Annotated in this window: 406 protein-coding genes, 1 tRNA gene, 2 pseudogenes and 3 riboswitches (2 of these 412 running past the window's edge); of the genes and pseudogenes, 181 read left to right on the forward strand and 228 right to left on the reverse strand. The window is 72.1% G+C overall.

The features are described from left to right. Both DEJ51_RS07410 and DEJ51_RS07415 read left to right on the forward strand, forming a co-directional pair. On the forward strand, positions 1–647 hold the 3' portion of the coding sequence (locus tag DEJ51_RS07410) for a neutral zinc metallopeptidase (protein WP_150256875.1). It extends 247 nt beyond the left edge of the window; the window shows 647 of its 894 coding nt (coding positions 248–894); its start codon lies beyond the left edge, outside the window; it ends in the stop codon at positions 645–647. 63 nt (positions 648–710) lie between these two features. After that, entirely contained in the window at positions 711–1,106 is a 396-nt protein-coding gene (locus tag DEJ51_RS07415; RefSeq protein ID WP_150256876.1) for a VOC family protein, read from the forward strand. 46 nt (positions 1,107–1,152) lie between these two features. On the opposite strand, the gene DEJ51_RS07420 is transcribed toward DEJ51_RS07415, so the two are convergent. Next, positions 1,153–2,604, reverse strand: coding sequence for a hypothetical protein (locus tag DEJ51_RS07420; RefSeq protein ID WP_411757291.1), 1,452 nt, complete (start codon positions 2,602–2,604; stop codon positions 1,153–1,155). 217 nt (positions 2,605–2,821) lie between these two features. Beyond that, on the reverse strand, positions 2,822–3,952 hold the full coding sequence (locus DEJ51_RS07425; RefSeq protein ID WP_150256877.1) for an alpha/beta hydrolase family protein: 1,131 nt from the start codon (positions 3,950–3,952) through the stop codon (positions 2,822–2,824). Positions 3,953–4,262: 310 nt separating this feature from the next. Between DEJ51_RS07425 and DEJ51_RS07430 the strand changes: the two genes are divergently transcribed. The 7 genes from DEJ51_RS07430 (at position 4,263) to DEJ51_RS07460 (ending at position 12,915) form a co-directional block, all read left to right on the forward strand. Further along, positions 4,263–5,546, forward strand: a complete 1,284-nt coding sequence (locus DEJ51_RS07430; RefSeq protein WP_150256878.1) for an inorganic phosphate transporter — start codon at positions 4,263–4,265, stop codon at positions 5,544–5,546. A 36-nt stretch (positions 5,547–5,582) separates the two neighbouring features. Beyond that, positions 5,583–5,804: a hypothetical protein gene (locus DEJ51_RS07435; RefSeq protein ID WP_030012731.1), complete on the forward strand. Its 222-nt coding sequence runs from the start codon at positions 5,583–5,585 to the stop codon at positions 5,802–5,804. A 111-nt stretch (positions 5,805–5,915) separates the two neighbouring features. Beyond that, positions 5,916–6,072: riboswitch (cobalamin riboswitch) on the forward strand. 35 nt (positions 6,073–6,107) lie between these two features. After that, a complete protein-coding gene (locus tag DEJ51_RS07440) occupies positions 6,108–7,064 on the forward strand; it encodes a cobalamin biosynthesis protein (RefSeq protein ID WP_150256879.1) in 957 nt (318 codons plus the stop codon). Further along, positions 7,061–8,581: a cobyric acid synthase gene (locus DEJ51_RS07445; RefSeq protein WP_150256880.1), complete on the forward strand. Its 1,521-nt coding sequence runs from the start codon at positions 7,061–7,063 to the stop codon at positions 8,579–8,581. The genes DEJ51_RS07440 and DEJ51_RS07445 overlap by 4 nt, the downstream gene beginning before the upstream one ends. A 166-nt stretch (positions 8,582–8,747) precedes the next feature. After that, a complete protein-coding gene (locus DEJ51_RS07450) occupies positions 8,748–10,883 on the forward strand; it encodes a putative cobaltochelatase (RefSeq protein ID WP_150256881.1) in 2,136 nt (711 codons plus the stop codon). Next, the gene (gene cobO, locus DEJ51_RS07455) at positions 10,883–11,482 is read left to right on the forward strand and encodes a cob(I)yrinic acid a,c-diamide adenosyltransferase (protein ID WP_150256882.1); all 600 of its coding nucleotides are present in this window, start codon (positions 10,883–10,885) and stop codon (positions 11,480–11,482) included. The genes DEJ51_RS07450 and cobO overlap by 1 nt, the downstream gene beginning before the upstream one ends. After that, positions 11,476–12,915, forward strand: coding sequence for a cobyrinate a,c-diamide synthase (locus DEJ51_RS07460; protein WP_190620249.1), 1,440 nt, complete (start codon positions 11,476–11,478; stop codon positions 12,913–12,915). The genes cobO and DEJ51_RS07460 overlap by 7 nt, the downstream gene beginning before the upstream one ends. A gap of 20 nt (positions 12,916–12,935) precedes the next feature. On the opposite strand, the gene DEJ51_RS07465 is transcribed toward DEJ51_RS07460, so the two are convergent. Further along, a complete protein-coding gene (locus DEJ51_RS07465; protein ID WP_150256884.1) occupies positions 12,936–13,661 on the reverse strand; it encodes a ZIP family metal transporter in 726 nt (241 codons plus the stop codon). A gap of 133 nt (positions 13,662–13,794) precedes the next feature. Here DEJ51_RS07465 and cobC point away from each other — a divergent pair, with 133 nt between their 5' ends. Together cobC and DEJ51_RS07475 are read left to right on the forward strand one after the other, a co-directional pair. After that, on the forward strand, positions 13,795–15,273 hold the full coding sequence (gene cobC, locus DEJ51_RS07470; protein ID WP_150256885.1) for an Rv2231c family pyridoxal phosphate-dependent protein CobC: 1,479 nt from the start codon (positions 13,795–13,797) through the stop codon (positions 15,271–15,273). 285 nt (positions 15,274–15,558) lie between these two features. After that, positions 15,559–16,830 (forward strand): CapA family protein, encoded by a 1,272-nt coding sequence (locus DEJ51_RS07475; protein ID WP_223835700.1) that lies wholly within the window; start codon positions 15,559–15,561, stop codon positions 16,828–16,830. A gap of 264 nt (positions 16,831–17,094) precedes the next feature. Here the strand turns inward: DEJ51_RS07475 and DEJ51_RS07480 are convergent, their stop codons facing one another. From DEJ51_RS07480 to DEJ51_RS07525, 10 genes are all read right to left on the reverse strand, one after another. Further along, on the reverse strand, positions 17,095–18,069 hold the full coding sequence (locus DEJ51_RS07480) for an SCO1860 family LAETG-anchored protein (protein WP_150256886.1): 975 nt from the start codon (positions 18,067–18,069) through the stop codon (positions 17,095–17,097). Between the two features lie 308 nt (positions 18,070–18,377). Continuing rightward, complete coding sequence (locus DEJ51_RS07485) at positions 18,378–19,544, reverse strand: amidohydrolase family protein (protein ID WP_223835701.1); 1,167 nt, start codon at positions 19,542–19,544, stop codon at positions 18,378–18,380. Between the two features lie 31 nt (positions 19,545–19,575). Further along, positions 19,576–20,646, reverse strand: a complete 1,071-nt coding sequence (locus tag DEJ51_RS07490; RefSeq protein ID WP_150256887.1) for an aminotransferase class V-fold PLP-dependent enzyme — start codon at positions 20,644–20,646, stop codon at positions 19,576–19,578. A gap of 96 nt (positions 20,647–20,742) precedes the next feature. Then, positions 20,743–21,450, reverse strand: coding sequence for a DsbA family oxidoreductase (locus DEJ51_RS07495; RefSeq protein ID WP_150256888.1), 708 nt, complete (start codon positions 21,448–21,450; stop codon positions 20,743–20,745). Positions 21,451–21,513: 63 nt separating this feature from the next. Continuing rightward, on the reverse strand, positions 21,514–22,014 hold the full coding sequence (locus DEJ51_RS07500; protein WP_150256889.1) for a GNAT family N-acetyltransferase: 501 nt from the start codon (positions 22,012–22,014) through the stop codon (positions 21,514–21,516). A 62-nt stretch (positions 22,015–22,076) separates the two neighbouring features. Continuing rightward, positions 22,077–23,525 carry a peptidoglycan D,D-transpeptidase FtsI family protein gene (locus DEJ51_RS07505; RefSeq protein ID WP_150256890.1) on the reverse strand — a complete coding sequence of 483 codons (1,449 nt, stop codon included), beginning with the start codon at positions 23,523–23,525 and terminating at the stop codon, positions 22,077–22,079. 62 nt (positions 23,526–23,587) lie between these two features. Next, on the reverse strand, positions 23,588–24,208 hold the full coding sequence (locus DEJ51_RS07510) for a response regulator (RefSeq protein ID WP_411757384.1): 621 nt from the start codon (positions 24,206–24,208) through the stop codon (positions 23,588–23,590). Between the two features lie 65 nt (positions 24,209–24,273). After that, positions 24,274–25,482 carry a sensor histidine kinase gene (locus tag DEJ51_RS07515; RefSeq protein WP_150261745.1) on the reverse strand — a complete coding sequence of 403 codons (1,209 nt, stop codon included), beginning with the start codon at positions 25,480–25,482 and terminating at the stop codon, positions 24,274–24,276. Positions 25,483–25,544: 62 nt separating this feature from the next. Continuing rightward, positions 25,545–26,537 carry a hypothetical protein gene (locus tag DEJ51_RS07520; RefSeq protein ID WP_150256891.1) on the reverse strand — a complete coding sequence of 331 codons (993 nt, stop codon included), beginning with the start codon at positions 26,535–26,537 and terminating at the stop codon, positions 25,545–25,547. A 304-nt stretch (positions 26,538–26,841) separates the two neighbouring features. After that, the gene (locus DEJ51_RS07525) at positions 26,842–27,624 is read right to left on the reverse strand and encodes an IclR family transcriptional regulator (protein ID WP_150256892.1); all 783 of its coding nucleotides are present in this window, start codon (positions 27,622–27,624) and stop codon (positions 26,842–26,844) included. A 127-nt stretch (positions 27,625–27,751) separates the two neighbouring features. On the opposite strand from DEJ51_RS07525, the gene DEJ51_RS07530 reads away from it, so the two are divergent. The 3 genes from DEJ51_RS07530 to DEJ51_RS34435 all read left to right on the forward strand — a co-directional run bounded on the left by DEJ51_RS07530 (position 27,752) and on the right by DEJ51_RS34435 (position 30,998). Next, positions 27,752–29,275, forward strand: a complete 1,524-nt coding sequence (locus tag DEJ51_RS07530) for an aldehyde dehydrogenase (NADP(+)) (RefSeq protein ID WP_150256893.1) — start codon at positions 27,752–27,754, stop codon at positions 29,273–29,275. A 187-nt stretch (positions 29,276–29,462) separates the two neighbouring features. Next, positions 29,463–30,719 carry a TerD family protein gene (locus tag DEJ51_RS07535; RefSeq protein ID WP_150256894.1) on the forward strand — a complete coding sequence of 419 codons (1,257 nt, stop codon included), beginning with the start codon at positions 29,463–29,465 and terminating at the stop codon, positions 30,717–30,719. A gap of 102 nt (positions 30,720–30,821) precedes the next feature. Next, the gene (locus DEJ51_RS34435; protein WP_190620251.1) at positions 30,822–30,998 is read left to right on the forward strand and encodes a hypothetical protein; all 177 of its coding nucleotides are present in this window, start codon (positions 30,822–30,824) and stop codon (positions 30,996–30,998) included. 51 nt (positions 30,999–31,049) lie between these two features. Here DEJ51_RS34435 and DEJ51_RS07540 read toward each other — a convergent pair whose 3' ends face one another. Continuing rightward, a complete protein-coding gene (locus tag DEJ51_RS07540) occupies positions 31,050–32,489 on the reverse strand; it encodes an alkaline phosphatase PhoX (protein ID WP_150256895.1) in 1,440 nt (479 codons plus the stop codon). A 277-nt stretch (positions 32,490–32,766) separates the two neighbouring features. Then, positions 32,767–34,293, reverse strand: a complete 1,527-nt coding sequence (locus DEJ51_RS07545) for a hypothetical protein (RefSeq protein WP_150256896.1) — start codon at positions 34,291–34,293, stop codon at positions 32,767–32,769. 399 nt (positions 34,294–34,692) lie between these two features. On the opposite strand from DEJ51_RS07545, the gene DEJ51_RS07550 reads away from it, so the two are divergent. The 3 genes from DEJ51_RS07550 to DEJ51_RS07560 all read left to right on the forward strand — a co-directional run bounded on the left by DEJ51_RS07550 (position 34,693) and on the right by DEJ51_RS07560 (position 37,485). Then, positions 34,693–36,534, forward strand: coding sequence for an endonuclease/exonuclease/phosphatase family protein (locus DEJ51_RS07550; RefSeq protein ID WP_150256897.1), 1,842 nt, complete (start codon positions 34,693–34,695; stop codon positions 36,532–36,534). A 70-nt stretch (positions 36,535–36,604) separates the two neighbouring features. Next, positions 36,605–37,087 (forward strand): GNAT family N-acetyltransferase, encoded by a 483-nt coding sequence (locus tag DEJ51_RS07555; RefSeq protein ID WP_150256898.1) that lies wholly within the window; start codon positions 36,605–36,607, stop codon positions 37,085–37,087. 143 nt (positions 37,088–37,230) lie between these two features. Continuing rightward, positions 37,231–37,485 carry a hypothetical protein gene (locus DEJ51_RS07560; protein ID WP_150256899.1) on the forward strand — a complete coding sequence of 85 codons (255 nt, stop codon included), beginning with the start codon at positions 37,231–37,233 and terminating at the stop codon, positions 37,483–37,485. Between the two features lie 18 nt (positions 37,486–37,503). Here the strand turns inward: DEJ51_RS07560 and DEJ51_RS07565 are convergent, their stop codons facing one another. The 3 genes from DEJ51_RS07565 to DEJ51_RS07575 form a co-directional block, all read right to left on the reverse strand. Continuing rightward, positions 37,504–37,917: a hypothetical protein gene (locus DEJ51_RS07565; protein WP_150256900.1), complete on the reverse strand. Its 414-nt coding sequence runs from the start codon at positions 37,915–37,917 to the stop codon at positions 37,504–37,506. Between the two features lie 175 nt (positions 37,918–38,092). Continuing rightward, positions 38,093–39,073 carry a 2,3,4,5-tetrahydropyridine-2,6-dicarboxylate N-succinyltransferase gene (gene dapD / locus DEJ51_RS07570; protein ID WP_150256901.1) on the reverse strand — a complete coding sequence of 327 codons (981 nt, stop codon included), beginning with the start codon at positions 39,071–39,073 and terminating at the stop codon, positions 38,093–38,095. Positions 39,074–39,082: 9 nt separating this feature from the next. Then, a complete protein-coding gene (locus tag DEJ51_RS07575; protein ID WP_150261746.1) occupies positions 39,083–40,315 on the reverse strand; it encodes an MFS transporter in 1,233 nt (410 codons plus the stop codon). 95 nt (positions 40,316–40,410) lie between these two features. On the opposite strand from DEJ51_RS07575, the gene DEJ51_RS07580 reads away from it, so the two are divergent. Further along, entirely contained in the window at positions 40,411–41,301 is an 891-nt protein-coding gene (locus tag DEJ51_RS07580; RefSeq protein WP_150256902.1) for a winged helix-turn-helix transcriptional regulator, read from the forward strand. Between the two features lie 347 nt (positions 41,302–41,648). On the opposite strand, the gene DEJ51_RS07585 is transcribed toward DEJ51_RS07580, so the two are convergent. Then, positions 41,649–42,200, reverse strand: a complete 552-nt coding sequence (locus tag DEJ51_RS07585; protein ID WP_150256903.1) for a TetR/AcrR family transcriptional regulator — start codon at positions 42,198–42,200, stop codon at positions 41,649–41,651. Then, on the reverse strand, positions 42,200–42,520 hold the full coding sequence (locus tag DEJ51_RS07590; protein WP_030720338.1) for a DMT family transporter: 321 nt from the start codon (positions 42,518–42,520) through the stop codon (positions 42,200–42,202). The genes DEJ51_RS07585 and DEJ51_RS07590 overlap by 1 nt, the downstream gene beginning before the upstream one ends. A 268-nt stretch (positions 42,521–42,788) precedes the next feature. On the opposite strand from DEJ51_RS07590, the gene DEJ51_RS07595 reads away from it, so the two are divergent. After that, a complete protein-coding gene (locus DEJ51_RS07595; protein ID WP_150256904.1) occupies positions 42,789–43,994 on the forward strand; it encodes a hypothetical protein in 1,206 nt (401 codons plus the stop codon). A gap of 103 nt (positions 43,995–44,097) precedes the next feature. On the opposite strand, the gene DEJ51_RS07600 is transcribed toward DEJ51_RS07595, so the two are convergent. The 8 genes from DEJ51_RS07600 to DEJ51_RS07635 form a co-directional block, all read right to left on the reverse strand. Beyond that, the gene (locus DEJ51_RS07600; RefSeq protein ID WP_030009139.1) at positions 44,098–44,442 is read right to left on the reverse strand and encodes a metal-sulfur cluster assembly factor; all 345 of its coding nucleotides are present in this window, start codon (positions 44,440–44,442) and stop codon (positions 44,098–44,100) included. After that, positions 44,439–44,900, reverse strand: a complete 462-nt coding sequence (gene sufU / locus DEJ51_RS07605; RefSeq protein WP_150256905.1) for a Fe-S cluster assembly sulfur transfer protein SufU — start codon at positions 44,898–44,900, stop codon at positions 44,439–44,441. Before sufU ends, DEJ51_RS07600 begins: the two co-directional genes overlap by 4 nt. 22 nt (positions 44,901–44,922) lie before the next feature. Next, positions 44,923–46,179, reverse strand: coding sequence for a cysteine desulfurase (locus tag DEJ51_RS07610; protein WP_150256906.1), 1,257 nt, complete (start codon positions 46,177–46,179; stop codon positions 44,923–44,925). Beyond that, the gene (sufC, locus tag DEJ51_RS07615) at positions 46,176–46,940 is read right to left on the reverse strand and encodes a Fe-S cluster assembly ATPase SufC (protein ID WP_053785807.1); all 765 of its coding nucleotides are present in this window, start codon (positions 46,938–46,940) and stop codon (positions 46,176–46,178) included. The genes DEJ51_RS07610 and sufC overlap by 4 nt, the downstream gene beginning before the upstream one ends. Positions 46,941–46,947: 7 nt before the next feature. Then, positions 46,948–47,265, reverse strand: coding sequence for a bifunctional 3-phenylpropionate/cinnamic acid dioxygenase ferredoxin subunit (locus DEJ51_RS07620; protein WP_150256907.1), 318 nt, complete (start codon positions 47,263–47,265; stop codon positions 46,948–46,950). Further along, positions 47,265–48,443 carry a Fe-S cluster assembly protein SufD gene (gene sufD / locus DEJ51_RS07625; protein ID WP_150256908.1) on the reverse strand — a complete coding sequence of 393 codons (1,179 nt, stop codon included), beginning with the start codon at positions 48,441–48,443 and terminating at the stop codon, positions 47,265–47,267. Before sufD ends, DEJ51_RS07620 begins: the two co-directional genes overlap by 1 nt. Before the next feature lie 76 nt (positions 48,444–48,519). Beyond that, positions 48,520–49,935: a Fe-S cluster assembly protein SufB gene (gene sufB / locus DEJ51_RS07630; protein ID WP_150256909.1), complete on the reverse strand. Its 1,416-nt coding sequence runs from the start codon at positions 49,933–49,935 to the stop codon at positions 48,520–48,522. Then, positions 49,932–50,693, reverse strand: a complete 762-nt coding sequence (locus DEJ51_RS07635; protein ID WP_190620253.1) for a helix-turn-helix transcriptional regulator — start codon at positions 50,691–50,693, stop codon at positions 49,932–49,934. The genes sufB and DEJ51_RS07635 overlap by 4 nt, the downstream gene beginning before the upstream one ends. Positions 50,694–51,138: 445 nt before the next feature. On the opposite strand from DEJ51_RS07635, the gene DEJ51_RS07640 reads away from it, so the two are divergent. The 4 genes from DEJ51_RS07640 to DEJ51_RS07655 all read left to right on the forward strand — a co-directional run bounded on the left by DEJ51_RS07640 (position 51,139) and on the right by DEJ51_RS07655 (position 55,024). Next, positions 51,139–52,065, forward strand: coding sequence for an ABC transporter ATP-binding protein (locus tag DEJ51_RS07640; RefSeq protein WP_150256910.1), 927 nt, complete (start codon positions 51,139–51,141; stop codon positions 52,063–52,065). Then, on the forward strand, positions 52,062–52,829 hold the full coding sequence (locus DEJ51_RS07645) for an ABC transporter permease (RefSeq protein WP_150256911.1): 768 nt from the start codon (positions 52,062–52,064) through the stop codon (positions 52,827–52,829). Before DEJ51_RS07640 ends, DEJ51_RS07645 begins: the two co-directional genes overlap by 4 nt. Positions 52,830–52,896: 67 nt before the next feature. Next, positions 52,897–54,030, forward strand: a complete 1,134-nt coding sequence (locus tag DEJ51_RS07650) for a hypothetical protein (protein WP_150256912.1) — start codon at positions 52,897–52,899, stop codon at positions 54,028–54,030. Between the two features lie 4 nt (positions 54,031–54,034). Continuing rightward, entirely contained in the window at positions 54,035–55,024 is a 990-nt protein-coding gene (locus DEJ51_RS07655) for a COX15/CtaA family protein (RefSeq protein WP_150256913.1), read from the forward strand. Positions 55,025–55,073: 49 nt separating this feature from the next. On the opposite strand, the gene DEJ51_RS07660 is transcribed toward DEJ51_RS07655, so the two are convergent. The 3 genes from DEJ51_RS07660 to DEJ51_RS07670 all read right to left on the reverse strand — a co-directional run bounded on the left by DEJ51_RS07660 (position 55,074) and on the right by DEJ51_RS07670 (position 57,624). Further along, the gene (locus tag DEJ51_RS07660) at positions 55,074–56,165 is read right to left on the reverse strand and encodes an amidohydrolase family protein (RefSeq protein WP_150256914.1); all 1,092 of its coding nucleotides are present in this window, start codon (positions 56,163–56,165) and stop codon (positions 55,074–55,076) included. A gap of 127 nt (positions 56,166–56,292) precedes the next feature. Continuing rightward, on the reverse strand, positions 56,293–56,652 hold the full coding sequence (locus DEJ51_RS07665) for a hypothetical protein (protein ID WP_150256915.1): 360 nt from the start codon (positions 56,650–56,652) through the stop codon (positions 56,293–56,295). A gap of 24 nt (positions 56,653–56,676) precedes the next feature. Continuing rightward, positions 56,677–57,624, reverse strand: a complete 948-nt coding sequence (locus DEJ51_RS07670) for a heme o synthase (RefSeq protein WP_150261748.1) — start codon at positions 57,622–57,624, stop codon at positions 56,677–56,679. A gap of 325 nt (positions 57,625–57,949) precedes the next feature. Between DEJ51_RS07670 and tkt the strand changes: the two genes are divergently transcribed. The 5 genes from tkt (at position 57,950) to pgl (ending at position 64,757) form a co-directional block, all read left to right on the forward strand. Further along, positions 57,950–60,037 (forward strand): transketolase, encoded by a 2,088-nt coding sequence (gene tkt / locus DEJ51_RS07675; RefSeq protein WP_150256916.1) that lies wholly within the window; start codon positions 57,950–57,952, stop codon positions 60,035–60,037. A gap of 35 nt (positions 60,038–60,072) precedes the next feature. Continuing rightward, positions 60,073–61,191 carry a transaldolase gene (gene tal / locus DEJ51_RS07680; protein WP_150256917.1) on the forward strand — a complete coding sequence of 373 codons (1,119 nt, stop codon included), beginning with the start codon at positions 60,073–60,075 and terminating at the stop codon, positions 61,189–61,191. A gap of 5 nt (positions 61,192–61,196) precedes the next feature. Continuing rightward, on the forward strand, positions 61,197–62,723 hold the full coding sequence (gene zwf / locus DEJ51_RS07685; RefSeq protein WP_030720386.1) for a glucose-6-phosphate dehydrogenase: 1,527 nt from the start codon (positions 61,197–61,199) through the stop codon (positions 62,721–62,723). Beyond that, on the forward strand, positions 62,720–63,760 hold the full coding sequence (gene opcA, locus DEJ51_RS07690; RefSeq protein ID WP_150256918.1) for a glucose-6-phosphate dehydrogenase assembly protein OpcA: 1,041 nt from the start codon (positions 62,720–62,722) through the stop codon (positions 63,758–63,760). The genes zwf and opcA overlap by 4 nt, the downstream gene beginning before the upstream one ends. A gap of 214 nt (positions 63,761–63,974) precedes the next feature. After that, positions 63,975–64,757 carry a 6-phosphogluconolactonase gene (pgl, locus tag DEJ51_RS07695; RefSeq protein ID WP_150256919.1) on the forward strand — a complete coding sequence of 261 codons (783 nt, stop codon included), beginning with the start codon at positions 63,975–63,977 and terminating at the stop codon, positions 64,755–64,757. 63 nt (positions 64,758–64,820) lie between these two features. Here pgl and pgi read toward each other — a convergent pair whose 3' ends face one another. The 13 genes from pgi to DEJ51_RS07760 all read right to left on the reverse strand — a co-directional run bounded on the left by pgi (position 64,821) and on the right by DEJ51_RS07760 (position 80,862). Continuing rightward, positions 64,821–66,476 (reverse strand): glucose-6-phosphate isomerase, encoded by a 1,656-nt coding sequence (gene pgi / locus DEJ51_RS07700; protein ID WP_150261750.1) that lies wholly within the window; start codon positions 66,474–66,476, stop codon positions 64,821–64,823. Positions 66,477–66,626: 150 nt separating this feature from the next. After that, positions 66,627–66,962 (reverse strand): RNA polymerase-binding protein RbpA, encoded by a 336-nt coding sequence (locus DEJ51_RS07705; protein ID WP_010352468.1) that lies wholly within the window; start codon positions 66,960–66,962, stop codon positions 66,627–66,629. A gap of 194 nt (positions 66,963–67,156) precedes the next feature. Further along, the gene (gene secG, locus DEJ51_RS07710) at positions 67,157–67,387 is read right to left on the reverse strand and encodes a preprotein translocase subunit SecG (protein ID WP_150261751.1); all 231 of its coding nucleotides are present in this window, start codon (positions 67,385–67,387) and stop codon (positions 67,157–67,159) included. 130 nt (positions 67,388–67,517) lie between these two features. Further along, positions 67,518–68,294 carry a triose-phosphate isomerase gene (gene tpiA / locus DEJ51_RS07715; protein ID WP_150256920.1) on the reverse strand — a complete coding sequence of 259 codons (777 nt, stop codon included), beginning with the start codon at positions 68,292–68,294 and terminating at the stop codon, positions 67,518–67,520. Between the two features lie 6 nt (positions 68,295–68,300). Then, on the reverse strand, positions 68,301–69,515 hold the full coding sequence (locus tag DEJ51_RS07720; protein ID WP_150256921.1) for a phosphoglycerate kinase: 1,215 nt from the start codon (positions 69,513–69,515) through the stop codon (positions 68,301–68,303). Positions 69,516–69,648: 133 nt separating this feature from the next. Then, the gene (gene gap, locus DEJ51_RS07725) at positions 69,649–70,656 is read right to left on the reverse strand and encodes a type I glyceraldehyde-3-phosphate dehydrogenase (RefSeq protein ID WP_030762471.1); all 1,008 of its coding nucleotides are present in this window, start codon (positions 70,654–70,656) and stop codon (positions 69,649–69,651) included. A gap of 234 nt (positions 70,657–70,890) precedes the next feature. Further along, a complete protein-coding gene (locus DEJ51_RS07730; protein WP_150256922.1) occupies positions 70,891–73,851 on the reverse strand; it encodes a M14 family metallopeptidase in 2,961 nt (986 codons plus the stop codon). 138 nt (positions 73,852–73,989) lie between these two features. Next, positions 73,990–74,985, reverse strand: coding sequence for a DNA-binding protein WhiA (gene whiA, locus DEJ51_RS07735; RefSeq protein WP_030009075.1), 996 nt, complete (start codon positions 74,983–74,985; stop codon positions 73,990–73,992). Continuing rightward, positions 74,976–76,040, reverse strand: coding sequence for a uridine diphosphate-N-acetylglucosamine-binding protein YvcK (locus DEJ51_RS07740; protein WP_150256923.1), 1,065 nt, complete (start codon positions 76,038–76,040; stop codon positions 74,976–74,978). The genes whiA and DEJ51_RS07740 overlap by 10 nt, the downstream gene beginning before the upstream one ends. Further along, the gene (gene rapZ, locus DEJ51_RS07745; RefSeq protein ID WP_030009073.1) at positions 76,037–76,984 is read right to left on the reverse strand and encodes an RNase adapter RapZ; all 948 of its coding nucleotides are present in this window, start codon (positions 76,982–76,984) and stop codon (positions 76,037–76,039) included. The genes DEJ51_RS07740 and rapZ overlap by 4 nt, the downstream gene beginning before the upstream one ends. Next, positions 76,981–78,999: an excinuclease ABC subunit UvrC gene (gene uvrC, locus DEJ51_RS07750; RefSeq protein WP_150256924.1), complete on the reverse strand. Its 2,019-nt coding sequence runs from the start codon at positions 78,997–78,999 to the stop codon at positions 76,981–76,983. The genes rapZ and uvrC overlap by 4 nt, the downstream gene beginning before the upstream one ends. Before the next feature lie 406 nt (positions 79,000–79,405). Continuing rightward, positions 79,406–80,245, reverse strand: coding sequence for a hypothetical protein (locus tag DEJ51_RS07755; protein WP_150261752.1), 840 nt, complete (start codon positions 80,243–80,245; stop codon positions 79,406–79,408). A 5-nt stretch (positions 80,246–80,250) separates the two neighbouring features. After that, positions 80,251–80,862 (reverse strand): papain-like cysteine protease family protein, encoded by a 612-nt coding sequence (locus tag DEJ51_RS07760; RefSeq protein WP_150256925.1) that lies wholly within the window; start codon positions 80,860–80,862, stop codon positions 80,251–80,253. A 229-nt stretch (positions 80,863–81,091) separates the two neighbouring features. Here DEJ51_RS07760 and DEJ51_RS07765 point away from each other — a divergent pair, with 229 nt between their 5' ends. Then, complete coding sequence (locus DEJ51_RS07765; RefSeq protein WP_150256926.1) at positions 81,092–82,024, forward strand: hypothetical protein; 933 nt, start codon at positions 81,092–81,094, stop codon at positions 82,022–82,024. A gap of 129 nt (positions 82,025–82,153) precedes the next feature. Here the strand turns inward: DEJ51_RS07765 and DEJ51_RS07770 are convergent, their stop codons facing one another. Continuing rightward, entirely contained in the window at positions 82,154–82,585 is a 432-nt protein-coding gene (locus DEJ51_RS07770; protein ID WP_150256927.1) for a Rieske (2Fe-2S) protein, read from the reverse strand. 133 nt (positions 82,586–82,718) lie between these two features. Here DEJ51_RS07770 and DEJ51_RS07775 point away from each other — a divergent pair, with 133 nt between their 5' ends. Next, positions 82,719–83,594, forward strand: a complete 876-nt coding sequence (locus DEJ51_RS07775) for a carbohydrate kinase family protein (RefSeq protein ID WP_150256928.1) — start codon at positions 82,719–82,721, stop codon at positions 83,592–83,594. A gap of 131 nt (positions 83,595–83,725) precedes the next feature. Here the strand turns inward: DEJ51_RS07775 and uvrA are convergent, their stop codons facing one another. Continuing rightward, positions 83,726–86,737 carry an excinuclease ABC subunit UvrA gene (gene uvrA, locus DEJ51_RS07780; protein ID WP_150256929.1) on the reverse strand — a complete coding sequence of 1,004 codons (3,012 nt, stop codon included), beginning with the start codon at positions 86,735–86,737 and terminating at the stop codon, positions 83,726–83,728. A gap of 187 nt (positions 86,738–86,924) precedes the next feature. On the opposite strand from uvrA, the gene DEJ51_RS07785 reads away from it, so the two are divergent. From DEJ51_RS07785 to DEJ51_RS07795, 3 genes are all read left to right on the forward strand, one after another. Then, positions 86,925–87,620 carry a maleylpyruvate isomerase family mycothiol-dependent enzyme gene (locus tag DEJ51_RS07785; protein ID WP_150256930.1) on the forward strand — a complete coding sequence of 232 codons (696 nt, stop codon included), beginning with the start codon at positions 86,925–86,927 and terminating at the stop codon, positions 87,618–87,620. Between the two features lie 9 nt (positions 87,621–87,629). Continuing rightward, positions 87,630–88,286 carry an MBL fold metallo-hydrolase gene (locus DEJ51_RS07790; RefSeq protein WP_150256931.1) on the forward strand — a complete coding sequence of 219 codons (657 nt, stop codon included), beginning with the start codon at positions 87,630–87,632 and terminating at the stop codon, positions 88,284–88,286. Positions 88,287–88,535: 249 nt separating this feature from the next. Next, positions 88,536–89,861 (forward strand): MFS transporter, encoded by a 1,326-nt coding sequence (locus DEJ51_RS07795; protein ID WP_150261753.1) that lies wholly within the window; start codon positions 88,536–88,538, stop codon positions 89,859–89,861. A gap of 42 nt (positions 89,862–89,903) precedes the next feature. Here the strand turns inward: DEJ51_RS07795 and DEJ51_RS07800 are convergent, their stop codons facing one another. The 4 genes from DEJ51_RS07800 to uvrB all read right to left on the reverse strand — a co-directional run bounded on the left by DEJ51_RS07800 (position 89,904) and on the right by uvrB (position 95,953). Beyond that, positions 89,904–90,887: a TerC/Alx family metal homeostasis membrane protein gene (locus tag DEJ51_RS07800; RefSeq protein WP_150256932.1), complete on the reverse strand. Its 984-nt coding sequence runs from the start codon at positions 90,885–90,887 to the stop codon at positions 89,904–89,906. A 238-nt stretch (positions 90,888–91,125) separates the two neighbouring features. Beyond that, positions 91,126–93,087, reverse strand: a complete 1,962-nt coding sequence (locus DEJ51_RS07805; protein WP_150256933.1) for a TerD family protein — start codon at positions 93,085–93,087, stop codon at positions 91,126–91,128. Positions 93,088–93,130: 43 nt separating this feature from the next. Then, entirely contained in the window at positions 93,131–93,709 is a 579-nt protein-coding gene (locus tag DEJ51_RS07810; RefSeq protein ID WP_030010820.1) for a TerD family protein, read from the reverse strand. A gap of 87 nt (positions 93,710–93,796) precedes the next feature. Beyond that, complete coding sequence (gene uvrB / locus DEJ51_RS07815; RefSeq protein WP_150256934.1) at positions 93,797–95,953, reverse strand: excinuclease ABC subunit UvrB; 2,157 nt, start codon at positions 95,951–95,953, stop codon at positions 93,797–93,799. A 234-nt stretch (positions 95,954–96,187) separates the two neighbouring features. On the opposite strand from uvrB, the gene DEJ51_RS07820 reads away from it, so the two are divergent. The 3 genes from DEJ51_RS07820 to DEJ51_RS07830 all read left to right on the forward strand — a co-directional run bounded on the left by DEJ51_RS07820 (position 96,188) and on the right by DEJ51_RS07830 (position 99,336). Then, the gene (locus tag DEJ51_RS07820) at positions 96,188–97,114 is read left to right on the forward strand and encodes a glycerophosphodiester phosphodiesterase (protein WP_150256935.1); all 927 of its coding nucleotides are present in this window, start codon (positions 96,188–96,190) and stop codon (positions 97,112–97,114) included. A 120-nt stretch (positions 97,115–97,234) separates the two neighbouring features. Continuing rightward, complete coding sequence (locus DEJ51_RS07825) at positions 97,235–97,798, forward strand: methylated-DNA--[protein]-cysteine S-methyltransferase (RefSeq protein ID WP_150256936.1); 564 nt, start codon at positions 97,235–97,237, stop codon at positions 97,796–97,798. 326 nt (positions 97,799–98,124) lie between these two features. Continuing rightward, positions 98,125–99,336: an MFS transporter gene (locus DEJ51_RS07830; protein ID WP_150261754.1), complete on the forward strand. Its 1,212-nt coding sequence runs from the start codon at positions 98,125–98,127 to the stop codon at positions 99,334–99,336. Here the strand turns inward: DEJ51_RS07830 and DEJ51_RS07835 are convergent. Next, positions 99,326–99,694 carry a cupin domain-containing protein gene (locus tag DEJ51_RS07835; protein ID WP_150256937.1) on the reverse strand — a complete coding sequence of 123 codons (369 nt, stop codon included), beginning with the start codon at positions 99,692–99,694 and terminating at the stop codon, positions 99,326–99,328. The two genes, DEJ51_RS07830 and DEJ51_RS07835, sit on opposite strands and share 11 nt — an antisense overlap. 254 nt (positions 99,695–99,948) lie before the next feature. On the opposite strand from DEJ51_RS07835, the gene DEJ51_RS07840 reads away from it, so the two are divergent. Together DEJ51_RS07840 and DEJ51_RS07845 are read left to right on the forward strand one after the other, a co-directional pair. Beyond that, on the forward strand, positions 99,949–100,881 hold the full coding sequence (locus DEJ51_RS07840; protein WP_150256938.1) for a pseudouridine-5'-phosphate glycosidase: 933 nt from the start codon (positions 99,949–99,951) through the stop codon (positions 100,879–100,881). Continuing rightward, the gene (locus tag DEJ51_RS07845; RefSeq protein ID WP_150256939.1) at positions 100,878–101,786 is read left to right on the forward strand and encodes a carbohydrate kinase family protein; all 909 of its coding nucleotides are present in this window, start codon (positions 100,878–100,880) and stop codon (positions 101,784–101,786) included. The genes DEJ51_RS07840 and DEJ51_RS07845 overlap by 4 nt, the downstream gene beginning before the upstream one ends. Positions 101,787–101,943: 157 nt before the next feature. Here the strand turns inward: DEJ51_RS07845 and DEJ51_RS07850 are convergent, their stop codons facing one another. Further along, positions 101,944–102,591, reverse strand: coding sequence for a uridine kinase (locus tag DEJ51_RS07850; protein ID WP_150256940.1), 648 nt, complete (start codon positions 102,589–102,591; stop codon positions 101,944–101,946). 92 nt (positions 102,592–102,683) lie between these two features. Here DEJ51_RS07850 and DEJ51_RS07855 point away from each other — a divergent pair, with 92 nt between their 5' ends. Further along, positions 102,684–104,138 (forward strand): WGR domain-containing protein, encoded by a 1,455-nt coding sequence (locus DEJ51_RS07855; RefSeq protein WP_150256941.1) that lies wholly within the window; start codon positions 102,684–102,686, stop codon positions 104,136–104,138. On the opposite strand, the gene DEJ51_RS07860 is transcribed toward DEJ51_RS07855, so the two are convergent. Further along, positions 104,091–104,579, reverse strand: a complete 489-nt coding sequence (locus DEJ51_RS07860; protein WP_150256942.1) for a cupin domain-containing protein — start codon at positions 104,577–104,579, stop codon at positions 104,091–104,093. The genes DEJ51_RS07855 and DEJ51_RS07860 overlap by 48 nt on opposite strands. A 55-nt stretch (positions 104,580–104,634) precedes the next feature. On the opposite strand from DEJ51_RS07860, the gene DEJ51_RS07865 reads away from it, so the two are divergent. Continuing rightward, positions 104,635–105,327 (forward strand): DUF2293 domain-containing protein, encoded by a 693-nt coding sequence (locus DEJ51_RS07865; protein WP_223835702.1) that lies wholly within the window; start codon positions 104,635–104,637, stop codon positions 105,325–105,327. Between the two features lie 6 nt (positions 105,328–105,333). Here the strand turns inward: DEJ51_RS07865 and DEJ51_RS35795 are convergent, their stop codons facing one another. Beyond that, positions 105,334–105,681, reverse strand: coding sequence for a chaplin (locus DEJ51_RS35795; protein ID WP_411757385.1), 348 nt, complete (start codon positions 105,679–105,681; stop codon positions 105,334–105,336). Positions 105,682–105,861: 180 nt separating this feature from the next. Then, a pseudogene (locus tag DEJ51_RS35800) lies at positions 105,862–106,173 on the reverse strand (chaplin); the annotation flags it as partial. Between DEJ51_RS35800 and DEJ51_RS07875 the strand changes: the two are divergent. Beyond that, a complete protein-coding gene (locus tag DEJ51_RS07875; protein ID WP_150256945.1) occupies positions 106,172–106,720 on the forward strand; it encodes a hypothetical protein in 549 nt (182 codons plus the stop codon). The pseudogene DEJ51_RS35800 and the gene DEJ51_RS07875 overlap by 2 nt on opposite strands. On the opposite strand, the gene DEJ51_RS07880 is transcribed toward DEJ51_RS07875, so the two are convergent. The 3 genes from DEJ51_RS07880 to DEJ51_RS35495 form a co-directional block, all read right to left on the reverse strand. Beyond that, positions 106,701–107,906: an SWIM zinc finger family protein gene (locus DEJ51_RS07880; RefSeq protein ID WP_150256946.1), complete on the reverse strand. Its 1,206-nt coding sequence runs from the start codon at positions 107,904–107,906 to the stop codon at positions 106,701–106,703. The two genes, DEJ51_RS07875 and DEJ51_RS07880, sit on opposite strands and share 20 nt — an antisense overlap. Beyond that, on the reverse strand, positions 107,903–110,731 hold the full coding sequence (locus DEJ51_RS07885) for a DEAD/DEAH box helicase (RefSeq protein ID WP_150256947.1): 2,829 nt from the start codon (positions 110,729–110,731) through the stop codon (positions 107,903–107,905). The genes DEJ51_RS07880 and DEJ51_RS07885 overlap by 4 nt, the downstream gene beginning before the upstream one ends. 145 nt (positions 110,732–110,876) lie before the next feature. Next, positions 110,877–112,286 (reverse strand): helix-turn-helix domain-containing protein, encoded by a 1,410-nt coding sequence (locus tag DEJ51_RS35495; protein ID WP_263411699.1) that lies wholly within the window; start codon positions 112,284–112,286, stop codon positions 110,877–110,879. 166 nt (positions 112,287–112,452) lie between these two features. On the opposite strand from DEJ51_RS35495, the gene DEJ51_RS07900 reads away from it, so the two are divergent. Together DEJ51_RS07900 and DEJ51_RS07905 are read left to right on the forward strand one after the other, a co-directional pair. Then, the gene (locus DEJ51_RS07900) at positions 112,453–113,112 is read left to right on the forward strand and encodes a hypothetical protein (protein WP_223836257.1); all 660 of its coding nucleotides are present in this window, start codon (positions 112,453–112,455) and stop codon (positions 113,110–113,112) included. A gap of 47 nt (positions 113,113–113,159) precedes the next feature. Next, entirely contained in the window at positions 113,160–113,420 is a 261-nt protein-coding gene (locus tag DEJ51_RS07905) for a DUF6343 family protein (protein WP_190620885.1), read from the forward strand. A gap of 1 nt (position 113,421) precedes the next feature. On the opposite strand, the gene DEJ51_RS07910 is transcribed toward DEJ51_RS07905, so the two are convergent. The 4 genes from DEJ51_RS07910 to rpsA all read right to left on the reverse strand — a co-directional run bounded on the left by DEJ51_RS07910 (position 113,422) and on the right by rpsA (position 117,287). Further along, a complete protein-coding gene (locus DEJ51_RS07910) occupies positions 113,422–113,838 on the reverse strand; it encodes a tetratricopeptide repeat protein (protein ID WP_150256951.1) in 417 nt (138 codons plus the stop codon). 141 nt (positions 113,839–113,979) lie between these two features. Beyond that, positions 113,980–114,588 carry a dephospho-CoA kinase gene (gene coaE, locus DEJ51_RS07915; protein ID WP_150256952.1) on the reverse strand — a complete coding sequence of 203 codons (609 nt, stop codon included), beginning with the start codon at positions 114,586–114,588 and terminating at the stop codon, positions 113,980–113,982. 38 nt (positions 114,589–114,626) lie between these two features. Continuing rightward, a complete protein-coding gene (locus tag DEJ51_RS07920; RefSeq protein ID WP_150256953.1) occupies positions 114,627–115,565 on the reverse strand; it encodes a PAC2 family protein in 939 nt (312 codons plus the stop codon). A 213-nt stretch (positions 115,566–115,778) separates the two neighbouring features. After that, the gene (gene rpsA / locus DEJ51_RS07925) at positions 115,779–117,287 is read right to left on the reverse strand and encodes a 30S ribosomal protein S1 (protein WP_030010959.1); all 1,509 of its coding nucleotides are present in this window, start codon (positions 117,285–117,287) and stop codon (positions 115,779–115,781) included. A 353-nt stretch (positions 117,288–117,640) separates the two neighbouring features. On the opposite strand from rpsA, the gene DEJ51_RS07930 reads away from it, so the two are divergent. Both DEJ51_RS07930 and DEJ51_RS07935 read left to right on the forward strand, forming a co-directional pair. After that, positions 117,641–118,489: a class I SAM-dependent methyltransferase gene (locus tag DEJ51_RS07930; protein WP_150256954.1), complete on the forward strand. Its 849-nt coding sequence runs from the start codon at positions 117,641–117,643 to the stop codon at positions 118,487–118,489. A 1-nt stretch (position 118,490) separates the two neighbouring features. Beyond that, positions 118,491–121,154 (forward strand): ATP-dependent RNA helicase, encoded by a 2,664-nt coding sequence (locus tag DEJ51_RS07935; protein WP_150256955.1) that lies wholly within the window; start codon positions 118,491–118,493, stop codon positions 121,152–121,154. Here DEJ51_RS07935 and DEJ51_RS07940 read toward each other — a convergent pair. From DEJ51_RS07940 to DEJ51_RS07955, 4 genes are all read right to left on the reverse strand, one after another. Next, positions 121,144–122,136, reverse strand: coding sequence for a DUF3068 domain-containing protein (locus tag DEJ51_RS07940; RefSeq protein WP_150256956.1), 993 nt, complete (start codon positions 122,134–122,136; stop codon positions 121,144–121,146). The genes DEJ51_RS07935 and DEJ51_RS07940 overlap by 11 nt on opposite strands. A 14-nt stretch (positions 122,137–122,150) precedes the next feature. Beyond that, positions 122,151–122,291 carry an SPW_0924 family protein gene (locus DEJ51_RS07945; protein ID WP_150256957.1) on the reverse strand — a complete coding sequence of 47 codons (141 nt, stop codon included), beginning with the start codon at positions 122,289–122,291 and terminating at the stop codon, positions 122,151–122,153. A 111-nt stretch (positions 122,292–122,402) separates the two neighbouring features. Further along, complete coding sequence (locus tag DEJ51_RS07950; RefSeq protein WP_150256958.1) at positions 122,403–123,464, reverse strand: hypothetical protein; 1,062 nt, start codon at positions 123,462–123,464, stop codon at positions 122,403–122,405. A gap of 70 nt (positions 123,465–123,534) precedes the next feature. Beyond that, complete coding sequence (locus DEJ51_RS07955; protein WP_150256959.1) at positions 123,535–124,749, reverse strand: lytic transglycosylase domain-containing protein; 1,215 nt, start codon at positions 124,747–124,749, stop codon at positions 123,535–123,537. A gap of 184 nt (positions 124,750–124,933) precedes the next feature. On the opposite strand from DEJ51_RS07955, the gene DEJ51_RS07960 reads away from it, so the two are divergent. Further along, positions 124,934–125,794: a DUF4184 family protein gene (locus DEJ51_RS07960; RefSeq protein WP_150256960.1), complete on the forward strand. Its 861-nt coding sequence runs from the start codon at positions 124,934–124,936 to the stop codon at positions 125,792–125,794. A 36-nt stretch (positions 125,795–125,830) separates the two neighbouring features. On the opposite strand, the gene polA is transcribed toward DEJ51_RS07960, so the two are convergent. After that, positions 125,831–128,485 carry a DNA polymerase I gene (gene polA / locus DEJ51_RS07965; protein WP_411757386.1) on the reverse strand — a complete coding sequence of 885 codons (2,655 nt, stop codon included), beginning with the start codon at positions 128,483–128,485 and terminating at the stop codon, positions 125,831–125,833. A gap of 265 nt (positions 128,486–128,750) precedes the next feature. Here polA and DEJ51_RS07970 point away from each other — a divergent pair, with 265 nt between their 5' ends. The 8 genes from DEJ51_RS07970 (at position 128,751) to DEJ51_RS08005 (ending at position 138,531) form a co-directional block, all read left to right on the forward strand. Continuing rightward, complete coding sequence (locus DEJ51_RS07970; RefSeq protein ID WP_150256962.1) at positions 128,751–131,021, forward strand: FdhF/YdeP family oxidoreductase; 2,271 nt, start codon at positions 128,751–128,753, stop codon at positions 131,019–131,021. A 54-nt stretch (positions 131,022–131,075) separates the two neighbouring features. Further along, the gene (locus tag DEJ51_RS07975; protein WP_150256963.1) at positions 131,076–131,549 is read left to right on the forward strand and encodes a PaaI family thioesterase; all 474 of its coding nucleotides are present in this window, start codon (positions 131,076–131,078) and stop codon (positions 131,547–131,549) included. Positions 131,550–131,785: 236 nt separating this feature from the next. Continuing rightward, positions 131,786–132,196 carry a hypothetical protein gene (locus tag DEJ51_RS07980; RefSeq protein WP_223835703.1) on the forward strand — a complete coding sequence of 137 codons (411 nt, stop codon included), beginning with the start codon at positions 131,786–131,788 and terminating at the stop codon, positions 132,194–132,196. A 541-nt stretch (positions 132,197–132,737) separates the two neighbouring features. After that, complete coding sequence (locus DEJ51_RS07985) at positions 132,738–133,973, forward strand: branched-chain amino acid ABC transporter substrate-binding protein (protein WP_150256965.1); 1,236 nt, start codon at positions 132,738–132,740, stop codon at positions 133,971–133,973. A gap of 109 nt (positions 133,974–134,082) precedes the next feature. Then, entirely contained in the window at positions 134,083–135,015 is a 933-nt protein-coding gene (locus tag DEJ51_RS07990; protein WP_030762336.1) for a branched-chain amino acid ABC transporter permease, read from the forward strand. A 5-nt stretch (positions 135,016–135,020) separates the two neighbouring features. Then, positions 135,021–136,745 carry a branched-chain amino acid ABC transporter permease gene (locus tag DEJ51_RS07995; protein ID WP_150256966.1) on the forward strand — a complete coding sequence of 575 codons (1,725 nt, stop codon included), beginning with the start codon at positions 135,021–135,023 and terminating at the stop codon, positions 136,743–136,745. Positions 136,746–136,750: 5 nt separating this feature from the next. Then, complete coding sequence (locus DEJ51_RS08000) at positions 136,751–137,818, forward strand: ABC transporter ATP-binding protein (RefSeq protein WP_150261756.1); 1,068 nt, start codon at positions 136,751–136,753, stop codon at positions 137,816–137,818. Then, positions 137,815–138,531 (forward strand): ABC transporter ATP-binding protein, encoded by a 717-nt coding sequence (locus tag DEJ51_RS08005; RefSeq protein ID WP_150256967.1) that lies wholly within the window; start codon positions 137,815–137,817, stop codon positions 138,529–138,531. Before DEJ51_RS08000 ends, DEJ51_RS08005 begins: the two co-directional genes overlap by 4 nt. Before the next feature lie 68 nt (positions 138,532–138,599). Here the strand turns inward: DEJ51_RS08005 and DEJ51_RS08010 are convergent, their stop codons facing one another. After that, on the reverse strand, positions 138,600–139,253 hold the full coding sequence (locus DEJ51_RS08010) for an ANTAR domain-containing response regulator (RefSeq protein ID WP_030762326.1): 654 nt from the start codon (positions 139,251–139,253) through the stop codon (positions 138,600–138,602). A 99-nt stretch (positions 139,254–139,352) separates the two neighbouring features. Here DEJ51_RS08010 and DEJ51_RS08015 point away from each other — a divergent pair. Then, positions 139,353–139,427 (forward strand) — tRNA-Leu (locus DEJ51_RS08015). A gap of 110 nt (positions 139,428–139,537) precedes the next feature. Next, positions 139,538–140,284, forward strand: coding sequence for a helix-turn-helix domain-containing protein (locus DEJ51_RS08020; protein WP_150256968.1), 747 nt, complete (start codon positions 139,538–139,540; stop codon positions 140,282–140,284). Here the strand turns inward: DEJ51_RS08020 and DEJ51_RS08025 are convergent. Further along, positions 140,281–141,438 carry an FAD-dependent monooxygenase gene (locus DEJ51_RS08025; RefSeq protein WP_150256969.1) on the reverse strand — a complete coding sequence of 386 codons (1,158 nt, stop codon included), beginning with the start codon at positions 141,436–141,438 and terminating at the stop codon, positions 140,281–140,283. The two genes, DEJ51_RS08020 and DEJ51_RS08025, sit on opposite strands and share 4 nt — an antisense overlap. 72 nt (positions 141,439–141,510) lie before the next feature. Here DEJ51_RS08025 and DEJ51_RS08030 point away from each other — a divergent pair, with 72 nt between their 5' ends. Next, entirely contained in the window at positions 141,511–142,086 is a 576-nt protein-coding gene (locus DEJ51_RS08030) for a TetR/AcrR family transcriptional regulator (RefSeq protein ID WP_150256970.1), read from the forward strand. 180 nt (positions 142,087–142,266) lie between these two features. On the opposite strand, the gene DEJ51_RS08035 is transcribed toward DEJ51_RS08030, so the two are convergent. Further along, complete coding sequence (locus DEJ51_RS08035; RefSeq protein ID WP_150256971.1) at positions 142,267–142,716, reverse strand: hypothetical protein; 450 nt, start codon at positions 142,714–142,716, stop codon at positions 142,267–142,269. Positions 142,717–142,973: 257 nt separating this feature from the next. Between DEJ51_RS08035 and DEJ51_RS08040 the strand changes: the two genes are divergently transcribed. Both DEJ51_RS08040 and DEJ51_RS08045 read left to right on the forward strand, forming a co-directional pair. Beyond that, a complete protein-coding gene (locus DEJ51_RS08040) occupies positions 142,974–143,420 on the forward strand; it encodes a hypothetical protein (RefSeq protein ID WP_223835704.1) in 447 nt (148 codons plus the stop codon). A 254-nt stretch (positions 143,421–143,674) separates the two neighbouring features. Further along, positions 143,675–144,466 carry a class I SAM-dependent methyltransferase gene (locus DEJ51_RS08045; RefSeq protein ID WP_150256973.1) on the forward strand — a complete coding sequence of 264 codons (792 nt, stop codon included), beginning with the start codon at positions 143,675–143,677 and terminating at the stop codon, positions 144,464–144,466. Positions 144,467–144,549: 83 nt separating this feature from the next. On the opposite strand, the gene DEJ51_RS08050 is transcribed toward DEJ51_RS08045, so the two are convergent. Continuing rightward, positions 144,550–145,008 carry a MarR family winged helix-turn-helix transcriptional regulator gene (locus tag DEJ51_RS08050; protein ID WP_150256974.1) on the reverse strand — a complete coding sequence of 153 codons (459 nt, stop codon included), beginning with the start codon at positions 145,006–145,008 and terminating at the stop codon, positions 144,550–144,552. A 64-nt stretch (positions 145,009–145,072) separates the two neighbouring features. Between DEJ51_RS08050 and DEJ51_RS08055 the strand changes: the two genes are divergently transcribed. Further along, complete coding sequence (locus DEJ51_RS08055) at positions 145,073–145,324, forward strand: EF-hand domain-containing protein (RefSeq protein ID WP_150256975.1); 252 nt, start codon at positions 145,073–145,075, stop codon at positions 145,322–145,324. Between the two features lie 73 nt (positions 145,325–145,397). Here DEJ51_RS08055 and pyk read toward each other — a convergent pair whose 3' ends face one another. Both pyk and DEJ51_RS08065 read right to left on the reverse strand, forming a co-directional pair. Next, positions 145,398–146,825, reverse strand: coding sequence for a pyruvate kinase (gene pyk, locus DEJ51_RS08060; protein ID WP_150256976.1), 1,428 nt, complete (start codon positions 146,823–146,825; stop codon positions 145,398–145,400). Positions 146,826–146,970: 145 nt separating this feature from the next. After that, on the reverse strand, positions 146,971–147,672 hold the full coding sequence (locus tag DEJ51_RS08065; RefSeq protein ID WP_150256977.1) for an SIMPL domain-containing protein: 702 nt from the start codon (positions 147,670–147,672) through the stop codon (positions 146,971–146,973). A 127-nt stretch (positions 147,673–147,799) separates the two neighbouring features. Here DEJ51_RS08065 and DEJ51_RS08070 point away from each other — a divergent pair, with 127 nt between their 5' ends. Further along, the gene (locus DEJ51_RS08070; protein WP_150256978.1) at positions 147,800–149,608 is read left to right on the forward strand and encodes a bifunctional metallophosphatase/5'-nucleotidase; all 1,809 of its coding nucleotides are present in this window, start codon (positions 147,800–147,802) and stop codon (positions 149,606–149,608) included. 136 nt (positions 149,609–149,744) lie between these two features. Here DEJ51_RS08070 and DEJ51_RS08075 read toward each other — a convergent pair whose 3' ends face one another. From DEJ51_RS08075 to DEJ51_RS08095, 5 genes are all read right to left on the reverse strand, one after another. Further along, entirely contained in the window at positions 149,745–150,914 is a 1,170-nt protein-coding gene (locus DEJ51_RS08075; RefSeq protein ID WP_150256979.1) for an ALF repeat-containing protein, read from the reverse strand. A 150-nt stretch (positions 150,915–151,064) separates the two neighbouring features. Further along, the gene (locus DEJ51_RS08080; protein ID WP_150256980.1) at positions 151,065–152,474 is read right to left on the reverse strand and encodes a lysine N(6)-hydroxylase/L-ornithine N(5)-oxygenase family protein; all 1,410 of its coding nucleotides are present in this window, start codon (positions 152,472–152,474) and stop codon (positions 151,065–151,067) included. After that, positions 152,471–153,871 carry a pyridoxal phosphate-dependent decarboxylase family protein gene (locus DEJ51_RS08085; protein WP_150256981.1) on the reverse strand — a complete coding sequence of 467 codons (1,401 nt, stop codon included), beginning with the start codon at positions 153,869–153,871 and terminating at the stop codon, positions 152,471–152,473. Before DEJ51_RS08085 ends, DEJ51_RS08080 begins: the two co-directional genes overlap by 4 nt. A 648-nt stretch (positions 153,872–154,519) precedes the next feature. Then, a complete protein-coding gene (gene pepN, locus DEJ51_RS08090; RefSeq protein WP_150256982.1) occupies positions 154,520–157,060 on the reverse strand; it encodes an aminopeptidase N in 2,541 nt (846 codons plus the stop codon). 41 nt (positions 157,061–157,101) lie between these two features. Continuing rightward, complete coding sequence (locus tag DEJ51_RS08095) at positions 157,102–157,482, reverse strand: chorismate mutase (protein WP_223835705.1); 381 nt, start codon at positions 157,480–157,482, stop codon at positions 157,102–157,104. Between the two features lie 147 nt (positions 157,483–157,629). Between DEJ51_RS08095 and DEJ51_RS08100 the strand changes: the two genes are divergently transcribed. Beyond that, the gene (locus tag DEJ51_RS08100; protein WP_150256983.1) at positions 157,630–158,049 is read left to right on the forward strand and encodes a hypothetical protein; all 420 of its coding nucleotides are present in this window, start codon (positions 157,630–157,632) and stop codon (positions 158,047–158,049) included. Next, positions 158,046–158,384 carry a winged helix-turn-helix domain-containing protein gene (locus DEJ51_RS08105; protein ID WP_150256984.1) on the forward strand — a complete coding sequence of 113 codons (339 nt, stop codon included), beginning with the start codon at positions 158,046–158,048 and terminating at the stop codon, positions 158,382–158,384. The genes DEJ51_RS08100 and DEJ51_RS08105 overlap by 4 nt, the downstream gene beginning before the upstream one ends. 444 nt (positions 158,385–158,828) lie before the next feature. On the opposite strand, the gene DEJ51_RS08110 is transcribed toward DEJ51_RS08105, so the two are convergent. After that, positions 158,829–159,581: a serine protease gene (locus DEJ51_RS08110; RefSeq protein WP_411757387.1), complete on the reverse strand. Its 753-nt coding sequence runs from the start codon at positions 159,579–159,581 to the stop codon at positions 158,829–158,831. Between the two features lie 176 nt (positions 159,582–159,757). Here DEJ51_RS08110 and DEJ51_RS08115 point away from each other — a divergent pair, with 176 nt between their 5' ends. From DEJ51_RS08115 to DEJ51_RS08180, 14 genes are all read left to right on the forward strand, one after another. Beyond that, positions 159,758–160,657 carry a hypothetical protein gene (locus DEJ51_RS08115; RefSeq protein ID WP_150256986.1) on the forward strand — a complete coding sequence of 300 codons (900 nt, stop codon included), beginning with the start codon at positions 159,758–159,760 and terminating at the stop codon, positions 160,655–160,657. Positions 160,658–160,767: 110 nt separating this feature from the next. After that, on the forward strand, positions 160,768–161,457 hold the full coding sequence (locus DEJ51_RS08120; RefSeq protein ID WP_223835706.1) for an HAD family acid phosphatase: 690 nt from the start codon (positions 160,768–160,770) through the stop codon (positions 161,455–161,457). Between the two features lie 1,264 nt (positions 161,458–162,721). Continuing rightward, a complete protein-coding gene (locus DEJ51_RS08125) occupies positions 162,722–163,246 on the forward strand; it encodes a flavin reductase family protein (RefSeq protein ID WP_223835707.1) in 525 nt (174 codons plus the stop codon). Between the two features lie 50 nt (positions 163,247–163,296). After that, a complete protein-coding gene (locus tag DEJ51_RS08130) occupies positions 163,297–163,671 on the forward strand; it encodes a chorismate mutase (protein ID WP_223835708.1) in 375 nt (124 codons plus the stop codon). 57 nt (positions 163,672–163,728) lie between these two features. After that, the gene (locus DEJ51_RS08135; RefSeq protein WP_150256987.1) at positions 163,729–165,219 is read left to right on the forward strand and encodes an FAD-binding oxidoreductase; all 1,491 of its coding nucleotides are present in this window, start codon (positions 163,729–163,731) and stop codon (positions 165,217–165,219) included. A 44-nt stretch (positions 165,220–165,263) separates the two neighbouring features. Beyond that, positions 165,264–166,445: an acyl-CoA dehydrogenase family protein gene (locus tag DEJ51_RS08140; RefSeq protein WP_150256988.1), complete on the forward strand. Its 1,182-nt coding sequence runs from the start codon at positions 165,264–165,266 to the stop codon at positions 166,443–166,445. 30 nt (positions 166,446–166,475) lie between these two features. Continuing rightward, a complete protein-coding gene (locus tag DEJ51_RS08145; RefSeq protein WP_150256989.1) occupies positions 166,476–167,438 on the forward strand; it encodes a methionyl-tRNA formyltransferase in 963 nt (320 codons plus the stop codon). Positions 167,439–167,441: 3 nt separating this feature from the next. Continuing rightward, a complete protein-coding gene (locus DEJ51_RS08150) occupies positions 167,442–167,948 on the forward strand; it encodes a cupin domain-containing protein (RefSeq protein WP_150256990.1) in 507 nt (168 codons plus the stop codon). A gap of 61 nt (positions 167,949–168,009) precedes the next feature. Beyond that, the gene (locus tag DEJ51_RS08155; RefSeq protein ID WP_150256991.1) at positions 168,010–168,603 is read left to right on the forward strand and encodes a TetR/AcrR family transcriptional regulator; all 594 of its coding nucleotides are present in this window, start codon (positions 168,010–168,012) and stop codon (positions 168,601–168,603) included. Between the two features lie 122 nt (positions 168,604–168,725). After that, a complete protein-coding gene (locus DEJ51_RS08160; protein WP_150256992.1) occupies positions 168,726–169,922 on the forward strand; it encodes an MFS transporter in 1,197 nt (398 codons plus the stop codon). A gap of 63 nt (positions 169,923–169,985) precedes the next feature. After that, positions 169,986–170,732, forward strand: a complete 747-nt coding sequence (locus DEJ51_RS08165) for an SDR family NAD(P)-dependent oxidoreductase (protein ID WP_150256993.1) — start codon at positions 169,986–169,988, stop codon at positions 170,730–170,732. A gap of 196 nt (positions 170,733–170,928) precedes the next feature. Further along, the gene (locus tag DEJ51_RS08170; protein WP_150256994.1) at positions 170,929–172,557 is read left to right on the forward strand and encodes an FAD-binding oxidoreductase; all 1,629 of its coding nucleotides are present in this window, start codon (positions 170,929–170,931) and stop codon (positions 172,555–172,557) included. Beyond that, positions 172,554–173,936 (forward strand): amino acid permease, encoded by a 1,383-nt coding sequence (locus DEJ51_RS08175; protein WP_223835709.1) that lies wholly within the window; start codon positions 172,554–172,556, stop codon positions 173,934–173,936. Before DEJ51_RS08170 ends, DEJ51_RS08175 begins: the two co-directional genes overlap by 4 nt. A 64-nt stretch (positions 173,937–174,000) precedes the next feature. Next, the gene (locus tag DEJ51_RS08180; protein WP_150256995.1) at positions 174,001–174,720 is read left to right on the forward strand and encodes a TetR/AcrR family transcriptional regulator; all 720 of its coding nucleotides are present in this window, start codon (positions 174,001–174,003) and stop codon (positions 174,718–174,720) included. A gap of 10 nt (positions 174,721–174,730) precedes the next feature. Here the strand turns inward: DEJ51_RS08180 and DEJ51_RS08185 are convergent, their stop codons facing one another. The 3 genes from DEJ51_RS08185 to DEJ51_RS08195 form a co-directional block, all read right to left on the reverse strand. Beyond that, positions 174,731–175,174: a VOC family protein gene (locus tag DEJ51_RS08185; protein ID WP_150256996.1), complete on the reverse strand. Its 444-nt coding sequence runs from the start codon at positions 175,172–175,174 to the stop codon at positions 174,731–174,733. Positions 175,175–175,256: 82 nt separating this feature from the next. After that, positions 175,257–176,168: an SDR family oxidoreductase gene (locus DEJ51_RS08190; RefSeq protein WP_150256997.1), complete on the reverse strand. Its 912-nt coding sequence runs from the start codon at positions 176,166–176,168 to the stop codon at positions 175,257–175,259. Position 176,169: 1 nt separating this feature from the next. Next, positions 176,170–176,934, reverse strand: coding sequence for an SDR family oxidoreductase (locus tag DEJ51_RS08195; RefSeq protein ID WP_150256998.1), 765 nt, complete (start codon positions 176,932–176,934; stop codon positions 176,170–176,172). 56 nt (positions 176,935–176,990) lie between these two features. Here DEJ51_RS08195 and DEJ51_RS08200 point away from each other — a divergent pair, with 56 nt between their 5' ends. From DEJ51_RS08200 to DEJ51_RS08220, 5 genes are read left to right on the forward strand one after another with little or no spacing between them, the layout of a single operon-like run. Further along, positions 176,991–177,740 (forward strand): enoyl-CoA hydratase family protein, encoded by a 750-nt coding sequence (locus DEJ51_RS08200; protein WP_150256999.1) that lies wholly within the window; start codon positions 176,991–176,993, stop codon positions 177,738–177,740. Next, the gene (locus DEJ51_RS08205) at positions 177,737–178,588 is read left to right on the forward strand and encodes a CoA transferase subunit A (RefSeq protein ID WP_150257000.1); all 852 of its coding nucleotides are present in this window, start codon (positions 177,737–177,739) and stop codon (positions 178,586–178,588) included. Before DEJ51_RS08200 ends, DEJ51_RS08205 begins: the two co-directional genes overlap by 4 nt. After that, the gene (locus DEJ51_RS08210) at positions 178,585–179,343 is read left to right on the forward strand and encodes a CoA-transferase subunit beta (protein WP_150257001.1); all 759 of its coding nucleotides are present in this window, start codon (positions 178,585–178,587) and stop codon (positions 179,341–179,343) included. Before DEJ51_RS08205 ends, DEJ51_RS08210 begins: the two co-directional genes overlap by 4 nt. Positions 179,344–179,365: 22 nt before the next feature. Beyond that, complete coding sequence (locus DEJ51_RS08215) at positions 179,366–180,448, forward strand: NAD(P)H-dependent flavin oxidoreductase (protein ID WP_263411733.1); 1,083 nt, start codon at positions 179,366–179,368, stop codon at positions 180,446–180,448. A 30-nt stretch (positions 180,449–180,478) separates the two neighbouring features. Further along, positions 180,479–181,417 carry a tyrosine-protein phosphatase gene (locus DEJ51_RS08220; protein WP_150257002.1) on the forward strand — a complete coding sequence of 313 codons (939 nt, stop codon included), beginning with the start codon at positions 180,479–180,481 and terminating at the stop codon, positions 181,415–181,417. Between the two features lie 87 nt (positions 181,418–181,504). On the opposite strand, the gene DEJ51_RS08225 is transcribed toward DEJ51_RS08220, so the two are convergent. Then, positions 181,505–183,181, reverse strand: coding sequence for a DEAD/DEAH box helicase (locus tag DEJ51_RS08225; RefSeq protein ID WP_150257003.1), 1,677 nt, complete (start codon positions 183,179–183,181; stop codon positions 181,505–181,507). A 101-nt stretch (positions 183,182–183,282) separates the two neighbouring features. Beyond that, a complete protein-coding gene (locus DEJ51_RS08230; protein WP_030010141.1) occupies positions 183,283–183,486 on the reverse strand; it encodes a cold-shock protein in 204 nt (67 codons plus the stop codon). Between the two features lie 442 nt (positions 183,487–183,928). Between DEJ51_RS08230 and DEJ51_RS08235 the strand changes: the two genes are divergently transcribed. Further along, the gene (locus tag DEJ51_RS08235) at positions 183,929–184,570 is read left to right on the forward strand and encodes an SIMPL domain-containing protein (protein ID WP_150257004.1); all 642 of its coding nucleotides are present in this window, start codon (positions 183,929–183,931) and stop codon (positions 184,568–184,570) included. Between the two features lie 22 nt (positions 184,571–184,592). Here DEJ51_RS08235 and DEJ51_RS08240 read toward each other — a convergent pair whose 3' ends face one another. The 3 genes from DEJ51_RS08240 to DEJ51_RS08250 are packed head-to-tail and all read right to left on the reverse strand — an operon-like array spanning position 184,593 to position 187,215. After that, complete coding sequence (locus DEJ51_RS08240) at positions 184,593–185,750, reverse strand: acetyl-CoA C-acetyltransferase (protein WP_150257005.1); 1,158 nt, start codon at positions 185,748–185,750, stop codon at positions 184,593–184,595. Between the two features lie 26 nt (positions 185,751–185,776). Then, positions 185,777–186,406 (reverse strand): TetR/AcrR family transcriptional regulator, encoded by a 630-nt coding sequence (locus DEJ51_RS08245; RefSeq protein WP_150257006.1) that lies wholly within the window; start codon positions 186,404–186,406, stop codon positions 185,777–185,779. A 26-nt stretch (positions 186,407–186,432) separates the two neighbouring features. Then, the gene (locus DEJ51_RS08250) at positions 186,433–187,215 is read right to left on the reverse strand and encodes an SDR family oxidoreductase (RefSeq protein WP_150257007.1); all 783 of its coding nucleotides are present in this window, start codon (positions 187,213–187,215) and stop codon (positions 186,433–186,435) included. A gap of 126 nt (positions 187,216–187,341) precedes the next feature. Between DEJ51_RS08250 and DEJ51_RS08255 the strand changes: the two genes are divergently transcribed. Both DEJ51_RS08255 and DEJ51_RS08260 read left to right on the forward strand, forming a co-directional pair. Then, complete coding sequence (locus tag DEJ51_RS08255; RefSeq protein ID WP_150257008.1) at positions 187,342–188,487, forward strand: acyl-CoA dehydrogenase family protein; 1,146 nt, start codon at positions 187,342–187,344, stop codon at positions 188,485–188,487. Further along, positions 188,487–189,479 carry an acyl-CoA dehydrogenase family protein gene (locus DEJ51_RS08260; protein ID WP_150257009.1) on the forward strand — a complete coding sequence of 331 codons (993 nt, stop codon included), beginning with the start codon at positions 188,487–188,489 and terminating at the stop codon, positions 189,477–189,479. Before DEJ51_RS08255 ends, DEJ51_RS08260 begins: the two co-directional genes overlap by 1 nt. Here the strand turns inward: DEJ51_RS08260 and DEJ51_RS08265 are convergent. The 5 genes from DEJ51_RS08265 to DEJ51_RS08285 form a co-directional block, all read right to left on the reverse strand. Further along, entirely contained in the window at positions 189,460–190,185 is a 726-nt protein-coding gene (locus DEJ51_RS08265; RefSeq protein ID WP_150257010.1) for a class I SAM-dependent methyltransferase, read from the reverse strand. The genes DEJ51_RS08260 and DEJ51_RS08265 overlap by 20 nt on opposite strands. 135 nt (positions 190,186–190,320) lie before the next feature. Then, on the reverse strand, positions 190,321–190,872 hold the full coding sequence (locus DEJ51_RS08270; RefSeq protein WP_150257011.1) for a hypothetical protein: 552 nt from the start codon (positions 190,870–190,872) through the stop codon (positions 190,321–190,323). A gap of 7 nt (positions 190,873–190,879) precedes the next feature. Next, positions 190,880–191,803: an alpha/beta hydrolase gene (locus DEJ51_RS08275; RefSeq protein WP_150257012.1), complete on the reverse strand. Its 924-nt coding sequence runs from the start codon at positions 191,801–191,803 to the stop codon at positions 190,880–190,882. Next, a complete protein-coding gene (locus tag DEJ51_RS08280; RefSeq protein WP_150257013.1) occupies positions 191,800–192,531 on the reverse strand; it encodes an SDR family NAD(P)-dependent oxidoreductase in 732 nt (243 codons plus the stop codon). Before DEJ51_RS08280 ends, DEJ51_RS08275 begins: the two co-directional genes overlap by 4 nt. A 3-nt stretch (positions 192,532–192,534) precedes the next feature. Then, a complete protein-coding gene (locus DEJ51_RS08285) occupies positions 192,535–193,653 on the reverse strand; it encodes an LLM class flavin-dependent oxidoreductase (RefSeq protein WP_150257014.1) in 1,119 nt (372 codons plus the stop codon). Between the two features lie 118 nt (positions 193,654–193,771). On the opposite strand from DEJ51_RS08285, the gene DEJ51_RS08290 reads away from it, so the two are divergent. The 4 genes from DEJ51_RS08290 to DEJ51_RS35805 all read left to right on the forward strand — a co-directional run bounded on the left by DEJ51_RS08290 (position 193,772) and on the right by DEJ51_RS35805 (position 196,106). Next, on the forward strand, positions 193,772–194,374 hold the full coding sequence (locus DEJ51_RS08290) for a PadR family transcriptional regulator (protein ID WP_223835710.1): 603 nt from the start codon (positions 193,772–193,774) through the stop codon (positions 194,372–194,374). Positions 194,375–194,488: 114 nt separating this feature from the next. Beyond that, positions 194,489–195,217 carry a VWA domain-containing protein gene (locus DEJ51_RS08300; RefSeq protein ID WP_150257016.1) on the forward strand — a complete coding sequence of 243 codons (729 nt, stop codon included), beginning with the start codon at positions 194,489–194,491 and terminating at the stop codon, positions 195,215–195,217. Positions 195,218–195,252: 35 nt separating this feature from the next. Continuing rightward, positions 195,253–195,759 (forward strand): pyridoxamine 5'-phosphate oxidase family protein, encoded by a 507-nt coding sequence (locus DEJ51_RS08305; RefSeq protein WP_150257017.1) that lies wholly within the window; start codon positions 195,253–195,255, stop codon positions 195,757–195,759. Then, on the forward strand, positions 195,684–196,106 hold the full coding sequence (locus tag DEJ51_RS35805) for a contact-dependent growth inhibition system immunity protein (RefSeq protein ID WP_190620255.1): 423 nt from the start codon (positions 195,684–195,686) through the stop codon (positions 196,104–196,106). The genes DEJ51_RS08305 and DEJ51_RS35805 overlap by 76 nt, the downstream gene beginning before the upstream one ends. Here the strand turns inward: DEJ51_RS35805 and DEJ51_RS08315 are convergent. From DEJ51_RS08315 to DEJ51_RS08330, 4 genes are all read right to left on the reverse strand, one after another. Further along, entirely contained in the window at positions 196,103–197,383 is a 1,281-nt protein-coding gene (locus DEJ51_RS08315) for a DUF1906 domain-containing protein (protein ID WP_150257018.1), read from the reverse strand. The genes DEJ51_RS35805 and DEJ51_RS08315 overlap by 4 nt on opposite strands. Positions 197,384–197,595: 212 nt before the next feature. Next, on the reverse strand, positions 197,596–198,630 hold the full coding sequence (locus DEJ51_RS08320; RefSeq protein WP_150257019.1) for an ABC transporter permease: 1,035 nt from the start codon (positions 198,628–198,630) through the stop codon (positions 197,596–197,598). Then, entirely contained in the window at positions 198,627–199,520 is an 894-nt protein-coding gene (locus DEJ51_RS08325) for an ABC transporter ATP-binding protein (RefSeq protein WP_150257020.1), read from the reverse strand. Before DEJ51_RS08325 ends, DEJ51_RS08320 begins: the two co-directional genes overlap by 4 nt. Then, entirely contained in the window at positions 199,517–199,924 is a 408-nt protein-coding gene (locus DEJ51_RS08330; RefSeq protein WP_190620257.1) for a GntR family transcriptional regulator, read from the reverse strand. The genes DEJ51_RS08325 and DEJ51_RS08330 overlap by 4 nt, the downstream gene beginning before the upstream one ends. 206 nt (positions 199,925–200,130) lie before the next feature. On the opposite strand from DEJ51_RS08330, the gene DEJ51_RS35500 reads away from it, so the two are divergent. Both DEJ51_RS35500 and DEJ51_RS08335 read left to right on the forward strand, forming a co-directional pair. Then, positions 200,131–200,259, forward strand: coding sequence for a hypothetical protein (locus tag DEJ51_RS35500; protein WP_263411700.1), 129 nt, complete (start codon positions 200,131–200,133; stop codon positions 200,257–200,259). A gap of 384 nt (positions 200,260–200,643) precedes the next feature. Next, the gene (locus tag DEJ51_RS08335; protein ID WP_411757292.1) at positions 200,644–201,204 is read left to right on the forward strand and encodes a GntR family transcriptional regulator; all 561 of its coding nucleotides are present in this window, start codon (positions 200,644–200,646) and stop codon (positions 201,202–201,204) included. Here the strand turns inward: DEJ51_RS08335 and DEJ51_RS08340 are convergent. Beyond that, entirely contained in the window at positions 201,176–201,376 is a 201-nt protein-coding gene (locus tag DEJ51_RS08340; protein WP_150257021.1) for a DUF397 domain-containing protein, read from the reverse strand. The two genes, DEJ51_RS08335 and DEJ51_RS08340, sit on opposite strands and share 29 nt — an antisense overlap. Further along, positions 201,361–202,197, reverse strand: coding sequence for a helix-turn-helix domain-containing protein (locus DEJ51_RS08345; protein WP_150257022.1), 837 nt, complete (start codon positions 202,195–202,197; stop codon positions 201,361–201,363). The genes DEJ51_RS08340 and DEJ51_RS08345 overlap by 16 nt, the downstream gene beginning before the upstream one ends. A 172-nt stretch (positions 202,198–202,369) precedes the next feature. Between DEJ51_RS08345 and DEJ51_RS08350 the strand changes: the two genes are divergently transcribed. Beyond that, entirely contained in the window at positions 202,370–202,801 is a 432-nt protein-coding gene (locus tag DEJ51_RS08350; protein WP_150257023.1) for a hypothetical protein, read from the forward strand. Between the two features lie 325 nt (positions 202,802–203,126). On the opposite strand, the gene DEJ51_RS08355 is transcribed toward DEJ51_RS08350, so the two are convergent. The 3 genes from DEJ51_RS08355 to DEJ51_RS08365 form a co-directional block, all read right to left on the reverse strand. Continuing rightward, complete coding sequence (locus tag DEJ51_RS08355) at positions 203,127–204,587, reverse strand: glutamate synthase subunit beta (protein ID WP_150257024.1); 1,461 nt, start codon at positions 204,585–204,587, stop codon at positions 203,127–203,129. Beyond that, a complete protein-coding gene (gltB, locus tag DEJ51_RS08360) occupies positions 204,580–209,121 on the reverse strand; it encodes a glutamate synthase large subunit (RefSeq protein WP_190620886.1) in 4,542 nt (1,513 codons plus the stop codon). The genes DEJ51_RS08355 and gltB overlap by 8 nt, the downstream gene beginning before the upstream one ends. 373 nt (positions 209,122–209,494) lie before the next feature. Further along, the gene (locus DEJ51_RS08365; RefSeq protein ID WP_150257026.1) at positions 209,495–210,226 is read right to left on the reverse strand and encodes a VIT1/CCC1 transporter family protein; all 732 of its coding nucleotides are present in this window, start codon (positions 210,224–210,226) and stop codon (positions 209,495–209,497) included. Positions 210,227–210,476: 250 nt separating this feature from the next. Between DEJ51_RS08365 and DEJ51_RS08370 the strand changes: the two genes are divergently transcribed. The 7 genes from DEJ51_RS08370 (at position 210,477) to DEJ51_RS08400 (ending at position 219,970) form a co-directional block, all read left to right on the forward strand. Then, positions 210,477–211,472 (forward strand): ADP-ribosylglycohydrolase family protein, encoded by a 996-nt coding sequence (locus DEJ51_RS08370; protein WP_150257027.1) that lies wholly within the window; start codon positions 210,477–210,479, stop codon positions 211,470–211,472. Between the two features lie 611 nt (positions 211,473–212,083). Beyond that, on the forward strand, positions 212,084–213,577 hold the full coding sequence (locus DEJ51_RS08375) for an ADP-ribosylglycohydrolase family protein (protein WP_223835712.1): 1,494 nt from the start codon (positions 212,084–212,086) through the stop codon (positions 213,575–213,577). A gap of 7 nt (positions 213,578–213,584) precedes the next feature. Further along, complete coding sequence (locus DEJ51_RS08380) at positions 213,585–214,730, forward strand: ADP-ribosylglycohydrolase family protein (protein ID WP_150257028.1); 1,146 nt, start codon at positions 213,585–213,587, stop codon at positions 214,728–214,730. Positions 214,731–215,497: 767 nt separating this feature from the next. Beyond that, positions 215,498–216,931 carry an ADP-ribosylglycohydrolase family protein gene (locus DEJ51_RS08385; RefSeq protein WP_411757388.1) on the forward strand — a complete coding sequence of 478 codons (1,434 nt, stop codon included), beginning with the start codon at positions 215,498–215,500 and terminating at the stop codon, positions 216,929–216,931. After that, positions 216,928–217,830, forward strand: coding sequence for a ribokinase (rbsK, locus tag DEJ51_RS08390; protein WP_150257030.1), 903 nt, complete (start codon positions 216,928–216,930; stop codon positions 217,828–217,830). Before DEJ51_RS08385 ends, rbsK begins: the two co-directional genes overlap by 4 nt. Positions 217,831–217,982: 152 nt before the next feature. Continuing rightward, positions 217,983–219,158 (forward strand): CaiB/BaiF CoA transferase family protein, encoded by a 1,176-nt coding sequence (locus DEJ51_RS08395; protein WP_150261766.1) that lies wholly within the window; start codon positions 217,983–217,985, stop codon positions 219,156–219,158. Next, positions 219,155–219,970 (forward strand): HpcH/HpaI aldolase/citrate lyase family protein, encoded by an 816-nt coding sequence (locus DEJ51_RS08400; protein ID WP_150257031.1) that lies wholly within the window; start codon positions 219,155–219,157, stop codon positions 219,968–219,970. Before DEJ51_RS08395 ends, DEJ51_RS08400 begins: the two co-directional genes overlap by 4 nt. A 255-nt stretch (positions 219,971–220,225) precedes the next feature. Here the strand turns inward: DEJ51_RS08400 and lgt are convergent, their stop codons facing one another. From lgt to hisI, 11 genes and pseudogenes are all read right to left on the reverse strand, one after another. After that, positions 220,226–221,191 carry a prolipoprotein diacylglyceryl transferase gene (gene lgt, locus DEJ51_RS08405; protein ID WP_150261767.1) on the reverse strand — a complete coding sequence of 322 codons (966 nt, stop codon included), beginning with the start codon at positions 221,189–221,191 and terminating at the stop codon, positions 220,226–220,228. Between the two features lie 289 nt (positions 221,192–221,480). After that, a pseudogene (locus DEJ51_RS08410) lies at positions 221,481–222,272 on the reverse strand (DsbA family protein); the annotation flags it as partial. Between the two features lie 108 nt (positions 222,273–222,380). Continuing rightward, the gene (gene trpA, locus DEJ51_RS08415) at positions 222,381–223,208 is read right to left on the reverse strand and encodes a tryptophan synthase subunit alpha (RefSeq protein ID WP_150257033.1); all 828 of its coding nucleotides are present in this window, start codon (positions 223,206–223,208) and stop codon (positions 222,381–222,383) included. Continuing rightward, positions 223,205–224,476: a tryptophan synthase subunit beta gene (gene trpB, locus DEJ51_RS08420; RefSeq protein WP_150257034.1), complete on the reverse strand. Its 1,272-nt coding sequence runs from the start codon at positions 224,474–224,476 to the stop codon at positions 223,205–223,207. The genes trpA and trpB overlap by 4 nt, the downstream gene beginning before the upstream one ends. Before the next feature lie 205 nt (positions 224,477–224,681). Further along, entirely contained in the window at positions 224,682–224,891 is a 210-nt protein-coding gene (trpM, locus tag DEJ51_RS08425; RefSeq protein WP_150257035.1) for a tryptophan biosynthesis modulator TrpM, read from the reverse strand. A gap of 9 nt (positions 224,892–224,900) precedes the next feature. Beyond that, positions 224,901–225,710 (reverse strand): indole-3-glycerol phosphate synthase TrpC, encoded by an 810-nt coding sequence (trpC, locus tag DEJ51_RS08430; RefSeq protein WP_030012837.1) that lies wholly within the window; start codon positions 225,708–225,710, stop codon positions 224,901–224,903. A gap of 172 nt (positions 225,711–225,882) precedes the next feature. Continuing rightward, positions 225,883–226,383: a DUF2752 domain-containing protein gene (locus DEJ51_RS08435; protein ID WP_150257036.1), complete on the reverse strand. Its 501-nt coding sequence runs from the start codon at positions 226,381–226,383 to the stop codon at positions 225,883–225,885. 54 nt (positions 226,384–226,437) lie between these two features. Further along, positions 226,438–226,689, reverse strand: a complete 252-nt coding sequence (locus DEJ51_RS08440) for an HGxxPAAW family protein (protein WP_150257037.1) — start codon at positions 226,687–226,689, stop codon at positions 226,438–226,440. 111 nt (positions 226,690–226,800) lie between these two features. Further along, a complete protein-coding gene (locus DEJ51_RS08445) occupies positions 226,801–227,481 on the reverse strand; it encodes a TIGR02234 family membrane protein (protein WP_150257038.1) in 681 nt (226 codons plus the stop codon). A 14-nt stretch (positions 227,482–227,495) separates the two neighbouring features. Next, positions 227,496–228,986 (reverse strand): anthranilate synthase component I, encoded by a 1,491-nt coding sequence (locus tag DEJ51_RS08450; protein ID WP_150257039.1) that lies wholly within the window; start codon positions 228,984–228,986, stop codon positions 227,496–227,498. Positions 228,987–229,001: 15 nt separating this feature from the next. Further along, a complete protein-coding gene (gene hisI / locus DEJ51_RS08455; RefSeq protein WP_150257040.1) occupies positions 229,002–229,370 on the reverse strand; it encodes a phosphoribosyl-AMP cyclohydrolase in 369 nt (122 codons plus the stop codon). A gap of 91 nt (positions 229,371–229,461) precedes the next feature. Here hisI and DEJ51_RS08460 point away from each other — a divergent pair, with 91 nt between their 5' ends. Then, positions 229,462–230,094 carry a TIGR03085 family metal-binding protein gene (locus DEJ51_RS08460; RefSeq protein ID WP_150257041.1) on the forward strand — a complete coding sequence of 211 codons (633 nt, stop codon included), beginning with the start codon at positions 229,462–229,464 and terminating at the stop codon, positions 230,092–230,094. A 758-nt stretch (positions 230,095–230,852) separates the two neighbouring features. Here DEJ51_RS08460 and hisF read toward each other — a convergent pair. The 8 genes from hisF to hisD are packed head-to-tail and all read right to left on the reverse strand — an operon-like array spanning position 230,853 to position 236,557. Continuing rightward, positions 230,853–231,608: an imidazole glycerol phosphate synthase subunit HisF gene (gene hisF / locus DEJ51_RS08465; RefSeq protein ID WP_150257042.1), complete on the reverse strand. Its 756-nt coding sequence runs from the start codon at positions 231,606–231,608 to the stop codon at positions 230,853–230,855. After that, positions 231,605–231,994: a RidA family protein gene (locus DEJ51_RS08470; protein WP_150257043.1), complete on the reverse strand. Its 390-nt coding sequence runs from the start codon at positions 231,992–231,994 to the stop codon at positions 231,605–231,607. The genes hisF and DEJ51_RS08470 overlap by 4 nt, the downstream gene beginning before the upstream one ends. Next, the gene (gene priA, locus DEJ51_RS08475; protein ID WP_150257044.1) at positions 231,991–232,722 is read right to left on the reverse strand and encodes a bifunctional 1-(5-phosphoribosyl)-5-((5-phosphoribosylamino)methylideneamino)imidazole-4-carboxamide isomerase/phosphoribosylanthranilate isomerase PriA; all 732 of its coding nucleotides are present in this window, start codon (positions 232,720–232,722) and stop codon (positions 231,991–231,993) included. Before priA ends, DEJ51_RS08470 begins: the two co-directional genes overlap by 4 nt. Further along, positions 232,722–233,372 (reverse strand): imidazole glycerol phosphate synthase subunit HisH, encoded by a 651-nt coding sequence (hisH, locus tag DEJ51_RS08480; protein WP_150257045.1) that lies wholly within the window; start codon positions 233,370–233,372, stop codon positions 232,722–232,724. Before hisH ends, priA begins: the two co-directional genes overlap by 1 nt. Continuing rightward, positions 233,369–233,536, reverse strand: coding sequence for a hypothetical protein (locus tag DEJ51_RS34445; protein ID WP_030009964.1), 168 nt, complete (start codon positions 233,534–233,536; stop codon positions 233,369–233,371). The genes hisH and DEJ51_RS34445 overlap by 4 nt, the downstream gene beginning before the upstream one ends. A 2-nt stretch (positions 233,537–233,538) precedes the next feature. Then, positions 233,539–234,132 (reverse strand): imidazoleglycerol-phosphate dehydratase HisB, encoded by a 594-nt coding sequence (gene hisB / locus DEJ51_RS08485; protein WP_150257046.1) that lies wholly within the window; start codon positions 234,130–234,132, stop codon positions 233,539–233,541. After that, the gene (locus DEJ51_RS08490) at positions 234,129–235,238 is read right to left on the reverse strand and encodes a histidinol-phosphate transaminase (RefSeq protein ID WP_150257047.1); all 1,110 of its coding nucleotides are present in this window, start codon (positions 235,236–235,238) and stop codon (positions 234,129–234,131) included. The genes hisB and DEJ51_RS08490 overlap by 4 nt, the downstream gene beginning before the upstream one ends. Next, entirely contained in the window at positions 235,235–236,557 is a 1,323-nt protein-coding gene (hisD, locus tag DEJ51_RS08495) for a histidinol dehydrogenase (protein ID WP_150257048.1), read from the reverse strand. The genes DEJ51_RS08490 and hisD overlap by 4 nt, the downstream gene beginning before the upstream one ends. A 125-nt stretch (positions 236,558–236,682) precedes the next feature. On the opposite strand from hisD, the gene DEJ51_RS08500 reads away from it, so the two are divergent. The 3 genes from DEJ51_RS08500 (at position 236,683) to ybaK (ending at position 239,623) form a co-directional block, all read left to right on the forward strand. Next, positions 236,683–238,281: an oxidoreductase gene (locus DEJ51_RS08500; protein WP_411757293.1), complete on the forward strand. Its 1,599-nt coding sequence runs from the start codon at positions 236,683–236,685 to the stop codon at positions 238,279–238,281. Positions 238,282–238,377: 96 nt separating this feature from the next. Continuing rightward, on the forward strand, positions 238,378–239,115 hold the full coding sequence (locus DEJ51_RS08505) for an LON peptidase substrate-binding domain-containing protein (RefSeq protein ID WP_150257049.1): 738 nt from the start codon (positions 238,378–238,380) through the stop codon (positions 239,113–239,115). A gap of 10 nt (positions 239,116–239,125) precedes the next feature. Next, on the forward strand, positions 239,126–239,623 hold the full coding sequence (ybaK, locus tag DEJ51_RS08510; RefSeq protein WP_150257050.1) for a Cys-tRNA(Pro) deacylase: 498 nt from the start codon (positions 239,126–239,128) through the stop codon (positions 239,621–239,623). A 128-nt stretch (positions 239,624–239,751) separates the two neighbouring features. On the opposite strand, the gene DEJ51_RS08515 is transcribed toward ybaK, so the two are convergent. The 4 genes from DEJ51_RS08515 to DEJ51_RS08530 form a co-directional block, all read right to left on the reverse strand. After that, the gene (locus tag DEJ51_RS08515) at positions 239,752–240,417 is read right to left on the reverse strand and encodes a hypothetical protein (protein ID WP_223835713.1); all 666 of its coding nucleotides are present in this window, start codon (positions 240,415–240,417) and stop codon (positions 239,752–239,754) included. A 47-nt stretch (positions 240,418–240,464) separates the two neighbouring features. Further along, positions 240,465–241,271: an ABC transporter permease gene (locus DEJ51_RS08520; RefSeq protein ID WP_223836149.1), complete on the reverse strand. Its 807-nt coding sequence runs from the start codon at positions 241,269–241,271 to the stop codon at positions 240,465–240,467. A gap of 62 nt (positions 241,272–241,333) precedes the next feature. Beyond that, entirely contained in the window at positions 241,334–242,305 is a 972-nt protein-coding gene (locus DEJ51_RS08525; protein ID WP_150261769.1) for an ABC transporter ATP-binding protein, read from the reverse strand. Positions 242,306–242,399: 94 nt separating this feature from the next. Next, positions 242,400–243,707, reverse strand: coding sequence for an NYN domain-containing protein (locus tag DEJ51_RS08530; protein WP_223835714.1), 1,308 nt, complete (start codon positions 243,705–243,707; stop codon positions 242,400–242,402). Between the two features lie 220 nt (positions 243,708–243,927). Between DEJ51_RS08530 and DEJ51_RS34450 the strand changes: the two genes are divergently transcribed. Continuing rightward, the gene (locus DEJ51_RS34450; RefSeq protein ID WP_190620260.1) at positions 243,928–244,089 is read left to right on the forward strand and encodes a hypothetical protein; all 162 of its coding nucleotides are present in this window, start codon (positions 243,928–243,930) and stop codon (positions 244,087–244,089) included. Positions 244,090–244,162: 73 nt separating this feature from the next. On the opposite strand, the gene dnaE is transcribed toward DEJ51_RS34450, so the two are convergent. Further along, the gene (gene dnaE, locus DEJ51_RS08535) at positions 244,163–247,705 is read right to left on the reverse strand and encodes a DNA polymerase III subunit alpha (protein WP_150257052.1); all 3,543 of its coding nucleotides are present in this window, start codon (positions 247,703–247,705) and stop codon (positions 244,163–244,165) included. A 173-nt stretch (positions 247,706–247,878) separates the two neighbouring features. Between dnaE and DEJ51_RS08540 the strand changes: the two genes are divergently transcribed. The 5 genes from DEJ51_RS08540 (at position 247,879) to DEJ51_RS08560 (ending at position 253,760) form a co-directional block, all read left to right on the forward strand. Then, the gene (locus tag DEJ51_RS08540) at positions 247,879–249,204 is read left to right on the forward strand and encodes a DUF2252 domain-containing protein (protein ID WP_150257053.1); all 1,326 of its coding nucleotides are present in this window, start codon (positions 247,879–247,881) and stop codon (positions 249,202–249,204) included. 38 nt (positions 249,205–249,242) lie between these two features. Further along, on the forward strand, positions 249,243–249,929 hold the full coding sequence (locus DEJ51_RS08545) for a hypothetical protein (protein ID WP_150257054.1): 687 nt from the start codon (positions 249,243–249,245) through the stop codon (positions 249,927–249,929). A gap of 48 nt (positions 249,930–249,977) precedes the next feature. Beyond that, positions 249,978–250,772: a DsbA family protein gene (locus DEJ51_RS08550; RefSeq protein WP_150257055.1), complete on the forward strand. Its 795-nt coding sequence runs from the start codon at positions 249,978–249,980 to the stop codon at positions 250,770–250,772. 130 nt (positions 250,773–250,902) lie between these two features. Next, positions 250,903–252,564: an alkaline phosphatase D family protein gene (locus DEJ51_RS08555; RefSeq protein ID WP_150257056.1), complete on the forward strand. Its 1,662-nt coding sequence runs from the start codon at positions 250,903–250,905 to the stop codon at positions 252,562–252,564. Between the two features lie 242 nt (positions 252,565–252,806). Then, a complete protein-coding gene (locus tag DEJ51_RS08560; RefSeq protein ID WP_150261770.1) occupies positions 252,807–253,760 on the forward strand; it encodes a zinc metalloprotease in 954 nt (317 codons plus the stop codon). 60 nt (positions 253,761–253,820) lie between these two features. On the opposite strand, the gene DEJ51_RS08565 is transcribed toward DEJ51_RS08560, so the two are convergent. The 6 genes from DEJ51_RS08565 to DEJ51_RS08590 form a co-directional block, all read right to left on the reverse strand. Further along, positions 253,821–254,390, reverse strand: a complete 570-nt coding sequence (locus DEJ51_RS08565) for a dienelactone hydrolase family protein (RefSeq protein WP_150257057.1) — start codon at positions 254,388–254,390, stop codon at positions 253,821–253,823. Between the two features lie 109 nt (positions 254,391–254,499). Beyond that, positions 254,500–256,092, reverse strand: a complete 1,593-nt coding sequence (locus tag DEJ51_RS08570) for a Na+/H+ antiporter (RefSeq protein WP_150257058.1) — start codon at positions 256,090–256,092, stop codon at positions 254,500–254,502. 124 nt (positions 256,093–256,216) lie between these two features. Continuing rightward, a complete protein-coding gene (locus DEJ51_RS08575) occupies positions 256,217–256,696 on the reverse strand; it encodes a GNAT family N-acetyltransferase (protein WP_150257059.1) in 480 nt (159 codons plus the stop codon). Continuing rightward, positions 256,693–257,634: an RluA family pseudouridine synthase gene (locus DEJ51_RS08580; RefSeq protein WP_150257060.1), complete on the reverse strand. Its 942-nt coding sequence runs from the start codon at positions 257,632–257,634 to the stop codon at positions 256,693–256,695. Before DEJ51_RS08580 ends, DEJ51_RS08575 begins: the two co-directional genes overlap by 4 nt. Before the next feature lie 41 nt (positions 257,635–257,675). Further along, on the reverse strand, positions 257,676–258,236 hold the full coding sequence (lspA, locus tag DEJ51_RS08585) for a signal peptidase II (RefSeq protein WP_150257061.1): 561 nt from the start codon (positions 258,234–258,236) through the stop codon (positions 257,676–257,678). A gap of 117 nt (positions 258,237–258,353) precedes the next feature. After that, complete coding sequence (locus DEJ51_RS08590; protein WP_150257062.1) at positions 258,354–259,103, reverse strand: TraR/DksA family transcriptional regulator; 750 nt, start codon at positions 259,101–259,103, stop codon at positions 258,354–258,356. A gap of 607 nt (positions 259,104–259,710) precedes the next feature. On the opposite strand from DEJ51_RS08590, the gene ileS reads away from it, so the two are divergent. Continuing rightward, complete coding sequence (gene ileS, locus DEJ51_RS08595) at positions 259,711–262,857, forward strand: isoleucine--tRNA ligase (RefSeq protein ID WP_150257063.1); 3,147 nt, start codon at positions 259,711–259,713, stop codon at positions 262,855–262,857. A gap of 697 nt (positions 262,858–263,554) precedes the next feature. Here ileS and DEJ51_RS08600 read toward each other — a convergent pair. From DEJ51_RS08600 to rsmH, 16 genes are all read right to left on the reverse strand, one after another. Then, complete coding sequence (locus DEJ51_RS08600) at positions 263,555–264,781, reverse strand: DivIVA domain-containing protein (protein ID WP_150257064.1); 1,227 nt, start codon at positions 264,779–264,781, stop codon at positions 263,555–263,557. 82 nt (positions 264,782–264,863) lie between these two features. Continuing rightward, positions 264,864–265,160, reverse strand: coding sequence for a YggT family protein (locus DEJ51_RS08605; RefSeq protein WP_150257065.1), 297 nt, complete (start codon positions 265,158–265,160; stop codon positions 264,864–264,866). Positions 265,161–265,220: 60 nt separating this feature from the next. Then, positions 265,221–265,838 (reverse strand): cell division protein SepF, encoded by a 618-nt coding sequence (locus DEJ51_RS08610; protein WP_030031797.1) that lies wholly within the window; start codon positions 265,836–265,838, stop codon positions 265,221–265,223. A gap of 149 nt (positions 265,839–265,987) precedes the next feature. Continuing rightward, positions 265,988–266,707 (reverse strand): YggS family pyridoxal phosphate-dependent enzyme, encoded by a 720-nt coding sequence (locus DEJ51_RS08615; protein WP_150257066.1) that lies wholly within the window; start codon positions 266,705–266,707, stop codon positions 265,988–265,990. After that, the gene (pgeF, locus tag DEJ51_RS08620; protein WP_223835715.1) at positions 266,694–267,461 is read right to left on the reverse strand and encodes a peptidoglycan editing factor PgeF; all 768 of its coding nucleotides are present in this window, start codon (positions 267,459–267,461) and stop codon (positions 266,694–266,696) included. The genes DEJ51_RS08615 and pgeF overlap by 14 nt, the downstream gene beginning before the upstream one ends. 17 nt (positions 267,462–267,478) lie before the next feature. Continuing rightward, positions 267,479–268,684, reverse strand: a complete 1,206-nt coding sequence (gene ftsZ / locus DEJ51_RS08625) for a cell division protein FtsZ (RefSeq protein ID WP_052872570.1) — start codon at positions 268,682–268,684, stop codon at positions 267,479–267,481. A 279-nt stretch (positions 268,685–268,963) separates the two neighbouring features. Further along, on the reverse strand, positions 268,964–269,836 hold the full coding sequence (locus DEJ51_RS08630) for a cell division protein FtsQ/DivIB (RefSeq protein WP_411757294.1): 873 nt from the start codon (positions 269,834–269,836) through the stop codon (positions 268,964–268,966). Between the two features lie 31 nt (positions 269,837–269,867). Beyond that, positions 269,868–270,962 (reverse strand): undecaprenyldiphospho-muramoylpentapeptide beta-N-acetylglucosaminyltransferase, encoded by a 1,095-nt coding sequence (gene murG / locus DEJ51_RS08635; RefSeq protein WP_150257068.1) that lies wholly within the window; start codon positions 270,960–270,962, stop codon positions 269,868–269,870. Positions 270,963–270,968: 6 nt separating this feature from the next. Further along, positions 270,969–272,330, reverse strand: a complete 1,362-nt coding sequence (ftsW, locus tag DEJ51_RS08640) for a putative lipid II flippase FtsW (RefSeq protein ID WP_150257069.1) — start codon at positions 272,328–272,330, stop codon at positions 270,969–270,971. A gap of 70 nt (positions 272,331–272,400) precedes the next feature. Next, positions 272,401–273,900, reverse strand: coding sequence for a UDP-N-acetylmuramoyl-L-alanine--D-glutamate ligase (gene murD / locus DEJ51_RS08645; protein WP_150257070.1), 1,500 nt, complete (start codon positions 273,898–273,900; stop codon positions 272,401–272,403). Further along, a complete protein-coding gene (mraY, locus tag DEJ51_RS08650; RefSeq protein ID WP_030772923.1) occupies positions 273,882–274,952 on the reverse strand; it encodes a phospho-N-acetylmuramoyl-pentapeptide-transferase in 1,071 nt (356 codons plus the stop codon). Before mraY ends, murD begins: the two co-directional genes overlap by 19 nt. Beyond that, positions 274,949–276,379 (reverse strand): UDP-N-acetylmuramoyl-tripeptide--D-alanyl-D-alanine ligase, encoded by a 1,431-nt coding sequence (locus DEJ51_RS08655; RefSeq protein ID WP_150257071.1) that lies wholly within the window; start codon positions 276,377–276,379, stop codon positions 274,949–274,951. Before DEJ51_RS08655 ends, mraY begins: the two co-directional genes overlap by 4 nt. Further along, positions 276,376–278,100, reverse strand: a complete 1,725-nt coding sequence (locus DEJ51_RS08660) for a UDP-N-acetylmuramoyl-L-alanyl-D-glutamate--2,6-diaminopimelate ligase (protein ID WP_150257072.1) — start codon at positions 278,098–278,100, stop codon at positions 276,376–276,378. Before DEJ51_RS08660 ends, DEJ51_RS08655 begins: the two co-directional genes overlap by 4 nt. A 44-nt stretch (positions 278,101–278,144) precedes the next feature. Next, entirely contained in the window at positions 278,145–280,166 is a 2,022-nt protein-coding gene (locus tag DEJ51_RS08665) for a peptidoglycan D,D-transpeptidase FtsI family protein (RefSeq protein ID WP_150257073.1), read from the reverse strand. Positions 280,167–280,274: 108 nt separating this feature from the next. After that, positions 280,275–280,820, reverse strand: coding sequence for a hypothetical protein (locus tag DEJ51_RS08670; RefSeq protein ID WP_317852387.1), 546 nt, complete (start codon positions 280,818–280,820; stop codon positions 280,275–280,277). After that, the gene (gene rsmH / locus DEJ51_RS08675) at positions 280,817–281,746 is read right to left on the reverse strand and encodes a 16S rRNA (cytosine(1402)-N(4))-methyltransferase RsmH (RefSeq protein WP_030724419.1); all 930 of its coding nucleotides are present in this window, start codon (positions 281,744–281,746) and stop codon (positions 280,817–280,819) included. Before rsmH ends, DEJ51_RS08670 begins: the two co-directional genes overlap by 4 nt. A 363-nt stretch (positions 281,747–282,109) precedes the next feature. Between rsmH and DEJ51_RS08680 the strand changes: the two genes are divergently transcribed. The 4 genes from DEJ51_RS08680 (at position 282,110) to DEJ51_RS08695 (ending at position 287,662) form a co-directional block, all read left to right on the forward strand. Beyond that, a complete protein-coding gene (locus tag DEJ51_RS08680; protein ID WP_150257074.1) occupies positions 282,110–282,724 on the forward strand; it encodes a beta-class carbonic anhydrase in 615 nt (204 codons plus the stop codon). A gap of 137 nt (positions 282,725–282,861) precedes the next feature. Beyond that, entirely contained in the window at positions 282,862–283,872 is a 1,011-nt protein-coding gene (locus DEJ51_RS08685; protein ID WP_150257075.1) for an AAA family ATPase, read from the forward strand. Next, positions 283,872–285,248, forward strand: a complete 1,377-nt coding sequence (locus DEJ51_RS08690; RefSeq protein WP_150257076.1) for a DUF58 domain-containing protein — start codon at positions 283,872–283,874, stop codon at positions 285,246–285,248. The genes DEJ51_RS08685 and DEJ51_RS08690 overlap by 1 nt, the downstream gene beginning before the upstream one ends. Further along, positions 285,245–287,662 (forward strand): transglutaminaseTgpA domain-containing protein, encoded by a 2,418-nt coding sequence (locus DEJ51_RS08695; RefSeq protein ID WP_150257077.1) that lies wholly within the window; start codon positions 285,245–285,247, stop codon positions 287,660–287,662. The genes DEJ51_RS08690 and DEJ51_RS08695 overlap by 4 nt, the downstream gene beginning before the upstream one ends. Before the next feature lie 540 nt (positions 287,663–288,202). Here DEJ51_RS08695 and DEJ51_RS08700 read toward each other — a convergent pair. Genes DEJ51_RS08700 through DEJ51_RS08710 form a run of 3 tightly spaced genes read right to left on the reverse strand, consistent with a single transcriptional unit; the run spans position 288,203 to position 291,820 of the window. Then, positions 288,203–288,835: a TetR/AcrR family transcriptional regulator gene (locus DEJ51_RS08700; protein ID WP_223835717.1), complete on the reverse strand. Its 633-nt coding sequence runs from the start codon at positions 288,833–288,835 to the stop codon at positions 288,203–288,205. Between the two features lie 29 nt (positions 288,836–288,864). Then, on the reverse strand, positions 288,865–290,961 hold the full coding sequence (locus DEJ51_RS08705; RefSeq protein ID WP_150257079.1) for a YhgE/Pip family protein: 2,097 nt from the start codon (positions 290,959–290,961) through the stop codon (positions 288,865–288,867). Then, a complete protein-coding gene (locus DEJ51_RS08710; RefSeq protein WP_150257080.1) occupies positions 290,933–291,820 on the reverse strand; it encodes an ATP-binding cassette domain-containing protein in 888 nt (295 codons plus the stop codon). Before DEJ51_RS08710 ends, DEJ51_RS08705 begins: the two co-directional genes overlap by 29 nt. A gap of 172 nt (positions 291,821–291,992) precedes the next feature. Here DEJ51_RS08710 and DEJ51_RS08715 point away from each other — a divergent pair, with 172 nt between their 5' ends. The 5 genes from DEJ51_RS08715 to DEJ51_RS08735 all read left to right on the forward strand — a co-directional run bounded on the left by DEJ51_RS08715 (position 291,993) and on the right by DEJ51_RS08735 (position 296,256). Further along, positions 291,993–292,487: an SAV_6107 family HEPN domain-containing protein gene (locus DEJ51_RS08715; RefSeq protein WP_150257081.1), complete on the forward strand. Its 495-nt coding sequence runs from the start codon at positions 291,993–291,995 to the stop codon at positions 292,485–292,487. A 73-nt stretch (positions 292,488–292,560) separates the two neighbouring features. After that, on the forward strand, positions 292,561–293,319 hold the full coding sequence (locus tag DEJ51_RS08720) for a methyltransferase (protein WP_150257082.1): 759 nt from the start codon (positions 292,561–292,563) through the stop codon (positions 293,317–293,319). Between the two features lie 292 nt (positions 293,320–293,611). Continuing rightward, positions 293,612–294,013: a DUF3040 domain-containing protein gene (locus DEJ51_RS08725; protein WP_150257083.1), complete on the forward strand. Its 402-nt coding sequence runs from the start codon at positions 293,612–293,614 to the stop codon at positions 294,011–294,013. Between the two features lie 82 nt (positions 294,014–294,095). Next, the gene (locus DEJ51_RS08730; protein ID WP_150257084.1) at positions 294,096–294,722 is read left to right on the forward strand and encodes a DUF4126 domain-containing protein; all 627 of its coding nucleotides are present in this window, start codon (positions 294,096–294,098) and stop codon (positions 294,720–294,722) included. Positions 294,723–294,837: 115 nt separating this feature from the next. Continuing rightward, positions 294,838–296,256 (forward strand): phytoene desaturase family protein, encoded by a 1,419-nt coding sequence (locus tag DEJ51_RS08735; protein ID WP_150257085.1) that lies wholly within the window; start codon positions 294,838–294,840, stop codon positions 296,254–296,256. Between the two features lie 33 nt (positions 296,257–296,289). Here DEJ51_RS08735 and DEJ51_RS08740 read toward each other — a convergent pair whose 3' ends face one another. The 5 genes from DEJ51_RS08740 to DEJ51_RS08760 all read right to left on the reverse strand — a co-directional run bounded on the left by DEJ51_RS08740 (position 296,290) and on the right by DEJ51_RS08760 (position 300,769). Beyond that, positions 296,290–297,159 carry a hypothetical protein gene (locus DEJ51_RS08740; protein ID WP_223835718.1) on the reverse strand — a complete coding sequence of 290 codons (870 nt, stop codon included), beginning with the start codon at positions 297,157–297,159 and terminating at the stop codon, positions 296,290–296,292. Positions 297,160–297,208: 49 nt separating this feature from the next. Further along, positions 297,209–298,123, reverse strand: a complete 915-nt coding sequence (gene metF, locus DEJ51_RS08745) for a methylenetetrahydrofolate reductase [NAD(P)H] (RefSeq protein WP_030832763.1) — start codon at positions 298,121–298,123, stop codon at positions 297,209–297,211. A gap of 145 nt (positions 298,124–298,268) precedes the next feature. Next, entirely contained in the window at positions 298,269–298,904 is a 636-nt protein-coding gene (gene thiE / locus DEJ51_RS08750) for a thiamine phosphate synthase (protein WP_150257086.1), read from the reverse strand. A gap of 73 nt (positions 298,905–298,977) precedes the next feature. Beyond that, positions 298,978–299,343, reverse strand: a complete 366-nt coding sequence (locus DEJ51_RS08755) for an Rv2175c family DNA-binding protein (RefSeq protein WP_030724382.1) — start codon at positions 299,341–299,343, stop codon at positions 298,978–298,980. Positions 299,344–299,548: 205 nt separating this feature from the next. After that, positions 299,549–300,769, reverse strand: coding sequence for an NAD(P)/FAD-dependent oxidoreductase (locus tag DEJ51_RS08760; protein ID WP_150257087.1), 1,221 nt, complete (start codon positions 300,767–300,769; stop codon positions 299,549–299,551). 81 nt (positions 300,770–300,850) lie between these two features. Next, a riboswitch (TPP riboswitch) is annotated at positions 300,851–300,962 on the forward strand. Here DEJ51_RS08760 and thiO point away from each other — a divergent pair. The 7 genes from thiO (at position 300,960) to DEJ51_RS08795 (ending at position 308,036) form a co-directional block, all read left to right on the forward strand. Beyond that, entirely contained in the window at positions 300,960–302,141 is a 1,182-nt protein-coding gene (gene thiO / locus DEJ51_RS08765) for a glycine oxidase ThiO (protein WP_150257088.1), read from the forward strand. It overlaps the preceding riboswitch by 3 nt. Beyond that, positions 302,138–302,338 (forward strand): sulfur carrier protein ThiS, encoded by a 201-nt coding sequence (thiS, locus tag DEJ51_RS08770; RefSeq protein ID WP_150257089.1) that lies wholly within the window; start codon positions 302,138–302,140, stop codon positions 302,336–302,338. Before thiO ends, thiS begins: the two co-directional genes overlap by 4 nt. A gap of 5 nt (positions 302,339–302,343) precedes the next feature. Beyond that, positions 302,344–303,138, forward strand: coding sequence for a thiazole synthase (locus DEJ51_RS08775; RefSeq protein WP_150257090.1), 795 nt, complete (start codon positions 302,344–302,346; stop codon positions 303,136–303,138). A gap of 206 nt (positions 303,139–303,344) precedes the next feature. Beyond that, positions 303,345–304,547 carry an RNA-guided endonuclease InsQ/TnpB family protein gene (locus DEJ51_RS08780; protein ID WP_150257091.1) on the forward strand — a complete coding sequence of 401 codons (1,203 nt, stop codon included), beginning with the start codon at positions 303,345–303,347 and terminating at the stop codon, positions 304,545–304,547. Between the two features lie 99 nt (positions 304,548–304,646). Then, positions 304,647–306,566 carry a Stk1 family PASTA domain-containing Ser/Thr kinase gene (pknB, locus tag DEJ51_RS08785; RefSeq protein WP_150257092.1) on the forward strand — a complete coding sequence of 640 codons (1,920 nt, stop codon included), beginning with the start codon at positions 304,647–304,649 and terminating at the stop codon, positions 306,564–306,566. Positions 306,567–306,575: 9 nt separating this feature from the next. Beyond that, positions 306,576–307,433 (forward strand): deoxyribonuclease IV, encoded by an 858-nt coding sequence (locus tag DEJ51_RS08790; protein ID WP_150261774.1) that lies wholly within the window; start codon positions 306,576–306,578, stop codon positions 307,431–307,433. Positions 307,434–307,523: 90 nt separating this feature from the next. Then, positions 307,524–308,036 (forward strand): DUF4396 domain-containing protein, encoded by a 513-nt coding sequence (locus DEJ51_RS08795; RefSeq protein ID WP_150257093.1) that lies wholly within the window; start codon positions 307,524–307,526, stop codon positions 308,034–308,036. Between the two features lie 28 nt (positions 308,037–308,064). Here the strand turns inward: DEJ51_RS08795 and DEJ51_RS08800 are convergent, their stop codons facing one another. Further along, positions 308,065–308,697 (reverse strand): sulfite oxidase-like oxidoreductase, encoded by a 633-nt coding sequence (locus DEJ51_RS08800; RefSeq protein WP_030010526.1) that lies wholly within the window; start codon positions 308,695–308,697, stop codon positions 308,065–308,067. A 173-nt stretch (positions 308,698–308,870) separates the two neighbouring features. Here DEJ51_RS08800 and bfr point away from each other — a divergent pair, with 173 nt between their 5' ends. Next, positions 308,871–309,347: a bacterioferritin gene (gene bfr, locus DEJ51_RS08805; RefSeq protein ID WP_150257094.1), complete on the forward strand. Its 477-nt coding sequence runs from the start codon at positions 308,871–308,873 to the stop codon at positions 309,345–309,347. Positions 309,348–309,353: 6 nt separating this feature from the next. On the opposite strand, the gene DEJ51_RS08810 is transcribed toward bfr, so the two are convergent. Together DEJ51_RS08810 and DEJ51_RS08815 are read right to left on the reverse strand one after the other, a co-directional pair. Then, positions 309,354–309,620: a bacterioferritin-associated ferredoxin gene (locus DEJ51_RS08810; protein ID WP_411757295.1), complete on the reverse strand. Its 267-nt coding sequence runs from the start codon at positions 309,618–309,620 to the stop codon at positions 309,354–309,356. Positions 309,621–309,793: 173 nt separating this feature from the next. Beyond that, entirely contained in the window at positions 309,794–311,149 is a 1,356-nt protein-coding gene (locus tag DEJ51_RS08815; RefSeq protein ID WP_150257096.1) for a class II 3-deoxy-7-phosphoheptulonate synthase, read from the reverse strand. A 165-nt stretch (positions 311,150–311,314) separates the two neighbouring features. On the opposite strand from DEJ51_RS08815, the gene DEJ51_RS35810 reads away from it, so the two are divergent. After that, a complete protein-coding gene (locus DEJ51_RS35810) occupies positions 311,315–311,383 on the forward strand; it encodes a trp operon leader peptide (RefSeq protein ID WP_202203957.1) in 69 nt (22 codons plus the stop codon). A 106-nt stretch (positions 311,384–311,489) separates the two neighbouring features. Beyond that, entirely contained in the window at positions 311,490–313,415 is a 1,926-nt protein-coding gene (locus DEJ51_RS08825) for an anthranilate synthase family protein (protein ID WP_150257097.1), read from the forward strand. 48 nt (positions 313,416–313,463) lie between these two features. Here the strand turns inward: DEJ51_RS08825 and DEJ51_RS08830 are convergent, their stop codons facing one another. The 6 genes from DEJ51_RS08830 to DEJ51_RS08855 form a co-directional block, all read right to left on the reverse strand. After that, positions 313,464–313,784: a hypothetical protein gene (locus DEJ51_RS08830; protein WP_150257098.1), complete on the reverse strand. Its 321-nt coding sequence runs from the start codon at positions 313,782–313,784 to the stop codon at positions 313,464–313,466. Between the two features lie 76 nt (positions 313,785–313,860). After that, on the reverse strand, positions 313,861–314,856 hold the full coding sequence (locus DEJ51_RS08835) for a 2-hydroxyacid dehydrogenase (RefSeq protein WP_150257099.1): 996 nt from the start codon (positions 314,854–314,856) through the stop codon (positions 313,861–313,863). A gap of 67 nt (positions 314,857–314,923) precedes the next feature. Continuing rightward, a complete protein-coding gene (locus DEJ51_RS08840; protein WP_150261776.1) occupies positions 314,924–315,952 on the reverse strand; it encodes a 6-phosphofructokinase in 1,029 nt (342 codons plus the stop codon). Between the two features lie 165 nt (positions 315,953–316,117). Continuing rightward, on the reverse strand, positions 316,118–316,834 hold the full coding sequence (locus tag DEJ51_RS08845; protein WP_411757296.1) for a response regulator: 717 nt from the start codon (positions 316,832–316,834) through the stop codon (positions 316,118–316,120). Further along, positions 316,831–318,048: a MacS family sensor histidine kinase gene (gene macS / locus DEJ51_RS08850; protein WP_150257100.1), complete on the reverse strand. Its 1,218-nt coding sequence runs from the start codon at positions 318,046–318,048 to the stop codon at positions 316,831–316,833. The genes DEJ51_RS08845 and macS overlap by 4 nt, the downstream gene beginning before the upstream one ends. A 38-nt stretch (positions 318,049–318,086) precedes the next feature. Next, complete coding sequence (locus tag DEJ51_RS08855) at positions 318,087–318,851, reverse strand: lysophospholipid acyltransferase family protein (protein ID WP_150257101.1); 765 nt, start codon at positions 318,849–318,851, stop codon at positions 318,087–318,089. Positions 318,852–319,006: 155 nt separating this feature from the next. Here DEJ51_RS08855 and DEJ51_RS08860 point away from each other — a divergent pair, with 155 nt between their 5' ends. Both DEJ51_RS08860 and DEJ51_RS08865 read left to right on the forward strand, forming a co-directional pair. Further along, a complete protein-coding gene (locus DEJ51_RS08860; protein ID WP_190620262.1) occupies positions 319,007–319,786 on the forward strand; it encodes an alpha/beta hydrolase in 780 nt (259 codons plus the stop codon). Next, positions 319,779–320,408, forward strand: a complete 630-nt coding sequence (locus tag DEJ51_RS08865; RefSeq protein ID WP_150257102.1) for a hypothetical protein — start codon at positions 319,779–319,781, stop codon at positions 320,406–320,408. The genes DEJ51_RS08860 and DEJ51_RS08865 overlap by 8 nt, the downstream gene beginning before the upstream one ends. A gap of 135 nt (positions 320,409–320,543) precedes the next feature. On the opposite strand, the gene DEJ51_RS08870 is transcribed toward DEJ51_RS08865, so the two are convergent. From DEJ51_RS08870 to DEJ51_RS08895, 6 genes are all read right to left on the reverse strand, one after another. Beyond that, positions 320,544–321,293, reverse strand: a complete 750-nt coding sequence (locus tag DEJ51_RS08870) for an endonuclease/exonuclease/phosphatase family protein (RefSeq protein ID WP_150257103.1) — start codon at positions 321,291–321,293, stop codon at positions 320,544–320,546. An 80-nt stretch (positions 321,294–321,373) separates the two neighbouring features. After that, positions 321,374–322,315: an ROK family glucokinase gene (locus tag DEJ51_RS08875; protein ID WP_150257104.1), complete on the reverse strand. Its 942-nt coding sequence runs from the start codon at positions 322,313–322,315 to the stop codon at positions 321,374–321,376. 61 nt (positions 322,316–322,376) lie between these two features. Beyond that, positions 322,377–322,841: a DUF5304 domain-containing protein gene (locus tag DEJ51_RS08880; protein ID WP_150257105.1), complete on the reverse strand. Its 465-nt coding sequence runs from the start codon at positions 322,839–322,841 to the stop codon at positions 322,377–322,379. Between the two features lie 77 nt (positions 322,842–322,918). Beyond that, positions 322,919–324,076 carry an ArsA family ATPase gene (locus DEJ51_RS08885; RefSeq protein WP_150257106.1) on the reverse strand — a complete coding sequence of 386 codons (1,158 nt, stop codon included), beginning with the start codon at positions 324,074–324,076 and terminating at the stop codon, positions 322,919–322,921. Positions 324,077–324,185: 109 nt separating this feature from the next. Beyond that, the gene (locus tag DEJ51_RS08890) at positions 324,186–324,626 is read right to left on the reverse strand and encodes an SRPBCC family protein (RefSeq protein ID WP_150257107.1); all 441 of its coding nucleotides are present in this window, start codon (positions 324,624–324,626) and stop codon (positions 324,186–324,188) included. Positions 324,627–324,800: 174 nt separating this feature from the next. Beyond that, a complete protein-coding gene (locus DEJ51_RS08895) occupies positions 324,801–325,550 on the reverse strand; it encodes a metallophosphoesterase (protein WP_263411701.1) in 750 nt (249 codons plus the stop codon). 345 nt (positions 325,551–325,895) lie between these two features. Between DEJ51_RS08895 and DEJ51_RS08900 the strand changes: the two genes are divergently transcribed. Next, a complete protein-coding gene (locus DEJ51_RS08900; RefSeq protein ID WP_150257108.1) occupies positions 325,896–327,692 on the forward strand; it encodes an AMP-dependent synthetase/ligase in 1,797 nt (598 codons plus the stop codon). A 9-nt stretch (positions 327,693–327,701) separates the two neighbouring features. Here DEJ51_RS08900 and DEJ51_RS08905 read toward each other — a convergent pair whose 3' ends face one another. From DEJ51_RS08905 to DEJ51_RS08935, 7 genes are all read right to left on the reverse strand, one after another. Then, positions 327,702–329,318, reverse strand: coding sequence for a GMC oxidoreductase (locus DEJ51_RS08905; RefSeq protein ID WP_150257109.1), 1,617 nt, complete (start codon positions 329,316–329,318; stop codon positions 327,702–327,704). 185 nt (positions 329,319–329,503) lie between these two features. After that, complete coding sequence (locus DEJ51_RS08910; protein ID WP_150257110.1) at positions 329,504–330,646, reverse strand: glycosyltransferase family 4 protein; 1,143 nt, start codon at positions 330,644–330,646, stop codon at positions 329,504–329,506. Positions 330,647–330,669: 23 nt separating this feature from the next. Next, positions 330,670–331,785, reverse strand: a complete 1,116-nt coding sequence (locus tag DEJ51_RS08915; RefSeq protein ID WP_150257111.1) for a hypothetical protein — start codon at positions 331,783–331,785, stop codon at positions 330,670–330,672. Positions 331,786–331,810: 25 nt separating this feature from the next. Next, positions 331,811–332,866 (reverse strand): NlpC/P60 family protein, encoded by a 1,056-nt coding sequence (locus DEJ51_RS08920; RefSeq protein ID WP_223835719.1) that lies wholly within the window; start codon positions 332,864–332,866, stop codon positions 331,811–331,813. 245 nt (positions 332,867–333,111) lie between these two features. Next, positions 333,112–334,140 carry a C40 family peptidase gene (locus tag DEJ51_RS08925; RefSeq protein WP_150257112.1) on the reverse strand — a complete coding sequence of 343 codons (1,029 nt, stop codon included), beginning with the start codon at positions 334,138–334,140 and terminating at the stop codon, positions 333,112–333,114. Positions 334,141–334,394: 254 nt separating this feature from the next. After that, the gene (locus DEJ51_RS08930) at positions 334,395–335,759 is read right to left on the reverse strand and encodes an NYN domain-containing protein (protein ID WP_150257113.1); all 1,365 of its coding nucleotides are present in this window, start codon (positions 335,757–335,759) and stop codon (positions 334,395–334,397) included. A gap of 40 nt (positions 335,760–335,799) precedes the next feature. Beyond that, on the reverse strand, positions 335,800–336,039 hold the full coding sequence (locus DEJ51_RS08935) for a hypothetical protein (RefSeq protein ID WP_008738811.1): 240 nt from the start codon (positions 336,037–336,039) through the stop codon (positions 335,800–335,802). Between the two features lie 124 nt (positions 336,040–336,163). Here DEJ51_RS08935 and DEJ51_RS08940 point away from each other — a divergent pair, with 124 nt between their 5' ends. Beyond that, positions 336,164–336,898, forward strand: coding sequence for a rhomboid family intramembrane serine protease (locus DEJ51_RS08940; protein WP_150257114.1), 735 nt, complete (start codon positions 336,164–336,166; stop codon positions 336,896–336,898). Further along, the gene (locus DEJ51_RS08945) at positions 336,895–337,176 is read left to right on the forward strand and encodes an Lrp/AsnC family transcriptional regulator (RefSeq protein WP_030013053.1); all 282 of its coding nucleotides are present in this window, start codon (positions 336,895–336,897) and stop codon (positions 337,174–337,176) included. The genes DEJ51_RS08940 and DEJ51_RS08945 overlap by 4 nt, the downstream gene beginning before the upstream one ends. Before the next feature lie 594 nt (positions 337,177–337,770). On the opposite strand, the gene DEJ51_RS08950 is transcribed toward DEJ51_RS08945, so the two are convergent. From DEJ51_RS08950 to DEJ51_RS08975, 6 genes are all read right to left on the reverse strand, one after another. Next, complete coding sequence (locus tag DEJ51_RS08950) at positions 337,771–339,159, reverse strand: aminotransferase class V-fold PLP-dependent enzyme (protein WP_150257115.1); 1,389 nt, start codon at positions 339,157–339,159, stop codon at positions 337,771–337,773. A 222-nt stretch (positions 339,160–339,381) separates the two neighbouring features. Further along, positions 339,382–339,498: riboswitch (SAM riboswitch) on the reverse strand. Between the two features lie 91 nt (positions 339,499–339,589). Continuing rightward, positions 339,590–340,654, reverse strand: coding sequence for an anthranilate phosphoribosyltransferase (gene trpD / locus DEJ51_RS08955; RefSeq protein WP_150257116.1), 1,065 nt, complete (start codon positions 340,652–340,654; stop codon positions 339,590–339,592). A 163-nt stretch (positions 340,655–340,817) separates the two neighbouring features. Then, a complete protein-coding gene (locus tag DEJ51_RS08960; RefSeq protein WP_150257117.1) occupies positions 340,818–342,443 on the reverse strand; it encodes a cytochrome b in 1,626 nt (541 codons plus the stop codon). After that, on the reverse strand, positions 342,440–343,498 hold the full coding sequence (locus tag DEJ51_RS08965; protein ID WP_150257118.1) for a ubiquinol-cytochrome c reductase iron-sulfur subunit: 1,059 nt from the start codon (positions 343,496–343,498) through the stop codon (positions 342,440–342,442). Before DEJ51_RS08965 ends, DEJ51_RS08960 begins: the two co-directional genes overlap by 4 nt. After that, positions 343,495–344,304 (reverse strand): c-type cytochrome, encoded by an 810-nt coding sequence (locus tag DEJ51_RS08970; protein WP_150257119.1) that lies wholly within the window; start codon positions 344,302–344,304, stop codon positions 343,495–343,497. The genes DEJ51_RS08965 and DEJ51_RS08970 overlap by 4 nt, the downstream gene beginning before the upstream one ends. A gap of 76 nt (positions 344,305–344,380) precedes the next feature. Then, positions 344,381–345,001: a heme-copper oxidase subunit III gene (locus DEJ51_RS08975; protein ID WP_150257120.1), complete on the reverse strand. Its 621-nt coding sequence runs from the start codon at positions 344,999–345,001 to the stop codon at positions 344,381–344,383. 199 nt (positions 345,002–345,200) lie between these two features. On the opposite strand from DEJ51_RS08975, the gene DEJ51_RS08980 reads away from it, so the two are divergent. Further along, a complete protein-coding gene (locus tag DEJ51_RS08980) occupies positions 345,201–345,602 on the forward strand; it encodes a hypothetical protein (RefSeq protein ID WP_150257121.1) in 402 nt (133 codons plus the stop codon). Positions 345,603–345,719: 117 nt separating this feature from the next. On the opposite strand, the gene DEJ51_RS08985 is transcribed toward DEJ51_RS08980, so the two are convergent. From DEJ51_RS08985 to coxB, 4 genes are all read right to left on the reverse strand, one after another. Continuing rightward, positions 345,720–346,967 (reverse strand): Ig-like domain-containing protein, encoded by a 1,248-nt coding sequence (locus tag DEJ51_RS08985; protein ID WP_150257122.1) that lies wholly within the window; start codon positions 346,965–346,967, stop codon positions 345,720–345,722. 127 nt (positions 346,968–347,094) lie between these two features. Then, positions 347,095–347,493, reverse strand: coding sequence for a cytochrome c oxidase subunit 4 (locus DEJ51_RS08990; protein WP_053692942.1), 399 nt, complete (start codon positions 347,491–347,493; stop codon positions 347,095–347,097). Further along, positions 347,490–349,220 (reverse strand): cytochrome c oxidase subunit I, encoded by a 1,731-nt coding sequence (gene ctaD, locus DEJ51_RS08995; RefSeq protein WP_030731132.1) that lies wholly within the window; start codon positions 349,218–349,220, stop codon positions 347,490–347,492. The genes DEJ51_RS08990 and ctaD overlap by 4 nt, the downstream gene beginning before the upstream one ends. Next, on the reverse strand, positions 349,217–350,191 hold the full coding sequence (gene coxB, locus DEJ51_RS09000; RefSeq protein ID WP_150257123.1) for a cytochrome c oxidase subunit II: 975 nt from the start codon (positions 350,189–350,191) through the stop codon (positions 349,217–349,219). The genes ctaD and coxB overlap by 4 nt, the downstream gene beginning before the upstream one ends. A gap of 283 nt (positions 350,192–350,474) precedes the next feature. Here coxB and DEJ51_RS09005 point away from each other — a divergent pair, with 283 nt between their 5' ends. After that, on the forward strand, positions 350,475–351,854 hold the full coding sequence (locus DEJ51_RS09005) for a cysteine desulfurase/sulfurtransferase TusA family protein (RefSeq protein WP_150257124.1): 1,380 nt from the start codon (positions 350,475–350,477) through the stop codon (positions 351,852–351,854). Positions 351,855–352,163: 309 nt separating this feature from the next. Here DEJ51_RS09005 and DEJ51_RS09010 read toward each other — a convergent pair whose 3' ends face one another. Then, a complete protein-coding gene (locus tag DEJ51_RS09010; RefSeq protein ID WP_150257125.1) occupies positions 352,164–353,138 on the reverse strand; it encodes a carbohydrate kinase family protein in 975 nt (324 codons plus the stop codon). Positions 353,139–353,269: 131 nt separating this feature from the next. Between DEJ51_RS09010 and DEJ51_RS09015 the strand changes: the two genes are divergently transcribed. Both DEJ51_RS09015 and DEJ51_RS09020 read left to right on the forward strand, forming a co-directional pair. After that, a complete protein-coding gene (locus DEJ51_RS09015; RefSeq protein WP_150257126.1) occupies positions 353,270–353,509 on the forward strand; it encodes a hypothetical protein in 240 nt (79 codons plus the stop codon). A gap of 71 nt (positions 353,510–353,580) precedes the next feature. Continuing rightward, complete coding sequence (locus DEJ51_RS09020; protein ID WP_150257127.1) at positions 353,581–355,038, forward strand: hypothetical protein; 1,458 nt, start codon at positions 353,581–353,583, stop codon at positions 355,036–355,038. Positions 355,039–355,192: 154 nt separating this feature from the next. On the opposite strand, the gene erpA is transcribed toward DEJ51_RS09020, so the two are convergent. After that, complete coding sequence (gene erpA, locus DEJ51_RS09025) at positions 355,193–355,549, reverse strand: iron-sulfur cluster insertion protein ErpA (protein ID WP_030010511.1); 357 nt, start codon at positions 355,547–355,549, stop codon at positions 355,193–355,195. A gap of 293 nt (positions 355,550–355,842) precedes the next feature. Here erpA and nadA point away from each other — a divergent pair, with 293 nt between their 5' ends. Further along, positions 355,843–357,030, forward strand: a complete 1,188-nt coding sequence (gene nadA, locus DEJ51_RS09030) for a quinolinate synthase NadA (protein ID WP_150257128.1) — start codon at positions 355,843–355,845, stop codon at positions 357,028–357,030. 76 nt (positions 357,031–357,106) lie between these two features. Here nadA and DEJ51_RS09035 read toward each other — a convergent pair whose 3' ends face one another. The 3 genes from DEJ51_RS09035 to cobS form a co-directional block, all read right to left on the reverse strand. Further along, positions 357,107–360,247: an efflux RND transporter permease subunit gene (locus DEJ51_RS09035; protein WP_150257129.1), complete on the reverse strand. Its 3,141-nt coding sequence runs from the start codon at positions 360,245–360,247 to the stop codon at positions 357,107–357,109. Between the two features lie 136 nt (positions 360,248–360,383). Then, a complete protein-coding gene (locus tag DEJ51_RS09040; protein WP_223835720.1) occupies positions 360,384–361,106 on the reverse strand; it encodes a response regulator in 723 nt (240 codons plus the stop codon). A gap of 32 nt (positions 361,107–361,138) precedes the next feature. After that, positions 361,139–361,960 carry an adenosylcobinamide-GDP ribazoletransferase gene (gene cobS, locus DEJ51_RS09045; protein WP_150257130.1) on the reverse strand — a complete coding sequence of 274 codons (822 nt, stop codon included), beginning with the start codon at positions 361,958–361,960 and terminating at the stop codon, positions 361,139–361,141. A 70-nt stretch (positions 361,961–362,030) separates the two neighbouring features. Between cobS and DEJ51_RS09050 the strand changes: the two genes are divergently transcribed. Beyond that, a complete protein-coding gene (locus tag DEJ51_RS09050) occupies positions 362,031–362,804 on the forward strand; it encodes a hypothetical protein (protein ID WP_150257131.1) in 774 nt (257 codons plus the stop codon). A 96-nt stretch (positions 362,805–362,900) separates the two neighbouring features. Here the strand turns inward: DEJ51_RS09050 and pspAA are convergent, their stop codons facing one another. Together pspAA and DEJ51_RS09060 are read right to left on the reverse strand one after the other, a co-directional pair. Continuing rightward, positions 362,901–363,179 (reverse strand): PspA-associated protein PspAA, encoded by a 279-nt coding sequence (pspAA, locus tag DEJ51_RS09055; RefSeq protein WP_150257132.1) that lies wholly within the window; start codon positions 363,177–363,179, stop codon positions 362,901–362,903. 13 nt (positions 363,180–363,192) lie between these two features. Beyond that, positions 363,193–363,987: a PspA/IM30 family protein gene (locus DEJ51_RS09060; protein WP_150257133.1), complete on the reverse strand. Its 795-nt coding sequence runs from the start codon at positions 363,985–363,987 to the stop codon at positions 363,193–363,195. A gap of 263 nt (positions 363,988–364,250) precedes the next feature. Here DEJ51_RS09060 and DEJ51_RS09065 point away from each other — a divergent pair, with 263 nt between their 5' ends. Together DEJ51_RS09065 and DEJ51_RS09070 are read left to right on the forward strand one after the other, a co-directional pair. Next, positions 364,251–364,859 (forward strand): DUF3043 domain-containing protein, encoded by a 609-nt coding sequence (locus DEJ51_RS09065; RefSeq protein WP_150257134.1) that lies wholly within the window; start codon positions 364,251–364,253, stop codon positions 364,857–364,859. A 65-nt stretch (positions 364,860–364,924) separates the two neighbouring features. Further along, on the forward strand, positions 364,925–365,668 hold the full coding sequence (locus DEJ51_RS09070) for a class I SAM-dependent methyltransferase (protein WP_411757389.1): 744 nt from the start codon (positions 364,925–364,927) through the stop codon (positions 365,666–365,668). A 126-nt stretch (positions 365,669–365,794) separates the two neighbouring features. Here DEJ51_RS09070 and DEJ51_RS09075 read toward each other — a convergent pair whose 3' ends face one another. Then, entirely contained in the window at positions 365,795–366,007 is a 213-nt protein-coding gene (locus tag DEJ51_RS09075; RefSeq protein ID WP_150257135.1) for a hypothetical protein, read from the reverse strand. 165 nt (positions 366,008–366,172) lie between these two features. Between DEJ51_RS09075 and DEJ51_RS09080 the strand changes: the two genes are divergently transcribed. From DEJ51_RS09080 to DEJ51_RS09100, 5 genes are all read left to right on the forward strand, one after another. Then, complete coding sequence (locus DEJ51_RS09080) at positions 366,173–367,378, forward strand: bifunctional adenosylcobinamide kinase/adenosylcobinamide-phosphate guanylyltransferase (protein ID WP_150257136.1); 1,206 nt, start codon at positions 366,173–366,175, stop codon at positions 367,376–367,378. Between the two features lie 94 nt (positions 367,379–367,472). Beyond that, the gene (gene cobT, locus DEJ51_RS09085; protein ID WP_150257137.1) at positions 367,473–368,537 is read left to right on the forward strand and encodes a nicotinate-nucleotide--dimethylbenzimidazole phosphoribosyltransferase; all 1,065 of its coding nucleotides are present in this window, start codon (positions 367,473–367,475) and stop codon (positions 368,535–368,537) included. Positions 368,538–368,620: 83 nt separating this feature from the next. Then, complete coding sequence (locus tag DEJ51_RS09090; protein WP_150257138.1) at positions 368,621–370,498, forward strand: phosphatidylglycerol lysyltransferase domain-containing protein; 1,878 nt, start codon at positions 368,621–368,623, stop codon at positions 370,496–370,498. 53 nt (positions 370,499–370,551) lie between these two features. Continuing rightward, on the forward strand, positions 370,552–371,196 hold the full coding sequence (locus DEJ51_RS34455) for a hypothetical protein (protein WP_190620264.1): 645 nt from the start codon (positions 370,552–370,554) through the stop codon (positions 371,194–371,196). Positions 371,197–371,272: 76 nt separating this feature from the next. Next, the gene (locus DEJ51_RS09100; RefSeq protein ID WP_150261783.1) at positions 371,273–372,451 is read left to right on the forward strand and encodes a sensor histidine kinase; all 1,179 of its coding nucleotides are present in this window, start codon (positions 371,273–371,275) and stop codon (positions 372,449–372,451) included. A gap of 466 nt (positions 372,452–372,917) precedes the next feature. Here the strand turns inward: DEJ51_RS09100 and DEJ51_RS09105 are convergent, their stop codons facing one another. The 5 genes from DEJ51_RS09105 to DEJ51_RS09125 form a co-directional block, all read right to left on the reverse strand. Next, complete coding sequence (locus tag DEJ51_RS09105) at positions 372,918–373,730, reverse strand: endo alpha-1,4 polygalactosaminidase (RefSeq protein WP_150257139.1); 813 nt, start codon at positions 373,728–373,730, stop codon at positions 372,918–372,920. Then, on the reverse strand, positions 373,727–374,422 hold the full coding sequence (locus DEJ51_RS09110) for a spherulation-specific family 4 protein (protein WP_223835722.1): 696 nt from the start codon (positions 374,420–374,422) through the stop codon (positions 373,727–373,729). Before DEJ51_RS09110 ends, DEJ51_RS09105 begins: the two co-directional genes overlap by 4 nt. Continuing rightward, positions 374,419–375,972: a hypothetical protein gene (locus DEJ51_RS09115; protein ID WP_150257140.1), complete on the reverse strand. Its 1,554-nt coding sequence runs from the start codon at positions 375,970–375,972 to the stop codon at positions 374,419–374,421. The genes DEJ51_RS09110 and DEJ51_RS09115 overlap by 4 nt, the downstream gene beginning before the upstream one ends. Beyond that, on the reverse strand, positions 375,969–377,495 hold the full coding sequence (gene pelF / locus DEJ51_RS09120) for a GT4 family glycosyltransferase PelF (protein ID WP_150257141.1): 1,527 nt from the start codon (positions 377,493–377,495) through the stop codon (positions 375,969–375,971). Before pelF ends, DEJ51_RS09115 begins: the two co-directional genes overlap by 4 nt. A 93-nt stretch (positions 377,496–377,588) precedes the next feature. Beyond that, positions 377,589–379,625 carry a hypothetical protein gene (locus DEJ51_RS09125; protein ID WP_150257142.1) on the reverse strand — a complete coding sequence of 679 codons (2,037 nt, stop codon included), beginning with the start codon at positions 379,623–379,625 and terminating at the stop codon, positions 377,589–377,591. Between the two features lie 345 nt (positions 379,626–379,970). Here DEJ51_RS09125 and DEJ51_RS09130 point away from each other — a divergent pair, with 345 nt between their 5' ends. The 6 genes from DEJ51_RS09130 (at position 379,971) to DEJ51_RS09155 (ending at position 389,355) form a co-directional block, all read left to right on the forward strand. Further along, positions 379,971–381,509: a leucyl aminopeptidase gene (locus tag DEJ51_RS09130; RefSeq protein ID WP_150257143.1), complete on the forward strand. Its 1,539-nt coding sequence runs from the start codon at positions 379,971–379,973 to the stop codon at positions 381,507–381,509. A gap of 309 nt (positions 381,510–381,818) precedes the next feature. After that, positions 381,819–383,207 (forward strand): dihydrolipoyl dehydrogenase, encoded by a 1,389-nt coding sequence (gene lpdA, locus DEJ51_RS09135; protein ID WP_150257144.1) that lies wholly within the window; start codon positions 381,819–381,821, stop codon positions 383,205–383,207. Positions 383,208–383,261: 54 nt separating this feature from the next. Next, the gene (gene sucB / locus DEJ51_RS09140; protein ID WP_150257145.1) at positions 383,262–385,049 is read left to right on the forward strand and encodes a 2-oxoglutarate dehydrogenase, E2 component, dihydrolipoamide succinyltransferase; all 1,788 of its coding nucleotides are present in this window, start codon (positions 383,262–383,264) and stop codon (positions 385,047–385,049) included. A 134-nt stretch (positions 385,050–385,183) separates the two neighbouring features. Next, complete coding sequence (locus DEJ51_RS09145) at positions 385,184–385,807, forward strand: GntR family transcriptional regulator (protein ID WP_150261785.1); 624 nt, start codon at positions 385,184–385,186, stop codon at positions 385,805–385,807. A 220-nt stretch (positions 385,808–386,027) separates the two neighbouring features. After that, the gene (gene aceE / locus DEJ51_RS09150) at positions 386,028–388,712 is read left to right on the forward strand and encodes a pyruvate dehydrogenase (acetyl-transferring), homodimeric type (RefSeq protein ID WP_150257146.1); all 2,685 of its coding nucleotides are present in this window, start codon (positions 386,028–386,030) and stop codon (positions 388,710–388,712) included. A gap of 124 nt (positions 388,713–388,836) precedes the next feature. Next, on the forward strand, positions 388,837–389,355 hold the full coding sequence (locus DEJ51_RS09155) for a DUF4240 domain-containing protein (RefSeq protein ID WP_150257147.1): 519 nt from the start codon (positions 388,837–388,839) through the stop codon (positions 389,353–389,355). On the opposite strand, the gene DEJ51_RS09160 is transcribed toward DEJ51_RS09155, so the two are convergent. Continuing rightward, complete coding sequence (locus DEJ51_RS09160; RefSeq protein WP_150257148.1) at positions 389,356–390,126, reverse strand: SDR family NAD(P)-dependent oxidoreductase; 771 nt, start codon at positions 390,124–390,126, stop codon at positions 389,356–389,358. Between the two features lie 86 nt (positions 390,127–390,212). On the opposite strand from DEJ51_RS09160, the gene DEJ51_RS09165 reads away from it, so the two are divergent. Continuing rightward, complete coding sequence (locus DEJ51_RS09165) at positions 390,213–390,869, forward strand: TetR/AcrR family transcriptional regulator (protein ID WP_223835723.1); 657 nt, start codon at positions 390,213–390,215, stop codon at positions 390,867–390,869. A 115-nt stretch (positions 390,870–390,984) separates the two neighbouring features. On the opposite strand, the gene DEJ51_RS34460 is transcribed toward DEJ51_RS09165, so the two are convergent. Then, positions 390,985–391,575 carry a hypothetical protein gene (locus DEJ51_RS34460; protein ID WP_190620266.1) on the reverse strand — a complete coding sequence of 197 codons (591 nt, stop codon included), beginning with the start codon at positions 391,573–391,575 and terminating at the stop codon, positions 390,985–390,987. Between the two features lie 141 nt (positions 391,576–391,716). Then, a complete protein-coding gene (glnA, locus tag DEJ51_RS09175) occupies positions 391,717–393,126 on the reverse strand; it encodes a type I glutamate--ammonia ligase (RefSeq protein ID WP_030772191.1) in 1,410 nt (469 codons plus the stop codon). A gap of 185 nt (positions 393,127–393,311) precedes the next feature. Between glnA and DEJ51_RS09180 the strand changes: the two genes are divergently transcribed. Then, positions 393,312–393,779, forward strand: coding sequence for an RDD family protein (locus DEJ51_RS09180; RefSeq protein ID WP_150257149.1), 468 nt, complete (start codon positions 393,312–393,314; stop codon positions 393,777–393,779). A gap of 146 nt (positions 393,780–393,925) precedes the next feature. On the opposite strand, the gene DEJ51_RS09185 is transcribed toward DEJ51_RS09180, so the two are convergent. The 5 genes from DEJ51_RS09185 to DEJ51_RS09205 form a co-directional block, all read right to left on the reverse strand. Beyond that, the gene (locus DEJ51_RS09185) at positions 393,926–394,624 is read right to left on the reverse strand and encodes a DUF4191 domain-containing protein (RefSeq protein WP_150257150.1); all 699 of its coding nucleotides are present in this window, start codon (positions 394,622–394,624) and stop codon (positions 393,926–393,928) included. Positions 394,625–394,634: 10 nt separating this feature from the next. Continuing rightward, complete coding sequence (locus DEJ51_RS09190) at positions 394,635–394,832, reverse strand: hypothetical protein (RefSeq protein WP_150261787.1); 198 nt, start codon at positions 394,830–394,832, stop codon at positions 394,635–394,637. Positions 394,833–395,054: 222 nt separating this feature from the next. Continuing rightward, on the reverse strand, positions 395,055–396,002 hold the full coding sequence (gene lipA / locus DEJ51_RS09195) for a lipoyl synthase (protein WP_150257151.1): 948 nt from the start codon (positions 396,000–396,002) through the stop codon (positions 395,055–395,057). 109 nt (positions 396,003–396,111) lie between these two features. Beyond that, a complete protein-coding gene (gene lipB / locus DEJ51_RS09200; protein ID WP_150257152.1) occupies positions 396,112–396,912 on the reverse strand; it encodes a lipoyl(octanoyl) transferase LipB in 801 nt (266 codons plus the stop codon). A gap of 76 nt (positions 396,913–396,988) precedes the next feature. Then, positions 396,989–397,297: a hypothetical protein gene (locus DEJ51_RS09205; RefSeq protein WP_223835724.1), complete on the reverse strand. Its 309-nt coding sequence runs from the start codon at positions 397,295–397,297 to the stop codon at positions 396,989–396,991. 188 nt (positions 397,298–397,485) lie between these two features. On the opposite strand from DEJ51_RS09205, the gene DEJ51_RS09210 reads away from it, so the two are divergent. Then, a complete protein-coding gene (locus DEJ51_RS09210; protein ID WP_150257153.1) occupies positions 397,486–398,925 on the forward strand; it encodes a regulator in 1,440 nt (479 codons plus the stop codon). Positions 398,926–399,007: 82 nt separating this feature from the next. Here DEJ51_RS09210 and DEJ51_RS09215 read toward each other — a convergent pair whose 3' ends face one another. From DEJ51_RS09215 to DEJ51_RS09225, 3 genes are all read right to left on the reverse strand, one after another. After that, entirely contained in the window at positions 399,008–400,279 is a 1,272-nt protein-coding gene (locus DEJ51_RS09215) for an NAD(P)/FAD-dependent oxidoreductase (RefSeq protein ID WP_150257154.1), read from the reverse strand. A 156-nt stretch (positions 400,280–400,435) separates the two neighbouring features. Beyond that, positions 400,436–401,323 (reverse strand): TIGR01777 family oxidoreductase, encoded by an 888-nt coding sequence (locus tag DEJ51_RS09220; RefSeq protein ID WP_150257155.1) that lies wholly within the window; start codon positions 401,321–401,323, stop codon positions 400,436–400,438. Between the two features lie 213 nt (positions 401,324–401,536). Next, complete coding sequence (locus tag DEJ51_RS09225; protein ID WP_411757297.1) at positions 401,537–402,292, reverse strand: VIT family protein; 756 nt, start codon at positions 402,290–402,292, stop codon at positions 401,537–401,539. 90 nt (positions 402,293–402,382) lie between these two features. On the opposite strand from DEJ51_RS09225, the gene DEJ51_RS09230 reads away from it, so the two are divergent. Continuing rightward, positions 402,383–403,474, forward strand: a complete 1,092-nt coding sequence (locus DEJ51_RS09230) for a PP2C family protein-serine/threonine phosphatase (RefSeq protein WP_150257156.1) — start codon at positions 402,383–402,385, stop codon at positions 403,472–403,474. 120 nt (positions 403,475–403,594) lie between these two features. Here the strand turns inward: DEJ51_RS09230 and DEJ51_RS09235 are convergent, their stop codons facing one another. Next, on the reverse strand, positions 403,595–403,846 hold the full coding sequence (locus DEJ51_RS09235) for a hypothetical protein (protein WP_150257157.1): 252 nt from the start codon (positions 403,844–403,846) through the stop codon (positions 403,595–403,597). A 106-nt stretch (positions 403,847–403,952) separates the two neighbouring features. Between DEJ51_RS09235 and DEJ51_RS09240 the strand changes: the two genes are divergently transcribed. Beyond that, positions 403,953–404,324, forward strand: a complete 372-nt coding sequence (locus DEJ51_RS09240; protein ID WP_150257158.1) for an ArsC/Spx/MgsR family protein — start codon at positions 403,953–403,955, stop codon at positions 404,322–404,324. A gap of 25 nt (positions 404,325–404,349) precedes the next feature. Here the strand turns inward: DEJ51_RS09240 and DEJ51_RS09245 are convergent, their stop codons facing one another. After that, complete coding sequence (locus tag DEJ51_RS09245) at positions 404,350–405,243, reverse strand: alpha/beta fold hydrolase (protein WP_150257159.1); 894 nt, start codon at positions 405,241–405,243, stop codon at positions 404,350–404,352. Between the two features lie 113 nt (positions 405,244–405,356). Between DEJ51_RS09245 and DEJ51_RS09250 the strand changes: the two genes are divergently transcribed. From DEJ51_RS09250 to DEJ51_RS09260, 3 genes are read left to right on the forward strand one after another with little or no spacing between them, the layout of a single operon-like run. Beyond that, positions 405,357–405,848 carry a MarR family winged helix-turn-helix transcriptional regulator gene (locus DEJ51_RS09250; protein ID WP_223835725.1) on the forward strand — a complete coding sequence of 164 codons (492 nt, stop codon included), beginning with the start codon at positions 405,357–405,359 and terminating at the stop codon, positions 405,846–405,848. Continuing rightward, positions 405,845–407,284, forward strand: a complete 1,440-nt coding sequence (locus DEJ51_RS09255) for a PLP-dependent aminotransferase family protein (RefSeq protein ID WP_150257160.1) — start codon at positions 405,845–405,847, stop codon at positions 407,282–407,284. The genes DEJ51_RS09250 and DEJ51_RS09255 overlap by 4 nt, the downstream gene beginning before the upstream one ends. Before the next feature lie 49 nt (positions 407,285–407,333). After that, a complete protein-coding gene (locus DEJ51_RS09260; protein ID WP_223835726.1) occupies positions 407,334–407,867 on the forward strand; it encodes a hypothetical protein in 534 nt (177 codons plus the stop codon). Here the strand turns inward: DEJ51_RS09260 and DEJ51_RS09265 are convergent. Next, entirely contained in the window at positions 407,860–408,729 is an 870-nt protein-coding gene (locus tag DEJ51_RS09265; protein WP_223836151.1) for a Gfo/Idh/MocA family protein, read from the reverse strand. The genes DEJ51_RS09260 and DEJ51_RS09265 overlap by 8 nt on opposite strands. A gap of 297 nt (positions 408,730–409,026) precedes the next feature. Here DEJ51_RS09265 and glnII point away from each other — a divergent pair, with 297 nt between their 5' ends. The 3 genes from glnII (at position 409,027) to DEJ51_RS09280 (ending at position 411,396) form a co-directional block, all read left to right on the forward strand. Further along, positions 409,027–410,046: a glutamine synthetase gene (gene glnII, locus DEJ51_RS09270; protein ID WP_150257161.1), complete on the forward strand. Its 1,020-nt coding sequence runs from the start codon at positions 409,027–409,029 to the stop codon at positions 410,044–410,046. Positions 410,047–410,124: 78 nt separating this feature from the next. Then, positions 410,125–410,454 (forward strand): hypothetical protein, encoded by a 330-nt coding sequence (locus DEJ51_RS09275; protein ID WP_150257162.1) that lies wholly within the window; start codon positions 410,125–410,127, stop codon positions 410,452–410,454. A 345-nt stretch (positions 410,455–410,799) separates the two neighbouring features. Further along, positions 410,800–411,396, forward strand: a complete 597-nt coding sequence (locus tag DEJ51_RS09280; RefSeq protein WP_150257163.1) for a winged helix-turn-helix domain-containing protein — start codon at positions 410,800–410,802, stop codon at positions 411,394–411,396. A 96-nt stretch (positions 411,397–411,492) separates the two neighbouring features. On the opposite strand, the gene DEJ51_RS09285 is transcribed toward DEJ51_RS09280, so the two are convergent. Beyond that, complete coding sequence (locus DEJ51_RS09285) at positions 411,493–412,935, reverse strand: PepSY-associated TM helix domain-containing protein (protein ID WP_190620270.1); 1,443 nt, start codon at positions 412,933–412,935, stop codon at positions 411,493–411,495. Positions 412,936–412,998: 63 nt separating this feature from the next. After that, positions 412,999–413,730 carry a hypothetical protein gene (locus tag DEJ51_RS09290; RefSeq protein WP_150257165.1) on the reverse strand — a complete coding sequence of 244 codons (732 nt, stop codon included), beginning with the start codon at positions 413,728–413,730 and terminating at the stop codon, positions 412,999–413,001. An 84-nt stretch (positions 413,731–413,814) separates the two neighbouring features. Here DEJ51_RS09290 and DEJ51_RS09295 point away from each other — a divergent pair, with 84 nt between their 5' ends. The 8 genes from DEJ51_RS09295 (at position 413,815) to DEJ51_RS09330 (ending at position 422,239) form a co-directional block, all read left to right on the forward strand. Further along, positions 413,815–414,402 carry a rhomboid-like protein gene (locus DEJ51_RS09295; protein ID WP_223835727.1) on the forward strand — a complete coding sequence of 196 codons (588 nt, stop codon included), beginning with the start codon at positions 413,815–413,817 and terminating at the stop codon, positions 414,400–414,402. A 25-nt stretch (positions 414,403–414,427) separates the two neighbouring features. Further along, positions 414,428–415,219 (forward strand): tyrosine-protein phosphatase, encoded by a 792-nt coding sequence (locus DEJ51_RS09300; protein WP_150257166.1) that lies wholly within the window; start codon positions 414,428–414,430, stop codon positions 415,217–415,219. 116 nt (positions 415,220–415,335) lie between these two features. Then, positions 415,336–417,246 (forward strand): hypothetical protein, encoded by a 1,911-nt coding sequence (locus tag DEJ51_RS09305; RefSeq protein ID WP_223835728.1) that lies wholly within the window; start codon positions 415,336–415,338, stop codon positions 417,244–417,246. Between the two features lie 162 nt (positions 417,247–417,408). Then, positions 417,409–418,863, forward strand: a complete 1,455-nt coding sequence (locus DEJ51_RS09310; protein WP_150257168.1) for a hypothetical protein — start codon at positions 417,409–417,411, stop codon at positions 418,861–418,863. Positions 418,864–418,979: 116 nt separating this feature from the next. Then, the gene (locus DEJ51_RS09315) at positions 418,980–419,876 is read left to right on the forward strand and encodes a metal-dependent hydrolase (RefSeq protein WP_150257169.1); all 897 of its coding nucleotides are present in this window, start codon (positions 418,980–418,982) and stop codon (positions 419,874–419,876) included. Continuing rightward, the gene (locus tag DEJ51_RS09320; protein WP_150257170.1) at positions 419,873–420,919 is read left to right on the forward strand and encodes a PDR/VanB family oxidoreductase; all 1,047 of its coding nucleotides are present in this window, start codon (positions 419,873–419,875) and stop codon (positions 420,917–420,919) included. Before DEJ51_RS09315 ends, DEJ51_RS09320 begins: the two co-directional genes overlap by 4 nt. 23 nt (positions 420,920–420,942) lie before the next feature. Next, positions 420,943–421,659: a TetR/AcrR family transcriptional regulator gene (locus tag DEJ51_RS09325; RefSeq protein ID WP_150257171.1), complete on the forward strand. Its 717-nt coding sequence runs from the start codon at positions 420,943–420,945 to the stop codon at positions 421,657–421,659. 43 nt (positions 421,660–421,702) lie between these two features. Then, complete coding sequence (locus DEJ51_RS09330; RefSeq protein WP_150257172.1) at positions 421,703–422,239, forward strand: GNAT family N-acetyltransferase; 537 nt, start codon at positions 421,703–421,705, stop codon at positions 422,237–422,239. Here DEJ51_RS09330 and pulA read toward each other — a convergent pair. Both pulA and DEJ51_RS09340 read right to left on the reverse strand, forming a co-directional pair. Continuing rightward, entirely contained in the window at positions 422,226–427,595 is a 5,370-nt protein-coding gene (gene pulA, locus DEJ51_RS09335; protein ID WP_223835729.1) for a pullulanase-type alpha-1,6-glucosidase, read from the reverse strand. The genes DEJ51_RS09330 and pulA overlap by 14 nt on opposite strands. Positions 427,596–427,698: 103 nt before the next feature. After that, the gene (locus DEJ51_RS09340) at positions 427,699–429,411 is read right to left on the reverse strand and encodes a carbohydrate-binding module family 20 domain-containing protein (protein ID WP_150257174.1); all 1,713 of its coding nucleotides are present in this window, start codon (positions 429,409–429,411) and stop codon (positions 427,699–427,701) included. Positions 429,412–429,778: 367 nt separating this feature from the next. Between DEJ51_RS09340 and DEJ51_RS09345 the strand changes: the two genes are divergently transcribed. Beyond that, positions 429,779–431,767, forward strand: a complete 1,989-nt coding sequence (locus DEJ51_RS09345) for a multicopper oxidase family protein (protein ID WP_223835730.1) — start codon at positions 429,779–429,781, stop codon at positions 431,765–431,767. A 97-nt stretch (positions 431,768–431,864) separates the two neighbouring features. Here DEJ51_RS09345 and DEJ51_RS09350 read toward each other — a convergent pair whose 3' ends face one another. The 5 genes from DEJ51_RS09350 to DEJ51_RS09370 form a co-directional block, all read right to left on the reverse strand. After that, positions 431,865–432,866: a LacI family DNA-binding transcriptional regulator gene (locus DEJ51_RS09350; protein WP_223835731.1), complete on the reverse strand. Its 1,002-nt coding sequence runs from the start codon at positions 432,864–432,866 to the stop codon at positions 431,865–431,867. After that, the gene (locus DEJ51_RS09355; RefSeq protein ID WP_150257176.1) at positions 432,863–434,512 is read right to left on the reverse strand and encodes a glycoside hydrolase family 13 protein; all 1,650 of its coding nucleotides are present in this window, start codon (positions 434,510–434,512) and stop codon (positions 432,863–432,865) included. Before DEJ51_RS09355 ends, DEJ51_RS09350 begins: the two co-directional genes overlap by 4 nt. A gap of 109 nt (positions 434,513–434,621) precedes the next feature. Next, entirely contained in the window at positions 434,622–435,473 is an 852-nt protein-coding gene (locus DEJ51_RS09360) for a sugar ABC transporter permease (protein ID WP_150257177.1), read from the reverse strand. A gap of 2 nt (positions 435,474–435,475) precedes the next feature. Further along, positions 435,476–436,537 carry a carbohydrate ABC transporter permease gene (locus DEJ51_RS09365; protein WP_150257178.1) on the reverse strand — a complete coding sequence of 354 codons (1,062 nt, stop codon included), beginning with the start codon at positions 436,535–436,537 and terminating at the stop codon, positions 435,476–435,478. Positions 436,538–436,544: 7 nt separating this feature from the next. Continuing rightward, positions 436,545–437,819 (reverse strand): extracellular solute-binding protein, encoded by a 1,275-nt coding sequence (locus DEJ51_RS09370; protein ID WP_150257179.1) that lies wholly within the window; start codon positions 437,817–437,819, stop codon positions 436,545–436,547. Between the two features lie 222 nt (positions 437,820–438,041). Between DEJ51_RS09370 and DEJ51_RS09375 the strand changes: the two genes are divergently transcribed. Continuing rightward, positions 438,042–439,985 carry an alpha-amylase family glycosyl hydrolase gene (locus DEJ51_RS09375; protein ID WP_150257180.1) on the forward strand — a complete coding sequence of 648 codons (1,944 nt, stop codon included), beginning with the start codon at positions 438,042–438,044 and terminating at the stop codon, positions 439,983–439,985. A gap of 26 nt (positions 439,986–440,011) precedes the next feature. Beyond that, complete coding sequence (locus tag DEJ51_RS09380) at positions 440,012–441,043, forward strand: LacI family DNA-binding transcriptional regulator (protein ID WP_150257181.1); 1,032 nt, start codon at positions 440,012–440,014, stop codon at positions 441,041–441,043. Here the strand turns inward: DEJ51_RS09380 and DEJ51_RS09385 are convergent. Further along, a complete protein-coding gene (locus tag DEJ51_RS09385; RefSeq protein WP_150257182.1) occupies positions 441,040–442,248 on the reverse strand; it encodes an FAD-dependent oxidoreductase in 1,209 nt (402 codons plus the stop codon). The genes DEJ51_RS09380 and DEJ51_RS09385 overlap by 4 nt on opposite strands. A 233-nt stretch (positions 442,249–442,481) precedes the next feature. On the opposite strand from DEJ51_RS09385, the gene DEJ51_RS09390 reads away from it, so the two are divergent. From DEJ51_RS09390 to DEJ51_RS09400, 3 genes are all read left to right on the forward strand, one after another. Continuing rightward, on the forward strand, positions 442,482–443,087 hold the full coding sequence (locus tag DEJ51_RS09390; RefSeq protein ID WP_150257183.1) for a TetR/AcrR family transcriptional regulator: 606 nt from the start codon (positions 442,482–442,484) through the stop codon (positions 443,085–443,087). 104 nt (positions 443,088–443,191) lie between these two features. Continuing rightward, positions 443,192–444,202 (forward strand): DUF389 domain-containing protein, encoded by a 1,011-nt coding sequence (locus DEJ51_RS09395; protein ID WP_223835732.1) that lies wholly within the window; start codon positions 443,192–443,194, stop codon positions 444,200–444,202. Between the two features lie 146 nt (positions 444,203–444,348). Further along, the gene (locus DEJ51_RS09400; protein ID WP_150257184.1) at positions 444,349–445,239 is read left to right on the forward strand and encodes a phosphatase PAP2 family protein; all 891 of its coding nucleotides are present in this window, start codon (positions 444,349–444,351) and stop codon (positions 445,237–445,239) included. Between the two features lie 27 nt (positions 445,240–445,266). Here DEJ51_RS09400 and DEJ51_RS09405 read toward each other — a convergent pair whose 3' ends face one another. From DEJ51_RS09405 to DEJ51_RS34955, 3 genes are all read right to left on the reverse strand, one after another. Further along, positions 445,267–447,336 carry a phosphocholine-specific phospholipase C gene (locus tag DEJ51_RS09405; RefSeq protein WP_150257185.1) on the reverse strand — a complete coding sequence of 690 codons (2,070 nt, stop codon included), beginning with the start codon at positions 447,334–447,336 and terminating at the stop codon, positions 445,267–445,269. A gap of 117 nt (positions 447,337–447,453) precedes the next feature. After that, entirely contained in the window at positions 447,454–447,651 is a 198-nt protein-coding gene (locus DEJ51_RS34950; protein WP_223835733.1) for a GNAT family N-acetyltransferase, read from the reverse strand. Next, complete coding sequence (locus DEJ51_RS34955; protein ID WP_223835734.1) at positions 447,648–447,962, reverse strand: hypothetical protein; 315 nt, start codon at positions 447,960–447,962, stop codon at positions 447,648–447,650. Before DEJ51_RS34955 ends, DEJ51_RS34950 begins: the two co-directional genes overlap by 4 nt. A gap of 358 nt (positions 447,963–448,320) precedes the next feature. On the opposite strand from DEJ51_RS34955, the gene DEJ51_RS09415 reads away from it, so the two are divergent. The 3 genes from DEJ51_RS09415 to DEJ51_RS09425 all read left to right on the forward strand — a co-directional run bounded on the left by DEJ51_RS09415 (position 448,321) and on the right by DEJ51_RS09425 (position 454,283). Further along, complete coding sequence (locus DEJ51_RS09415) at positions 448,321–452,574, forward strand: WD40 repeat domain-containing protein (protein ID WP_223835735.1); 4,254 nt, start codon at positions 448,321–448,323, stop codon at positions 452,572–452,574. A gap of 264 nt (positions 452,575–452,838) precedes the next feature. Beyond that, positions 452,839–453,114, forward strand: coding sequence for a hypothetical protein (locus DEJ51_RS09420; RefSeq protein WP_150257186.1), 276 nt, complete (start codon positions 452,839–452,841; stop codon positions 453,112–453,114). Between the two features lie 401 nt (positions 453,115–453,515). Beyond that, the gene (locus DEJ51_RS09425; protein WP_150257187.1) at positions 453,516–454,283 is read left to right on the forward strand and encodes a CAP domain-containing protein; all 768 of its coding nucleotides are present in this window, start codon (positions 453,516–453,518) and stop codon (positions 454,281–454,283) included. Positions 454,284–454,352: 69 nt separating this feature from the next. On the opposite strand, the gene DEJ51_RS09430 is transcribed toward DEJ51_RS09425, so the two are convergent. After that, positions 454,353–454,383: the 3' end of a hypothetical protein gene (locus DEJ51_RS09430; RefSeq protein WP_150257188.1), read on the reverse strand. Its footprint extends 434 nt past the window's final position; the window shows 31 of its 465 coding nt (coding positions 435–465); the start codon falls outside the window, past its right edge; its stop codon occupies positions 454,353–454,355.

The raw sequence follows: 454,383 nt of genomic DNA on the forward strand, positions 1-454,383 counted from the left end.
ACACGCGCGAGGACTGCCGTCTGGTGGCGGTCGTCAGGAGCACCCAGGCCTTCTGGAAGCAGGAGTTCGCCAGGCGCGGCGGCCAGTACACCCCGGCGTCGACCGTGTTCTTCGAGAACCGGGTGAACACCGCCTGCGGGACCGCCAGCGCGGCGGTGGGCCCCTTCTACTGCCCGGCGGACCGGCAGGTCTATCTGGACCTGGGGTTCTTCGACGACCTGCGGACGAAGTTCGGCGCGACCGGCGGCCCCTTCGCCCAGGCCTACGTCGTCGCCCACGAGTACGGACACCACATCCAGAACCTGACCGGAACCCTCCAGCGGGCCCAGGACGGGCGGCAGGGCCCGAACAGCAACGCGGTCAAGGTCGAGCTGCAGGCCGACTGCTACGCCGGGGTGTGGGCGCACAACGCGACGAACGTCGCGGACGCCTCCACCGGGCGGCCGCTGATCAAGACCCTGACGGAGGCGGACATCAGGGACGGGCTGGACGCGGCGGCGGCGGTCGGCGACGACCGGATCCAGGAGAAGTTCCAGGGCCGGGTGTCCCCGGAGTCCTGGACCCACGGCTCGGCCGAGCAGCGCCAGCAGTGGTTCTACCAGGGCTACCGGACCGGTGACATGGCCCAGTGCAACACCTTCCGCTGACTGTCGGTGACGCCTGCCATGCTGGTGTGACGCGGGTCACCGTCACGAGAGGGAGTGATCGTCATGGCAGGCGTTCCGTCCATCTGCCCCACGCTGGTCTACCGCGACGCGAAGGCGGCCATCAGGCTGCTGACCGAGGCCTTCGGCTTCAGCCAGGTCGCCGTCTACGAGGGTGAGGACGGTTCGGTGACGCACGCCGAGCTGGCATACGGCAACGGGATGGTGATGCTCGGCAGTTCGGGCAGGGGCGGGGTGTTCGACAAGGCCATGGAGGGCGCCGGCCCCTCCGGGGTCTATGTCGTGGTCGACGACGTGGACGCCCACCACCGGCGGGCGGTCGATCACGGCGCCGAGATCGTCATGGAGCCCACCGACCAGGACTACGGCTCGCGCGACTACATGGCCCGCGACGCCGAGGGCAACGTGTGGAGCTTCGGGACGTACGCACCGCAGGTCTGATTCCGGCGCCGCGCCCGTCCCCGCCCGCACTCGTTGCGCTACGGAGTCACTCGCCTCCGGTGTGGACCTGGAAGGCGGCCCTGCGGACCGCCTTGGCCAGCGTCGGGTCGGGGTGGGCAGCGGCGAGCGCGACCAGCACCTGCACCGTGCGCGGGTGGCCGACCGCACGGACCTCGTCCAGCAGCCGGGGGACGGTGGTCCGCACGGCGGAGTCGAGGTGGCGGGCCAGCAGCTCGGCCTCCCCGTGGTCGGCGATGGCGGCCGCGGTGTCCACCCAGAGCCAGGTCGACTCCTCGGCGGTGAGGACGTCCTGCGCCTCGTCGGGGTCGATCCCGTCGTGCTCGGCGAGCCAGAGCAGGGCGTAGGGGCGCAGGGCGGGCTCGCGGACGGTGGCGCGTACCTCGGGCTCGGCGGGGGCTCCGACCACGCGCAGCGCCTCGAAGGCGAGGCCGCGCAGCAGGGCGTCCTCGCCCCGGGCCGCCTGCAGCAGCTCGGCCACGGCGTGGCCGACGGGCCGGGCGGCGAGCCAGGCCTGGTACTCGGCGCGGGCCGGGCCGGGCGTGAGCCGCGCGCAGCCGTGCAGCATGGCGGCCGCGGACTGCTCGATGTTCCCGGCGGGGCTCTGCGCCGCGACGCAGATCTGCTCCAGCTTGACCCAGACGGCCCAGCTGCCGAGCGGGGTGAGCGTGGCCCGGGCGGGACCGAGGGTGACGGCGTCCACGGCCGCGAGCCCGCCGAGCGCCCAGCGCAGCAGCCGGGCGAGCGGGACGGGGCGGGCCTCCACGGAGCCGGCGGCGGACCCGACTGCGGACCCGGTGGCGGCGGACGTCAACGCCGTGGCGGGCTCGGCCTCGTAGGGGATCTCGCACCGCTCGTCACGCAGTTCGGTGACGCGCTGACCGAGCAGGTCGAGCAGGTCCGGGACGGTCACCGGGCCGGCGGACAGCTGGAGCAGGGAGAGGAGCTGGGGCATCGCCTCGACGACCTCGGCGACGGCCGAGGGGGCGATGTCGGCGGGTGCGGGATGGACCAGCGACCAGGCGTCGAAGAGGGCGACCCAGCCACGCAGCACGGCGGTGTCGTCGCGGTCCCAGGCGCGCAGCCGCCAGCCGGGCCGGGCGTGGCCGCCGTGCACCTCGACCAGTCCGGCGAGCCGGGCACGGTCCCAGCCGACCTGGATCTGGCCGTGCGTCAGGCCGAGTTCCCCGGCGGCGCGTTCGACGTCGGCTGCGGGCAGGGCGCCCGTGGGGGCGGGCCGGCCGCCGCCTCCGGCGCCCAGGTTGCGCTCGGCCCAGCGGGTCAGCCGTACGGCGTCGGCGAGCGAGGCCCGGGCCCGGTTCGCGAGGTCGGCCGTGGCGGGCGTACCCGCCGGGGGCCTGGGCGCGGGCCGGGTGCGTCGGTCGGTCACCGCCTTGCGGGCCGCGGCGACGGAGCGCGGCGAGACGAGTCGGAGTCTGGAGTCGCGAGCCAACTGCTCATCAGGCTTTCGGGACGTCACGGAAGCAGTCTCGCCCGTCACTGGCCGAAAGCCCAAACGGAACCGGTCGTTGCCGCCGTCCACCCGCAGCGCAGACCGGGACAAGCCACCCGTGGGGCCCTCTCCGTCACAGGGCCTTCACAGGCAGGGCCCCGGCGGGTGGCGCTTCATGGCCGTTCACCCGTCCGTTCACCCGGCCGTTCACCCGGCCTTCGCCTGGGAGCCGTTCGCCCGGTCTTCACATAAGAGGGGTGAGGAAGCGGCGCAGGGCCTCCTCGTAGCCGGCCGGGTCGGCGTTCCACATCGCGCCGTGCCCGGCCTTGCCCACGGTGTGCAGCGCGACGAGGTCGGGGCGGGCGGCGGCAAGCCTGCGCGAGGGCCCCCAGGGGGCCAGCGCGTCGTCCGGTCCGTGGAAGATCAGTACGGGGACGCGCAGCGCGCCGGGGTCCGCGCCCGCCGGCCGGCGGTCGCCGCGCAGGCCCGCGAGCCCTTCGGCGGCCCGGACCGCCAGCGGCAGCACCACGCCGGGGACGCCGCGCGCCGCGGCGAGCGCGCGGAGGGTGGTGTGCCAGTCGAGTACCGGGGAGTCCAGGACCAGCCCGGAGATCCGGTGGGCGAGCGGCGAGCGCTCGAAGGCGTGCAGGGCCATGGTGGCGCCGGTGGACCAGCCGTGGAGGACCACGCGGCGGGCCCCGTAGCGCAGGGCGTAGCGGATGGCGGCGTCCAGGTCACGCCATTCCGATTCCCCGAGGTGGCCGAGGCCGTCCGGGGAGGCGGGGGCGCCCAGGTCTCCCCGGTAGCCCAGGTCCAGGACGGGGAGCTGGTGCCGGTGGAGGAAGGGCATGACCACCATCGGGTGTTCCCGGCCGGCGCCGAGTCCGTGCACGGTGATCACCCAGGTGTCCCGGGCCGCGGGCACGAACCAGGCGGGCAGTGCACCGAGCTCTCCGGGGATGTCCACGTCGGCGTGGTCGAGCCCGAGGGCGGTGCGCGGGTTGCCGGCGTACACCTGGGGGGTGAGGGAGACCCGGGTGCCGGGGTCGAGGGTGCCGTGGGTGACGGAGACGAGCTGCCGTACGACGGTGTCCGGGCCGGGGGCGGCGTCCGGGAGCACGGGCCCGACGACGGCGTGCACACCGGGTGCGACCAGGCCGTACGTGCCGGGGCGCAGGGAGGCGAGCGAGCGGGTCAGGGTGATCCGGCCGTCGGCGGCGGAGTGGACGCTGAGCTTCGGCCCGCCGGGGAGCGGACGTCCTGGTTCGGGCCGCAGGGCCGCGTCGGCGGCGTGCCGGCCGAGGGCGACGGCGGCCGCGCCGGCACCCAGGAGGGTCGTCGTGACGGCCGCAGCCGTCGCTGTCGCGGTACGCACTGCTCCAGTGTCGGCTCGGGACCCCGGGCGGGCCACCGGAGCTGATCCCTCCGCCGCGAAGCGGAAGGGGGTGATCTAGGTCTCATTCGGGGCCTGGAGGGCGGGTCCGCGAGCACGGCGGACCCCCTACGGAGGGGTTCATTCACCCGGCTTTGACGTGCATTAATGGCGATATCTGCGGCAGAATCAGGACGAATGACGCGATCACACCCCGCGCCAGTACACCGCTCCGCCCGAGTCAGTTCACCTTCCGTTCATCCAGGTTGCCTACGGTCGCCGAGCCACTGACGTCAAACAGAAGCCTGGGTAAATGGAGCACATAACGCTTCTCCTCGGGATCGTGATCATCACCGCTCTCGTGTTCGACTTCACGAACGGTTTCCACGACACGGCCAACGCGATGGCCACCACCATCTCGACCGGCGCCCTCAAGCCCAAGACGGCGGTGGCCATGTCCGCCGTGCTCAACCTCGTCGGCGCGTTCATGTCCGTGGAGGTCGCCAAGACGATCTCCAAGGGACTGGTCAACGAGGAGGGCATCCAGCCAGAGGTGATCTTCGCCGCCCTGGTCGGAGCGATCCTCTGGAACCTCGTCACCTGGCTGGTCGGTCTCCCCTCCAGCTCCTCGCACGCCCTGATGGGCGGCCTGATCGGTGCCGCGGTCGCCTCCGCCGGCATCGGCGCGGTCAACGGCAGCGTCGTCGTCACCAAGGTCCTCATCCCCGCGATCGCCGCCCCGCTGGTGGCCGGCATCGCCGCGTACCTGGCCGCCAAGCTCACCTACAAGCTGGGTGACAAGGTCGGCGAGAAGACCTCCGCCAAGGGATACCGCGCCGGTCAGATCGCCTCGGCCGGTCTCGTCTCCCTCGCGCACGGCACCAACGACGCGCAGAAGACGATGGGCATCATCACCCTGGCCCTCATCGCCGGCGGCGCGATCGCGCCCGACGCGAACCCGCCGGTCTGGGTCATCGTCTCGGCCGGCATGGCCATCGCGATGGGCACCTACCTGGGCGGCTGGCGCATCATCCGCACCATGGGCAGCGGCCTGACCGACCTGCACCCGCAGCAGGGCTTCGCCGCCCAGACCTCGGCCGCGTCCGTCATCCTCGCCTCCTCGAACCTGGGCTTCTCGCTCTCCACCACCCACTCGTGCTCCGGTGCGGTCATGGGTGCGGGCCTGGGCCGCAAGGGCGGTGTGGTCCGCTGGTCCACCGCGACCCGCATGTTCGTCGCCTGGGGCCTGACCCTGCCGGCCGCCGCGCTGGTCTCGGCCGGTGCCGAGCTGGTCATGCGCATCGGTGACGTCGGCATCGCCGCGGTCACGCTCTTCCTGATCGGCTCCTGCCTGGCCATCTGGCTCATCTCGCGCCGCCAGGTCGTCGACCACAACAACGTCAACGAGGTGGAGCCGGCCCGCGCCGAGGAGCCGGGTGTCGTCACCACGGCGATCGCCGCGGTCACCGTCCCGCCGACCGTCGCCGCCGCCGGCACCACCGCCGCGGCGACGACCGCCGAGGTCACGGACGAAGCCCTCAAGGCCACCATCCCGGCCGCGACGCAGACCCCGGCGGCTCCGGCCGCCGCTGTCTGACCGAGCAGAGACACACACCTTTCAGAAAGCGGCAGTATGAAGATCGACTGGGAAGCGCTCGGCTCCGTCTTCGGGGTCAGCCTCTTCGCCACCGTCGCCCTCGTGGCCCTCTTCACCCTGGGCCTGGTGGGCCTGTCCAAGCACGAGACCGCCACCGAGCAGGGCGGCACCGCCACCCTCGCCCGCAGCGGCGCGTACGCCTGCTTCGCGGTCATCGCCGCAGCCGTGGGCTACGGGATCTACCTGATCGTCGCCTGATCCACCGCTCTGCGGCCGACCAGGTCCCAAAGCTCCCTCCGGGTTTGTCCCGGAGGGAGCTTTTCGCATCCCGCGCCCCTGCAGCGCCGCAGGTCAACGGCGAGTTGACGGGCCTTCGACGTGCGTGGTGGACTGCCGGAGCCAATACGGCGGCATGGAAGAGGAAGTCCGGTGTGAATCCGGCGCGGTCCCGCCACTGTCACCGGAACCGCACGCCCCGCGTGCGTCCCGGGAGCCAGGAACTCTCGCCGCCGGACACGTCGAACCAGGGCGCGGACCCTGAGTGAGGACATACCTGCCACCATGCGTGCCGATCGCGTCTTCGCGTACGGCGCCACGGCGGGCCTGATCGGCGACCGGATCCTCGGGGATCCGCGCCGAGGGCACCCCGTGGCCGCCTTCGGACGGGCCGCCGCCGCCGTCGAACGATCCCTGTGGCGCGACGACCGCGCCCGGGGCCTCCTGCACGCCCTGGTGTGCGCCGGGGGCGCTGCCGCCGTCGGAGCGCTGGGCGCCCGCGCCGTGCGCTCGCGGCCCGCGGCCGCTCGTATCGCGCTGACGGCCGCCGCCACCTGGGCCGTCGTGGGCGGCACCTCCCTGGGCCGGGAGGCCCGCGCCATCGGCGGCGCGCTCGCCGCCGGGGACGTCGAGGTGGCCCGGGAGCGGCTGCCGCATCTGTGCGGACGCGACCCGCAGGCCCTCGACGGGCAGCAGATGGCCCGCGCCGTCGTGGAGTCCGTCGCCGAGAACACCTCCGACGCGGTGGTCGGGGCCCTCGTCTGGGGCGCCGTCGCCGGAGTCCCCGGACTGCTGGCCTTCCGCGCCGTGAACACCCTGGACGCGATGGTCGGGCACAAGTCCCCCCGCTACCTCCGCTACGGCTGGGCCTCCGCCCGGCTCGACGACCTGGCCGGCTGGCCGGGAGCCCGGCTGACGGCGGTCGCCGCCGTGCTGGCCGGCCCCGACCGGCGGGGCGCCGTACGGGCCTGGCGCACGGACGCCGCCGCGCACCCGAGCCCGAACGCCGGACCCGTCGAGGCCTCCTTCGCCGGGGCACTGGGCGTCAGACTGGGCGGAACCCTCGCGTACGGCGGCCGGGTCGAGCACCGGGCCGTCCTGAACGCAGGGGCGGGGCGGCCGGTGGAGGTCGCCGACATCGAGCGGGCGGTACGGCTGTCGCGGCAGGTGACCTGGCTGTCGCTGGGCGCCTGCGTGGCGGCGCGGACGCTCGTGGCACGAGTACGAGGGGGACGCGCATGAGCGGCGCGAAGCGCGGCGGCGGACTGCTGGTCGCGGGCACCACGTCGGACGCGGGCAAGAGCGTGGTCACGGCGGGCATCTGTCGTTGGCTGGCCCGGCAGGGTGTGAAGGTGGCGCCGTTCAAGGCGCAGAACATGTCGCTGAACTCCTTCGTGACGCTGGAGGGCGCCGAGATCGGGCGCGCCCAGGCGATGCAGGCCCAGGCGGCCCGTGTGGAGCCGACCGCGCTCATGAACCCGGTGCTGCTCAAGCCGGGCAGCGACCGCAGCAGCCAGGTGGTGCTGCTGGGCAAGCCGGTGGGCGAGATGAGCGCCCGCGGCTACCACGGAGGGCGCCAGGAGCAGTTGCTCGGCATCGTCACGGACTGCCTGGAGCAGCTGCGGGGCACGTATGACGCCGTGATCTGCGAGGGGGCGGGGAGTCCGGCCGAGATCAACCTGCGCCGGACCGACATCGTGAACATGGGGATCGCGCGCGCCGCGCGGTTCCCGGTGGTCGTGGTCGGGGACATCGACCGCGGCGGGGTCTTCGCGTCCTTCTTCGGGACGACGGCGCTGCTCTCCCCCGAGGACCAGTCCCTGATCGCGGGGTACCTGGTCAACAAGTTCCGCGGCGACGTGTCGCTGCTGGAGCCGGGCATGGAGATGCTGCGCGGCCTGACGGGCCGGGCCACGTACGGCGTGCTGCCGTTCCGGCACGGCCTGGGCATCGACGAGGAGGACGGCCTGCGGGTCTCCCTGCGCGGTGCGGTGCGCGAGTCCGTGGTGGCGCCGCCGGTGGGCGAGGACGTCCTGCGGGTCGCGGTGTGCGCGGTGCCGCTGATGTCGAACTTCACGGACGTGGACGCGCTCGCGGCCGAGCCGGGGGTCGTGGTGCGGTTCGTGGACCGGGCCGAGGAACTGGCCGACGCGGACCTGGTCGTCGTACCGGGGACCCGGGGCACGGTGAAGGCCCTCCAGTGGCTGCGGGAACGCGGGCTCGCGGACGCACTGGCACGGCGGGCCGCGCAGGGGCGGCCGGTGCTGGGCATCTGCGGCGGGTTCCAGGTGCTGGGCGAGCGGATCTCGGACGAGGTCGAATCGAAGGCGGGCGAGGTCGACGGCCTCGGTCTGCTGCCGGTGCGCGTCCGCTTCGAGCGGGAGAAGACCCTGGCCCGGCCGTCCGGTTCGGCGCTGGGCGAGCCGGTGGACGGCTACGAGATCCACCACGGGGTGGCCGAGGTCCTGGGCGGGGAGCCGTTCCTGGACGGGTGCCGGGTGGGCTCGGTGTGGGGCACGCACTGGCACGGCTCGCTGGAGTCGGACGGTTTCCGCCGAGCGTTCCTGCGAGAGGTGGCTGCGGCCGCCGGGCGGCGCTTCGTCCCGGCGCCGGACACCTCGTTCGGCGCGCTGCGGGAGGAGCAGCTGGACCTGCTCGGCGACCTGATCGAGGAACACGCGGACACCGCGGCGCTGCTGCGGCTCATCGAGGGCGGCGCCCCCGCGGGCCTCCCCTTCCTGCCGCCGGGCGCGCCGTGACGGGCCGGGACCCGCGGGAGCGCAGACCACGGCAAGAGCTCGATCAGGTGCTCGTGCAGGAGGGGGACGTCCCCGCCGGAGCGGGGAGCAGGAACGCCGGCATGGCGAAGCGCAGGTACAGCGGCACCGATGTCCATCACAAGCCACTCGAAGGAGTGACCGTCTCGTGAGCAGCACCCACTTCCCGTTTTCGGCCGTCGTCGGGCAGGACGACCTGCGGTTGGCTCTCCTGCTCAACGCCGTGAGCCCGGCGGTCGGCGGGGTGCTCGTGCGCGGCGAGAAGGGGACCGCCAAGTCCACCGCCGTCCGCGCGCTGTCGGCGCTGCTGCCGCAGGTCGACGTCGTTCCCGGCTGCCGGTTCTCCTGCGCACCGGCGGCGCCCGACCCGTCGTGCCCGGACGGCCCGCACGAGTCCGGCCCCGGCGCCCTGCGGCACGCGCGCATGGTGGAGCTGCCCGTCGGCGCCTCGGAAGACCGGCTGGTCGGTGCTCTGGACATCGAACGCGCCCTCGCCGAGGGCGTGAAGGCCTTCGAGCCCGGGCTGCTCGCCGACGCCCACCGCGGGATCCTCTACGTCGACGAGGTGAACCTCCTCCATGACCACTTGGTGGACGTGCTGCTGGACGCCGCCGCCATGGGCGCCTCGTACGTGGAGCGCGAGGGCGTCTCCGTGCGGCACGCCGCCCGGTTCCTGCTCGTCGGCACGATGAACCCCGAGGAGGGCGAGCTGCGCCCGCAGCTCCTCGACCGGTTCGGGCTCACCGTCGAGGTGGCCGCCTCCCGGGAGCCCGCGCAGCGCGTCGAGGTGGTCCGCCGCCGGCTCGCCTACGAGGACGACCCCGCCGGGTTCGCGACCCGCTGGGCCGGGGACGAGCACGAGGTCCGCGCCCGGGTGGTGGCCGCGCGGGCGCTGCTCCCGAAGGTCTCGCTCGGCGACACCGCCCTCCTGCAGATCGCCGCGGCCTGCGCCGGGTTCGAGGTCGACGGGATGCGCGCCGACATCGTGATGGCGCGGACCGCGACCGCGCTGGCCGCCTGGGCCGGGCGGACCGACGTACGGAAGGAAGACGTCCGGCAGGCCGCCCTGCTGGCGCTCCCCCACCGGCGGCGCCGCAACCCGTTCGACGCGCCCGGGATCGACGAGGACCTGCTCGACCGGATCCTGGACGAGTTCCCCGACGAGGAGCCGGAGCCCGACCCGGAGCCCGACCCGGACCCGGAGGGTCCGGACGACGGCGGTCCCGAGGGCGGCGGTCCCGACGGCGGCCCCGGTGGCACGCCCCCGCCGGGCGACGGCCCCGAGGACCAGGGTGCCCCGGCCGACACCCCCGGGGCCCCGGAGACCTCCGAGGCCCCCGCGGAAGCCCCCGAGGCCCCGCAGCCCGCCGCCCAGGAGGCCGCCGGCCCCGAACAGGCCGCGGTCCGTGCCGCCGAGCCGTTCCGGACCAAGATGCTCAGCGTGCCCGGCCTCGGCGAGGGCGCGTCCGGCCGCCGGTCCCGGGCCCGTACCGCCCACGGCCGCACCACCGGCGCCCAGCGCCCGCGCGGGCACCTGACGAAACTGCACCTGACCGCCACCATCCAGGCTGCCGCCCCGCACCAGAGGGCGCGCGGCCGCGACGGTCGCGGCCTCGTCATCCGCAAGGACGATCTGCGTCAGGCCACCCGGGAGGGGCGCGAGGGCAACCTCGTCCTCTTCGTCGTCGACGCCTCCGGTTCCATGGCCGCACGGCAGCGCATGAGCGCGGTCAAGGGCGCGGTGCTGTCGCTGCTCCTGGACGCCTACCAGCGCCGGGACAAGGTCGGTCTGATCACCTTCCGGGGTGCCACGGCCGAGCTGGCCCTGCCGCCCACCTCCTCGGTGGACGCGGCGGCGGCCCGGCTGGAGCAGTTGCCGACGGGCGGCCGCACGCCGCTGGCGGCCGGGCTGCTGAAGGCCCACGAGGTGCTGCGGATCGAGCGGCTGCGGGACCCCTCGCGCCGGCCGCTGCTCGTGGTCGTCACCGACGGGCGGGCCACCTCGGCCGGGAACGCCGGGGGCCGTACGGACAGCAGCCCGCGGGAGCTGGCCGGGCACAGCGCGCGGCTGCTGCAGGCCGGGGGCGTCGCCTCGGTCGTCGTGGACTGCGAGTCCGGGCCGGTCCGGCTGGGGCTGGCCGACGTACTGGCCCGGGACCTCGGCGGTCCGGCCGTCACCCTCGACGGGCTGCGGGCCGACTCGCTGGCCGGGCTCGTGAAGAACGTGCGTACGGCAGTGGCATCCACTGCATCACCCAACAGCAGCAACAGGAGGGCCGCGTAATGCCTCAGGGACAGCCGTCCGTCGTTCCGGACGACGGGCTCACGACGCGCCAGCGCCGCAACCGTCCGCTGGTCTTCGTACACACCGGCCCGGGCAAGGGCAAGTCCACGGCGGCCTTCGGGCTGGCGCTGCGCGCCTGGAACCAGGGCTGGCCGATCGGGGTGTTCCAGTTCGTGAAGTCGGCGAAGTGGAAGGTCGGCGAGGAGAACGCGCTCAAGGTGCTCGGCGCCTCCGGTGAGGGCGGCTCCGTCGTCTGGCACAAGATGGGCGAGGGCTGGTCCTGGGTCCAGCGGGACGCGCAGCTCGACAACGAGCAGGCGGCCAAGGAGGGCTGGGAGCAGGTCAAGCGGGATCTGGCCGCCGAGACGCACAAGCTGTACGTGCTCGACGAGTTCGCGTACCCGATGCACTGGGGCTGGATCGACGTCGACGAGGTCATCGAGGTGCTGCGGGGCCGTCCGGGCACCCAGCACGTGGTGATCACAGGCCGCAACGCGCCGGAGAAGCTGGTGGAGTTCGCGGACCTCGTCACGGAGATGACCAAGATCAAGCACCCGATGGACGCGGGGCAGAAGGGCCAGAAGGGCATCGAGTGGTGACCTCGTACCCCTTCGACGTGCCTCGTCTGGTCATCGCCGCCCCGTCGTCCGGCAGCGGCAAGACCACCGTGGCCACGGGCCTGATGGCGGCCTTCTCGGAGCGCGGCCTGGCCGTGTCCCCGCACAAGGCCGGGCCCGACTACATCGACCCCGGCTACCACGCGCTGGCCACGGGCCGGCCGGGACGCAACCTCGACGCCTTCATGTGCGGGCCGGAGCTGGTCGCTCCGCTGTTCGCGCACGGGGCGGCCGGCTGCGACCTGGCCGTGGTCGAGGGGGTCATGGGGCTCTACGACGGCGCGGCGGGCCGGGGTGAGCTGGCGTCGACGGCGCAGGTCGCGAAGCTGCTGCGGGCGCCGGTGGTGCTGGTGGTCGACGCCTCCTCGCAGTCGCGGTCGGTGGCGGCGCTGGTGCACGGCTTCGCCTCCTTCGACCCTCAGGTGAGGCTGGGGGGAGTGATCCTGAACAAGGTCGGCTCCGACCGGCACGAGGTGATGCTGCGGGAGGCCCTGGAGGAGGCGGGGATGCCGGTCCTCGGTGTCCTGCGGCGGGCTCCCCAGGTGGCGACGCCCTCGCGCCACCTGGGGCTGGTCCCGGTCGCCGAGCGGCACTCGGACGCGCTGGCCTCCGTGTCGGCGCTGGCCGCGCAGGTCCGGGCCGGCTGCGACCTGGACGCCCTGATGGCCCTGGCCCGCACGGCCCCGCCGCTGGACTGCGAGGCGTGGTCACCGCACGCGGCCCTGCGGCGGCACACCGCGCCGCGGACGCAGGCGCACGGTCCGGAGCAGAGCCCGGACCGCGGCGACGCTCCGGTCGTCGCCGTCGCCGGCGGCGCCGCGTTCACGTTCTCCTACGCCGAGCACACGGAGCTGCTCGCCGCCGCCGGAGCGGAGGTCGTCACCTTCGACCCGCTCCGGGACGAGGCGCTCCCGCCCGGCACCTCCGGCCTGGTGATCGGCGGCGGCTTCCCGGAGATGTACGCGCCGGAACTGTCCGCCAACGAGCCGCTGCGGGCGGCCGTTGCCGCCTTCGCCGCGGCCGGCGGCCCGGTCGCCGCCGAGTGCGCCGGACTGCTGTACCTGGGCCGGTCGCTGGACGGGAAGCCCATGTGCGGGGTGCTCGACGCCGACGCGCGGATGTCGGAGCGCCTCACCCTCGGCTACCGCGAGGCGGTGGCGGTGTCCGACAGTGCGCTCGCGCAGGCCGGGACCCGGCTGCGGGGGCACGAGTTCCACCGGACGGTGGTCGAGCCGGGCGCCGGGGCGGCGCCGGCATGGGGGTTCACGCACCCGGAGCGCCGGGTCGAGGGGTTCGTCCAGCAGGGCGTGCACGCGAGCTATCTGCACACGCACTGGGCGGCGGAGCCGTCCGTCGCGCGGCGTTTCACGGAAGCCGCGCGACGTTTCACGGAAGCCGCGGCCGCACGGCGGTGACCTGCGTCCCCGGCCGGCGGTCAGTCCGCGATGCCCACCACCAGCCAGATCCCGGCCACCCCGCCCACCGTGCACAGCAGGGTGGACAGCGCGGGGTGCCGGTGGTGTGCCTCGGGAAGGATCTCGGCGGACGCGAGGTACAGCAGGACGCCTCCGAAGAAGCCGAGGTACGCGCCGAGGGGTTCCTCCGGAAGGGTGAACAGCAGAGTGGACGCCGCGCCCACGACCGGGGCGACCGCGTCCGCGAAGAGCATCATCAGGGCCTTGCGGCGGTCGTTCCCGTAGAGGCTGGTGAGCGTGTACGTGTTGAACCCGTCGGCGAAGTCGTGGGTGACGACCGCCAGTGCCACGGCCACGCCCATCCCCCCGCCGACCTGGAAGGCCGCGCCCAGGGCCACCCCGTCGGCGAGGCTGTGGCCGACCATCGCCGCGGCCGCGGTCAGCCCGACCTGGGGGGTGCGGCCGCCGTCCTCGGCGCCGTGCGCGGCCTGGCGGACCGCCAGCAGCCGTTCCACGACGTGCGCGACCAGGAATCCGGCCACGAAGAGCAGCAGGGCGAGCGGGACACCGAACACCTCGTCGCCCGCCGCGTGGAGGGCCTCCGGGAGCAGGTCGAGGCCCACGACGCCGAGCATCAGCCCGCCGGCGAGGCCCAGCACGAGGTGGCGGCGGTCGGTGACGCGCTGCGCCGCCCATCCGCCCGCCAGGGTCATCAGGAACGCGCCCAACGCCACGATCACGGCCATGCGCCCCTGAATACAGACTCCTCGCCCCGCGCGCACGTCCGCGCGCGGGTGGGCGTGGCGGAGGGTTGACGGCCGGACTTCCGGTGATGTTCCAGTGACGGTGACGTCGACGGTGACGTCGACGTCGACCGCGATGACTGCGGTGGCAGTGGCAGTGGCAGTGGCAGTGGCTACGGAGGGAGTGCCCCCGGTGGGCGAGTACACGACGCAGGTGGTGGTCGGGGTCGGCGGACGCGCGGGGGTTTCCGTCGCGGAGGTCTGCGCCCTGGTCGAGGAGACGCTGAGGGGGGCCGGGCTGTCCGTGGGGGCGGTGACGGCGCTGGCCACGGTGGAGTCGAAGGCGGGCGAGGCCGGGATCACGGGTGCGGCGGAACGTTTCGGCGTGCCCGTGGTGAGCTACCCCGCTGCCCGGCTGGCCGCCATCGCCGTGCCGCACCCCTCGGAGGCGGCGCGCGCCGCCACCGGGACCCCCTCGGTGGCGGAGGCCGCGGCCCTCGCGGGCGGCGGCGAGCTGCTCGTGCCCAAGCGGCGGTCGGTGTCGGCGACCTGCGCCGTGGCCACGGCACAGGCGCACGACCTGCGCCACCACGGGGACGCCGAAGTGATCGACGCGGGCTCCGCCCTGGTGGACCTCGCGGTCAACGTACGGGCGCACACTCCCCCGGACTGGCTCAAACAGCGGATCGCCGCCTCCCTCGGGGATCTCGCCGCATATCCCGACGGGCGACGCGCCCGCGCGGCGGTGGCCGCTCGGCACGGGCTGCCGGTCGAGCGGGTGCTGTTGACGGCCGGGGCCGCGGAGGCCTTCGTGCTGATCGCCCGGGCCCTGGGAGCCGTACGGCCGGTCGTGGTGCATCCGCAGTTCACCGAGCCGGAAGCGGCCCTGCGGGACGCGGGACACCAGGTCGAGCGCGTGGTGCTGCAGGCGGCGGACGGGTTCCGGCTGGACCCGGCGGCCGTGCCCGAGGACGCGGACCTGGTGGTGATCGGCAATCCGACCAACCCGACGTCCGTCCTGCACCCGGCGGGAGCCCTCTCCGCGCTGGCCCGGCCGGGCCGGATCCTGGTCGTGGACGAGGCCTTCATGGACGCGGTCCCGGGCGAACGGGAGGCCCTGGCCGGACGGATGGACCTGCCGGGGCTGGTGGTGCTGCGGAGCCTGACCAAGACGTGGGGGCTGGCGGGGCTGCGGATCGGCTACGTGCTGGCCGATCCCGAGGTGATCGCGAAGCTGGCGGCCGCGCAGCCGTTGTGGCCGGTGTCGACCCCGGCGCTGGTGGCGGCGGAGGCCTGTGTGGCTCCGGCGGCGCTGGCCGAGGCGGAGGAGGCGGCCCGTCGGATCGCGGTGGACCGGGCGCATCTGCTGGCCGGGCTCGCGGAGTTCGACGAGGTCACGGTCGCCGGGGAGGCGGAGGGGCCGTTCGTCCTGATCCGGGTGGCGGGCGGGGCGGAGGTCCGCACCCGGCTGCGCGCCCTCGGTTTCGCCGTCCGCCGCGGGGACACCTTCCCGGGGCTGGACCACTCCTGGCTGCGGCTGGCGGTGCGCGACCGGGCGACGACGGGCCGGCTGCTCCAGGCCCTGGACCACGCCCTCGCCCTGTCCGCGCACTGACCCCGGACCGGCCTTTGGACCGAGCTGCGGAGGGACTGCGGAGGGACTGCAGAGGGGCTGCTGACCGGTTGCGCATCCACCGCGCGCCGGCCTTGGGGCGACCGTGGGGTGCCGTGGGGCGGCCATGGGGCCGGACCGCCCCGGGCGCGCCCCCACGGCACCCGTCCGGCTCGCCGTCCTCACCGAGCGTCGACCACGGTGTCACCCGTATGGCTCCCTATGATGGCCGCGGGGGCGGGGCCGGGTGAGGATCCCTGCATCGGCGCACGACATCGGGGGTCGGGAATGAGGGCATCCGCCAGAACAGGCACGGCGCTGGCCGTGCTGGCGATCGTGGGCGGCGGGATCTACGCCGTGCCACGGCTGCTCGACGGCGGCGGGGCGCCCGCCGCGGAGCAGCGCCTCCGGGGCGAGCCGGGCCGGGGCGATGCGGGCCGGGGCGATGCGGGGCAGCGCGATCCGGCTCGGGGAAAACCGGACGCTCCGCAGGCCGCCGCGCCGGGGAAGCCGTTCACGCTGGTGGCGACCGGCGACATCATCCCGTACCCGTCGATCGTCCAGCGGTCGGCGGACGACGCGGGCAAGGCCGGGGAGTACGACTTCCGGAAGATACTCGCCGGGGTCAGACCCCTGGTCTCCGCCGCCGACCTGGCGATATGCCACCACGAGATACCGTACGGGCGCCCCGGCGGCCCCTACACCGGTTATCCCACCTTCAAGGCACCGCACCAGTTGGCGGACGCCCTCAAGGACGCCGGGTACGACAGCTGTTCCACTGCCTCGAACCACACCCTGGACGACGGCTACGAGGGTCTCGCGCGCACCCTGGAGCACCTCGACCGGGTCGGCATACCGCACGTCGGCTCGGCCCGCAGCGCGGAGGAGGCCAAGGCCCCGGCGCTGCTCACGGCGGGCGGTGCGAAGGTCGCCCAGCTCTCCTACACGTACGGCACGAACGGCATCCCGCTTCCCCCGGGCAAGCCGTGGGCCGTGAATCTGATCGACAGGGACCGGATCATCGCCGACGCGCGGGCCGCCCGGGCCGGCGGCGCGAACGTGGTGGTGCTCAGCGTCCACTGGGGCACCGAGTGGCAGACGGCGCCAGACGAGCAGCAGAAGGCGCTGGCGCAGGAGCTGACCGCCTCCCGCTCGGCCGACGGACTCCCCGACATCGATCTGATCATCGGCACGCACAACCACGTGCCGCAGCCCTACGAGAAGATCAACGGCACCTGGGTGGTCTTCGGCATGGGCGACCAGGTCGCCAGCTTCGTGCCGGCCGACAAACTCCGCGGCAACCAGTCCTCGGTCCCCCGCTTCACCTTCTCCCCGGCGGCGGACCGGCCGGGCCGCTGGGACGTGGTGAAGGCCGAATACCTCACGCAGTACTCGGACATGGGGCCGCCGTTCCGCGTCGTGTGCGCCTCGTGCGCGGCCTCGGACACCTCGCTTCCGGCCGCGAAGCGGAGCGAGTACACGCGGATCGACCAGCAGGTCACCGAGGCCGTGATGTCACGTGGCGCGGGCGGACAGGGCCTGGAGCACGCCACCGGCTGAGCCGCCCGTCCCGGCTGAGCGCGTCACCTTCCGGGTCCGCGGTCGGGTCCGCGGGGCCCGCCACACCTGCCGCACCCGCCGCACCCGCCGTCGGGCTCAGCACCCGCCGTCGGGCTCCGTGGGCCACGCGGGCCACGCGGGCCACGTGGGCCCGTCGAGTCGCCGGGCCCGCCGCCCTTCCTCGTCCGGCACCCGTTGAGCACTCCCCTCCGTGCGCTCCTCGGGGCGGGCGCGCCGGGCGGCGGCCCGGGGCTCCCGGCCGCCCTACGAGGCCCTGCCCCGCCGGGTGACCAGGAGCGCGCCCCCGCCGATGGCGAGCAGGGTCAGGGCCCCGCCCGCGACGTAGGGAGTCAGTGAACCGCCGCCGGTCTCGGCGAGGTTGGTGCCGGTGGTGCCCGTGATGCCCGTGGCCCCGGTGGTGCCGGTCGTTCCGGTGGTGCCGCCCGATGCGGCGGCGCCACCGGCGCCGGTCCCCGTCCCCGTCTGGGGCTTGACGTCCGGGTTCGCGGGCTGGGCGGGCGCCGCGCCCGCCGGGGACTCGCAATGCGCTTCGGCGAGCACGATCTCGCCGTCGACCTTCGCCACATTCAGGTTCAGCGGGTTCACCGCCACCTTCAGGCGGAGCGCGGCCGCGGCCGCCGTGGTGGAGGTGGTCTCCGTTCCGGACAGCTCCAGGTCGATCCGGCCCACGCCGGGGACCTCGACCTTGGTGGGGCCGCCCGCCGTCAGCGTGACCTTCTTGCCGAGCGCCGTCACCTTCCCCAGGGCGTTCGCGCTCGCCACCGGCTTCTTGCCCGCCTCACAGACGGCCTTGGACATGACCTTCTCCACCTCGATGAGGGAGAGCAGCGGCAGTCCGGGCACGTGGACGGAGGCCTTGGCGAGGTTCGCCTCCGCCTCGGCCCTGGTCTTGTCGGCGGTCGCCTTGGAGGTGGCCACTTCGGCGCGCAGCACACTGACCGGGTTGTTCCCCTCGACCCCGTCCAGGGTGACGGTCAGTGCGGTCTTGTCGGCCGTCGCCGGTGCACTGACCTCGTTGAGGGTCGTCTTCAGCGGGACGCTCACGGTCTGGTTGAGCAGGCCCACGTCCAGTCCGGCGCGCAGGACGACGGCGCCGGCCTTGCCCTCACCCCCGGCCGCGCCCCCTCCCGTGGCGGAGGCGGGCGGAGCGGTGAGCAGGGCCAGCGCTCCCGTGGCGAGCAGGACGGCTGCGGGCATGCGGAAGGTACGGCTGTTCACGGTGGTGGAACCCCCGGGGAGTTGGGTGCCGTCGTGCCGCCGATGGGGGACATCGCGGGCGCCGACGGACTCGACCCCGGAATCTTTACGCACTGTGGGTGAACGGGTGTGAACCTGAGGCGAGTTCACCCCAAAGGGTGGTTTCCGGGCTCACATTCGAATCGCTGCGCCTCACAAGGAACGCGAGTTCTCACCTTTCACGGACATCCGGCCCGTGCGGCATTGTTCAACGACCGACGGGCCGCCGATGTCACGCGACGTCAACCGCGCGCAGCCGCCGCGGGCCGGCGGCGTGCCGCCCGCACGGCTCAGGCCCGGACCCTGCCGTTCACGACGACCCGCAGCGGCTGCGCCAGCACGCGTACGTCGGCCCGCGGGTCGGCGGCGTACACCACGAGGTCGGCGGGGGCCCCCTCGGTCAGTCCCGGCCTGCCGAGCCACTCGCGGGCCGCCCAGGCCGTCGCGGAGAGGGCTTCGACCGGCGGGATACCGGCCTTGACCAGCTCCGCCACCTCCGCCGCGACCAGGCCGTGCGGCAGGGAGCCTCCCGCGTCGGTGCCCACGAAGACGTCGATGCCCGCGTCGTAGGCGGCGCGCACGGTGTCGTAGCGCCGTTCGTGGAGCCTTCGCATGTGCGCCGACCAGTTCGGGAACTTGGCCTCGCCGCCCGCCGCCATCTTCGGGAAGGTCGCGATGTTCACGAGCGTGGGGACGATCGCGACCCCTCGCTCCGCGAACAGCGGGATGGTGTCCTCGGTGAGGCCGGTGGCGTGTTCGATGCAGTCGATGCCCGCCTCGACCAGGTCGCGCAGCGAGTCCTCGGCGAAGCAGTGCGCCGTGACGCGGGCGCCCAGCCGGTGCGCCTCGGCGATGGCCGCCTCGACCTCGGCGCGCGGCCAGCAGGCCGCAAGGTCACCGGCCTCGCGGTCGATCCAGTCCCCGACGAGTTTGACCCAGCCGTCGCCGCGCAGCGCCTCGCGGCCGACGTACTCGACGAGGTCGGCGGGTTCGATCTCGTGGGCGTAGTTGCGGATGTAGCGGCGGGTGCGCGCGATGTGCCGCCCGGCCCGGATGATCTTCGGCAGGTCCTCGCGGTCGTCGATCCAGCGGGTGTCGGAGGGCGAGCCGGCGTCCCGGATCAGGAGGGTGCCGGCGTCGCGGTCCGTGAGGGCCTGGCGCTCGGCGGTCTCGGCGTCGACCGGGCCGTGGGCGTCCAGGCCCACGTGGCAGTGCGCGTCGACCAGTCCGGGCAGGGCCCAGCCGGTCACCGTGGTGACCTCGCGGGCGCCGGGCGGGCGCTCGTAGGAGATCCGCCCGCCGACCACCCACAGTTCGTCGCGCACCTCGTCGGGGCCGACCAGTACCCGCCCCTTGACGTGCAGCACGTCGCGCACGGCGGCCGCGCCTCCCCCGTCGCCCGCAGTGCCCACGTCGCCCGCACGGCCCACACCACTCACACCGCTCACATCGCTCATGGCGGCACTGTACGCACGGTGCCGCGCCGCTTCAGGAGCCGGAGAGGGCGTTCAGGAGCCGGTCCACGTCCGCTTCGGTGTTGTAGAGGTGGAACGAGGCCCGCAGGAGCCCCGCGCGGGCCGAGGTGGCGATGCCGGCCGCCTCCAGGGCGGGCTGCCGGCCGGCGAGGCCCGGCACGGAGACGATGGCGGAGTCGCCGGGGACGGGCTCGTGGCCAAGGCGCACGACTCCTTCCCGGTAGCGGGCGGCCAGGGCGGTGTCGTGGGCGTGGACGGCCTCGATGCCGATCCGCTCCATCAGGGCCAGCGCGGACGCGGACGCGTGGTAGGCGAGGAAGGCGGGGGACTCGTCGAACCGCCACGCCCCGTGGGCGAGTTCCGCCATCGGTCCGTAGGTGGCGTCTGCTTCGGGCCTCTCGGCCACGGCCGGAACCCATCCGGCGTGCAGCGGGGTCAGCGTGTCCTGGGCCTGCGCCGACACCGTCAGGTACGAGGCTCCGCGCACGCCGAGCAGCCATTTGAACCCGGCGACGACCGTGTACTCGTACGGCGAGGCGTCGAAGGGCAGCCAGCCGACCGCCTGGGTCGCGTCGACGAGCATCCGGGCGCCGTGCGCGGTCGTCGCCGCGCGCACCGCCGCCAGGTCCGCCTTGCGGCCGTCCGCGGACTGCACGGCGCTCAGCGCGACCAGGGCGGTGCCGTGGTCCACGGCCTCGGCGACGGATTCGAGCGGCGCCAGGCGCACCTTGAGGTCGCCGCGCGCCACGAAGGGGTTGATCACGGAGGAGAACTCGCCCTCGGGGCACAGCACTTCGGCGCCGGGCGGGAGCGAGGCGGCGACGAGGCCCACGTGGGTGGAGACGGCCGAGCCGACGGACACCCGGTCGGCGCCCACCCCGACCATGCGGGCGAAGGCCGTCCGGGCCCCGTTCACGCGGTCGAAGTCGCCGAAGCCGGTCGGGAGCCCGGCCTCCGCCGCCTCGGCCAGCTCCCGTACGGCCGCGACGGCGGAATGCGGGACGACCCCGCATTTGGCGGTGTTGAGGTAGGTGGTGGAGTGGGTGAACTCGGCACGGGTCGCCTCGGCGAGCGGAAGGTCCATGCCGTCAACTCTGCGCCAGGAACGCCCCGCAGTCCATCGCCGTGTTCCCCGTGTTCACCATGCGCCCCGCATTCCTCACGTCTCCCGGGGTGGTCCTCATGCCTGAGGGACCGCGCACGCGCCGTCGGGCTCGCAGGCCTCGGCGGCCGCGGCCGGCTCCTCGACCTCACGCCCGGCCCAGGCCTGCTCCAGGGCCCGGGTGAACACCTCGGCCGGCTGTCCGCCGGAGATCCCGTAGCGGCGGTCGAGGACGAAGAACGGCACGGCGTTCGCGCCCAGCTCGGCGGCCTCGCGCTCGTCGGCCCGGACCTCGGCGGCGTAGGCGGAGCCGTCGGCGAGGACGGCGCGGGCCTCGGTCTCGTCCAGTCCGGCCTCGACGGCGAGGGCGATCAGCACCTCGGGGTCGAAGACGGAGCGCTCCTCGGCGAAGTTGGCCCGGTAGGCGAGGTCGAGCAGCTCCTCCTGGCGGCCGCGGGCGGCGGCCAGGTGCAGCAGCCGGTGGATGTCGAAGGTGCTGCCGTGGTCGCGGCCCTCCGTCCGGTAGGTGAGCCCCTCGGCGCGGGCGCTCGCCGCGACGTGCTCCTCCATGCCGCGGGCCTCGTCGAGGGTGCGGCCGTACTTCTTGGCGAGCATCTCCACGACGGGTGCCGTGACGCCCTTGGCCGCGCCCGGGTCGAGCTCGAAGGACCGGAAGACGACCTCCACCTCGTCGCGGTGCGCGAACTCGGCCAGCCCCTTAACAAAACGGGCCTTTCCGATGTAACACCAGGGGCAAGCGATGTCGCTCCAGATCTCGACGCGCATGTTCCTTCTACTCTCCGGGTTCAGGGGGAAACGGTTTGTGGTTCAACCATTCGCCGCCCCGTCTCATTCCCCGGACGCGCCCGGTATCCCGCCCACCTGCAGCCAGAGGGTGCGGTGGGTGCCCGAGCGCGGGACGGACGGGTCCGCGAGCCAGCCCTGGCTGGCGTAGAAGGCCTGGGCGCGGAGGTTGTGCGCGTAGACCTCCAGGCGGACCCGGCGGACTCCGGCCCGCCGCCAGGCGTCCAGGCAGGCGGCGTGCAGGGCGGCCCCGGTGCCGCGGCGCCAGTGGACGGGGTCGACGTGAAGCTGGGTGAGGGTGGTCTCGCCGTTCCGTGTGCGGAACGCGGCGACGCCGGTGAGCTCGCCGTCCTGCTCGGCGCAGAGCACCTCGCCCTCGGCCGCGTCCCGGGCGATGGCCCGGGACCAGCCCTCGCGGGTCCGCTGGAGCTCGGCGTCGCCCAGGTAGGCCTCTTCGGGGATGTGGCCCTGGTAGTAGGTGGCGCGGGCCCGGGTGTGCAGGGCGGCGATCGCGGGGAGGTCGGCGGCGTGCGCGGCTCTGATCATGGGAGAGGGAACGCGCCGGGAGCCTCGACGGTTCCCGGCGCGTCGCCCACGCGGCTGCGCGGCTACTTCTTCAGCCACGCCTCCATCATCTTCTGGGCGATGGGGGCGGCCAGCTTCCCGCCACCGATCTCGGAGCGGTCGGTGTCGGAGTTCTCGATCACCACGGCCACCGCGATCTGCTTGCCGTTCGCCTTGCCGTACGAGGTGAACCAGGCAAGCGGAGCCAGGCTGTTGTCGACACCCCGCTGGGCGGTACCGGTCTTGCCGCCCACCTCGGCGCCGGACACCTGGGCGGGCTTGCCGCCGCCCTCGGTGGCGACGGTGCGCATGGCGTCGCGGATCATCGAGGCGGTCTTCTCCTCCATGACCTGCTGGGACTTCGGGTCCTTGAAGCTTTCCAGCACGTCGCCGCCCGCGTCGGTGACCTCGGAGACCAGGTGCGGGGCGACGAGCTTGCCGCCGTTCTCGATCGCGGCCGTCACCATCGCCATCTGGAGCGGGGTGGCCTGCACGTCGAACTGGCCGATACCGGTCTGTGCGACCTGGTCGATCGACATCTTCTTCGACGGGTACTTGCTGGGCGGGTTGGTGCGGACCGGGGTGTCGATCTGCACGTTGAACCCGAGCTTCTCGGCCGTCGCCCGCATCTTGTCCTGGCCGAGCTTGGAGGCGAGCTCGGCGAAGACGTTGTTGCAGGACAGCTTCAGGGCGGTGCGCACCGAAACGTTGTTGCAGGCGGCGGAGCCGGCCTCGCTGGGCAGCTGGGTGCGGGTGCCGGGGATCGTGTACGGGTCGGCGATCCCGGTCTGCCGGTCGAGGTCGGTGACGAGGCCGTTCTCGATCGCGGCGGCGAGGGTGACCAGCTTGAAGGTGGATCCGGGCGCCTGGGGCTTGCGCAGCGCCACGTTCTCCATGGCCTTGCCCTTGTCGGCGGAGAGCGCGTCCCAGGCCTTCTGGTCGTTGGCGCCGGCGATGCTGCCCGGGTCGAAGGAGGGGTTGTTCACGACGGCGAGGATCTCGCCGGTCTTCGGGTCCATGGCGACGGCGGCGCCCTGCTTGCCCTGGAGCGCGTCGTAGGCGGCCTTCTGGACGCCCTTGTCGATCGTGGTCAGGACGTTGCCGGGGGCGGCCCGCTTGCTGGTGAGCATGTCCATGACCGTCTTCAGCCGGCTGTCGGAGCCGTTGAGGATGTTCTTGTAGATGCCCTCCAGCATGGTGGTGCCGTAGGCCTGGGAGCTGTAGCCCGTGACGGGTGCGTAGAGGGGCCCGTCGACGTACGTCCGCTTGTAGCCGAAGTCCTTGCCGCCCGTCTTCTCCGAGCCGGTGATCGCCTCCCCGCCCACGATGATGTTGCCCAGCGGGTTCTCGTACTGCCCGATGAGGTTCCGGCGGTTGTGCTTGTCGTCTGCGAGGGCCTGGCCTTTGTACGCCTGCACCCAGGTGACGCGGACCAGCAGGGCCAGCACCAAGAGCAGACAGAAGACCGACGCACGCCTGATCGTCTTGTTCATCCCCCAGAAGGACGTCCCGGCGGCCGCGGCCGTTCCGCTCTGCCCCGATTGTGGCGGGGTTCTCAGCCTTTCTTCATGATGAAGCCTCCCTCGTAGGCGGCGATGACCGCCTGGGTGCGGTCGCGGGAGCCCGTCTTGGTGAGCACCGCCGCGACATGGGTCTTGACGGTCTGCGGCCCGACGCCGAGGCGCTCGCTCATCTCGTGGTTGGACAGCCCGGTGGCCATCAGACGCAGGACGTCGGCCTCGCGCTCGGTGAGCCTGGCCACCCAGGGCGCCTCGGCGGGCGGGGCGCCGGCCGTGTGGGCGGCGGCGAGGGAGCGGACGGCGGCCGGGAAGAGCAGCGAGTCGCCGCGGGCGACGAGCCGGACCGCGCCGATCAGCTCGTCGGGGTCGGCCCGCTTGAGGAGGAAGCCGGCGGCTCCCGCACGGAGCGCGTCGTAGACGTAGGCGTCGTTCTCGAAGGTGGTGACGACCACGATCCGGGGCGGCTCGGTCATCGTGGCGAGGATCTGCCGGGTGGCCCGGATGCCGTCGATCTCGGGCATCCGGACGTCCATGAGCACCACGTCGGGGGCCAGTGAGCGGACCAGCGGAACCGCCTCGGCCCCGGTGGCCGCCTCACCGACGACCTCCAGGTCGGCTTCGGCCTCCAGGATGACCCGCAGCGCGGTGCGGACCATCCGCTCGTCGTCGCAGAGCACGATGCGCAGCGGCGGGCGCGGCGCGGGAGCGGCCCCGGGCACGGTCACCGGCCCTCCCCGGCGAGCGGGAGGACGGCCCGCAGCCGCCACCGGTCCCCGTGCGGGCCGGCTTCGACGCCGCCGCCGAGCAGCGCGGCTCGTTCCGCGGCGCCGCGCAGTCCACGGCCCCCGGTGGTGCGGACCTCCCGGTCCTCGGCGGGGTCCGCCGACGGATTGGTCATGGTGATCTCCAGTTCACGGTGTGCGGTGCCGGGGCCGGCCTGTACGCGGATCCGCAGATCCACCGGGCCGGCCCCGTGCCGCAGGGCGTTGGTGAGGCCCTCCTGGACGATCCGGTACGCCTCGCGGGAGGCGATCGCCGGGAGGGCGGACCAGTCCCCGGCGGGGCCGGGGTCCTGGTGGGCGGTGACGGTGGTGCCGGCGGCCCGGGTACGGGCCAGCAGCCCGTCGAGGTCGGCGGCGAGGGTGGGCGCCGGCGCGGCGTCCGGCCGGGCCGGGTCCCCGTCCCGCAGCAGGCCGAGCACGGCGTCGAGCTCGCCCACCGTCCGCCGCGTGGTGTCCTCGATCGCGGTCAGCGCCTCCCGTACGAAGTCGGGGTCGCGCTCCAGCATCCGCCGGGCGGCGGCTGCCTGGAGGGTGACGGCGCTCAGGGCGTGCCCGACCGCGTCGTGCAGCTCCCGGGCCAGCCGGTTGCGCACGGCCAGGTCGGCGGCCCGCTCCTCGGCCGCGGCCAGCCGGTCCGCCGCCGTGGGTCCGAGCAGTACGGGAGCCATCCTGGCCAGCAGCTTTCCGGCCCCGACCGCGCACAGGGTGAGCCCCGCGAGCAGTCCCACGCCGAGCAGGGGGGCGACGTACGGGTCGGCGTCGGTCGCGAACCAGCCGTACCCCAGCTCGACGTCCCGCATCCGCCCCACGACGGGCACCGCGATCAGCAGGACCGCCATGGGCGGCACCGCGAGGGTCATCCCGCTGATCACCGCGCCGGTCCCCAGGTGCAGGGTCCACCAGGCCGAGGCCCGCCCCCGCGCGGCCCAGGACTTCGCCGGCCCGTCGGCCAGCCCCTCCCCGGGCACCTCGCACATGGCCCGTACGGCGGCCACCGACATCGGCCTGACCGGCCCGAACAGCGCCGTGGCGGCGACGAGGGGCAGGGAGGCGGCGTAGGACACGAGGGTGAGGAAGCCGGAGTTGAGCGCGTTGACCCCTCCGGCGGCGACACCGACCACCACCTCGGTGAGGAAGAAGTACGGCATCAGCAGGGCGCCGCCGAGGATCAGGTGCACCCAGCGCCACCGGGCCCGCGCCACCGGCCGGTTCACCCCGGGCGGCGGGTGGTGAGGAACCGTATGAGTACGGTGCCGGTGAGCAATCCGGTGATCATCTGACAAGCGTAGATCAACACCGTTGTGGCGGGAGGCGCTTCGCCGCCGTCCAGCTGTGGTCCCAGGGCGGCGAGCATCGTCCATGCCCCCCAGCTCAGCGTCGCCGCCCCGCCGACCCAGGCGAGGCCCAGCGGCCACCGCGCCCGCAGCCTCCCGCCACGGGTCAGCAGCAGAGCCCCTGCTCCGGCGGCGAGCGCGCACATGGCGTGGACCGCGGACACCACGGCCATGTCGCAGGAGCGGGCGGCCGCCCGCTCGGCGGTCAGGCCGGCCGAACCGCCTGCGGCCCAGTACAGCGACACCCCTGCGACCACCAGGCCGGCCGACGCCGCGGCTGCCGCCACCACCCCCGTGGACGACGGCAGCCGCTCCCCCGTCACGCCCCGCCAGGCCCACCCCCAGCGCTCCCGCGCATAGGGTACGAACAGGGCCGCCAGGGCGAGTCCTTGGATCGAGAAGCCGGTGTAGACGACGTGGAACACCCACGGGTCCAAGAAGGGCTCCCGCGCCGCCTGCCCCATCGGGTCCGCCCCGAAGCCGAAGGCCCGTAGGAGCAGTTGGCCCGTGAACCCGAAGAGGATCGGGGTCAGCAGGCCGGTGGCCACGAACACCGGAACGGTCAGCAGCGGGCCCGGCACCCGTATGCCCCAGGGCCTGGTGAGCACCAGCACCAGGAGAATCACGCAGGCGTCCATGGCGAGCGTGACGGCATTGGCCGCCGTGAAGAAGGGGCCCGGCTCCCGCAGCACGCTGCCCTCGGGTATCCCGAGACGGCTCCCGCACAACCAGGCCGCCTTGAGCCCCAGATACGGCACGGTGGCGGTCAGTGCCACCGCCCGCAGGATCCGCCGCCCGCTGCCCGGCAGGGAGGGCGACGGCCGCTTCACTTCCGTCAGGTCGCATCGCTGCGTCTCTCGCGTGTTCATGCCTCAACGGTCGCGCCCGCGCGACCGCGCCACCTCCCCCTTGAAGGGGAACCGCCTCCCCCACGCGGGGGAGGGACAACACCCGCCCCACCTGCTGCGCGCGAGGCCGGCCGGCCGTCGCGACCCCGCCCGCGGCGCATCGGGGCAGCCGAGGCCCCACCCACCGCACATCCGGGCAGCCGAGGCCCCGCCCGCGGCGCGTCCGGGCAGCCGAAACCCCACCCACCGCGCGTCACGGCCTCCCCACCCGCGCCCGCGGCGCGTCACGGCGTCGCCGCCCGCGGAGCCCCGCCCGCGGCACGCGTCACATGCGGCGCGTCACCACCGACAGCCGGTCCCGCGCCTCGAACAGCGCCGCCTTGATGACCTGTTCGTGCTCCCCGGTCAGTCGGGCCACCGGCACCGAGCAGCTCACCGCGTCCCGCGCGGGCGTCCGGTACGGCACGGCCACCCCGAAGCAGCGCAGCCCGAGCGTGTTCTCCTCCCGGTCCACCGCGTACCCCTGTTCCCGCACCAGCGCCAGCTCCTCGATCAGCTGCTCCCGGTCGGTGACCGTGTGCTCGGTGACCGCCTCCAGACGCCGCGGCAGCAGCGCCCGTACCTCCTGGTCCGTGTGCGTGGCCAGCAGGGCCTTGCCCAGCGCGGTCGAGTGCACCGGCAGCCGCCGCCCGACCCGGGTGAAGGGGCGCAGGTAGTGCTGGGACTGCCGGGTGGCGAGGTAGACCACGCTCGTCCCGTCCAGCCGGGCCAGGTGGATGGTCTCCGTCGTGTCGTCGGAGAGCCGGTCCAGGGTGGGCCGGGCCGCGGCGACCACCTCGTCGCCGTCGATGTACGAACTGCCGACCAGCAGGGCCCGTACGCCGATGCCGTACCGGGTGCCCGTCGCGTCGGTCTCCACCCACCCCAGGTTCACGAGCGTCCGCAGCAGCATGTACAGGCTGGACTTCGGCAGGGAGAGGTCGCTCTGGATGTCGGCCAGGCTGTGCAGCCCCGGCCGCGCCGCGAAGTGCTCCAGCAGCAGGACGGTCCGCACCGCCGATTTGACCGGCGCCGCCTGGGCAGGGATCCCCGACTCGGTCGTCGTCATACGCCTGCTTCCCCTCTGGTCGCCTCTTGTCACGCCGAGGACGCGGAAATAGAGTCCACAGCAGATGTGATCATTCATCCACCGGAACCGCGTTCAGAATACTGAACGATCCAGGAGGCAGTGGGCCATGACAACGACACCAGTCTGGAGTGTGGACCCCCGCACCGGGAAGCAGCGCGAACAGGTTGCGGTGGAGGCCACGCCGGCCGAGGTGGACGAAGCCGTACGGGCCGCCCATGCCGCCCGTGGCTCGCTCGCCGACGCCACCGTGCGCGCCGCCTTCCTGCGCGCCGCCGCCTCGCTGCTGGACGAGGCCGCCGCCCACGTGATCGAGGCCGCCGACGCCGAGACCGCACTCGGCCCGGGCCGGCTCACCGGCGAATTGGCCCGCACCACCGGCCAGCTGCGTGCCTTCGCCGACGCCGTGGACGCCGGGGCCTACCTCGACATCCGGATCGACCGAGCCGACCCCTCCCTCAGCCCGCCGCGCCCCGAACTACGCCGCTACAAGGTCCCGCTGGGCGTGGTCGCGGTCTACGCCGCCTCGAACTTCCCGCTCGCCTTCTCGGTCCCCGGCGGCGACACCGCGAGCGCGCTCGCCGCAGGCTGTCCGGTGGTCGTCAAGGCGCACCCCGACCACCCCGCCACCTCCGAGCTGTGCGCCTCGCTGCTGCGCCGGGCCGCGGCCCTGACCGGGCTCCCGGCCGAAGTGGTCAGCGTGGTCCACGGGTTCGACGCCGGCCTGGAGCTGATCCGCCACCCGCTGGTGGCGGCCGCCGGATTCACCGGTTCCATCCGGGGCGGGCGGGCCCTGTTCGACGCGGCCGCCGCCCGGCCCGTGCCCATCCCCTTCCACGGCGAACTGGGCTCCCTCAACCCGGTCGTGGTCACCCCGGCCGCCGCCGCCGAGCGCGCCGAGGAGATCGGCGCCGGGCTCGCCGGCTCGGTCACCCTCGGCGTCGGCCAGTTCTGCGTGAAGCCCGGCCTGGTGCTGGTCCCCGAGGGCGCGGACGGCGACCGGCTCACCGGCGAGCTCACCAAGGCGCTCGGGGAGACCGAGCCGGGAGTGCTGCTCGACCACCGGATGCGGGAGAGTTTCGTCTCCGGGGTACGCGAGCGGGCCGCGCTGCCCGGCGTCGAGGCGCCCGTCACCCCGGGGTCCGGCGGGGAGCACACCGTCGGCGCGGGCTACCTGACCGTGCACGCCGGGAGCCTGCTGAAGGGCGGCGCCTACGGTGTCCTCCTGGAGGAGTGCTTCGGCCCGGTCACCGTCGTCGTGCGGTACGCCGACCAGGCCGAGGCGGGCGCGGTCCTCGGGCTCCTCGGCGGGAACCTGAGCGCCACCCTCCAGTTGTCGGCCGCCGAGACCGAGGGCGCGCCCGGCCCGGCCGCCGAGCTGATCGGGCAGGTCACCGGGCTGGCGGGACGGATCGTGGTCAACGGCTGGCCGACCGGGGTCGCGGTGGCCCCGGCCCAGCACCACGGCGGCCCGTATCCGGCCGCGACCTCGCACTCCACCTCGGTGGGCGGCACGGCGATCGAGCGCTGGCTGCGGCCGGTGGCCTACCAGTCCGTACCGGATGCGCTCCTTCCGGCGGAGTTGCGCGAGGCCAACCCGCTGGGGCTGCCGCGTCAGGTCACCGGGGGCTGAGCAGGGCCCCTTCCGGCGCCGGTGTCCCGGCCGTCCCGGCAGGCCGACCGCATGCCGGGAGGCCGGGCCGGCCGGGACACCGCGGCCACCCACGCAATCAGCGCAATCGGCGTAATCAGCGCTGAAACATCCCGAATATCCGGCGAGGGTAAGGGAACGGCAAAGCCCCTCCGGTCGTTCTCCGGGCATGACCGCTATGACCCCTGGATCCAACCTGCCGCTCAATGCCGTCCGCGTGACGGTCGACGTGGCTGCGCCGGTACGGCTCGACGTATCGGCCCTGCTCCTGACGGCGGACGGCAAGGTGCGCTCCGACGCCGACTTCATCTTCTTCAACCAGCCCTCCGGGCCCGGTGTCAGCTACCGGTCCGGCGGGGGTGCGGCACCGGACTCGATCACCGTGGACACGGCCGCCCTGCCGCCGGGCATCGAGCGGATCGTGGTCACCGCCAGCCCGGACGCCGCCGGGCAGTCCTTCCAGGGCATCGAGCCCACCGGCACCGTGCGCAACGCCGACGGCGGCGCGGTGATCGCCTCCTTCACCCCGCCGCAGCTGGGCACCGAGACCGCGCTGGTCGTCGTCGAGGTCTACCAGCGCGGCGGCGTGTGGAAGGTGCGCGCGGTCGGCCAGGGGTACGCCAACGGTCTGGCCGGCATCGCCACCGACTTCGGGGTCTCCGTCGAAGAGGAGCCCGCCGCGGCCCAGGCCGTGACCCCGCCCGCTCCCCCGGCACCTGCGGCGCCCCCCGCGCCCCCGGCCTCCTACCCGCCCTCTCCCTGGCTCGGTGGCGCCACCACCCCCGCGGCTCCCGCCCCGGCCGCCCCAGCGGCGCCTCCCGCACCCGCGGCGCCCGCACCCGGCACCGGGAAGATCAACCTCGACAAGGGCCGCGTCAGCCTCCAGAAGAACCAGACCGTCTCCCTGGTCAAGGGAGGCCGCCCGCTGCTCTCCCAGGTCAAGATGGGTCTGGGCTGGGAGCCGGCCTTCCGCGGCAAGGACATCGACCTCGACGCCTCCGTCATCGCGTACGGCCCCCAGCGCAACCACATCGACAGCTGCTACTTCGGCAAGCTGTCGATCCTCGGCGGCGCCATCAAGCACTCCGGTGACAATCTCACCGGCGAGGGCGCGGGCGACGACGAGGTGATCGTCGTCGACCTCGGGCGGATCCCGGCCGACGCCACCGGCCTGGTGTTCACCGTCAACTCCTTCTCCGGCCAGAAGTTCACCGAGGTGGCCAAGGCCTACTGCCGTCTCATCGACGCGGCGAGCGGCGAGGAGCTGGTGCGCTTCGACCTCACGAGTGCCGAGCCCCAGACCGGCGTGATGATGGCCAAGCTGATCAAGCAGTTCTCCGGCGAGTGGGAGATGACAGCCATGGGCGAGTTTGTGAAGTCGCGCACAGTGCGCGGCATGGTCAAGCCGGCCGCGCAGGCACTCTGAGCAGGTGGGCGGGCACATGCGGCCACCGGTGCGCGTCGTGGGTGATGGATGCCACGCGTAATCCGTAAGTGGCTGTCAGTGCCCGCCCGTAGCCTTGAAACCATGCACAAGACACTCACCCCCGCGGGGCCCGCCCGCCCGTCCGCCGCAGAGGCGAACGAGGCGATACGGCACCTCGTCGAGACCCGGGTGGACGGCGAGTGGCCCTCGGAGGCGTATGAGTTCCTGCTCGCCGAGTGGGCCGAGGCCTCCCGCGCGGAGGTTTCCCCGGCCCTGTAGGCGGCTGGTGACGCCGTGGCGCGCCGCCTGGATCAGGGCGCGCCGCCGAGGTCAGTGCCCGCGCCGCCACGGCCCGGTGATGGCCAGCATGATGCCCGGGTCCTGGATGTTGGCGTACAGCGTGCGCCCGTCCGGGGAGAAACAGACTCCGGTGAATTCCGAGTACTCCGGCGCCTCGTCCGAGCCGTTGTTCAGCTCGTTGCGTGCCATCGGGTAGGTGCGTCCCGACGCGGTCGCGCCGAACAGGTGCTGCAGCCCCGAACCGTCCTCCGCGATGATCAGGCCGCCGTACGGCGACACGGTGATGTTGTCGGGGCCGTCGTATCCGCCGTCGGCCGACGGATCCGCGTTGACCCCGATGAGGACGGTGAGCCGGACCGTGCGCCGCTTGGGGTCGTAGAACCAGACCTGGCCGTCGTGGGCCGCGCCCGGGCTCTCCTCACGGGCGTAGGACGAGACGAAGTACGCACCGCCGTCCGCCCACCACATGCCCTCCAGCTTGCGCCCGCGCGTCACCGCACCGTCCGCGAACTGCTTGCGCACCGGTACGGTCCGGGCATCGCGGTCGGGCACGTCCACCCAGTCGACCCCGTACACGGTGCCGATCCTCGTGGCGCGCGAGAAGTCGTCGACGAACCGGCCGGAGCTGTCGATGCACTTGGCGGCCTGGAGCACGCCGGCGTCGGCCGCGAGCGTACGGAGCTTGCCGCGCCCGTGGTGGAAGCCCCGGGGCGGGGTCCAGCGGTAGAGCAGCCCGTTGGGGCCGGAGGCGTCCTCGGTCAGGTAGGCGTGGCCCTGGCGCGGGTCGATGACCACGGCCTCGTGGTCGTAGCGCCCGAAGGCCTTGACCGGCTGCGGGTCACGGTTGGCGCGCCGGTCGTGCGGGTCGACCTCGAAGACGTAGCCGTGGTCCTTCGTCATGCCGTTCTTGCCGGCCTGGTCCGAGTTCTCCTCGCAGGTCAGCCAGGTGTCCCAGGGGGTGGATCCGCCCGCGCAGTTGGTCGACGTACCCGCGATGCCCACCCATTCGGCGACCTCGCCGCCACGCCGGACCTCGACCACCGTGCACCCGCCGGCCGCGGCCGGGTCGTAGACGAGGCCCTCGGTGAGCGGGACGGGGTGGGCCCAGTTCTCCCGCTTGCCCTTGAGCTCGTGGTTGTTGACGAGGAGGGTGACCCCGCGGTGGCCCTCGAAGGCGGCGGTCCCGTCGTGGTTGGACGGGGTGGTCTCGCCGGAGTCCAGCTGGGTGACCCCGCTGTGCGTGATGACGCGGTACGTGAAGCCCGCGGGCAGGGCCAGCAGTCCGGCCGGGTCGGGGACGAGCGGGCCGTAACCGGGCTCGCAGGGCCGCCCGTGCTCGTCGCGGCCGGTGCCGTCCTCGGCGGCGAGCGCCCCGGGGGCGGTGGCGAGGGCGCCGACCGTCCCGGTGAGCGCCACTCCCGCTCCGGCGATGACGGTACGAGCGGTGAAGTCTCTGCGGCTGAGCGGCATCGGGGCTCCAGGGTGGCGAGGTGGTGCGCCTGTCGTGCGGTCGTCGGCGCACACGCTCTCGCCCGCACGTGAACGGCGGCTGAACTACCCACCAAGAGGAACCGACCCCTTGCCCTGCCCCGGAATGGCCAACTCCGGCCGCAGGAAAGGCGCATTGTCGCCGACCTCCCGGACCCGGGCGGCGGGCCGGGCAGGACCCGGCCCGCAGGACCCGCCCCGACCGCCCGCCCCCGGGTCCGGTTCCGGAGCCGGCATAGGCGGGGCGGCGGGAGCGGGCCTAGGCGGGGCGGCGGGAGCGGGCCTTGAACGCGGCCTTGCGGGCCTCCTTGGCCGCCTTCCTGTCCGGGTGCAGGCGGCCCATCGCCTCCAGGACGTACGCCGTCGCCGGGTGCTCCACCCGCCACACCTGCTCGAAGAAGCCCGCGTGATGAGCGGTCAGGGTCTCCATCAGGAGCGGGAGCTCCTCCGTCTCCCCGTCGGCGGCGAGCTGCGCCGCGATCGTGTCGACCGTCAGCCAGAACACCATCTCCGGGTCCGGCGCCGGTACGTCGCTCACCCCGCGCTCCGCCAGCCAGACCCGGGCGAGCCCGCCGAGCTCCGGGTCGTCCAGCACCGAGCGGACCGCGGGTTCGGCCTCCGGGCCGGCGGGGGCCAGGGCCTGCTGGCACCGGAGCCGGCGCAGCGGGCCGCCCTCGTCGTCCCCGCGGGCGGCGGCCAGGAGTTCGGCGGCCGCGGCGGGCTGTTCCCGGCCGGCCAGCCACTGCTCGATCTCGGCCTGGGCGGCGTTCTCGGAGTAGAAGGAGACCGCGTCGAGAAGGGCGTCGGCGCCCTTCTCGGCCAGTTCGCCTACGGCGGGGGCGTCGACCCCGGCCTCCAGCATCCGGGCCCGGATCCCGTACAGGCCGAGGGGGGTCAGGCGGACCATCCCGTAGCGGGAGACGTCCTCGTCGTCCGCGACGGGCCGGCCGTCCTCGCCGTCCTCGCCGCGCCCGGTGCTCGCGTGCTCCGGCTCCGGGGTTCCGTCGGCTTCCGCCATCAGCTCCTCGTCGACGGGCCGGAACTCCACCAGCCCGATCGGCTCCAGCTGACGGAACTGGTCGTCGAGGCGCATCATCGCGTCCGAGACCTGCTCCAGCACGGCGTCCGTCGGCTCGCCCATGTCGTCGGGCACGACCATCGACGCGGCGAGCACCGGCAGCGGAACGGGCTCGTCCGCGGCGCCGCCCTCGGTGACCGTGAGCAGGTAGAGGTTGGCGAGGACCCCGTCGAGGAAGTCCGCCTCGCGCCCCGGGTTCCAGTCCAGCCGGTCGAAGTCGATCTCGCCGCCCGCGTCCAGCGCGTCGACGAGGTCGTCCAGGTCGGGCACCGCCGCGTCGGCGAGCACCGTGTCCAGGGCCGCCAGCCAGAGGTCGAGCACGTCGCCGGGCGCACCGCCCGTCACCAGTGCGAGGTCCTCACCGGGCGCCGCCGTGCCGAATCGCTCCTCGTCGCCCTCCGCACCGTCCGCGCCGTCCTCCTCCGGCTCGGTCACGTCGACCAGGCCGGTGTCCACGGCCACGCGCCAGGCCTGGCTCGCGTACCCGGGGGAGTCGGCGTCGTCGGTGTCGAGACCGAGCACCGCGGCGGCCTCGGGCAGCTGGGCGGTGGCGAGCTCGCCGCCGACGCCGACGCGGGTGTCCGGTCCGGCCCAGCGGGCGAGCCGTACGGCGCGCGCGAACAGCGGGGCGCCGAGGGCGTCTCGGGCCAGCTCCGCATCGGAGTGCAGCCGGACCGGCGGCAGCGTGGGGTGCGAGTCTGCGGACATGGGGCGGTTCTCCTCGCCGACGCGATAGGACAGGGCGTTTCGGGCTGTTCCGGGATGTGGCGTTGGTGACACGGGCCGCGCACCGGCCGGACCGTCATGTGCGCCCGGATTTCGATGACATGGCCGACATGACGGGCAGTGCGGGCATGCGGATGTGGCGCAGATGACAGACGCGGCCTGAGTGCGGCGTTCCAGCGTAGACGCATTTCGGGTTTGTCCGGCGGGCCATCCCCTTTGGTTCATCCCACAGTCAGCTGTCGTATTCCCTGGAGGGGTTGACAACTTTGCGGGCCACACAGGAAATTGACGCGCGTAGATGAATCGGGGGCGGCACGTCTCCCGCAGATCTCACTGCCGTACCCCCCACCTTTTCCCTCTCCCACACCGGAGTTCCTGCCCATGCGCTCCTCGCATCCCCGTTCCGCCGCCGTCGCGGCCCTCGTCGCCACCGCACTGGCCACCGGCCTGCTCGCGGGCTCCGCCGACGCGGCCGAAGGCGCCGTGTCCGCCGATCCGATACGCATCCACGACATTCAGGGCACCACCCGGATATCCCCGCTCAACGGCAAGCAGGTCACGGACGTCGCGGGCATCGTCACGGGTGTGCGCACGTACGGCTCGCGCGGCTTCTGGATCCAGGACCCGGACGCCGACGACAACGACGCCACCAGTGAGGGCGTCTTCGTCTTCACCAACTCGGTCCCGACCGTCGCCACGGGCGACGCGGTCAAGGTGTCCGGCACGGTCGGCGAGTACGTCCCCGGCGGCCTGACCTCCGGCAACCAGTCGGTCACCCAGATCTCCAAGCCGACGGTGACCGTCGTCTCCTCCGGCAACGCGCTGCCCGAGGCCACCGCGATCAACGAGTACTCGGTGCCCGCCGAGTACGCCCCGGCGGGCGACCCGGCCGCCGCCGGCAGCATCAACGGTCTGACCCTGGAGCCCTCGCGCTACGCCCTGGACTACTACGAGTCGCTGGAGGGCATGAACGTCAAGATCGGCACCTCCCGCGTGGTCGGCGCCACCGACCCGTACTCGGAGCTGTGGGTCACGGTGAAGGGCTGGGAGAACACCGCCAAGCGCGGTGGCACCATCTACGGCTCCTACGAGTCCCAGAACACCGGCCGCCTGCAGATCCAGCAGCTCGCGCCCATCGCGCAGCAGCCCTTCCCGGTGGCCAACGTCGGCGACCGGCTGACCGGCACCACGGAAGGCCCCCTGGACTTCAACCAGTTCGGCGGCTACACGCTGGTGGCGCGTACCCTCGGCACCGTCAAGGCGGGCACGCTCGCCCCCGAGAAGACCAAGCCGCAGGCCGAGCAGGAGCTCGCGGTCGCCACGTACAACGTGGAGAACCTCGACCCGACCGACCCGCAGGAGAAGTTCGACGCGCTGGCGAAGGCGGTCGTCGAGAACCTGGCCTCCCCCGACGTCCTCGCCCTGGAGGAGATCCAGGACGACAACGGCGCCAAGAACGACGGTACGGTCTCGGCCGAGCAGACCCTCGCCAAGTTCACCGCGGCGATCTCGGCCGCCGGCGGCCCGGCCTACCAGTGGCGGACCGTCAACCCGGAGGACAAGAAGGACGGCGGCGAGCCCGGCGGCAACATCCGCCAGGTGTTCCTCTTCAACCCGGCGCGGGTCTCCTTCACCGAGCGCGCCCCGGGTGACGCGGTGACCGCGACCGGCGTGACCAAGGTCAACGGCAAGGCCGCCCTGACCCACTCCCCCGGCCGCGTCGACCCCGCCAACCCGGCGTGGGCGGACAGCCGCAAGCCGCTGGCGGGCGAGTTCGTCTTCCGCGGCAAGACGGTCTTCGTGATCGCCAACCACTTCGGCTCCAAGGGCGGCGACGAGGGTCTGACCTCGCACCACCAGCCGCCGGTCCGTTCCTCGGAGGCCAAGCGACTGCAGCAGGCGCAGGCCGTGAACGGCTTCGTGAAGCAGATCCTGGCGGAGGACAAGAACGCCAACGTCCTGGTCCTCGGTGACATCAACGACTTCGAGTTCTCGGCGACGACGGACGCGCTGGCGGACGGCGGGGCCCTGTACCCGGCGATCAAGTCGCTGCCGAAGGCGGAGCGTTACTCCTACGTCTACCAGGGCAACGCGCAGGTGCTGGACCAGATCCTGACCAGCCCGGCGATCAAGAAGTTCACGTACGACAGCGTGCACATCAACGCGGAGTTCTCGGCGCAGAACAGCGACCACGACCCGCAGGTGCTGCGCTTCCGCCCGTAGCTCCTCGGGGCTTGCAGCCGCAGGGGGCCCGGACGCCGTCGCGTCCGGGCCCCCTGCCACAATCCGGGCCATGATCTTCCGTGAGGCCACCCGCCAGGACCTGCCCGCCGTACTCGCCCTGCTCGCCGACGAGGACTCGGTCGTCGACCCGGCCCGGATCGTGATCGGCGAGGCGCACGAGCGGGCCTTCGGCGCGATCGAGGCGGATCCGCGCAACGAGATGCTGGTGCTCACGGCCGCGGCGGGCCCGGGGAGCGGGTCGGGTGAGGCGGGCGAAGTCGTCCTCGGCTGCCTCCAGATCACCTACATCCCGGGCCTGGGCCAGAACGGGCAGGAACGGGCCCTGGTGGAAGCGGTACGGATCCGCGCGGACCGGCGCGGCTCGGGACTCGGCGCCGAGCTGATGCGGCTCGCCGCCGAGCGGGCCCGCGAGCGCGGCTGCGGCCTGGTCCAGCTGACCAGCAACAAGCGGCGGACGGCCGCGCACCGGTTCTACGAGCGCCTGGGCTTCGCGCGCAGCCACGAGGGCTTCAAGCTGCCCCTGGAGCCGTAAGGGGGCTTCTCGGACAAGCTGGGGACTTTCGGCCCTGGCGTGACCCTCGACACATCCCTGCCGAATCGGCCCGTTGTGGTGGTTGAGTGTCTCCACGCTCGATCTTGTACCGGCTCGTACCGAACGCCCCCGGGAGGATCCTCGTGTTCCCCTCCATCTCCCCCGCTCAGGAAATCGGCCTGGCCGTCCTGCTCGTGGTCGCGATCGTCTCGTTCACCGGCCTCCGCCACCTGCGGGGCGACGACCGGTTCCGCCGGGCGCAGCCCGCCGTCTCCGAGGCCCTGCCGATGATCCCGGGCCAGCGCGGCGCCGCCGGGCACCCGATGGAGACGGTGGAGCTGACCGAGGCCGAGAAGCAGGCCTTCGCGGGCCTGGTCCGTACGATCCCCCTGAGCTGAGTACGGCGGGCCCCCGTCCTATCCGCCGCTGCGGGCCGTCGGCGCCTTCGGCCTCAGGGCGGCGATCAGGGCACAGACCCCGGCGGTCACCACCAGGCTCCCCACCATGACCATCCCCACGCCGATCACGAAGAGTCCGCTGGCGTCGTCCGACCAGTCGTAGGCCGCGGCACCGGTCAGTCCGGCCGTGACACCCACGACGACGCCCGCCGCGCGGCCCCGGTACGCCGCCCAGCACACGGGCACGAGCAGCGTCAGACAGAGCCCGATCACCTGCCAGGCCTCGTAGGGCCCGGTCTGCGAACCGTCGGGCTGTACATCGCGGTGCTGGTCCCAGCCGAGCCAGGCGGCCCACGCGGCCGCCGCCATCATGGCGAGCGCCAGGGCGACCGGAAGGGGGGACGTGGGGCCGAGGTCTGTTCGTCGTCGCATGTCCCCAGCCTTCCCCCGGGCCCCGCGGGCCACCAGCGCGCGGATACTCAGTCCCGCCCGAGTACCCGCGCCCGGGTACCTGGCTCCGGCAACGGCCGAGCGCCCTCCCGGCCGTGGTGGACGGCGGGAGGGCGCTCGCAGGGACGGGGCCGGCCGGTGGGGCCGTCGGCCGCCGTCAGTTGTGGCTGTGCAGGACCTCGTTCAGGCCGCCCCAGGCCGCCTTGTACGGGCGTGCCTCGACGGCGCCGGTCACCGAGTTCCGGCGGAAGAGGATGTTGTTGGCGCCGGAGAGCTCCAGGGCCTTGACGATCTGGCCGTCCGGCAGGGTCACGCGGGTGCCCGCGGTCACGTAGAGGCCGGCCTCGACCACGCACTCGTCGCCGAGCGCGATGCCCACGCCCGCCTCGGCGCCGATCAGGGTGCGCTCGCCGATCGAGATGATCTGCTTGCCGCCGCCCGAGAGGGTGCCCATGGTGGAGGCGCCGCCGCCGATGTCGGAGCCGTTGCCGACCACGACGCCCGCCGAGATGCGGCCCTCGACCATGGAGGTGCCGAGGGTGCCGGCGTTGAAGTTGACGAAGCCCTCGTGCATGACGGTGGTGCCCTCGGCGAGGTGCGCGCCGAGGCGGACCCGGTCCGCGTCGGCGATGCGCACGCCCTTGGGGGCGACGTAGTCCGTCATGCGCGGGAACTTGTCGATCGAGGTGACCTGGAGGTGCAGGCCCTCGGCACGCGCGTTGAGGCGGACGGTCTCGACCTGGTCGACGGCGACCGGGCCGAGCGAGGTCCAGGCGACGTTGGCCAGCAGGCCGAAGACGCCGTCGAGGTTCTGGCCGTGCGGCTTGACCAGGCGGTGGCTGAGCAGGTGCAGCCGCAGGTACGCGTCGTGCGCGTCCAGCGGCTTGTCCTCCAGGGAGGAGATGACCGTGCGGACGGCTACGACCTCGACGCCGCGCACCGCGTCCGTGCGGATCGCCTTGGCCGCGGCGGCGCCCAGCAGCTCCACGGCCTGGTCGGCGGTGAGGCGCTCGGTGCCGGCCGGGCCGGGCTCGGCGACCAGCTCGGGGGCGGGGAACCAGGTGTCGAGGACGGTGCCGTCGGCGGTGATGGTGGCAAGTCCGGCGGCGACGGCGCCGGTGGTACGCGTAGCAGTCATATCCGAAACCTAACCGGCGACGGCCTTCGGTCGCGAACCGGTCTCATGTGACGGTCGCACGGGTCGCCGCACCCCCCGCGCACCCGTGACCAGCACGATCCCCCCGGCGGCGGCGCCGAGCACCGCGCACAGCGGCCACAGCAGCTCCGGCGCCCTGTCGTACAGGGCGCCACCGAGGGGCGCGGCGAGGACGAAGCCGCTGATGGAGAAGCCCGCGTACAGGCTCTGGAACCGGCCGATGGCGTGCGCGGGCGACTCGTCCGCGACGTACGCCATGGCGGTGGTCTTGTAGAGGAGCTCACCGAGGGTGAGCAGCAGCATCATGGCGACGGCCGTGGCGATTCCGGCCCCGAGCATCAGCATCGCGTAGCCGCCGCCCACCAGGACCAGTCCGCCGCCGATGACGGGCAGTGGGGAGCGCCGGCGCAGGGCGAGGGCGGCGGGGATCTCCAGGAGCAGGATGACGCCGCAGTTGACCGCGATGAGCCATCCGTACACCCGGGTGTCCATGCCGTGGTCGGCGAGGTAGACGGGGAAGGTCGTGAGGTGCTGCCGGTAGACGACGTCGATGACGACGATCGCACCGAGCAGGACCAGTACGGCCGGCCGCGCGCGCAGCTCCCGCCACAGCCCCCCTCGGCCCAGACCCCCGTCCGGGGCCGAGGAAGGGGCGGTGGTGGGGGCCCTGGCCGGGACGACCCGGGCGGTCCAGAGGGCGAAGAAGAGGGTGCCGAGGCCGTCCGCGACGAAGAGCCAGTCGTACGAGAGGCCGGTCGCGACGAGCGCCCCGAGCGGGCCGCCCACCGCGAAGCCCCCGTTGGACAGGCAGCGGGTGACGGCGAAGGCCTGGCGGCGGGAACCCTCCGGCACGGTGACGGCGACCAGCGCCGAGTTCGCGGCGCGGATCACCCCGGAGGCGTACTGGGCGAGCGGCAGGAGGACGGCCAGCACCCCGGTGGGGGCCACCGGCAGGGCGACGAGGGCGGAGCCCCCGAGGGCCGAGGCGGTGAGCAGCACCCTGCGGTGGCCGAAGCGGTCGCCGTACCAGCCGCCGGTGAAGTTGCCCGCGACCAGGCCGATGCCGCCGACGCCGACGATCAGGCCCGCCTCGGTGGTGCCGAGGCCGCGCGGGCCGGTCAGGTAGAGGAAGACGAAGACGACGGTGAAGCTGGCGACGGTGTTGACGAAGATCCCCGCAGCCAGCAGCCACACGACCCGCGGTACGTCCTTGAACCCCTGCAGCACACCCGTGTCCCCTGCGCTCGAACGAGTAAGTTCCCTTTAGGAACTGACTATGTCAGCATGGCAGCCTTGGGGTCAACGGACAAAGGAGTGCCATGGCCCAGCGCACACACCTCGGCGACGCGGACTGCGCCATCGCCCAGGCGCTCGACGTGGTGGGCGACTGGTGGACGCTGCTGATCGTGCGCGACGCCGCGCGCGGTCTGTACCGCTTCGACGAGCTCCAGCGCGAGTTGGGGATGTCCCGCAAGGTGCTGGCGGAGCGGCTGAAGCTGCTCGTCGAGGCCGGGGTGCTGTCGCGCGAGCCGTACCAGGAACGCCCGGTGCGGCACGAATACCGGCTGACCCCGCGCGGGCGGGGGCTGCTGCCCGTCCTGGTGGCCCTCCAGGACTGGGGAGACACCTGGGTCCTGGGAGAGGGAGAGATGACGGCGACGACCGACGAGGCCTCGCGCGAGGCGGAACGGGTGCACGCGCTGCGCGGCACCCGGGTGCCGGAGCTACTGCTGCCGGACCGTTTCGGCGAGCTGAGCGACCCGGTGGCGGACACCCCGTTCACGGTCCTGTACTGCTTCCCGGGCGCGTACGCGCGAGCCGAGTCCTACCCGCCCGGCTGGGCCGGCATCCCCGGCGCCACGGGCTGCACGTTCGAGTCGTGCATCTACCGCGACCAGCTGGCGGAGTTCACCGCGGCCGGCGCCACCGTGCACGGGGTGTCGACCCAGCGCCCGGACGAGCAAAGGGAGTTCGCGGACCGGGAGCGGCTGCGGTTCCCGCTCCTGTCGGACGCGGAGCTGACACTGACGGCCGCGCTGCGCCTGCCGACGTTCCGCGCGGCGGGCACGAGCCGGATCAAGCGGCTGACGCTCGTCGTCGACCGGGACCGGACGGTCCGCGAGGTGATCTACCCGATCCAGGACATCGAGGCGAGCGTGCAGACGGCCCTCGCGACCGTCCGCTCCGCGGACCGCCCGGCCGCGGGCTGAACGGACCACCCCCTCGGGACGTCCGGCCAGGCCGGCCCTCGGGCCGCGGGTCGGCCCGGCCGTCAGGCTGCGGGCAGGACCGGGCAGCAGGTCTGGCGGCCCGCCGCGCCCAGAGGGGCCACCGGACGGCAGACCTGGCAGGCCGGAGGCCGTCAGGCCACCAGGCCGTCAGGCCACCAGGCCAGAGGCCGAACCCGCCGCCGGGCGCGGGCCGGCCAGGCCGGGCGGCCGCCCGGTCGGGCCACCGGACGTCAGGCCGAGCAGACTGCCATGCCGAGCAGGCCGGCCGCGGGCTGGGCGGGCGGCTTGGCCACCGGATGCGCCAGCCGTGCAGGCCGTGGCGGCGGCTACGACGGCCGCAGGATTCGCCGCAGGACCTCGCGGGCGTACTCCTCGTCGTACGCGGCGTCCGTCAGCAGGACCTGCAGGCCGATCCCGTCCATGGCCGCCACCAGCGCCCGCGCGGTCACCGGGTCGGTCCGCGGGGTCAGCGCCGCCGACACCGCCTCGCACCACTGCGCCGCCACCGGCCGCAGCGCCGGGCGGCGCAGGGCCGCCAGGTAGAGCTCGTACTCCAGCTCGACCCGGCTCCGGTCCGCCGCCAGGAACTCCCCGAGCAGGCGGGCCAGGGCCCCGGCGAGGTCCACGTCCGGGCCGGTCAGCGCGTCCGAGTCCGTCACCGCCTGCGCGAAGCCCTCGTTGGCCTGGCGCAGCGCGGCGACGAGCAGGTCGTCCAGCGTCTTGAAGTGGTACGTCGTCGACCCGAGCGGTACGTCGGCCTCCGCGGCGGCGCTGCGGTGGGTCAGCCCCGCGATGCCGCGCTCGCCCACCACCCGGAGCGCCGCGTCGATGATCCGCTGCCGCCGGTCCGGGTCGTAGCGCCGCACGCCCGGGGTCATCAGTGGGCCCCGCCGAGATTGAGCAGGACCACCCCACCGATCACCAGGGCGATCCCGGCGATCTTGGCGGCGGTGGCCGCCTCCCCCAGGAAGACCATGCCTATGGCGGCGATCGCGGCGGTTCCGACACCCGCCCATATCGCGTACGCCGTGCCCACCGACATCGACTTCAGCGTCTGCGCGAGCAGGGTGAAGGCGATGGCGTAGCCCAGCAGGGTGCCCAGCGACGGCCACAGTTTCGTGAAGCCGTCGCTGTACTTCATCGCGGTGGTTCCGGCGACCTCGGCGGCGATGGCCGCGGCAAGCATGACGTAGGGCATGCGTACAACTGTACACACGATGCGTACGCCCGTACACAAGCCGGAGGAAAACCTGCCGCCATGCACCTGACATGCTGGTATACGGTGTGCGTTCGATGGGGGAACGAACAGACGGAGTGCACGTATGACGCAGAGCGCAGGGTGGGGACCCACGGGGGCACCGGGGGCACCAGGAGCACCGGGAGCACCGTGGCCGGGAGGTCCCGGCGGCCCCGGCGGCCCGCACTGGGGAGGATGGGCCCCGCCGCCACCGCCGCAGCCCGGGACGGTGCCCCTGAAGCCCCTGGGCCTGGGGGACGTCGTGAGCGCCTCCTTCGCCACGTTCGGCCGCTACTGGAAGCAGCTCGTCGGCGTCATGCTGACCGTGCTGGGCCTGTGCCTGGCGGTCATGGCCCTGCTGGTGGGCATCGCCGTCGCCGCGGTGTACGACCACATCGAACCGGTCTTCGACCCGCCCTACGGGCAGGACCCGGCGGCCGAGCACCTGACCCCCTTCCTCGTCGCGGCCGTCACGCTGTTCGTACTGCTGTCCGCCGTGGGCCTGCTGTGCATGGCCGTGCTCACGGCTCTGTGCCCGGCGATCCTCCAGGAGGCGGTCGTCGGCCGGCCCACCACCTTCCGCGCGATGTGGCGCGCGGCCCTGCGGCGGACTCCCGCCGTCCTGGGCACGCTGGCACTCACCGGGATGATCGCGGGTGCCCCGGTCCTCGTCGCCGTCGCGGTGTGGATTCCGGTGATGATCGTCTCCGTCTCCGGTGACGACCCGTCGCCCGGGGGCCTGTTCGTCCTGCCGCTGCTCCTGCTGCCCGCCATCCCGGTGTCCGTCTGGCTCGGCACCCGGCTCAGCCTGGCCCCTGCCGTGGCGGTCATGGAGAAGGCCGGCCCCGTCACCGCGCTGCGCCGCTCGGCCGCGCTCGTCAAGGGTGACTGGTGGCGGATCTTCGGCATCACCCTGGTCGGCAGCATGATCGCGGCGAGCGTCGCCTACCTGATCCAGATGCCCTTCCAGCTCATCGGCATGTTCGGGATGATCCCGCTCATGGCCGAGGGAAGCGAGGCCGGCGAGGGGGCCGACCTGTCGACGGGCCTGGTCGTCGCCCTCGTGTTCGGCTTCCTGTGCATCATGATCGGCTCCGGCCTGAGCCAGATGTTCCAGATCGGGTACTCCCAGCTGGTCAGCAATCTGCTGTACGTGGACCAGCGGCTGCGGCGCGAGAACCTCGCCCAGGCCATCCTCGCGGAACTCGCCGCTCAGGCCCACGGCACCGGCCCCATGCCCGCGACCGCGCCCACCACCGGGCCCGCGACGGCGCCCACGGCCGGACCGACCGGACCGGCCGGACCCGCGAACACGGACCCGGAGGCGCCCACCCTCGCGCACCCGCACCGGCCGGAACCGCAGCCCGGCGAGGAGCCGGAAACACTGCCGAACACGCTGCCGGAGACACGGCCGAACAAGCCGACGGACGACTGAGCGGCCCTCCCGGCCGCTCGGCCGCTCGGCCGCTCGGCCGCTCGGCCGTACACGCGAAGGGCCCCCGGCACGATGCCGGGGGCCCTTGCTCGTTCGCTACGGCTCAGACGTTGAAGCCGAGCGCGCGGAGCTGCTCGCGCCCGTCGTCCGTGATCTTGTCCGGGCCCCACGGCGGCATCCAGACCCAGTTGATCCGGAGTTCGCTGACGATGCCGTCCGTCGCCGACTTCGCCTGGTCCTCGATGACGTCCGTCAGCGGGCAGGCCGCCGAGGTCAGCGTCATGTCGAGGGTGGCGATGTTCGCGTCGTCGATGTGGATGCCGTAGATCAGGCCCAGGTTGACGACGTCGATGCCCAGCTCGGGGTCGACCACGTCGTAGAGGGCCTCGCGGACCTCCTCCTCGGTGGCCGGCTTGATCGACGCCTCGGGCGTCGCGTTCTCGGTCATGCCGTCTCCCTCTCCGCGCCGCCCAGAGCCTGGGCCGTCGCGTCCTTCCACGCCATCCAGCTCAGCAGAGCACACTTCACACGAGCCGGGTACTTGGAGACGCCGACGAACGCCACGGCGTCCTCCAGCACCTCCTCCATGGCCTCGTCGGGCTCGATCTTGCCCTTGGACTGCATCATCTCCAGGAAGACCGCCTGGATCTTCTGCGCCTCGGCCAGTTCCTTGCCGACGAGCAGCTCGTTCAGCACGGACGCGCTGGCCTGGCTGATGGAGCAGCCCTGGCCCTCGTAGGAGACGTCGGTCAACGTCTCGCCGTCGTACTTCACGCGCAGCGTGATCTCGTCACCGCAGGTCGGGTTGACGTGGTGCACCTCGGCGTCGCCGTCACGCAGGCCACGCCCGTGCGGGTGCTTGTAGTGGTCCAGGATCAGTTCCTGGTACATCGAATCCAGCTTCACTGCGTCCTCGTCGCCTCGTCCGTCAGCCGAAGAAGTTCCGTACGTGCTCCAGCCCGTCGATCAGCGCGTCGACGTCGGCCGGAGAGGAGTACAGGTAGAAAGACGCTCGCGTCGTCGCAGGAATTCCGTAGCGCAGGCAGACCGGGCGTGCGCAGTGGTGTCCCACGCGGACCGCGATGCCCTGCTCGTCCAGTACCTGGCCGACGTCATGCGGGTGGATGTCACCGAGGACGAAGGAGATCGCGGCGCCGCGGTCCTCGGCCGTGGTGGGGCCGATGATCCGCAGGTCGGGCACCTCCGCGAGGCGCTTGATCGCGTACTCGGTGATCGCGTGCTCGTGGGCGGCGATCTTGTCCATGCCGATCGCGCTCAGGTAGTCCACGGCCGCGCCGAGGCCGACGGCCTGGGCGATCGGGGGCGTACCCGCCTCGAACTTGTGGGGCGCCGGGGCGTAGGTCGAGGCGTGCATCGACACGGTCTCGATCATCTCGCCGCCGCCGAGGAACGGAGGCAGGTCCTCCAGCAGCTCCTGGCGGCCCCAGAGGACGCCGATGCCGGTCGGACCGCACATCTTGTGGCCGGTGAAGGCCACGAAGTCGGCGCCGAGCGCCTGCACGTCCAGCGGCATGTGCGGGGCGGCCTGGGAGGCGTCGATCAGCACGAGGGCGCCGACGTCCTGGGCGCGCCGGACGATCGCCTCGACCGGGTTGACCGTGCCCATGATGTTGGAGACCAGCGTGAAGGAGACGATCTTCGTCTTCTCCGTGATGACCTCTTCGATGTTGGACAGGTCGAGCCGGCCGTCGTCGGTGAGGCCGAACCACTTCAGCTTCGCGCCCGTGCGCTGCGAGAGCAGCTGCCACGGCACGATGTTGGAGTGGTGCTCCATCTCCGTGATGGCGATCTCGGTCTCGCGGTCGACCCGGTAGGGCTCGTCCGCCCAGCCGAGCATGTTCGCGACCAGATTGAGCGACTCCGAGGCGTTCTTGGTGAAGATCACCTCGTCGCGGCTGGGCGCGTTGATGAAGGCGGCGACCTTGTCGCGAGCGCCCTCGTACAGCGCCGTGGCCTCCTCGGCGAGCACGTGCACGCCACGGTGGACGTTGGCGTTGTGCTGCTCGTAGTACTCGTTCAGCGCGTCGAGCACCTGGCGCGGCTTCTGCGAGGTCGCAGCGTTGTCCAGGTAAACGATCTTCTTCCCGTCGTGGACCACACGATCCAGCAGGGGGAAGTCCTTGCGGATCGCCTCGATGTCGAGGAGGCCAGGCAGCTGTGTCACGCGGTCGCGCCACCCTTCACGTACTTGTCGTAACCCTCGGCCTCCAGCTGGTCGGCGAGCTCGGCGCCGCCGGACTCGGCGATACGGCCGTTCGCGAACACGTGCACGAAGTCGGGCTTGATGTAGCGCAGGATGCGCGTGTAGTGGGTGATCAGCAGGGTGCCGACCTCACCGGTCTCGCGGACGCGGTTGACGCCCTCGGAGACGATGCGCAGGGCGTCGACGTCGAGGCCGGAGTCGGTCTCGTCGAGGATCGCGATCTTCGGCTTGAGAAGCTCCAGCTGGAGGATCTCGTGGCGCTTCTTCTCACCGCCGGAGAAGCCCTCGTTGACGTTGCGCTCGGCGAAGGCCGGGTCCATCTGGAGCTGCTCCATCGCGGACTTGACCTCCTTCACCCAGGTACGCAGCTTCGGCGCCTCGCCGCGGATCGCGGTGGCCGAGGTGCGCAGGAAGTTGGAGACCGAGACACCGGGGACCTCGACCGGGTACTGCATCGCGAGGAAGACGCCGGCGCGGGCGCGCTCGTCGACGGACATCTCCAGGACGTCCTCGCCGTCGAGGGTCACGGTGCCACCGGTGATGGTGTACTTCGGGTGACCGGCGAGCGAGTACGCGAGGGTGGACTTGCCGGAGCCGTTCGGACCCATGATGGCGTGCGTCTCACCCTGCTTGACGGTGAGGTCGACGCCCTTGAGGATCTCGCGGGCGCCGTTCTCGGCCTCGACGGAGACGTGCAGGTCGTGGATTTCAAGCGTTGCCATGGATACCTCAGGACTCCTGGGTGAGGGAGACGAGCACGTCGTCCCCTTCGATCTTTACGGGGTATACGGGTACGGGGCGCGTCGCGGGCAGACCCGAGGGCTTGCCGGTGCGCAGGTCGAAGGCCGACCCGTGCAGCCAGCACTCGATCATGCAGTCTTCGACCTCGCCCTCCGAGAGCGAGACGTTCGCGTGCGAGCAGATGTCGTTGATCGCGAACACCTCCCCCTCGGTGGAGACGATGGACACCGGCGTGCCGTCGAGTTCCACCCTCTTCGGGGTGTTCTCCTCCAGCTCGCTGAGCGCACAGGCCTTGACGAAATTCATCAGACGGAACCCTGGAGCTCGGTCTCGATCTTGGCGAGCAGACGCTCCTCGATGTCGTCGACACCGATCTGCTGGACGAGCTCCGCGAAGAAGCCGCGGACGACCAGGCGGCGCGCCTCGTCGGCCGGGATGCCACGGGCCTGCAGGTAGAAGAGCTGCTCGTCGTCGAAGCGGCCGGTCGCGGAGGCGTGGCCGGCGCCGACGATCTCGCCGGTCTCGATCTCCAGGTTGGGCACGGAGTCGACCCGCGCGCCGTCCGTGAGGACGAGGTTGCGGTTCATCTCGTAGGTGTCGGTGCCCTCGGCGGTCTTCTCGATGAGCACGTCACCGATCCAGACGGCGTGGGCGTCCTGGCCCTGGAGCGCGCCCTTGTAGACCACGTTCGACTTGCAGTGCGGGGCGTCGTGCGTGACCAGGAGGCGGTGCTCCTGGTGCTGGCCGGCGTCCGTGAAGTACAGGCCGAGCATCTCGGACTCGCCGCCGGGGCCCGCGTAGGTGACGCGCGGGTGCAGGCGGACCAGGTCACCGCCGAAGGTGATGACCACGGACTTGAAGCTGCCGTCGCGGCCGACGAGGGCGTTGTGCTGCGAGGTGTGGACCGCCGTGTCGTCCCAGTCCTGGACGGACACGAAGGTCACCTTGGCGCCGTCGCCGACGAGGATGTCGACGTTGGCGGCGCGGACGCCGTCACCGGTGTGGTCGATCACGATGATCGCCTCGGCGAACGGCTTGATGTCGAAGACGGTGTGCCCGAAGGTCGTGCCGCCCTCGCCGTGCAGGGCGACCCGGATCGGCTCGGTGAGCACGGTCTCCTTGGGCACGGTGACGACCGTGGCCTTGGCGAACGCGGAGAAGGCCTGGGCGGCGACGCGGTCGACGGGGGTGCCGGCCTTGCCGATCCGCTCGTCGCCGCGCTCCACGGACTCGACGGTGACGCCCTCGGGCGCGTCGATCTGGGCCTTCATGGTGCCGTCCGCGACAGCGGTGCCGTCGTGCAGGCCCTTGAGGCGGGCGAGCGGCGTGAAGCGCCACTCCTCCTCGCGGCCGTGCGGGACCGGGAAGTCGGCCACGTCGAAGGACGGGGGCGCACTCATCCGGGTGGCGACGGTGGACTCGGCGGCCACCGCGATCGCGCCGGCGGTGGTGGAGCCCGCCGGAATGTTCTGAGCCTCAGCCATGGCTGTCGTCTTGCTCGCTCTCTTAAGCAGGTCTGCGTCTGCGTCTGTGGATGTGCTGCGGGCGGGGCGGTCGGGACTAGCCGACCGAACCCTCCATCTGCAGCTCGATCAGCCGGTTGAGCTCCAGCGCGTACTCCATGGGCAGCTCCTTCGCGATCGGCTCGACGAAGCCGCGCACGATCATGGCCATGGCCTCGAACTCGGTGAGGCCGCGCTGCATCAGGTAGAAGAGCTGGTCGTCGGAGACCTTGGAGACGGTGGCCTCGTGGCCCATGGTCACGTCGTCCTCGCGGACGTCCACGTACGGGTACGTGTCCGAGCGGGAGATGGTGTCCACGAGCAGCGCGTCGCAGAGCACGTTGGACTTCGAGCCGGCAGCGCCCTCGCCGATCTCGACCAGTCCGCGGTAGGAGGTGCGGCCGCCGCCCCGGGCCACCGACTTGGAGACGATGTTCGAGGAGGTGTTCGGCGCCATGTGGACCATCTTGGAGCCGGCGTCCTGGTGCTGGCCCTCGCCCGCGAAGGCGATGGACAGGGTCTCGCCCTTGGCGTGCTCGCCCATCAGGTAGACGGCCGGGTACTTCATGGTGACCTTGGAACCGATGTTGCCGTCGATCCACTCCATGGTCGCGCCCTCGTACGCCACGGCGCGCTTGGTGACCAGGTTGTAGACGTTGTTCGACCAGTTCTGGATCGTCGTGTAGCGGCAGCGGCCGCCCTTCTTGACGATGATCTCGACGACGGCGCTGTGCAGCGAGTCCGAGGAGTAGATCGGGGCGGTGCAGCCCTCGACGTAGTGGACGTAGGCGTCCTCGTCGACGATGATCAGCGTCCGCTCGAACTGGCCCATGTTCTCCGTGTTGATACGGAAGTAGGCCTGGAGCGGGATGTCCACGTGGACACCCTTGGGGACGTAGATGAAGGAGCCGCCGGACCACACCGCGGTGTTCAGCGAGGCGAACTTGTTGTCGCCGACCGGGATGACCGTGCCGAAGTACTCCTGGAAGAGCTCCGGGTGCTCCTTGAGCGCGGTGTCCGTGTCGAGGAAGATGACGCCCTGCTCCTCCAGGTCCTCACGGATCTGGTGGTAGACGACCTCGGACTCGTACTGGGCCGCGACACCGGCGACGAGGCGCTGCTTCTCCGCCTCCGGGATGCCGAGCTTGTCGTACGTGTTCTTGATGTCCTCGGGCAGGTCCTCCCACGAAGCGGCCTGCTTCTCGGTGGAACGCACGAAGTACTTGATGTTGTCGAAGTCGATGCCCGAGAGGTCGGAGCCCCAGTTCGGCATGGGCTTCTTGTCGAACAGCTTCAGGCCCTTGAGGCGGAGGTTGAGCATCCACTCCGGCTCGGACTTCTTCGCCGAGATGTCGCGGACGACCTCTTCGGACAGACCCCGCTTGGCAGCGGCACCGGCCGCGTCGGAGTCGGCCCAGCCGTATTCGTAAGTGCCCAGGCCATCGAGCTCAGGGTGAGCGATCTCCGTGGTCATGCGGGGTTCCTCCCGGCCGTACTTGCAGATACTGATGTGTCGGTCTGTGTGGTGCTCGCGCCACGCGGAATGAACGTCGTGCACACCCCGTCGCCGTGGGCGATCGTGGCGAGGCGCTGCACATGGGTCCCCAGCAGGCGGGAGAAGACCTCGGTCTCCGCCTCGCAGAGCTGCGGGAACTGCTCGGCGACGTGCGCGACCGGGCAGTGGTGCTGGCAGAGCTGTTCACCGCTGTGCGGACCGGGAGCGCTCTTCGCCGTAGCAGCGTACCCGTCCGTGGTCAACGCCCTGGCAAGGGCCTCCGTGCGCTCCTGCGGGGCGGCGGCCTCGACGGCCTCCTTGTAGGCCCGCGCCTGCGTCTCCATCCGTGACCTGGCGAAGGCGGCGACGGCCACCTCGCCCCGCTCACCGCCGCCGGCCGACTGCGCGATCCAGCGCAGGGCGTCCGCGGCGAGCGTGTCGTAGGACTGGTCGAAGGCGTCGCGGCCACAGTCGGTGAGCGCGAAGACCTTGGCGGGCCGACCCCGGGTGCGCGCACCGTACACACGCTGCTCACGAGGTTCGACCACGTCGTCGGTGACGAGCGTGTCGAGGTGGCGGCGGACGGCGGCCTGGGTGAGGCCGAGACGCTGGGCGAGGTCGGCGACGGTGGACGGACCGTGGTCCAGGATCGAGCGCGCCACGCGGTTGCGGGTTGACCGCTCCCCGGTGCCGAGCTCCCCCTGAGGGGTGTCGATCTGCCGTTCGCCGTATTTCACAACGCCATTGTTGCGTAATTAACCGAGCGGCGACAAGCCGTGATGGACGCCACTGGTGGTGGCCTCCATCACTAAGGGTTACCTTATTTATCGACGGAGAGTTATTCGGAGGGCAGTGTTCCGCTACTTTTCCGGACCGGGCCAACCGACCCGAAAACCGCCCCCGACCAGGGAATCCGCACCCCCACCGGTCCCCTGGCGCCAGAAAAATCGACTCCCGGAAAGGATCACGGAAACATGTCGGCGCTTCCAAGACCGACCGACTGAAAAGAACCGTATTTCGCTGCGCGGCGATCGAATCCTCCGCGCCGAACCGGGGACGGACCGAAGAGGAACCGCCGACCGGCCGGGGCGGACCGGAGGCGGAAGAAGGCGGACCGAAGGCGGAGAGGCCCCCGACCCCGGGACCCATGGCCCCTTCCAGGGCTCCGTAGACTCACCCCCCATGAGCAACGACCCCGCCGTGGAGATCCGCGGACTGGTGAAGCGGTACGGCACCAAGACCGCGGTGGACGGCCTGGACCTCACCGTCCGGAGCGGCTCCGTCACCGCGGTCCTCGGTCCCAACGGCGCGGGCAAGACGACCACGGTGGAGGCCTGCGAGGGCTACCGCCGCCCCGACGCCGGCACCGTCCGCGTCCTCGGCCTCGACCCGGTCGCCCAGGCCGAGGCCCTGCGCCCCCGGATAGGCGTGATGCTCCAGTCCGGCGGCGTCTACTCCGGGGCCCGTGCCGTCGAGATGCTCCGCCACATGGCCAAGCTCCACGCCGACCCGCTCGACGTCGCCACCCTCGTGGAACGCCTCGGACTCGGCGGCTGCGGCCGTACCCCCTACCGCCGGCTCTCCGGCGGCCAGCAGCAGCGCCTGGCCCTGGCCATGGCCGTGGTGGGCCGCCCCGAGCTGGTCTTCCTCGACGAACCCACCGCCGGCCTGGACCCGCAGGCCCGCCGCGCGACCTGGGACCTCGTACGGGAACTGCGCACCGACGGGGTCACCGTCGTCCTCACCACCCACCACATGGACGAGGCCGAGCAGCTGGCCGACGAGGTCGCCATCGTGGACTCGGGCAGGGTCATCGTCCACGGCAGCCCCGAGCAGCTGTGCCGCGGCGGCGCCGAGAACACCCTGCGCTTCACCGGCCGCCCCTCCCTCGACCTCGCCTCGCTCCTGAAGGCGCTGCCCGACGGCACCGAGGCCGCCGAGCTCGCCCCGGGCGTATACCGGGTCACCGGCGACGTCCACCCGCAGCTGCTGGCCACCGTCGCCTCCTGGTGCGCGCAGCACGGCGTGATGCCGAGCAGCCTCACCGTGGAGCGGCACACCCTCGAAGACGTCTTTCTGGAGCTCACAGGCAAGGAGCTGCGCGCATGAGCGCCGGTACGTTCACCCCCAGCCCGGGGGCCGCGCCCGTGTCCCGCATGATCCTCGCGCAGACGGCGCTGGAGACCCGGATGCTGCTGCGCAACGGGGAACAGCTGCTGCTCACCGTGATCATCCCGGCGCTGCTGCTGACCCTGTTCTCCGCCGTGGACATCGTGGACACGGGCGCCGGAAAGTCCGTGGACTTCCTCGCGCCGGGAATCCTGGCGCTCGCCGTAATGTCCACCGCCTTCACGGGCCAGGCCATCGCCACCGGCTTCGACCGCCGCTACGGGGTCCTCAAGCGGCTCGGGGCCTCTCCTCTGCCCCGCTGGGCCCTGATGGCGGCCAAGACCCTGTCGGTGCTGGTCACCGAGGTGCTGCAGATCGCGCTGCTGACGGTGATCGCCCTCGCGCTGGGCTGGTCCCCGCAGGGCGACCCGCTGTCGGTGGCCGCGCTGGTCCTGCTGGGCACCGCGGCCTTCTCCGGACTCGGGCTGCTGATGGCGGGCACCCTCAAGGCCGAGATGACCCTGGCCGCCGCCAACCTGGTCTTCCTACTGCTGCTGGTCGGCGGCGGGGTGATCGTGCCGATGGAGAAGTTCCCGGACGCCGTGCAGTCGGTCCTGGGGCTGCTGCCCATCTCGGCCCTGTCCGACGGACTGCGCGAGGTGCTCCAGCACGGAGCATCGCTCCCCTGGGGCGACGCGGCCGTGCTGGCGGGCTGGGCCGTACTCGGTCTGGGCGCCGCCGCGCGGCTCTTCCGCTGGGAATGAAATCCCTCCCCCCGCGGCCGTGATGGCGCGAGGATGGGCCCCTCACACATGAAGCCGGGGGGCGGACATGGTGCAGCGGGAGGCCGTTCTACGGCTGGACGCCCGATGGGCACGGGTGCGGTCGGGGGCGGAGCACACGGAGCCCGGGGAACGCGAGCGGCTCCTCGACGAGCTGATCGGCGCCCTGCGCCCGTTCACGGACGACCCGCGGTGCACCGCGCTGCTCGGGCTGCGGCTCGCCGACCGGGCCGCGGCCCGGTTCGCCGCGGGAGACCGGGCCGGCGCCCTCGCCACGATCGAGGAGGGCCTGCGCAGTTCCGAGCGCGCGGCCGGGCACTCCGCCGAGTTCGCCCGCTGGTACGCCCGCGGGCTGATCAACCACGGGGTCTGGCTGTCCTGGCCGCTCAGCGACGCGGCCCGGCTGCCCCGGCACCCGCTGGGCCCGGCCGTCGGCGAGGGCCCGAGCGCCATGGAGCGGGCGGCCGGTGAGCGCGCCCGCGATCTGACCCGGACCGCGGTGGAGGTGTGGGCGGGACTGGACCAGCGGGATCCGGTCAACCGGCGGGGCCTGGCCCAGGCCAAGGTCTTCCTCGGGGACCGCCTCGCCGAGCTGGGGTTCGCCGAGGAGGCCGCGGCCTGGGCCGTGACCGCCGAATCCGACTTCCGGCAGCTGCTGCTCGCCGACCCGGCCGCGGAGGAGTCCGGCGAGACCGAGGAGGCCCTCGACCACATCGGCCGCCAGCTGGAACTGCGGCTGCGCTTCCTGACCTTCGGCTCGCTGGTCAGCCTGCGCAGCCAGGGGCTGCTGCCCGAACGGCTGCTGCCCCAGGCCGTGGTGGCCGCCCGTATCCAGGGGGTGACGGAGCCGCGGATCGCGGCCGGTCTCGGTCTTGACGCCGAACAGGTGCGCACGATGCTGGAGGTCACGCCCTGGCTCGCGGTGTGGCGCTTCGATGTGCGGGGACCTGACGGCCTGTGGAACACACTGGGACATCCCTGGCGGAGCTCCACAGAAGTGAGGAACCGGACTGCAGAGGACGTAGCGGCGGAATTACTACACGGGTTCGCCGGCTCAGCGGACCACCCGGGCGACGGCGCCCACTGGCGCGTCCTCCTGTGGTGGCAGGAGGAGGGCGACCCCGCGGGGGCGAAGTACCGGCTGGTCATCGGCCCGGACACGCCTTCCGGCACCCCCTCGTGAAACTTTGCACAAGGGGTCGCCTACGATATGGGGCGTGTTGAACCCCCTCGCCTCCATCGCCAGCCGCTGGACCCCGTCACCCCGGACCGTCCAGCGGGCCGCACTCGCCGCGCTCGTCATGAGCGTGGCCATCGTCGTCACCGGCGGCGCGGTACGGCTGACGGGATCCGGCCTCGGCTGCGACACCTGGCCCAAGTGCACCGACGACAGCCTGATCGTGACTCAGGAGCAGGGCCTCCACGGCGCCATCGAGTTCGGCAACCGCATGCTGACCTACGTGCTCAGCGCGGCCGTCGGCTGGGCGATCGTCGCCGCCCGCGCGGCCAAGCCCTGGCGGCGCTCCCTGACGAAGCTCGGCTGGGTGCAGTTCGCAGTCGTGATGTCCAACGCCGTGCTCGGTGGGATCACCGTCCGCACCGGCCTCAACCCCTACAGCGTGGCCGGGCACTTCCTCCTCGCCACCGCGCTGATCGCCGTGACGACGGTCACCTGGCAGCGCACCCGTGAAGGCGACGGCGCCCCCAAGCCGCGCGTGCCCGGCCCGGTGCGCAAACTGTCGTGGGCGCTGATCGCGGCCACCCTCGTCCTGATCGCGGCGGGCACCGTCGTGACCGGCTCCGGTCCGCACGCCGGAGACAGCAGCGAGATCAAGCGCATGCCCTTCGACTGGGACACCACCGCCCACGTGCACGCCGTCTCCGCCTGGCTCGTGTGCGCGCTCGGAATCGCGATGTGGCTGGTCCTGCGCGTCGTGGACGCTCCCGCCGACACCCGGGCCCGCGCCCGCGACCTGCTGATCGTGCTGCTCGCCCAGGGCGCGATCGGCTACGTGCAGTACGCCACCCAGGTCCCCGAGGTCCTGGTCGCCGCCCACATGCTCGGCTCCTGCCTGGTGTGGATCGCCGTGCTCCGGCTCGCGCTGAGCCTGCGCGAGCGGCCCGTCGAGCAGGCGGACATCCCCGCCCAGGCCGACCCGCAGCTCTCCGCCGTCTAGGCCGGCTCTTCCGGATCGCGCCGGGCCGGGCCGGCCGGGCCCCCGGCCCCTACCCCCGGTCCAGGCGGTAGACGCGGCGGGCGTTGCCCGCCGCGACCAGGGCGGCCACCCGTTCCGCGTCCCGCCAGGACCAGGAGCCCTCGGCAGCCCACCCGCCCAGCACCCGGCCGAGCGCCTCGCGGAACACCAGGGCTCCCACCGCGTGGAGTTCGGGCAGCTGCCGCCCGCCACTGGAGAACAGCACCTTCCCGAACGGCGCGGTCTCCAGCAGCTCCGCCAGGACCGCCGCGGCCCGCGACCCGGTCTGCCCGAGGGCCGCGCCCGTGTCGGCGTAGACGTGCGGGAAGGCCGCCGCGAGCTGCGCGGTGCGGCGGTGCCCCGGATACCCGCCGATCAGCACGAGCCGCGTCCCGAACCCGGCGGTGGCCCGTACGAAACCGGTCAGCCCGGACGGGTCGGCCCCGCCCGTGTGCAGCTGGAGCGGCAGCCCGGACGCCACCGCGCTCCACAGGAGATGGGCCAGGAGTACGGGGTCCCGTACGGCACCGCCCCGCGGCCGCCGGGCCAGCCAGCGTCCGGCCGCCCCGCGCACCGCGCCGGGGCCGGGCGGCTCGGGTTCGACGGGCACGGCGTCCGCACCCGTGAAGGCCGTGGCGCAGGAGAAGGCCACGGCCCCGGCGGCGGCGTGGTGGACGGCCTCGGCGAGATTGGCGAGGAAGGCCCCCACCGTCCCGGAGGTGTCGGCGACCTGCTCGGCCAGTAACTCCAGCCGGACCGACTCGAAGGCCTCGGCGTCCCCGGCGAGCGCCAGTTCCTTGGGACCGGTGAGATCCCCGGGCGTTCCGGTGTCGACCAGGTAGGCGGCGACGCCGGATCCCCTCAGCAGCCGCCGGGCGGTCTCGGCCGCGCCCAGCTCGCGCCGCCGCGCCAGATAGCGGGCGGGGGCGGCGTGCGGCTCCAGCCCCAGCAGCGGAGGGCACCAGCGGCGCACCGCGAAGCCGGTCTGCGTGTCGAAGAAGGTGGTGCCCGCGGCGGGCGGGCCGGCCGAGCGCATCAGCTGGGCCTCGAAGGTGCCCAGGCCCAGCTCCGTACGGAGTACTCCGTGGCAGTACTGGTCCACCAGGGGCGGCGTTTCGATCATCCGGGCATCCCGTTGCGGACGTGAGGAAGGGGCTTCCACACGTCCTAACGGGTGAGCGGGGTGTGAGGTGTTGCTCGGGCTGTTGACCGAGACGGCACTCCCGGGTCCTGCGGACGTCCTCCGGGGCTCAGGCCGCCGGGTTCTCGGGTCCGCCGATCTGGATGCCGGCCATGCGCGTCCACTCGTACGGGCCCGTGCGCACGCGCGCGGCGAACTCCCCGTCGAACTCGTCGTGCAGGGTCAGCCCGGCCTTCTCCGCCGCCAGCCGGGCCGCCTCGAAGGTGGGGGCCACCAGGTCGCCCCAGCCGCCGTCGGTACCCACGAGCACGATCCGGGTGCCGGCCTGGCCGATGTGGGCGAGCTGGCCCTCGGCGCCGCCGTGCTGCCTGGCGAACGCGCCGATCTGCTTGGCCAGCTTCGCGGCCTTACGGTCCTGCTTCCTGTCCGCGGCGCCTGCGGCGGCCGCGGTGTCTGCGGTGTCTCCCATGGAAGCCATGCTACCGGCGAGTAATCAACGGAGGAAGGGATCCACGGCCACCGCCACGAACAGCAGCGACACATAGGTGATCGACCAGTGGAACAGGCGCATCTCCTTGAGCTTCGCGCCCGTGACGCCGGCCTTGGCCCGCGCGTGGAGCGCGTGCGCCTCCCACAGCCACCAGCCGCCCGACGCCAGCGCGACCGCGGTGTAGAACCAGCCGGTGTAGCCCAGCGGGGTCAGCAGCAGCGAGACCGCCACCATCACCCAGCTGTAGAGGACGATCTGGCGCGCCACGGCCCGGTTGCCCGCGACCACCGGGAGCATCGGCACGCCGGCCCGCGCGTAGTCGTCCTTGACCTTCATCGACAGCGGCCAGTAGTGCGGCGGCGTCCAGAAGAAGATGACGAGGAAGAGGATGACCGCGGCCCAGGAGACCTCGTTCCTGACGGCCGACCAGCCGATGAGCACCGGCATGCAGCCCGCGATGCCGCCCCAGACGATGTTCTGGGCGGTGCGCCGCTTCAGCAGCATCGTGTAGATCACGACGTAGAAGAGGAGCGCACCGAGCGACAGCGCCGCCGACAGCCAGTTGACGAGCAGGCCGAAGAAGAGGGTGGAGACGACCGCGAGGGTGAGGCCGAAGGCCAGGCACTCCCGCGGACTGACCATGCCCGTCACCAGGGGGCGCTGCGACGTCCGGTCCATCAGCGCGTCGATGTCGCGGTCGATGTACATGTTCAGCGCGTTGGCGCCGCCGGCGGACAAGTAGCCGCCGAGGCAGGTCACGAGGACCAGCCGCAGCGACGGGACGCCCTGCTCGGCAAGGAACATCACCGGCACTGTGGTGATCAGCAGAAGTTCGATGATCCGCGGCTTGGTCAATGCCACGAAAGCCATGACGCGGGTCCCGAGCGGCCGGTGACCGGGGCTCGTCCCGAGCACCCCCGCTGGACGGGATTCGACGGCCGTCACGCACACCCCTGAGAGAGAATCCAGCAAGCTCCGACTCGGACCATTCACGACATGAAGGGCCGGTTAAGGCTTGCGCGTACCACGCCACTGTAGACGTTGCACTTACGTCGCCCTGCGCCGGGGTCGCCTCGTGTTGGGCCGATCGGACCGTGCATACATACGGGGGCCGGGCCGCGCCGGACGCCCGTGCGCGGGTGAACGCGGGTCGGCGGCGCGGTGACGGACCGCCTGCACTCGAATAGCTGCACGCCGTCGCGGGGGTAGGCTCGGAATCGCCGGTGCACCGTTCGTCACCGGGATACAAACATGTGGAGAGGAGCCCTGACCCACGGTGAGCACCAAGCCGACCACCACAGAGCTCGAGTGGACCGAACTGGACCAGCGGGCCGTCGACACCGCCCGCATCCTGGCCGCCGACGCGGTCCAGAAAGTCGGGAACGGCCACCCCGGTACGGCGATGAGCCTGGCCCCCGCCGCCTACACCCTCTTCCAGAAGGTGATGCGGCATGACCCGGCGGACCCCGAGTGGGTGGGCCGCGACCGCTTCGTGCTCTCCGCGGGGCACTCGTCCCTGACGCTCTACACCCAGCTCTACCTCGGTGGGTTCGGGCTGGAGCTGGCGGACCTCGAAGCGTTCCGCACCTGGGGCTCCAAGACCCCCGGCCACCCGGAGTACGGCCACACCAAGGGCGTCGAGACCACCACCGGCCCCCTGGGCCAGGGCATCGCCAACGCGGTGGGCATGGCCATGGCCGCCCGCTACGAGCGCGGCCTGTTCGACCCGGAGGCCGCCCCCGGCGCCTCCCCGTTCGACCACATGGTCTACGCGATCGCGGGCGACGGCTGCCTCCAGGAGGGCATCTCCCACGAGGCGTCCGCGCTGGCCGGCCACCAGAAGCTCGGCAACCTCGTCCTCCTGTGGGACGACAACCACATCTCCATCGAAGGTGACACGGAGACGGCCGTCTCCGAGGACACCATGAAGCGCTACGAGGCGTACGGCTGGCACGTCCAGCGCGTCGAGCAGCAGGAGAACGGCGACCTCGACCCGAAGGCGCTCTTCGCCGCCCTCCAGGCCGCCAAGGCCGAGACCGGCCGCCCGTCCTTCATCGCGGCCCGCTCGATCATCGCCTGGCCCGCCCCGCACGCCCAGAACACCGAGGCCGCCCACGGCTCGGCGCTCGGCGACGACGAGGTCGCGGCCACCAAGCGCGTGCTCGGCTTCGACCCGGAGAAGACCTTCGAGGTCTCCGACGAGGTCATCGCCCACACCCGCAAGGCCCTCGACCGCGGCCGCGAGGCCAAGGCCGCCTGGGAGAAGGACTTCTCCGCCTGGCGCACCGCCAACCCGGAGCGCGCCGCCGAGTTCGACCGCATCAACGCCAACGAGCTGCCCGCGGGCTGGGAGGACGAGCTCCCCGTCTTCGAGACCGGCAAGGGCGTCGCCACCCGCGCCGCCTCCGGCAAGGTCCTGCAGGCGCTCGGCGCGGTCATCCCGGAGCTGTGGGGCGGCTCGGCCGACCTGGCCGGCTCCAACAACACCACCATCGACAAGGACTCCTCGTTCCTGCCGGTGGGGAACCCGCTGCCGGAAGCCGACCCGTACGGCCGCACCATCCACTTCGGCATCCGCGAGCACGCCATGGCCGCGTCCATGAACGGCATCGCGCTGCACGGCCACACCCGCATCTACGGCGGCACCTTCCTGGTGTTCTCCGACTACATGCGCAACGCCGTCCGCCTGTCCGCGCTGATGCACCTGCCGGTGACGTACGTGTGGACGCACGACTCCATCGGTCTGGGCGAGGACGGCCCGACCCACCAGCCGGTCGAGCACCTCGCCTCGCTGCGCGCCATCCCGGGCCTGAACGTCGTCCGTCCGGCCGACGCCAACGAGACCGCCATCGCCTGGCGCGAGATCCTGCGCCGCCACACCAAGGTCTTCGGCAAGGGTGCCCCGCACGGCCTCGCGCTGACCCGCCAGGGTGTGCCGACCTACGAGCGCAACGAGGCGGCCGCCAAGGGCGGCTACGTCCTGTTCGAGGCCGAGGGCGGCCCGGCGCAGGTCCTCCTCATCGGCACCGGCTCCGAGGTGCACCTCGCCGTCGAGGCCCGTGAGCAGCTCCAGGCCAAGGGCGTCCCCACCCGGGTCGTCTCGATGCCGTCCGTCGAGTGGTTCGAGGAGCAGGACCAGGAGTACAAGGACAGCGTCCTGCCGCCGTCGGTGAAGGCCCGTGTCGCGGTCGAGGCGGGCATCGGCCTGACCTGGCACCGCTACGTCGGCGACGCCGGCCGGATCGTCTCGCTGGAGCACTTCGGTGCCTCGGCCGACGCGAAGGTGCTCTTCCGCGAGTTCGGCTTCACCGCCGAGAACGTGGCGGCCGCCGCGAAGGAATCCCTCGAAGCCGCCGCGCGCTGACGCCGGTACGCAACCCAAGTAGGAGATGTAATCCCATGACAGACGCACTCAAGCGCCTCTCCGACGAAGGCGTCGCGATCTGGCTGGACGACCTGTCCCGCAAGCGCATCACCTCCGGCAACCTGGCCGAGCTCATCGACCAGTCGCACGTGGTCGGTGTCACCACCAACCCGGCGATCTTCCAGAAGGCCATCAGCGGCGGCGAGGGCTACGAGCAGCAGCTCACCGACCTCGCGACCCGCAAGGTCACCGTGGAAGAGGCCCTGCGCATGATCACGACGGCGGACGTCAGGGACGCCGCCGACATCCTGCGCCCGGTCTACGACCGCACCGACGGCCAGGACGGCCGCGTGTCGATCGAGGTCGACCCGCGCCTGGCGCACAACACGCCGGCGACCGTCGCCGAGGCCAAGCAGCTCGCGTGGCTGGTGGACCGCCCGAACACGCTCATCAAGATCCCGGCGACCAAGGCCGGCCTGCCGGCGATCACCGAGGTCATCGGCAAGGGCATCAGCGTCAACGTGACGCTGATCTTCTCGCTGGAGCGCTACCGCGAGGTCATGGACGCGTACCTGGCGGGTCTGGAGAAGGCCAAGGCCGCCGGCCTGGACCTCTCCCTGATCCACTCGGTCGCCTCCTTCTTCGTGTCCCGCGTGGACTCCGAGATCGACAAGCGCCTGGACGCCGTCGGCACCGACGAGGCGAAGGCCCTCAAGGGCAAGGCGGCGCTCGCCAACGCCCGTCTGGCCTACGAGGCCTACGAGGAGGTCTTCGCCTCGGAGCGCTGGGCCGCCCTGGAGCGCGTCGGCGCCAACAAGCAGCGTGCGCTGTGGGCCTCGACGGGCGTCAAGGACCCGGCGTACAAGGACACCCTGTACGTGGACGACCTGGTCGCCCCGAACACGGTGAACACCATGCCGGAGGCCACCCTGGAGGCCACCGCCGACCACGGGCAGATCACGGGTGACACCGTGCGCGGCACCTACGAGCAGGCGCGCGCCGAGCTCGACGCGGTCGCGAAGCTGGGCATCTCGTACGACGATGTGGTGCAGCTGCTCGAGGACGAGGGCGTCGAGAAGTTCGAGGCGTCCTGGAACGACCTGCTGAAGTCGACCGAGGCGGAGCTTGAGCGCCTTGCCCCCACGGAGGCCTGAACACCTTGTCTGTGAACGGAGCGAACCCGCTTCGTGACGCACAGGACCGGCGGCTCCCGCGCATCGCGGGGCCGTCCGGCCTGGTCATTTTCGGCGTTACGGGTGACCTGTCGCGCAAGAAGCTGATGCCTGCCGTCTACGACCTGGCCAACCGCGGCCTGCTCCCGCCGGGCTTCTCGCTGATCGGGTTCGCCCGTCGCGAGTGGCAGGACGAGGACTTCGCACAGGTGGTCCACGACGCGGTCAAGGAGCACTCCCGGACGCCCTTCCGCGAGGAGGTGTGGCAGCAGCTCGTGCAGGGCTGCCGGTTCGTCTCGGGCGACTTCGACGACGACGCCGCCTTCGAGACGCTGAAGGCGACCATAGAGGAGCTGGACAAGGCACAGGGCACGGGCGGCAACTTCGCCTTCTACCTGTCCGTCCCGCCGAAGTTCTTCCCCAAGGTGGTGCAGCAGCTCAAGGACCACGGGCTGGCGCAGAAGGAGGGCTCCTGGCGGCGTGCCGTCATCGAGAAGCCCTTCGGACACGACCTGAAGAGCGCCGAGGAACTCAACAAGGTCGTCCACGAGGTCTTCCCGCGGGACGAGGTCTTCCGGATCGACCACTACCTCGGCAAGGAGACCGTCCAGAACATCCTGGCGCTCCGCTTCGCCAACACGATGTTCGAGCCGATCTGGAACCGGTCGTACGTCGACCACGTGCAGATCACCATGGCCGAGGACATCGGCATCGGCGGCCGGGCCGGGTACTACGACGGTATCGGCGCCGCCCGTGACGTCATCCAGAACCACCTGCTGCAGCTGCTCGCGCTGACGGCGATGGAGGAGCCCGGCTCCTTCCACCCCAAGGCGCTGGTGGCGGAGAAGCTCAAGGTGCTGACCGCCGTGGAGCTGCCGGAGGACCTGGGCAAGCACACCGTGCGCGGCCAGTACTCGGCGGCCTGGCAGGGCGGCGAGAAGGTCGTCGGGTACCTCGAAGAGGACGGCATCGACCCCAAGTCGAAGACCGACACCTACGCGGCCATCCGCCTGGAGATCAACAACCGCCGCTGGGCGGGCGTCCCCTTCTACCTGCGGACGGGCAAGCGCCTGGGCCGCCGGGTGACGGAGATCGCGGTCGTCTTCAAGCGGGCCCCGTACCTGCCGTTCGAGTCGGGCGCGACCGAGGAACTGGGGCAGAACGCCCTGGTCATCCGGGTCCAGCCGGACGAGGGCGTGACGGTCCGCTTCGGCTCCAAGGTTCCGGGCACCTCCATGGAGGTCCGGGACGTCACGATGGACTTCGCCTACGGCGAGTCCTTCACGGAGTCGAGCCCCGAGGCGTACGAGCGGCTGATCCTCGACGTGCTCCTCGGCGACGCGAACCTCTTCCCGCGTCACCAGGAAGTCGAACTGTCCTGGAACATCCTCGACCCGATCGAGGAGTACTGGGACAAGCACGGCAAGCCCGCGCAGTACCCGTCGGGCACCTGGGGGCCGGTCGAGGCGGACGAGATGCTCGCACGAGACGGACGGAGCTGGCGCCGGCCATGAAGATCGACCTCACGGAGACCAACTCCAGCAAGATCAATGCCGCGATGGTGCAGGCACGCCGGGACATCGGCACGCCGGCCATCGGCATGGTCCTCACGCTGGTGATCGTGACCGACGAGGAGAACGCGTACGACGCGCTCAAGTCGGCGAACGACGCGTCCCACGAACACCCCTCGCGGATCGTCGTCGTCATCAAGCGGGCCAGCCGCTCCCCCCGCAGCCGCCGCGACGCCCGGCTCGACGCGGAAGTCCGCGTCGGGGCGGACTCGGGCAGCGGGGAAACGGTGGTGCTCCGCCTTCACGGCGAACTGGTCGACCACGCCCAGTCGGTGGTTCTCCCGCTGCTCCTGCCGGACGCCCCCGTGGTCGTCTGGTGGCCGGACGGTGCCCCCACGGACCTGGCGGGTGATCCGCTGGGCGCGCTGGGACAGCGCCGGATCACGGACACGTACTCCTGCGAGGACCCGATCAGGGCGCTCGGCGGCCGGGCGGGGGCGTACGCCCCCGGGGACACGGACCTGTCGTGGACCCGGATCACCCCGTGGCGCTCCATGCTGGCGGCCGCGCTGGACCAGCAGGCCCTGTCGGTCGTCTCGGCGACCGTCGAGGGCGAGGACGAGAACCCGAGCTGTGAGCTGCTGGCCATGTGGCTGGCGGACCGGCTGCAGGTCCCCGTCAAGCGCACGCTGTCGTCGGGCCCGGGGCTGACGGCCGTACGCCTGTCCACCAAGGACGGCGACATCGTCCTGGACCGGGCGGACGGCGCGCTGGCCACGCTGTGCATGCCGGGACAGCCCGACCGTGCGGTGGCGCTCAAGCGCCGCGACACGGCCGAGCTCCTGGCGGAGGAGCTGCGCCGGCTGGACCCGGACAACACGTACGAGGCCTCGCTGAAGTTCGGCGTGGCGCGGCTGGAGGCGTCGTCGGCGGAGCCGGCGGAGCCCGAGGCTCCCGCCAAGGCCGAGGCCGCCGCTGAGGCCAAGGCCGAGCCCTCGAAGCCGGCCGCCAAGCCGGCGAAGAAGACCGCGGCCAAGTAACGGGGCCCTGCGGGGCCTCCCCGCCCCGCCCCTTCCCGAAACCGGGCTCCGCCCGGACCCGGTCCTCAAACGCCGGACGGGCTGGAAGATCCAGCCTCGCCGGCGCTTGAGGCGCGGGGTCCGGGGCGGAGCCCCGGGAAACGGCGAAAGGGCGGGGCGGGGACGGCTCCGCGCAGCGGTACCCGCACGACCAAGAAGGCGGAAGCACATGGGTATGACGACTCCCCAGGTCGTCGTCCACCGGGACAAGGAACTGATGGCCCAGGCCACCGCGGCCCGGCTCATCACGAAGATCGTGGACGCGCAGACGGCCCGCGGCACCGCGTCCGTCGTCCTCACCGGCGGACGCAACGGCAACGGCCTGCTCGCGGCACTGGCCGCCGCCCCGGCGCGGGACGCGGTCGACTGGTCCCGGCTGGACCTGTGGTGGGGCGACGAGCGGTACGTCCCCGCCGACGACCCCGAGCGCAACCACACGCAGGCCCGCGAGGCCCTCCTGGACGCGGTCCCGGTGGACCCCGCCCGCGTGCACGTGATGCCGGCCTCGGACGGTCCGTACGGGGGCGACGTGGACGCGGCTGCGGCTTCCTACGCGGCCGAGCTGGCGAAGGCGGCCGGTCCGGAGGACCACGGTCCGGTCCCCACCTTCGACGTGCTGATGCTGGGCGTGGGCCCGGACACGCACGTGGCCTCGCTGTTCCCGGAGCACCCGGCGGCCCGCGAGACCGAGCGCACGGTGGTCGGCGTCCACGGCGCCCCGAAGCCCCCGCCCACCCGGATCTCGCTCACGCTCCCGGCGATCCGGGCGGCCCGTGAGGTCTGGCTGCTGGCCGCGGGTGAGGACAAGGCCGGGGCGGTCTCCCTGGCCCTCGGCGGCGCGGGCGGGGTCCAGGCCCCGGCCGCGGAGGCGTACGGCCGCTCGCGCACCCTGTGGCTCCTGGACCGGGCGGCCGCGGCCAAGCTCCCTACGGGGATGTATCCTCCGGCCTCTTCCTGACCGTGGCCGACGCGGAAGGGCCCGCCTCCCGGTTCCGGGAGGCGGGCCCTTCTCGTACCCGGGTCAGCTACGGCCGCGCAGCTTCCGGTACGTGGCCACCAGGGCCTTCGTCGAGGCGTCCAGCCCCGGCACGTCGGCGCCCTCGCTCAGTGCGGGCTCGACCCGCTTGGCGAGCACCTTGCCGAGTTCGACGCCCCACTGGTCGAAGGAGTCGATGTTCCACACCGCGCCCTGGACGAACACCTTGTGCTCGTAGAGCGCGATCAGCTGGCCCAGCACCGACGGGGAGAGCTCTCCCGCCAGGATGGTGGTCGTCGGGTGGTTCCCGTGGAAGGTCTTGTGCGGGACCAGCGACTCCGGGGCGCCCTCGGCGCGCACCTCGTCGGCCGTCTTGCCGAAGGCCAGTGCCTGGGTCTGCGCGAAGAAGTTCGCCATCAGCAGGTCGTGCTGGGCCGCCGGGGCGGCCTCCAGCTCCGCCACCGGCCGGGCGAAGCCGATGAAGTCCGCGGGGATCACCTTCGTCCCCTGGTGGATCAGCTGGTAGTAGGCGTGCTGTCCGTTGGTGCCGGGCGTGCCCCAGACCACCGGACCGGTCTGCCACTCCACCGGATTGCCGTCGCGGTCCACGGACTTGCCGTTGGACTCCATGTCCAGCTGCTGCAAGTAGGCCGTGAAGCGCGAGAGGTAGTGGCTGTACGGGAGCACCGCGTGCGACTGGGCGTCGAAGAAGGCGCCGTACCAGATCCCCAACAGGCCCATCAGCAGCGGGGCGTTCTGGTGCGCGGGCGCCGTACGGAAGTGCTCGTCCATGGCGTGGAAGCCGCCGAGCATCTCCCGGAAGGCGGCCGGGCCGATCGCGATCATCAGGGAGAGGCCGATGGCGGAGTCGAAGGAGTAGCGTCCGCCGACCCAGTCCCAGAACTCGAACATGTTGGCCGGATCGATGCCGAAGTCGGTGACCTTCTCGGCGTTGGTCGACAGCGCCACGAAGTGGCGGGCCACGGCGGCCTGGTCCCCGCCGAGCCCCGCGAGCAGCCAGCCGCGCGCCGAAGTGGCGTTGGTGATGGTCTCGATGGTGGTGAAGGTCTTGGAGGCGATGATGAACAGCGTCTCGGCCGGGTCCAGGTCCCGCACGGCCTCGTGCAGGTCGGCGCCGTCGACGTTGGATACGAAGCGCACCGTCAGCTCGCGGTCGGTGAAGGCGCGCAGGGCCTCGTACGCCATGGCCGGTCCGAGGTCGGAGCCGCCGATGCCGATGTTGACGACGTTCTTGATGCGCTTGCCGGTGAAGCCGGTCCACGCTCCCGACCTGATCCGGTCGGAGAAGTCCGCCATCTTGTCGAGGACGGCGTGCACGCCCGTGACGACGTCCTCGCCGTCGACCTCGACGGTCGCGTCCGCCGGTGCGCGCAGGGCGGTGTGCAGCACCGCCCGGTCCTCGGTCGTGTTGATCTTCTCGCCGCGGAACATCGCCTCGCGCAGCCCGGCCACGCCCGTGGCCTCGGCCAGCTCGTGGAGCAGCGCGAGCGTCTCGTCGGTGACGAGGTGCTTGGAGTAGTCGATGTGCAGGTCTCCGACCTGCAGGGTGTAGCCGGCGCCGCGGCCGGGATTCTCCTCGAACAGCTCCCGCAGATGCGTCTGCCCGAACACCTCCCGGTGCTTGCCGAGTGCCAGCCACTCCGGCGTCCGGTTCAGCTTCGTACGCGTGCCTGCGTTCATCTCGGACATCAACCCACTTCTTCCGTCCTGTCGTGCCCCGCCGTTCACCAACTTAAGGGATCACAAGCGGCAGAACGCACACAAAGAGGCCCGGTCCCACAGGAGAAGTTCCTGCGGGACCGGGCCTCGCGTCACACTCTTCGATCCGTCTCAGATCTCGCCGCGGAGCTTGGCGAGCGCCTCGGCGAGGATCGCCTCGCCGTCGGCGTCCGAGCGCCGTTCCCGTACGTACGCCAGGTGCGTCTTGTACGGCTCGGTGCGCGGCGGCGCGGGCGGGTTGTCCCGGTCCTGGCCGGCCGGGAACCCGCAGCGCGGGCAGTCCCAGGTGTCCGGCACCTGCGCGTCGCTGGCGAAGCTCGGCTGCGTCTCGTGCCCGTTAGAGCACCAGAAGGAGATGCGCAGGCGGGGCGCGGACTCGCCGCGCTCCGCCTCACCCATCGGCCCCGCTCCGACCCGGCTACCACGGATCGCGTTGCCACTTGCCACGGTCGTAACTCCCCTGCGTGATGGTGCCGCCAAGCGTGAGGATGTTCCTGCTGAAACGCCCCGGGTACGTAGAGCCCAACTCGCGGGATCATCCCCTCGGGTGGGGGAGCAGAATAACTCGTTCCGCAACCAGGGCGCAGGACCTCATGATAGGCCGGGCGGCGCCGACCGGACTGCCGGAATGGCCAGAACGGTCAGCTGCCCGACTTCGTCAGCAGGCCGAGCGCGACGATGCACGCGAACCACAGCAGACCGATGACCACGGTGATGCGGTCCAGGTTGCGCTCCGCGACGGAGGAACCGCCGACCGACGACTGCATGCCGCCGCCGAACATGTCGGAGAGGCCGCCGCCCTTGCCCTTGTGCATCAGCACGAGCAGCATCAGCAGGGCGCTGAAGACGATCAGGGCGATCGAGAACCCCATAATCACGGCTGATTCCTACTTTCTGGCTTTTTCGGGCTTTCCGGCTTTGCGAGATGTGCACGGGGGCCAGGGGCTGATGCATCAGCCTCTGGCCCCCGCAAGGGTACGACGGATCCGCCCTACCGCATACTCACTGGTCGCGGAAGCGGACGATCTTGACGAACTCCTCCGCGTCCAGCGCAGCGCCGCCGATGAGGGCGCCGTCGACGTCGGGCTGGGCCATGATCGCCGCGATGTTCCCGGACTTCACGGAGCCGCCGTACTGGATGCGGACCTTGTCGGCCAGCTCCTGCGAGTACAGCTCGGCGAGACGGCCGCGGATCGCCCCGCAGACCTCCTGGGCGTCGTCGGGAGTGGCGACCTCGCCGGTCCCGATGGCCCAGACGGGCTCGTAGGCGATCACGATGGACTCGACCTGCTCGGCCGGGACGCCTTCGAGGCCGCCGTCGAGCTGCCTGAGGGTGTAGGCGACCTGCTCGCCGGCCTTGCGGACGTCCAGGCCCTCGCCGACGCACAGGATCGGGGTGATCCCGTGCCGGTAGGCGGCCTTGACCTTGGCGTTGCAGACCTCGTCGGTCTCGCCGTGGTACTGGCGGCGCTCGCTGTGGCCGACGGCCACGAACGCGCACTTCAGCTTGGACAGCATCGGGCCGGAGATCTCACCGGTGTAGGCACCGGAGTCGTGCGCCGAGATGTCCTGGGCGCCGTACTTGATCTTCAGCTTGTCGCCGTCGACCAGGGTCTGGACCGAGCGCAGGTCGACGAAGGGCGGCAGGACCGCGACCTCGACGGCGTCGTAGTCCTTGTCGGTGAGGGCGAAGGCGAGCTTCTGGACGTGGGCGATGGCCTCCAGGTGGTTGAGGTTCATCTTCCAGTTGCCCGCCATGAGCGGGGTGCGCGTGGTCATACGGGTTCAGCCCTCCAGGGCGGCGAGGCCGGGGAGCGTCTTGCCCTCGAGGTATTCGAGGGAGGCGCCGCCACCGGTCGAGATGTGGCCGAATGCATTCTCGTCGAAGCCCAGGATGCGGACCGCGGCGGCACTGTCGCCACCGCCGACGACGGTGAAGGCGCTGCTGTCGAGCAGGGCCTGGGCGACGGCCGCGGTGCCCCCGGCGTAGTCGGGGTGCTCGAAGACGCCCACCGGGCCGTTCCAGAAGACGGTCCTGGCGTCGGCGATCTTCGACGCGTACAGCTCGCGCGTCCTGGGGCCGATGTCCAGGCCCTCCTTGTCGGCGGGGATCTTGTCCGCGTCGACGATCTCGAAGGTGGCCGGGGTCTTGCCCTTGAGGTCCGGGAACTCCGCGGAGACCAGCACGTCGACCGGGAGCACGAGCTCGACCCCGGTCTCCTCGGCGCGCTTCATGTACTCCTTGACGACCTCCACCTGGTCCTTCTGGAGCAGGGAGATGCCGACCTCGTAGCCCTTGGCGTAGAGGAAGGTGTAGGCCATGCCGCCGCCGATGAGGATGCGGTTCGCCTTGCCGAGCAGCTCGTCGATGACGGCGAGCTTGTCGGAGACCTTGGCGCCGCCGAGGACCACCACGTAGGGGCGCTCGACCTCGGCGGTCAGCTTCTTCAGGACGCCGACCTCGGTGGCGATGAGGTAGCCGACCGCCTGCGGGAGGCGGGCGGGGAGGTCGAAGACCGAGGCGTGCTTGCGGTGCACGGCGCCGAAGCCGTCGCCCACGTAGATGTCGGCGAGCTCCGCGAGCTGGTCCGCGAAGGCGCCGCGCTCGGCGTCGTCCTTCGAGGTCTCACCGGCGTTGAAGCGCAGGTTCTCGATGACGGCGACCTGTCCGTCGGTCAGGGCCGCGACGGTCTCCTTGGCGGAGGCGCCGACGGTGTCGGTGGCGAACGCCACGTCCGCACCGAGCAGTTCGCCGAGGCGCGTGGCGGCCGGGGCGAGCGAGAACGCGGGCTCGACGCCCGTGCCCTTCGGCCGGCCCAGGTGCGAGGCCACGATCACGCGGGCGCCGGCCTCGGCGAGCTTCGCGATCGTGGGCTGGACGGCGCGGATGCGGCCGTCGTCGGTGATGGTGCCCTCGGCCAGCGGGACGTTCAGGTCCGCGCGGACGAGGACCCGCTTGCCCTTGACGCCTTCGGCGAGCAGTTCATCGATGGTCTTCATGTGTTTCTACTCCTTTGAGCCTTCACTCGAAGGGCGAGGAAGGAAATGACGAGGCAAGCAACAGGGCCCGTGCGGCGCATCGTCGCGCTGCTCGGACCCTGTGCTTCACATCGTGGTGCCTTGCCCTACGTTCTTAGAGCTGACCGCCGACGAAGACGGTGAGGTCGACGAGACGGTTGGAGTAGCCCCACTCGTTGTCGTACCAGCCGACGACCTTGACCTGCGTACCGTCCTGAACCATGGTCAGGGAGGAGTCGAAGGTGCAGGACGCGGGCCAGTTCACGATGTCGGAAGAGACGATCGCGTCCTCGGTGTAGTCGAGGATGCCCTTGAGCTGCCCCTCCGAAGCCTTCTGGAAGGCCGCGTTGATCTCTTCCACCGTGGTCTCGCGGGAGAGCTCCAGCACCAGGTCCGTCACCGATCCGGTCGGGACCGGGACGCGCATGGCGATGCCGTCGAGCTTGCCCTTGAGCTGCGGGAGGACCAGCGCGGTGGCCTTCGCGGCACCGGTGGAGGTCGGGATGATGTTCTCGGCGGCTGCGCGGGCGCGGCGCAGGTCCGAGTGCGGGAAGTCCAGGATGCGCTGGTCGTTCGTGTACGCGTGGACCGTCGTCATCATGCCCTTGACGATGCCGAAGTTCTCGTCGAGGACCTTGGCCATCGGCGCCACGCAGTTGGTGGTGCAGGAGGCGTTGGAGATGACGTGGTGGTTCGCCGCGTCGTACTTGTCCTGGTTGACACCCATCACGATGGTGATGTCCTCGTCCTTGGCCGGAGCCGAGATGAGGACCTTCTTCGCGCCGGCCGCGATGTGCTTGGCGGCGTCGGCCTTCTTCGTGAAGATGCCGGTGGACTCGATGACGATGTCGGCGCCCAGCTCGCCCCAGGGAAGGTTCGCGGGGTCGCGCTCGGCAAAGGTCTTGAAGGTGTTCCCGCCGACCGTGATGGTGTCGTCGGTGTGGGAGACCTCGGCCTTGAGGCGGCCCAGGATGGTGTCGTACTTGAGAAGGTGCACCAGGGTGGCGTTGTCAGTCAGGTCGTTGACACCGACGATCTCGATGTCCGCTCCCTGCTCCAGGAGCGCCCGAAAGTAGTTGCGGCCAATTCGACCAAAACCATTGATGCCTACGCGGATCGTCACGAACCGATCTCCTCGTTGGTGCGCCGGTAAGAGCGCCGGCGAGTTGAAATGGGATGTCCCCGACCGCTTACGACCCTACCTCTCCGTGAGCTTTTGGGTGACATCGGTCGGGACCTGACACTCCCCCTTGTTCCCGGGGGTACTCCTGCGGCGGTCCCGTTCCGGACACTGCGGAACGGGACCGCCGGACTCCGGCTCCCGTCACTCAGGGTGAGTGAGGGGCCGGGCCCACGCTCAGCGGTGCAGTGTGCGCAGCGCCTTACCGACGAGTAGGGCACGGTCCGCCGCGGAGGACAGGTGCTCCAGGCCGAAGCCCAGCAGCACCGTGTCACGGGTGGTCACCGCCGCGTAGGACTTGAACAGCTCCCCGGACCGGGCCCAGTCGCCGGGAACTTCGGGGCTCCCGGCCGGTGCGGCCTGCGCCGTCCAGGCCCCGAGGGAGGTCTCGAATCCCTCGACGGGCTGGTCCGCTCCCCTGAGGGAGAGGCGGGCCTCGTCCGCGAAGACGCCGCGTCCGCCCGAGCCCGGGTCGGTGATGTAGGAGAGCGAGAGCTCTACGGTCTTGCCGGCGTAGGCGCTCAGGTCGAAGGAGACCTGCTTCCATCCGCCGGAGGAGCCGGTGAAGCTGTTCCACGTGCCGCTGGTGCCCTGCGGGGTGCAGCCGCCGGCGTCGAGGGTGAGGTAGTGGCGCAGGAAGGGGTGGCCGTTGACGAAGAACCCGGCCGCGCACTCCTCCGGGACGGTGGAGCTGGTGAGGCCGCCCGTGTCCCGCAGGGTGTTCCAGTCGTCGCCGCCTGCGGTCCGGGCCTCCAGGGCGGCGTGGTCGTAGCCCTCCTCGACGTTCCAGTTGAGCGCCAGCTTGAGCTGCGGCTGGTCGGCCGCGGTGACCCCGGTGAGGTCGACCGTACGGACGAGGCGCTTCCAGTCGTCGTCGGCGTGCAGGGCCGCGGCCATGCCGGCGCCGGCGTAGGGGGCGTACGGGTTCACGACTCCGGTGAAGGCTCCCGCCTGGGCGCTCTTGAACTGCGGGAACTGCGCGGGCGCCAGGGTCTCGGAGGTCACGGTGTACCCGCCGGGGGCGTTCAGCGGGTTGCCCGCCGCGTCCCCGACGCCGCCCCGCGCCCCGTTCAGCGCGCCGGCGCCGGCGAAGCCGGTGGCCCCGGGGGTGCTCGTACGGCTGTACGCGCCCAGCCAGTACTGGCTGAAGTCGTTGGTCACGGCGCGGCCGACCTGGGCGTTGCCGCCCGCCAGCTCACCGGCCTCGATCAGCTTGCCGCCCTCGTTCAGGAAGTCGCGCACCGCCAACTGCGTCTCGCCGCCCGGGGTCTTGGCCCCCGTGTAGTGGACGGCCGTACCGAAGTGGGAGAGGACCCCGAGGTGGTGCGGGACGCCCTGGACGGCGACGTCCCAGACCGCCGCGGAACTGCCGTTGGCGCGCAGGGCGTCGACGTAGGCCTGGGCGTGCTGGGCCTTGGCCCCCTCTTCCGCGATCACCAGGACGTCCGCGCGCGGCCGCTCGGCCACCGTGTACGTGAAGTGCTCGCTGGAGACCTGCTTGCCGGAGCGGTCGCGGCCGGTGAACCAGACCTCGACCTTGTCGCCGGGCTTCGCGCCGTCGACCTCGGCGCGGTACTCGTCGAACCAGTTGTTGTCCTCGCCGCCGTAGACGTCACCGCCCTTCCAGGCCTTGAGGTCCTCGTCGTGGGTGCGGCCTCCATTGATCCGGAAGTTGAGCTCCTTGTCCTTCAGGGCCTTGCGGGCCGTGACGGAGACCTCCTGGTCCTCGCCTCGGGCCGCGTAGGAGGTGGCGAAGGCGTCCACGGTGAAGTCGGCGGCGCTCAGGCCCACCGAGGACTTCGGGCGGTCCGGGGTCGCGGCGCTCTCGGCGACCGACAGCGCGAAGGGCACGTTCTTGGCGAACTCGGCCTGGACGAGCTTCTCGTCGTCGGGGAAGTTGAAGCCGGAGGCGCAGTCCTCGGGCTTCCACTGGTCGTTCGGGTCGCTCGCCGAGGCGGTCTGACAGGTGGTCATCTCCGGCGTGAACATCATGATGCCGTTGACGTTGGAGGCGTGGCCGTCGGCCTCGCCGTTGGTGGTGTAGAGCTCGGAGGAGACCTGCGGGTAGTAGCCCGGGACGGCGGGGTTCTCCGGGGTGCCGGCGAGCGCCTTGTAGGCGACGTCGTCGGGGGTGGGGGTGGCGACCTGCCAGCCGACGCCGTAGAGGATCAGCTCGGCGGCGGAGTGGTAGTTGATGGCGTAGTCGAAGCCGACGCGCTTCTCGAAGCGGTCGAGGGCGACGGTCTCCGGCTCGGAGGAGGCGCTCGGGCCGCGGTAGGTCTCGTTCGACTGGGTCGGCGAGGAGCCCTCGTTGTCGTAGCCCCACTTGAAGGCGAAGTTCCGGTTGAGGTCGACCCCGTCGCCCGGGCCGGTCTTCCCGTCACCGTTGTTGTCGCGCAGGTTCTTGCGCCACAGCCGCTGGCCGTCGGCCGCGTGCGTGTAGTCGTACCCGTCCGGGTTGGCGGAGAGCAGGAACCACAGCTCGCTGGAGTCCACCAGCTTGGTGATCCGCTGGTCCTTGCCGTAGTTGTCGAGGGTGTGGTGCATCAGCCGCCGGGTCATCTCGGGGGTGATCCACTCACGGGCGTGCTGGTTGGACATGTAGAGGACCGACGGCTTGTCGCCGTCCTTGGTCTTCTTGGCGTTCTTGCTGACCTTCAGGGCGAGGATGTCCTTGCCCTGGACGGTCTTGCCGATGGAGATGACCTTGGTGAGCCCCGGGTTCTCCTGGGCGGTGCGCAGGATCTCCTCCTGGAGGCCGCCCTTGCCGCTGTACGGGCGGAACACGCCGTCCCCGGCGGCCTTGGCGCGGGCGAGGCCCTGGGCGGGGACCTTGCGCTCGGCCAGCTTGACGCCCTGCGCGGCGAGTTCCCCGGCCTGGTCACCGGTGAGGAAGAGCTCGACCCGGGCGGTTCCGCTCTCCGGCGCCCGCTCGGTGAGCTCGTGCGCGTCCTGCCCGGCGGCGAGGACGAGCGGGACCTGTTCCCGGGTGATGTCGGCGTCGTAGACCCGAACCTCGTCGGCGCCGGACGCGGCGCCGGGTGCCGGCTGGGCCTGCGCCGCGGCGGGCAGCACGGCGAGTGTGGTTCCGAAGACGAGTGCGCTTGCGGCGAGGATCGATCTCGCGCGGTGACTCATGTGCCCCCCTGGGCGTCGTCTGCCACGAAAGCGTTCGGACGCCAGACTCAAGACCGGCCCATGCTCATGTCAATGGGGCGTGCGGCAAAGGGGCCCGCACGAGTGAGCGCGCGAGCCCCTTCAGCCGTACCGGACGCGTCAACCGGCCATGTTGTCGGCCATCTCCTCGCTGAGGTCGAGGTTCGACTCGGTGCCCGGGATGCCGAGGTCCTGGGCCCGCTTGTCGGCCATCGCCAGCAGCCGGCGGATCCGGCCGGCGACCGCGTCCTTGGTCAGCGGCGGGTCGGCCAGGGCGCCCAGCTCCTCCAGGGAGGCCTGCTTGTGCTCCATGCGCAGCCGGCCGGCCGCGGCCAGGTGCTCGGGGACCTCCTCGCCGAGGATCTCCAGCGCGCGCTGCACGCGGGCTCCCGCGGCGACCGCGGCCCGCGCCGAGCGGCGCAGGTTGGCGTCGTCGAAGTTGGCCAGGCGGTTGGCGGTGGCGCGCACCTCGCGCCGCATCCGGCGCTCCTCCCAGGCCAGCACCGACTCGTGCGCGCCGAGCCGGGTCAGCAGGGCGCCGATCGCGTCGCCGTCGCGGACCACGACCCGGTCCACTCCGCGCACCTCGCGCGCCTTCGCGGCGATGGACAGCCTGCGGGCGGCGCCCACCAGGGCCAGGGCGGCCTCCGGACCGGGGCAGGTGACCTCCAGGGAGGAGGACCGGCCCGGCTCGGTGAGCGAGCCGTGGGCCAGGAAGGCGCCGCGCCAGGCCGCCTCCGCGTCGCAGGTGGCCCCGGAGACCACCTGCGGGGGAAGACCCCGGATGGGGCGGCCGCGGCCGTCCACGAGGCCCGTCTGGCGCGCCAGCTGGTCACCGCCGGCCACGACGCGGACCACGTAGCGGCTGCCGCGGCGCAGTCCGCCCGGGGCCATCACCACCAGGTCCGAGGAATGGCCGAAGATCTCCAGGATGTCCTTGCGCAGGCGTCTGGCGGCGATCCCGGTGTCCAGCTCCGCCTCGATGACGATGCGGCCGCTCACCAGGTGCAGCCCGCCCGCGAACCGAAGGATCGCCGAGACCTCCGCCTTCCTGCAGCAGGTCCGGGTGACGGGCAGGCGGGAGATCTCATCCTTCACCGCAGGCGTCATCGCCATGGGCCGATCCTTCCATGCATCCGAAAAATACGGTCGTACGCGGCGGCCAGCAGCTCCGGGTCGTGCTTCGGAGAGCCGTCCTTCCTGGCCACGGGCGCCAGCTCGACCGCGGCACCGAACCGTTTCGCGGCATCGTCGAGGGACTCGCGGTCGGGCACGGCGGCCTCGTCGGCCAGCACCACGTCCAGGGCGAGTTTAGGGGCGTGTCGGGCCAAAACCTCCAAATGACGCTGCGGAGAGAAGCCCTCTGTTTCACCGGGCTGCGGAGCGAGGTTCAGCGAGAGGACCCGCCGGGCCTTCGTCTCCGTCAGCGCGTCCAGCAGTTCCGGCACCAGCAGGTGCGGAATGACCGAGGAGAACCAGGACCCCGGACCGAGCACCACCCAGTCGGCGTCCAGGACGGCCGCGACCGCCTCCGGCACGGCCGGCGGGTCGCCGGGCACCACCTGTACGGAGAGCACCTCGCCCGGGGTCAGCGCCACCGTGGCCTGCCCGCGGACGGTGTCCACGTCCTCGGGGCGGGCCGGGTCGTGCCCCCTGACCAGGGCCTGCAGCTCCAGCGGCACCGCCGACATCGGCAGTACCCGGCCCTGCGCCCCGAGCAGCTTCCCGACCAGGTCGAGGGCCTGGACGGGGTCGCCGAGCTGCTCCCACAGGGCGACGATCAGCAGGTTGCCGACGGCGTGCCCGTGCAGATCGCCCTCGGACTGGAAGCGGTGCTGGATGACCCGGGCCCAGGTCTGGCCCCAGTCGTCGTCGCCGCACAGCGCGGCCAGCGCCTTGCGCAGGTCGCCGGGCGGGAGCACGCCGAGCTCCTCCCGGAGCCGGCCGCTGGAGCCGCCGTCGTCGGCGACGGTGACCACGGCGGTCAGGTCACCGGTGATCCGGCGCAGGGCGGCGAGGGAGGCCGACAGGCCCTGGCCGCCGCCGAGCGCCACCACCTTGGGCGTGGCGCCGCGCCGGCGGCCGGAGCGGCCGGAGCGGCCCGCGCCGTCCTCGCCCCGGCCCGGGGTGAGGCGGCGCAGGCGGCTCAGCCGCGGGGTCCGTGCGGTCACTCGCGCCCCATGTCCCGGTGGACTACGACGGTCTCGACTCCCTCGGAGGCGAGGCGGGCGGCGAGCTTCTCGGACATGGCCACGCTGCGGTGCTTGCCGCCCGTGCAGCCGACCGCGATGGTCACGTAGCGCTTGCCCTCGCGGCGGTAGCCGGTGGCGATGAGCTGGAGCAGCTCGGTGTAGCGGTCGAGGAACTCCTTGGCGCCGGGCTGGCTGAAGACGTACCCCGACACCTCCTCGTTGAGCCCGGTGAAGGGGCGCAGCTCCGGGACCCAGTGCGGGTTGGGGATGAAGCGGCAGTCGACGACGAGGTCGGCGTCGACGGGGAGGCCGTACTTGTAGCCGAAGGACATGACGGTGGCCCGCAGCTCCGGCTCCTCGTCCCCGGCGAACTGGGCGTCCATCTTCGCGCGCAGCTCGTGCACGTTCAGGCTGGAGGTGTCGATCACCAGGTCGGCGTCCCCGCGCAGCTCGCGCAGCAGGTCGCGCTCGGCGGCGATGCCGTCGGTGATGCGCCCGTCGCCCTGGAGCGGGTGCGGGCGGCGGACCGACTCGAAGCGGCGGACCAGCGCGTCGTCGGAGGACTCCAGGAAGACGATGCGGCGGGTGACGCCCTTGCTGTCGAGGTCGGCGAGGGACTCGCGCAGGGCGTCGAAGAACTGGCGGCCGCGGACGTCGACGACGACGGCGATGCGCGCCACGTTGCCCTGGGAGCGCGCGCCGAGCTCGACCATGGTCGGGATCAGGGCCGGCGGGAGGTTGTCGACGACGAACCAGCCGAGGTCCTCCAGACACTTCGCCGCCGTACTGCGGCCGGCCCCGGACATGCCGGAGATGATCACCAGCTCGGGGATGGCCGCCTCGGCGGTCTCGCCGGGCTCCACTGTCGTGCCCGTACTCACCTGTGCTCCGTCTCGGTCGTGCGCGGTCTCGTGCTCGGTCATTGCTCGGTCCCCCGTTCGGACGATGCTCCCGCTGGCGCGGGGGTCTCATCCTCAATGATCTCTCCTGTGGCCGTGTTGACGGCAGGACCAGCGGGAACCGCCTGGGCGAGGGCCACGGCCACGGCCTCGGCCGTCTTACGGCCTATGCCCGGGACCTCGCAGATCTGGTCGATTGTCGCCTGTCTCAGCTTCTTCACCGAACCGAAGTGCTTCACCAGGGCCTGCCTGCGGCTCTCGCCGAGGCCGGGCACCTCGTCCAGCGGGCCGGATTTCAGGCGCTTGCCGCGCTTGTTGCGCTGGTACTGGATGGCGAACCGGTGGGCTTCGTCACGGACCCGCTGGAGCAGGTAGAGGCCCTCGCTGGTGCGCGGCAGCACGACCGGGTCGTCCTCGCCCGGCAGCCAGACCTCCTCCAGCCGCTTGGCCAGGCCACACACGGCGACGTCGTCGATCCCGAGCTCCTCCAGGGCCCGCTTGGCGGCGGCGACCTGCGGCTGCCCGCCGTCGACCACGACGAGCTGGGGCGGGTACGCGAACCGCTTGGGCCGTCCGTCGTCCTCCGGGACCGGACCGGCGGCGTCCTCGCCCTCCTCCGGGTCCCACTCCCCCGTCTTCAGCTTCTCCTGGAGGTAGCGGCGGAAGCGCCGGGAGACCACCTCGTGCATGGAGCGGACGTCGTCCTGCCCCTCGAAGGTCTTGATCTGGAAGCGCCGGTACTCGCTCTTGCGGGCCAGCCCGTCCTCGAAGACGACCATCGACGCGACGACGTCGTCTCCCTGGAGGTGGGAGATGTCGAAGCACTCGATGCGCAGCGGGGCACTGTCGAGGTCCAGGGCCTCGGCGATCTCCTCCAGGGCGCGGGAGCGGGTGGTGAGGTCACTGGCGCGCTTGGTCTTGTGCAGGGCGAGGGACTGGAGCGCGTTGCGGTGCACGGTCTCCATCAGGGCCTTCTTGTCGCCTCGCTGCGGTATCCGCAGGCTGACCTGGGACCCGCGGCGCTCGGCGAGCCACTGGCCCAGCGCCTGCGTGTCCTCGGGGAGGGCGGGGACCAGCACCTCCTTGGGCACGGCCTCGCCCTTCTCCTCGCCGTACAGCTGCTGGAGGGCGTGCTCGACGAGCCCGGCCGTGTCGACGGCCTCGACCTTGTCGGTGACCCAGCCGCGCTGGCCGCGGACCCGGCCGCCGCGCACGTGGAAGATCTGCACCGCGGCTTCGAGCTCGTCCTCGGCGACGGCGATCAGGTCGGCGTCGGTGGCGTCGGCGAGCACCACGGCGTTCTTCTCCATCGCCCGGCGCAGCGCCCCGATGTCGTCGCGCAGCCGGGCGGCCTTCTCGTACTCCATCTCCTCGGCCGCCTCCTGCATCTCCTTCTCCAGCCGGGAGAGGTAGGTGCCGGTACGGCCGGCCATGAAGTCGCAGAAGTCCTCGGCCAGTTCGCGGTGCTCCTCGGGGGTGACCCGGCCGACGCAGGGGGCGGAGCACTTGCCGATGTAGCCGAGCAGGCAGGGGCGGCCGATCTGGGCGGAGCGCTTGAACACGCCCGCCGAGCAGGTCCGGACCGGGAACACCCGGAGCATCAGGTCGACGGTCTCGCGGATGGCCCAGGCGTGCCCGTACGGACCGAAGTAGCGCACGCCCTTCTTCTTGGGGCCGCGCATGACCTGGACCCGCGGGTACTCCTCGCCCAGGGTGACGGCGAGGGAGGGGTAGCTCTTGTCGTCCCGGTACTTGACGTTGAACCGCGGGTCGAACTCCTTGATCCACGAGTACTCCAGCTGGAGCGCCTCGACCTCGGTGGACACCACGGTCCACTCGACGGAGGCGGCCGTGGTCACCATGGTGGCGGTACGGGGGTGCAGGCCTGCGATGTCCTGGAAGTAGCTGCCCAGGCGCTGGCGCAGGCTCTTGGCCTTCCCGACGTAAATCACCCGGCGGTGCTCGTCACGGAACTTGTAGACCCCCGGGGAGTCCGGGATCTGTCCCGGCTCGGGGCGGTAGCTGGAAGGGTCGGCCATGCCAACCACCCTACTTGCGCACACCGACAACAGACCGTACGCCTCCGGCGCGGTCCGCAGATCCGGACGCCATGCCGCGCGTAGCTGCGCGGGCTCCGCCCGGACCCGCGCCTCAAACGCCGGCGAGGCTGGATTTTCAGCCTCTGACGTTCGAAGCGCGGGGTGCGGGGTGCGGGTCGGCGCCCCGGTCTTCCAGCCCCACCGGGCAGATCCAGCCCCACCGGCGCTTGAGGCGCGGGCTGCGGGGTGCGGGGCAGCGCCCCGGTCTTCCAGCCTCGCCGGCGTTTGAGGCGCGGGTCCGGGCGGAGCCCGGGAGACGGCGAGAGGGCGGGGCGGGGAGAGCCGCCCGCAGGGCCCGGCCCCGAGGTGGGGGTCGGGCCGGGCCCCGCGGGCGGAGTTCAGCCGCTCAGGCCGGCGCACCCGCCCGGCGGGATCGCCGGACGGCGGCCACGCCCAGCACCCCGAGCACCAGCGCACCGGCCCCGGCCACCCACGGCACCGGCGCGCCCTCGGCACCGGCGCCGGCATGGGCAGCGGCGGCCACGGCGACCGGCGCCGCATCGGCCTCCGCGCCGCCCTCGGCATAGCCTCCCGCCATGCCGCCCTCCGCATACGCGGAGCCCGGCAGCTTGTCCCCGTACGCCTTGACGACGCGCACGCGATACGCGGCCAGGCTCGTCCCGCCGGCGCCGACGGCCCGTACCGCGTCCTTGTCCAGCGGCAGCACCCGCCCGCCCCCGGCCACGTACCAGGCGTCGATCTGCGGCTCCCGGAACACCGTCCCGCCGGGCAGCCTCTGCGCACCCAGCCGGGCATAGCGGAACTCGTCGTCGCCGGTGGCGATGTTCACGACCTCCCAGCCCGCCTCCGTCCGCGCGGTCCACAGCGCGGCCCGCTGCCCGTCGGAGGAGACGGCCTCGCTGGCGAGGAACTCCAGGCGGGCGACGGCCGCGCCCGCTCTGCCGGCGACGAACTCCGGGGAGAGGTGGTTGACCGGTATCGCCTCGCCCTCGATCCGGGGCTGCGCGGCGGCGGGGGAGACCTTGCCCTCGCGGGCGAAGAAGCGGGAGAGGGTGGCCAGGGTGTCCGGGGCGGCGGCCGCCCGCGCGGCGGCGGCCGTGTTCTCGGCGGTGGCGGCCGGGGGCTGCGGCACCGGGCCCCCGGGAGCGGCGGCGGCCTGCGGGGCGAGGCCGAGGAGGGCGGTGGCGGCGAGGACGGCTGCGGCGGCCGATACGCGCGGGGTCATGGCGCTCACGCCCCGATCCGGTAGAGGGAGTGGGTCCAGGAGAAGCTGCTGTTGTTCACGTACCAGGCGTGCGAGGCCCAGTTGTAGCGGTCGCTGGAGGGCCAGGGGTCTCCCCAGTAGACCCAGTTGCTCGCGGTGTCGTAGCCGTAGACGACGTGCATGTGACCGCCGCCGTTCGACCACTGGATGCGGGTCTCGACGGGCCGGTTGGCGTTGATCTCCGTCTGGACGGTGGAGTACTGGAGCCAGCCGCTGACGTACGAGCCGGGGTTGATACCGGCCCAGCGCAGTCCGGTCTGGACGTTGCCCAGGGTGGCCTGGTTGTTCGGGCATTCGCTGCCCTGCTGACGGTTGAAGGCGGCGTTGCAGAACTGGTTCTGGCTGTGGTTCCGGCCGAACCAGGTGGCGATGGTGTTGCCGCCGGCGGCCCAGCACCAGTTGGTCTTCTGCTGCGCCTGCATGGTGATGTTCAGGCGCTTGGCGGCGAGGGCGGAATCGGTGCCGGCCTCGGCGGCGGTGGCGGTGCCGGCACCGAGGGGCAGGGTGAACAGCAGAGCGGTGAGTACGGCGGTGAGACGGTCGGCGGCTGGGGATCGCCGCCGGTTTCGGTTGCGCATCGCGTTCCTCCCGGTGTGGGGTGTGGGGGGTGGAGGAGCGCGTCCGGACGCTGTTCAGGAGCATCAGACAGTTGTCGCGATCAGGTCAACACGCTTCAATACGCGGTGACATTGCTGTGTGAACGGTGGGGCTGCGGTGTGAACGGATGCTGCCGTGTCACCTGGTCCCCCGGAGCCGCCGCCGCGATCCCCCGTGCCGGCCCGTGTGAACGTTCACGAAGGAGTCGCCATGCGGCCCACCGAGGACACGGCGGAACTCGGCCGGCTGCTGCGCGGCGGCCCCTTCCACCTCGCCCTGCGCGCCGCCCTCGCCGCGCGCGGACTGCCCCTGCACCGGGTCCAGCACCGACTGGCGGCACAGGGCATCAAGGTCGGCGTGACCAGCCTCAGTTACTGGCAGCAGGGCGCCCGGCGGCCCCGTCACCCGGAGTCGCTGCGGGCGGTCACCGCGCTGGAACGGATCCTGGAACTGCCCGACGGCGCCCTCCTGCGCCTGCTGGCCGCCGAGGATGCCGGACCCGGTCCCGCGCGCCCGCCCACCCGCTCGTACCGGGCGCTGTTCAGCATGGGCGGGACCGTGGAACGGCTGCTGGACGGGCTGGACCTGCCGCCCGACGGAGGGCTGCACTCGGTCGGCCACCACGAGCGGGTCCGCATCGGACCGGCCGGTGAGCTGCGGGTCCGCGAGTCGCAGCAGATCGTCCGGGCCCACCGCGACGGCGTCGACCGCTACCTGGCCGTCCACCACGGCGACCCGGGCTGCGACGTGTCGCGGATGCGCGTGGCGGCGTACGAGAACTGCCGCACGGGCCGGGTGCGGTGCCACCCTGAGTCCGGGGTGGTGGTCGCCGAGCTGCTCTTCGACGCGCGGCTGCGGCGCGGGGACACCCACGTCTTCGGTTACGGGATCGAGGACGGGACCGGAGCCCGCAGCGGCGAGTACGTCCGCGGGTTCAGCTACGCCGGCGGGCAGTACATGCTCCAGGTCAGCTTCGACGAGGCGGCCCTGCCGGTGCGCTGCCGCCGCTTCGCCCGGGGCGGGCCCGGGGCCCCGCGCACCGGCCTCGTGGACCTGACGCCCAGCGGCCGGCACCGGGCGGTGCACCTGGTGGAGCAGTCGGTGCGGCGCGGAATCCTCGGGATCGCCTGGGACTGGGACTGAGGTCGGGCGCTGCGCGCGCGACGGGCGCGGCGGGCCCGGCGGCGGGCGCGGGGCGGGCGCGACGGGCCCGGGGCGGGCGCGGGCCCCGGCCCGGTCGGGTGCCGGCACGGGCTCGGGCCCGGGCGGGGGTCAGCCGGCGACGAGCCGGCCGTTCTCGGCCCGGACCGGGACGGCGGGCAGCGGGGCGGAGGCCGGACCGCGCAGGACCTTGCCGGTCTTCACGTCGAAGCGGCTGCCGTGGCAGGGGCAGTTCCCCTCGCCCTCGTCGATCTTGTCCAGGACGCAGCCGGCGTGCGTGCACTGGGCACTGAAGGCCCGGTACTCGCCCTCGGCGGGGCAGCTGACGACCAGCTTGTTCTCCCGGTACAGCTTCGCGCCGCCCACCGGGACGTCGGCCGCGGCGCCCAGGTCCACCGGCGCGGTGGGGGTGGCGGGGGTGTGGCCCCCGCTGTTGGTCTCGGTGGAGCAGGCCGCGAGGGTCGCTCCGGCGCCCGCGGCCCCGGCGAGCGCGGCGGCGCCCTTGAGGACGGTACGGCGGGCGGGCGACTGCGGCGCGGGCATGCGGTTCTCCTGAGCTGCGGAACGGGGTGCGGGCACGTGGGGAAGGGGGTGCGGGGCGGGGCGCGGGCCGGAACCCGGCCGGGGCACCGGCCCACCCGACGATACCTCCGTCCCATGAGGTAGCTTCCCCCGCGTGATCGTCGTCGGCGGAGAAGCCCTCATCGACCTGGTGCCCGTGGCGCAGCCGCCCGGGGCGCTGCTGCCCCGGCCGGGCGGCGGACCGTACAACACCGCGCTGGCGCTCGGCCGGCTCGGCGCCGAGGTGGCTTTCTGCTCGCGGGTCTCGTCGGACGGTTTCGGCGAGAGTCTGCTGGCCGGGCTGCGGGCCGCCGGGGTGGACCTGTCGCTGGTCCAGCGCGGACCGGAGCCGACCACGCTCGCCGTGCCCTCGCTGGCCCCGGACGGCTCGGCCTCGTACGGCTTCTACGTCGGGGGCACCGCGGACCGGCTGTTCACACTGCCGCCCGCCCTCCCGGACGGGGTACGGGCGCTCGCGCTCGGCACCTGCTCGCTGGTCCTGGAACCGGGCGCGAGCGCGTACGAGGCCCTGCTGCGCCGGGAGTCGGGGCGCGGGGTGCTCACCCTGCTGGACCCCAACATCCGGCCGGCGCTGATCGCGGACCCGGCGGCGTACCGCATCCGCTTCCTGGAACGGCTGCTGCCGCACACGCGTGTCCTCAAGCTGTCGGAGGAGGACGCGGCCTGGCTGGGCGGCCGGGTCGAGGACTGGCTGGCTGCCGGGCCTTCGGCGGTGGTGCTGACCCGGGGCGCGGCGGGCCTGACGGCCTGGACGCGGGAGGGCGGGCAGTACGCGGCGGCGGCGCGCGCGGTGCCGGTGGTGGACACGATCGGCGCGGGCGACACCGTCAACGCCGCTCTGCTGCACCGGCTCGCCCTGGTGCCGGGCGGCCCGGTGGACTGGCCGGAGGTGCTGTCATACGCCGCCCACGCGGCAGCCCTGACCTGCACGCGGGCGGGCGCGGAGCCGCCGTACGCGGCGGAGCTCTGACGGGAGCCGCTCGGCCCTGCTCGGCTCGGCCCGCGGTGGCGTCCGCCGCCGCTCGGGCGGACGCGGAAGGGTCCGGCCGTCGGCCGGACCCTTCCGTCGTACGCGAACCGCTCACGAACGCCTCTCGGCGGTTACGCCTTGGGGGTCCGGGTCGTCGTCTTCTTCGCCGGGGCGGTCTTCTTCGCGGCCGCCGCCTTGGTGGCCACGGCCTTCTTCGCCGGGGCCTTCTTGGCGGGAGCCTTCTTGGCCGGGGCCTTCTTCGCCGCGGCCCGCACCGGGGACGCCCCCGCGTCGGAGACCCGGTCCGCGCCCAGGATGTCCCTCAGGAACTTGCCGGTGTGGCTGGCGCCCACCGAGGCCACCGCCTCCGGCGTGCCTTCGGCCACCACCAGGCCGCCGCCGTAGCCACCTTCCGGGCCCATGTCGATGACCCAGTCCGCGGTCTTGATGACGTCCAGGTTGTGCTCGATGACGATCACCGAGTTCCCCTTGTCCACCAGCCCCGACAGCACCTTGATCAGCTTCGAGATGTCCTCGAAGTGCAGACCCGTGGTCGGCTCGTCCAGCACGTAGACCGTGCGGCCCGTCGACCGCTTCTGCAGCTCGGAGGCCAGCTTCACGCGCTGCGCCTCACCACCCGACAGGGTCGGCGCGGACTGGCCGAGGCGGACGTAGCCCAGCCCGACCTCGTTGAGCGTCTTGAGGTGGCGCGCGATCGTCGGCACCGCCTCGAAGAAGCCCAGTGCCTCTTCGATCGGCATGTTCAGGACTTCCGCGATGGACTTGCCCTTGTAGTGGACCTCCAGCGTCTCCCGGTTGTACCGGTCGCCGTGGCAGACCTCGCAGGGGACGTAGACGTCCGGCAGGAAGTTCATCTCGATCTTGATGGTGCCGTCACCGGCGCAGTTCTCGCACCGGCCGCCCTTCACGTTGAAGGAGAAGCGGCCCGGCAGATAGCCGCGCACCTTCGCCTCCATCGTCTCGGCGAACAGCTTGCGCACGTGGTCGAAGACACCGGTGTACGTGGCCGGATTGGACCGCGGGGTGCGGCCGATCGGCGACTGGTCGACGTGCACGACCTTGTCGACGAGCTCGTCGCCGTCGACGCGGGTGTGCCGGCCCGGCACCGAGCGGGCGCCGTTCAGCTCGCGCGCCAGGTGCGTGTAGAGGATGTCGTTGACCAGCGTCGACTTGCCGGAGCCCGACACCCCGGTCACGGCGGTCAGCACACCCAGCGGGAAGGACACGTCGATGTCCCGCAGGTTGTTCTCCTTGGCGCCGTGGACGGTCAGCTTGCGCTCCCCGTTCACGGGCCGGCGGACGTCCGGGATCTCGATGGACTTCTTGCCCGACAGGTACTGGCCGGTCATCGACTCGGTGTTCTTCAGCAGTTCCTTCAGCGAACCGCTGTGCACGACCTTGCCGCCGTGCTCGCCCGCGCCGGGACCGATGTCCACGACCCAGTCGGCCACCTTGATGGTGTCCTCGTCGTGCTCGACCACGATGAGCGTGTTGCCCATGTCCCGCAGCCGCACCAGGGTCTCGATCAGCCGGTGGTTGTCCCGCTGGTGCAGACCGATGGACGGCTCGTCCAGCACGTAGAGCACGCCGACGAGGCCGGAGCCGATCTGGGTGGCGAGCCGGATGCGCTGGGCCTCGCCGCCCGACAGCGTGCCGGCGGCCCGGTTGAGCGAGAGGTAGTCGAGACCGACGTCCACGAGGAAGCGGAGCCGTTCGTTGACCTCCTTGAGGACCCGCTCGGCGATCTTCTTGTCGCGGGCGTCGAGCCGCATCCGTCCCAGGAAGTCCGCGCACTCGCTGATCGACATGGCGGCGACCTCGGCGATGGACTTCTCCATCACCGTCACGGCGAGCACGATCGGCTTGAGGCGGGTGCCCTCACAGGTCGGGCAGGGCACCTCGCGCATGTAGCCCTCGAAGCGCTCACGGCTGGCGTCGCTCTCCGACTCCGCGTGCCGCCGCTTGACGAAGGGCACTGCGCCCTCGAAGGCCGTCGTGTACGCCCGCTCCCGCCCGTACCGGTTGCGGTAGCGGACCTCGATCTGCGTCTTGTGCCCGTACAGCAGGGCCTTCTTCGCGCGGGCCGGCAGTCCGGCCCACGCGATGTCGGTGCGGAAGCCCAGCTCCCCGGCGAGCGCGCCGATCAGCCGCTGGAAGTAGTCCTTGGTGTGGCCGAGCGACCACGGCGAGACCGCGCCCTCGTCCAGGGACTTGTCCTCGTCCGGGACGATCAGTTCCGGGTCCACCTCCATGCGCGTACCGATACCCGTGCACTCGGGACAGGCGCCGAAGGGCGAGTTGAAGGAGAAGGAGCGCGGCTCCAGCTCCTCGAAGGACAGGTCGTCATAGGGGCAGTAGAGGTGCTCGGAGTACATCCGCTCACGCTCGGGGTCGTCCTCGGCGAGGTCGACGAAGTCGAGGATCACCATGCCGCCGGAGAGGCCGAGGGCGGTCTCCACGGAGTCGGTGAGCCGACGCTTGGCGCTCTCCTTGACGGTGAGGCGGTCGATGACCACCTCGATGGTGTGCTTCTCCTGCTTCTTCAGCGTGGGCGGCTCGGAGAGCTGGATGGTCTCCCCGTCCACCCGCGCCCGGCTGTAGCCCTTGGTCTGGAGATCGGCGAAGAGGTCGACGAACTCACCCTTGCGCTCACGCACCAGCGGCGAGAGCACCTGGAAGCGGCTGCCCTCGGGGAGCGCGAGCACCTTGTCGACGATGGCCTGCGGCGACTGGCGCGAGATGGGCCGGCGGCACTCGGGGCAGTGCGGCTTGCCGATGCGGGCGAAGAGGAGGCGGAGGTAGTCGTAGACCTCGGTGATGGTGCCCACGGTCGAGCGCGGGTTGCGCGAGGTCGACTTCTGGTCGATCGAGACGGCCGGGGAGAGGCCCTCGATGAAGTCGACGTCGGGCTTGTCCATCTGCCCGAGGAACTGGCGGGCGTACGACGAGAGCGACTCGACGTAGCGGCGCTGGCCCTCGGCGAAGATCGTGTCGAAGGCCAGGGAGGACTTGCCCGACCCGGAGAGTCCGGTGAAGACGATGAGTGAGTCGCGGGGCAGGTCGAGCGAGACGTTCTTCAGGTTGTGCTCGCGAGCGCCACGAACGATGAGACGGTCGGTCACGCCGGTCCGCACCTTTCTTGAGAGAGCGGGGGCACGGGCCCCCGTCCCAGGGTATGGGGGGCGCCTCTGCGATGGACTTGGTCCTTGGACTTCCGAGCGTATAGCACGCACATTCGATTTACGGCACTCCGCAGACCGCTTCACCCAATCGTGTGGTGGCGAGCGGTGAGCCACTAGGCTCGCCGTCATGACTGATCATGTGCACGACCTGCGATCTGTACGTGAAGCCACGGACCGGCTGCTGACCGCTGTCGCGAAACTGGACAACGCGGCCCTCGCCGAGGAGTCACACCTCCCGGGCTGGACCCGCGGCCACATCCTGGCCCACCTCGCACGCAACGCGGACGCGCTCGTCAACGTCTTCGAGGGACGCCCGATGTACGAGAGCGCCTCCGCCCGTGACGCGGACATCGAGCGCGACGCCGGCCGGCCCCTGGAAGAACACCTGACGGACCTCCGTGATTCCGCGGCCCGCTTCATCGCCACCACCGAGCCCGACCAGGACTGGTCCCGCACGGTCGAGCTGCGCAACGGCGTCACCGACCTCGCCGCCAACGTGCCCTTCCGCCGCTGGGTCGAGGTCGACCTGCACCACGTCGACCTGAACATCGGCTACGAGCTCTCCGACCTCCCGGACGAGTTCACCGAGCGCGAGATCGCCTTCCTCGCCGACCGCTGGTCCGGCCGCCCCGAGGTCCCGCCGGTCACCCTCCAGTACTCGGACGGCACCTTCGTCGCGCGCACCGGCGGCACCGAGGGCACCCCGGTGACCCTCAGCGGCGCCGGGGACGACCTGCTCGGCTGGCTGGCCGGCCGCGGCCTCAAGGGCGCCCACCTCGCCATCGAGGCCGGAGACGCCCTGCCCGAACTCCCCCCGCTCTAGGATCAAGGCATGACGTACACCGGAGAGGTCAAGGTCGGCGGTCCCGCCGACGTGCACGAACTTGCGGACCTGATGATTTCCAAGGTCGCGGTGGGCCCGATGAACAACAACGCCTACCTGCTGCGCTGCCGCGCCACCGACGAGCAGCTGCTCATCGACGCGGCCGCCGAGGCGGGCACCCTGCTCAGCCTGATCGGCGACGACGGCATCGCCTCCGTGGTCACCACGCACCAGCACGGTGACCACTGGGGCGCGCTCGCCGAGGTGGTCGAGGCGACCGGTGCGCGCACCTACGCGGGCGCGCTCGACGCCGAGGGCATCCCGGTGGCGACCGACGTGCTCGTCGCCGACGGGGACACGATCACGGTCGGCCGGGTCAGCCTGACCGCCCGCCACCTCGTGGGCCACACCCCGGGCTCGATCGCCCTGGTCTACGACGACCCGCACGGGCACGCGCACGTCTTCACCGGCGACTGCCTCTTCCCGGGCGGCGTCGGCAACACGCACGACGACCCGAAGGCCTTCGCCAGCCTCATCGACGACGTGCAGCACAAGATCTTCGAGCAGCTGCCGGACGAGACCTGGGTCTACCCGGGACACGGCAACGACACCACCCTCGGCGCCGAGCGTCCGCACCTGGCCGAGTGGCGCGAGCGCGGCTGGTAGGCGCCGCAACGCGTCAACTTCACGACGCGACGCACTCCTTCCGGTCGCTTGCGGCCGAACCCACGCCCTGAGGGGCGGGGAACGGGTATCTGGTGCGGCATGCCACACGACCCGTCCCCGCCCCGGGCGCCCTCCGCCCGTCCCCCCGCCACGCCTCCCGCGGCGTCCCGCGCGCCGTCTCCCGCCCGGGCCGCCGAGCCCCTCGAAGCCCTCGAAGCCGACGACACGGTCAGCTCCGCCGGGCCTGGCATGCTGCGGCTCGCCACGGCCTCGCTCGCCGGGACCGCGATCGAGTTCTACGACTTCTTCGTGTACGGGACGGCCGCCGCCCTCGTGCTCGGCCCGCTCTTCTTCCCCTCCTTCTCCCCGCTCGCCGGAACCCTCGCCGCCTTCGGCACCTTCGGCGTCGGCTTCCTGGCCCGCCCGCTCGGTTCGGCGGTCTTCGGCCACATCGGCGACCGCTACGGCAGGCGCCCCGTGCTGCTCGCCTCCCTCCTGCTCACCGGCCTCGCCACGGTGGCCGTCGGCTGCGTGCCGACGTACGGCTCGATCGGCATGGCCGCGCCCGTACTCCTGCTCCTGCTGCGCTTCCTGCAGGGCCTCGGGCTGGGCGGGGAATGGGGTGGTGCCGTACTGCTGACCGCCGAGCACGCCCCCGAGCGGCGGCGCGGGCTCTGGTCGAGCTTCCCGCAGATGGGCCCGGCCGCGGGCTTCCTGCTCGCCAACGGCCTGATGCTGGGGCTGTCCGCGTCGCTGACCGATGCCCAGTTCACCGCCTGGGGGTGGCGGGTGCCGTTCTGGGCGGCCGGGGTGCTGGCGCTGGCCGGGCTGTGGCTGCGCCGCTCGGTGGAGGAGACCCCGCAGTTCCGGGCGCTCGCCGCCACGGACCGGCGGGCCGAGGCCCCGCTGGCCGAGGTGTTCCGGGGCCACTGGCGGCTGCTCCTGCTGACCGGCGGGGCGCTCGCCGTGGGGTACGCCGTCTTCTACGCGGTCACCACCTGGTCCCTCGCGTACGCCACCGAGCACCTCTCGGTGGGCCGCACGGCGATGCTGGCCTGCATCATGGTGGCGGTCGCGATCAAGGGCCTGGTGACTCCGCTGATCGCGATGCTCGGCGACCGCTACGGGCGGCGGCCGCTGTGCCTGATCGGGTGTGCGATCTGCGTGGTGTGGATGTTCCCGCTGGTGGCGCTGTTGCGAACGGCCGATCCACTGCTGATGACCGTCGGCTTCACCGGCGCACTGCTGGGCATGGTCACGATGTTCTCGGTGGTGGCCGCCTACCTGCCCGAGCTGTACGCGCCACGGATCCGCTGCACGGGCGCGGCCGTCGGCTACAACCTGGGTGGTGTGCTGGGCGGGGCGCTGACCCCGATCGTGGCGACGGCGCTGGCGGACGGTTCCGGTCCGCCCTGGGGGGTCGCGCTGTACCTGACCGGGATCTCCCTGGTCAGCCTGGTCTGCTTCGCACTGCTGCCGGAGACCGGTCCGGCGGTCGTGTCGAAGCCGGCGGCTCCCCGCCGGACGACGGAAACGGGGGCGGCCGAAGCGGCCGCCCCCGTGCAGACCCGTTAGATCTCTCGGACCCGTCGGATCCGTTGGAGCTGTCGGATCCGGTTACGCGTCGATGCTCTCCGAGCGGGCGGCGGCCTCGGCCGCCGCCTGCTTCTTCGAGGCCATCAGGCTGGTGATCGTGGTGATGACCAGGACACCGCAGATGACGCCGAGGGAGACCGGGATCGAGATCACCGGGACGTGGACGCCGTTCTCGTGCAGGGCGTGCAGCACCAGCTTGACGCCGATGAAACCGAGGATGATCGACAGGCCGTAGCTGAGGTGGACCAGCTTCTTCAGCAGACCGCCGATGAGGAAGTACAGCTGGCGCAGGCCCATGAGCGCGAAGGCGTTGGCCGTGAAGACGATGTACGGGTCCTGGGTGAGGCCGAAGATCGCCGGGATGGAGTCCAGGGCGAACAGCACGTCGGTGGTGCCGATGGCGAGCATGACGATCATCAGCGGGGTCAGCACGCGCTTGCCGTTGCTGACGATGAAGAGCTTGGTGCCGTGGTACCGGTCGGCGACGCCGAACTTCTTCTCGACGGACTTGAGGAGACGGTTCTCCTCGAACTCCTCGTCGTCCTCGTCCTTGCGGGCCTCTTGGATCAGCTTCCACGCGGTGTAGATCAGGAACGCGCCGAAGATGTAGAAGACCCAGGAGAAGCTGGCGATGATCGCGGCGCCGGCGGCGATGAACACCGCACGCAGGACCAGGGCGATCAGCACGCCGATGAGCAGCACGCGCTGCTGCAGGTGGGACGGCACCGCGAACTTCGCCATGATCAGGACGAACACGAAGAGGTTGTCGACGCTCAGCGACTTCTCGGTGATGAAGCCCGCGAAGAACTCCTGGGACGCCTGGGGGTTGCCGAAGAACCACAGGCCGACGCCGAAGAGTCCGGCGAGGACGATCCAGACGACCGTCCAGGTGCCGGCCTCCTTGATCGACACGTCGTGGGGTTTGCGGCCGATGAAGAAGTCGGCACCGATGAGGAGGGACAGACCGAGAATGGTCGCAGCCCAAAGGGCCCAGGAAACTTCCATGGTGAACACGCCTCCGGCGGATGGCTCAGCACTTCGTCAGCGTCATCGCTGCCGGAGGTCTCTTCCACCCGGGCGGCCTGGAGGCCGTGGGCCGGCGCCCCGGGACCGTCTGCGCTCTTCTCACCGCAGTGGTCCGTATTGACGGGTACGCCGTAGCTGGAAAGCAGGAATACTCCCCTCCGCACGGACGAGCTTACCCGCTGAAGGCGATAAAGGTAAAGGGAACACCAAAGAATGGTCACGGACGGGTACGGTGCCGGGCCTCCGCGACTCGGTCCAGTGCCTGGTCGAGGACCCTGCTCCCCTGGGGCGGCAGGTCCGGTTCGAAGGTCCAGGCGTGATGGACCCAGGGGTCGGCGAGGTGGTTGTCGGGCACCGGAGAAAGCCGCATCAGGGAGCGCCACAGCGGGTCCAGCAGCGGCCCGTAGGCCGAGGCCTCGTCCCGGTCCGCGACCATCAGCAGGTGCACGCCGACCGCCGCGCCCTCGTCGGCGAGGTAGCGCAGCTGGGTGACGGCGCGGTCGTCGAAGCCGTGCGGGAAGTCATGCACGATCAGCAGCTGGTCGGCCGTGTCCACGTCCGGCGGCAGGTCCTCGGGGGCACCGGCCCGCAGCGCCATCTGTACGAGGTCCACCCTCCGGGTGAGCCGGGCCAGGGTCTGGGTGACCCCGGTGGCCCCGGCGGCGGGCGGGCCGGCCAGCACCCCGGCGCGGACGAGCGGCGCCAGGGAGGCGGATCCGGCCCCGGCCGCGTCGATGACGTGCACGGAGAACCGGTCGGCGGGGTGGACGGCGAGCAGCCGGACCGCCAGGGCGACGGCCATGTCCATGGCGACGCGGCGCAGCCGGTCGGTGTCCATGGTCATCGCGGCCTCGGAGCCGGTGCGGCCGTTGTCGATCCAGAGTCCGCGCTCCAGCGGGACCCGGGTCAGCATGGGGATGCGCAGATCGGGCCGCTCGGGCAGGTGCAGGTCCCCCAGACGCAGGGCCAGCGGGCTCTCCTCGGGCGTGCGGTGACCGTGCCAGACGGGATTGTCCCAGCGGGCGTAGGCGGCCGGCAGCGCGGGCTCGACCACCTCGGACTCGGCGATCAGCTGGGCCAGGTCCCGGTCGAGGACGGCCTGGGCCTGGGCGACGAGCTCCTCGCGGCGGGCCCGCGCGGTGTCACGGGCGGCGTTCCCGGAACCGCCGAGGCGGTGGCGGGGGTCGGACAGCGCCTCGTCGAGCTCGCGGTCCATGCGGGAGTCCGCGAACTCCACGGCACTGCGGTAGGCGGCGACCGTGCGGGCCAGATCCTCGAACATCCCCCAGACCTGGTTGTAGAGCCGCTCCTCCATGGACCAGCCGCTGGCGTCCCCGGCGACGGGCCGCGGGTGCTGTCCGGGCTCCTGGGGTGTGGCGGCCCGCGGCGCGGGCTCGGGCGGCTCCGTACTGGCGCGGCGGCGCCGCGGGTGGGCGTAGCTGATGGTGGGCGGGGCGCCCCCGGTGTCACCACCGGGCGCGGGTCCGGGCGTACCGGCGTACGGGTGTCCGGAGACGGGGACCGGGTCCGGCGGTTCGGGGGCGGGAGCGGGGGGCTGCGCCGGGGTCTGCGGGGCGCGCAGGTCACCGACGAGGGTCGGCATGGCCGCGAGGGTGGCGTCGGCGCCCGCGGTGCGGGGCGTCGTACCGAGCGCGGCGGCGGCCAGCTCAGCGGCGGCCGGTGCGGGCAGCCCGCCGTCGGCGAGCAGGGCGCCGAGGCCCTCGGCGTAGCCCTGGCCCACGGCGCGGACCTTCCAGGCGCCCTGGCGCCGGTACAGCTCAAGGGCGACGACGGCCGTCTCGGCGTCGAGCCCGGTCATCGTGTAACCGGCGAGCTCGGCGCCCCCCGGGTCGGCCACGGCCACGTAGGCGGCCGGTACCGCGCCGAAGCGGACCGGGCCGCCGGGCGGGAGGACGAGCAGTACGCCGAGCCGGTGAACGTCCGCCGCGACCTCGTCGAGGTCGACGGGGAAGGTGTGCCGCTCGGCGAGCTCGCCCGGCGACTCGACGCCGGGGAGGGACCTGGCGCCCGGGTGGGCGAGTATCCCGTTGCCGGCGAGCCGGCCCTGTTCGTCGGCGAGCGTGGCCAGGGTGAGCACCGGCGTACCCGCCGAGACCCTGATCTCCACCCGGCTCTGGGACACGGGGTGGTTCTGCCCCCGGACCAGTTCGGCCGTCATCGTGCAGCCCCTCCCCCGTGCCTTCTTCTCTTGTCCGGTACTGCTACAGGTGCGGCAGGATCGCCGGCATGAGGTCCTGGAAGGTGCGGCCGTTGGCCGGGTTCCCCAGGGCCGTCATCTGCCAGCCGGCGCCCGAGCGGGACACCTTGGCCATGATCTGCGCGGTGTACTGACCGCCGCCGTCGAGGGTGTACCGGGCCAGCTCCTGGCCGTTGGTCTCGTCGACGATGCGGCAGAACGCGTTCTGCACTTCCTGGAACGTCTGGCCGGTGAAGGAGTTCACCGTGAAGACGATCTGGTCGATGTGGACCGGCACGCGCTGGAGGTCGACGAGGATCGCCTCGTCGTCCCCGCCCTGGCCGACGCCGCCCACGAGGTTGTCACCGGTGTGGCGCACGGAGCCGTCGTCGCTCTGCAGGTGCCGGAAGAAGACCACGTCGACGGGCTGCTTGTCGGCGAAGAGCACCGCCGAGGCGTCGAGGTCGATCTCCCGCGTCCGCGAGCCGAACAGTCCGCGGCGCTTCGCCGCCTGCCAGCCGAGGCCCATACGGACCGCGGTCAGCGTGCCTCCGTCCGCCTTCTGCAGACTGATGGCCTGACCCTTGGTCATGTTGACCGTCACGTACTGTCCCCTCTCCCTGGCCCGCCATACGGCGGGCGTGCAGCGTGTACCTGCGGCTGTGACCCAACCCTACTGACCGGCCCCCGGTCAGGCGAGGCCCGCTTCCTTCATCTGCCGCAACTCCTTCTTCAGCTCGCCCACCTCGTCCCGGATCCGGGCCGCGACCTCGAACTGGAGCTCGGCGGCCGCCCCGCGCATGCGCTCGGTCATCTGCTCGATGAGCGCGGCCAGTTCGGCTGCGGGCCGGTCGGTCGGCAGCTCGGCGCCCGCGGCGCCCTTCGCCCCCTTCGCGCCCTTTCCACCGGTCTTGCCCAGGGCCGCCCGGCCGCCGAGCGCCGGCACCGGGGCCTTGGCGCCCTTGCCCTCCTTGGCCTGCCGGTAGCCGGTACCGAGGAGCTCCTCGGTGTCCAGTTCCTCGCGGGCGATGGTGGCGACGATGTCGTTGATCTTCTTGCGCAGCGGCTGCGGGTCGATCCCGTTCGCCGTGTTGTAGGCGATCTGCTTCTCGCGGCGCCGGTTGGTCTCGTCGATGGCCTTCTCCATCGCCGGGGTCATCTTGTCCGCGTACATGTGGACCTGGCCGGACACGTTGCGCGCGGCGCGGCCGATGGTCTGGATCAGGGAGGTCCCCGAGCGCAGGAAGCCCTCCTTGTCGGCGTCGAGGATCGCCACCAGGGACACCTCGGGCAGGTCCAGGCCCTCACGGAGCAGGTTGATGCCGACCAGGACGTCGTACTCGCCGGCCCGCAGCTCGCGCAGCAGCTCGATGCGGCGCAGGGTGTCCACGTCGCTGTGCAGGTACCGCACCTGGATGCCGAGCTCCAGGAAGTAGTCCGTGAGGTCCTCGGCCATCTTCTTGGTGAGGGTGGTGACGAGGATCCGCTCGTCCTTCTCGACCCGCTGCCGGATCTCGTGGACCAGGTCGTCGATCTGCCCCTCGGTCGGCTTGACCACGACCTCGGGGTCGATGAGGCCGGTGGGGCGGATGATCTGTTCGACGAAGCCGTCGCCGCGCGAGAGCTCGTACTTTCCGGGCGTCGCCGACAGGTAGACGGTCTGGCCGATGCGCTCCTGGAACTCCTCCCACTTCAGCGGCCGGTTGTCCAGGGCGGACGGCAGCCGGAAGCCGTGGTCGACCAGGGTGCGCTTGCGGGAGGCGTCACCCTCGTACATGGCGCCGATCTGCGGCACGGTGACGTGCGACTCGTCGATGACCAGGAGGAAGTCCTCCGGGAAGTAGTCGATGAGCGTGTTGGGCGCGGAGCCGCGCTCGCGGTCGTCCATGTGCAGCGAGTAGTTCTCGATGCCGGAGCAGGAGCCGATCTGGCGCATCATCTCCAGGTCGTACGTGGTGCGCATGCGCAGCCGCTGCGCCTCCAGCATCTTGCCCTGCTTCTCCAGCTCGGCGAGGCGCTCGGTCAGCTCCGCCTCGATGCCGCGGACCGCCTTCTCCATGCGCTCGGGGCCGGCGACGTAGTGGCTGGCGGGGAAGACGTACAGCTCGCGGTCCTCGCTGATGACCTCGCCGGTCAGCGGGTGCAGGGTGGAGAGGGCCTCGATCTCGTCGCCGAACATTTCGATGCGGACGGCCAGTTCCTCGTAGACCGGGAAGATCTCGATCGTGTCCCCGCGCACGCGGAAGGTGCCGCGGGTGAAGGCGACGTCGTTGCGGGTGTACTGGATGTCCACGAAACGGCGCAGCAGCTGGTCCCGGTCGGTCTCCTCGCCCACCTTGAGGGAGACCATCCGGTCGACGTACTCCTGCGGGGTACCGAGACCGTAGATGCAGGACACGGAGGCGACGACGATCACGTCGCGCCGGGTCAGGAGCGAGTTCGTCGCGGAGTGGCGCAGCCGCTCCACCTCCTCGTTGATCGAGGAGTCCTTCTCGATGTACGTGTCCGACTGCGGTACGTAGGCCTCGGGCTGGTAGTAGTCGTAGTACGAGACGAAGTACTCGACGGCGTTGTTCGGCAGGAGCTCGCGGAACTCGTTCGCCAGCTGGGCGGCGAGCGTCTTGTTCGGCGCCATGACCAGGGTGGGGCGCTGGAGCTTCTCGATCATCCAGGCGGTCGTCGCCGACTTGCCGGTGCCGGTCGCACCCAGCAGGACGACGTCCTTCTCACCTGCACGGATGCGCTTCTCCAGCTCGGCGATGGCCGCCGGCTGGTCGCCGCTGGGCTGGTAGGGGCTGACGACCTCGAAAGGCGCCACCGTGCGTTCGATCTTCGATACGGGCCGCATGGGTCAACCGTACGACTCCCCACTGACACTCACGTGCCCCCGTGGGCCGGCGGCGCGCTCCGGCCGCTCCCGGCCGCCCGGACCGGCGTCATTCGTTCTGGTCCGTTTGTCGTAGTTCGGTGGCGGCTCGGTGATCTTCAACCCCATGATCGCGGTGAAGTGCATCGCCACAACGTCTGCCGCTCCGCACCCGTCTGACGCAGGAACAGGGCTCACGACCCGAGGAGAACGCACATGTACGTCCGACCCGCCGCCGCGGCCGCCGCCGCGTTCCTGGGCTTCACTCTCACCTTGCTGGGCGGGACGGCCTCGTACGCCGCCACCGGTCCCGGATCCGCGACCGGCGCCGGCACCGGTGCCACGACCGGCCGGGCCGCACTGGGGGGCCCCGTCGTGTACGCCCACCGGGGGGCCTCCGCGTACGCCCCGGAGAACACCCTCGACGCGATCGACCTGGCGGGGCAGATGGGCTTCGACTGGGTCGAGAACGACGTGCAGCGCACCCGGGACGGCGTGCTGGTGGTGATCCACGACGACACCCTGGCCCGGACCACCGACGTCGAGCAGCGGTTCCCGAACCGCGCGCCCTGGAAGGTCCAGGACTTCACTGCGGCCGAGATCGCCCTGCTGGACGCGGGCAGCTGGTTCGGCGAGGAGTACGCGGGCGCCTCGGTACCGACCCTGCGGCAGTACCTCGACCGGGTACAGCACAACCGGCAGAAGCTGCTGCTGGAGATCAAGAAGCCGGAGCTCTACCCCGGGATCGAGGAGCAGACCCTGAAGGTGCTGGAGGAGGCCGGCTGGCTCGACACGCGCCACGTCGCGCAGCGCCTGGTGGTGCAGAGTTTCAGCGCCGCCTCCGTGCGCATCGTGCACGGGCTGCGTCCGGACCTGGTGACGGCCTTCCTGGGCACCCCCACCATGGCGGACCTGCCGCACTACGCGGAGTTCACCGACCGGATCAACCCGTGGCACACGACGATCTCGGCCGAGTGGGTCTCGGCCGTGCACGGGCTGCGCGGCGCCCACGGCAAGACGATGGAGGTCGACACCTGGATCGTGGACGACGCGGCCACGGCACGGAAGGTGCAGGACATGGGGGTGGACGGGATCATCACCAACGCCCCGGACGTGGTCCAGGACGCGGTCGGCGGGTTCTGACCCCGGCCCGGCCCGGTCGGGTCGGACGGTGGGGGCGGGCGTGCAGGTGGGGAGGCGGGTGATCAGGCAGGCTTCCGCGACCGCGACCGCGGTGTCGGCGGGTGGTCGTACCGTGGACGCGTGGACAGCACCGAGCGGCCCCGCGGGCCGCACCTCGAATGGACCGTCGTCGCCAGCGACATCGGCCCCCTGCTCCTGGCCGCGACCCCGGAGGGTCTGGTCCGGGTCGAGTTCCATGCCGAGCCGGACCGGGTCGACAGGATGATCGGCCCGCTCGTCTCCCGGCTCGGCGCCGACGCCCGGCGCCCCGCGCCCGGTGAGGAAGTGCTGCTGGCCGAGCCGATACGCCAGCTCACCGCGTACTTCAGGGGGGCGCTGCGCCGCTTCGAGCTGCCGCTGGACTGGCGCCTGAGCTCCGGCTTCAACCGGCAGGTGCTCCACGAGCTGGACCGCTCCGTGCCCTACGGATCGGTCGTCGGCTACGGGGAGCTGGCCGCCCGCGTCGGACAGCCCGGTGCCGCCCAGGCCGTGGGCAACGCCATGGGGTCGAACCCGCTGCCGCTGGTGGTGGCCTGCCACCGGGTCGTGGAGAACGACGGGGGCATCGGCGGATTCGGCGGTGGGGTGGAGACCAAGCGGCAGCTGCTCGCGCTGGAGGGCGTTCTCCCGCAGCCGCTGTTCTGACCCGGGCTCTGACCTGCGGACCCGTCCCACGGACCGGGCCGCGCTCGGCCCACGGACCGGGCCGCGGTCGCAGCGCGGCCGGGCCGGGCGCGGGCACGCTCCTGGCCGGGCTCCTGGACGGTTCCGCCGGGCGGTAAGGGCTGGCACACTGCGGCGGTGACTACTCCTGCCGCCGCACCCGGCCTCCCCACGTCCTCCGCGCCCCGTGTCACGCACCCGCGAAGCCGGTGTACGCCGTGACCGCCGCTCCCGGCACCGACCGGCCCGTGCGGCCCCTCGACGCGCCCGAGCTGGCCCGGCTGCAGCGCCGCACCTCCCGGGTCCTCATGGCCGGGCAGGTCCTCGGCGGCCTCGGCGTGCCGATCAGCATCGCCCTGGCTCCCGTACTCGCCACCGAGGTCAGCGGCACCGAGGCGCTGTCCGGCGTCGCCTCCACCGCCGCGGTGATCGGCACGGCCCTCGTCTCGCTGCCGCTCGCCGCCCTGATGAACGCGCGCGGCCGTCGCCCCGGGCTGGTCCTGGCCTACGGGATCGGTGCGGCCGGCGCGGTGCTGGTCGTCCTCGCCGCCACCATCAGGAGCTTCCCGCTGCTGCTGCTCGGCATGGCCGCCTTCGGCGCCGCCTCCTCCGCCAATCTGCAGGCCCGGTTCGCCGCCGCGGACCTCGCGGCCCCGGACCACCGGGCCCGGGCCATCTCGGTCGTGGTGTGGGCCTCGACCATCGGCGCGGTGCTCGGGCCGAACCTGTCCGCGCCGGCCAGTCGCAGCTTCGCCGGAACCGCGATACCCGAGACGGCCGGCCCGTTCGTCTGGGCCGCCGCCGTCTTCCTGCTCACCGGCACGCTGATCGGCGTACTGCTGCGCCCCGACCCGCTGCTGACGGCCCGGGCGCTCGCCGCACCCGAGGAACAGACCCGCGAAGGCCGCTCGCTGCGGGCCGGCCTCGCCGCCGTGAAGGCCTCGCCACGGGCCCGGCTCGCCCTGCTCACCGTCGCCGTGTCGCACACCACCATGGTCTCGATCATGGTGATGACCCCGGTGGACCTGAGCCACCACGGGGCCGGCCTGGAACTCATCGGGCTGGTGATCAGCGGTCACATCGCGGGCATGTTCGCCTTCTCCCCCGTCATGGGCTGGCTCGCGGACCGGCTCGGCCGGCTTTCGGTGATCGGACTGGCCGCCGGGCTCCTGTCCGTCGCGGCGCTGCTCGCGGGAACGGCCGGGCCGAGCCACGGCCGCAGCGCGCTCGGGCTCTTCCTGCTCGGCCTCGGCTGGTCCGCCGGGATGGTGTCCGGTTCGGCCCTGCTGACGGACTCGGTGCCGCAGCCCGCGCGGGCCGCCGTACAGGGGCTGAGCGACCTCACGATGAACGCGGCCGCCGGCGTGGGCGGAGCGGCCGCCGGGCTGATCATGTCCGGGGCGGGCTACGGCTGGCTGAACGCCGTCGGCGCCGCGCTGCTGCTTCCGATGGCGGCACTCGCACTGTTCACGGCGCGCCGCCACCCGGTGCCCGCGTCCGCGAAGGGCGTCAGTAGCTGATGTGGTAGGCCTTGCGCAGCGTCTCGTGCACGGTCCAGGTGGTCCGGTCGCCCTCGCGCAGCACGCAGGCGGAGCCGGGGCCGACCTCCAGGGTCCCGCCGCCCTCGACCTCGACGGTGGCGCGGCCGCTGACCACGACGAACAGCTCGTTCGCCTCGACGTCGGTGACGACACCGGGGGTGATCTGCCAGATCCCGCGCACCTGCTTGCCGTCCGCCGACTCCCACAGGACCTTGCCCGTCACGACGGGCTCGCCGGAGACGATCTGCCCGGGGTCGAGGTCGTCCGCCTCCAGTTCGACGTCCGCGACGGAGACGGAGAACGAGGCGGGTGCGGTGGAGTGATCACTGGTGCTCATGGCGCGCCAGCCTAGTGCGGGCCGGCCCCTGGCGCGGTGACCACAGCGTCCAGCGACGGGCCGCCTGACGAGTCACCCTGTCCAGCGTTCGTCACCCCGGGCGCCCGGCGGCCGGTACCGGCTGATGGGAGCCGGTCCGGGAAGGCGCCGGGGCCGGTCCCGGTGACGTGGTGGGGGAACGCTACTCGGACAGGTTGTGACGGGTGTGGCGGGAGAGCGTTTGGGGGCGCCGATCCCGTGCCATGGATGGGGACATGTCACAGCGCAGAGCATCTGAGATCCCGGTCCTGTCGGCAGAGGTACGCGAGGCACTCGCCCGGGGGAAGCCCGTGGTGGCCCTGGAGTCGACGATCATCGCGCACGGTCTGCCCCGCCCCCGCAACCTGGCGGTGGGACTCGAACTGGAGGCTCTGGTCCGCGCGGAGGGCGCGGTTCCGGCGACGATCGCGGTCGTGGACGGGGTGGCGTACGCGGGCCTGGACAAGGCGCAGCTGGAGCTGGTCGCGGGCGGCGAGGGCGTGCGCAAGCTCGGCCACCGGGATCTGGCACCCGCGCTGGCGACGGGCGCGACCGGCGCGACGACGGTGTCCGCGACGGCCTTCCTCGCGGCCCGGGCGGGTCTGCGGGTTTTCGCCACGGGCGGGCTGGGCGGCGTACACCGGGAGTGGGCGCAGACACAGGACGAGTCGGCGGACCTGTCGCTGCTGGCGCGGACGCGGATCACCGTGGTGTGCGCGGGGGTGAAGTCGATCCTGGACGTACCGGGCACCCTGCAGCGGCTGGAGACGCTCGGGGTGGCGGTGCTCGGCTACGGGACGGACCGCTTCCCCGGGTTCTATCTGGCCGACTCGGGTGAGCCGGTGGACTGGAGCGTGCGCGGGCCCGAGGAGGTCGCCGCGGTGATGGCCGCCCAGGACGCGCTGGGCGGTGCGGACTCGGCGCTGCTGGTGGCCAATCCGGTGGCGCGGGAGGAGCAGCTGGATCCCGAACTGCACGACCGGGTACTGGCGGAGGCGCTCGCCGAGTGCCGCGAGCGCGGGATCACGGGCCAGGCGGTGACCCCGTTCCTGCTGGGGTTCCTGGCACGGGCGACGGGCGGGGCCTCGCTGGAGGCGAATCTGGCGGCGGTACGCGGCAACGTACGGCTCGGCGCCCGGATCGCGGGGGCCTGGGCGGCCCGGGCATGACCGGGCCGGGGGCGCTGCTCGTCATCGGGGACGTGGTGACGGATGTCGTGGCCAGACATCCGGAGCCGCTGGCTCCGGCCACGGACACGGCTGCCCGCATCCGGACCCTGCCGGGCGGGGCCGGGGCCAACGCGGCCTGCTGGGCGGCCCGTACGGGGACCGCGGAGGTGCGTCTCCTGGCACGGGTGGGCGCCGAGTCGGCACGCTGGCACGAGCGGGCGCTGGTGGACGCGGGGGTGCGGCCCCGGCTGGTGGTCGACGCGCAGGAGCCGACCGGGACGGTGGTGGCGCTGGTCGGCAAGGACGCGGAGCGGACGTTCCTGACCGACAGCGGGGCTTCGCTGCGGCTGTGCCCCGCCGACTGGGCGCCCTCGCTGCTGGACGGGGCGGCCCATCTGCACCTGTCCGGTTATCTGTTCTTCGCCGACAGCAGCCGGGAGCTGGCCGTGGTCGCGCTGCGGGCGGCCCGGGCCCGGGGGGTGCAGGTGAGCGTGGACCCCGCCTCGGCCGGGTTCCTGGCCGGCCTCGGACCGCAGCGCTTCCTGGACGCCGCGGCGGGGGCGGACGTGCTGTTGCCTAACGAGGACGAGGCCCGGCTGCTGGCCGGGCTGCCGGAGCCGGCGGGGGTGGCGGGGGTGGCCAGGGCAGCGGAGGAACTCAGCCGGCGGGTGCCGCTGGTGGTGGTGACCCGTGGCGCGGCGGGCGCGCTGGTCGCCGAACGCGGCCGGATCACCGCCGAGGTCGAGGCCGAGCCGGTCGAGGCGGTGGACTCCACGGGCGCCGGGGACGCGTTCACCGGTGGCTTCCTCGCGGCCCGGCTGGAGGGCGCGGACCCGGCGGAGGCCGCCCGCGCCGGGTGCCGGGCGGCGGCCCTGGCGGTGACCCGCGTGGGCGGCCGCCCGTGACACCCGACGAGCCGTCCCACGCCGGAAGGCGCAGGTCCGGCTCACCCCGAACCGGGCCCGTCGGCGCCCGGGGCGCGGGTCCGGGCCGCTCCCGGGCGACGACGGTGGGGCGGACCGGGGAGGGGCTCCGGGCAGCGGAACCGGCCGCATGGGAGGGTCAGCCGGCGTCGAGCCCCGTCCAGGCGGGATGCCGCGGGTCGTCCGCCCGGACCACCACATCGGCCGCTGCCACGGGGTCGGTGTCGGCCTCGTAGCGCGCGAAGGCGGGCAGCGTCCAGCGTGCGGACTCCTCGGTGCGGCGGGCGAGCGCGCCGGCGGACAGCCGGACGTGCACGCTCAGGTCGAAGGGGAACCAGTGGCCCAGCAGCAGCGGGCCGTGTACGAGCAGCACGCCGCCGGGCGGGAGTTCGACGTAGGGACTGCGGGTCGCGCGGTCGGTCACGGGGTCCCAGAGGTCCGGCAGCACCCGCCCGCTGCCGCCGGGGTCGGTCGGGCCGAACACCTCCCGCCAGAGGGCGGCCGTGTCGTACCAGCCGCCGAGGTAGGAGTCCACGTCCTGCCGGCCGAACTCGAAGCGCAGCGAGGCCGGCCGCAGGAATCCGTCGGCCGGCACCACCAAGGACGGGCGGCCGCGCAGCCGCAGCGCCTCGGCGAGTTCGCCGGCGAGGGTGCCGGTGTCGGCGGCGGGGGCGCCGTCGATGCCCACCCGCCGCCAACTGCCCTGTTCGGGGGCGTTGTCGGGGTTGTCGAGGTGACCGGCGAGCCGCTCGGCCATCCGCTGCCATGTGATCGCTTCCCACTGCACGGCCCCATTGTCAGTGGTGGGCCGTAGCGTTTTCACGAGGGATCACCGGCCGAAAGGGAGCCGGCGGCGCTGCCTTTGGGGAGAGGTTTGTCATGGCTCGGGAGACGACGTATCTGGAGCTGTCGCAGGACGACGGCGCGGCGCACAAGTTCTACGAGGTGACCGTCGACGGCGCCGCCGTGTCCGTGCGGTACGGGCGCATCGGCGCGGACGGCCAGCTGCAGACCTCCGCCTTCCCGAGCGCCGAGAAGGCCCGTGCGGCCGCCGCGAAGAAGATCGGGGAGAAGGTGCGCAAGGGGTACGCGCCTGCCGTGCAGGGGCAGCGCGCCGCCCGGTCGGTCACCCGCCGCCAGGTGGCCTCGGCGCCTTCGACGGCACGCGCGGTGGCCCCGGTGCTGTGGCGCTTCCGGACGGGTTCGTCGGCCTTCGGCATCCATGTGGACGAGGACCGCTGCTGGGTCGGCAACCAGGCGGGCGACGTGTACACGCTGAGCCACGGCGGCGAGGTGCTCGCCCGGTACTCGCTGCCGGACGGGGTGAAGTGCCTGGTGGCGGACGAGTTCTGGATATACGCGGGCTGTGACGACGGCACGGTGTACGACCTGTCGTCGAAGGTGCCGTTCGGGGCCTACGCGATCGCGGCGGACGTGGACATCTACTGGCTCGACATCCACGAGGGCGTGCTGAACGTCTCCGACGCGAACGGCGGTCTGACCGTCATCGACCACGAGGACGAGCACCAGTGGTCACGGAAGTCGGCCGGGACGGGCGCCTGGATGGTCCGGGCGGACGAGCGGGCGGTCTTCCACGGGCACAGCGGCGGTGTGACGGCGTACGCGGCCGACGGCACGGGGCAGTTGTGGCACACCAAGACCCCTGGTGGAGTGCTGTTCGGCTGGCAGGAGGACCACGCGGTGTATGCGGGCACGGTCCGCAACACCGTGCAGCGGCTCTCGAAGGCGACGGGGGCGGTGGAGGCCTCCTACGCGTGCGACGCCGCGGTGTACTCGTGCGCGACCTCGCCCGACGGGCGGCACGTGTTCGCCGGCGACTCCTCCTCCTCGGTCTACTGCTTCGACGCCGACGGCCGACGGCTGTGGAAGCTGGGGACGGGCGGCGGGTCGGCCCTGTCCATGCAGTACCTGGACGAGCGGCTGTACCTCGTCACCACGGACGGGTCGCTCGTCTGCGTGGACGCGACCGAGCAGGCGATCGCGGCGGCGCAGCAGGGCTCGGTGCCCGCGCCCATGGACGTGAAGTCGGCGGCTGCGCTCCCGGTGTTCACACCTGCCGCGTCGGCCTCGGCGGTGGCGACGGTCTCGGTGGCCGCGATGGCCGCGGCGCCGGCCGGCGGTGTGGTGGTGGAGTGCGTCCAGCAGGGCGGCCGGGTGCGGGTGCAGGTGGTGTCGGACGGCTTCGAACCGTCGTGGAACGTCCAGTTCCCGCGCGGGATACGGGAGCCCGGGGCGCGGTACGTGGTCGAGGGGCTGCACGCCGCCTCAGGGGGCTTCTACCGGGTCCGCGGAGAGATACGACGGCTTGTGTGAGCGGCAGGCCGCCTGCGTGGCACCGGCCGGTGCCGGGGTGGGTATCGCGAAGGGGGTCCCCGGGGGGAGCGCGGGGGTCACGTAGAGCACGACCGGCTCGGTGCCGAGGTTGTGGCCCAGGTGTATGTGTCCGATGCCCGCGGGCTCGACGAAGGTGGTCCCGACCGTGTGCACCTCGACGGTGCGGTCGTGCAGGATCCGGGTCAGGGTGCCCGCCAGGACCACCGCGTCCAGTCTGACCCGGTGGAAGTGCCAGCCGGTGCAACCGCCGGGCGGGATCACTATCTCCCGGCCAGTCGGGGGCGTGGCGACGTGTGTTCCGCCCCGCCGTGCCGTGATCGTCCGCAGCCCGCCCATGTGCCCCTCCTCGGTGGACCACCTGCGGTCCAGCGCCCCACGGTAGATCGGCAGCCTGGCGGACCGGAACAGTCGACGAAACATCAGCATGCCTTCTTCACCAGGTGATATGAGGGTCATACAGCGGTATCACATGTCCATGAGCCTGGTGGTTTTCGAATCGCTGAAGCAGATCCACTGCGCCGAGTGCCGACGGGGCCCGCTCCGGCACCTCGTCCGAGAGGCCGGCGTACCCCGCTGCCTGGACTGTACGGATCTCGGCCATCTCGTCTATCTCCCGCGGGGGGACACGGCACTCACCCGCCGTTCCCGCGAGGCCAGTTCGCTCTGCGCCGTCGTCGTGCGCTTCAACAAGCGCCGGCACCGCTACGAGCGCCTGGGCCTCCTCGTCGAGGAGGACGCGCTGGCACGCGCGGAGCGCGCCTGCCTCGCAGACTCCGAGGCGCGGGCGCGCCGCCGGGAGCGCGACCGGCGGCGCCGTGCGGCCGAGGACACCCGCTTCACGGCGGCGTTCGCCGCCGAGATCGTGCGGCTGTTTCCCGGATGTCCAGCCGACCGGGCCGTGGCGATCGCCACTCATGCCTCGGTACGGGGCAGCGGGCGGGTGGGCCGCACCGCGGCCGGCCGGGCCCTCGACGAACTGGCGGTCTCCGTCGCGGTCCGGGCGGCGGTGCGGCACACCGACACCGAGTACGACGCCCTGCTGATGGCGGGGGTCCCGCGGTTCGCGGCCCGCGCCCGGCTGGCCGCGCGGATCGACGCCATCCTGGACGGGTGGCGCATACCGCCGCCGGAGCGCGCGTCCGTGCCCGCTCCGCGCCCGCCGGCCTGACCCCGCTCAGTTGAGGCGGAAGCGGCGGTAGAGGAGGACTCCGCCGAGGAGCAGCGCGCCGCCGCTGGGCAGCAGGTAGCCGACGCCGTCCGACCCGGTGTGGGCGAGGGCCTCGTGCTGCGGGGCCTCGGGCGGGGTGACGCGCGTGACCGGCGCGGTGGGCACCGTCGGGACGACCGGGGTCACCGGCTTCTCGACGACGGGCGGCTGGACGGGCTTGCCGCCCGTGGGTACCTCACCGTTGACGGACGTGTTGCCCACCGAGGGGTTGCCGATGCCGACCACGTTCACCGAGTTCCCGCTGACGTTCAGCGGGAGGTCGATCGGGAGCTGCAGCCCGTTGCCGGAGAGCACTCCGGGAGAATCCTTTCCGCTTCCCTGGGCGTTCGCCCCTCCGCCACTGTGTGCGGCTCCCGGTGTCGAGGAGTGCGCGGATCCCTGGCCGGATTGCGAGGCACCGCCCCCCGACGCCTGGTTGCTACAGCGGTTCCCGGCTGCCGGGTTGAGCACGCCGACCACGCTCACGGTGTTCCCGCACGCGTTCACCGGCAGATTCACCGGCAGTTGTACGAGGTTCCCGGACAGCAGCCCCGGCGAGCGCTCGGCCCGGCCACCCGCGTCCGCATCGGCGTAGGCGAAGCCGCCCACACCCGCGACCGCCAGTCCGCCTCCCGCAACCACCGCCGCGATCAAGCCATTCCGACGACTGTGACGCATCAGTTTTCCTGCCTTCCGGAGAAGTTCGCGGGCAATGTCCCCGCACCGGAAACAACGCTCTGACCCCATTCGGGTTATAGCGGGGGTAGACATTTCACTCAATCGTGTACTGGGTACTGGGTACTTCATGACCGAACGCCCGCTGCTCCTCCTCGACGTGGACGGCCCCCTCAACCCGTTCCGCTCCCCCCTCGCCGGTCTGCGGGGATACCGCAGCCACCGGATGTGGCCCGACGTGTGGCTCTCCTACCGCGACCCCGAGTCCCGCAGGGCCCGGCGCGGCGCCCGGGTCCGTCTCCACCCCTCCCACGGTGCCCGGCTGCTGGCCCTGCCGTTCGAACTCACCTGGGCCACCGCCTGGACGCACCAGGCCAACACGATGATCTCCCCGCACATCGGGCTGCCGGGCGACCTCACCGTCGTCGAGTGGCCCGAACTCTTCGCCGACGACCCCGACGGCCTCTCCTGGAAGACCCGCCACCTCCGCGACTGGGCGGCCGGCCGCCCCTTCGCCTGGGTCGACGACATGATCACCGCGCGCGACCGCGCCTGGGTCGCCGAACACCATCCGGCCCCGGCCCTCCTGCTGCGCGTCCACCCCCGTCACGGCCTGCGCGACCGGGACTTCGCCACCCTGACCCGCTGGGCGGAGGGCATCAGCCCGGCAGAGCGCTGACCGGGTCCGGGGAAGCGGGGCCCGTCGGCCACCAGTCCTCGTCGCCGTGGCGGTCCTCGTAGGCGTACCAGAGGCCGTCGCGGCCGAGGCGGAGCTGGCGGGTGCGGAGCGTCAGGCGGTTGCGGTCGGGGCGGAAGGAGCCCCGGCCGGCGGCGAGCAGGGCCGGGCGGGCCCGGTCGAAGGGGCCCGCCGGCGGGTCCCAGGGCTCTTCGAGGGCGGCGAGGGCCGGGCGCCCGCCCTGGCGCCAGGCCGCGGCGGCCCGGGCGAGATCGGTGGTGGTCCGGTCCGTGGCGCGGGCCAGGTCCCGGTACAGGGTGCGGGCCGCGCCCGTCAGTCCCGCCGTGGGGTGCGCGGACGCCAGCCGGACGGCGTCCTGCCACACGGTGAGCCCGGCGATCGGATCCTCGCCGGTGGTGAGCAGGGCCAGGGCACGGGCGGCCGCGTCCGAGGCGAGCTGGTCGAGGGCCAGCGGGTCCGGCGCCGCCGGGTCCGCCGGGTAGGCGGGCGGAAGGCCCACGGCGGCGGGCGCCGCAAGCGGCGCGGGCAGCAGCGGCAGGCTGGTGCGGGCGAGCGCCGTCCGGGCCGGAACGCCGGGGAAGCCGGGTGCCGTGTCGGGCTGTTCCCGCGCGGCGTGGGCGGCGTTGCGGCGGGCCAGCTCGTCGAGGAGCTCCCGCTCCCCCCGGCCGCGCAGGAGCAGCAGGACGAAGGGGTCCTGGTCCAGGAGCCGGGCCGCCCGGTAGCAGAGGGCAGCCGCGTGCTTGCACGGCGGACGCCCGAAGTCCGGGCAGGAGCAGTGCGGGACCAGCTCACCCGCGCCGGGCAGGACGGCCCCGGCGAGCGACTGCGGGACCTCCCGTTCCAGCAGGGCGGCGAGCGCCGCGGGGTCGGCCGCGACCGTCTCCAGCAGGTCGTCCCACTCCGGGTCCGCGAAGGCGGGCAGGGTCAGCTCGGTGCGGTACGGGCGGGGCCGGCTGCCCCGGACGTACGCCACGATCCGGCCGGGAGTGACGGTGACCGCGCTGACGTGCCCCCCGTCCGCGTACGTACGTCCCCGGGCCAGACGGGCCGCGTCGCGGGAGACCTCCTCCAGCGCGGCCACCCAGGCCCGGCCCCACCAGCTGACCGCCTCGGCGCCGGCGGGAACGGTCTCGAAGGTGCGGCGGCGGTCGTCCCGCGCGGTGATCATCCGGGCCTCCGCAGGGAGACGAGGTCGGCCAGCTCGCGGTCGGTCAGCTCGGTCAGCGCCGACTCCCCGGAGCCCAGGACGGCGTCCGCCAGGGCCCGCTTCGCCTCCAGCATCTCGGCGATCCGGTCCTCGACGGTGCCTTCGGCGATGATCCGGTGGACCTGTACGGGCTGGGTCTGGCCGATGCGGTAGGCGCGGTCGGTGGCCTGTTCCTCGACGGCCGGGTTCCACCAGCGGTCGAAGTGGACGACGTGCCCGGCCCGGGTGAGGTTCAGCCCGGTGCCCGCCGCCTTGAGGGACAGCAGGAAGACGGGGACCTCGCCCGCCTGGAAGCGGTCGACGAGCTCCTCACGACGCGGCACCGGCGTCCCGCCGTGCAGCAGCTGGGAACTGATCCCGCGGGCCTGGAGGTGCCGTTCGATCAGGCGGGCCATCGTCACGTACTGGGTGAAGACCAGCACCGAGCCGCCCTCGGCGAGGATCGTGTCCAGCAGCTCGTCCAGCAGGGCGAGCTTTCCCGAGCGGTGCGGGAGCCGGGGCTGCTCCTCCTTCAGGTACTGCGCGGGGTGGTTGCAGATCTGCTTGAGCGAGGCCAGCAACTTCATGATCATGCCGCGCCGTTCCATGCCCTCGCTCGACTCGATCACGGCCATCGCCTCGTCCACCGCCGCCTGGTAGAGCGAGGCCTGCTCACGGGTGAGGGAGACCGGATGATCGGTCTCCGTCTTCGGGGGCAGCTCGGGCGCGATACCCGGGTCGGACTTCTTGCGGCGCAGCAGGAACGGCCGGACGAGCGCGGACAACCGGGCGACCGCCGCCTCGTTGCCTCCGTCCTCCTCGTTCTGGTGCTCCACCGGGCGCGCGTGGCGGGCCCGGAAGGCGGTGAGCGGGCCCAGCAGCCCCGGCGTCGTCCAGTCGAGCAGCGCCCACAGCTCGGAGAGGTTGTTCTCCACCGGAGTACCGGTCAGCGCCACCCGGGCCGGCGCCGGCACCGTGCGCAGTGCCTTCGCGGTCGCCGAATGCGGGTTCTTGACGTGCTGCGCCTCATCGGCGACGACCATGCCCCAGCTCTGTTCGGCGAGCAGGGCGGCGCTGGCGCGCATCGTCCCGTAGGTGGTGAGGACGAACCCGCCCGCGCAGGACGTCAGGTCCTCTATGCCGCGGCCGCCGCCGTGGAAGCGGCGCACGGGCGTGCCGGGGGCGAACTTCTCGATCTCCCGCTGCCAGTTGCCGAGGAGGGACGCGGGACACACCACGAGGGTGGGCTCCGGCCGGTCCCGGTGCAGGTGCAGCGCGATCAGCGTGACGGTCTTGCCGAGGCCCATGTCGTCGGCGAGGCAACCGCCGAGTCCGAGCGAGGTCATCAGGTCCAGCCAGGCCAGGCCGCGCGCCTGGTAGTCGCGCAGGGTGGCCTTGAGGGCGGCGGGCTGCGGCAGCGGTTCCTGCTCTCCCGTCAGCCGGTCCCGGAGGGCTGCCAGCGCCCCCACCGGAACCGCCTCGACCGTCGCTCCGTCGACCTCGGCCGTCCCCGACAGCACGGTGGCCAGCGCGTCGACCGGGTCGAGCACGCCCAGCTCCCGCTTGCGCGCCTTGCGCACCAGCTCGGGGTCGACCCGCACCCACCGGTCGCGCAGCCGGACCACGGGCCGGTGTGCCTGGGCGAGCGCGTCCATCTCCCCGGGGGTGAGCCGGTCGCCGCCCAGCGCGAGCTCCCAGGAGAAGGCGAAGAGGTGCTCGGCGTCGAAGAAGGCGGTCCCGTCGGTCGCCGAACCGGGCGCGGTGGAGCGGACGACGGCGGTCGCCGACAGCGTACGAGCCAGCTCGCGCGGCCAGTGGACCAGGACCCCGGCGGCGGCCAGCCGGGTCGCGGCCACCCCGAGCAGGTCCTCCAGCTCCGGGTCGGACAGGGCCAGGGCATCGGGCACGGGCTGGTCCAGCAGGCGCAGCAGCGGCGGCCACACGCGGGCTGCCCGGCGCAGCGCGAGCACGGCGTCGATCCGGGCGCGCGGACCGAACCCGGCGGCGGCGGTGCCCGCCCACAGCTGCCCGGCGTCGGTGACCAGGGTCGGGTCGGCGAGGCTGTGCACCTGGACGACGGCGGCTCCGGCACGCCGGGTGCCGGCTTCCTCTGGCTCGTCGAAGAGCTGGAAGGAGGACAGGTCGAGCCGGAGCGAGATCCCGACCCCGGTGTCGGAGCCGGCCGCGACCTGCGCGACCCAGCCTTGTATCCCGGGCACCTGCTGCGGCTCCCGCGCGGCGAACGGCCGCCCGGCGGCCACGGCCGCGGCCGGGGTACGGGGCAGGACGTCGGCGACGGCGTCGAGGAACGCGCGGACCAGTGCCTCCGGTTCGGGCAGCTGGAGCGGGCGGCGCCCGGGCAGGGGCGTCGCGTACCCCTCGTGCGGCAGCGCGGCGGCGACCGCGCGGAGGTGGTCGATGTCGGCGGCGTCGAGCGGTCCGGCCCGCCAGGCGTCGACGCCCTCGGGGGTGAGCCCCGGGAGGAGCCGCCCACGGGCGGCGAGGGTGAGGGCCTGCCGGGCGGCGGTGCCCCAGGCGCGGGTGGCGGGATGCGCGGCAGGGCTGCGGGGCGCCTGCGCGAGCAGGGGCAGGGCGGCGGTGACGGAGAAGGTCACCGCGGGCACGGTCCGGCTGCGGACCCCGTCGCCGTGGGGGCGCACGACGGTGAGCGGCGTCGGCGTGCCCGCCTCGGGCAGGGCTCCGCCGTCGGGCGCCCAGAAGGCGACCCGCCCCTCGCGGGGGACCGCTGCGGGCAGGAAGACGGCGGCGTGGCGCAGCAGTGCGGTGGCCTGCGGTGGCACGCTCATCGCTGTCCCCCTCCCCGTCGATCCCGTGGCTCTGTCCCTGTGCCGACGAGTCTAGGCGCGGCCACTGACAACGCCCTCTGACCTGCGGTTGAGCTCATGCCGCTCAGCTCATGCCGCTCAGCGTCTGCCGTTCGGCTCCTGCCGTTCAGCGGGCCCAGCGGCCCTGTTCCGGGGCGTACCCGTACACGGGCCGGCCGGTGGTGGCGCTCGTGCGCAGCGGCCGCCCGCCGTCGTCGATGCGCAGGGTGCCCGACCCCGACGGGCCGGTCCACCGCAGGTCCAGGGACCAGTCGCAGTCGCATCCCGTGGTGGCCGCCTCGACCCGTAGGACGACCGGCTCGGCGGCCGAGACCCGCAGGGGGAAGACGGGGGCCGGCAGTGTGCTGCCGCCGTCGTTCCCGGCGACGGGCCGGGCCAGCGGTCGCGGCGCGTCCAGATTGACGGCGAACGCCGCGGGGGTGAGCGCGCCGCCGCATCCCTGCGACATCTGGTAGACGTTCCAGGCCGGTGGCTTGCGGCGGGCGGCCACCCGTACCTCCAGGTCCTCCAGGACCACGGCGCCCCCGCCCGTGCCGTGCAGGGTCACCTCCACGATCTGCGACCCGGCGTGCACCGCGCCCTGCGCCGCCGCCCACGCCGGTGCGTCCGCCTCCACCGGCGGCGGGGGCACCGATCCGGGAGCGCGCCCGCTCAGGTAGGCGTGATCGCAGCCCGCGGTCCACACGTGCGACCTCACCGCTGCCTTGAGGGGCGTGGCCGGGTCCCGGCCCGGGGCCGACACCGGCGGTGGCGGGGCGGTCCGGACGGGCGCCGGGCCCGTCGACCCCGAAGACCCGGCCGAACCGGCCGACCCGTCCGAACCGGTCGAACCGTCCGAACCGTCCGAACCGTCCGAACCGTCCGAACCGTCCGATGGTGTCGGTTCCGCTGCGCCCGTCGCCGTCGGCGCCGAGGCGGACCCCGCGCCCGGGGACACCGGCGCGCTCGGACCCGCGCCCGGGCCCGTCCCCGTACTCCCGCCCACGTGCGGCGTGCCCGGGCCGGGACCGGCCGCCGCCAGCAGCGCCACCGCCACCGCCCCGGCCGTCACCCCCGCGGCGGCGACCACGGCCGCCCGCCGCCGGTACCAGGGCGGCCGAGCCACCGGCTGCCGGAGCCCGGGCCCGGGCTCCGGCAGCACCACCACAGTCGGCTCCGGCACCGGCTCGGGATCCGCTGCCGATTCCGGCTCGGGATCCGGTCCCGGTCCCGGTTCCCGTTCCGGCTCCGGGGTCACGGCGGCCCCCGCGCGCCGCCGCGCGTCCGCCAGCAGCCAGGCCCGGTGCAGGGCCACCGCCTCCCCCTGCGTCGCCCCGCAGGCCCGGGCGAAGCGGTCCACCACCGCGAACTCCGCCGGCAGCGCCTCCCCGCTGCAGTACCGGTGCAGCGTCGACGTACTCGTGTGCAGCCGGCGCGCCAGAGCTCCGTAACTGAGCCCGGCACGCTCCTTCAGCTCCCGCATCAGCCGTGCGAAATGCTCCGCCTCGCCCACGCTCTCCCCCGTTCCGCGTCCCACGACCGCGTTCCACGACCGCGTTCCATGCAGGAGGTGTTCCCCCAGGTGACGGCCTGTACGGCCGTTCCAGCGTCCCGGATTCGCGGCAATCCGTCGCCCGCCACGCCGACCGGGGAACAGGCTCGTCAGGCACACACCACCACGGCACCCACGGGGAGAACCGACCATGTTCCGACGTTCCGGCACCGGCACCGCCACCGCCACCGCCACCGCCACCGCCACCAGGCTCACCACCGCGGTCGTCGCGGCGGCGGCCGCCCTCGTCCTGACCGCCTCCGCCGCCACCTCCGCCGCGACCGCGGCCGCCACCGCTCCCGGCTTCCTGACCGGCACCGACCTTCCCCCGCACCCCACCTCCCCCTGGTACGCGGGCGCGGTCACCAAGGGGCTGCCCGAGACCGCGCCGTTCTGTCTGGAGGGCGTACTCCCGGCCACGGGCAGCTGGCACCGCGTCTTCGGCACCGAGTACGACACGGGCGCCGTGCAGGTCTCCGTACGGTCCGCCTCGCCGGCCGCCGCGGCCAAGCTCGTCGGCACACTGGAGCGCGAGGTCGCCGCCTGCGCCGCCGACTGGCTGCGGACGACCCCGGGCGGCACCGCCTCCTGGCAGGACTACGGCACGCTCCCCGTGGAGGAGGGCGCGCACGTCTACGGGGTCCACACCTCGGTCCCCGACTCCGAGCCCGGGGTGCACCTGTACGGGATCGGGCGCGACGGCTCCACCGTGACCGTCGTGCAGTGGGGCCAGATGGGCGACCTGTCCCACGCCCCGGTCGCCGACTTCAGGAAGACGACCACCAAGGCCGTGAACAAGCTCAACCCCTGACCGAACGGGGTGGGCCGGTGGCACCATGGGCATGAGAGGCGATGACCATGCGTTCCGGAAACGAGCCGGTGACCGCGCGCAGTCCACTGCGGCTGCGGTTCTGGCTGGGTGTCTGGGGGCTCGTCTGGGCTGCCGCCGGCACGGCCTTGTTCTCCCTGGCGGGCCGTCCCGGATGGGCGGCCGCCTGCGGGGCGCTGGCGGTGGTCGTGGCCGTCGACCTCTTCATGATCGTGCGCCACATCCACCAGGGGCCCCACTACCAGCCGGGCCGGGACATCCCGCCGTACGAGCCGCCCCGCAGCCGGTGAGTCAGGCGGGGCCGGCTCCGGCCCCGCCCTCTTCCGCAGGGCCTTCGAAGCGGGCCGCCGCCAGGTATTCGGGCTGCGGGTCGAGTGCCGCGGCGAGGCGGAAGTGCCTGCGGGCCTGCTCGGGCCGGCCCGAGCGCTCGTACGTCCGGGCCAGCGCGAAGTGGGCGAAGGCGTTGTCCGGTTCCCGCTCCAGCACCAGCTCGAACTCCAGCTCGGCCGGTCGCAGCTGCGCCGCCGCGAAGAAGGCCCTGGCCCGCAGCAGCCGCGCCGCCGTGTTCTCCGGGTGGGCGGCTATGACCGAGTCGAGCAGCTTGACCGCGCCGCGCGGGTCCCGGGCGGCGAGCAGCTGCTCGGCGGCCCGGTAGTCGATGACGTGGGTTTCCGGGCTGGACGGTGTGGGGCGCGTGGTTTCGGACACGTTCGAAATCCTTCCCTCTCCGGGCGCGTTCAACGCCCCCGCCCCACCTGCTATTCCATGCACACGTCAGCCGCCCAGGTCAGCCCATGCCGCCCGCATCGGCCGGCTGCCGCCCTCAGCCGCACACGTCAGCCTCACACGTCAAGCGGTCCCGCCCGCCGCCCGCGCCGTGAGCTCGTCCCACACCTTGCGCACCTGCGGCTCCAGCGCCTCCAGCGGCCCGTCGTTGTCGATCACGACGGTCGCCACCGCGAGCCGCTGCTCCCGGGTCGCCTGCGCCGCCATCCGGGCCCGCGCCTCGTCCTCGGCCATCCCGCGCAGCGCGGTCAGCCGCGCCAGCTGGGTCCCCGGCGCCGCGTCCACCACGACGACCAGGTCGTAGAGGGACGCCAGTCCGTTCTCCGTGAGCAGCGGGACGTCGTGCACGACGATCGCGCCGGCCCCCGCGGCGGCTTCCAGCTCCGCCGACCGGGCCCCGACCAGCGGGTGCACGATCGCGTTGAGGGTCTGGAGCTTCGCCGGGTCCGCGAACACGATGGACCCCAGCTTCGGCCGGTCCAGCGTCCCCTCCGCGGTCAGCACCGACTCCCCGAAGGCCGACACGACGGCTGCGAGCCCCGGCGTACCGGGCTCCACGACCTCCCGCGCGATCCGATCGGCGTCGACGACGACCGCCCCGTACCCCGCCAGCAGTCGCGAGACCTCGCTCTTGCCGGCACCGATTCCGCCCGTCAGGCCTACTTTCAGCATGCCCCGCAGCATAGGGCGCCCCGCCGCTGACCCGTACGTCAGTTCTCTCTTTCGCGCTCCGCCAGGAAGCGCTCGAACTCACGGCCGATCTCGTCCGCCGAAGGCAGCTCCGCCGGCTCGGCGATCATGTTGCCCCGGGTCTCGGCCCCGGCGGCGGCGTCGTACTGGTGCTCCAGCCCCTGCACCAGGGCGACCAGCTCCTCGTCGCCCTCCCGGATCTGCCGGTCGATCTCCGTCTGCGTGCGGTGCGCCTCGGTGCGCAGGGCGTGCGCCACGGCCGGCAGCACCAGCCCGGTCGCCGCCGTGATCGCCTCCAGCACGGTCAGCGCGGCGTCCGGGTACGCGGAGCGCGCGACGTAGTGCGGTACGTGCGCGGCGACGCCCAGCACGTCGTGCCCGGCCTGGGCCAGGCGGAATTCCACGAGGGACTCCGCACTGCCCGGCACCTGGGCCTCGTCGAAGGGGCTGCGGTGGCCCGGCATGAGGTCCGTGCGGTTGCCGTGCGGGGTGATGCCCACCGGACGGGTGTGCGGGACGCCCATCGGGATGCCGTGGAAGTTGACCGACAGCCGGACGCCGAGGCGCTCGACGATCTGCCGGACGGCGACGGAGAAGCGCTCCCACTCCACGTCAGGCTCGGGGCCGGACAGCAGCAGGAAGGGGGCTCCGGTGGCGTCCTGGACGAGCCGGAGCTCCAGCCGGGGCTCCTCGAACTCCGTCCAGCGGTCGCGCTGGAAGGTCAGCAGCGGGCGCCGGGCCCGGTAGTCCACCAGCCGGTCCGCGTCGAAGCGGGCGACCACCTGGTGGGGCAGGGTGTCGAGGAGCCGCTCGACGATCTGCTCGCCTGCCTCACCCGCGTCGATGTACCCCTCGAAGTGGTACAGCATGACCAGCCCGGCCGAGTCCTGGGCGACCGCCAGGTCGGCCACCGCCAGGCCCTTGGCATCCCATTCGTACAAACCCTGTGGATCAAGCACCGTCACCACTCCTCCTCGCCTCGTTCTCAGCCAAGAACGTCCAAGGCGGCCCGGCCATTCCCCAGTTGGCCGCATTCACAGGAACGCAACGGAGGAGGGGACGGGGAGGAGCGGGCGGGGGAACGCGGTAAGGCCCGCCCCCCCGAAGGGGACGGGCCTTACCGTTCAACGCAGTTCAGCTCTGCTCACACCAGAGTGTGATGCGCGCTGCGATCAGCTCTGGCCGCCGGCCAGCTTCTCGCGGAGCGCGGCCAGGGCCTCGTCCGACGCCAGGGCGCCAGAGGTCTCGTCCGACTCCGAGGAGTACGAACCACCCGAGATGCCCGCACCGGCGTTGCCACCGGCGGCCGGGGCGGCAGCACCCTCGGCGGCAGCGGCCTCGTCGGCCTCGCGGCTCTTGATGACCTGAGCCTGGTGCTGCTCGAAGCGCTGCTGCGCCTCGGCGTACTGGGTCTCCCAGGCCTCGCGCTGCTTGTCGAAGCCCTCGAGCCAGTCGTTGGTCTCGGGGTCGAAGCCCTCGGGGTAGATGTAGTTGCCCTGGTCGTCGTAAGACGCGGCCATGCCGTACAAGGTCGGGTCGAACTCGACCGACGCCGGGTCGGCACCGAAGGACTCGTTGGCCTGCTTCAGCGACAGCGAGATCCGGCGACGCTCAAGGTCGATGTCGATGACCTTGACGAAGATCTCGTCGTTGACCTGGACGACCTGCTCCGGGATCTCCACGTGGCGCTCGGCCAGCTCGGAGATGTGGACCAGGCCCTCGATGCCCTCGTCCACGCGGACGAACGCACCGAACGGAACCAGCTTGGTGACCTTACCCGGGACGACCTGACCGATCTGGTGGGTCCGGGCGAACTGCTGCCACGGGTCCTCCTGCGTCGCCTTCAGCGACAGGGAGACACGCTCGCGGTCCATGTCCACGTCGAGGACCTCGACGGTGACTTCCTGGCCGACCTCGACAACCTCGGACGGGTGGTCGATGTGCTTCCAGGACAGCTCGGAGACGTGGACGAGACCGTCGACGCCACCCAGGTCCACGAAGGCACCGAAGTTGACGATCGAGGAAACGACGCCGGAGCGGACCTGACCCTTCTGCAGGGTGGTGAGGAACGTCTGGCGGACCTCGGACTGGGTCTGCTCCAGCCAGGCGCGGCGGGACAGGACCACGTTGTTGCGGTTCTTGTCCAGCTCGATGATCTTCGCCTCGAGCTCCTTGCCCACGTAGGGCTGGAGGTCGCGGACACGACGCATCTCGACGAGAGAGGCCGGCAGGAAGCCGCGGAGGCCGATGTCGAGGATGAGACCACCCTTGACGACCTCGATGACGGTACCGGTGACGATGCCGTCTTCTTCCTTGATCTTCTCGATCGTGCCCCAGGCACGCTCGTACTGAGCGCGCTTCTTGGACAGGATCAGACGGCCTTCCTTGTCCTCCTTCTGGAGAACCAGGGCCTCGATCTCGTCGCCGACCTTGACGACCTCGTTCGGGTCGACGTCGTGCTTGATCGAGAGCTCACGGCTCGGGATCACGCCTTCGGTCTTGTAACCGATGTCGAGCAGGACCTCGTCCCGGTCGACCTTCACGATGACGCCGTCGACGATGTCGCCGTCGTTGAAGTACTTGATCGTCTCGTCGATCGCGGCGAGGAAGGCTTCCTCGTTACCGATGTCGTTGACCGCTACCTGCGGAGTGGTAGAGGTGGTCTCGGTGCTGCTCGTCATGTGGGAAAGGGCTCCGGTTACGGACAGAAAGTCGTAGGTACTGCTACGCCGGGAGCCCTTATCGGCATCTGCCGAAGAAGCCGGACAGCCAAGGAGACCCCCTTCCGCGAAGAGCGGCGGGGCCTCGAAAACCGAGGGGACATCAACAGATGCAAGCGCAGCCTGCTAGGTCTGAGGAGCACAGGCTCGCAGCGCAACTTGTAGCATACGGGGGCAGCCGGACAGGGTCAATGCGCGAAGGCGCACACCCCGGGCGGATCACCGCACAACCGGCACAATTCATGGGCGGGAAGCCCTTCCTGGCGCTCCCTGCCACATTCAGAAGACATTCGCAGACTACGACGACGGGCCCCATGAACCAAGAGGACTACGCCTCCGAAGAAGCGTACGAGGCCGATCTGGTCTCCGTGGAAGACCCCGAGGCCACACGGCGTGACGCGGGGGAAGCGGAGAGCAGTCGCGCGAGCCGCAGCTGGTGGGACCGCAACGCCGACGAGTACCAGAACGACCACGGCGCCTTCCTCGGCGACGACCGCTTCGTCTGGGGACCCGAGGGGCTGGACGAGGCGGAGGCGGCCCTCCTCGGCCCCGTCGCCTCCCTCCGCGACAAGGACGTCCTGGAGATCGGCGCCGGAGCCGCCCAGTGCTCGCGCTGGCTGGCCGCCCAGGGCGCCCGCCCGGTCGCCCTCGACCTCTCCCACCGCCAGCTCCAGCACGCCCTGCGCATCGGCGACGACCTCCCGCTGGTCGAGGCCGACGCCGGAAGGCTGCCCTTCCGCGACGGCTCCTTCGACCTGGCCTGTTCCGCGTACGGCGCCGTCCCCTTCGTCGCCGACCCGGTCAACGTCATGCGCGAGGTGCACCGCGTACTGCGCCCCGGCGGCCGCTGGGTCTTCTCCGTGACCCACCCCGTCCGCTGGGCCTTCCCCGACGAGCCCGGACCCGAGGGGCTGTCCGTCGCCGCCTCCTACTTCGACCGCACCGCGTACGTGGAACAGGACGAGCAGGGCCGCGCCGTGTACGTGGAGCACCACCGCACGATCGGCGACCGGGTGCGCGACGTGGTCGCGGGCGGCTTCCGCCTGCTCGACCTGGTCGAGCCCGAGTGGCCGGAGTGGAACAGCCAGGAGTGGGGCGGCTGGTCCCCGCTGCGCGGCAACCTGATCCCGGGCACCGCGATCTTCGTCTGCGAGCGCGACTGACGTGATCCGGACCGCCGCCCTCGACGCCCTGCCCGTACGGGAGGCCGTGCCCGCGCTCGTCTCGGCGCTGGACGACCACGGCACGGCGGTGCTCTGCGCCCCGCCCGGCACCGGCAAGACCACCCTGGTACCGCTGGTCCTGGCCGGGCTGGTGGGCGGCGGGCCGCGCCGCCGGGTGGTCGTCGCCGAGCCCCGGCGGATCGCCGCGCGGGCCGCGGCGCGCCGGATGGCCTGGCTGCTGGGCGAGCAGGTCGGCGGCGCGGTCGGGTTCACCGTGCGCGGGGAACGGGTGGTCGGCCCGGACACCGCCGTCGAGGTGGTGACCACCGGGGTACTGCTCCAGCGCCTCCAGCGCGACCAGGAGCTGGCCGCGGTGGACGTGGTGATCCTGGACGAGTGCCACGAGCGGCACCTGGACGCCGACACGGTCGCCGCCTTCCTCCTCGACGTACGGGAGACCCTGCGCCCGGAGCTACGGCTGGTGGCGGCCTCGGCGACGACGGACTCCGCCGGCTGGGCCCGGGTACTGGGCGGCGCGCCGGTGGTGGAGGCCGCGGGGGTCTCGTACCCCGTGGAGACGGTCTGGGCCCCGCCGGCCCGGCCGGTGCGGCCCCCGCACGGGATGCGGGTGGACCCGGCGCAGCTGACGCACGTGGCCGCGGTGGTGCGGCGGGCGCTGGCCGAACGCGACGGCGACGTCCTGTGCTTCCTGCCCGGCGTCGGCGAGATCGCCCGGGTCGCCGGGCAGCTGGGCGGGGTGGACGCGGAGGTGCTGCAGATCCACGGCCGGGCCCCGGCGGCCGTCCAGGACGCGGTGCTCTCCGTCGCGGGACACCGCAGGGTGATCCTGTCGACCGCGGTGGCGGAGTCGAGCCTGACCGTCCCCGGGGTACGCGTGGTGGTGGACTCCGGGCTGGCCCGCGAGCCCCGGGTGGACCACGCGCGGGGGCTGGGCGCGCTGGCGACCGTACGGGCGTCCCGCGCGGCCGGGCGCCAGCGGGCGGGCCGGGCCGGGCGCGAGGCACCGGGCACGGTGTACCGCTGCTGGGCCGAGGCGGAGGACGGCCGCCTCGCCGCGTTCCCCGCTCCGGAGATCCGCATCGCCGACCTGGCGCAGTTCGCCCTGCAGGCCGCCTGCTGGGGCGATCCGGACGCGGCCGGGCTGGCCCTGCTGGACCCGCCGCCGGCGGGGGCCATGGCCGCGGCGCGCGAGGTGCTGGTGGCCGTCGGCGCGGTGTCCCCGGCCGGTGCCGTCGCCGCCCGCGGGCAGCGGATGGCCCGGCTCGGGCTGCACCCGCGGCTGGCCCGGGCCCTGCTGGACGGCTCCGCCGCGCTCGGTGCCCGCCGGGCCGCGGAGGTGGTGGCCCTGCTGAGCGAGGAGCCGCCGCGGGAGTACGGGGACGACCTGGCCGGCGCGTGGCGGCGGGCCCGCGCGGGCGGAGACGGCTACGCCGGGCGCTGGCGCGCGGAGGCCCGCCGCCTGGAGCGTGCCGCGTCCCCTGCGGGGCGCTCCGCCGAAACCGGGGCCGGTGCCGCACCCCGCACCCCGCTCGGGTGCGGCACCGCTGCCGGGGACCAGCCCCCGGACCCCCGCGCCTCAAACGCCGGCGGGGCTGAAGAACCAGCCTCGCCGGCGTTTGAGGCGCGGGGTTCGGGGCGGAGCCCCGGCGGCGGAGCCGCGCCCGACGACGGCGCCGCCGGGCTGATCGCGGCCCTGGCCTTCCCCGAGCGGGTGGCGAAGGGCAAGGGCTCGGGATCCTTCCTGATGGCCAACGGCACCGGGGCCGAGGTGGGCGAGGGCTCGGGCCTGCGGCGGGCACCCTGGCTGGCCGTCGCCGTCGCCGACCGGCCCCCGCATTCCGCGTCGGCACGGGTCCGGCTCGGCGCCGTCGTCGACGAGGACACCGCCCGTACCGCCGCCGCGCACCTGCTCACGGCGGCGGAAGAGGTCCACTGGGAGGACGGCGACCTGGTCGCCCGCGCCGCCGAGCGCCTCGGCGCGATCGAGCTGGCCGTACGTCCGCTGCGCAGCCCCGACCCGGCGCTCGTCCGGGCTGCCCTCCTCGACGGGCTGCGCGCCGAGGGGCTCGGCCTGCTGCGCTGGTCCCCGGACGCGCTGGCGCTGCGGGCCCGCCTCGGGTTCCTGCACCGTACGCTCGGCGGCGCCTGGCCCGACGTGGCCGACGACCGGGCCCTGCTGGAGCGCGCCGACGACTGGCTGGAGCCCGAGCTGTCGCGGGCCCGGCGGCGTGCCGACCTCGGGCGGATCGACGCCGGGCAGGCCCTGAACCGGCTGCTGCCCTGGGCCACCGGGGAGGCCGCCCGGCTGGACGAGCTGGCTCCGGAACGCCTGGAGGTGCCCAGCGGTTCGCGTATCCGGGTGGACTACTCGGCGGAGCACGGCCAGCCGGTGCTGGCGGTGAAGCTGCAGGAGCTGTTCGGGCTGGCCGAGACCCCGCGGGTGGCGGGCGTACCGGTGCTGGTGCACCTGCTGTCGCCCGCCGGCCGGCCCGCCGCCGTCACCGCCGACCTCGCCTCCTTCTGGGAGGGCGGCTACCGGGCCGTGCGCGCGGAGCTGCGCGGGCGCTACCCCAAGCACCCCTGGCCCGAGGATCCGGCCGGCGCCGAGCCCACCCGGCACACCAACGCCCGGCTCAGGCGCTGACCCCGTCCGTAGGCCCGGCCCCCGCCTCGCGTACGCGACGGCCGCGGGCCTCCAGCCACAGGGCCGCGCCGAGCAGGGCGAGCCCGCCCGCGGCCAGGCCGATCGGCGCGTAGGTGTGCAGCGCGAGGACCTTCGTACGGTTCGCCTTGACCAGGTCGACGGTGTAGTCGGAGTAGTCCTCGCGCATGGTGACGTGTCCGGCGAAGGCGGTGAGCTTGCCGTCGGGGCCGCCGGCTGCGATGCCGCCGCGCATCTCCTGCTGGATGTCCTGCTCGGCGTTGACGGGTGCGCCGGTCACCGGGTCGACCCAGAACCTCGCCTTGGCGGTGTACCAGAGGGTGGTGCCGGTGGCCGCCTCGATCGTCGACGGGTCGATGCCCTCGATCGGCATCTTCTTGGGCATGGGGACCTTCGTCCAGGGGACGGTCTGCTCGAAGTAGTAGACGTCCATGCCCTTGAACGTGCGCGGTCCGACGTAGTGGATGGGCGAGGAGGTGCGGGTCTGCGCGTCGAAGTACAGGTAGTCGCGGGGCTCGGTGAAGAAGGGCCACTTGAACTCGATGCCCTCGCGCTTGACGGGGTCGCCGTCGACCATCTCCCCGGTGGCGTGGACCGGGTCCTGGGTGTGCGCGTCGAAGATGTAGCGCTCGGGGATCTGGGAGACCATCTTGCCGTCGGGGCCGATGATGTAGGACAGGGTGTCCCAGACCACGACGTCCTTGCCCGCGCTCGCCTCTATCTCCCGGGACGCCTCGACGTTGCCCTTGAGGGTCTGGACGATGGTGACCTTGTCGACCTTCTTGGGCTGCATGCCGCCGGTGTAGTCGAGGAGCGTCGCGTCCTTCGCCTCCAGGACCATCTCCTGGTACTGGTTCGGCGGGATCTTGGCGAGGCGGGGGTACGCGTACCAGCGCAGCAGCGGTGCGAGGGCTGCGCAGAACACGGCGAGGGCCAGCAGGACAAGGCTCGCTCTGCGTCGCACGGCCGGACCCTCCTCTACTTTCCGGGCGCGGGGGGCGCGGTGGTGAGCAGGGGCTTGGGTGAGGTCTCGCCTTCGGGCACCCCGAAGGCCGTGATGGCGAACACGAGGGCCAGCGCGGCCGCGAGGCCGATGGCGGCGGCGACGAATGCGCGCATGCCGGGGCTCCGGAATCTGATGAGGCGTCAGAGATGGGGCACCGTAGCAACGCGGGGGCGAGATGAGAACGGTTCGGCGTGATCCGCGGAACGCGGGCGCCCCCCGCCCGGCTACGACGGGCGGCCGCCCAGGCGGTCGTGGATCGCGCGCAGCCAGGGTTCGCGGACGGCGGGCAGCCGGGACAGGGTGTGCAGGAGGACACGCCGGTCGGGGTGGAAGGCTCGCCAGGGGTACCGGGGCAGCGGATCGTCGCGCAGGATCCCGCCGGGAAGCAGGCCGGGAGCGGGGACCAGCCGCCGGTCGTCGTGGAAGGCCAGGTACGTCCAGACGTCGGCGGCCAGGGGCACGGCCTCGGCGGTGCCGGCCGGCGGCTGCCAGGCTTCGCCCGTCTGCGGGTGCTGCGGGACGAGAACGATGTCGGGAGCGTCGGGGGCGCCGGGGGCGGGGGTGGGCAGGCCCGGCCCGGCCAGGGCCAGGGTCTTCTCGGCCGGCCCGGCCGGGAACAGTTCGTCGAGCGCGCGGCCGAAGGTCGTCGCGAGGAGGCCGGCGGGGACACCGACGCGATCGCCTCCCGAGGCGGCCAGGAGGTGGGCGAGGGCGTCCGCGACGGCCGCCTCCCAGTGCGGGCTCCAGCAACCGGGCGCTTCGATCGGCGGCGCGGCCCGACGGTCACGGGTGAGCTCCGTCCAGTCGGCGATCGGGTCGGGGCCGCCGGAAGGGAGCGCGTGCACGGCGGTCGGATCGAGCCGCACCACTTGCCAGAGCGTGCAGTCGTCGACGCGGGTGGCCACCGCCCGACCGCAGTCCGCGCAGGCCAGGTTGGGGCCGGCGCGCCCGTCCAGGCCCAGGCAGTAGCCGTCGCAACGCTCGGGGATCAGGACGGTGCCTCGGGTGTCGCCCGGCGCGACGAGGATCGCGCCCGCCGGCCCGAAGGAGAGGGAGGGGACCGGGGCGAAGACGCCGCGGGCGGCCGCCTCGTCGGCCCCGATCGTGTCCCACAGCCGCCAGGGCGGGCCGGAGGGCTCCGGGTCGACGGCGTAGGTGCCCTGATCCATCAGGGCGGGCAGCAGTTCGTGCCCGTAGCGCTGGTGGGTGCGGGCGGGCAGCGCGACCCGCGTCAGGGAGTCGGTCAGCCCGGCTCCGCACCCCGCGCATACGAACACCTCGGCCATGCACCCTCCCCGCCCCCTGAACAGCGGGAATTATCAGGGGGCGGGTGATCGGCCGCCAACTCCTTTTGCCCTACGGGGCACCGGTCGCGCTCGGCGTCGGCGTCGGCGTCCGGCTCGGCGTGGGTGTCGGCGTCGGACGCGGCGTCGGCTTGGAGCTCGCCGTGGGGCTGGGCTTCGGCGACGGCGTCACGGTCGGACTGGGCGTAGGAGTGGGGGTGGGGGTGGGCGTAGGAGTGGGAGTGGGGGTCGGAATGGGCGTAGGCGTCGGCGTGGGCTTCGGGTCCGGCTTCGGCGTCGGAGTGGGCGTGGGGGTCGGCGTCGGCGTCGGCGTGGGCGTCGGAGTCGGCGTGGGCGTGGGCGTCGGCTTCGAGGTCGGGGGCGGTGTCGTGGGTGTGCCCTGACCCGCATCGGGTCGGTCCGGAACCGCGTGCGTCCCCTTCAGGTAGTACGTGAACCAGGACCGCACCGTCCGCAGGTACTCCGTGGACCGGTTGTAGGAGAGCACGGCCCGGTCCAGGTCCGCGTCCACCCGCAGGTCGCGGCCGCCCGCGCACAGGTAGCGCGCGGCGGCGAGGGCCGCGTCGTGCACGTTGTTCGGGTTGCGCCGGCCGTCGCCGTCCGCGTCCTGGCCCCACGCCGCCCACGTGGAGGGGATGAACTGCATCGGCCCGACCGCCCGGTCGTACCGGGAGTCCCCGTCGTAGGCCCCGCCGTCCGTGTCCGGGATGTTCGCGAAGCCGTTGCCGTCGAGCACGGGCCCCAGGATCGGCCGCAGCGTGGTCCCGGCCCGGTCGACCTGCCCGCCGCGCGCCTGCCCGGACTCCACCTTGCCGATGGCCGCGAGGAGTTGCCAGCGCAGTCCGCAGCCCGGGGCGGTCCGCCCCACCGTCTTCTCCGCGCGCAGGTACGCGGCGAGCACGCTCGCCGGTATCCCCTGCGACCCTTCCGCGGGCCCGGTCACAGCCGGCACCGCGGCGGCCTCGGGGACGGCCTGCGCCTGCGGCGGCCCTCCGTCGGGCAGCAGCACCTCCGGTGGCTGCGGGCCCACCGGCGGCGGGAGTTCGGTGAAGTACGCGGAGTCGCCGCCAGCCGGGTCCGCGGCCGGCTGCGACTGCGACTGCGACTGCGACTGCGACTGCGCGGCGGACTCCCCTGCGGCGGAGAGCCGGTCGGTGCTCCCGTCCGTCGGAGCCTGGGACGCGGTCACCGCGGCGGCCACCAGAGCGGAGACCAGGGCGGCCGTCGTTCCCCTGCGCAGCCTGCGTCCGAGTATTCGAGCCGACATGAGCCGGACCCCTCCCCCTCGACGTCCGCGTGACCCTACGTCAACTCCCTGCACACAGCACGCAAGGTGGGCGGGAATTCACCACATCCCCACGTCCCGAGGCAGGTCACGCATACTGTCTGGACCCTTCGCGAGCATTGGCCCGATGTAAGGGCCATCCACAGGAAGACCCAGGGAAGGTGCCATGCCGTTCACTCTCAGCCACGCGGCCGCCGTGCTTCCGGCCATCCGCCGGACCGGGCGTGCGCGGGGCCCTCTCGTCGCCTCCGCACTCGTCCTCGGGTCGTTCGCGCCGGACACCTTCTACTTCACGGACGCGGTCGTCGAAGGCGTGATGACGTACGGGGCCTTCACCCACTCGCTGCCGGGCGTCCTCACCCTGGACGCCGTGCTGACCGCCGTCCTGGTGGGTTTCTGGCTTCTGCTGCGCGAGCCGCTGGTCGCGCTCCTGCCGCCCGGCTGGCGGGGCAGGGTGTACGCCCTGGTACGGGGCGAGGCCTGGCGCGAGCGCCCCCGGCCGGCCGCGCTCGCGGGCTGGTTCTACGTCTCGGCGGCCACCGGGTCCCTCACCCATGTGACGTGGGACAGCTTCACGCATCACGACCGCTGGGGCACGGACGCGCTGCCCGGTCTCGCCGAGCCCCTCGTCTACGGTCTGCCGGGCTACTCCTTCCTCCAGTACGGCACTTCGGCCGTCGCCGCATGTGCCCTGCTCTGGTTCACGGTGACCGCCCTGCGCCGGCTTCCGGCACTCCCGGCCCCCGCGTCCGTGCCGGTGCTCTCCCGGGCGGAGCTCTGGGGTGCGCTCGCCCTGTTCGTGGTGTGCGTGGCGGCCGGAGTCACCCGGCGCGTCCTGCGCTTCTTCGACTTCTTCGACCGGATCCGCACGCCCCTCGACATCATCCCGACCATCTGTTTCGGCGCGGGCGCGGGACTGACCGTGGCACTGCTGGTCTACGGGGTCCTCGTACGGCTGCGGCACCGCCGCGACCGGACCGGGCGCGAGGCGGACGAGGAAACGCGGACGCCCGTCCCCTCCGCCTGAGCAGCGGGGACGGGCGCCGGGTGGACCGTACGGCGATCAGTGCGCGGCGGACTCCCAGTCCGGGCCGACGCCCACCGACACGTCCAGTGCGGCCCGCAGCTCGACGGCGGCGCCCATCTCGCGCCGCACCAGCTCCTCCACCTGCTCGCGCTCGCCCGGGGCGATCTCCAGCACGATTTCGTCGTGGACCTGGAGCAGCATCCGCGACCGCAGGCCGGCCTCGGCGATCGCCTTGTCCACGCGCAGCATGGCGACCTTGACGATGTCGGCGGCGGTGCCCTGGATCGGGGCGTTGAGCGCCATCCGCTCGGCGGCCTCGCGGCGCTGGCGGTTGTCGCTGCCCAGGTCGGGCAGGTACCGGCGGCGGCCGAAGACCGTCGCCGTGTATCCGGTGGCGCGGGCTTCCTCGACCACCCGGTGGAGGTAGTCCCGGACGCCGCCGAACCGCTCGAAGAAGGTCTCCATCAGGCCGCGCGCCTCGGCGGGCTCGATGTTCAGCTGCTGGGCGAGGCCGAACGCGGACAGCCCGTAGGCCAGTCCGTACGACATGGCCTTGATCTTGCGGCGCATCTCGGCGTCGACCTGGTCGCGCTCCACCCCGAAGACCTGGGAGGCGACGGTGGTGTGCAGGTCCTCGCCGGTCGCGAACGCCTCGATCAGGCCCTCGTCCTCGGAGAGGTGGGCCATGACGCGCAGCTCGATCTGGCTGTAGTCGGCCGTCATCAGCGACTCGAAGCCCTCGCCGACGACGAAGCCGCGGCGGATGGCCCGGCCCTCGTCGGTGCGCACCGGCACGTTCTGCAGGTTGGGGTCGGTGGAGGACAGCCGGCCGGTGGCGGCGACGGTCTGGCTGAAGCTGGTGTGCACCCGGCCGTCGGCGGCGATGGTCTTGACCAGGCCTTCGACGGTGACGCGCAGCTTGGCCTGCTCCCGGTGCCGCAGCATGATCACGGGGAGTTCGTGGTCGGTCTGCGTGGCCAGCCAGGCCAGCGCGTCGGCGTCCGTGGTGTAGCCGGTCTTGGTCTTCTTGGTCTTCGGCAGGTCCAGCTCGCCGAAGAAGACCTCCTGGAGCTGCTTGGGCGAGCCGAGGTTGAACTCGTGGCCGACGGTGGCGTGGGCCTCCTTGACGGCCTGCTGCACGGCTCCGGCGAACTGCTGCTCCATGGCCTCCAGGTGGTCGCGGTCGGCGGCGATGCCGGACCGCTCCATCCGCGCGAGCAGTTCGGAGGTGGGCAGCTCCATGTCGTGGAGCAGCTCCGCGGCGCCCACCTCGGCGAGCTTGTCCGTGAAGGCGTCGCCCAGGTCCAGGACGGCGCGGGCCTGTGCCATCAGGGCCTCGGCCTCGGCGGTCTCGTCGGCACCGAAGGCCAGCTGGCCGTCGGCAGCGGCGGGCGCCAGCTCGCGGTGCAGGTACTCCATGGACAGGGCGTCCAGGGCGAAGGACCGGCGGCCCGGCTTGACCAGGTAGGCGGCGAGCGCGGTGTCCATGGTGACACCGGCGAGGGTCCAGCCGTGCTCGGGGAAGACCCGCATCAGGCCCTTGGCGTTGTGCACGACCTTCGGCTTCGCCGCGTCGGCGGCCCAGGCCGCGAAGGCCCGCTCGTCCGCCTCGTCCAGCTCGGCGGGCGTGAACCAGGCGGCGGCCCCGCCGGCCGCGGCCAGCGCGATCTCGGTGACACTGCCCTGGCCGAGCGCCCAGCTGTCGACGGTCGCGACGCCCAGCGGCCCGCCCGCGTGGCTCTCCAGCCACGGCGCCAGCTCGCCCGTGCCCAGCACGGACGCGTCCAGCTCCACTCCGGCCGCCGGCGCCGGGGCCTCCTCCACGGCCGCACCCGGGTCCACGGCGAGCAGCCGCTCGCGCAGCGACGCGTTGCGGATCTCCAGCACGTCCAGCACGCCGAGCAGGGCCGTCCGGTCGTAGGCGAGGCGCTCCAGGTCGGCCGGGGCCTTGTCCAGCTCCACGTCCTTGACCATCTCGGTCAGGACCCGGTTGAGCTTGACGGCTTCCAGGTGGTCCCGGAAGTTCTGCCCGGCCTTGCCCTTGACCTCCTCGGCGCGCTCCACGAGCTCCGCGAATGACCCGAACTGGGTGATCCACTTGGCCGCGGTCTTCTCGCCGACCCCGGGGATGCCCGGCAGGTTGTCGGACGGGTCGCCGCGCAGGGCCGCGAAGTCCGGGTACTGCTGCGGGGTGAGCCCGTACTTCTCCTCGACCTTCTCCGGGGTGAACCGGGTGAGCTCGGAGACGCCCTTGGTCGGGTAGAGCACGGTGGTGTGCTCGGAGACGAGCTGGAAGGAGTCCCGGTCACCGGTGACGATCAGCACGTCGAAGCCGGCCGCCTCCGCCTGCGTCGCCAGCGTCGCGATCACGTCGTCGGCCTCGAAGCCGTCGACCGCGAACCGCGGCACGTGCATCGCGTCGAGGAGCTCGCCGATCAGCTCGACCTGCCCCTTGAACTCGTCGGGGGTCTTGGAGCGGTTCGCCTTGTACTCGGGGAACTCCGTCGAACGCCACGTCTTGCGGGAGACGTCGAACGCCACCGCGAAGTGCGTGGGGGCCTCGTCGCGCAGCGTGTTCGCCAGCATCGACGCGAAACCGTAGATTGCGTTGGTCGGCTGCCCCGTCGCGGTCGTGAAGTTCTCCGCGGGCAGCGCGAAGAACGCCCGGTAGGCCAGGGAGTGCCCGTCCATGAGCATCAGGCGGGGGCGGCCCGCTGCGGACGGCTGGTCGGTCTTCTTCGCTGATGAATCTGCCACGCACCGATCCTAGGCGCCCCCACCGACAATTCCGGCCCGTCGCCTCCCTGGGCGCATCCTCCCCACCGGACGCCCCCGGCGCATCCGCCCGGGGCACGGTGAGCACCAGTCCGCCCTCCCCTCGATCCGTGGTCCGTGCAAGGATCGAAGGACGCGGCCACACGTGCTGCACATGTACGTACGCTCGAAGGGGAGCGCGATGGCGACCAAGCCGCCCACAGGTGATCCGGTACAGGACGCACCACAGGTCACACCGCCCAAGCACGCGGCCGCGGGCCTGCCCGCCATCGGGCACACCCTGCGGATAGCGCAGCAGCAGATGGGCGTCGCCCGCACGGCCCGCACCCTGCTCAAGGTCAACCAGAAGGACGGCTTCGACTGCCCGGGCTGCGCCTGGCCCGAGGGCGACAAGCGGCACACGGCCGAGTTCTGCGAGAACGGCGCCAAGGCCGTCGCGGAAGAGGCCACGCTGCGCCGGGTCACCCCCGGATTCTTCGCCGCGCACCCGCTGGCCGACCTGGCCACCCGCTCCGGCTACTGGCTCGGACAGCAGGGCCGCATCACCGAACCGATGTACCTCCCCGAGGGCGGCGACCGCTACGAGCCGGTCACCTGGGAGCGGGCCTTCGCGATCATCGCCGAGGAGCTGACCGCCCTCGGCTCCCCCGACGAGGCCCTCTTCTACACCTCGGGCCGCACCAGCAACGAGGCCGCGTTCCTCTTCCAGCTCTTCGCCCGCGAGTTCGGCACCAACAACCTGCCCGACTGCTCGAACATGTGCCACGAGTCCTCGGGCTCCGCGCTGACCGAGACCATCGGCATCGGCAAGGGCAGCGTCTCCCTCGAAGACCTCCACCAGGCCGACCTGATCATCGTCGCCGGGCAGAACCCGGGCACCAACCACCCGCGCATGCTCTCCGCCCTGGAGAAGGCCAAGACCGCCGGCGCGAAGATCATCTCGGTGAACCCGCTGCCCGAGGCCGGCATGGAGCGGTTCAAGAACCCGCAGACCCCGGTCGGCATGCTCAAGGGCACCGCCCTCAACGACCTCTTCCTGCAGATCCGCATCGGCGGCGACCAGGCCCTCTTCCGCCTCCTCAACAAGCTCGTCATCGCGACCGAGGGCGCCACCGACGAGGCCTTCATCCGCGAGCACACCCACGGCTACGACGAACTCGCGGCCGCCGCGAAGGAAGCCGACTGGGACGAGACCCTCACCGCGACCGGCCTGACCCGCCCCGAGATCGAGCGCGCCCTGGCCATGATCCTGGCCTCCGAGCGCACCATCGTCTGCTGGGCCATGGGCCTCACCCAGCACAAGCACGCCGTCGCCACCATCCGCGAGGTCGTCAACCTGCTCCTGCTGCGCGGCAACATCGGCCGCCCCGGCGCCGGCGTCTGCCCCGTCCGCGGCCACTCCAACGTGCAGGGCGACCGCACCATGGGGATCTTCGAACGGCCCGCACCCGCCTTCCTCGACGCCCTCGACAAGGAATTCGGGATCACCTCGCCGCGCGGCCACGGCTACGACGTGGTCCGCTCCATCGAGGCGATGCGCGACGGCAACGCCAAGGTCCTCTTCGCGATGGGCGGCAATTTCGTCGGCGCCACCCCCGACACCGACGTCACCGAGGCCGCGATCCGCCGCACGGCCCTGACCGTCCACGTGTCCACCAAGCTCAACCGCTCCCACGCGGTCACCGGCCGGCGCGCCCTGATCCTGCCCACCCTCGGCCGTACCGACAAGGACGTACAGGCGAGCGGCAAGCAGTTCGTCACAGTCGAGGACTCCATGGGCATGGTCCACGCCTCCCGCGGCAACCTCGCCCCGGCCTCCCCGCACCTGCTCTCCGAGCCCGCGATCGTGGCCCGCATGGCCCGCGCGGTCCTCGGCGAGGCCTCCGCCACCCCGTGGGAGCAGTTCGAGTCCGACTACGGCTCGATCCGCGAACGCATCTCCCGCGTGATCCCCGGCTTCGAGGACTTCAACGCCCGCGCCGCCCGCCCGGCCGGCTTCCGGCTCCCGCACGCCCCGCGCGACGAGCGCCGCTTCCCGACGAGGACCGGCAAGGCCAACTTCACCGCCGCCCCCGTGGAGTACCCGCGCGTCCCGGCGGGACGGCTGCTCCTGCAGACCCTGCGCAGCCACGACCAGTACAACACCACGATCTACGGCCTGGACGACCGTTACCGCGGCATCACCGGCGGCCGCCGCGTGGTCATGGTGAACCCGCAGGACGCGGCCGAGCTGGGCCTGGCCGACGGTTCGTACACGGACCTGGTGAGCGAGTGGAAGGACGGCGTGGAGCGGCGCGCGCCCGGCTTCCGCGTCGTGCACTACCCGACCGCCCGCGGCTGCGCGGCCGCCTACTACCCGGAGACCAACGTGCTGGTCCCGCTGGACTCGACCGCGGACACCAGCAACACCCCGGCCAGCAAGTCCGTCGTCGTGCGCTTCGAACCGGCCTGATAGAACGACCTCAGGACAAGATGGTTAACGATCGTTGACGAACGGAGCCTGAGCATGGGCGAGCAGCACGCAGTGAAGTTCCCGCAGGAGGTCCTCGACGAGTACGCGGCCCTGGGCATCGACCTGCCCGCGCTGTTCTCGGCGGGACACCTGGGCGAGCGGATGGACATCCGCATCCTGGAGGCCTCCGCCGACCGCGTCGTCGGCACCATGCCCGTCGAGGGCAACACCCAGCCGTACGGGCTGCTCCACGGCGGCGCCTCGGCGGTGCTGGCCGAGACCCTCGGCTCGGTCGGCGCCATGATGCACGGCGGCATCACCAAGATCGCCGTCGGCGTGGACCTGAACTGCACCCACCACCGGGGCGCCCGCTCCGGCATCGTCACCGGCGTCGCCACCCCGGTCCACCGCGGCCGCTCGACCACCACCTTCGAGATCGTCATCACCGACGAACAGGACAAGCGGATCTGCACCGCCCGCCTGACCTGCCTGCTGCGCGACGCCGACCAGGCCGCCTCGGGAGCCTGACCCCCGGGCCGCCGTCCCCCGGCCGCCGACACCGCAGCACCACGGCACAGCCACAGCACCACGGCCAGGCCACCACCCGACAGGCCCGGACCCCGCCCGCACGGAACGGCGGCGGCTCCGGGCCTGCGCGCGATACCGGACGGCACAGCACCCGCCAACCGCCCGGAATCCGCCAGTCCGCACGCTTCGCGGTGAGATCTGTTGTGTCACCGATGGTCACGGCCTACCGTCCCCCCATGGGGACCCTGCCACGCACGGCCCGGTACGCCGCCCACACCCTCCTCGCGGCGCTCGCCCTGTCCGGATGCTCATCCTCCGCGCCACCCTCCGCGGCGGGTTCCACGAGCCCCTCCGCCGCCCCCACCTCCGCTCCCCCCTCGCCCGTACAGGTGTGCACGAGCCTCGTGTCCTACTGGGCGAAGGAGACCCTCATGGGCACCACGTGGTCCGGTCTCGACTGGGAGCAGAAGGGCCTGTCCAACGACCAGTACGCCATCCACGAGGACGCCGTCGCCGCAGGTCGGGCCGAGGAACGAACTGCCGGGCAGGACAAGGCACTTGAGCTGATCGACCGGTTCGTGGCGCGGCGCTGCGCCGCCGAGGGCGGTGCGACGCGCAGCTCGGAGAACTGGCGCCCGCCGACGTGACCGAGGTCACCGCATTCCCGAGCGCGCTGTCCGGCTTCCGGGCAGATACCCCCGCGGGACCGAACCGCAGGTGAGGGGCCGTACGGCCACCTGGACAAGATCCACTCGCGTACGGAAGTGACCTCTTGACCGTCACTCTGCGTAATAAGCACGGGGGTCCGAATCCGCTTTTTCCCTTAAGAAAGACCACTCGGAGGATTCCTATGGACACGCGCAGCCACATTCGGCCGAAAATGATCTAAGACAGGTGCATGAAGGCCTCAAGCCCCTTAGGAGAACAGGTAATTCTCAGGATGCGGACACCCCTCAAGGTAAGAAAACGTCCGATTTGTCCACACTCCCGCAGCACATTCTTGGCCTTGGCATAACAAGAGCGTCACATCCTCCTTTCCCTGCTCCCCGTGCTCGCCACCTCGGGCCTAGAGTCACGGCCAGTCACCGCGCCGCAGGGCGCAATCAGCACGGCCGTGGACCTCCCAGTGCGGCCCGGCGACCTAACGGCACCTCTCAGGAGAGAGCCGCGCCAGGGAAAGGAAGAATCGTGCGACACCGTTCTTTGCTCGTCCTCACCACCGTGATCACCACGGGAGCACTGACCCTCACCGCTTGCGGATCGCGCGACGGCGGAGACTCCAAGGACAACGGCGGCGGCAAGAAGACCACCGTCGTCATCGGTGTGGACGCCCCGCTCACCGGCTCGCTCTCCGCGCTCGGCCAGGGCATCAAGAACTCCGTCGACCTCGCGGCCAAGACGGCCAACAAGAACAACGAGGTCCCGGGCATCGAGTTCAAGGTCGAGGCCCTCGACGACCAGGCCGTCCCCGCCTCCGGTCAGGCCAACGCCACCAAGCTCGTCGGCAACAAGGACGTCCTCGGCGTCGTCGGCCCGCTGAACTCCGGCGTCGCCCAGCAGATGCAGGGCGTCTTCGCCTCCGCCAACCTGGCGCAGGTCTCCCCCGCCAACACCAACCCCGCGCTCAGCCAGGGCGACAACTGGGGCAAGGGCGAGTTCAAGCGCGGCTTCAAGACCTACTTCCGCACCGCCGCCACCGACGTGGTCCAGGGCAAGTTCGCCGCCCAGTACCTCTTCAAGGACGCCGGCAAGAAGAAGGTCTTCATCGTCGACGACAAGCAGACCTACGGCGCCGGCCTCGCCGCCATCTTCGCCGAGGAGTTCAAGAAGCTCGGCGGCGAGGTCGTCGGCACCGACCACGTCACCGTGAAGGAGACCGACTTCTCCTCCACCGCCGACAAGGTCAAGTCCTCCGGCGCCGACTCCGTCTACTTCGGCGGCCAGTACCCCGAGGGCGGCCTCCTCGCCGACCAGATCAAGAAGACCGGCGCCAACGTCCCCCTCATGGGCGGCGACGGCATCCAGGACCCGGCCTTCATCAGCGCCTCCGGTGAGGCCAACGAGGGCGACCTCGCCACCTCCATCGGCTACCCGGTCGAGAAGCTCGACACCGCCAAGAAGTTCATCGAGGACTACAAGGCCGAGGGCTACAAGGACCCGTACGCCGCCTACGGTGGCTACTCCTACGACGCCGGCTGGGCCGTCATCCAGGCCGTCAAGGCCGCCGTCGCCGCCAACAACGGCAAGCTCCCCACCGACGCCCGCGCCAAGGTCGTCGAGGCACTCGGCAAGGTCTCCTTCGAAGGCGTGACCGGCAAGGTCGCCTTCGACGAGTACGGCGACACCACCAACAAGCAGCTCACCGTCTACAAGGTCGAGGGCGGCAAGTGGGTCGACGTCAAGAGCGACACCTTCAACCAGTAAGCCAGTAACCCCCAGCACCACCCGTAACACCTGAACCAATCGCCGCGCGAGGGCGCAAACAGCGCCCTCGCGCGGAGTCTTATCCGACACGCTCATCGGAGGCCCTGCGGTGCACGAACTGCCGCAACAGCTGGCCAACGGCCTGGCCCTCGGTGCTCTCTATGGCCTCATCGCCATCGGGTACACCATGGTCTACGGCATCGTCCAGCTCATCAACTTCGCCCACGGCGAGATCTTCATGATCGGCGGCTTCGGCGCCCTCAGCGCCTACGCCATCCTCCCGACCGGCACCTCCCTGCTGATCGCGATACCCGTCATGATCGTCGGAGGTGCCGCCACCTCCGTCGCCGTGGCCTGCGCAGCCGAACGCTTCGCCTACCGCCCACTGCGCAGCGCCCCCCGGCTCGCACCCCTCATCACCGCAATCGGCCTCTCGATCGCGCTCCAGCAGCTCGTCTGGCAGTTCTACCCGGACGCCAAGAAGGCCGTCAGCTTCCCTGAATTCAAGGGCGCCGCCTTCAAGATCACCGACAGCCTGGCCATCCAGCGCGCGGACCTCTTCGTCCTCATCCTCGCCCCGCTCTGCATGCTCGCCCTCGGCATCTTCGTCCAGAAGAGCCGCAGCGGCCGCGCCATGCAGGCCACCGCGCAGGACCCCGACACCGCCAAGCTGATGGGCATCAACACCGACCGCATCATCGTCATGGCCTTCGCCATCGGTGCCGCGTTCGCCGCCGTCGCCGCCGTCGCCTACGGCCTCGACAAGGGCCAGATCAACTTCGAGATGGGCTTCATCCTCGGCCTCAAGGCCTTCACCGCAGCCGTCCTCGGCGGCATCGGCAACATCTACGGAGCCATGGTCGGCGGCGTCGTCCTCGGACTCGCCGAAGCCCTCTCCATCGCCTACATCGAAGACATCCCCGGCATGTCGCAGCTCGGCGGTGGCGCCTGGTCCAACGTCTGGGCCTTCGTACTCCTCATCGTCGTCCTCCTCGTGCGGCCACAAGGCCTGCTCGGCGAGCGCGTCGCGGATCGGGCGTGAGAACCATGACCACCAACACCACCCCGCAGACCGCCGACACGGTGAAGCAGGGCCCCGCGCCCACCACCCTCCTCTACGCGGTCATCGCAGGCAGCCTCCTCACCATCGTCAGCGCCTTCCTCGCGTGGACCTGGACCGCCGAATTCCCCGGCGACCTGACCTACTACGGAAGCCCCGCAGGCCTCCAGTACGTCACCCTCGCCGGAGCCGCCCTCACCCTCGCCCACGCGCTCTCCGCACTCGGCGTCAAGGGCCTCGGCTGGCTCACCCCCAACGGCTCCCGCAAAGCCCTCTTCTTCCTCACCCTCGGCAACCTCGCCGCCACCTGGTTCACGGTCATCGCCATCACCGTCGTCCTCGGCGGAGTCGTCAACCTCGAACCCGGCGCCTACGTCGCCATCATCGGCACGCTCATCCCGGTCCTCGCCGTGAACAAGCTCGCCGACGACACCCGCAAGCCGGCCCCCGCCAAGGAACTGCCCTCCTGGGCAGAAATCCTCATCATCACCGCCGTCTTCGCCATCGGCCTCTTCGTCATCACCTACGGCATCGACACCGATGACAAGGAACCGCAGCTCTTCGTCGCCTACCTGATCACCGTCGGCCTCGCCGCCTTCGCGCTGAACAAGTCCGGCCTCTTCGCCCGCCTCGGCGGCCTCACCGCCAAGTACCGCCAGGTCACCCTGATCGGCACCGCGGCCGCCGCCATCGCCTTCCCCTTCATCCAGCAGAGCGGCGACACCTACACGCTCATCGCGGTCAACATCCTGATCTTCGCGACCGTCGCCCTCGGCCTCAACGTCGTCGTCGGCCTCGCCGGCCTCCTCGACCTCGGCTACGTCGCCTTCCTCGGCGTCGGCGCCTACGCCGCGGCCCTGGTCTCCGGAAGCACCGCATCCGCCTTCGGCATCCACCTCCCCTTCTGGGCAGCGGTCATCGTCGGCGCCCTCGCCTCGCTCATCTTCGGCGTGGTCATCGGAGCCCCCACCCTCCGCCTGCGCGGCGACTACCTCGCCATCGTCACCCTCGGCTTCGGAGAAATCTTCCGCATCGCCATGGGCAACCTCGACGGCACCTCCGGCCCCGACATCACCAACGGCCCCAACGGCATCCCCAACATCCCCCACCTCGAACTCTTCGGGTGGAACTTCGGGGAATCCCACATCGTCGGCGGCATCACCCTCGGCGCCTACGCCAACTACTACTTCCTGATGCTGCTCGTCATGGCACTGGTCGTCGTGGTCTTCGCCCGCGCCGGCAGCAGCCGCATCGGCCGCGCCTGGGTCGCCATCCGCGAAGACGAGACCGCCGCCGAAGCCATGGGCATCAACGGCTTCAAGGTCAAGCTCATCGCCTTCGCCCTCGGCGCCACCCTCGCCGGCCTCGCCGGCACCGTCCAGGCACACGTCAACAGCACGGTCGTCCCCGAGAACTACGTCTTCGCCGGGCCCGTCCCGCCGAACTCCGCGTTCCTCCTCGCCGCCGTCATCCTCGGCGGCATGGGCACCATCCGCGGCCCCATCCTCGGCGCCGCACTCCTCTTCCTGATCCCCGCGAAGCTGGCCTTCCTCCAGGACTACCAGCTCCTCGCGTTCGGCATCGCCCTCATCCTGCTCATGCGCTTCCGCCCCGAAGGCCTCATCGCCAACAAGCGCGCGCAGCTCGAGTTCCACGACGACACCGCTGACCAGGCCCCCACGGACCTGGCCACCGCCAAGGCGGGGGCGTGAACGACATGACGACCACCACGGACACCACCACCACCACGAAGACCACGGTCCTCGAAGCCAAGGGCGTCACCATGCGCTTCGGCGGCCTCACCGCCGTCAAGGGCGTCGACCTCCAGGTCAACGCAGGCGAGATCGTCGGACTCATCGGCCCCAACGGCGCCGGCAAGACCACCTTCTTCAACTGCCTCACCGGGCTGTACGTCCCCAGCGAGGGATCCGTCAGCTACAAGGGCACCATCCTGCCTCCCAAGCCCCACAAGGTCACCGAGGCCGGCATCGCCCGCACCTTCCAGAACATCCGGCTCTTCCACAACATGACCGTGCTGGAAAACGTCCTCGTCGGACGCCACACCCGCACCAAGGAAGGGCTCTGGTCCGCACTCCTGCGCGGCCCCGGCTTCAAGAAGGCCGAAGCCGCCAGCGAAGCCCGCGCCATGGAACTCCTGGAGTTCATCGGCCTGGAGAACAAGGCCCAGCACCTGGCCAAGAACCTCCCCTACGGCGAACAGCGCAAGCTGGAAATCGCCCGCGCCCTCGCCAGCGACCCCGGCCTCATCCTCCTGGACGAGCCCACCGCCGGCATGAACCCGCAGGAAACCCGCGCAGCCGAAGAACTCATCTTCGCCATCCGCGACATGGGCATCGCCGTCCTCGTCATCGAGCACGACATGCGCTTCATCTTCAACCTCTGCGACCGCGTCGCCTGCCTCGTCCAGGGCGAAAAGCTCATCGAAGGCACCGCGTCCGAGGTCCAGGGCGACGAGCGCGTCATCGCCGCCTACCTCGGCGAGCCCTTCGAGGGCGACCCGGGCGCCGCCGAGGTCGCCGAAGTCGAGGCCGCCGAAGCCGCAGCCGAAACCGAAGCACCGGCGGAAGCCGCCGCCGAGACCGAGACCGAGACCGACACCGAGGCGGAAGCCGCCACCGAGACCGACGCCGAAACGGAGGCGGAGTCCACCACGGACACCGACACCGACGCGGACTCGGACTCGGATTCGGATTCGGGCACCGACGCGGACACCGCCACGGACAGCACCACCAGCACCACCAGCACGGAAGGAGAAGCCAAGTGACCGCACTGCTCAAGGTCGAAGACCTCAAGGTCGCCTACGGCAAGATCGAAGCCGTCAAGGGAATCTCCTTCGAAGTCAACGAAGGCGAAATCGTCTGCCTCGTCGGCACCAACGGCGCCGGCAAGACGACCACCCTCCGCACCCTCTCCGGGCTCATCAAGCCCAAGAGCGGCACCATCACCTTCGACGGCCAGCCCCTCGCCGCCGTCCCCGCCCACAAGATCGTCTCCCTGGGCCTCGCCCACTCCCCCGAGGGACGCCACATCTTCCCCCGGCTGACGATCGCCGAAAACCTCCAGCTCGGCGCCTTCCTGCGCACCGACAAGGACGGCATCGAGCAGGACGTCCAGCGCGCCTACGAGATGTTCCCCATCCTGGGCGAACGCCGCAAGCAGGCCGCCGGCACCCTCTCCGGCGGCGAGCAGCAGATGCTCGCCATGGGCCGCGCGCTCATGTCCCGCCCCAAGCTCCTGATGCTCGACGAGCCCTCCATGGGCCTGTCCCCGCTGATGATGCAGAAGATCATGGCGACCATCAAGGACCTCAAGGCCACGGGCATGACCATCCTGCTCGTCGAGCAGAACGCCCAGGCGGCGCTCTCGCTCTCCGACAGCGCGCACGTGATGGAGATCGGCAAGATCGTCCTCTCCGGCACCGGCCGCGACCTCCTCCACAACGAGGACGTCCGCAAGGCCTACCTCGGCGAAGACTGATCCGAGAACGTGCGAGGCCCGCCTCCCCTCGGGGGGAGGCGGGCCTCACGCATGTCCGGGAGCAGGACCTACTTGCCGCTCTCCTTCTTCTTCGCCTCGGCGTCCTCGATGACCACCTCGGCGACCTGCTGCATGGACATCCGACGGTCCATGGACGACTTCTGGATCCACCGGAAAGCGGCCGGCTCCGTCAACCCGTACTGCGTCTGCAGAATGCTCTTCGCCCGGTCCACCAGCTTGCGCGTCTCCAGCCGCTGCGAAAGGTCCTCGACCTCCTTCTCCAGCGCCCGCAGCTCCGCGAACCGGGACACGGCCATCTCGATGGCCGGCACCACGTCGCTCTTGCTGAACGGCTTCACCAGGTACGCCATCGCACCGGCGTCCCGCGCCCGCTCGACCAGGTCGCGCTGCGAGAACGCGGTCAGCATCAGCACGGGCGCGATGGACTCCTCCGCGATCTTCTCGGCCGCGGAGATCCCGTCCAGGACGGGCATCTTCACGTCGAGGATCACCAGGTCGGGCCGGTGCTCACGGGCGAGCTCGACGGCCGTCTGGCCGTCGCCGGCCTCGCCGACGACGGAGTAGCCCTCTTCTTCGAGCATCTCCTTGAGATCGAGACGGATGAGCGCCTCGTCCTCGGCGATGACGACGCGGGTCGTCAGCGGCGGAACGTGCGACTGGTCGGCGTCGGGCGTGGGCGTCGACTCGTGCTCGGCGGTCACGAAGGCTCCTCGTTGCGGGGCATAACAAGCTGCCCTGAGCCTACCTAGCTACGGTATGGTGGACACGCAGCGGGTCGGGGGAAACCTTCGATTCACTGGGCCCCGGTAGCCCAATTGGCAGCAGGCGATGGATTCAAAACCCATTCAGTGTCGGTTCGAGTCCGACCCGGGGCACTTTTCCTTCTTTTCCAAGGTCACGCGACAATCGCGTGACCTTCACTCGTTTCAGCGAAGCACACCAAAATGCGCCACGTGAGCGATTTACGCCCATCAGTGTCGACCGCATGTACGACCTGACCACCCGCAAGCAGGCCCTCCGTTTACTGGCCGACGGGCGCAGCATGAACTCCGTCAGCAAGGAAACGGGAATTTCCCGAGCCGCCATTCGCTCATGGACGGTGCGCATCGAACCGCTCCCCCGCCTGAACCAGGCGGCTCCCTGCACAACACCGACCGACCAGGCCGCCTATGCCTATCTCCTCGGGCTCTATCTCGGCGACGGCTGCATCAGCCCGCACCCCCGAGGGGGTCACTACCTCCGCATCGCCTGCGCGGACGCCTGGCCGGGGCTCATCGAGCAGTGCCATTCGGCAATCCTGGCCGTCCGCCCGAACGACAAGGTGTGCCTCGTGCAGCGGCAGGGCTGTGTCAACGTCACCAGCTACGGACGGCACTGGACATGCCTGTTCCCGCAGCACGGCCCCGGCCGGAAACACGAACGGCGGATCGTTCTCGAAGACTGGCAGCAGGAGGTCGTCGATGCCCATCCGTGGGCGTTCCTGCGGGGGCTGATCCATTCCGACGGGTGTCGGGTCACCAACTGGACCGTCCGCAACGGCAAGCGGTACGAGTACCCGCGGTACTTCTTCACCAACAAGTCCGACGACATCCGGAAGCTCTGTACCGACACGCTGACCAAGGTCGGGGTCCGGTGGACGGTGTTGGCGCGGGGCAGTGATCCGTTCAACGTGTCCGTCGCGCGGAAGGCCTGTGTCGCCCTCATGGACGCCCACATCGGGCCGAAGTACTAGGCGAGCCGTGGGGGTACCCAGGTGTGGTGGCGGAGGATCATGCGGGTCGCGGCGCGGGAGGGGGTCAGTCGCATGGCGGTGTTGCGGAGGGCGACGGCCATGGGGTGGGTGAGCTGCTGGCCCATGCGGCCGGCCTGGCGGGCGGCTCGTGCCACTGCTTGGGTGCGGGGGCGGCGTTCGGCGTCGTAGCGGGCGAGTGCGGCGGGGACGGTGGGCTCGGTGGCGAGGGCTGCGGCCAGGGTGACGGCGTCCTCCAGGGCTTGGCAGGCGCCCTGTCCGAGGTGGGGGGTCATGGCGTGTGCGGCGTCGCCGAGCAGGGCGATCGGGCCGATCACGTACGTGGGGAGGGGGGTGGGGAGTTCGTTGATGTCGTGGTGCAGGACGGCGTCGGGGTGGGTGGCGTCGAGGAGGGCGGGGATGGGGTCGTGCCAGGTGCGGAATCGTCGGCGTAGTTCGGTGAGGGGGTCGGTGAAGCGGGTTCGGGCGGGGAGGTCGAGGACGGCGTGCCATTCGGCTCGGCCGTCGGGGAAGGCGATGTGTCCGAATTCGGTTCCGTGGCCCCAGGTGAGTTCGAAGTCGGTGTGGAGGTCGACGGGGTGGTCGGTGATGGCGCGTAGGACGGTGGAGCCGGTGTAGGTGGGGTGGGGGTGGGTGGGGAAGAGGGTGTGGCGTGTGTGGCTGTTGATGCCGTCGGCTGCGATGACGAGGTCGGCGTCGAGGGTGGTGGTGCCGTGGGTGACGCGGGCGGTGGTCGGGCTGGTCTGTTCGATGGGGCCGGCTTCGGTGCCGGTGAGGAGCGTGTCGGTGGGGAGGTGTTCGCGCAGGAGTCGGTGGAGGGTGGTGCGGGGGATGCCGACGATGGGTGTGCCGACGGCTTCTTCGAGTGCGGCGCCGTTCATGTGGGTGAGCCAGGTGCCGTTGGGTGTGCGGGTGCCGCCGGTGTACTGGTTTCGGGAGGCTTCGCGTACGGCGTGGCCGATGCCGAGTTCGTCGAGTGCGTGGAGGCCGTTGGCGGCGAGGGAGATGCCGGCTCCGGCGTCTTCGAGGGTCGGGGAGCGTTCGATGACGGTGGCGTTCCATCCGATGCGGTGGAGTCCGATGGCGGTGGCGAGTCCGCCGATGCCGCCGCCGATCACTACGGCTGTCTTGCTCATGCTGAAACCCCCGTTCTTCTACACCTGTAGAAAGTGGAGGCTACCTGAGTCTCTACAGGTGTAGAAAGGGGTATGGCTTCGGATCGACGTACCTTGCTCGCGGACGCGGCTCTCGACGTGCTGGCGGACGAGGGGATGCGCGGGTTGACCCATCGGGCGGTCGACCGCAGGGCGGGCATGCCACCGGGTACGACGTCGGCGTACTTCCGGACCCGGGCGGCGCTGCTCACCGGGCTCGTCACGCGTCTGGTCCAGGTGGACCAGGAGGAGCTGCAGGTGACGGCGGAGGGGCTTCCGCCGCTGCGTACGGTCGGGGAGTTGGTGGACGGCATGGTGCTGCTCACCCGGCTGCGGTTGACGGGTGAGGGGCGTCGGCGCTCGTTGGCGCGGTATGCCTGTGCGGTCGAGAGCGTGCGTGATCCGGAGTTGCGGGAGATCCTCGTGCCCCGTGAGAACGCGGGGCGGGAGGCGGTCCGGCTGTTCCTCGCCGCGCGTGGCGTGCGGGACGTGGAGGATCGGACGCACACGCTGCTGACGTGTATCGACGGGCTGGTGTTCGATCGGTTGGTGAGCGGCGGTGAGGTGTCGCGTGAGGCGTTGGCCGGTCTGGTCGCCGCCGCTGTCCGTGGGGACGACTTGCCGGGGTGAGCACGTGTGCTCAGGTGCGGTGGGCGTGTTGGCCGGCGGTCGTTCCGGTGCCCGCGCGTTCTCGCTCCACGGCGGGCACGATGGTGCGGTGGAGTGGTCGGGGGTTGTGGTCACCTCGTACGGCAGGGGCCCGGGGGGTCGTTCTTCGCGTGCTCGTCGACACCCTTGGTGTCGAGGGGTTCACAGGTGCGTGGTGGTTCGGGTGGTCGGGTCGTAGGTGATCAGGGGTGGCAGTTGGTGGTGGCCGGTGACGGTTTCGGCGGTGAGGACGGCGGGGCGCTCGCATGCCGTGCCGAGTGCGGTCAGGAAGCGCAGTACGTCGGTGACGTGGGTGGCGTCCTCTATGCCGTCGGGCCAGAGGGAGAATTCGATGCCGTCGACCGGTAGGTGGCCCGAGAACCAGGTGTGGCCGTAGCGGACGCCGAGGGTTGCGGTGCTGCCGTCCTCGATGGTGGCGAACGGGTCGCTGGTGTCGTTCGGGTCGAGGTCCCGTCCCTCGGGGCCGTCGTACCAGGTGAGCTGGTCGGCGGTGTTGCGGAGGTGGCGCAGGACCTGGGGCCAGTGGGTGTCGTCGGTGTCGGCGACGGTGATGTCGCGGAGGCTTCCGTCGATGTAGAAGGTGTGGCACATCCAGGGGTCGGGGAGGTGGCAGGGGCCTGGGCGGTGTTCGCAGGTGTGTGGGGGCATCGGCCGGTCTCGGGTGTCGGTTGGTGGTGGGGGTCTCATTATGGTGTGGGGGTGGTGGGTGGGTGCGGCTTGGTGGGGTGGTTGTGGAGTCTCTTGCTGCTGCGGGTCTGCTGGTCGTGGAGGGGTGGAGTGAGCCGTGTGGGCTTGTTCCGCCGTTGGTGACGGGGCAGGCGCCGAGTTGTCCGCCGTCGGAGGGTCGTGTGGAGGCCTTTCTGGATTTCGACGATCCGCGGTTGCATGAGCGGGCGAACGGGGACTGGTATCGGCTGTCGGTTGAGGGAGGGTTGTTCTCCGGGTCCGATCGCAGGTTTCTGTTGCCGGGCGGTCTTGTGGGTGACGGTTCTCGGCAGTGGGTGTGTGTCGAGTTGCAGGATGAGTGGGACGTCATGGGTGAGGGTGCGCGTGGTCTGCTGGGTAGCGCTCACTGTCGTCCTGAGTTCCGGATGCTGTCGCTCGACGGGAGTGTGTTGGTTTTCGCGACGACGTGGCAGTACGGGCTGAGTACGTCTGTTCTGGCGGATCCGGGTCGTTCGCAGGTGCTGCGGCGTTTTGCGGAGTGGGTGGCGCTGGGTGCGATGGATGGGCCGGGTGGGGCGGATGGGGTGCCGGTGAGTGTGGCGGCTCGTCGCTGGCTCGACGGCTGCTAGTCCGCATCAGGCGTCGTTCGTGTGGGGTGCCTCTGGAAACCGGTCGAAGAAGTCCGGCGGGCGTGGCGGGGGACGGGCCCTTCCGGGCCCGGTGGGGGTGCTTGGGCGGGCATCGGGTCCGGGGGCCGAGTGGGTGTCTCCCGGTGTCCTCCGGGGTCTGCAGCGGGACCGGTCCGGGCGTCGTAGAACATCACCTGACCTGGCCTTTTGTTCTTCTGGCTTCTACGGTTGCACCGGGTCGGAAGGGGGGCCGGGTGGACCGGACCGTACGTACCGTCGAGGACGTTCTCGCGCTCTTGGACGGGCTGTTCGCATCTGAATCCGAGGCTGGTCGTTTGGCGACCGGTGACGGCAGGGACTTCTGGGATCGTTTTTATGCGGACCGGTCGAAGCCGGTCCCGTTCTTCGTGGCGAAGGCCGACGAGAATCTGGCCGCCTGTCTGGATCGGGGCCTGGTCGCTCCCGGTCGGGCGCTGGACCTGGGGTGTGGGGCGGGCCGCAACGCGCTGTTCCTCGCCTCGCGCGGGTTCGAGGTGGATGCGGTCGACCTCTCCCCCGTGGCCGTCGCGTGGGGCGAGGAGCGGGCTCGTGAGGCTGGTGTCGATGTCCGCTTCCTCTGTGGTGACGCTTTTGCTCTCCCCGCGACCGAGTTGAGGGGTCCGTACGACGTGGTCGTCGACTCGGGGTGCTTCCACCACTTGCCGCCGCACCGTCGGGTCGGTTATCTGGGTCTCCTCGACCGTGTCCTGGCGGTGGGCGGGCATCTCGCCCTCACCTGCTTCGCTGCCGGCGCGGGTGGGATGGGTTCGGAGCTGTCCGACGCCGACCTCTACCGTGAGCGCGAGTTGCGGGGTGGCCTCGCTTTCGAGCCCGAATCGCTGCGCTGGATCTTTTCCGACCTGGTGGAGGTCGAGTTGCGCCGGATGCGGGAGGAGCCGCCCGAGTCGGCATGGTTCGGTGTGCCGTTCCTGTGGGCGGCGTTGTTCCGTCGGGATGTGGCTTCTGCCGGGTCGGGCGATGTCGGCTGGGTGCGCGGTCTCGCGTAGGCGTTCGTCCTGGGGGTGCTTGTTCCGCCGGGGTTGGTTCGTGCCCAGGTCGTGGGCGGCGGACGGGTGGGGCGTCCCGTGTCTCAGGACGGGAGGTCGCCGTTGCCGCCGAGGTTGGCGACGAGGTGGCGGAGGGTGTTGATCGTGGCGGCGTATTCGGTGTCGTCGATGCCTTGGCGCATGCGGGTGTGGACGTGGGCGTTGCGGTCGTGTGCGCGGAGGCGGCCTGCTTCGCCGGCTTCCGTGAGGGTGAGGTGGTCGTCGGTCTCGGTGATCCAGCCGCGGGCGGTGAGGTCGGTGTAGAGGGCGTCGAAGTCGGTGTTCTGGTCGTCGAATGGGGTCAGTTTGGCGGTGAGTGCGGTGCGGGTCCATGTGCCGGGGGCGCGGGCTATGTGGTTCAGGGTCCACCAGTGGGGTTGGGTGAGTTGTTCTTCGGCGAGGGCGGTGCGGAGGCCGCCGATGATCAGGTTTGCTGCTTCGCGGGTCCAGTAGCCGATGGGCTGGGCGGCGAGTTGTTCCTGGGAGTACTGGTTGGTCGTCATGGTGCGACCGTAGGACCTCAGGTTAGGTTGAGGTCAAGGTTGTCTTTCGGTGAGGGAGTGCGTGATGAGTGAGAAGGCCCGGAAGCTGTTCGACGCGCTCGATCTGAACGAGGACGGGGAGCTGACGCGGGCGGAGGTGATCTCGGCTCTGCGTGCGAAGGGGCCGGCGTTGGCGGCGCGGGGGGATCTGCCGTTCTGGGGTGTGGGGGATGCGGTGGCGTCGTCGGCGTTGTTCGATGCTGCTGATGCGAACGGGGATGCGGTGTTGTCGTTCGAGGAGTTCGCGGCGGTGGTGGATCGGCGGTTCGGCTGGTAGGCGCGGGTGGGGCGGGGTGACCGCGTCGGGCGGTGGTGTGGCCCGACGCGGTGCGTCGTGTGTGTCGGGTGTGTCAGCGGACGGCGTCGCCGATGTGGTGGATGCGGACGAGGTTGGTGGATCCGGTGACGCCGGGGGGTGAGCCGGCGGTGATGACGACGGTGTCGCCGGGTACGCAGCGGCCGATGCGCAGGAGTTCTTCTTCGACCTGGGCGACCATGGCGTCGGTGGAGTCGACGTGGGGGCCGAGGAAGGTTTCGACGCCCCAGGTGAGGTTGAGCTGGGAGCGGGTGGCGGGGTCGGGGGTGAAGGCGAGGAGGGGGATGGGTGAGCGGTAGCGGGAGAGCCGGCGGACGGTGTCGCCGCTCTGGGTGAAGGCGACGAGGAATTTGGCGTCGAGGAAGTCGCCCATTTCGGCGGCTGCGCGGGCGACGGCTCCGCCTTGGGTGCGGGGTTTGTTGCGGTCGGTGAGTGGGGGGAGACCCTTGGCGAGGATGTCTTCTTCGGCGGCTTCGACGATGCGGGACATGGTGCGGACGGTTTCGATGGGGTATTTGCCGACGCTGGTTTCGCCGGAGAGCATGACGGCGTCGGTGCCGTCGATGATGGCGTTGGCGACGTCGCTGGCTTCGGCGCGGGTGGGGCGGGAGTTGTCGATCATCGAGTCGAGCATCTGGGTGGCGACGATGACGGGTTTGGCGTTGCGCTTGGCGAGTTTGATGGCGCGCTTTTGGACGATGGGGACTTGTTCGAGGGGCATTTCGACGCCGAGGTCGCCGCGGGCGACCATGATGCCGTCGAAGGCGGCGACGATGTCGTCGATGTTCTCGACGGCTTGAGGCTTTTCGACCTTGGCGATGACGGGGAGGCGTCGGCCTTCTTCGTCCATGATGCGGTGGACGTCTTCGATGTCGCGGCCGCTGCGGACGAAGGAGAGGGCGATGACGTCGGCGCCGGTGCGCAGGGCCCAGCGGAGGTCTTCGATGTCTTTTTCGGAGAGGGCTGGGACGGAGACGGCTACGCCGGGGAGGTTGAGGCCTTTGTGGTCGGAGACCATGCCGCCTTCGATGACGCGGGTGTGGACGCGGGGGCCGTCGACGGTGGTGACTTCGAGGGTGACGCGGCCGTCGTCGACGAGGATGAGTTCGCCGGGGGTGACGTCGGTGGCGAGGCCTTTGTAGGTGGTGCCGCAGGTGTGGCGGTCGCCGTGGTGGTCTTCGACGGTGATGGTGAATTCGTCGCCGCGTTCAAGGAGTACGGGGCCTTCGTGGAAGCGGCCGAGGCGGATCTTCGGGCCTTGAAGGTCGGCGAGGATGCCGACGCTGCGGCCGGTCTCGTCCGAGGCCTTGCGTACGCGTTGGTAGCGCTCCTCGTGTTCGGCTGTGGTGCCGTGGCTGAGGTTGAGGCGGGCGATGTCCATTCCGGCTTCGACCAGTGCTTTGATCTGGTCGTATGAGTCGGTTGCGGGGCCCAGGGTACATACGATTTTCGCTCGGCGCATGAGGCGAGCGTATTCCCCTACCTGTGGGTAGGTAATCGCTTCCGGGTGTCCACTCAACAACCTTTGAGCAAAAGCTTGTTGACAACTGTTGAATGTGCACGGGGGTGCTCCGATGAGCACCCCCGGGGTGGCTTTTGTGGGTTCTTCAGAGTTGTGGAGGGGTCATGGTGAAGCGGGCGTTCACTTGCGCGTAGACGGTCTGGCGCTGGGGTTCGAGGTCGAGGGGCGGGGGGCCGGTTTCCTCGGTGGCGCTGAAGGCCATGGTGCGCATGCCGGCGCCGGGGGCGGGGGCGAAGGGGGCGGCGTTCTCGGCTCCGAGGTCGGCGAGTTCGACGAGGGCGGCGAGGTTCGCGCCGAGGGCTTCGGCGTATTCGCGGGCGCGCTGGACGGCTTCGAGTACGGCTTGGCGGCGGGCTTGGCCGTGGGCGGGTGAGGTGGGGCGCAGGGCCCACCAGGGGCCGTCGACTTCGGTGAGTTCGAGGTCGGCGAGGCGGGTGGTGAGTTCGCCGAGGGTGGTGAAGTCGCTGAGTTCGGCGGTGATGTGGACGCGGCCGTGGTAGGCGCGGACGCGTTCGGCGCGGCCGTGGCGGGTGAGTTCGGGGGTGATGGAGAAGGCGCCGGTTTCGAGTTTTTCGACGGGGTCGCCGTAGCTCTTGATGAGGTCGAGGGCGGTGTTGTTGCGGCGGGTGAGGTCTTCGAGGGCGGTGCGGCGGTCGGTGCCGCGGGCGCTGACGGTGATTCCGATGCGGGCGATCTCGGGGTCGACTTCGATGCGGGCTTCGCCGCGGACTGCTACGCGGGGTACTTCGGGGGTTCCGTAGGGCTGGTGCGATGCGTCCTGGGTCATGGTTTCACTGTCGCACTGTCGCTCGTTCGGGTGCGGTCATCGGATCGAAACCTTGTGGGGGTGTTGCGGCTTGTTACTGGTGGGTCAGAATCTACGCGCGTTGTTCAGGCCTCAAAAGGGAGATGGCATGGCGTTCGACCGTAGGACTTTCCTGGGTAGCACGGCGGCGACGGGTGCGGCCGTGGCGTTGGCGGGGGCCACGAGCACCCCGGCTGCGGCGGCTCAGCAGGGTGCGGAGGGGCACGGGGCGCCGGCGCGGACGTACTCGTTCACGGTGATGGGTACGACCGACTTGCACGGGAACGTCTTCAACTGGGACTACTTCACGGACAAGGAGTTCGACGACAAGGCGCACAACGACGTCGGTCTGGCGAAGATCTCCACGCTGGTGGAGCAGGTGCGGGCGGAGAAGGGGCGGCGCAACACGCTGCTGATCGATGCCGGTGACACGATTCAGGGCACGCAGCTGTCGTACTACTACGCGAAGGTGGATCCGATCACGGCGCGGCGGGGTCCGGTGCACCCGATGGCGCAGGCGATGAACGCGATCGGTTATGACGCGGCGGCGCTGGGGAACCACGAGTTCAACTACGGCATACCGGTGCTGCGGAAGTTCGAGGAGCAGTGTGATTTCCCGCTGCTGGGGGCGAACGCGCTGGATGCGAAGACGCTGCGGCCGGCGTTCGCGCCGTACAGCATGCACAAGCTGCGGACTCCGTGCGGGCGTGATGTGAAGGTGGCGGTGCTGGGGCTGACGAACCCGGGTATCGCGTTGTGGGACAAGGCGAACGTGCAGGGGAAGATGACGTTCCCGGGGCTGGAGGAGCAGGCGGCGAAGTACGTGCCGAAGCTGCGGTCGATGGGTGCGGACGTGGTGATCGTGTCGGCGCATTCGGGGTCGAGCGGTACGTCGTCGTACGGTGACCAGCTGCCGTACGTGGAGAACGCGGCGGCGCTGGTGGCGGAGCAGGTGCCGGGGATCGACGCGATCCTGGTGGGTCACGCGCACACGGAGATCCCGGAGTACCGGGTGAAGAACAAGGCGACCGGCAAGGACGTGGTGCTGTCGGAGCCGCTGAAGTGGGGGCAGCGGCTGACGCTGTTCGATTTCGAGCTGACGTGGGCGAAGGGCCGCTGGTCGGTGGCGAAGGTCGCGGCGAAGGTGCTGAACTCGAACACGGTGGCGGAGGACAGGAAGATCACGCGGCTGCTGTCGGACGAGCACCGCAAGGTCGTGGCGTACGTGAACCAGGTGATCGGTACGTCGACGCAGGCGATGTCGTCGGCGGAGGGTCCGGTCAAGGACGTCGCGATCATCGATCTGATCAACCACGTGCAGGCGGAGACCGTGAAGGGGGCGCTGGCGGGTTCGGAGTGGGCGTCGCTGCCGGTGCTGTCGCAGGCGTCGTGTTTCTCGCGGACGGCGGCGATCCCGGCGGGCCAGGTGACGATCAAGGATGCGGCGGGTCTGTACCCGTTCGAGAACACGATGGAGGCGCGTCTGTTGACGGGCGCGCAGGTGAAGGACTATCTGGAGTACTCGGCGCGGTACTACGTGCAGACGGCGCCGGGTGTTCCGGTGGATCCGGCGAAGCTGACGAACTCCGAGGCGATTCCGGACTACAACTACGACGCGGTGTACGGGCTGGTGTACGACATCGACATCGCTCAGCCGGTGGGTTCGCGGATCACGGGGTTGTCGTTCCAGGGGAAGCCGGTGGATCCGGCGGCGCAGTTCGTGCTCGCGGTGAACAACTACCGGGCTTCGGGTGGCGGTAACTTCCCGCATGTTCCGCAGGCGAAGCAGCTGTGGGCGAATTCGGACGAGATCCGTAACACGATCATCCAGTGGGTGAAGGCGAAGGGGACGATCGACGCGGCGCAGTTCGCTTCGGTGGACTGGCGTCTGACGCGGGCCGGGGTGGCGGTGTTCTAGGCGGTCTCGTTCGGGTCCTGCCGGACCGGGTCGGATGCTCTGCAGGTCCGGCCTGGTCCGACCTGGTCCGGACCGGACCGGCGGGGGGCCGGCCGCGGTGCGCCGCGGCCGGCCCCTCCTGGTGGTGCGGGTGCGGTCAGCGTGCGGCGCCGGCGCGGCGCATGCGGGCGGCGAGGAGCAGTCCGGCTCCGGCGACGAGTGCGGTACCCGCGCCGCCGGCGATCATGGTGGTGTGGTCGTCCGCGCCGGTGGTGGCGAGGGGGGAGCCGTTGTGGCCCTGGCCGGTCACGGCGGTGTTGCCGGTCGTGACGGTGGTGGTGGTGCCTCCGGCGGCGGAGCCCGTTCCGGTGCCGGTGCCGGTGCCGGTGTTCTTGTCGGCTCCGTCCTTGCCGGGGGCGGGCTTGTCCTTGGCGGCCTGGTCCTTGGCTCGGGCCTCGTGCTGGCCCGTCTTGAGGAACGCGGTCCGGTCTGCGGGGGTGCCGGCGAGGGCGGCGCGGCCGGCCTTGACGAGTTCCGGGCCTCCGCCGTCGATGATCTTCGCGATGCTGACGCGGTTGTCCTGGTCGCGGAGCTCGTACTGGGTCACTTCCAGGAAGTGGCGCAGCTCGGCGGGGGTCGGCGATCCGTTCATGAGCTTGCCGATGGCTTCGGTCAGGATCGGGCCGTCCCAGGCCTCGTCGATGCGGGCGAGCTCGACGAGGTCGTCCTGGGCCTGGGCGAGGTGGCGGCCGGTCTTCAGGAACGCCGTGCGGTCGGCGGGGGTGCCCTTGAGTGCCTTCTTACCGGCTTCCTTCACGCCGGTGCCGCCGGTGCTGATGATCCGGGAGATCTCGACCTTGTTGTCGTCGTCGCGCAGCTCGTGCTGGGTCACCTCGTGGAAGTGGCGGAGCTGGTCGATGGTGGGCTTGCTGCTGAGGACCTTCTGGATGCCTTCCTTCAGGCCGGGTCCGGCGTCGGAGAGGAGGCGCAGGATCGCGATGCGGTAGTCGTCCATGCGGATGCCGTGCTGGTCGACTTCGATGAACTTGCGCATGGCCTTCGGGCCGTCGGCGACGGCCTTGCGGCCGGCTTCCTTCATGAACTCGCTGGCCATCGGGTGGGCGATGATCGCGAGGATGGTCTTGCGGTCCTCTTCGGCCTGGTCGGGCACGGTCTGGTCCGGCGTGGCCTGGTCCGGCGTGGTCGGTGCCGGGTGGTTGCCGGTGGCCGGGGCGTCGGGGCCGGCGGCGAACGCCGGTGACGCGATGAGGACGGCCGGAGCAAGGGCAGCGGTGGTGACTGCTGCGGCGATCCGGGAAAACTTCACAGACAAAACCCCCTGGAAACGTTTCTTCGACAGAAGAGACGTTCGGTCTGCGCAGATAGTTGTACCGGTAACGCTCCCGCCCCTTGTGGTGGTCCCGGGGGCGGCGGGGCGGGGCGGGGTCCCGGTCGTCACCGGTCGGCGGCCGGCCCGTCAGGGGTGGTCGACGAGCGGGAGGAGTTCGCCGGCGGGGCGGGGTCGGGTGTGTTCGCGCTGGTCGAGGCCGAAGGTGGTGAAGGCGGTGCGGTCCGGCTGGGGGTAGGGCTCCTTGCCGGTGAGGGTGTTGAGGATGGCGGCGCTGCGCCAGGCGGCGAGGCCGAGGTCGGGGGCGCCGACGCCGTGGGTGTGGCGTTCGCCGTTCTGGACGAAGACGCTGCCGGTGACGGCGGGGTCGAGGACCATCCGGTAGCGGTCGTCGATGCGGGGGCGGCCGGAGGAGTCCTTGCGCAGGTACGGGTCGAGGCCTGCGAGGAGGCTGCCGAGCGGGCGCTCCTGGTAGCCGGTGGCGAGGATGACGGCGTCGGTGGTGAGGCGGGAGCGGGTGCCCTGTTCGGTGTGTTCGAGGTGGAGCTCGACTTTGGTGGTGGCGACGCGGCCGGCGGTGCGGACGCTGACTCCGGGGGTGAGGACGGTGTCGGGCCAGCCTCCGTGGAGGGTGCGGCGGTAGAGCTCGGCGTGGATCGCGGCGATGGTGTCGGCGTCGATGCCCTTGTGGAGCTGCCACTGGGCGGGGACGAGCTGGTCGCGTACGGGTTCGGGGAGGGAGTGGAAGTAGCGGGTGTAGTCGGGGGTGAAGTGTTCGAGGCCGAGCTTGGAGTACTCCATGGGGGCGAAGGAGGGGGTGCGGGCGAGCCAGGTGAGGCGTTCGCGGCCGGCGGGGCGGGCGCGCAGCAGATCGAGGAAGATCTCGGCGCCGGACTGGCCTGATCCGATGACGGTGACGTGTTCGGCGCCGAGGATGCGCCGGCGGTTGTCGAGGTAGTCGGCGGAGTGGATGACGGGGACGGTGGGGGCGTCGGCGAGGGGGCGCAGGGGTTCGGGGACGTAGGGGGCGGTGCCGATGCCGAGGGCGAGGTTGCGGGTGTGGGTGCGGCCGAGGGCTTCGGCTTCGCCGGTGGCGTCGAGCTGGGTGAAGTCGACTTCGAAGAGGTCGCGTTCGGGGTTCCAGCGGACGGCGTCGACCTGGTGGCCGAAGTGGAGTCCGGGGACGCGGCCGGCGACCCAGCGGCAGTAGGAGTCGTATTCGGCGCGGTGGATGTGGAACTGCTCGGCGAAGTAGAAGGGGAAGAGCCGTTCCTTGTGCTTGAGGTAGCTGAGGAAGCTCCAGGGGCTGGCCGGGTCGGCGAGGGTGACGAGGTCGGCGAGGAAGGGGACCTGGAGGGTGGCTCCTTCGATGAGGAGTCCGGGGTGCCAGCGGAAGTCGCGGCGCTGCTCGTAGAAGGCGGTGGCGAGTTCGCCGGCTCCTTGTCGGGGCAGGCCGTGGGCGAGGGCCGCGAGGGACAGGTTGGAGGGGCCGATCCCGATTCCGACGAGGTCGTGGGGGGCGTCGAGCTGGGCGGTCATCGGTGGGTGCTGCCTTCCAGGAGGGAGATGAGCTGGTCCAGGTCCCCCGCTGTGGTGTGCGGGTTGAGCAGGGTGGCTTTGAGCCACAGGCGGCCGTCGGCGTGGGTGCGGCCGAGGACGGCGCGGCCTTGGTGCAGGAGGGTGCGGCGCAGGGTGGCGAGGTGGTCGTCGTCGGCGTGGGTGGGCCGGAAGAGGACGGTGGTGAGGGTGGGGGGTGCGTGGAGTTCGAAGCCGGGGTGGGCGTCGAGGAGTCGGGCGAGGTGGTGGGCGGTGTCGATGGTGCGGTCGATGAGTGCGGCGAGGCCGTCGCGGCCGAGGGCGCGGAGGGTGGTGGCGATCTTGAGGGCGTCGGGGCGGCGGGTGGTGCGCAGGGAGCGGCCGAGGAGGTCGGGCAGGCCGGCTTCGGTGTCGTCGGTGGCGTTGAGGTAGTCGGCCTGGTGGGCGAGGGGTGCGAGGAGGGTGGTGTCGGGGACGGCGAGGAGGCCTGCGGCGACGGGCTGCCAGCCGAGTTTGTGCAGGTCGATGGTGAGGGAGTGGGCGCGGGCCAGTCCGGCGAGCTTGTCGCGGTGGCGGGGGCTGAGGGTGAGGAGGCCGCCGTAGGCGGCGTCGATGTGGAGGTCGGCGCCGTGGCGGTCGCAGAGGTCGGCGATGTGGGTCAGGGGGTCGATGAGTCCGGCGTCGGTGGTGCCGGCGGTGGCGGTGACGAGGGTGGGGCCGGGGGTGGCGGCGAGGGCTTCGGCGAGGCGGGCGGGGTCGAGTACGCCGGTGGGAGTGGGGAGTTCGGTGGCCGGGGGCAGGCCGAGGAGCCAGGCGGCGCGGGGGACGGAGTGGTGGGCGTTGGCTCCGTGGAGGACGGTGAGGGCGGGGCCGTGGCGTTCGCGGGCGAGGAGGACGGCGAGTTGGTTGGCTTCGGTGCCGCCGGTGGTGACGAGGGCGTCGGGGTGGGGGGTGTCGTAGAACTCGGCGGCGAGGGTGCGGGTGAGGAGTGCTTCGATGGCGGAGGCGGCGGGGGCCTGGTCCCAGGAGTCGAGGGAGGGGTTCAGGGCGCCGGCGGCGAGGTCGGCGGCGGCTGCGACGGCGAGCGGCGGGCAGTGCAGGTGGGCTGCGCAGAGGGGGTCGGCGGGGTCGGCGGCGCCGGCGGCGAGGGTGTGTACGAGGGTGCGGAGGGCCTCGTGGGCGCCGGTGCCGTGGGCGGGGAGTACGCCGGGGTCGCCGAGGGCGGCGTGGACACGGGCGGTGACGGTGTCGGGGCCGCCGGCGGGGAGGGGGCCGGCGCGGTCGTGGGCGCCGGTGGTGAGGGCGTCGAGGACGGTGTCGAGGAGGGGGCGCAGGGCGGTGGGGCCGTGGGGGCCGCCGGCGAGTGGGGGCGGTGTGCGTGTGCCGGGCTGCGCGGTCATCGGGTCCTCCGGGGCTGGCCGGGTGCGCTGGGAGGCACCCGGCCTGTACAACGATCAGACCCGAATGGGGTAACCGCCGGGGTTTGTCCGACATTCACGCGTGCCGCCGTTGGCCGCAGGCCGGGACCGGAGCCGGAGGCCGAGGCCCGGGGCCGGGCGGAACGCCGAGACCGGCCCGTGCGCCCAGCACGCAGCCGGGACCCGCCCGAGGGCCGAAAGCAGGGCCGGAGGCCGGGCGGTACGCCAGACGCCGGGCGGCACGCCGGACACGACGCCGGGGCCAGCCCGTACGCGAGGCAGCAAGCCGGAGGCTGGGACTGGGGGCCGAAAGCCAGGGCCGGGGGCAGAGGCCCACCCAGGGCCGGGGTCGCAGGCCCGCCCAGGCCCGACCGGGGCCAGGGCCGGAGGCCACAGGGCCACAGGCCCGGCCGGAGCCAGCGCCACAGGCCCGGCCGGAGCCACAGGGCCGCAGGCCCGGGCGGGGACGCATGGTCGGGGGCCCGGTCCCGGGAACGGGCCGGGGCCGGGGCCGCAGGCCCGACTGGAGCGGGGGCCGCAGGCCCGGCCGGGGCCGCAGGCCCGCCCAGGGCCGGGGACGCAGGTCCCGGCCGAGGCCGGGGGCCTCAGGACCGGGACCGGCGTTCTTGCTTAGCTTCCCGCAGGGGGTTGGCGGACCTTGAGGGCGCGGGCGAGGTCGTCGAGCTGGTCGACGAGTTTGCGGCGCAGGAGGGGGAGGATGTCCGGGTCCGCGAGGCAGGTCCGGCCTGCCTGGAGGTTGGATTCGTCGATGGCGTGGGCGGGGAACGCCCAGCGGCCGGCGGCCTCGCCGATGGCCGGGCCGCGGCGGGCGCCGAGGGCGACGGCCTCGGGGTAGTAGCGGGTGACGTACGGCGCGAGCAGTTCGGCCTGTTCGGGCTGCCAGAAGCCCTGCGCGGTGGCGCTGAAGAGGTAGTTGGAGAGGCTGTCGTCGTGGAAGAGGCGGTCCCAGGCGGCGGCCTTGGCTTCGGCGGTGGGGAGGGCGGCGCGGCAGCGGGCGGCGCCTTCCTGGCCGGTGGCGCTGGTGTCGGCGGCGAGGGCGGCGTCGATCTCGGCCTCCCCGACGGCGCCGAGGACGGCGAGGCGGCCGAGGATGCGCCAGCGCAGTTCGGGGTCGAGCGCGGGGCCGCCGGGGACGGTGTCGTCGGTGAGCCAGGCGGTGATGGTGTCGGGCTGGGTGGCGCTGTCGACGAGGGTGCGTACGGCGGTCAGCCGCATGCCGGGTTCGGAGCCGTCCTCGGTGCGCCGGAGCAGGTCGCGGGCGATGGTGGTGAGGGTGGCGAGGGCGGCGGCCTGGTCTTCGGGGGCGAGGTAGCGCACGGCGACCTGGGTGCGGGCGAAGGCGAGGACGCCCTGGACGATGGCGAGGTCGTCCTCCGCGGGCAGGTGGGCGGCGGCGGTGGCGAGGTAGTCGTGGGGGTCGAGTTCGCCGTCGCGGACCATGTCGCGCAGGGCGTTCCAGACGACGGCGCGGGTGAGGGCGTCGGGGATGCCGGAGAGGCTGCGCAGGACCGTTTCGACGGAGGTTCCGTCGAGCCGGACCTTGGCGTAGGTGAGGTCGACGTCGTTGAGGACGAGGAGTGCGGGGCGGGTTCCGGCCGCCGAGATGATCTCGTCGGAGGGGATGTCGAGGTCGAGGAGTTCGCGCAGTTCGAGGAAGCGGTCGTCGGCGGGGTCGCGGTCGTAGACGCCCACGGCGATGTGGTGGGGGCGGCTGCCGCGGCGGTCGACGGTGAGGGTCCAGCCCGCGGGGGTGTCGGGGCGGCCCTCGGATTCCTCGATGCGGGGGGTGAGGGTGTCGATGCCGGTGGTGCGCAGCCAGATGTCGGCCCAGGCGCGGACGTCGCGTTCGGTGTGGGCGGCGAGGGAGTCGATGAAGTCGGCGAGGGAGGCGTTGGCGAACTTGTGGCGGGCGAAGTGGGTGTTGATGCCGGCCAGGAAGTCCTTCTCGCCGAGCCAGGCGACGAGTTGGCGCAGGGCCGAGGCGCCCTTGGCGTAGGAGATGCCGTCGAAGTTGAGGAGGGCGGAGGCGGTGTCGGGGACGTCGTCGGGGGTGGGGGCGACGGGGTGGGTGGAGGGGCGCTGGTCGGCGTCGTAGCCCCAGGGTTTGCGGGTGACGCCGAAGTCGGTCCAGGTGTCGGTGAAGCGGGTGGCTTCGGTGAGGGTCTGGTAGCCCATGTATTCGGCGAAGGATTCGTTGAGCCAGATGTCGTCGAACCAGGCGAGGGTGACGAGGTCGCCGAACCACATGTGGGCCATCTCGTGGGCGATGACCATGGCGCGGGACTGGCGTTCGGTGTCGGTGACGGCGGAGCGGAAGATGAACTCGTCGCGGAAGGTGACGAGTCCGGGGTTCTCCATGGCGCCGGCGTTGAACTCGGGTACGAAGGCCTGGTCGTAGGAGTCGAAGGGGTAGGGCTCGGTGAACTTCTCCTGGTACCGGTCGAAGCAGTCCTTGGTGATGGAGAGGATTTCCTCGGCGTCGACGTCCATGTGGGGCGCGAGGGACTGGCGGCAGTGGATGCCGAAGGGCAGTCCGGCGTGTTCGGTGCGGATGCTGTGCCAGGGGCCGGCGGCGACGGCGGCGAGGTAGGTGGAGATGAGGGGGGTGGGGGCGGACTGCCAGATGGCGGCGCCGCTGCCGTCGGGGGCGGCGGCGGTGCGGGTGGTGATGCCGTTGGCGAGGACGGTCCAGTGGGCCGGGGCGGTGACGGTGAATTCGAAGACGGCCTTGAGGTCGGGCTGGTCGAAGGCCGGGAAGACCCGCTGGACGTCGTCCAGGAACATCTGGCTGTAGACGTACGTCTGGCCGTCGGCGGGGTCGGTGAAGCGGTGCAGGCCCTCGCCGGTGCGGGAGTAGCGCATGCGGGTGTCGAGGTGCAGCTCGTGGGGGCCTTCGGTGAGGCCGGTGAGCGGGAGGCGGTCGTCGGCGAGGGTGGCCGGGTCGAGGGGGGTGCCGTCGAGGGTGGCCGAGCGCAGTTCGACGGGCTTCAGCTCGATGAAGGTGTCTGTGGCGGTGCGGGCGGTGAACCGGACGACGGTGATGGAGTCGAAGGTCTCGTCGTCGCCGGTGAGGTCGAGGGTCACGGCGTAGTGCTGGACGTCGAGGACCTGGGCTCGGAGCTGCGCTTCGTTGCGCGTGAGTGCGGACATGGGGCCCATGCTGCCGCAGGGGGCGGCCGGACCCCGAGCTTCTACTCTTCGCCCGCAGCGATCGTCTCGTGGTGGCGGATGACCTCGGCGATGATGAAGTTGAGGAGCTTCTCGGCGAAGGCGGGGTCGAGTTTGGCGTTCTCGGCGAGCTGGCGCAGGCGGGCGATCTGGCTGGCTTCGCGGCCCGGGTCGGCGGGGGGCAGCTGGTGCCTGGCCTTGAGGTGGCCGACCTGCTGGGTGCACTTGAAGCGTTCGGCGAGCATGTGGACGACGGCGGCGTCGATGTTGTCGATGCTGTCGCGGAGGCGGGCGAGTTCGGCGGTGACGCTCTCGTCGATGCCTGCGGCGTCGTCGGCCGCGCCCGTGCCGGCTCCGGTTCCCGTGCCGGTTCCGGCGCCGTTGTCGAGGTCGCTGATGTTCATGGTTCCCGAGAATACGTGGCGGCGGCCGTCGGTTCCTCGGGCAGTCGGCCTGTGAGACGGCCACCCGACACTTGCCAGAGTGGAAAGTACTCGCCATAGTGGAAATCGACAGGGGCGGTCGTCCGTGTGTGCGAGCGAGGGGGAACCATGCAGGATGCGGCGAAGGCGGTCGGGGCGCTGGGGCAGGCAGCCGGTCTGGAGCGGGCGGCGCGGCTGCGCAGCGGCTGGTACGCGCGCTATCTGTGGGTGTTCGCGGCCGGGCAGCTGGTGCTCGTGCCGATGGCCGTGATGTGGCACGGGCCGGTCTCGGCGGTGACCTTCGCGGTGACCAACGCACTGCTGGTGACCGGGCTGAGCGTGTACGCGATGCGGCAGCGCGTGATGCGGCGGGGGTTCGGCGTGAAGCACGGGGTGATGATGGCGACCTGGACGACGGCGTTCTCCCTGTCGATCACGGTCGGCACGGAGGCGTTCGGTCACGGCGCGGCGTTCGCCGCGGCGGCCGCGCTGGCGTGTGCGCTGCCGCCGGCCGTCGGCGCCTGGACCGAGATGCGGAGTGCGGCATGACAGACGAACCGGCTGTGGACGCGGGGGCGGAGGCGAAGCGGAGCGGGCATCCGCGGCACGACCTCGCGCCGCTGCTGAACGCGCCCGTACGGCTGTCGGTGGTGGCGGCGCTGGCTCCGCTGGACAAGGCCGATTTCGGTTTCGTACGGGACCTGGTCGAGGTCTCGGACTCGGTGCTGTCCAAGCAGGTCGCGGCGCTGGAGGAGGCGGGCTGGGTGCAGGTCACCAAGGGCCGGGTGGGCCGCCGCCCGCGCACCTGGGTCTCGCTGACCGGCGAGGGCCGGGCGGTCTACCAGCGGCATCTGGCCGCGCTGCGGGCCATCGCGCTGGGCTGAGGGGGTCGGCCGCGCCCTGTCCTCGCGGGGGCGGTACGGGGGGCGGTACGGGGGGCGGTACGGGGGCTCTGCGGGTACGGGCGAACGGGCGCGAGCCGGCTTCGCCGAAGCTCCCCGGGACTCCGCCCCGGCCCCCGGACCCTGCGCCTCAGACCCCGGCGGGGCTGAATCCCGTCCCCGCGCCCCGAGCGTCGGCGGGGCCGGATGTCCCAGGGCTTCAACCCGGGCGGTCGGGGCCGCGTCTTCCCTGGCGTGGCGGGGGCACCGCCACGCGCCGTGTGGACGTGGGCGCAGGGGGCCGGGCCGGAGGTGGTGACGATGCGCGGTGGGTCGGGGCCGTCGGGTCCGGGCACGAGGGCCGGCCCGCACCCGCGCGCAGAGGTGGCCCGCCCCTCCGGCCGGTGCGTGACCGGCCGGAAGGGCGGGCGGGAGGTACCGGCGGAGCTACATGCCGGCCGCGGCGCTCTTGATCGCGGCGGCGAAGGTGGAGACCTCGGAGTAGACACCGGGGTAGTTCGGCCGGGCGCAGCCTTCGCCCCAGCTGACGATGCCGACCTGGATCCAGGCGTTGTTGTTGTCGCGGCGGAACATCGGGCCGCCGGAGTCGCCCTGGCAGGTGTCGACGCCGCCCTGGGGCAGGCCGGCGCAGATCTCCTCGCTGGGGACGAGGTCGTTGCCGTAGGCGGCCTTGCAGGTGGCGTCGGAGACGAACGGCACGGTGGCCTTCATCAGGTAGCGCTGCTGGCCGCCGCCCTCGCGGGTGGCGCCCCAGCCCGCGACGGTGAAGGTGCCGCTGTCGTAGGCCTTGGTGTCGGCGATCTTGAGGGTGGGCAGGTTGATGGGCTTGGCGAGCTTGATGAGGGCCCAGTCCTTGCCCTTGCCGTTGTAGCCGGGGGCCTGGAGGACCTTGGTGGACTTGACCTTGATGGCGCTGGAGCTGTTGAGGTCGACGACTCCGGCGGTGGCGGTGATGGAGGTGTTGTTGCCGGAGCCGCTCACACAGTGGGCGGCGGTGAGGACGATCTGCTGGGTGTAGAGGGCGCCGCCACAGCCCATGGAGAGGCGCACCATGAAGGGAAACTCGCCCTGGGCGGCGCGGGTGCCGCCGACCACGGGGGCCGGACCGGCGCTGGCGGTGCCGGGCTGGAGGCTGACGGCGGCGAGGGCGACCGCGCCGACGGCGAGGGTGCGCTTCATGAACTGCACAAGGGTGGTCACAGTCAACACACTGCCTTTCGTGGGGGGTTGGGCCGTGCGTGTGCGTCATCGGGTGAATGACGGGTCCATGACACAGCAGGCGTGTGGTGGACATCAAGAAGGCAATTTCGGCCAACTCCCGCCACGACGGCAGGGATTGCTGTAAGGAGGGCCCGGTGACGGAGAACAGGGGGTCGGGCAGCCCCGTCGAGCACGGATTTCCGCATCTGGCGACCGTGCGCGCCTCGATCACCGCACTCTTCCGCCGGCTGTCGGCCGACGGGATCCGCGCCTACGGCACGAGCTTCACCCCCGCCGACGCCGCCTTCGGCGCCGCCGACGACCTCCATCTGGGCGCACAGCGGGTGGCCGCCGCGACGGTGCGCGCCCTGCGGCTGCCCGACGCGCGCATGGTGGTCTCCTTCCGGGCGATGGAGCAGGCCGCCACCGTGGAACTGACCTCGGGTCCGGAGTACTTCGTCGAGGTCAACGACCGCTTCCGCACCCACCGCCGCGATCTGGCGGCCGCCCTCGCGCACGAGGTGGCCCACGTCCTGCTGCACCGCCTGGACCTGCGCTTCCCCGGTACCACGGAGAACGAGATCCTCACCGACACCGCGGCCGCGTACCTGGGGGCGGGCTGGCTGCTTCTGGATGCCTACCGCGAGGACGCGCTGACCCACCAGAGATTCGGCTACCTCACCCCCGAGGAGTTCGGCTACGTCCTCGCCAAGCGCGCGGCCCTGTTCGGCGAGGACCCCGCCCCCTGGTTCACCAGCCCCCAGGCGTACGAGGCCTACGTGCGCGGGCGCGCCCTGGCCGAGCGCGACCACCGCCGGGCTCCACTGACGGCCGCCGGGCCGCTGGCGCGGAGGCGGTACGCGAAGGCGCGGCGAGCCGGGGCCCGCGGTCCCGCGGACGGCTCGGCGTACCGGTTCGAACAGCCGGGCGCCGGTGCCGGGTTGCGGGTGAGCTTCCCGTGCCCGGTGTGTGCGCAGCGGCTGCGGGTGCCGGTGAGCGGGCGGCTGCGGGCCCGGTGCGGGCTGTGCCACACCGTCCTCGACTGCACCACGTAGATCATTCACCACGCGGCCACGAAAAGTTTCCTACCGGCCAGTAGACATGGGTGGGATTCTCGCCAACTCTGGTCACGTACATGCCAATACGTGACCGAGGAGCGCCCCCCATGCGCAGCACCCGCCGCACCCGTATGCCCCGTACCGCCGCCGTCGGGGTGGCCGCAGCCGCCGCCGTCCTGACGCTGGTTCCGGCCACCGCCGCGCACGCCGCGCCCGTCCCGGCGCCCGCGCCCGTGTCCGCTCCCGCGGCGGCCGCCCCGGCCGCCTCCGCGCCCGGCGGCAACGCCGCGATCCTCGGCATCGACTACGCCACCTGGCAGCGGGACGTCGCCGCCGTGATCGACGCCGCCCGGCCCGCGATCGAGGCGCGCATCGCGGCCTCGCCGGCCGGCGAGAAGCCCGCCCTGGTCCTCGACATCGACAACACCTCGCTGGAGACGGACTTCCACTGGTTCTGGACCTTCCCGACCCCGGCGATCGCCAAGGTCCGCGCGCTGACCCAGTACGCTCACGCGCGCGGTGTCGCGGTCTTCTTCGTCACCGCCCGGCCCGGGATCATCCACTCCCTCACCGAGCGCAACCTCAAGGCCGTGGGCTACCCGGTGTCGGGGCTCTACGTCCGTGACCTGCCCGACCTGTTCGAGGAGGTCAGCGCCTACAAGACGGGCAAGCGGGCGGAGATCGAGGCGCGCGGCTACACGATCATCGCCAACATCGGCAACAGCCCGACCGACCTCGTCGGCGGTCACGCGGAGCGCACCGTCAAGCTGCCGGACTACGGCGGCAAGCTCTCCTGACCCGAGCCCTGCGGGGCGGGGCCCCGGGGGCGACGGGCCGTGCGAGCCCGCCGCCCCCGGGGCCCCTTGCTGTCGTCAGAGCCCTGGCGATCGGCCCGGGACACGGGGTGCGGGTTCCCTGCGGCCGGACACCCGCGATCGGCGACGCGAGCCTCGCCTGCGGCGGCCCGGGGCGGGGAACGCGGGCCAGGAGCCCGCGTCCGGCGGTCCCGGAACAGGAAGAGGACAACATGATGGGCCGGTTGCGGTTCAGCGGGTGGATGTAGCGGGTAGTCATAGGACATCGCACCGATGAAGACTCGGGCCCGACCCCTCGCCAGGGGGCCGGGCCCGCTTTCGTGCCGCGCCGTTCCAGCCTTTGCGGGCGGATCCGCGCGGCCCGCTCCGTCGGGGCCCTGACTGCGGGACGGAGCCCTCTCCCCCGCCCGGCGGACCGCCGCCTCGGCAGTGTCCCCGGACGGGCTCGACGGCGGTCGGCGGCTGTCGGCGGCCTCGGACGCGCCCGGCCGGCCGCCCCCACCCGCCCCGGAAAGCGCCGCCCCGACGGCCGCGGGGGCGGCTCCGCACCGGTCGGAGCGCTCGTGGACGACCTTGCCGGCGAGCGCGCGGGCCGCGGCCCTCCCCACGACACAGCCGGCGGAGACGGCGTCCGCGCGCGAGATCCGCAAGCAGGCGATGCGGCGGTCGGTCAACTCCCGCGCGTGAAACACCCGTTCGGTGGCGTCCAGGTGGTCAGCCCCGGCGCGTCCCCGCCGGGTGGTTCCACTCCGAGGACGAGCCCACGGAGGCGGTGGCCGTGGTCGGGCTCGCCAACTCCCCCTGCCCCGCGCACGGGGACGGCAGCCCGGCCCCCGCCCCGCCTCGGCGACGCCCTCGGCGCAGCGGCTGCCGACGCCCGGGAGCCGTCTCCCCTACGTGCCCTCCCCACCCCGCGCGTCGGCGCCTTCACACCCGCCCCGTCAGGGGCCGCCGCGCCGGGGCCCGTCCGCCGCCATGCCGCGCGCGACCCCGACGACCTCGCGTCGGGGTCGACGCCACCGCCACCACCGCAGGCGCCGGTCACCCGGCACGCGCCCCACGGCCGTGCCCCCTGGGCGGGAAAGGCCGCCGCGGCTCCAGCGGGAGCCGCCATCCCCCGTTAACTCCATGGTCCAACAGTCATTTCGATTGCGTTAAATGCCATCAGTAGGCCTCTGACCTGGCTTTCGATCGTTACTAAACTCTGTTAAGTTTTCTTCTGCCGATAACTCCTGAGGAGGGGGAAATGGCCACAACTCTGGGCCCTGCCATGCCCGTACGGGACGATCTCCGGTCGGTGATGCGCCTGTTCCCGACCGGCGTCACCGTGCTGTCGTCGGGACAGGGCGCGCACGCCGCGGCGATGACCGCCAACTCGTTCGTCTCCATCTCGCTCGAACCACCCCGCGTCCTCGTCTCCGTCATGAAGTCCTCCCGGACCTACCCGGCGATCGACACGACCGGGGAGTTCCAGGTCCATCTGCTCTCCGACCGACAGGGCGACCTGGCGCGGCTGTTCGCCTCCCGCGACAAGCCGTTCGGGCGGGAGCTGGACGCGCACTTCACCACCGAGGGCGACGGCGTGGAAGCCCGCCCGTACCTGCCCGGCGCCCTGGCCTCCCTCGGCTGCCGGATCGAGGAGCGGTTCCCCGGCGGGGACCACACGCTCTTCCTCGGGCGCGTCGAACACGTGCGCCCCGGCGAGGACACCGCGGGGGCGCTGCTGTTCCACCGGGGCCGGCTGACCTCCGCCCCGGCGGGCGCGGAGTGAGCCCCGGAGCCACGGCCGGGCCACCGCCACCGCCACCGCCACCGCCACCCGTGGCAACCGCAGACGGCGTGCCGTCCGTACGGGCCGTGCGCGGCGCGACCACGGTGGCCGAGGACACCCCCCGGCACATCGCCGCCGCCACCCGCGCGCTCGTCGCCGAACTCCTGGTCCGCAACGGCCTGGAGCGCGAGGCCGTGATCAGCCTGCTGTTCACCTGCAGCCCGGACCTCACCAGTGACACCCCGGCCCTCGCGCTGCGCGAGGAGGGCTGGGAGGTGCCCGCGCTGTGCGCGGCCGACACCGCCTGGGCCGGCGCCCCGGGCCGCACCGTACGCGTCCTGGCCCACGTCACCTCGTTCGGCCCGCTCGCACCCGTCTACCTCGGTGACTCCGCGCCCACCCGTCCCGCGCAGTCCCCCGCGTAGTCAGCACCACCAGTCGTCCACCTCACCGACCACCCACATCACGATCGAGGTCGAGGCATGCAAGACCCGTCCCTGTACCCGGATCTCAAGGCCGTACTGGAAGAACTCCAGCAGGCCCTCGGCGCGGAGCGCGTACGGCACGACGCCGCCGCACCGCTGCCGCCGGACCCCAACGTCTCCGCGTTCGCCCCGCGCGACACCCGTGCCGTCCTGCGGCCCGGTTCGGTCGCCGACGTACGCGCCCTGGCCGGCGCCTTCCACCAGGCCAAGGCCGCCGGCGCCGGACTCCCCGGCCTGCAGCCCGTCTCCACCGGCCGCAACTGGGGGCTCGGCTCGAAGGAGCCGGCGGCCGGTCCCGTCGTACGCGTCGAACTGGACGGGCTCGACGCCCTGCGCGCCCTCGACACCGAGGCGGGCTACGCGGTCGTCGAGCCGGGCGTCACCCAGAAGGAACTCTCCGAACTGCTGGCCGGTACGGACCGGATGCTGAACGTCACCGCGTCCTCGGGCCACACCAGCGTCCTGGGCAACACCGTGGACCGCGGGGTGGGCCTGCGCCACCAGCGCACGCAGGACCTGCTCGGCCTGGAGGTCGTCCTGCCCGACGGTGCGATCGCCCACATCGGCTGGTGGCCCGGCGACGGCGTGCACGGCAAGGGCGACGGTTTCAACCCGCTCGGGCTCGGCCCCAGCCTGCTGCACCTGTTCACCCAGTCCGACCTCGGCATCGTCACCGCCGCCGTGGTCCGGCTGCTGCCACGCCCGCGCCGGCAGAGCACCGTCCGCGCGGGATTCCACCGCGAGACGCTGCACCAGGCCGTGGACGCGCTGCGCACCTGGAAGGCGAACGGCCTGATCGCGGGCGTGATCAAGGTGTACGACACCGCTTCGACGGCCACGTACGGCGGCGGGGACACCGCCGGCGGCTACGTCGCCCACCTGAGCGTGGAGGGCACCGAGCGCTCGGCCGCCGCCCTCAAGTCGGCCCTGCTGGCCGAGATGGCCGAGACGGGCCTGTTCACCTCGGTCAGCTCCAGCGACGAGGAGGCGCCCGCCGACGAGGACGTCGTCGCCCACGTGGTGCACGCGGCCTACCGCGGCTCGGTCGCGCACAACGAGCGGATGCTCGCCTCGGCCACCGGCGCGGCCGCCGAGCGCGTGGACGCCGACGGCAACGGCTGGCTGTTCTTCCTGCCGTTCCTGCCCTTCGACGGCGCCTCGGTGGTCCGGGCCCTGGACATCCTCGACCGCATCCACCTGGCGACCGGCATCCGGCCCGGGTCCACCGTCAACGCGCTCGACGCCGACGTCATCGACCTCGTCGTGTCCTTCCCCTTCGACCGCGCGACGCAGACCGAGGCCGCCCACCGGGCGCTGGACCTCGCCCACCTCTGGTTCGGCGAGGCGGGGCTGCGCCCCTACCGCCTCGACTCCGGCCACGCGCGCGCCGTCACCGGTACGGCCGGCGGCGCCGAGGCCGCCCTGCAGCGCGCGCTGCGCGAGGCCGTCGACCCGTACGGGGTCATGGCCGCCGGCCGCTACGCATGACCGCCGCCCCGTCCCACCCGCCCCGCACCCCTGATGAGAACGTGATGACGACGACGCTGCCGTACGTACCCGACACCGCCGAGGCGATCCTGGACCGCGCCCGTGCGCTGGTGCCCGTCCTGCGGGAGAACTCCCCGCGCATCGAGGCCGCACGCCGGCTGCCCGAGGACATCGTCGAACTGCTCCGCGGGGCCGGTGTGTTCCGCGCCGCGATGCCCAGGACGTGGGGCGGCCCGGAGCTCACCTCGATGCAGCAGGCCGAGCTCCTGGAGATCCTCTCCGCCGGCGACGTCTCCGTCGGCTGGTGCGCGATGATCGGCATGGACTCCGGCATCTACTCCGGCTACCTCGACGACGAGGTCGCCCGCGGCATGTGGCCCACCCTCGACATGGCCAACTCCGGCTGGATCTACCCGCAGGGCAAGGCCGTCCGGGTGCCCGGCGGTTTCCGGGTCACCGGCCGCTGGAAGTTCGGCTCCGGCTCCTCGCACTGCGACTGGCTGGGTGCCGGCGTCCACGTCTTCGGCGAGGACGGCGAGCCGGAGACCGACCCGGTGACCGGTGCCGCACGCCACTGGCGGGTGATGATCGCCCGCCCCGGCGACTACGAGTTCCACGACACCTGGCACACCACCGGTCTGGCCGGCTCCGGCTCGCAGGACTACTCCTGCACCGGCCTGTTCGTGCCCGAGGAGCGTTCCTTCTCCTTCGCCGAGCCCAGGCGGACCGGCCCGCTGCACGCCACGCCGGACGCCATCCTGCGCAAGATGCCGGGCATCCCGCTCGGCATGGCGCGTGCCGCACTGGACCACGTGCGCGAACTGGCCGCCGGGCGGACCGACCGCGAGACGGGCACCCCCTGGCGCGAGGACCACCGGATCCAGTCGGCGATCGCCCGCCTGGAGGGGGAGCTGATCGCCGCCCGTGCCGGTGTCTACAGCACCCTGCAGGTGCAGTGGGACGCGCTCGCCGCCGGCGACGTCCTGGGCGACGACGCCCGCGTGGCCACCGCGATCGCCCGGCGCCACGCCTTCCGCACGGCCCGCTCCATCGTCCACGAGCTCTTCGACCTCGTCGGTGGATCGTCCGTCTACAAGCCCAATCCGCTGGACCGGTGGCTGCGCGACGCCAACACCATGTGCCAGCACGCCGTCGCCCAGGACTCGGTGCTGCAGCTCACCGGCAACGTGCTGCTGGGCGGCTCCTCCACCTCCCCGTTCTTCTAGAAACAGAGATGAGAGAAGCGTCCGACCGTCATGGATCCCATACGTGTTGTGCTGTTCACCGAAGTCAACTCCAAACTCGGATCGCCCTTCCTGAGCATCCTGCACGGCCACCCGGACGTGGAGCTGGCCGCCCTGGTCACCTCACCGCCCGGGAAGCTGTGCGCGTACTTCACCGATGACGAGGAGGCCGTCGACGTCGCCGACCAGGCGCGCGCCCTGGGCGTACGCGTCCTGCGCCCGCGCTCGGCGAACGACCCCGACGCGGTGGAGGCCCTCGCCGCTCTGGACGCCGACTACTTCCTCGTCGGCAACTTCCAGCAGCTGCTGAAGGCTCCGCTGCTGGCGCTGCCGCGCCGCACCTCGGTCAACTTCCACCCCTCGCCGCTGCCGGAGTTCGCGGGCCTGGCGCCCTTCTACTGGATGGTCCGCGAGGGGGCCGCGGAGAGTTCCGTCTCCGCCATCGAGATGGGCGCCGAACTCGACGACGGCGACCTGCTGATGCAGCACCACATCCCGCTGTCGGGCCGCGAGACCGGCCTGGAGCTGCGCACCATGCAGGAGCGGGCCAACGTCCTGATGCTGCTCGACCTGATCCCGCAGCTGGTGGAGGGGACCTGGGAGCGCACGCCCCAGGACCTGTCCCGCCGCTCCTACTACGGGCGGCCCCGCGACGAGCACTACCGGCTCGACTTCAGCCGGCCCGCCGCCGTCGTGGAGCGCCACGTACGGGCCGCCTACCGCAACCCGGGTGCCTGGTTCACGGCCCCCGGCGGGCAGCGCATCCGGCTGCTGTCGGCCGCGTACGGGGAGGGCGGGGGTCCCGGGGGCGGCGGGCGGCCGCCCGGCACGCTGGTGCGCGACGGGAGCGGGCTGTACGTGGCGTGTGCGGACGGCGAGTGGCTGCGGCTGGTCACGGTGGAATGCGGAGGGCGTGAGGTGGCGGTCGACGACCCGGTCCTCGCGCTGCTCGGCGAAGCGACGACGGTAGGGTGAGAGATGTCTTTGTTCGAAGCGACCCAGCAGGCCGAAGTGCCCACCGAGGTGCGCCGGGTCCTGCACGTTCCGGCCGGGGGCGGCAAGGCCACCTGGCTGTCGGGTGACGTCTACAGCGTGAAGGCGGGCGCGGTCGAGACCGGCGGTTCCATCGCCGTGCTGGAGGCGTCCGTACCGCCCGGCGGGGGCCCTCCGCCGCACCACCACGCCGACGAGGACGAGGCCTTCTACGTCCTGGACGGCCGGCTGACCATCCGGGTCGGCGAGAACACGTACGAGGCGGCCACCGGCGACTTCGTGTTCGTGCCGCGCGGTACGGCGCACCAGTTCCACAACCACTCCCTGCACGCGGCGAAGCTGCTGCTGATCTTCACGCCGGGCGGGGTGGAGAACTTCTTCCTGGAGGCCGGTACGGAGCCCGTTCCGGGTGTGCCGGTGCCGGTGGAGGATCCGCCGGGCGTGGCCGAGGTGGGGGCGCGGTACGGGGTGGTTCCGGCCACGTTCGACTGACTCCGGCCTGCCGTACCGTCTTTCTGAAACGACCGGTTGGAAATGGGGTAGCCTCGTGCCCATGGCCAGGCCCAAGGAGTTCGACCCGCAGACCGCCCTGGTGGCGGCCATGGAGCTCTTCCGCCGCCAGGGGTACGAGGCCACCTCGATCCAGGACCTGGTGGACGCGCTGGGCATCAACCGCTCCAGCATGTACGCCGCCTACGGTTCCAAGCACGATCTCTACCTCAAGGCACTGGACCTGTACTGCGCCGTCGAGGCGGACCGGGCGCAGGAGCGTCTCGCCGAGTCCGACGAGGGTCCCGCCCTGCCGGTCCTGCGCGCCTTCCTCCTCTCCTACGTCGAGTCGGCGCTGGCCGATCCGCTGCGCGGCGGGTGCATGGTCACCCACGGCGTGCTGGAGCGGCTGCCGGAGGACGCGAAGGCCGCCGAACGGCTCGGCGGGGCGCTGGGTTCGCTGGAGGAGGCCTTCGCCTACCTCCTGCTGAAGGCCCAAGCGGCCGGGGAGCTCGCGCCCGGCACCGACGTGCGCACCACCGCCCGCCTCCTCGTCACCCTCACCCAGGGGCTGCGCGTCATGGAGCGGGCGGCGGACCGTGACTATCTGACCCAGGTCGTCGACCAGGCCCTCAAGGGCCTTTCCCCTACCGGCTGACACCCGTCCGGCGTCGGGTTCCGCCGGCCGGCCGGCCTCCGGCCACCCTGCTCCGCCTTCCCTGGGTCACACCTGCCCACATTCTGGAACGATCGTTCAGTTATAGAAAGGTTGTGACGGCCGTGCCCAAGGCCGTGTACGTCCTCGCCCTCGGCATCTTCGCCATGGTCACCAGCGAATTCGTGGTGGCCGGCCTGATGCCCCAGATCTCCGAAGGACTCGGGGCCACCATCCCCCAAGTCGGCTACCTGATCACCGCGTTCGCCGTCGCCATGGCCCTCGGCGGGCCGTTCCTGGCCACGGCGGTGCTGCGGCTCCCGCACAAGAGCGCCCTGATGGTGCTCTTCGCGGTCTTCCTCGGCGGCAACGTCCTGGCCGCCCTGTCCACCGACTACGTGACGATGGCCGTCGGGCGCGTCATCACGGGCGTCGCCTCCTCCGCCTTCTTCGGCGTCTCGCTCTCGGTCGTCGCGGAGATCACGAAGCCGGAGATGCGCGGCAAGGCGATCGGCGCCGCCATGAACGGGCTGATGCTCGGCACCCTGCTCGGCCTGCCCATCTCCACCTTCGTCGGCGGCCAGTTCGGCTGGCGGGCCGCGTTCTGGGCGATCTCGGGGCTGACCGTGCTCGCGGCCGTCGCGACGATCGTCGGCGTCCCCTCCGTGACCGGCGCCGAGGGCGGGGGCGGACCCTCCGTCAGGGAGGAGATGCGCGCCTTCAGGAACCCGCGGCTGTGGCTGGTGTTCTCCACCTCCACGCTGATCATCGGCGCCACCTTCTCCGCCTTCAGCTACTTCACGCCGATCCTCACCGAGCTCACCGGCTTCAGCGAGGGTTCGGTGCCGTGGCTGCTGGTCGCCTACGGAGCCGCGACCGTCGTCGGCAACAACATCGTGGGCCGCTTCGCCGACAAGCACACCATCGTGACCCAGCTCGTCGGGCTCGGGCTCAACATGGTCTTCCTCGCCGGCTTCGCCGTCTTCGCCGAGGTCACCGCGCCCGCGCTGGTCTTCATGATGGGCATCGGCCTGGTCGGCGTCACGATGAACCCCTGCATGATCACCCGGGTCCAGCGCACCGCGAACGCCCGCCCGCTGGTCAACACCGTGCACTCCTCCTTCATCACCCTCGGCATCGTCATCGGCTCCTGGCTCGGCGGGGTCGGCATCAACGCCTACGGGCTCCGGGCCCCCCTCGTCCTCGGCGTGATCATGGCCTTCCTCGGCCTGTTCACCCTCCTGCCGGACCTGCGCGCCAAGAAGGACGGCAGCGGCGGCACGACCGCGGCCGCCCCCGACCGGCAGCCCGCCACGGCCTGATCCCGCCCCCCGTCCCTCGCTCTCTCCCCCCACCCGACTCCCCCGCACAGAAAAGGAATCAACGTGACGACCACTCTCCACGGCGTGGCCCTGGTGACCGGCGGCTCCCGCGGCATCGGCGCCGAGATCGCCCGTACGCTCGCCGCCCACGGCGCCGACGTCGCGATCACCTACCGCTCGAACAAGGAACAGGCCGAAGAGGTCGCCGGGCAGGTACGGGCCCTCGGGCGCCGTGCCGTGGCCGTCGAGGCCGACGCCGCCGACGCCGGGGCCGTGACGGCCGCGGTGGACCGGGTCGTGCGCGAACTCGGCCCGGTCCGCATCCTCGTCAACAACGCCGGGTACGCGGACATGACCTGCCCGCCGCTCGCCGAGGTGCCGCTGGCCACCCTCGACCGGACCCTGGACATCAACGTCCGCGGCGCCTTCCTCACCGCGCAGGCCGTCTCCCGGTCCATGCCCGACGGCGGCCGCATCGTCAACATCGGCTCCTGCCTCGCCACGCAGGTCCCCGCCGCCGGCTTCACCCCGTACTCCATGTCGAAGGCGGCGGTCCACGGCCTGACCGTGGGCCTCGCCCGCGACCTGGGCGACCGTGCCATCACCGTCAACCAGGTGGCGCCCGGCTCCGTCGACACCGACATGAACCCCGCCGACGGTCCGTCCGCCGACTTCCAGCGCGGCCTGAACGTCTTCGGCCGCTACGGCCGGGCCGCGGAGATCGCGAGCGCGGTCCTCTACCTGGCCAGCGACGAGGCCTCGTTCGTCACCGGCACCACGCTGACCGTCGACGGCGGCGCCAACGCCTGACCGGCAGGCCCCCGGAACCGCCGGGCCCCGGAGGCACACAGGAGCCCCCGCTCGCCCCCGGGGCCCGGCCCGGTCGGGTCCCAACCCGGCCCGGCCCGGCCCAGCCCGGCCCAACCCGGCCCGGCCCAGCCGCCAGCAGCTCGGACCCCCATCGCACCGCCCCGTACCGCACTCGCGCCACGCAAGGGAACCTGTCATGCCGCATCCGGACCGCCGCGGATTCCTCGCCGCCTCGGCCGTCGTGGTGGGCGCCGGGACAGCCGGCACCCTCACCACCGCCCCCGCTTCCGCCGCCACCGCCCCCGGGGCGGCGGGCCCGAAGATCCTGCCCTCCGACGCCCGCTACCCCTCGCTCCGGACGGGCATCAACCGGCGCTACGCGGCCGACCCCGAGCACGTCAAGATGGTCCGCTCGGCCCGTGACGCCGAGGACGCGCTCCGCGAGGCGATCGCCCGCCGCAAGCGGATCTCCGTCCGCTCCGGCGGCCACTGCCTCGCCGACTTCACCTGCAACCCCGAGGTGGAGGTCCTCCTCGACTTCTCCGAGATGACCGGTGTCGGCTACGACGAGCGCCGCCGTGCCTTCCACGTCGAGCCCGGCGCCCACCTCATGGCCGTCTACGAGGCCCTCTACAAGGGGTGGGGCGTCACCCTGCCCGGCGGGGTCTGCCACTCCGTGGGCGCCGGCGGCCACATCAGCGGCGGCGGCTACGGCCTGCTCTCCCGCGACTTCGGCCTGGTCGTGGACCACCTGTACGCCGTCGAGGTGGTCGTCCCGGGCGCCGGCGGCCGCCCCCGTACGATCGTGGCCACCCGCGAGGCCGACGATCCGCACCGCGAGCTGTGGTGGGCCCACACCGGAGGCGGCGGCGGCAACTTCGGCCTCGTCACCCGCTACTGGTTCCGCACCCCCGGCACCGGACACGCGCCCCCGGAACGTCAGCTGCCCGTCCCGCCGGCCACGCTGCACGCCTGCGCGATCGACCTGTCCTGGGACGAGCTCACCGAGGACCGGTTCGTGCGGCTCCTGCGGAACTACGGCAGCTGGCACGAGCGCAATTCCGGTCCGGGCTCACCGGGCCGCCACCTGTCCACCCTCTTCAACGCCAACGCCCGCCGCTTCGGCTCCCTCGCCCACTACGCCCAGTCCTCCTCCCGCGCCACCCTCGACGCGTACCTCGCCGCCCTGCTGGACGGCACCGGCCTCACCCCGCGCCCCGTCGACCGGCCCAGCGGCGAACTGGCCGCCATGCCGAACCTGTTCACCCCGCGCGAGCTGCCCTGGCTGGACGCGGCCCGCATGGTCGGCTCGCCCAACCCGGTCTGGGCCAATCCGCTGGCCCGGGTCGGCCTCAAGTCCGCCTACCACAGGCGCGGCTTCACCCTGCACCAGCTGCAGGCCGCGTACCGGCACCTCTCCCGGACCGACAACCCCGACACCTCCCTGGTCCTGCTCTCCTTCGGCGGCGCCATCAACGCCCACGGCGAGGCGGACACCGCAGCCGCCCAGCGCGACTCCGTCTTCAAGGTCCTGTACCAGTCGATCTGGTCGGCCCCCCAGGACGACGAGCCGGAGACGAACCGGCTGCGCGCCTTCTACGGCGACGTCTACGCCGAGACCGGCGGCGTCCCGGCAACCGGCGGGGTCACCGACGGCTGCTACATCAACTACCCCGACACCGACCTGGCCGACCCCGCGGTCAACACCTCCGGCATCCCCTGGCACGAGCTCTTCTACAAGGGAAACTACGAGCGGCTGCGGGCGGTCAAGCGCCGCTACGACCCCCACGCGGTCCTCCGGCACAAGCTCTCGGTCGCACCGTGACGGCACAGGGCGAGCAGGCGTTCCGCAACCGTCACCTGACCATGATGGCGATGGGCGGCGCGGTCGGCACCGGGCTCTTCGTCGGTTCGGCGCAGAGCATCCGGGCCGCCGGCCCCGCCGTCCTCGTCAGCTACGCGCTGGCCGGGCTGCTGGTGCTGCTGGTCATGCGGATGCTCGGGGAGATGGTCGCCGCCCGCCCGATGTCCGGGTCCTTCGCCGACTACGCCCGCCTCGCCCTCGGCGAGTGGGCGGGGTTCACGGTCGGCTGGCTCTACTGGTACGCCTTCGTCGCCATCGTGGCCGTCGAGGCGATCGCGGGCGGCCAGATCGTGCACGGCTGGCTGCCGCAGGTACCGGCCTGGGTGTGCAGCCTGTTCCTGCTCGGGGGGCTGACGGCGGTGAACCTCCGCTCCTCGCGCGCCTTCGGGAACGCCGAGTTCTGGTTCGCGGTCGTCAAGATCGCCGCGATCCTCGCCTTCCTGGCCCTGGGGACCGCCTACCTGCTGGGGGACGGCCCTGCGGGGCCGCCGCTGGGGAACCTCACGGCGTACGGAGGTTTCGCCCCGCACGGCCTCGGCCCGGTCCTCACCGCCACCGTCGGTGTCGTCTTCGCCTTCGGCGGTACCGAGATCGTGGCCGTCGCGGCCGCCGAGTGCCCCGACCCGGGCCGGGCGGTGGCCCGCGCCACCCGCCAGATCGTGTGGCGGATCCTCGTGTTCTTCCTCGGCTCGGTCCTGCTGGTGCTCGCGATCGTGCCCTGGCCGGAGATCACCGGCGGCGAGAGCCCGTATGTGAGCGCCCTGACCCGAATCGGGGTCCCGTTCGCCGGAACCGCCATGAGCACGGTGATCCTGACCGCGCTGCTGTCGGTGCTCGGCTCCACGCTCTACGCCTCCTCGCGCATGCTGGCCACCCTCGCCGGGCACGGCGACGCGCCCCGGTGGGCGGCGGCACCCCGGCGTGCGGTCCTGCTCGGAACCGTGGCGGGCTGCGGGGCCGTCGCGGCCCAGGCGGTCAGTCCCGAGCGGGCGTTCCCGTTCCTGCTCGACTCGACCGGCGCGGTGCTGATCATCATGTACCTGGGGATCGCCGTCTCCCAGTTCGTCCTGCGGATCCGCGCCGAGCGCACCGCGCCCGCACCGCCCGCCTTCCGCATGTGGGGCTTCCCGTACCTGACGCTGCTGGTCGTCGCGGCGTTCTCGGCGATCCTGTGCTCCATGCTCTTCACCGCGCAGACCCGTCCCCGGCTGCTGATGAGCCTGGGCACGCTCGCCGTGGTGCTGGTGGCGTGCGCCCTCACGAGAGCCGCGAAGGCCACGAGGGCCGCGAAGGCCCGGAGGAGGGCTGCCGAGTTGCGGTTCGTCAACACGGTAAGGTAAGTAAACGGTGTTTGTACGGGGGTAGAAGACACTCTCGCCGTGTCCCTGAGGAGGAGCCCCCGCCATGCAGACCCTGTCGCGCCGTGAACGTCTCCGGATCGAGACCACCGCCGAGATCAAGGAGGTGGCGCTCGCGCTGCTCGCCTCCGGTGACGTCGCCGGGATCACGCTGCGCGGCATCGCGCGCGAGATGGGCATGACCGCCGCGGCCCTGTACGGCTACTTCGACACCCGCGACGATCTGCTCGCCACGCTGGCGGCCGACACGTACAACCGGCTCGCCGACCAGCAGGAGCTGGCCCGTGACGCGCTCCCCGAGGAGGCGACCGCGGCCCGGCTCCTCGCGGTCGCGGACACCTTCCGGGAGTGGGCCCGTACCCGCCCGGCGGAGTTCCGCCTGACCTACGGGGACAGCTCGCCGGGGTACGCGCCGACCCACGACGCCGTCGTGGCGGCCGCCCGCCGGTGCTGCATGATCCTCCTGGGCCTGGTCGACGCCGCCTGGCCCGCCGCCCCCGAGCAGCTCAAGCGGGCCGAGGCGCAGTGGAGCGACTTCGTCCCCTCCCTCGCGGCCCTGGCCCGCGAGTGCTTCCCCCACCTGCCGCCGCAGGCGCTGCTGGCCTCGCTGCGGGTGTGGGGCCGCATGTACGGCCCCGTCGCGCTGGAGGTGTACCGGCAGTTCGGCCCCGAGGCCAACCCCCGGGTGCTGTTCCAGGCGGAGATGGACTCGGCCCTGGAGATGCTCGGCCTGGAGCAGCCCCGGCCGGGCGGGGCCGGTTCCTGAGAGCGGTCCGTCACGCGGCCGCGCTGGGCGGGGCCGCCAGGTTCAGCTGCCAGGAGACGCCGAAGCGGTCGTTCACCCAGCCGAACCGGTGGCTGAATCCGTACGAGCCCAGGGGCATGAGCTCCTGGCCCTGTTCGGCGAGCGCGCCGTAGAGGCGGTCGATCTCGGCCTCGTCCTCGCACTGGACGTACAGGGACACCGCGGGCGTGAAGCCGAAGGCGTGCTCGGCCGGGCTGTCGATGCACATGAGCTGCTGTCCGGCCAGGGAGAACGTCGCGTGGCGCACGGTTCCCTCGGGCCCGGCCCCGGGTCCGGTCTCGCCGGGGCCGTAGCGGCTGATGGCGAGCACCTGCGCGTCGTCGAACAGCGAGACGTAGAAGCCCATGGCTTCCTCGGCCCGTCCCTCGAACATCAGAAACGTGGTGATCTTCTGCGGGGTCGGTGTGACGGCCATCGTCGGATCGTGTCCCTTCGGCTCTGGTCCCGGACCAGGAACCTTAGCCTCCGGTGTCGCCGCCGGGACCGGACCGGGGCCGCTACCGCGCGCCGTACACGGGGAGCGGAGTCCGTGCCTCCGCGAGGAGTTCCAGGGTGGCCTTTCCGGCTTCCGCCGGGGTCCAGCGCGCGCCCCGGTCCGCGGTGGGGCCCGGCCGCCAGCCCTCCATCACGGTGATCCGGCCGCCCTCCGCCTCGAAGACGCGGCCCGTGACTCCGGCCGAGGCCTCCGCCCCCAGCCACACCACCAGCGGGGAGACGTTCTCGGGGGCCATCGCGTCGAAGCCGCCCTCCTCGGGGGCGGCCATGGTCTCGGCGAAGGTCCGCTCCGTCATCCGGGTCCGTGCCGCGGGGGCGATCGCGTTGACCTGGACGCCGTAGGGTCCCATCTCCTGCGCCGCGACCATGGTGAGGCCGAGGATCCCGGCCTTGGCCGCGCTGTAGTTGCCCTGGCCGACGGAGCCCAGCAGGCCGGCGCCGGAGGAGGTGTTGACGACCCGGGCGGCCGCGGGCCGGCCCGCCTTCGCCTCCGCCCGCCACCACGCGGCCGCCGACCTCAGCGGGAGGAAGTGGCCCTTCAGGTGGACCCGCATGACCGCGTCCCAGTCGTCCTCGTCCAGGTTGACGAGCATCCGGTCCCGCAGGAAGCCCGCGTTGTTGACGAGGGTGTCCAGGCGCCCGAAGGTGTCCACGGCCGCCGTCACCAGCGAGTCCGCCCCCGCCGGTGTGGCGATGTCCCCGCCGTGCGCGAGTGCCTGCCCGCCCAGTGCCTCGATCTCCCGGACCACGTGTGCCGCGGGGCCGTCCGGCCCGGGCAGCCCGTCGAGCCCGACCCCGAGGTCGTTGACGACGACCTTCGCCCCCTCCGCGGCGAAGGCCAGCGCATGGGCCCGTCCCAGCCCCCGCCCCGCGCCCGTCACGATCACGACCCGGCCTTCGCACAGTCCCGCCATCTCAGCTCTCCTTGTTGACAGTTGCCGCATCCAGGAACGCCGGGCGCTCCCCGCCCCCGTGCACCAGCAGGCTCGCGCCGCTCACGTACGCCGCCCGGGCCGAGGCCAGGAACACCGCCGCCTCCCCCACGTCCGAGGGGTCCGCCAGCCGCCCCAGCGGGACGGTGGCGCCGACCGAGGCGATGCCGGTCTCGTCTCCGTAGTGCAGGTGGGCCAGTTCGGTCCGCACCATGCCGAGGACCAGGGAGTTGACCCGTACCTCGGGAGCCCATTCGACGGCCATGGACCGGGCCAGGTGCTCCAGCCCGGCCTTGGCGGCGCCGTACGCGGCCGTCCCAGGTGAGGGGCGGGTCCCGCTGACGCTGCCGATCATGACCACCGAGCCGGCCGCTTCCCGCAGCCAGGGGTAGGCCGCGAGCGAGGCGGTCATCGGCGCGAGCAGGTTGAGTTCGACGACGCGCGCGTGGCGCTGTGCCGCGCCCTCGCCCAGCAGCCGGTACGGGGTGCCGCCCGCGTTGTTGACGAGGCAGTCGAGCCGCCCGTACCGGCCCGCGACCGCACCGAAGAACTCGTGCACGGCAGCGGGGTCGCGCAGGTCGACCGGGGTGAAGGCGGCGGCCTTGCCGGCCGCCGCCACCTCCTCGTCCGGTGGGCGCCGGGCGCAGACGACCACGTCCGCGCCGGCCGCGAGGAACGACCGGGCGATGCCGGCGCCGACGCCCCGGGTTCCTCCGGTGACGACGACGACCCTCCCGTCGAGCTCCATAGGCTGCTACCTTCCTCACCTAACAAATGTTTGGTGGAAAGGTAGCTGATCCTCTCATGGGTGTCTCCACCGCAAGCCCCGACAAGGGCATCGCACTCGTCACAGTCGACTTCCCACCCGTCAACGCGCTCCCGGTACAGGGCTGGTACGACCTCGCCGACGCCCTGCGGGCGGCCGGCCGCGACCCCGGGATCCGGTGCGTCGTCCTCACCGCCGAGGGCCGCGGCTTCAACGCCGGAGTGGACATCAAGGAGATGCAGCGCGACACGGGACACGCGGCGCTGATCGGCGCCAACCGGGGCTGCTACGAGGCCTTCGCCGCCGTCTACGAGTGCGAGGTGCCGGTCGTCGCGGCCGTGCACGGGTTCTGCCTGGGCGGCGGGATCGGACTGGCCGGCAACGCCGACGCCATCGTCGCCTCCGAGGACGCCACCTTCGGGCTGCCCGAGCTGGACCGGGGCGCGCTCGGCGCCGCCACCCACCTGGCGCGGCTGGTCCCGCAGCACCTGATGCGCGCGCTGTACTACACCTCGCGCACCGCGACCGCCGCCGAACTCCACGCCCACGGCTCGGTCTGGAAGGTGGTCCCGCGCACGGAGCTGCGCGCCGCCGCCCTGGAGCTGGCCGCCGAGATCGCGCGGAAGGACGGCTGCCTGATCCGGCTCGCCAAGGCGGCCATCAACGGGATCGACCCCGTGGACGTGCGCCGCAGCTACCGCTTCGAGCAGGGCTTCACCTTCGAGGCCAACCTGAGCGGGGTGGCCGACCGGGTCCGCGACACCTTCGGGACAGGAGAGCGCGCATGACCGACAAGTCCATGACCCCCGAAGAGGTGGTCGGGCAGCTGCACAGCGGGATGACCGTCGGCATCGGCGGATGGGGGTCCCGGCGCAAGCCCATGGCCCTGGTGCGCGCACTGCTCCGGTCCGAGATCACCGACCTCACCGTGATCTCCTACGGTGGCCCCGACGTCGGCCTGCTGGCCGCCGCCGGCCGGATCCGCAGACTGGTCGCCCCCTTCGCCACCCTCGACTCCATCCCGCTGGAGCCGCACTTCCGGGCCGCACGCGAACGTGCCGCCTTCACCCTCACCGAGCTCGACGAGGCCATGTTCATGTGGGGCCTGCACGCCGCCGCGAACCGGCTCCCCTTCCTGCCGGTACGCGCCGGCCTCGGTTCCGACGTGATGCGGGTCAACCCGGAGCTGCGCACGGTGCTCTCCCCCTACGACGACGGCGAGGAGCTCGTCGCCGTCCCCGCCCTGCGCATGGACGCCGCACTGGTCCACCTCAACCGCGCAGACCGCCTGGGCAACGCCCAGTACCTGGGCCCGGACCCGTACTTCGACGACCTCTTCTGCGAGGCCGCCGACGCCGCCTACGTCTCCTGCGAGCAGCTCGTCGAGACGGCCGAGCTCACCAAGTCCGGCCCCCCGCAGTCCCTCCTCGTCAGCCGGCACTCCGTGACCGGGGTCGTGGAGACCCCGAACGGCGCGCACTTCACCTCCTGCGTCCCCGACTACGACCGGGACGAGGCCTTCCAGAAGCTGTACGCGGCCACCCCCTGGGACGAGTTCTCGGCCCGCTTCCTGTCCGGGGCGGGCGAGCACGACTACCAGCTGGCCGTCCGGACCTGGCACGAGGAGCAGCAGTGACGACGACCGACGCCACCCCCACCGCCCCGCGTGCCGTCTCCCGGGCCGAGTACTGCGTGATCGCCTGCGCCGAGGCCTGGCGCGACAACGGCGAGGTGCTCGCCAGCCCGATGGGTCTGGTCCCCTCCTTCGGGGCCAGGCTCGCGAAGCGGACCTTCTCCCCGGACCTGCTGCTGACCGACGGCGAGGCGATGCTCGTCGGGCTGGACGGCACGGCCGAGGGCTGGCTCCCGTACCGGCGTCACCTGACGATGGTCACCGGAGGGCGGCGGCACGTGATGATGGGCGCCAGCCAGATCGACCGGTTCGGCAATCAGAACATCTCGTGCATCGGCGACTGGGAGCGGCCGGCCCGCCAGCTCCTCGGGGTGCGCGGCGCTCCCGTGAACACCCTCAACAATCCCGTGAGTTACTGGGTTCCCAAGCACTCGAAGCGGGTGTTCGTCGAGCGCGTCGACATGGTCAGCGGGGTCGGCTACGACCGTGCGGAGGCGGCCGGGGTGACCCGCTTCCACCGGCTGCCCCGGGTGGTCAGCGATCTCGGCGTCTTCGACTTCGCCGGGCCGGGTCACTCGATGCGGCTGGCCTCCCTGCACCCCGGCGTCACCGTCGAGGACGTCCTGGCGGCGACCGGCTTCGAGCCGGCGATCACCGGCGAGGTCCCGTACACGCGCGAACCGACCGCCGGGGAGCTGCGGCTGATCCGCGAGGTGATCGACCCCCAGGGGCTGCGCGACCGTGAAGTGCGGGTCTGACGCGATGGGGCGGACGATGACGATACGGACGGCCTTCACCGAGCTGGTCGGGGTCGAGCACCCCGTCGTACAGACGGGCATGGGCTGGGTCGCCGGCCCCCGCCTGGTGTCGGGCGCGGCGAACGCGGGGGCGCTGGGCATCCTGGCCTCGGCCACGATGACCCTGGACCAGCTGCGTTCGGCGGTCCGCGAGGTGAAGTCCCGCACTCCGGAGGGGACTCCGTTCGGGGTCAACCTGCGGGCGGACGCGGGGGACGCGGCCGAGCGCGCCCAGCTGATCATCGACGAGGGGGTACGGGTCGCCTCCTTCGCGCTGGCGCCCTCCAGGGAGCTGATCGGACGGCTCAAGGACGCGGGCGTGGTCGTCATCCCGTCGATCGGGGCCCGGCGGCACGCCGAGAAGGTGGCCGCGTGGGGGGCCGACGCGGTGATCGTGCAGGGCGGCGAGGGCGGCGGCCACACGGGGGACGTGGCCACGACGGTGCTGCTGCCGCAGGTCGTGGACGCCGTGGACATCCCGGTGATCGCGGCGGGCGGCTTCAGCGACGGGCGCGGCCTGGTCGCGGCCCTGTCGTACGGGGCCGCGGGCATCGCCATGGGCACCCGGTTCCTGCTGACCTCGGACTCGACCGTCCCGGACGCCGTGAAGGCCGAGTACCTGAAGGCCACGGTCAAGGACGTCACCGTCACCACGGCCGTCGACGGGCTGCCGCACCGCATGCTCCGTACCGAGCTGGTCGACTCGCTGGAGCGGGCGGGCCGTGCCCGGGCGCTGCTCCGGGCGGTGCGGCACGCGGCCGGCTTCCGGAAGCTGTCCGGGCTGAGCTGGCCGCAGATGGTCCGCGACGGCCTCGCGATGAAACACGGCAAGGACCTGTCCTGGAGCCAGGTCCTGCTCGCCGCGAACACCCCGATGCTCCTCAAGGCGTCCATGGTCGAGGGCCGTACGGACCTCGGCGTCATGGCATCGGGCCAGGTCGCGGGGATGATCGACGACCTTCCGTCCTGTGCGGAGCTCGTCTCCCGCGTCATGGCCGAAGCACAACAGGCAATCGAAGCACTCGAAGCACTGCACTCGCTCCGCACCCTGCCACCACCAGGGTGATCCCCCTTCTCCGTCACAGGAGTCGCCCCCATGAGCCGTGCCCGCATCCGCCTGGCGACCGCGGCGGCCGCCGCCGCTCTCGCCGTCGGGACCCTGCCCGCCGCCGCGTCCGCTGCGGCGGCACCCGCAGCCGGGGTCAGCACCCGGGACCACGTCCGGCACCAACCGCAAGCCGAAACGATTCGCCAGATCCCCCTCCAGGGCGCCGTCAACCTCCGGGACATCGGGGGCTACCGCACCTGGACCGGCGGCCAGGTCCGCCAGGGGCTGGTCTACCGCTCCGACGCACTGAGCAAACTGACCGACGCCGACGTCACCACCGTCTCCGGTCTCGGCCTCAAGAAGGTCGTCGATTTCCGCATTCCCATGGAGCTCCAGTACGACGGCGCCGACCGGCTGCCCGCTGGGCTCTCCCCCACCTCGCGCCCCGTCAGCGACCTCGGCCTCTACGGCACTCTCGTCGGCGCCATCGGCAGCGGCGATCCCGTCGTCCAGGAGCAGATGCTCGGCGGCGGCCGCGCCGAGGCCTACATGCGCGACATCTACCGCACCTTCGTGAGCAGCCCCGAGAACCGCGCCCAGTTCGCGGCGACCCTGCGGGAGATCGCCGACGGCCGGCAGGGCCCGGTCCTGTACCACTGCACGTCCGGCAAGGACCGGACCGGCTGGATGAGTTACGTCCTGCTGCGCGCCCTCGCCGTACCCGAGGACACCGCGGAGCGCGACTACCTGGCGTCGAACACCTTCCGCGCCGCCTACGACGCCCGGGTGCGGGCGGGTCTGAAGCAGTCGGGCCGGATGCAGAACCCGGACCTGCTGATCCCGCTCCAGGAGGTCCGCCAGGACTACCTGGACGCGGCGACCGCGCAGCTGGAGGCCGACTACGGCGGCTTCTACGGCTACCTGACCGATGGCCTCGGCCTGGATCTGCGGACGCTGGCGAAGCTGCAGGACCGCATGGTCCGGTAGCGGACGGCGGAGGCGGAGCCGGACAGCACGACGCCGGGCAGCGCTTCCCGCGCGGCCCGGCGTCGTCGTGTTCGCGTACGGGGTGGGTCAGACCGCCCGGCGGCGGCCCTGTCCCCCGGAGCCGACCCGGCTGCGCGCCGAGGCCGCGGCGGCGCCGCCACCGCCGGCCGTCCCGCGCCGGGAGCGCTCGCCGGAGCCACCGGCCGCCGCGCCGCCCTGGCCACCGCGCCGGGCCTGGCCCGAACCGGAAGCCGCCGGGGCCTGCCCGGAAGCACCCCCGCCGGAACGGCGGCTCCGGCCGCCGGCCGCCGGAGCGCCGCCCGTGGCGGCACCGGTGCGCGGCCCGCCGCCCGAGCGGCGGCGCGAGCCGGAGCCCGAACCGGAGCCGGAACGCGGCTTGGGCGCGGTCGGCTGCGGAACCTCCAGGACGACCGGGATGCCCGAGGGCTCCTTGGCGCCGGTCAGCCGGGCCAGTTCCTCGTCGGAGGACTTGATCTGCGCGGTGCGCGGGGAGATCCCGGCGTCCGACATCAGGCGGGTCATGTCCCGCTTCTGGTCGGGGAGGACCAGGGTGACCACGCTGCCGGACTCGCCGGCCCGGGCGGTACGGCCGCCACGGTGCAGGTAGTCCTTGTGGTCGGTGGGCGGGTCCACGTTGACGACGAGGTCGAGGTCGTCGATGTGGATGCCGCGGGCCGCGACGTTCGTGGCGACGAGCGCGGTGACCTCGCCGGTCTTGAACCAGTCGAGGGTGCGGTTGCGCTGCGGCTGGGAGCGGCCGCCGTGCAGGCCGGAGGCACGTACGCCGTCCGCCAGCAGCTTCTTGACCATGCGGTCGACGCCGCGCTTGGTGTCGACGAACATGATCACCCGGCCGTCGCGAGCGGCTATGCGCGTCGCCACGGCCTTCTTGTCGGTCTCGTCCATGACGTACAGGACGTGGTGCTCCATGGTGGTGACCGCACCGGCCGACGGGTCGACCGAGTGGCCCACCGGGTCGGTCAGGAACATCTTCACGAGCTTGTCGATGTTCTTGTCCAGGGTCGCGGAGAACAGCATCCGCTGACCGTCGGCCTCGACCTGCTTGAGCAGCGCCGTGACCTGCGGCATGAAGCCCATGTCGGTCATCTGGTCGGCCTCGTCGAGGACGGTGATCGAGACCTGCGAGAGGTCGGCGTCACCGCGGTCGATGAGGTCCTTGAGGCGGCCGGGGGTGGCGACGAGCACCTCGGCACCGCGGCGCAGGGCGCCCGACTGCCGGTTGATCGACATGCCGCCGACGACGGTCGCGATGCGCAGGTTGACGGCCGTGGCGTACGGGGCCAGGGCGTCGGTGACCTGCTGAGCGAGCTCACGCGTCGGTACGAGGACCAGCGCGAGCGGCGCCTTCGGCTGCGCGCGGCGGCCGGCGGTACGGGCCAGCAGCGCCAGGCCGAACGCCAGCGTCTTGCCGGAGCCGGTGCGGCCGCGGCCGAGCAGGTCACGGCCGGCGAGGGAGTTCGGCAGCGTCGCGGCCTGGATCGGGAACGGCTCGGTGACGCCCTGGGCGGCGAGGGTCTTCAGCAGCGCCTCGGGCATGTCCATGTCCCCGAACGACTCGACCGGCGGCAGCGCCGGGGCGATCGGCTCGGGCATGGTGAATTCCTGGGGCCGGGCGACGGGCGCGGACTTCTGCCGTCCCGCGCCAGACTTCGGACGCCCCTGGGCCGCACCTCGGCCCCGGGTGGGGCGGCGGCTGGGTCGTGCGGAGCTGGAGCTGGTCATGCGAGAAAGCCCTCCTGAAACCGGCAGGTAAAACAAAGGTCGAGACAGCAGACAAGCCGGGGCCCGCACCTCGCGGTGCGGACCCCGGCATGCTGAAGAACTTAGGCGGGGATGATGTTCTCCGCCTGGGGGCCCTTCTGGCCCTGGGTGACGTCGAAGGACACGCGCTGGCCCTCCTGGAGCTCACGGAAGCCCTGGGTGGCGATGTTCGAGTAGTGGGCGAAGACGTCCGGGCCGCCGCCGTCCTGCTCGATGAAGCCGAAGCCCTTTTCCGAGTTGAACCACTTCACGGTGCCAAGTGCCATTTTAAATCTCCTGAATAGGCGGCAAAGGGCCCCATCCGGAGATTCCGGCAAAACAATAAAAGCGCCTGCGGAGCATTCCCGTCAGGCGCACATAAAGTTCATGGGTACCACAACTGCAACGAGCTCCAAGCTAGCACACCTCGCCGTGGGGAGTCCCGAGGCGAGGGGTGTGACCTGCACCCTCCGCCGCGCCCGCCCGCGCCGGGCCGCCCCGACCGGCGGGGCGGGCGGGGGGCCGGAGCCCCCGTCCCCCTTGGCCTGCGGGCGGTCCGGACCCTCCGGGCCGCCGCCCGGGCCCGGAGGGTCCGGGTCCGCCGACGGCGAAAAGATTCATCCCTGCGGGTAGGACCAGGCAGGCCTGCCCGGGACGGCCGGTACGGGACGGCCGGCACGACGGCGGAAGTCCCTGGCGGCCGTCCGCCCCAGCTGGTTGGATCATGGAATGGCAGCGATCAAAGAGCCCTGGGGGCTCAGTGTGCTCGGCGCGGGCAGCGTGTCCGCCGAACCCCGACTCGCCCACGTGGACCTGGCGGTCGATCTCCTCGCTCCGACACCGAAGGCGGCCTTCGCAGAGGCGGGTGTGGCGGTGGCCCGGCTGCGGGACGTCCTGCGCGAACACGGCATACCGGACTCCGACGTGTCCGGGTCACGACTGCAGCTCACCTCGCAGTACAACGGCTACGGCGCGGACAAGACCTTCCACGGCTACGGCTGCGTGGCCACGTACACCGTGCGGACGGAGGCGCTGGCCCAGCTGGAGCTCCTGATCGAGGACGCGGTCACGGCCGGCGCGAACCGCGTCGACGCCGTGCGGTTCGAGGTGGAGGACAAGCCCGCCATGCGGGACGAGGCCCGCCGCCGGGCGGTGGCGGCCGCCCGGCGCAAGGCCGAGGTGTACGCGGAGGCGGCCGGGGTGCGGCTGGGTCCGGTGATCCACATCGAGGACGTGGACCCCGAGTCGATGGGCAGCTACAGCCACGGCCGCCGCAGGGGCGGGGACCCGGAGGAGGACGGCGCCCTCACCCCGGGCTCGGTCCGCGTCGAGGCAGCGGTCCTCCTCGGCTTCGCCCTGCTCCCCGAGTAACCGGCCGGGCCGGTCGGCCTGGCTACAGCCGCTCGATGATCGTCACGTTGGCCTGGCCGCCGCCCTCGCACATGGTCTGGAGGCCGTAGCGGCCGCCGGTGCGTTCCAGTTCGTGCAGGAGGGTGGTCATCAGCCTCACCCCGGTCGCGCCCAGCGGGTGGCCCAGTGCGATCGCGCCGCCGTTGACGTTGACCCGCCCGGGGTCGGCGCCGGTCTCCTTCAGCCAGGCCAGCACCACCGGGGCGAACGCCTCGTTGATCTCCACCAGGTCGATGTCGCCCAGCGTCATGCCGGTCTTCTTCAGCGCGTACGCCGTGGCCGGGATCGGCGCGGACAGCATCCGGATGGGGTCCTCGCCGCGTACCGAGAGGTGGTGGATGCGGGCGCGCGGCCGCAGGCCGTGTTCCCGTACCGCCCGCTCGGAGGCGATCAGCATCGCCGCCGCGCCGTCCGACACCTGGGAGGAGACGGCCGCCGTGATGGTGCCGCCCTCGACCACCGGCTTGAGGCCGGCCATCTTCTCCAGGGTCGTGTCCCGGCGCGGGCCCTCGTCCACGCCCACGTCCCCGTAGGCCACCGTCTCGCGCGCGAAGCGGCCCTCGTCGACGGCCCGGATCGCGCGCCGGTGCGAGCGCAGGGCGAACTCCTCCATGTCCCGCCGGGTGATCCCCCACTTCTGGGCGATCAGCTGGGCGCCGTGGAACTGGTTCACCGGGGCGTCCCCGTACCGGGCCCGCCAGCCCGCCGAGCCCGCGTACGGGCCCTCCGTGAGGCCGAGGGGTTCGGCCGCCTGCCGGGAGGCGAAGGCGATCGGGATCATCGACATGTTCTGGGTGCCGCCCGCGACCACCAGGTCCTGGGTGCCGGACAGGACTCCCTGCGCCGCGAAGTGCACGGCCTGCTGCGAGGACCCGCACTGGCGGTCGACGGTGACCCCGGGCACCTCCTCGGGCAGCCCGGCCGCCAGCCAGGCCGTACGGGCGATGTCCCCGGCCTGCGGCCCCACCGTGTCGAGGCAGCCGAACACCACGTCCTCCACGGCGGCCGGGTCCACCCCGGACCGCTCGATCAGTGCCTTCAGGACGTGTGCCCCCAGGTCGGCGGGGTGGACGGCGGACAGGCCGCCGTTGCGCCGCCCCACCGGGGTGCGTACCGCATCGACTATGTAGGCCTCGGGCATCGGGACTCCTCTGACGGTCGGGTCGGTCAGGTGGGGCGCAGTGCGATCCCGTCCAGCACCATCGACAGGTACTGGCGGGCGATCTCCTCGGGGCTGTGCTGGCCGCCCGGCCGGTACCAGGAGGCCGCCACCCACACCGTGTCGCGCACGAAGCGGTAGGTGAGGCGGATGTCGAGGTCAGCGCGGAAGACCTTGGCCTCGACGCCCCGTTCCAGCGTCCCCAGCCACGCCTTCTCGAACTTCTGCTGCGAGTCGGAGAGGTAGTGGAAGCGGGGCTGTGCGGAGAGGGTGCGGGACTCCTTCTGGTAGATGGCGACGGCGGCGCGGTGCCGGTCGATCTCGCGGAAGGACTCGGTGACCAGGGCCTCGATGGTCTCCCTGGGGCCGAGACCGGCGGCGAGGACGGTGTCGTAGCCGTCCCACAGTTCCGTCAGGAAGGCCGAGAGGATCTCGTCGAGCATCGATTCCTTGGAATCGAAGTGGTAGTAGAGGCTGCCGGCGAGCATCCCGGCGGCATCGGCGATCTTGCGGACGGTGGTGGCGTTGTAGCCCTGCGCGGCGAAGACCTCGGCGGCGGTGTCGAGGAGTTCACGACGCCGTTCGGGGGAGGGGGTCACCTGCGGCTTCTTCTGGGACGTCGGCTTGTTCGTTGGCACGCGTCCATTCTCGGCCAGGGCACCGGCTAGGCGTGCTGGCTGCTGACCGACACCGTCTCGCCGGTCATGTACGACGAGTAGGCGCTGGCCAGGAAGACGATGACGTTGGCGACCTCCCAGGGTTCGGCGTACCGGCCGAAGGCCTCGCGGGCGGTGAGTTCGGCGAGGAGTTCCTCGCTGGTGACCTTCACCAGGTGCGGGTGCATGGCCAGGCTCGGGGCGACCGCGTTGACGCGTACGCCGAACTCGGCGGCCTCCAGGGCCGCGCAGCGGGTCAGGGCCATCACCCCGGCCTTGGCCGCGGCGTAGTGGGCCTGGCCGGTCTGGGCGCGCCAGCCGATGACGGAGGCGTTGTTGACGATCACTCCGCCGCCGCCGGACGCCTTGAGCGCGCGCAGGGCGGCGCGGGTGCAGCGGAAGGTTCCGTTCAGGGTGACGTCGAGGACCCGGGACCACTGGGCGTCGGTCATGTCGACGAGGGCGGTGGTGCCGCCGAGGCCTGCGTTGTTGACGACGATGTCGAGGCGGCCGTGGACGTGCTCGGCGTGTGCGAAGAGGGCCTGGACCTGGTCCTCTTCGGTGACGTCGCAGGGCAGGGAGGTGACGCGGTCGGCCCCGAACTCGGCGGCGAGCGCCTCTTCGGTCTCCTTCAGGCGGCGGGCGTGGGCGTCGCCGATGACGATGCGGGCGCCCTCCTCCAGGAGGCGGCGGGCGGTGGCCCCGCCGATCCCGGCCCCGGCGGCGGCGGTGACGACGGCGGTGCGGTCCTTCAGCAGTCCGTGTCCGGGGACGTAGTCGGGGGTGCTCACGCCCGTACCTCCTTGGGAAGGCCGAGGACCGGCTCGACGCTGCTCATGGCCGTACGTTAACCTACCAAACACTTGTTAGGGAAGCTTCGCCCGTGGAGGATGGACGCCGAAGGAGGCGAACGCCTGATGGAACTCGCGCACACGGCGGACGTGGAGGCCTTCCGGGCCGAGGCCCGGACCTGGCTCCGCGCCCATGTCCCGGCCCGTCCCCTGCCCTCCCTGGAGACGGCCGAGGGCTTCGCGGCGCACCGGGAATGGGAGGCACTGCTGCACGCGGACCGCTGGTCGGTGGTCTCCTGGCCCGAGGAGTACGGCGGCCGGGGCGTGGACATCGTCAAGTGGCTGGTGTTCGAGGAGGAGTACTGGGCCGCGGGCGCGCCCGGCCGGGTCGCGCAGAACGGCATCAGCCTCCTCGCTCCCACCCTCTTCGACCACGCGAGCGCGCAGCAGCGCGCGCGGGTGCTGCCGTCGATGGCTAGCGGCGAGGCGATCTGGGCGCAGGCCTGGTCGGAACCCGAGTCGGGGTCCGACCTGGCCTCGCTCACGTCGCGGGCGGTCCGCACGGCGGGCGGCTGGCTGCTGACCGGGCAGAAGACCTGGTCCTCCCGGGCGGCCTTCGCGGACCGCGCCTTCGGGATCTTCCGCACGGATCCGGACGCCCCCAAACCCCACCAGGGGCTGACGTACCTGATGTTCGACCTGCGGGCGCCGGGGGTGACGGTGCGGCCCATCGGCCGGCTCGACGGCAAGCCGGCCTTCGCGGAGCTGTTCCTTGACCAGGTGTTCGTCCCGGACGAGGACGTGATCGGGGAGCCGGGGCAGGGCTGGCGGATCGCCATGTCGACGACCGGCAACGAGCGCGGGCTGACCCTGCGCTCCCCCGGCCGTTTCCTGGCGGCGGCGGACCGGCTGGTCGGGCTGTGGCGTGCGCAGGGGGATCCGTCGGACACGGCGCTGCGGGACCGGGTGGCGGACGCGGTGGTCGGGGCCCGCGCGTACGAGCTGTACACCTGGGCGAACGCCTCGCGCTTCGCGGCGGGCGCTGCGATCGGCGCCGAGTCCAGCCTGAACAAGGTGTTCTGGTCGCAGTACGACATCGCCCTGCACGAGACGGCGCTGGACCTGCTGGGCCCGGACGCGGAGCTCGCGGAGGGCGAGTGGGCCGAGCCGTGGGTGTTCTCCCTGGCCGGGCCGATCTACGCGGGTACGAACGAGATCCAGCGCGACATCATCGCCGAGCGGCTGCTCGGCCTCCCGAAGGGCCGCCGCTGATGCGTTTCCTGCCGACCGACGAGCAGTCGGACTTCGCCCGGACGCTGCGCTCCCTGCTGGGTTCGGCGGAGGTCCCCGCGGCGGTACGGGCCTGGGCGGACGGCGATGCCGGGCCGGCGCGGGCGGTGTGGTCCCGGCTCGCGGGGACGGGTCTGTTCGCGCTGGCCGTCCCCGAGGACTACGAGGGGGCGGGCCTGCTCCCGCTGGAACTGTCGCTCGGCTTCGTGGAGCTGGGCCGGGCCGGGGTACCGGGGCCGGTGGTGGAGAGCGCCGCGGTGTCGGTGCTGCTGACGGAGCTGGCGGACGAGGCGCTCGCCAAGCGGTTCCTGCCGGGGCTGGCGCAGGGCGGGGCCCCGGCCACGCTGACCCTGCCGGGCGGGAGCCCGTACGCCCTGGACGCGGACGCGGCGCACTGCTTCACGGTGTCGGCGGCGGGCGAACTGCGGCTGGCGGCCGGCCACGGCGCGCGGCTCGGGTCGACGGACCCCGCACGCCGGCTCTCCCTCCCGCCGGCCGGCGGGGGTGAGCTGCTGGCGGCGGGCCCGGCGGTGATCCGGGCGGCCGGGGTGGCCGGACGCTGGGCCCGGCTGCTGACGGCGGCCCAGTGCCTGGGCGTCGGCGAGGCACTGCTGGCCAGGACGGTGGAGTACGTGAAGCAGCGCACGCAGTTCGGGACGCCGATCGGGAGCTTCCAGGCGGTCAAGCACCGGCTGGCGGACACCCTGCTCGACCTGGAGTTCGCGCGCCCGCTGGTGTGGGCGGCGGCGCTGTCCCCGGGCCCGGGCGAGGTGGCGGCGGCGAAACTGGCGGCCGGCGAGGCGTCGTACCGGGCGGCGATGACGGCGCTCCAGCTCCACGGTGCGGTGGGCTACACCGAGGAGCTGGACCTGTCGCTGTGGCTGCGCAAGGCCCGCCCCCTGCGGGACGCCTGGGGATCTCCGTCGGCCTGCCGGGCCGAGGTGCTGCGGTCCCTCACACCAGCGCGACGCTGAGGTTCACGACGTACTGCTCCTCGACGGTGCCCTCCGGGAAGAGCGGGGTGAGCAGTTCCCGCTCCTCCTCGAAGTACGCGCGGGTGCGGGCCTCGTCCAGGACCAGGAAGGCGGAGTGGCTGGCGAGGTTGGCGAGGTGGTCGTCCAGCGTGATGCGCCGGGTCCACGTCACCGACCGGCTGGTGAACCCGCCGAGCCCTTCGGGCAGCGTGCGGTGGGTCTCCCCCTCGACCCCGAAGAAGGCCCGGAGCCGCTCCTCCTGTCCGGCGATCCACGGCACGGTGGCGTCCGTGTCGTTCCACCAGAGCGCGAGCGCGCCGCCGGGGCGCAGCACCCGCCGGGCCTCGGGCACGGAGCGGGCCGGGTCGGTCCAGTGCCAGGCCTGGGCGTAGGTGAGGAGGTCGACGGAGCCGGTGGCCAGCGGCAGCCGGTCGCCGTCGCCGCGCACGATCGGGATGCCGGGGTAGGTACGGCGGAACTCGGCGGCCATGCCGTCCCCGGGCTCCACGGCGACGACCTCGGCCCCGCGCCCGTGCAGGAGCGCGGTGGCGATCCCGGTGCCGGCCCCTACGTCGGCCACCCGGGCCCCGGCGAGCGGCCGCCCGGTGAGGGACTCGACGGCGTCGAAGAGGGCCGGCGGGTAGCTGGGGCGGTGGGCCGCGTACAAGGCGGCTGCTGCGTCGAAGGAACGGGCTCGGGTCGTCATGCACCCATTGTTTTCGATCATTCAACCAGCGGCAATATCAGGGCACTTGCCCCCGCGGTCGGCGAGTGGTGCGGTCGCGGGGAGCATCGGCGGCACGGCCGTCGAGGGCTGCGCCCGCAGGATCGGGCAGAGTCCTCAGGCCCGCGGGCGGCGCAGGGAGATCCGGCCGACGAGCACGGTCTGGAACAGGATCAGGGCCCCGGTGCCGACCGCCGGCCAGCGCGGCCGTTCGGGGCGCCCGCCGACGGACCAGGCCGGCCCGTCGGGGTCCACGGTCACCTTCAGCCGGGCGCCGACCGGGAGGTCCATGTCCACCGGGCCGGGCAGGTCCCGGCCCGCCTCGCTGCGCAGCCGCAGCGACGGGGCCGGGGTCGAGTCGTCTTCCACCATGGTCCGCTCGATCACGATCGCCTGCTCCTCCCGGCCGCGCTCGTGGAGGGTGTGCCGGTCCCAGGTGTTCCCGCCGGCCACGGCGATGCCGACCGCGAGGAGCGCGACGAGGGTACGGGCGACGAACTCCGCGTCGGTGCCGTGCGGGACGGCCGCGCCGAGGACGAAGACCGCCAGCAGGACGGGGATCCAGGCACCCTCGGGGCCCCGGAGCAGCCAGATCGCACCGAACTCCCCCGCCAGGAGGAGGCAGTTGCGCAAGGCGGCACCCGGCAGCCTCCGTGTCAGTTCAGCCATGGACACATCATGCCTGCGCCCCTCCCGTCTCCGCCGTGCGGATCCCGGCCACCCAGGCCCCGGCCGCCCGGAGCGCGGCGGCGCCCGCCGGCAGCGGCAGGCCCAGGAAGCCGTGGAAGACCCCCGGGTGGAGCTGGAGCGTGCAGTCGACACCGGCCTGCGCCAGCCGGCGGGCGTACGCGAGGCCCTCGTCGCGCAGCACGTCGCAGTCCGCGAGGACGATGAGGGCGGGCGGCAGGCCCGACAGGCCGGGGGCGCGCAGCGGCGAGACGTGCGGGTGCTCCGGGTCGCCGCCGTACTGGTCCCAGTACCAGGCCATGTGGGCGGCGGTGTGGAAGTAGCCCTCCGCGTACGTCTCCACGGAGGCGGAGTCCATCCAGGCGTCCAGCGGCGGATAGAACAGCACCTGTCCCGCCGCGAGCCCGGGCGCGCGCAACGCCGTCACGGCGGCGAGGTTGCCGCCGCTGGAGTCGCCCGCCAGCACCACCCGGCCGGGATCGCAGCCCAGCGCCCGGGCCCGGTCCCGGGCCCAGAGCAGGACCGTCAGCGCGTCGTCCGGCGCCGCCGGCCAGGGGTGCTCGGGGGCCAGCCGGTAGTCCGCCGAGACGACCACCGCCCCCGCGGCCACGGCCAGGGAGCGGCAGGTCGCGTCGTGGGAGTCCAGGCCGCACATCACCCAGCCGCCACCGTGCAGGAAGACGACCAGGGGCCGGTCGGCCGGGCACGGCGCGGGATCGTAGATCCGGACCGGGACCCCGCCCGCGGCCGTGTCGGACACCGAGGCCATCGCCGGGCCGGTGCGTCCGGCTCCGGAGGCCGCGGCCGCCCGGAGGGCGTGGAGGTCGCCCGGTCCCGGGAAGCCGGCGGTCATCGCGTCGCACAGCGCTCTTGCCCCGGGCGAGAGCGGGTCGGGGGCGTGGAGGCCGCTCATGCCGCCGTCATCCCCCCGTCCACGGTGAACTCGCTGCCCGTCACGTACGAGGACGCGTCCGAGCAGAGGAAGAGGACCAGTTCCCCGACCTCCTCCGGGCGGCCCATGCGCCCCAGTGGCACGTGCGACCAGTCCCGTCCCGCCACGGCCTCGGCCACCATCGGGGTGTCGATGGCCCCCGGGTGCACCGAGTTGACCCGGATCCGGTCCCCGGCGAGGTCGAGCGCCGCCGACCGGGTCAGTCCGCGCAGCCCGAACTTGGTGGATCCGTAGGCGGCGTGGCCCGCGATCCCGACCAGTCCGGCGGTGGAGGAGATGTTGACGACCGAGCCGCCCCCACCGGCCCGCAGCACCGGCGCGACCGCCTGGATGCCGAGGAACGGGCCGAGCAGGTTGACCCGCAGCAGCGCTTCGAAGTCCTCCGGCCGCTGTTCCTCCACGTGGGCGGTGCGCCACAGGGCCGCGTTGTTGACCAGGGCCGACACCGTGCCGAAGGCGCGGATCGCCTCCTTGACCACCGCCGCCCAGCTCGCCGGGTCCCTCACGTCGTGGCGGACGTACAGCCCCTGGTCGCCGAGTCCGCCGGCCACCGCCCGGCCCTCGTCCTCCCGTACGTCGGTGACGACGACGCGGGCTCCCGCCTCCGCACACAGCCGGGCCTCGGCGGCGCCCTGGCCGCGCCCGGCGCCGGTGATCACGACGACCTTTCCGCCGAGCCGCTCCCCCACGGCTCAGCCCTCCAGCGCGCGGAAGTGCGGGATGACCTTCTCGCCCCACTGCCGGATGGTCTCCATGCACACCTCCTGGGGGACGGTGCCCATCTGGATCAGGCACATCACCTCGTCGACACCGATCTCGCGGAGCCGCTCGACGTACGCGATGGCGGTCTCCGCGCTGCCGTACGCGTGGTCGGCGTTGTAGGTGCCGGTGTCGACGGGACGGGCGGGGATGTTCGCCTCGTGCAGCTTGGCGACGAGCTCCTCCCGGCGCCTGGCCAGGGCCGCCACGTGGTCCTCCTCCTCGGCGTACCCGGAGGGCTCGGGGCCGCCGCCGTACCAGTGGGCGATGGCCTCGGCGAAGAACCGCTGCCCGCGCGTGCCCAGCCGCAGGGCCTCGGCGTCGCCGAGGACGATGGTCGGGCAGAGGGCGGAGAAGTGGTCGTTGGCCTCGGCCGACAGCAGGCGCGCGCCGCTGCGGTTGGCGATGGCCTCGTCGTAGACCTTGCGCATGGCGCGTACGTCGTCGGCGCCGGCGAAGCCCATCACCAGGGCCCCGATGCCGAGCTCGGCGGCCAGTTCGAGGGTGTCGTGCCGGGAGCAGGCCATGAACAGCGGCGGGTGCGGGTCCTGGACCGGGCGGGGCAGGATCGCGCCGGGTCCGATGTCGATGGAACCGTGCCATTCGAACGTCTCCTCCTTCCAGGCCGAGGAGAAGATCCTCAGCGCCTCCTCCGTCTGCGGGGAGGTGTCCTCGGGCCTGACCCCGTACATGGACATCTCCTGGCGGGTGGCGCCGCGCCCGGCGCCGATGTCGACGCGGCCGCCGGAGAGCACGTCGAGCATGGCGGCGCGCTCGGCGACGCGCACCGGGTGCTGGTAGCCGAAGGGCATGGTGACGACGCCGTGGCCGATCCGGATCCGGTGCGTGCGGGCGGCCACCCAGGTCAGGAAGATCTCGCTGGCGCTCATGTGCGCGTAGCGGGTCAGGGAGTGGTGCTCGACGGCCCAGATCCGGTCGAAGCCCATCTGCTCGGCGTGGACGGCCTGTTCGACGCAGTCGTGGATGACCTGGCGTTCGCGTTCGGGGGTGGGGTCGGCGAGCTGCGCCTCGAAGATCATCGAGAACTTCACGGTGGGATCCCTCCATCCGGCGTTTCCAACCCAACAGATGTTTCTAATAGAAATACTTCTAGCAGTCATACATTGCAGGGGGAAGGGCGCGGCGGGGGGCGGTCGTAGACTGCGCTGCGTGGCAGACGAGACGAACAAGCGCGCGCTCCCCGCGACCGGCTGGGCGGTGCTCGGACTGCTCTCCTTCGGAGAGGAGCTCTCCGGTTACGACCTCAAGAAGTGGTCGGACCGGTCGCTGCGGTTCTTCTACTGGAGCCCGTCGTTCAGCCAGATCTACAGCGAGCTCAGGCGTCTGGAGAAGGCGGGCTACGCGTCCTCGCGGACGGTGGCCCAGGACACCGGGACGCGCGACAAGCGGGTGTACCGGATCACGGACGAGGGCATGACGGCCGTCCGGGAGTGGGCCCGCGAGGCCCCCGTCGACCCGCCCGTCCTCAAGCACGGGCCGATGCTGCGGCTGTGGCTGGGCCATCTGCTGGAGCCGGAGCAGATGCGTGAAGTCCTGCTGCAGCAGCAGGAGTTCGCGGAGAGGATGCGCCTTCGCGCGGTGGCCGACGGGGAGGGCGCGAAGGACGAGAGCGCCTGGGCGTACCCGGCGCTCACCCTCAAGTGGGCCGAGCGGTACTACGCCACCGAGCGCGACCTCGCGGCGCGCATGCTCGACGACATCGCCGCACTCGGCGGACCCGGCGGGCAGCCCGGGCCGGGCGGGCAGCCGTAGGACCACGGTGGGCGACCCGGGCCCTCGCCGGAGCGGCGCACCGGGCGCGGCCGGCCGGAGACCTCTTTCCACCAGGCGGGCAGACGAGCCGTCGTACTGTCGTACCCTCGCCCCATGACGGGCAGCGCGATCAACCTCCGCAAGGTCGAGGAGACGGCTCCGGCTCTCGTGAGCCTCTACAAGAGCGCCGGGGTCTCCCTGCGCAAGCACGGAATGGAGGGCGGCCGGGCCGCCGTCTACCTGGTGCTGGACTACTCGGGGTCGATGAAGCCGTACTACGCGGACGGCAGCGTGCAGGCCCTCGCGGACCGGGTGCTGGGGCTGTCCGCACACCTGGACGACGACGCCCGCGTACCGGTGGTCTTCTTCTCCACCGAGGTCGACGCGGTCGAGGAGATCTCCCTGGCCGGGCACGAGGGCCGGGTCACCGAGATCGCCTCCCGGCTGGGCCACATGGGCAAGACGGCCTACCACGCGGCGATGGACGCGGTCATCGACCACTACCTGGACTCGGGGACGACGGCGCCCGCCCTGGTCGTCTTCCAGACCGACGGCGGTCCGATCAACAAGCTCGCGGCGGAGCGGTACCTGTGCAAGGCGGCCCGGCTGCCGCTCTTCTGGCAGTTCGTCGGCTTCGGCAACACGCGCAGCACCCAGTTCGACTTCCTGCGCAGGCTGGACGAACTGCCGGTGCCGGCGCAGCGGGCCGTCGACAACGCGGGCTACTTCCACGCGGGAGCCGACCCCCGCAGGGTGCCGGACGGCGAACTGTACGACCGCCTCGTCAGTGAATTCCCGGCGTGGCTGGCGGCGGCGCGGAGTGCGGGCATCGTGCGCGCCTGACCTGCGCCCGCCGGTGCCCGCGCTTTGATGGACGCATGACGCATACCAGCTGGGCAGCTTTCGAGAAGGCGGAGCCGGAGTTCGCTGCGGCCGTCCAGGCCCGTTTCGCGCAGTACCCGCACCACGTCCTGGCCACCCTGCGCAAGGACGGCTCCCCCCGGGTGACCGGTCTGAACGTCGACATCCGGGGCGGGGAGCTGTGGCTCGGCATGATGTTCGGCTCGATGAAGGCCCGGGACCTCCAGCACGACCCGCGCTTCGCCCTGCACGCCAACCCGGGCGCGGGCGAGGACATGCCGAACGGGGACGCACGGATCTCCGGACGCGCGGTGGAGCTCGTGGACCCGCCCGAACTGCACCGGTACGCGGAGGAGACGGCGACCCCGCACCCCTTCCACCTCTTCTACGCCGACCTGACGGAGGTCGTCCGGGTCCGGGTCGAGGGCGAGGAACTGGTGGTGCGCTCATGGACCCCGGAGCACGGCCTGCGCACCCTGCGCCGGGGCGACGACGACGAACCACCCCGCGAGGAAACGGCCTGACGCGCCCCCCGACACAACCCCGTAGTGACACCCGATCGCAGGCGTCCGATCATCGACGTGCTGAAGGAGACGGCGGACAGGGTCGCGGAGGGAGTGGCACGCCCGACGAGTTCGAGGACCATGACGCCGCCGTGCGCGACTACGCCGGCTCGGCCGACGCGACGGTCGTGGCGCGGCTCGCCGGTGAGCTGCGCGAACTGCTCGCCCTGGATCTGGAGGAGGTCGACTACGCGGTCGGCGTCGCCGAGCTGGGCATGGAGGTCGACCCGCCCGCCCCCTACGCGCCGGGCGCCTGGTTGGCGCTGGTCGCCGAGCGGCTGTCCGGACCGCGGGCCGAGTACGGTTAGGCCGCCGGCTTCTTGTCCTTCCTGGCGAGGGTGGTCGGGTCGACGTCCACCCAGCTGCGGTCGATGGTGAGGGTGACCCCGCCGTAGGTGGCCTTGTGGTCGCCGCGGAACTGGTGGGCCCTGCGGGGGCCGGCCCACTTCACGGTGCCCTTGGCCAGGCCCATGTCGGCGTCGCCCACCGTGGCCGAGAGGTTCCAGCGGGCGGACCAGAGCACGTCCGGCATGGCGTGGGGGGCCTGGTGGTAGTGCGCCTTCAACGCCTTGACCCCGGAGCTCACCGAGACGTAGGCGGCGGAGCGGAAGCCCAGCTCGTGCAGCCGGACCGTCCAGGCGGTCAGGTAGGCGACGACCGGGGCGTCCCAGGTGGCGCGGTCCGTGTAGTTCTCCAGGTCGTTGTACAGCACCGTGCCCTCGGCCAGGCCCAGCGACTGGGCCGCCTCCGCCGCGCCCTCGGCGGCCTCCCGGCCCTGTCCGTCGGCCTCGGAGGGGTCGGTGGACAGGCCCGTGCCGGCGTTGTGCCAGGGCTGGGGGCCCACCCAGATCGGCATCAGGTGCCAGCCCGCGGCGGCCTGGCGCTCCACCCAGCGGGCCGTGAGCCGCGGCTGGGCACAGGCGCGGGCCCGGCCGCCGATGTAGACGCCGATCGCACCGAAGGGGGAGGAGGCCCGCCAGGTGTCCATGGTCTTCTGGGCGGGGGCGGTGCAGGCGTCGAAGCCCTCGCCGCGGAAGGGTTCCTGGGCGCTACGGAGCTTCGGGCCACCGGTCGCCGGCACGGCCACGACGGGGGTCCCGGCCGACGGCGGGGTCAGCGTGCGGGCCCGCGCCAGGATGCCGCGCACGGTGTCGGGCGTGGCCCCGTAGGAGACGGTGGCCATGACCCCGGAGCGGCGCAGGGCGTACCGCAGCTCGTGGCTGTCGGAGCGCGGCGGGACCTCGTGCGGCACGTTCCGGGATTCCACGGCGACGGTCGGGATGTCGGCGCGGTCGGGGGCCCCGTCGAGGGGTTCGAGGTGCAGGGTGTCGGCGCGGCCGGCGACGGCACGGCCGGTGCATTCGGCCTGTGTGCCGGCGTGGCCGACGTACAGGGTGGGCAGGTCGAGGCGCAGGCAGGCGTCGGGGTCCCGGTCGAGGTCGACGATCCGCCAGCCGGCGGGGAGCGTGACGCGCAGACCGTGGTAGTCGACGGTGCGGCCGTCGGCGGCGGTGGCGGAGTGCTGGACGGGGAACAGCAGGGCGGCACCGAGCAGGCCGCTCAGCAGGGTTCGGACGGGAGCCATGATCCAGATGGTTACCAGACTGCGGCTCCCGTGAACTGTGCTCGCTTCGAGCAGAGTTGACCCGTGCGGCCCAGTCGGACCCAGCGCGGACCGTGCGGGTGCGTCACCTGCACGAGTGACGCTGGCCCGGGCCCGTCACCGCGGCCGAGTAGGGTCGGGGAGGGCGGCCGAAGCCAGTTGCGTTGGCTTCGGCCGCCCTTTTCCCGTCCCGGTCAGGCGGCCCGGCGGCGCAGCCACCAGGCGCAGAACCCGGCCAGCAGTCCGGAGAGCGCGAGGAAGATCCCGGTCTCGATCCACTGGAAGGTCCAGTAGCGGTCGGCGGGCTGGTAGTCGACCTCTATGTGGTGCTTCGAGGTGGCGAAGCATGCGAAGGGGTCCGTCTTGGGTTCCGCGCAGCCGTCGGCGCCGCGGACCTCCTGGCCGGAGGAGTCGAGCACCGCACCGAGATCGGACACGACCCAGACGCCGGGCCTGAGCACCCCGATGCGCAGGTGGGCGTCGTCTCCTGTTCCCTTCAGCTGGATGTGGTTCGCGTTCCAGCCGTCCTTCGGCGCGCCGGACTCCTCGCCGCCGCCGACCGGCGCCGTGACGAGGGAGCTGAGCGCGACGTCGGTGTGCTCCGGTGTCACGAAGTGCGGGCGGATCGCGTAGGGCACGAGGATCTGCACCGCGACGAAGGCGACGAGGGTCACGGCCATCGCGGGCACGGTGCGCCGGATCAGCAGTCCGGCCGCGGCGCCGAGGGTGAAGGCGAACGCCGCGTAGCCGAGGGGGACGATCCCGCGGCCGCTGAACATGAGGGCGGTGAACCGGTCCAGGTTGACCCGGTCGATGGGGCTCGCCCACCAGGTCACCAGGAGGCTGAGCACCCCGGTGACGGCGACGGCGACGAGGCCGACGCCCCCGAGCTTGACCAGGAGCCAGCGGCCCCGGGTGATGCTCTGGTTCCAGACGAGCCGGTGGGTGCCGGTCTCCAGTTCGCGGGCGATCAACGGGGCGCCCCAGAAGATCCCGATGATGCCGGGTGCGGCGAGCAGCAGGCTCGTGACGTAGTAGGTCAGGGTCTGGTACTCGACGACCAGGGCGTTCCTCGCCGATTCGCAGTCGCTGCCGCAGCCGGCGACGGTGCTGTCGTAGACCTCGCGCATCTGCAGGCCGGTGACCAGGAGGAATATCGCGAGCGCGGCCAGGACGGCGAGCGCGGCGAGGGTCTGGACGCGGTATTGGCGCCAGGTCAGCCAGATCATCGCTGGTTCTCCCGGGTGGTTCGGGGGCCGGGCCCGGCCGTGGCCTGGCTCATGTAGGTGAGGACGAGGTCCTCCAGGCCGAGCGGCTCCAGGACCCAGGAGGGGTCCTGGAGCGCCTGGGCGGCGCGCACGATGAAGGTGCTCTGCCGCTCGGTGTGCGTCTCCTGGATGATCTGCATGTCCCGGGGCAGGGTGGCCGCCTCGCGGCGGGCGGTGGTGAGCCGGAAGTGGGTGGCGAGCAGGTCGTCGACGTCGCCCGCGACCTGGACGCGGGAGGCGACCAGCGAGATCAGGTGGTCGCAGACCCGTTCCAGGTCGGAGACCAGGTGCGACGAGAGCACCACGGTGGTTCCGTGTTCGGCCACGACCTCCATCAGGCTCTGCAGGAACTCCCGCCGGGCCAGCGGGTCCAGGGCGGCGACGGGCTCGTCGAGGATCAGCAGCTCGGGCCGTTTGGCGACCGCGAGGGTCAGGGCGACCTGGGCTCGCTGGCCGCCGGAGAGCTTGCCCGCCTTCTGTGCGGGGTCCAGGCCGAGCTGCCGGATCCGGTCTCCCGCCAGCTGCGCGTCCCAACCCGGGTTGAGCCGGGCGCCCAGCTTCAGGTGGTCGGCGATGGACAGGCCGGCGTAGGTGGGCGTGTCCTGGGCGACGAACCCGACCTTGGCGAGTTGCCCGGGCCCGGACGCGGGCCGGCCGCCGAGTACCTCGATGCTGCCGGAGGTCGGGCCGATCAGCCCGCAGGCCAGCTGCAACAGGGTGGACTTCCCGGCCCCGTTGGGACCGACCAGGCCGACGACCCGCCCGGACGGCACGCTCAGGGTGCAGTCGCTCAGCGCCTCTTTGCGGCCGTACCGCTTGCCCAGCGCGCGGGCTTCCAATATCGCGGTCATTTCTCCTCTTCGATGTGCGGGTCCGTGCCGGTGCGGGCGCGGAAGGTGCTCAGGAACAGGGCCTCGATGCTCTCCTCGCCCAGCCCGGCGGCCCGCGCCTTGTCGAGCCACGACTGCAACTCGCGGCGCAGGGGCTCGTGTTCGGAGAGGGAGTCGTCGCTGAGCGTGCCGGAGACGAAGGTGCCGACCCCGGGCTTCTTCGCGACCAGACCCTCGTACTCCAGCTCCCGGTAGGCCTTGAGCACGGTGTTGGGATTGATCGCCACGCCGGCCGCGACGTCCTTCACGGTCGGCAGCCGGTCCCCCTCGGACAGCAGCCCGAGCCGCAGGGCCTGCCGCACCTGGTGGACGAGCTGCATGTACGGGGCGACACCGGAGCGGGCATCGAGGTGAAACTCGATCACTGTCCTCCTCTATTCATCTAGCTTCCTAGCACTATAGGACTATGCGTCTGCGATCACTGTCAAGCGATGGGGCGTCAACACGCCTGTGAGCAACCCGGATTGCTGGGGGTGCGGACTGAGTACGCGTACTCAGGCAGATGTCGGGACCGCTGGGTAGCGTCGCGACGTGTCCGACGAACGGACGACACGACCACTTGGGGGACGACATGAAGAAGCGCACGACCGCCCTGGCGGCCTTGGCCCCTGCTCTCGCTCTGGCCCTGGCTGCGAGCCCGGCCCAGGCCGCGCCGGCGGGCGAGATCATCGGCTACCCGGGCCCCGACGGGCTGATCTGATCGCCGACCAGGCCGGCTCCAGCGGTTTCGTCTCGGGCGGCCTCTCCGAGCGACTGGACACGTTCATCACGTTCGGCTGCGCCGACGGCGGAAGCATCGAGGTCTCGTTCCGGCTGGAGGAACACCCGGACCGCGACCCGGCCCCCTTCACCGTCGACTGCCCCGGCACGGACCCGACGGTCGTCACGGTCCCGCTCGGCACGGGCCTCCACGGCGGATTCGTCGCATGGGTGACCACCTCGACCCCGACCACCCGCTGGGGCGCCACGGTCACCCAGCCCGAGTAACCGCGCACACGCCACGGACCCGCCGTTCCCGGTGGGTACGCCGGGCTCCGTCGCATAGCGTGGAGTCGACGGAGCGGATTTCAGGTGTGTGGGAGCCATGGTGAGCGGCAGCGAGTGGACCAGCAGGTCGATGCCGTATCTGACCGCCCGACCGCCGGGCACAGCGGACGCATGGACGGAGGAGGCCGTCGCAGCAGGGCGGCGGGGCGGTCAGCGCATCCTGTGTGCCGGAGAGGTGGCAGCCCCCGCCGACATCGCCCTCATGCTCGGGCTGGCGGCCGGAAGTACGGTCGTGAGGCGCCGCAGACTCATCGAACTCGACGACGAGCCGACGGAGTTGACCGACACGTACTACCCCCGGGACATCGCCGTCGGCACTGCTCTCGCCGGCGCGGCGAAGATCCGCGGCGGCGCCGTGACGCTGCTGGCCGCCCTGGGGCACGTCGGCGTGCGGGTCGTGGAGGACGTGACGGCCCGGATCCCGCGCCAAGAGGACCGTGAGCGACTGCGTCTCGGGGCGGGTGAACCGGTCCTCCGCCTGACCCGCACCACCTACGACGCCACGGACCGCCCCATCCAGGCGGACGTGATGCTCATGCCGGCCGGACGCCAGCAGTTGCGCTACGAGATCAGGCTCGACCCTTCACGGCCCGGATGAACGGAGCCCACGCGGCGGCCGGGAACACCAGCACCGGGCCGGCGCCCGCGAGCTTGGTGTCGCGGACGGGGACGAGGCCGGGGAGGTCGTCGGAGACCTCGACACACTCGCCGCCCTCCCCGTTGCTGTGCGGAGACTTCCGCCAGGACAGGCCGTTCACGTCTGCGCGCATCTCGCATGCTCCTCCGCCACCGACTCGATCAAGGTCAAGGACACCTCCGGCGACAGCGCGGCAGCCCGGGCAAGATCGTATGACCTCCAGTGACGGCGAACCAATGCCGGGCAGTCGAGCAACTGCCCGGCGTGCGGGCCCTCCGTATAAGCCGCGTCGGGCGCGTCACTGAACTGCATGATGCGCACATAAGCCCCCAAAGCACCATGGGCGCCCGCCGCGAACGGCACCACCTGAACGGTGATCCGATGCGCGCGAACGCAGGAGGAGATATGCCGTAGCTGGGCAGCCATCACAGCGTGCCCGCCGACTGCCGTACGCAGTACGGCTTCGTGCAGAACGACCCACAACTCCGGGCTATCAGGGTCGTCGAGAATCCGGGCACGCTCCATACGAGCCGCGATCAGGGAATCGACACGGTCCGCCGGACCGGTGGGACTAGCCGCCCGAATCAGGGCCCGCGCATAGTCCGCCGTCTGGAGCAGCCCGGGAACGAGCGTGGGGCCGTAGTCGAAGATGGCCGTCGCCAAACGTTCCAGCTCGGCCGCCTCGGCGAAGTACTCGACATGCTTCGACTTGAACGCCTTGGCCAGGCGGGTGAAGTAGTCCTTGGTGCCGAAGACCTTGTCGATCAGTTCCGCGATCTCCGGCCGGAGCCTGCGCGTGCCGCACTCCATCTGGCCGACGTACGCCCCGCTCGTGAAGATCCGCTCGCCCAGACCTTCCTGGCTCAGCCCGGCCGCTTCCCGGTGGCGCCGCAGTTCCTCGCGGGCGAACTCCTCCGGTGTCTGCGCCCCGCTCAGATCCTTCTGCTTGGCCATGAGCCAACTCCCCGCTTCCACAGTGCCCTTGCTCCGCGAGGAGCGTAGTCGCGACCACGTCGGCGAAACGTCGGAACGGATTGATACGACTACCCAACGCCACAGGCCGTTGTCAGTACCCCTGGTTAGCGTGATCGGTGTCAGTCAGAACGGACACACCACGGGGGACCACATGAAGCAGGCACACGGGCGCGGCAAGGCCGCCGCGTTCAGCACACTGGCCGCGGCGCTCGTGCTCACGCTCGCCGCCGGCACGGCACAGGCCTCGCCGGAGGGCGAGATCGTCGGGTACCCGGGGCCCGACGGGCTGATCTGGGTTCCCGAACAGACCGGTTCCAGCGGCTTCGTCTCGGGCGGGCTCTCGTCCCGGCTGGACACGTTCATCACCTTCGGCTGCGCGGGCGGCGGCAGCATAGAGGTGGCCTTCCACCTCGACGAACACCCGGACCGCGACCCGGCCCCGTTCACGGTCGACTGCCCCGGGAGCGACCCGGCGCGCGTCACCGTCCCCCTCGGCGCCGGCCTCCGGGGCGGCTTCGGGGCCACGGTGACTGCCTCGACCCCGACCACCCGCTGGGGCGCCACGGTCACCCAGCCCGAGTAGCCCCGAACACGCCACAGCGCCCGCCACCCCTGGTCGGGGACGTGGCGGGCGCTATGTCGGGTGTTCCGTACGCCGTTGTACGGGCCGTATGAGGGGTCCCGCCCTTCGCGGGGCGGGGGTGCTGCAGGGCCCCCGGGGCCCGGGCCCGCACCGACGGCCGGAGGCCGGCGCAGCCGGGCGAAGCCCGGGAGGCCGCCTGCGGCCGAGCGGTGCGAGCACGCCATCCAGAAGGAGTCGTGGCGGGCGCTGTGTCGGGTGTTCCGTACGCCGTTGTACGGGCCGTATGAGGGGTCCCGCCCTTCGCGGGGCGGGGGTGCTGCGGGTGCTACACCGTCAGCGAGCGGTCCGTCGGCTTGACCGGGTACGGGAGGGCGCTGCTGCCGGTCAGGAAGCGGTCCACGCCGCGGGCGGCCGAGCGGCCTTCCGCGATGGCCCAGACGATGAGCGACTGGCCGCGGCCCGCGTCGCCGGCGACGAAGACGCCCTCGACGTTGGTCGCGTAGGAGGCGTCGCGGTCGATGTTGCCGCGGGCGTCCATCTCCAGGCCGAACTGCTGGGTGAGGCCGTTCGCCTGGTCGGTGCCCGTGAAGCCCATCGCCAGGGTGACCAGCTGCGCGGGGAGGACGCGCTCGGTACCCGGCTTCTGGACGAGCTTGCCGTCCTCGAAGGCGACCTCGACCAGGTGGAGGGCCTGGACGTTGCCGTCCTCGTCGCCCTCGAAGTGGGTGGTGGAGACGGAGTAGACCCGCTCGCCGCCCTCCTCGTGGGCCGAGGTGACCTTGTAGAGCATCGGGAAGGTCGGCCACGGCTGGTTGGCGTTCCGGTCCTCGCCCGGCTTCGGCATGATCTCCAGCTGCGTGACCGAGGCCGCGCCCTGGCGGTGGGCGGTGCCCACGCAGTCCGCGCCGGTGTCGCCGCCGCCGATGACGACCACGTGCTTGCCCTCGGCCGTGATGGGGGGCGCCATGAAGTCGCCCTCCTGGACCTTGTTGGCGAGCGGCAGGTACTCCATCGCGAAGTGGATGCCGTTCAGCTCGCGGCCGGGGACCGGCAGGTCGCGGGAGACGGTCGCGCCCGCCGCGATGACCACCGCGTCGAACCGCTTGCGCAGGTCGGTGGCGGTGATGTCGCGGCCGACCTCGATTCCGGTGCGGAACTTGGTGCCCTCCGCGCGCATCTGCTCGATGCGGCGGTTGATGTGCACCTTCTCCATCTTGAACTCGGGGATGCCGTAGCGCAGCAGGCCGCCGATGCGGTCCGCGCGCTCGTACACGACCACGGTGTGGCCGGCCCGGGTCAGCTGCTGGGCGGCGGCGAGACCCGCCGGGCCCGAGCCGATGACGGCGGCGGTCTTGCCGGACAGCCGCTCGGGGGCCTGCGGGGTGACGTCGCCGTTGTCCCACGCCTTGTCGATGATCGAGACTTCGACGTTCTTGATCGTCACGGCGGGCTGGTTGATGCCGAGGACGCACGCCGACTCGCACGGGGCCGGGCACAGCCGCCCGGTGAACTCCGGGAAGTTGTTCGTCGCGTGCAGCCGCTCCGACGCCGCCGCCCAGTCGTCGCGGTAGGCGTAGTCGTTCCACTCCGGGATCAGGTTCCCGAGCGGGCAGCCGTTGTGGCAGAACGGGATGCCGCAGTCCATGCAGCGGCCGGCCTGCTTGCTGATGATCGGCAGCAGCGAGCCCGGGACGTAGACCTCGTTCCAGTCCTTCAGCCGATCGGCGACGGGACGGGTACAGGCGGTCTCGCGGGTGGTGGTGAGGAAGCCCTTCGGGTCAGCCATGGGTCGCCGCCTCCATCATCTTCTCCGTGGTCTCGGATTCCGAGAGTCCGGCGAGCTCAGCGGCGTCCTTGGCGGCGAGCACTGCCTTGTACGTGGTGGGGATGATCTTGCTGAAGCGGTCCACCGCGACGGACCAGTCAGCCAGGAGCTTCGCGGCCACGGTCGAGCCGGTCTCCTCCTCGTGGCGGCGCACCACATCGTGCAGCCACTGCTTGTCGGTGTCGGACAGGACGGTCTCGACCGCGCCCGCGTTGCCGACGTTGACGTTGTGCGGGTCGAGGTCGATGACGTACGCGACGCCACCCGACATACCGGCCGCGAAGTTGCGGCCCGTCTCGCCCAGGACGACCGCCCGGCCGCCGGTCATGTACTCGCAGCCGTGGTCGCCCACGCCCTCCGAGACGACCAGGGCACCGGAGTTGCGGACGCAGAAGCGCTCGCCGGTGCGGCCGCGCAGGAACATCTCGCCGCCGGTGGCTCCGTAGCCGATGGTGTTGCCGGCGATGGTGGAGTACTCGGCGAGGTGGTCGGCGCCGCGGTCCGGGCGGACCACGATGCGGCCGCCGGAGAGGCCCTTGCCGACGTAGTCGTTGGCGTCGCCCTCCAGGCGGAGGGTGACGCCCTTGGGCACGAAGGCGCCGAAGGACTGGCCGGCCGAACCCGTGAAGGTCAGGTCGATGGTGTTGTCGGGCAGGCCCGCGCCGCCGAACTTCTTGGTGACGTGGTGGCCGAGCATGGTGCCGACGGTGCGGTTGATGTTGCGGATCGCGACCTGGGCGCGGACCGGCTGGGCGGACTCGGCGCTCTCCGCGTTCAGCGCGTCGGCGGCGAGCTCGATCAGCTCGTTGTCGAGGGCCTTCTCCAGACCGTGGTCCTGCTCGATCAGGGCGTGGCGGACCGCGCCCTCGGGCAGTTCCGGCACGTAGAAGAGCGGCTCCAGGTCGAGACCCTGCGCCTTCCAGTGCGTGACGGCCTTGGTGGTGTCGAGGATCTCGGCGTGGCCGACGGCCTCCTCGATCGTGCGGAAGCCCAGCTCGGCGAGGATCTCGCGCACCTCTTCCGCGATGTACTCGAAGAAGTTGACGACGAACTCGGGCTTGCCGGAGAAGCGGTCGCGCAGGACCGGGTTCTGGGTGGCGATGCCGACCGGGCAGGTGTCCAGGTGGCAGACGCGCATCATGACGCAGCCGGAGACGACGAGCGGCGCGGTCGCGAAACCGAACTCCTCGGCGCCGAGCAGCGCGGCGATGACCACGTCGCGGCCGGTCTTGAGCTGGCCGTCGGTCTGGACGACGATCCGGTCGCGCAGCCCGTTGAGCAGCAGGGTCTGCTGGGTCTCGGCGAGGCCGAGCTCCCAGGGGCCGCCCGCGTGCTTGAGCGAGGTGAGCGGCGAGGCGCCCGTTCCGCCGTCGTGGCCGGAGATGAGGACGACGTCCGCGTGGGCCTTGGAGACACCGGCCGCGACCGTACCCACGCCGACCTCGGAGACCAGCTTCACGTGGATGCGGGCGACCGGGTTGGCGTTCTTGAGGTCGTGGATCAGCTGGGCCAGGTCCTCGATGGAGTAGATGTCGTGGTGCGGCGGCGGGGAGATCAGGCCGACGCCCGGGGTGGAGTGCCGGGTCTTGGCGACCCACGGGTAGACCTTGTGGCCGGGCAGCTGGCCGCCCTCGCCGGGCTTGGCGCCCTGCGCCATCTTGATCTGGATGTCGTCCGCGTTGACCAGGTACTCGCTCGTCACGCCGAAGCGGCCGGAGGCGACCTGCTTGATGGACGAGCGGCGCGCCGGGTCGTACAGGCGGTCCGGGTCCTCGCCGCCCTCACCGGTGTTGGACTTGGCGCCCAGCTGGTTCATGGCGACGGCGAGGGTCTCGTGGGCTTCCTTGGAGATGGAGCCGTACGACATGGCGCCGGTGGAGAAGCGCTTGACGATGTCGGCGACCGACTCGACCTCGTCGATGGAGATGGCCTCGCGGTCCGACGAGAAGCCGAACAGGCCGCGGAGCGTCATCAGGCGCTCGGACTGCTCGTTCACCCGGGCCGTGTACTGCTTGAAGATGTCGTACCGGCGGTTGCGGGTGGCGTGCTGGAGGCGGAAGACCGTCTCCGGGTCGAACAGGTGCGGCTCGCCCTCGCGGCGCCACTGGTACTCGCCGCCGATCTCCAGCGCGCGGTGCGTGGCCGCGATGCCGGAGGCGGGGTACGCCTTGGCGTGGCGCGCGGCCACCTCCTTGGCGATGACGTCCAGGCCGGCGCCGCCGATCTTGGTGGCGGTGCCGTTGAAGTAGGTCTCGACGAACTCGTCGTTGAGGCCGACGGCCTCGAAGACCTGGGCGCCGCGGTAGGAGGCGACGGTGGAGATGCCCATCTTGGACATGACCTTCAGGACGCCCTTGCCGAGCGCGTAGATCAGGTTCTTGATGGCCTGCTCCGGCTCCAGGCCGGACAGGAAGGTACCGGCGCGCAGCAGGTCCTCGACGGACTCCATGGCGAGGTACGGGTTGACCGCGGCGGCCCCGTAGCCGATGAGCAGGGCGACGTGGTGGACCTCGCGGACGTCTCCGGCCTCGACCAGCAGGCCCACCTGGGTGCGCTGCTTGGTGGCGATGAGGTGGTGGTGCACGGCGGAGGTGAGCAGCAGCGACGGGATCGGCGCGTGCTCGGCGTCCGAGTGACGGTCCGAGAGGACGATCAGGCGGGCGCCGTTGGCGATGGCCGCGTCGGCTTCGGCGCGGATCGCCTCGATACGGGCGGCCAGGGCCTCGCCGCCGCCGGAGACGCGGTAGAGGCCGGAGAGCGTGGCGGCCTTCATGCCGGGCATGTCGCCGTCGGCGTTGATGTGGATGAGCTTGGCCAGCTCGTCGTTGTCGATCACCGGGAACGTCAGGGTGACGCTGCGGCAGGACGCGGCGGTCGGCTCCAGCAGGTTGGACTGCGGGCCGATCGAGGACAGCAGCGAGGTGACGAGCTCCTCGCGGATGGCGTCCAGCGGCGGGTTGGTGACCTGCGCGAAGAGCTGGGTGAAGTAGTCGAAGAGCAGCCGCGGGCGCTCGGACAGGGCCGCGATCGGGGAGTCCGTGCCCATGGAGCCGAGGGGCTCGCCGGCGGTACGGGCCATCGGGGCGAGGATGACGCGCAGCTCTTCCTCGGTGTAGCCGAAGGTCTGCTGGCGGCGGGTGACCGAGGCGTGGGTGTGCACGATGTGCTCGCGCTCGGGCAGGTCCGAGAGCTCGATCTCGCCGGTCTCCAGCCATTCGGCGTAGGGCGCGGCGGAGGCCAGCTCGTTCTTGATCTCGTCGTCCTCGATGATCCGCTTCTGGGCGGTGTCGACGAGGAACATCTTGCCGGGCTGCAGGCGGCCCTTGCGGACGACCTTGGCCGGGTCGATGTCGAGCACGCCGACCTCGGAGCCGAGGACGACGAGGCCGTCGTCGGTGACCCAGTAGCGGCCGGGGCGCAGGCCGTTGCGGTCCAGGACCGCGCCGACCTGGGTGCCGTCGGTGAAGGTGACGCAGGCCGGGCCGTCCCAGGGCTCCATCATCGTGGAGTGGTACTGGTAGAACGCGCGGCGGGCCGGGTCCATGGAGGTGTGGTTCTCCCACGCCTCCGGGATCATCATCAGCACGCTGTGCGGGAGGGACCGGCCGCCGAGGTGGAGCAGCTCCAGGACCTCGTCGAAGGAGGCCGAGTCGGAGGCGTCCGGGGTGCAGATCGGGAAGATCCGGTCCAGTGCGCCCTCGCCGAAGGCGGCGGAGGCCAGCTGGGACTCGCGGGCCTTCATCCAGTTGCGGTTGCCCTTGACCGTGTTGATCTCGCCGTTGTGCGCGACGAAACGGTACGGGTGGGCGAGCGGCCACGATGGGAAGGTGTTCGTGGAGAAGCGCGAGTGGACCAGGGCGACGGCCGAGGCGAAGCGGCGGTCGGAGAGGTCCGGGAAGAAGGGCTCCAGCTGGCCGGTGGTCAGCATGCCCTTGTAGACGATGGTGCGGGCGGAGAGCGACGGGAAGTAGACCCCGGCCTCGCGCTCGGCGCGCTTGCGCAGCACGAAGGCCTTGCGGTCCAGCTCGATGCCCGTGCTGCCGTTGCTGACGAACAGCTGCGAGAAGGCCGGCATGGTCGCGCGGGCGCCGTTGCCGAGCAGGTCCGGGGTGACCGGGACCTCGCGCCAGCCGAGGACCGTGAGGTTCTCCTCGGCGGCGATGGCCTCGATCTGCTCCACGGCGGCGGCCTGTGCGGTGCCGTCGGCGGGGAGGAAGGCGATGCCGACGGCGTAGCCGCCGGCCTCGGGGAGCTCGAAGCCGGCCACCTCGCGCAGGAACGCGTCGGGGACCTGGCTGAGGATTCCGGCACCGTCGCCCGAGTCCGGCTCGGAGCCGGTCGCGCCGCGGTGCTCAAGGTTCCGCAATACGGTCAGGGCCTGCTCAACGAGTGTGTGGGTGGCCTCGCCGGTGAGGTTCGCCACGAATCCGACGCCACAGGCGTCCTTCTCGTTGCGCGGGTCGTACATGCCCTGCTGGGCGGGGCGACCGTCCATGGGCGACCAGGCGGTGGTGCTGGGGCCGGTCGCGGAGTGCGTGGATGCGGAACGCATCGGCTCTCCCGTCGTCGTCGTGGCATATGTGCATAGCCGAGGGACGACGTTGGCCCTCTGCGAAATTTCGTGCAGATTACATGATGACGACAATCCCGAGAAGCGGATACGTCATTCCAGCATGCGGACTGCACGAGGCAGAAAGAGGGGACTTTCGCGGCGCTCTACGGAGGTATCGCGCGAGGCGGAGGTCCCGGTGCAGGGCGGGCATCGTTGCCCGGAGCCCTGGTGTGATTCCCGGCGGACTCGGATTCGAAACCGCCGGGTAACGGACTACTTATGTTGCGTACTGCATAGTGTCTCACTCCGGCGGCGGTCAGCCTATGGCTCCGCCGATCCAGGTTCCCAGGACGTACGTCACACCCGCGGCCGCGCCACCCAGGGCCAGCTGGCGTACGCCGCTGTACCACCAGGACCGGGCGGTGACCCTGGAGACGACCGCACCGCAGGCGAAGAGCCCGGCCAGCGCGAGCAGCACCGCGGGCCACAGGACGGTGGCACCGAGCAGGTACGGCAGTACAGGGAGCAGCGCGCCCAGCGCGAAGGAACCGAACGACGAGACCGCGGCGACCATCGGCGAGGGCAGGTCGTCGGGGTCGATCCCGAGCTCCTCGCGGGCGTGGATCTCCAGCGCCTGCTCCGGATCGCGCGACAGCTGCATGGCGACCTCGCGGGCGAGCTGCGGCTCGACGCCACGGGAGACGTAGAGCTCGGCGAGCTCCTCCATCTCGTCGATCGGGTGCCCCAGCAACTGCTGCCGCTCCACGTCCAGTTCGGCGAGCACCAGTTCGCGCTGCGAGGCGACGGAGGTGTATTCGCCGGCCGCCATCGAGAAGGCGCCGGCCGCGAGACCCGCCAGCCCGGTGATGACGACGGTCTGCGGGGCGACGGCGCCGCCGGCCACACCGGTCATCAGGGCGAGGTTGGAGACGAGCCCGTCCATGGCACCGAAGACGGCCGGCCGCAGCCATCCTCCGTTGACATCACGGTGGGTGTGGTTGTCACGGTGGGCGGTGTGCAGTGGTGCTTCGATGTCGATGATGGACATGCGTGAAATCTCCCCAAATGTGCCAACGGACGCCACGACGCGCCTCACTCCCCCTGGACACCTCGAAACTACGCACGATTTCTGTCCCCCGCCAGCAAGGAAGGCCGTACTTACCTGGGCTTTTGCGGGTCGGCGACCGGGTGACGGGGGTGTTCGCGGGGTGTTTCGCGGCAGGCGACAAACCACATGCCATGGCACAAATCCCCCAAGGGCTCATGATGGGCCCCATCCGATGTGGGAGAGGCGCGCCATGGAGCCGGTGAAGCTGATTGCATGCAATCCGCAGGTCCTCCTCGAACGGGCCAGGGGCGCTCTTCTCGGACTCGCCGTGGGCGACGCGCTGGGCGCCCCCGCCGAGAACATGAAGCCGTCGGAGATCCGGGCCAAGTGGGGCCGCATCGAGGGTTTCGTGTCGGAGGACCCGGCGGGCACGGACGACACCGAGTACGCGATCTTCTCCGGGCTGCTGCTGGCCCGTCACGGCTCGGCGCTCACCGTCTGCCATGTGGAGCGCGCCTGGCACCACTGGATCGCCGACCTCGACGAGGGCCCGTTCCGGGGCGCCGGGTTCTCGGAGCGCGGCACCCTGGAGAACCTCCGCCGGGGCCTGGCGGCGCCCATCTCCGCCCAGCACCGGCACGCGTGGTCGGACGGGCTGGCCATGCGGGCCGCGCCGTTCGGCGTCTTCGCCGCGGGCCGGCCCGCGGAAGCGGCCCGGCTCGTCGCCATCGACGGCTCGGTCAGCCACGACGGCGAGGGCATCTACGGCGGCCAGGCGGTCGCGGCGGGGGTGGCCGCGGCCATGGCCGGCGGCTCGCCCGCGTCGGTGATCTCGGCCGCGCTGTCCGTCATCCCGTCCGACTCGTGGACGGCCCGCTCCCTGCGCCGGGCGGTCACCGCCGCCCCGCGCGGCGAACGGGCGGTGCGCTCGGCGGTGGTCATCGGCGGCTACCCGTGGACCGACCTGGCCCCGGAAGCGGTGGGCCTGGCCTTCGGAGCCTTCGCCGCCTGCCGGGGCGACTTCCCGTCCTCCGTCCTCACCGCCGTGAACATGGGCCGCGACGCCGACACCACCGCGGCGGTGGCGGGCGCCCTGGCCGGAGCGCTGTCGGGCGCCGCGGCGATCCCGGCCGCCTGGTCCTCGGTCATCGGCCCGGTCCGCGGCAGCTGCCTCCCCTCGATGCGGGGCTACCACGTCCTGGACGTCGCGGACCTCCTCACCCCGGAATACGAGGCCGCCCGATGACCCCTTCCCCGGACGACCGGACGCCGGCGCCACCCCCGACCGACCCGGCCCCGAGCACGGGCCGGGCCCCGGTGACCCCGTCGGGTCAAGGCCCCGAGCCCCTGCCGACGGCCCCGGCCCCGGCGGAGCGGGGACCCGTAGCCCTGCCGACGGCCCCGGCGGAGCGGGGGTCCTGGGGCCTGCCGACGGGGGGCCGGGCCGAGCGGAGGTCCGGGGGCCTGCCACCGGCCGCGGCTTCACCGCGCGCGCTCCCGGTGCTGCCGTCGGCGCCGGCGGAGCGAGGGCCCTCGGGTCCGGCCATGGCCACGGCTCCGCTCCCGGCCGCCCCGGCGCCCGTAGACCCGCCTCCGGACGGTCGGGACCGGCCCGAGGCACCGGCCCACACGCTGCCCGCGGCGCATCCGGCCATGGGGCCGGGTCCGGCCCCGGCGGAGCGGCGGTACGGGGGCCTGCCCCCGGGGTCGGCGGCGCCGGATCCGGGGCACGTGGCCCCGGGCAGATTCGCCCCGGCCTGGACGCCCCCGCGGACGGCACCGGCACCACCCTCCGGTGGGGAGGGAGATGAGGCGGGAAGCGCCTTCACGCCCGTTCCCACGGCGGGATCCCGAATCGTGCTCCGCACCGGGCAGCACGCCCCGGGCACGCTCGGGACCGGGACCGGAACCATGGCCTCGACCGGAGCCGGCGCCCCCGGGGCGGAGGCCGGAACGGCGGTCCGGGTCGGGCAGCCCACTGCCGGCACGACCGGTGCCGAGCCGGTTTCCGGGACCGTGGCCGGAGCCGGCACTCCCGGGGCGCGGGCCGGGACCCTGGTCCAGGTCGGGCAGCATGACGCCGGCACGACCGGTACCGCCCTCGCGCGAGCCCTCGGCACGACCGCGGTCGGGACGGCGTCCGGGGCCGGGATCCGGAGTCGGGCCAGGGAGCGTCCCGCCGAGCTCCCCGCAGGGGCCACCGCAGGGGGCCCGGCCCGGCCCATCGAGGGGCTGCTCCTCGGGCTCGCCGCAGGCGACGCGGCCGGGTGGCCCGCCGCACGCCACCGCGCCAGCCGGATGCCCGAGTGGACCCGCCGTCTGACCCGCGAGCTCGACACCTTCGCCGAGCAGAACGCCACGACCACCCTCCCCGTCCCCATCGCCCTCAACCAGCCCCCCGAACCGCTCCGCCTCGGCCCCTCCGACGACGCCGAATGGGCCGCTTTCGCCGCGGAGTCCGTACTCACCGCCGCCGGTGTCCTGCTCAGCGACCTCAGCAGGTCCCGGCGGATGCGCGCCGCCATCGACCTCGCCTGGAACGCCCTCGCCTCCGAAGTCGCCGCGGCCGCGGAACGCGCGCCCGAGGTCGAGTCCGCCGTCCTCCCCCTCCGCGCCCGGATCTCCGTACGCGCCGGTCTCGGCAACCTCGCCACCGGCCTGCGCCCGCCCGCCACCGGCCACGACAACCCGCACTACTTCGACGACGCCGCCTGCGTCCGCGCCTGCGTCCTCGCCGTCGTGCACCCCGGCGACGCACGCGCCGCAGCCGACCTCGCCGAGTTCGACGCCCGCTACACCCAGGACGGCGACGGGGTGCACGGCGCCCGCGCCATGGCCGCCGCCATCGCCACCGCCTTGAGCGCCACCAGTGCCGACGACACCGTCGACACCGTCGACGCCGCCGTGGACGCCGCCCTCGCCCAGCTCCCCGAGGCGACCGAGATCGGCCGCAACGCCCGGCACGCCGTCCGCCTCGCCCGCACCCACAAGGACGGCGGCGCCTTCGCCATCGTCCCCACCCTCGAACACGAGATCGTCGACCACGTCTACAGCTACGGGATCGCCGCCGCCGAGACCGTCCCCGTGGCCCTCGCCCTCGCCACCGCCGCCCGCGGCAGGATGACCGAGGCCGTCCCGGCCGCCGCCTGCCTGTCCCGCGTCGCGGACTCCGCCCCCGCCCTGGCCGGCGCGCTGACCGGCGCGCTCGGCGGCGGCGACTCGGTCCCCGCCGCCTGGCGCGAGGCCTGCCGCACCCTCTCCGGCTGCGCCCTCCCCCGCCTCGCCGGCACCGATCTCGTGGAACTCGCCGCGCTCCTCGCGGCCACGGAACTCACCTCACCCAAGGGATGATTCGGACATGACGCTCACGTTGGAGGACCGGGCCCGCGGCGCTCTCGTCGGAGCCGCCGTCGGCGACGCGCTCGGCGGCCCGGTGGAGGGCTGGACCCCGGACCAGATCGTGGAACGGCACGGAGGCCGCGTGCACGGCATCGTCGGCCCCTGGCACGAGGACTGGCGCACGGCCCGCCCCATCGCCCCGTACCACAAGGGCGACGGACACGTCACGGACGACACCCTGATGACGCACGCGCTGGTACGGGTCTACGAGGCCGTACGGAACCACCTCGACGCCTACGCGGTCGCCGAGCACCTGGTCCCCGACCTGATGACCACGCCCCGCTGGATCCCGGAACTGGAAGCCGAAGCCCTCCCGCTCCAGCGGATCTTCCTCGCCGAGAAGTGGATGGTGACCCGGCTGCACTACGCGCACGCCGACCCGCGCGAGGCCGGCAGCGGCAACATCGTCAACTGCGGCGCGGCGATGTACATGGCGCCGGTGGGCATCGCCAACGCGGGCAATCCGGCGGGCGCGTACGCGGAGGCGCTGGACGTCGCCGGGGCGCACCAGTCCTCGTACGGACGCGAGGCGGCGGGCGTGTTCGCGGCGGCCGTGGCGGCCGCCTGCGTGCCGGGGGCGAGCGCCGCCTCGGTGGTGGACACGGCCCTGTCCCTGGCCAAGGACGGTACGCGCGACGCGATCGCGGCGGTCCGCGAAGTGGCCGCCGGCCACCGGGACTTCGAGTCGGCGCTGGCCCCGCTGCGGGCGGCGGTGGCCCCGTACGACTCGGTCGGCCCGGACTACCGGGCGCCCTCGCTGGACGCCCGTCGCCCGTCCCGCCTTCACTCCATCGAGGAACTCCCGGTCGCGCTGGGGATGCTGCTCGTCGCGGACGGACGGTACGAGACCGCGGTGCTCGGCGCGGTCAACTACGGCCGCGACTGCGACTCCATCGCCACGATGGCGGGGGCGATCGCCGGAGCCCTGGGCGGCGAGGCCGTGGTCCCGGCCGCCTGGGCCAAGCAGGTCGCCGAGGCCAGCCGCCTCGACCTGCACGCCCCGGCCGAGGCGCTGGCCGCGGTGGCCCGGGAGATCTTCGCCCTCGACCGCTCCCGCCGCCGGTCCCACGAGTCGGCCTTCACCGCGATCGCGGCCGACCGGTGACGGGCGGCGCCGGGCCCGCCCCGGCCGCTCCCGCACGCCCGCCGGGTTCCCACGACACACCGACCCCGGCCACCAGGACCCGCCCCCTGCCCGACCCGCCATCGGCCCCGGCACACGGCCCGGCCCCGGAGCACGGCCCGGGATCCGCCCCGGAACACGGCCCGGGATCCGCCCCAGAGCAGCACGGGCCGAGGTCCACCCCGGAGCACCGCCCAGCGCCCGGCCCGGTATCCACCCCGGAAAACGGCCCGGGATCCGCCCCAGAGCAGCACGGCCCGGGGTCCACCCCAGAGCACAGCCCGGAGGGCGGCCCAAGGGGCGGGGCCGTGCGGCTGACCTGGGCCCAGCCCGAGGACCTGGTCGGGCACGAGCTGCGCCAGGCCGCGGAGGACGGCCGGGACCCGGCCGCCGCCCTCCGCGTCTGGCTCGCGGCGGGCGGCCACCCCGCCCCCGACCGCGCCGGCGCCTCCCCCACCCCGGCCCCACCGGAACTGCGCGCGCTGGCCACCCGCCTCCTCGACGACCTGGCACGGCTCCCGCCCCCCTTCCCCACCGACGAGCCCCGGTCCTGGCCGGACATCACCGCGGCCCGGGAAACCGGCCCGCTACCGGACGCCGGCGGGCCGTCCCCCGACCCCGGCCGGGCCGGGTCCCGGACCGACGCACCCCGGTCCGGCCCGGACCCCGACGGGCCGGCACGGGACCCGCGGCCGGCCGGCCGCACCGCCGCGCACCCGGGCGACGCCACGACCCCGGAGCCGAGTGCCGTGCCGGCGACGGCCCGGCCGCACCCCGGCCCGGACGTCCGGCCCGCCGGACCGGGACCGGACGTCGGCCGCGGGCACACCGGCCCGCCGGACCCGGCGGAAGGCCCAGGTCCACGGAGCACCGCCCCCACCCCCGCGTCGGAGCGGCCACGGCTCGTGGACCCCTCCCGCGTCCGGCTCCGCCCGGAGCCGGCGCCCACGAACGGCGAACGCATCCCACCCCGCGCGGCGGGAGCACCGCCCGCCGCGCAGCGGCCCCACCCACGGACGGGGCCCGAGGCCGCACCGCGAACCGCTCCGGAGACCGCCCCACGGGCCGATCCGCAGGCCGCACCGCGAACCGCACCCCAGGCCGCACCGCGAACCGAACCGGAGGCTGCCCTGCGGACCCGGCTGGAAGCCGCCTGGCTCGGGCGGGCCGTCGGCTGTCTGCTCGGCAAGCCCGTCGAGAAGCTGCCCCTGGAGGGGATCCGGGCCCTGGCGCGCGCCGCGGGCAACTGGCCGCTGCGCGACTGGTTCACCGAACGCGGCGTACCGCCGGAGGTGCTGGCCGCGTACCCGTGGAACCGCCGCTCCGCCCCCACCTCCCTCGCCGAGAACATCGACGGCATGCCCGAGGACGACGACCTCAACTACCCCCTCCTCGGGCTGCTCCTGCTCCAGCGCCACGGCAAGGGCTTCACCACCGCCGACGTGGCCCGCCTCTGGCTCGACGAGCTGCCGGCCGGGCGGACCTTCACCGCCGAGCGCGTCGCCTACCGCAACCTCCTCCTCGGCCTGGAGCCCCCCGCCACCGCCACCCACCACAACCCCTTCCGCGAGTGGATCGGCGCCCTGATCCGCGCCGACGTCCACGGCTGGACCAATCCGGGCGATCCGGCCGCCGCCGCGGCCCAGGCCTACCGTGACGCCGCCCTGACCCACACCGGCAACGGCGTCTACGCCGCCCTCCTCGTCGCGGCCGCCACCGCCACCGCCGCCACCGGCCGCTCCGACGTCCACACCGCGCTCCGGACGGGGCTGGCCTTCGTACCGCCCCGCTCGCGCCTCGCCGAGGCCGTGCGCTTCGGGATCCGGGCGGCCGGCCAGGAAGCGGACTTCGACGTCGTCGTCGACCGGCTGCACGCCCGCTACGGGCACTACCACTGGGTCCACGCCGTCCCCAACACCGCGCTGATCGCCGCCGCCCTGACCCACGCCGACGGGGACTTCACCCGCTCCGTCTGCCGTGCCGTGTCCGGCGGCTGGGACACCGACTCCAACGGGGCCACCGCCGGCGCCCTCGCCGGGCTGCTCGCCGGCTCCCCGGACGCCGTCCCGCACCGCTGGACCGCGCCCCTCAAGAACCGCCTCTCCACCACCGTCCCCGGCTTCGACGGCATCGGCTTCGACACCCTCGCCCACCTCACCGCACAGGAGGCAGCACGCTCATGACGGCCATCGCCGTGCTCGGCAGTACGAACATGGACCTCGTCGCCTACGTCCCCAAGGCCCCCCGCCTCGGGGAGACCGTCACCGGCCGGGCCTTCCGCACCGTCCCCGGCGGCAAGGGCGCCAACCAGGCCGTCGCCGCCGCCCGCTCCGGCGGGGAGGTGGTGATGATCGGCGCGGTCGGGGCCGACGAGTTCGGCGTACGGCTGCGCTCCGCGCTCACCGCGGCCCGGGTCGACACGGCGGCCCTGCGTACCGTCGAGGGCGCCAGCGGCACCGCACACATCACGGTGGACGACGAGGGCGGCAACAGCATCGTCGTCATTCCCGGCGCGAACGCCGCCGTCACCGCTCTGGAGGCGGGGGACGAGGCCCGGATCGCCGCCGCCTGCTCCCTCCTGCTCCAGCTCGAACTGCCCCTGACAGCGGTCCTCGCCGGGGCCCGCACCGCCCGCGCGCACGGCGTCCGTACGGTACTCACCCCGGCCCCCGCCCAGGCCCTGCCCGCCGAACTCCTCGCCGCCACCGACCTCCTGGTACCCAACGAGCACGAGGCGGCCACCCTGACCGGCCTGACCGACCCCGGGCAGGCCGCCGAGGCCCTGCTCACCAGCGTGCCCGAGGTGGTCATCACCCTGGGCGCGGCCGGGGTCCTCTACGCGGCCCGCGGCAGAGAGCCGCTGGCCGTGCCCGCGTTCCGGGTGCGGGCCATGGACACGACCGCCGCCGGGGACACCTTCGTCGGCGCCCTCGCGGTGGCCCTGGGCGAGGGCCGGCCGATGCCCGAGGCCCTGCGCTGGGCCTCCGCGGCGGCCGCCCTCTCCGTGCAGCGCCCGGGAGCCCAGGACTCGATGCCGACCCGCGCCGAAACGGACTCCTTCGCGGCCGGAGCCGCCTCGTGATCCCCGCCGGGGCCGGGAGCGTGCCGGGGCGATCCCCGCAGGGCGCCGAACGCACCGCCGCCGAACCCCCCGGCCCCGGGCTCCGTTCGGCGCCCGAGGAGACGCCCCGGCGCGCACCCGGCCCCGCCGAAGCCACGGCTCCCGGCGGGCCCCTGGCGGGGCTCCGCGTGCTCGACCTGGCCACCCTCTTCGCCGGGCCGCTGACCGCCACCCTGCTCGGTGACTTCGGCGCCGAGGTCGTCAAGGTCGAGCACCCCGGCCGGCCCGACCCCTCGCGCGGCCACGGCCCCGCCAAGGACGGCATCGGCCTGTGGTGGAAGCTCCTCGGCCGGAACAAGCGGACGATGACCCTCGATCTGTCCACGCCGGGCGGCCGGGACACCCTGCTGCGCCTCGCCACCACCGCGGACGTGGTCGTCGAGAACTTCCGCCCCGGCACCCTGGAGAAGTGGGGGCTGGGCTGGCCCGAACTGTCCGCCGCCAACCCGCGCCTGGTCCTGGCGCGCGTCACGGCCTTCGGCCAGCACGGCCCGTACGCCCACCGCCCGGGCTTCGGCACGCTCGCCGAGGCGATGAGCGGTTTTGCCGCGATCACCGGGGAGCCGGAAGGGCCGCCGACCCTGCCCCCCTTCGGGCTCGCCGACTCGATCGCGGCGCTGACCTGCGCGTACGCCGTGATGACCGCCCTCGCCGGCCGCGACCGTACCGGCCACGGCCAGGTCGTGGACCTGGCGATCGTCGAGCCGATCCTCACGGTGCTCGGACCGCACCCGCTCTGGTACGACCAGCTCGGCTACGTCCAGCCGCGCACCGGCAACCGCTCCATGAACAACGCCCCCCGCAACACCTACCGCAGTGCCGACGGGCGCTGGCTGGCGGTCTCCGCCTCCGCGCAGTCCATCGCCGAGCGGGTGGTGCGGCTGGTCGGCCGGCCCGACCTGATCTCCGAGCCCTGGTTCGCGACCGGCGCGGGGCGGGCCCGGCACGCGGACGTCCTGGACGACGCGGTCGGCGGCTGGATCGCCCGGCACAAGGCCGAGGAGGTGGTCGCCGCGTTCGAGGACGCCGAGGCGGCCGTCGCCCAGGTCTACGACGTCCGGGACGTGATGGCCGACCCGCAGTTCGCGGCCCTCGACACGGTCACGGAGGTCGAGGACCCGGAGCTCGGACCGCTCCGCATGCAGAACGTCCTCTTCCGGCTCTCCGGGACCCCGGGCGGGATCCGCTGGGCGGGCCGCCCGCACGGGGCGGACACCGACGAGGTCCTGACCGAGCTCGGGCTGACCGAAGCCGAGATCACCGCACTGCGGACCGAGGGAGCCCTGTGATCCTGACCTGGCTGTACGCGCCCGGGGACCGCCCGGAGGTGGTCGCCAAGGCCCTCGGCTGCGGGGCCGACGCCGTCATCGTCGACCTGGAGGACGCGGTACCGGCCTCGCGGAAGGAGTACGCCCGCGCCGCGACCGCCGATCTGCTGTCCGACCGGCCCCCGCTCCCCGTCCACGTCCGCGTCAACGCCCTGGACTCCCCCTGGGGCGGCGCCGACCTCACCGCGCTCGGCGGGCTGCACGGCCTCGCGGGGCTGCGGCTGCCGAAGATCAGCGCCCCGGGGCAGATCACGGCCGTCGCCGAACGCACCGGCGGGGTGAACCTGCACGCCCTGCTCGAATCGGCCGTGGGCGTGGAGCGCGCGTACGAGATCGCCCGCGCGCACCCCGCCCTGCGCGGGCTCTCCCTCGGCGAGGCGGACCTGCGGGCCGATCTGGCCGTCAGCGCGGAGACGGGCCTGGACTGGTGCCGCGCCCGGGTGGTGGTCGCGGCCCGGGCCGCGGGGCTGACTCCCCCGGCGCAGTCGGTGTTCCCCGACATCCGGGACCTGGAGTCGCTGGCCGTCTCGTGCGCCCGTGGCCGCTCCCTGGGGTTCCTCGGCCGGGCGGCGATCCATCCGCGCCAGCTCCCGGTGATCGAGCGGGCCTATCTCCCGGCGGACGAGGAGGTCGACGCCGCCGTGGAGGTGCTGAGCGCGGCCCGCGCGACGCCGGGCGCGCTGGCCCTGCCCGACGGCCGGTTCGTGGATCCGGCTGTGGTGGCCGCGGCGCACCGCACCCTGGCGCTCGCCGCGCGGATGGCCGCCCGCTGACCCCGCCCGGGGCTGCCGCCCCGGACCCCGCGCCATGACCCACCGGGACGCCGCCTCCTGGGCTCCGCCCGGACCCCGCGCGGCGCCCGCCGAGATTCCCCGCGGCGCCGTGTCCCGGGGCTCCGCCCCGGACCCCGCGCCTCAAACGCCGGCGGGGCTGGATTCGGGGCGGCAGCCGGCCGTTCTGGCGTCGGGGCGTGGGGAAACGCGAAGGGGCGCCGCGAGCTCGCGGCGCCCCCTCATGGACCGTTGCGGTCAGCGCTTGCCGGCCTCCGGGGCCTCGGCCTCGGCGGGCGCGTCCTTCGTGAGGACCGGCGTCTTGGCCTCGGCCGGCTCGGGCTTCGCCTCGGCGGTGGCGTCGGCGTCGGCCGGAGCCGCTTCGTCACCGTCCTTGCCGTCGGAGCCCTCGCGGTCCGGCTCGACGACCGACTCCCGGCCCGGCCGCAGCTTCGCCGACAGCACCAGGTAGACGACCGCCAGGACGAAGACGACGATCGAGGTCCAGACGTTCAGCCGGACGCCCAGGATGTGGTGCGCCTCGTCGACACGCATGTACTCGATCCAGCCGCGGCCGACGCAGTACGCGGCGACGTACAGGGCGAAGGCCCGCCCGTGGCCGAGCTTGAAGCGGCGGTCGGCCCAGATGACCAGCAGCGCGACACCGATGCACCACAGCGACTCGTACAGGAAGGTCGGGTGGTAGGTCCCGGCGTCCCGGTTCGGGCCCGCGGTGATCTCCACCGCCCACGGCAGGTCGGTGGGCCGGCCGTACAGCTCCTGGTTGAACCAGTTGCCCCAGCGTCCGCAGGCCTGGGCGAGCGCGATGCCCGGGGCCAGGGCGTCCGCCCAGGCCGGCAGCGGGATCCCGCGCAGGCGGCAGCCGATCCAGGCACCCACCGCGCCGAGCGCGATGGCGCCCCAGATGCCGAGTCCGCCCTCCCAGATCTTGAAGGCGTCGACCCAGTCGCGGCCTTCGCCGAAGTAGAGCTGGTAGTCGGTGATCACGTGGTAGAGGCGACCACCGACCAGCCCGAAGGGCACGGCCCACACGGCGATGTCCGCGACCGTGCCCGGCTTTCCGCCGCGCGCGATCCATCGCCTGTTGCCGAGCCAGACGGCGACGAAGACGCCGATGATGATGCAGAACGCGTAGCCGCGGAGCGGGATCGGTCCGAGATGGATCACGCCGGTCGACGGACTGGGGATGTAAGCAAGGTCCATGGCAGACATGACGCTACCTTGCCGGGCGGTGCGAACCGCAACCCGCCCGGCAAGACGAAACCAAATCCAGACCTGGAACGGGCCTCGGTCAGTTGTCCGGGGACCCGGTGGAGGACCCGCCGGTGGACCCGCCGGTGGACCGGCTCGACGACCCGCCGGACGATCCGCCCGATCCCGTGCGCGAGGCCGACGGCGAGGCCTTCGCTCCGGCCTTGGTCCCGGATCCGGGGGTGGAGCTCGTCGACGGTGAGGCCTTCCCGCCCTCGGCTCCCGCGTCCGCGCCTCCCGAGCCCTTGGCCGCGGCCTCCACCTGCTCCTTCAGCTTCTGCGGGGTCACCTGGTTGGCCTGGTCGGAGAGGATGTCCTTGCCGTTCAGCAGCACGGTCGGGGTGCCCCGGAACCCGCCGTTGGTGAAGGCCGCGTCCGACTTGGCCACCCAGCTGTTGTGCGTGCCGTCCTCGACGCACGAACGGAACTCGGGGGTGTCCAGCCCGTCGACCTTGCCCGCCAGCTCCAGCAGCTTGGCGTTCTTGCCGAAGGCGTCGTCGATCTCCTGCGGCTGGTTCTGGAAGAGGAGGTCGTGGTATTCGGTGAACTTGCCGGCGTCCTGCGCGCAGGCGGCCGCGTTGGCCGCCTTCAGCGAGCCGCTGCCGCCCATCCTCCGGTCGATGAGCGTGACCAGGTGGTAGTCGACCTTGAGCAGCCCCTTGGCCTCCAGGTCGTGGATGACGTCGCGGTAGTTGTCCTCGAAGAACTTGCAGGAGGGACAGCGGAAGTCCTCCCACACGGTGAGGGAGGACTTCGCCTCGGGCTTGCCCGCCTGGATGGCGAGGGCGTCCTTTCCGGTGGCCCCGGAGGGGGCGACCACCGGGCCGGCCTTGGCCGAACCGCCGTCGTCCGTGTTGGCCGCGATCACGCCGACGACGGTCGCCAGGCCGAGGACGCCGACCACCGCCGCCGCCACGACGAGGGTCCGCCGGCGCTTGTCCCGGGTCTTCTGCCGCTCGCGCTCCACGAGGAGTCGTTCCCGGGCTGATCGTTTCGTCGCATCGCGGTTCGCACCGTCGTTCTTCTCGCTCACGCTCCGCCAAACGAGGCAGGGAGGCACTCGCGTGCCTCCCTGCCCGCACTTCCACCCGATCGGGCTACAGAACGCGATCAGACATCCGTGGCCGTGCTCGAACGCGCGTCAGCTCCGGCGTACGCCGTCCGCGAGCTCGCCTGCGAGCGCCCGTACGGCGTCCAGCCCGGCCGGCAGGTCCGGTGCGTCCAGGAGCAGCTTCACGAAGGCCGAGCCGACGATGACGCCGTCGGCGAAGCCCGCGACCTCCTTGGCCTGGACGGCGTTGGAGACGCCGAGGCCGACGCAGACCGGGAGCTCGGTGGTGGCGCGGGTGCGCCGGACCAGGTCCTGGGCCTGGTTGCCGACGGACTCGCGGGTGCCGGTGACTCCCATGAGGGAGGCGGCGTAGACGAAACCGGAGCCGGCCGCCGTGATGGTGGCCAGGCGCGCGTCCTTGCTGCTGGGGGCCACGACGAAGACGGTCGCCAGGCCGTGCTTGTCCGCGTGCTCGCGCCACAGCGCGGACTCCTGCACCGGCAGGTCGGGCAGGATGCAGCCGGCGCCGCCCGCGGCCGCCAGCTCGGCCGTGAACCGCTCGACGCCGTAGCGGTCGATGGGGTTCCAGTAGGTCATCACCAGGATCGGGGCGCCGGTCGCCTCGTGGGCCTCGCGGACGGTGCGGAGCACGTCGGCGATCTTGACGCCGCCGCGCAGGGCGATGTCGTCGGCGGTCTGGATGACCGGCCCGTCGAGGACCGGGTCGCTGTGGGGCAGGCCGATCTCGACGACGTCCGCGCCTCCGGCGAGGACGGCCTTCGCCGCCTCGATGCCGCCGTCGACGGTCGGGAAGCCCGCGGGGAGGTAGGCGACGAGGGCCGCGCGGTCCTCGGACTTCGCCTTGGCCAGGGTGGCGCTCAGCAGGTCGATGTTGCCGCGCCCGTGTGTGGAGCTCACTTGTCGTCCCCCTCGGAGAACTCGTCGGCGGCGACTTCACCGTCGGTGTCGTACAGGCCGAAGTAGCGGGCGGCCGTGTCCATGTCCTTGTCGCCGCGACCGGACAGGTTGACGACGATCAGGCCGTCCTCGCCCAGCTCGCGGCCCAGGTCCAGGGCGCCCGCGAGGGCGTGCGCCGACTCGATCGCCGGGATGATCCCCTCGGTGCGCGAGAGCAGGCGCAGGGCCTGCATCGCCGCGTCGTCGGTGACGGCGCGGTACTCGCCGCGGCCGGAGTCCTTGAGGTAGGAGTGCTCCGGGCCGATGCCCGGGTAGTCCAGGCCGGCCGAGATGGAGTACGGCTCGGTGATCTGGCCCTCCTCGTCCTGCAGGACGTAGGAGCGGGAGCCGTGCAGGATGCCGGGCTCGCCGGCGGTGAGCGTGGCCGCGTGCTCTCCGGTCTCGACGCCGTGTCCGGCGGGCTCGAAGCCGACCAGGCGGACGCCGGTGTCCGGGATGAAGGCGTGGAAGAGGCCGATGGCGTTGGAGCCGCCGCCGACGCAGGCCGCGACGGCGTCCGGGAGCCGGCCCGCGCGCTCCAGGATCTGGCGGCGGGCTTCGACCCCGATGACCCGGTGGAAGTCGCGGACCATGGCCGGGAAGGGGTGCGGGCCGGCGACCGTACCGAAGAGGTAGTGGGTGCGGTCCACGTTGGCGACCCAGTCGCGGAACGCCTCGTTGATCGCGTCCTTGAGCGTCCGGGAGCCGGACTTCACGGCGATGACCTCGGCGCCCAGCATGCGCATGCGGGCCACGTTGAGGGCCTGGCGCTGGGTGTCGACCTCACCCATGTAGATGGTGCAGTCGAGGCCGAAGAGCGCGCAGGCGGTGGCGGTGGCCACGCCGTGCTGGCCGGCGCCGGTCTCGGCGATGACGCGGGTCTTGCCCATGCGCTTGGTGAGCAGTGCCTGGCCCAGCACGTTGTTGATCTTGTGTGAGCCGGTGTGGTTCAGGTCCTCGCGCTTGAGGAAGATCCGCGCGCCGCCGGCGTGCTCGGCGAAGCGGGGCACCTCGGTGAGGGAGCTCGGACGGCCGGTGTAGTTGACCATGAGGTCGTTCAGCTCGGCCGCGAAGGCCGGGTCGCCCTTGGCCTTCTCGTACTCGACGGCGACCTCGTCCACGGCGGCGACGAGCGCCTCCGGGATGAACTTGCCGCCGAAGTCGCCGAAGTAGCCCTCGGCGTTGGGAACGTGACCCTCCGGGTCCGGAATGAAGAACTCGCTGGACATGTCCAGTGCTCCTACGGGTGCGAGATGCGGCGGGGTGGATTCACCGTATTGCGCCGCCCGCCCGTGCCGCGTACACCCCGCTGGGGGATGTCGTGGGTACGGTGCGGAGCGGCCCGCGTCCGGGGCCGGCGGCCCGGGACGTCAGGCCGTACGAGAGCTGCGCGCGGCGCGGTACGTCCGGCGTACCGGGCCGCTGCGGCCCTCGTTACAGCGCGCCTCCGCGGCGCCATCGCATGCCGTTGACCTGACCGGGCTCGGAGCCGATCACGTACCGGACCCGCCGCCCGTGCACACGCCGGGCCGGGGCGCGGCAGCCGCGGGGGCGGCAGCCGCGCGCCAGGGGCGCGTGCGCCGTCGGCACGGCGACCGGGCGGGAGCCCGGCCGGGTGCGGACGGAGAAGCGGTCGTGGGCCATGGGCAGGGGTCAGCTCCGCCCGTGGCGCAGGGCGGGGTGGGCGCCGGCGGCGACGAGGTCGGCCACGGCCGCCTTCGGGTCGCGGCCGGTCACCAGGGACTCCCCGACGAGGACGGCGTCCGCGCCCTCGTTGGCGTAGGCGATCAGGTCGTGCGGGCCACGGATGCCGGACTCGGCGATCTTGACGATGTGGTCCGGGATCTCGCCGACGACGCGCTCGAAGGTGGAGCGGTCGACCTTGAGGTCCTTGAGGTTGCGGGCGTTGACGCCGATGATCTTGGCACCGGCGGCGACCGCGCGCTCCACCTCCTCCTCGTCGTGGACCTCGACGAGCGGGGTGAGACCGATGGACTCGGCCCGCTCGATGAGGGAGACGAGGGCCTCCTGCTCCAGGGCCGCGACGATCAGCAGGACGAGGTCGGCGCCGTAGGCGCGGGCCTCCCAGAGCTGGTACGCCGTGACGATGAAGTCCTTGCGCAGGATCGGGATGTCCACGCGGGCGCGGACGGCCTCCAGGTCGGCCAGCGAGCCGCCGAACCGGCGCTGCTCGGTGAGGACGGAGATGACCGCCGCACCGCCAGCCTCGTAGTCGGCGGCGAGCCCGGCCGGATCGGCGATGGCGGCCAGCGCGCCCTTGGACGGGCTGGAGCGCTTGACCTCGCAGATCACCTTGACGCTGTCGCCGCGCAGGGCAGCGACGCCGTCCTTGGCCTGGGGCGCCTTGGCGGCACGCTCCTTGAGCTCGTCGAGGCTCACGCGGGCCTGCCGTTCGGCAAGGTCTTCGCGGACCCCTTCGATGATCTCGTCGAGCACACTCACGCGAGCGGCCCCCTTCCGGGTCGATGACGGTCGGCCGCCTTGCAGACAAGTACAACAGCAAGGTCGGCATTCAAATGGTATCCGCAGGAGGCGTTGCCCTCCGCACCCGGTTGACGTCGTCCCAGTAACTGGACATCCGGAATCCGTGCGCCATAGGGCCTGCCCAGAGGGCTCAGGGCGCCAGCGCTGAGCCGAAAGAGAGATTTCGGACAACGGCGAAAACCAGTGCCAGCACGCCGAGCGCCCACCAGTACCGCGGCCGCAGGACGATCCTCGGGGCCGGACCGCCGCGGAACGCGCGGACCAGCCACAGGGCCATGAACCCCGCGAACACGAAATAGCCCACGACCGCGAACGCGTTCGCCCCCAGAGCGGTGACCAGATCCCCGTGTGCGAAGGCGTGCGCGCTGCGCAGGCCGCCGCAGCCCGGGCACAGGACGCCCGTCAGCCGGAACAGCGGGCACACCGGGTAGTGGCCGGGCTCGTTCGGATCCACCGCACCCACGTACGCGAAGGCCGCGGTGACCCCGGCCAGGTAGAGCACCGGGACGGCGAGCCGCCGGGCCCGGGACGGCCGCTCGGCGGGCTGCCCCGGCTCCGCGGGCACGGGAGCCGGTGACGGCGGGGCATCGGGGGTACGAGAGGCGTCCACCTGCTGATTCTCTCCGCTCATGACAAAAGGCGCAGCCCGGCGGGGCCGCGCCTTTCGGCTGTGTCGCTCGCGCGCTCAGGCCTTGGCGGGAACCTTGGAAGCGGCGATGACCTCGGCGAGGTCCTTGTGGGCGGGCTTCGGCGTGCCCATGCCCGCGGCCCGCATCCCCAGGCCGACGACACCGCCGAGCGCGACGACGACAAGGCCGGCCCAGAAGCCCAGCGGGTTCGCGAGCACCATGAAGGCGCCGGAGATGCAGAAACCGATGAAGGCGATGATGACACCGGTCCAGGCGGCCGGGGTGTGTCCGTGGCTGCTGCCCGCCATGAGTTGCTCCTCGTTGCTCTGTCGCGCTGCTGTGTCGAACGTGCGGTCTGTGTCGGACGCTCGGCGACCATTGTCCCGTACCGGGCGGCTTCGCCGTCCAGGGGGGTCGGGTCAGGGGGCCCGGTCGGCGCCCGGGTCGGTGGTCGGGTCCTCGCCGCGGTCCAGAGCCTTCCACAGATCTTCCGGCCGGTCCGGATCAATCGCTGCGACAGTCCGGGCACGCGGGCTTCCGTCACGCTCGTAGCGGCCTCCCATGGAGGGCCAGCTCCGGCCGAAGCGCAGCGCCAGCAGACCGGCCGCCAGGATCAGGATCGCGCCCGCGGCCGTGACGTAGGGCCAGGTCGTCTGGGTCAGACCCGCCACGTGCGCGGCGCTGTCGGCGGTCGTCCGGGCGGCCTGCGCGTCCAGCGCACGACGGCCGTCGGCGCCGAACACGGCCGACAGGGCAGCGCCCAGGCCGCTGAGCGCGAGCAGCCCCGCCACCAGCAGCCGGCTCCTGCCGCGGACGGCGAAGACGGCGACCAGTGCGGCGAGGCCCACGATGGCCAGCGCCGCGGGGAGGCCGGTGACGGCCCGCCCGTCGGCGGTCAGCTGCAGCGAGTCGCTGCCGAGGGCGGCGGTCCCGCGGGCCCAGGTCCGGCCGGAGGCGAGCAGGACGACGGTGGCGCCGAGGGCGCCGAGCAGCAGGGCGACGGCCACGCTGCGGCGGCCGCCGCGACCGTCGGGAGCCTCGGGCTGGGTCTCGGCGTCGGCGTCGTTTCGGGGCGGGGGTACGGCACTCACGTACCCCACTATCCCTTACGCCCTCAGGAGCCGGTCAGGCGGTTCGCCGCTCCCACCGCGCGCAGCACGGCGGCCGCCTTGTTCCGGCACTCGTTGTCCTCCAGCTCGGGCACCGAGTCGGCGACGACACCGGCTCCGGCCTGCACGTACGCCGTACCGTCGCGCAGCAGCGCGGTACGGATGGCGATGGCCGTGTCGGAGTCCCCGGCGAAGTCCAGGTAGCCCACGCAGCCGCCGTAGAGGCCGCGGCGGGAGGGCTCCAGCTCCTCGATGATCTGCATGGCGCGGGGCTTGGGCGCGCCGGACAGGGTGCCGGCCGGGAAGCAGGCGGTGAGCACGTCGAAGGCGGTCTTCCCCTCGGCCACGCGCCCCGTCACGGTGGAGACGATGTGCATCACGTGGGAGTAGCGCTCGATCGACATGAAGTCCACGACCTCCACCGATCCCGGCTCGCAGACCCGGCCGAGGTCGTTGCGGCCCAGGTCGACGAGCATCAGGTGCTCGGCGCGCTCCTTCGGGTCGGCCATCAGCTCGTCGGCGAGGTCGTTGTCCTCCTGCGGGGTCGCGCCGCGGTGGCGGGTGCCGGCGATGGGGTGGACCATGGCCCGCCCGTCCTCGACCTTGACCAGCGCCTCGGGGCTGGAGCCGACCACGTCGAAGCCGTTCTCGAAGCGGAAGAGGTACATGTACGGGGACGGGTTGGTGGCCCGCAGTACCCGGTAGACGTCCAGCGCGGAGGCATGGCAGGGGGTCTCGAACCGCTGCGAGGGCACCACCTGGAAGGCCTCGCCCGCCCGGATGCGCTCCTTGATGTCCTCGACGGCCGCCTGGTACTTCTCGCCGCCCCACAGGGCGGAGAACTCGGGCAGCTCGGAGGCGGGCAGCGCGGCCGGCGTGTACGGGGCGGGCCGCGCGAGGTCGGCCTGCATCGCGTCGAGGCGGGCCACGGCGTCCGCGTACGCCTCGTCGACCCCGGAATCGAGGTCGTTGTGGTTGATGGCGTTCGCGATGAGCTGGACGGTGCCGTCCCAGTGGTCCAGGACCGCCAGGTCGGAGGTGAGCAGCATGGTCAGCTCCGGCAGCTCCAGGTCGTCGGCCGTGTGCTCGCCGATGCGCTCCAGGCGGCGCACGATGTCGTAGCCGAGGTAGCCGACCATGCCGCCGGTGAAGGGCGGCATGCCGCCGGCGAGGTCACGGGGGGTGTGCAGGGCCTCGACCGTGGCGCGCAGGGCGTCGAGGGGGTCGCCGTCGGTGGGTACGCCCACGGGCGGGGTGCCGATCCAGTGCGTCCGGCCGTCCCGGGCGGTCAGGGTGGCGTCGCTGCGGACCCCGATGAAGGAGTACCGGGACCAGGAGCGGCCGTTCTCGGCGGACTCCAGGAGGAAGGTGCCGGGGCGTTCGGCTGCCAGCTTGCGGTAGAGCCCGACGGGGGTGTCCCCGTCGGCCAGCAGCTTGCGGCTCACGGGGATGACGCGGCGGTCGGCCGCGAGCTTGCGGAACGTCTCAAGATCCATTTCGGGGGACCCTACCTAGTCGGCTGCGCGGAGGAGGACATCTTCGTCGAAACAGGTGCGTGCCCCGGTGTGGCAGGCCGCTCCGACCTGGTCGACCCGGACGAGCACGGTGTCGGCATCGCAGTCGAGCGCGACGGACTTCACGTGCTGGAAGTGGCCGGAGGTGTCCCCCTTCACCCAGTACTCCTGGCGGCTGCGGGACCAGTAGGTGCAGCGGCCGGTGGTCAGGGTGCGGTGCAGGGCCTCGTCGTCCATCCAGCCGAGCATGAGCACCTCACCGGTGTCGTACTGCTGGGCGATGGCCGGGACCAGCCCGTCCGCGGAGCGCTTGAGGCGCGCGGCGATGGCGGGGTCGAGGTTGCCGGGGCGGGGGGACGTACTCATGGAGCCATTGTGCCGGGCGTGGGTGGGCGGAATGATCCATGTCCGCCTGATGAGCGGGTGCCGGGTGCCTTCCGGCCGTAGGCTGGCCCGCATGTCTACCCATGCGAAGCGTGAACGCCTGCTCCTGGCGGATCTGTTGGAGGCGGCCGGTCCGGAGGCCCCCACGCTGTGCGCCGGCTGGACCTGTCGCGAGCTGGCCGCGCACGTGGTGGTCCGCGAGCGGCGGCCCGACGCGGCGGGCGGCCTGCTGCTGAACGTGCTGAAGGCCCGCCTGGACAAGGCGATGGAGGAGTACACGGCCAAGCCGTACGAGGAACTGATCCAGCTGATCAGGACCGGCCCGCCGAGGATGTCGGTGTACGCCCTGAAGCAGATCGACGAGGCGGCGAACGCGGTCGAGTTCTACGTCCACGCGGAGGACGTCCGCCGGGCGCAGCCGGACTGGTCCCCGCGGGACGTCGACCCGGTGTTCTCCGACGCGCTGTGGTCCCGGCTGGAGAAGCTGGCGCGCCTGACGGGGCGCCGGTCGCCGGTGGGCCTGGTGCTGAGGCGTCCCGACGGGCGGACGGTGGTGGCCCGCAAGGGCGCGCCGGTGGTGACGGTGACGGGCGAGCCGGCGGAGCTGACGCTGTTCTGCTTCGGCCGTCAGGCGGCGGCGTCGGTGTCGCTGGACGGTGACAGCTCGGCCGTCGCCAAGCTGACGGTGGCCGAACTGGGGCTGTGACCTGACCGGTCGAAGCCGGTACGGGTGCCCTGGCCGGGCGGGGTTGGCGGCGCCGCCCGACCGTGCTCTCGGGGCGCTGCCCCTCTGCCCCCGGGGTCGGGCCGGTGGCCGCCGTTGCCCTGGCCGGGGGTCTTGAAGCGCTGCCCCTTTGCCCCGGGGTCGGGCCGGTGGCCGCTGGTGCTCTGGCCGGCCGGTCTTGGGGTGGTGGCCCTTCGTTCCCGGGTGCGGGTCGGTGGCCGCGCCTCAAGCGCCGGCGGGGCTGGGGTGGGCCGCCCGGCCGTGGTGGGGGTGCGGCGCCGCCGGCGGGTGTCTCCTCGGCTCGCGCGGTACCCGGTGTCTCGGCTGTACCCGGCGGTACGCGCTCGTCCTGCGGGGACACCCCCCACCGTCCCCACACCCCCACCACGGCCGGGCGGCCGGGAAGCGCGGGGTGGGGACACTCCGGGGGCTCCCCGCAGGACGAGCGCGCAACCCAGGTGGCACGGCTGGACCACGGCCGCAGGCGCGAGCCGAGGAGAGCCCCCGGAGGGGCAACACCCCACACCCCCGACGGACCGAACCCCGCCCAGGACGAACCACCCCAGCCCCGCCGGCGCTTGAGGCGCGGCCACCGGGCCCACACCCGGAAAAGAACCCGCACCACCCGGCGGCCAGGGCAGCGGCTCGGACCCGCTTACCGCCCGGCCAGGGCAGCGGCCCGGCCAGGGCCACGGCCCGGACCCGTTCACCGCCCGGCCAGGGCACCGGCAGCGGTAGGGTCAGCGAACCGGGTGGCCCGCTTCGCGGAGGGCGGATTTGACCTCGGCGATGCGCAGGTCGCCGAAGTGGAAGACCGACGCCGCCAGCACCGCATCCGCGCCCGCTTCGATCGCCGGGGCGAAGTCGGCCAGCCGGCCCGCGCCGCCCGAGGCGATCACCGGGACCGTGACGTGCTTGCGCACCGCCGCGATCATCTCGACGTCGTAGCCGTCCTTCGTACCGTCCGCGTCCATCGAGTTGAGCAGGATCTCGCCCGCGCCCAGTTCGGCCGCCCGGTGCGCCCACTCGACCGCGTCGATGCCGGTGCCCTGCCGGCCGCCGTGCGTGGTGACCTCGAAGGTCCCGGCGGCGGTGCGGCGGGCGTCGACCGAGAGGACGAGGACCTGCCGGCCGAAGCGCTCCGCGATCTCCCGGATCAGCTCGGGGCGGACGATGGCGGCCGTGTTGACGCCCACCTTGTCCGCTCCCGCGCGCAGGAGCTTGTCGACGTCGTCGGCCGTGCGGACGCCGCCGCCCACCGTGAGCGGGATGAAGACCTGCTCGGCGGTGCGGCGCACCACGTCGTACGTGGTCTCGCGGTTCCCGGAGGACGCGGTGATGTCGAGGAAGGTCAGCTCGTCGGCGCCCTCGGCGTCGTACAGCTTGGCCATCTCCACCGGGTCACCCGCGTCGCGCAGGTTCTGGAAGTTGACGCCCTTGACGACCCGGCCGTTGTCCACGTCCAGGCAGGGGATCACGCGTACGGCGAGGGTCATTCCGCCACCGCCTTGTACGCCTCGACCTCCACCTCGACGACCATGCTGGGGTCGACGAAGCCGGAGACGATGAGCATGGTCGCGGCGGGCCGGACCGTGTCGAAGAGCTGCTTGTGGGCGCGGCCCACCTCGTCGACGTCCCGGGCGTGCGTGAGGTACATGCGGGTGCGGACCACGTCCTCGGGGCCCAGACCGGCCTCGGCGAGCGCCTTGAAGGCGACCTCGAACGCCTTGACCGTCTGGTCGTACGGGCCGCCCGCGTCGGCGGCGGTGCAGCCGGAGACCAGGACCAGGCCGTTGGAGAGGGCCACGGCGCGCGAGTAGCCGATGACGTCCTCGTAGGGGCCGCCGGAGGAGATGCGGCGGACGTCGGGGGAGCTGCTCATGCGGAGACCACCTTCAGGGCTTCTTCCAGGGTGAAGGCCTTGGCGTACAGGGCCTTGCCGACGATCGCGCCTTCGACGCCCAGCGGGACCAGCTCGGACAGCGCCCGCAGGTCGTCGAGCGAGGAGATGCCGCCGGAGGCGACGACGGGCCGGTCGGTGGCGGCGCAGACGTTCTTCAGCAGCTCCAGGTTGGGGCCGGTCAGCGTGCCGTCCTTGCCGATGTCCGTGACGACGTACCGGGCGCAGCCCTCGGAGTCCAGGCGGGCGAGGGTCTCGTAGAGGTCGCCGCCCTCGCTCGTCCAGCCGCGGCCCTTGAGGGTGGTGCCGCGCACGTCGAGGCCGATGGCGATCTTGTCGCCGTGGTCGGCGATGGCCTTGGCGGCCCACTCGGGGGTCTCCAGGGCGGCGGTGCCGAGGTTGACGCGGGTGCAGCCGGTGGCGAGGGCCGCGGCGAGCGAGGCGTCGTCGCGGATGCCGCCGGACAGTTCGACCTTGATGTCCATGGCGCGGGTGATCTCGGCGACGAGGGCGCGGTTGTCACCGGTGCCGAAGGCGGCGTCCAGGTCGACCAGGTGCAGCCATTCGGCGCCGGAGCGCTGCCAGGCGAGGGCGGCGTCGAGCGGGGAGCCGTAGGAGGTCTCGCTGCCGGAGACCCCGTGCACGAGGCGGACGGCCTGGCCGTCGCGGACGTCGACCGCGGGCAGGAGTTCGAGCGTGGGTGCGGTCATCACAGGGTCTCGATCCAGTTGGTGAGGAGCTGGGCGCCGGCGTCGCCGGACTTCTCGGGGTGGAACTGCGTGGCCCACAGGGCCCGGTTCTCCACCGCCGCCACGAAGCGTTCGCCGTGGGTGGCCCAGGTGACCTTGGGGGCGCGGATCGCCGGGTTGGTGATTTCGAGGTTCCAGTCGTGCGCCGCGTAGGAGTGCACGAAGTAGAACCGGGCGTCGGCGTCCAGTCCGGCGAAGGCCTGGCTGTCGGCCGGGGCCTCGACGGTGTTCCAGCCCATGTGGGGGACGACCGGGGCCTTGAGCGGGCCGACCGTGCCGGGCCACTCGTCCAGGCCCTCGGTCTCGACGCCGTGCTCGATGCCGCGCTCGAAGAGGATCTGCATGCCGACGCAGATGCCCATGACCGGGCGGCCGCCGGAGAGCCGGCGGCCGATGATCCAGTCGCCGCGGGCTTCCTTGAGGCCCTGCATGCAGGCGGAGAAGGCGCCGACGCCGGGGACGAGGAGTCCGTCGGCGTCCATGGCCTTGTCGTAGTCGCGGGTGATCTCGACGTTCGCGCCGACGCGGGCGAGGGCCCGCTCGGCGGAGCGGACGTTTCCGAAGCCGTAGTCGAAGACGACGACGTTCTTGGTGGGGCGGACTGCGCTCATTCCCAAATTCCCTGGATTCGCAGGACTCCTGCGGCGAGGCACATCGCGGAGGCGAGGGCCAGCAGGATGATGACCGACTTGGGCATCTTCTGCTTCTGGAAGGAGTAGACGCCCCCGGCCAGGAACAGGCCGAGGACGATCAGGATGGTGTTCAGGCCGTTCACGGCTAGAGGGCGCCCTTCGTGGAGGGCAGGATGCCGGCCGCGCGCGGGTCGAACTCGGCGGCGTAGCGCAGGGCCCGGGCGAGGGCCTTGAACTGGCACTCCACGATGTGGTGGGCGTTGCGCCCGTACGGGACGTGGATGTGCAGGGCGATCTGGGCCTGCGCGACGAAGGACTCGAAGATGTGCCGGGTCATCGTCGTGTCGTACGTGCCGATCATCGGCGCCATGTTCTCGGGCTCGGTGTGCACGAGGTAGGGGCGGCCGGACAGGTCGACGGTCACCTGGGCGAGGGACTCGTCGAGCGGCACGGTGCAGTTGCCGAAGCGGTAGATGCCGACCTTGTCGCCGAGGGCCTGCTTGAAGGCGGCGCCCAGCGCGAGGGCGCTGTCCTCGATGGTGTGGTGGCTGTCGATGTGCAGGTCGCCCTCGGTCTTGACGGTGAGGTCGAAGAGGCCGTGGCGGCCGAGCTGGTCGAGCATGTGGTCGTAGAAGCCCACGCCCGTCGAGACGTCGACCTGGCCGGTGCCGTCGAGGTTTATCTCGACGAGGACCGAGGTCTCCTTGGTGGTCCGTTCGACCCGTCCGATGCGGCTCATGCGTGCTGCTCCTTCTTCAGTGCGCGAACCGCTTCCAGGAACGCGTCGTTCTCCGCCGGGGTGCCCGCGGTGACCCGCAGCCATCCCGGTACGCCGTTGTCACGGACCAGGACGCCCTGGTCGAGGATCTTCTGCCAGGCGGTGTGCGAGTCCTCGAACTTCCCGAACTGGATGAAGTTCGCGTCGGACTCGGTGACCTCGAAGCCGATGGCCCGCAGTTCGGCGACCAGGCGGTCGCGTTCGGCCTTGAGCTGCTCGACGTAGCCCAGCAGGGTGTCGGTGTGTTCCAGGGCGGCCAGTGCGGTGGCCTGGGTGACGGCCGACAGGTGGTACGGCAGGCGCACCAGCTGCACGGCGTCGACGACGGCGGGGTGCGCCGCCAGGTAGCCCAGGCGCAGACCGGCCGCGCCGAAGGCCTTGGACATGGTCCGGGAGACCACCAGGTTCGGGCGGCCCTCGATGAGGGGCAGCAGCGAGTCCCGGTGGCTGAACTCCACGTACGCCTCGTCGACGATCACCAGGGACGGCTTGACCGCCTGCGCCGCCTCGTAGAGGGCGAGGACCGTCTCGGCCTCGACCGCGGTGCCCGTGGGGTTGTTGGGCGAGGTGACGAAGACGACGTCGGGGGCGTTCTCGGTGATCGCCTGCTCGGCCGCCTCCACGTCGATGGTGAAGTCCTCGCGGCGGGGCCCGGAGATCCAGCCGGTGCCGGTGCCGCGGGAGATCAGCGCGTGCATCGAGTAGGAGGGCTCGAAGCCGAGCGCGGTGCGGCCGGGGCCGCCGAAGGTCTGCAGCAGCTGCTGGATGACCTCGTTGGAGCCGTTGGCGGCCCAGACGTTCTCCCGCGCGACCGGGTGCTTGCCGGTACGGGTGAGGTAGGCGGCCAGCTGGGTGCGCAGTTCGACCGCGTCCCGGTCGGGGTAGCGGTTGAGGGTGCGGGCCGCCTCGGCGACGCGCTCGGCGATGCGCGCGACGAGCTCCGCGGGGAGCTCGTACGGGTTCTCGTTGGTGTTCAGCTGGACGGGCACGTCGAGCTGCGGGGCGCCGTACGGGGTCTTGCCGCGCAGCTCGTCCCGGATGGGCAGGTCGTCGATGCCGAAGCTCACTGGGTGGGCACCTTCCATCCGAAGCGCGCCTTCAGGGCGGCGCCGTGCGCGGGCAGGTCCTCGGCCTCGGCCAGCGTCACCACGTGGTGGGTGACCTCGGCGAGGGCGTCGCGGGTGTAGTCGACGATGTGGATGCCGCGCAGGAAGGACTGCACGGACAGGCCCGAGGAGTGGCAGGCGCAGCCGCCGGTGGGCAGGACGTGGTTCGAGCCGGCGCAGTAGTCGCCGAGGGAGACCGGGGCCCACGGGCCGACGAAGATCGCGCCGGCGTTGCGGACGCGGGCGGCCCAGGCGGCGGCGTCGGCGGTCTGGATCTCCAGGTGCTCGGCGCCGTACGCGTCGACGACCTTGAGGCCGTCCTCCAGGCTGTCGACCAGGACGATCGCGGACTGCTTGCCGGCCAGCGCCGGCTTGATCCGGTCCTCGACGTGCTTGGTCGCGGCGACCTGCGGCTCCAGCTCCTTCTCGACGGCGTCCGCGAGCTCCGCGGAGTCGGTGACGAGCACGGCGGCGGCCAGCGGGTCGTGCTCGGCCTGGCTGATCAGGTCGGCGGCGACGTGCACCGGGTCGGCCGTGGAGTCGGCGAGGACGGCGATCTCGGTCGGGCCGGCCTCGGTGTCGATGCCGATCTTCCCGGTGAAGTAGCGCTTGGCGGCGGCGACCCAGATGTTGCCGGGGCCGGTCACCATGTTGGCCGGCGCGCACTCCTCGGTTCCGTGGGCGAACATCGCCACGGCCTGCGCACCGCCCGCCGCGTACACCTCGTCCACGCCGAGCAGCGCGCACGCGGCGAGGATCGTCGGGTGCGGGAGCCCGCCGTGCTCCTTCTGCGGCGGGGACGCGAGCGCGATCGACCCGACGCCCGCCTCCTGGGCGGGTACGACGTTCATGACGACGGAGGACGGGTACACCGAGCGGCCGCCCGGGGCGTACAGCCCCACGCGCTCCACCGGTACCCACTTCTCGGTCACGGTGCCGCCGGGGACCACCTGGGTGGTGTGCTCGGTGCGGCGCTGGTTGCGGTGCACGATCCGGGCGCGCCGGATCGACTCCTCCAGGGCGGCGCGGACGGCCGGGTCCAGCTGCTCCAGGGCGGCCTTGACGGCCTCCGCGGGCACTCGGACCTGCGTGAGCTCGACCCCGTCGAACTTCCGCGCGTACTCGATCAGCGCCGCCGTGCCACGATGATGGACGTCCTCGCAGATGGGCCGCACCTTCTCCAGGGCGGCTGCTACGTCGAACTCGGCACGGGGCAGCAGATCGCGCAGGGCGCCACCCTCGGGGAGGGTGTCACCGCGCAGGTCGATACGAGAGATCACCTCACAATTCTCTCAGACCGCTTCACGCCACCGTCCGCCCGTATCACTGGCTGATACGGGTCCCGGATGTCACAGGCGCCCGATAGCGTTCCCCTACACGGAGATGACAGCGGAGGGGGGCCGCCGTGACCGAGGCGCGCACGGACGAGGAACCGGCGGATCTCACCGCTTCCGAACGCCGCATGTGGGACGCGTACCGAACGGGCGTGGTCTGCGATCTCAGCACGCGCGCCGCCGACCGGGACGATCCGCACGCCGAGCACGTGTGGGGGCCCGAGCGCAGCGTCCGCGCCCGGGTGGTGGCCCGGCTGCTGCTGCACGGGCCGCCGCCGGTGCCGGGCCGGGTGGCGTCCCTGAAGCTGCGCGGGGTGCGGATCAGCGGGCGGCTGGAACTGTCCGGTGGGGCGGTGGCCCCGTACGTGGAGCTCCAGTCCTGCCGCTTCGACAGCGAGATCCAGCTGTCGGAGGCCCGCTTCGGCACGCTGCGCCTGATCAACTGCGCGATACCGCGGCTGGAGGCCGCCCGGCTGCACACCGAGGGGGATCTGCACCTGCCGCGCTGCCGGGTGGCGCGCGGGATCCGGCTGACCGACGCGCAGATCGGTACGGACCTGCTGGTCAGCCAGGCCGTGGTGCAGCGGGACAACAAGGGGCGGGCGATCGCCGCGGACGGGATGTCGGTCGCGCAGGACTTACAGGGGGAGCTGCTGGAGACGTACGGGGAGGTGAGTCTGCGCGGGGCGAAGGTCGGCGTGTCGATGAACCTGCGCGGGGCCCGCCTGCGCAACCCGTACGGGCGGTTCGCGCTGAACGCCCCGCAGCTGACGGTCGAGCGCACCCTGTACCTGACCTCGATCGCCCTGGACTACGCCGCGGCGGGCGGGGGCTCCTCGACCCCTCCGTACGGCCTCGCGGCGACGCCCGCGCGCGGTCAGCGGGCCCAGCGCTTCGAGTGCCGGGGCGGGCTGCGGCTGGACGACGGCCGCTTCGGCGACGCCATCGACTTCTACGGGGCGCGGTTCACGCTCACGCCCGAGCAGGAGATATCCCTGCGCCGGATCCAGACGCCCGAGTTCCGTTTCGTCGGCGAGCGGCCGGAGCACGGGCGGGTGGTCGTGTCCGGGGCCAAGGTCGTCAAGCTCGTCGACACCTCCACGAGCTGGCCGGGCCAGGGTGGGCTGTCCATCGAGGGGTTCGTCTACGAGAACCTCGCGCCCCGGGGCCACTTCCCGCTCTCCCGCCGTCTGGAGTGGGTGGCGGCGGCCACTCCCGAGTACTCGCCGGAGCCGTACGAGCGCCTGGCCGCCGTACTGCGGGCGAGCGGCGAGGACCAGGAAGCCCGCGAGGTGCTGCTGGCCAAGCAGCGGCGGCGCCGGGCCACGCTGCCGCCGGGGCCGAAGGCGTGGGGGTACCTGCAGGACTGGACGGTGGTCTACGGCTACCGGCCGGGCCGGGCCGCGCTGTGGATGGCGGTGCTGTGGGCGGCGGGGGCGCTGCTGTTCTCCCAGCTCGACCCGCCGGCGATCAAGGCGGACGAACATCCGCAGTGGAGCGCCGCCCTGTACGCGCTGGACCTGCTGCTCCCGGTGATCGACCTCGGTCAGCAGGGGCAGTGGAAGCTGGAGGGCGGCTGGCAGTGGGGGGCGGCGGGCCTGGTCGTCATGGGCTGGATCCTGGCCACGACGGTGGCGGCGGGGGCCTCCCGGCTGCTGCGGCGGGGGTGACGGAAGCGGGGGTCGGCCGGCGGATCGCGGACGTGACGCCGTCCGCCCCTCAAACGCCGGACACCCTCGGTGGTCCGGGCGATTACCCTGTGCCTCGTGACCACCGTTCGCCTGCCCCTCTTCCCGCTGAACTCGGTGCTGTTCCCGGGACTCGTCCTCCCGCTGAACATCTTCGAGGAGCGTTATCGCGCCATGATGCGCGAGCTGCTGAAGGCGGGCGAGGACGAGCCGCGCCGTTTCGCGGTCGTCGCGATCCGCGACGGCCGGGAGGTCGCGCCGACCGCGCCCGGTCTGCCGGACCAGACGGCCCTGCCGGAGCGGGGTCCGGCGGCGGGCTTCGGCCCCGACCCGATCCAGGCCTTCCACCGGGTGGGCTGCATCGCCGACGCGGCGACGGTCCGGGAGCGGGAGGACGGCAGCTTCGAGGTCCTGGCGACCGGTACGACGCGGGTCCGCCTGGTCTCGGTCGACGCCTCGGGCCCCTTCCTGACGGCGGAGCTGGAAGAGCTCCCGGAGGACGCGGGCGACGGCGCGGGCGTGCTGGCCGAGGGGGTGCTGCGGGCCTTCCGCAACTACCAGAAGCGGCTGGCCGGTGCGCGTGAGCGGTCCCTGACCGGCGCGGAGCTCCCCGACGAGCCCTCGGTGGTCTCGTACCTGGTGGCCGCGGCGGCGGTGCTGGACATCCCGGCGAAGCAGCGGCTGCTCCAGGCACCGGACACCGCGACCCGGCTGGCGGAGGAGCTGAAGCTGCTGCGCACGGAGACCGCGGTGATCCGCCACCTCCCGTCCCTGCCGGCGGTGGACCTGACCCGTGCCCCGACGAGCCCGAACTGAGCGCACACCGATGGCGAAGAAGACCAAACAGGCGGCAGGCACCCCGGCGATCGTCGCCCTGACGGCGGCGGGCGTCGCGTTCACCACGCACGCGTACGAACACGACCCGGCCCATCCCTCGTACGGGGAGGAGGCCGCGCAGGCGCTCGGCGTCTCGCCGGCCCAGGTGTTCAAGACCCTGGTCGCCGACGTGGACGGCGTGCTGACGGTGGCGGTGGTCCCGGTCTCGGGGTCCCTGGACCTCAAGGCCCTGGCGACGGCGGTCGGCGGCAAGCGGGCGGCGATGGCCGACCCGGCTCTGGCGGAGCGCACCACGGGCTACGTCCTCGGCGGCATCTCCCCGCTGGGTCAGCGCAAGCGGCTGCGTACGGTGATCGACGCCTCGGCCTCGGCGCATCCGACGATCTGCTGCTCGGCGGGCCGCCGCGGCCTGGAGATCGAGCTCTCCCCGTCGGACCTGACCGCCCTCACCTCGGCCACGGTGGCTCCGATCGCCCGCCAGAACTAGCCTCGCCAGGGGGTACCTCCCAGCGGTAGCTGGGGGAGTGTGAGGCGCGGGGTCCGGGGCGGAGCCCCGGGAAACGGAGAGAGGGCGGGGCAGGCTCCGCGCAGCGGCCCGCCCGTCCCCCGGGAGGGTCAGGCGCGCGGGGCCTCCGGGGCAGACGGCGCCGCATCGGCGGGCGGCGTCGTCGGCGCCTGGTAGGGCCCCGACCAGGCGAACACGGGCTCGGGATCCGGATCCCGCGGCGTCCACACGGCGGTCAGCCCCAGATGCAGCAGCACTGCGGTCATCGGCCACGCCAGCAGCGCCCCGTGCGCGAGGAGCTCCAGCGGCGCGTCGAACGGCACCCCCTTGCCCGCCTGCTTCGCGGCCGCCACCAGGTCCGACGACGGCCCCAGCCACAGCCCGAACCGCCACCCCACCAGTGCCCCGAAGACGGACCCGACCGCGAGCCCGATCACCAGCGGCACACCGCCGGCCCGGCGCCACAGGAAGGTGCCGACGGCGCTGAGCACGCCCAGCCCCAGCGACAGCAGGAAGAACGTGCCGTCGGAGGCGATCCGCGCCTCGCTCTCGCTGTTGCGCAGGAACACGGCCTCCCCGTTGGAGACGTACTGGACCCGGGGGGCCAGCCACAGCCACAGCAGGCCGAGGAGAAGTCCGGCCGCCCCGAGGAGCAGGGCGACGACGGCCCCGTCCCTGACGTCCTCCGGGGTGATCGCCCCGGAGGCGGCTCCCGGCTTCTGGGTCGGGAGCGACGGCGGGTCGAGGGGGGACGGCGGGGTCACGGCTTCGGTCACCCCCACATCGTGCCAGGTGTGCCCGCAAGCGGCGTCGGCGGACCGCGTCAGCGGACGGCCGCCCGGCGGTACGCCCAGGTCGCGACGGTGAGCGAGAGGACTCCGACGGCCCCGCACACGCCGAGGTCGAAGACGACGGCGGCCCAGTCCGGCGACGGCTCGAAGGTCCGCGCGAACGCCTCCACCCCGTAGGTGGACGGCAGCAGGTCCCGGGCCCACACGATCACCTCGGGCATCCGCTCCGGCGGCAGCACCCCGAGCAGCAGCGCCGCCGACATGCCGAGCTGCCCCGCGAGGGTGGCCAGCTCCTGCCGCGGGGCCAGCAGGCCCAGCGCCGCGCCGAGTCCGGCCAGCGCGGCCCCGGCCAGCGGCACCACCGCGGCCAGGATCCACAGCCCGCTCATCGGCAGCCCGAACAGCAGGCAGCCGAAGACGGCGGTGACCAGGGTCCCCGGCAGGGTGAAGGAGGCGTACGCGGCGGCCGCGCCCAGGACCACCGACGCGGGCGGCACGGGCAGGGTGGCGTAGTGGTCGAGCCCGCCGCCGGCCCGTAGCTGCCCGAAGTACTGGGCGAGCAGGTTCAGGGCGACGAAGGCGACGACGAGCACCGAGGAGCCGGCGACGACGGCGCGGGCCTCCGAGCCCCCGTCGACCACGCCCCGCATCAGGATCATGATCCCGACGGACTGGAAGGTGGCGACGAACAGCAGCGGGATCCGGGCCACCCGGGCCCGGGACAGCTGCGCCCGGTAGACGGCGGCCAGGGAGGGGAAGAACCGGGCGCCGGGCGCCAGCGGCGCGGGCTGCGGCGTCTGCGCGGGGCCCGCGGTGGCGCCGTCCGGGGCGGTGCCCACGGCGGCCGGCGGCACGGCGTCGGGCGCGAGTGCTGCCCGGACTGCCCCCGTCGAGCGGTCGCTCACGACTTCACCAGCCCTTTCGTCTTGCCACCGAGGGCCAGGTACACGTCTTCCAGGCTGGGGGTGGCCAGGGTGAAGTCGTCGAGCGCGGCGAAGGCCGGGCCTCCGGTGACCGAGGCCACCGCCGCCCTCGCCTCGTCGGGCGGCAGCCGGAGCACCCAGCGGCGCCCCGACTCGACGGCCTGGCCGCGCAGCCGGGCGACCTCCGGGACCTCCAGCGGGGCGGCCTCGCGCCACACCAGTTCCAGGCGGACCTCGCCCGAGACGGTGGCCTTCAGTCCGGCCGGGGTGTCGCAGGCGATGACCTTGCCCTGGTCGATGACGGCGACCCGGTCGAGGACGGTCTCGGCCTCGATGACGTTGTGGGTGACGAGCAGGACCGTCGTGCCGTGCTGCGCGCGCCGCCGGTCGACGGCGGCCCACACGGCCCGCCGGGCCACCGGGTCCATGCCGGTGGTGGGCTCGTCGAGGACCAGTACGGGCCGCTCCCCCACCAGCGCGGCGGCGAAGCAGGCGAGGCGGCGCTGGCCGCCGGAAAGCTTCTTCAGGGGCCGTCCGGCGATCGGGGTCAGCCCGAGCTCCTCCAGTACGGCGTCGCGGGCCGCCCGGGCCGCGCGGACGCCCTGCCCGCGCAGCCGCCCGGTGGTCTCGGCGGCCAGCGCCACCGTGAGCTCGTCCAGGGCGGTGGACTCCTGCCCCAGGTAGGCGAGCAGTCGGGAGGCGCGCTCGGGGTGGCGTACGAGGTCGTGGCCGAGCAGGTTCACGGAGCCGGAGTCGGGCCGCATCAGGCCGGTGAGCTGGCGGACCAGGGTGGACTTGCCGGCGCCGTTGGGGCCGAGCAGTCCGAAGATCTCGCCGCGCCGGACGTCGAGGGAGATCCCGTCGTTGGCGCGGGTCTCGGGCAGGGCGGGGGCCCCGCGGCGGCCGCGTACCGCGGGATACGTCTTGACGAGGTCACGCACCGCGCAGATGACGTCCGGTGCCGCTCCCGCGGCCGCCGCCGTGCCTTCTCGCGCCTGTGCTGTGCCCGTACTCACGAGGGAGCAGCCTACGGGGTTCCCGGCCCTACTCGGCCGTCGGGGTCAGCGGGGCCCCGAGCTCACCGGGGGCGGCCACGGGTGCCGAGGCGGGTACGGCGGCCACGTGTTCGGCGGCGGCGCGGACGTCGATCTCCCGCCAGAACCCGGCGCGGATGGCGTACCGGTCGTGTTCGTCGATCTGGTCGTCCTTGTGCGCGAGGAGTCCGAACCGGGCCGCGTAGCGCAGCAGTTCGCCGTCGATGCGGTGCGGGATCCGCGGGTACATCGTGGCCAGCTTCTGCAGGTGCACGGCCTCCGGGAGCCGTTCCATCCAGCGCCGGGCGAACACCTGTCCCACCTCGAACGGGTCCCCGCCGACGGTGGTGATGTCCTCCTCGCGGTCCGCCCAGCGCTGTTCGGCGCTGGTGAGCTGGGCGAGGGTGGGCAGCGAGGCGGTCTCGGCGGGTTCGCCCAGCGGTCCTCCGCGGTCGATCCACCCCTTGTCGGAGGACCAGCGCAGGGCGCTGGCGGGGGCGTGGGCGCCGCTCGGCCCGGTCTGGGGGTGGCTGTGCTGGCCGGTGGCGCGCAGGGCGCCGGCCAGGTCCTTGGGGGTGGGTACGGGCTTGCCCCCGGCGGTGGTGGGCGCCGGTACGGGGACTCCGTCGCGGTCCTCCGGCCCGGTGGCGGCGGCGCCGTTGCGGGCGGCCTCGGCGAGCGCGGCCTCGGGCAGCGGGGCCGAGAGGATGGCGGCGATGTCGGGGCGCGGTGCGGGGGGCGGGGCGCACAGTCCGGTGAGGTCCTTGGCGCGGACGGCCCGGGTGATCCAGGCCCGGTCCAGGACGCGGCGTTCGTCGGCCTCGGCGACGAGGTCCTCGGACTGGTTGTAGTCGCCGTCGGCGGCCTGGACGGCCCACAGGTGGACGGCGACCCCGTGTTCCTTGGCGGACATCAGGCCGGGCAGCAGGTCTCCGTCGCCGGTGACCAGGACCACGTCGGAGCAGGCCCGGTTGCGGGCGAGCTCGGTGAGTTCGGCGTGCATGGCGGCGTCGACGCCCTTCTGCGCCCAGCGGCCGTCGCTGCGGGTCAGGGCGCCGAGGCGGACGGTCACGCGGGGCATGACGCGCAGCCGCCGGTGTTCGGGCTGGGGCACCCGGTCGGGTGCTCCGTCGAACCAGTAGATGCGCAGCAGGGGCTGTTCGGTGTCGGCCTCGGCCCGCTCGCGCAGGCCCTGGATGAGGGCGGCATGGTCGATGGTGATCCGGGAGCGGGAGGGCTCCCCGGCGAGAAGGCTGGCGGCGGCGCCCAGCAGGTAGCCGGCGTCCACCAGGACGACGCAGCGGTCCACGCGTTCCACCCTCTTCCCTGGGGGTCCTCTGTGCTTTGCGGCGGTTCCCCGAGTCTGCCCGACCTCAAGGGTGTTGAAGGCCGGAACTCGATCATCGGCGTGGCGGATCTCACGGTCGACGGGGCGGAGGGGCCCGGCTACGCGCAGTAATGATCCAAAATGCGCGGTTTCTGGCGTTGTGTGAGTGTGAAGGCGGTCCTGGCCCCCAGACCCTCACGGAGGTTCCACCATGGCCAAGAACAAGAACCAGAAGCAGCCCGCCAAGCAGCAGCCCCGGTCGGGGCAGGATACGAGCAAGGGCTCGGCGGAGACCGAGTCGATGCCCTCGTCGGCACCGAGCCCGATGGACATGGCGCACAAGCGCAAGGAGAAGAAGTTCGGCCACAACTGACGGCCGTGACCGCATGCGGAAGGGCCCGCCCGGTGACACCCGGCGGGCCCTTCCGCACGTTCCGGCGGGGTCGCTATCCGGCCAGGCAGGACGGTCCGAGCAGCACCTTGAGGTCGCCGAAGAGCGCCGGGTCGGGCTGGACGCGGTGCCGGTCGAGGCGGAGCACGGTGGTGGTGCGCGGCCCCTGGAGCTTGATCCGCACCTCGGTGTTGCCCTTGTGGTGGCGCAGGATCTCGCCCAGACGGGTCACCATCGGCGGGGTGACCTTGACGGTGGGGATGGTGAGGACCACCGGGGCGTTGGTGCCGGCCGAGGAGAGGTCGGGGACCATCATCTCCATGGCGACCAGGCGGGGGACGTCCTCGCGCTTGTCGAGGCGGCCCTTGACGAAGACGACGGTGTCCTCGACCAGCTGGGTGGAGACGAGCTGGTAGGTCGCCGGGAAGAACATGCATTCGATGGAGCCGGCCAGGTCCTCGACGGTGGCGATGGCCCAGGCGTTGCCCTGCTTGGTCATCTTGCGCTGGAGGCCCGAGATGATGCCGCCGATGGTGACGACGGCGCCGTCGGAGTGCTCGCCGCCGGTCAGCTGGGAGATACCGGCGTCCGTCTTGTCGGAGAGGACGTGCTCCAGGCCGAACAGCGGGTGGTCGGAGACGTACAGGCCGAGCATCTCGCGCTCCTGGGCGAGCAGGTAGGACTTCTCCCACTCGACGTCGGAGAACTCCACGTCGAGCCCGAAGCCGGGCTCGTCGCTCGCGTTCTCGTCACCCATCCCGCCGAACAGGTCGAACTGTCCCTCGGCCTCCTTGCGCTTGACCGCGACCACGTTGTCGATCATCGACTCGTGGTGCGCGACCAGGCCCTTGCGGGTGTGGCCCATCTCGTCGTAGGCGCCGGCCTTGATCAGCGACTCGACGGTGCGCTTGTTGCAGACGACGGCCTCGACCTTGTCCAGGAAGTCGGGGAAGGAGGAGAACTTCCCCTTGGCCTTCCTGGTCCTGATGATCGACTCGACGACGTTGGTGCCGACGTTGCGCACCGCGGTGAGGCCGAAGAGGATCACGTCGTCGCCCTGGGCGGCGAAGTTCGGCTCGGACTCGTTCACGTTCGGCGGCAGGACCTTGATGCCCATCCGGCGGCACTCGTTCAGGTAGATCGCGGACTTGTCCTTGTCGTCCTTGACCGAGGTGAGCAGGCCGGCCATGTACTCGGCCGGGAAGTTCGCCTTCAGGTAGGCGGTCCAGTAGGAGACCAGGCCGTACGCGGCCGAGTGGGCCTTGTTGAAGGCGTATCCGGCGAAGGGGACCAGGACGTCCCAGAGGGCCTTGATCGCCGCGTCGCTGAAGCCCTTGCCCCGGGCACCCTCCTCGAAGATGACGAAGTTCTTCGCCAGCTCCTCGGGCTTCTTCTTGCCCATCACGCGGCGCAGGATGTCGGCCTCGCCGAGCGAGTACCCGGCGATGATCTGGGCGGCCTTCTGCACCTGCTCCTGGTAGACGATCAGTCCGTAGGTGACCGCGAGGACCTCTTCGAGCGGCCCCTCCAGCTCCGGGTGGATCGGGGTGATCTCCTGCTGCTTGTTCTTGCGCAGGGCGTAGTTCGTGTGCGAGTTCATGCCCATCGGGCCCGGCCGGTAGAGGGCCGAGACGGCGGAGATGTCCTCGAAGTTGTCGGGCTTCATCAGGCGCAGCAGGGAGCGCATGGGCCCGCCGTCGAACTGGAAGACGCCGAGGGTGTCGCCGCGGCCGAGCAGTTCGAAGGTCTTGGCGTCGTCGAGCGGGAGGCCCAGGAGATCGATGTCGATCCCCTTGTTGGCCTTCACCATCTTGACGGCGTCGTCCATGATCGTGAGGTTGCGCAGGCCGAGGAAGTCCATCTTCAGCAGGCCGAGCGACTCGCAGCTCGGGTAGTCCCACTGGGTGATGGTGACGCCGTCGGTGTGCCGCACCCAGACGGGCACGTGGTCGGTGATGGTCTCGCTGGACATGATCACGCCGGCGGCGTGCACGCCCATCTGGCGGACCAGGCCCTCCACACCGCGTGCGGTGTCGATGACCTTCTTGACGTCCGGCTCGTTCTCGTACATCCCGCGGATCTCGCCGGCCTCGCCGTAGCGGGGGTGCTGCGGGTCGAGGATGCCGGACAGCGGGATGCCCTTGCCGAGGACGTCGGCGGGCATGGCCTTGGTGAGCCGGTCGCCCATGGCGTACGGGTAGCCCAGGACGCGGGCCGAGTCCTTGATCGCGTTCTTGGCCTTGATGGTGCCGTAGGTGCCGATCATGGCGACCTTGTCGGCGCCGTACTTCTCGGTCACGTACCGGATCACCTCCACGCGCCGGCGCTCGTCGAAGTCGATGTCGACGTCGGGCATGGAGACGCGCTCGGGGTTCAGGAAGCGCTCGAAGATCAGGCCGTGCGTGAGCGGGTCGAGGTCGGTGATGCCCATGGCGTACGCGACGATCGAGCCGGCCGCGGAGCCTCGGCCCGGGCCCACCGCGATGCCCTGGTTCTTGGCCCACATGATGAAGTCGGCGACCACGAGGAAGTAGCCGGGGAAGCCCATCGAGATGATCGTGTCCATCTCGTACTCGGCCTGCTGCATCCGGTCGTCCGGGATGCCTCCGGGGTAGCGGCGGTGCATGCCGCGCATGGTCTCCTCGCGGAACCAGCTGACCTCGGTGTGGCCCTCCGGGATGTCGAACTTCGGCATCAGGTTCCGGAACTTGAACATGCCCTCGGTGTCGATCTGGTCGGCGACCAGCCGCGTGTTGGCGCAGCCCTCCTGCCAGGCGTCCGAGGAGTCGATCGCGTACATCTCGTCGGTCGACTTCAGGTAGTAGCCGGTGCCGTCGAAGCGGAAGCGGTCCGGGTCCGAGAGGTTCTTGCCGGTCTGGATGCAGAGCAGGGCGTCGTGGGCGGTCGCCTCGCTGGCATAGGTGTAGTGGGAGTCGTTCGTCACCAGCGGCGGGATGCCGAGCTTCTTGCCGATCTCCAGCAGCCCGTCGCGGACCCGGCGCTCGATCTCGATGCCGTGGTCCATCAGCTCCAGGAAGTAGCGCCCCTCGCCGAAGATGTCCTTGTAGTCGGAGGCGGCCTGCACGGCCTCGTCGAACTGGCCGAGGCGCAGCCTGGTCTGCACCTCGCCGGACGGGCAGCCGGTGGAGGCGATCAGGCCCTCGGACCACTTGGAGATGGTCTCCTTGTCCATCCGCGGCCACTTCGTGAGCCATCCCTCGGCGTACGCGTCGGAGGACAGCCGGAAGATGTTGTGCAGGCCGGTGGCGTTGGACGCCCAGATCGTCTTGTGGGTGTAACCGCCGGAACCGGAGACGTCGTCGCGCTTCTGGTGCGGCTGGCCCCACTGGATGCGCCGCTTGTTGCGCCGGGACTCGGGGGCGACGTAGGCCTCGATGCCGATGATCGGCGTGATGCCGGCCTTCTGCGCGGTGTGGAAGAAGTCGTAGGCGCCGTGCAGGTTGCCGTGGTCGGACATGGCGATGTGCGTCATGCCCATCTCGTTGCACGCGTTGAACATGTCCTTCAGCCGCGCGGCACCGTCCAGCAGTGAGTACTGGGTGTGGACGTGCAGGTGCGTGAACGGCGGCTTGGTCACGGCGCGGGTCCTCCGGCGGCGGGGGGTGAGGGGGCAGCTTCGAATCCTACGTCGGCCGGGTGACAGATCGCGGGCACTGACCGGTACGGTCGGGCGTTGCAGAACCAGGAGGGCCGATCCGGCGTCCAGTCGGTCGGAACCCGAAACAGCCCGTGCACCAGGAGGAACCCGCCATGGCGGTCCCCGAGACGACCGACGAGCAGCGCGCCGAGCAGATCCTCGACGTCTTCGACACCGCGTTCGGTGAGCTGCTCGCCGCCGACCCCGCTGCCTTCCAGGTCAAATTCCGCAAGATGGCGGCTTCGGCCTTCGCCTTCTACCGGGGTACCGCCTGCCTCTTCTACTCCGACCTGGAGCGGGACCGGCACGGCGGCCCGTACCTGGACGAGCGGACGGGCCGGGTGTGGATCCACGGCGATCTGCACGCCGAGAACTTCGGCACGTACATGGACTCCAACGGCCGGCTGATCTTCAACGTCAACGACTTCGACGAGGCCTACGTCGGCCCCTTCACCTGGGACCTGAAGCGCTTCGCCGCCTCCGTCGCCCTGATCGGCTACACCAAGGCGCTCAGCGACGGCCAGATAAGCGAGCTGGTGCGGACCTACGCGGGCGCCTACCGGGAGCGGATCCACATGCTGGCCGCGGGGGCCAAGAACGAGGAGGTGCCCTCCTTCACCCTGGACACCGCCGAGGGCCCGCTGCTGGGCGCGCTGCGCTCGGCCCGGTCCCGGACCCGCTTCTCCCTCCTGGACTCCATGACGGAGATACGGGACTACGAGCGCCGCTTCACCTCCGGCGGGGGCTCCATCGAGCTGGACGCCGCCACCCGGTACAAGGTGCTGGCCGCCTTCGACGGGTACCTGGAGACCCTCCCCGACGAGTCCCTCGTGCGTCCGGACTCCTACCGGGTCAAGGACGTGGTCGGGCGCCGGGGCGTCGGCATCGGCTCGGCGGGCCTGCCCTCCTACAACATCCTGCTGGAGGGCCACAGCGACGCCCTGGAGAACGACGTCGTGATCTACCTCAAGCAGGCGCAGACCCCGGCGGCCTCCCGGCACATCACGGACCGGGCGGTGCGGGAGTACTTCCGGCACGAGGGGCACCGCACGGTGATCTCGCAGCGCGCCCTGCAGGCGCACGCCGACCCGTGGCTGGGCTGGACGGAGCTGGACGGGGCCGGGCAGCTGGTCGCGGAGGTCTCCCCGTACGCGGTGGACCTGGACTGGTCGGACCTGGACGACCCGGAGGAGATCGCGGCCGTCGTCGCCGATCTGGGCCGGGCGACCGCGACCATGCACGCGTCGGCCGACGAGGCCGAGAGCGGGCAGTCCCTGGTGCCGTTCTCCACCGAGCGGGCCATCGACGCGGCGATCGCGGCCGACGAGGAGGGCTTCGCGGGGCTGCTCGTGGACTTCGCCCACGCGTACGGGGCCCGGGCGCGCGCCGACCACCAGATCTTCGTGGACCTCTTCCGTAACGGGCGTCTCACTCCCTGAACGCCTGTTCCACAGGAACGCATGGCACACTCGCGAGGATGGACATTTCCGGGACGGGACTCAGGGGGCTGCGGGCCGCGCTGTTCAGCGCGCTCGTCGTACTGCTGTCCTCGGGCTCGCACGTCCTGATGTCCCAGGTCCCGCTGCCGCCCGCGCTGGTGGCCGGGGCCTTCGCGGGTGTGTTCGCGATCGCCTACGCGCTCGCGGGCCGCGAACGGGGCTTCGGTCCCATCGCGGGGCTGCTCGTACCGCTGGAGCTGGCCGCCGACACCGTCTTCACCACCGGCCAGCACCTCTGCTACGGCCCGGCCGGCGGACCCGTCGCGGGCCCGCTGCGCGCCATGGGCCTGGACGCCCTGTGCGGCGGCACGCCGGTGGGCGGGCCGCTGGCCGAGGTGACCGGACCGGCCGGTGCGGCCGCGCTGCTGTCCTCGCCGGGCCCGTACACGCCCTGGCTGCTGCTCGGCGCCCATGTCTCGGTCGGGCTGCTGGCCGCCGCCTGGCTGCGCCACGGCGAGCGGGCGCTGGGCCGGCTGCTGCGGGCGGTGGCCGCGTTCGCGTTCCGCCCGCTGCGGCTGGCGGCGGCCTCGGTCGTGGTGGCCTGCCGGCCGGCGCGGGCGCTGCTGCGGTCGCTCCGTGCGGCCGCCGGGGCCCGTACGCGCTTCCCGGCGCACTCCGTGGGACGGCGGGGACCCCCCGTGCTCGGCGCGCTCGCGCGCGCCTGACGCACGTACGGCAGTCCCTTCCACACGTCACACCCCACGGAGATCACGATGAGTTCACGCAACAGCCAGGCGAACAAGGCAGCGGCCCGCGAGCGGCTGCGCGCCGAGCGCGAGGCGCAGGCCAAGAAGGACAAGGTGCGCCGCCAGGCGGTCGTGGCGGGCGCGGTGGTCGTGGCCCTCGGCCTGATCGGTGCCATCGGCTACGCGGTCGTGCAGTCCAACCAGCCCACCCACTGGGAGAAGGCCGCCACGGCGGAGCTGGTCAAGCCGAAGAACACCGAGGGCGAGAACGGCACCACGGTCGTCATCGGCAAGCCCGAGGCGAAGAAGACCCTGGAGCTGTACGAGGACTCCCGCTGCCCGGCCTGTGCCGCCTTCGAGCAGGCCTCCGGTGAGCAGATCCACAAGGACGTGGACGCGGGCAAGTACAAGCTCCAGTACATCGGCGCCACCTTCATCGACAACGCCATCAAGGGCGAGGGCTCGAAGAACGCGCTGAGCGCCCTGGGCGCCGCGCTCAACGTCAGCCCGCAGGCCTTCCTGGACTACAAGGGCGCGCTCTACTCCAAGGACCTGCACCCCGAGGAGAGCGTCGACAGCTTCGCCAAGGACGACTACCTGCTGAAGGTCGCGGACACGGTCCCGGCGCTCAAGGGCAACGCCGAGTTCAAGAAGGCCGTCGAGGACGGTACGTACGACCGGTGGGCGCTGGAGATGTCGAAGACCTTCGACAAGTCCGGGGTGAAGGGCACGCCGACCCTGAAGATGGACGGCAAGAAGATCGACACTCCGCAGACGGCGGAGCAGTTCACGGCCGCGATCGACAAGGCCCTGCAGGGCTGATCCCGGGACAATCCGGAAATCACCGTCCGGACGGACCGCTCCAGAGGGCGGGCGAACTCCCAGAGTTCGCCCGTCCTTTGCATTCCCGCACCTGTCCCAGCGGGTGTACCCGTCGGTAATATGATCATCCGTGACCAGTCATCTCACCTCCCCCCAGTCCGCGGCAACTCCCCGCCGCCGCACGGTCGTTCTGGCCGCCGCGGCCACCGCCGCACTGGCCCCCCTCACCTCGCTGGGCGCCTCCGCCGCCCAAGCGGCGGGCTCCGCGCCCGCCTTCCTCCACGGCGTGGCCTCGGGCGATCCGCTGCCCGACGGGGTCCTGCTGTGGACCCGCGTCACCCCGACCCCCGAGGCCGTACCGGGCTCCGGGCTCGGCCCGGCCACCCAGGTGGGCTGGGAAGTGGCGTCCGACCAGGGCTTCTCCCGCATCGTCGGCTCCGGCACCGTCACCGCGAGCGCCGCGGCCGACCACACGGTCAAGGTCGACGTACGCGGGCTGCAGCCGCGGACGCCGTACTGGTACCGGTTCACCGCCGGGGGCGTCGTCTCCCCCGTCGGGCGCACCCTGACCACCCCGGCCCACGAGGCGACGACCGAAGGAGTCCGCTTCGGCGTGGTCTCCTGCGCCAACTGGGAGTCCGGCTACTTCTCCGCCTACCGCCACCTGGCGGCGCGCACGGACCTGCACGCGATCCTGCACCTCGGCGACTACATCTACGAGTACCAGTCCGGGGGGTACCCGGAGGCGAAGTACGTCGTCCGCCCGCACGAACCGAAGCACGAGATCGTCTCGCTCGCCGACTACCGCACCCGCCACGGCAAGTACAAGACGGACGCCGACCTCCAGGCCCTGCACCACACCCACCCGGTCATCGCCATCTGGGACGACCACGAGTTCGCCAACGACGCCTGGGCCGGCGGCGCCGAGAACCACACGCCGGGCGCCGAGGGCGAATGGGCGGCCCGCGCGGCCGCAGCCAGGCAGGCGTACTTCGAGTGGATGCCCGTACGCGCCTCCATCGCGGGCACCGTCTACCGCCGGCTGCGCTTCGGCACCCTCGCCGACCTGCACCTGCTGGACCTGCGCTCCTTCCGCTCGCAGCAGACCAAGGTCGGCAGCGGCTCGGTGGACGACCCGGAGCGCACCATCACCGGGCGCGCCCAGCTGGACTGGCTCAAGGCGGGCCTCGCGGGCTCACAGGCGACCTGGAAGCTGGTCGGCACCTCGGTGATGATCTCGCCGGTGGCCTTCGGCTCGCTGCCCGCGCACCTGCTGAAGCCGCTGGCCAAGCTGCTCGGCCTGCCGGAGGGCGGCCTCGCGATCAACGTGGACCAGTGGGACGGCTACACGGACGACCGCAAGGAGCTGCTGGGCCACCTGAAGGACCGGGGCGTCAAGAACACCGTGTTCCTGACCGGCGACATCCACATGGCGTGGGCGAACGAGGTCCCGATGAACATGGCCACGTACCCGGGCTCGGGCACGGCGGCCACCGAGTTCGTGGTCACCTCGGTGACCTCGGACAACCTCGACGACATGCTGCACGTCCTGCCGGACACCCTCTCGCTCGTGGCCGAGTCGGCCATCAAGGCCGCCAACTGGCACGTGAAGTGGCTCGACATGGACGCGCACGGTTACGGGGTGCTGGACGTGACGGCGGAGCGCTCGCAGATGGACTACTACGTGGTGTCCGACAAGCGGCAGCCGGGGGCCACGTCCGCGTGGAGCCGGTCGTACCGGACGCTGAACGGGACCCAGAAGGTGGAGCGGGTGCACCAGCCCGTCCGCTGACCCGCCGCTGACCGTCCGTCGATTTTCCTGCCACATGGGGCGCCTGGTACATACCAGGCGCCCCATGTGCGTCAGAAGCAACAAATCTTTTACGTAAGCCACTTGACCTGAATATGTCATGCACACATAAGCTTCGCGCCAGCTGAAGAAGATCTTCAGGCCACCACCCCCCACCACCCCCCACGCGAGGAGCACACGTGCGCGCGAACGCCCGCATATCCCCCCTTCTCCGCCGCCGCCTCATGGGCACGGCCGTTCTTGCCGGAACCCTGGCCTTCACTCCGCTCGCGGCCCCCACCACGCTTGCGGCCTCCCCCTCCCCCGCCGAGGTCTGCGCCGACCAGCCCGCCGCCTCCGGCGCCGCGAACGCCCGCGTCGCCCGCGCGCACGACGAGCACGCGGACGAGCCCAACGCGATCAGCGACGCGCAGGCGAAGTCCATGGACGCCGACCTCAAGGCGAAGCTGGACAAGGCCCTCAAGAACCAGCCGCAGCGCAGCCTGACGGCCGCCGAGGCCGTCGTGAACATCCCCGTGTACTTCCACGTCGTACACTCCGGCACCACCGGAAAGCTGACGTCCACGGACGTCAGCAAGCAGCTCGCGGTCCTCAACGCGGCCTACGGCGGCCAGGGCACCGGCAACGTCAACACGAACTTCCAGTTCACCCTGGCGGCCACCGACTACACGGACAACGCCACCTGGTACAACCTGGCTTCCGGCTCCCAGGCCGAGAAGGACATGAAGAACACCCTGCGCAAGGGCGGACCGGGCGCGCTCAACTTCTACACCGCGAAGCTCTCCGGCGGCCTGCTGGGCTGGGCGACCTTCCCGACGTCCTACGCCTCCAGCCCCAAGATGGACGGCGTGGTCGTGCTCGACAGCTCGCTGCCCGGCGGCTCCTCCGCCAACTACAACGAGGGCGACACCGCCACCCACGAGGTCGGCCACTGGCTCGGGCTCTACCACACCTTCCAGGGCGGCTGTAACGGCAACGGCGACTACGTCTCCGACACCCCCGCCGAGAAGAGCGCCGCGTACGAGTGCCCGACCGGGCGCGACAGCTGCGCGAGCAAGCCGGGCGTGGACCCGATCCGCAACTTCATGGACTACACGTACGACTCCTGCATGTACCAGTTCACCGCCGGCCAGGTCGCTCGCATGTCGAGCAGCTGGACCGCCTACCGCGCGGGCTGACCTCCATACGACGAGGGCCCGGTCCGGCATCCGCCGGGCCGGGCCCCTCCGCCTTCGTGCCTACAGGCCGTCGAGGAAGCCGACGGCGACCTTCCAGAGCTGCTCGGCGGCCTCGGCGTCGTAGTCGTCCAGCTCCGGGTCGGTGAACAGGTGGCCGGCACCCGGATAGCTGTGGACCTCCACGTCGGCCCCCGCGCGCTGCATCCTCAGGTACCAGGCCGTCAGCCAGTCGTGCGGCTCGAACGGATCCGGGTCCGCGATGTGCAGCTGCACGGGCAGCTCGTCCACCGAGGCGCCGTCCTCCAGGTCCGCCGTCCCGTGCAGGAGCAGCAGCCCGCGCGCCTTCTCGTCGGCCATCGCCAGGTGCTGGGCGACCGAACCGCCGAAGGAGAAGCCCGCGTAGACCAGCCCCTGGTCGGAGTAGGGGGCGGAGGCCAGCACCGCGCGCTTCAGCAGTTCGTCACGGCCGATCTCGTCCCGGTGGGCCATGCCCTCCTCGACGGTCCCGAAGGTGCGTCCCCCGAAGAGATCCGGCACCTGGACCTGGTGCCCGGCCGCGCGCAGCCGGTCGGCCGCCGCGTGCACCGCGGGTCGCAGCCCGTACGTCGAATGGAAAAGCATGATGTTCATGCCTCCATCGTGCCAGCTGCGTTCGCAGCACGGCTCGGCACCGAGGGGCCTCCCCGGCTTCGAGCCGCCGCGCCGGACTCCGTCCGCCGGCCGACCTGCCCGCACCCCCTCACGGCGCCCGCAGGCTCCGGACGTCCAGATGCCTCAGCACCCGGTCCACGATCTCCGGGTCGGAGCCGGGTTCGCTGCGGGCGGCCAGGACCTCGTGGCGGGCGGCCGACATCATCTCCCGCTGGATCCGCTGGACGTGGTGGAGCCGCTCCACGCGCTTCGCGTAGGCCTCGCGCCGTTCCTCGTCCACCATGTCGGGGCTGATCCTGGCTCCCACGTCGTACGCACGCCGGTACAGCTGCTCGACGAGGTCCTCCGGAAGGTCCTCCACCTGCTCGATCTCCCTCAGACGCTGCTTCGCGGCCTTCGCGGCGCGGATCGCCAGCTGCCGCTCCGCGTCCCGGTCGGCGTCCGTGTCGGCCTCCACCCCCAGCCGCCGTACCAGCCACGGCAGGGTCAGCCCCTGGCACACCAGAGTCGTCATGATCACCGCGAACGCGATGAAGATGATCTGGTCCCGCCCGGGGAAGGGCTCGCCGGCGTCCGTCCGCAGCGGAATGGCCAGCGCCAGCGCCACCGAGGCCACCCCGCGCATCCCGGCCCACCACATCACCACGCTCTCCCGCCAGCTCAGCGGGATCTCCTCGTCGTAGTCGCGCCGCTGGTGCAGCCTCTGGGCGAGCCAGCCGGCCGGCAGCAGCCACACCAGCCGGACACCGACCACCACCGCGACCACGATCGCCGCCCACCCGGCCATCTCCCACACCCGGTCCTCGGCCGTGCCGAACACGTTGTGCAGCTCCAGCCCGATCAGTCCGAAGGCCACGCCGGTGACCAGCATGTCGACGACCTCCCAGAAGGTGTGCCCGGCGAGGCGCCCCAGCACGTCGTCGGCGTCACTCGCGTACTCGGCGAGGAACAGGGCCGTCGTCAGCACGGCCAGCACCCCCGACCCCTGGAGTTCCTCGGCCACCACGTACGAGACGAACGGCACCAGCAGCGTCAGCCCGATCTGCAGGGTGGCATCGCCGAGCCGCCCCATGAGCCGGTTGGTGATCCAGCCGAGCCCGAGCCCGACGGCCACGGCCACCACGGCGGAGAGCACGAACTCCCCGAGCGCGTCGGGCCAGGAGAAACTGCCGCTCACGACGGCGGCGACGGCCACGTGGTAGAGCACGATCGCCGTCACGTCGTTGAAGAGCCCCTCGCCCTCCAGGATCGACACCATGCGGCGCGGCAGCCCGAGCGATCCGGCGACGGCGGTGGCCGCCACCGGGTCGGGCGGGGCGACGAGCGCCCCGAGGGCGAGGGCGGCGGCGATCGGCAGCCCGGGCACGACGGCGTTGGCGACGGCGGCCACGGCTCCGGTGGTGACGAACACCAGGGCCACGGCCAGCAGCAGGATGGGCCGGAAGTTGGCGGCGAACTGCCGCCAGGACGTGCGCTGCACGGAGGCGTACAGCAGCGGCGGCAGCACCAGCGGCAGAATGAACTCGGGCGGGATCTCGACGTTCGGCACGGCCGGCACCAGCGCGAGGATCACCCCGCCGATGGTCATCAGGACGGGCGCGGGCAGTTTCAGCCGGTCCCCGAGCGGCACCGTGACCACGGCCCCGAGCAGGAGCACGAAGAGCAGAGCGAGCTGATCCACTCCCCCACCCTGCCAGTCCGCTGCGCTTGGCTCGTGCGGATGAGGGGCCGTGTCGGGGCTGCGCCCCGAACCCCTACGGCGCTCCGCGCCCGCGCCTCAATCGCCGGCGGGGCTGGAGCTTCGGCTACGGCAGCGGACGCCGCATCGCGCGGTGCGGGATGCCCGCGTCCTGGAACTCCGGGCCGTAGGCCACGTACCCGAGCCGCTCGTAGAAGCCCAGCGCATGCGTCTGCGCACCCAGATCGACCGCGGCCAGCCCCTCCCGGGCCGCCTCCGCCTCGATCGCGCGGACCAGCGCCACCCCCACGCCCAGCCCCCGCGCGGCCTTCCGTACGGCCAGCCGGCCCAGCGAGCCGACCGTCAGGTCGCCCGTCTTGCCGAGCGCCGCCGGCCCGTACAGCAGCCGGCCCGTGCCCAGCGGCACGCCGTCCGCGCCCACGGCCAGGACGTGCACCGCGTCCGCGTCGTACGCGTCGTACTCGATCGACTCCGGCACCGACTGCTCGACCACGAAGACCTCGGACCGCACCGCGAAGCAGGACTTCAGGTCCTCCTCCGAGACGGCCACCCGCACCTCGACCGTGCCCTGGACCCGCGAGGTCACTCGCTTTCCGCCCGGATCACGTCCAGCGCGTGCTGCAGGTCCGCCGGGTAGGTGCTCTCGAACTCGACCCACTGCCCGTCCGACGGGTGCTCGAAGCCGAGGCGCACCGCGTGCAGCCACTGCCGGGTCAGGCCGAGCCGCTTGGCGACGGTCGGATCGGCACCGTAGGTCAGGTCGCCGACGCAGGGGTGCCGGTGTGCGGACATGTGCACGCGGATCTGGTGCGTGCGTCCCGTCTCCAGCTTGATGTCGAGCAGCGAGGCGGCCCGGAAGGCCTCGATCAGGTCGTAGTGGGTGACGGACGCCTTGCCGTCCTGGACCACCGCCCACTTGTAGTCCGCGCTGGGGTGGCGGCCGATCGGCGCGTCGATGGTGCCGCTCATCGGGTCGGGGTGGCCCTGCACCAGCGCGTGGTAGCGCTTGTCCACGATCCGCTCGCGGAACTGGTTCTTGAGCGAGGTGTAGGCGCGCTCCGACTTCGCGACGGCCATCAGGCCGGACGTGCCGACGTCGAGGCGGTGCACGATGCCCTGGCGTTCGGACGCGCCGGAGGTGGAGATGCGGTAGCCGGCCGCGGCGAGGCCGCCGATGACGGTGGTGCCGGTCCAGCCCGGGCTCGGGTGGGCGGCGACGCCGACCGGCTTCATGATGACGACGATGTCGTCGTCATCATGGATGATCTCCATGCCGGGAACGGGCTCGGCCACGACCTCCACGGGCCGCGGCGGCGCGGGCATCTCGACTTCGAGCCAGGCGCCGCCGTGGACGCGTTCGGACTTCCCGACGACGCTGCCGTCGACCGTCACCTTCCCCGCAGCCGCGATTTCGGCCGCCTTCGTCCGGGAGAAACCGAACATACGGGCGATGGCGGCGTCGACGCGCTCGCCTTCGAGGCCATCGGGAACGGGCAGGGTGCGGATCTCGGGAATCGTACTCACCCGTCGAGTATGCAGGACGGGGCGGACGAGCCGTCCCGCGATCAGTCCTTGTGAACGGTCCCGTCCGGGTCCAGGCCCTTGAACGACAGCAGGACGATCAGGATGCCGCCGCACACGATCGCCGAGTCCGCGAGGTTGAAGACGGCGAAATGGGCGGGCGCGATGAAGTCGACGACCGCGCCCCGGAAGACACCCGGCGAACGGAAGATCCGGTCGGTCAGGTTGCCCAGCGCGCCGCCCAGCAGCAGGCCCAGCGCGATCGCCCACGGCAGGCTGTAGAGCTTGCGGGCCAGCCGTACGATCACCACGATCACCGAGGCCGCGATGCAGGTGAAGATGATGGTGAAGGCCTCGCCGAAGCCGAAGGCGGCGCCGGGGTTGCGGACCGCCTCGAACTTCAGCAGGTCACCGATGATCTCGATCGGCGGCTGGTGCTCCAGCTTCGCCACGACCAGCATCTTGCTGCCGAGGTCGAGCAGGTAGGCGAGCACCGCCACGACGAGCAGAGCCGCGATCCGACGGCGCCCCTTGGGCCCGGCGGACTCCGGCTGGGTGTCGTCCCCGACCTCGGGCGTACCGATGATGCGCTCCGCCTCTGCCACGTGAGTCCCTCGAACTAGCTCGAACAGGCTCCTCATGGACCCTGACGGAACACGAGAGTACGTCAGGGTCCCCGCGCACCGCCTGCCCCGCCTCCGGGAAGGGACGGCCTGGGCCGTCTAGTGCCGCCGTTCCTGCTTCTGCTTGCAGTCCACGCAGAGCGTGGCCCGCGGGAAGGCCTGCATCCTGGCCTTGCCGATCGGCTGCCCGCAGTTCTCGCAGAGGCCGTACGTGCCCGCCTCCAGCCTTTCCAGGGCCCGCTCGGTCTGTTCCAGCATCGAGGTGGCGTTCGCCGCCAGTGCCAGCTCGGACTCGCGGGTGATGTTCTTGGTGCCCGTGTCGGCCTGGTCGTCGCCCGCGCCGTCCCCGGAATCGCGCATCAGGCCGGAGATCGCCGCCTCCGAGGCGTCGAGCTCGGCCCGCAGCCGCAGCACCTCCGACAGGAGCTCCGCACGGGCGTCCTCGACCTCCTTGGGGGTCCAGGGGTCCTCCCCGGGCCGTACGGCGAGCTCACCGGGGGCCAGGGCCGCCGTGGCCCGTGCCTTGGGGAGCCCGCTGGTGGCGGCCGCGGCCGTCTTCCTCGCCGTACCCGCGCTCTTCTTGGCAACCACTTTCCGGACTCCCGTCTTCTTCGCGGCAGGTGCCGCCCCCTCGGCCGCGGCCTTCTTGGCCGTGGCCGTCCGCTTGTCGACGGCGGTCGTCTTCTTGACGGCGGTCGCCTTCCCGTCCGGAGCGAGCGCGCCGGCAGCGGTCTTTCGGGCAGCGGTCGCCTTCTTGGCGGGGGCCGCGTCCTCCGAGACCGCCGCCTTCCCGGCGGCCTTCCCGACAGCCTTCTTGGCAGTACTCCCGGCGGTCTTCTTCGCCACCATGGCCGCGACCCCTTCACATACTGTGATCTTTGCTCGCGAATCGTGCCGGAACGATAAATCGACACCGGCCCCGCGGCAACGGGGCACGCATCCATCGAGGTCAACCTGCATCCGTTGTGCCCATCAGGAGCCCCGGTAATCCGCCCCTCCCGCCCCACCCGGGTCGGGAGGGCCGGCGCGGGGCCATTCGGGTCACGCCGGGGTCGCGCGCCGACCCTCCCCGCAGCCCCGCCACGCCGGGCCGGCGGCCCCCGTACCGGCCCCCGTAAACCGGTCTGCCGTGCGCCCCCCGGGCCCGTACACTGGGCCCAGCGAAAGGCATGGACGGGGACGAGTAGCGTCGTACGCAGCCAGGAGCGACCCGGGGACGGTGAGAGCCCGGGGGCGAGCGCGATGTGAAGGATCACCCCTGAGCCGCCGGAAGAAAGCCCGCACGGGATGCCCGTACGGCGAGTAGAACCGGCTTCGCACCCCAATGAGGGGGCCACCGGATCCGTCCGGCGGCCAAGGAGGGTGGTACCGCGGGAGCAGCGCGGCCTCGGCAACGAGGACGGCTCTCGTCCCTCCGGACGGAATTGACACCCCGCCGGAGGAAGAGTTCAGCCTCATGACCACACCGCCGCAGTACCGCCCGGTACCCGCCCAGGTCGACCTGCCTGCCCTTGAGCACGCCGTCCTCGACTTCTGGCGCGAGAGCAAGACCTTCGCCAAGACCCTGGAGCAGTCCGAGGGCCGCCCCGAGTGGGTCTTCTACGAGGGCCCGCCCACCGCGAACGGCATGCCCGGCGCGCACCACATCGAGGCCCGCGTCTTCAAGGACGTCTTCCCCCGCTTCCGCACCATGCGCGGCTACCACGTCGCCCGCAAGGCCGGCTGGGACTGCCACGGCCTGCCGGTCGAGCTCGCCGTCGAGAAGGAACTGGGCTTCAACGGCAAGCAGGACATCGAGGCGTACGGCATCGCCGAGTTCAACGCCAAGTGCCGCGAGTCCGTGACCCGCCACACCGACGCGTTCACCGAGCTCACGACCCGCATGGGCTACTGGGTCGACCTGGACGACGCCTACCGCACCATGGACCCCGAGTACGTGGAGTCCGTGTGGTGGTCGCTGAAGGAGATCTTCAACAAGGGCCTGCTCACCCAGGACCACCGCGTCGCCCCCTGGTGCCCCCGCTGCGGCACGGGCCTCTCCGACCACGAGCTGGCCCAGGGCTACGAGACCGTCGTCGACCCCTCGGTCTACGTCCGCTTCCCGCTGACCTCCGGCCCGCTCGCGGGCGAGGCGGCGCTGCTGGTCTGGACGACGACCCCCTGGACCCTGGTGTCCAACACGGCCGTGGCGGCCCACCCCGAGGTCACCTACGTCGTGGCCACCAACGGGGAGGAGAAGCTGGTCGTCGCACAGCCGCTGCTGGAGAAGTCCCTCGGCGAGGGCTGGGAGGCCACCGGCGAGACCTTCACGGGCAAGGAGATGGAGCGCTGGACCTACGAGCGTCCCTTCGACCTGGTCGAGTTCCCCGAGCCCGCCCACTACGTCGTGAACGCCGAGTACGTCACGACCGAGGACGGCACCGGTCTGGTCCACCAGTCCCCCGCCTTCGGCGCCGACGACCTCGCGGTCTGCCGCGCGTACGGCCTGCCCGTCGTGAACCCGGTCCGCCCCGACGGCACCTTCGAGGAGGAGGTCCCGCTGGTGGGCGGCGTCTTCTTCAAGAAGGCCGACGAGAAGCTGACCGCCGACCTCGACGCCCGCGGCCGGCTCTTCAAGCACATCGCCTACGAGCACAGCTACCCGCACTGCTGGCGCTGCCACACGGCCCTGCTCTACTACGCGCAGCCGTCCTGGTACATCCGCACCACCGCCGTCAAGGACGCGATGCTGCGGGAGAACGAGAAGACGAACTGGTTCCCCGACTCGGTCAAGCAGGGCCGCTTCGGCGACTGGCTGAACAACAACATCGACTGGGCGCTGTCGCGCAACCGGTACTGGGGCACCCCGCTGCCGATCTGGCGCTGTGAGGAGAACCACCTCACCTGCGTCGGCTCCCGCGCCGAGCTGTCCGAGCTCTCCGGCCAGGACCACTCGGACCTGGACCCGCACCGCCCGTACATCGACGAGGTCACCTTCCCCTGCACGGCGGACGGCTGCTCGCTGGAGGCCGTCCGGGTCCCGGAGGTCATCGACGCCTGGTACGACTCGGGCTCGATGCCGTTCGCGCAGTGGGGCTACCCGTACAAGAACAAGGAGATCTTCGAGAAGCGCTACCCGGCGCAGTTCATCTCGGAGGCGATCGACCAGACGCGCGGCTGGTTCTACACGCTGATGGCGGTCGGCACGCTGGTCTTCGACAAGTCCTCGTACGAGAACGTGGTCTGCCTCGGCCACATCCTCGCCGAGGACGGCCGCAAGATGTCCAAGCACCTGGGCAACATCCTGCAGCCGATCCCGCTCATGGACCAGCACGGCGCGGACGCGGTGCGCTGGTTCATGGCGGCCGGCGGCTCCCCCTGGGCGGCGCGGCGCGTGGGCCACGGCACGATCCAGGAAGTCGTCCGCAAGACCCTCCTCACGTACTGGAACACGGTCGCCTTCCAGGCCCTGTACGCCCGTACGTCGAACTGGGCGCCCTCCGCCTCCGACCCGGCCCCGGCGGACCGCACGGTGCTGGACCGCTGGCTCCTGTCCGAGCTCCACACCCTGGTGGCCGAGGTCACCGAGGCGATGGAGTCGTACGACACGCAGCGGGCGGGCAAGCTCCTCTCCGCCTTCGTGGACGACCTGTCCAACTGGTACGTCCGCCGTTCGCGCCGCCGCTTCTGGCAGGGCGACGCGGCCGCGCTGCGGACCCTCCACGACGTGGTCGAGACGGTCACGCGCCTGCTCGCCCCGCTGACCCCGTTCATCACGGAGCGGGTCTGGCAGGACATGGTCGTCCCCGTCACCCCGGACGCCCCGGAGTCGGTGCACCTGTCCTCGTGGCCGGCGGCGGACACCGCGGCCATCGACCCGACCCTGTCCCAGCAGATGCAGCTGGTCCGGCGCCTGGTGGAGCTGGGCCGCGCGACGCGTGCGGAGTCGGGCGTCAAGACCCGCCAGCCGCTCTCCCGTGCCCTGGTCGGCGCGGTGGGCTTCGACGCGCTCTCCCCCGAGCTCCAGGCCCAGATCACGGAGGAGCTGAACGTCTCCTCCCTGGCCTCCCTGTCGGAGGTCGGCGGGTCCCTGGTCGACACGACCGCGAAGGCGAACTTCCGGGCGCTGGGCAAGCGCTTCGGCAAGGGCGTCCAGGACGTCGCGAAGGCGGTGGCCGCGGCCGACGCGGCGGCACTGTCCCTGGCGCTGCGCTCCGGCGAGGCCTCGGTGGAGGTGAACGGCGAGCCGGTCACCCTCACCCCCGAGGAGGTCATCATCACGGAGACCCCGCGCGAGGGCTGGTCGGTGGCGTCCGACTCGGGCGCGACGGTCGCCCTCGACCTGGAGATCACCCCGGAGCTGCGGCTGGCGGGCCTGGCGCGTGACGCGATCCGGCTGATCCAGGAGGCCCGGAAGAACTCCGGCCTGGACGTGGCGGACCGCATCGCACTCCGCTGGTCCTCCGCGGACCCGGAGGTCGTCACGGCGCTGACGGACCACGCGGGTCTGATCGCGGACGAGGTCCTGTCGACGGACTTCGCGTCCGGCGAGGCGGACGCCGCGTACGGTGACCCGTTCACGGACGAGCCCCTGGGCCTGACCTTCCGCCTCCGCAAGGCGTAACCCGGCCCCGAGCGGCCCGTCCCCTCCCGGGTGGGGGACGGGCCGCTGTCGTTTCCCGGGTGCGGGCCCTTGTTCTCCGGCTGCGGCCCGGTGGCCGCGCCTCAAACGCCGGCGGGGCTGGGTTCGGCCGCCTGGCCGGGGTGCAGCGCTTCGGGCGGGGCGTCCGGGTTTGGCTTCGGGTGGGGCGGGGCCCCTCCGGGGGCTCTCCTCGGCTCGGCGCGTGCGGGCACCTCGCGGTGGCGCCCCGGTGGTCGCGCCTCGTCCTGCGGGGAGCCCCCGGAGTGTCCCGCCCCACGGCCCCGCGCGAAGACGGCCCCGGGGTGGGGGTGCGGGGACGGTGGGGGGTGTCCCCGCAGGACGAGCGCGCAACCACCGCGTACGGCCGGGACAGGCCCGCACGCGCCGAGCCGAGGAGACACCCCCCGGCGGCCCCGCACCCCCACCTCCCGGGACCCGACCCCGCCCAGGCGGGCCAAACCCAGCCCCGCCGGCGATTGAGGCGCGGCCACCGGGCCGCACCCGGGATACAAGGGCACTGCCCGGCCAGGGCAAGGGCCACCGGGCGGCACCCGGAAGACGAACCCGCACCGCCCGGCCGGGGCCATCCGCGCCCGGGTACGGCAACGGGCCGGGCCCGGTGCCCCCGAAGGGGAACCGGGCCCGGCCCGTGACTGCTGCCGACCGCGCGGCGGCGCGCCTAGTTGTCGTCCTCGTCGATCAGGAAGCCCCGCATCGGCGACGGCGCCTGCATCGGCTGCGGCGCAGCCGGCCGCACCGGAGCCATCGGCTGGGTCATCGCCGGGGACATCTGCTGCTGGTTGCCGCCGTAGGACGGGGCACCCATCGGGGAGGGACCGCCCATGGGGGACGGGCCACCCATCGAGGGACCGCCCATGGAGTGGCCCATCGCACCGGCCGGCGCCATCGAGGGAGACGGCGACGGCGGCAGCGCGGGACCGGCCGGGTTCCGCGGCGGAGCCAGCGAGTCGTCGGCCTGGGTCTCCAGCTGGCGCAGCTGCGACTCCAGGTAGGACTTCAGGCGCGTACGGTACTCACGCTCGAAGCCCCGCAGGTCCTCGACCTTGCGCTCCAGCGTGGCACGGGCGGACTCCAGGGAGCCCATCGCGACGCGGTGCTTCTCCTGCGCGTCCCGCTCCAGCGCGTCGGCCTTGGCACGGGCGTCCCGCTCCAGGCCCTCGGCGCGCGACCGGGCCTCGCCGACGATCTTGTTGGCCTCGGAGCGGGCCTCCGCGATCGCCTGGTCGGCGGTCTGCTGCGCCAGCGAGAGGACACGCGCGGCGCTGTCGCCACCGGGGCCCTGCTGCGGAAGCTGCGGCTGCTGCTGGTGCATCGGCTGACCCATGGGCTGCATCTGCTGCCCCATCGGCTGCATCTGCTGGCCCATGGGCTGCATCTGCTGGCCGAGCGGGTTCTGGCCGCCCATCGACTGCTGCTGCATGCCCTGGGGGCCGCCCATGGGCTGCTGCTGCATGCCCTGGGGTCCGCCCATCGGGTGCTGCTGCATGGGACCACCCATGGGGCCGCCCATCGGGCCGGGGCCCTGCTGGCCCTGGCCGCCGGGGCCCGGCGGAAGCTGCGGCTGGCCGCCCGGAAGCTGCGGCGGGCCCATCTGCGGCTGCTGCTGCTGCTGCGGCGGGCCGGATATGGCCGCGGGCACGGGGGCGCCGGGGCCTCGCTGGTCCTGGGGTTCCGGCTTGCGCATGCCCTGCTGCTGCTGGCTCTGCGCGGCGGCACGCGTGGCGGCGGCCAGCTTGGCGCGCAGGTCCTCGTTCTCGCGCAGCAGGCGCGTCAGTTCGGACTCGACCTCGTCGAGGAAGGCATCGACCTCGTCCTCGTCATAGCCTTCTCGGAGGCGGACGGTCGTGAACTGCTTGTTCCGCACGTCCTCGGGAGTCAGCGGCATGTCTTCTTCACCTCTACGTAGTCGTCGGCAGTCGGCAAGACCGTATCGGGACTGTCCCCGCGCCCGCGGGGAAGCACATCGTTCACAAGCCGCTCGCAGCGGTGCGCACGAAACTGATGAGGATGTAAACGATGATCATCAGAACGAAGAAGGACAGGTCGAGTGCCACGCCCCCGAGACGCAACGGCGGAATGACCCGCCGAAGAAGCTTGAGCGGTGGATCGGTGACGCTGTAGGTGGCCTCCAGTACGACCACCATCGCCTTGCCGGGCGTCCAGGAACGTGCGAACTGGAACACGTAGTCCATGACCAGGCGGAAGATCAGCACGACGAGGAAGCACGCCAAGGCGAAGTAGATCACGTCCAGTGCGACACCCATCCCGCGCTTCCCTCTCCCCTGCTCCCGCTGTGTTCCCGGCCCCGTGTCTGACGGATCGGTCTAGCTTTGGTTGAAGAACCCGCCCTCCGCGATGCGGGCCTTGTCCTCCGCCGTGACATCGACGTTAGCAGGCGACAGCAGGAACACCTTCTGTGTCACGCGTTCAATGCTGCCGTGCAGACCGAAGACGAGTCCGGCGGCGAAGTCCACGAGACGCTTCGCATCCGTGTCGTCCATCTCCGTGAGATTCATGATCACCGGAGTGCCCTCACGGAAGTGTTCCCCGATGGTACGGGCCTCGTTGTAGGTCCGGGGGTGCAGCGTCGTGATGCGGTACGGCTCCCGCTCGGAGACGACCTTGGGCATGATCACGGGGGCGTTCTTCTCCAGGTTCGTACGATCAGGTGTGATGGATGCCACGGGGGCGATTCGCGCAGGACGTCCGTTTTCCACCGGAATTGGGATAGGTTCACGCTGCGCCGGAGGCTGTACGGCTCGTACCGGTTCGTCCGATACGGGCGATTGGTGCACGGGCTGCTGTCGGCGATCCCGCTCCCGAGCCCGCTCCATCTCCGGCTCGGGCTCGAACTCGTCGTCGGGGTCGTACCCCGGGTTGTCGTACCGGTCGTCCTCCACGAGGCCGAGGTAGACCGCCATCTTGCGCATCGCGCCGGCCATTCTCCGAGTCCTCCGCTCTGTGGTGGATCGCCCTGTCGCAGGTGCCGCCGTGTCACGAATGTCACCAACTGCCCGCGATCCACTAGGCCTGCCCGCCCATCAGCGGGAATGACCATATTTTCTGCTGTGGTCCGACTTTCTTCGCGACGTTACCCGAGCCGGGGTCTCGCGCCGAGTACCGCAGTGCCGACGCGTACATGTGTCGCACCGGCCGCAACGGCCTGTTCCAGGTCTGCGCTCATCCCGGCCGACACCATCGTGGCAGCCGGATGGTCCACGCGCATGCGGGATGACAATTCCATCAACCGCTCGAAGGCGGCCTGTTCACGTCCCGCGTAGGGGCCGGCCAGCGGAGCGACCGTCATCAGTCCGTCGATGCGCAGTCCCGGGGCCCCGGCGACGAGGTCCGCCAACTCCGCGAGCTGCTCCGGTGCCGCGCCGCCGCGGGCCCCGCGCTCCCCCGACTCGGCGTCGAGCGCGATCTGCACGAGGCATCCGAGCTCCCGGCCCGCGTTCACCGCGGCCGCCGAGAGGGCGGTCACGAGTTTCGGCCGGTCGACCGACTGCACGACATGCGCGTATCCCGCCACGGAACGGACTTTGTTCGTCTGCAACTGACCGACGAAGTGCCAGTCGAGCGGCAGATCCGCGCAGGCCTCGGCCTTGGGGGCGGCATCCTGGTCACGATTTTCCGCAACATGACGGACGCCCAGGTCCGCCAGCAGTCGTACGTCGCTCGCGGGGTAGGTCTTGGTGACCACGATGAGCGTCACCTCGTCCCGCCCCCGCCCCGCCGCCGCGCAGGCGGACGAGATACGTTCCTCCACCCGCGCCAGGTTCTCGGCGAGCTCCGACTTACGATCCGTCATTCTTCTTTTCCCCCGGCGATCCGGGGGTCGTCCCCCGGGAAAGCTCTGTCAACCAGACATATCCGGCAAGGCGTCCGGTGACCCGGTCGCGGCGGTACGAGAAGTGGTCCCGCGACTCCAGTGTGCAGACCGGCGAGCGGCCGCCGTTCACCACCCCCGCCTCGGCGAGCTGGGCGTGCACCCCGGCGACCACGTCCACGGCCGGTGTCCCCCAGCTCGTCTCGGCCCGGGCGGCGGGCACCACCTGGGCCACCGCCTCCCGCATCTCGGCCGGCACCTCGTAGCAGTGTCCGCAGACCGCGGGTCCCGTACGGGCGACGATCCGTCCGGGATCGGCCCCGAGGGCGACCATCGCCTCGACGGCGGCGGGCACCACCCCGGCGACCAGTCCCGGCCGTCCGGCGTGGGCGGCTGCCACGACCCCGGCGACGGGGTCCGCCAGCAGGACCGGCGTGCAGTCGGCGGTGAGCACCGCGAGGGCGAGTCCCCGACGGGCGGTCACCACCGCGTCCACCGCCGGGACCTCGGCGTCCGCACCCCAGGGCCCGTCCACCACCGCCACGTCCCGGCCGTGGACCTGGTTCATCCAGACCACCCGGTCCGGCGCCAGGCCCAGGGACTGCGCCGCCCGGGCCCGGTTCGCGAGAACGGCGGCAGGGTCGTCTCCGACCGCGCCGCCGAGATTGAGCTCCTCGTACGGAACGGCGCTCACTCCGCCCCACCGGTCGGTGAAGGCGAAGTGGGCGCCGCCCACGTGATGCTGCTCCGGTGTCACTTCAAGAAGTCCGGAACGTCCAGCTCCTCGGCCGGGCTGTCCTGGTACGGCCGGGCCGTGGGGACCTGCGGCGCGGGGGCCTGGACCTCGACCGGGGCCGCCTCGACCGGAGCCGGGGGCTCCTCGCGCGGGGTGACCGAGCCGAGTCCGCCGAAGGCCGGGCGGGCCGGCTCGGCGGCGCGGACCGGAGCCGGGGCCGGCTCCTCGCGCTTGGTGGACGCGGCACCGATGACGTTGTCCCGGCGGGCCGGGGGCTGTCCGCCGTCGAACCCGGCCGCGATGACGGTGACCCGCACCTCGTCGCCGAGCGCGTCGTCGATGACGGCACCGAAGATGATGTTCGCCTCGGGGTGCGCGGCCTCGCTGACCAGCTGCGCGGCCTCGTTGATCTCGAAGAGACCGAGGTCCGAGCCACCGGAGATGGAGAGCAGCACGCCACGGGCGCCGTCGATGGACGCCTCCAGGAGCGGCGAGGAGATCGCCATCTCGGCGGCGGCCACGGCGCGGTCGTCGCCGCGGGCCGAGCCGATGCCCATCAGGGCCGAGCCGGCCTCGGACATCACGGACTTGACGTCGGCGAAGTCGAGGTTGATCAGACCCGGGGTCGTGATGAGGTCGGTGATGCCCTGGACGCCCGAGAGTAGGACCTGGTCGGCCGACTTGAAGGCGTCGAGCACGCTGACCTGGCGGTCCGAGATGGACAGCAGTCGGTCGTTGGGGATGACGATGAGGGTGTCGACCTCTTCGCGGAGCTCGGCGATGCCGTCCTCCGCCTGGTTCGCGCGGCGCCGGCCCTCGAAGGTGAACGGCCGGGTGACCACACCGATCGTCAGGGCGCCCAGCGAGCGCGCGATGTTGGCGACGACAGGTGCGCCGCCGGTGCCGGTGCCGCCGCCCTCACCGGCGGTGACGAAGACCATGTCGGCCCCCTTGAGGACCTCCTCGATCTCCTCGCGGTGGTCCTCTGCCGCCTTGCGACCGACGGCCGGGTTGGCGCCGGCGCCGAGGCCACGGGTGAGTTCACGGCCGACGTCGAGCTTGACGTCGGCGTCGCTCATCAACAGCGCCTGCGCGTCCGTGTTGATGGCGATGAACTCGACGCCCTTGAGACCGACCTCGATCATTCGGTTGATGGCATTGACACCACCGCCGCCGACACCGATGACCTTGATGACTGCGAGGTAGTTCTGCGGTGCTGCCACGTCGAAGGCCTCTCGCCTCGAGTTACGTGTCGCCGCCTCGCGGGCCTGCGTTGCGACGACTGATGCCGAAATAGGGACGGTCCGAACGCGCCGACCCGAACCCTCACCCTGAAGTTTAGGGTTAGGGGTGTGCCTGTTCCTCGGACTCTTCCGAACAGGACACTAAGTCGACAAGTAGCGCGTGTTCAACGAACACGCCGAACCTCCCGTTTTTCTTTTCACCCTATGTGATCACCCGTATCGCTGGCCAACCAGGGTGCGCCGCTGTTGGACCGGACGTCAACTCCCGGACGCAGCAGGGGCGGTGGGGACGCTCACGTCGAAGTGAACGGCCTTGGGGGCGGCTTTCAACAAAGCGTTCAAAGCCCGGCCCTTCGCGTCGCTCTGTTCACCGCTGCCCCACGTCACGGACCGGCCCCTGGTGAGCTCCAGGACGACCGAATCGTAGGAACCCACCTTGACCTGCACGGTTTCCTTCGCGATCGGCTCCGGGAGGGAGCTCGCGACGAGTACGGCCTCGTGCAGCAGCCGTTCCTCGTCGAAGCGCCGGGCGCTCGGCGATCGACCGGCGTTCAATTCGAGGACCGGAACGCCCGCGGGTGCTTTCGGAACCGTGTCGAATCGCACACCCGATGCGTCCACTTCCACGAAGTTGGCGTCCTTTTTGATGAGCAGGACGGGTTTGCGTTCCGTCACTTTCAGACCGATGCCGTGCGGCCAGGCACGCACCACGTCGACCGAGTCGATGCGGGGCAGCCGGCCGCGGAGCCGGCCTTCGATCTCGTCGGTGTCGACGCTCACCAGGGGCGCGCCGACCGGGACGGCCGCGGCGCCCAGGACCTGCTCGGAGGTGAGCACGTCCATACCGGTGGCGGCGACCTTCTCCACGCGGAGCCAGGACGAGCCGTAGAGCACCCAGGTGCCGCCCGCGGCGAGGAGCACGGCGGCGGCCAGCGAGGCCAGCACGGGGCCCCGGCGCAGGCGTGCGCCGGGGCCCCTGGGACCGGACCTCTGGCTCGGCTTGGGGGCCTTGGGGGCCTTGGAGCCCTTGGGAGCCTTCGGCGGCTCAGGGGCGCCGGCGCCCTTGCGGGCGTCCGGGCCGGACCGATCAGAAAACGGTGTTCCGCGCCGCGCGGTCGTCCCTCCGGCCACTCCTGTGCCTCCTGCGTCTGCGCTGCCCGCCTCAGCGGGACCTGTGGGCCGCGATCGCCTCGTAGACCATGCCGACCAGGAGCTCGTCGGCGTCCCGGCGGCCGAACTCACCGGCGGCGCGGGACATCTCGTACAGGCGGTGCGGGTCGGACAGAACCGGGAGGATCTGACCCAGCACCCAGTCGGGCGTCAGCTCCGCGTCGTCCACGAGCAGGCCGCCGCCGGCCTTGACCACCGGCTGGGCGTTGAGCCGCTGTTCACCGTTGCCGATCGGCAACGGGACGTAGGCGGCGGGGAGCCCCACGGCGGAGAGTTCGGCGACGGTCATCGCTCCCGCGCGGCACAGCATCATGTCGGCGGCGGCGTAGGCGAGATCCATCCGGTCCACGTACGGTACCGGCACATACGGCGGCATCCCGGGCATGTTGTCGACACGCGGCAGTTCGTTCTTCGGCCCCACGGCGTGCAGGATCTGGATCCCGGAGCGCTGGAGGGTCGGCGCGACCTGCTGGATGGTCTCGTTGAGGCGGCGGGCGCCCTGCGAGCCGCCGGAGACCAGCAGCGTGGGCAGGTTGGGGTCCAGGCCGAAGGCGGCGCGCGCCTCCGGGCGGACCGCGGCCCGGTCGAGGGTGGAGATGGAGCGGCGCAGCGGGATGCCGACGTAACGGGCGCCGCGCAGCTTGCTGTCGGGGGTGGAGACCGCGACGGCGTGCGCGTACCGGGAGCCGATCTTGTTGGCCAGTCCGGGCCGGGCGTTGGCCTCGTGGACGATGATCGGCACCCCGAGGCGCTTGGCCGCGAGGTAGCCGGGCAGGGCCACGTAGCCGCCGAACCCGACGACGCAGTCGGCCTTGGTGCGCAGGAGGATGTCCTCCGCGGCCTTGATGGTGCCGCGCAGCCGTCCGGGGACGGTGATCAGTTCCGGCGTCGGCTTGCGGGGCAGCGGAACGGCGGGGATCAGGCCCAGCTCGTAGCCGCGTTCCGGTACCAGGCGGGTTTCCAGTCCGCGCTCCGTGCCGAGGGCGGTGATGCCCACTGAAGGGTCCTGCCTGCGCAGGGCGTCCGCGAGGGCGAGCGCCGGCTCGATGTGGCCGGCGGTCCCCCCACCGGCGAGTACGACATGCACCGAAATTCACCGCTCTCCGGACGGACGCTTCTTGACGCGCCGTCTCATCGACTTCCATCTCACCCCGGTCCGCCACCGGCCGGTCTTCGGCTGGCGCATCGCGAGGGCCGCGCGCGCCGCCGGCTCCTCACGCGCGAAGGCGATGAGCAGTCCGACCGCGAACATGGTCGGCAGCAGGGCCGACCCTCCGTAGGAGAACAGCGGGAGCGGGACTCCGGCGATCGGCAGCAGGCCGAGCACCGCACCGATGTTGATCACGGCCTGGGCCGTGATCCAGGTGGTCACGCCTCCCGCGGCAAACCGTACGAAGGAGTCCTCCGTGCGTCCGGCCACGCGGATACCCGCATAGCCTAGGGCCGCGAAGAGGGCGAGAACCGACAGCGTCCCCGCCAGGCCCAGTTCCTCCCCGGTGATGGCGAAGATGAAGTCGGTGTGGGCTTCGGGTAGTTGCCCCCATTTTTCCACACTTGCACCCAGGCCGGAACCGAACCATCCACCCGAGGCGAGGGCGTAGATCCCGTGAACGGCCTGCCAGCAAAGGTCGTTCTTGCCCGGTTCTGTCGCACCGAGGCACTCCAGCCGGTCCATCCGGTGCGGGCTCGTCTTGATGAGCAGTGCGACGATCGCACCCGCGAAGACGAGCACCCCGACGAACATCCGGGTCGGGGCTCCGGCCAGCCAGAGCAGACCGAACAGGATGGCGCCGAGGATCATCGCGGTGCCCATGTCCCCGCCCAGCATGATCAGCCCGAGGAGCAGGAAGGCCACCGGGACCAGCGGCACCAGAAGGTGCTTCCACTGGCTCAGCAGCCCCTTGTCGCCCTTGCGTGCCAGCAGGTCGGCGCCCCACAGGATCAGTGCCAGCTTGCCGAACTCACTGGGCTGCAGCATGAACGGACCGCCGAGGGAGATCCAGTTCTGGTTGCCGTTGATCGAGACGCCTATCCCCGGGACCTGGACCAGGACCATCAGGAAGAGCGTTCCGGCGAGTACCGGATACGAGAGCGCCCGGTGCAGTTTGACGGGCATCCGGGAGGCGGCCAGCAGGAGTGCGCCACCGATGAGGGCGGCCAGGAACTGCTTCTTGAAGAAGTACGCGTCACCGAGGCCGAGCTGGAGGGCCTTGATCATCGAGGCCGAGTACACCATCACCAGACCGAGCACGGTGATGAGCAGGGAACTGCCGAAAATCAGGTAATAGGCGGTGAGCGGGCGGTCCCAGGCCTTCTGCAACTGCCGCTGCGTACGCCGCAGCCGGACCAGCGGCCCGCGCCCGGCGGGCCGCTTCGAACGCACCGCAGGGCGTTTGCGGCCCTGCGCCTTCACGGCGGACGGCCGCCGCCCCGGCAGCATCTGCTTGGCCGGCATCTGTGATCTTCCCCTCCACTCGTACGAGGCGAGCTGCCGACCGGAGGGAACCTGTCCCGGAGCCCCCGGCCTAGGCCGTGTCCGCAGCGTTCTCGGCGGCCAGTTCGCGCACCGCGTCGGCGAATGCGTCCCCACGCTTGTTGTAGTTCGCGAACATGTCCATCGAGGCACAGGCAGGTGCCAGCAGGACCGTGTCGCCGGGCTCGGCGAGCGCGGCGGCTTCCCGGACCGCTGCGAGCATCGCCCCAGTGTCGGTCCGGTCGAGGTCGACGACCGGGACCTCGGGGGCGTGTCGCGCCAGCGCATCGGCGATGAGCGCCCGGTCGGCGCCGATCAGCACGGCGCCGCGCAGCCGCTTCGCGGCGTTCTGCACGAGCTCGTCGAAGGTCGCGCCCTTGGCGAGGCCGCCGGCGATCCAGACGACCGGCTCGAAGGCCGCGAGCGAGGCCTCGGCCGCGTGCGTGTTGGTGGCCTTGGAGTCGTCGATGTAGGTGACCGAGGCGACCTCGTCCACGTACGCGACGCGGTGGGCGTCCGGGCGGAAGTCGCGCAGACCGTCACGGACCGCGCGGGCCTCCACGCCGAAGGCCCGGGCCAGGGCCGCGGCGGCGAGCGCGTTGGCGATGTTGTGCGGGGCCGGCGGGTTGACGTCCGCGACCTCGGCGAGCTCCTGGGCGTTCTTCTGCCGGTTCTCCACGAAGGCCCGGTCGACGAGGATGCCGTCGACGACGCCGAGCATGGAGGGGCCGGGAGCGCCGAGGGTGAAGCCGATCGCGCGGCAGCCCTCTTCGACGTCGGCTTCCATCACCAGGTTCTCGGTGGCCGGATCGGCGACGTTGTAGACGCAGGCGACCGTGTTGCCCTCGTAGATCCGGCCCTTGTCGGCGGCGTACGCCTGCATCGAGCCGTGCCAGTCGAGGTGGTCGGGGGCCAGGTTCAGCACGGCCGCCGAGTGGACGCGCAGCGAGGGCGCCCAGTGCAGCTGGTAGCTGGAGAGTTCGACGGCGAGCACGTCGTACTCCTGCTCGCCGAGCACCACGTCGATGATCGGGGTGCCGATGTTGCCGACGGCGGCGGTGCGCAGGCCCGCGGCCTTCAGGATCGACGCCAGCATCTGGGTGGTGGTGGTCTTGCCGTTGGTGCCGGTGACGGCCAGCCAGGGGGCCGGGTCCCTGCGGGGTCCGCCGGCCGCTGCCCGCCGCTCCTGTCCGGTCTCACGCAGCAGCCAGGCGATCTCCACGTCGCCCACCACGTCCACGCCGGCCTTGGCGGCGGCCTCGAACAGCGGGCTGTCGGGCTTCCATCCGGGCGAGGTGACGACCAGTTCGGTGCCCTCGGGCAGTACCTCGCCCGCGTGCCCGCCGTCGGCCAGCCGGCCGAGTCGGACGGTGATGCCCTCCGCCGCGAGCTCTGCGGCCCGGGCGCGGTGCGCGTCGCCGTCACCGTTGTCGACGACGGTCACGGATGCGCCGAGGCCGGCCAGGGCGCGGGCGGCACTGATGCCGCTCACGCCGAGACCGGCGACGGTGATGTTCTTGTCCTGCCAGGACGTCACTTGTCGGCTGCCCATCCCGCGTAGAAGAGACCGAGACCAACGATCACGCACATGCCCTGGATGATCCAGAAGCGGACCACGACCAGTACCTCGGACCAGCCCTTGAGCTCGAAGTGGTGCTGCAGCGGCGCCATCCGGAAGACCCGCTTGCCGGTCATCTTGAAGGAGCCGACCTGGATGACGACCGACATCGTGATGAGCACGAAGAGGCCGCCCAGGAGCGCCATCAGGAACTCCGTGCGGGAGCAGATGGCGAGGCCCGCGAGGGCGCCGCCGAGGGCGAGCGAGCCGGTGTCACCCATGAAGATCTTGGCGGGCGAGGTGTTCCACCACAGGAAGCCGAAGCAGGCGCCCATGAGGGCGGAGGCGACGACCGCGAGGTCGAGCGGGTCGCGCACCTCGAAACAGGCGTTCGGGTTGGTGAGGTCCGCCGCGAACGCGCAGGACTCCTGGAACTGCCAGACGCCGATGAAGGTGTAGGCGCCGAAGACCATCACGGCGGCGCCGGTCGCGAGACCGTCGAGGCCGTCGGTGAGGTTCACGCCGTTGGACATCGCCAGGATCATGAACAGCGCCCAGACCACGAACAGCACCGGACCTATCGACCAGCCGAAGTCCGTGACGAACGACAGCCTGGTGGAGGCCGGGGTCAGCCCGCGCGAGTCCTTGAACTGGAGGGCCAGCACCGCGAAGGCGATACCGACGATCAGCTGGCCGGACATCTTCGCCTTGGCCCGCAGACCCAGCGAACGCCGCTTGACGATCTTGATGTAGTCGTCCAGGTACCCGACGAGGCCCATGCCCGCCATCAGGAACAGGACGAGCAGGCCCGAGAAGCTCGGTTCCGAGCCGGTGAGGACCTTCGTCAGGGCGTACGCGACGAGCGTCGCCAGGATGAAGGAGATACCGCCCATGGTGGGCGTGCCCTTCTTCCCGGCGTGACCGCGGGGGCCGTCGTCGCGGATGAACTGGCCGTAGCCCTTGCGGGCCAGCAGCTTGATCAGCAGCGGGGTGCCCACGACGGTCAGGAACATGCCGATGACACCGGCGAACAGGATCTGCCTCATCGGTCGGCGACCTCGCCCTCGACAGTGCTGTCGAGAAGGCCCTGGGCCACCCGCTCCAGACCGGCCGACCTGGAAGCCTTCACCAGCACGACGTCACCCGGGCGCAGTTCACTGCGCAACAGGTCGACCGCCGCCTGCGCGTCGGACACGAGCACCGACTCCTCACCCCACGAACCCTCGTTATATGCGCCCAGTTGCAGCCAGGAGGCTTCCCTGCCCCCGACCGCGACGAGCTTGCTCACGTTGAGCCGGACGACAAGTCGTCCGACCGCGTCGTGCTCGGCGAGAGCGTCGTCTCCGAGCTCGGCCATCGGGCCGAGCACCGCCCACGTGCGTCCCCCGTCCGCCCTGCCGGCACCCCCCATCGCGGCGAGCGCGCGGAGTGCGGCCCGCATGGACTCCGGGTTCGCGTTGTAGGCGTCGTTGACGATCGTCACACCGTCCGCCCGCTCGGTGACCTCCATCCGCCACCGGGACAGCGTGCCCGCCCCGGAGAGCGCCGTGGCGATCTCCTGTGCGGACATGCCCAGTACATGGGCGACGGCGGCCGCGGCGAGCGCGTTCGACACGTGGTGCTCACCGTACAGCCGCAAGGTCACGTCGCTGCACCCGGTCGGTGTGTGCAGTGTGAAGGAAGCCTGTCCCCTGTCCGTCATGCGGACTTCGGTGGCCCGGATTTCGGCGTCCTCGGCCTCGCCGAACAGGACCGTACGGGCCTTCGTGCGCCCGGCCATCTCACGAACCAGCAGGTCATCGGCGTTGAGGACGGCCACGCCGCCCTCCGCCTCGGTCGGCAGGGCCTCGACCAGCTCCCCCTTGGCCTGCGCGATCTGCTCGCGGCCCCCGAACTCGCCGATGTGGGCGGTGCCGACGTTGAGGACCAGACCGATCCGCGGGGGCGTCAGTCCGGTGAGGTAGCGGATGTGGCCGATGCCGCGGGCACCCATCTCCAGGACGAGGTGCTGGGTGTCCTCGGTGACGCGCAGCGTCGTGATCGGCAGGCCGATCTCGTTGTTGAGGTTTCCGGGGGTCCACACGGTCGGCGCGTGGTGCTGGAGCACCTGCGCGATCAGGTCCTTGGTGGAGGTCTTGCCGGCGGATCCGGTGAGGGCCACGACGTCGGTGCCGAGGCGGGTGACCACGGCGCGCGCGAGCGCTCCGAGGGCGGCCACCACGTCGGGGACCACGATGGCCGGTACGCCGACGGGCCGGGTCGCGAGGACGCCCACGGCACCGGCGGCGACGGCGCGTTCCGCGTAGTCGTGGCCGTCGACCCGCTCGCCGACGAAGGCGGCGAACAGGCTGCCTTCCCGGACCTCCCGGGAGTCGTAGACCACGGGGCCGGTGACCTGGACGGACGGATCCGGTATGTCGTGGGGCCGCCCGCCGGTGATGTCGGCGATCTCGGCGAGGGAAAGGGCGATCACTGGTTCACCTCGGCCTGTCGGACCTGAGTCGTTTCATCGGGCACGGCCGTCCGGTCGAGCACGGCCTGGTGCTCGATCGCGGCGCGGAGCACCGTGCGGTCGTCGAAGGGGCGTACGACACCGGCGGTGTCCTGGCCCTGCTCGTGCCCCTTGCCTGCCACCAGCACGGTGTCACCGGGCCGGGCGCGGGCGACGGCGGCCGCGATGGCCGCGGCCCGGTCGGCGTCGACCAGGACGGTGCCCCGCTCGGCGGGCGGCACGGACACGGCGCCCTCGAACATCGTGGCGAGGATCGCGAGCGGGTCCTCGGAGCGCGGGTTGTCGCTGGTCAGGACGGCGACGTCGGCGAACCGGGCGGCCGCGGCACCCATCGGGCCCCGCTTGGTGGTGTCACGGTCGCCGCCGCAGCCGAGCACGATGTGCAGCTTGCCCTCGGTGACCTCGCGCAGCGCGCGCAGCACCGATTCCACGGCGTCCGTCTTGTGCGCGTAGTCGACGACGGCCAGGTACGGCTGTCCCGCGTCCACCCGCTCCAGCCGGCCGGGGACCCCGGGGACCGCGGCGACGCCGTCGGCGGCGGTCTGCGGGTCGATGCCGGCGGCGGCGAGCGTGACGATCGCGGCGACGGTGTTGGCGACGTTGAACGGGCCGGGCAGCGGCGCGGTGGCCCGTACGCGCTGTCCCTCGGGGCCCAGCAGGGTCAGGGTGGAGCTCGCCGGGCCGAAGACCACGTCCTCGGCGCGCCAGTCAGCGGCCGGGTCGCCCGCGGCGGAGAAGCTGACGACCGGGATCGTCGCCTCCTTGGTCAGGCGGCGGCCGTACTCGTCGTCGAAGTTGACCACGCCCAGGCGGGCCCGGCGGGTGGTGAAGAGCCCCGCCTTGGCCCGGAAGTAGTCCTCCATGTCGGAGTGGAACTCCATGTGCTCCGGGCTCAGGTTGTTGAAGACGGCGACGTCGAAGACGCAGCCGTCGACCCGGCCGAGCACCAGCGCGTGGCTGGAGACCTCCATCGCCACGGCCTCGACCCCGCGTTCGCGCATGACCGCGAAGAGGGCCTGGAGATCGGTGGCTTCGGGGGTGGTCCGCTCGGACTTGATGCGCTCGTCGCCGATGCGCATCTCGACGGTGCCGACCAGTCCGGTGCTGCGGCCCGCCGCGCGCAGGCCGCCTTCGACGAGGTACGCCGTGGTGGTCTTCCCGGAGGTGCCGGTGATGCCGATCTGGAGCAGGTCCTCGCCGGGACGCCCGTAGATCGCGGCGGCGAGCTCTCCCATCCGGCCGCGCGGGTCCTCGACGGTCAGGACCGGCAGGCCGGTCGCCGCGGCGCGCTCCGCCCCCGCGGGGTCGGTCAGCACGGCGGCGGCGCCGAGGCCGGCCGCCTGGGCGGCGAAGTCGGCGCCGTGCGTCCTGGCTCCCGGCAGGGCCGCGTACAGGTCACCGGGGCGGACCGCACGGGAGTCGTGCGTGATGCCGGTGATCTGCGTCGCGGCGGGCGCAGGGATGCCCAGCAGCGTCGCCAGCTCGCCCAGCGGGCTCGGGCTGGCGGACGCGGGCCGGGGCGCTCCCGGCGGCGTTGCCGGGGCTTTCTGGGTCTTTCTGGGCTGATCAGCGTGGGGCACGGCGGTGAGCGTACCGGGCGACGCGGGCCGCCCGCGAAATGAGGCCCCGGCCTCGGCCTCGGCGGTCGTCGGGTTCCCGGGTTCCGGGGTGATGGTTGTCACTGATGGTGCCTCACGCTTTTCTGGCGGGCCGGCCTGGCTGTGGGTCACTGGCCGGGCTGCGGACTGGGCTGCGGGGCGGGCGGGGCGACGGGCTGAGGGGCGGCGTCGTAGGTGACGGGAAGCCCGGCGGGTGCGGTTCCCGTCGGGGCCACCTGGAGGGTCTTGAGCGCGAACTCCATGACCTTCTTGTAGATGGGGCCGCAGATCTGACCGCCGAAGTAGCTGCCCTTCGTGGGGTTCTGGATGGCGCAGTAGACGGTGATGCGCGGGTTGTCCGCGGGTGCGAATCCCGCGAAGGAGGCGGTGTAGCCCTTGTAGCGGCCGGTGGCCGGATCCACCCGGTTGGACGTGCCGGTCTTGCCGCCGACGCGGTAGCCGGGGATCCGCGCCTTGGTGCCGGTGCCCTCCTGGTCGTCGACCACGGATTCGAGCATTTCCGCGAGGGTCCGGGCGGTCTCGGCGCTGACCACGCGGCTGCGCTCGGGGGCCGGGGCCGGGGTGAAGCGGCCGTCGGGGCCCTTCGTGCCGCGTACCAGGGTCGGCTCGATGCGGACCCCGCCGTTGGCGATGGTCGAGTACACGGAGGCCGCCTGCATGGCGTTGAGGGAGAGTCCCTGGCCGAAGGGGATCGTGTACTGCTGGGAGGTGGACCAGTCCTTGGGGTCGGCGAGGATGCCCCGGGACTCACCGGGGTAGTCCAGGCCGGTGGGCCGGCCGATGCCGAACTTGGTCAGGTAGGAGTGCAGGACCTCGTTGGCCTCGGGCTGGGTGGGTCCGAGCTGGCCGGTGGCCAGGATGGTGCCGATGTTGGAGGACTTGGCGAGGACCCCGTTGAGGGTCAGGTACCAGGTCGGGTGGTCGATGTCGTCCTTGAACAGCCGGTCGCCGCGGTGCAGCCGGTTGGGGACCTCGACACGGGTCTCCGGGGTGGCCTTCTTCTCCTCCAGCACGGCGGCCATCGACATGACCTTGGCGGTCGAGCCGGGCTCGTACACGTCCTGGAGCGCGGCGTTGCCCATGGCGGCGGAGCGGGCCCGGGTCAGGTCGTTGGGGTCGAAGCCGGGGGCGTTGGCCATGGCCAGGACCTCGCCGGTGCGGGTGTCCTGGACGATGACGTAGCCGCGGTCGGCCTCGGACTTCTGGACCTGCTCGGCGATGGCGCTCTGCGCCGCCCACTGGATGTCCCGGTCGATGGTCAGCTGGATGTCCTCGCCGGGGACGGCGGGCTTCTCGTTGGAGTCGGCGGTGGGGACCTGGCGGCCGCCGGACTGGGCGTAGGTGATCTCGCCGTCCTTGCCGGACAGCTTCTTGTCGAGGGAGGACTCCAGGCCGCCGGCGCCCTTGCCCTCGGCGTTGACGTAACCCAGTATCCCGGCGGCGAGGTCGCCGTTCGGGTACACGCGCTTGCTGCTGGTCTCCTTGAACACGCCGGCGAGGACGTTGGCGCCGGGGCCGTTGCTCCGCTTGTCGGCCGCCGCCTTGTCCGCGAAGACCCGCTTGAGGTCCTTGATCTGGTTCCAGACCTGGGGGGTCTGGCGCGTGGCGAGGACGACGTACCGGGAGTTCTTGGTGCTCAGCCGCTGGGTGAGCTCCTTGGCGTCCTTGCCGAGGATGGGCGCGAGGAGGGCGGCGGCCTGCTGCGGGGCGTCCGGGGCCTTGCTGTCCTGCGGGGTGAACATCTTCGGGTCGGCGGTGATGTCGTACGCGTCGACGCTGGTGGCGAGGGCCACGCCCCGCCGGTCGGTGATCTCGCCGCGCTCGGCGGCCAGTCTGACGCTGGTGTAGCGGTTCTTGGAGGCCTCGGCGGAGAACGCCGCGGCGTCGACGGCCTGGACCTGGAGCAGCCGGACCACGAAGGCCAGCATGACGAGGGTCAGGCCGACGCCGACCAGGCGCAGCCGGGGCCGCGGGCTGCCGAGGCGGATCGTGTGCGGGGTACGGGGGCCCGCCGGCCGCCGGGTCGCCGGGCGCGAGGCCGGCCGGGCGGTGGCCCTGGTCCGGCCGCCGGGGCGGGCCGGCCGGGCCGGGCCGGGCACCCGACGCCGGGGCGGCTCCTGCGGGCTCACGCGGCCACCGCCCCGGGCAGGGCCGTGCCCGGTGTCCCGGGGCGGCGCCCCGGACCCCGCGCCTCAAGTGCCGGCGAGGCTGGTTCAGACGGGATCCGCGTCACGACGTCACCTTCCAGGGGTCTGGCTGGGCTGCGGGGTACCGGTGGGAGCGGGCTGGGCGGAGGCCGACGCCGGCGGCGCGGCCGGGGACTGGGCGGGGGCGGGCTGTGCGGGCTGGGCGGACGGCGGCGGCGGTGTCGGGGTGGGCGGCGGCGGGGCCTCGGCGACCACCGGACTGCCGGCGACCTTGCCGTCCGGGCCGATGAAGACCGGGCTGCCGCCGGGGACCAGGCCCAGTTCGTGCGCCCTGCGCTGGAGCGCGTCGGGTGCGGAGTAGGCGTCGACGTCGCGCTGCAGCGCCTGCTCCTCGTCGGTGAGGGCGGTGGTCTCCTTCGTCAGCTTGCTGAGCTGGAAGGAGCCCTCGTTCAGCGCCGAGTTGAGCAGCAGCAGGCTGATCAGGCCGCCGCCGAGCAGGGCCACGACCAGCAGGACGAACGGCATCCTGGCCGCCTGGCCGCCGGGACGCGGGCGGGCCGGGCGGCCGCCGAGCGCCCGGCCGAGGCGGGCCGCCTGCCCGCGGGTCAGCGTGGCGACCTTCCCGGCCCTGGTCACAGCCGCGCCTCCCGGATGCGTTCGACGCCGCGGAATCTGGCCGGGGCGGCCCGCCGGTTCTCGGCGATCTCCTCCTCGGTGGGCAGCTCGGCGCCGCGCGTGAGCAGTTTCAGCTTCGGCTGGTACTTCTCGGGGACCACCGGCAGGCCGGGCGGGGCCGTCGAGGTCGCGCCTGCCGCGAAGACCTGCTTGACCAGGCGGTCCTCCAGCGAGTGGTACGAGAGCACCGCGATCCGGCCGCCGACCGCGATCTTGTCCACCGCCGCCGGAATGGCCCGCTCCAGCCCGGAGAGCTCCCCGTTGACCTCGATGCGCAGCGCCTGGAAGGTCCGCTTCGCCGGGTTGCCGCCGGTCCGCTTGGCGGCCTGCGGGAGGGAGTCGCGGATCAGTTCGACCAGCCGGGCGCTGTTGGTGAAGGGCTCCTTCTCCCGCTCCCGGACGATCGCCGAGACGATCCGCTTGGCCTGCTTCTCCTCGCCGTACTGGCGCAGGATCCGCACCAGCTCGCCCGGGGCGTAGCTGTTGAGCACCTCGGCGGCGCTGATGCCCGTCGTCTGGTCCATGCGCATGTCCAGGGGCGCGTCCTGGGCGTACGCGAAGCCGCGGTCGGCCTCGTCCAGCTGCATGGAGGAGACGCCCAGGTCGAAGAGGATGCCCTGGACGGCCGGGATGCCCAGCCCGTCCAGGACCTCGGCGAGGTCGGCGTAGATCGCGTGGACGAGGGTGGCGCGGTCGCCGAAGGGCGCGAGCCGCTCGCCGGAGAGCCGCAGGGCCTCCTTGTCGCGGTCGAGGCCGATCAGGTGGGCCTCGGGGAACCGGGTCAGCAGGGCCTCGCTGTGGCCGCCGAGGCCGAGGGTGCAGTCGACGACGACGGCCCCGGGCCTCTCCAGCGCCGGGGCCAACAGGTCCAGGCACCGCTGGAGCATCACCGGGACATGTCGGGACTCGCTAGTCAAAGCGCCCTCTCAGATAACGGCGCGGCAGGCCTACGCACCCCCGGGTCCCCGCATCCGCGGCCGGCGCCGGAGAAGGTGGCGCCGGCCGGCCGGTGAGCGGGAGAGGGCCGGGCCGTACGTACGCGCCGCGCACGCGGAGTGTTCATCGGGGGCCGGGCGGCCGGTCAGGGCCGGGCTCCGGCCGGTTCGCGTCACTTTAGTGCAACGGTCGCCGCGGTCAACGAACCGCCCCGCGCGCCGTGCACGGCTCTCCGGGCGAAGCGGCACATGCCGCGAATCACCCGAACGGCCGCCCCACTCACACCCCTGTGGGTTAGCTCACAACAAGCCTCGTTGGCGTTCTTTGTCCGCTCTCACGCAAGGCCGCGACCCGCCGTGACCACTAACGTCGTACCCATGACGACTTCCGCATCCCTGCCTGCCGAGTCCGCGTCCGAGGCACCCGTCGGCGGATCCGTCACCGACCGGCTCGTCGAGGCGAATCAGCGGTACGCCGCCCAGTTCTCCGACCCGGGCATGGACGCCCGTCCCGTCCTCAAGGTCGCCGTCGTGGCCTGTATGGACGCCCGTCTCGACCTGCACAAGGCCCTCGGGCTGGAACTCGGCGACTGCCACACGATCCGCAACGCGGGCGGCGTGGTCACCGACGACACGATCCGCTCCCTCACCATCAGCCAGCGCGCCCTGGGCACCCGCACGGTGATACTCATCCACCACACCGGCTGTGGTCTGGAGAACCTGACCGAGGACTTCCGGCACGAGCTGGAGGACGAGGTCGGCCAGCGCCCCGCATGGGCCGTCGAGGCCTTCCGGGACGTCGACCAGGACGTCCGCCAGTCCATGCAGCGGGTCCGCACCAACCCGTTCCTGCCCCACAAGGACGATGTGCGAGGCTTCGTCTTCGACGTGCACACCGGGCTCCTGCGGGAGATCGATCCCAGCTCTTGAGTGACACAAGGCCTTGACTCCGTCAAGAATGCGGGATGGCACCACCCGGGATCCCCCGGGACCGGTGTCCGTGTTTCGGGGTGGGCCGGTTCATGCGCCATGGGCGTCGGCCCTGGGAAAGGCCGAGGAGAACCAAGGTGACGACGTACGACGACCGAGCGAGCCTCGCGGATCTGACCAGCACGGTGGAGCGGGTGCGCCAGTCGGTCGAGAGCGTGATCGAGGGCAAGCCCGAGGTCGTCCGCCTCGCGCTCACCGTGCTCCTCGCCGAGGGCCACCTGCTGATCGAGGACGTACCCGGCGTCGGCAAGACCATGCTCGCCAAGACGCTCGCCAAGTCCATCGACTGCTCGGTCCAGCGCATCCAGTTCACCCCGGACCTGCTGCCCTCCGACATCACCGGTGTCAGCATCTACGACCAGCAGCGCCGCGAGTTCGAGTTCAAGCCGGGCGCGATCTTCGCGCAGATCGTCATCGGCGACGAGATCAACCGCGCCTCGCCGAAGACCCAGTCGGCGCTCCTGGAGTCGATGGAGGAGCGCCAGGTCACCATCGACGGCACGACCTACACGCTGCCCAGCCCCTTCATGGTCGTCGCCACCCAGAACCCGGTGGAGATGGAAGGCACCTACCCGCTCCCCGAGGCCCAGCGCGACCGCTTCATGGCCCGCGTCTCCGTCGGCTACCCCGGCCCCGAGGCCGAGCTCCAGATGCTCGACGTGCACGGCGGCGTCTCCCCGCTCGACGACCTCACCTCCGTCGCGCACTCCCACGAGATCGTCAAGCTCATCGAGGCGGTCCGCGAGGTGTACGTGGCCGAGCCCGTCAAGCGCTACGTCGTCGACCTGGTCTCCGCCACCCGCACCCACCCCGACCTGCGGCTCGGCGCCTCCCCCCGGGCCACCCTGCACCTGCTGCGCGCCGTGAAGGCCTCGGCCGCCCTCGCCGGCCGGGACTACGTCCTGCCCGACGACGTCCAGGCCCTGGCCGCCCCGGTCCTCGCGCACCGGCTGCTGCCCACCGCGCAGGCCCAGCTGAACCGCCGCACCGCCGAGCAGGTCGTCGGCGAGATCCTGCAGCGCACCCCCGTCCCGGCCGCGCACGCCCGCGGCGAGATGCCGCCCGGCGCGGGCATCCGGGGCTTCTGATGAGCGCCGGTGCCCCGCGCGGCGCCGGCGGCCCGGGGGACGGTGGCGGACTGCGCGCCTCGCTGTCCGGGCTGACCACCCGCGGCCGCTCGTTCCTGGCCGCCGGAATAGCCGCCGCCGCCTGCGCGTACGTCCTGGGCCAGGGCGAACTGCTGCGGGTCGGCATGCTGCTCGCCCTCCTGCCGCTGGTCTGCGTCTACGCCCTCCACCGCACCCGCTTCCGGGTCTCCGGCAGCCGCCGGCTCAGCCCCGGCCGGGTCCCCGCGGGCAGCGAGGCCCGCGTGCAGCTGCGCATGGACAACGTCTCCCGGCTGCCCACCGGCCTGCTGATGCTCCAGGACCGGGTGCCCTACGTACTGGGCCCGCGCCCGCGGTTCGTACTGGACCGGGTCGAGCCCGGCGGCCGCCGCGAGGTGTCCTACCGGGTCCGCTCCGACCTGCGCGGCCGCTACCCCCTCGGCCCGCTCCAGCTGCGCCTCTCCGACCCGTTCGGGCTGGTCGAGCTCACCCGCTCCTTCAGCACCTACGACACCCTCACCGTCATCCCGCGCACCGAGCCCCTGCCGCCGGTCCGCCTGGCCGGCGAGTCCAACGGCTACGGCGACGGCAGCCGCCGCTCCCTGGCCCTGGCCGGCGACGACGACGTGATCCCCCGCGGCTACCGGCGCGGCGACGACCTGCGCCGGGTCCACTGGCGCTCGACCGCCCGCTACGGCGAACTGATGGTCCGCCGGGAGGAGCAGCCCCAGCGCAGCCGGGCCACCGTCCTGCTCGACACCCGGCGCCTCGCCTTCGACGGCGCCGGCCCCGACTCCGCCTTCGAATGGGCCGTCTCCGCGACCGCCTCCAGCCTGCTGCACGTCCTGGAACAGGGCTTCTCCGCACGCCTGCTCACCGACACCGGCGACGCGGTGCCCGGGGAGGGCGGCGGCGGCTTCTCCTCCGGAGGACAGGAGTCCGCAGAGGCCGCCGGGCTGATGATGGACACCCTCGCGGTCGTCGGGCACTCCGACGGCGCCGGACTCTCCCGCGCCTACGACGCGGTGCGCGCCGGTGGCAGCGGCGGCTTCGGCGGAGCCGGCGGCGACGGGCTCCTCATCGCCTTCTTCGGCGACCTGGACGACGTACAGACGGAACTGGCCGCCCGGATGCGCCAGCGCACCTCGGGCGCGGTGGCCTTCGTACTGGACTCGGCGAGCTGGGGCGGCGAGCCCGCTCCGGGCCACGCCGTGCTCCCGCTGGAGGAGCGGCTGCACAGGCTGCGCGACGCGGGCTGGACCGCACTGGCCGCCCCGCCCGGGGTCGCCTTCGGTGAACTGTGGCGCCAGGTGGGGACCGCGCGCGTCGGTACGGGAACCTCCGGAGGTCACGCATGAGCGGGCGGGCGAAACTGACGCTGTTCGCGGCACTGGCGACGCTGCTCACCTCGTGGTCGCTGAACCCGCTGGTGGACTCGCAGGCCTGGCTGCTGCAGGCCGCGCTGCTGCTCGCCGTGCAGAGCGCGGTGGGCGCCGGCGTCCGGCGCGTACCGCTGGCCCGGACCCTGACCGTGGCGGCGCAGGCGCTGGTGTCGCTGCTGCTGCTCGCGTTCCTGTACGCCGGCAAGGGCGAGTCCCACGGGGACGGGCCGCTGGCCTACCTGGTGACGGACTTCGGCGAGCTGTTCGGCCAGGGCGTTCGGGACGTGGGCGAGTTCGCGATCCCGGCTCCCCTGACGGACGGCATCAAGCTGCTGCTGGTGTCCGGCGTGCTGCTGATCGGGCTGCTGGTGGACACGCTGGCGGTGACCCTGCGCACGGCCGCCGCGGCCGGGCTGCCGCTGCTGGCGCTGTACTCGGTGGCCTCGGGTCTGGCGGGCGGCGGGGACAGCTCCTGGTTCTCCTTCCTGCTCGCGGGCTGCGGCTACCTGATGCTGCTGCTGTCCGAGGGCCGTGACCGGCTCGCCCAGTGGGGCCGGGTCTTCGGCGCGGCCCCCCGCCGGGGCGCCGCGGACTCCGGCCTCGCCAGCGGGGCGGGCGGGCAGGCGACGGCACCCGTGAAGTTCGGGCGGCGGATCGGCGCGGTGACCCTGGGCCTGGCGCTGGCGGTGCCGGCCGTACTGCCCTCGCTCGGCGGCGGGCTGCTGGGCGGCACGCAGGACTCCGACGAGGACGGCAGCGGCGGCGTGGGCGGGACGATCTCGGCGGTCAACCCGCTGGTCTCCCTGCAGAGCAACCTGAACGCGCAGGACAACCGCGTGATCCTGCGGTACCGGACGAACAGCCCGCAGCAGGGCGAGCAGTACCTGCGGATCGTGGCCCTGGACGAGTTCAACGGCGTCAAGTGGGAGGCCTCCGGGCGGTCCCTGATGGACGTTCCGCAGGAGCTGCCGCCGCCGCCGGGGCTCCGTGCCCCCGTCAGCGGCACCGCGGTGGAGGTCACCACCAGCATCTCGGCGGCGGACCACTTCACCCAGCGCTACCTCCCCATGCCGTATCCGGCGACGTCGGTGGACATCGGCGGCAAGTGGCGGTTCGAGCCGGTGGGCCGGACCCTGGTCGGCGACCAGCTGGGCCGCGACCGGTTCCAGAACGTGCAGGGGGCCGAGTACACGGTACGCAGCCTGCTGCTGAAGCCGACGGCCCAGCAGCTGCAGAAGGCTCCGGAGCCCGATCCGGAGGTCCGCGAGGAGTACACGAAGCTCCCGGACAACCTGCCGCCGGTGGTCGCCGACACGGCCCGCCAGGTCACGCAGGGGGCGAAGGACGACTACACGCGGGCCGTGAAGCTGCAGGACTACTTCGCGGTGAACGGCGGATTCCGCTACAACACGAGGACGGCCTCGGGCACGGGTCCGCAGGCGGTCGCCCGGTTCCTCGCCGACAAGGAGGGCTTCTGCGTCCACTTCGCCTTCTCGATGGCGGCGATGTCCCGCTCGCTGGGCATCCCGGCCCGGGTCGCGGTGGGCTTCACGCCCGGCGAGAAGCAGTCGGACGGCAGTGTGAACGTCTCGATGCGCGACGCGCACGCCTGGCCCGAGCTGTACTTCGAGGGCGTGGGCTGGACCCGCTTCGAGCCGACGCCCCGCTCCGGCATCAACATTCCGGACTACTCCCGCACGCAGACCCCGGCCACCCAGCCGTCCGCGCCTGCGCCGCTGCCCTCGCAGAGCGCGGTGCAGCCGTCGGCGGCGCCCTCGGCGACCCCCGAGTGCCCGCCGGCCCTGAAGAAGCTCGGCGAGTGCGACACGGCCGCGCCCGCCCGGAACGCGGGTGACGGCGGCGGACCGTCGGTGACGACGGTCCTCGGCTGGGCGGCGCTCGCGGTGGCAGTGCTGGGCCTGCCCCTGCTCCCGCTGCTGTGGCGGACCCGGCTGCGGGCCCGGCGCCTGGCGACCGGGGAGGTCCTGACGGCCTGGCGGGAGCTGGGTGACACCGCCTGGGACGCGGGGGTGGTCCCGGACGAGGCGCTGTCCCCGCGCCGGGCGGCGAGCCGGATCGTGGACCTGGGCCGCCTGGAGCCGGAACCGGCGGCGGCCGTGCACCGGGTCGCCGGTGCGGTGGAACGGGCCCTGTACGCGCCCCCGGGCGCGGAGGTCTCGTACCCGGAGCTGGCGCAGGACGTGCTGCTGGCCCGTACGGGCCTGCTGGCGTCCGCGGACCGGCTTCCGCGGCTGCGCGCCCTGCTGCTGCCCCGCTCGGCGGCCCGTGTCTCCTGGGCCCTCACAGCCCGCCGCACGGCGGTCACGTCGGCGATGTCGGCCCGCCTGACCGCAGCCCGCCTCCGACTCCCGCTCAGAGGCCGCGGCTAGTCCCGCCCACCACCTCAAAACGCCGGCGGGGCTGGGAAATCCAGCCCCGCCGGCGCTTGAGGCGACCCGTCAGCCCCGCCGGCGCTTGAGGCGACCCTTCAGCCCCGCCGGCGCTTGAGGCGCGGGGGCTCGGGGGCAGCGCCCCCGCAACGGCGCCGCAGGACCAGCACGGCGCGGCCCACCGCACAACCCGCCGAACCCGCCGAACCCGCGGACGCGAAAACGCGGTGAGGCTCGATCCCCCCGAGCCCCACCGCGTTCGCGTCCTGCACCACCGGGTTCCGTGTCCCCCGCCCGGTCACGGAAGGAGGCACCCGGTCCGCTCCGCAGCCCCGTGTCGGCGGTGCGGACCGGGTCTCCTGTCCGTTGCCCCCAGTCTGGCGTCCGCGCAGGTGGGAGCCCATCCGCGCACGTACTCATTTCCGCGCCTAGGTACGGATACTCAGCCGTCGCGGCCGGCCCCACCAGTTCTACGGGGCCGCGCGCCCCCACGGCACCGCCGACTGGGGGGTCGTGGCCCGCCGGGACCGACGCACCGGCTCAGCGGTTGCCGCTGACCCGGCCCCGCAGCAGCAGCGACAGCGCCGAGTGCACGTCGTCCAGGGACCGCTCGCTCTGGAAGGACTGCCAGTCCAGGGCGGCCACCAGCACCATCCCGACCATCGCCGCCGCCGTGAGCGGCACATCGATCTCGGCGCTCAGTTCACCGCGTTCGACGCCCTCGCGCAGCACCTTCTCCACGACGGCCACGGCCTCCTGCCGGACCACCATCAGCGTGGACTGCCACGCACGGTTGGTGCGCCAGAGCTCGGCGACGTACAGCTGGGTGAAGGCCGGGTACCGGTCGATGAAGACGAGCCCCGCGCGGATCATCGCGTCGAGCGCCTCGACGCGGCTGCCGCCGCGGGCCTCCGTCTCCTCGGCGGCCGCCCGCAGCGAGGCCGTCAGCAGGCCGACGCCGTGCCTCAGCAGCTCCTCGAAGAGCTCGTTCTTGCTCGCGAAGTTGTAGTAGACGGTGCCCTTCGCGACGCCCGCCCGCTCGGCGATCTCGTCGACCGTGGTCGCGGAGAAGCCCTGCTCGGCGATCAGGGTGACGGCTGCCTCGTAGAGCTTCTGCCGGGTGATCGCACGACGGCCCCCGCCGCTGCCCGTACCGGTGCTGCTGCTTTCCATGGCGCTGATTGTCACAGGTCAACACGTCCCTACAGGCTCAGTTCCGGGTGCAGTCGGTCCATGGTCCACACCTGCTTGCCGCGGGCGGCGAGCGCGGTCAGGGCCAGGGCGCCGGCGGTGAAGGCCAGCAGGACCGCACCACCCTGCCAGACCGGGGCGAGGTCGCCACCGGTGATGAGGCGGCGCAGGCTCTCGACGATGTACGACATCGGCAGGTACGGGTGGATCCAGTTGAAGAAGTCCGGGCTGGTCTGGACGGGGTAGGTGCCGCCCGCCGAGGTCAGCTGGAGCATCAGGACCGCCAGCACCAGGATGCGGCCGGCGGCGCCGAACTTGGCGTTGAGCCACTGGACGATCGCCGCGAAGCAGCCGGTGACCAGCATCAGGAAGCCGATGGTGAGGGCCGGGTGGGCCATCTTCAGGCCGAGGCCGGGTGCCCAGTGCAGTACGGACATCAGCAGGGCCACCTGCGCCGCGCCGAGGCCCGCCACGGGAAGCCAGCCGGCGAGGGCCACCCGCCAGGGCGAGGCGCCGGCGGCCAGCGCCCTGCGGTTCAGCGGGGCGATCAGCATGTAGGCGACCATCGCCCCGACCCAGAGGGAGAGCGGGATGAAGTAGGGGGCGAAGCCGGTGCCGTAGTTGGGCGCCTTGTGCAGGGACTGGTTGGCGAGCTGGACCGGGTCGGCCATGACCTGGGTGCGCGCCTCGCGCTGCTGCTGGTCGTAGTCGGGGATCTTGCCGGCGCCGTCGTGCAGGCCGCCGGCGAGTTCGCCGGTCCCGTCGACGAGCTTGTACATGCCGCCGTCGAGCCGGTGGGCGCCGTCGCCGAGCTTGCCGACGCCGTCGGCGAGGGCGCCGGAGCCGGTGGTGGCGGTGCCGAGGCCGGTGTGCAGTTGGGTCATGCCGGCGGACACCTTGTGGGCACCGGCGTTGAGGGCGTTGACCTTGGCGACGGCCGCGTCGAGGTCACCCGCGAGCTGGGGAGCCTTGACGACGAGCTCGCGGGCCTTCTTCTCCAGGTCGGTGAGCTGGGTGCGGAGCGTGGCGACGTCACCGTTCGCGTTCTTGACCAGGGCGCTGACGTCCCCGCTGAGTTCGGCGGCCTCGGCCGTGCTGTCCTTGACCTTCTTCAGGTCGGGGCAGGACGCCAGGTGCGGTTCTCCGCCGGGGGTGACGCAGTGCTTGGTGTAGTACGCGTCCGCGCCGGTGGAGGCCTTCTTGGCGGCGGCGGCCGCGGCCGGGGCCTTCTGGGCGAACGTGCCGAGGTGGTTGTTGACGACCTTCGCGCTGTCGGCGACCAGCTCGGCGGTGTCGGCCAGGTTCTTGGGGTCCTTGACGAAGGGGCGGGCCTTGTCCGCCGCCCCGCCCACCTTGTCGGCCAGCGCCTGGGTACCGTCCGCGAGGTCCTTGGAGCCGCCCTCCAGCTTGCCGGCCGCCGTGTTCAGCTTCTGCAGACCGCTGTTGAGCTCACCGGACTTCTCCTGCGCCGTGTCGAGGCCGTCGGCGAGTTCCTTGGCGCCTTCCTGGGCCTTGCCCGCGCCGTCCTTGAGCTTGTCGGCGCCGTCGGCCGCCTCGGCGGTCTTGTCGTGCAGGTCGGAGAAGTTGACGAAGATCTTGTCGAGGAACTTGCGGGAGGCGTTGGTGGACGCCGCGGAGCGGACCTCGGCGAAGACGGTGCGCGAGATCGAGCCGACGATGTAGTTGTTGGCGTCGTTCGTGCGGACCTGGAGGGCTCCGGTGGTGGGGTCGTCGCCGGAGCTGGAGGCGATCTTCTCGCTGAAGTCGGCGGGCATGGTCAGGGTCAGGTAGTACGTACCGTTCTCCAGGCCCTCGGCCGCCTCCTTCGCGCTCACGTCGTGCCACTCGAAGGACTTCTTGCTGTCGTGCAGCTTCTTGGCGATCTCTGTGCCGGCGTCGAAGCTCTCGCCGCCGACGGTCGCGCCCTTGTCGGCGTTGACGATGGCGACGGGCACCTTGTCGAGGCGGCTGTACGGGTCCCAGAAGGACCACAGGTACAGGGCTCCGTAGAGCAGCGGCAGCAGGAGCAGCGCGACGAGCGCGGCCCGGGGCAGCTTCCCCCGCCCGAACCGCTTCAGCTCAAGCGCGGCCAGCTTCGGCGAGCGCATCGTCCGCCCCCTTCGTGTCGTCGTTCTCGGTCTTCGCGTCGGTCTTCGGGTCGGTCCCGGATCCCTCGTCGGCCGCCGCGTCGGCGTCGCCCTCCGCGACCGCGGGCGGGTCCGACGCGGCCGGCGCGTCCGATACATCCGGTGCGTCCGGTGCGTCCGGCTCCTTGGGGGAGGTGCGCAGAACGATCGCGCCGGCGGGCGCCTCGCTGCACACCGCGAGGACGGTGATCCCGCGGGCGGCGACCGAGCGGAGCAGGGCCCAGGCCTCGGCGCGTTCGGTGTCCGACAGCTTGAGGTCCAGGTCGTCGAGGGCCAGCAGTCCCGGGGAGCCCAGCAGCGCGATGGCGACGGACAGCCGTACGGACTCCAGGCGTTCCAGGTCCCGTACGGAGGTCCGCTCGCCCTTCGGCAGCGTGGCGAGGTCCAGTCCGGCGGCCTCCAGGGCGGAGGCGATCCGTGCCCCGGCGGCGGCCCGGCGCTCGGCCCGGGGCCGCAGCAGGGCGCGGACCGGAGCGCCGTAGTGGCGCTGGAGCAGGGCGCCCTCGCGCAGCTGTTCCGCGACGGTGAGCGCCTGGTCCAGCTCGTTGACCCCGGAGACCGGGCCGAGTGCCGTGATCCGGCGGACGGCCGTCATGCGCTTCGGCAGCCGGTGGCCGCCGACCTCGGCGTGGCCCCGGGTGGGTTTCATCCGTCCGGTGAGGGCAAGGAGCAGGCAGGTACGGCCACTGCCGGAGGGGCCTTCGACCGCGATGAGCGAGCCTGGCGCCGCGTCGATCCCGACTCCCTGGAAGGCCCAGCCGCGCGGGCCCCTGAGTCCGAAGTCCTCGGCCTTGACGGCCGCGCCGTGCGGGCTGTCCACGCCGTCCCCCTTCTTTTTGAACTGACCGGTCAGTTCAAAAACTAGCATCCTTCTTCGCACCAGGTGCGCAGGAGGGGGTAGTTGCCCGGTTCGTGGCTGTAAAAGCCCAGGTCAGCGCAATTGTCAGTGGGGCCCGTCACGATGGTGGCAACGCATCGACAGGAGGTTCGTCATGGCCACACCGTCCCCGTCCCCTGTCCACCCCGTCCTGCGCAAGTCGACGGCCCCACCGGCCGCTCTCGACCTGCTCGGCAAGGCCCGCAGCGGGCTGGCCGAAGCCGCCCGGCTGACCCGCCCCAACGAGCGCTACGCCACCGCCCACCTCGCCGCCCTGCGCACCGCCGCGGCCGTGCTCGCCGCGCGCGCCCGGCCCGAGCCGGTGAATCCGCGGAGGCGGCCCCGGATCCGCAGCGCCTGGGAGGTGCTGCCCGAGATCGCGCCGGAGCTGGCCGAGTGGAGCGCGCTCTTCGCCTCCGGCGCCGCGCGCCGGGCCAGGGCCGAGGCGGGGATAGCGGACGCGGCGAGCCCCCGGGACGCGGACGATCTGGTGCGGGCGGCCTCGATGTTCCTTCGCCTGGTGGAGCGCATGCTCACCGTCCGGACGGTGCCCCACCCACAGGAGAAGGCCCTGCCGCAGCCGCGTCCGGAGCATCCGGACGCGGGATGAGCTGCCCGGCGGCGGAAGGCAATAGGGTGGGCCAGGACCGCTCACCCTTTACCGCGCCGAGGAGCCATCAGCCGTGTCGGACACTTCCCGCCCCCGTGCCTCCCTCCGCACCGCCGTGGTGTGGGAGGTCCTCAAGGAGGCGCTCGACCGCCGGGTGAAGGCGACCGGGCGGGATGTGCTGGACGTGCTCGACACCGGTGGCGGCACCGGCAAGTTCGCCGTGCCGGTGGCCCGCCTGGGCCACCGGGTCACCGTGGTCGACCCCAGCCCGAACGCGCTGTTCGGGCTGGAGCGCCGGGTGGCCGAGGCCGGTGTCGCCGATCTCGTGCGCGGTGTCCAGGGTGACGCCCAGGGCCTGTTGGACGTCGTCGAGCGGGACGCCTACGACGTGGTGCTCTGCCACGGCGTACTGGAGTACGTGGACGACCCCGCCGAGGGCGTGGCCAACACGGTGGCCGCGCTGCGGACCGGCGGCACGCTCAGCCTGCTGGCCGCCGGCCTGGGCGGCGCCGTGCTGGCCCGCGCGCTGGCCGGGCACTTCACGGAGGCCCGTACCGCCCTCACCGACCCGGCCGGCCGCTGGGGATCCGGCGACCCGGTGCCGCGCCGCTTCACCGCCGAGCAGCTCTCCGAGCTGGTCGGCGGTGCCGGCCTCGCGGTCGGCGCGGTGCACGGCGTACGGATCTTCGCCGACCTCGTGCCCGGGGTCCTGGTGGACACCGAGCCCGGCGCAGTGGAGGCGCTGCTGCGCCTGGAGGAGGCCGCGGCCGAGCTCCCCGCCTTCCACGCGGTCGCCACACAGCTGCACGTCCTGGGTGAGAAGCAGGCCTGAACTGCGACCTTCCGCGCGAGGAGTCGGCCACACACCCTCCGAACCGCCGGTCGGCCCCGTATGATCAGGTGCAAGACCGGCATGGTGGACGGACCATTGGGGAATAAGGGCCTCAGTGACCGCCCCCGCGGCGGTACGGTTTTCACGCAGCGCCTTGACCGGCTGCGTCATTGCTGGGCCGCGCCCATTTGGAACGCGGCGTAGAGGCGGGTGTCACGGGGGCGATTCCCCGCCTATCCTGAAGGGGACCCCTGGTCGCCACCCCCGCGACCGACGGATGAGGAGGACTCCCGTGCCGCTCTCGGAGCACGAGCAGCGAATGCTCGAGCAGATGGAGCGAGCGCTGTACGCCGAAGATCCCAAGTTCGCGACAGCGCTTGAGGGAAGCGGACTGCGTACGTACACCCGGCGACGGGTCTACCAGGCAGTCGCAGGCATTGTGGTGGGTATCGCGCTCCTCATGACCGGTGTGATCATTCCGAACGTGCTCTGGATCAGCGTGGTGGGTTTCCTCGTCATGCTGGGATGTACGGTCCTGGTGGTCACCGGTTGGCGCAAGGCACCCAAGCCTGGCGAGCAGCCCGTCTCCGGTAGTACCGGCGGTCCGGCCCACGGCCGGAACCGGCAGCGTCGGTCGATGATGACCCGTATCGAGGAACGGTGGCAGCGCCGCCGTGACGAGCAGGGGCACTAGCCCCGCACAACGTGGGTGAGGGGATGGCCGCCGTGCGGCCGTCCCCTCACTTTTCTGCGCATCCGTACGGCATGATGATCCGATGAGTGTGCTCCCCCTGGTCTTCACCAGCGGCTGGGCCAGTGGGATCAACGCTTACGCCGTGGTCCTCCTGCTCGGCATCTTCGGCCGCACCGGCCTCACCGACGACGTCCCCGCCTCCCTGCAGCGCACGGACGTGCTGATCGTCGCGGCGGTGCTGTTCCTGTGCGAGGCGATCGCCGACAAGGTGCCGTACATGGACTCGATATGGGACACCGTCCACACGGTGATCCGGCCCGTGTCCGGTGCGGTGGTCGGTGCGCTGCTGGCCGGGCAGACCGGTTCGCTCCCCGAGATCACCGCCGCCGCGGTCGGCGGCTCCACGGCGCTGGCCAGCCATTTCGTCAAGGCCGGCACCCGGATGGCGATCAACACCTCGCCGGAGCCCTTCACCAATGTGGGGATGAGCATCGCCGAGGACCTCGGCGTGGCCGGGCTCGTCACCTTCGCGATGTTCAATCCCGAGGCCGCCGCGATCATCGCCGCCGTGCTGCTGGCCATCGGGCTGGCCATACTGGTCTTCCTGTGGAGCCGGATCCGCCGCTTCCTGCGCCGCCGCGCCCAGCGCCGCGAGGAGAAGCGCATGGCCGCCGGGGCCCGGGAGACCACCGGGGCCCCACCCCGCTGACCCAGGGGTCACGTCGGGGGCACCACGGGGTCACCTCGGGGGCATCACGGGGTCACCTCGGGGGCACCACGGGGTCACCTCGGGGACCGGTACGGGGGTCGATAGGCTCGGCCGCATGGCACGAATTGCGGTGATCGGCGCCGGCATGGGCGCGATGGCTACGGCGGCCCGGCTGGCCGTGGCGGGGCACCAGGTGACGGTGTACGAACGCGGGGCGACCTACGGCGGAGCCGTGGGCCGGTACGAACGCGAGGGCTTCGCCTTCGACACCGGGCCCGGACTGCTGCACCTGCCGGCCGTCTACCGCGACCTCTTCGTGAAGACCGGCAAGCGGCCGCTGGAGGCCTGCGTCGACATGGTCCAGGCGAACCCGGCCGTGCGGCACGTCCTCCCCCACCACGGTGTCGACGTCACCCTCCCCGGCGCCTCCCACGGCGGTGTCGCCGCCGCCCTGGAATCCGCCTTCGGCGCGGGCGCGGGCGAGCGCTGGAACGCCGTCCTGGGCCGCGCCCGCGACGCCTGGGACGCCACGCGGCGCCCGCTGCTGGAGGAGCCGCTGCGGCCCGGCGCCCGGCAGAGCCTGGGCGGCGACCCGTACCCGGCCGTGCGCCGCAGCGGCCTCCTGCGCCGCCGTACGCCGACCCTCGCCGAGGTGGCCGACCGGGAGCTGGGCGGCGCGCTCGCCGAGGTGCTGACCGGGCTGGTGCGCGGCTACGGCATCGACCCCGCGACCGCTCCCGCCTCGGCGGCGGTGCTCCCGTACATGGAGCAGACCTTCGGCAGCTGGTACGTGCGCGGAGGGATGCGGGCCCTGGCCACCGCCGTGTACGAGCGCTGCCTGGAGCGCAAGGTGGCCTTCGTCTTCGGGGCGGAGGTCCGGGAGGTCCTGGTCGCGGACGGCCGGGCGGCCGGTCTGCGGCTGGCCGACGGCAGTGAGGCGGCCGCCGACTCCGTCGTGTGCGGGATCGACCCGCGGCAGCTTCCTGCCGGATCGCTGCCGTGGCCGCCGGACGCGGTGCCCGCCCGCGGTGAGGGCGTACCGGGGCGGCTCACGCTGCTCCTCGCGCTGCGCGGCGCACGCCCGGCCGACGCCGTGCACCGCACCCTGGTCCACGCCTCGGGTGCGCAGGTCACCGTCATGCGCCCGGACGATCCGGCCACCCGGCCCGACGAGGAGCACGAGGCGGTCACCGTGAGCGCCGTGCCCGGGCCCGGCACCTCGGACCCCGATCAGCTGCTGAACCTCGCGGAGAAGGCCGTACAGGGACTGCGGGAGCGGTTGTTGTGGCACGAGGTGCGGACCCCGGCCGACATCGAGGCGGCGACCGGTGCGCTGGGCGGCGCGGTGCCCCCGCCCGCCCTCGCGGGGGCCGGGGGCCGGCTGCTCCAGCCCGCCAACACCACGGCCGTGCCGGGGCTGTACCTGGCGGGAGGCTGGGCCCACCCCGGCGGCGGACTGGCGCACGCCGGGATGACCGGAGCCCTGGTGGCCGGACTGATCGTGGAGGGCGCGGAGTTCCGCGGCTCCCGCTGACCGGCGGCGGTACCCGCCGGTGGCGGTACCGCGTCAGTAGCGGTACTGCTCGTACCCGCCCTGCTGGGGGTACGGGTACTGCTGCGGCTGCTCGCCCTGGTCCTCCAGCGGGTAGGACTGGCCGGCCCCGTCGGTGGACCGCTGCTGCGGGACCCAGACCCCGCCGGGCGGGGTGTCCGTGGAGTACTGCTGCTGCCCGTAGTCGGCGTACGGGGTGTAGTCGTACGGCTGGGGCGGGGCGACGCCGCCGCCGGTGCCGATGTACGGGTCCGAGTAGGCGGCGTAGACCTGCTGCTGGTCGCCCACCGGGTAGCCGCCCGAGTAGTCGTAGCCGCCCTGGTTGGGCTGGTCGTAGTACGCCGCGTACTGGTGCGCGTCCTGCTCGGCCGTGGTGAACGGCGAGGCGAAGGCCGCCGTTCCGTCGGCCTCGGGGGACGAGAGGCTCTGTATCCCGTAGGACCCGGATTCATCGGGCACCGGCTCCGGGCTGTAGACCGCCGGGGGCGCGTCCCGGAAGGGCCGCTCCTGCGCGGGCGCGTCCGCGTCCCGGTCGGCTTCGGCGTCGTACTGCAGATCGGTGACCTGGAGGGCCGGCTCCTGCTTGGTGCCCGCGGCCCGGCGGCGGCGCGTCTGCCGTACGGGCTCCCCGCCGCGGCGCAGCGCCCAGCCGGCGACGAAGCCCTTGCGGAAGGACAGCGTCACCAGGGTCTGGCCCACGGCGAACGCCAGTGCGCCGGCGCCGATGACCGGCACCGACGGCAGTATCACCCCGGCGACCACGCCGAGGAAGCCGGCGAACGCGAGCAGGCGCCAGCGGAGCCGGGCCTTGTACTGCATCAGGACCTCGGCAAGCAGCCACAGCGCGACGAAACCGAACGCGATGTAGAGGACCGTCATTCCCATGCATGGCCCCTCTCGGTACGGCCGCCGGCGCGGGAACGGGGACGGCCGCTCAGGCCCGCTGGTGCAGGCCCAGGTTCTCGTAGATTTCGAGAGTCGCCGTGGAATTGTTGAGCGTGATGAAGTGCAGCCCCGGGACACCCTCGGACAGCAGCCGCGCGCAGAACTCCGTGGCGAACTCGATGCCAATGGAGCGTACAGCGGCCGGGTCGTCCTTGACGGCGAGCATGCGCTCTTTCACGTCCGCGGGGAAGACCGCGGTGCTGAGTTGGGGCAGTCGGTCGAGCTGCTTGATACCCACAACAGGCATGACCTCGGGGATGATCGGGGTCTCGCAGCCCGCCTTCTCGACGCTGTCGCGCAACCGCAGATAATTCTCGGGATCGAAGAACATCTGGGTGATCGCATAGTCCGCGCCCGCACGGCACTTGTCCACGAAGTGCCGGATGTCCGTATCCCAGTCGGTCGACCGCGGGTGCATCTCGGGGAAGGCCGCGACACCGACGCAGAAGTCGCCGGACTCCTTGAGCAGCCGGACCAGGTCGGCGGCGTAGTGCACGCCCTCGGGGTGGGCCACCCAGTCGGCCATCGGGTCGCCCGGCGGGTCGCCGCGCAGGGCGAGCATGTTGCGGATCCCGGCGTCGGCGAACTGGCCGATGACGTGGCGCAGCTCGGCGATGGAGTGGTCCACGGCGGTGAGGTGCGCGACGGGGGTGAGGGTGGTGTCCGCGGCGATCTCCTGGGTGGCCTTGACGGTGCCGCCACGGGTGGAGCCGCCGGCTCCGTAGGTCACGGAGACGAAACTCGGGGATACCGCCTCGACCCGGCGCAGGGCGTTCCAGAGGTTGCGTTCGCCCTTCTCGGTCTTCGGGGCCCAGAACTCGAAGGAGTACGAGCGCCCGGACGCGAGGAGGTCGCGGACCGTGTGTGCACGATCCGACCAGGTGGAAGCGGTACCAGAGGCCATGTGGGCAGGTTAGACGCGGGTCGGCGGTCACCGAAGCCTTGTCCACGCTTTGGACACGTTTTTGGACACCTGGAGGGCCGGCTCCGACCTGAAGGCGTCCGAACGGGGGAACGCGGCCGCCCGTCGGCCGGGCGGACGGACGGACTCAGCCGAGGCGGGCGCGGACCCGCTTGGCGAGCTCCGCGGCGGCCGCGCCGGGGTCGGTGGCCTCGGTGAGGGCGCGGACGACCACGATCCGGGTGGCGCCGGCGTCCAGTACCTCGTCCAGGTTCGAGCCGTCGATGCCGCCGATGGCGAACCAGGGGCGGTCCTGCTCCAGGGAGGCCGCGTACCGGACGAGGTCCAGGCCCGGGGCGTGGCGGCCGGGCTTGGTGGGGGTGGGCCAGCAGGGGCCGGTGCAGAAGTAGTCCACGCCGGCTTCGGCGACGGCCGCGTCGACCTCGTCCTCGGCGTGGCAGGAACGGCCGATCAGCACCTGCTCGCCGAGGATGGCGCGGGCCGCGGGCACGGGGATGTCGCCCTGGCCGAGGTGCAGGACGTCGGAGCCGATGGCGTGGGCGACGTCGGCACGGTCGTTCACGGCGAGGAGCTTGCCGTGGCGGCGGGCGGCCTCGGCGAAGACCTGGAGGTGTTCGAGTTCCTCGCCCGCCTCCATGCCCTTGTCCCGGAGCTGGACGATGTCCACGCCCGAGGACAGGACGGCGTCGAGGAACTCGGGGAGGTCACCCTGGCGCTTGCGGGCGTCCGTGCACAGGTAGAGCCGGGCGTCGGACAGCTGCATGGGTGTACCCCCCGTGATGGAGGCGGTGTACGGGCCTCGGCCCGTACACCGCTGTGGAGCGAAGGCGATCAGGTCAGAGGGCGAGCGCCTGAGCGCGGCGCTTCACCTCCGTGCCGCGATTCTCGCTCAGCGCCTGCACGGGGGTGCCGGGCAGGGTCGGATCCTCGGTGAAGAGCCATTCCAGGATCTCCTCCTCGGTGAAACGGTCGTCGCGCAGCACGGTCAGCAGACCGACGAGGCCCTTGACGACCTTGTCGCCGTCGATGAAGGGGGCCGGAACCTGCAGGGAGCGGTTCTCGCCCCGGCGGACGGCGATGAGCTGCCCTTCCTTGACCATCTGGCGGACCCGGGTCACCTCGATGTTCAGCATCTCCGCGATGTCGGGGAGGTACAGCCACGAGGGGACAAGGGCATCGATCTTTGCGTCAATCTCGGTCACAGGCACAAGCCTGCCATCTCGGCTCCGCCGCCGGTACCTGAGCGACCCCGTCCGGGTCCCGCCTCCGGCCATCCGGCCCCGGCCCGGCCCGTTCAGCCCTGCCGGCGTGTGAGGCGCGGGTCCGGACGGAGCCCGGGAAACGGAGAAGGGGCGGGGGCGGGGACCCGGCTCCGCGCAGCGGCACCCGCACCCGCACCCCGGGCCCTCAGGCGGTGGCCGACTTCAGCGGGACCGAGGGGTCGCCGACCTTCGCGGGGTCCACGGAGACGCCCGTCTCGATCAGGCGGCGGCCCTGCGCCAGGTCCCGCGGCCGCCCCACGGCCAGTACGGCGACGAGCGCGCCGCCCTTCAGCCAGCACGCCGACCAGGCGGGACCGGCCGGGTCCCCGCGCAGGAGCAGGGTGTCGGCCCCGCCGTGGTGCCCGGCGTACTGCACGAAGCGCCCGAACTGCTCCGACCAGAAGTACGGCACCGGGTCGTAGACCTGGGCCGGTCCCCCGGCCAGGATGTTCGCCGCGACCGCCCGCGGCCCCTGGAGCGCGTTGTCCCAGTGGTGCACGAGCAGCCGCGTCCCGTACCGCCCCGACGGGAAGGAGGCGCAGTCGCCGACCGCGTACACCCCGGGCAGCGAGGTGCGCAGGTACGCGTCCGCGGTGACCGAGCCGTCGGGGCCGCGTTCCACGCCGGTCCCGTCCAGCCACCCGGTGGCGGGGCGCGCGCCGATGCCCACCACCACGGCGCCGGCGGGCAGGGCGCGTCCGTCCGCCAGCAGGACCCGTCCCTCCTCGATCCCGGCGACCTTCGCTCCGGTGACCAGTTCCGCGCCCGCCTCCTGGTACCAGCGCGTCATCGGCTCGGTGACCTCGGCGGGCAGCGCCCCCGCCAGCACCCGGTCCGCCGCCTCGACCACGGTGACCTCGCAGCCGGCCTCCCGGGCGGCGGTGGCGAACTCGGCGCCGATCCAGCCGGCCCCGACGACCACGGCCCGGGGAGAGGCGGCCAGCACCGGGCGGAGCCGGGCGGCGTCGTCCAGCGTGCGCAGGAGGTGGACGCCCGGGACGCCCTCGGTCCCGGGGAGGGTCATCGGCTGCGCGCCGGTCGCGAGGACGAGGATCCCGTACGGGACCGGTCCCGCCTCGGTGTCCAGCTCGTGGACGGCGGCGCGCAGTCCGGTGACCTCGACGCCGAGCCTGAGGTCGATGTCGAGGCCTTCGAAGTCCACGTCGAAGGCGGAGTCCTCGGCCTTGCCGAGGAGCACCGCCTTGGACAGCGGGGGACGGTCGTAGGGCTGATGGGGTTCGGCTCCCAGCAGGGTCACCGGGCCGGTGAAGCCCTGTTCGCGCAGGGCCACGGCGGTCTGCACGCCGGCCATTCCGGCGCCGACGATCACGACGCCGCGCTGATTCTGTTCCGTCTGCTCGCTCACGCCGCCACCCTAATCACCTGACGCTCCGTCAGGAATAGGTGCCGCCTTACCCGCCATCCACCGCCGGGTTAGTCTGGCCACCGTACCTATCGCGGGAGTCCGGCGCACCGGGCTGAGAGGGAGGCTGGACGGCCTCCGACCGTACGAACCTGATCCGGGTCATGCCGGCGAAGGGAGGGGCTGGACGCCCATGCACTCGTCTCGGAAGGGATCCGCCACGGGATCCGACGTCCTCGTCATCGGGGGCGGAATCATCGGCCTGGTCACCGCGTGGCGGGCCGCCGCGCGCGGACTGCGCACCGTACTCGCCGACCCCGCGCCCGGCGGCGGCGCCGCCCAGGTCGCGGCCGGCATGCTCGCCCCCGTCACCGAACTGCACTACGGCGAGGAAGCCCTCCTCGGCCTCGGTCTCGCCTCCTCCGCGCGCTATCCGCAGTTCGCCGCCGAGCTCGCCGAAGCCAGCGGCGGCATGGACATCGGCTACCGCGCCTGCGGCACCCTCGCCGTCGCCCTCGACGCCGACGACCGCCTCCACCTGCGCGAACTGCACGCCCTGCAGCGCCGCTGCGGCCTGGAGTCCGAGTGGCTCACCGGCCGCGAGTGCCGCCGCCTGGAGCCCATGCTCGCCCCGGGCGTACGCGGTGGCCTGCGCGTCGACGGCGACCACCAGGTCGACCCCCGCCGGCTCGCGGCCGCCCTGCTGGCCGCCTGCGAACGCGCGGGCGTGACCATCCACCGGGCCGGCGCGGAACGGCTGCTCACCACCACCGACCGGGCGACCGGCGCCCTCCTCGACGACGGCACCGAGCTGCTCGCCGACCAGGTGGTCCTCGCCGCGGGATCGTTCACCGGCCGGCTGGCGGGCGTACCACCGGAGATCGTGGCCCCCGTACGGCCGGTCAAGGGACAGGTCCTGCGGCTCACCGTGCCCGCCGCGTACGCTCCGTTCCTGTCGCGGACCGTACGGGCCGTCGTCCGCGGCAGCCACGTCTACCTGGTGCCGCGCGAGAACGGCGAACTCGTCGTCGGCGCCACCAGCGAGGAACTCGGCTGGGACACCACCGTCACGGCGGGCGGGGTCTACGAACTCCTGCGCGACGCCCACGAACTGGTCCCCGGCATCACCGAACTCCCGCTCACCGAGACCCGGGCAGGCCTGCGCCCCGGATCCCCCGACAACGCCCCGCTGCTCGGCCCGACCGACCTGCCGGGCCTGCACCTGGCCACCGGGCACTACCGCAACGGGGTGCTGCTGACCCCGCTCACCGGCGAGGTCCTCGCCGAGCTGCTGGCCACCGGCGAACTGCCGGAGATCGCGCGCCCCTTCACCCCCCGCCGGTTCTCCGCCGCACGTCAGGAGTCCTACGCATGACCATCTCCGTGAACGGCGAGCCGCGCGAGGTCGCGGCCGGCGCCACCCTCGACGCGGTGGTCGCCGCCCTGACCGCCGCCCCCTCCGGCGTCGCCGCCGCACTCAACGAGACCGTGGTCCCGCGCGGCCAGTGGCCGGACACCGTCGTGGGCGACGGCGACCGGGTCGAGATCCTCACCGCCGTACAGGGGGGCTGAGCTGCATGGCGGACGACCTCTTCACCCTCGGCGGCCGGACCTTCGCCTCCCGCCTGATCATGGGCACCGGTGGGGCCCCGAGCCTGGACGTCCTGGAACGCGCCCTCGTCGCGTCCGGCACCGAACTCACCACGGTCGCCATGCGGCGGCTGGACCCCACGGTCCAGGGATCCGTCCTGTCCGTGCTGACCAAGCTCGGCATCTCCGTCCTCCCCAACACGGCGGGCTGCTTCACGGCGGGCGAGGCCGTCCTCACGGCCCGGCTGGCCCGGGAGGCACTCGGCACGGACTGGATCAAGCTGGAGGTGGTCGCCGACGAACGGACCCTCCTGCCCGACGGCGTCGAGCTGCTGGACGCCGCCGAGATCCTGGTGGACGAGGGCTTCACGGTCCTCCCGTACACCAACGACGACCCGGTGCTCGCCCGGAAGCTGGAGGACGTGGGCTGCGCGGCGATCATGCCGCTCGGGTCCCCCATCGGATCCGGCATGGGCATCCGCAACCCGCACAACTTCGAGCTGATCACCGAACGCGCGTCGGTCCCGGTCATCCTCGACGCGGGCGCGGGCACGGCGTCCGACGCGGCCCTGGCGATGGAACTGGGCTGCGCGGCCGTGATGCTGGCCTCGGCGGTGACCCGGGCACAGGAGCCGGTCCTCATGGCGTCCGCCATGCGGGACGCCGTCTCGGCGGGCCGCCTCGCCTTCCGCGCGGGCCGCATCCCCCAGCGCCGCTTCGCGCAGGCCTCCTCCCCGGCGGAGGGCCGCGCCCACCTGGATCCCGAGCGCCCGGCGTTCTGAGGAGGTGCACGGGTTCACGCGCCGCGTGCGGGGCCTGCACCGTCTCGGGCCCCGCTCCGGGTCGGTGGGTTTTCCACCGGCCCCCGGCGTCGCAGAGGGTCCGGGCTCTCCCGCTACCGGCGAGGGGCCACCGAGTCGATCCACTCGTTCGTGTGGGTTGTCCGGATTCCGGGGATCGAAACCGGCCGGGCTTCTAACTTGGCGTCATGAGGGCATTGGCGGAAGTCGGGGACGTTGGGCACCTTCGGTACAGCTTCCGGCTGCGTGTGTCGCCTGCCGCCCGCACAGCCCTGCTGGGCGAGTGGGACCGCTGCCGGTACGTATGGAACCGGTGTGTCGCTCAGTCGCGCGCAGCGCACAAGGCCGGCGAGGAGTGCGGGCCCGCCCGGTTGGACAGGATGCTCACAAGTTGGCGCGGTGAGCATGACTGGCTGCGCGCGGGTGGCAGCGTGCCGCAGCAGCAGACCATCCGGGACTTCGCCAAGGCCCGCGCCAAGGCGTTGAAGGACATCGGGGCCCGGTTGCCGATGCGGGCTCGGGCGGGAATGCCCCGCTTCAAGAAGAAGGATCTTGCGGATCCGACCCTGAACTACACCCGTCGTGGCTTCCGGTTGAGGGACGGCCGTCTGCACTTGGCGGGTGGTATATCGCTGACGGTGGTGTGGTCGCGGGAACTTCCCGTCGATCCGTCGAGCGTCCGCGTCTACCGGGACAGCCTCGGGGACTGGTACGGGTCCTTCGTCGTGCAGACAGCAACCCAGCCGCTGCCGGAAACGGGTGCGGTGATCGGTGTCGACTGGGGCGTGAAGGAGACCGCGACCACCACCAGCGGCGCCCATGACCTTCCGCACCCCGAGCACGGGAGGAAGGCGGCCGGAAAGCTGGCCGGGTACCAGCGGATGATGGCCCGCCGGAAACCCAAACGCGGACAGGCCGCCTCGAAGGGCTATCGGAAGGCAAAGCAGCTGGCCGCGAAGGCGTACAAGACGGTCTCCCGGCAGCGACAGGACACAGCGCGCAAGTGGGCGAAGCGCGTGGTGACGGACTTCGACCGAATTGCGGTGGAGGACTTCCGCCCCGCGTTCCTCGCCAAGTCGACGATGGCGCGCAAGGCGGCCGACGCGGCGATCTCAGCCACCAAGCGCGAGCTGATCAACATGGCGGGCAAGCACGGCCGCGACCTGCGGCTTGTGCATCCCGCGCACACCACCATGGACTGCGGACGGTGCGGAGCGAGAGCCAAGCACGCACTGCCGCTGTCGGAACGTACATACACGTGCACCGCGTGCGGAGCCATCTCCCCGAGGGACAAGAACTCCGCACGCGTGATGCTCGTCCGGGCTGGTCTCAACCCGGCTACCGCTGATCGTGGAAGACCTGACGGACCGCCGGTCCGCCGGGCAGCGTGAGGTAGGAATCCCCTCTGTGAGGAGGAGAGGATGTCAAAGCTGCGCTGCAAGGCTGCCGCCCCCGCCCGACGCCCGCTCGGCGGCTCGTAGAATCGGCGGGTGGATACGACCCTGGATGACCCCCTCGTCGGGCGCGTGCTCGACGGCCGCTACCGCATCGACGCCCGCATCGCGGCCGGCGGCATGGCCACGGTCTACCGGGCCCTCGACACCCGCCTCGACCGCGTGCTCGCCCTGAAGGTGATGCACCCGGCGCTCGCCGCCGACGCCGCCTTCGTCGACCGGTTCATCCGCGAGGCGAAGTCCGTCGCCCGGCTCGCGCACCCGAACGTGGTGGCCGTCTTCGACCAGGGCACGGACGGGCCGTACGTGTACCTGGCCATGGAGTACGTCTCCGGCTGCACCCTGCGCGACGTGCTCCGCGAGCGCGGCGCGCTCCGGCCCCGGGCTGCCCTCGACATCCTCGAACCGGTCCTCGCCGCCCTCGGCGCCGCCCACCGGGCCGGCTTCGTCCACCGCGACATGAAGCCCGAGAACGTACTGATCGGGGACGACGGCCGGGTGAAGGTCGCGGACTTCGGGCTGGTCCGGTCGGTGGACTCGGTGACCAACACCACCGGCTCCGTGCTCGGCACGGTCTCCTACCTGGCCCCGGAGCAGATCGAGAACGGCGTCGCCGACACCCGCGTGGACGTCTATGCCTGCGGTGTCGTCCTCTACGAGATGCTCACCGGCTCCAAGCCCCACCTCGGCGGCTCCCCCGCGCAGGTGCTCTACCAGCACCTCCACGAGGACGTGCCGCCCCCGTCCGCCGTCGTCCCCGGGCTCGCCGTCGGGCTCGACGAGCTGGTCGCGCAGGCCGCCGCCCGCAATCCCGACCTGCGTCCCTACGACGCGGCCGCCCTGCTCGGCCTCACCCGCGAGGCCCGCGCACAGCTCAGCGACGCCGAGCTGGACGCCGTACCGCCGCAGGCGCGCGCCGAGGAGCGCTCGTCCGCCGAGGACCGTACGGGTGTGATCCCGCGTCCGGTGGCCGCGCAGCAGCCGGTGCAGCACACCTCCCGCCTGGAGATGCCGCCCGCCCCGCCCGCCCCGCCCGCGCACCGCCCCAGTGGGGGCACCGCGCGGCGGCCGCGGCGCGGGGTGCTGCTCGTCGTGGCGGGTGTGCTGCTCGCGCTCGGGCTCGGGGTCGGGGTCTGGTACATCAATTCCGGACAGTTCACCAAGGTCCCCAACCTGCTCGGCAAGACCGAGGCGCAGGCCCGGTCCCAGCTGTCCGAGGCCGGGCTCGGGGTGAAGGGGGTGGACCGGAAGTTCAGCGAGGCCTTCGACCGCGGGACGGTGATGAACACCGATCCCCCGGGCGGCCGGCGGATCCGCGGCAACGGCGCGGTGACGATCACCGTCTCCCGTGGCCCCGAGGTCGTGGCCGTGCCCAACCTGAAGGGCCGGCCCCTGGAGGAGGCCACGGCCGAGCTGACGCAGTCCGGGCTGGCCCCCGGGGTGGTGACGCAGGCCTTCAGCCAGGACGTCGCCCAGGGTTCGGTGATCAGCACGAATCCGGCGGGGGGCGAGAAGCGGGCGCCCGACACGGCGGTCTCGCTCGTCGTCAGCAAGGGCCGTCCGGTGCCGGTCCCGAGTGTGACCGGGATCCCCGCCGATCAGGCGAAGGCGGCCCTGGAGGCCGTGGGCCTCAAGGTCGCGACGGCTCCCGAGCAGGTGAACGCCCCCTTCGCGGCCGGTACGGTCGCGAACCAGTCGATCGGCGCCGGCACCCAGGCCGCGGCCGGGGACACGGTCACGCTGACCGTGTCCAAGGGCCCCCGGCAGCTCCCGGTCCCGAGCGTGACCGGCCAGGACGTGGACGCCGCCCGGAAGGCGCTGGAGGCGGCCGGTTTCAAGGTGAAGGTGGACCGGCCGCTGATCTCCTTCAGCAACACGGTCGACACCCAGTCGGTGCCGGCCGGGCAGAACGCCCCCGAGGGCAGCACGATCACCATCAAGACCAAGGGACTGTGAGCCGTGGTGATGCGCAACCCGGTGGGCGGGCACGTCCCCGTGGCCGGGGGGCTCGCCTCGGTCGGCCTGACCTACGCCCGGGAGATGGGGGCGGAGGCCGTTCAGGTCTTCGTCGCCAATCCGCGCGGCTGGGCCACCCCGGTCGGCAGTCCGGCGCAGGACGAGCGGTTCCGGGCGGAGTGCGCGGCCGGGTCCATCCCGGCGTACGTGCACGCGCCGTACCTGATCAACTTCGGCTCGCACACCGAGGCGACGGTGGAGAAGTCGGTGGAGTCGCTGCGGCATTCGTTGCGCCGGGGCCGCGAGATCGGCGCGCTCGGGGTGGTCGTGCACACCGGTTCGGCGACCGGCGGTCGCCCGCGGGAGGCTGCGTACGCGCAGGTCAGGGAGCACATGCTGCCGCTGCTGGACGAGCTGACGCATGACGACGACCCGTTCCTGCTGCTGGAGTCCACGGCCGGGCAGGGTTCCTCGCTGTGTTCGACGGCCGAGGAGTTCGGCCCGTACTTCGAGGCGCTCGACCACCACCCGAAGCTGGGGATCTGCCTGGACACCTGCCACATCTTCGCGGCCGGTCACGATCTGGCGGAGCCGGGCGGGGCGAAGCTGACGCTGGACCTGCTGGTGGACACGGTGGGTGAGGGGCGGCTGAAGCTGGTCCACGCGAACGACTCCAAGGAGGGCGTCGGCGCCCACAAGGACCGGCACGCCAACATCGGCCAGGGGCACATCGGCCGGGACGCGTTCGCGGAGCTGTTCACGCACCCCGCGATGGAGGGCGTTCCGCTGGTCATCGAGACGCCCGGCGGCAAGGAAGGTCACGCGGCGGACGTGGCGCTGCTGAAGGAGCTGCGCGGCCCGCAGTGATCCACTGACGCCTTGAGGAATACCCCATGGGGGTATACGGTTCGGTCATATCGACGGACCGCTACCCGGCGTTCCCACGAGGGGGTTGTCATGGAGCACCAGCACCAGCACCAGGAACACCAGCACCACGAGCACGGCCCCGCGCACGCCGCGCACGCCGCCGGCCCGGTCAGCTGGGGCATGGCCGCGCGGGCCACCCTCCACTGCCTCACCGGATGCGCCATCGGTGAGGTGCTCGGCATGATCATCGGTACCGCGCTGGGCTGGGGGAACGTCTCGACGATGATCCTGGCGATCGTCCTCGCGTTCTTCTTCGGCTACGCGCTCACCCTGCGCGGGATCCTCGCCGCCGGCGTCGACCTCCGTACGGCCATCCGGGTGGCGCTGGCCGCGGACACCCTTTCGATCGCCGTCATGGAGCTGATCGACAACGGGGTGATCGCCCTGTGGCCCGGCGCGATGGACGCGCACCTGTCGGAGCCGCTGTTCTGGATCGTCCTGGCGATCGCGCTGGCGGCCGCATTCGTGATCACGACGCCCGTCAACAAGTGGATGATCGGCCGCGGCAAGGGTCACGCGGTCGTGCACCGGTACCACCACTGAACGGGTACCGCCGGGCGCGGGGCGCTCCCTACAGTTCGGGGCCCTCCCCGGGCTCCTCCTGGTAGGAGTAGCGCTGCTCGCGCCACGGGTCGCCGATGTTGTGGTAGCCGCGCTCCTCCCAGAAGCCGCGGCGGTCGGCGGTCATGTACTCGATGCCGCGGACCCACTTGGGGCCCTTCCAGGCGTACAGGTGCGGGACCACCAGCCGGACCGGGAAACCGTGCTCGGCGGTGAGCAGTTCACCGCCCTCGTGGGTGGCGAAAACCGTACGGTCGGAGGCGAAGTCGGCCAGCCGCAGGTTGGAGCTGAAGCCGTACTCGGCCCACACCATCACATGGGTGACCTGCGGGGCGGGGGGTGCCAGGGCGAGGACCTCACGGGCCAGCACACCGCCCCATTCGGCGCCCTGCATGCTGAACTTCGTGACGCAGTGCAGATCGGCCACGACGGAGTCGAACGGCAGGGCCGTGAACTCCTCGTGGTTCCAGCAGTGCTTGTCCCCGTCGGCCGTCGCGCCGAAGACGCGGAACTCCCAGCGGTCCGGCTTGAACTTGGGTACGGGCCCGTAGTGGGTGACCGGCCAGCCCCTCTGCAGCCGCTGCCCCGGTGGAAGCTCCAGCTGCTCTGCTCCCGGAGATTCCCGGCTTTCCGGCTGACCCATGACTCCATGGTGACAGACTGGGCAGGGTGGTCATGACCAGGCGTTGGCCGATTCGGGCAAGTCGCGGTAACTCCCACTAAGGAGGCACTTACTGGACGGTCTCCGGCGGCGGTGCAAGGATGCGCGCAACTGCCCCGTCACATAGCTGACATTGCCTGGAAGGAGCCTCTGCGATGCAGGGCGACCCCGAGGTCCTTGAGTTTCTGAACGAGCAGCTGACCGGCGAGCTGACGGCCATCAACCAGTACTGGCTGCACTACCGCATCCAGGACAACAAGGGCTGGACCAAGCTCGCCAAGTACACGCGTGAAGAGTCCATCGACGAGATGAAGCACGCGGACAAGATCACCGAGCGCATCCTGATGCTCGACGGTCTGCCGAACTACCAGCGCCTCTTCCACGTGCGCGTCGGGCAGACGATCACCGAGATGTTCCAGGCGGACCGCCAGGTGGAGGTCGAGGCCATCGACCGGCTGAAGCGGGGCATCGAGGTCATGCGCGGGAAGGGCGACATCACGTCGGCCCGGCTCTTCGAGGACATCCTGGAGGACGAGGAGCACCACATCGACTACCTCGACACCCAGCTGGAGCTCATCGAGTCGCTGGGTGAGCCGCTCTACATCGCGCAGCTGATCGAGCAGCCGAGCTAGTCGGCTCTAGGCCGCTTCCGCCAGCTCCGCCGACCGGGCCGCACCCGGCTCCGCGGCGAGCACGGCCGCCGCCTGGCCCTTCTCCAGCAGCTCCCGGCGGGGGCACGCCCCGCGGCCGAGGATGCCCTGGATGGTGCGTACGCAGGAACCGCAGTCGGTGCCGGCCTTGGTGGCCGAGGCGATCTGGCGCGGGGTGCAGGCCCCGGCAGCCGCGTGCTCCTTGACCTGCTTGTCGGTGATCCCGAAGCAAGAGCAGACGTACACGCGGTTCACCTCCCAGGGCGGAATGGTCCAGCGGTTCAGCGATTCGGAGAGCCGTCCCCGTTTCGGTGAGGCTTACCTAACCGTACCCAAAGTTAGGGTGGCCTAAAAGCCCCCCGTACGACAGTGGGGCACGGATCACATCGATCCGTGCCCCACTGTCGTACGAAGGTACTGACTGATCCCTACTGGTCGCGGTACATCTCGGCGACGAGGAACGCCAGGTCCAGGGACTGGCTGCGGTTGAGCCGCGGGTCGCAGGCCGTCTCGTAGCGCTGGTGCAGGTCGTCGACGAAGATCTCGTCGCCGCCGCCCACGCACTCGGTGACGTCGTCACCGGTGAGCTCGACGTGGATGCCGCCCGGGTGGGTGCCCAGCGCCTTGTGGACCTCGAAGAAGCCCTTGACCTCGTCGAGCACGTCGTCGAAGCGGCGCGTCTTGTGGCCGGAGGCGGCCTCGAAGGTGTTGCCGTGCATCGGGTCGGTGACCCAGGCGACGATCGCGCCGGAGGCGGTGACCTTCTCGACCAGCTCGGGGAGCTTGTCGCGGACCTTGTCGGCGCCCATGCGGACGACGAAGGTCAGCCGGCCCGGCTCGCGCTCGGGGTCCAGGCGGTCGATGTACGTCAGCGCCTCGTCCACCGTGGTGGTGGGGCCGAGCTTGATGCCGATCGGGTTGGCGATCTGCGAGCAGAACTCGATGTGCGCGTGGTCCAGCTGGCGGGTGCGCTCACCGATCCACACCATGTGGCCGGAGGTGTCGTACAGCTTGCCGGTGCGCGAGTCGGTACGGGTCAGCGCGCCCTCGTAGTCGAGCAGCAGCGCCTCGTGGGAGGCGTAGAACTCGACGGCCTTGAACTCGGCCGGGTCGGTGCCGCACGCCTTCATGAAGTTCAGCGCGTTGTCGATCTCCCGCGCGAGCTGCTCGTACCGCTGGCCGGACGGGCTGGACTTCACGAAGTCCTGGTTCCAGGCGTGCACCTGGCGCAGGTCGGCGTAGCCACCGGTGGTGAAGGCGCGCACCAGGTTGAGGGTCGAGGCGGACGCGTTGTACATCCGCTTCAGCCGCTCGGGGTCCGGGACGCGGGCCTCTTCGGTGAAGGCGAAGCCGTTGACGGAGTCGCCGCGGTAGGTCGGCAGGGTGACGCCGTCGCGGGTCTCGGTGTCCTTGGAGCGCGGCTTGGAGTACTGGCCGGCGATGCGGCCGACCTTGACGACGGGCACGGAGGCCGCGTACGTCAGGACGGCGCTCATCTGGAGCAGCGTCTTGAGCTTGGCGCGGATGTGGTCGGCGGAGACGCCGTCGAAGGCCTCGGCGCAGTCGCCGCCCTGGAGCAGGAACGCCTCGCCCTTGGCGACGGCTCCCAGACGGGCACGCAGCTGGTCGCACTCGCCCGCGAAAACGAGGGGCGGATACGATTCGAGGTCCGCGACGACAGCGCGCAGAGCCTCGGCATCGGGGTACGAAGGCTGCTGCGCCGCGGGAAGGTCTCGCCAGGTCGCCTTGGCGGCGGGGGCTTGGGTTTCAGCGTTCACGGTCACCTCGTACACATTACGGCGTCACACGCCGCGTCCGGCCCCCCGCCCACAACGTGAGACGAACCAGCTCAAAGGTCACGGGCACCAGGCGGAGCGGAATCCATGGTTCAGCTCGCGCTGTGAGACGGATCCTGACCTGCGGGGGCGGTCTGGGCTATGGTGGCCGCCATGTACGCGCACTCGAACCAGAACTGGTGGTGGACCGCTCCCGGCGGCCCACTTCTCGCGCGTACCTGAAGACACGCACGACGCGAAGGCCGCCCCGAGGGGCGGCCTTCCGTGTTTTCGACCACGCCGTCGGATCCCCGGGGCCGCTCCTCCCACCGGAAGGACGCTCCGCCCCATGAACCCCAGCCGACCCGAACACCACCTCAGCCCGCCCGGGCTGCTGAGCCGACTGCTCGACCCCGCCGGCCCGCCGTTCGCCCTGCTGCGCCGGCGGACCCCCGGCCGCGATCACGACACCGTCGAGGTGCTGACCGGGCCCGTGGGCGAGGTCGGACGGCTCGCCGACCTGCCCGTCGGTGAGCTGCCCGCCCTCGCGCTCGTCCCCTTCCGGCAGATCCGCGAGCGCGGCTTCGACGTACGCGACGACGGGACTCCGCTGAGCGTGCTGGTCGCCGAGGAGGCGTACGAGATCCCGCTCGCCGGGGCGCTGGCCGCGCTGCCCGCGCATCCGGTGCGGGTCGAGGACGGCGGCTTCGACGTTCCCGACGAGGAGTACGCGGACACCGTGCGGCGGGTCGTCGAGGACGAGATCGGCCGCGGCGAGGGCGCGAACTTCGTCATCCGGCGCACCTACGAGGGCCGCATCGACGGATTCGGGCGGGCCGACGCCCTCGCGCTGTTCCGGCGGCTGCTGGAGGGCGAGCGGGGCGCGTACTGGACGTACGTCGTCCACACCGGGGAGCGGACCCTGGTCGGCGCGAGCCCCGAGGTGCACGTGCGGATGTCCGGGGGGACGGTCGTGATGAATCCGATCAGCGGCACCTACCGCTATCCGCCCGGGGGGCCGACGGCCGACTCCCTCCTCGCCTTCCTCGGCGACCGCAAGGAGACCGAGGAGCTGTCGATGGTGGTCGACGAGGAACTGAAGATGATGTGCACGGTCGGCGACATGGGCGGGGTCGTCGTCGGGCCGCGGCTGAAGGAGATGTCGCACGTCGCGCACACCGAGTACGAACTGCGCGGCCGGTCCTCGCTCGACGTGCGGGCGGTGCTGCGCGAGACCATGTTCGCGGCGACGGTCACCGGATCCCCCGTGCAGAACGCCTGCCGCGTCATCGAGCGGTACGAGACGGGCGGGCGCGGCTACTACGCGGGCGCGCTGGCCCTGCTGGGCCGGGACCCCGCGGGGGCGCAGACCCTCGACTCCCCCATCCTGATCCGCACCGCCGACATCGCGGCGGACGGCGTGCTGCGGGTGCCGGTGGGCGCCACGCTGGTGCGGCATTCGGATCCGGCGGGCGAGGTGGCGGAGACCCATGCGAAGGCGGCGGGGGTGCTGGCGGCGCTCGGGGTGCGGCCGGCCGCGCCGCGCCCGGCCTTCGAGGGGGCCCGGCTGGCGGACGATCCGCGGGTGCGGGCGGCCCTCGCGGCGCGCCGCCGGGATCTGGCGCCGTTCTGGCTCCGGATGCAGGAGCGGCCGGCCGCGCCGGCGGGCCGTGCGCTGGTCGTGGACGGGGAGGACACCTTCACGGCGATGCTGGCGCACGTCCTGCGGGTGGCCGGACTGGAGGTGACCGTACGCCGCTACGACGATCCGGGGCTGCGGGCGGCGGCCCTGGCCTGGGAGGGTCCGGTCGTCCTGGGCCCCGGCCCGGGCGATCCGGCCGAGGCCGCGGATCCCAAGATGCGGATGCTGCGCGCGCTGACGGCCGAACTGCTGGCCGGGCACCGCCACGGCCTGCTCGGGGTCTGCCTGGGGCATGAGCTGCTGGCGGCCGAGCTGGGTCTCCCGTTGGTCCGCAAGGCGGAACCGGCGCAGGGGGCGCAGATGCGGATCGGTCTGTTCGGGGCCGAGGAGGTGGTCGGCTTCTACAACACGTACACCGCGCGGTGCGACGACGCCCTGGCCTCCCGGCTGGCCGCGACGGGGGTCGAGGTGTCCCGCGACCCGGCCACCGGCGAGGTCCACGCCCTGCGGTCCCCGGCCGGGGGCTTCGCCGGGCTGCAGTTCCACCCGGAGTCGGTCCTCACACTGCGGGGCGCGGAGCTGCTGCACGGGTTGCTCGCGGGGGTCACGGCCGGGGAGCGGTCCGCGTCCTAGGGGTGTCCGCCGGGCGTCGCGGGGCCGGCGCTGCTTTGCGGAGACGCCCTAGGCTTCCCCGCCGGGGGTGGCTCCCGCGGTGGCGGTGGGGTTCGTACCCGCCGGCCGGCGGGCGAGGAGGGAGCGGATGCCCTGCCACGACAGGATCACCATCAGCACCGGGGCCGCGACCATCAGGACGGGGAGTTCACCGAGGGCCAGACCGGCCGACAGCACCACTCCCGTGGCGTGGTCGGCGGCTTCCAGCCAGGGACCCGTCCGGTGGCCGGGCCCGGCCCGGCGTGCGAGGGACGCGGCCCGGTAGACGTACAGCAGTTGCACGGCGGCGAAGGCGAAGAAGATCCAGCGGATCCAGTCGGGTATGTCCACGGTGTGAAAGTAGGCCCCGGCTCCGCCCTCCGGGGTGGACGGGGTGTGAACGCAGGAGGAAATCCGGGGGCGCGTCCTACGCCGGCGGGACCAGGGTGTTCTCGGAGCGGCGCCCCGCCAGGTGGTCCGCCACGTTGGCGACGGTGGTGGCGATGATCTGGCCCACGGCGTCGGCCGTGTAGTAGGCCTGGTGGGAGGTCACCACGACGTTCGGGAAGGTGACGAGGCGGGCCAGGGTGTCGTCCTCGACGGCCTCCAGGGACTTGTCCAGGAAGAAGACCCCGGCCTCCGCCTCGTACACGTCCAGTCCGACGCCCGTGAAGCGGCCCGCCCGGAGTTCGTCGACCAGGGCTTCGGTGTCGATCAGCCCGCCGCGGCTGGAGTTCACCAGGATCGCGTCGTCCCGCATCCGGCGCAGTGCCGTCGCATCGAGGATGCGCCGGGTGGACTCCAGCAGGGGCACGTGCAGGCTGACCAGGTCCGACGAGGCGAGCAGTTCGTCCTTGTCCACGTACTTCATGCCGAGCTCCAGGCAGGCCGGGTTCTGCACCACGTCCCAGCCCAGCAGGCGCATGCCGAAGCCGTGCGCGATCCGGGTGAACGCCTCGCCGATCTTTCCGGTGCCGAGCACTCCGGCGGTGCGGCCGTGGAAGTCCCGGCCCATCAGCCCGTTCAGCCGGAAGTCGAAGTCGCGGGTCCGGATGGAGGCGCGGACGATCCGCCGGTTGACGGCCATCGCGAGGGTCCAGGCGAACTCGGCCACCGAGTGGGGCGAGTAGGCGGAGACCCGGCTGATGGTCATGCCGAGGCGGCGGGCCTCGTCCAGGTCGATGTTGTTGAAGCCGGTGGACCGCTGGGCGACCAGTTTTGTCCCGCCCGCCGCCAGGACCCGCAGCACCCGGCCGTTCAGGTCGGCGTTCACGCTGGAGGAGACGATCTCGTACCCGGCGGCGATCGGCGCGGTGTCCTCGTCGAGGAAGACGTCCAGGCACCGGACCTCGTGCTGCCCCGCGAAGGCCTGCTCCAGGAGCGGCTTCTCGTCGGCGGTCACGCCGAACGCCAGGATCTCCACGCCTGCTCCCGCACCTCGACACCATGGGCCGTTCGTCACCCTACGGCCCATGGCGCCGGGCCGCCGCTCAGCCGAAGAAGACCCCGGCCTCCTGGTAGAGCGCGGGATCCACCGTCTTCAGCTTCGACGTCGCCTCCGCGATCGGCACCCGGACGATGTCCGTCCCCTTGAGCGCGACCATCTTCCCGAAGTCCCTGTCGAGCACCGCGTCGATCGCGTGCAGCCCGAACCGGGTCGCGAGCCACCGGTCGAAGGCGCTCGGGGTGCCGCCCCGCTGGATGTGCCCGAGCACGGTCGTGCGGGCCTCCTTGCCGGTCCGGGTCTCGATCTCCTTGGCCAGCCACTCGCCGACGCCCGACAGCCGGACGTGGCCGAAGGAGTCCAGGGTCCCGTCCTTCAGGACCATCTCGCCGTCCCTGGGCATCGCGCCCTCCGCGACCACCACGATCGGCGCGTAGCTCGCCCGGAACCGGGAGGTCACCCAGGCGCAGACCTGGTCCACGTCGAAGCGCTGCTCCGGGACGAGGATGACGTTGGCGCCGCCCGCGAGCCCGGAGTGCAGGGCGATCCAGCCGGCGTGCCGGCCCATGACCTCCACGACCAGGACCCGCATGTGGGACTCGGCCGTGGTGTGCAGCCGGTCGATGGCCTCGGTCGCGATGCCCACCGCGGTGTCGAAGCCGAAGGTGTAGTCGGTGGCGGACAGGTCGTTGTCGATGGTCTTGGGTACGCCGACGCAGGGGATGCCGTATTCCTCGTACAGCCGGGCCGCGACTCCGAGGGTGTCCTCGCCGCCGATCGCGATGAGGGCGTCCACCTCGTACTTCGCGAGGTTCTCCTTGATGTCGCGCACGCCGTTCTCCGTCTTGAACGGATTGGTGCGCGAGGAGCCGAGGATGGTGCCGCCGCGGGGGAGGATGCCGCGGACGGCGGGGATGTCGAGGGGGACGGTCCGCCCCTCGATCGCGCCCCGCCAGCCGTCCTTGAACCCGACGAACCCGCAGCCGTACTCCTGGTCGCCCTTGCGGACGACGGCCCTGATCACCGCGTTGAGTCCGGGGCAGTCGCCGCCGCCGGTCAGCACTCCGACCTTCATGGAATCTCCAATCGCCATGACGGTCACGCTAGTGGTGACCCACGTCACAGCAAGGGATCTGGAGAGGTCAATTCCGGTGGAATCGTGAGGCGTTGCGTACGCCCGTTCACTCGTACGAGGACGTAAGTACGATCGACGGGCGGTACGGACGCCCCCGGGCGGGTGCTACTCGTCGTCGAGGCCGCGTTCTATGGCGTAGCGGACGAGTTCCACCCGGTTGTGCAACTGCAGCTTGCCCAGGGTGTTCTGGACGTGGTTCTGCACGGTGCGGTGCGAGATGACGAGCCGCTCGGCGATCTGCTTGTACGACAGTCCCTTGGCCACGAGCCGCAGTACCTCGGTCTCGCGGTCGGTCAGTTGGGGGGCCTTCGGCTCGTCGGAGGCGGCCGGCAGGGGGTCGGTGGCCAGGCGCCGGTACTCGCCGAGCACCAGCCCCGCCAGGCCCGGGGTGAAGACCGGGTCGCCCGCGGCGGTGCGTCGGACGGCGTCGATCAGCTCCTGGGCGCCTGCGGACTTCAGCAGGTAGCCGGTCGCGCCGGACTTCACGGCCTCCAGGACGTCGGCGTGCTCGCCGCTGGCCGACAGGACGAGGACCCGCAGCGCCGGGTTGGCGCCGACCAGTTCCTTGCAGACCTGCACGCCCGGCATGCCGGGCAGGTTGAGGTCGAGGACCAGCACGTCGGGCGTGACGGCGTGGGCCCGGCGGACCGCCTCGGGTCCGTCGCCCGCGGTGGCGACGACGTCGAAGCCGGCGGCGGCCAGGTCGCGGGCGACCGCGTCCCGCCACATCGGATGGTCGTCGACGACCATCACCCTCGTCTCGTGCGGCTCGTTCGGGCCGTGCGGCCTGGTCGGGTCGTTCACGTCGGTGTGCTCGCTCATCTCTTGTCCGTCCTCCCCCTGGGTACCTTCAGTTCCACTTCGGTGCCCTGCCCGGGTACGGACACCAGGTCGGCGCTGCCGCCGAGGTCCCGCAGCCTGCCGCGGATGGACAGGGCCACCCCCATCCGGCCCTCGCCCGCCGCCTGGTCGAGCCGGCCCGCCGGAATGCCGGGGCCGTCGTCCCGGACGGTCACGATCACCTCGTCGCCCCAGTCCTCGACGAGGATCCAGGCCCGCGCCCCCTCCCCGGCGTGCTTGCGCACGTTGTCCAGGGCGGCGCCGACCGCCGCGGCCAGTTCCCTCGCGGCGGGCACGGGCAGCGGCACCGGGGTGCCCGGCTCGGCGAAGCTGACGCGGGACCCGGCGTGCGGGGCGAGGAGCGTGCGCAGGTCCAGCTCCCCGCCCTCGGCGCCCGGCTCGTCCACCTCGTACGTGTCCACGAGCGCGCCGCGCGACTCGTCGCGGGAGACCCGGGAGGGCTGGGCCATCCCGCTGGAGACCAGGGTGCGCAGCGCCACCTCCTGCTCCCCCGCCAGCCGGCCGAGCTCCTCGGCCTCGCCGCCCAGCTCGCTGCCGCGCCGCTGGACCATGGCGAGGACCTGGAGGACCCCGTCGTGGATGTCACGGGCGAGGCGCTCCCGCTCGCGGGTGGCGGCCTCGATCTCCAGGGCGCGGGCGAGGGTGTTCTCGCTGGCCCGGGCGACCTCGACCACGTAGCCGATGGCCACGGAGGCGACCCAGACGAGCAGGACGTTGTGCAGGGTGTCCTCGGTGGGCCGGCCGGTGTGGATGGCGAGGTTGGCGGCCGCCACGAAGGTGGAGGCGAAGCAGGCCCAGCGCCAGCCGCCCTTGATGGCGAAGCCGAGGACCGCGCCCGCCGTCCAGATGGTGGGGAGGGTGGAGCCGCCCGCGTGGATCCGGGCCTGGGTGTCGGCGACCGGCGTGAGCGCGATGCCCACGATCGCGACCGTGAGGTCGGCGACGAGGAAGCCCTTGGTGCAGCTGGCGGCGTTCGCCACCTTGTGGGAGGTGGCGAGGGTCCAGACCGCGAGGAAGGCGAGGTAGCCGATCGCGACCCCGGGGCGGGGGAACTCCTTGTACGCGGCGGCGAACAGCACCGCCGCGTACACCATGGTCAGCAGCCGGTACCCGGTCAGGGCGCGCCAGAGCGGCTGCTCCACCGACATGCGTACGACGCGTTCGCGTTTCGCCATCTCCCCCACCCCTCGCGGGCGGTTCCGCCCACGCGCAGCTACTCCGACGTGCCGTCGGCCTTCTCGGGCTTCCCGGCCTTCTCGCTCCTGGCAGCCTTCTCCGCCTTCTCCGCCTTCTCGGCGTCGGCGATCTGGCGCTTGGCCGCCGTCGCGTAGATGTCGACGTACTCCTGGCCGGAGAGCTTCATGATCTCGTACATGACCTCGTCGGTCACCGAGCGGAGGATGAAGCGGTCGCTGTCCATGCCGTGGTAGCGGCTGAAGTCCAGCGGCTTGCCGATCCGGATCCCCGGGCGCATCAGCTTGGGGACCACCTTGCCGGGCGGCTGGATCTTCTCCGTGTCGATCATCGCCACGGGGATCACGGGCGCACCGGTGGCCAGGGCCACGCGGGCCAGACCGCCGGGCTTGCCGCGGTAGAGCCGTCCGTCGGGTGAACGCGTGCCCTCGGGGTAGATACCGAACAGCTCTCCGCGCTCGATGACCTGGATGCCGCTCTGGATCGCGGCCTCACCGGCTCCGCGGGCGCCCGAGCGGTCCACCGGAAGCTGGCCGACGCCCTTGAAGAAGGCGGCCGTCAGCTTGCCCTTGACCCCCGGGGAGGTGAAGTACTCCGCCTTCGCGATGAAGGTGACCTTCCGGTCCAGCACCGCCGGGAGGAAGAAGGAGTCGGAGAAGGACAGGTGGTTGCTCGCGAGGATCGCCGGCCCCTCCGCGGGAATGTTCTCGAGGCCCTCCACCCACGGCCTGAAAGCGAGCTTCAGTGAACCGCCGATGGAGAACTTCATTGCGCCGTAGATCAACTCGAAAGCCTTCCTGTGTCTGTCGAACAGACCATATCCCGTGCCTACACCGGCAGTGGCCCGACGACCCTGGCCGGTGCCACCCCGGTCGCGTACGGTGAAGTCACACAGAGCAACGCACCCACCCGACGTCCATCATGATCAAGGAGACCCTGGTGCCCGTCCTCCCTGGAGCCGAGCCGTTCCGCCACGAGGGCGGTGAGGTCGGCGTCCTCCTCTGCCACGGCTTCACCGGTTCCCCGCAGTCCCTGCGCCCCTGGGCCGAGTATCTCGCCGGGCGGGGTCTCACGGTGTCGCTTCCGCTGCTGCCCGGACACGGGACGCGCTGGCAGGACATGCAGCTCACGGGCTGGCAGGACTGGTACGCCGAGGTCGACCGCGCCCTGCGGGAGCTGCTGGAGCGGTGCGCGCAGGTGTTCGTCTTCGGGCTGTCGATGGGCGGGGCGCTGACCCTGCGGCTGGCGGCCAAGCACGGGGACGCCATCAGCGGCATCGTGCTCGTCAACCCGGCCAACAAGGTGCACGACCCGCTGGCCGTGACCCTGCCGGTGACCAAGCACCTGATCCGGTCGACGCCGGGCATCGCGAGCGACATCGCGAAGCCGGGCTCGGAGGAGGTCGGCTACGACCGGGTCCCGACCCGGGCCGCGCACTCGCTGAAGAAGTTCCTGCAGCTCGTGGACGCCGAGCTGCCGCAGGTGACGCAGCCGATGCTGCTGCTGCACAGCCCGCAGGACCACGTCGTACCGCCGGTCGACTCCGCGCGGGTGCTGGCCCGGGTCTCCTCGACGGACGTCACCGAGACCCTGCTGGAACAGAGCTACCACGTCGCGACGTTGGACCATGACGCGGAGCGGATCTTCGCGGACAGCTATGCGTTCATCGGCCGACTGGCGGAGAGCGTGGGCAGGGAGGGGGCGGAGGCCGGTGGCTGAGCACGAGGAGCAGTCGGGCGGGGTTCCGCCGCTGGACGAGGAAGCGGCGTGGGCGGCGATCGTCGCCGGGTACGGGCAGGAGCCGCCGGACCCGCCGGGGGCCCGGCCGTTCAGACCGATCGAGAACCTCCTCCTGCCGGAGGAGGACGTCAAACCGCTGCCGCCGGAGTCCGGACCGGACGCGAAGGCCGAGTCGAAGGCCGAGCCGAAGCCGGACCCGAAGGCGGAACCGAAGCCCGACCGGAAGCCTGACGCGGAACCGGGGCCTCCAGTAGCCCTGGGCGGCTCGGTGGTCTTCGCCCCGGGCGTGGGCATGGCGGGTCCCCGGGACCATTCGCCGGCGGAGCCGGGGGACGACGACCTGGGCCCGGCGGACGAGGGCCATTTCGTCCAGCCCGAGCCGGAGCTCCCGCCGGCGGACACGACGGCGAAGTTCGCCTGGCTGGCGGTCGTCGGCGGCCCGGTGCTGCTGCTGCTCGCGGTGCTCCTGCAGTGGGAGATGACCTGGTGGCTGACGACGCTGGGCATCGGCGGCTTCCTGGGCGGCTTCGCGACACTGATCGCACGCATGCAGCACGACGACGACGAGGACGACGACCCGGGCCGCGGCGCGGTCGTCTGACCCGACGCTTCCCGGGGCTCCCGCCCTGCTCAGCCCCGCCGGCGATCGAGGCGGTCTTCCAGCCCCGCCGGCGTCCGAGGCGCGGGGGTCCGGGTGCGGCGCCCCCGGCAGCGGCGCCGCACCCGGACCGCGGAGCTACGGCGCGGCCGCGAGGCGGAGGGCCGCCAGCACCGGCAGGTGGTCCGTCGCCGACCGCAGATCCGCCCCGGAAACCCCCGGCAGCCCCGCAGGGACACCGCAGGCCAGCACCTCCACCCCCTTCGTGGCGAACACGGCGTCGATCCTGCGGTCCGGCGCCGACGCCGGGAAGGTCGGTCCGCCGCCCCACGGGGCCACCGCCCGGCAGTCCTGGAGCTCGGCGGCCAGCAGCCCGTACGCCGGCCCGTCCGGGCCCTCGTTCAGGTCGCCGGCGGCGATCGCGTACGGCACGTCCATGGCGGCCAGCCGGTCCAGCAGCAGCTCCGCGTGGGCCCGGCGCTCGGCCTGCTGGAGCGAGAGGTGCAGCGAGGCCAGGCCCACGCGCACGCCTGCGACCCGGATCACCGCCGTGGCGAAGCCCCTGCGGTGCAGGCCGGGCGTGCGCGGCAGCAGGACGTCCTCCGTGCGCTCCACGAAGACCCGCAGCGAGCACAGCAGCAGCGGCCCGGCCGCCGTCGCGCCCCCGCCCAGCACGACCAGGTCGCACTTGGCGGCCAGCCGCGCGGCGTGTTTGCGCCACCGGAAGAAGCGGGGGGCCTCCTGTACGAGGACGAGGTCGGGCTCGCACGCCCGGATGACCCGGGCCAGCGCCTCCTCGTCGTCGCGCAGGGAGCGGATGTTGTAGCTGAGCACCCGGATCACGGCAGAACCGTCGGGCTCCGTACGGGACTTCGGCAGCTGGTCCATGCCCCGCAAGATACGCAGCCGCCCGCCGCTCCCCCAAGGGGCGCGGCGGGCGGTACGCGTGGAAATACGAGCGGACGCGATCAGCCCTGGCGGGCCAGGTCGGCCGCGCCGACGAGCCCGGCCTTGCCGCCGAGCTGCGCGGCGAGGACCTGGGCGTGCGGGCGCCAGGCGCCGCCTACCAGCCAGCGCTTGAAGGACTTGCGGATCGGGTCGAGGACGAGGTCTCCCTCGTCCGAGACCCCGCCGCCGACGATGAAGGCGGACGGGTCGAACAGCGAGGCCAGGTCGGCCAGTCCGGCGCCGGCCCAGCGGGCCAGTTCGCGGAAGGCGTCGACGGCCACCAGGTCGCCCTGCCGGGCGGCCTCGCTGATGTGCTTGCCCTCGATGCCCTCGGGGGTGCCGTCGCCGAGCGCGAGCAGGATCGCCGCGTTCTCGGGGGTGGCGTTGGCGCGCTGCTTCGCGTACCGGACGAGGGCGCGCCCGGAGGCGTACTGCTCCCAGCAGCCCTGGCTGCCGCAGCCGCACAGCAGGCCGTCCGGGACGACCCGGATGTGCCCGAACTCGGCGGCGACGCCGAAGCGTCCGCGCCGCAGCTTGTTGCCGATGATGATGCCGCCGCCCAGGCCGGTGCCGAGCGTGATGCAGATGACGTCGTCGTGGCCCTGGCCGGCGCCGAAGCGGTACTCGCCCCAGGCCGCACAGTTCGCGTCGTTCTCGACGACGACGGGCAGGCCGATGCGCTGTTCGACCTTGTCCTTCAGCGGCTCGTGCCGCCAGTTGATGTTGGGCGCGAAGAGTACGGTCGCGCGCTTGTCGTCCACGTATCCGGCGGCGCCGATGCCGACGGCTTCGATCGTGTGGTTGCTGCTGACCTCGGAGACGGCGGCGCAGATGGCCTCCGTCACTCCGTCCGCGGTCGGCGGGGTGGGCACCTTGTACGTCTCAAGGATCGTGCCCTCTTCGTCGACCACGCCGGCCGCGATCTTCGTGCCGCCGATGTCGACGCCGATGGTGAGTCCCATTAGTCCCTCGGTTTCCGGTCAAACCCCGCCACGGCCAACCGTACCCGAGGCTTCCGGAGGATCAGTCGAGATCGATCCGCTCGGAGGGGCCGTCGTCGGGGCCCTCGTCCCGGGGGTCGTGGTCGTGGGACGCCTGCCGGGGAGCCGGGGGCTCGCCCCGCGTCCAGCGGCGTTCATGGCCCTCGACGGCCGAGCGGTAGGCGGCGAGCAGTTCGGAGCCGGCGGCCGCGAGGTGGTCGAAGACCTCCGGGTTGCGCTCGATGACGGGCTTGGCGGCGGTCCTGGCCTGGTCGACGATCTGGCGCACCGCGCCCTGTGCGGCCACGCCGAACAGCGGGTTGTTCAGCCCGGACACCTTGTCGGCGACGGCTTCGAAGAGCTTGAAGAGCTCCTCGGCGGCGGTGCCGGTGCCGCCGGCCGCGGCCTGCTCCTGTCCGCGCAGGCGCTCCTTCTCGGCGGCGAGGTCCTCGGCGCAGGCCCTGGCCCAGGCGTCGTCGTCGGTGGGGCGGTCGGTGGCCTCGCTCATGGCGGACTCTCTCCTGCGGCGGCTGCTGACGTGCGGTACGGACTACCTTCGACGGTACCCGAACGGGGGTACGCGGTTCACTGCGTGCGAGGCCACAGCCCCGGGTCGGGGGTGAAGCGGATGCGGAGCTCCCCGTCGGCGAGGGCGGCGCCGGAGACGGTGCAGCGGCGCAGCGCCGCGGGGAGCGGAACGATCCTGCGGTGGGGGCCGGCGGTGAGCAGCAGTTCGTCGCCCCGGCGGACGAGGTCGAGGTCGCTCTTGTGGGCGCCGGGCAGCGGTACCACCCAGACGAGTACCCCGTCCTCGGCGAGCCTGTCCTCGACGGCCCAGGCCCGGCGGGGTGCGGGCGCTTCGGGTACGAGCCCGGCGGCGGCCGCGAGCCGCTCCAGGTCCTGCGGGCCGCGCGGGTCGCGGCCGAGGTGGGCGAGGGCGATCACGGGGAGTTCCCCGGCCCACTCGGCGGCGTGCTTCTGCTGCTGGGCGGCGAGCCCGGCGAGCCACGGGTCGGCGGATTCCGCCGGCACGGTGCGGTTGGCGACGACGGCGGAGACGGGCAGCTGCTGGAGGGCGAGTCCGAGCCGGCCGAGGCGCAGCGCGTCGGCGGCGGCCGGGCCGGGCTCGGCGACCAGCCGCAGCTCGGTGGTGTCGGCCTCGACGACGGCCTGTACGGCGGTGAGCTCCTCGTCCCAGCGGGCGGCGGTCTCGTAGAGCCACTGCGCGGGCATGGGCACGCCGGCCAGCTGGGCCAGTACGGGTCGCAGGGCGCGGGCGGCCTGCCGCTCGGCGGGCAGCAGCCGGGCGAGGTAGCGGCGGAGCTGGGCGGGGAGGGCGAGGGTGGCCACGGTCTGGTGGAGCGGCGGCATGTCGACGACGACGAGGTCGGTGCCGGGTGCGGCGGCGGCCCGCCGCAGGGCGCGGAGCAGGGCGAACTCCTCGGCGCCGGGCAGTTCGGTGATCTCCTCGGCGCCCAGCGGCCGGGCCCCGACCATGCCGAGCAGGGCGGATCCGCGCTGCTGGAGGGTGACGAGTTCGTCGCGGAACTCCTCGCCGGAGTCCACCCGGGCCACCCGCAGGCCGGCCGCGGCCGGGTCGCCGGTGAGGGCGGTGAGCGGGTCGCCGACGTCACCGGAGAGCAGCAGCACCCGTCGCCCGTGGCGGGCCGCGGCGAGGGCGGTGGCCGCCGCCACGGTGGTCCGCCCGGCCCCGCCGGGGCCGGTGATCAGCAAGGTGTGCATGTGCGGGTGCTCCGGGTCGGTGGTGGTCCGTGGGCCGCGCGCCTGCGGGTGGTGGGCCCGGAAGGGCGCGCAGCGCGTTCCTCGGCCCCTCCGGTGCGCGGGAAGCGGGTCAGACGGTTTCGACGCGCTTCTTCAGGCCCGCGAGCGCCCGGTCGATGATGACCTTCTCGGCCTTGCGCTTGATCATGCCGAGCATGGGGATCTTGACGTCGACGGTCAGCTGGTAGGTGACCTCGGTGCGCTTGCCGCCGTCCACGGCCGTCAGCCGGTAGGAGCCGTCGAGCTGGCGCAGCATCTGGGACTTGTCCAGGGTCCAGCTGACCTCGTCGGTGCCCTTCCAGGTGTAGGCGAGGGTGTGGTCGTCCTTGATCGCGCCCGCGTCGAGCAGCAGGCGGACCTTCTCGGCGCGCCCTTGGGCGTCGGTGGCCAGTACCTCGGCCTCCTTCACCTCGCCGGTCCACTCGGGGTAGCGGGCGAAGTCGGCGATCACGGCCATCACGTCGGTGGGCGCAGCCTCGATCGTGATGCTTGAGCTGGTGTGTTCCGCCATCGCGGTCGCTCCTCCGGGCTGGGGGTACCTCCCAGCGGCAGCTGGGGTGGTTCGAGGATGTGTGCGGCCTGGGGCCGCCGCGTGAAGGCTACCGCGCGTGCGGAGGTCGCCACTCCAGCGCCTCCCGCATGCCTCCCGCACCCGGCGGGGGGCCGCCGGGAAGCGGCCCGTCCTTCACCATTCCAGGACCCAGGGCCGGCCGGTGGCCGCGAAGTGGCCCACGTTCACGCACTCGGTGTTCCCGATGCGCATCCGCCGGGCGAGCGGCTGGTGGACGTGTCCGAAGAGGGCGTAGCGGGGGCGGGTGCGGCGGATCGCGGCGAGCAGGGCCTCGCTGCCGCGTTCGAAGCGGCGGGCGACCGTGTCGTAGCAGAGCTCGGGGACTTCCGGCGGGATGTGCGAGCAGAGCACGTCCACCTCGCCGAGCGCCTCGACCTTGGCCGCGTACTCCTCCGGGTCCACCTCGTAGGGGGTGCGCATCGGGGAGGGCAGTCCGCCGCCGACGAAGCCGAAGACGCGGCCGCCGATCTCCACCCGCTGGCCGTCGAGCACGGTGAGGCCGTGGCGCTCGGCGTACTCGGGCCACAGGCCCGGGACGTCGACGTTGCCGTAGGTGGCGTACGTGGGGGTGGGGAAGGCGGCGAACATCTGGGCGTACTGGCGTCGCACGGCGCCCTCGATGAGGGTGTCCCGGTCCAGGCCGGCCCAGAGCTGCCGGCCGAAGGCATGGGCCTCCTCGAAGCGGCGCGCGGTGCGCAGCTCGACGATCCGGTCGGCGTTCTCGACGCCGAACAGGTCGGGGAAGATCCCGCGCGAGTGGTCGGCGTAGTCGAGGAAGAGGACCAGGTCGCCGAGGCAGATGAGGGCGTCGGCGCCGTCGCCCGCCCGGGCGAGGGCTTCGGTGTTGCCGTGCACGTCGCTCACGACGTGGATCCTGGTGCGGCCCGGACCGCGGCCCGGCGCACCGGCCGGTCCGCGTCCTGATCCGCTCGTGCCGAACTGCTCTCCCCGCATGCTGCCAGCCATGCGGCCAACCCTAGAGCTGCCTGGTGGCGGCGGGTAGAGGGGGTGGGAGAGGTGGCCGGACCTGCGGTTACTTCCGAGTCGCGGCCGGGGTCGACTACTGTCGGCGCGTTGGGGTGAAGCAGGGTAAGTGCAGAATGTGACGCACGGAACATCTGGCCGGTTCCCCCTATCGGGAACCCACTACCGGTGGGTAACGTCCGGTCGGTCCACATGGTGGCGATGGCGCCCAGAGGAGCAGCAGTCTTGCGCGAGTTCAGCCTTCCGGCCCTGTACGAGGTCCCGTCGGACGGGAACCTGACGGATCTCATCCGCCGCAACGCCGCTCAGCATCCAGACACCGCCGTCATGAGCCGCAAGGTCGACGGCCGGTGGCAGGACGTGACCGCGACGGAGTTCCTCGCCGAGGTCCGCGCCGCGGCCAAGGGCCTCATCGCGGCCGGCGTCCGGCCCGGGGACCGGGTCGCCCTCATCTCCCGCACCCGCTACGAGTGGGTGCTGTTCGACTTCGCGATCTGGAGCGCGGGCGGTGTCACCGTCCCCGTGTACGAGACCAGCTCGCCCGAGCAGATCCAGTGGATCCTCGGTGACTCCGGTGCCGTCGGCGTCATCGTGGAGAGCCCGGCGCACAGCGCCGCCGTGGCCTCGCTGCGCGACCGGCTGCCGGAGCTGCGCGAGGTCTGGGAGATCGAGCAGGGGGCGCTGGACACGCTGAAGGCCGCGGGCGCGGCCGTCACCGACGCCGAGGTCGAGGAGCGCAGCAGCCTCGCGAACGCCGACGACCCGGCCACCATCGTCTACACCTCGGGCACCACCGGCCGCCCCAAGGGCTGCGTGCTGAGCCACCGCAACTTCTTCGCGGAGTGCGGCAACGCGGTGGAGCGCCTGAGTCCGCTGTTCAAGACCGGCGAGTGCTCGGTGCTGCTGTTCCTGCCGGCCGCGCACGTCTTCGGGCGCCTGGTGGAGGTGGCGGCCGTACTGGCGCCGATCCGCCTGGGCTGCGTACCGGACATCAAGAACCTCACCGACGAGCTGCAGTCCTTCCGCCCCACGCTGATCCTCGGCGTCCCGCGCGTCTTCGAGAAGGTCTACAACTCGGCGCGCGCCAAGGCGCAGGCCGAGGGCAAGGGGAAGATCTTCGACGCGGCGGCCGACACGGCCATCGCCTACAGCCGTGCGCTGGACACCCCGCGCGGCCCGTCGTTCGGGCTCAAGCTCAAGCACAAGATCTTCTCGAAGCTGGTCTACAGCAAGCTGCACGCGGTCCTCGGCGGCCGCGGCGAGTACGCGATCTCCGGCGGTGCCCCGCTGGGCGAGCGGCTCGGCCACTTCTTCCGGGGCATCGGTTTCACGGTCCTGGAGGGCTACGGCCTGACCGAGTCCTGTGCGGCGACCACCTTCAACCCGTGGGACAAGCAGAAGATCGGTACGGTCGGCCAGCCCATGCCGGGCTCCGTGGTGCGCATCGCGGACGACGGCGAGGTACTGCTGCACGGCGAGCAGATCTTCACGGGCTACTGGAAGAACGAGACGGCGACCGCCGAGGCGCTGACCGACGGCTGGTTCCACACCGGCGACGTCGGCACCCTCGACGAGGACGGCTATCTCACGATCACCGGCCGCAAGAAGGAGCTCATCGTCACGGCGGGCGGCAAGAACGTGGCCCCCGCGGTGATCGAGGACCGGATCCGGGCGCACGCGCTGGTCGCGGAGTGCATGGTGGTCGGTGACGCCCGGCCCTTCGTGGCGGCGCTGGTCACGATCGACGAGGAGTTCCTCGGCCGGTGGGCCGCGGAGAACGGCAAGCCGGCCGGGGTGACGGCGGCGGAGCTGCGTGAGGACGCGGACCTCATCGCCGCCGTCCAGAAGGCGGTCGACGACGGCAATGCGGCGGTCTCCAAGGCGGAATCGGTGCGGAAATTCCGCATTCTTCCCTCCCAGTTCACGGAGGAGTCGGGTCACATCACGCCGTCGCTGAAGCTGAAGCGCAATGTGGTGGCCAAGGACTTCGCGGACGAGATCGAGGCGCTCTACCGCGGCTAGACCGGGGCGCTAGCGGGGGTCCTCGGCGAGGATCCGGGCCATGTTCCGCTCCGCGAGGGCGGTGATGGTCACGAACGGGTTCACGCCGAGCGATCCGGGGATCAGGGAGCCGTCGACCACGTACAGCCCCTGGTACCCCTTGGCCCGCCCGTACACGTCGGTGGCGTCCCCGAGGACGCAGCCGCCGAGCGGGTGGTAGGTGAAGTTGTCGGCGAAAGCCCTGTTGCCGCCGAAGAGGTCGTAGCGGTACATCGTGAAGTTCCGCCAGTTGATGCGGTCGAAGAGGTTCTTCGCCGCGTTGACCGAGGGCGTGTTCTGGTCCCGCCGCCAGTTGAGCCGGGCCGAGTCGGTGGCGGCGTCGTAGGTGAAGTGACCCCGCTCCCTGTTCTTGGTGATGGCCAGGTACATCGAGATCCAGTGCTCGATGCCCATGGGGAGCGGGGCGATCTCGGCGAAGACCGGGTTCGAGGCGTTGTCCCAGTCGTCGATGCCCATCGCGGGCATGGTGGCCTGGTTGCAGCCGACCGTGTCCCACAGGTGGTTGGCGCGGGCGGTCATGACGTTGCCGTTGGGTCCCCAGCCGAGTCCGACCTTGTCGCTGAGCGCGGGCAGTGTGCCGGTCTCGCGGGCCCGCAGCAGGATCTCGGTGGTTCCGAGGCTGCCGGCCCCGAGGAAGAGCTGTCCGCAGCCGAGTTCGCGGACCTGGGTGACCCGTCCGGTGACGTCGCTGGTCCGTACGGTCAGGACGTATCCCCCGGCCGGGTCGGGCCGTACGCCGACCACGCGCTGCATGGTCTCGATGGTGACGTTGCCGGTGCCGACGGCTGCGGCGAGGTAGGTCTTGTCGACGCTCTTCTTGCCGTGGTTGTTGCCGTAGATGACCTCACCGGCCAGGGCGGAGCGGGTGGCGGTGCCGGCCGCCTCGCGCTGCATGTACGCGAAGTCGTAGACGTTGGGGACGAAGACGGTCTTCAGGCCGGTGTTCTGGGCGTGCTTGCGGGAGATCCGGGCGAAGCGGTACCACTCGGTGGACTCGAACCAGGCCGGGTCGATGTCGTTCACTCCGAGCATGGCGCGGGCGCGGGGGTAGTAGGTGCCGTACATCTCGTCGGCGTCGACCTGGGGCAGCACCTCGGTGAAGTACGAGCGCCGGGGTGTAGGGGCCATGCCGCCGTTGACGAGCGATCCGCCGCCGACCCCCCGGCCGACGTACACGGACATGTCGCCGTAGTTCACGCGGTCGAGGACGCCGGGGTAGGGGCTGATGTCGCGGTTGACCACGTCGAGCCAGAGGAACTGGGCGAGCGGGGCCTCGGTGCGGTTGCGGAACCACATGGAGCGCTGGTCGGGGGCGGAGGTGGACGGGAAGACCTTGCCGTCGGGCCCGGGGGTGTCCCAGAGCCGGCCCATCTCCAGTACGACGGTGCGTACGCCCGCCTGCCCGAGCCGCAGGGCGGCGACGGCGGATCCGTAGCCGGAGCCGACGACGATGGCGGGGGCGTACTGGGCGGCGGCGGGTTCCACGGCCGCGGCGGAGGCCGCCGAGATCCGGGTGAAGCCGAGCGCGGCGGCGGTCGAGAGGGCGCCGAGGCCCAGCATTTGACGGCGCGTCAGATTGGATGTCATGGCCGCATCATGAGCGGAATCCAGCCGTCCGCCCAGACGCGGTATTGACAGACATCTGAGGAACAGTCAGACGTGGCTGCGGAACCGGTCGCCGGCGGCTCCGCCGCAAAATCCGGCCTCGCCGGCATTTGAGGCGCGGGGGTCCGGGGGCAGGGCCCCCGGCAGCGGCGCCGCGCCCGCAACGGCTACAGCAGCTCGCGCAGGCGTTCCGCCAGGAGGTCCCAGCGCCACTTCTCCTCGACCCACGCACGGCCGGCGGCGCCCATCCGCGCCCGCAGCTCGGGGTCCTCCAGCAGGGTGACGGTCCGGTCCGCCGCGTCCTCGGCGGAGCCGCCCCGCACGACCCAGCCCGTCTCGCCGTCCAGCACCGCGTCCGGCGCCCCGCCCGAGTCGCCCGCGATCACCGGCAGGCCCGTCGCCGAGGCCTCCAGGTAGACGATCCCGAGCCCCTCCACGTCCAGCCCGCCCCGGCGGGTCCGGCACGGCATGGCGAAGACGTCACCCGCGCCGTAGTGGGCCGCGAGTTCCGACCACGGGACGGCGCCGGTGAAGACGACGGAGTCCGATACCCCGGTGGAGACGGCCAGCTTCCGCAGGTCGTCCTCGTAGGGCCCGCCGCCCACGATCAGCAGCACCGCGTCCGGCACCGCCGCCAGGATCCGCGGCATCGCCTCGATCAGCGTGTCCTGCCCCTTGCGCGGCACCAGCCGGGACACGCAGACGACCACCGGCCGGTCCGTCAGCCCGAGCCGGGCCCGGACCTCGGCCCCGCCCGACCCCGGGTGGAAGGTCTTCTCGTCCACCCCCGGCGGAAGTTGCACCATCCGGGCCGCCGCCCGCTCCGTCACCGCCGAGGCGATCCGCGAGCGCGTGTACTCCCCCAGGTAGGTCAGCGTGTCGGTGCCCTCGCCGATCCGGCGCAGCAACTGCCGCGCGGCCGGCAGCTGGGCCCAGCCCGCCTCGTGCCCGTGGGTGGTCGCGACGATCCGCCGCGCACCCGCCCGCCGCAGCGCGGGGCCCATCAGCCCGAGCGGGGCCGCCGCGCCGAACCATACGGACTCGCAGCCGTGTTCGCGCAGCAGGCCCACCGCCCGCCGCGTCACGCGCGGGGTCGGCAGGAGCATCGTCGTGCGGTCGCGGACCACCTGGAACGGCTGCTCCGCGTCGAAGGCCGCGGTGGCCTCGCGTCCCTCCGCTCCGTGCTTCCAGGTGGAGGCGTAGACGACGATCCGGTCGGGATCCAGCCTCAGCGCCATGTTGTGCAGGAAGGCCTGGATACCGCCGGGGCGCGGCGGGAAGTCGTTGGTCACGATCAGCGTCTTGTGCATCGCTGCCAACGTACCGGACGCCCTCAGCGGAACTCCGCCCGCAGGGCCTCCTGCCAGTCCTTCGTCAAGGCGTCCGGGTCCATTCCGAGGGCGCCCCGCACCGCCGCCGGCCACGGTTCGCGCCCCGCCCTCCGGTACAGGTCCACGAGCGCCGCCTCGCCCCATCTGCCCGCGATCAGCCTGCAGGCCAGCCAGGCGCCCTCGTAGGCCCGGGCCAGCGCCTCCGGATCGCCGCCGAAGGCGAAGTCCTGCGCCCGGGGCAGCTCGCCGGGCACCTCACCCCGCCGCACGGCCCTGGCCAGCGCCGGGGCGGCCTGCTCCGGGGTGGCCGGGGTGCCGCGGTAGGCGGCCCAGTCCGCGAAGCCCTCGGAGAGCCACTGCGGGGTGGTCTCGGTGGTCGCCGCCCGGGTGGCCACGTGGGTGACCTCGTGGGTCAGGACGACCCCGCGGCCCGCGGGGCTGAGCTCCCCCCACCCCTGCGGGTTCACGACGACCCGGTCGGCGGGGGCCGGAGCGGCGCCGACGCGGCCCGTGGTGACCGCCCCCATGCCCCGGTACTCGGCGGCCGGACGGCCCAGCAGCTCCGCCATCCGTTCCAGGGACCCGGGGACCAGCACCACGGCCCGGCCCGGCCAGGGTCCCGGCCAGGCGGCGTCCGCCGCGGGCACCGCCCGGTCGGCCTCCGCCGCGATCTCCGACAGCGTCCCGGCCTGCTGCCCGACGCCCAGCACCAGCGCGTGGGCCCCGCGGACCACCGCCACCGGACCCTGGTCCCACAGCTGCGGCAGGGCGCCCGGCGCGGGCCGGTCCCCGGTGACGTGCCACCGCCCGCCGTCCCGGCTCAGGCGCACCTCGCGCGCCGTCCCGGCCGCGGCGGCGTCGTAGCCGCTCAGCCGGTAGCGCAGCTCCGCCCGCGCGGTGGCCGCGGCGCCGTCCCGCCGGACCGCGGACACCTCGTACGCCCAGCCCTCCAGCGGGATCCCGGAGAGCTCGGCGGGCGGCATCCGCGACCAGTCGGCGACGGCGGCCCGGACGTCCCGCTCGGCGCCGTCCCGCGGGGCGGGCGCGCCGCATCCGGCGAGCAGCACGCTCAGCAGGAGCGGCAGCACGCGTACGGGGGACCGGCGGACGGGGGGCATCCGTCGATCGTACGCACGGCTGCCGTCAGGGGCGGGTCACCGAGGAGACGGGCATCATCCCGACGGGGTCGTAGCGGACCCGGGCCCCGGGATACGGGGCGTGCACCACCTGGCCGTTGCCGACGTACATGCCGACGTGGCTGGCGTCCGAGCGGTACGTCACCAGGTCGCCCGGGCGGGCCTGCGACAGCGGAACCTGCCGGCCCGCGTGCCGCTGGGCCTGCGAGGTGCGCGGCAGCGATACCCCGGCCTGCCGGTACGACCAGACCATCAGCCCGGAGCAGTCGAAGCCGCTGGGGCCCGTGGAGCCCCACACGTACGGGCGGCCGACCGCGGCACGGGCCGCCATCACGGCGGTCTGGGCGCGTCCGGAGGAGGCGCCGAGGGAGGACAGGTCGGGCAGTCCCTCGGGGCGGCCCCCCGAGCGCGAGGCGCGTTCGTAGTCGGCCCGCTCGCCGGAGGGCATGGCGTTGAGCAGCCGCCGGGCGGCCGCGAGCTTCGCGGTGACGGAGCGCTTGTGCCGGGCCACGTCGGAACGCAGGGCGTCGAGTTCGGCGAGCTTGCGGGTGGCCTCCTGGCGCTCCTGGCCGAGTTCGCGCTGCTCCTCGCGGAGTTCGGCGAGCTGCCGGGCCTGGCGGCCGGTCAGCCGGTCGAGGGCGGCGGCCCGCTCCAGGTACGCGTCCGGGTTCTCGGCCAGCATCAGCCCGACGGCGGGGTCGATGCCGCCGCTGCGGTACTGGGCCCCGGCGAAGGTGCCGAGGACGCCCCGCAGGGTGTTGATGCGCTCCTGGCCGCGGGCCACCGCGTCCTGGGCCCGGTTGACCTCGGTCCGGAGCCGGTCGGCCTTCTCGCCCGCCTCGTTGAAGCGCTCGGTGGCCTGCTCGGCCTCCTCGAAGAGTCGGTCCACCTGGGCGCTGATGCCGGTTCTCGCCCCGCCGCCGGGTTCGTACGGGAGGCCGGGGGCCGCGTTCGCGGGTACGCCCGTCATGGCGACCGCGGCGGTGGCCGCGGCGGCGGTGAGGACGGTGACCGTCGTGTTCCGGTCGAGGCTGCCGAGCCCGGCCCGGCGATGGGACGCCACGTGAAACCGCTCCCTTCCGCTGTGCGGCGCCCGGGTCCGCCCCCCGTGGACGGCCGTGTACCGGGTTCCGCGCTGGCAGACAGTAGCGGCGCGACCACGCACCGGCCAACGACCACCCGTGGGCGCACATGCCGACGCCCCGCAGGAGACGCAGGTCACCGGCGGGGCGTGTGGTCAGAGGGAGGCGCTGGAATTCGCCCGGATGGGCGGTCTGCGGCGCGTCCCGGACCGGGGGGCGGAGCGGATCAGCCGACCCGGACGCCGAACTGGAACGGCATGTTGTCCATGGACTCGTACTTGATGCCGCTGCGCGGGTTCGAGGCGTGCAGCGTCATGTTGTTGCCGGCGTAGAGGCCGACGTGGTGCAGGTCGCCGTAGAAGAAGACGAGGTCACCGGGCTGGAGCTGGCTGCGGCCGATGCGGGTGCCGTCGTTCACCTGGGTGAAGGTGGTGCGGCTGATGCTGACGTTGGCCTGCTTGTAGGCCCACTGCGTCAGCCCGGAGCAGTCGTAGACGTTGGGGCCGGTGCCACCGGACTGGTAGGTGAAGCCCAGCTTCGTCTTGGCGGCTTCGAGGGCGATCGCGGCGCGGCCGGAGCCCTTGACGTTGCCGAGGTCCACACGCTGGCTGTCGGCGCGGCTGGCGCGCGTGTCCTCGTCCTTGATCGCCGCGCGCTCCTGCGCGGTGAGGGTGTTGAGGAGGGCCTGGGCCGCGGCGAGCTTCTCGGTGGAGGCCTTCTTCTTCTCGCCGAGTTCCTTGCGGGTGGCGTCGAGGTCGGCGAGCTTGCCGGCGGCCTCCTGACGCTGCTGCGCGAGGGTGCGCTGCTTGTCCTGGATCCGCTGGACGGCCTCGACCTGCTTGCCGTTCAGGTGCTCCAGGGAGGAGGCCTTGTCGAGGTAGCTGTCGGGGTCCTCGGAGAGGAGGAGCGCGAGGGAGGGGTCGATGCCGCCGCCGCGGTACTGGGCGCTGGCCATCGAACCGAGCGTCCTGCGCAGCTCGTTGAGGTCGCCCTGGCCGCGCGCGACCTGGTCCTGGAGCTGGGCTATCTCCTTCTCCAGCTTGTCCTGGCGCTCCTTGGCCCCGTTGAACTTCTCGGTGGCCTGCTCCGCCTCTTCGTAGAGCGCGTCGACCTGGCTCTTGACCTCGTCCTTGCTCGGCTTCGCGGGCGCGGCGGAGGCGCTCTGCGCGGTGAGGGCGACGGCCGCGGCCGCGACCGAGGTGAGCACGGTCACACGAGCGCGGTTCGGCTGCTTGGGTCGACGGTGGGACGCCACGAAGGCGAGCTCCTTCTTCCTGGGAGCCGCCGAAGAAACGCAACTCGGCAGCACCTTCGCTGCCACCCCGAATGAGTGATCTACCGCACGAAGGTTTGACCAGACCCTAGTGACCCAGCTGTGATCAGTTCAAATCCTGCCGGGAAAAAACTCGCCCTCCGACCAGGTTCTTTACCTACAGCGCACGCTCCGTGCAGCCCACTTGACGGTGCGTCCACCACAAGGTCCACCAATTCGGGCATTGCGGCAAGGAGTTATGAAACGCGCGAAAGCCGCTTCAGCAACAATGCGGACGTGACGGGCCGGGCACCCGCCTTCGCCACCCCGTCGGCGACCTCCCGGTCCGTGGAGACCACGACCACCGGCCTGCCGGGCGGTTCCGCACGCACCAGCTGGCGGATCAGTTCGTCCGCCGTCACCCCGGCCTTGGAGAACAGCACCCGCACCCCGCGCGGCGGCGCGAGCAGCACCGGGGCCGCCAGTTCCGCCCCGTCGAAGACACAGGTCATCTCGGCGCCCGTCTGCGCGGCCAGCATCGACAGCCCGCCCAGCAGCCGCAGCCGCTGCTTCTCCAGCGGCATCGTCGGATAGCCCGTCTTGGTCACGTTGTAGCCGTCGACCACCAGATGGGCCTGAGGAAGCGCCAACAACTGGTCCAGCAACGCCGGATCGGTCTCCGAGAGGGCCCGCGCCGCGATGTCCTTCGGCGTCATCCGGCCCGGCTCCACCGCGTCCACGGTGTCGGCGGGGCGGGTGTTCACCGGCGGCAGCGCCAGCTCGCGGCGCAGCCCCTGCGCCGCGTCCAGCACGGTGTCCAGCAGCAGCCGCAGCCGCATGTCCTCGATGCTGCGCCCCTCACGGGTGGCCCGGCGCGAGGTCTCCAGCGCCGTCTCCACCTCCGCCAGACGGGCCTTGAGCCGACGGGTCTCGCTCTCGGCGGCGGCCACCCGGGCGGCCGCGTCACCACGGATCCCGTCGATCTCCGCATTCACCTTGCGCAGGGCCGCGTCACCCCGCTTGACGTCGCTGAGGGCGCTGCGCAGCTTGCGCTGAAGCGATTCCGCTTCCTTGCGGGCGGCGTCCAGTTCGCCCCGGACCTGCTCCCCGCCCGTGCGCTGCAGCTCCCGCGCGTGGGCCAGTTCCTCGCGCAGCCGCTCCAGCTCGCGCCGGGTCTCCTCGCCGACCCGCTCGGCGTCGGCGCGCTGCGCCTCCTCGCCCGCGGCGGCCACCAGCTTGACCCAGCCGGCCGGCCGCAGGACGAAGGCGGCGGCGGCCACGTCCAGCGGATCCGCGGCGGCCGGAGGCGCGCCTGCCTCCAGCGCCGCGGCCAGATCGGCCTGCGCCTCGCGCACCTTCTCGGCGACCCTGCTGCGGAACACGGCGTCGGTCTCGACCGCCGCGGCCATGGCGTTGCCCGCGAACTTGGCCCGCCGGGTCGGGGTGAACCGGGCGTACTGGCGCAGCTGCGCCGGGAGGTCCGCGACCGTCAGTCCGCCGAAGGCGTCCGAGACGAGCGCGACGACCCGGCGCCGCACGCCTTCCGGCAGCGGGTGGTCGAGCGCCTCGGCGGCGTCGCCGGCCGCGTCGGCCGGCTCAGCGCCGCTTGCTGGCTCCACAATCCGTCACCCCTACCGTGATCTTCCTGTGGGTGCGCCTCCGTCAGGAGTCCGCGCCCGGCCTGTCCACGAGCTCGATCTGGTCCACCGCGTTGCACCAGCGGCAGCGGACCGACTCGATGGTCTCATTGACCACCTCGCGCTCCTCGACCTTGGGCTCCCCGGCGAGGTCCAGGTGGACGTACTCCACGACCTTCGACGAACGGGTCACGTCGAAGCGCGTGAGATTGCCGCACAGGGTGCAGCGCCACCGGGTGGTGTCGGTCGGCAGGGGAACCGTCATCAGGCCGCTCTCTCCTTCGTAGCTGATTCAATTAAAGCCGCCCGCGCCGCCGTATGCGTCGTCCTGCGGACCGCAGCTCGTAACCCTACGGCCTGCCACCGCTTCAGGTGGGTCCCCTTGCGTCATGCTCTGTCACATGATCGTAAGGTGGCTGGCCGTCCGCGAGGCCGCCCGGGGACCGGTGGTCACCCATGCGCTGATCGCGGGCTGCGCCGTGGTGTTCGTGCTCGGCCCGGCCTCGGGACTCAACCCGGCCTACGGGACGGGGGAAGAGCTGCTGTCCGCCGGAACGGCCTACTTCCGGCGCTGGGGCGTGGTCCCCGACGAGCTCTTCACGGGCGGCCCGCGCGCCTGGCTGACCCCGCTGACCGCGCTGTTCGTGCACGGCAGCTGGCTTCATCTGCTCGGGAACATGCTCTTCCTGTACGTTTTCGGCGCGATGGCGGAGGAACGGATGGGCCGCCCGGCCTTCCTCGTCTTCTACCTCTGTACGGGGTACCTGGCGATGGCGGCGTACGCGGCGGCCAACGCGGGCTCCCCGCAGACGCTCGTCGGGGCCTCCGGCGCCATCTCGGCCGTGCTGGGCGCGTTCCTCTTCCTGCTGCCGCGCGCCAGGGTGACGAGCCTGTTCCCGTTCCTCTTCTTCCTGCCGCTGCGGTTCCCGGCGTGGATCGTGCTGCTGTTCTGGTTCGCCCTCCAGTGGGTGGCCGCGCAGCGGGCCGGAAGCGGGCCGGGAGTCGCCTATCTGGCCCATCTGGTGGGCTTCTCGCTCGGGTTCCTCTACGCGTGGGCCCGCTATCGGGGTACGACTAGAGTGAGGCGACCAGCGACGGCCACCGAGGGAGACAGCCAGCCGTGATCACCGCGATCGTGCTCATCAAGACCAGCGTGGACCGGATCCCCGAGATCGCCGAGTCCATCGCCGCCCTCGAGAACGTCAGCGAGGTCTACTCCGTGACGGGGACGTACGACCTCATCGCGCTGGTCCGCGTGGCCCGTCACGAGAACCTGGCGGACATCATCCCCGGCCGCATCAGCAAGATCCCGGGCGTCGAGGCGACGGACACGCACGTGGCCTTCCGCACGTACTCGCAGCACGACCTGGAGGCGGCGTTCGCGATCGGCCTCGACGCGTAACGCCTCCGGCGCGGTCTGCCAACCCACCCCGGCTACGCCCTGCCCCTCCCCCGCCGGCGGGACTCGATACGCACGGGCCATCCCCGCCCGGGCGGGTCGCCTCAATCGCCGGCGAGGCTTGATGTGCGCGGGCCGTCCCCCGCCCGGGCGGGTCGCCTCAAACGCCGGCGAGGCTTGATGTGCGGTCCGCCTCAATCGCCGGCGGGGCTTGATGCGTACGGGCCATCCCCGCCCGGGCGGGTCGCCTCAAACGCCGGCGAGGCTTGATGTGCGCGGGCTGTCGAAGCCCTGGTGTGGGGTGGTGACACGTAGGAGGGTCCCCGCAGGACGAGGCGCGACCACGGCCGTCTGGCCGAGACGCCCCGCGCGCGCCGAGCCGAGGAGATCCTCGTGCGGGGCACCACCCCACACCGCACCACCCAGCCCCGCCGGCGCTTGAGGCGCGGGCCCGGGCATCGCCCGGCCCGAACCACACACCCCCGCGCAGCGACAGCCCCCCAATCCAGCCCCGCCGGCGTTTGAGGCGCCCACCCCGGCGGGGACCGCCCCCAGACCCCTCACACCGCCGAGCAACCCCGCAGGGGCCCCGGTGGGTCATACGGTCGGGACGCAGCGGCCCTCCTCCGTGCGGTACTGCCACTTCGCGCCGTCCGTGACGAGTTCGCGGACCGCGTCGAGGAAGCGGTCCACGTGCTCGTCCGGGGTGCCGGCGCCGAAGCTGACGCGGATCGCGTTCAGCGAGCGCTCCCCCGGCGCCGCCTCGGGGGCTCCGCACTCGCCCTGGGCCTGCGGCTCGCTGCCCAGCAGGGTCCGCACCAGCGGGTGCGCGCAGAACAGGCCGTCCCGTACGCCGATCCCGTACTCGGCGGACAGCGCGGCCGCGAAGTGGGAGCTGTTCCAGCCGTCCACGACGAAGGAGATGACGCCGACCCGCGGGGCGTCGTCCCCGAAGAGGGACAGGACCCGGACGGCCGGCACGTCGGCGAGGCCCTCGCGGACCCGGGCCACGAGCCGCTGCTCGCGCGCCACCAGGTTCTCGAAGCCGGCTTCGGTCAGGGCCCGGCAGGCCGAGGCGATGGAGTAGACACCGATGACGTTCGGGGATCCGGCCTCGTGGCGGGCGGCGGTGGTGTGCCACTCGACGTCGACGCCGCCGTCCTCCCGGCGGGAGACCTTGCGGGAGGCGCCGCCGCCCGCGAGGTACGGATCGGCCTCCTGGAGCCAGTCGGCGCGCCCGGCGAGCACGCCCGAGCCGAAGGGCGCGTAGAGCTTGTGTCCGGAGAAGGCCACCCAGTCGACGTCCAGCTCCTGCACGGAGACGGGGTGGTGCGGGGCCAGTTGGGCGGCGTCCAGCACGATGCGCGCCCCGTGGGCGTGCGCCGCGGCGGCGAGTTCCCTCACCGGCCACAGCTCGCCGGTGACGTTGGAGGCGCCGGTGACGCAGACCAGCGCCGGACCGTACGGTTCGCGGTCTGCGAGGGCCCGCTCCAGGGTGGCGACGGCCTCGGCCGGGGTGCGCGGCGCGTTGAGGTAGGTGACCTGTGCGTCGGCCCAGGGCAGCAGGGAGGCGTGGTGCTCGGTCTCGAAGACGAACACCTGGCAGCCGGCGGGGAGTACGGCGGCGAGCAGGTTGAGGGAGTCGGTGGTGGACCGGGTGAAGACGACCTGGTCGGTGGGGCGGCAGTCGAGGAACTCGGCGACGGTGGCCCGGCTCTGCTCGAAGAGGTCGGTGGAGAGCTGCGAGAGGTATCCGGCGCCGCGGTGCACGCTGCCGTAGTACGGGGCGTACGCGGCCACGTCGTCCCAGACCCGCTGCAGTGCGGGGGCGCTGGCGGCGTAGTCGAGGGCCGCGTAGGTGACCTCGCCGCCGGTGACGAGCGGGACGGTGACGTCCCGGCCGAGGACGGCGAGCGGCTCGGCACAGGCGGGGTCGGCGGTGGCTGCGGCGGCGGTGGCGACGGCGGTGTTCAGGGATGCGGACATGGCGGTATCTCCCGGCAGGCAGGGCTGAATGGCTTCGGTTGCCCGTACGCGGGTACGACGCTGCGGCCGTCCGGGGTACGGGAGGATTCCTCGGACCGCGCTGGGCGGGGGTACACGGAAGTGACCCTGGTCCGAGGGTTGAAGTAGGGGCGGAGTCGCCCTATCGCATTCGCTTGCTCACGGAAAACGCTCCTCGAGAGACCAGGACCCCTGGTGTCGAGGGATCCGCGCTTGCCGTAGGCCTTGCTGCCTACGACCTGGTCATCACCCGGGGCACCCCGCCACGGAAGGAGGGTTGCCGGACAGCAAGCCGGGGCCTAAACGCTGTCACTCGTGACCTGGTCTGCATCCTGCCACAAGATCGGCCGAACGCAAGACCCCGGTCCGCATGGCGGACCGGGGTCGTCGCTTTCGCGCCGTCCTCACAGGGCTACGCGTTGCTGGCCGTCACCCAGCGCTCCAGGGCGGCCCGCGCCGCACCCGAGTCGATGGACTCCGCCGCACGGGCGGTACCGGCCGTGATCTGCTCCTCCAGGCTGCCCGTGCCGGGGTCGAGGGCCACCAGGGCGGCCGCCGAGTTCAGCAGCACGGCGTCACGGACCGGGCCGGTCTCGCCCGCCAGCAGGCGGCGGGCCACGTCCGCGTTGTACGACGGGTCCCCGCCGGCCAGGGCGGAGACGTCGACCAGGGAGATGCCCACGTCACGGGGGTCGAAGCGCTGCTCGTCGACCTTGCCGTCGCGGACCCACCAGACGCGCGAGGTCGAGGTCGTGGTCAGTTCGTCCAGGCCGTCGTCACCGCGGAAGACCAGCGCGGACGAGCCCCGCTCGGCGAGCACGCCGGCGATGATCGGGGCCATCCGGGGGTCGGCCACGCCGGTCGCCTGGGCGCGCACCCGGGCCGGGTTGGTCAGCGGGCCCAGCGCGTTGAAGAAGGTCCGGATGCCCAGCTCCTTGCGGGCTGCCGCGACGTGCCGCAGGGCCGGGTGGAACTTCACGGCGAAGCAGAAGGTGATGCCGGCCTCCTCGGCGACCTCCACGACCCGTTCCCGGCTCAGCTGGAGATTGACGCCGAGCTTCTCCAGGACGTCCGAGGAGCCGCTCGCGGAGGACGCGGCCCGGTTGCCGTGCTTGACGACCTTGGCGCCGGTGCCGGCCACCACGACCGCCGACATGGTGGAGATGTTCACCGTTTTGGCCCCGTCGCCGCCGGTGCCGACGATGTCCACCGTGCGGCCCGGCACCTCGATCAGGTTGGCGTGCGCGTACATCGCCCGTACGAGGCCGTTGATCTCCTCGACGGTCTCCCCCTTGGCCCGCAGCGCGACCGTGAAGCCGGCGATCTGGGCGTCGGTGGCCTCCCCGCGCATGATCCGGTCCATGGCCCAGGCGGTGTCCTCCGCGCGCAGGTCCCGGCCCGTCAGCAGGGCGTCGAGAACGCCCGGCCAGCCACGGGCCGCCACGCTGTCGCCGCCTGCCGGGGTCGCAACGTTCATGGTCCGCTCCTGCTGTCGGTGGAGGATTCCACACTGATCGGTCAGGGATCAGCCTATCCAGCCCCGGTTACGGCAAAGAGCCCCGTCCAGACACTGGACGGGGCTCTCGCCGTGGCGACACCAGGACTGACCGGAATCAGTCCCTCATGCGTTCATACGGGGATCAGTGGTGGCCGTGGCCGGACTGGATCTCCTTGTATTCCTCCACCGTGGGCTTCGGAATCTGGTTGCCCTCACCGTAGAGGCCCTGGCTGAGCTTCGCGCGCAGCTTCTCGGTGGCCTTCACCTTGCGCTCGACACCGTTCTCGTCGACCGTCGGGCCGATCTCGACCGGCTTGTACTGCTCGTGCGCGGTGAGCGTGTGGAGCTTGCCCTGCGGGAGCGGCTCGTGGACCTCGACGAACTCGCCGTGCGGCAGGCGCTTGATGATGCCGGTCTCGCGACCGTGCAGCACCTTGTCGTGGTCACGACGCTGCAGACCGAGGCAGATCCGCTTGGTGACGATGAACGCCAGCACCGGGACGACGAAGAAGCCGATCCGGACGAACCACGTGATCGAGTTGATCGACAGGTGGAAGTACTGGGCGAACATGTCGTTGCCGCCGCCGATGAGGAGCACGATGTACTCCGCGATCCAGGCGACACCGAAGGCGGTGCGGGTCGGGACGTTGCGCGGGCGGTCCAGGATGTGGTGCTCGCGCTTGTCGCCGGTGACCCAGGACTCGATGAACGGCCAGACGGCGATCGCGCCGAGGACCAGCGGGAAGAGCAGCAGCGGGATGAACACGCCCAGGACGAGCGTGTGGCCCCACAGGTTGATCTCCCAGCCGGGCATGGCTCGGATCAGGCCTTCCGGCATACCCATGTACCAGTCGGGCTGCGCACCGGTGGACACGTGGTCCGGGCGGTACGGGCCGAGCGCCCAGATCGGGTTGATCGAGGCGATCGCCGCGACGGCCGCGATGACACCGAAGACCAGGAAGAAGAAGCCTCCGGCCTTGGCCATGTAGACCGGCAGCAGCGGCATGCCGACGACGTTGTTGTTCGTCTTGCCGGGGCCCGCGTACTGGGTGTGCTTGTGGTAGAAGACCAGGATCAGGTGGGCCACGAGGAGGCCCATCATGATGCCGGGCAGCAGCAGGATGTGCACCGAGTAGAACCGTGCGACGAAGTCGCCGCCCGGGAACTCGCCGCCGAACAGGAACATCGACAGGTACGTGCCGACGACCGGGACGGACAGGATGGCGCCCTGCATGAAGCGGACACCGGTACCCGAGAGCAGGTCGTCCGGCAGCGAGTAACCGGTGAAGCCGGTGAACATGCCGAGGACCAGCAGCAGGAAGCCGAAGATCCAGTTGATCTCACGGGGCTTGCGGAACGCGCCGGTGAAGAAGACGCGCATCATGTGCACGATCATCGCCGCGACGAAGATCAGCGCCGCCCAGTGGTGGATCTGACGGATCAGCAGGCCACCGCGGACGTCGAAGCTGATGTCCAGGGTCGAGGCGAAGGCCTCGGACATCATGACGCCCTGCATCGGCACGTACGAGCCGTGGTACACGACCTCGTTCATGCTCGGGTGGAAGAACAGCGTCAGGTACACACCCGTGAGGATGATGATGATGAAGCTGTAGAGGCAGATCTCACCGAGCATGAAGGACCAGTGGTCCGGGAAGATCTTGCGCATGTTGGCCTTGGCGAGGCTGTAGATGCCCAGGCGGCCGTCCGCCCAGTCCGCTACCCGCTCGCCGGCCGGCGCTTTGCGCTCGTTGTTGTCGCTGGTGCTCATCCGCGCTCCCAGAATGCAGGACCGACGGGCTCTTCGAAGTCGCCGAGCGCTTCGAGGAAGCCTTCGTCATTCACACCGATCCGCAGCTGCGGAAGCGCGTGACCGGCCGGGCCGAAGATGACACGGGCGCCGTCGGAGAGGTCGAAGGTGGACTGGTGGCACGGGCAGAGCACGTGGTGCGTCTGCTGCTCGTACAGGCTGATGGGGCAGCCGACGTGGGTGCAGATCTTGGAGTAGGCCACGATCCCGTCGTGGGACCACTCCAGTTCCTTCTTGTCCTTGATGTCGTCCGGCTGGATACGGACGATCATCAGGGCGGCCTTGGCGATCTGGACCTGGAAGTCGTGCTGCTCCTCCTCCAGGCCTTCCGGCATGGCGAAGGTGAGCGAACCGACCAGGACGTCCTCGGGACGCAGCGGCTCCATCGTGTTCTGGTTGATGAGCAGCTTGCCCTTGGCCCACAGGGTCTTGCGCAGCTTGTCCTCGGGCAGCGGGCCCAGGTCGCGCATGATCATGACGGCGGACAGCGGCAGCATGGCCAGCGCGCCCAGCATCGTGTTGCGGATCAGGGGACGCCGGCCGATGCCGGACTCGTTCGCACCGTCGGCGAAGTCCTGCAGGACCTTGGCCTTGACCTCCGCCGGGGCGGCGATCTCGTGGCGCTCGTCGGCGACCTCGACGTCGGACATCAGGGTGCGGGCCCAGTGGACCGCGCCCGCGCCGATGCAGAAGAGGGCCGTACCCAGGGTCATGCCCAGGGAGAAGTTGAGCGCACTGACCTTCCCGATGGGGAAGATGTAGACGATCTTGTCGACCGGGAAGATCACGTAGGACGCGATGAAGCCGATCGTGGCCAGCATCGACAGCGTGAAGAGCATCGCGACGGTGCGCTCGGAGCGCTTCGCCGCCCGCTCGTCGATGTCCTGGATGCGGGGCTTGTGGACCGGCAGGCCCGGGTCGGCGAACGGGTCGTCCGCGACCGCTACGCCACCGTGGTGGGCGTCGCCCTGCTCGCTCGGCAGGTGCTTCTCTTCGGGAATCTCTTGGCTACTCATGACTTCTTGGCCTTAGCGGTGTGGGCCGCGACCCAGACGGCGACAGCGATCAGCGCACCCAGGGCGAAGATCCAGCCGAACAGACCCTCGGAGACGGGGCCGAGGCCACCGAGCTTCAGGCCGCCGGGGCTGGTCGACTTCTCGCCGTTCACGTTCTGGAGGTACGCGATGATGTCCTTCTTCTGCTTCTCCGGCATGGTGCTGTCGGGGAAGGAGGGCATGTTCTGCGGGCCGGTCTGCATGGCCTCGTAGATGTGCTTCGGCGAGACACCCTCAAGGTTGGGGGCGTACTTGCCGTTCGTCAGCGCGCCGCCCTCGCCGGTGAAGTTGTGGCACTGCGCGCAGTTGTTGCGGAAGAGCTCACCACCGTTGGCGATGTCGGCGCCCGCCGGGTCGTACTGCTTCGCGGTCGGCGTGATCGGACCGGCGCCGAGGGACGCGATGTACGCGGCCAGCTGGTCGATCTGCGCCTGCTCGTAGATGACGGGCTTCTTCGGCACCTGGGCGCCGGGCTGCTGGGCGGGCATGCGGCCCGTGCTCACCTGGAAGTCGACGGCCGCGGAGCCGACGCCGACCAGGCTCGGGCCGTCAGAGGAACCCTGACCGCCGGTTCCGTGGCAGCTTGCGCAACCCACGGCGTAGAGCTTCTTGCCCTCCTCGATGGCGAGGGACTGGGCGGTTTCATCGGCCTGCGCCTTGCCCGCGGGGGCGAAGGCGGCGTACAGCCCCCCAGTGGCCGCCAGCGCGAGGAGTAGAACGACGACCGCCGCCAGCGGATGGCGTCGTCGTGCGGAGAGCTTTTTCACGGATTACCCCGGTGTCAGGATCTTCTGCGTCGGTGTGTCTGGATGGAGTGCCGGGTCTTGCCCGGTGACGTGTTCGCTACTTGATCAGGTAGATCGTCGCGAAGAGGCCGATCCAGACGACGTCGACGAAGTGCCAGTAGTAGGACACGACGATGGCCGACGTGGCCTGTTCGTGGGTGAACCTCTTGGCCGCGTACGTCCGGCCGAGGACCAGCAGGAAGGCGATGAGACCGCCCGTCACGTGCAGCCCGTGGAAGCCGGTGGTCAGGTAGAACACCGAGCCGTACGGGTTGGACGAGAGGGACAGGCCCTCGTGCTTGACCAGCTCGGTGTACTCGAACACCTGGCCGCCAATGAAGATCGCACCCATGACGAACGTGATGATGAACCACGTCCTGAGCTTCTTCACGTCACCGCGCTCGGCGGCGAATACGCCGAGCTGGCAGGTGAGCGAGGAAAGCACCAGGATCGTCGTGTTCGTCGCCGAGAAGGGCAGGTTCAGGGCATCGGCCTGTTCCGTCCAGAACTCGGGACCCATCACGGATCGCAGGGTGAAGTACATCGCGAAGAGGGCCGCGAAGAACATCAGCTCGGAACTCAACCAGATGATGGTTCCGACGCTGACGAGGTTCGGCCGGTTGACCGTCGGGTGCGCGTGCCCGGTATCTACTGTCGTTGCTGTCGCCACGACCGACATTATGTCGGTCGCTTATCCCGCCCTCACCCCGGGGGGTGCCGTTCGGAGTGTCAGGGGCGTGTGCAAGGCCCGAACGGCCCATCAGATGCGTCCCCTGCGGGGTCGCCCGCGACATGTTCGAACCGATGTTGACGGCGCACCGGGAGGAGTAGCATCCCGCGCAACATCAACGTGATTCACGGCCACGTGGAGGAACGAAATGCGGGCGACTGCGCGGGTTCTGGTCTACAGCGACGACGCGGGCACCCGGGAGCAGGTGCGGCTGGCGGCAGGACGCAGGCCCGCCGCGGACCTGCCGCCGGTGGAGTTCCTGGAGTGCGCGACGCTGCCGGCGGTCCTGACGGCGCTGGACGCGGGCGGAATCGACGTGTGCGTGCTGGACGGCGAGGCGGTTCCGGCCGGGGGCATGGGCGTGTGCCGGCAGATCAAGGACGAGATCTTCCGGTGTCCGCCGGTGCTGTTGCTGATGGGGCGTCCCCAGGACGCCTGGCTGGCCACGTGGAGCCGTGCGGACGCCGCCGTGACCCTTCCGGTGGACCCGGTGCGGTTCGCGGACACCCTGGCGGGTCTTCTGAGGACCCGTCTGTCCCTGGACGCCTGATACGTCCTACGGGCCCGGTGCGTGCCCGTGTGTGCCCCGCAGGGGCCCGTACGGGTGAACGGGCCGGGATCTTTCCCCCCGGACGGTGTCCGGGGGGAAGGGCCGGCCCGGAGCGGTCTAGACGGTGGGACGCAGGCGGGCCTGGTCGACCGGGCTGCGGCCTTCCTGGGTGCCCTTGAGGAGGGCGCTGCCCTGGCGCCAGTCCTTCCAGTCCATGTTCCAGTCGCCGAAGCCGTTGCCGAAGACGTCCATGTCGTCGCCGATGCTGTTGACCACCTGGACGATGTCGCCCTCGGTGATGTTTTCGTAGAACCAGGCGGCGTTGCCGGTGCTCATGCCGGTGCAGCCGTGGCTGACGTTCTCGTAGCCCTGGGAGCCGACGGACCACGGGGCGGCGTGGACGTATTCACCACTCCAGGTGACGCGGGTGGCGTAGTAGACGGGCAGGTTGTAGTACTCGCTGCCGCCGATGCCGACGGTGTCGCCGCGCATCTGTACGAAGTACTGCTTGCCCAGCACCACCTTGATGCCGTTACGGGTGGAGAAGCCGGGCTTTCCGGTGGTCACCGGAATGGTGTTGATCACTTCTCCGTTGCGCTTGAACGTCAGGTAGTGCGACGAGGCGTCGGTGGTGACCTCGACCCGGTCCCCGATCTCCAGCTTCACCGGCTTGGCGACGGCTCCGTGGAGCTCGTCGGTGATCCTGACGCCCTCCAGGTTGCTCCGTACGGAGACGGCCGAGTTGGCGGGCCAGTAGTCCTTGGGCCGGTAGTGGAGGTTCTTGTCGTCCACCCAGTGCCAGGCGCCCTCGACTCCGGGCGGGGCGTCGACGACGAGGCCGCGTTCCACGATGGCGCGGGCGGCCTTGTCCTGGACGGGCTCGCTGAGTTCGGCGGTGATGGGCTGGCCGACGCCGTACTTGCCCTCGTCCGGGCCGAACTCGACCTTCAGGATCCCCTTGGACGGGGTGGTGTCGAAGGTGAGCGTGCGCTGCCCGGGGGCGCCCCGCTCGTCCTCGGTGCTCACGGTGACCGTGTAGCGGACGCCTGAGGCCATCGGGGTCGTGCTGTGCCAGCGGTCCCCCTTGGCGCTCAGTTCGCCCGCCAGGCGGCGGCCGTGGGTGTCCACGGCCAGCACGTCGGTGATCCGGCCGCCACCGCTCTTGGCGGTGATCTCCAGGGGCCGGTCGGGGTTCACGGGGCGGCTGCCGGCGCTCTGGTTGAAGGCGACCTGATCGCCCGCGTCGTACGGGCGGGCTGACAGCGGGTTCTTGTCGCCGGACCCGCATGCGGTGGCGCCGGCCCCGAGGGACGCGACCAGCAGGGAGCAGCTGAGTACCGTCCAAAGACGCGGTGAGTGCTTCATGGAGCCAACGCTATGAAGATATGACAATTCCGGCGCGCGGGGTGACTGCAAACGAGGGGCCCGGGCCCTCCTGGAGGAGGTGCCCGGGCCCCGGATGCGGCGCTGCGCGGCCGCGAACGTGCTGCTGCTACTGGTTCTGGTTCTCACCGCGGTAGTACTCGTACACCCAGCCCCACAGGCCGATCATGATGATCGGGGCCGAGAAGTACATGAGCCACCAGCCGAAGATGACGCCCATGAACGCGAGCGCACCGCCGATGCCCAGCGAGAGCGGCTGCCAGCTGTGCGGGGAGAAGAACCCCAGCTCGCCCGCCTCGTCGGCGACGTCGGCCTCCAGGTTGTCCTGGGCCATCTCGTCGACACGCTTGGCCGTGAAGGCCAGGTAGTAGCCGATCATGACGCTCAGGCCGAAGGCCAGGAAGAGCGCGGTGGTACCGACGGGCTCCTTCGACCACACGCCGTACACGACGGCCATGATCAGGATGAAGAAGGAGAGCCAGAGGAACATCTTGCCCTGGATCTTCACTTGTCGGCCTCCTTGCCGCCGGTGACGGCCTTGGCGGCGACGCTGTGGTCCTCGAGGTGGTCGAGGGCCGCGATCTCAGGGTGGTGCAGGTCGAACGCCGGGGACTCGGAACGGATCCGCGGCAGGGTGAGGAAGTTGTGCCGCGGCGGCGGGCAGGACGTCGCCCACTCGAGCGAACGGCCGTAACCCCACGGGTCGTCGACCTCGACCTTCTTGCCGTACTTGGCCGTCTTCCAGACGTTGTACATGAACGGCAGCATCGACAGGCCGAGCACGAACGAGCTGATCGTCGAGATCGTGTTCAGCGCGGTGAAACCGTCGGCGGCGAGGTAGTCCGCGTAACGACGCGGCATGCCCTCGGCTCCGAGCCAGTGCTGCACCAGGAAGGTGCCGTGGAAGCCGATGAACAGCGTCCAGAACGTCATCTTGCCGAGGCGCTCGTCCAGCATCTTGCCCGTGAACTTCGGCCACCAGAAGTGGAAGCCGGCGAACATCGCGAACACCACGGTGCCGAAGACGACGTAGTGGAAGTGCGCGACGACGAAGTACGAGTCGGAGACGTGGAAGTCCATCGGGGGCGAGGCCAGGATGACGCCGGTCAGACCACCGAAGGTGAAGGTGACCAGGAAGCCGATCGTCCAGAGCATCGGGGTCTCGAAGGACAGCGAGCCCTTCCACATGGTGCCGATCCAGTTGAAGAACTTCACACCGGTCGGTACCGCGATCAGGAAGGTCATGAAGGAGAAGAACGGCAGCAGCACACCGCCGGTGACGTACATGTGGTGGGCCCACACGGTCACGGAGAGGCCGGCGATCGCGATCGTCGCGGCGATCAGGCCGATGTAGCCGAACATCGGCTTGCGGCTGAAGACCGGGATGATCTCGGAGACGATTCCGAAGAACGGTAGCGCGATGATGTACACCTCTGGATGCCCGAAGAACCAGAAGAGGTGTTGCCACAGCAATGCGCCGCCGTTCGCGGCGTCGAACACGTGCGAACCGAACTTGCGGTCGGCCTCCAGCGCGAAGAGCGCGGCGGCCAGCACCGGGAAGGCCAGCAGGACCAGGACACCGGTCAGCAGCACGTTCCAGGTGAAGATCGGCATGCGGAACATCGTCATGCCCGGAGCGCGCATGCAGATGATCGTGGTGATGAAGTTGACCGAACCGAGGATCGTGCCGAAGCCGGAGAAGGCCAGACCCATGATCCACATGTCGGCGCCGATGCCCGGTGAGCGGACGGCGTCCGACAGCGGGGAGTAGGCGAACCAGCCGAAGTCGGCGGCGCCGTTCGGCGTGACGAAGCCGGCCACCGCGATGGTCGAGCCGAAGAGGTACAGCCAGTACGCGAACATGTTCAGCCGCGGGAACGCCACGTCGGGCGCGCCGATCTGCAGCGGCATGATCCAGTTGGCGAAGCCCGCGAAGAGCGGGGTGGCGAACATCAGCAGCATGATCGTGCCATGCATGGTGAACGCCTGGTTGAACTGCTCGTTCGACATGATCTGCGTGCCCGGACGAGCCAGCTCGGCGCGCATGAAGAGCGCCAGCAGACCGCCGATGATGAAGAACACGAACGACGTGACCAGGTACATCGTGCCGATGGTCTTGTGGTCGGTCGTGGTCATCCACTTCACGACCACGTTGCCCGGCTGCTTGCGCCGTACCGGCAGCTCGTTCTCATACGAGTCGGCGGCGGCACCCTGGGATTCGTTGAGGATGCTCACAGTTTGTTCACTTCCGCATTCCGGGCCGGGTCGCTCTGCTGGATACCGGCCGGGAGGTAGCCGGTCTGACCCTTCTCCGCCAGATCCTTCAGGTACGCCCGGTAGTCCTCAGGGGAGACCACCTTGACGTTGAAGAGCATCCGGGAGTGGTCGACGCCGCAGAGCTCGGCACACTTGCCCATGAAGGTGCCGTATTCGGACGGGGTGACCTCGAAGACGTTGGTGTGGCCCGGAATGACGTCCTGCTTGAACAGGAACGGGACCACCCAGAAGGAGTGGATCACGTCGTTCGACGACAGGATGAAGCGGACCTTCTCGCCCTTGGGGAGGACCAGGGTCGGACCCGGGTTGCCCGTCTGGGGGTTCCGGTCGCCCGGGACACCCTTCTGGTAGACGCCCTCGGCGCCCGCCGGGAAGTCCTTGGTGAAGCGGTCCGGGAGGGAGGCGAGCTCCTTCGGGACCGCGCCCGCCTTCGGGGTGGCCGCGTCACCGTCGACGTTCTCGACGTAGTTGAAGCCCCAGCTCCACTGGAAGCCGATCACGTTGATCGTGTGCGGCGGCTTCGGGGTGAGGGCCAGGAGCTTCGACTCGTCACGAGCGGTGAAGTAGAAGAGCACCGAGACGATGATCAGCGGGACCACGGTGTACAGCGCCTCGATGGGCATGTTGTACCGGGTCTGCGCGGGGACCTCGATCTTCGTCCGGCTGCGCCGGTGGAAGATGACGCTCCAGATGATCAGGCCCCACACGAGGATGCCCGTGACCAGCGCGGCCGCCCAGGATCCCTGCCACAGGGAGAGGATGCGCGGCGCCTCCTCGGTTACCGGAGTCGGCATTCCGAGGCGGGGGAAGTCTTTCCATGTATACGAGCAACCAGTGGCGGTCGCCAGGACCACGCCCGCAGTCAGCGCCTGCAGCAGCTTCCGCCGCATCGGGCGCCGCGGCGAGCGGTCGGAGCCGTAGGGACTCACGTAGCGCCTTCCCGAGAGTCTCGGCCCGCGCGGCCGGCCGCGGCCGTGTTCGGGTCGGTCGCCGGCCCTGACGCAGGCAGGGGTTTGGATGTTTATGCGGACCAAACCCTACTGGACGCTATTTGGGGTCGCGCGGGGAGGGTGCCCAACGCGCCGCTACTGCCCCCGAAGGGATGGATCCGCCGTCCGGGGGACGGCGCGAATGGCCCTGAATGGCGGGCTCCGGAGCACATCTGACGCCCCCTGACCTCGAACGCTCCGGGCCCCGAGTTAGCGTGACCGGATGCCGTACTTCGACAGCGCGTCCGCCGCTCCCCTGCACCCCGTGGCCCGCCAGGCGTTGCAGGCCGCCCTGGACGAGGGCTGGGCCGATCCCGCCCGGCTCTACCGGGAGGGCAGGCGCGCCCGGCTGCTGCTGGACGCGGCGCGGGAGGCCGCAGCGGAGGCGGTGGGATGCCGGGCCGACGAGCTCGTGTTCACTCCTTCGGGGACGCACGCGGTTCACACGGGGGTGGCGGGTCTCCTCGCGGGGCGCCGGCGCGTCGGAAGTCATCTGGTCGTATCGGCGGTCGAACACAGTTCTGTATTGCACGCGGCCGAGGTGCACGAGGCGCGCGGCGGGTCGGTGACCGAGGTCCCGGTGGACCGGTGGGGCGCGGTCTCGTCCGCCGACTACGCGCAGGCGCTCGCCCCGCAGACCGCGCTCGCCTGCCTCCAGTCGGCCAACCACGAGGTGGGCACCGTCCAGCCGGTGGCCGAGGTGGCCGAGGTCTGCGGGGCGGCCGGGGTGCCGCTGCTGGTGGACGCGGCCCAGTCGCTGGGCTGGGGTCCGGTGGAGGGCGCCTGGTCCGTGCTGGCCGCGAGTGCGCACAAATGGGGCGGCCCGCCCGGAGTCGGCCTGCTGGCCGTCCGCAAGGGGGTGCGCTTCTCCCCCCAAGGCCCGGCGGACGAGAGGGAGTCGGGGCGTTCCCCCGGTTTCACGAACCTGCCCGCGATCGTGGCCGCGGCGGCCTCCCTGCGGGCCGTACGGGCCGAGGCGGACGCGGAGGCGGCCCGGCTGCGGGTCCTGGTGGACCGGATCCGGCGGCGGGTGGTGCGGCTGGTCCCGGACGTGGAGGTGGTGGGCGATCCGGAGCGGCGGCTGCCGCACCTGGTCACCTTCTCCTGCCTGTACGTCGACGGGGAGACCCTGCTGCACGAGCTGGACCGGGCCGGCTTCTCGGTCTCCTCGGGCTCCTCGTGCACGAGCTCCACGCTGACCCCCAGTCATGTGCTGCGGGCCATGGGTGTGCTGTCGGAGGGCAACGTACGGGTGTCCCTGCCGCCGGGGACTCCGGCGGAGGAGGTCAACGCGTTCCTGGAGGTGCTGCCGCGCGCGGTGGCGGACGTACGGGAACGGCTCGGCGTGGCGGAGCCGGCGGCGGTGGCGCCGGTGGCGGACTCCCTGGAGCTCGACGCGCTGGGACTGCGGTGTCCGCAGCCGGTGATCGAGCTGGCCCGGGCCATCGTGACGGTTCCGGTGGGCGGGACCGTCACGGTCGTCTCCGACGACGAGGTGGCCCGGCTGGACATCCCGGCGTGGTGCGCGATGCGGGGGCACGACTACCTGGGCGAAGCCCCCCGCCCCGCCGGCACCGCCTACACGGTCCGCCGAGCCACCTGACCCCGCCGGGCCATCTTCAGCCTCGCCGGCGTTTGAGGCGCGGGGTCTGGGGCGGAGCCCCAGGGAACCCGGCTCCGCCGGGCACCGGGCTCCGCCCGGACCCTCCCCCAGCTACCGCTGGGAGGTGCCCCCTGCTCAAACGCCGGCGAGGCTAGAGGTGCCCGGCGCAGCCCGGAGAGGGGGTCCGGGCGGAGCCCGGGAAACGGAGAAAGGGCGGGGCGGGGAGAGCTCCGCGCAGCGGCGGCCCCACCAGGCTGTGCCCGGACCCGCCGCGGGGTCCGGGCGGAGCCCGAGCGGCTCAGGCCGGCGTCACGCCAGGTGGGCCTGGACCTCCGCCGCGGCCTCGTCGCCGTAGGCCTTGGTGAAGCGCTCCATGAAGTGGGCACGGGCCAGCGCGTACTCCTGGGTGCCCAGGGTCTCGATGACCAGCGTCGCGAGCATGCAGCCCAGCTGCGCCGCACGCTCCAGGCCGACGCCCCAGCCCAGACCGGTCAGGAATCCGGCGCGGAACGCGTCGCCGACGCCCGTCGGGTCGACCTTGGCCGTCTCCTCGGGGCAGCCGACCACGATCGGGGCCTCGCCGACGCGCTCGATCCGGACGCCGTTCGAGCCGAGGGTGGTCACGCGGGTGCCGACCTTCGACAGGATCTCCTCGTCGGTCCAGCCGGACTTCGACTCGATGAGGCCCTTCTCGTACTCGTTCGAGAAGAGGAACGTCGCGCCCTCCATCAGGGTGCGGATGTTGTCGCCGTCCATCCGGGCGATCTGCTGCGAGAAGTCGGCGGCGAAGGGGATCCCGCGCGTGCGGCACTCCTCGGTGTGGCGCAGCATCGCCTCGGGGTCGTCCGCGCCGATCAGGACCAGGTCGAGTCCGCCCACCCGGTCGGCGACGGCCTTCAGCTCGATCAGCCGGGCCTCGCTCATCGCACCCGTGTAGAAGGAGCCGATCTGGTTGTGGTCGGAGTCCGTGGTGCACACGAAACGTGCGGTGTGCAGCACCTCGGAGATCCGGACGGACTCGGTGTCGACGCCGTGCCGGTCCAGCCAGGCGCGGTACTCGTCGAAGTCGGAGCCGGCGGCTCCGACCAGGATCGGGCGGCTGCCGAGCTGCCCCATGCCGAAGCAGATGTTCGGGCCGACACCGCCCCGCCGGACGTCGAGGTTGTCGACGAGGAAGGAGAGGGAGACCGTGTGCAGCTGGTCGGCGACCAGCTGGTCGGCGAAACGGCCGGGGAAGGTCATGAGGTGGTCGGTGGCGATGGAGCCGGTGACTGCGATGCGCACGGCGAGGACGCTCCTGCTGAGGACGGCGAGGGACAGTCAAAACTACCCGGTAAGGAGCCCTGGGCTGTACCCCGGAAACTACCCCTTAGTAGGTCTTTCTTCGCGTGAGGTCCGATGCCTACGGTGCCTGCATGACCTCTACCGACGGTTTCGGCTGCTCCGAGTACACCGCCGACAAGCGCGGCGCGGAAGCCTCGCGCCGGCCAGGTTTCGCCCGCCTGCTGGGTGACTGCGCCCGGATGGCCCCGCACTGGGCGGTCCCGGCGGGACCCCGGCCGGCCCGCGTGACCCCTTCGCAGATCCACGGGATCAGCGTCCCCCCGGCCTCGGCACGGCTGATCGCCGCCACGTCCGTGTACGGGGACCAGTAGGAGGGAACCGGTTGCGCTCCCGGTCCGTCACACCCGCATCAGGTACGACGGACCGGTGAAGGAGCGATGCGGTGACCAGCGAACGACCCGACGACACATCACGCGGCACACGGCGGCGGCCCGCCTGGGCCGTCGGCTCGATCGCGGCCGCCGTCCTGCTGGCGGGCGGCGGCACCGCGTACTGGGCGTCGACCGCCTACGGCGACGGTGGATCGGGCCACCGTACGGCTGACAGTGCGGCCTCCGCGCCCCGCGACGCGGGAGACCCCTCGGGGCCGGGCATCGCGCCCGGGGAGCCCGATCCGTCCGGCGAAGGCGTGGTGTACCGGACCGACGTGAAGCTTCCGGAGGCCCCGGCCAAGGCGCCCGCGTACGCGCTGTCCGGCGAGATCACCTCGGCGGAGGTGGCCCGTCTCGCTGCGGCCCTGGGCCTGCCCGGCGAGCCGCGGCTGAACGGGGACGTCTGGGTGGCCGGGGAGGCCGCCGACGGCTCCGGGCCCCGGCTCACGGTGGCCCGTTCGGCGCCGGGGACGTGGAACTTCGCCCGCTTCCAGGCTCCGGTCGGCGGCGGCAGCGGCGCCGGGGACGACTGTGCGCGCGGCAAGGACACCTGTGGCCCGGCGACCCTGCCGCAGGACCCGGGGGCGAGTGCGGGCGGCGGGGCCGAGACGGGCAAGCCGGTGTCGGAGGAGGCCGCCAAGGCCGCGGCGGCCCCCGTGCTGGCCGCCGCGGGAGTGGAGGGGGCCAGGCAGGACGCCCGGATGAACCAGGGTTCGGTGCGGGTGGTGGCCGCCGACCCGGTGGTCGGCGGGCTGCCCACGCAGGGCTGGTCCACGAAGGTCAGCGTGGGCTCCGACGGCGCGGTGGTCGGGGCCAACGGGGAGCTGAAGGCCCCCGTACGGGCGGCCGACCAGCAGGTGGTCGGGGCCGTGGAGGCGCTGGCGCGGCTGAACGCGAGGTCGGGCGGCCGGGAGGGCAACCCCGAGCCCAGCGGATGCGCGAGCGCGGTCCCGCTGTCGGCGGACGTCCCGGCGGCCACGGACGCGGTGCCGTGCAACCCGGAGCCGCGGCCGATGAAGCCCCCGCGGACGGAGACGGTGAAGGGCGCCGTGCTCGGGCTGGTTCCCGGCACGGTGAACGGGGCGCGGGGTCTGGTTCCGGCGTGGTTGTTCGAGGTGGCGGGGCAGGGCGGTGCGCCGGGCCACACGGTGGCGCAGCCTGCGGCGGCGCAGGAGAGCACCCCCGGTCCCGGGTCGAAGGACGCACGTACCGTGACCGGGTTCTCGTACGCGGAGGCCGGCCGGAAGCTGACCGTGAACTTCTGGGCGGGTGCGTGCAGCACGTACGCGCTGGAGGCGAGGGAGTCGGCCGATTCGGTTGTCGTGAAGATCACGGACACCCCGAACAAGCCGGGTCAGGCCTGCATCATGCTGGCGCAGGAGATGTCCTTGACGGCGACGCTGGAGCAGCCGCTGGGCGACCGGAAGGTGATCGACGCGACCACGGGCAAGCCGATCCCCCGGCAGTGACCGGCCGTCCCCGGCAGTGACCGGCCGTCCCGGGCAGGGCCCGGTGCCGGTGTGCGACGAGGGCCCGCCCCCGGTCGGATGCGACCGGGGGCGGGCCCTCGTCATGCGTGCGTGCGGACCGGCCGGTGTTCAGGACCCGGCCGGACGTTCAGGCCTAGCTGAACGAGTCGCCGCAGGCGCAGGAGCCCGTGGCGTTGGGGTTGTCGATCGTGAAGCCCTGCTTCTCGATGGTGTCGACGAAGTCGATGGAGGCGCCGTGGAGGTACGGGGAGCTCATCCGGTCCGTGACGACCTTCACACCGTCGAAGTCCTTCACGACGTCGCCGTCGAGGGAGCGCTCGTCGAAGAAGAGCTGGTAGCGCAGGCCGGAGCAGCCGCCGGGCTGGACGGCGACGCGGAGCGCCAGGTCATCGCGGCCTTCCTGCTCCAGCAGGGTCCTGACCTTCTCGGCGGCGGCGTCGGACAGGAGGATGCCGTCGCTCACAGTGGTCTTGTCGTCCTGTACGGACATCTGCATTCACTCCCGAAGTGGGCGGCTCCCCGCCGGGGGCGGGGAAACGTCGGACTCTTGCCGTCGGTGGCAACGAGCGGGACCGCGGATTCATTCCGGGACCCGACGCTTGTTTCAGATATTCCATGCTCGCACACCGCGCGCGGGGGCGGACCCGGCGAATCGTGGGCTGATGCGTCACATTGACACTATCGGCATCGTCAAACTGACGTGAAGCGGTTATGATAGATAGCGTCAAGTAGACGAGAAGTCGAAGCGATGATCCAGAAGTCCCTAGTCGCAGAACAGAAAGGGTGCGTGTCGTGACCACCGCCCAGCCTTTGGACGTCCAGCCGACGCCCCTTGCCCTGCTGCTGCTCGGCCGTGAGGCCGACCCCAAGAGCGAGCGCGGGGTGGAGTGCCCCGGCGACCTGCCGTCGCCGTCGGACCCGAACCTCGTGGAGCGTGCCCGCGCGGCCAAGGAGAAGCTCGGGGACAAGGTCTTCATCCTGGGCCACCACTACCAGCGTGACGAGGTCATCGAGTTCGCGGACGTCACCGGCGACTCCTTCAAGCTGGCCAAGGACGCGGCCGCCAAGCCGGAGGCCGAGTACATCGTCTTCTGCGGCGTGCACTTCATGGCCGAGTCCGCGGACATCCTGACCTCGGACGACCAGAAGGTGGTCCTGCCGGACCTGGCCGCCGGCTGCTCGATGGCCGACATGGCCACCGCCGAGCAGGTCGCGGAGTGCTGGGACGTACTGACCGAGGCCGGTGTCGCCGACGTCACGGTGCCCGTCTCGTACATGAACTCCTCCGCCGACATCAAGGCCTTCACCGGCAAGCACGGCGGCACGATCTGCACCTCGTCCAACGCGAAGAAGGCCCTGGAGTGGGCGTTCGAGCAGGGCGAGAAGATCCTCTTCCTCCCGGACCAGCACCTGGGCCGCAACACGGCCGTCCGCGACATGGGCATGTCCCTGGACGACTGCGCGCTCTACAACCCGCACAAGCCGAACGGCGGCCTCACCGCGGAGCAGCTGCGGAACGCCAAGATGATCCTGTGGCGCGGGCACTGCTCGGTGCACGGCCGGTTCTCGGTCGACTCGGTCAACGACGTCCGCGCCCGGATCCCCGGCGTGAACGTCCTGGTCCACCCCGAGTGCAAGCACGAGGTCGTGGCGGCCGCGGACTACGTCGGCTCGACGGAGTACATCATCAAGGCGCTGGAGGCGGCCCCGGCCGGTTCCAAGTGGGCCATCGGCACGGAGCTGAACCTGGTCCGCCGCCTGGCGAACCGTTTCGCCGCCGAGGACAAGGAAGTCGTCTTCCTCGACAAGACGGTCTGCTTCTGCTCGACGATGAACCGCATCGACCTGCCGCACCTGGTGTGGACCCTGGAGTCCCTGGCCGAGGGCACCCTCGTCAACCAGATCCAGGTCGACAAGGAGACCGAGAGCTTCGCGAAGCTCGCGCTGGAGCGGATGCTGGCGCTCCCGTAGCCGCTCCTCCCCCGTACGTGCCCGAAGGGCCGCTCCCCGGTCGAGGAGCGGCCCTTCGGCCTTCGTACCGCAGGTGTCAGGCCTTGGCCGGAACCTCGTCCTCGGCTGCGGCGGGAGCCGGGACCACCGTCAGGCGGGCCTCGCGCTTCGCCGCGCGCTTGGCGCGGCGGCGCTCCTTGCGGAGCTCGACCATCGTGTAGAGGGTCGGCACCAGCAGCAGCGTCAGGACGGTGGAGCTGACCAGGCCGCCGATCACCACGACCGCGAGCGGCTGCGAGATGAAGCCGCCCTCGCCGGTGACGCCCAGCGCCATCGGGAGCAGCGCGAAGATCGTCGCCAGGGCCGTCATCAGGATGGGGCGCAGCCGGTGCCGGCCGCCCTCGACGACCGCTTCGACGACGCCCAGGCCCTGGGCGCGGTACTGGTTGACCAGGTCGATCAGGACGATCGCGTTGGTCACCACGATGCCGATGAGCATCAGCATGCCGATCATCGCCGGGACGCCCATCGGGGTGCCGGTGGCGATGAGCAGGCCGAGCGCGCCGGTCGCCGCGAACGGGATGGAGACCAGCAGGATCAGCGGCTGGACCAGCGACCGGAAGGTCGCGACCAGCAGCATGAACACGATCGCGATGGCCGCGAGCATGGCCAGGCCCAGCGAGCCGAAGGCCTCGTCCTGGTCCTCGGAGACGCCGCCGATGGAGGCGGTGGCGCCCTCCGGCAGGTCCAGGGCCTTGAGCTTGGTCTGCAGCTCGGCGCTGACCGCGCCGGTGTTGTCGCCGAGCGGCCGTGCCGTGACGGTGGCGGCGCGGGCGCCGTCGATCCGGGTCATCGCGACCGGTCCGGGGACCTCCTTGACCTCGGCGATGTCACCGAGCCTGACCGGGCCGACCGGGAGCGCCTGCAGTTCGGCCAGGGTGGTGGCCGGCTTCGCGGACCTGATGACGATGTCCCGCTCGGTGTCGTCGAGTACGGCCTTGCCCGCCGGGTTGCCCCGGACGGCCTGCGCGACGACCGCGCCGAGCGCGGCCTGGTCCAGGCCGGCCTCGGCCGTCTTGGGGGTGGCGGTCACGGAGATGCGGGGCACGGACTGGGACAGGTCGCTCTGCACGTCGGCGACGTTCCCCAGCTTCGCGACCTCGGCGCGGACCTGCTCGGCGGCCTCGGCGAGGACCTTGCCGTCACCGGCCTTGACGACCACGCTGAGGTTCTGGCTGCCGAAGCCGTCGCCCGCGACGATGCGGGTCTCGCCGATGCCGTCGAGAGCGGCCAGCTTGCTCTCGATGCCCTTCTTGACGGCGTCCGCCTTGCCGGAGTCCTTCAGGCTGACCTGGTACGAGGCCTGGTTGGAGCCCGTACCGCCGCCGAAGGCCGCGAGGAAGCCGGAGGAGCCGACGGTGACCTGGTAGCTCTTGACGCCGTCGACCGAGGACAGCACCTGCTCGATCTTGCGGCTCGCCTCGTCGGAGGCCGCGAGCGAGGTGCCGGGGGCGAGCTCCTGCTTGACCGTCAGGACTTCTTGCTCGCCCTGGTCGAAGAAGTTGGTCTTCAGCAGCGGGGTCATCCCGAAGGTGCCGAAGAGGACGACCACCGCGATGGCCACACTGGTGAGCCGGCGGCGGGTGGCGAAGCCCAGGACGCGGACGTAGAAGAGCTGGAGGCGGCTGCGCGCCTCCTTCTCCTCGGCCTCGCGGCGGGCCTTGGCCGCGCTCTCGGCGTTGCCGGGCTCGACGCCCTTGGGCGCGCTCAGGAACCAGTACGAGAGCACCGGTACGACCGTCAGCGAGACGAGCAGCGAGGCCAGCAGGGCGGCGGTGACGGTGAGCGAGAAGGAGCCGAAGAGCTCGCCGATCATGCCGCCGGTGAGGCCGATCGGGAGGAAGACGGCGACGGTGGTGAGGGTGGAGGAGGTGACCGCGCCGGCGACCTCCTTGACCGCGGTGATGATCGCGGCCTCGCGCTCCTCGCCGTAGCCGAGGTGGCGCTTGATGTTCTCCAGGACCACGATCGAGTCGTCGACGACGCGGCCGATGGCGATGGTGAGGGCGCCCAGGGTCAGCATGTTGAGCGACAGGTCCTGGGTCCACAGCACGATGAGCGCGAGGACGACGGACAGCGGGATGGAGACCGCCGTGACCAGCGTCGAGCGCAGCGAGGCCAGGAAGACCAGGATCACGATCACCGCGAAGAGCAGGCCGAGCAGGCCTTCGGTGGTGAGGCTGGAGATGGACTTGGCGACGGCCGGGCCCTGGTCGCTGACGACGGTGAGGTCGGCTCCGGCGCCGAGCGTGGTGCGCAGCCCGGGCAGCTTGTCCTTGACCGCGTCGGAGATGGCGACGGCGCTGCCGTCCTTGTCCATGGTGAGGACGAGGGCGAGGCTGGGCTTGCCGTTGGTGCGGGTGATGGAGACGGCCTTGGCCGGCTCCTGCTTCACGGAGGCGACGTCGGCGAGGCGGACGGCCGGCTTGCCCGTACCGGGGCTCAGGCGCAGCTCTTCGAGCTGGGCGAGGGAGGTGTAGCCGCCGCCGACGCGTACGGTGCGGTTCTTGCCCGCCTCGTCGAAGGAGCCGGCGGGGACGGCCGCGCCGCCCGCCTGGAGGCCCGCGGCGAGCTTGGCGCCGTCGAGGCCGGCGGCCGCGAGCTTGGCGGTGTCGGGGGTGACGGTGACCTGGAGGTCCTGGACGCCGTCGACGGTGACCTGGCCGACGCCCTCGATGTCGGAGAGGACGGGGACGACGGAACGTTCCAGCTGGTCGGCGAGCGCCTGCTGGTCCTTGTCGGCGGTGACGGCCAGGATGACGGTCGGGATGTCGTCGGTGGAACCGGCCACGACCTGCGGCTCCACGTCGGCGGGCAGCCGGACGCGAGCCCGGTTCACGGCCTGCTGGACGTCGGCGACGAGCTGCTTGGTGCCGCTGTCGCCGTAGTCGAAGGTGGCCATGATGAGGGCGTTGCCCTCGCTGGCGGTGGAGGTGATGCCGGTGAGGCCGTCGACACCCTTGAGCATGGCCTCGATCGGTTCGACGACCTGCTTCTCGACCACGTCGGGCGAGGCGCCCTGGTACGGCGCGAGCACGGACACCATCGGCAGTTCGATGGAGGGCAGCAGCTGCTGCTTGAGCTGCGGGATGGCTATGGCGCCGAAGAGCAGCGCCACGATCGACACGAGGCCGACCAGGGCCCTTTGGGCCAGGCTGAAGCGGGACAGCCACGACATGGGTATGAGATCTCTCTGCAGTGACGAACGCGAGGGCACTCCTACCCTGTCGCACCGCCGCGGGGGGTTTCGTCGCTCGCAGGTGCCGTCCTTATGTGCGGCATACCGCGAATGGAGTACGCCGTACCGGGCGGTGCTACTCCGCGCGGGGGCGCACCAGTCCCGATTCGTAGGCAATAACCACCAATTGGGCCCGGTCGCGGGCGCCCAGCTTGGCCATGGCCCGGTTCACGTGGGTCTTGACGGTCAGCGGGCTGACCTCCAGCCGCCCCGCGATCCCGTCGTTCGACAGCCCGGCCGCGACGTGCACGAGGACCTCGCGCTCGCGGACGGTCAGAGCGGCGAGCCGCTCGGAGTGCGCCCCGGCCGAAGACCCGGCGGCGGCCGGGCCGCCGCCTTGGGCGAGGAAGGTGGCGATGAGCCCCTTGGTGGCGGCCGGCGAGAGCAGCGCCTCACCGGCCGCGGCGACGCGGATGGCGTTCAGCAGCTCCTCGGGCTCGGCACCCTTGCCGAGGAAGCCGGAGGCTCCGGCCCGCAGGGCCGAGACCACGTACTCGTCGACCTCGAAGGTCGTCAGCATCACCACGCGCACACCGGCGAGTTCCGGATCCGCGCTGATCATGCGGGTGGCGGCGAGCCCGTCGGTACCGGGCATCCGGATGTCCATGAGGACGACGTCCGGGCGCGTCCGGCGGGCGAGCTCGAAGGCCTGCGCGCCGTCGGAGGCCTCCCCCACGACCTCCATGTCGGCCTCGGAGTCGACGAGCACCCTGAACGCGCTGCGCAGCAGCGCCTGGTCGTCGGCGAGCAGCACCCTGACGGGCGCGGCGGAGGGCAGGTCCGTCACAACGTGGTCCACGGGGTGAGCGTACGCGGACCCGCCACCGGCGCTCAGCCCAGGGCGAGGACGATCAGGGCGGTGGTCGCCGCGACCTCGGCGAGGGCGCCGAAGACGTCGCCGGTGACCCCGTCGAAGCGGCGTACACAGCGGCGCAGCAGCAGTTCGGCGGCGAGCAGGGCGGCCAGGACCGCCGCCGCGCTGCGGCCTGCGGCGGGCAGTCCCAGCGGGAGTGCGGCGGCCGTGGCCAGCACGACGACGAGGACGGCGATCAGCAGGGCGGCGGGCCGCGGGACCGCTCCGGCGACGGCGGCGCCGAGCCCCCCGGGGCGGGCCGCCGGGATGCCGTCCCTGCAGGCCAGGGTCATGGCGAGGCGGGCGGCCACGGCGGCGACCACGGCGGCGAGGGCGCCGCGGGTCCAGCTGTCGGCGTAGATGTCGGACAGGGCGGCCACCTGCAGGAGCAGCACGATCACCAGGGCCACGACACCGAAGGGGCCGATGTCGGACTGCTTCATGATCCGCAGGGCCTCGTCCGCGGGTTTGGCGCTGCCGAGGCCGTCGGCGGTGTCGGCCAGGCCGTCGAGGTGCAGCGCGCGGGTCAGCGCGGCCGGTACGGCGACGGTGACGGCCGCGGCGAGCAGCGGGCCCGCGCCGAGCAGCAGCAGAAGCACCCCGGGCAGGGCCGCGAGCACCCCCACGACCAGCCCGGCGAGCGGGGCGCAGGCCATTCCGGTGCGGGCCGCGGGGCGGTCCCAGCGGGTGATGCGGGCGGGCAGCACGGTGAGGGTGCCGAACGCGAAGCGGACGCCGTCGGGGAACGAGGCGCGTTCCGGGGGCGGCGTCTGGGGCGGGCCGTCGTACGAATCTGTCATCGGCGGGAACGGTACCCGTTCGTCGCGGACGGTAAATTACCCATTACATGCCAAACAGGGAGTCAGTGGGATGGGTCACTGGTGGTACCGGAACATCGTCGAGCCGGGGAAGCTGCCGCTCCTGCTCGCGCTGCTCTCCTTCGTGCTGTCGTTCCTGGTCACCCGCATGATCACCCGGATGATCCGGGCCGGTCGGGGGCCCTTCAAGAACGTCACTCCGGGGGGTCTGCACATCCATCACGTGGTGCCGGGCGTGATCCTCGTGATCATCGGGGGTTTCGGCGCGGTCGGCAGCGGCCGGTACGGCTTCGGCGCGTACGCCTCCGCCGTGATCTTCGGTCTGGGCGCGGGCCTGGTCCTGGACGAGTTCGCGCTGATCCTGCACCTCGACGACGTCTACTGGAGCGAGCAGGGCCGCAAGAGCGTGGAGCTGGTGGTGATCACGGCCGCCGTCGTGGCCCTGGTCATCGGCGGGTTCGTGCCCTTCGGGGTGAACGACCTGTCCAGCGAGGAGCGGCAGAGCCGCGGCCTCGTCGTCATGAACGGGGCCACCAACTTCTTCCTGGCCCTGATCGCCCTGTGGAAGGGCAAGGCGCGCACCGCGCTCTTCGGCCTGGTCGTCCCCCTGGTGGCGCTGGTCGGCGCGATCCGGCTGGCCCGGCCGGGATCCCCGTACGCGAAGCGGTTCTACGCGAACCGGCCGCGGGCCCGGGCCAAGGCCGGGCTGCGCGCCTTCCACCACGACCGGCGCTGGGCGGGGCCGCGCCGCAAATTCGAGAACTTCATCGGCGGGACCCCCGACCCGGACCACCCCGTCTCCCTGGAGAAGCCGCCCGGGCCCTGACGACGACGGCGGGCCCTCCCCCGTCGAAGGGGAGGGCCCGCCGTCGTACCGTCGGTGTGCCCGGTCCGTCCGGGCCCGGCCCGCGCCGGCCCGCGCTCAGCCCGGGATCAGGCCGTCGTCGCTGAGCATCTCCCTGACCTCGTCCAGAGCGGCGTCGGCAGCGGGGAGGATCAGCTCGGACGGCTCCAGTGCGTCGTCCGGCAGCGGCGTGCCGAGCCGCCGGACGGCGTCGAGCAGCGCGCCCAGCGTCCGCCGGAAGCCCTCCTCGTCACCGCCCTCCATCTCCGAGAGCAGTTCGTCGTCCAGCCTGTTGAGCTCGGGGAAGTGGCTGTCGGCCACTTCCACCTGGCCTTCCCCCATGATGCGGACAATCATGACGGGCCCCGTCCTACTGCTTGTCGAACCGGTGCGGAGTCTGCGTCTGCTGGCCGTCGCCCTGGGCGCCGCCCTCGATGGCCTGCTGCTGGGCGGACGGGCCGCCCGCCAGCTCGGCCTTCATGCGCTGGAGCTCCAGCTCCACGTCCGTACCGCCCGAGAGGCGGTCCAGCTCGGCCTGGATGTCGTCCTTGGAGCCGAGGCCGCTCTGGTCGTCGAGCGCGCCGGAGGCCAGCAGCTCGTCGATCGCGCCGGCGCGGGCCTGCAGCTGCGCGGTCTTGTCCTCGGCCCGCTGGATGGCCAGGCCGACGTCGCTCATCTCCTCCGAGATGCCGGAGAAGGACTCGGCGATGCGGGTCTGCGCCTGGGCCGCCGTGTACGTGGCCTTGATGGTCTCCTTCTTCGTGCGGAAGGCGTCGACCTTGGCCTGGAGGCGCTGGGCGGCGAGGGTCAGCTTCTCCTCCTCGCCCTGCAGGGTCTGGTGCTGCACCTCCAGGTCGCTGACCTGCTGCTGGAGCGAGGCGCGCCGGGACAGGGCCTCACGGGCCAGGTCCTCGCGGCCCAGGGCGAGCGCCTTGCGGCCCTGGTCCTCCAGCTTGGCGGACTGGCCCTGGAGCTGGTTCAGCTGCAGCTCCAGGCGCTTGCGGGAGGTCGCCACGTCGGCGACTCCGCGGCGCACCTTCTGCAGCAGCTCAAGCTGCTTCTGGTACGAGTAGTCGAGGGTCTCGCGCGGGTCCTCGGCCCGGTCAAGGGCCTTGTTCGCCTTCGCGCGGAAGATCATCCCCATACGCTTCATGACACCGCTCATGGGCTTCGCGCGCCCCCTTCTAGACGGACTGTGCTCCAGGTCACCGACAGGACCCACAGTACGGGCCCTGTCTCCATTACCGCACTGTTCGAGTACGGATGCGCTCCTCCTCCAGGACGACTACACCCGCGCCCCGTCAGGCGTAAGGAGTAGGTGATCCCAGGAGGACGGGCCCACCGCACGTACCGTGCAAGGGGAAGGACGCCCGCCGTTGCCGGATCGTTCCCCAGCGGGGTGGGGCCCATGCCCGCAACCACGTAGGCTTGGGTTTTGTGTTTGGTAGCCGCTCCTCCAAGGAAGAGAAGGCCGCCGCCACCGACAAGGTGAGCGCCGACCTCTCGCAGCCCCGTGACCCGCAGGCCCCGAAGGGCCGCCCTACGCCGAAGCGTGCTGTGGCCCAGTCGCAGCGCAAGGCCGTGGTGGCCTCGACCGGCAACCGCAAGGAGGATGCCAAGCGAGCCCGTGAGCGCCGCCGCACCGAGATGGCCAAGCAGCGCGAGGCGCTGGCCAACGGCGACGAGCGCTATCTGCCGACCCGTGACAAGGGCCCCGTCCGCCGGTTCGTCCGCGACTACGTGGACTCGCGCTACTCGGTCGCCGAGATGTTCCTGCCCCTGGCGGTGGTCATCCTGGTGCTGAGCATGGTGCGCCAGCAGTCGGTCCAGAGCATCGCACTGACCCTGTGGCTCGTCGTGATCGTCCTGATCCTGCTGGACTCCATCGGCCTGGTGTTCCGCCTGCGCAAGGCCCTGGCCACGCGCTTCCCGGACGAGCCCCGCCGTGGCGCCGTCGCCTACGGTCTGATGCGCACCCTCCAGATGCGCCGCCTCCGCCTGCCGAAGCCGCAGGTCAAGCGCGGGGAACGGCCCTGAGCCGAGGGACGCCCGGCGCGTCGGGGGAAGGCTTCGCTGAGGGGGCACGCCTGTGGCTGGAGGGCCTGGGCGGACTGCGCAACGCGGTCCGGCAGGAACTCGTGGGCCGGCAGGTCGACGAGCAGATCGCGCAGCGCTTCCCGGTGGGGCAGCGGCTGCGGGTTCTCGACGTGGGCATGGGCCAGGGCACGCAGGCACTGCGGCTCGCCCGTGCCGGGCACAAGGTGACGGGCCTGGAGCAGGACCCGGGCATGCTCGCCGTCGCGCGTGAGGCGCTGGCGGCGGAACCCGAGGGGATCCGCGACCGGGTCAGCCTGCTCGAAGGGGACGGGCGCGAGACCGGCGCCCATTTCCTGCCGGGCAGTTTCGACGTGGTGCTCTGCCACGGGGTGCTGATGTACGTACCCGAACCGGACGCCATGCTGGCCGGGCTCGCCCGGATGCTGGCGCCGGGCGGACTGCTGTCCCTGCTGGTGCGCAACGGCGACGCGCTCGCCATGCGACCGGGCCTGGACGGAGACTGGAAGGGCGCGCTGGCCGCGTTCGACTCCACCGACTACACGAACCGGCTGGGCCTGGACGTCCGAGCCGACCGGCTGGCCGGACTGACGGCGACCCTGTCGGGGATCGGTGCCCCGCTGCAGTCCTGGTACGGCGTGCGCGTCTTCACCGACGGCACCGAGGCCGGCGACGTGCTGCCGCCCGACGAGGAGCTGGAGCGGCTGCTGGCCGCCGAGGACCGCGCCGGACGGACCGATCCCTACCGGGGTGTGGCGGCACTGCTGCACCTGTGCGGGGTCCGGGGCTAGACCGTCCCCGTCCGATTCATTTCGGTGCCGTGCCGGACGAGAGGGGCGGGCTCGGGGTACGTCCCCGGGCCCGCCCCTCTCGTCTGCTGCTGCTCGGCCCCCGGATCCGCGGGGCCCCCGGCAGGGCTACGCGTCCAGGGCGGCGCGCAGGCTCATCGTGTAGAGCTCGGTCCCCGCGTCGTCGGACAGCTTCACCTGCTCGACGCCGCCTTCCAGCAGGTCCTTCCAGTACTCACCGACCCAGGACTCCGCGTCCCCCTGCGTGGTGAACTCCTCGGGTACCACCGACGGGCTCGTCTCGGTGCCGTCGGCCGTCTCGAACCGCCACGTCCACGCCATGTCCGCCTCCGTTGCTCGCACACTTCCTGCACAGGGGTGCCGCGCCGACCGGGCCGGGCCCGCCGTGTCCGGCCCTGATCCGGCCCGGTCCACCCGGCACCCCCTCAGTCTGCCCGCAGAGTAACCGGGCGCGCAGCAGTCTCGGCGACGCGGGAGGATCATCCTGTGGAACTCACTCTGCTCGGCACCGGAACACCCGAGGGCCTGCCCCGCCCGGACTGCCCCTGCGCGGCCTGCGCCGTCTCCACCGGCTCGCGCGCCCGCGCCGCCACGGCCGTCCTCGTCGACGGGGCGCTGCTGCTGGACCTGACCCCGGGGGCGGTGCTGGCGGGCGCCCGGGCGGGACATTCGCTGGCCGGTGTGCGGCAGGTGCTGCTGACCCACCCGCACGACGGTCCCGCGGTCGAGCTGCCGCCCGGCCTGCCGGCCGCCGGGCGGGTGCCGGACGGGCGGGAACTGGCGGTGATCTCCGGGCACCGGGTGCGGGCGGTGCCGATGGACGCCCCGGGCACGGGGTACGAGGTGACCGGCCCGGACGGCGTCCGGCTGCTCTACCTGCCGCCGGGCGGGGCCCCGGCCGGGGTAGCCGACCAGGCCGGGCGGCGCCCGTACGACATGATCCTCATGGATGTGCTGGGCCGGCCCGGGGCGCTCGCGCGGCTGCGGGCGAGCGGCGCCGCGGGCCCGGCCACGGACGTGATCGCCGTCCACCTCGACCACGACACCCCGCCGGGCCGGGAACTGGAGCGCCGGTGCGCGGCGGCGGGGGCGCGGGCGGTGCCGGACGGGACGACCGTGATCGTCGGGGAGTACCGGGCGGTGCCGGAGCTGCCGCGCCGGACGCTGGTGCTGGGCGGGGCCCGCTCCGGCAAGTCCGTGGAGGCGGAGCGACGGCTGGAGTCCTTCCCGGAGGTGGTCTACGTGGCCACCGGCGGTACCCGGGACGGCGACGCGGAATGGGCCCGCCGGGTCGGCCTGCACCGGGAGCGCCGGCCGGGGAGCTGGCGGACGGTGGAGACGTGCGACCTGGTTCCGCTGCTGGCCGCGGCCGGCCCGCCGCTGCTGATCGACTGCCTGGCGCTGTGGCTGACGGACGCGATGGACCGGGCCGGGGCGTGGGACGACGCGGTGTGGGCCGAGAGCGGGCGGCAGCGGCTCGCCGAGCGGACCGCCGAGCTGGTGGCGGCCGTACGCGCGACCCGCCGTCCCGTGGTGCTGGTCAGCAACGAGGTCGGCTCGGGCGTGGTCCCGGCGACCGCCTCGGGCCGCCGTTTCCGCGACGAGCTGGGCCGGCTGAACGCGGCCGTCGCGGGCGAGTGCGAGCACGTGCTCCTCGTCGTCGCGGGCCTGGCGGCCGTGCTGAAGGAGTAGGCCGGGAGGGCGGCGGAACGGCTCGGCGGCGAGGTGTCCGACGGTGGTCGCCGAAGGCCTGAGGGAGGGCCTTACCGGCTGTACTCTCTGGCAGATGAGCACGCTGAATCTCGACGACTTCTCCGATCTGATCGAGCGCCCCGATGGGGGCGTCCGGCGTGACGCCGAGGAACGCCGTGAGCGCCTCGCCGTCCCGCCCGGCGCGCTGGGCCGGCTCGACGAGCTCGCCGAGTGGCTCGCCGCCGCGCAAGGGCGGGTTCCGGTCAGACCGATCGAGCGCCCGCGCGTGGTGCTGTTCGCCGCCGACCACGGCATCGCCGCCGAGGGCGTCTCCGCCCGGGCCGCGTCCACCGGCCACGAACTGGTGCGGTCCGTCCTCGAAGGGGCCAGCCCCGTGGCCGTCCTGGCCGCCCGGTTCGGCGCCACCATACGGATCGTCGACGCCGGGCTCGACTGCGATCCCGAGCTGCTCCCGGCCGACGTGACCGGGCACCGCGTCCGGCGGGGCAGCGGCCGGATCGACGTGGAGGACGCGCTGACGGCCGAGGAGGCCGAGGCCGCGGTGCGGCTCGGGATGCGGATCGCCGACGAGGAGGCCGACTCCGGAACGGATCTGGTCGTCCTCGGTGACCTGAGCGTGGGCGGGACCACCGTCGCCGCGACCCTGGTCGCCGCCCTGTGCGGAACCGACGCCTCGGTGGTCACCGGCCGCGGCGGCCTGCCCATCGACGACCTGGCCTGGATGCGCAAGTGCGCGGCGATCCGCGACGCGTTGCGCCGGGCCCGCCCGGTCCTGGGCGACCAGGTGGCGCTGCTGGCCGCGGTCGGCGGTGCGGACGTGGCCGCCATCACCGGATTCCTCCTCCAGTGCGCGGTGCGCCGTACTCCCGTCATCCTTGACGGTGTCGTTTCGGCCGCGTGCGGGCTGGTGGCCCAGCGGGCCGCGTTCCGGGCTCCGGACTGGTGGCTGGCCGGACAGGCCAGTGGCGAACCGGGCCAGGCGAAGGCACTTGACCGAATGGCGCTCAACCCCGTGCTCGACCACGGCGTCACAGTAGGTGAAGGTACCGGGGCACTGCTGGCCCTCCCCCTCGTCCAGGCGGCCGCCGCTCTCGCGGCGGAACTCCCGGAGCGGGCGGTGGAGGAGCCGACGGAATGAGCCGCCGGGGCCCCCGGTCCTGACCAGGCCGTGGCCCCCGACAGCACCATCACGGACAGCTGCGCCCCATATGATCGCTTTTTATGGGAGAGGTCCGTTTGACCAGCGCAGAGACCGACCGCACCGCCGTTCCGGCGAACGGTCCGTCAGCCGGCAGGAAAGGGACCGGCGGCGACCCCGCCGGCAAGGCGGCGGGGGACGCCCGGGAGACCGGCCGGGAGACCGGCCGGGGCAGCGCCCGTTCACGGCGCGGCGCCGCCTTCGCGGTGTGGTACCTGCGGACCGTCACCTTCGTCAACTTCCTCGGCGCGGTGTGGGTTTCGCTCGGGCAGGACCTCAGGCGCCACAGCATCGAGGACTTCTACACCCCGTACATGCTCACCGCGGGCTTCGCCTCCGGGCTGTTCACGCTGCTCCTCGCCGTGACCCTCGGCCGCCGCAAGCGGGCCTCCTGGATCCTGAACCTGGTCCTCAGCGGCCTCCTGGCCCTGCTGCTCGCCTACGCGCTCTCCACGCACGAGGAGATCCGCGAGCACGCGCAGAACTGGGTCTCCCTGGTCCTGACCGCCGCCTTCACGGGCGCCCTGCTGCTGAGCCGCCACGAGTTCTACGCCAAGGGCGACCGCTCCAACCCGACGCTCGCCAGCGCCGTCGCCGCCGTCGGCCTGCTCCTCACCTCGCTGGTCGCTGCCCTGCTCGTCGGCGCCACCAACACCTCCCCGCTCAGCGCCGAGTCCTCCTTCCCGCAGCGCTGGTGGTACGGCGTGATGCGGCTGATCACCCTGACGCCCGGCGAGCGGGCCTCCGAGGTGATCACCACGCCCGGCTGGGTGGACGTGGTGATCAACGTCATGTCGATGCTGCTGCTGCTCGCCGTCCTGTTCGCCGCCTTCCGCTCGCGCCGCGCCGTCGACCCGATCAGCGAGGCGGACGAGGAGCGGCTGCGGGCGCTGCTGGCCCGGCAGGGCGACCGCGACTCGCTCGGCTACTTCGCGCTGCGCCGCGAGAAGTCCGTCATCTGGTCCCCCACCGGCAAGGCCGCCGTCACCTACCGCGTCGTCGGCGGGGTCTCCCTGGCCTCCGGCGACCCGATCGGCGACCCCGAGGCCTGGCCGGGCGCCATCGATCCGTGGCTGGCCGAGGCCCGCGAGCACGGCTGGGTGCCGGCCGTGATGGGGGCGAGCGAGGAGGCCGGGCAGATCTACGCCCGGCACGGCCTGGACGCCCTCGAACTCGGCGACGAGGCGATCGTCGAGACCGCCGAGTTCACCCTGGAGGGCCGCGCCATGCGGACCGTCCGGCAGGCCTTCAACCGCGTCAAGCGGGCCGGGTACACCGTCCGCATCCGCCGCCACGACGACATCCCGGCCGGGGAGATGGCCGAGCTGGTGCGCCGCGCCGACGACTGGCGCGACGGCGCCACCGAGCGCGGCTTCTCCATGGCACTGGGCCGGCTGGGTGATCCCGCCGACGGCCAGTGCGTGATGCTGGAGTGCACCGACGGCAACGGCGAGCTGCGGGCCCTGCTGTCCTTCGTACCGTGGGGGCCCAAGGGTCTGTCGCTGGACCTGATGCGCCGGGACCGGGACTCCGAGAACGGCCTGATGGAGTTCATGGTCATCGAACTCCTCGAACGCTCCAAGGAGATCGGGGTCACCCAGGTCTCCCTCAACTTCGCGATGTTCCGGTCCGTCTTCGAGCGCGGGTCCCGGCTCGGCGCCGGTCCGGTGCTGCGGATGTGGCGCTCGCTGCTCAGCTTCTTCTCCCGCTGGTGGCAGATCGAGTCCCTCTACCGGGCCAACGCCAAATACCGGCCGATCTGGGAACCGCGGTTCATGCTCTTCGAGAAGAGTTCGGACCTGCTGCGGATCGGTGTCGCGGCCGGCCGGGCCGAGGGCTTCCTGGAGGCCCCCGGCCTTCCGAAGTGGCTGCACCGCAGACACCTGGAGACCCGCCGTTGACAGCGTGGAACACCTCCTCATTCCGGCGGTTCGCCCGCCGTGAGTGGGGACCCATGTTCTGGACCGTCCGGGACGCGCTCGTCCGCGACAGGTGGCGGGCGATCCCGATGACCCTCGGCGCGGTCTGTCTGACCTCGGTCTTCCAGATCGTGCAGAACACCTCGTGGGGGTTCCAGCCGGTCCAGGACCTCGGCTCGGTCAAAGCCGCCGACCCGCTCGGGCTGGCCCTCGTGCGCACCCCGCTGTCGCTGTTCGTCCCCGCCCTGGACCTGCCGGTGTGGGGGGCGCTGGCACAGATCCTGCTGGTCTTCGGAATCGCCGAGATCTGCATCGGCTGGTGGCGCACCCTGCTGATCGGCTACGTCGCCACCCTCGCCGGGACCACGTACGCGCGGATCGGGCTCTCCCTCGGGCCGGACCACCCCCTCGGCCTGCCGGTGTCCGACCGGATCGTCAACGACACCGGGCCGTCGGCGGCGGTGGTGGGGCTGGCCATCTACCTCTGCTGGCGCTACCGGGCCTACCTGACGGGCGCCGTGGTGATCCTGGCGATGATCGGCGAGGTGCTGGTCAAGGACAACCTGGCGGGCAAGGAGCACCTGGCGGCCATCACCGCCGTCATGGCGGTGTGCGTGGTGCGGGCGCGCTGGGGTCCGGTGCGGTCCCGTGTTCCGCTGGGGCCGCACCCTCCGCCGTAGGGGGCACCGGCGGACGAGGCCGTACCGTATCCGGGTGACGACAGACCTCGGGCGGTTCGCCCCCACCCGGCAGTGGATGCGGGCCCATCCACTCGCCACCGATGCCGTGCTGGCGTTCGGGGCGTTCGTCGCCATGGTCCTCGGCTCCTTCGCCGATCCGCACGGGCCGCACGGACCCACCTTCGGGACGCGCACCCCGGAGCCGTTCTCGCTGCTGCTGATGCTGCTCGGCGCGGCCGCCCTGGTGTTCCGGCGCCGACAGCCGCGCGCCGTGCTCGCCGTGACCTGCGGGCTGTCCCTGCTGGAGCTGACGACCGGGGAGCCGCGGGCACCCGTCGCCATGTGCACGGTGATCGCCCTGTACACGGTGGCCTCCCGCACCGACCGGCCGACGACCTGGCGGATCGGGCTGCTCACCATGGCGGGGCTGACGGGCGTGGCCATGCTCGCCGGGCCGCTGCCCTGGTACGCCCAGGAGAACATCGGGATCTTCGCCTGGACCGGGATGGCCGCCGCCGCCGGGGACGCCGTGCGCAGCCGGCGGGCCTTCGTCGACGCCATCCGGGAACGGGCCGAGCGCGCCGAGCGGACCCGGGACGAGGAGGCCAGGCGGCGGGTCGCCGAGGAGCGGCTGCGGATCGCCCGGGACCTGCACGACGTGGTGGCGCATCACATCGCCCTGGTCAACGTGCAGGCGGGAGTGGCGGCGCACGTCATGGACAAGCGCCCGGACCAGGCCAAGGAGGCGCTGGCGCACGTACGGGACGCCAGCCGGTCGGCGCTGAACGAACTGCGGGCCACGGTCGGGCTGCTGCGGCAGTCCGGCGACCCGGAGGCACCGACGGAGCCTGCGCCGGGGCTCGCCGTCCTGGACGAGCTGGTGGACACCTTCCGGCACGCCGGGCTGCCGGTGGATGTGGTCGTCCAGCTGGACGGGACGGGCGGGCCGCTGCCGGCGGCGGTGGACCTGGCGGCGTACCGGGTGATCCAGGAGGCGCTGACGAACGTCCGCAAGCACGCGGGCCCGGGGGCGAAGGCCGAGGTCAGTGTGGTCGGGGTCGGGCCGTCGGTGGAGGTGACGGTCCTCGACGACGGCGGTGTGGCGGCCGACGCGGCCCCGGAGCCGGTCGATCCGGGCGGCGGCCACGGCCTCCTCGGCATGCGTGAGCGCACCGGCGCCCTGGGCGGCTCCTGCTTCGCGGGCCCCCGCTTCGGCGGCGGCTACCGCGTCCACGCCATCCTCCCCCGGGGGTAGCGGCCCTTTCCGCCCCGGCACCACCAGCCCGGGTCCGGCCACCCCCGCCTCGGCCCGACACCTCCAACCTGGGTCCAGCAACCCCCGCCTCGGTCCGGCACATCCAGCCCGGGTCCGGCCACCCCCTCCTCCGTCCGACACATCCAGCCCGGGTCCGGCCACCCACGCCTCCGTCCGGCACATCCAGCCCAGGTCCGGCAAAACCAGCCTCGCCGGCGTTTGAGGCGCGGGTCCGGGCGGAGCCCGGTGCCCGGCGGAGCCGGGTTCCCTGGGGCTCCGCCCCAGACCCCGCGCCTCAAACGCCGGCGAGGCTGTTTTTGGCTCAGGCCCGCCTGCCACCGACGGCGGAGCTGGTTTTGGCTCAGGCCGGCCTGCCACCGACGGTGGAGCCGGAATTGGCCCCGGCCGGGTTGCGCCGGCGGCGGGGCTGACGGTGGCCGGGGTCGGGCTGAGAATGCCGGCCAGGCTACGGGCAGAGTTTGCGCCACGCGTCCAAGTCGTACCGTTTCTGCATCGAGCTCAGCTTCGCCGCGCGAGCGACCGGGCACCAGCGGTTCAGCCGGCCCTCGTACTCCACGTGGAACACCGCCTTGCCCGCGTCGGTGAACGGCGCGTACCGGTCGCACTCCTCGTACTCCACGCACTGCTCGTTCACCGCGAAGTCGAAGTCCCCGACCAGCTCCGGGATCTGGTCCAGGTCGTTCTTCAGCCCCACCGACATGCCCCGGTCGTGCGCCAGCCGGGCGATCAGGCGGTTGTACTTCAGCTGGTCGTCCGCCGTCAGCGGGAAACCGGACCGGTTGGTGTAGCCGTCCATGTTGTCGGGCTCCACCGCGTCGAAGCCCTTCACCTTGCACATGTCGAACCGCTTGCCCATCAGCGGTTCCAGTTCCGCCAGGGCCCGGATGTCCAGCCAGCGTTCGCCCTCCCAGCCGTTGCCCTCGCCGAGCAGTGCCTTCGGGAAGGCGCCGGCGTCCGGCCGGAAGTCCTCCCAGGCTCCGGTGGAGAGGTAGCAGATGGTCTTGCGGCCGTCCTTCTTCAGGGTGGCGACCTGCTCCTTCGTGGTGTTGAACCCGTCGACGTCGTAGACGGCCGCCTTCACCGAGGTGTCGAGCTTCCCGGTGAGCTGCCACTGCCAGCCGACCCCCGGTTTCGGCTGCCACCGCTGCCCCGGCGCCGGGTCGGGCGACAACTCGTCCCGTTCCGGTTCGGGCGGGGGGCTCGTACAGGCGGCGAGCAGCAGCAGCGGCACGGCCAGCAGGAGTGCGAGCTTCCTCATCCCGCCGCCTCCAGCGCGTACGGGAGGGTCCCCCAGGGGTGGGCTCCGCTGCCCGGGACGGCGCAGTGCACCCCCGCCCCGCGTTCGGTGGCGATCTCCTCGGCGAGCCGGGCGGCGAGCGCGCCCGGCGGGACCCCGTACACGAGGTGGCAGAACCGCTGGGCCGGATGGTCGGCGGTCCACGATGGTGCGGCGGCCGCGTCCCGGTAGGCGTCCCAGGGTCCCTCGAAGGTGACGAGCAGGTCGGCGAGTTCCGCGTAGCCGGGGTGCGGGTGGACCCCGTGGTTGAGGACGAGGGTACGGGCGCCCGCGGCCCGGGCGGCGACCGCGAGCCGCCCGTAGTGCGGGAGCAGTTCCGGGTCGGCGGAGGCCTGGTCGAGGAAGGCCCCGTCAGTGGCGTACCAGTCGCGGTGGCGCAGCAGGTCCTGCACCACCTCGGCGTGCGGGCGCCGCCCGTAGTCGGTGTCGGCGTATCCGAGGACGGGTACCCCGGCGTCACGCAGCCGTTCGGCGACGGCGGCGAACCGCTCGTCGCGGGCGGTACCCGGTCCGCTGTCGGGGTTGAGGACCACCGAGTGCAGTCGGCCGGCGGAGCGGATCAGCCGCTCCCAGGCTTCCGGCCGCTCGGCGGGATGCTCGTAGAGGGGCACCAGCAGCATGGGGTCCTTCTTGTCGGACGGACGGTGCGTCATCGGTGGGCGGTCGCGCGGCCGAGGAGCAGGCAGACCAGGAAGGCCAGTACGGTCGCGGCGGCGCCCGCCACCAGCAGCTGGACCGCCCGGGGCTGGCCGAGCCCGGTCAGCAGGGCGAGGCTCTGGGCGACGGCGGCCGAGGAGCAGACCACGGCCGCGGGCCGGACCGCCCCGAAGGACTGCAGGAGCAGACCGGTCCACATGACGGCCCCGAGCAGCAGCAGGGTGGCGATCCGGACCCCGGTGAGCATGGGGGCGTCGGGCCAGAGCAGGGTGCCGGCCAGCCCCAGGGCCAGCAGGACGGTCAGGTAGACGGCGAGGCAGCGGGTCAGGGTGGCGAGCATCCGACGGCGGAAGGCCCGGGGCGAGCGGGCTCCCTGGAGCCCGGAGAGGCTTCCGCTGCGGAACCGGTGGAGCAGCCATTCGGCCGGGCCCATGCTGAGGGTGAGGGCCACGGCGGAGGGGGCGGCGACCGCCTCGGCAGGGCCTCCGGCGAGGACCTCCCCGAGGGCGGCGTAGAGCACGAGCAGGCCGGTGCCGAGGCCGAAGACCCCGTAGGGGACCGAGTCCCCGATCCGGGGTCCGCGGGGTGCGAAGTCCTCCTCGGCGCCGCGCAGCATCTGCCAGCGCACGGGGCCGTGGCCGGGCCGTCGGGCCGCAGAGGCGCGGATCCGGCGCACGGCGGACCGCAGCCCGGCACGCAGCGGGAGTTCCCGCAGGGCCAGGGTGCAGGCGGCCAGCAGGGACACCACGAGCAGGGTCACCCGGACCGGCACGGGCAGGTCGACGAAGAGTGCGAGGAGTGCTCCGACGGCCATCGGGGCGAGGGCGGCGAGCAGGACCCGTTCCCGGCCGAGGACCAGCAGGACGGTGGCGGCCCCGACGTAGAAGGCCTGTCCGGCGGCGAAGGCGTAGGAGAACGGGGGCCCGCCGGGCACCGCCAGTGCGGCGGCGGTGCCGAGCAGGGCGCCCACGGGGGCTCCGACGAGCAGGGTCCGCCCGGCGGCTCGCCGGTCGCCGAGGCCGAGCCAGGAGTAGGCCCGGTGGGACAGGGTCTGGTCCCAGACCCAGCCGATGAGCGCGCCGGCGAGCAGGGTCAGGGTCCCGGCGGGCAGGCCGAGGCGGTCCTGCGGGCCTTCGAGCAGGGGCGCGCCGAGCAGGTAGGCCAGGCCGGGCAGCGCGAAGATCACCCCGCGCAGCAGGCAGGCGGTGAGGGAGACCTTCCAGGGGTCGGGGGCGGCGCCCGGCTCCGGGAAGGAGCGGGGCACGCGGGCGTAGAGCTCCTCGGCGAGGGCGAAGGAGTCGCGGCGGCCGTAGGTGAGCCGGATGTACTCGTCCGTCATGCCGTCGGATTCGAGGATGGCGGCGATCTCGTCGGGGTGGACGGCGGAGGCGACGAACACGTCGAGGCGTGCGGCGAGTTCGTCCATGGGGTCGGCGGCGGCGGTGACGCCGGCTCCGTCGCCGTCGTGGCGCGGCCGGGGGATGGCGGGGAGCGTGTCGGATCCGGAACCGGAGCCGGGCGGCTTGAGCCAGAGGGATCCGCTCACCACAGGCTCCCGTCGGCAGCGAGTTCGCGGTACCAGGGATCGGCGAGCCGCTGGGTCCATTCGTCGCCCGCGTGGACGGGCAGGACGGGCTGACCGGCGAGTTCGCGGTAGATGTGCCGGAAGCCGTCCACGGACTGGTGGAGGGTGAACTTCTCCACGACCCGCCTGCGGGACATCCGGCCGAGCTCGGCCCGGCGTTCGTCGTCGCGGAGCAGGGCGAGGGTGGCGCGGGCCATGGTCTCGGGCTCGCGCGGCGGTACGACGAGGCCGGTGTCGCCGACGGCCTCGCGGACTCCGCCGACGTCGGTGGAGACGGTGGTGCGGCCGCAGGACATGGCCTCGATGATGCTGAAGGGGAAGCCCTCGCTGATGGAGGAGAGCATGACGACGCTGCCGGCCGCGTAGGCCTGGGCCACCTGCTCGATGCGGCCCTCGTAGGTGATCCCGTCGGTCACTCCGAGTTCGGCGGCGAGCTTCTCCAGGCGCAGCTTGTACTCCTCGCAGCCGGCCGGGACGGGGCCGAAGAGGCGCAGCCGGAGGGCGGGCAGTTCCTCGCGCATGAAGGCGTAGGCCCGGATGAGGGTTTCGAGGTCCTTGATCGGGTCGATGCGGCCGCACCAGCTGAGGGTGGGCACGTCGGGTTCGGGTCCGGCCTCGGGGAAGGCGTGCGGGTCGACACCGTTGTAGACGGTGCGGATGCGGTCGGACTCGGCGCCTCCGCGCTCCTCCCAGCGGCGGTTGTACTGGTTGCACGGGGTGATCAGGTCGGCCTGCCGGTAGCCCTCGGTGTTGAGCTCGCGGTAGAAGCCGAGCATGAGGGCCTTGACGGGCCAGCGCTGGGCGGCGCTGCGGTAGCCGAGGTAGCGCTCGCGCAGGTAGATGCCGTGCTCGGTGAGCAGGAAGGGAACACCGTCGAGGTATTTGGCGGCGAGGGCCGGGAGGGTGGCGAGGCCGCTGCTGACGGCGTGGGCGACGCTGTCGGGCGGGATCCGGACACCGAGCGGGCGCAGTGCGTGTTCCAGCAGGTCGGTGGCGGTGAGCGCGTCGTGGATGGTGGGCGCGGCCTCGGCGGTGGCGAGTCCGGGCCGGGTCCATACGGTCATCAGCAGGCGCAGGACCGATTCGGAGCGCAGGGCCGGTGCGAGCTTTCCGGCCCGGGCCAGGACGGCCAGTTCGCGCAGGGCCTCGGAGAAGCTGTGGCGGGCCGGATCGGGCTCGGGGTCGAGCAGGGAGAGCAGGAAGCTCTCGTAGACCTCGGTGAAGCGGCGGTGGGCCCGGCCGCGCAGGGACGACCGGCGGATGCGGGCCGGGAGCGGCCCCCAGAGCGGGAAGGCGGTGTGCCGGTAGACGTTGCGGGGCAGTTCCCAGGTGACCGGCTCGCGTCCGGAGCCGGTCAGGGCTATGACGTTGAAGTCGACCTCGGGCATACCCCGGACGAGTTGGTCGCACCAGGTGCTGACGCCCCCGTGGACGTGCGGGTAGGTGCCTTCGGTGAGCATGGTGACGTGACGCCCATGACTCATGCGGTGTGTCCCCCCAGGACGGAAAAGGGGCCGGCGCCCGTGGGTTCGCGGAGCGCCGGCGCTAGGTGGTACTCGTGGTGGCTTGCGGGACGGTCAGCTGGGCAGCTTGAGCGTGACGGCGCTCTGGAGCAGCTCGGGACCGGCCCAGGCGGAGCGGGTACCGGCGTAGGCGGTGCCGAAGTCGGCGGTGCCGAGCAGCAGCTGCTTCTTCGTGCCGGTGGGGGCGGTCACCGGGGCGACGACCCCGGACGGCGCCTTGATGGTGACGTCCTTGCCGATGCGGTAGGCGGTGACCTTGCCTTCCGCGAGGGCCTTGTCCCAGGCGGCGCGGCGCTGGAACTCGACGCCGGTGTCCTTCATGGACTGGTTGACGATCGGCGCGCTGGGGGCGTAGAGGGCGCGGTAGGTGTCGAGGACCTGGTTGAGCACCGGGTAGAGGGTGCGGTCCTCGGCGAGGTTGGACTGGTGGACGTAGTGCGGCCGCGGGTCGTTGGCGAGGACGTGGCGCAGGGCCGTGCGGGCCTCCGCCGGGACGATGGTGTCGAGGTAGCCGGTGTTGACGTTCAGCGGGGCCGGCAGGCAGGTGGAGGTCGCCGGGTTGTCCTCGCAGATGCCGCTTCCGCCGTGGGCTCGGCTGGTGTAGATCCAGTTGTACTCGTCGGCCATCTCGGCGTTGGTGCCCGTGTTGTAGTACACGTTCATCGGGTGCCGGGGGACCGTGAGGGCCGCGCCGACCGCGCGCTGCGCGGGTTCGCGGGAGTTGTCGCTGCCCGCCCACTTGACCCCGTTGTCGGCGAGGGCGCCGGCCAGGTTGGGGTTGTCCACGGGCTGCTGCGGTGCGGTCTTGAGGCCGGAGTGCTCGCCGGTGACCAGTTCGGTCTTGTCCGTGGTGATGCCCTTGGCGGCGGCCCAGTTGTTGTTGTCGCGGATCTGGGCGGAGATGTCGGCGCGGCTCATGTACTGGATCGCGCCGGCGGCGTTCTTCGTACAGGTCCACGGGGTGACGGCGGTGTTCTGGACGCAGCCGAGGAACGGGTGGGTGTAGGTGTGGTTCATCCACCGGTACTTGGCGCGGTCGGCGACGAGCTGGGCGGTCAGCGCGTCGACGCCGCCGTTCTCGGCCTTCCACTCCTCGCCGGCGCCGCCGTTGAAGAGCATGTCGAGCTTGAAGTTCTTCGACGTCTGCCACTGCGCCGCGTACACGGCGTCGGCGGCGCTCATCCGGATGGTGCTCTCCTTGCCCTCGCCGCCCGCGCAGGCGTAGTCGCCCGGCGTGCAGTTCAGGTCCTTGTTCCAGCGGGCGTCGGGGGCGAAGACGTCGTCGACGTGGACCGCGAAGTAGTTGCGGCTCTGGCCGAGGTGCACCCCCTGGGTCAGCCAGTCGACGATGCCGCGGGCGAGCAGCCGGAACTGCTGCTGGTACTGGTTGTAGCCGAAGGTGACGACCAGTTCGCTGCGGCCGTCGTGGGTGTACTCGCCGACGAGCGAGGCCCGGCCGGAACCGACGGGCGCGTCGACGTAGCTGGTGTAGCCGGGGCGCGGCTTGCCCATGAAGCCGAAGCTCTCGGGAACCAGGGCCGAGTTGTCCTCGAAGGTGACCTGGCCGCCGAGGTAGGCGAACGGGCCGGCCTTTCCGGCGGTGGTGACGGCGGCCTGGGTGCCGTCGAGCTGGCCGCTGTAGCCGCCGTTGTCGGTGTATTCCAGCCCGACGCCCGGGTGGGCCCAGGTGTAGGCGTCGACCTGGCGGATGCCGTACGCCGTCTCGTAGGCGGTGAGGGCGGCCATCTCGGCCGAGCCCTCGCCGAACGGGTTCTCGTTCGGCAGGACGACGCCCTGGTACTTGGCGCGCGGACGGCCGGTCGCACTGTCGGCGGGTTCGCTGAGGAAGCCCGCATTGATGACCGGGCGGCCGCTGCTGCCCAGCTGGACGCGGGTGTAGGGCACCCCCGTGTCGCGGAGTTCCGCGGTGATCGCCTCGACCGAGCTGCCGCCGTCGTCGACGACGAGCACCTTCAGGTCGATGCGCGGTGTCACGGCCGCCGTGGCGGTCGCGGCGGGTACTGCTACGGACACCAGGGCTGCTGCCGCCATCATCGCGGCGACCCTGTTCATCCGGTTCTTGTTGACCATATTCGGCCTTTCCCCCCGCAGGCGTCCCTCGATCCGGCCCTGGCGGACAGCCGGGCCTGGGAGGCTCTGTGGAAATCATGCAAAGGAACCCCGCGTCCCCTTGCGAGAGTGGACCGAGTCTTTCGGACCTCGTCAGGTCTACGAGGCAAACCTGGAGCAGAGTCCACAGATGGGTGAACCTGATGGCCTCTTGATCGAACAACTTGCCAAACCTTCGAGTGACGTACGGACGAGCGCGTACGCGTAGGCTCATTTCTGGCGGCTGTCGGGCCCGAATACGATCGCTACGGATGGCCGTCCACCCACTCGGCCCACACACACAAACGGAAGCGAGACTTCACCACCGTGACTGCTCTGACTCTCAGCACTGCCGGCGCGGCGACGCTCCGCGCCGACGCCCTCGTGGTCGGCGTGGCGAAGGGCCCCAAGGGACCGATCGCCGCCGCGGGCGCCGAGGCCGTGGACAAGGCGTTCGACGGTAAGCTCGCCGGCGTCCTCGACGCGCTGGGCGCCTCGGGCGCCGAAGGCGAGATCACCAAGCTCCCGGCCCCGGCGGGCCTCAAGGTCCCGGTCGTGCTGGCGGTGGGGCTCGGCTCCGTCCCCGAGAAGGACGAGTCGTTCGACGAGGAGGTGCTGCGCCGCGCCGCCGGCGCCGCCGCCCGCGCGCTGCACGGCAGCAAGAAGGCCGCCTTCGCCCTCCCGCTGGAGGACGCCTCGGCCGTCACCGCCGTCGCCGAGGGCGCGCTGCTCGGCGCGTACGCGTTCACCGCCTACCAGGGCGGCGAGAACAAGGTCCGCAAGGAGGCCAAGGGCGCGGCCCCGAAGGCACCGCTGGCCGAGGTGGCCCTGCTGGGCGCCAAGCCCCGCGACAAGGAGCACAAGGCCGCGATCGAGCGCGCCGCGATCGTGGCGGCCGAGGTCAACGTCGCCCGTGACCTGGTGAACACCCCGCCGAACGACCTGACCCCCGAGGCCTTCGCCGCGGTCGCCTCCGCGGCCGCGAAGGAGAACGGCATCAAGGTCCAGGTGCTGGACGAGAAGGCCCTCCTCAAGGGCGGCTACGGCGGCATCATGGGCGTCGGCAAGGGCTCCGAGAACCTGCCGCGCCTGGTGAAGCTCACGTACACGCACCCCAAGGCGGAGAAGACCCTGGCCTTCGTCGGCAAGGGCATCACCTACGACTCGGGCGGCATCTCCCTGAAGCCGGCCGGCCACAACGAGACGATGAAGTGCGACATGGCCGGCGCCGCCGCCGTCTTCGCCTCCGTCGTCGCGGCCGCGAAGCTGGGCCTGCGGGTGAACGTCACCGGCTGGCTGGCGCTCGCCGAGAACATGCCGTCCGGCTCCGCCACCAAGCCGGGTGACGTGCTGCGCATGTACAGCGGCAAGACCGTCGAGGTCCTCAACACGGACGCCGAGGGCCGTCTCGTCCTCGGTGACGCGCTCACGAAGGCCTCCGAGGACAACCCGGACGCGATCGTCGACGTCGCCACCCTCACCGGTGCCATGGTGCTCGCCCTCGGCGACCGCACCTTCGGGATCATGGCCAACGACGACGCCTTCCGCACGTCGATCCACGAGATCGCCGAGGAGGTCGGCGAGTCCTCCTGGCCGATGCCGCTCCCCGCGGAGCTGCGCAAGAGCATGGACTCCCCCACCGCCGACATCGCGAACATGGGTGTCCGCATGGGCGGCGGCCTGGTGGCCGGCCTCTTCCTGCAGGAGTTCGTCGGCGAGGGCATCACCTGGGCCCACCTCGACATCGCCGGCCCCGCCTTCCACGAGGGCGCGCCGCACGGCTACACCCCCAAGGGCGGCACCGGCTCCGCCGTCCGCACCCTGGTGCGGCTGGCCGAGCGCACGGCCACGGGCGACCTGGGCTGACCGCCCCGTTCGATGTGATGTGACGCACCCCGGGCCGGGTCACGGCCCGGGGTGCGTCCGTCTCACGACGAAACCTGAAGGAATCGGTGGGTATCCCGGTACGTACCTACGCAGCGGTAACCCCTGGTCCGGGAGGATCGCCCGATCACATCGTGGGCCCGGCGTCCCGTGTTCCCCCGACAAATGCGAAGATGGGTTCTCGGCAGGACAGGGCCCCCACCACAGGGCCGAAGAAACAAGCGGCCGTATACCAGCCGCCGCCCGGTCACTGAGGACCGGTGCCCGGCGCACATGCATGGAGGACGTGACGTGGCGAACGACGCCAGCACCGTTTTCGACCTAGTGATCCTCGGCGGTGGCAGTGGCGGTTACGCCGCGGCGCTGCGCGCATCCCAGCTGGGTCTGGACGTTGCCCTGATCGAGAAGAACAAGCTCGGTGGCACCTGCCTGCACAACGGCTGCATCCCCACGAAGGCTCTGCTGCACGCGGGCGAGATCGCGGACCAGGCTCGTGAAGCCGCCCAGTTCGGTGTCAAGACCTCCTTCGAGGGAATCGACATCGCGGGTGTCCACAAGTACAAGGACGAGGTCATCTCGGGCCTGTACAAGGGTCTGCAGGGCCTGGTCGCCTCCCGCAAGGTGACCTACATCGAGGGTGAGGGCCGCCTGTCCTCCCCGACGTCCGTCGACGTGAACGGCCAGCGCATCCAGGGCCGCCACATCCTGCTGGCGACCGGCTCCGTGCCGAAGTCGCTGCCGGGCCTGGAGATCGACGGCAACCGCATCATCTCCTCGGACCACGCGCTGGTCCTGGACCGCGTGCCCGAGTCGGCGATCGTCCTGGGCGGCGGCGTCATCGGCGTCGAGTTCGCCTCGGCGTGGAAGTCCTTCGGCTCCGACATCACCGTCATCGAGGGCCTCAAGCACCTCGTGCCGGTCGAGGACGAGAACAGCTCCAAGCTGCTGGAGCGCGCCTTCCGCAAGCGCGGCATCAAGTTCAACCTGGGCACCTTCTTCGACAAGGCCGAGTACACGGAGAACGGCGTCCGCGTGACGCTCGCCGACGGCAAGACCTTCGAGGCCGAGGTGCTGCTGGTCGCGGTGGGCCGCGGCCCCGTCTCGCAGGGTCTGGGCTACGAGGAGCAGGGCGTCGCGATGGACCGCGGCTACGTCCTGGTCGACGAGTACATGCAGACCAACGTGCCGACCATCTCGGCCGTCGGTGACCTCGTCCCCACCCTCCAGCTCGCGCACGTCGGCTTCGCCGAGGGCATCCTGGTCGCGGAGCGTCTGGCCGGCCTCAAGGCCGTCCCGATCGACTACGACGGTGTCCCGCGCGTCACCTACTGCCACCCCGAGGTCGCGTCCGTCGGCATCACCGAGGCCAAGGCCAAGGAGATCTACGGCGCGGACAAGGTCGTGGCCCTGAAGTACAACCTGGCGGGCAACGGCAAGAGCAAGATCCTCAAGACCGCGGGCGAGATCAAGCTCGTCCAGGTCAAGGACGGTGCCGTGGTCGGCGTCCACATGGTCGGTGACCGGATGGGCGAGCAGGTCGGCGAGGCCCAGCTGATCTACAACTGGGAAGCTCTGCCGGCCGAGGTCGCGCAGCTCATCCACGCGCACCCGACCCAGAACGAAGCGATGGGCGAGGCCCACCTGGCGCTCGCCGGCAAGCCGCTTCACTCCCACGACTAATTCGTCACGGGCGCGACGACCACTTCCGCACTTTCGTTAGGAGCAACTGAAACCATGTCGGTTTCCGTAACCCTTCCGGCGCTCGGTGAGAGCGTCACCGAGGGCACTGTCACCCGCTGGCTGAAGGCCGAGGGCGAGCGCGTCGAGGCCGACGAGCCGCTGCTCGAAGTCTCGACCGACAAGGTCGACACCGAGATCCCCTCCCCCGTGTCGGGCATCCTGGCCTCCATCAAGGTCGCCGAGGACGAGACCGTCGAGGTCGGCGCCGAGCTGGCCGTCATCGACGACGGCTCCGGCGCTCCGGCCGCCGCAGCGGCTCCGGCCGCCGAGCCGGCCGCTGCCGCCGAGGCCCCCGCGGCCGCTCCGGCTCCGGTCGCCGAGGCCCCCGCGGCCCCGGCTCCCGCCGCCGAGGCGCCCGCCGCCGCCCCCGCCGGTGCCGCTTCCGGCACCGATGTCGTGCTCCCCGCCCTGGGCGAGTCCGTCACCGAGGGCACCGTCACCCGCTGGCTGAAGCAGGTCGGCGAGTCCATCGAGGCCGACGAGCCGCTGCTGGAGGTCTCGACCGACAAGGTCGACACCGAGATCCCCGCGCCGGTCTCCGGCACGCTGCTGGAGATCCTGGTCGGCGAGGACGAGACCGCCGAGGTCGGCGCCCGTCTGGCCGTCATCGGCGTCGCCGGTGCCGCCCCGGCCGCTCCGGCTCCGGCCGCCGCTCCGGCCCCGGCTGCCGCTCCGGCTCCGGCCGCCGCTCCGGCTCCGGCTGCCCCGGCTCCGGCCGCCCCCGTCGCCGCCCCGGCCCCGGCCGCTCCGGTCGCCGCCCCGGCGCCGGTCCAGGCCGCCGCCCCGGTGGCCGCTCCGGCTCCGGTGACCCCGGCTCCGGCCGCCGCCCCGGCCGCTCCGGCGTCCGCCGGTGACGAGGCCGCGTACGTGACCCCGCTGGTGCGCAAGCTCGCCTCGGAGTCCGGCGTCAACCTGTCCACGGTTTCGGGCACCGGCGTCGGTGGCCGCATCCGCAAGCAGGACGTCCTGGCCGCCGCCGAGGCCGCCAAGGCCGCTGCCGCCGCCCCGGCTCCGGCCGCTGCCGCTCCCGCCGCCAAGGCCCCGGCCGCCGCGGTGTCCGAGCTGCGCGGTCAGACGGTCAAGATGACCCGCATGCGCAAGGTCATCGGCGACAACATGATGAAGGCCCTGCACTCGCAGGCTCAGCTCAGCTCCGTGGTCGAGGTGGACATCACCAAGATCATGAAGCTGCGCGAGAAGGCCAAGGGCGCGTTCCTGGCCCGTGAGGGCGTCAAGCTCTCGCCGATGCCGTTCTTCGTCAAGGCCGCTGCCCAGGCGCTGAAGGCCCACGCGGTCGTCAACGCCCGGATCAACGAGGACGAGGGCACCATCACCTACTTCGACTCGGAGAACATCGGCATCGCCGTGGACTCCGAGAAGGGCCTGATGACCCCGGTCATCAAGGGTGCCGGTGACCTCAACCTGGCGGGCATCTCCAAGGCGACCGCCGACCTGGCCGCCAAGGTCCGCGGCAACAAGATCACGCCGGACGAGCTGTCGGGCGCGACCTTCACCATCAGCAACACCGGCTCGCGCGGTGCGCTCTTCGACACGGTCATCGTGCCCCCGAACCAGGTCGCCATCCTGGGCATCGGTGCCACGGTGAAGCGCCCGGTGGTCATCGAGACCGCCGAGGGCACCAACATCGGCATCCGCGACATGACGTACCTGACCCTGTCCTACGACCACCGCCTGGTGGACGGCGCGGACGCGGCCCGGTACCTCTCGGCCGTCAAGGCGATCCTGGAGGCCGGCGAGTTCGAGGTCGAGCTCGGCCTCTGAGCCGAACGGCTTGTAACCAGCCTCACTGTCGGCGCCCCCGTCCGGGATACTCCCGGGCGGGGGCGCCGCCGTATTGTCTACGCATCAGGCCCCGCCGTGTCCCTGCACACCCACCAGGAGATGAAGCCCCGATGATCACCCCACCCGTCGTGCACTCGCTGCGCGAGCAGATCCGCGAGCACATCGTGGAGGGGATCGTCAGCGGGCGCTGGAAGCCCGGTGAGCGGATCGTGGAGCGGCGCATCGCCGTGGAGCTGGAGGTCAGCCAGACCCCCGTACGGGAGGCCCTGCGCGAGCTGGAGACGCTGCGGCTGATCGAGTCGGCGCCGAACAAGGGCGTGCGGGTCCGTAACCTCTCCGCGGCCGACCTGGAGGAGATCTACCCGGTCCGGGCGGGCCTGGAGCAGATCGCGGCCGAGCTGGCCGCGCCGCGGCTGGCGGCCGACTGCTCGGCGCTGGAGCCGCACGTGGCGGCCCTGTGGGAGGCCGACCGGACCGAGGACGGGACCGCGCAGGTGCGGCACACCGTCGGGTTCCACCGGGAGATGGTGCGGGCGGCCGGGAACAGCGTGCTGCTGCACACCTGGGAGAGCCTGGGCATCGAGGTGTTCACGGCCCTGTCGATCCGCTGGCTGGGGACCGTCCAGAAGTCCTACGCGGAGGAGCACGAGACGCTCGTCGAGGCCTTCCGCAGTCGGGATCCGGACATCGGCGTGCTGGTGAAGCGGCATGTCCTGGGGTGCGCACCCCGGGCCTGAGTGACCGTTTCACCCCGGTTTGACCGGCACCGCGTGCCCGTTTTGCTGGCACGCGGTGCCGACTTTCGTCAGATCGACGTTTCTTTGTCACTTTTATTTGATCGATCATCGATCAGGGATTTACAGTCGTCGCGGACCTCAACCAGGTCCATCGACCCTGTCCTGCCCGTCAGGGATTTTCTTCACCACCTCTCCTTTGTCCGGAAGGCGGCGCACAGCGATGTCCGACCCCGTAGGAAAGCTTCCGAGCGAGCTCGACCAGCTCCCGGACCGCGACACCGAGGAGACCGCCGAATGGGCGGCCTCCCTCGACGCCGTCGCACAGGCCGCCGGTACGCGCCGCGCCGAATACCTGCTCCGCCGTACGCTCCAGCACGCCGAGGCCGCCGGCCTCGCCCTGCCGAAGCTGCTGGAGACGGACTACGTCAACACCATCCCCACCGCCGCGGAGCCCGAGTTCCCCGGTGACGAGGCGATGGAAGCCCGGATCACCGCGTGGAACCGCTGGAACGCGGCCGCCATGGTGACCCGCGGCTCGAAGTACGGCGTCGGCGGCCACATCGCCACCTTCGCCTCCGCCGCGTGGCTGTACGAGACCGGCTTCCAGCACTTCTTCCGCGGGAAGGAGGCCGACGGATCGGGCGACCAGCTCTACATCCAGGGCCACGCCTCCCCCGGCATCTACGCCCGCGCCTTCCTCGACGGGCGCGTCTCCGAGCAGCAGCTCGACAACTTCCGCCAGGAGTCCGGCGGCAACGGCCTGCCGTCCTACCCGCACCCGCGGCGCCTGCCGTGGCTGTGGGAGTTCCCCACGGTCTCCATGGGCCTCGGCCCGCTCTCCGCGATCTACCAGGCGCGGTTCAACCGCTACCTGCAGAACCGGAACATCAAGGACACCGCGAACTCGCACGTCTGGGCCTTCCTGGGCGACGGCGAGATGGACGAGCCCGAGTCGACCGCCGCCCTGGCCCTCGCCTCCCGCGAGCAGCTCGACAACCTGACCTTCGTCATCAACTGCAACCTGCAGCGCCTCGACGGTCCGGTCCGCGCCAACTTCCGCGTGGTCCAGGAGCTGGAGGCCCAGTTCCGCGGCGCCGGCTGGAACGTCATCAAGTCCCTGTGGGGCTCCGCCTGGGACGAGCTGTTCCAGCTCGACACCACGGGCGCCCTCGTACGCCGTCTGCGCGAGGTACCCGACGCGCAGTTCCAGACGTACGCGACCCGCGACGTGGCCTACATCCGCCAGCACTTCTTCGGCGCGAACGCCGAGCTCACCGCCCTCGGCGGCCTGCTCACCGACGCGAAGATCGCCGAGTGCTTCCACAGCTCCCGCGGCGGCCACGAGCCCCGCAAGGTCTACGCCGCGTACAAGGCCGCCCTGGAGCACAAGGGCGCGCCGACGGTCATCCTCGCGCAGACCGTCAAGGGCTACACGCTGGGTGCCGGGTTCGAGTCGAAGAACGCGAACCACCAGATGAAGAAGCTGACGATCGACGAGTTCAAGGACATGCGTGACCTCCTTGGCCTCCCGATCCCGGACAGCGCCTTCGCCGACGGCAAGGTCCCGTACGGCCACCCGGGCGCGAACAGCCCCGAGGTGCAGTACCTGAACGAGCGCCGCGCGGCGCTCGGCGGCCCGGCCCCGGCCCGCAAGGTCAAGCGCGTGGCCCTGCCGGCTCCCGCCGACCGTTCCTTCGCCCCGCTGCTCAAGGGCTCCGGCAAGCAGGAGATGGCCACCACCATGGCCTTCGTCCGGCTCGTCAAGGACCTGATGCGGGACAAGGAGACCGGCAAGCGCTGGGTGCCGATCGTCCCCGACGAGGCCCGTACCTTCGGTATGGAGTCCCTCTTCCCGTCGGCCGGCATCTACTCGCCGCTGGGCCAGACGTACGAGCCGGTCGACCGCGACCAGCTCATGTACTACAAGGAAGCCAAGGACGGCCAGATCCTCAACGAGGGGATCACCGAGGCCGGCGCCATGGCCGACTTCATCGCCGCCTGCACGTCGTACGCGACGCACGGCGAGCCGATGATCCCGTTCTACATCTTCTACTCGATGTTCGGCTGGCAGCGCACCGCCGACCAGATGTGGCAGCTCGCCGACCAGCTCGGCAAGGGCTTCATCGTCGGCGCCACCGCCGGTCGTACGACCCTGACCGGTGAGGGCCTGCAGCACGCGGACGGCCACTCGCACCTGATCGCGTCCACGAACCCGGCCTCGCTCAACTACGACCCGGCCTTCGCGTACGAGATCGCGGTGATCGTCAAGGACGGTCTGCGCCGGATGTACGGCGAGACGCCGGAAGACGTCTTCTACTACCTCACGGTCTACAACGAGCCGAAGGTGCAGCCGGCGATGCCCGAGGGCGTCGAGGAGGGCATCCTCAAGGGCCTCTACCGCTTCAACACGGCGGCGGACCTGGCGGAGGCGGCCCCGGCCGCCGACGCCCCCAAGGTCCAGCTGATGGCCTCCGGCACGGCGATCCACTGGATCCTGGAGGCTCAGAAGCTGCTGGCCGCCGAGTGGAACGTGGCCGCCGACGTCTGGTCCGCCACCTCCTGGGGCGAGCTGCGGCGCGAGGCGCTGGAGTGCGACGAGGCGCTGCTGCGCGGCGAGGTCCGCACCCCGTTCGTCACGCGTGCGCTGGAAGGCGCCCAGGGCCCGGTGCTCGCCGTCTCCGACTGGATGCGTCAGGTCCCGGACCAGATCAGCCAGTGGGTGGAGCAGGACTACACCTCGCTCGGTACGGACGGCTTCGGCCTGTCCGACACCCGCGAGGGCGCCCGCCGCCACTTCGGTGTCGACGCCCAGTCGATCGTGGTGGCCGCGCTGGCCCAGCTCGCCCGCCGCGGCGAGGTGCCGGCGTCCGCCGTCAAGGAGGCCCGGGAGCGCTACGGCCTGTAAGGCCGCGCGCCCGCGCACAGCACACCGAAGGCCGGTGTCCGGCCCCGCCGAGGGGATCGGACACCGGCCTTTGGCCGTATGCGCGGTGGCGGCCGGGGGGTGGACCCGTGATGCTGGAGCGGTGATGGACGAGACGGAGTTCTGGGAGATCGTCGACCGTACCCGCGAGGCCGCCGACGGCGACCCCGAGGAGCACGCCGAGCTGCTCGTGGAGCGGCTCGCACAGTTCGACCCGGACTCCGTCCTGGACTTCGCCCGGCACTTCGAGTCCCGGTACAACCGGGCGTACACCTGGGACCTGTGGGGCGCGGCCTGGGTGCTGCTCGACGGGGCGAGCGACGACGCCTTCGACTACTTCCGCTGCTGGCTGATCGGCCAGGGGCGGGAGGTGTTCGAGGGCGGGGTGCACGACCCCGACCAGCTGGCCGAGCTGCTGGGCGAGTTCGACGAGGAGATCGACGGGGACGGCGAGGAGCTGGGGTACGCGGCCGACGAGGCGTACGAGCAGCTGACCGGGGCGGTGGCGCCGGACCTGGGCATCCCGTTGCAGCCGGCCGAGCCGGAGGGCGCTCCGCTGGACTTCGAGAACGAAGCGGTGCTCGCGGAGCGCTTCCCCCGGCTGTGGGACCGGTTCCGCGCCTGATCAGTAGTGCGTGCCGCCGTCGATGCGGATCTCCGTACCCGTGATGAACGCACCGTCCTCGGAGCCCAGCATGGCGACGACGCCGGCGACGGTCTGCGGACCGGCGAAGCCCTGGCCGAGGGCCGGGGCCAGTTTGGCGAAGAGGGACCAGTCGGTGTCCTCGGGCAGGCCGGGGCCGGTGCCGGTGGTCATGCCGCTCTCGATGGAGCCGGGCGCGACGCTGACGAAGCGCAGGCCCTGCTTGCTGTACTCGGCGGCCAGCGCGTGGGTCATGGACTGGATGCCGCCCTTGCTGGCCGCGTAGGCGGACATGTAGGGGTGGGCGAAGGACGCCGAGGTGGAGCTGAAGTTCACGACGACCGGCTGCTCGCCCGCGAGCAGCGCCGGGAGGGACTCGCGGATCATCAGGAAGGTACCGGTCAGGTTGACCCCGATGACCTGGTTCCAGAGGTCGAGGGTGGTCTGGTGGGTGTGCGCGGAGCGCAGGATGCCGGCCGCGTTGACCAGTACGTCGATCCCGCCGAGGGCGGCGGCCGCGGCGGCCACGCCTTCCTTGACGGCGTTCTCGTCGGATATGTCGAGGGGCGCGGTGGTGAGCCGGTCCGCGTGGCCGGCGGCGGCGGCCCGCTCGGCGGTGGTCTTCAGGCCGGCCTCGTCGACGTCCACGGCGTGGACCCGGCCGCCTTCGGCGAGGATGCGGTGGACGGTGGCCCGGCCGATGCCGGAGCCACCGCCGGTGATGAGGACGCGACGTCCTTCGTAACGGTTCATGGCGCGAGCGTACCCAAGTGATGGCACGTTTTGCCATGACGACAAAGAACGTAATTGCCGGGATCGGCGAGGAGTACGCTTCACCCGTGAGATCCCCTCGTCCGTACGCTCCCCAGACCGGCCCCGGAGCCCAGTCGCTGACCGAGCGACGCAAGGCCGCCACCCAGCTCGACATCGCCCGCGCGGCCTGTGACCTGTTCGCCGAACACGGCCCCGACGGCACCACCGCGGAGGACATCGCCCACCGGGCGGGAGTGGCTCTGCGCACCTTCTACCGCTACTTCCGCAACAAGCAGGAGGCCGTGGCCCCGCTGCTGGCGGGCGGTGGCGACGCCTGGCGCGCCCTGCTCGCCGAGGAGGACCCCGGGACACCGCTGGGCGAGGCGCTGGAACGCGCGGTCACCCGGTCCCTGAGCGGGCAGCAGGCGGTCGAGGAGGGCCTGGAGGTGACCCGCGGCCTGCTGCGCGCGGCGGTGGACGACCAGGCCCTGCGCGCGGTCTGGTACCGCGTGAACCAGGATTCCGAGGAGCACCTGGTTCCGGTGATCTCCCGGCTGGTGGGTCCGGAGGCCGACCCGCTGGAGGTACGCCTGCTCGCGGCGGCGGCCACCGACGCGATCCGCGTCGCGCTGGAGCTGTGGTCGACGACGCAGGCCCCGGTCTCGGGCCCGGGATCCCCGGCGGAACTCGCGGTGCGCTGCCTGCGCGACCTGACAGGGGCGATGCCCCTGCTCCTCCGGTAGGGAGGAGCAGGGGCATCGACTCGGATCGGGACGGGTCCGGGTTCGCGGTCCTCGCGGGGTCCTCGCGGCACTCGCGGGGTCCTCGCGGTCGCGGTCCTACGCGTCCGGGTGGGGCTCAGCCGCCACCCCAGCCGCCGCCACCGCCGCCCCCTCCGCCGCCGCCACCCCAGCTGCCGCCGCCGTCGCCGCCGTTGCCACCGCCGCCCCAGTTACCGCCGCCGTCGCCGCCGTTGCCACCGCCGCCACCCCAGTTGCCGCCGCCGTCGCCACCGCCGCCGCCCCAGTTACCGCCGCCGTCGCCGCCACGGCCGCCGTTCCAGTCACCGTTGCCGCCACGACCGTTGCCCCAGTCGTCGTGGTGGCCCCAGTCACCGTTGCCGCCGCGGCCGGAGTCGTTCCAGTTCGACCAGTCGGAGTTGCGCCAGTTCGCGTCGCGCCAGTTGTGGTTGTCGCGCCAGTTGTCGTTGTATCCGCCGACGCCGCCCCGGTCCCAGCACCAGCTGGGACGGTTGCGCCAGTCGTGGTTGCAGCAGGCGTCCCACCGGGCGTCGGAGCGGTTCGAGGGGTACCGCCAGCAGTCGTAGCCGCCGTTGCCGCCACCGCCGTTTCCGGTGACGACGGAAGCCGAGGCGCTGGCGACGGGCAGCAGACCTATCGCGATTCCCGCGGCGCCCGCCATGGCTGCCGCAACGATCTTACGGCGCATTCTCATGCACCTCCGCACATGTCTCGCTTATGAGGCTTTTAGGTCATTTCCACCCTCACTCGCCCATCCGGCCCTGTCAAAGCGGAAAGGCCCCCCGCCTCGCTCCGTGGAGCGTGGCGGGGGGCCTCCCATCAGGCATTTTTAGATGTCGAAGTACATCTCGAACTCGTGCGGGTGCGGGCGCAGGGCGATCGGGGCGATCTCGTGCGTGCGCTTGTAGTCGATCCAGGTCTCGATCAGGTCGGGGGTGAAGACACCGCCGGCCAGGAGGTACTCGTGGTCCGCCTCCAGGGCCTTGAGGACGTCCTCCAGGCTGGTCGGAACCTGCGGGACGCTCGCGTGCTCGTCGGGAGAGAGCTCGTAGAGGTCCTTGTCGATCGGCTCCATCGGCTCGATCTTGTTCTTGACGCCGTCGAGGCCCGCGAGCAGCAGCGCCGCGAAGGCGAGGTACGGGTTGGACGACGGGTCCGGGGCGCGGAACTCGACGCGCTTGGCCTTCGGGTTCGAGCCCGTGATCGGGATGCGCATGGCGGCGGAGCGGTTGCGCTGCGAGTACACCATGTTGACCGGCGCCTCGAAGCCCGGCACCAGACGGTGGTAGGAGTTCACCGTCGGGTTGGTGAACGCCAGCAGCGACGGGGCGTGCTTGAGGATGCCGCCGATGTAGTAGCGGGCGGTGTCCGAGAGGCCCGCGTAGCCGGCCTCGTCGTAGAACAGCGGGTCGCCGTTCGCCCACAGCGACTGGTGCACGTGCATGCCCGAGCCGTTGTCGCCGAAGATCGGCTTCGGCATGAAGGTCGCGGTCTTGCCGTTGCGCCAGGCGACGTTCTTCACGATGTACTTGAAGAGCATCAGGTCGTCGGCCGCGGCGAGCAGCGTGTTGAACTTGTAGTTGATCTCGGCCTGGCCGCCGGTGCCGACCTCGTGGTGCTGGCGCTCGACCTGGAGGCCCTGGGCGTCCAGTTCGAGGGAGATCTCGGCGCGCAGGTCGGCGAAGTGGTCGACCGGGGCTACGGGGAAGTAACCACCCTTGTAGCGGACCTTGTAACCACGGTTGTTCTCCTCGGAGCCGGTGTTCCAGGCGCCGGCCTCGGAGTCGATGTGGTAGAAGCCCTCGTTCGCGGAGGTCGCGAAGCGCACGCTGTCGAACACGTAGAACTCGGCCTCGGGGCCGAAGTACGCGGTGTCGGCGATGCCGGTGGAGGCGAGGTACGCCTCGGCCTTCTTCGCGATGTTGCGCGGGTCGCGGCTGTAGGCCTCACCCGTGATCGGGTCGTGGATGAAGAAGTTGATGTTGAGCGTCTTGTCCTTGCGGAACGGGTCCAGACGCGCGGTGGTGATGTCGGCACGCAGCGCCATGTCGGACTCGTGGATCGCCTGGAAGCCGCGGATCGAGGATCCGTCGAAGGCGAGCTCCTCCGCCGGGTCGAACGCTCGCGCCGGGATGGTGAAGTGCTGCATCACACCAGGCAGGTCGCAGAAGCGGACGTCGACGAACTTGACGTCGTTCTCCTCGATGTACTGCTTCACTTCGTCGGCGTTCTTGAACATCCAACTCCTCCTACTCCCGGCCCCGGGGCAGGGTCGGGCTTTATAGCTCGTGGCGCGTCAGTGCGGTGCCGCACGCTGACCCGACCATAAGCAGACGGGATTTCCCAAGCATGACCCATTTGTTTCGCACAAGTTAACCAGGGTCCGGCCGGAGGGCCTCGCGGCGCCACGGGTACCGTGTTCGGGTGGACAACAGACAGGCAATCGGATCCTGGCTCTCCGGCCCCCGCGCGGCCGCCGAGGAGATGGGTGTCGACTTCGGCTATCCGGGTCAGCGGCTCGGTCTGCCCCAGCAGGGGCCCGGCTCCGTGGCGCGCTTCGGGCGTCGGCTCGGCGCCGTCGCCATCGACTGGATCGGCTGCCAGCTGATTGCCTACGGGCTGATCACCGGCGGCGACCTGGCCGCGGCGGGCAACTGGACCCTCGGGCTCTTCGTGGCCCTCACCATCCTGACGGTCGGCACCGTGGGCTTCACCCCCGGCAAGCGGATCCTGGGCCTCCGGGTGATGTCGGAGTCCGGTGGCCGCCTCGGCGCCGTCCGGGTGGTCCTGCGCACGCTGCTGCTGGCCCTCGTCATCCCGGCGCTGATCTGGGACCGCGACGGCCGCGGCCTGCACGACCGGCTGGCCCGCGCCGTCCAGGTCCGCATCTAGGACCGCCGGGCCGGGCAGGCCCCCGGGGACGGCCCAGGGACCGCCCGGGACCGCACCGCGGACCACGCGCACGACACAGGGGTGCCCCCCGAGCCCGCAGGCTCGGGGGGCACCCCTGTGTCGTATACGAAAATCAGGTGACCCGCTCAGCGCATCTTTCCGCCGCGCGGCATCTTCATGCCCTTCGGCATGGGGCCCTTCGGCAGCGGCATGTTGCTCATGAGATCACCCATGGCGCGCAGCTTGTCGTTGACCTCGGTGATCTGCGGTCCGGCCAGCACCCGCGGCAGCTTGAGCAGGGTGGTGCGCACCTTCTTGAGCGGCACCTCGCCCTCGCCCGTACCCACGATGAAGTCGTGCACCGGCACGTCCGGCATGATCCGGGCCAGCTTCTTCTTCTCGTTCGCGAGCAGCGGCTTCACCCGGTTCGGGTTGCCCTCGGCGATCAGTACGACGCCGGCCTTGCCGACGGCCCGGTGGACGATGTCCTGCTGGCGGGTCATCGCGATGGCGGGGGTGGTCGTCCAGCCCCGTCCCACGTTGTCCAGCACGGCCGCGGCCGCTCCCGGCTGTCCTTCCATCTGCCCGAAGGCGGCTCGCTCGGCCCGACGCCCGAAGACGATCGCCATCGCGAGGAACGCCACCAGGAATCCCAGGACGCCCAGGTAGATCTCGTGCTCGACCAGGAAGCCGATCGCGAGAAAGACACCGAAAACGACGATGCCCACGCCGGCGACGATCAGACCGACCTTCGGGTCCGCCTTGCGCGTCATCTTGTACGTCAGGGCGATCTGCTTCAGTCGCCCGGGGTTCGCAGCAGTCTCTGCGTTTGACTTCCTCGCCATACAGCGAAGTTTACGTGGCCTGCGGGGTTCGGGTAGCCGCGGCCTCAAGTACGTGTTCGGTTTCGACCCGGTCCTTGGCCCTCTTGCGGTCCTCCAGGACCGCCGTCCAGGCGTTGCGGCGGGCCCCGCTCATCAGCAGGGACTCGACGCCCCGGAAGGCGTCGGAGAGGGTCGGGATGGCAATGGCGCGTACGTGCGCGGCCTGCATGGTGTCGATCCCTTTCACGATGCCCGCCCCGGCGGGAGGCGAGCGGTGTGTGCGGTGCGTGGACCAAGCGTCACTGACTGGTGTTACCAGGGCGTGACCGGTCGGTCAAATGTGATGGACACGTTGCAAACACTGACGCGGCCCGCCGGACTCCTCCTCTGGAAAGAGCCTAGGGGCCGCGTCGATGCGGTGTTACCCACTAGTAACGCTTTGTGCGCGACTTCACACGCTCGCGCGCTTCTCCATCGCCTGCTGGTAGAGACGACCCGCGCGGTACGAGGACCGGACCAGGGGGCCGGACATCACACCGGAGAAGCCGATCTCCTCGGCCTCCTTCGCCAGCTCGACGAACTCGGCCGGCTTCACCCAGCGCTCGACGGGGTGGTGCCGCGGCGAGGGCCGCAGGTACTGGGTGATGGTGATGAGCTCGCAGCCGGCCTCGTGCAGCTCCTTCAGAGCCTGCGAGACCTCCTCGCGCTCCTCGCCCATGCCGAGGATCAGGTTCGACTTGGTCACCAGGCCGTAGGCACGGGCCTGCCGGATCACGTCCAGCGAGCGCTCGTAGCGGAAGCCGGGGCGGATCCGCTTGAAGATCCGGGGCACGGTCTCGACGTTGTGCGCGAAGACCTCGGGGCGGGAGGCGAAGACCTCCTCCAGCAGCTCCGGGACCGCGTTGAAGTCGGGGGCCAGCAGCTCGACCTTGGTGTGGCCGCTCTCGCGGCCCGCCGTCTGCTGGTGGATCTGGCGCACGGTCTCCGCGTACAGCCAGGCGCCGCCGTCGGCCAGGTCGTCGCGCGCGACGCCCGTGATGGTGGCGTAGTTCAGGTCCATCGTGACCACGGACTCGCCGACGCGCCGCGGCTCGTCCCGGTCCAGCGCCTCGGGCTTGCCCGTGTCGATCTGGCAGAAGTCACAGCGCCGGGTGCACTGGTCACCTCCGATGAGGAAGGTGGCCTCGCGGTCCTCCCAGCATTCGTAGATGTTCGGACAGCCGGCTTCCTGGCACACCGTGTGCAGTCCTTCGCCCTTCACCAGGGCCTGCATCTTGGTGTACTCGGGGCCCATCTTCGCCCGGGTCTTGATCCACTCGGGCTTGCGCTCGATGGGGGTCTGGGCGTTACGGACCTCCAGGCGCAGCATCTTGCGTCCGTCGGGTGCGACTGCGGACACGACCGGCTCCCTGTGACTTCGATTGTTCGGGCGCCCACCAGGGTACGCCCGTAATTTCATACGCTCTTACGTCGGCCAACCTGCGGGTGGCCGGTCTCATTCCCGGGGACTAGGAGCCCGCCGCGGCCGCTGTCTCCCGGGGCCTCGGCTCCGCGTGCTCCAGTACGTCCCTCAGGTGCCGTTCGGCCACCGGGAGCACCTCGGCGATGGTGACCTCACGGCCCAGTTCGTACGAGAGCGAGGTCACACCGGCGTCCCGGATCCCGCAGGGGATGATCCGGTCGAACCAGGTGCTGTCCGGGTTCACGTTGATCGCGAAGCCGTGCATCGTGACGCCCTTGGCGACGCGGATGCCTATGGCGGCGAGCTTGCGGTCCTCGCGGCGCTGGCCGGCGTTGGACGGGGCGTACTCGGGGCCGTTCAGCCGGGCGTCGAACTCCTCGTCGTGCAGCCGGGGGTCGAACTCCAGCGAGAGGCCGCCGATCTTCGGGCGCTCCTCGACGGGGTCGCCCAGGACCCAGACGCCGGAGCGGCCCTCGACCCGGGTGGTCTCCAGGCCGAACTCGGCGGCGGTCCGGATCAGGGCCTCTTCGAGGCGGCGGACGTGTGCGACGACGTCCACCGGGCGGGGCAGCTTCATGATCGGGTAGCCGACGAGCTGGCCCGGGCCGTGCCAGGTGATCTTGCCGCCGCGGTCCACGTCGACGACGGGGGTGCCGTCGAGCGGGCGCTCGCTGGGGTCCGTGCGCCGGCCCGCCGTGTAGACCGGCAGGTGCTCCACCAGCAGGCAGGTGTCCTCGATCTCGTCCGCGAAGCGGGCCGCGTGCACCCTGCGCTGCTCTTCCCAGGCCCGGGTGTACTCGACGGATTCCGGCCCGAAGCCCAGATGGACAAACCCAAGCTCAGCCACGGCAGCGCCTCCTCGTTGAACCTGCTGTGTGCACGTACCTCACCGGCCAAGGGTACGGCGACCCGTGCGAGCCCCTTCAGTGCCCCGGTCCGGGCTCCGGTCCGGGCTGCGGTCCGGGCTCCGGTCCGCGCCCCGGCGGCTGCTTCGGCCGGCGCCGTGCCCGCGCCGGCCGGTCCGGGTCCTCGTCCGCGCGCGGCAGCCGCCGGTGGCCCTCCGAGTGGTCGTTGACCCAGCCGCACACCCCGCACGCGTACCGGCCGTCGAGCCCCGCGATGTACGTGCCGCAGCGCCGGCACTCCGCCTCGGTCAGCTCGGGCGGGGGCAGCGGGGCGGTGGGGTCGGACCGCTCCCCGGGGAGGTCCGGACCGTGGGGCCGAGGGGTCATGGGCCGCAGCGTACGCGGGCGGAGGCGCCGGTGGCGGAATGAGCCGGTCCGTAAAGGACCCTACGCATTCTGCACACGATCGGATGAATGTGGGGCAGAGAGGGCGGTGTCGGCGAAGTTCGCCGCTACATTCACGCCGTTCACAGGGCCGGGACCCCGGTCCGTCACGTACGGAAACCGTGGAGCCGATGACGGAACGACCTGCCCAGCGCGTCCCCAACCGGCAGCTCGCGGCGCTGATCGCGGAAGCCGGGTTCTCCAATGCCGGTCTCGCCCGCCGCGTCGACCAGCTCGGCCTGGAGCACGGTCTCGACCTGCGGTACGACAAGACCTCCGTGACCCGGTGGCTGCGCGGGCAGCAGCCCCGCGGGACCACCCCCGCGCTGATCGCCGAGGTCTTCACCCGCCGCCTCGGGCGCCGCCTCTCCGCCCAGGACCTGGGTCTGGACGCCTGTGCGCCCGTGTACGCGGGGCTGGAGTTCGCGGCCACCCCGGAAGAGGCCGTGGACATCGCGAGCGGGCTGTGGCGCAAGGACTCCGGCTCGCACGCCGAGCTCCGGAAGATCGCATTCACTCCGGCCGGGCTGGTCGTGCCCAGCCGGGACTGGCTGATCGGGCGGGCCGACGAGCGGGTCGGGCGGGGCGCGGAACCCGCAGCGGCCCGCGTTCCGCTGCAGGGGCGGGCCTCGGTGCCCCGCCAGCGGCAGATCGACCGCGGCCCCGGGCAGCGCGTGACCGCCGGGGACATCGCGGCGCTGAGATCGGTGAGCGAGCTGTTCCGGACCCTGGACCAGGCCTACGGCGGCGGGCACGCCCGGCAGGCCCTGGTGCGCTATCTGGAGCACGAGGCGGAACCGATGCTCCGCGGGACCTACGGGGAGACCACCGGGCGGCGGCTGTTCTCGGCCGCCGCCGATCTGACCCGGCTCGCGGGCTGGACCTCGTACGACATCGCCGCGCACGGGCTCGCCCAGCGGTACTTCGTGCAGGCGCTGCGGCTCGCGCAGGCGGCCGGGGACCGGCCCTACGGCTCGTACGTCCTGGTCACCATGAGCCGGCAGGCGGTCTACCTCGGCCACGGCCGCGAGGCCGTGCAGCTGGCCCGGGTGGCCCAGCAGGGCGTGGGCTCCGGCCCGCCGCCCGTGGTGCAGGCGCTGCTCCACTCGGCGGAGGCGCGCGGACACGCGGTGCTCGGCGAGGTCCGCGCGGCGACCGCCTCGCTGGTGCGGGCCGAGCGGGCGCTGGGCGCGGCCCGGCCGGGGGACGACGTCCCGCACTGGGCCCGGTTCTACGACGAGGCGCAGCTGGCCGACGAGTTCGGGCACTGTCACCGGGACCTCCAGCAGTACCGGGCCTCGGCGCAGCACGCGGAGCGGTCGCTGCAGCTGCGGGGACCGGCGTACGCGCGCTCCCGGCTGTTCTGCCGGGTGGTGCTGGCCACGGCCCGGCTGGGGCTGGGCGAGCTGGACCAGGCGTGCGCGCTGGGCGCGGAGGCGGCGCAGCAGGCGATGGAGATGCGGTCGGTGCGGGCGGTGGAGTACGTACGGGACTTCGAGCGGCGGCTGGAGCCGTACCGGGAGGCCTCGGCCGTGCGGACCTACCGGGACCGGGTGGCCGCCCTGTCCTGACGGGCCGGGCGGCCACCCGGCAGACGACGGGGGCCCCGGTCCCCTGGCGGGAGGACCGGGACCCCTGTGTCGGCGGTGGTTCTCAGGCCGCCACCGGCAGGGCGGGCTCCGGCGCGACCGGGAGCGGGATTCCGAAGTCGCGCAGGACGGCGCCGACGGCGCGCCGGGCCGAGTGCAGGGCCCCCTGGACGGTGTTCGTGTCGCGGTGGTCGCCGCACACGTACAGCCCGGCCAGCACCCGTACGGGACGCTGCATGTCGTGCGGCGGGGGCATCGCCGGGACCGCCTCCGGGGTGTGGTGGACGGCCAGCAGCTCCCACTCGCGGGTGGGGGTGTCGTAGAGCCGGGCCAGCCGGGCCGCGACCGTGCGCACGGGCGGTGGCGGGCCGAGCACGGTGGTGGTGACCAGGCTCCGGCCGGCCGGGGCCCGGGTCGGGTCGACCGCGCTCATCACCGCCGTGTGGGAGACGGGCCACTTGGGATCGCCGTCCAGCAGCAGCGAACCGTCCCGGAACAGGGGTCCGGTGGTGGCGTGGTGCAGGACGGTGACCTCGTGGAAGGCGGGCACGCGCAGCCCGGGCAGGAGCCCGGCCGCGGCACGGGCCCCGGTGGCCAGGAGGACGGAACGGCAGCGGAAGTCGCCGTGCTCCTCGGTGGTGACCAGGTTGGTCGCCACCGACCGGACCCGGACCCCGGTCCGTACGGTGCCGGGCGGCAGTCCGGCGGCGAGCAGGTCGGGCAGCGCCGCCGCGCCGCCCTCGGGCACGGCGAGGCGGCCGCGGGCGAAGGTGCGCAGGGCGAGGTCGGCGACCCGGCTGGAGGTGGTGAGCTCCGGGTCGCGCAGCAGGGCGGCGAGCAGCGGGCGGAGCGCCCCGTTCAGGGTGCGCGCCGGCAGCCCTCGGGAGCGCAGGGCGGCGTGCGCGGTGCGTTCGGGCCGGGCGAGCAGCTTCTCCTCGGGCAGGGTGGCGAGCCGCCCGAGGGCGGCGCCGATCCGGGCCTGGTCGAGGGAGCCGCTGGCCAGGGCCCGGGCCGGGGTGAGGACCCCGACCCGCAGCTGTTTCCCGTCGGTGTGGACGAGGACGCCCGGGGTGAAGGGGCGCAGGGTCAGGGCCCGCAGGCCGGGGGTGCGTTCGAGCTCCGGGTACGAGGTGTTGAGCAGCTGGCCGATCCGGTCCAGCCGGAACCCGTCGGCGGACTCGGTGGCCATCCGCCCTCCGGGGTCGTCCGCGGCTTCCAGGACGGTGACCGTGACTCCGGCCGCGATCAGGTGCTGCGCTGCCGCGAGTCCTGAGACCCCGGCTCCTACGATGACGACGTCCGCATGGTGTGCGGCATGGTGTGCGCTGCTGAGCACGTGCCCCTCCCCGAGGTCGGCGCGGCTGTGTGGGAATCCTCCTTCCCCCAACCGGCTCACGGGGAACCCGAGTTCGGCCGGGTATTGCGGTCAACTCCGGTCGCACAGCGGTCGCATGTGGGTCACAAACGGTCGCACGGTGGTCGCACGCGGATCTCAGAGCGCGGCGCGGAGCGCCTGCTCGATGCCGGGGTCACGGAAGACGAAGCCGGACTCCAGCAGCCGGGCGGGCCGGGCCCGCTGACTGCCCAGCACGTCCTCGGAGAACTCCCCGAGGACGACCCGCAGGGCCACCGCCGGTACGGGCAGCAGCGCGGGTCGGCGCAGCACCCGGGCCATGGCCTCGGTGACCTGGCGGTTGGTCAGCGGCTCCGGGGCGGTCAGGTTGACCGGGCCGGACAGGCCCGGGGTGTCGATGATGTGGCGCAGGGCCGCGATCTCGTCCCGGAGGGAGATGTACGACCAGTACTGGCGGCCGTTGCCGAGCCGGCCGCCGATGCCGGCGCGGAAGATCGGGAACATCCGCCCCCAGGCCCCGCCCTCACGGGCGACGACCAGTCCGGTACGGGCGAACGCGGTCCGGATCCCGGCCTCCTGGGCCGGGGCGGCGGCCGCCTCCCACTCCACGCAGACCGAGGGCAGGAACCCCTGCCCGGCCGGGGCGCTCTCGTCGACGGCCCGGTCACCGGTGTCCCCGTAGTACCCGACGGCCGAACCGCTGACCAGGACGGCGGGCGGCTCGTCGAGGGCGGCGAGGGCGTGCGCGAGCGCCGCCGTGCCGAGTACCCGGCTGTCGCGGATCTCTCTCTTGTACGCGGCCGTCCACCGGTGGTCCCCGACCCCGGCCCCGGCCAGGTGCACGACGGCCCCGCACCCGGCCAGCCCGGCCGGGTCCACGTACCCGCGCGCCGGATCCCACCGCGCCTGGTCCGCGCCGGTGGGCTCCCGCCGCACGAACCGCACCACCTCGTGCCCGTCCGACCGCAGGGACTGTACGAGTGCACTTCCGATGAGCCCGGTCGACCCGGTGACAGCAATGCGCATGCCCCCATCCTGCCGGGCCGCTGCGCTGTGCTCGGCCGGTTCGGGGCGCGTCGTCGTCCGTCGTCGGACGGGCGCGCCCTGACGGGCGTCACTGCACGGCGCTCCGCGCCCGCGCCTCAAGCGTCGGCGGGGCTGATTTTCCCGCACTGCCGCGCCCAAAGGCCGGCGGCGGCAAAATCAAGCCCCGCCGGCGTTTGAGGCGCGGGGTCCGGGTCAGGCGGTGGTGCCCAGCCAGGTGCCCACCGTGTAGGTGACCGCCATGGCGAGGGCGCCACCCAGGACGTTGCGGGCGACCGCCCTCGGCAACGGCGCCCCGCCCAGCCGCGCACTGATCACCCCGCACAGCGTCAGCGCCGCCAGCACCGCCGCCACCGTCACCGGCACCCGCTGCGACGGCCCCGGCAGGATGATCGCCAGCAGCGGCAGCAGCGCCCCCACCGTGAACGCGACGAGGCTGGCGAAGGCCGCGTGCCACGGGTTGGCGAGCTCGTCGGGGTTGATCCCGAGCTCGACGCGGGCATGGGCCCGCAGCGCGTCCCGCTCCGTCAGCTGCTCGGCGGCCTCCCGCGCCACCTCCCGGCTGAGCCCCCGCTCGGCGAGCAGGTCGGTGAGTTCCGCCAGCTCCGCCTCCGGCTCCTCGGCCAGTTCCCGGCGTTCCAGGTCGAGCGCGGCCCGCTCGGAGTCCCGCTGGGAGCTGACGGAGACGTACTCCCCCGCCGCCATCGACAGCGAGCCCGCCAGCAGCCCGGCGACGCCCGCCGCCAGGATCGCCGAGCGCTCGGTGGTGGACCCCGCCACGCCGACCACCAGGCCCGCGGTGGAGATGATCCCGTCGTTGGCGCCGAGCACACCCGCACGCAGCCAGTTGAGCCGCGTGCTGATCTCCCCGCTCTGCGGGCCGGCGCCCTCGCCGTGCGCCTCGATGTGCGCTTTTCCGGGCCGTTCGCCCGTGCCGTCGCTTGCCGTCACGCCCCCACTGTCGCGGCCCGGGGCCCCCGGGGCCACCCGGCGGGGCGGGTCCGGGGTGCGCGGGCCCGGCCCCCGTACCAGGGTGGAGGGGTGAGACGCCGACGCGAGGAGCCGGGCGGGCTGCGCGGGGAACCGCCGCCGCGCTGGGCCCGGATCGCACCCGCGGCGGCCCTGGTGGCGCTGGTCCTCGCCCAGGCGCTGACCCCGGGCGCGGAGCTCGGGTTCTTCCTGGCGGGCCTGCCCCCGGTGGCCGCCTTCGCCTACGGGGCGGCGGGGACGGCGGCCTTCGCCGCGATCGTCCTGCTGCTGCTGGGGCTGCCGGACCTCGGCGTGGGCCATGCCCGCAGCACTGACCTGGCCACGGTGGCCGCCGTCGGGATCCTCAGCGTGGTGATCGCGTGGGTCCGCCAGCGCCGGGACGCGCAGCTGGTCAGCGTACGGACGGTGGCCGAGGCGGCCCAGCTCGCGGTTCTCCCCCCGGTGCCGGAACGGGTGGGTCCGGTGCGCTGCTCGGGCCTGTACCGGGCGGCGCAGCGCGGCACGCTGGTCGGCGGTGACCTGTACGACGTACGGGCCGGGCCGCACGGGGTGCGGGCGCTGGTCGGCGACGTCCAGGGGCACGGGCTGGCGGCGGTCGCCACGGTGGGGGCGCTGCTCGGGGCCTTCCGCGAGGCCGTGATCGACGACGCGGGTCTCGGGGCGGTCGTGGCCCGGCTGGACCGGCGGCTGGTGGCTGACGCGGCGGCCGCGTCGGTCGAGCATCCGGAGCTGTTCGCCACGGCCGTGCTGCTGGAGTTCCCGCCCGGGCTGGACGTCGTACGGATCGTGTCGTGCGGCCATCCGTCGGCCCTGCGGGTACGCGGATCGGCGGTGGAGGAAGTGATCGTCGAGCCGGGGCCGCCCCTGGGCCTGGGGCTCGCCGGCCCGGCCCCGCCGGTGGTGACGGAGCTCGCGGTGCTGCCCGGGGACCAGCTGCTGCTGCACACCGACGGCGTGACCGAGGCCCGCGACGCGACGGGGCACTTCTACCCGCTGGCCGCCCGGGTGCCCGTACTGACCCGGGACCCGGCGGGCCTGGTCGGGGCGGTGTGGCGGGACCTGGCCGCCTTCACGAAGGGCGGCCCGAACGACGACGTGGCCCTGCTGCTGCTGTCCCTGGACGGACGGGAGCCGGCGGCTTAGGCCGGGCGGTCCCGGCCGGCCGCGCTCGGCCGGCCGGGACCCCTGTCATGCGCGACGGCCGGCCGGAAACCTACGGCCGACGCCTGGCGCCTGGCGCCTCACGCCGGAGCCCCGAGGCGCCTACGACTCCGTGATGAACGCGCGCACCATCTTGCAGGTGACGTTCGACGGCCGGTGGATCCCCGTCCTGACGGCCATGGTCCGGATCTTCCGGTTGGTGGCACGGCGGGCGTCGTACGTCCCCGAGTCGAGCAGGGATATCGCCAGCCGCATCGCCTTCAGACGGCGGTTGTGGCTCTCGTACCACTCGCGGGGCAGCCCCGCGGGCAGCGGCTTCTTCTTGACGTGCTGGACGGTGGTGGCAGTGGCCATCTACAGCCTCCCAAACGGTAGTTGGCTTCCTGTCGTTCTTCCTCGATTTTACCGGGGACCACTGACAGAAGACCCTGGCCAGACGGCCCTGGATAGGGTTGGCGCCATGGAGATCTGGATCAATCCCGCCTGTTCCAAGTGCCGCAGCGCCCTGGCCCTGCTGGACGCGGAGGGCGCCGACTACACGGTGCGCCGCTACCTGGAGGACGTGCCCTCCGAGGACGAGATCCGCGAGGTGCTCGGCCGTCTCGGGCTGGAGCCGTGGGACATCACGCGCACCTCCGACCCACTGGCCGGCGAAACGGGCGTACGGGACCTGCCGCGCGAGGAGACCGACGCGGCGCGCGGGCTCTGGATCGCCCACCTGGCCGCCCACCCGAAGCTCATCCAGCGCCCGATCATCACCGCCGAGGACGGCACGGCCGTGGTGGGCCGCTCCGAGGAGGCCGTCCGCGAGGCCCTGTCCCGCAAGGCCTAGACGTCCCAGCGGCGACGCGGGCGGTCTAGAAGACGCGCCGGGCGAGCTCCGCGGCGGCCGTCAGCGGCAGCGCGTGGTGCGCGATCCCGGGCAGTACGTCGACACGCGCGCCCGGCAGTGCCCCGCGCGCCGCCCGGGCCGCACGGCCGGAGTCGTGGCAGCGGGCGAGCCCGGCGAACAGGACGTCGACCTCCGGGCCCGCGCCCGGGGGCTGCGCGAGTCCGGCCAGGTCGGGGCGCGGCCCGGTGACCGGCCGGACGGTGCGGAAGCCGGCGCTCTGCTCCTGCAGGCGCAGCCAGGCCGGGTCGAGCACGGCCCCGCGGGTCTCCCAGTCGAGGAAGGAGCGGATCCGCTCCGGGGTGGGCCGCACCAGCATGGGCAGCGCGCGCAGTACGTAGCCGGGACGCAGGCCCGCGAAGACCTGGGTCGGGTCGAGCAGCACCAGGCGGCCGAGCCGGGCCGGGCGCCGAGCGGCGTAGTGCGCGGCGATCCAGGCCCCGTACGAGTGCCCGGCGAGGGTGACCGGCCCGGGCGGGCCCAGCCCGTCGAGCGCCCCGTCGAGCGCCCCGTCGAGCGCCCCGTCGAGCGCCCCGTCCAGCACCGCGTCGAGCCAGCCGACCAGGTCCCCGGTGGTCCGGATCGCCCGGCCGGGTGCCGGAACGCTGAGCCCCGGCTCCCCCACCAGGTCAACGGCGTGCACCCGGTGGGTGCGGGCGGCCCCGGCGGCGACGCAGGCGCCCCACACGGTGGAGGTGGACCCGCCGCCGGGCAGCAGCACCAGCGGCGGCGCGCCGGCCGGACCGCAGCGGTTGACGCGGGTGACCCCGTACGGGGTGGCCAGGTCGACGGCCTCGACGGGGCCGGGCCACCGGGCGAGCGCGGCGTCGTAGGCGGCGCGGAAGCCGGACGTCCCGGGCATGTGCCGCTCCCTTCCCTCGTACGGGCCTCGCCGAGGCCTCGACCGAAAAACCTGCACCCGACATCTCGCCAGGCGATAATCTCGCTCAGCGAGAGATTCCGCCAGGGGGCGATGTGGACGACAGCGGGAACCCGGACCACCGGGAACCGGGAACCGGGGAACCCGACGACCTTCGGCTGGTGCACCTCCTGCGCGCGGTGGCCGTCGACTTCGGCCTGCGCCAGGCCGACTTCGCGGCCCGCAACGGCATGCACCCCACCGACGTACGCGCCCTGATCTGCCTGCTCGACGCGGCCCGCGCGGACGAACCGGCCACCGCCGGGCTGCTCGGCGCCCGGCTCGGCCTCAACTCCGCCGGGACCACCGCCGTGATCGACCGGCTCGAACGGCTCGGCCACGTGGCACGGATCCGCGACGGCCACGACCGGCGCAGGATCCTGCTGCGCGTGGAGCCGGCGGCGATCCGGCTGGGCCGGGAGTTCTTCGGGCCGCTGATCGACGGGGTGCTCCAGGTGCTCGGCTCCTTCGACCCCGCCGAACGGGAGACCGTACGCCGCTTCCTGACGGCCACCCATGCCGTCTTCACCACGGAGCCGCGCCCGTGACCACCTCCGGCCAGGGTCCCGGCGGCTGCGACCTGCACCTGGAACTCCCCGCCGGGGGCGCCCGGCGGACCGCCCTCGCCCATGCCCTGCGCAGCGCGGTGCGCAGCGGCCGACTGGCCGGCGGGACCCTGCTGCCGCCGTACCGGACGCTGGCCGCCGACCTCGGGCTGGCCCGCAACGCCGTCGCCGACGCGTACGCCGAGCTGGTCGCCGAGGGCTGGTTCACGGCCCGGCAGGGTTCCGGCACCCGGGTCGCCGAGGGGGTCGCGACCACCGGCGCGCCGGTCGCCCCGGCCGGGCCCGCGCCCGACCGTCCCCGCCACGACCTGCTCCAGGGCAAGCCCGACCCCGCCTCCTTCCCGCGCGCCGCGTGGGCCGTCAGCGCCCGCCGGGCCCTGACCGGGGCGCCCACCGAGGCCTTCGGGCCGGGCGATCCGCAGGGCCGCCCCGAACTGCGGCGGGCCCTGGCCGGTTACCTGTCCCGGGCGCGGGGCGTGCGCTGCGGGCCCGAGAACATCGTGATCTGCTCCGGCTTCGCCAACGGACTGCGGCTCCTCGCGTCCCTGCGGCCCCGGGACTGGGCCGTCGAGGCGTACGGGCTCCCCTTCCACCACGGCATCCTGGAGGCCGCCGGGGTCCGCCCGCATCCCGTCGCGGTCGACGAGGACGGCGCCCGGACCGGCGAAATCCCCTCCCGGGCCCGTACGTTACTGCTCACTCCGGCGCACCAGTTCCCCACCGGGTGCGCCCTGCTGCCGGCCCGGCGGGCGGCGGCCGTGGAGTGGGCCCGCAGCGCCGGGGGCCTGATCGTGGAGGACGACTACGACGGAGAGTTCAGGTACGACCGCAAACCGGTCGGGGCGGTTCAGGGACTGGCCCCCGGGCACGTGGTCTACGCGGGTTCGCTCAGCAAGAGCCTCTCCCCCGCGCTCCGCCTGGGCTGGCTGGTCCTCCCGGACCCCCTGGTCGGGCAGGTGCTGGCGGCGAAGGGGCGGCGGGAGTCCTGGGCGAGCGCGCTGGACCAGCTGGCACTCGCCGACTTCATCGAGTGCGGGGCGTACGACCGGCACGTGCGGCGGATGCGCCTGCGCTACCGGCGCCGCCGCGACCAGCTGGTCTCCGTGCTGGCCGCACGCGTCCCGGAGGTCCGGGTCACGGGCATCTCGGCCGGGCTCCACGCCGTGGTGGAGCTCCCGCCGGGTCGCGAGGCCCGGGCGCTCTCGGCGGCCCGCGCCGCGGGGCTGGCCCTGGACGGCCTCTCCTCCTACCGGCACCCCGCCGACCGGACACCGCCCCGCGAGGGGCTGGTCGTCGGCTACGCGGCTCCCCCGGACTCGGCCTTCACCCAGGCCCTGGACGTCCTGGCGGAGGTGACCCGCCGGGCGGCGGGCGGTGAGCGGGCTTCTTCACAACGCCCCCACACGCCGTTCTCGTAGGGTGGCCGGAGCACCGAAAGAGGACATACCGCACTTTAAGGACCCATCCGTGACCGAGCAGCAGCCGCAGGAAGCGAGCCTGACCACCCGCCCGTCCCACCCGTCCCACCGGCACGCCGACTGGATGTTCGGCGGGGTCTACGGGACGGTCCTGGCCAGCGCCCTGATGGCCGCACTGAACCAGGAGGGCGAGGACTTCACCCCCTTCTACGACGCGAGCTGGGTCCTGGTGACGGCGGCCACGGCCGGGCTCGCGCACGGCTACGCGCACCACATGGCCTCCCACCGGGAGGGGGCCGGGGGGCACCGCTGGCAGATCCTGGCCAGGGCCCTGTGGAACGAGTGGCCCCTGGTCGTGGCCACCCTTCCCACCGTCCTGCTGCTGACCGCCGCCGGGCTCGGCGACTGGGACGCCTACGAGGTGACGGCCGGCGGACTCGGCCTGAACACCGCCCTGCTGTTCGGCTGGGGCTCGCTCACGGCGCTCCGGGTCGGTCACCGGCTCGTGCGGGCCCTGCTGATCGGCCTGGCCGATGCCACCATCGGCCTCGCCATCATCGTGGCCAACGCCCTCATCAAGTAGGGAGCTGCGCCTCAGCCTCGGCCAGGATCTCCGTCAGCCGGGCCCCGAACTCCGCCCCGCGCGGATCCGGAACCCCCGTGCGGGCCGCGGTGAGCAGCGCGTCCAGGGCGCGTCCGTAGGCACCCGGCACGTCGCTCCAGCCGGGCAGTTCGTGCACGCCCTCGGTGCCGCGCAGCTCCAGCCCCACCCCGGCGGCCGCGCGCGGCGCGCCCAGGCTGAGCACGGCGGTGCTGGCCGCGCCGGACGCGTGCCGCAGTGCCAGCTGGACCACGTCGGACGGGCCGCGGGTCGCGCTGATCGCGGTGACCTCGCCGAGGACCGGGATCAGGACGGACAGCGCGTGCGGACCGACGTCCCACAGTCCGCCCTTGGCCTTGCGCCAGGGCGAGTCGGCGTAGGCGCTGGGCGTGCCGTCGGGCGGGAAGACGGCGCCGAGCCAGTGGGCCGCGGCCGTGAACCAGCCGGAGCGTGCGGCCTGTTCCTCGACCCAGCCCGCGGTGGGCTCGGCGAAGCGCAGGGTGAGGAAGACGACGGAGGCGACCTGGTGGCGCGTGACCGCTTCGGCGACGGCGCGGGCGTCCTCCACGGTGGTGGCGACGGGCTTGTCGAGGAGCAGGTGGCATCCGGCGGCGGCGGCGCGGACGGCCATGGGGGCCTGCACGTCGGGCGGCAGGGCGAAGGCCACGGCGTCACACTCGGCGAACAGCTCGTCGGGGTCTTCGTACACCTTCACGCCGTACTCGTGCGCCAGCCCGGCCGCGGCCTCGGGCCGGCGGCCCCACACGCCCGCGAAGTCCGAGCCGGCGTGCGCGGCGAGGGCGGGGGCGTGGGTGCGGTGCGCCCAGGGGCCGGTACCCAGCAGCCCGACCCGGGGGCGGCGGCCTGCGGGGGCCTGACCGGAGTCCCCTTCGGCGACAGGTGCGGCGGCAGGTCCTGCGGCGTTCACATCAGACGAAAGGCTCACGCGGCCAGTCTGCCCCACCCGGACGGGCGTGCCGCCACCAACCCGCACAGCCCGCCCGACCTGCGGCGCAAACCTCGGTAACACGGGGTTCACACACGGGCAACGGAAGAGAAATCGCAGGCGGGCACGCTGCGGTCATCACCGCAGCGATGAAGCAGCGACCAGCAGCACCCGCAGAGTCTGAGGATGGGGCCCGTGAGCTACAAGGCTGAGTACATCTGGATCGACGGCACCGAGCCGACGGCGAAGCTTCGCTCCAAGACGAAGATCCTCGCGGACGGCGCCGAGCTGCCGATCTGGGGCTTCGACGGATCGAGCACGAACCAGGCCGAGGGCCACGCCTCCGACCGGGTGCTCAACCCGGTCTTCTCCTGCCCGGACCCGATCCGCGGCGGCGACGACGTCCTCGTCCTGTGCGAGGTCCTGAACATCGACATGACTCCGCACGAGTCGAACACCCGCGCGCTGCTGCGTCCGGTCGCCGAGAAGTTCGCGGGCCAGGAGCCGATCTTCGGCATCGAGCAGGAGTACACCTTCTTCGACGGCATCCGTCCGCTCGGCTTCCCGGTGGGCGGCTTCCCGGCCGCGCAGGGCGGCTACTACTGCGGTGTCGGCTCGGACGAGATCTTCGGCCGCGACATCGTCGAGAAGCACCTGGACCACTGCCTCGCGGCGGGCCTGAGCATCTCCGGCATCAACGCCGAGGTCATGCCCGGCCAGTGGGAGTTCCAGGTCGGCCCCGTCGGTCCGCTGGAGGTCTCGGACCAGCTGTGGATCGCGCGCTGGCTGCTCTACCGCACCGCCGAGGACTTCAACGTCTCCGCGACGCTGAACCCGAAGCCGGTCAAGGGCGACTGGAACGGTGCGGGCGCGCACACCAACTTCTCCACGAAGGCGATGCGCGAGGACTACCGCGCGATCATCTCCGCGTGCGAGGCGCTGGGCGAGGGCAGCAAGCCGCTCGACCACGTGAAGAACTACGGCGCCGGCATCGACGAGCGCCTGACGGGCCTGCACGAGACCGCCCCCTGGAACGAGTTCAGCTACGGGGTCTCGGACCGCGGCGCCTCGGTCCGCATCCCGTGGCAGGTGGAGAAGGACGGCAAGGGCTACATCGAGGACCGCCGTCCGAACGCGAACGTGGACCCGTACGTGGTGACCCGCCTCATCACGGACACCTGCTGCGCCGGCCTGGAGAAGGACGGCCTGGTCTGACGACCGGTCCGGTGACAGCGCCCGCCGCACCCTCCGGGGCCGGCGGGCGTTGTCAGTGGCGCGTGCGACGGTAGGGGCATGTTGGCGATCAGGATCCAGACGGAGCGCGGCGAGTCCTACGAACGCCCCGCGCTCGGCGCGTTGTCCGAGCTCGTGGAGCGCATCGGCGCGGACGGCGACCGCTTCCTCGTCGTCGAGCGGATCGTCGAGGACCCGGACGTCTACATACAGGTCTGGCACGACGAGGGCGGCGACTACCAGTTGGAGCACCGGGACGGGTCCGGCGACCGGCACTTCCAGGCGTACCTGCCCGCGGCGGGCGAGGTGGTGGAGGTCATGGCGCGCTGGGCCCGCCAGGAGAAGGGCTGGGACGTCGGGCCGCGTTGGCGGCGACTCGACCTCCCCTGAGGGGTCTTTTGTCCAGGATTGATAGGGTCGTGAACTCGCAATGTGAGATGTCCATCCACAAGCTGAGACGGGGCCTGCCCCGGGGACATGACATCTGCTTGAATGGGGCCATGGCCAGCCATTCGCACACCTCGTCAGGTCGCAGCGACCTCGAGCCTTTCTGGCCGTCCCGTCAGGATCACGATTACGACCGGGAGTGTTGCCGCGCGAAGAACGCGCCGGCCCTCTAAAGCCTCCGGGATCACCCACCTGACCTTCTCCGAGGCCTTCGGTCTGCGCGGTATCGACATCGACGACGTACGCACGTCTCCTGCCGACCACTCCGCGTGAAAGAGCTGACCACTCATGGCGAACACCCGCTCCCTCTCCTCCGCCGCCACCGCTGCGACCACTCCCCTGACCTATCCGCCCAGTCCGCGCCACCGTCTCCGGTCCGTCGACCGGGACGAGGTGTCCCGGGTCGTGGACTTCCTGCCTCCGGGCGCCACCTGGCTGCCCGCGCCCCAGCACACCCTGCCGACGCTGCCCGGCCAGCCGCCGATGGTCGGCTACCTGGTGCTCGTACCGGCCGACCAGCAGCCTCCGATCGCCTTCGCCCCGCAGGCGGTGGCCGCCGCGGTCCCGCCGGCCCCGGCCGCCCCGGCTCCGGCCGGCCCCGGCGACGGCCTGGTCCGGATCGACTCGGCGCGGCGCACCGCCGAGGTCGGCGGCCGGCCGCTCGACCTGACGTACCTGGAGTTCGAGCTGCTGGCCCACCTGGTGCAGCACCCGCACCGGGTGCACAGCCGGGACCAGCTGGTCACCACGGTCTGGGGCTACGGGCACGTCGGCGACGGCCGGACCGTGGACGTCCACATCGCCCGTCTGCGCCGCAAGCTGGGCGCCTCCCACCGTGCCACGATCCAGACGGTGCGCCGGGTCGGCTACAAGTACGCACCCTGAGCTTCCGGTTGATCCGACGACGGCGGGCCCGCACTCCCCGGGGGAGTGCGGGCCCGCCTCGTTCGTGACGGCGACCGGCCGGGCGCCACCCGGCTGCTACGCGGCCGCGGCCCTGCGGCCCGCGACGACGCCCAGCAGGACGTCGACCGCGAGGAAGACGACGAGGCTGATCCCGAGCAGCGGGACGAACCAGCCGATCACGGCCGTCACCGCGGCCAGCGGCAGCAGCACGGTCACCGGGAGCTTGCGCCAGGCACCGCGCGGCTGCGCACGGCCGACGGACAGCTTGCGGTCCTTCGTCGGCCGGCGCAGCCACCACATGCGGTAGCCCCAGAAGACGAGGAACATCACGGCGACGGCGAGCGCGGCCAGCGCGATCTGGTTGGCGAGACCGAAGGTCGTGCCCATGTGGAGGTCGATGCCGAAGCGGGTCATCTGGGCGAGGACCGGATAGTCGGCGAAGCGCAGTTCGTCCATGACGCGGGCGTCCGCGGGGTCGACGGCGACCGAGTCCAGGTGCACCGGCACCAGTTTGTCCTGCTCCTTGACGACGTAGCCCTTGCCCTTGGCGGGCAGGGTCACGCGGAGCGCCTCGGTGACGCCCGCGGCCCGGGCGGCGTCCACGGCCTTGTCGATGCCGACGTCGGTGGTGGGCGCGGGCGGCGGGGCCATCTGCGTGCCGTCGGGCATGGTGTGCCCGGCGTGCTCGTCGGAACCGCCGTCCGCCCCGGCGCCGAGCTGCGCGGAGACGGCGGGGGTGGCCCCGCCGAGGCGGTCCTGGAGCTGCCCGATGTTCTCGCCGGCGTACTTCGACCAGGTCAGGCCGGTCGCGGAGAGCACGACGAGTCCGGCGACGGCCCACAGGCCGACGGCTCCGTGCCAGGACAGGGTGCGGCGCCGGCCGGTCGCCTTGCGGTCCGGGAGGACCAGCTGCGACCTGCGCTTGCGGCGGCGGCCCAGCCATAGGGCGAGTCCGCCGAGGGCGACGACCCACATCCAGCTCGCGGCGAGCTCGCTGTAGTTCCGGCCGAACTCACCCAGTTGGAGGCTGGAGTGGAACTCGCTCAGCCAGGCCCGCAGCGGCAGCGCGTCGCCGACGGTGGCGAGCTGCCCGCGCACCTCGGCCGTGTACGGGTCGACGAAGACGGTGAGGGTCTCGCCCTCCGGAAGACCCGGGCTCTCCATGATCACCCGGGTGGTGGCCTCGGCGTCGGGGGCCGGCCACACGGACACGACCTCGCCCGCGGGGGCGGCCCCCTTGGCCGCGTCGACCTGGGCGCTGAGCGGCAGGGCGCTCTCCCCGACGCGGGAGACGGTCAGCTCGTCGGAGTAGATGATCGCCTCGGCCTGCCAGGAGGCGGCGTAGAGCAGCCCGGTGGCGGCGGCGAGGAAGATCAGCGGGGCGACGAGCAGCCCCGCGTAGAAGTGCATGCGCAGGAGCAGCGGCCGTACGGCGGCCCAGCTGCCGCCGCGGTTCTTGGCCGTCGGGGCCGGTTCGGCGTCCGGGGTGCGGACGTCTTGAGCCTCGTCAAGAGACATGGGGATCCTAGGGGTTGGTGAAGGCATGGGGACTCGGGCCCCAGGTCTCACCGCTTCGCCAGGTCAGGCGTGGGCAGGCCGTCCGGGGGCCGTGGAACGCGGGAGCGGAGCGCGTCCGGGCGGCCCGCGGCGCACCACGGCATGGGCGTGCACGGCTCCGCGCAGGCGGCGCGGCCGTTCGTTCCGGGCGGGGAGGACGGGCGGCGCCGGAGGGGCGGCCACCCGGGCCCGGACCAGTGCGAGCGCGCGGGCGAGCGGCCGGGCCGCGTGCAGCGCGGCGGCGGCCAGGACGCGGGCCAGCCGGAAGACGGCTGCCTCGCCGCGGGCGAGCCAGGCGGCGCAGAGCAGCCCGGCGAGCACGTGGGCGGCGATCATCCCGGCTCCGCCGTGGCCGGCCATGCCGCTCATGCCGTTCATGCCCGCCATCCCGGCGGTGCCGGCCGTGTGGGCCATGTCGGCCACGTCCGCCATGCCGGGGGCTTCGGCGGCCATCGCGCCCGCGTCCGCGGTCGACCCGGGGTGGTGGCCGTGCGTCGGGAGGGGCGCGGCGAACGGCTTCGCGGCCACGCTTCCCGAGAAGACCAGGTGCAGTACGCCCTGTACGGAGAGCACCGCGGCGGTGATGCCCACGGGGCCCCGCCGCCGCCCGGCGGCGAGCCAGGCGAGCCCACAGGTCACCGCGAAGGCACCCAGAAGGCCGAACAGGGGGATGTCCGCTCCGGACATGACCGAGTGCCCCGTCGCGCCCAAAGCGACACACATCGCCGCGAACATCGCGGCTCGGGTGGCGCGCATCGGCGCGAATGATTCGAACATGGCCGGGACATGTTCGCACGGGGCGCCGTGGTTCCCGCCAGGGGCTTATCCGATCATGAGCAGATGAATCCGATTCCGTGGGGAGCGGTGTACGCCGGCGGGGTGCAGCTCGGGGCCTACGCCCTGGAGCGCACCGGCGCGGCCGAGCGGGAGCGACTGCTCCGGGACTGCTCGACGAACGTCGACAATCTCGCCTCCGGCCGCTGGGAGACGCTGCTGAGCAGCGCTCTCGTCGTCGAGGAGCCCATGCCCCTGCCCTACGCGCTGCTGCTCGTCGCGGTCCTCGGCTACGCCGAGTACGCCTACGGAGCCTGGTGGACGGCCGCGGTGTTCCTGTTCGGGCACGCCGCGGCGACCCTCCTCGTCTACGGGGCCCTGCGCAGGACCGCCGACCCGCGCACGCGGCGCGCGGTGGACGTGGGGACGAGCTACGGGTTCAACACCGTGCTCGGCTCGCTGACCTCGGCCCTGCCGCGGGGGGCGGTCCGTACGGCCGCACGGGTGGGGCTGCTCGCGCTCGCGGCGGCGCCGCTGGTCCGGCGGGGGCGGACCTTCACGGACGCCGGGCACCTGGCCGCGCTCGGGGTGGGCATCGGGGTCTCCCTGGCCTTCGATTGCCTTTCCGGGGCAAAGCATCGGAAAATTACATGAACCACACCCAGCAGGAGCTGCCACGATGACCGCCACCCCGTCCACCACCGTCGCCAACCTCCGCGACCTCGGCGGCACCCCGCTCCCCGGCGGCCGCACCGTCCGCCCCGGCCTGGTCCTGCGCTCCGGCCAGCTCGACCGGCTCGACCTCGACGCCGACCCGGTGGTGGCCGCGCTGGGCCTGCGTACCGTCATCGACTTCCGCACCGACGCCGAGCGCGCCGACCACCCCGACCGGATACCCGCCGGGGCCCGGGCCCTCGTCGGCGACGTCCTCGCCGACAAGCTGAACTCCGCCCAGGTGCCCGCCGCCCAGCTGAAGGACCTGCTGTCCGACCCTGCCGTGGCCGAGAAGCACCTGGGCGGCGGCCGGGCGCAGGCGCTGTTCGCCGACACCTACCGGTCCTTCGTGAACTCCGGCTCCGCTCAGGCCGCGTACCGCATGCTGCTGACCGAGGCCGCCGACGCCGCCTCGGGCCCGCTGCTGTTCCACTGCACGGCCGGCAAGGACCGGACGGGCTGGGGCGCGACGGTCATCCTGGCGCTGCTGGGCGCGGACGACGAGACGCTGATGGCCGAATACCTGTCCGTCAATCCGGCGGTGAAGCGGGCCTTCGCCCCGATGATCGAGGGCTTCACCGCGGCCGGCGGCGACCCGGACATCGCGCTCGCGCTGATCGGTGTCTTCCCCTCCTACCTGCAGGCGGCCCTGGACGAGGTGGAGACGCGGTACGGATCCATGGAGAAGTACGTGCGCGAGGGGCTCGGTGTCTCCGACGAGACGGTCGAGGCGCTGCGCGCCCGTCTGGTGGTCTGATCCGGCACCCCGGGACCGCCCTCCGACGCCGGGGCCCGGCGCCCCGCACCCGGTGACCATCCGACGATTCGCTCGTTCTGCTGAACGTGACTGCGCCGGATACCGCCACCCGCCCCATGCCTCCCGTGTCTCCCGTGCCGCCGGACGTCGAGCAGGCCGAGGCAGCCATCGTCGAGCACTATCCCCGGCTGGTGCGGCTGGCCTATCTGGTGCTGCCGCCGGCCCTCGGCCGCAACCGGCGGGTGCTCACCGCGCACTCCCTGGTCCAGCGGGCACTGCCGCGCGGGCGGCGGGACTCGGCGGCGGCCGCGGCCGCCGTGCGGGGCGGGGTGCCGGGGCAGCGGGACGGGGCGGAGGACTCCGGGTACGCGTACGTCCGGCTGCGCGTGCTGCGCGCGGCCCTGGAGGCGGGGATCCCGCTGACCTTCCGGGCGCTGCCGCGGCGGGCCCAGCTCCCACCGGTGCTCCCCCAGGTGTGGGGGCTGCGGTTGTTCCCCCGCTCGGGCGGCGCCGAGGAGCTGGCCCTCGACCAGTGGCTGGCCACCCTCGACGGGCCGGGCCGGGCCGCCTGCGTGCTGCGGGCACTGGAGCGGCTGTCCGAGCCCGAGGTGCTCCGGGTGCTCGACGAGGCCGGGGTGCCGGATCCGGCCGCCGCGGCCCGGGAGTCCGGGGATCCGGCGAACGACGCCCTGTTCGCCTCCCCCGAGTTCGACCCGTGCGTGCTCCAGGCCCGGCCCACCGACCTGCTGCGGCGGCGGCGTCTCGGGCGGGCGGCGCTGGCCGCCGGGGCCGCCCTCGCCGTGTGCGGGGCGCTGCTCGCGCTGCCCGGCGGGGGCTGGGGCTCGGACGGGGCCGCCGCCCCGCTCTATGCGCGCAACGCCGCGGCCGAGCAGGCCCTGGATCCCGCGAAGCTGGTGCGGGCGGCGCCCGCCCTCTGGCGCACGTCGTCCCGTACGGACTTCTCCACCTGGCCCGCGCGCGGCGACCGGGCCGGCGACACCGAGCTGCTGCGCCGGGCGCTGGCCGTGTGGGCCCGGCCGGGCGCCTCGGTGGTCACCTCGGCCACTGCGGGCACACCGGCCGGGCCGCCGATGGGACCGGCGCAGCTGCTGTTCGCGGGCGCCGTGGACCAGGCCGTCGTGGTCCTGATGTACGACGGCCTGCGCGTGGTGCGCTACGCCGAACCGCGGACCGGGACCGCGGGCGCCGCCCTGGACTTCGCCCGGACCGACGGCGCTTCGGCGGAGACCGCCACCGCGCTGGTGCTCAGCCGGGTCGACGGCAACGTCCGCTATCTCACCGCGCCCTGGGTCACCGGCACCGCGCTGCGGGACCTGCTCAAGCCCGCCGCCCCCGTGGTGGCGCTGAAGACGGGACCGGACGGGGTGACCCCGCCGGTGGCGGGTCCGGCCCCGGCCGGCAGCTGTACGAGCTGGAACGCGCTGGCGTTGACGGGCGACGGCGCCACCCGGCTGATCACCGACCTCGGTGAACTGACCCCGGCCCGGCTGACGTCGGGTGCGCCGGGCGCCGAGCGTGACGTGACGGAGGCCGCGGAGCTCGGGGACTGGTCGAGGATCGCCTGTCTGCTGCCGGCGGTCCGCTCGCACGGGGTCCGCACGGTCAACGCGTGGACGTACGCGAAGCAGCCGCTGCCGGAGGGCGACGGGACGGCGGCCTGGCTCTGCACGCGGGCCGAGACCTGGCAGGGGTCGGCCGACCGGGTGCAGGCGCAGTTCCTGGCTCCGGGTGCCCCGATGGCGGCGCAGGCGGCCCGCTCCGAGGGATCGGCGGCCTGCGGGCCGCGGGAGCCGCGGGTGCTGGCGGGCGTGCTGTGGAAGTCGCGGGCCGGCCAGTGGTACGTGCTGGCGGCGGGCAGTGCGCAGTTCGCCTCGCTGTCGGTGTCGGGCGGCGGGGTGAGCGGATCGGCGCACGGCAACCGGCTGGCGGTGAAGGCGCCGGCGGGTGCACAGGTGGACCTGTCGGGCAAGCTGACGGACGGGACGAAGGCGGGCGTGCTGCGCTAGGGGGTGTCCTCGCACGTGGGTGGGTGAAGCTTCAACCGTCAGGAACGGGCGGGTAGTTGGCGGGATCCGGACATGACGGTCGCCGTGGACACATGGCATGATCTGATTCCGGTTACCAAGCGGTAACCCCAACACCCCTCCCCCACCTGGAAGTCACCCCACGTGCGCACGCTCACCCGACGCCTCCTCATACCCGGCCTGACCGCCCTGGCCCTCACCGCCACCGGCTGCGGCTCGACCCCTCACACCGGCGCCGACGGACCGGCCGCCCCCGCCGCCGTCACCCCCTCGTCCGACGGCACCTCGCAGCAGCTCGACGTGGCCGCGGCCCCGCAGGGGACGTCCACCCCGGCGGCCGTGGCCCGGGCCGACGGGAAGGGCAAGACCGAGCAGTCCACGCTGAAGGTCGCCTCCTACGACAAGGCCAGCGGCCGGGCCGTCATCGCCAAGTCCACTCCGCAGCCGGCCGGTTCACCCACCCCCGGCAAGCCGTCCGGGACGGGCAAGGCCCCTGGGACGGGCAAGTCGCCGGAGGCCGGCAAGTCCCCCGAGGCCGACAAGCCCGTGGCGGTGGGCGACGTCATCGCCAGCGCTCCGGCCCCCGGCGCCCCCGCGGGCCTGCTCGCCAAGGTCACCGAGGTCGTCGGCAAGACCGACCGGGGCACCGAGGTCAAGACCGCCCCCACCACGCTGGCCGCCGTCCTGGGCGACGACAAGGCCGACGGCAAGGTCCCCGTCGACCCGGCCGCGGTCACCGTGGAACCCCTGACGAAGGGCGTCACCTTCTCCTGGGCCAAGGGCCCGGGTCTGACCTTCGGCCCCGAGGGCGCGAAGCTGCCGCTCGGCAACCTGCGGCTCGACGTCAACGCCTCCGTCGACACGGCGCCGGACGCCCCCGCCTCGGCCGGCGCCTCGGTGTCCGGGTTCGTCCAGCTCGCCCCGCAGGTCGAGTTCGCGTACGACGGCAGCGCCGGCGGCGCCCCCGGTCCGCGCGGCGCCTTCCTCGGCATGAGCGGCGACTGGTCCTCGCAGTGGAAGCTCCAGGGCCGCGCCGCCGCGAGCACCGGAGCGCCCAAGCGGATCCCGTTCGCCAAGCTGCACAGCTCGCCCGTCATCCAGGTCGGCCCGGTGCCGGTCGTCGTCAACCTCGACCTGACCTGCTACATCCAGGTGGAGGCCGACGGCCGCGTGACCGTCGAGGTCCAGCAGGACGTCAAGGGTGACTTCAAGGTCGGCGGCAGCTACGCCGCGGGCAAGGGCTGGACCCCGGTGAGCGCCTCGAACGTGCAGAGCACGCCGGTCCGGGCGAGCGTCACCGCCGCCGGGAAGGTCAAGGGCGCGATCGGCGCCGAGGCCTCCGTCGGCCTCTACGGGGCCGTCGGCGTCACCGCGGACTTCTCCCCGTACGTGCGCGGCGAGGGAGACGTCAAGGCGACGGCGTCCAGCGACGGCAAGACCTCCCTGGAGGGCGCCTGGGCGCTGTACGGCGGCTTCGACCTGAGCGGGAACCTCCAGCTCCAGCTGTCGCTGTTCGGCACGCCCCTCTTCGAGCGCAAGATCCCGCTGGGCACCCTCAACCGCGAGTGGGCGCTGTCGACCGGCCACATCAAGCGGTAGCCGGCGGGACGTCGGTACCGACACTGCCCGGGTGCGCGAGCGCCCGGGCGGTGTCATGTCGGAGAAGTCCGCGCAGGGGGCTTCTCCTCCCACCTACCCATCAGTACATTGACGCCATGTCTAATACGCCGCTCGCGCCCGTCCCCGTGGCGTCGGAACACGTGGACCTGAGGCCCCGGAACGTGTCCTTCGGCTGGGAGGACACCCCGCTCCACTGGCTGCCCGGCGACCCCTTCGCCGGGCACATGATCAATGTGCTGCACCTGCTGCTTCCCGCCGGCGAGCGCTGGTTCGTACACGTCTACAAGCAGGTGCTCCCGTACATCGAGGACGAGCAACTGCGGGCGGACGTCGTCGGGTTCATCGGCCAGGAGGCCATGCACGCTTCCGCGCACGACGACGTGCTCCCGCACCTGAAGCGGCTCGGACTGGACCCGACTCCCTACACCGCGCAGGTGGACTGGCTGTTCGAGAAGCTCCTCGGCGACCGGACCCTCCCGCCGGGCCGGGCCGCCCGCTGGTGGCTGATGGAACGGGTCGCGATGATCGCGGCGATCGAGCACTACACGGCGTTCCTGGGCGACTGGGTGCTGAACGCCGACGCGCTGGACCAGCGGGGAGCCGACCCCACCATGCTGGACCTGCTGCGCTGGCACGGGGCGGAGGAGGTCGAGCACCGCTCGGTGGCCTTCGACCTCTTCATGCACGTCGACGGCGGCTACCGCCGCCGGGCCCGGACCTGGGCGACCGCCTTCTCGGCCCTGGTGTTCCTGTGGCAGCGCGGGGTGCGGTTCTTCATGGAGAACGACCCACACCTGGTCGACGGCAAGGCCTCCTTCGGGAAGTTCTTCGTGGCCGGGCAGCAGGGGGTGCTCCCCTCCACGGGGGCGATGCTGAAGTCCATCCCGAAGTACCTCTCCCGCACCTACCACCCCTCGCAGGAGGGATCGACGGCCCAGGCGGTGGCCTATCTCGCCGCCTCCCCCGGCGCGAACGGCGGGGTGCGGGCATGAGGCGCGCCCTCGCGGTCACGGCCGCCCTGGGCGCGGCCTGGGTGACCAGGCGTGCGCTGGGGCGCCGCATCGGCGACTCGCCGCTCTGGCCGCTGCCGGCCCTGGAGACACCGGTCTCGGGCCACTCCCCGCGCCGCGCGCTGCGGGCGCTGATCGTCTCCCGTACGGAGCCCGCGCAGGGCGTGCTGCGGCTGACCCTGGAATCCCCCGACCTCCCGGCGTGGACCCCGGGCGCGCACGTGGACGTCACCCTGCCCTCGGGGCTCGTCCGCCAGTACTCGCTGTGCGGCGACCCGGCGGACGACGGCCGGTACACGATCGCGATCCGGCTGGTCGAGGACGGCCGGGGCGGCTCCCGCGAGGCCCACGCGCAGCTGGTCGAGGGCGCCGAGCTGGTGCTGCGCCCGCCGCGCAACCGTTTCGAGCTGGTCCCCGCGGTCTCGTACGTCTTCGTCGCGGGCGGCATCGGCATCACGCCGATCCTGCCGATGCTGCGGGCCGCCACGGCGGCGGGCGCCGACTGGACCCTCCTCTACGGGGGCCGCTCCCTCGGCTCGATGCCCTTCCTGGACGAGCTCGCTGCCTACGGCGACCGGGTCACGGTCCACCCCGAGGACGAGATGGGCCTGCCGGACCTGGCTCCGGTCGCCGGGGCCGGGCCGGGCACACCGGTCTACTGCTGCGGTCCGGAGCCGCTGATGCAGGCCGTCATGGCGGCGGCCGCGGATCCGGCGGCGGTGCACCTGGAGCGGTTCGCCCCGGCGGACGGCCCCGGTCCGGGGCGGGCCTTCACGGTCGAACTGCGCCGTTCGGGGCGGGTCGTCGAGGTGGCGGCGGACGAGAGCACGCTGGCCGCGGTGCGCCGGGAGCTGCCGGACACCCCGTACTCCTGCGGGCAGGGATTCTGCGGGACCTGCCAACACCGGGTCCTGGAGGGCGCCGTGGACCACCGCGACGAGCTGCTCACGGACCAGGAGCGCGCGGACTCGATGCTGCTGTGCGTGTCCCGCGCGAAGGAGGACCGGCTGGTCCTGGACCTGTGAACGCTCCCCAGTAGGGTGTCCGCATGACAACCGGGGTGCGACGCAGGATGGGTGTCGAGGAGCGGCGGCAGCAGCTGATCGGGGTTGCCCTGGAGCTGTTCAGCAACCGCTCGCCCGACGATGTGTCGATCGACGAGATCGCGGCGGCCGCGGGGATATCCCGGCCGCTCGTCTACCACTACTTTCCGGGCAAACTGAGCCTGTACGAGGCCGCGCTGCGACGGGCGGCCGACGAGCTCGCGCTGCGGTTCGTGGAGCCCCGGGAGGGGCCGCTCGGCGGGCGCCTGCTGCGGGTGATGGGCCGGTTCTTCGATTTCGTCGACGACCACGGGCCGGGCTTCTCGGCGCTGATGCGCGGCGGTCCGGCCGTCGGCAGCAGCCGGACGAACGCGATGATCGACGAGGTCCGGCAGGCGGCGTACGAGCAGATCCTCACGCACCTGGGCATCGGGCTGGAGCGTCCGCCCGCCCGCATGGAACTGGTGGTGCGGTCCTGGGTGTCGCTCGCCGAGTCCACCGCGCTGATCTGGCTGGACGGGCGCCGGATCCCGCGGGCCGAGCTCGAACTGCAGCTGGTGCACGACTTCGCGGCGCTGGCCGCCGTAAGTGCCGCGTACGACGCGGAGATGGCGGGGATCCTCGTACGGATCCTGGCCGACGAGCCCGCCGACGGGCCCTTCGGAGAGCTGGTCGGGCGGCTCGCCGGGCTGGTGCCGGGCGAGGTGACGGATCCGCGCTGAATCCGGGGTGTGGCGGCCGCCCATGATCATCGATAATGCCCGCGTGATCATTGACGACGAGATCCTGTTCCGGCCGGCCCAGGAGAAGGACGCCGGCACGCTGGTGCAGCTGTACGACCAGGCCGCCCGGTGGATGCGCAAGCACGGGATCGATCAGTGGAAGCCCGGCGAGAAGGACGCCGCGCACTTCCGGTCGAAGATGCGCGAGGGCGAGGTGTGGCTCGCCGGCGACGCCGACGGGCGCGTGTGCGGGGCCTACGAGTTGTGGTGGTCCGACGAGGAGGCCTGGGGTGTCCAGCCGCCCGTGGCGGGCTACGTGCACCGGCTGATGGTGGCGCGCGAGGTGGCCCCCGCGGGGGCCGGGCGGCGGCTGCTCGAACACGCCGAGCGCCGGATCGCCCGGACCGGTCGGGAACGGGCGCGGCTGGACTGCGTCTCCACCAACCCCCGGCTGCTCGCGTACTACCGGGGTGCGGGCTACCGGGTGGTCGGGGAGCTCCCCAACAAACAGGGGAAGGACGGCAGGACCTACGGGGTGATCCTGCTGGAGAAGCGGCTGGACCGGCTCAGCGCCGTGTGAAGACCGAGACGGTGCGGGCGGGGACGGTGAACTCTCCTGTCTTCGCGTCGTACGCGGACTGCTTGACGGTGGTGTCGGAGCCGGCTGCCTGGACCGGGTGGAGCCGGTAGGCGGTGCCGGCGAGGGCGGGGACCCGCTGTGCCTGTCCGGTGGGGGCCGCGTTGAAGACGACCACGAGGTCGCCCAGGGTCATGGTGATCACGCCCGGGGTCTCGTCCTTGCCCGAGAGGGGGAAGGCCAGCCGGGACTGGACCGCGCCGGTCGTGGTGAGGGCGAAGTCCGGCTCGGTGGTGCGGATCCTCAGCAGGTCGCGGTAGGCGGCCGAGGTGGCGCCGATGTCCGTGCAGGTGGGCGCCGGTCCCGTGAGCAGCGGCTTCGCATAGGGCCACTTCGCGGAGTTGTCGGCGGCCGGGGGCAGGCCGCGGCCGAAGCCGTTGCCGTCCCGGCAGTCCCAGTGGATGGCGTTGAACCAGTCGCCGCTGTCGTAGGAGTTGCGGTCCAGGGACTTGGAGCGCAGCAGGTCGGTGCCCGCCTGGGAGAGGGCCGGGCCCTGCGAGAGCGCGGCCGTGGCCATGGCCAGGACCTGCATGCGGGCCTGGTCGTGGGGGCTGGTGCCGGGCGCGAGCTTGTAGGTCAGGGCGTCGGCGAGGGATTCGTTGTCATGGGCGTCGGCGTAGGCGAGGGCGTCGCCGGGGGCGGCCGCGTAGCCGGCCGGGGCGCCGTTGTAGTCCACCTCGGAGCCCTGGACGCGGCGGCCGGTGGTGTCGGTGAAGGCGTACGAGGCGAGGTTGCCGGACAGCCCGACCTTGATCAGGTCCTGGGCGTGCAGGAGGCGGGCCTTCTGCTGTTCGGGGGTGCCGTTCGCGGGCGAGGCGTTCGGGGCGGTGAACAGGCCGGAGGCGAAGCCCTGGACGCGCGGGTCCTCGTCGAAGGGGCCGCCGCCGCGGACGGCGTCCCGGGCCCGGTCCGAGAAGGTGGCGATGCCGGTGCCGGCCATGTTCTTCTGCGTGGCCTGCACGAAGCGGGCGTCGTCGGCGATCTCGCCGAAGTTCCAGCCCTCCCCGTACAGCACGATCTTCTTGCCGTCGACGCCGTCCTTGGCGAGGGTGAGGCCGTCGAGAGCCGTGCGCACCGCCAGGATGTTGGCCTTGGGGTGGTGGCCCATCAGGTCGAAGCGGAAGCCGTCGACCTTGTACTCCTTCGCCCAGGTGACGATCGAGTCGACGACCAGGCGCCCCATCATGGCGTTCTCGGGGGCGGTGTTCGCACAGCAGGTGGAGGTGGCGACGCTGCCGTCGGCCAGCAGGCGCTGGTAGTAGCCGGGGACGATGCGGTCGAGGACCGACTTGTCGGCCTGGCCCGCGGCGACGGTGTGGTTGTAGACGACGTCCATCACGGTGCGCAGCCCGGCCCCGTTCAGGGACTGGACCATCCTGCGGAACTCGACGGTGCGGGCGGTGCCGTTCGGGTCGCTGGCGTAGCTGCCCTCGGGAACGGTGTAGTGCAGCGGGTCGTAGCCCCAGTTGTACGCGTCCTTCGCGGCCGCGGCGGCCACGCAGGCCTGCTGTTCCTGCGAGTCCGGGGCGTAGACCGTGAGGTCGCAGGCGGGCTCGGTGCGGTCGGCGGCCTTCTCCGGGATGGTGCCGATGTCGAAGGCCGGCAGCAGGTGGACGTACGAGGTGCCGGCGGCGGCCAGGTCGCGCAGGTGCCGCATGCCCGCCGAGGCGGTGTCGGTGAAGGCCAGGTACTGGCCGGGGTGGCTGGTGGTGCGGTCGGCGACGGAGAAGTCGCGGACGTGCAGTTCCTGGATCTGCGCGGAGGTGAAGGGGACGGGCGCGGGCTTGCGCAGGGTCTTCCAGCCGGGCGGGGCGAGCTTCGGGTCGGCCAGGTCCACGACCAGGCTGTGGACGGAGTCCGCGGTGAGGGCGGTGGAGTAGGGGTCGGTGACGAGGTTGCGGACCACCTGGCGGGTGCTCGGGGCCCAGACGGTCACGTCGAAGCGGTAGGGCTTGCCGGTCCAGGAGCGTTCTCCGCGCACCGACCAGACACCGGTGGCGTCGTCGCGGCGCATGGCGACCTTGCGGCCGTCGAGTTCGAGGGAGACCTGCTGGGCGGTGGGCGCCCACACGGACAGGGTGGGACGGCCGTCCTTGAACACGGGGCCGAGGGCTGCGGTGGTCGCGTACAGGTCGTCGAGGACGCCGGCGAGCTGGACGCCGGTGGCGGCGAGGACCGCGCCGTTCGCGGCGCGGGCGCTCGCGACGAGCTGGCCGCGCAGGGCCTCGCGGACCCGGTCGCGGTCGCGCGGGTCGACGGGGTAGGCCCCGTACGAGGCCAGGTGCGGGAACTTCTGCTTCTGGGCGGCGGTCAGCTCGGTCCTGGCTCCCAGCCGCAGCCACTGGGCGTGGCCGGTCAGGGTGCCGTTCTCGGCCTTGACGGCACCTTCGCGGGAGGCGAGGAGCTGTACGGAGGCGGCGGTGGCGGGGGCGTTCCAGGCGAGGGTGTCACGGTCGATCCAGACGGCCTGGGACTTGGTGAGGTCCAGGGCGGCGGCGGATCCGGCGGGCTGCGGCAGGAGGTACTTCTCCTGGCCGCCCAGCATCCACACCTCGTGGCCGGTGGCCTTCAGGTCCAGGGACTGGTCGGTGGGGAGGTCCTTCTCGTCGCCCTTGTGGAGGATGTAGCTGAGGCTGGTGGCGCCGGGCGCGAGCGGGACCTCGTAGACCGCGCCGTAGGAGTCGGTGCGGGTGGGCGGGATCGGCTTGGACCAGTCGGTGGGGTTCGCGGCGCCGGTCCAGACGTGCAGGCCCCAGCCGTCGTAGGCGCCGTCGGGGCGCTGGTAGTGGAGTACGGCCTTGTTCTGGTCCTGCGGCGGGTAGGCGGGGCGGTCGGTGCGGGCGGGTTCCTTGCCCTGCTCCAACCAGATCTCGCCGGTCCTCGTCACGTCGATGGTGCGGTCGGCGGCGACGTCCTTGTTGCCGTCCTTGTCGATGACGAGGTAGCCGACGGAGGAGGCGCCGGGCTTGAGCCGGACGTACGCGAAGGCGCCGTAGGCGTCGCGGCCGGTGAAGTCGTGGCCGGCGGGCCAGGGCGTGGCTTCGCCCTCGGCGAGGTCGCCCCAGGCGTACAGCCGCCAGTTGGTGTAGTCGCCGTCGGGGCGGTTGTAGTGGACGACCGCGTGGTCCCGCTGGGTGGCGGTGGGGATCTCGGTGGGCGGGGCCTGGCCGGTGGCGGAGGAGGCGAGGGCGCTCGCGGTGCGGCCGGCGGAGTCGACGACGACGGCCTTGTAGCGCAGGGCGGTGCCGGCCGGGGTCCTCGCGTCGAGGTGCTGGGTGACCTTGTAGGGGGCGTGGTCGGCGGTGCCGAGGACCTGCCACTTCTCGTTGCCGGTCTGGGCGGCGAAGACGACGCGGTTCAGGCCGCCGCCGCTGACGTCGGCGGAGAGCTCGACGGTGCCGGAGGCGCCGGGGGCCGGGGCCCTGAGGGTCAGGGCGGGCTTGACGGCCGGCTTGGCGGCGGGGGTCACGGCCTGGAGGACGACGGAGCCGAGGGCCGGGACCGGGACGGTGAGCTTGCCGGCCGCCGAGGCGCGGATCAGTGCGGTGCCGCCGTACAGGGTGCGGTACTGGGTGCCGGCCGGGGCGTCGATCTCGACGGTGCGGGAGTCGGTGCCGTTGTTGGCGGCGACCAGGTACTCGGTGCGGGTCTTGGTGTCGGTGCGGGCGAAGGCGTAGACGGAGCCGTCGGTCAGACGTTCGCTCTGGACTCCGTCGCGCAGGGCGGGGTGCGCCTTCGTCAGCTTCGAGAGAGCACTGATCTGCCGGTAGAGCGGGTGTCCCGGATCGTAGGCATCGCTCGCGTGTGTGCGCGCCGTTCCGAGCTGGTCGTCGTCCAGGTAGTCGGCGACCTGCGTGGCGAACAGCGGCTGCCGGGCGTCCTTGTCGCCGCCGGCGCCCGTGAAGCCCTGCTCGTCACCGGAGTAGATCACCGGATTGCCCCGGGCGAAGAACATCAGCTCGTTGGCCAGCCGGTAGCGCTCCAGCAGCTCCTGCTCCCCGGCCCCCGGCCGGTCCTGCTTCAGGAAGGTGGCGAAGCGGCCCATGTCGTGATTGCCGAGGAAGGTCACCTGCTCGTAGGCGTTGGCCTTGCCGGAGGTGTACCGGTAGTCGTCGCCGAGGACGGTGGCCAGCCGGCCGGCCGCCGCGCCCTGGGAGGCGTACGCGCGGATCGCGTCCTGGAGCGGGAAGTCGAGGGTGGCGTCGAGCTTGCCGCGGGTCACGTAGGGGGAGGTGACGGCGGTGTCGGCGGAGTAGACCTCGCCGAACATGAAGAAGTCGTCCCGGCCCCGCTTGGCGGCGTAGGCGTCGAGAGCCGTCGCCCACTGCGTCCAGAACCCGGTGTCGACGTGCTTGACCGTGTCGATCCGGAAGCCGTCGATGTCGAAGTCCCGCACCCACTTCTCGTAGATCTTCTCCATCCCCTCGACGACCTCGGGACGCTCGGTCCACAGGTCGTCGAGACCGAAGAAGTCGCCCTGGTCGGAGGACTCGCCGGCGAAGGTGGAGTCACCGCGGTTGTGGTACATCGTCGGGTCGTTGAGCCAGCCCGGCACCTTGAGGTTCTTCTTCGCGTCGGGCACGAACGGGGTCCTCGGGAAGGACTCCCCGTCCACCTTGGGGAACGTGGCCTTCCCCCCGGCGGCCGCTCTTGATTCGGAAACGGTCCTGTCGTCGAACGGCACGCCGTCCTTGGCGAGGTAGGGGAACGCCCCCTTCGACAGGTACGAGTACGACGCCTCCCGGTAGTCCACGACATCGGCGGTGTGGTTGGTGATGACGTCGAAGAAGACCTTCATCCCCTTCCCGTGCGCCTTGTCGATCAGCCGCTCCAGGTCCGCGTTGGTCCCGAAGTGCGGGTCGACCTGAGTGAAGTCGGTGATCCAGTAGCCGTGGTAGCCGGCGGAGACGTCGGCCCCCTTGCCCTGCACCGGCTGGTTCTTGAAGATCGGCGCCAGCCAGATGGCCGTGGTGCCGAGCCCCTTGATGTAGTCGAGCCGGTCGGTGAGCCCCTTGAGGTCACCGCCCTGGTAGAAGCCCTTGTCCGTGGGGTCGAGGCCGGTCTCCAGGCGCGAGCCGGTCAGTCCGCCCCGGTCGTTGCGCGGGTCGCCGTTCGCGAACCGGTCCGGAAGCACGAAATAGAACTGCTCCCGGGTCAGGTCGTGGCGGGCCGGTTCGGCCGCCAGTTTCGCGTCCGAGGGCGGGGCGGGCGGCGCGCTCGTCGCGGCCGCGGCGGGAAGGGCGGGCAGGAGCGTCACGGCCAGGGCGGCGGCGAGCACTCCTGCGGCAGGGCGTATCAAGGCAGGTCTCCTTGTGTACGTGTCGCATGGTCGAGAGCCGCCCGGCGTGGCGGGGGGGATGGTGCCGGGCGGCCCTGGTCTGTGGAACGGCAGCGGCGGCGGCTCAGCTGCGCCAGGTGTCGGACAGCGTGACCCTGCCGCTCGCGGGGACGGTGGCGGTGCGGTTGGCTCCGCTCTCCCAGGTGACGTTGCCGGCGGCGTCCTTGCGGAGGTACTTGTACGAGAACGCGGTCCCGGCCGGGAGCGTCACGTCGAGTTTCCAGACCGGGTAGGCGGCCGGGTCGAGCTTCAGGGCGCTGCCGGTGTTCCAGGTGCCGAGTTCGGCGCGGTCACCGGTGACGTAGATGTTCTGCCCGGGAACGGTGGTGGCGTTGACGCCGAAAGCGGCCCCGGCGGACCCCGCCGGGGTACCGGAGCAGGTGCGGGCTCCGCCGTGCAGGGCGAGAGCCGTCCCGGCGGCGACGGTGGCGGTGAACTGCCCGCCCGGGCCGACGGTCACCGTCCGCCCGCTCTGCACGTCGCAGTAGTCTCCGCCCGGCAGCGAGGTCTGGAAGGTCCGGGTCAGGGCGGAGCCCTCGTGGTTGATCACCACGTACGCCTTGGTGCCGCGCCCGAAGGCGATCTGGTCGCCGCCGTTGTCCCACCAGTTGCCGACGGCCTGGCCCCGGGCGGCGTTGCGGAAGCCGACCATGGAGGAGATCTCCCGCCAGGCGTGCTGGCACTTCCAGCCGTCGGAGTAACAGGCGTTCACCGTGCCCCCGGCCGGCGGGCCGGCGTCCTTGTCGCTCCATTCGTAGCCGGAGTGCACGTCGGGCGAACCGTACGGCCAGGCCAGGGTGAAGACGCTGGCGAGCGTGTAAGCGGACCCGTCCTTGTAGCTGAGCGTGTCGCCGCCCCGCTCGGTGTCGTGGTTGTCGACGAAGACCCCGGCCTGGCCGCTGGGCATGTACCCCCAGGCCTCGCCGAAGTTCTTCAGGTACGCCAGGTTCTCGCTCTGGAAGACCCGCTTGAGGTCCCGGGCGTACCGGAACTCCTGCACGTCCCCGTTCCCCAGGTACTCGCTCGGCGACACGGCCTCTCCGGCCCCGTGGATCGCCTCCTGCTTCCAGTACACGCCCGGCTTGGTCAGCCGGGACTTGATGTTGGCGAGGTCGGCTGCGGGCATGTGCTTGGCGGCGTCGATCCGCAGGCCGTCCACACCGAGCGACAGCAGGTCGTTCAGGTACCCGGCGATGCGCCCGCGCACGTAGTCCTCACCGGTGTCCAGGTCGGCGAGCTGCACGAGCTCGCAGTTCTGGACGTTGCCCCGGTCCTGGTAGTTCGAGATCGAGGCCCGGCAGTCGTCCATGTCGGCGCCCGAGTAGAGCCCCGGATAGCTGTACTTCGTGTACGAGGACCCGCCGGTGCCGGTGAAAGTGGCGCCCGCGTCCGCCGGTCCGGCCATGTGATTGACGACGGAGTCGACGACGACCTTGACCCCGGCGGCGTGGCAGGTGTCGATCATGGACTTGAAGGCGGCCCGGTCCCCCAGCCGACCGGCGATCTTGTAACTGACGGGCTGGTACGAGGTCCACCACTGCCCGCCCTGCACGTGCTCCTGCGGCGGCGACACCTGCACGTACCCGTACCCGGCGGGCCCGAGGGAGTCGGTGCAGGCCTTGGCGACGGAGTCGAAGCGCCACTCGAACAGGACGGCGGTGACGTCCTTCTCGCCGGGGGGAGCGGCGGCGGCCTGTGGCCCGAGGCCCGTGAGGGTGGCGGCGGCAAGTGCGGTGGTGGCGCAAAAAGTTGCAGCTCTGACGGCTCTGGCAGGCATGCGGGGGGCCTCCTGGCGGAAGAGGTGGGGATTGGAGCGACCGTAGGGGGCAGGTAGAAGGCCTGCAAGAGTTTGCGCAAGAGATTGCAGAATTGTTTCCGAGGCGTGTCCTGTCGGCCGGGAGCCCCGGACTCCGGCCCCGGAGCGCCGAGTTCACCGCCGGGACCGCCCGCCTGCCGCGCCGCGTACGGTTCCGTCCCGGCCCGGCCCGCCGGAGGGGAAAAGGCCGGTCACACCGGGTGGATATGCTTAAACCGGCGACAATAGCTCGATCCCAATTCCTGCCCAATCACTGCCCAGATGGGCCCAACGAGCGCTTCTCGAACCCGAGCGGCGCGCTGCGGCCATGCCCCGCGAGCAGCGCTGTATGCCTTCAAGGACACACGGCGTCGGCGGAAGGCTGAAGACGATGGTCGAGCGCAGGAACTTCCTCATGGCCGGCGCCGTCGGGGGTGCGGCCGTGCTCGCGGGAAGCGCTCAGGGAGCACGGGCGTACGCGGATCCCGGCCCCGGCCGTCATCACGGCCACGAACCAGCGCCCTCGGACGCTCCGATCCCGCGGACGCCTCCGCTGGAGAAGTACGTCGACCCGCTCCCCACGCCGGAGACGGCCGTCCCGGACACCTCTGCCTACCCGGGGGCCGACTACTACGAGATCACGATGCGGCCGGGGACCTGGCAGTTCCACCGGGACCTCGGTCCGGCCGACGTGTGGGGCTACTGGGCCAGGAACCCGCGGGACCGGCACGAGCCGATCGGCATGGGTTATCTCGGGCCGACCATCAGCGTGGTCAAGGACCAGCCGACGGTCGTCAAGTACCGCAACAAGCTGCCGACCACGCACCTCTTCCAGTTCGTGATCGACGCGATCCGCAGCGGCGACCCCCAGCTCGCCCCGATCGCCCCGCCTCCGTACAAGAGCGAGCCGCCCTTCCCCGAAGACGTCAACGTGTGGAACGTCGTGCACCAGCACGGCGGTTTCACCCCGCCCCAGTCCGACGGCATGCCGCTGCACTCGTTCAGCCCGGACGGCATCCACGCCGAGTCGTACACGACCCTGGAGCCGGACCGCGTCAAGCGCAACGAGGCGATCTGCGCGTACACGAACCACGAACGCTCGTCCATGCTCTGGTACCACGACCACGGCATGGGGATGACCAGCGTCAACGTCTACGCGGGCCTGGCCGGCCTGTACCTCATCCGCGACCCCGCCGACGAGCGGCTCGGGCTGCCGCAGGGCGAGTTCGAGGTCCCCCTCGTCCTGCAGGACCGGACCTTCCACCCGGACGGCAGGCTCGCCTACACCATGACCCAGCAGGAGGGCGAGGACACCCCGGTCGTCAACGGCAAGGCCTACCCCTTCCTGGCCGTCGAGCCGCGGCGCTACCGGCTGCGGATCCTCAACGCCTCGAACGAGCGCTTCTGGCGGCTGAGGATCGACCCGCCCCGGGACGTGGTGCTCCAGCCCAGCCTTCCGTTCTGGCTGATCGGCACCGACGGCGGCTTCCGCGCCCCGCTGCAGATGCTGAACTTCCTGATCGGCCCCGCCGAACGCTACGACCTGATCGTCGACTTCAGCGGGATGCCCATGGGCTCGAAGTTCACGCTGACGAACTACCACGCACCGGTGCACTACCCCGGCGTGCCCGGCCTGGGACCGGAGATCTCCGAGGTCATGCAGTTCCAGGTCACCAAGCCCCTGTCCGGCGTGGACAGGACGACACCGCCCAAGCAGCTGAAGCTGCCCGCCGTCGTGCCCGTCCAGCCGGAACCGGGGATCCGACGCCGGGAATGGGTGCTGTACCAGCACAAGCTCTTCAGCACCATGACGTTCAACGCGGTGCCCTTCATGGAGCCGTCCCAGGACCTCGTCACGGCGGGCACGAGGGAGATCTGGGAGTACGTCAATCCCAACCACGACGCCCACCCGATGCACGTCCACCTCGTCAACTTCCAGGTGCTGAACAGGCAGCCCATCGACGCGGCCGCCTACCAGGCGGACTACGAGAAGTGGATCGACGGTGGCCGCAAGGCCGCCGACAAGCCGGTGCTGGCGAACTACTTCACCGGCCCGCCGATCCCGCCGGACCCGGACGAGGCCCGGTCCTACAAGGACACCTTCAAGTCCTATCCGGAGACCGTGACCAGGATCATCACCGACGTCTGGAACCCGCCCACGGAGCCGATCGCGGGCATCGCGAACAGCGGGACCGAGCTCCCCGCGACGTACGTCCACCACTGCCACCTGCTGGAACACGAGGACGACGACCTGATGCGCCCGTTCACGATCGTCGACCCCGGCGCCCCCCTGCCCGTCGACCAGGACGGCGGGCACGGCGGAGGCCACGGCCACTGACGGCACCGCTCCCGCCCTCCCCTGCCCGACCGTCCCCCGCGGCCGCGAAAACAAGAGGCGGGGGCGGGCTGTCGCCCACCCCCGCCCCCGGAAAGGGCTACGGCACCTGGGCCGTGGAGCCCCGGACCACCAGCTCCGGCTGGAAGACGTACTCCGTGCGCTGGACCGGGGTGCCCGACACCGCCTCCAGGAGGGCGCCCACCGCCGCCGTCGCCATCGCGCGTACCGGCTGGCGGACCGTCGTCAGCGGCGGGTCCGTGAACGGGATCAGCGGCGAGTCGTCGAAGCCGACCACCGACACGTCCTGCGGCACGCGCAGCCCGCGCTCGCGCGCCGCCCTGATGACGCCGAGCGCCATCGGGTCACTGCCGCACACGATGCCCGTGCAGCCGCGGTCCAGCAGGGCCATGCCGGCCGCGTGTCCGCCCTCGACCGTGAAGAGGGTGCGCTGGATCCGCCCCTCGGCCTCCGCGTCCGGCACGACGGACCGGAAGCCCTGCTCCTTGCGGGCCGAGGGCACGTACCGGGTCGGCCCGATGGCCAGCCCGATCCGTTCGTGCCCGAGGTCCTGCAGATGCCGTACGGCCATCTCGGCGGCCGCCCGGTCGTCCGGGGAGATGAAGGGGGCGTTCACGTGCTCGTTGAAGCCGTTGATCATCACGAACGGCAGCCCGCGGGAGGCGAGGCGCTGGTAGCGCGCCGGGTCGGCGTGGGCGTCGGCGTGCAGGCCGGACAGGAAGACGATGCCGGTGACCCCCCGCTCCTCCAGCTGCTCGACCAGCTCGTCCTCGGTGGCCCCGCCGGGTGTCTGCGTGCACAGCACCGGCGTGTACCCGTGCCCGGCCAGGGCCTGCTCGATGACCTGCGCGAACGCAGGGAAGATCGGGTTGGTGAGCTCCGGGATCAGCAGGCCGACGAGGCCGTTGCTGCGGCGTTTGAGCCGCACGGGCCGCTCGTAGCCGAGCAGGTCCATCGCGGCCAGCACCTTGTGCCGGGTGCCGGCCGCGACGCCCGCCTTGCCGTTGAGCACGCGGCTGACCGTCGCCTCGCTGACCTGGGCCTGCGCGGCGATGTCCGTCAGCCGGAGGGCGGAGGTCACCCCGCCGTCACCTGCCACCACACCGTGGTGTCGGCCGGCAGCACGCCGTCCTCGACCGCGGCGCCGCTGGACAGCAGCACCTCGCCGGTGACGGGGAGCGGTACCGCCGCACCCGTGGTGTTGGCCGCGCACAGGAAGTCCCCGCGGCGGAAGACCAGCACGCCCTCCGGGGCTTCCTGCCAGTCCACGGACTCCCCCGCGCCCAGGTCGGGGCGCTCGCGGCGCAGCCGCAGGGCGGTCCGGTACAGCTCCAGGGTGGAGGACGGGTCGCCGGTCTGCGCCTCCACGCTCAGCTCGGCCCAGGAGGCGGGCTGCGGGAGCCAGCTGCCGCCGGTGCCGAATCCGTACGGGGCCTCGGTGCCCGACCACGGGATGGGGACCCGGCAGCCGTCGCGGAAGCCGTCCTGTCCCGCCGCGCGGAAGAACGACGGGTCCTGGCGGACCTCGTCCGGCAGGTCGGTGACGTCGGGCAGGCCGAGCTCCTCGCCCTGGTAGACGTACGCCGAACCGGGCAGCGCCAGCATCAGCAGGCTCGCCGCGCGGGCCCGCCGCAGACCGAGCTCGCGGTCGCCGGGCTCGCGCAGCTGGGTGCCGAGGCCTGCAGGGTTGGCGAAGCGGGTGGCGTGCCGGGTGACGTCGTGGTTGGACAGCACCCAGGTGGTGGGGGCGCCGACGGGACGCATCGCGGCCAGCGAGCCGTCGATGACCTCGCGCAGCGCGGTCGCCTCCCAGTCGCTGGTCAGGTACTGGAAGTTGAACGCCTGGTGCATCTCGTCGGGGCGGACGTAGCGGGCCGTGCGCTCGACGGTCGGGGTCCACGCCTCGGCGACCAGGACGCGGTCGCCCTCGTACTCGTCGAGGATGCGGCGCCAGGAGCGGTAGATCTCGTGGACGCCGTCCTGGTCGAAGAAGGGCATGACGTCGTTGCCGAGCAGCTTGAGCTGGTCCCGGGCGCCGAGGTCGGGCAGGCCGGGCGCCTTGACCAGGCCGTGGGCGACGTCGACGCGGAAGCCGTCGGCGCCGAGGTCGAGCCAGAAGCGCAGGATGGAGCGGAACTCGTCCTGGACGGCCGGGTGCTCCCAGTTGAAGTCGGGCTGCTCGGGCGCGAAGAGGTGCAGGTACCACTCGCCGTCCGCGACCCGGGTCCAGGCCGGCCCGCCGAAGATCGACTCCCAGTCGTTGGGCGGCAGTTCGCCGTCCTCCCCCTTGCCGGGGCGGAAGTGGAAGCGCTCCCGGAGCCGGGACCCGGGGCCCTCCCGCAGCGCCTGCTTGAACCATTCGTGCTGGTCGGAGCAGTGGTTCGGGACGAGGTCGACAATGATGCGCAGGCCCAGTCCGTGGGCTTCGCGGATCACGGCGTCGGCGTCGTGCAGGGTGCCGAACATGGGGTCGATGGCCCGGTAGTCGGCGACGTCGTAACCGGCGTCGGCCTGCGGGGAGGCGTAGAAGGGGCTGAGCCAGACGGCGTCGACGCCCAGCTCCTTCAGGTAGGGCAGGCGGCTGCGGATGCCTTCGAGGTCCCCCATGCCGTCCCCGTTGGAGTCGGCGAAGCTGCGCGGATAGACCTGGTAGATCACCGCTTCTCTCCACCAGCCGGGCTGCGTGCCGGTGGAGGTGGGGAGCGCGTCGGCGAGGTGCTGGGTCATGGTGTCCTTGGAGAGATCGGGCCGGGGGTGAGAGGGGGCAGGCGAGGGTGGGAGGGGGTGTCTTGCGGGTCGGGTCGTTCGCCCGGCATGGCCCGGAAGACGCTCCCCCCTAGCCCTTGGTCGCGCCTGCCGTCATCCCGGCGACGAGGTGACGCTGGGCGAAGACGAAGAAGATCGCCGCGGGGATGGCGATGAGGACCGAGGCGGCGCTCATGGCTCCCCAGTTGGAGGTGTACTGCGTGACGAAGGTCTGCAGTCCGCCGGCCAGGGTGAGGTTCTCCTCCCCGACCATGAAGGCGGAGGCGTACGCGACCTCGCCCCAGGCGGTGATGAAGGCGTAGAAGCCCGTGACCGCGAGGCCGGGCTTGGCGAGGGGCAGGATGAGCCGCCAGAAGGTGCCGAAGGGGTTGAGCCCGTCGACCCGGCCCGATTCGTCGATCTCCACCGGGATCGCGTCGAAGAAGCCCTTCATCATCCAGGCGCAGAACGGCACGGCGATGGTGAGGTAGGTGATGATCAGGCCGATCGGCTGGTTGAGCAGGCCGAGGTCGCCCATGAGGTTGTAGAGCGGGACGATGAGGATCGCCATCGGGAACATCTGCGTGACGAGCAGGGTCCACATGAGCGGCTTCATGCCGGGGAACTTGAAGCGGCTGACCGCGTATCCGGTGGTGGCGGCGATGAAGACACCGAGGACGGTGGTGACGCCGGCGACCAGCACGGAGTTCAGGAACCAGTCGAGGAAGTGGCTCGACTCCAGCAGGTACGTGTAGTTGCCGAGGGTCGGTTCCTTGACGAAGTCCGTGGTGATCGCGTGCTGCGGGGGCTTGAGCGAGGTCAGCAGGATCCACAGCACCGGGAAGACGGCGATCACGGCGGCCACGACGAGGGTGGCGTGCAGGCCGACGGAGGCGAGCGGGGAACGGCTGCCCCGGGGGCGGGCGGTGTTCGCAGTGGTCATGGTCACCACACCTCTCCCTGCTTGCGCAGCGAGCGCCGGTAGACCAGCGCGAAGATCATGAGCAGCAGGAGGATCAGGACGCCCCACGTCGCGGAGGCGGCGAAGTCGCGCGGGCTCGCGATGAAGGCCTCGCGGAAGGCCTGGGTCACCAGGATCTCGGTGGAGTCGCCGGGTCCGCCCCGGGTGAGCAGGAAGATCACCGGGAACATGTTGAAGGTCCAGATGGTGGAGAGCAGGATCACCGTCATGCTCACCGAGCGCAGGCCGGGCAGGGTGATGTGCCGGAAGCGCTGCCAGGAGCTGGCGCCGTCCATCTCGGCGGCCTCGTAGAGCTCGCCGGGGATCGACTGCAGGCCGCCGAGCAGGGCGACCATCATGAAGGGGACGCCGAGCCAGACGTTGACGGCGACGACCGAGAACTTGGCCCAGGTCGGGTCGTCGAGCCACGGGATCGCGGCGATGCCGCCACCGTCGAGGATCTTGTTGAGGATGCCGTTGTCGCGGTTGAAGAGGAACCGCCAGGCGAAGACGGAGACGAAGCCGGGGACGGCCCAGGGCAGGATGAGCGCCATCCGGTAGGCGGCGCGGCCCCGGAAGTCCCGGTTGAGCATGTTGGCCAGGACCAGACCGAGCGTGAAGGTGATGGACACGCACGCGACGGTCCACACCACCGTCCACACCAGCCGCTGCAGGAACACCGGGTCGCTGAGCACGGACACGTAGTTGTCGAGTCCGACGAACTCGTACGTGGCCTCGATGTGCCGGACGCCGATGGTGCGCGAGACGTTGCGCTCGGTGGCGTCGGTCAGCGACAGGTAGACGCCCCGGACCAGCGGCCAGCCGATGATCACGCCGAGGACGAGCACCACCGGGGCGACCATGGCCCAGGCGTACCAGTGTGTGCCGACGGCGCGCCGGAAGCCGGACGCGCCCTTTCCACCGCGGTCACCGCCACGGTTACCGCTGTCGCTGTCAGTCCTGCGGCTCCGGCCGCGGGCGGCGACGTCGTTCTCGACGTCGTCGCCCGCGGCCTTCGCCACCGACTGGCTGGTGTGAGCAGCCATGGTTGTGTTACTTCCAGCCCTTGAGGATCTTGCGGAACTCGACGCCGGCCGACTTGGCCGCGTCCTCCGGGCTCGACGCCCCGGTGATCGCCTTGGTGTATTCGACCTTCAGCGGCTCGAAGAGGGAGCCGTTCTCCGGGATCCAGGCGCGCTCGACGGCCTTGTCGACGGCCGGCTTGAAGAACTGGACCATCTCGCTGCTCTTGACGTCCGGCTGCTCGTAGGCGGCGGTACGGGTCGGCAGCAGGCTCAGCTCCTTGGCGGACTGGACCTGGACCTCCTGGGAGGTCATGTACTCGACGAAGGCGTGCGCGGCGGCGGTGTTCTTGGAGCCGGCGTACACGGCGAGGTCGTGGCCGCCCTGCGGGGCACCGGCCTTGGCCGAGCCGGCCGGGACGGCGGCGACGCCGAGGTTGGCCTTGTCCTTGAACTGGTCGCCGGCGTAGGTGTCGGCGACGGCCCACGGACCGTTGATCATCATGGCGGCCTCGCCGGTCTTGAAGGCCGTCTGCATGTTGGCGTAGCCGTCGGTGGCGTTGGTGACGGCCGCACCGGAGGCGACCAGGTCGCGGGCGGTCTTGAAGGCCTTGACGCCCGCCTCGTTGTCGACGGTGACCGTCTTGTTCTTCGCGTCGACCAGGTCGCCGCCCTCGCCGTAGATCAGCGGGAGGAACCAGTAGGAGTCGTCGCCGCGGAGGTAGAGGCCGGCCTTGCCGGTCTTCGCCTTGATGGCGGCGGCGGCCGTCTTGACCTCTTCCAGCGTCTTGGGGGGCTGGACGCCGGCGTCGGCGAGCATCTTCTTGTTGTAGAAGAGGCCGAGGGTGTCGATGACCTGCGGCACGGCGTAGGTCTTGCCCTCGAACTTTCCGCTGGCCGCGGCCTGCGGGAGGAACTCGGCGTCGACCTTCTTCGCCATGTCCGCCGGGACCTCGTCGAGGTAGCCGAGGGAGGCGAAGTCGGCGACCCAGCCGACGTCGGCGCGGATCACGTCAGGCGCGTCGGAGCCGCTGCTGAAGGCGTTCTTGACCTTGTTCTGCGCGTCGCCGTACGGGACGTTGACGTACTTGACGGTCACCTTCGGGTGCTTGGCGGTGAACGCCTCGGCGAGCTTCTGGAAGCTGGCCTTCTCGGCGTCGTTCGCGGTGTCCCACCACGTGACCGTGCCGGAAAGCTCGCCGCCTGCCTTGGTCCCGCCGGCCGCGTCCTTGTCGTCCCCACCGCAAGCCGTCGCCGCGAGCGCCAGGGTCGCGACCAGCGCGGTGGCCGCTATGCCACGCCGCATATGAACTCCTTCGATGATCCCGGCCGCGCCCTCGCGGTCCCGAGTTGCCAGGAACGTAACAAGACTGAAAGAGGACCGAAAGACCTTGCGCAAACTTTCTGCAAGCGGAGGCGATCGTTACATCCGTGTGTCCGTACGGTGTCCGCCGCTTGCTGTTAGTTCGAGTCACCTTCGACCTCCCGGGCCCGCAACCAGGGGGCATGTACCCGCGTTGACCCCGATATGACCCACGACTCGACGGCCGTCCAGCTTGCAAGCTCTTCCAGCAACGCGACCGCGAGCGGTGCCTGGTGGCGCGATGCCGTCATCTACCAGGTGTACGTACGCTCCTTCGCCGACAGCGACGGCGACGGCATCGGCGACCTCCGCGGGGTCCGCTCCCGCCTCCCCCACCTCGCCCGCCTCGGCGTCGACGCCGTGTGGCTCACCCCCTTCTACGTCTCCCCGCAGGCCGACGGCGGCTACGACGTCGCCGACTACCGGGCCGTCGACCCGCTCTTCGGGGACCTCTCCGACGCCGACGAGCTGGTCCGGGCCGCGCACGCGCTCGGGCTGCGGGTCATCGTGGACGTGGTCCCGAACCACACCTCCGAACAGCACCCGTGGTTCCGCGCCGCCCTCGCCGGGGATCCGGGGGCCCGCGAGCGCTACCACTTCCGCCCCGGGCGGGGTCCGGACGGCGCCGAGCCTCCGAACGACTGGGAGTCGATCTTCGGCGGCCCCGCCTGGACCCGGGTCACGGACGGCGCGTGGTACCTGCACCTCTTCGCCCCCGAGCAGCCGGACCTCGACTGGGACCACCCGGAGGTCGCCGCCGAGTTCGCCTCCGTCCTCCGTTTCTGGCTCGACCTCGGCATCGACGGCTTCCGCATCGACGTCGCCCACGGCATGGTCAAGGCCCCGGGTCTGCCGGACATCGGCCGCGGCGCCCAGGCCACCCTCATCGGCACCGAGCCGCTCCCCTTCTTCGACCAGGACGGGGTCCACGAGATCCACCGCTCCTGGCGCCGCCTCCTCGACTCCTACGGGGGCGGGCGCATCGGGGTCGCGGAGGCCTGGGCGCCGACCTCGGAGCGGCTCGCCCTGTACGTGCGCCCCGACGAACTGCACCAGGCCTTCAACTTCCGCTTCCTGAACTGCCCGTGGGACCCCGACGCGATGCGCACGGTCATCGACGAGTCCCTGGCCGCCACCACCGCCGTCGGCGCCCCGACCACCTGGGTGCTGTCCAACCACGACGTCGTACGCCATGTGACGCGCTACGGCGGCGGGGCCCGCGGCCTGGCCCGCGCCCGGGCCGCCGCCCTGCTGATGCTGGCCCTGCCCGGGTCGGCGTACCTCTACCAGGGCGAGGAGCTCGGCCTCCCGGAGGTGGCGGACCTCCCGGACCAGGTGCGCCAGGACCCGGCCTTCCGCCGCGGACGCCGCCAGCCGTGCGCCGCGCCGGGCCCGGCACGGCCGACCGCCGGACCGGACCTCGCGGCCGGAACCGCACCCCGGCCCGGGACTGCGCCGCAGGCCGCGCCCGGCGCGTGGGCATCGGCCTGCGCGGCGGCCGATCCGGAGACCGCCGCCCCAGCCGGTCCCCGCGGCGGGACGGCTCCCGCACCGGGAACCCGGCCGGAGGCCACGCCCCCTACCGGGGCCGGCCCCGATCCCGTGACCGCGCCGGAGGCGGAAGGGCAGGACGGGCTGCGCGACGGGTGCCGGGTCCCGCTCCCCTGGTCCGGCTCGGAGCCCCCGTACGGTTTCGGGCCGACCGGCAGCTGGCTCCCGCAGCCCGCCGGCTGGGGCGGCCTCAGCGTCGCCGCGCAGACCGGCGACCCGCACTCCACGCTGGAGCTCTACCGCGCCGCGCTGGAACTGCGCCGGGCGATGCCGGGGCTGGGCGCACCGGAGGCCGGCACCGGGCCGGAGCCGGGGCCGGGGGCCGACGCCCCGGCCGAAGCCCCGTACGGTCCGTACCCGTCCGGAATGCGCTGGCAGTCCGCCCCCGAGGGCGTGCTCCTCTTCACCCGCCCCGGCTTCGCCTGCACGGTCAACACCCGCCCCGGCCCGGTCGAACTCCCCGCGCCCGGTCGACCCGTACTCTCCAGTGCCCCGGTGGAGACCGACGGCCGCACCGTCCGGCTTCCCCCGGATTCGTGCACGTGGTGGTCATTGTGAACGTCCGACCGGTACAGTCCAATCCCGTGACCGCACGGCTAGCCGACATCGCAGCCCAGGCGGGGGTCAGCGAAGCCACAGTCAGCCGCGTGCTCAACGGCAAGCCCGGTGTGGCCGCAGGCACCCGTGAATCCGTACTGGCCGCCCTCGACGTACTCGGCTACGAGCGGCCCGTGAAGCTGCGCCAGCGCAGTGCGGGGCTCGTCGGTCTGATAACGCCCGAACTGGACAATCCGATCTTCCCGGCGCTCGCCCAGGTCATCGGCCAGGCCCTGACCCGGCAGGGGTACACGCCGGTACTGGCCACGCAGACACCCGGCGGGTCCACCGAGGACGAGCTGACCGAGATGCTGGTCGACCGCGGGGTCTCCGGGATCATCTTCGTCTCCGGCCTGCACGCCGACACCACGGCCGACATGGCCCGGTACGACCAACTCCGTGGGCAGGGCGTTCCGTACGTCCTCATCAACGGGTTCTCCGAGAAGGTGCAGGCGCCCTTCGTCTCCCCCGACGACCGGGCCGCGATGGTCCTGGCCGTCACGCACCTCGCCGCGCTCGGGCACACCCGCATCGGGCTCGCGGTCGGCCCGAAGCGCTTCGTGCCGGTCCTGCGCAAGATCGAGGGCTTCCGGCTCGGGATGAAGGAGCGGCTCGGACTCGGCGAGGCCGAGATCGAGGAGCTGATCCAGCACTCCCTCTACTCGCTGGAGGGCGGCCAGGCCGCCGCGTCCGCGCTGATCTCGCGCGGCTGCACGGCGGTCGTGTGCGCGAGCGACATGATGGCGCTCGGCGCGATCCGGGCGGCCCGGCAGCAGGGGCTGAAGGTGCCGCAGGACGTGTCGGTGGTCGGCTTCGACGACTCCCCGCTCATAGCGTTCACCGACCCGCCCCTGACGACCATCCGCCAGCCCGTGCAGGCGATGGGGCAGGCGGCGGTCCGGACCCTGCTGGAGGAGATCGGCGGTACGCCGGCCCCGCACAGCGAGTTCGTCTTCCTGCCCGAACTGGTGGTGCGCGGCTCCACGGCCTCGGGCCCGGGCCAACGCCGCCGGGACTAGGCCGGCTCTTTCGGATCCTGTGACCGGCTGCCCGCGCCGGTGGTGCGGGTGGGGACCGGGTCAGGGATTGGGGTGGCCGGCCAGAGGGTGTCGGGGAAGGCGGCCGCGTCGGATTCGGTGTCGGGCATCAGCGTCGCGAGCATCTGCTGAGCGGCCTTCCCGTGGTCGGCGGCGCGGGGGAACATGACGCTTTCGTAGGCATCGAGGGCCTCGTCGACGATGGAGTGGTCGATGACGGCTCGGGCGAGTTCGGCGCCGTCGAGCAGGGCGAGGTTGGCGCCGACGCCGACGGGCGGCATCAGGTGGGCGGCGTCGCCGAGCAGGGTGATGCCGGGGACACGCTGCCAGGAGTGGGCAACCGGAAGGACGAACACGGGCCGGTTGACGAAACCGCCCTCGTTGTCGCGCAGGATGTCCAGCAGGCGCTCGTGCCAGCCCTGGTACTGGGCGAGCAGGCGCGCGCGTACCGATTCGGTGTCGGCGAGGTCGAGGCCGGCGTGCCAGTCCTGGGGGCCGCGGAAGGTGACGTAGGCGCGGACGTGTCCGTTGCTGTTGCGCTGGAGCACCAGGCTGCGGCGGCCCGCCTTGGCCGACATGGTGCCGCGACCGACCAGCTGGGCGATGCCGGGGTGCCGGTGGTCGACGTCGTCGAAGTGGGCTTCCACCATCGTGACACCGGAGTAGGAGGGTTGGGCGTCGCTGAGCGCGGGGCGCACCCGCGACCAGGCGCCATCGGCGCCGATGACCAGGTCGAAGTCCTCGCCGGTGTGGCCGTCGTGGTGCAGGCGGGCCATGCCGCGGGGGAGCGGGGTGACGGCCCTCACCGAGTGGCCCCAGCGGACCGTGCCAGGGGCGAGGGAGTCCAACAGGAGCCCGCGCAGCTCGCCGCGGTCGATCTCGGGCCTGCTCAGATCGTCCGCGCCGGCCCGGTCGTGGCGCATCAGGGTCGCGTGGCGGTCGTACAGGCGCCACTCCTGACCTTCGGGCCGGGACAGGGTGAGGAATCGGTCCAGCAGTCCGGCTGCGCGCAGGGCTGCCTGGCCGGTGGCTTCATCGATGTCGAGAGTGCCGCCCTGCGAGCGGGAGTGGGGGTCGGGCTCGCTCTCGAAGACCGTGACCGGCACTCCGTGCTGCTGGAGGACGCGAGCGCAGACGAGGCCGCCCAGGCCTGCGCCGACGACTGCGATGCGAGGGGTGGTGGACATGAGGGTCACGCTCCGTTCGATGGTCGAAGAGGGTGCTGGTCGTGACGTTGACGCCCGGATCCGGGCATGACGATCAGCCGTTCCGATGCGGATCGCGCCCCGGGAGCCGACGGCTGAGAGCCGGTCAGGCGTGCCTGATCACAGAAGCACAGCCGCCACAAAAGTACAACCGCTCCGATTTTCAAGCCGATCGCCTTTGCAATCGAATCAGCTCAAGGGGCTACGATGGGGGCATGGCCGAGATGACGACAGGACGCCGGGAACGCAAGAAGGCCCGGACCAGGCAAGCCCTGGCGGATGCCGCAGTGCGGCTGTTCACCGAGCGCGGCTTCGACGACGTCGGCGTGCGCGAGGTGGCAGAGGCGGCCGACGTCTCGCTGAGCACGCTCTTCAAGCACTTCCCCAGCAAGGAAGCCCTCGTCTTCGACCTGGACGAGGACGTCGAGAGCGCACTGGTCGCCGCCGTACGCGACCGGGCCCCCGGTCAGCCCGTGCTGCACGCCCTGCGCGACCACATGGTGCACGCCCGTACCGCCGTGCGGACCGACGACCCCACTTTCGTCCTCGTCGAAACCACCCCGGCGCTGCGGGACTACGCCCGGCGCATGTGGTCGCGTCACGAGAAGACACTGGCCGCCGCCCTCGCCGAGGCCACCGGGCTCGCCCCGGAAGACCCCGCCGTCACCGGCTTGGCACGCTTCGCCCTGGAAGCCCCGAGCCTCGTCCGCGCGAGCGAGGACCCGGCCCGGACCATGCACGAGGTGTTCGCCCTCCTGGAAAACGGCTGGGCCACGACCCCCCTGGCACGACAGGAGGTCCGCCCCGGCCGGGACGGGTGACCGCTACCAGGAACGGAGCGGACGCTCGTGGCGGCGTCGGCCCGCGGGGCGGGGCGGTCGTGTTGCTGCGACGGCGCGGGGATCCCGGTCCGGATACTGGGCAGATGCCCATGCCCGGCCGGCTTCGCGACAGGATCCTGCCCGACCACAAGCGACGCTCCCTGGAAGACCTCCAGGAGGACCTCGACCTCTCGTCGGGCGACAGCCGGGCGAAGCAGTCGGCGTTCTGGACGATGCTCACGCTGTCCTCCGTGATCGCCGCGTGCGGGGTCCTCACGGACTCCACCGCCACCGTCATCGGCGCGATGATCATCGCTCCGCTCTCCACACCGATCATGGGGATCGCCCTCGGCGCCGTGCAGCGCCGCCGCTCCACGGCCCTCGCGTTCGTGGCGCTCGGCGGCCTGCTGGTGCTCCTGATCGGCGCGGCGGCCTCTCTGGTGGTGCCCGCCTCCTACGACCTCCTGTCGGACAGCCAGATCTCCAGCCGGACCTCCCCCGGGCTCCTCGACCTGATCGCCGCTCTGGCCACGGGCTTCGCCAGCGCCGTGGCACTGTCCCGCAAGGACGTCGCCGCGGTCCTGCCGGGGGTCGCGATCGCGATCTCCCTGGTGCCGCCGCTCGTGGTGACGGGCGTGTGCGCCGGCCAGACCTCGTGGTGGCTCGCACTGGGCGCGCTGGTGCTCTTCGTGTCCAACCTCCTCGCCATGGTCTTCGCGGGCATGGTGGTGTTCGCCGCCCTCGGGTACACGCGGGCCGCCGGACGACCCGGCCGGGCCGGGGCCTCCCGCCGCGCCTACGTGATGCTCGGGCTGCTGTTCGCCGCGGTCCTGCTGCCGCTGGGCGCGGACACCGTGACCACCGTCCTGCTGAACGCGTGGACCTCGCGGACCTGGAGCGCCGCGGAGCGCTGGCTCTCGGCCAGTCCGGGTGCGGCGGTCACCGGGGTCGACGCGCAGTCCAGGACCTTCTACGTCCACGTGCGCAGCCCCGGCGACCTCCCGCCGATCAGGGACCTGCTCCGCGACCTCGAAGGGCAGGTGCCCGACGGCCTTCCCATCGTGGTCGACGCCACCCGCGGGCAGCAGATCGTCGCCGGTAAGGTGGGAGACTGACCGGCCGCCGGGGGCGGTCGTGACGGCGCCGGCACCGCCCGGCCCGCTGCCCCGAGGTCCCCTGTCGTACTCAGGGGGGACCGGAGGCGCCGAAGACCGTCCCGAGGGATGATCGGAGCCGGGAACGCATCTGGCAGACTCTGCCCATGGGTGAATCGAGCGTGAAGACACTGGAAACCCGGACGGACGTCTCATCACCCACCGTGGTCGAGACCGAGACCCGTCCGGAGCTTGAGCGCACCCTTCTCTCCCGGTTGCGTGCCCCGCGCCGGCCCCGGATCTGGTTCGAGGTGCTGCTCATCGCGGTCAGCTACTGGATCTACTCGCTGATCCGCAACGCGGTGCCCGAGCAGAAGGCGGCGGCCCTCGCCAACGCGGACTGGATCTGGAGCGCCGAGCGGACCCTCGGGATCGCCGTCGAGCAGTCGGTCAACCACGCGGTCAACTCCGTGACGTGGCTGATCGTGGGCATGAACTACTACTACGCCACGCTCCACTTCGTCGTGACGATCGGCGTGCTGGTCTGGATCTACCGTTTCCATCCGGGGCGGTACGCCGCCACGCGTCTGGTGCTCTTCGCCACGACGGGCGTCGCCCTGGTCGGCTACTACTGCTACCCGCTCGCGCCGCCCCGGCTGATGAACGGGCAGAACTTCATCGACACCGTGCTGGTGCACCACACCTGGGGCTCCATGGCCTCCGGCAACCTCAAGCAGATGTCGAACCAGTACGCCGCGATGCCGTCCATGCACATAGGGTGGTCGCTCTGGTGCGGCCTGACGATCTTCGCGGTCGCCTCGGCCCCCTGGGCCCGCATCCTCGGCCTGCTCTACCCCACGGCGACCCTCGTCGTCATCGTGGCCACCGCCAACCACTTCTGGCTCGACGCCGTGGGCGGCATGATCTGCCTGGCCTTCGGCTACACGGTCTCGCGGTCCTGGTACGGCTCCTTCGCCCACCGCCTGCCCCGCCACCCCGAGCACGCGGGTCCGCACCCGGCCGCGGAACTGCTGAGCCGGGTCCGAACCCGCGCCTGAGGCTGCTGCCGCCCGCGGGTCAGGCGGTCAGGACGACTGGTTCGTCAGGATCGCCGGGTCCGACAGGCCGGCCGCGCCGGTCTCGACCTTGCCGGCGAAGCGGCGCCCGAAGTCCGCGGACCCGGACGCGGTGACCGTCACGTCGTACCAGCGTCGGGTGTTCTTCAGGGAGACGCTGTACGTGGCGGTGGCGCCCCTGGCGACCGTGAGGCGCTTGGGGCCGCCGCCGTAGGCGTTGGTGACGGTGAGCGTCGCGGTCGACGCCCCGGCGTTGGTGAGGGTGAGGTCCAGGTTGCCCGTGCCCGCGTTGTGGCGGGCGGTGACCTCGGGACCCGCGGTGGTGCCCGGGTTGCGGAAGCCGCGCAGGAAGCCGTTGGGGCCGTGGACGGTCAGGTCGGTGACGCCGGCGGAGTAGCGGGTGTTCCAGGTGTCCGAGATCGACTTGCCCGCCTCGGTGGTGTACGTCCAGGGGGCGTCGGTCCGGTTGGCCGCGGTGACGTAGAACTGCGCGCCCAGCTCCGGACCGCCGCTGAAGGTCAGCCTGAACTTGCCCTCGCCGGTCAGCGCGGCGCCGTCCACGTACGGGGCGTACCCCAGCGGACGGGTCGGGCACAGGCCCTTCTCCTGGCGCGGCATGCTCCCCACCGCCGGCGGGGTGGCCCGGAAGTCGGGGTGGCGCTCGCGGTCCTGCGGCTCCCAGGCACCGGTGTCGGGCAGCGACACCGTGCCCGTGTCCCGGCGGGCGAAGTCGAAGGCCGAGGTCAGGTCACCGCAGACGGCTCGGCGCCAGGGCGAGATGTTGGGCTCGTGCACACCGAAGCGCTTCTCCATGAAGCGGATCACGGAGGTGTGGTCGAAGGTCTCGGAGCAGGAGTAGCCGCCGGTGCTCCACGGCGAGACGACCAGCATCGGGACGCGCGGGCCGAGCCCGTACGGTCCGGCGACGTAGCCGGCCTTGCCGGGGAAGACGTCGAGGGCGGTCGGCGTGGTCGACAGGCCCTGGTTCGCGTCCGCCGGGGCGTACGGCGGGACGACGTGGTCGAAGAAGCCGTCGTTCTCGTCGTAGGTGATGAACAGCGCGGTACGGGCCCACACGTCGGGGTTGGAGGTCAGCGCGTCCAGCACCTGCGCGATGTACCAGGCGCCGAAGTTGGACGGCCAGTTGGAGTGCTCGCTGAAGGCCTCGGGGGCGGCGATCCAGGACACCTTCGGCAGGGTGCCGGCGGCGACGTCCGCGCGCAGCCGGTCGAAGTAGCCCTCGCCGGCCTTGGCGTTCGTGCCGGTGCGGGCCTTGTCGTGGAGCGGGTCGCCGGGCTGGGCGCCCCGGTACTTGTTGAAGTAGAGCAGCGAGTTGTCGCCGTAGTTGCCGCGGAACGCGTCGTTGATCCAGCCCCAGGATCCGGCGGCGTCCAGGCCGTCGCCGATGTCCTGGTAGACCTTCCAGGAGATGCCCGCCGCCTCCAGGCGCTCCGGGTAGGTGGTCCAGTCGTAGCCGGCCTCGGCGTTGTTGAGGACCGGGCCGCCGCCCTTGCCGTCGTTGCCAGTGTGGCCCGACCAGAGGTAGTAGCGGTTGGGGTCGGTCGAACCGATGAAGGAGCAGTGGTAGGCGTCGCAGAGGGTGAACGTGTCGGCGAGGGCGTAGTGGAACGGGATGTCGTCGCGCGTCAGGTACGCCATGGTGGCCGGCGTCTTGGCGGGCACCCAGTTGTCGTACTTGCCCTTGTTGAAGGCGCTCTGTCCGCCGGCCCAGTCGTGGTTGAGGCCCTGGAGGTACTCCATGCCGAGGTCGTCGGACGGCGGGCGGAAGGGCAGCGTCTCCTTGCCCGCGTTGTCGGCCTGGTGCCAGACGGACTTGCCGCTGGGCAGGGTCACCGGGCGCGAGTCGCCGAAGCCGCGGACTCCGCGCAGCGCGCCGTAGTAGTGGTCGAAGGAACGATTCTCCTGCATGAGGACCACGATGTGCTCGACATCGGCGATGGTCCCGGTGGTCCCCTGCGCCGGGATGGCGGCGGCGCGCGCGATGCTCTCGTTGAGCAGGCTCAGGGCGGCGGCGCCACCGGTGAGCTGCAGGAAACGGCGGCGGTTGAGTTCTGCCATGGCGAGAGACCTCTGCTCTGTCGAGGGGGTGGTGGAGCGCACCCAAGGACAGCGCGCCCGGAGTACCGGAGAGGGAGCCCGGCGTGACGGCAGCGGGTACACCGGGCGAACGGCAGGCTATGGGGGTGTCAACGACCGCTCGTACGCGACCTGGACGAGGGGGTTCCCGTCGCCGAAGTCGTGGGTGCGCGCGGTGCCGCTCTCGGTGAACCCGCACTTGGTGTAGAAGCGGCGGGACTGCGGGGTGTCGCGCAGCGTCCACAGGTGCGTGCGGGCGAACCCGTCGTCGCGCAGGTGCCGGAGCGTCTGCGTCATGAGCGCGGCGGCGAGGCCGCTGCCCCAGCTGTCGGGTGGCTGTAGAAGGAGAGGATCTCGGCGGGACCCGGCCCGGCCGAGGACGGTCCGAAGGCCGACAGTGCCAGGGGACGTCCGTCGTGTTCGGCCAGGAGGACCGTGGCGGCGGCTCCCGGCCCGACCCTTTCGTGCCATCGCGTCCGCCTGCTCCGGACGCCGTCCGCGGCGAACTCCGGAGCGAAGAAGGGGGCGTAGGCCGCCTCCCAGGCCGCGGCGTGGATCTCGCCGAGGACGTCCCCGTCGTACGGGCCTGCGCGCCGGACTGTGAACATGCCGTCACCGTATCCCGCGTGCGTTCCCCGGCGCTCGGGAACGTCGGAGCGGGCGCCCGCACGGGACCACCGCCTGCGGGAACAGCTGCCGCCCCGGATCCCGGAACTCCGGGACCCGTAGCCCGTACTCCCCGACCGCGAGATCCATCCCCTCCGCACGTGCGAGGACTGCGACCGCGTCTTCCGCTCCCCCGCCCCCGGCCGGTGCACCGGCTGTGCGGCGGCAGCGACGGCGGCCTGAAGCGCGGTCCGTCTTGGGGATTCGGCTGCCGGAAGCAGACCGGTACTGGTAACTGTGGACACTTCGGGAGACAGTCCTTCTCGTCGGGCGGGGGTACACGTCATGGCCTGGCCCGGCATGAACGGTTCGGAGGACGGCGAGCGGGAGCCGCGCCGGTACCTGATCGCCACCGTGGTGGCCGAGTACCTGAAGAACCGCGACTGGAACCGGCCGGAACTGCTGGAGGCCCGCACCAGGGTCGTCGATCTGTTCACCGGCCCGCTCGGGTACCGCCTCCACGACCCGCTGCCGCAGAACCCCACCGGCCGGCAACTGACCGATGCCCTGCGCGCGTTCTGCACGTCGCCGGAGCGCCGGGAGGACGACCTGCTGACGATCTACCTGTCCTGTCACGGCGAGATCCTCGACGACGGCGAGGAACACGTCCTGCTCACCGCCGACACCGACCCCGAAGACCTGACCTACACCGCCCTGCCGACCGCCGACCTCACACGGGCCGTCCTGCGCGGTTCCCGTATCCGGCGGGTCCTGCTCCTGCTGGACGCGTGTTACGTCGGCCAGGGCGGCAACCAGCTGGCCGCCGGCGCGCTGCAGCGCCTCGGTGCGGCCTGGGGCAGGAGCTCCGGCTCGGGGCTGGTGGTGGTCTCCTCCGCGCAGCCGGACCAGGCTGCCGCGACCGGCACCTTCCCCAAGCTGCTGGAGGAGGCGGTCACCAGTCTCTCCGTGGCCGGGCACGCCCCGCGGACGCTCCCGGTGGACGCGTTGGTGCAGCACATGAACGCGTCGAACGACCTGCCCGGGCATCAGCGCATCGGCGTGACGATGGTGGGCCTGGACGGTGAGCCTCCGGCGTTCTTCCCCAACCCCCGCCACGACATCCGGCTGACCGAGGTCGACCTCGCCGTTCAGCGGGCCGCCGCCTTCGACGAACAGGACCGCAGGCGGGAGACGGAGTTCACGTCCCGGCTGCTCGTCCGCGCGATGGGCGACCACGGCGGCGCCGGGGCGACGGCATGGTGGTTCAGCGGCCGTCGCACCGCCCTGAGCGATCTCGCCTCCTGGCTCAACGACCGCGGCGGCGGCGACCGGTCGGTGTGCCGGGTGGTGACCGCGGGCCCCGGCTCGGGCAAGACGGCCGTGCTGGGACTGGTCGCCGCGCTCACCCACCCCGAACGGCGCCGGACCGTCCCCCTGCACACCCTCGACCTGCCCACCGGCCTGTTGGACACCGACGCGGTCGATGCCGCCGTCTACGCCCAGCGGCTGACCGACACCGATGTCCTGGAGGCCGTCTGCGCCGCCGCCCGCGTCCGGGCCGGGACCGTCGGCGAACTCCTCGAAGCCCTCGGCGCGCGCACCCGGCCGCTGACCGTCCTCATCGACGCCCTCGACGAGGCCGCCACCCCCGGCACCCTCTGCAGTGCGGTGCTGCGCCCGCTGATCGAGCACTCCGGCGGCCGCATCCGCCTGCTCCTCGGTACCCGCCCCTACCTCCTGCCCCGCCTCGGCATCGGCCCCGCCGACACCATCGACCTCGACGACGCCCGCTACGCCGACCCCGAAGCCCTCGCCGTCTACGCCGCCCGCAACCTGCTGGAAGCGCACGCCACCTCCCCCTACCGCGACCGGATCCAGGCCGTGCGGCCGGTGGCGGAGGCCGTCGCCCGGGCCGCCGGGCACTCCTTCCTCATCGCCCGCCTCACCGCAGGCACCCTCGCCGCGGCCCCGGGCATCCCCGACGCGGACGACCCCGCCTGGCGCGCGTCGCTGCCCCGGCACGCCGGCGACGCCATGCGCCACGACCTGCGCCAGCGCCTCGGGGACGACGCCCGGCGCGCGACCGACCTGCTGCGGCCGCTGGCCTACTCCCAGGGCCAGGGCCTGCCCTGGGAGGACGTCTGGGCACCCCTCGCCACCGCGATCTCCGGCCGCACCTACACGGACGACGACCTCGTCTGGCTCCGCGACGAGGCCGGCTCCTACGTCGTCGAGGCCACCGAGAACGGCAGGTCCGCCTACCGCCTCTATCACGAGGCGATGGCCGAGTACCTGCGCGAGGGCACGGAGCCCAGGACGATGCACGCGGCGTACACGCGTGTCCTCACCGCTCGGGTTCCCTGGCACATCGACGTCACCCAGGACTGGTCCCGCGCCCACCCCTACGCCCTGGCCCACCTCGCACACCACGCGGCCCAGGCCGGGTGCCTGGACGGTGTGCTGGCGAGCAGCGAGTACCTCGTCCACGCCGAACCCCGCGGCCTCACCCCGTACTTGCACAGCGCCCACGGCGACACGGCCCGGCTGGCCGCCGCGGTGTACCGCACCGGCCTCCACCTCCACAAGGCCGTCACCCCGCACACGCGACGCCAGACCCTCGCCCTCGACGCGGCCCGCGCCGGCGCCCCCGACCTGCACCGCAGCCTCACGAGCCGGATCCCGCCCGGCGAGTGGGCCCCCGTCTGGGCCACCGGCAGCACCTTCAACCCCGCCCTGCGTGACACCCTCTCCGGGCACACCGGCTCCGTGTACGCGGTGGCGTGTGCGGAGCTCGGCGGCCGTCCCCTCGCGGTCACCACCGGGCAGGACGGGACGGTGCGCGTCTGGGACCTGGCCACCGGCCGGACCGTCGGCAGACCCCTCACCGGCCACACCGGCTCCGTGCACGCGGTGGCCTGCACCGAACTCGACGGCCGTCCCCTCGCGGTCACCACCGGACAGGACGGGACGGTACGCGTCTGGGACCTGGCCACCGGCCGGACCGTCGGCAGACCCCTCACCGGCCACACCGGCTCCGTGCACGCGGTGGCCTGCACCGAACTCGACGGCCGTCCCCTCGCGGTCACCACCGGCGAGGACGGCACCGTACGCGTGTGGGACCTGGCCACCGGACATGCCATCGGCAGCCCCCTCACCGGCCACACCGGCTGGGTCCAGGCAGTGGCGTGCACGAGGCTCGACGGCCGCCCGATCGCCGTCACCGGCGGGTACGACAGGACGGTGCGCCTGTGGGACCTGGCCACCGGCCACGCCGTCGGCAGACCCCTGGCCGGCCACACCGGCCCCGTGCACGCGGTCGCGTGCACCGAACGCGACGGCCGCCCCGTCGCCGTCACCACCGGCCAGGACCGAACCGCACGGGTGTGGGACCTGGCCGCCGGCCACGCCGTCGGCAAACCGCTCACCGGCCACACCGGCTGGGTCCACGCGGTGGCGTGCACCGAACGCGACGGCCTCCCCGTCGCCGTCACCACCGGTGAGGACGGGACGGTGCGGCTGTGGGACCTGGCCACCGGGGACACCATCGGCAAACCCCTCACCGGCCACTCCGGAGCCGTGCACGCGGTGGCGTGCACGGCACTCGACGGCCGCCCCGTCGCCGTCACCACCGGCGCGAACGACAAGACGGCGCGCGTATGGGACCTCGACGCCCGCCACACCGTCGGGGAAGCCCTCTTCGGCCACTCGGGCCGGGTCCAGTCGGTGGCGTGCACCGAACGCGACGGCCGCCCCGTCGCCGTCACCACCGGCGCGGACGACAAATCGGCGCACGTATGGGACCTGACCACCGGCCTCGTCGTCGACAGCCTCACCGGCCACCTCGCCGCCGTACGTTCGGCGGCGTGCACCGGACTCGACGGCCCCCCGGTCGCCGTCACCGGCGCGAACGACAAAACGGCGCGCTCATGGGACCTGGCCACCGGCCGCCCCTTCGGCCCGCCCCTCACCAGCCACCTCGGCGCGGTGACCGTGGTGGCGTGCACCGAGATCGACGGCCGCCCCGTCGTCGCCACGACCGGGGAGAACTACGAGACCGTCCGGCTGTGGGACCTGGTAACCGGCCGGATCATCGGCAAACCCCTCACCGGCCACTCCGGCTGGGTCCACGGGGTGGCGTGCACGAGACTCGAAGGCCGTCCCGTCGCCGTCACCACCGGCGAGGACAGAACCGTACGGGTGTGGGACCTCGGCACCCACCGGCCCGTCGGCGAACCGCTCACCGGCCACGTCGGCGCCGTGCACGCGGTGGCCTGCACCGAACTGGACGGACGCGCCGTCGCCGTCACCACCGGCGCGAAGGACGACGTCGTGCGGGTGTGGGACCTGGCCACCGGGCAGAGCATCGGCAAACCCCTCGTCGGCCACTCGGACGGGGTGCGGACGGTGGCGTGTGCGGTGCTGGACGGCCGACCCGTCGCCGCCACCGGCGGGTACGACGACACCGTGCGGATATGGGACCTGCGCACGTGGTCGGTCACCGCGACGATCCTCCTCAGCCAACCGAACGCCGTCGCCTTCACCGCCACCGGCGACCTCGTCATCGGCTTCCACAACGACATCGCCCTCTTCCGCCGCAAGCCGCACGCCCCGTGACCGGCCTCCGGGCCAGCCCCGGCACCGCACGCGGGGGCGCCCGGTCGTGGGCCGGTGCCGCCGGTCGTACGGTGGAAGGGAGGCGCACCCCCGCAGCAGTCCGCGGTGGTGGCCGCGCCTCCACCGGCCGCGCAGCACCCGCCCCGAGAGCCGGGCGCCGGGGGCGGCTCCCCACGACGGCCCGTCCCCGAAGGACGTCCACCGGACCCCGGGCCCCGGCCCCGGGGCCACGACTCGTCGAAGCCGGAGAGCAGGTACGCCCCCATGCACATGTCGACCCGTATCGCCGGTGTCCTCACCGGCCTGTTCCTGTCCCTCGCGGGTGCGGCCGTGGCCGCCCCCGCCGCCCACGCGGACATCCCCGCCTGCACGAACATGGCCGCGCAGGCGGGGGCCGAGGTCACCGACGCCGTCACCGCGTCCTGCAGGCAGGGCGTGAGCGGTGATCTGCAGGGCTGCGTGAGCGGCCTGACGGCGGCCGGAGTGCCGGGTGGCGCCGCGAACGGTGCCTGCCGGACCGCGGCCCTGGAACCGCGGTAGGCCGAACACCCCGCCGGGCGGGGAAACAGTGACATGCGTCACGGCGCGTACGTCGGCGGTGTCCCTTCTTGATGGAGCGTTAACCCGTCGACATTTCGATATTTGTCCCTTTTGGAATCGACATTCCCCTCTCCGCCGGAAACGGAATCCGGTATGCCGGCGGACCCGCCCCCGACCGGCCAGGTCACAGCCGTTTCTGAACGACCATCAGACGGTTGCGGGGGTGACCAAATCGTGATGATGCACGATCACGGTCCCGATTCAAGCCACGTGCCGACCTCCCCAGGCTCGTGATCAGCGGAAACTTGCCAGGCCATTCAGAGGCTTTTAAGAATGGCGGCCTCTTCGGCGCCCTGCGATTCCGGCGCCGGAAGCTTCGCGATCACTGAATGAGGTCAGGCATGCAGAAGCATCGGAAGAAGACGTCCTACAAGAAAATAGTCATCGGCGTCGGCGCGCTCGCCATCGTGGGTGTTCCCACCGCCGCCATGGCCTGCTTCGACGGCCAGGACGGCGGCAACGGGCGGACGCGGACCGTGAGCCACCAGCAGCAGCGCCCGTGGCAGTGGACGCCCTCGGCCACCCCGAGCACCCTGGCGCCCGTGGACGCGCCTCTGCCGACCGAGACGCCGGGCAGCAGCCCCTCCGAGGCCTCTCCGAGCAGCCCCGCCACCACCGCCCCGCCCGTCGTGCAGACCACGCCGCCCGCGCAGCCCAAGCCCGCGAAGCCGCCGGTCGCCACGAAGAAGCCGCAGGCACCCCAGCCGTCGAAGCCCGCCGCCCCGCCGGCCTCCGGTGACGTCGCCGCGGTCCTCGCGCTCGTCAACCAGGAGCGCGCCTCCGCCGGCTGCCAGGCCGTCTCCCTCAACGCGAAGCTCACGAAGGCCGCGCAGGACCACAGTGCCGACATGGCCTCCCACGGCAACATGTCCCACACCGGTTCCGACGGCTCGGACCCGGGCGCGCGGATCACCCGCGCCGGGTACACGTGGAGCACCTACGGCGAGAACGTCGCCTACGGCTACAGCACTCCCGAGAAGGTCATGGAGGGCTGGATGAACAGCCAGGGCCACCGGGAGAACATCCTGAACTGCTCCTTCAAGGAGATCGGTATCGGCCTGGCGCAGCCCGGCTCCTACTGGACGCAGGACTTCGGCACGGCCCGCTGACCCCGCGCCAGCCCCACGCGGCGGGCCGCGGACCCTCGAAGGGTCCGCGGCCCGTCCCGTCGGTCGCGGTCAGAGCCTGAACAGCACTCCGCGCCAGGTC

The sequence above is a fragment of the Streptomyces venezuelae genome (assembly GCF_008642275.1).
Classification (GTDB): Bacteria; Actinomycetota; Actinomycetes; order Streptomycetales; family Streptomycetaceae; genus Streptomyces; species Streptomyces venezuelae_E.

What these genes read in the sequence shown, in the direction of transcription:
- DEJ51_RS07415 (WP_150256876.1), top strand. Translation starts at nt 711, where the DNA reads ATGGCAGGCGTTCCGTCCATCTGCCCCACGCTGGTCTACCGCGACGCG.
- DEJ51_RS07430 (WP_150256878.1), top strand. Translation starts at nt 4,263, where the DNA reads ATGGAGCACATAACGCTTCTCCTCGGGATCGTGATCATCACCGCTCTC.
- DEJ51_RS07435 (WP_030012731.1), top strand. Translation starts at nt 5,583, where the DNA reads ATGAAGATCGACTGGGAAGCGCTCGGCTCCGTCTTCGGGGTCAGCCTC.
- DEJ51_RS07440 (WP_150256879.1), top strand. Translation starts at nt 6,108, where the DNA reads ATGCGTGCCGATCGCGTCTTCGCGTACGGCGCCACGGCGGGCCTGATC.
- DEJ51_RS07445 (WP_150256880.1), top strand. Translation starts at nt 7,061, where the DNA reads ATGAGCGGCGCGAAGCGCGGCGGCGGACTGCTGGTCGCGGGCACCACG.
- cobO (WP_150256882.1), top strand. Translation starts at nt 10,883, where the DNA reads ATGCCTCAGGGACAGCCGTCCGTCGTTCCGGACGACGGGCTCACGACG.
- DEJ51_RS07465 (WP_150256884.1), bottom strand. Translation starts at nt 13,661, where the DNA reads ATGGCCGTGATCGTGGCGTTGGGCGCGTTCCTGATGACCCTGGCGGGC.
- cobC (WP_150256885.1), top strand. Translation starts at nt 13,795, where the DNA reads ATGACTGCGGTGGCAGTGGCAGTGGCAGTGGCAGTGGCTACGGAGGGA.
- DEJ51_RS07475 (WP_223835700.1), top strand. Translation starts at nt 15,559, where the DNA reads ATGAGGGCATCCGCCAGAACAGGCACGGCGCTGGCCGTGCTGGCGATC.
- DEJ51_RS07485 (WP_223835701.1), bottom strand. Translation starts at nt 19,544, where the DNA reads ATGAGCGATGTGAGCGGTGTGAGTGGTGTGGGCCGTGCGGGCGACGTG.
- DEJ51_RS07490 (WP_150256887.1), bottom strand. Translation starts at nt 20,646, where the DNA reads ATGGACCTTCCGCTCGCCGAGGCGACCCGTGCCGAGTTCACCCACTCC.
- DEJ51_RS07495 (WP_150256888.1), bottom strand. Translation starts at nt 21,450, where the DNA reads ATGCGCGTCGAGATCTGGAGCGACATCGCTTGCCCCTGGTGTTACATC.
- DEJ51_RS07500 (WP_150256889.1), bottom strand. Translation starts at nt 22,014, where the DNA reads ATGATCAGAGCCGCGCACGCCGCCGACCTCCCCGCGATCGCCGCCCTG.
- DEJ51_RS07505 (WP_150256890.1), bottom strand. Translation starts at nt 23,525, where the DNA reads ATGAACAAGACGATCAGGCGTGCGTCGGTCTTCTGTCTGCTCTTGGTG.
- DEJ51_RS07510 (WP_411757384.1), bottom strand. Translation starts at nt 24,208, where the DNA reads ATGGTCCGCACCGCGCTGCGGGTCATCCTGGAGGCCGAAGCCGACCTG.
- DEJ51_RS07515 (WP_150261745.1), bottom strand. Translation starts at nt 25,482, where the DNA reads ATGCCGTACTTCTTCCTCACCGAGGTGGTGGTCGGTGTCGCCGCCGGA.
- DEJ51_RS07520 (WP_150256891.1), bottom strand. Translation starts at nt 26,537, where the DNA reads ATGAACACGCGAGAGACGCAGCGATGCGACCTGACGGAAGTGAAGCGG.
- DEJ51_RS07525 (WP_150256892.1), bottom strand. Translation starts at nt 27,624, where the DNA reads ATGACGACGACCGAGTCGGGGATCCCTGCCCAGGCGGCGCCGGTCAAA.
- DEJ51_RS07530 (WP_150256893.1), top strand. Translation starts at nt 27,752, where the DNA reads ATGACAACGACACCAGTCTGGAGTGTGGACCCCCGCACCGGGAAGCAG.
- DEJ51_RS07535 (WP_150256894.1), top strand. Translation starts at nt 29,463, where the DNA reads ATGACCGCTATGACCCCTGGATCCAACCTGCCGCTCAATGCCGTCCGC.
- DEJ51_RS34435 (WP_190620251.1), top strand. Translation starts at nt 30,822, where the DNA reads ATGCACAAGACACTCACCCCCGCGGGGCCCGCCCGCCCGTCCGCCGCA.
- DEJ51_RS07540 (WP_150256895.1), bottom strand. Translation starts at nt 32,489, where the DNA reads ATGCCGCTCAGCCGCAGAGACTTCACCGCTCGTACCGTCATCGCCGGA.
- DEJ51_RS07545 (WP_150256896.1), bottom strand. Translation starts at nt 34,293, where the DNA reads ATGTCCGCAGACTCGCACCCCACGCTGCCGCCGGTCCGGCTGCACTCC.
- DEJ51_RS07550 (WP_150256897.1), top strand. Translation starts at nt 34,693, where the DNA reads ATGCGCTCCTCGCATCCCCGTTCCGCCGCCGTCGCGGCCCTCGTCGCC.
- DEJ51_RS07555 (WP_150256898.1), top strand. Translation starts at nt 36,605, where the DNA reads ATGATCTTCCGTGAGGCCACCCGCCAGGACCTGCCCGCCGTACTCGCC.
- DEJ51_RS07565 (WP_150256900.1), bottom strand. Translation starts at nt 37,917, where the DNA reads ATGCGACGACGAACAGACCTCGGCCCCACGTCCCCCCTTCCGGTCGCC.
- dapD (WP_150256901.1), bottom strand. Translation starts at nt 39,073, where the DNA reads ATGACTGCTACGCGTACCACCGGCGCCGTCGCCGCCGGACTTGCCACC.
- DEJ51_RS07580 (WP_150256902.1), top strand. Translation starts at nt 40,411, where the DNA reads ATGGCCCAGCGCACACACCTCGGCGACGCGGACTGCGCCATCGCCCAG.
- DEJ51_RS07585 (WP_150256903.1), bottom strand. Translation starts at nt 42,200, where the DNA reads ATGACCCCGGGCGTGCGGCGCTACGACCCGGACCGGCGGCAGCGGATC.
- DEJ51_RS07590 (WP_030720338.1), bottom strand. Translation starts at nt 42,520, where the DNA reads ATGCCCTACGTCATGCTTGCCGCGGCCATCGCCGCCGAGGTCGCCGGA.
- DEJ51_RS07600 (WP_030009139.1), bottom strand. Translation starts at nt 44,442, where the DNA reads ATGACCGAGAACGCGACGCCCGAGGCGTCGATCAAGCCGGCCACCGAG.
- sufC (WP_053785807.1), bottom strand. Translation starts at nt 46,940, where the DNA reads ATGGCAACGCTTGAAATCCACGACCTGCACGTCTCCGTCGAGGCCGAG.
- DEJ51_RS07620 (WP_150256907.1), bottom strand. Translation starts at nt 47,265, where the DNA reads ATGAATTTCGTCAAGGCCTGTGCGCTCAGCGAGCTGGAGGAGAACACC.
- sufD (WP_150256908.1), bottom strand. Translation starts at nt 48,443, where the DNA reads ATGGCTGAGGCTCAGAACATTCCGGCGGGCTCCACCACCGCCGGCGCG.
- sufB (WP_150256909.1), bottom strand. Translation starts at nt 49,935, where the DNA reads ATGACCACGGAGATCGCTCACCCTGAGCTCGATGGCCTGGGCACTTAC.
- DEJ51_RS07640 (WP_150256910.1), top strand. Translation starts at nt 51,139, where the DNA reads ATGAGCAACGACCCCGCCGTGGAGATCCGCGGACTGGTGAAGCGGTAC.
- DEJ51_RS07645 (WP_150256911.1), top strand. Translation starts at nt 52,062, where the DNA reads ATGAGCGCCGGTACGTTCACCCCCAGCCCGGGGGCCGCGCCCGTGTCC.
- DEJ51_RS07650 (WP_150256912.1), top strand. Translation starts at nt 52,897, where the DNA reads ATGGTGCAGCGGGAGGCCGTTCTACGGCTGGACGCCCGATGGGCACGG.
- DEJ51_RS07660 (WP_150256914.1), bottom strand. Translation starts at nt 56,165, where the DNA reads ATGATCGAAACGCCGCCCCTGGTGGACCAGTACTGCCACGGAGTACTC.
- DEJ51_RS07665 (WP_150256915.1), bottom strand. Translation starts at nt 56,652, where the DNA reads ATGGGAGACACCGCAGACACCGCGGCCGCCGCAGGCGCCGCGGACAGG.
- tal (WP_150256917.1), top strand. Translation starts at nt 60,073, where the DNA reads ATGACAGACGCACTCAAGCGCCTCTCCGACGAAGGCGTCGCGATCTGG.
- opcA (WP_150256918.1), top strand. Translation starts at nt 62,720, where the DNA reads ATGAAGATCGACCTCACGGAGACCAACTCCAGCAAGATCAATGCCGCG.
- pgl (WP_150256919.1), top strand. Translation starts at nt 63,975, where the DNA reads ATGACGACTCCCCAGGTCGTCGTCCACCGGGACAAGGAACTGATGGCC.
- pgi (WP_150261750.1), bottom strand. Translation starts at nt 66,476, where the DNA reads ATGAACGCAGGCACGCGTACGAAGCTGAACCGGACGCCGGAGTGGCTG.
- secG (WP_150261751.1), bottom strand. Translation starts at nt 67,387, where the DNA reads ATGGGGTTCTCGATCGCCCTGATCGTCTTCAGCGCCCTGCTGATGCTG.
- tpiA (WP_150256920.1), bottom strand. Translation starts at nt 68,294, where the DNA reads ATGACCACGCGCACCCCGCTCATGGCGGGCAACTGGAAGATGAACCTC.
- DEJ51_RS07720 (WP_150256921.1), bottom strand. Translation starts at nt 69,515, where the DNA reads ATGAAGACCATCGATGAACTGCTCGCCGAAGGCGTCAAGGGCAAGCGG.
- DEJ51_RS07730 (WP_150256922.1), bottom strand. Translation starts at nt 73,851, where the DNA reads ATGAGTCACCGCGCGAGATCGATCCTCGCCGCAAGCGCACTCGTCTTC.
- whiA (WP_030009075.1), bottom strand. Translation starts at nt 74,985, where the DNA reads ATGGCGATGACGCCTGCGGTGAAGGATGAGATCTCCCGCCTGCCCGTC.
- rapZ (WP_030009073.1), bottom strand. Translation starts at nt 76,984, where the DNA reads ATGACCGAGCACGAGACCGCGCACGACCGAGACGGAGCACAGGTGAGT.
- uvrC (WP_150256924.1), bottom strand. Translation starts at nt 78,999, where the DNA reads ATGGCCGACCCTTCCAGCTACCGCCCCGAGCCGGGACAGATCCCGGAC.
- DEJ51_RS07755 (WP_150261752.1), bottom strand. Translation starts at nt 80,245, where the DNA reads ATGACCCCGCGCGTATCGGCCGCCGCAGCCGTCCTCGCCGCCACCGCC.
- DEJ51_RS07760 (WP_150256925.1), bottom strand. Translation starts at nt 80,862, where the DNA reads ATGCGCAACCGAAACCGGCGGCGATCCCCAGCCGCCGACCGTCTCACC.
- DEJ51_RS07765 (WP_150256926.1), top strand. Translation starts at nt 81,092, where the DNA reads ATGCGGCCCACCGAGGACACGGCGGAACTCGGCCGGCTGCTGCGCGGC.
- DEJ51_RS07770 (WP_150256927.1), bottom strand. Translation starts at nt 82,585, where the DNA reads ATGCCCGCGCCGCAGTCGCCCGCCCGCCGTACCGTCCTCAAGGGCGCC.
- DEJ51_RS07785 (WP_150256930.1), top strand. Translation starts at nt 86,925, where the DNA reads ATGACTGATCATGTGCACGACCTGCGATCTGTACGTGAAGCCACGGAC.
- DEJ51_RS07790 (WP_150256931.1), top strand. Translation starts at nt 87,630, where the DNA reads ATGACGTACACCGGAGAGGTCAAGGTCGGCGGTCCCGCCGACGTGCAC.
- DEJ51_RS07795 (WP_150261753.1), top strand. Translation starts at nt 88,536, where the DNA reads ATGCTGCGGCTCGCCACGGCCTCGCTCGCCGGGACCGCGATCGAGTTC.
- DEJ51_RS07800 (WP_150256932.1), bottom strand. Translation starts at nt 90,887, where the DNA reads ATGGAAGTTTCCTGGGCCCTTTGGGCTGCGACCATTCTCGGTCTGTCC.
- DEJ51_RS07805 (WP_150256933.1), bottom strand. Translation starts at nt 93,087, where the DNA reads ATGACGGCCGAACTGGTCCGGGGGCAGAACCACCCCGTGTCCCAGAGC.
- uvrB (WP_150256934.1), bottom strand. Translation starts at nt 95,953, where the DNA reads ATGCGGCCCGTATCGAAGATCGAACGCACGGTGGCGCCTTTCGAGGTC.
- DEJ51_RS07820 (WP_150256935.1), top strand. Translation starts at nt 96,188, where the DNA reads ATGTACGTCCGACCCGCCGCCGCGGCCGCCGCCGCGTTCCTGGGCTTC.
- DEJ51_RS07830 (WP_150261754.1), top strand. Translation starts at nt 98,125, where the DNA reads ATGGCCGGGCAGGTCCTCGGCGGCCTCGGCGTGCCGATCAGCATCGCC.
- DEJ51_RS07835 (WP_150256937.1), bottom strand. Translation starts at nt 99,694, where the DNA reads ATGAGCACCAGTGATCACTCCACCGCACCCGCCTCGTTCTCCGTCTCC.
- DEJ51_RS07840 (WP_150256938.1), top strand. Translation starts at nt 99,949, where the DNA reads ATGTCACAGCGCAGAGCATCTGAGATCCCGGTCCTGTCGGCAGAGGTA.
- DEJ51_RS07845 (WP_150256939.1), top strand. Translation starts at nt 100,878, where the DNA reads ATGACCGGGCCGGGGGCGCTGCTCGTCATCGGGGACGTGGTGACGGAT.
- DEJ51_RS07855 (WP_150256941.1), top strand. Translation starts at nt 102,684, where the DNA reads ATGGCTCGGGAGACGACGTATCTGGAGCTGTCGCAGGACGACGGCGCG.
- DEJ51_RS07860 (WP_150256942.1), bottom strand. Translation starts at nt 104,579, where the DNA reads ATGTTTCGTCGACTGTTCCGGTCCGCCAGGCTGCCGATCTACCGTGGG.
- DEJ51_RS07865 (WP_223835702.1), top strand. Translation starts at nt 104,635, where the DNA reads ATGAGCCTGGTGGTTTTCGAATCGCTGAAGCAGATCCACTGCGCCGAG.
- DEJ51_RS07875 (WP_150256945.1), top strand. Translation starts at nt 106,172, where the DNA reads ATGACCGAACGCCCGCTGCTCCTCCTCGACGTGGACGGCCCCCTCAAC.
- DEJ51_RS07880 (WP_150256946.1), bottom strand. Translation starts at nt 107,906, where the DNA reads ATGATCACCGCGCGGGACGACCGCCGCCGCACCTTCGAGACCGTTCCC.
- DEJ51_RS07885 (WP_150256947.1), bottom strand. Translation starts at nt 110,731, where the DNA reads ATGAGCGTGCCACCGCAGGCCACCGCACTGCTGCGCCACGCCGCCGTC.
- DEJ51_RS07900 (WP_223836257.1), top strand. Translation starts at nt 112,453, where the DNA reads ATGTTCCGACGTTCCGGCACCGGCACCGCCACCGCCACCGCCACCGCC.
- DEJ51_RS07905 (WP_190620885.1), top strand. Translation starts at nt 113,160, where the DNA reads ATGCGTTCCGGAAACGAGCCGGTGACCGCGCGCAGTCCACTGCGGCTG.
- coaE (WP_150256952.1), bottom strand. Translation starts at nt 114,588, where the DNA reads ATGCTGAAAGTAGGCCTGACGGGCGGAATCGGTGCCGGCAAGAGCGAG.
- rpsA (WP_030010959.1), bottom strand. Translation starts at nt 117,287, where the DNA reads ATGACGAGCAGCACCGAGACCACCTCTACCACTCCGCAGGTAGCGGTC.
- DEJ51_RS07930 (WP_150256954.1), top strand. Translation starts at nt 117,641, where the DNA reads ATGAACCAAGAGGACTACGCCTCCGAAGAAGCGTACGAGGCCGATCTG.
- DEJ51_RS07945 (WP_150256957.1), bottom strand. Translation starts at nt 122,291, where the DNA reads ATGCGCGCATTCGTCGCCGCCGCCATCGGCCTCGCGGCCGCGCTGGCC.
- DEJ51_RS07950 (WP_150256958.1), bottom strand. Translation starts at nt 123,464, where the DNA reads ATGGCCGAGGTGTTCGTATGCGCGGGGTGCGGAGCCGGGCTGACCGAC.
- DEJ51_RS07955 (WP_150256959.1), bottom strand. Translation starts at nt 124,749, where the DNA reads ATGTCGGCTCGAATACTCGGACGCAGGCTGCGCAGGGGAACGACGGCC.
- DEJ51_RS07960 (WP_150256960.1), top strand. Translation starts at nt 124,934, where the DNA reads ATGCCGTTCACTCTCAGCCACGCGGCCGCCGTGCTTCCGGCCATCCGC.
- polA (WP_411757386.1), bottom strand. Translation starts at nt 128,485, where the DNA reads ATGGACGGGCACTCCCTGGCCTACCGGGCGTTCTTCGCGCTGCCCGCG.
- DEJ51_RS07970 (WP_150256962.1), top strand. Translation starts at nt 128,751, where the DNA reads ATGGCGACCAAGCCGCCCACAGGTGATCCGGTACAGGACGCACCACAG.
- DEJ51_RS07975 (WP_150256963.1), top strand. Translation starts at nt 131,076, where the DNA reads ATGGGCGAGCAGCACGCAGTGAAGTTCCCGCAGGAGGTCCTCGACGAG.
- DEJ51_RS07980 (WP_223835703.1), top strand. Translation starts at nt 131,786, where the DNA reads ATGGGGACCCTGCCACGCACGGCCCGGTACGCCGCCCACACCCTCCTC.
- DEJ51_RS07995 (WP_150256966.1), top strand. Translation starts at nt 135,021, where the DNA reads ATGACCACCAACACCACCCCGCAGACCGCCGACACGGTGAAGCAGGGC.
- DEJ51_RS08000 (WP_150261756.1), top strand. Translation starts at nt 136,751, where the DNA reads ATGACGACCACCACGGACACCACCACCACCACGAAGACCACGGTCCTC.
- DEJ51_RS08020 (WP_150256968.1), top strand. Translation starts at nt 139,538, where the DNA reads ATGTACGACCTGACCACCCGCAAGCAGGCCCTCCGTTTACTGGCCGAC.
- DEJ51_RS08025 (WP_150256969.1), bottom strand. Translation starts at nt 141,438, where the DNA reads ATGAGCAAGACAGCCGTAGTGATCGGCGGCGGCATCGGCGGACTCGCC.
- DEJ51_RS08030 (WP_150256970.1), top strand. Translation starts at nt 141,511, where the DNA reads ATGGCTTCGGATCGACGTACCTTGCTCGCGGACGCGGCTCTCGACGTG.
- DEJ51_RS08035 (WP_150256971.1), bottom strand. Translation starts at nt 142,716, where the DNA reads ATGTGCCACACCTTCTACATCGACGGAAGCCTCCGCGACATCACCGTC.
- DEJ51_RS08050 (WP_150256974.1), bottom strand. Translation starts at nt 145,008, where the DNA reads ATGACGACCAACCAGTACTCCCAGGAACAACTCGCCGCCCAGCCCATC.
- DEJ51_RS08055 (WP_150256975.1), top strand. Translation starts at nt 145,073, where the DNA reads ATGAGTGAGAAGGCCCGGAAGCTGTTCGACGCGCTCGATCTGAACGAG.
- pyk (WP_150256976.1), bottom strand. Translation starts at nt 146,825, where the DNA reads ATGCGCCGAGCGAAAATCGTATGTACCCTGGGCCCCGCAACCGACTCA.
- DEJ51_RS08065 (WP_150256977.1), bottom strand. Translation starts at nt 147,672, where the DNA reads ATGACCCAGGACGCATCGCACCAGCCCTACGGAACCCCCGAAGTACCC.
- DEJ51_RS08070 (WP_150256978.1), top strand. Translation starts at nt 147,800, where the DNA reads ATGGCGTTCGACCGTAGGACTTTCCTGGGTAGCACGGCGGCGACGGGT.
- DEJ51_RS08080 (WP_150256980.1), bottom strand. Translation starts at nt 152,474, where the DNA reads ATGACCGCCCAGCTCGACGCCCCCCACGACCTCGTCGGAATCGGGATC.
- DEJ51_RS08085 (WP_150256981.1), bottom strand. Translation starts at nt 153,871, where the DNA reads ATGACCGCGCAGCCCGGCACACGCACACCGCCCCCACTCGCCGGCGGC.
- pepN (WP_150256982.1), bottom strand. Translation starts at nt 157,060, where the DNA reads ATGTCCGCACTCACGCGCAACGAAGCGCAGCTCCGAGCCCAGGTCCTC.
- DEJ51_RS08095 (WP_223835705.1), bottom strand. Translation starts at nt 157,482, where the DNA reads ATGAACATCAGCGACCTCGACAACGGCGCCGGAACCGGCACGGGAACC.
- DEJ51_RS08100 (WP_150256983.1), top strand. Translation starts at nt 157,630, where the DNA reads ATGCAGGATGCGGCGAAGGCGGTCGGGGCGCTGGGGCAGGCAGCCGGT.
- DEJ51_RS08105 (WP_150256984.1), top strand. Translation starts at nt 158,046, where the DNA reads ATGACAGACGAACCGGCTGTGGACGCGGGGGCGGAGGCGAAGCGGAGC.
- DEJ51_RS08110 (WP_411757387.1), bottom strand. Translation starts at nt 159,581, where the DNA reads ATGAAGCGCACCCTCGCCGTCGGCGCGGTCGCCCTCGCCGCCGTCAGC.
- DEJ51_RS08120 (WP_223835706.1), top strand. Translation starts at nt 160,768, where the DNA reads ATGCGCAGCACCCGCCGCACCCGTATGCCCCGTACCGCCGCCGTCGGG.
- DEJ51_RS08125 (WP_223835707.1), top strand. Translation starts at nt 162,722, where the DNA reads ATGGCCACAACTCTGGGCCCTGCCATGCCCGTACGGGACGATCTCCGG.
- DEJ51_RS08135 (WP_150256987.1), top strand. Translation starts at nt 163,729, where the DNA reads ATGCAAGACCCGTCCCTGTACCCGGATCTCAAGGCCGTACTGGAAGAA.
- DEJ51_RS08140 (WP_150256988.1), top strand. Translation starts at nt 165,264, where the DNA reads ATGACGACGACGCTGCCGTACGTACCCGACACCGCCGAGGCGATCCTG.
- DEJ51_RS08145 (WP_150256989.1), top strand. Translation starts at nt 166,476, where the DNA reads ATGGATCCCATACGTGTTGTGCTGTTCACCGAAGTCAACTCCAAACTC.
- DEJ51_RS08150 (WP_150256990.1), top strand. Translation starts at nt 167,442, where the DNA reads ATGTCTTTGTTCGAAGCGACCCAGCAGGCCGAAGTGCCCACCGAGGTG.
- DEJ51_RS08155 (WP_150256991.1), top strand. Translation starts at nt 168,010, where the DNA reads ATGGCCAGGCCCAAGGAGTTCGACCCGCAGACCGCCCTGGTGGCGGCC.
- DEJ51_RS08170 (WP_150256994.1), top strand. Translation starts at nt 170,929, where the DNA reads ATGCCGCATCCGGACCGCCGCGGATTCCTCGCCGCCTCGGCCGTCGTG.
- DEJ51_RS08180 (WP_150256995.1), top strand. Translation starts at nt 174,001, where the DNA reads ATGCAGACCCTGTCGCGCCGTGAACGTCTCCGGATCGAGACCACCGCC.
- DEJ51_RS08185 (WP_150256996.1), bottom strand. Translation starts at nt 175,174, where the DNA reads ATGGCCGTCACACCGACCCCGCAGAAGATCACCACGTTTCTGATGTTC.
- DEJ51_RS08190 (WP_150256997.1), bottom strand. Translation starts at nt 176,168, where the DNA reads ATGGCGGGACTGTGCGAAGGCCGGGTCGTGATCGTGACGGGCGCGGGG.
- DEJ51_RS08195 (WP_150256998.1), bottom strand. Translation starts at nt 176,934, where the DNA reads ATGGAGCTCGACGGGAGGGTCGTCGTCGTCACCGGAGGAACCCGGGGC.
- DEJ51_RS08200 (WP_150256999.1), top strand. Translation starts at nt 176,991, where the DNA reads ATGGGTGTCTCCACCGCAAGCCCCGACAAGGGCATCGCACTCGTCACA.
- DEJ51_RS08205 (WP_150257000.1), top strand. Translation starts at nt 177,737, where the DNA reads ATGACCGACAAGTCCATGACCCCCGAAGAGGTGGTCGGGCAGCTGCAC.
- DEJ51_RS08220 (WP_150257002.1), top strand. Translation starts at nt 180,479, where the DNA reads ATGAGCCGTGCCCGCATCCGCCTGGCGACCGCGGCGGCCGCCGCCGCT.
- DEJ51_RS08225 (WP_150257003.1), bottom strand. Translation starts at nt 183,181, where the DNA reads ATGACCAGCTCCAGCTCCGCACGACCCAGCCGCCGCCCCACCCGGGGC.
- DEJ51_RS08230 (WP_030010141.1), bottom strand. Translation starts at nt 183,486, where the DNA reads ATGGCACTTGGCACCGTGAAGTGGTTCAACTCGGAAAAGGGCTTCGGC.
- DEJ51_RS08235 (WP_150257004.1), top strand. Translation starts at nt 183,929, where the DNA reads ATGGCAGCGATCAAAGAGCCCTGGGGGCTCAGTGTGCTCGGCGCGGGC.
- DEJ51_RS08240 (WP_150257005.1), bottom strand. Translation starts at nt 185,750, where the DNA reads ATGCCCGAGGCCTACATAGTCGATGCGGTACGCACCCCGGTGGGGCGG.
- DEJ51_RS08255 (WP_150257008.1), top strand. Translation starts at nt 187,342, where the DNA reads ATGGAACTCGCGCACACGGCGGACGTGGAGGCCTTCCGGGCCGAGGCC.
- DEJ51_RS08260 (WP_150257009.1), top strand. Translation starts at nt 188,487, where the DNA reads ATGCGTTTCCTGCCGACCGACGAGCAGTCGGACTTCGCCCGGACGCTG.
- DEJ51_RS08265 (WP_150257010.1), bottom strand. Translation starts at nt 190,185, where the DNA reads ATGACGACCCGAGCCCGTTCCTTCGACGCAGCAGCCGCCTTGTACGCG.
- DEJ51_RS08270 (WP_150257011.1), bottom strand. Translation starts at nt 190,872, where the DNA reads ATGGCTGAACTGACACGGAGGCTGCCGGGTGCCGCCTTGCGCAACTGC.
- DEJ51_RS08275 (WP_150257012.1), bottom strand. Translation starts at nt 191,803, where the DNA reads ATGAGCGGCCTCCACGCCCCCGACCCGCTCTCGCCCGGGGCAAGAGCG.
- DEJ51_RS08300 (WP_150257016.1), top strand. Translation starts at nt 194,489, where the DNA reads ATGACGGGCAGCGCGATCAACCTCCGCAAGGTCGAGGAGACGGCTCCG.
- DEJ51_RS08305 (WP_150257017.1), top strand. Translation starts at nt 195,253, where the DNA reads ATGACGCATACCAGCTGGGCAGCTTTCGAGAAGGCGGAGCCGGAGTTC.
- DEJ51_RS35805 (WP_190620255.1), top strand. Translation starts at nt 195,684, where the DNA reads ATGGACCCCGGAGCACGGCCTGCGCACCCTGCGCCGGGGCGACGACGA.
- DEJ51_RS08315 (WP_150257018.1), bottom strand. Translation starts at nt 197,383, where the DNA reads ATGGCTCCCGTCCGAACCCTGCTGAGCGGCCTGCTCGGTGCCGCCCTG.
- DEJ51_RS08320 (WP_150257019.1), bottom strand. Translation starts at nt 198,630, where the DNA reads ATGATCTGGCTGACCTGGCGCCAATACCGCGTCCAGACCCTCGCCGCG.
- DEJ51_RS08325 (WP_150257020.1), bottom strand. Translation starts at nt 199,520, where the DNA reads ATGACCGCGATATTGGAAGCCCGCGCGCTGGGCAAGCGGTACGGCCGC.
- DEJ51_RS35500 (WP_263411700.1), top strand. Translation starts at nt 200,131, where the DNA reads ATGAAGAAGCGCACGACCGCCCTGGCGGCCTTGGCCCCTGCTCTCGCT.
- DEJ51_RS08335 (WP_411757292.1), top strand. Translation starts at nt 200,644, where the DNA reads ATGGTGAGCGGCAGCGAGTGGACCAGCAGGTCGATGCCGTATCTGACC.
- DEJ51_RS08340 (WP_150257021.1), bottom strand. Translation starts at nt 201,376, where the DNA reads ATGCGCGCAGACGTGAACGGCCTGTCCTGGCGGAAGTCTCCGCACAGC.
- DEJ51_RS08345 (WP_150257022.1), bottom strand. Translation starts at nt 202,197, where the DNA reads ATGGCCAAGCAGAAGGATCTGAGCGGGGCGCAGACACCGGAGGAGTTC.
- DEJ51_RS08350 (WP_150257023.1), top strand. Translation starts at nt 202,370, where the DNA reads ATGAAGCAGGCACACGGGCGCGGCAAGGCCGCCGCGTTCAGCACACTG.
- DEJ51_RS08355 (WP_150257024.1), bottom strand. Translation starts at nt 204,587, where the DNA reads ATGGCTGACCCGAAGGGCTTCCTCACCACCACCCGCGAGACCGCCTGT.
- gltB (WP_190620886.1), bottom strand. Translation starts at nt 209,121, where the DNA reads ATGGACGGTCGCCCCGCCCAGCAGGGCATGTACGACCCGCGCAACGAG.
- DEJ51_RS08365 (WP_150257026.1), bottom strand. Translation starts at nt 210,226, where the DNA reads ATGTCCATCATCGACATCGAAGCACCACTGCACACCGCCCACCGTGAC.
- DEJ51_RS08370 (WP_150257027.1), top strand. Translation starts at nt 210,477, where the DNA reads ATGGAGCCGGTGAAGCTGATTGCATGCAATCCGCAGGTCCTCCTCGAA.
- DEJ51_RS08380 (WP_150257028.1), top strand. Translation starts at nt 213,585, where the DNA reads ATGACGCTCACGTTGGAGGACCGGGCCCGCGGCGCTCTCGTCGGAGCC.
- rbsK (WP_150257030.1), top strand. Translation starts at nt 216,928, where the DNA reads ATGACGGCCATCGCCGTGCTCGGCAGTACGAACATGGACCTCGTCGCC.
- lgt (WP_150261767.1), bottom strand. Translation starts at nt 221,191, where the DNA reads ATGGACCTTGCTTACATCCCCAGTCCGTCGACCGGCGTGATCCATCTC.
- trpB (WP_150257034.1), bottom strand. Translation starts at nt 224,476, where the DNA reads ATGTCCAGCGAGTTCTTCATTCCGGACCCGGAGGGTCACGTTCCCAAC.
- trpM (WP_150257035.1), bottom strand. Translation starts at nt 224,891, where the DNA reads ATGGCCCACGACCGCTTCTCCGTCCGCACCCGGCCGGGCTCCCGCCCG.
- DEJ51_RS08435 (WP_150257036.1), bottom strand. Translation starts at nt 226,383, where the DNA reads ATGAGCGGAGAGAATCAGCAGGTGGACGCCTCTCGTACCCCCGATGCC.
- DEJ51_RS08440 (WP_150257037.1), bottom strand. Translation starts at nt 226,689, where the DNA reads ATGGCGGGCAGCAGCCACGGACACACCCCGGCCGCCTGGACCGGTGTC.
- DEJ51_RS08450 (WP_150257039.1), bottom strand. Translation starts at nt 228,986, where the DNA reads ATGGATCTTGAGACGTTCCGCAAGCTCGCGGCCGACCGCCGCGTCATC.
- hisI (WP_150257040.1), bottom strand. Translation starts at nt 229,370, where the DNA reads ATGAGTACGTCCCCCCGCCCCGGCAACCTCGACCCCGCCATCGCCGCG.
- DEJ51_RS08460 (WP_150257041.1), top strand. Translation starts at nt 229,462, where the DNA reads ATGTCTACCCATGCGAAGCGTGAACGCCTGCTCCTGGCGGATCTGTTG.
- hisF (WP_150257042.1), bottom strand. Translation starts at nt 231,608, where the DNA reads ATGACCCTCGCCGTACGCGTGATCCCCTGCCTGGACGTGGACAACGGC.
- DEJ51_RS08470 (WP_150257043.1), bottom strand. Translation starts at nt 231,994, where the DNA reads ATGAGCAGCTCCCCCGACGTCCGCCGCATCTCCTCCGGCGGCCCCTAC.
- priA (WP_150257044.1), bottom strand. Translation starts at nt 232,722, where the DNA reads ATGACCGCACCCACGCTCGAACTCCTGCCCGCGGTCGACGTCCGCGAC.
- hisH (WP_150257045.1), bottom strand. Translation starts at nt 233,372, where the DNA reads ATGAGCGCAGTCCGCCCCACCAAGAACGTCGTCGTCTTCGACTACGGC.
- hisB (WP_150257046.1), bottom strand. Translation starts at nt 234,132, where the DNA reads ATGAGCCGCATCGGACGGGTCGAACGGACCACCAAGGAGACCTCGGTC.
- ybaK (WP_150257050.1), top strand. Translation starts at nt 239,126, where the DNA reads ATGGCGAAGAAGACCAAACAGGCGGCAGGCACCCCGGCGATCGTCGCC.
- DEJ51_RS34450 (WP_190620260.1), top strand. Translation starts at nt 243,928, where the DNA reads ATGGCCAAGAACAAGAACCAGAAGCAGCCCGCCAAGCAGCAGCCCCGG.
- DEJ51_RS08540 (WP_150257053.1), top strand. Translation starts at nt 247,879, where the DNA reads ATGGCGGTCCCCGAGACGACCGACGAGCAGCGCGCCGAGCAGATCCTC.
- DEJ51_RS08545 (WP_150257054.1), top strand. Translation starts at nt 249,243, where the DNA reads ATGGACATTTCCGGGACGGGACTCAGGGGGCTGCGGGCCGCGCTGTTC.
- DEJ51_RS08550 (WP_150257055.1), top strand. Translation starts at nt 249,978, where the DNA reads ATGAGTTCACGCAACAGCCAGGCGAACAAGGCAGCGGCCCGCGAGCGG.
- DEJ51_RS08560 (WP_150261770.1), top strand. Translation starts at nt 252,807, where the DNA reads ATGGGCACGGCCGTTCTTGCCGGAACCCTGGCCTTCACTCCGCTCGCG.
- DEJ51_RS08565 (WP_150257057.1), bottom strand. Translation starts at nt 254,390, where the DNA reads ATGAACATCATGCTTTTCCATTCGACGTACGGGCTGCGACCCGCGGTG.
- DEJ51_RS08590 (WP_150257062.1), bottom strand. Translation starts at nt 259,103, where the DNA reads ATGGTGGCGAAGAAGACCGCCGGGAGTACTGCCAAGAAGGCTGTCGGG.
- ileS (WP_150257063.1), top strand. Translation starts at nt 259,711, where the DNA reads ATGACCACACCGCCGCAGTACCGCCCGGTACCCGCCCAGGTCGACCTG.
- DEJ51_RS08600 (WP_150257064.1), bottom strand. Translation starts at nt 264,781, where the DNA reads ATGCCGCTGACTCCCGAGGACGTGCGGAACAAGCAGTTCACGACCGTC.
- DEJ51_RS08605 (WP_150257065.1), bottom strand. Translation starts at nt 265,160, where the DNA reads ATGGGTGTCGCACTGGACGTGATCTACTTCGCCTTGGCGTGCTTCCTC.
- DEJ51_RS08610 (WP_030031797.1), bottom strand. Translation starts at nt 265,838, where the DNA reads ATGGCCGGCGCGATGCGCAAGATGGCGGTCTACCTCGGCCTCGTGGAG.
- DEJ51_RS08615 (WP_150257066.1), bottom strand. Translation starts at nt 266,707, where the DNA reads ATGACGGATCGTAAGTCGGAGCTCGCCGAGAACCTGGCGCGGGTGGAG.
- ftsW (WP_150257069.1), bottom strand. Translation starts at nt 272,330, where the DNA reads ATGCCGGCCAAGCAGATGCTGCCGGGGCGGCGGCCGTCCGCCGTGAAG.
- murD (WP_150257070.1), bottom strand. Translation starts at nt 273,900, where the DNA reads ATGGGCAGCCGACAAGTGACGTCCTGGCAGGACAAGAACATCACCGTC.
- mraY (WP_030772923.1), bottom strand. Translation starts at nt 274,952, where the DNA reads ATGAGGCAGATCCTGTTCGCCGGTGTCATCGGCATGTTCCTGACCGTC.
- rsmH (WP_030724419.1), bottom strand. Translation starts at nt 281,746, where the DNA reads ATGCTCCAGCGGTGCCTGGACCTGTTGGCCCCGGCGCTGGAGAGGCCC.
- DEJ51_RS08690 (WP_150257076.1), top strand. Translation starts at nt 283,872, where the DNA reads ATGAGCGCCGGTGCCCCGCGCGGCGCCGGCGGCCCGGGGGACGGTGGC.
- DEJ51_RS08695 (WP_150257077.1), top strand. Translation starts at nt 285,245, where the DNA reads ATGAGCGGGCGGGCGAAACTGACGCTGTTCGCGGCACTGGCGACGCTG.
- DEJ51_RS08700 (WP_223835717.1), bottom strand. Translation starts at nt 288,835, where the DNA reads ATGGAAAGCAGCAGCACCGGTACGGGCAGCGGCGGGGGCCGTCGTGCG.
- DEJ51_RS08705 (WP_150257079.1), bottom strand. Translation starts at nt 290,961, where the DNA reads ATGCGCTCGCCGAAGCTGGCCGCGCTTGAGCTGAAGCGGTTCGGGCGG.
- DEJ51_RS08715 (WP_150257081.1), top strand. Translation starts at nt 291,993, where the DNA reads ATGGCCACACCGTCCCCGTCCCCTGTCCACCCCGTCCTGCGCAAGTCG.
- DEJ51_RS08730 (WP_150257084.1), top strand. Translation starts at nt 294,096, where the DNA reads ATGAGTGTGCTCCCCCTGGTCTTCACCAGCGGCTGGGCCAGTGGGATC.
- DEJ51_RS08735 (WP_150257085.1), top strand. Translation starts at nt 294,838, where the DNA reads ATGGCACGAATTGCGGTGATCGGCGCCGGCATGGGCGCGATGGCTACG.
- DEJ51_RS08740 (WP_223835718.1), bottom strand. Translation starts at nt 297,159, where the DNA reads ATGGGAATGACGGTCCTCTACATCGCGTTCGGTTTCGTCGCGCTGTGG.
- metF (WP_030832763.1), bottom strand. Translation starts at nt 298,123, where the DNA reads ATGGCCTCTGGTACCGCTTCCACCTGGTCGGATCGTGCACACACGGTC.
- thiE (WP_150257086.1), bottom strand. Translation starts at nt 298,904, where the DNA reads ATGCAGCTGTCCGACGCCCGGCTCTACCTGTGCACGGACGCCCGCAAG.
- thiO (WP_150257088.1), top strand. Translation starts at nt 300,960, where the DNA reads ATGCACTCGTCTCGGAAGGGATCCGCCACGGGATCCGACGTCCTCGTC.
- thiS (WP_150257089.1), top strand. Translation starts at nt 302,138, where the DNA reads ATGACCATCTCCGTGAACGGCGAGCCGCGCGAGGTCGCGGCCGGCGCC.
- DEJ51_RS08775 (WP_150257090.1), top strand. Translation starts at nt 302,344, where the DNA reads ATGGCGGACGACCTCTTCACCCTCGGCGGCCGGACCTTCGCCTCCCGC.
- DEJ51_RS08780 (WP_150257091.1), top strand. Translation starts at nt 303,345, where the DNA reads ATGAGGGCATTGGCGGAAGTCGGGGACGTTGGGCACCTTCGGTACAGC.
- DEJ51_RS08790 (WP_150261774.1), top strand. Translation starts at nt 306,576, where the DNA reads ATGCGCAACCCGGTGGGCGGGCACGTCCCCGTGGCCGGGGGGCTCGCC.
- DEJ51_RS08795 (WP_150257093.1), top strand. Translation starts at nt 307,524, where the DNA reads ATGGAGCACCAGCACCAGCACCAGGAACACCAGCACCACGAGCACGGC.
- DEJ51_RS08800 (WP_030010526.1), bottom strand. Translation starts at nt 308,697, where the DNA reads ATGGGTCAGCCGGAAAGCCGGGAATCTCCGGGAGCAGAGCAGCTGGAG.
- bfr (WP_150257094.1), top strand. Translation starts at nt 308,871, where the DNA reads ATGCAGGGCGACCCCGAGGTCCTTGAGTTTCTGAACGAGCAGCTGACC.
- DEJ51_RS08825 (WP_150257097.1), top strand. Translation starts at nt 311,490, where the DNA reads ATGAACCCCAGCCGACCCGAACACCACCTCAGCCCGCCCGGGCTGCTG.
- DEJ51_RS08840 (WP_150261776.1), bottom strand. Translation starts at nt 315,952, where the DNA reads ATGAAGGTCGGAGTGCTGACCGGCGGCGGCGACTGCCCCGGACTCAAC.
- DEJ51_RS08845 (WP_411757296.1), bottom strand. Translation starts at nt 316,834, where the DNA reads ATGAGCGAGCACACCGACGTGAACGACCCGACCAGGCCGCACGGCCCG.
- macS (WP_150257100.1), bottom strand. Translation starts at nt 318,048, where the DNA reads ATGGCGAAACGCGAACGCGTCGTACGCATGTCGGTGGAGCAGCCGCTC.
- DEJ51_RS08870 (WP_150257103.1), bottom strand. Translation starts at nt 321,293, where the DNA reads ATGGACCAGCTGCCGAAGTCCCGTACGGAGCCCGACGGTTCTGCCGTG.
- DEJ51_RS08875 (WP_150257104.1), bottom strand. Translation starts at nt 322,315, where the DNA reads ATGGGACTCACCATCGGCGTCGACATCGGCGGCACGAAGATCGCGGCC.
- DEJ51_RS08880 (WP_150257105.1), bottom strand. Translation starts at nt 322,841, where the DNA reads ATGAGCGAGGCCACCGACCGCCCCACCGACGACGACGCCTGGGCCAGG.
- DEJ51_RS08885 (WP_150257106.1), bottom strand. Translation starts at nt 324,076, where the DNA reads ATGCACACCTTGCTGATCACCGGCCCCGGCGGGGCCGGGCGGACCACC.
- DEJ51_RS08890 (WP_150257107.1), bottom strand. Translation starts at nt 324,626, where the DNA reads ATGGCGGAACACACCAGCTCAAGCATCACGATCGAGGCTGCGCCCACC.
- DEJ51_RS08905 (WP_150257109.1), bottom strand. Translation starts at nt 329,318, where the DNA reads ATGACATCCAATCTGACGCGCCGTCAAATGCTGGGCCTCGGCGCCCTC.
- DEJ51_RS08910 (WP_150257110.1), bottom strand. Translation starts at nt 330,646, where the DNA reads ATGCACAAGACGCTGATCGTGACCAACGACTTCCCGCCGCGCCCCGGC.
- DEJ51_RS08915 (WP_150257111.1), bottom strand. Translation starts at nt 331,785, where the DNA reads ATGCCCCCCGTCCGCCGGTCCCCCGTACGCGTGCTGCCGCTCCTGCTG.
- DEJ51_RS08935 (WP_008738811.1), bottom strand. Translation starts at nt 336,039, where the DNA reads ATGACGGTTCCCCTGCCGACCGACACCACCCGGTGGCGCTGCACCCTG.
- DEJ51_RS08940 (WP_150257114.1), top strand. Translation starts at nt 336,164, where the DNA reads ATGCTCTGTCACATGATCGTAAGGTGGCTGGCCGTCCGCGAGGCCGCC.
- DEJ51_RS08950 (WP_150257115.1), bottom strand. Translation starts at nt 339,159, where the DNA reads ATGTCCGCATCCCTGAACACCGCCGTCGCCACCGCCGCCGCAGCCACC.
- trpD (WP_150257116.1), bottom strand. Translation starts at nt 340,654, where the DNA reads ATGAACGTTGCGACCCCGGCAGGCGGCGACAGCGTGGCGGCCCGTGGC.
- DEJ51_RS08960 (WP_150257117.1), bottom strand. Translation starts at nt 342,443, where the DNA reads ATGAGCACCAGCGACAACAACGAGCGCAAAGCGCCGGCCGGCGAGCGG.
- DEJ51_RS08965 (WP_150257118.1), bottom strand. Translation starts at nt 343,498, where the DNA reads ATGAGTAGCCAAGAGATTCCCGAAGAGAAGCACCTGCCGAGCGAGCAG.
- DEJ51_RS08975 (WP_150257120.1), bottom strand. Translation starts at nt 345,001, where the DNA reads ATGTCGGTCGTGGCGACAGCAACGACAGTAGATACCGGGCACGCGCAC.
- DEJ51_RS08980 (WP_150257121.1), top strand. Translation starts at nt 345,201, where the DNA reads ATGCGGGCGACTGCGCGGGTTCTGGTCTACAGCGACGACGCGGGCACC.
- DEJ51_RS08985 (WP_150257122.1), bottom strand. Translation starts at nt 346,967, where the DNA reads ATGAAGCACTCACCGCGTCTTTGGACGGTACTCAGCTGCTCCCTGCTG.
- DEJ51_RS09005 (WP_150257124.1), top strand. Translation starts at nt 350,475, where the DNA reads ATGCCGTACTTCGACAGCGCGTCCGCCGCTCCCCTGCACCCCGTGGCC.
- DEJ51_RS09015 (WP_150257126.1), top strand. Translation starts at nt 353,270, where the DNA reads ATGACCTCTACCGACGGTTTCGGCTGCTCCGAGTACACCGCCGACAAG.
- erpA (WP_030010511.1), bottom strand. Translation starts at nt 355,549, where the DNA reads ATGTCCGTACAGGACGACAAGACCACTGTGAGCGACGGCATCCTCCTG.
- DEJ51_RS09035 (WP_150257129.1), bottom strand. Translation starts at nt 360,247, where the DNA reads ATGTCGTGGCTGTCCCGCTTCAGCCTGGCCCAAAGGGCCCTGGTCGGC.
- cobS (WP_150257130.1), bottom strand. Translation starts at nt 361,960, where the DNA reads ATGACAGATTCGTACGACGGCCCGCCCCAGACGCCGCCCCCGGAACGC.
- DEJ51_RS09050 (WP_150257131.1), top strand. Translation starts at nt 362,031, where the DNA reads ATGGGTCACTGGTGGTACCGGAACATCGTCGAGCCGGGGAAGCTGCCG.
- pspAA (WP_150257132.1), bottom strand. Translation starts at nt 363,179, where the DNA reads ATGATTGTCCGCATCATGGGGGAAGGCCAGGTGGAAGTGGCCGACAGC.
- DEJ51_RS09060 (WP_150257133.1), bottom strand. Translation starts at nt 363,987, where the DNA reads ATGAGCGGTGTCATGAAGCGTATGGGGATGATCTTCCGCGCGAAGGCG.
- DEJ51_RS09075 (WP_150257135.1), bottom strand. Translation starts at nt 366,007, where the DNA reads ATGGCGTGGACGTGGCGGTTCGAGACGGCCGACGGCACCGAGACGAGC.
- cobT (WP_150257137.1), top strand. Translation starts at nt 367,473, where the DNA reads ATGAGCACGCTGAATCTCGACGACTTCTCCGATCTGATCGAGCGCCCC.
- DEJ51_RS09090 (WP_150257138.1), top strand. Translation starts at nt 368,621, where the DNA reads ATGGGAGAGGTCCGTTTGACCAGCGCAGAGACCGACCGCACCGCCGTT.
- DEJ51_RS34455 (WP_190620264.1), top strand. Translation starts at nt 370,552, where the DNA reads ATGTTCTGGACCGTCCGGGACGCGCTCGTCCGCGACAGGTGGCGGGCG.
- DEJ51_RS09100 (WP_150261783.1), top strand. Translation starts at nt 371,273, where the DNA reads ATGCGGGCCCATCCACTCGCCACCGATGCCGTGCTGGCGTTCGGGGCG.
- DEJ51_RS09105 (WP_150257139.1), bottom strand. Translation starts at nt 373,730, where the DNA reads ATGAGGAAGCTCGCACTCCTGCTGGCCGTGCCGCTGCTGCTGCTCGCC.
- DEJ51_RS09110 (WP_223835722.1), bottom strand. Translation starts at nt 374,422, where the DNA reads ATGACGCACCGTCCGTCCGACAAGAAGGACCCCATGCTGCTGGTGCCC.
- pelF (WP_150257141.1), bottom strand. Translation starts at nt 377,495, where the DNA reads ATGAGTCATGGGCGTCACGTCACCATGCTCACCGAAGGCACCTACCCG.
- DEJ51_RS09125 (WP_150257142.1), bottom strand. Translation starts at nt 379,625, where the DNA reads ATGGTCAACAAGAACCGGATGAACAGGGTCGCCGCGATGATGGCGGCA.
- sucB (WP_150257145.1), top strand. Translation starts at nt 383,262, where the DNA reads ATGTCGGTTTCCGTAACCCTTCCGGCGCTCGGTGAGAGCGTCACCGAG.
- aceE (WP_150257146.1), top strand. Translation starts at nt 386,028, where the DNA reads ATGTCCGACCCCGTAGGAAAGCTTCCGAGCGAGCTCGACCAGCTCCCG.
- DEJ51_RS09155 (WP_150257147.1), top strand. Translation starts at nt 388,837, where the DNA reads ATGGACGAGACGGAGTTCTGGGAGATCGTCGACCGTACCCGCGAGGCC.
- DEJ51_RS09160 (WP_150257148.1), bottom strand. Translation starts at nt 390,126, where the DNA reads ATGAACCGTTACGAAGGACGTCGCGTCCTCATCACCGGCGGTGGCTCC.
- DEJ51_RS34460 (WP_190620266.1), bottom strand. Translation starts at nt 391,575, where the DNA reads ATGCGCCGTAAGATCGTTGCGGCAGCCATGGCGGGCGCCGCGGGAATC.
- glnA (WP_030772191.1), bottom strand. Translation starts at nt 393,126, where the DNA reads ATGTTCAAGAACGCCGACGAAGTGAAGCAGTACATCGAGGAGAACGAC.
- DEJ51_RS09185 (WP_150257150.1), bottom strand. Translation starts at nt 394,624, where the DNA reads ATGGCGAGGAAGTCAAACGCAGAGACTGCTGCGAACCCCGGGCGACTG.
- DEJ51_RS09190 (WP_150261787.1), bottom strand. Translation starts at nt 394,832, where the DNA reads ATGCAGGCCGCGCACGTACGCGCCATTGCCATCCCGACCCTCTCCGAC.
- DEJ51_RS09205 (WP_223835724.1), bottom strand. Translation starts at nt 397,297, where the DNA reads ATGACCCCTCGGCCCCACGGTCCGGACCTCCCCGGGGAGCGGTCCGAC.
- DEJ51_RS09210 (WP_150257153.1), top strand. Translation starts at nt 397,486, where the DNA reads ATGACGGAACGACCTGCCCAGCGCGTCCCCAACCGGCAGCTCGCGGCG.
- DEJ51_RS09220 (WP_150257155.1), bottom strand. Translation starts at nt 401,323, where the DNA reads ATGCGCATTGCTGTCACCGGGTCGACCGGGCTCATCGGAAGTGCACTC.
- DEJ51_RS09235 (WP_150257157.1), bottom strand. Translation starts at nt 403,846, where the DNA reads ATGGCCACTGCCACCACCGTCCAGCACGTCAAGAAGAAGCCGCTGCCC.
- DEJ51_RS09240 (WP_150257158.1), top strand. Translation starts at nt 403,953, where the DNA reads ATGGAGATCTGGATCAATCCCGCCTGTTCCAAGTGCCGCAGCGCCCTG.
- DEJ51_RS09245 (WP_150257159.1), bottom strand. Translation starts at nt 405,243, where the DNA reads ATGCCCGGGACGTCCGGCTTCCGCGCCGCCTACGACGCCGCGCTCGCC.
- DEJ51_RS09275 (WP_150257162.1), top strand. Translation starts at nt 410,125, where the DNA reads ATGTTGGCGATCAGGATCCAGACGGAGCGCGGCGAGTCCTACGAACGC.
- DEJ51_RS09280 (WP_150257163.1), top strand. Translation starts at nt 410,800, where the DNA reads ATGGCGAACACCCGCTCCCTCTCCTCCGCCGCCACCGCTGCGACCACT.
- DEJ51_RS09285 (WP_190620270.1), bottom strand. Translation starts at nt 412,935, where the DNA reads ATGTCTCTTGACGAGGCTCAAGACGTCCGCACCCCGGACGCCGAACCG.
- DEJ51_RS09290 (WP_150257165.1), bottom strand. Translation starts at nt 413,730, where the DNA reads ATGCGCGCCACCCGAGCCGCGATGTTCGCGGCGATGTGTGTCGCTTTG.
- DEJ51_RS09295 (WP_223835727.1), top strand. Translation starts at nt 413,815, where the DNA reads ATGAATCCGATTCCGTGGGGAGCGGTGTACGCCGGCGGGGTGCAGCTC.
- DEJ51_RS09300 (WP_150257166.1), top strand. Translation starts at nt 414,428, where the DNA reads ATGACCGCCACCCCGTCCACCACCGTCGCCAACCTCCGCGACCTCGGC.
- DEJ51_RS09305 (WP_223835728.1), top strand. Translation starts at nt 415,336, where the DNA reads ATGCCTCCCGTGTCTCCCGTGCCGCCGGACGTCGAGCAGGCCGAGGCA.
- DEJ51_RS09315 (WP_150257169.1), top strand. Translation starts at nt 418,980, where the DNA reads ATGTCTAATACGCCGCTCGCGCCCGTCCCCGTGGCGTCGGAACACGTG.
- DEJ51_RS09320 (WP_150257170.1), top strand. Translation starts at nt 419,873, where the DNA reads ATGAGGCGCGCCCTCGCGGTCACGGCCGCCCTGGGCGCGGCCTGGGTG.
- DEJ51_RS09325 (WP_150257171.1), top strand. Translation starts at nt 420,943, where the DNA reads ATGACAACCGGGGTGCGACGCAGGATGGGTGTCGAGGAGCGGCGGCAG.
- DEJ51_RS09340 (WP_150257174.1), bottom strand. Translation starts at nt 429,411, where the DNA reads ATGCCTGCCAGAGCCGTCAGAGCTGCAACTTTTTGCGCCACCACCGCA.
- DEJ51_RS09345 (WP_223835730.1), top strand. Translation starts at nt 429,779, where the DNA reads ATGCCTTCAAGGACACACGGCGTCGGCGGAAGGCTGAAGACGATGGTC.
- DEJ51_RS09355 (WP_150257176.1), bottom strand. Translation starts at nt 434,512, where the DNA reads ATGACCCAGCACCTCGCCGACGCGCTCCCCACCTCCACCGGCACGCAG.
- DEJ51_RS09360 (WP_150257177.1), bottom strand. Translation starts at nt 435,473, where the DNA reads ATGACCACTGCGAACACCGCCCGCCCCCGGGGCAGCCGTTCCCCGCTC.
- DEJ51_RS09365 (WP_150257178.1), bottom strand. Translation starts at nt 436,537, where the DNA reads ATGGCTGCTCACACCAGCCAGTCGGTGGCGAAGGCCGCGGGCGACGAC.
- DEJ51_RS09370 (WP_150257179.1), bottom strand. Translation starts at nt 437,819, where the DNA reads ATGCGGCGTGGCATAGCGGCCACCGCGCTGGTCGCGACCCTGGCGCTC.
- DEJ51_RS09375 (WP_150257180.1), top strand. Translation starts at nt 438,042, where the DNA reads ATGACCCACGACTCGACGGCCGTCCAGCTTGCAAGCTCTTCCAGCAAC.
- DEJ51_RS09385 (WP_150257182.1), bottom strand. Translation starts at nt 442,248, where the DNA reads ATGTCCACCACCCCTCGCATCGCAGTCGTCGGCGCAGGCCTGGGCGGC.
- DEJ51_RS09390 (WP_150257183.1), top strand. Translation starts at nt 442,482, where the DNA reads ATGGCCGAGATGACGACAGGACGCCGGGAACGCAAGAAGGCCCGGACC.
- DEJ51_RS09395 (WP_223835732.1), top strand. Translation starts at nt 443,192, where the DNA reads ATGCCCATGCCCGGCCGGCTTCGCGACAGGATCCTGCCCGACCACAAG.
- DEJ51_RS09400 (WP_150257184.1), top strand. Translation starts at nt 444,349, where the DNA reads ATGGGTGAATCGAGCGTGAAGACACTGGAAACCCGGACGGACGTCTCA.
- DEJ51_RS09405 (WP_150257185.1), bottom strand. Translation starts at nt 447,336, where the DNA reads ATGGCAGAACTCAACCGCCGCCGTTTCCTGCAGCTCACCGGTGGCGCC.
- DEJ51_RS34950 (WP_223835733.1), bottom strand. Translation starts at nt 447,651, where the DNA reads ATGACGCAGACGCTCCGGCACCTGCGCGACGACGGGTTCGCCCGCACG.
- DEJ51_RS34955 (WP_223835734.1), bottom strand. Translation starts at nt 447,962, where the DNA reads ATGTTCACAGTCCGGCGCGCAGGCCCGTACGACGGGGACGTCCTCGGC.
- DEJ51_RS09415 (WP_223835735.1), top strand. Translation starts at nt 448,321, where the DNA reads ATGAACGGTTCGGAGGACGGCGAGCGGGAGCCGCGCCGGTACCTGATC.
- DEJ51_RS09420 (WP_150257186.1), top strand. Translation starts at nt 452,839, where the DNA reads ATGCACATGTCGACCCGTATCGCCGGTGTCCTCACCGGCCTGTTCCTG.
- DEJ51_RS09425 (WP_150257187.1), top strand. Translation starts at nt 453,516, where the DNA reads ATGCAGAAGCATCGGAAGAAGACGTCCTACAAGAAAATAGTCATCGGC.